Annotated in this window: 450 protein-coding genes, 22 tRNA genes, 3 rRNA genes, 1 other RNA gene, 2 pseudogenes, 6 riboswitches and 2 other annotated features (2 of these 486 only partly in view); of the genes and pseudogenes, 135 read left to right on the plus strand and 343 right to left on the minus strand. The window is 44.9% G+C overall.

Features of this window, described 5'->3' with window-relative positions; all coding sequences use genetic code 11:
* Positions 1–306: the 5' end (the start) of a M42 family metallopeptidase gene (locus NYE49_RS15105; RefSeq protein WP_015384391.1), read on the minus strand. It extends 768 nt beyond the left edge of the window; 306 of the gene's 1,074 nt are visible here — the first part of the coding sequence; the start codon lies at positions 304–306; its stop codon lies beyond the left edge, outside the window.
* Positions 307–464: 158 nt separating this feature from the next.
* Here NYE49_RS15105 and NYE49_RS15110 point away from each other — a divergent pair, with 158 nt between their 5' ends.
* Entirely contained in the window at positions 465–782 is a 318-nt protein-coding gene (locus tag NYE49_RS15110) for a PepSY domain-containing protein (RefSeq protein ID WP_014477682.1), read from the plus strand.
* 52 nt (positions 783–834) lie between these two features.
* Here the strand turns inward: NYE49_RS15110 and NYE49_RS15115 are convergent, their stop codons facing one another.
* The 3 genes from NYE49_RS15115 to trmB all read right to left on the minus strand — a co-directional run bounded on the left by NYE49_RS15115 (position 835) and on the right by trmB (position 4,174).
* Positions 835–2,535 carry an NAD-dependent malic enzyme gene (locus tag NYE49_RS15115; RefSeq protein ID WP_047183038.1) on the minus strand — a complete coding sequence of 567 codons (1,701 nt, stop codon included), beginning with the start codon at positions 2,533–2,535 and terminating at the stop codon, positions 835–837.
* An 82-nt stretch (positions 2,536–2,617) separates the two neighbouring features.
* A complete protein-coding gene (locus NYE49_RS15120; protein ID WP_047183039.1) occupies positions 2,618–3,463 on the minus strand; it encodes an MBL fold metallo-hydrolase in 846 nt (281 codons plus the stop codon).
* 69 nt (positions 3,464–3,532) lie between these two features.
* Entirely contained in the window at positions 3,533–4,174 is a 642-nt protein-coding gene (trmB, locus tag NYE49_RS15125) for a tRNA (guanosine(46)-N7)-methyltransferase TrmB (RefSeq protein WP_342410383.1), read from the minus strand.
* A 206-nt stretch (positions 4,175–4,380) separates the two neighbouring features.
* Between trmB and NYE49_RS15130 the strand changes: the two genes are divergently transcribed.
* Entirely contained in the window at positions 4,381–4,659 is a 279-nt protein-coding gene (locus NYE49_RS15130) for a YtzH-like family protein (RefSeq protein WP_003237926.1), read from the plus strand.
* Here NYE49_RS15130 and NYE49_RS15135 read toward each other — a convergent pair whose 3' ends face one another.
* The 5 genes from NYE49_RS15135 to thpR all read right to left on the minus strand — a co-directional run bounded on the left by NYE49_RS15135 (position 4,660) and on the right by thpR (position 10,288).
* The gene (locus NYE49_RS15135; RefSeq protein WP_009967993.1) at positions 4,660–5,457 is read right to left on the minus strand and encodes a phosphotransferase family protein; all 798 of its coding nucleotides are present in this window, start codon (positions 5,455–5,457) and stop codon (positions 4,660–4,662) included.
* A 179-nt stretch (positions 5,458–5,636) separates the two neighbouring features.
* Entirely contained in the window at positions 5,637–7,793 is a 2,157-nt protein-coding gene (gene pulA / locus NYE49_RS15140; protein ID WP_047183041.1) for a type I pullulanase, read from the minus strand.
* Between the two features lie 25 nt (positions 7,794–7,818).
* Positions 7,819–8,748 (minus strand): YegS/Rv2252/BmrU family lipid kinase, encoded by a 930-nt coding sequence (locus NYE49_RS15145; protein ID WP_047183042.1) that lies wholly within the window; start codon positions 8,746–8,748, stop codon positions 7,819–7,821.
* 48 nt (positions 8,749–8,796) lie between these two features.
* Positions 8,797–9,711, minus strand: coding sequence for a hypothetical protein (locus NYE49_RS15150; RefSeq protein WP_047183043.1), 915 nt, complete (start codon positions 9,709–9,711; stop codon positions 8,797–8,799).
* 25 nt (positions 9,712–9,736) lie between these two features.
* Entirely contained in the window at positions 9,737–10,288 is a 552-nt protein-coding gene (thpR, locus tag NYE49_RS15155) for an RNA 2',3'-cyclic phosphodiesterase (RefSeq protein WP_015483570.1), read from the minus strand.
* A 147-nt stretch (positions 10,289–10,435) separates the two neighbouring features.
* On the opposite strand from thpR, the gene cysK reads away from it, so the two are divergent.
* Entirely contained in the window at positions 10,436–11,371 is a 936-nt protein-coding gene (gene cysK / locus NYE49_RS15160; RefSeq protein WP_015384397.1) for a cysteine synthase A, read from the plus strand.
* Between the two features lie 33 nt (positions 11,372–11,404).
* Here cysK and pepV read toward each other — a convergent pair whose 3' ends face one another.
* Positions 11,405–12,796: a dipeptidase PepV gene (gene pepV, locus NYE49_RS15165; protein WP_015483572.1), complete on the minus strand. Its 1,392-nt coding sequence runs from the start codon at positions 12,794–12,796 to the stop codon at positions 11,405–11,407.
* 96 nt (positions 12,797–12,892) lie between these two features.
* Here pepV and pbuO point away from each other — a divergent pair, with 96 nt between their 5' ends.
* Complete coding sequence (gene pbuO, locus NYE49_RS15170; RefSeq protein ID WP_003229234.1) at positions 12,893–14,191, plus strand: hypoxanthine/guanine permease PbuO; 1,299 nt, start codon at positions 12,893–12,895, stop codon at positions 14,189–14,191.
* A gap of 39 nt (positions 14,192–14,230) precedes the next feature.
* On the opposite strand, the gene NYE49_RS15175 is transcribed toward pbuO, so the two are convergent.
* Together NYE49_RS15175 and NYE49_RS15180 are read right to left on the minus strand one after the other, a co-directional pair.
* Positions 14,231–15,388, minus strand: coding sequence for an ABC transporter permease (locus NYE49_RS15175; RefSeq protein ID WP_015384399.1), 1,158 nt, complete (start codon positions 15,386–15,388; stop codon positions 14,231–14,233).
* Positions 15,385–16,095, minus strand: a complete 711-nt coding sequence (locus NYE49_RS15180; RefSeq protein WP_047183044.1) for an ABC transporter ATP-binding protein — start codon at positions 16,093–16,095, stop codon at positions 15,385–15,387. The genes NYE49_RS15175 and NYE49_RS15180 overlap by 4 nt, the downstream gene beginning before the upstream one ends.
* A 289-nt stretch (positions 16,096–16,384) precedes the next feature.
* Between NYE49_RS15180 and NYE49_RS15185 the strand changes: the two genes are divergently transcribed.
* Positions 16,385–16,606: a DeoR family transcriptional regulator gene (locus NYE49_RS15185; RefSeq protein ID WP_003152337.1), complete on the plus strand. Its 222-nt coding sequence runs from the start codon at positions 16,385–16,387 to the stop codon at positions 16,604–16,606.
* Between the two features lie 121 nt (positions 16,607–16,727).
* On the opposite strand, the gene NYE49_RS15190 is transcribed toward NYE49_RS15185, so the two are convergent.
* On the minus strand, positions 16,728–17,447 hold the full coding sequence (locus tag NYE49_RS15190; RefSeq protein ID WP_047183045.1) for a pseudouridine synthase: 720 nt from the start codon (positions 17,445–17,447) through the stop codon (positions 16,728–16,730).
* 68 nt (positions 17,448–17,515) lie between these two features.
* On the minus strand, positions 17,516–19,150 hold the full coding sequence (murJ, locus tag NYE49_RS15195; RefSeq protein WP_014480588.1) for a lipid II flippase MurJ: 1,635 nt from the start codon (positions 19,148–19,150) through the stop codon (positions 17,516–17,518).
* Between the two features lie 202 nt (positions 19,151–19,352).
* Here murJ and NYE49_RS15200 point away from each other — a divergent pair, with 202 nt between their 5' ends.
* Complete coding sequence (locus NYE49_RS15200; RefSeq protein WP_080344281.1) at positions 19,353–20,615, plus strand: NAD(P)/FAD-dependent oxidoreductase; 1,263 nt, start codon at positions 19,353–19,355, stop codon at positions 20,613–20,615.
* Positions 20,616–20,803: 188 nt separating this feature from the next.
* Complete coding sequence (gene opuD / locus NYE49_RS15205) at positions 20,804–22,342, plus strand: glycine betaine transporter OpuD (RefSeq protein ID WP_015384403.1); 1,539 nt, start codon at positions 20,804–20,806, stop codon at positions 22,340–22,342.
* A 36-nt stretch (positions 22,343–22,378) separates the two neighbouring features.
* Here the strand turns inward: opuD and NYE49_RS15210 are convergent, their stop codons facing one another.
* The 6 genes from NYE49_RS15210 to rmgP all read right to left on the minus strand — a co-directional run bounded on the left by NYE49_RS15210 (position 22,379) and on the right by rmgP (position 27,211).
* On the minus strand, positions 22,379–22,561 hold the full coding sequence (locus tag NYE49_RS15210) for a sporulation protein Cse60 (protein ID WP_003223398.1): 183 nt from the start codon (positions 22,559–22,561) through the stop codon (positions 22,379–22,381).
* Between the two features lie 67 nt (positions 22,562–22,628).
* A complete protein-coding gene (locus NYE49_RS15215) occupies positions 22,629–23,297 on the minus strand; it encodes a YesL family protein (RefSeq protein ID WP_015384404.1) in 669 nt (222 codons plus the stop codon).
* A 21-nt stretch (positions 23,298–23,318) separates the two neighbouring features.
* The gene (locus tag NYE49_RS15220; RefSeq protein WP_015483575.1) at positions 23,319–24,605 is read right to left on the minus strand and encodes a Gfo/Idh/MocA family oxidoreductase; all 1,287 of its coding nucleotides are present in this window, start codon (positions 24,603–24,605) and stop codon (positions 23,319–23,321) included.
* A gap of 11 nt (positions 24,606–24,616) precedes the next feature.
* Positions 24,617–25,120: a rhamnogalaturonan transport/degradation protein RmgS gene (rmgS, locus tag NYE49_RS15225; RefSeq protein ID WP_080109044.1), complete on the minus strand. Its 504-nt coding sequence runs from the start codon at positions 25,118–25,120 to the stop codon at positions 24,617–24,619.
* Complete coding sequence (gene rmgQ / locus NYE49_RS15230) at positions 25,117–26,238, minus strand: unsaturated rhamnogalacturonyl hydrolase (protein ID WP_144413667.1); 1,122 nt, start codon at positions 26,236–26,238, stop codon at positions 25,117–25,119. Before rmgQ ends, rmgS begins: the two co-directional genes overlap by 4 nt.
* 7 nt (positions 26,239–26,245) lie before the next feature.
* Complete coding sequence (rmgP, locus tag NYE49_RS15235; RefSeq protein WP_047183048.1) at positions 26,246–27,211, minus strand: polygalacturonan/rhamnogalacturonan ABC transporter permease; 966 nt, start codon at positions 27,209–27,211, stop codon at positions 26,246–26,248.
* 215 nt (positions 27,212–27,426) lie between these two features.
* Here rmgP and NYE49_RS15240 point away from each other — a divergent pair, with 215 nt between their 5' ends.
* Entirely contained in the window at positions 27,427–29,745 is a 2,319-nt protein-coding gene (locus tag NYE49_RS15240; protein ID WP_015384409.1) for a helix-turn-helix domain-containing protein, read from the plus strand.
* A 40-nt stretch (positions 29,746–29,785) separates the two neighbouring features.
* On the opposite strand, the gene NYE49_RS15245 is transcribed toward NYE49_RS15240, so the two are convergent.
* The 10 genes from NYE49_RS15245 to NYE49_RS15290 all read right to left on the minus strand — a co-directional run bounded on the left by NYE49_RS15245 (position 29,786) and on the right by NYE49_RS15290 (position 40,550).
* A complete protein-coding gene (locus NYE49_RS15245) occupies positions 29,786–31,282 on the minus strand; it encodes an extracellular solute-binding protein (protein WP_047183049.1) in 1,497 nt (498 codons plus the stop codon).
* A 25-nt stretch (positions 31,283–31,307) separates the two neighbouring features.
* Positions 31,308–32,168 (minus strand): carbohydrate ABC transporter permease, encoded by an 861-nt coding sequence (locus tag NYE49_RS15250; protein WP_015251420.1) that lies wholly within the window; start codon positions 32,166–32,168, stop codon positions 31,308–31,310.
* Positions 32,169–32,374: 206 nt separating this feature from the next.
* Positions 32,375–33,136 carry an NAD(P)-dependent oxidoreductase gene (locus tag NYE49_RS15255; RefSeq protein ID WP_003245974.1) on the minus strand — a complete coding sequence of 254 codons (762 nt, stop codon included), beginning with the start codon at positions 33,134–33,136 and terminating at the stop codon, positions 32,375–32,377.
* Positions 33,137–33,212: 76 nt separating this feature from the next.
* Positions 33,213–34,400, minus strand: coding sequence for a biotin biosynthesis cytochrome P450 (gene bioI, locus NYE49_RS15260; protein ID WP_047183575.1), 1,188 nt, complete (start codon positions 34,398–34,400; stop codon positions 33,213–33,215).
* Between the two features lie 68 nt (positions 34,401–34,468).
* The gene (gene bioB, locus NYE49_RS15265; protein ID WP_047183050.1) at positions 34,469–35,476 is read right to left on the minus strand and encodes a biotin synthase BioB; all 1,008 of its coding nucleotides are present in this window, start codon (positions 35,474–35,476) and stop codon (positions 34,469–34,471) included.
* 2 nt (positions 35,477–35,478) lie between these two features.
* Entirely contained in the window at positions 35,479–36,174 is a 696-nt protein-coding gene (bioD, locus tag NYE49_RS15270) for a dethiobiotin synthase (protein ID WP_047183051.1), read from the minus strand.
* On the minus strand, positions 36,171–37,340 hold the full coding sequence (bioF, locus tag NYE49_RS15275) for an 8-amino-7-oxononanoate synthase (RefSeq protein WP_047183052.1): 1,170 nt from the start codon (positions 37,338–37,340) through the stop codon (positions 36,171–36,173). The genes bioD and bioF overlap by 4 nt, the downstream gene beginning before the upstream one ends.
* Positions 37,330–38,676, minus strand: coding sequence for an adenosylmethionine--8-amino-7-oxononanoate transaminase (gene bioA / locus NYE49_RS15280; protein WP_047183053.1), 1,347 nt, complete (start codon positions 38,674–38,676; stop codon positions 37,330–37,332). Before bioA ends, bioF begins: the two co-directional genes overlap by 11 nt.
* Positions 38,666–39,442, minus strand: coding sequence for a 6-carboxyhexanoate--CoA ligase (gene bioW, locus NYE49_RS15285; protein WP_047183054.1), 777 nt, complete (start codon positions 39,440–39,442; stop codon positions 38,666–38,668). Before bioW ends, bioA begins: the two co-directional genes overlap by 11 nt.
* Positions 39,443–39,650: 208 nt before the next feature.
* Positions 39,651–40,550 carry an alpha/beta hydrolase gene (locus NYE49_RS15290; protein ID WP_047183055.1) on the minus strand — a complete coding sequence of 300 codons (900 nt, stop codon included), beginning with the start codon at positions 40,548–40,550 and terminating at the stop codon, positions 39,651–39,653.
* A 219-nt stretch (positions 40,551–40,769) separates the two neighbouring features.
* Between NYE49_RS15290 and NYE49_RS15295 the strand changes: the two genes are divergently transcribed.
* The 5 genes from NYE49_RS15295 to melA are packed head-to-tail and all read left to right on the plus strand — an operon-like array spanning position 40,770 to position 46,167.
* Complete coding sequence (locus NYE49_RS15295) at positions 40,770–41,804, plus strand: LacI family DNA-binding transcriptional regulator (protein ID WP_047183056.1); 1,035 nt, start codon at positions 40,770–40,772, stop codon at positions 41,802–41,804.
* A gap of 33 nt (positions 41,805–41,837) precedes the next feature.
* Complete coding sequence (locus NYE49_RS15300) at positions 41,838–43,118, plus strand: extracellular solute-binding protein (RefSeq protein WP_174616780.1); 1,281 nt, start codon at positions 41,838–41,840, stop codon at positions 43,116–43,118.
* Positions 43,111–44,022 (plus strand): sugar ABC transporter permease, encoded by a 912-nt coding sequence (locus NYE49_RS15305; RefSeq protein ID WP_015251409.1) that lies wholly within the window; start codon positions 43,111–43,113, stop codon positions 44,020–44,022. Before NYE49_RS15300 ends, NYE49_RS15305 begins: the two co-directional genes overlap by 8 nt.
* Positions 44,019–44,849, plus strand: a complete 831-nt coding sequence (locus NYE49_RS15310; RefSeq protein WP_015384420.1) for a carbohydrate ABC transporter permease — start codon at positions 44,019–44,021, stop codon at positions 44,847–44,849. The genes NYE49_RS15305 and NYE49_RS15310 overlap by 4 nt, the downstream gene beginning before the upstream one ends.
* Positions 44,850–44,868: 19 nt before the next feature.
* Complete coding sequence (gene melA / locus NYE49_RS15315) at positions 44,869–46,167, plus strand: alpha-galactosidase MelA (RefSeq protein ID WP_015384421.1); 1,299 nt, start codon at positions 44,869–44,871, stop codon at positions 46,165–46,167.
* A 21-nt stretch (positions 46,168–46,188) separates the two neighbouring features.
* Here the strand turns inward: melA and NYE49_RS15320 are convergent, their stop codons facing one another.
* The 3 genes from NYE49_RS15320 to NYE49_RS15330 form a co-directional block, all read right to left on the minus strand.
* Positions 46,189–46,500 (minus strand): rhodanese-like domain-containing protein, encoded by a 312-nt coding sequence (locus NYE49_RS15320; protein WP_004398993.1) that lies wholly within the window; start codon positions 46,498–46,500, stop codon positions 46,189–46,191.
* A gap of 115 nt (positions 46,501–46,615) precedes the next feature.
* Positions 46,616–49,030 carry a leucine--tRNA ligase gene (leuS, locus tag NYE49_RS15325; RefSeq protein WP_047183058.1) on the minus strand — a complete coding sequence of 805 codons (2,415 nt, stop codon included), beginning with the start codon at positions 49,028–49,030 and terminating at the stop codon, positions 46,616–46,618.
* A 107-nt stretch (positions 49,031–49,137) separates the two neighbouring features.
* Positions 49,138–49,352, minus strand: a binding site (T-box leader).
* Positions 49,353–49,454: 102 nt separating this feature from the next.
* The gene (locus tag NYE49_RS15330; protein WP_003246114.1) at positions 49,455–49,790 is read right to left on the minus strand and encodes a DUF4257 domain-containing protein; all 336 of its coding nucleotides are present in this window, start codon (positions 49,788–49,790) and stop codon (positions 49,455–49,457) included.
* A 404-nt stretch (positions 49,791–50,194) separates the two neighbouring features.
* Here NYE49_RS15330 and NYE49_RS15335 point away from each other — a divergent pair, with 404 nt between their 5' ends.
* On the plus strand, positions 50,195–50,980 hold the full coding sequence (locus NYE49_RS15335) for a blue-light photoreceptor (protein ID WP_047183059.1): 786 nt from the start codon (positions 50,195–50,197) through the stop codon (positions 50,978–50,980).
* Between the two features lie 236 nt (positions 50,981–51,216).
* Here the strand turns inward: NYE49_RS15335 and NYE49_RS15340 are convergent, their stop codons facing one another.
* Complete coding sequence (locus tag NYE49_RS15340) at positions 51,217–52,410, minus strand: MFS transporter (protein ID WP_042977570.1); 1,194 nt, start codon at positions 52,408–52,410, stop codon at positions 51,217–51,219.
* Positions 52,411–52,598: 188 nt separating this feature from the next.
* Between NYE49_RS15340 and NYE49_RS15345 the strand changes: the two genes are divergently transcribed.
* Positions 52,599–53,345, plus strand: a complete 747-nt coding sequence (locus tag NYE49_RS15345) for an LMBR1 domain-containing protein (RefSeq protein ID WP_047183060.1) — start codon at positions 52,599–52,601, stop codon at positions 53,343–53,345.
* A gap of 36 nt (positions 53,346–53,381) precedes the next feature.
* Here the strand turns inward: NYE49_RS15345 and bceB are convergent, their stop codons facing one another.
* The 12 genes from bceB to NYE49_RS15405 form a co-directional block, all read right to left on the minus strand.
* Complete coding sequence (bceB, locus tag NYE49_RS15350; RefSeq protein ID WP_047183061.1) at positions 53,382–55,322, minus strand: bacitracin ABC transporter permease BceB; 1,941 nt, start codon at positions 55,320–55,322, stop codon at positions 53,382–53,384.
* Positions 55,312–56,073 (minus strand): bacitracin ABC transporter ATP-binding protein BceA, encoded by a 762-nt coding sequence (gene bceA, locus NYE49_RS15355; protein WP_003229137.1) that lies wholly within the window; start codon positions 56,071–56,073, stop codon positions 55,312–55,314. Before bceA ends, bceB begins: the two co-directional genes overlap by 11 nt.
* 101 nt (positions 56,074–56,174) lie before the next feature.
* Complete coding sequence (gene bceS, locus NYE49_RS15360) at positions 56,175–57,179, minus strand: two-component sensor histidine kinase BceS (protein ID WP_015384427.1); 1,005 nt, start codon at positions 57,177–57,179, stop codon at positions 56,175–56,177.
* Positions 57,172–57,867, minus strand: a complete 696-nt coding sequence (gene bceR, locus NYE49_RS15365; RefSeq protein ID WP_015483587.1) for a two-component response regulator BceR — start codon at positions 57,865–57,867, stop codon at positions 57,172–57,174. Before bceR ends, bceS begins: the two co-directional genes overlap by 8 nt.
* Before the next feature lie 96 nt (positions 57,868–57,963).
* Entirely contained in the window at positions 57,964–59,274 is a 1,311-nt protein-coding gene (ytrF, locus tag NYE49_RS15370; protein ID WP_047183062.1) for an ABC transporter permease YtrF, read from the minus strand.
* Positions 59,264–59,959: an ABC transporter ATP-binding protein YtrE gene (gene ytrE / locus NYE49_RS15375; protein ID WP_047183063.1), complete on the minus strand. Its 696-nt coding sequence runs from the start codon at positions 59,957–59,959 to the stop codon at positions 59,264–59,266. Before ytrE ends, ytrF begins: the two co-directional genes overlap by 11 nt.
* A gap of 14 nt (positions 59,960–59,973) precedes the next feature.
* A complete protein-coding gene (gene ytrD / locus NYE49_RS15380; RefSeq protein ID WP_047183064.1) occupies positions 59,974–60,951 on the minus strand; it encodes an ABC transporter permease YtrD in 978 nt (325 codons plus the stop codon).
* Positions 60,952–60,980: 29 nt separating this feature from the next.
* Complete coding sequence (gene ytrC / locus NYE49_RS15385) at positions 60,981–61,967, minus strand: ABC transporter permease YtrC (RefSeq protein WP_047183065.1); 987 nt, start codon at positions 61,965–61,967, stop codon at positions 60,981–60,983.
* Entirely contained in the window at positions 61,961–62,839 is an 879-nt protein-coding gene (ytrB, locus tag NYE49_RS15390; protein WP_047183066.1) for an ABC transporter ATP-binding protein YtrB, read from the minus strand. The genes ytrC and ytrB overlap by 7 nt, the downstream gene beginning before the upstream one ends.
* Positions 62,832–63,224: a GntR family transcriptional regulator YtrA gene (gene ytrA / locus NYE49_RS15395; protein WP_003229121.1), complete on the minus strand. Its 393-nt coding sequence runs from the start codon at positions 63,222–63,224 to the stop codon at positions 62,832–62,834. Before ytrA ends, ytrB begins: the two co-directional genes overlap by 8 nt.
* A 33-nt stretch (positions 63,225–63,257) precedes the next feature.
* Entirely contained in the window at positions 63,258–63,395 is a 138-nt protein-coding gene (locus NYE49_RS15400) for a hypothetical protein (RefSeq protein ID WP_047183067.1), read from the minus strand.
* A 154-nt stretch (positions 63,396–63,549) separates the two neighbouring features.
* Complete coding sequence (locus NYE49_RS15405) at positions 63,550–63,822, minus strand: YtzC family protein (RefSeq protein ID WP_003229117.1); 273 nt, start codon at positions 63,820–63,822, stop codon at positions 63,550–63,552.
* 161 nt (positions 63,823–63,983) lie between these two features.
* On the opposite strand from NYE49_RS15405, the gene NYE49_RS15410 reads away from it, so the two are divergent.
* Together NYE49_RS15410 and NYE49_RS15415 are read left to right on the plus strand one after the other, a co-directional pair.
* Complete coding sequence (locus tag NYE49_RS15410; RefSeq protein ID WP_015483590.1) at positions 63,984–64,952, plus strand: TIGR01212 family radical SAM protein; 969 nt, start codon at positions 63,984–63,986, stop codon at positions 64,950–64,952.
* Positions 64,949–65,533, plus strand: coding sequence for a class I SAM-dependent methyltransferase (locus NYE49_RS15415; RefSeq protein ID WP_004398483.1), 585 nt, complete (start codon positions 64,949–64,951; stop codon positions 65,531–65,533). Before NYE49_RS15410 ends, NYE49_RS15415 begins: the two co-directional genes overlap by 4 nt.
* Here the strand turns inward: NYE49_RS15415 and tbcS are convergent.
* Together tbcS and ytpA are read right to left on the minus strand one after the other, a co-directional pair.
* Positions 65,523–66,626, minus strand: a complete 1,104-nt coding sequence (gene tbcS, locus NYE49_RS15420; protein WP_033882168.1) for a tetraprenyl-beta-curcumene synthase — start codon at positions 66,624–66,626, stop codon at positions 65,523–65,525. The genes NYE49_RS15415 and tbcS overlap by 11 nt on opposite strands.
* A 20-nt stretch (positions 66,627–66,646) precedes the next feature.
* Positions 66,647–67,426, minus strand: a complete 780-nt coding sequence (gene ytpA / locus NYE49_RS15425) for a phospholipase YtpA (protein WP_342410397.1) — start codon at positions 67,424–67,426, stop codon at positions 66,647–66,649.
* Positions 67,427–67,474: 48 nt separating this feature from the next.
* Here ytpA and NYE49_RS15430 point away from each other — a divergent pair, with 48 nt between their 5' ends.
* Positions 67,475–67,990 (plus strand): gamma carbonic anhydrase family protein, encoded by a 516-nt coding sequence (locus NYE49_RS15430; RefSeq protein ID WP_004399093.1) that lies wholly within the window; start codon positions 67,475–67,477, stop codon positions 67,988–67,990.
* Between the two features lie 245 nt (positions 67,991–68,235).
* Here NYE49_RS15430 and alaP read toward each other — a convergent pair whose 3' ends face one another.
* From alaP to metK, 3 genes are all read right to left on the minus strand, one after another.
* Positions 68,236–69,627 (minus strand): alanine permease AlaP, encoded by a 1,392-nt coding sequence (alaP, locus tag NYE49_RS15435; protein WP_047183068.1) that lies wholly within the window; start codon positions 69,625–69,627, stop codon positions 68,236–68,238.
* 136 nt (positions 69,628–69,763) lie between these two features.
* Positions 69,764–71,662 (minus strand): asparagine synthase (glutamine-hydrolyzing), encoded by a 1,899-nt coding sequence (gene asnB / locus NYE49_RS15440; protein WP_004398625.1) that lies wholly within the window; start codon positions 71,660–71,662, stop codon positions 69,764–69,766.
* Positions 71,663–71,811: 149 nt separating this feature from the next.
* Positions 71,812–73,014: a methionine adenosyltransferase gene (gene metK / locus NYE49_RS15445; protein WP_003229102.1), complete on the minus strand. Its 1,203-nt coding sequence runs from the start codon at positions 73,012–73,014 to the stop codon at positions 71,812–71,814.
* Between the two features lie 167 nt (positions 73,015–73,181).
* Positions 73,182–73,320: riboswitch (SAM riboswitch) on the minus strand.
* 196 nt (positions 73,321–73,516) lie between these two features.
* Between metK and pckA the strand changes: the two genes are divergently transcribed.
* Positions 73,517–75,100 carry a phosphoenolpyruvate carboxykinase (ATP) gene (gene pckA, locus NYE49_RS15450; RefSeq protein ID WP_342410400.1) on the plus strand — a complete coding sequence of 528 codons (1,584 nt, stop codon included), beginning with the start codon at positions 73,517–73,519 and terminating at the stop codon, positions 75,098–75,100.
* A 38-nt stretch (positions 75,101–75,138) separates the two neighbouring features.
* Here pckA and NYE49_RS15455 read toward each other — a convergent pair whose 3' ends face one another.
* Together NYE49_RS15455 and NYE49_RS15460 are read right to left on the minus strand one after the other, a co-directional pair.
* Complete coding sequence (locus tag NYE49_RS15455) at positions 75,139–75,381, minus strand: DUF2584 domain-containing protein (protein ID WP_004398611.1); 243 nt, start codon at positions 75,379–75,381, stop codon at positions 75,139–75,141.
* Positions 75,382–75,432: 51 nt separating this feature from the next.
* The gene (locus NYE49_RS15460) at positions 75,433–76,206 is read right to left on the minus strand and encodes a prolyl oligopeptidase family serine peptidase (protein ID WP_003246204.1); all 774 of its coding nucleotides are present in this window, start codon (positions 76,204–76,206) and stop codon (positions 75,433–75,435) included.
* 151 nt (positions 76,207–76,357) lie between these two features.
* On the opposite strand from NYE49_RS15460, the gene NYE49_RS15465 reads away from it, so the two are divergent.
* The 3 genes from NYE49_RS15465 to NYE49_RS15475 are packed head-to-tail and all read left to right on the plus strand — an operon-like array spanning position 76,358 to position 78,944.
* The gene (locus NYE49_RS15465) at positions 76,358–77,362 is read left to right on the plus strand and encodes an ABC transporter substrate-binding protein (protein WP_047183069.1); all 1,005 of its coding nucleotides are present in this window, start codon (positions 76,358–76,360) and stop codon (positions 77,360–77,362) included.
* A gap of 12 nt (positions 77,363–77,374) precedes the next feature.
* The gene (locus NYE49_RS15470; protein ID WP_003229092.1) at positions 77,375–78,157 is read left to right on the plus strand and encodes an ABC transporter ATP-binding protein; all 783 of its coding nucleotides are present in this window, start codon (positions 77,375–77,377) and stop codon (positions 78,155–78,157) included.
* The gene (locus NYE49_RS15475) at positions 78,132–78,944 is read left to right on the plus strand and encodes an ABC transporter permease (RefSeq protein WP_015384439.1); all 813 of its coding nucleotides are present in this window, start codon (positions 78,132–78,134) and stop codon (positions 78,942–78,944) included. Before NYE49_RS15470 ends, NYE49_RS15475 begins: the two co-directional genes overlap by 26 nt.
* A 26-nt stretch (positions 78,945–78,970) precedes the next feature.
* Here the strand turns inward: NYE49_RS15475 and ytkD are convergent, their stop codons facing one another.
* The 3 genes from ytkD to NYE49_RS15490 all read right to left on the minus strand — a co-directional run bounded on the left by ytkD (position 78,971) and on the right by NYE49_RS15490 (position 80,663).
* The gene (ytkD, locus tag NYE49_RS15480) at positions 78,971–79,447 is read right to left on the minus strand and encodes an RNA deprotection pyrophosphohydrolase (RefSeq protein ID WP_003229087.1); all 477 of its coding nucleotides are present in this window, start codon (positions 79,445–79,447) and stop codon (positions 78,971–78,973) included.
* Between the two features lie 208 nt (positions 79,448–79,655).
* Positions 79,656–80,060 (minus strand): holin family protein, encoded by a 405-nt coding sequence (locus NYE49_RS15485; protein ID WP_014477741.1) that lies wholly within the window; start codon positions 80,058–80,060, stop codon positions 79,656–79,658.
* Positions 80,061–80,225: 165 nt separating this feature from the next.
* Complete coding sequence (locus tag NYE49_RS15490; protein WP_003229083.1) at positions 80,226–80,663, minus strand: Dps family protein; 438 nt, start codon at positions 80,661–80,663, stop codon at positions 80,226–80,228.
* 128 nt (positions 80,664–80,791) lie between these two features.
* Between NYE49_RS15490 and ytzI the strand changes: the two genes are divergently transcribed.
* Positions 80,792–80,932 carry a YtzI protein gene (gene ytzI, locus NYE49_RS15495; protein ID WP_003229081.1) on the plus strand — a complete coding sequence of 47 codons (141 nt, stop codon included), beginning with the start codon at positions 80,792–80,794 and terminating at the stop codon, positions 80,930–80,932.
* Here ytzI and NYE49_RS15500 read toward each other — a convergent pair.
* Together NYE49_RS15500 and NYE49_RS15505 are read right to left on the minus strand one after the other, a co-directional pair.
* A complete protein-coding gene (locus tag NYE49_RS15500) occupies positions 80,926–81,363 on the minus strand; it encodes a FixH family protein (RefSeq protein WP_015384442.1) in 438 nt (145 codons plus the stop codon). The genes ytzI and NYE49_RS15500 overlap by 7 nt on opposite strands.
* A 119-nt stretch (positions 81,364–81,482) precedes the next feature.
* Positions 81,483–81,956: an S-ribosylhomocysteine lyase gene (locus NYE49_RS15505; protein WP_003219361.1), complete on the minus strand. Its 474-nt coding sequence runs from the start codon at positions 81,954–81,956 to the stop codon at positions 81,483–81,485.
* A 128-nt stretch (positions 81,957–82,084) separates the two neighbouring features.
* On the opposite strand from NYE49_RS15505, the gene yidD reads away from it, so the two are divergent.
* Positions 82,085–82,312 carry a membrane protein insertion efficiency factor YidD gene (yidD, locus tag NYE49_RS15510; protein ID WP_003229076.1) on the plus strand — a complete coding sequence of 76 codons (228 nt, stop codon included), beginning with the start codon at positions 82,085–82,087 and terminating at the stop codon, positions 82,310–82,312.
* Here the strand turns inward: yidD and NYE49_RS15515 are convergent.
* Entirely contained in the window at positions 82,309–82,872 is a 564-nt protein-coding gene (locus NYE49_RS15515) for a carbonic anhydrase (protein WP_014477744.1), read from the minus strand. The two genes, yidD and NYE49_RS15515, sit on opposite strands and share 4 nt — an antisense overlap.
* Before the next feature lie 93 nt (positions 82,873–82,965).
* A complete protein-coding gene (locus NYE49_RS15520) occupies positions 82,966–83,214 on the minus strand; it encodes a type B 50S ribosomal protein L31 (RefSeq protein ID WP_003219346.1) in 249 nt (82 codons plus the stop codon).
* A 205-nt stretch (positions 83,215–83,419) separates the two neighbouring features.
* On the opposite strand from NYE49_RS15520, the gene NYE49_RS15525 reads away from it, so the two are divergent.
* Genes NYE49_RS15525 through NYE49_RS15535 form a run of 3 tightly spaced genes read left to right on the plus strand, consistent with a single transcriptional unit; the run spans position 83,420 to position 86,047 of the window.
* Positions 83,420–84,751 carry a cytochrome ubiquinol oxidase subunit I gene (locus NYE49_RS15525; RefSeq protein WP_047183070.1) on the plus strand — a complete coding sequence of 444 codons (1,332 nt, stop codon included), beginning with the start codon at positions 83,420–83,422 and terminating at the stop codon, positions 84,749–84,751.
* 43 nt (positions 84,752–84,794) lie between these two features.
* Positions 84,795–85,835, plus strand: a complete 1,041-nt coding sequence (locus tag NYE49_RS15530) for a cytochrome d ubiquinol oxidase subunit II (protein WP_015384444.1) — start codon at positions 84,795–84,797, stop codon at positions 85,833–85,835.
* A gap of 53 nt (positions 85,836–85,888) precedes the next feature.
* Complete coding sequence (locus NYE49_RS15535) at positions 85,889–86,047, plus strand: DUF1540 domain-containing protein (RefSeq protein WP_003229069.1); 159 nt, start codon at positions 85,889–85,891, stop codon at positions 86,045–86,047.
* An 18-nt stretch (positions 86,048–86,065) separates the two neighbouring features.
* Here NYE49_RS15535 and mntD read toward each other — a convergent pair whose 3' ends face one another.
* The 10 genes from mntD to NYE49_RS15585 form a co-directional block, all read right to left on the minus strand.
* On the minus strand, positions 86,066–86,953 hold the full coding sequence (gene mntD / locus NYE49_RS15540; protein ID WP_033884531.1) for a manganese ABC transporter permease MntD: 888 nt from the start codon (positions 86,951–86,953) through the stop codon (positions 86,066–86,068).
* Positions 86,943–88,250 (minus strand): manganese ABC transporter permease MntC, encoded by a 1,308-nt coding sequence (gene mntC / locus NYE49_RS15545; RefSeq protein ID WP_047183071.1) that lies wholly within the window; start codon positions 88,248–88,250, stop codon positions 86,943–86,945. The genes mntD and mntC overlap by 11 nt, the downstream gene beginning before the upstream one ends.
* A 5-nt stretch (positions 88,251–88,255) precedes the next feature.
* A complete protein-coding gene (gene mntB / locus NYE49_RS15550) occupies positions 88,256–89,008 on the minus strand; it encodes a manganese ABC transporter ATP-binding protein MntB (protein ID WP_047183072.1) in 753 nt (250 codons plus the stop codon).
* An 18-nt stretch (positions 89,009–89,026) separates the two neighbouring features.
* The gene (mntA, locus tag NYE49_RS15555) at positions 89,027–89,947 is read right to left on the minus strand and encodes a manganese ABC transporter substrate-binding protein/adhesin MntA (RefSeq protein WP_047183073.1); all 921 of its coding nucleotides are present in this window, start codon (positions 89,945–89,947) and stop codon (positions 89,027–89,029) included.
* Positions 89,948–90,228: 281 nt separating this feature from the next.
* Positions 90,229–91,344, minus strand: coding sequence for an o-succinylbenzoate synthase (menC, locus tag NYE49_RS15560; RefSeq protein WP_047183074.1), 1,116 nt, complete (start codon positions 91,342–91,344; stop codon positions 90,229–90,231).
* A complete protein-coding gene (locus NYE49_RS15565; RefSeq protein WP_047183075.1) occupies positions 91,341–92,801 on the minus strand; it encodes an o-succinylbenzoate--CoA ligase in 1,461 nt (486 codons plus the stop codon). Before NYE49_RS15565 ends, menC begins: the two co-directional genes overlap by 4 nt.
* Positions 92,802–92,891: 90 nt before the next feature.
* On the minus strand, positions 92,892–93,707 hold the full coding sequence (gene menB / locus NYE49_RS15570; RefSeq protein ID WP_003229054.1) for a 1,4-dihydroxy-2-naphthoyl-CoA synthase: 816 nt from the start codon (positions 93,705–93,707) through the stop codon (positions 92,892–92,894).
* Positions 93,708–93,741: 34 nt separating this feature from the next.
* A complete protein-coding gene (menH, locus tag NYE49_RS15575; protein ID WP_015483598.1) occupies positions 93,742–94,566 on the minus strand; it encodes a 2-succinyl-6-hydroxy-2,4-cyclohexadiene-1-carboxylate synthase in 825 nt (274 codons plus the stop codon).
* Complete coding sequence (gene menD, locus NYE49_RS15580) at positions 94,554–96,296, minus strand: 2-succinyl-5-enolpyruvyl-6-hydroxy-3-cyclohexene-1-carboxylic-acid synthase (protein WP_015384451.1); 1,743 nt, start codon at positions 96,294–96,296, stop codon at positions 94,554–94,556. Before menD ends, menH begins: the two co-directional genes overlap by 13 nt.
* Positions 96,293–97,708 carry an isochorismate synthase MenF gene (locus NYE49_RS15585; RefSeq protein ID WP_015483599.1) on the minus strand — a complete coding sequence of 472 codons (1,416 nt, stop codon included), beginning with the start codon at positions 97,706–97,708 and terminating at the stop codon, positions 96,293–96,295. Before NYE49_RS15585 ends, menD begins: the two co-directional genes overlap by 4 nt.
* 289 nt (positions 97,709–97,997) lie before the next feature.
* Between NYE49_RS15585 and NYE49_RS15590 the strand changes: the two genes are divergently transcribed.
* Positions 97,998–98,717 carry a yteA family sporulation protein gene (locus tag NYE49_RS15590; RefSeq protein WP_003229046.1) on the plus strand — a complete coding sequence of 240 codons (720 nt, stop codon included), beginning with the start codon at positions 97,998–98,000 and terminating at the stop codon, positions 98,715–98,717.
* Between the two features lie 8 nt (positions 98,718–98,725).
* Here the strand turns inward: NYE49_RS15590 and NYE49_RS15595 are convergent, their stop codons facing one another.
* The gene (locus NYE49_RS15595; protein WP_342410407.1) at positions 98,726–99,544 is read right to left on the minus strand and encodes a UTP--glucose-1-phosphate uridylyltransferase; all 819 of its coding nucleotides are present in this window, start codon (positions 99,542–99,544) and stop codon (positions 98,726–98,728) included.
* A 171-nt stretch (positions 99,545–99,715) separates the two neighbouring features.
* Between NYE49_RS15595 and NYE49_RS15600 the strand changes: the two genes are divergently transcribed.
* The 3 genes from NYE49_RS15600 to NYE49_RS15610 are packed head-to-tail and all read left to right on the plus strand — an operon-like array spanning position 99,716 to position 103,175.
* Positions 99,716–101,002 (plus strand): UDP-glucose/GDP-mannose dehydrogenase family protein, encoded by a 1,287-nt coding sequence (locus NYE49_RS15600; RefSeq protein ID WP_015483601.1) that lies wholly within the window; start codon positions 99,716–99,718, stop codon positions 101,000–101,002.
* Positions 100,999–101,949 carry an NAD-dependent epimerase/dehydratase family protein gene (locus tag NYE49_RS15605; RefSeq protein WP_047183076.1) on the plus strand — a complete coding sequence of 317 codons (951 nt, stop codon included), beginning with the start codon at positions 100,999–101,001 and terminating at the stop codon, positions 101,947–101,949. Before NYE49_RS15600 ends, NYE49_RS15605 begins: the two co-directional genes overlap by 4 nt.
* A 2-nt stretch (positions 101,950–101,951) precedes the next feature.
* A complete protein-coding gene (locus NYE49_RS15610) occupies positions 101,952–103,175 on the plus strand; it encodes a glycosyltransferase family 4 protein (protein WP_047183077.1) in 1,224 nt (407 codons plus the stop codon).
* Between the two features lie 73 nt (positions 103,176–103,248).
* Here the strand turns inward: NYE49_RS15610 and NYE49_RS15615 are convergent, their stop codons facing one another.
* Genes NYE49_RS15615 through cotSA form a run of 3 tightly spaced genes read right to left on the minus strand, consistent with a single transcriptional unit; the run spans position 103,249 to position 105,891 of the window.
* A complete protein-coding gene (locus tag NYE49_RS15615; RefSeq protein WP_015384457.1) occupies positions 103,249–103,686 on the minus strand; it encodes a hypothetical protein in 438 nt (145 codons plus the stop codon).
* Position 103,687: 1 nt separating this feature from the next.
* A complete protein-coding gene (cotS, locus tag NYE49_RS15620) occupies positions 103,688–104,743 on the minus strand; it encodes a spore coat putative kinase CotS (RefSeq protein ID WP_047183078.1) in 1,056 nt (351 codons plus the stop codon).
* A gap of 14 nt (positions 104,744–104,757) precedes the next feature.
* Positions 104,758–105,891, minus strand: coding sequence for a spore coat protein CotSA (cotSA, locus tag NYE49_RS15625; RefSeq protein WP_046340261.1), 1,134 nt, complete (start codon positions 105,889–105,891; stop codon positions 104,758–104,760).
* A 189-nt stretch (positions 105,892–106,080) separates the two neighbouring features.
* On the opposite strand from cotSA, the gene cotI reads away from it, so the two are divergent.
* Both cotI and NYE49_RS15635 read left to right on the plus strand, forming a co-directional pair.
* Entirely contained in the window at positions 106,081–107,154 is a 1,074-nt protein-coding gene (gene cotI, locus NYE49_RS15630) for a spore coat kinase CotI (protein ID WP_080030688.1), read from the plus strand.
* Positions 107,155–107,233: 79 nt separating this feature from the next.
* The gene (locus NYE49_RS15635) at positions 107,234–107,701 is read left to right on the plus strand and encodes a TspO/MBR family protein (protein WP_003229024.1); all 468 of its coding nucleotides are present in this window, start codon (positions 107,234–107,236) and stop codon (positions 107,699–107,701) included.
* 30 nt (positions 107,702–107,731) lie between these two features.
* Here the strand turns inward: NYE49_RS15635 and glgP are convergent, their stop codons facing one another.
* The 29 genes from glgP to NYE49_RS15780 form a co-directional block, all read right to left on the minus strand.
* Positions 107,732–110,128, minus strand: a complete 2,397-nt coding sequence (gene glgP, locus NYE49_RS15640) for a glycogen phosphorylase GlgP (RefSeq protein WP_015483603.1) — start codon at positions 110,126–110,128, stop codon at positions 107,732–107,734.
* Positions 110,115–111,569, minus strand: coding sequence for a glycogen synthase GlgA (gene glgA / locus NYE49_RS15645; RefSeq protein WP_047183079.1), 1,455 nt, complete (start codon positions 111,567–111,569; stop codon positions 110,115–110,117). Before glgA ends, glgP begins: the two co-directional genes overlap by 14 nt.
* Positions 111,566–112,597, minus strand: a complete 1,032-nt coding sequence (gene glgD, locus NYE49_RS15650) for a glucose-1-phosphate adenylyltransferase subunit GlgD (protein ID WP_004398841.1) — start codon at positions 112,595–112,597, stop codon at positions 111,566–111,568. The genes glgA and glgD overlap by 4 nt, the downstream gene beginning before the upstream one ends.
* A gap of 23 nt (positions 112,598–112,620) precedes the next feature.
* Positions 112,621–113,763 carry a glucose-1-phosphate adenylyltransferase gene (locus NYE49_RS15655; protein ID WP_003229018.1) on the minus strand — a complete coding sequence of 381 codons (1,143 nt, stop codon included), beginning with the start codon at positions 113,761–113,763 and terminating at the stop codon, positions 112,621–112,623.
* Positions 113,760–115,643: a 1,4-alpha-glucan branching enzyme gene (gene glgB / locus NYE49_RS15660; protein ID WP_047183080.1), complete on the minus strand. Its 1,884-nt coding sequence runs from the start codon at positions 115,641–115,643 to the stop codon at positions 113,760–113,762. Before glgB ends, NYE49_RS15655 begins: the two co-directional genes overlap by 4 nt.
* Before the next feature lie 231 nt (positions 115,644–115,874).
* A tRNA-Glu gene (locus NYE49_RS15665) sits at positions 115,875–115,946 on the minus strand.
* A gap of 25 nt (positions 115,947–115,971) precedes the next feature.
* A tRNA-Ser gene (locus tag NYE49_RS15670) sits at positions 115,972–116,062 on the minus strand.
* A 3-nt stretch (positions 116,063–116,065) separates the two neighbouring features.
* Positions 116,066–116,140: transfer RNA gene (locus tag NYE49_RS15675), tRNA-Asn, on the minus strand.
* Between the two features lie 12 nt (positions 116,141–116,152).
* Positions 116,153–116,229 (minus strand) — tRNA-Ile (locus tag NYE49_RS15680).
* 15 nt (positions 116,230–116,244) lie between these two features.
* Positions 116,245–116,318: transfer RNA gene (locus tag NYE49_RS15685), tRNA-Gly, on the minus strand.
* 10 nt (positions 116,319–116,328) lie between these two features.
* Positions 116,329–116,404 (minus strand) — tRNA-His (locus NYE49_RS15690).
* Positions 116,405–116,421: 17 nt separating this feature from the next.
* Positions 116,422–116,497, minus strand: a tRNA-Phe gene (locus tag NYE49_RS15695).
* Between the two features lie 12 nt (positions 116,498–116,509).
* A tRNA-Asp gene (locus tag NYE49_RS15700) sits at positions 116,510–116,586 on the minus strand.
* Positions 116,587–116,597: 11 nt separating this feature from the next.
* Positions 116,598–116,674 (minus strand) — tRNA-Met (locus NYE49_RS15705).
* 17 nt (positions 116,675–116,691) lie between these two features.
* Positions 116,692–116,784, minus strand: a tRNA-Ser gene (locus NYE49_RS15710).
* A gap of 6 nt (positions 116,785–116,790) precedes the next feature.
* Positions 116,791–116,867 (minus strand) — tRNA-Ile (locus tag NYE49_RS15715).
* 2 nt (positions 116,868–116,869) lie between these two features.
* Positions 116,870–116,946 (minus strand) — tRNA-Met (locus NYE49_RS15720).
* A gap of 20 nt (positions 116,947–116,966) precedes the next feature.
* Positions 116,967–117,039, minus strand: a tRNA-Ala gene (locus NYE49_RS15725).
* A 5-nt stretch (positions 117,040–117,044) separates the two neighbouring features.
* Positions 117,045–117,121, minus strand: a tRNA-Pro gene (locus NYE49_RS15730).
* Positions 117,122–117,136: 15 nt separating this feature from the next.
* Positions 117,137–117,213, minus strand: a tRNA-Arg gene (locus NYE49_RS15735).
* A 9-nt stretch (positions 117,214–117,222) separates the two neighbouring features.
* A tRNA-Leu gene (locus NYE49_RS15740) sits at positions 117,223–117,308 on the minus strand.
* Between the two features lie 14 nt (positions 117,309–117,322).
* A tRNA-Gly gene (locus NYE49_RS15745) sits at positions 117,323–117,397 on the minus strand.
* A gap of 5 nt (positions 117,398–117,402) precedes the next feature.
* Positions 117,403–117,489 (minus strand) — tRNA-Leu (locus tag NYE49_RS15750).
* Positions 117,490–117,499: 10 nt separating this feature from the next.
* Positions 117,500–117,575, minus strand: a tRNA-Lys gene (locus NYE49_RS15755).
* A 37-nt stretch (positions 117,576–117,612) separates the two neighbouring features.
* A tRNA-Thr gene (locus tag NYE49_RS15760) sits at positions 117,613–117,688 on the minus strand.
* 32 nt (positions 117,689–117,720) lie between these two features.
* Positions 117,721–117,796: transfer RNA gene (locus tag NYE49_RS15765), tRNA-Val, on the minus strand.
* Positions 117,797–117,818: 22 nt separating this feature from the next.
* Positions 117,819–117,934 (minus strand): 5S ribosomal RNA (gene rrf, locus NYE49_RS15770).
* Positions 117,935–117,988: 54 nt separating this feature from the next.
* Positions 117,989–120,916 (minus strand): 23S ribosomal RNA (locus NYE49_RS15775).
* 170 nt (positions 120,917–121,086) lie between these two features.
* Positions 121,087–122,636 (minus strand): 16S ribosomal RNA (locus tag NYE49_RS15780).
* Together the 16S, 23S and 5S rRNA genes with 21 tRNA genes alongside form the textbook arrangement of a ribosomal RNA operon.
* Before the next feature lie 464 nt (positions 122,637–123,100).
* A riboswitch (TPP riboswitch) is annotated at positions 123,101–123,202 on the plus strand.
* Positions 123,203–123,301: 99 nt separating this feature from the next.
* Between NYE49_RS15780 and thiT the strand changes: the two genes are divergently transcribed.
* Positions 123,302–123,880 carry an energy-coupled thiamine transporter ThiT gene (gene thiT, locus NYE49_RS15785; RefSeq protein ID WP_015483606.1) on the plus strand — a complete coding sequence of 193 codons (579 nt, stop codon included), beginning with the start codon at positions 123,302–123,304 and terminating at the stop codon, positions 123,878–123,880.
* 41 nt (positions 123,881–123,921) lie between these two features.
* On the opposite strand, the pseudogene NYE49_RS15790 reads toward thiT, so the two are convergent.
* The 3 genes and pseudogenes from NYE49_RS15790 to NYE49_RS15800 form a co-directional block, all read right to left on the minus strand.
* Positions 123,922–124,442, minus strand: a pseudogene (locus NYE49_RS15790) (GNAT family N-acetyltransferase).
* A 17-nt stretch (positions 124,443–124,459) separates the two neighbouring features.
* Complete coding sequence (gene floT, locus NYE49_RS15795; protein WP_015384468.1) at positions 124,460–125,989, minus strand: flotillin lipid rafts scaffold protein FloT; 1,530 nt, start codon at positions 125,987–125,989, stop codon at positions 124,460–124,462.
* A gap of 20 nt (positions 125,990–126,009) precedes the next feature.
* A complete protein-coding gene (locus NYE49_RS15800; RefSeq protein WP_080344282.1) occupies positions 126,010–126,534 on the minus strand; it encodes an NfeD family protein in 525 nt (174 codons plus the stop codon).
* A 167-nt stretch (positions 126,535–126,701) separates the two neighbouring features.
* Here NYE49_RS15800 and NYE49_RS15805 point away from each other — a divergent pair, with 167 nt between their 5' ends.
* Complete coding sequence (locus NYE49_RS15805) at positions 126,702–127,190, plus strand: DinB family protein (protein WP_003242867.1); 489 nt, start codon at positions 126,702–126,704, stop codon at positions 127,188–127,190.
* A gap of 5 nt (positions 127,191–127,195) precedes the next feature.
* Here the strand turns inward: NYE49_RS15805 and NYE49_RS15810 are convergent, their stop codons facing one another.
* From NYE49_RS15810 to betB, 3 genes are all read right to left on the minus strand, one after another.
* Entirely contained in the window at positions 127,196–127,774 is a 579-nt protein-coding gene (locus tag NYE49_RS15810; RefSeq protein ID WP_015483609.1) for an MOSC domain-containing protein, read from the minus strand.
* 87 nt (positions 127,775–127,861) lie between these two features.
* The gene (gene gbsB, locus NYE49_RS15815) at positions 127,862–129,070 is read right to left on the minus strand and encodes a choline dehydrogenase (protein ID WP_047183576.1); all 1,209 of its coding nucleotides are present in this window, start codon (positions 129,068–129,070) and stop codon (positions 127,862–127,864) included.
* A gap of 16 nt (positions 129,071–129,086) precedes the next feature.
* Positions 129,087–130,559, minus strand: a complete 1,473-nt coding sequence (gene betB / locus NYE49_RS15820) for a betaine-aldehyde dehydrogenase (protein ID WP_047183085.1) — start codon at positions 130,557–130,559, stop codon at positions 129,087–129,089.
* Between the two features lie 197 nt (positions 130,560–130,756).
* Here betB and gbsR point away from each other — a divergent pair, with 197 nt between their 5' ends.
* The 4 genes from gbsR to ktrB all read left to right on the plus strand — a co-directional run bounded on the left by gbsR (position 130,757) and on the right by ktrB (position 134,419).
* The gene (gene gbsR, locus NYE49_RS15825) at positions 130,757–131,299 is read left to right on the plus strand and encodes a transcriptional regulator GbsR (RefSeq protein WP_014477778.1); all 543 of its coding nucleotides are present in this window, start codon (positions 130,757–130,759) and stop codon (positions 131,297–131,299) included.
* A 196-nt stretch (positions 131,300–131,495) separates the two neighbouring features.
* Positions 131,496–132,041 carry a biofilm surface layer hydrophobin BslA gene (gene bslA / locus NYE49_RS15830; RefSeq protein WP_003243556.1) on the plus strand — a complete coding sequence of 182 codons (546 nt, stop codon included), beginning with the start codon at positions 131,496–131,498 and terminating at the stop codon, positions 132,039–132,041.
* A gap of 144 nt (positions 132,042–132,185) precedes the next feature.
* A riboswitch (cyclic di-AMP (ydaO/yuaA leader) is annotated at positions 132,186–132,334 on the plus strand.
* Between the two features lie 72 nt (positions 132,335–132,406).
* Positions 132,407–133,075, plus strand: coding sequence for a potassium uptake protein KtrA (ktrA, locus tag NYE49_RS15835; protein ID WP_003228942.1), 669 nt, complete (start codon positions 132,407–132,409; stop codon positions 133,073–133,075).
* Positions 133,076–133,081: 6 nt separating this feature from the next.
* Positions 133,082–134,419: a Ktr system potassium transporter KtrB gene (gene ktrB / locus NYE49_RS15840; protein WP_047183086.1), complete on the plus strand. Its 1,338-nt coding sequence runs from the start codon at positions 133,082–133,084 to the stop codon at positions 134,417–134,419.
* A 35-nt stretch (positions 134,420–134,454) separates the two neighbouring features.
* On the opposite strand, the gene NYE49_RS15845 is transcribed toward ktrB, so the two are convergent.
* From NYE49_RS15845 to NYE49_RS15855, 3 genes are all read right to left on the minus strand, one after another.
* Complete coding sequence (locus tag NYE49_RS15845) at positions 134,455–134,718, minus strand: YiaA/YiaB family protein (protein WP_047183087.1); 264 nt, start codon at positions 134,716–134,718, stop codon at positions 134,455–134,457.
* A gap of 108 nt (positions 134,719–134,826) precedes the next feature.
* The gene (gene lytG, locus NYE49_RS15850; RefSeq protein ID WP_003228938.1) at positions 134,827–135,675 is read right to left on the minus strand and encodes an exo-glucosaminidase LytG; all 849 of its coding nucleotides are present in this window, start codon (positions 135,673–135,675) and stop codon (positions 134,827–134,829) included.
* Between the two features lie 160 nt (positions 135,676–135,835).
* Positions 135,836–137,371 carry an MFS transporter gene (locus NYE49_RS15855; RefSeq protein WP_047183088.1) on the minus strand — a complete coding sequence of 512 codons (1,536 nt, stop codon included), beginning with the start codon at positions 137,369–137,371 and terminating at the stop codon, positions 135,836–135,838.
* A gap of 494 nt (positions 137,372–137,865) precedes the next feature.
* On the opposite strand from NYE49_RS15855, the gene cdoA reads away from it, so the two are divergent.
* Positions 137,866–138,351 (plus strand): cysteine dioxygenase, encoded by a 486-nt coding sequence (cdoA, locus tag NYE49_RS15860; protein ID WP_015384474.1) that lies wholly within the window; start codon positions 137,866–137,868, stop codon positions 138,349–138,351.
* Between the two features lie 104 nt (positions 138,352–138,455).
* Here cdoA and NYE49_RS15865 read toward each other — a convergent pair.
* The 3 genes from NYE49_RS15865 to NYE49_RS15875 all read right to left on the minus strand — a co-directional run bounded on the left by NYE49_RS15865 (position 138,456) and on the right by NYE49_RS15875 (position 140,725).
* A tRNA-Ala gene (locus tag NYE49_RS15865) sits at positions 138,456–138,528 on the minus strand.
* Positions 138,529–138,635: 107 nt separating this feature from the next.
* Positions 138,636–139,466, minus strand: a complete 831-nt coding sequence (locus tag NYE49_RS15870; RefSeq protein WP_014477785.1) for an undecaprenyl-diphosphate phosphatase — start codon at positions 139,464–139,466, stop codon at positions 138,636–138,638.
* A 92-nt stretch (positions 139,467–139,558) separates the two neighbouring features.
* On the minus strand, positions 139,559–140,725 hold the full coding sequence (locus NYE49_RS15875) for an AI-2E family transporter (protein ID WP_024571881.1): 1,167 nt from the start codon (positions 140,723–140,725) through the stop codon (positions 139,559–139,561).
* Positions 140,726–140,906: 181 nt separating this feature from the next.
* On the opposite strand from NYE49_RS15875, the gene iolU reads away from it, so the two are divergent.
* Entirely contained in the window at positions 140,907–141,893 is a 987-nt protein-coding gene (iolU, locus tag NYE49_RS15880; RefSeq protein WP_047183089.1) for a scyllo-inositol 2-dehydrogenase, read from the plus strand.
* Positions 141,894–141,933: 40 nt separating this feature from the next.
* Here the strand turns inward: iolU and rhaA are convergent, their stop codons facing one another.
* The 9 genes from rhaA to mcpB all read right to left on the minus strand — a co-directional run bounded on the left by rhaA (position 141,934) and on the right by mcpB (position 156,433).
* The gene (gene rhaA, locus NYE49_RS15885) at positions 141,934–143,208 is read right to left on the minus strand and encodes an L-rhamnose isomerase (protein ID WP_047183090.1); all 1,275 of its coding nucleotides are present in this window, start codon (positions 143,206–143,208) and stop codon (positions 141,934–141,936) included.
* A gap of 25 nt (positions 143,209–143,233) precedes the next feature.
* Positions 143,234–143,548, minus strand: coding sequence for an L-rhamnose mutarotase (rhaM, locus tag NYE49_RS15890; protein WP_015384478.1), 315 nt, complete (start codon positions 143,546–143,548; stop codon positions 143,234–143,236).
* A gap of 17 nt (positions 143,549–143,565) precedes the next feature.
* Positions 143,566–145,023, minus strand: a complete 1,458-nt coding sequence (gene rhaB, locus NYE49_RS15895) for a rhamnulokinase (protein WP_342410419.1) — start codon at positions 145,021–145,023, stop codon at positions 143,566–143,568.
* A 4-nt stretch (positions 145,024–145,027) separates the two neighbouring features.
* A complete protein-coding gene (rhaR, locus tag NYE49_RS15900) occupies positions 145,028–145,804 on the minus strand; it encodes a rhamnose catabolism operon transcriptional regulator RhaR (RefSeq protein WP_181220077.1) in 777 nt (258 codons plus the stop codon).
* A 57-nt stretch (positions 145,805–145,861) separates the two neighbouring features.
* Positions 145,862–147,931 carry a bifunctional rhamnulose-1-phosphate aldolase/short-chain dehydrogenase gene (locus tag NYE49_RS15905; RefSeq protein ID WP_047183091.1) on the minus strand — a complete coding sequence of 690 codons (2,070 nt, stop codon included), beginning with the start codon at positions 147,929–147,931 and terminating at the stop codon, positions 145,862–145,864.
* A gap of 135 nt (positions 147,932–148,066) precedes the next feature.
* The gene (gene tlpB, locus NYE49_RS15910; RefSeq protein ID WP_047183092.1) at positions 148,067–150,055 is read right to left on the minus strand and encodes a methyl-accepting chemotaxis protein TlpB; all 1,989 of its coding nucleotides are present in this window, start codon (positions 150,053–150,055) and stop codon (positions 148,067–148,069) included.
* Between the two features lie 113 nt (positions 150,056–150,168).
* Entirely contained in the window at positions 150,169–152,154 is a 1,986-nt protein-coding gene (gene mcpA / locus NYE49_RS15915) for a methyl-accepting chemotaxis protein (protein ID WP_342411025.1), read from the minus strand.
* A gap of 125 nt (positions 152,155–152,279) precedes the next feature.
* Positions 152,280–154,268 (minus strand): methyl-accepting chemotaxis protein TlpA, encoded by a 1,989-nt coding sequence (gene tlpA / locus NYE49_RS15920; protein ID WP_123373904.1) that lies wholly within the window; start codon positions 154,266–154,268, stop codon positions 152,280–152,282.
* A gap of 176 nt (positions 154,269–154,444) precedes the next feature.
* Positions 154,445–156,433, minus strand: a complete 1,989-nt coding sequence (gene mcpB / locus NYE49_RS15925) for a methyl-accepting chemotaxis protein McpB (RefSeq protein ID WP_123373903.1) — start codon at positions 156,431–156,433, stop codon at positions 154,445–154,447.
* Between the two features lie 158 nt (positions 156,434–156,591).
* On the opposite strand from mcpB, the gene NYE49_RS15930 reads away from it, so the two are divergent.
* Positions 156,592–157,329, plus strand: a complete 738-nt coding sequence (locus NYE49_RS15930; protein WP_015384485.1) for a protein-glutamine gamma-glutamyltransferase — start codon at positions 156,592–156,594, stop codon at positions 157,327–157,329.
* Between the two features lie 13 nt (positions 157,330–157,342).
* Here NYE49_RS15930 and NYE49_RS15935 read toward each other — a convergent pair whose 3' ends face one another.
* From NYE49_RS15935 to NYE49_RS15970, 8 genes are all read right to left on the minus strand, one after another.
* Positions 157,343–157,597 carry a hypothetical protein gene (locus NYE49_RS15935; protein ID WP_003244393.1) on the minus strand — a complete coding sequence of 85 codons (255 nt, stop codon included), beginning with the start codon at positions 157,595–157,597 and terminating at the stop codon, positions 157,343–157,345.
* A gap of 90 nt (positions 157,598–157,687) precedes the next feature.
* A complete protein-coding gene (locus NYE49_RS15940; protein ID WP_268556271.1) occupies positions 157,688–157,825 on the minus strand; it encodes a hypothetical protein in 138 nt (45 codons plus the stop codon).
* A gap of 23 nt (positions 157,826–157,848) precedes the next feature.
* Positions 157,849–158,247, minus strand: a complete 399-nt coding sequence (locus NYE49_RS15945; protein WP_003243483.1) for a secondary thiamine-phosphate synthase enzyme YjbQ — start codon at positions 158,245–158,247, stop codon at positions 157,849–157,851.
* Positions 158,207–158,341 (minus strand): hypothetical protein, encoded by a 135-nt coding sequence (locus NYE49_RS15950; RefSeq protein WP_003243642.1) that lies wholly within the window; start codon positions 158,339–158,341, stop codon positions 158,207–158,209. Before NYE49_RS15950 ends, NYE49_RS15945 begins: the two co-directional genes overlap by 41 nt.
* A 25-nt stretch (positions 158,342–158,366) precedes the next feature.
* On the minus strand, positions 158,367–160,031 hold the full coding sequence (locus NYE49_RS15955; protein ID WP_342410424.1) for an alpha-glucosidase: 1,665 nt from the start codon (positions 160,029–160,031) through the stop codon (positions 158,367–158,369).
* Between the two features lie 124 nt (positions 160,032–160,155).
* Positions 160,156–161,445: a hemolysin family protein gene (locus NYE49_RS15960; RefSeq protein ID WP_038828450.1), complete on the minus strand. Its 1,290-nt coding sequence runs from the start codon at positions 161,443–161,445 to the stop codon at positions 160,156–160,158.
* 43 nt (positions 161,446–161,488) lie between these two features.
* Positions 161,489–162,166, minus strand: a complete 678-nt coding sequence (locus NYE49_RS15965) for a zinc metallopeptidase (RefSeq protein WP_003228889.1) — start codon at positions 162,164–162,166, stop codon at positions 161,489–161,491.
* 41 nt (positions 162,167–162,207) lie between these two features.
* Positions 162,208–162,471: a membrane protein gene (locus NYE49_RS15970; protein WP_015483620.1), complete on the minus strand. Its 264-nt coding sequence runs from the start codon at positions 162,469–162,471 to the stop codon at positions 162,208–162,210.
* A 125-nt stretch (positions 162,472–162,596) separates the two neighbouring features.
* Between NYE49_RS15970 and NYE49_RS15975 the strand changes: the two genes are divergently transcribed.
* Together NYE49_RS15975 and kbfO are read left to right on the plus strand one after the other, a co-directional pair.
* Positions 162,597–162,851 carry a protein mistic gene (locus tag NYE49_RS15975; RefSeq protein WP_041054306.1) on the plus strand — a complete coding sequence of 85 codons (255 nt, stop codon included), beginning with the start codon at positions 162,597–162,599 and terminating at the stop codon, positions 162,849–162,851.
* A complete protein-coding gene (kbfO, locus tag NYE49_RS15980) occupies positions 162,848–163,834 on the plus strand; it encodes a potassium channel protein KbfO (RefSeq protein ID WP_015384493.1) in 987 nt (328 codons plus the stop codon). The genes NYE49_RS15975 and kbfO overlap by 4 nt, the downstream gene beginning before the upstream one ends.
* On the opposite strand, the gene NYE49_RS15985 is transcribed toward kbfO, so the two are convergent.
* From NYE49_RS15985 to NYE49_RS16005, 5 genes are all read right to left on the minus strand, one after another.
* Positions 163,831–164,235 carry a YugN-like family protein gene (locus tag NYE49_RS15985; protein WP_003228878.1) on the minus strand — a complete coding sequence of 135 codons (405 nt, stop codon included), beginning with the start codon at positions 164,233–164,235 and terminating at the stop codon, positions 163,831–163,833. The two genes, kbfO and NYE49_RS15985, sit on opposite strands and share 4 nt — an antisense overlap.
* A gap of 59 nt (positions 164,236–164,294) precedes the next feature.
* The gene (locus tag NYE49_RS15990) at positions 164,295–164,666 is read right to left on the minus strand and encodes a hypothetical protein (RefSeq protein WP_342411026.1); all 372 of its coding nucleotides are present in this window, start codon (positions 164,664–164,666) and stop codon (positions 164,295–164,297) included.
* A 58-nt stretch (positions 164,667–164,724) separates the two neighbouring features.
* Positions 164,725–166,077 (minus strand): glucose-6-phosphate isomerase, encoded by a 1,353-nt coding sequence (locus NYE49_RS15995; protein WP_003243401.1) that lies wholly within the window; start codon positions 166,075–166,077, stop codon positions 164,725–164,727.
* Positions 166,078–166,188: 111 nt separating this feature from the next.
* Positions 166,189–167,361 (minus strand): iron-containing alcohol dehydrogenase, encoded by a 1,173-nt coding sequence (locus tag NYE49_RS16000; RefSeq protein WP_003228872.1) that lies wholly within the window; start codon positions 167,359–167,361, stop codon positions 166,189–166,191.
* A gap of 103 nt (positions 167,362–167,464) precedes the next feature.
* Complete coding sequence (locus NYE49_RS16005) at positions 167,465–168,628, minus strand: iron-containing alcohol dehydrogenase (RefSeq protein WP_003228869.1); 1,164 nt, start codon at positions 168,626–168,628, stop codon at positions 167,465–167,467.
* A gap of 229 nt (positions 168,629–168,857) precedes the next feature.
* Here NYE49_RS16005 and NYE49_RS16010 point away from each other — a divergent pair, with 229 nt between their 5' ends.
* The gene (locus NYE49_RS16010) at positions 168,858–169,094 is read left to right on the plus strand and encodes a DUF378 domain-containing protein (RefSeq protein ID WP_003220771.1); all 237 of its coding nucleotides are present in this window, start codon (positions 168,858–168,860) and stop codon (positions 169,092–169,094) included.
* Positions 169,095–169,168: 74 nt separating this feature from the next.
* Here NYE49_RS16010 and yugI read toward each other — a convergent pair whose 3' ends face one another.
* The 3 genes from yugI to NYE49_RS16025 form a co-directional block, all read right to left on the minus strand.
* Positions 169,169–169,561 (minus strand): S1 domain-containing post-transcriptional regulator GSP13, encoded by a 393-nt coding sequence (gene yugI / locus NYE49_RS16015; protein WP_003228864.1) that lies wholly within the window; start codon positions 169,559–169,561, stop codon positions 169,169–169,171.
* A gap of 202 nt (positions 169,562–169,763) precedes the next feature.
* Positions 169,764–170,924, minus strand: a complete 1,161-nt coding sequence (locus tag NYE49_RS16020) for an aminotransferase (RefSeq protein WP_003228862.1) — start codon at positions 170,922–170,924, stop codon at positions 169,764–169,766.
* Positions 170,925–171,425: an Lrp/AsnC family transcriptional regulator gene (locus NYE49_RS16025; RefSeq protein WP_009968070.1), complete on the minus strand. Its 501-nt coding sequence runs from the start codon at positions 171,423–171,425 to the stop codon at positions 170,925–170,927.
* 147 nt (positions 171,426–171,572) lie between these two features.
* On the opposite strand from NYE49_RS16025, the gene NYE49_RS16030 reads away from it, so the two are divergent.
* The gene (locus NYE49_RS16030) at positions 171,573–172,394 is read left to right on the plus strand and encodes an alpha/beta hydrolase (RefSeq protein WP_021480485.1); all 822 of its coding nucleotides are present in this window, start codon (positions 171,573–171,575) and stop codon (positions 172,392–172,394) included.
* Between the two features lie 24 nt (positions 172,395–172,418).
* Here NYE49_RS16030 and NYE49_RS16035 read toward each other — a convergent pair whose 3' ends face one another.
* Positions 172,419–172,679 carry a YugE family protein gene (locus NYE49_RS16035; RefSeq protein ID WP_032726785.1) on the minus strand — a complete coding sequence of 87 codons (261 nt, stop codon included), beginning with the start codon at positions 172,677–172,679 and terminating at the stop codon, positions 172,419–172,421.
* Positions 172,680–172,765: 86 nt separating this feature from the next.
* Here NYE49_RS16035 and patB point away from each other — a divergent pair, with 86 nt between their 5' ends.
* From patB to kapB, 3 genes are all read left to right on the plus strand, one after another.
* Positions 172,766–173,929, plus strand: a complete 1,164-nt coding sequence (gene patB / locus NYE49_RS16040) for a cystathionine beta-lyase PatB (RefSeq protein WP_123373895.1) — start codon at positions 172,766–172,768, stop codon at positions 173,927–173,929.
* 125 nt (positions 173,930–174,054) lie between these two features.
* Positions 174,055–175,341, plus strand: a complete 1,287-nt coding sequence (gene kinB / locus NYE49_RS16045) for a sporulation sensor histidine kinase KinB (RefSeq protein ID WP_123373894.1) — start codon at positions 174,055–174,057, stop codon at positions 175,339–175,341.
* Between the two features lie 45 nt (positions 175,342–175,386).
* Complete coding sequence (gene kapB / locus NYE49_RS16050) at positions 175,387–175,773, plus strand: kinase-associated lipoprotein KapB (protein ID WP_047183103.1); 387 nt, start codon at positions 175,387–175,389, stop codon at positions 175,771–175,773.
* Between the two features lie 26 nt (positions 175,774–175,799).
* Here kapB and kapD read toward each other — a convergent pair whose 3' ends face one another.
* A complete protein-coding gene (kapD, locus tag NYE49_RS16055; protein ID WP_003228846.1) occupies positions 175,800–176,417 on the minus strand; it encodes a 3'-5' exonuclease KapD in 618 nt (205 codons plus the stop codon).
* Between the two features lie 75 nt (positions 176,418–176,492).
* Positions 176,493–176,696 carry a hypothetical protein gene (locus NYE49_RS16060; protein WP_003243502.1) on the minus strand — a complete coding sequence of 68 codons (204 nt, stop codon included), beginning with the start codon at positions 176,694–176,696 and terminating at the stop codon, positions 176,493–176,495.
* On the opposite strand from NYE49_RS16060, the gene NYE49_RS16065 reads away from it, so the two are divergent.
* The 3 genes from NYE49_RS16065 to NYE49_RS16075 all read left to right on the plus strand — a co-directional run bounded on the left by NYE49_RS16065 (position 176,629) and on the right by NYE49_RS16075 (position 180,208).
* Positions 176,629–177,807 carry a multidrug efflux MFS transporter gene (locus NYE49_RS16065; protein WP_015251341.1) on the plus strand — a complete coding sequence of 393 codons (1,179 nt, stop codon included), beginning with the start codon at positions 176,629–176,631 and terminating at the stop codon, positions 177,805–177,807. The two genes, NYE49_RS16060 and NYE49_RS16065, sit on opposite strands and share 68 nt — an antisense overlap.
* 92 nt (positions 177,808–177,899) lie before the next feature.
* Positions 177,900–179,774: a transglycosylase domain-containing protein gene (locus NYE49_RS16070; protein WP_010886602.1), complete on the plus strand. Its 1,875-nt coding sequence runs from the start codon at positions 177,900–177,902 to the stop codon at positions 179,772–179,774.
* A gap of 20 nt (positions 179,775–179,794) precedes the next feature.
* On the plus strand, positions 179,795–180,208 hold the full coding sequence (locus tag NYE49_RS16075) for a thiol-disulfide oxidoreductase DCC family protein (RefSeq protein WP_047183104.1): 414 nt from the start codon (positions 179,795–179,797) through the stop codon (positions 180,206–180,208).
* 223 nt (positions 180,209–180,431) lie between these two features.
* On the opposite strand, the gene NYE49_RS16080 is transcribed toward NYE49_RS16075, so the two are convergent.
* Positions 180,432–180,989, minus strand: a complete 558-nt coding sequence (locus tag NYE49_RS16080; protein WP_003228837.1) for a YufK family protein — start codon at positions 180,987–180,989, stop codon at positions 180,432–180,434.
* Positions 180,990–181,166: 177 nt separating this feature from the next.
* Between NYE49_RS16080 and maeL the strand changes: the two genes are divergently transcribed.
* The 7 genes from maeL to maeN all read left to right on the plus strand — a co-directional run bounded on the left by maeL (position 181,167) and on the right by maeN (position 190,128).
* A complete protein-coding gene (maeL, locus tag NYE49_RS16085; RefSeq protein ID WP_015384507.1) occupies positions 181,167–182,768 on the plus strand; it encodes a two-component system sensor histidine kinase MaeL in 1,602 nt (533 codons plus the stop codon).
* The gene (gene maeM / locus NYE49_RS16090) at positions 182,761–183,468 is read left to right on the plus strand and encodes a two-component system response regulator MaeM (protein ID WP_014477821.1); all 708 of its coding nucleotides are present in this window, start codon (positions 182,761–182,763) and stop codon (positions 183,466–183,468) included. Before maeL ends, maeM begins: the two co-directional genes overlap by 8 nt.
* Before the next feature lie 475 nt (positions 183,469–183,943).
* On the plus strand, positions 183,944–185,023 hold the full coding sequence (nupN, locus tag NYE49_RS16095) for a guanosine ABC transporter substrate-binding protein NupN (RefSeq protein WP_015384509.1): 1,080 nt from the start codon (positions 183,944–183,946) through the stop codon (positions 185,021–185,023).
* Positions 185,024–185,097: 74 nt separating this feature from the next.
* On the plus strand, positions 185,098–186,630 hold the full coding sequence (gene nupO, locus NYE49_RS16100) for a guanosine ABC transporter ATP-binding protein NupO (protein ID WP_047183578.1): 1,533 nt from the start codon (positions 185,098–185,100) through the stop codon (positions 186,628–186,630).
* Positions 186,623–187,669 carry a guanosine ABC transporter permease NupP gene (gene nupP, locus NYE49_RS16105; RefSeq protein ID WP_047183105.1) on the plus strand — a complete coding sequence of 349 codons (1,047 nt, stop codon included), beginning with the start codon at positions 186,623–186,625 and terminating at the stop codon, positions 187,667–187,669. Before nupO ends, nupP begins: the two co-directional genes overlap by 8 nt.
* Positions 187,670–188,629, plus strand: a complete 960-nt coding sequence (nupQ, locus tag NYE49_RS16110) for a guanosine ABC transporter permease NupQ (RefSeq protein ID WP_014480697.1) — start codon at positions 187,670–187,672, stop codon at positions 188,627–188,629. It abuts the gene before it with no gap.
* 152 nt (positions 188,630–188,781) lie between these two features.
* Positions 188,782–190,128 carry a sodium/malate symporter MaeN gene (gene maeN / locus NYE49_RS16115; RefSeq protein ID WP_015483629.1) on the plus strand — a complete coding sequence of 449 codons (1,347 nt, stop codon included), beginning with the start codon at positions 188,782–188,784 and terminating at the stop codon, positions 190,126–190,128.
* Positions 190,129–190,163: 35 nt separating this feature from the next.
* On the opposite strand, the gene NYE49_RS16120 is transcribed toward maeN, so the two are convergent.
* Positions 190,164–190,379 carry a hypothetical protein gene (locus NYE49_RS16120; protein WP_015483630.1) on the minus strand — a complete coding sequence of 72 codons (216 nt, stop codon included), beginning with the start codon at positions 190,377–190,379 and terminating at the stop codon, positions 190,164–190,166.
* A 229-nt stretch (positions 190,380–190,608) separates the two neighbouring features.
* On the opposite strand from NYE49_RS16120, the gene NYE49_RS16125 reads away from it, so the two are divergent.
* The 7 genes from NYE49_RS16125 to mnhG are packed head-to-tail and all read left to right on the plus strand — an operon-like array spanning position 190,609 to position 196,377.
* Entirely contained in the window at positions 190,609–193,014 is a 2,406-nt protein-coding gene (locus NYE49_RS16125; RefSeq protein WP_047183106.1) for a Na+/H+ antiporter subunit A, read from the plus strand.
* Positions 193,007–193,438 (plus strand): Na(+)/H(+) antiporter subunit B, encoded by a 432-nt coding sequence (locus NYE49_RS16130; RefSeq protein WP_003228819.1) that lies wholly within the window; start codon positions 193,007–193,009, stop codon positions 193,436–193,438. Before NYE49_RS16125 ends, NYE49_RS16130 begins: the two co-directional genes overlap by 8 nt.
* Positions 193,438–193,779 carry a Na(+)/H(+) antiporter subunit C gene (locus NYE49_RS16135; protein ID WP_003220730.1) on the plus strand — a complete coding sequence of 114 codons (342 nt, stop codon included), beginning with the start codon at positions 193,438–193,440 and terminating at the stop codon, positions 193,777–193,779. Before NYE49_RS16130 ends, NYE49_RS16135 begins: the two co-directional genes overlap by 1 nt.
* Entirely contained in the window at positions 193,772–195,253 is a 1,482-nt protein-coding gene (locus NYE49_RS16140; protein ID WP_174616586.1) for a Na+/H+ antiporter subunit D, read from the plus strand. Before NYE49_RS16135 ends, NYE49_RS16140 begins: the two co-directional genes overlap by 8 nt.
* 5 nt (positions 195,254–195,258) lie before the next feature.
* Positions 195,259–195,735, plus strand: a complete 477-nt coding sequence (locus NYE49_RS16145) for a Na+/H+ antiporter subunit E (RefSeq protein WP_174616587.1) — start codon at positions 195,259–195,261, stop codon at positions 195,733–195,735.
* Positions 195,735–196,019, plus strand: a complete 285-nt coding sequence (locus tag NYE49_RS16150; RefSeq protein WP_003228814.1) for a Na(+)/H(+) antiporter subunit F1 — start codon at positions 195,735–195,737, stop codon at positions 196,017–196,019. The genes NYE49_RS16145 and NYE49_RS16150 overlap by 1 nt, the downstream gene beginning before the upstream one ends.
* A complete protein-coding gene (gene mnhG, locus NYE49_RS16155) occupies positions 196,003–196,377 on the plus strand; it encodes a monovalent cation/H(+) antiporter subunit G (protein WP_014477830.1) in 375 nt (124 codons plus the stop codon). Before NYE49_RS16150 ends, mnhG begins: the two co-directional genes overlap by 17 nt.
* Before the next feature lie 38 nt (positions 196,378–196,415).
* Here mnhG and NYE49_RS16160 read toward each other — a convergent pair whose 3' ends face one another.
* The 6 genes from NYE49_RS16160 to degQ form a co-directional block, all read right to left on the minus strand.
* Positions 196,416–196,796, minus strand: a complete 381-nt coding sequence (locus tag NYE49_RS16160; protein ID WP_174616601.1) for a hotdog fold thioesterase — start codon at positions 196,794–196,796, stop codon at positions 196,416–196,418.
* Between the two features lie 16 nt (positions 196,797–196,812).
* Positions 196,813–197,457: a two-component system response regulator ComA gene (gene comA, locus NYE49_RS16165; RefSeq protein ID WP_003220716.1), complete on the minus strand. Its 645-nt coding sequence runs from the start codon at positions 197,455–197,457 to the stop codon at positions 196,813–196,815.
* A gap of 80 nt (positions 197,458–197,537) precedes the next feature.
* Positions 197,538–199,838, minus strand: coding sequence for a histidine kinase (locus NYE49_RS16170; protein WP_063334593.1), 2,301 nt, complete (start codon positions 199,836–199,838; stop codon positions 197,538–197,540).
* A gap of 11 nt (positions 199,839–199,849) precedes the next feature.
* Positions 199,850–200,014, minus strand: coding sequence for a competence pheromone ComX (gene comX, locus NYE49_RS16175; protein WP_326148241.1), 165 nt, complete (start codon positions 200,012–200,014; stop codon positions 199,850–199,852).
* A 12-nt stretch (positions 200,015–200,026) separates the two neighbouring features.
* On the minus strand, positions 200,027–200,887 hold the full coding sequence (locus NYE49_RS16180; RefSeq protein ID WP_015483633.1) for a polyprenyl synthetase family protein: 861 nt from the start codon (positions 200,885–200,887) through the stop codon (positions 200,027–200,029).
* 184 nt (positions 200,888–201,071) lie between these two features.
* The gene (gene degQ, locus NYE49_RS16185) at positions 201,072–201,212 is read right to left on the minus strand and encodes a degradation enzyme regulation protein DegQ (protein WP_003220708.1); all 141 of its coding nucleotides are present in this window, start codon (positions 201,210–201,212) and stop codon (positions 201,072–201,074) included.
* 221 nt (positions 201,213–201,433) lie between these two features.
* Here degQ and NYE49_RS16190 point away from each other — a divergent pair, with 221 nt between their 5' ends.
* Positions 201,434–201,559, plus strand: a complete 126-nt coding sequence (locus NYE49_RS16190) for a hypothetical protein (RefSeq protein ID WP_154796978.1) — start codon at positions 201,434–201,436, stop codon at positions 201,557–201,559.
* 113 nt (positions 201,560–201,672) lie between these two features.
* On the plus strand, positions 201,673–202,041 hold the full coding sequence (locus tag NYE49_RS16195) for a hypothetical protein (protein WP_015483634.1): 369 nt from the start codon (positions 201,673–201,675) through the stop codon (positions 202,039–202,041).
* Here the strand turns inward: NYE49_RS16195 and pdeH are convergent.
* From pdeH to NYE49_RS16230, 7 genes are all read right to left on the minus strand, one after another.
* Positions 202,017–203,246 carry a cyclic di-GMP phosphodiesterase gene (pdeH, locus tag NYE49_RS16200; RefSeq protein ID WP_003243525.1) on the minus strand — a complete coding sequence of 410 codons (1,230 nt, stop codon included), beginning with the start codon at positions 203,244–203,246 and terminating at the stop codon, positions 202,017–202,019. The two genes, NYE49_RS16195 and pdeH, sit on opposite strands and share 25 nt — an antisense overlap.
* Positions 203,247–203,382: 136 nt before the next feature.
* Positions 203,383–204,855 (minus strand): nicotinate phosphoribosyltransferase, encoded by a 1,473-nt coding sequence (locus NYE49_RS16205; protein WP_003228788.1) that lies wholly within the window; start codon positions 204,853–204,855, stop codon positions 203,383–203,385.
* Positions 204,856–204,870: 15 nt separating this feature from the next.
* Positions 204,871–205,422, minus strand: a complete 552-nt coding sequence (locus NYE49_RS16210; RefSeq protein ID WP_014477836.1) for an isochorismatase family cysteine hydrolase — start codon at positions 205,420–205,422, stop codon at positions 204,871–204,873.
* 96 nt (positions 205,423–205,518) lie between these two features.
* Positions 205,519–205,917, minus strand: a complete 399-nt coding sequence (locus tag NYE49_RS16215) for a YueI family protein (protein WP_342410445.1) — start codon at positions 205,915–205,917, stop codon at positions 205,519–205,521.
* A 71-nt stretch (positions 205,918–205,988) separates the two neighbouring features.
* Complete coding sequence (locus tag NYE49_RS16220; protein ID WP_003228783.1) at positions 205,989–206,237, minus strand: YueH family protein; 249 nt, start codon at positions 206,235–206,237, stop codon at positions 205,989–205,991.
* 72 nt (positions 206,238–206,309) lie between these two features.
* Complete coding sequence (locus NYE49_RS16225; RefSeq protein ID WP_015384524.1) at positions 206,310–206,531, minus strand: spore germination protein; 222 nt, start codon at positions 206,529–206,531, stop codon at positions 206,310–206,312.
* Positions 206,532–206,590: 59 nt separating this feature from the next.
* On the minus strand, positions 206,591–207,700 hold the full coding sequence (locus tag NYE49_RS16230; protein WP_014480712.1) for an AI-2E family transporter: 1,110 nt from the start codon (positions 207,698–207,700) through the stop codon (positions 206,591–206,593).
* A gap of 114 nt (positions 207,701–207,814) precedes the next feature.
* Here NYE49_RS16230 and NYE49_RS16235 point away from each other — a divergent pair, with 114 nt between their 5' ends.
* A complete protein-coding gene (locus NYE49_RS16235; protein ID WP_342410447.1) occupies positions 207,815–208,204 on the plus strand; it encodes a DUF2283 domain-containing protein in 390 nt (129 codons plus the stop codon).
* A gap of 40 nt (positions 208,205–208,244) precedes the next feature.
* Here NYE49_RS16235 and NYE49_RS16240 read toward each other — a convergent pair whose 3' ends face one another.
* The 9 genes from NYE49_RS16240 to NYE49_RS16280 form a co-directional block, all read right to left on the minus strand.
* Positions 208,245–208,481, minus strand: coding sequence for a YuzF family protein (locus tag NYE49_RS16240; RefSeq protein WP_003220677.1), 237 nt, complete (start codon positions 208,479–208,481; stop codon positions 208,245–208,247).
* 176 nt (positions 208,482–208,657) lie between these two features.
* Positions 208,658–209,188, minus strand: a complete 531-nt coding sequence (locus tag NYE49_RS16245) for an HD domain-containing protein (RefSeq protein WP_003244444.1) — start codon at positions 209,186–209,188, stop codon at positions 208,658–208,660.
* A 196-nt stretch (positions 209,189–209,384) separates the two neighbouring features.
* Complete coding sequence (locus NYE49_RS16250; protein ID WP_014477842.1) at positions 209,385–210,116, minus strand: (S)-benzoin forming benzil reductase; 732 nt, start codon at positions 210,114–210,116, stop codon at positions 209,385–209,387.
* 62 nt (positions 210,117–210,178) lie between these two features.
* Positions 210,179–210,634: a type VII secretion protein EssA gene (essA, locus tag NYE49_RS16255; protein ID WP_010886603.1), complete on the minus strand. Its 456-nt coding sequence runs from the start codon at positions 210,632–210,634 to the stop codon at positions 210,179–210,181.
* Positions 210,635–210,665: 31 nt separating this feature from the next.
* Positions 210,666–213,902, minus strand: a complete 3,237-nt coding sequence (esaA, locus tag NYE49_RS16260) for a type VII secretion protein EsaA (protein ID WP_174616589.1) — start codon at positions 213,900–213,902, stop codon at positions 210,666–210,668.
* The gene (gene essC, locus NYE49_RS16265; protein ID WP_174616590.1) at positions 213,899–218,386 is read right to left on the minus strand and encodes a type VII secretion protein EssC; all 4,488 of its coding nucleotides are present in this window, start codon (positions 218,384–218,386) and stop codon (positions 213,899–213,901) included. The genes esaA and essC overlap by 4 nt, the downstream gene beginning before the upstream one ends.
* A 60-nt stretch (positions 218,387–218,446) precedes the next feature.
* Positions 218,447–219,823: a type VII secretion protein EssB gene (gene essB, locus NYE49_RS16270; RefSeq protein ID WP_342410449.1), complete on the minus strand. Its 1,377-nt coding sequence runs from the start codon at positions 219,821–219,823 to the stop codon at positions 218,447–218,449.
* Between the two features lie 14 nt (positions 219,824–219,837).
* The gene (gene yukD, locus NYE49_RS16275; RefSeq protein ID WP_003228763.1) at positions 219,838–220,077 is read right to left on the minus strand and encodes an ESX secretion system protein YukD; all 240 of its coding nucleotides are present in this window, start codon (positions 220,075–220,077) and stop codon (positions 219,838–219,840) included.
* A gap of 69 nt (positions 220,078–220,146) precedes the next feature.
* Positions 220,147–220,440 carry a WXG100 family type VII secretion target gene (locus NYE49_RS16280; RefSeq protein ID WP_003220661.1) on the minus strand — a complete coding sequence of 98 codons (294 nt, stop codon included), beginning with the start codon at positions 220,438–220,440 and terminating at the stop codon, positions 220,147–220,149.
* Positions 220,441–220,956: 516 nt separating this feature from the next.
* Between NYE49_RS16280 and adeR the strand changes: the two genes are divergently transcribed.
* The 3 genes from adeR (at position 220,957) to NYE49_RS16295 (ending at position 224,252) form a co-directional block, all read left to right on the plus strand.
* A complete protein-coding gene (gene adeR / locus NYE49_RS16285) occupies positions 220,957–222,225 on the plus strand; it encodes a sporulation transcriptional activator AdeR (protein WP_046340264.1) in 1,269 nt (422 codons plus the stop codon).
* A 101-nt stretch (positions 222,226–222,326) separates the two neighbouring features.
* Positions 222,327–223,463: an alanine dehydrogenase gene (gene ald, locus NYE49_RS16290; protein WP_014480718.1), complete on the plus strand. Its 1,137-nt coding sequence runs from the start codon at positions 222,327–222,329 to the stop codon at positions 223,461–223,463.
* A 111-nt stretch (positions 223,464–223,574) separates the two neighbouring features.
* Positions 223,575–224,252, plus strand: coding sequence for a YukJ family protein (locus NYE49_RS16295; RefSeq protein WP_003228755.1), 678 nt, complete (start codon positions 223,575–223,577; stop codon positions 224,250–224,252).
* 43 nt (positions 224,253–224,295) lie between these two features.
* Here the strand turns inward: NYE49_RS16295 and NYE49_RS16300 are convergent, their stop codons facing one another.
* From NYE49_RS16300 to NYE49_RS16335, 8 genes are all read right to left on the minus strand, one after another.
* On the minus strand, positions 224,296–224,505 hold the full coding sequence (locus tag NYE49_RS16300) for an MbtH family protein (RefSeq protein ID WP_029725880.1): 210 nt from the start codon (positions 224,503–224,505) through the stop codon (positions 224,296–224,298).
* 15 nt (positions 224,506–224,520) lie between these two features.
* Positions 224,521–231,651, minus strand: a complete 7,131-nt coding sequence (gene dhbF, locus NYE49_RS16305; RefSeq protein ID WP_342410453.1) for a non-ribosomal peptide synthetase DhbF — start codon at positions 231,649–231,651, stop codon at positions 224,521–224,523.
* 19 nt (positions 231,652–231,670) lie between these two features.
* The gene (locus tag NYE49_RS16310) at positions 231,671–232,609 is read right to left on the minus strand and encodes an isochorismatase (RefSeq protein ID WP_047183121.1); all 939 of its coding nucleotides are present in this window, start codon (positions 232,607–232,609) and stop codon (positions 231,671–231,673) included.
* 27 nt (positions 232,610–232,636) lie between these two features.
* Positions 232,637–234,256 carry a (2,3-dihydroxybenzoyl)adenylate synthase gene (locus NYE49_RS16315; RefSeq protein ID WP_015384534.1) on the minus strand — a complete coding sequence of 540 codons (1,620 nt, stop codon included), beginning with the start codon at positions 234,254–234,256 and terminating at the stop codon, positions 232,637–232,639.
* 28 nt (positions 234,257–234,284) lie between these two features.
* Positions 234,285–235,481 carry an isochorismate synthase DhbC gene (gene dhbC / locus NYE49_RS16320; RefSeq protein ID WP_047183122.1) on the minus strand — a complete coding sequence of 399 codons (1,197 nt, stop codon included), beginning with the start codon at positions 235,479–235,481 and terminating at the stop codon, positions 234,285–234,287.
* A gap of 25 nt (positions 235,482–235,506) precedes the next feature.
* Positions 235,507–236,292 carry a 2,3-dihydro-2,3-dihydroxybenzoate dehydrogenase gene (locus NYE49_RS16325; protein ID WP_047183123.1) on the minus strand — a complete coding sequence of 262 codons (786 nt, stop codon included), beginning with the start codon at positions 236,290–236,292 and terminating at the stop codon, positions 235,507–235,509.
* Positions 236,293–236,484: 192 nt separating this feature from the next.
* A complete protein-coding gene (besA, locus tag NYE49_RS16330; protein ID WP_251188293.1) occupies positions 236,485–237,354 on the minus strand; it encodes a ferri-bacillibactin esterase BesA in 870 nt (289 codons plus the stop codon).
* Between the two features lie 213 nt (positions 237,355–237,567).
* The gene (locus tag NYE49_RS16335) at positions 237,568–238,164 is read right to left on the minus strand and encodes a sulfite oxidase-like oxidoreductase (RefSeq protein ID WP_342410458.1); all 597 of its coding nucleotides are present in this window, start codon (positions 238,162–238,164) and stop codon (positions 237,568–237,570) included.
* Between the two features lie 102 nt (positions 238,165–238,266).
* Here NYE49_RS16335 and NYE49_RS16340 point away from each other — a divergent pair, with 102 nt between their 5' ends.
* Positions 238,267–238,869: a biotin transporter BioY gene (locus NYE49_RS16340; RefSeq protein ID WP_342410459.1), complete on the plus strand. Its 603-nt coding sequence runs from the start codon at positions 238,267–238,269 to the stop codon at positions 238,867–238,869.
* Positions 238,870–238,937: 68 nt separating this feature from the next.
* Here the strand turns inward: NYE49_RS16340 and NYE49_RS16345 are convergent, their stop codons facing one another.
* A complete protein-coding gene (locus NYE49_RS16345) occupies positions 238,938–240,266 on the minus strand; it encodes a Na+/H+ antiporter family protein (RefSeq protein WP_003228736.1) in 1,329 nt (442 codons plus the stop codon).
* 147 nt (positions 240,267–240,413) lie between these two features.
* Complete coding sequence (locus tag NYE49_RS16350) at positions 240,414–241,916, minus strand: leucyl aminopeptidase (protein ID WP_014477856.1); 1,503 nt, start codon at positions 241,914–241,916, stop codon at positions 240,414–240,416.
* Positions 241,917–242,073: 157 nt separating this feature from the next.
* On the opposite strand from NYE49_RS16350, the gene NYE49_RS16355 reads away from it, so the two are divergent.
* On the plus strand, positions 242,074–242,550 hold the full coding sequence (locus NYE49_RS16355; RefSeq protein WP_047183125.1) for a divergent PAP2 family protein: 477 nt from the start codon (positions 242,074–242,076) through the stop codon (positions 242,548–242,550).
* A 29-nt stretch (positions 242,551–242,579) separates the two neighbouring features.
* On the opposite strand, the gene spsC is transcribed toward NYE49_RS16355, so the two are convergent.
* The 4 genes from spsC to NYE49_RS16375 form a co-directional block, all read right to left on the minus strand.
* On the minus strand, positions 242,580–243,236 hold the full coding sequence (gene spsC, locus NYE49_RS16360; RefSeq protein ID WP_072175151.1) for a stationary phase survival protein SpsC: 657 nt from the start codon (positions 243,234–243,236) through the stop codon (positions 242,580–242,582).
* Between the two features lie 103 nt (positions 243,237–243,339).
* Entirely contained in the window at positions 243,340–243,660 is a 321-nt protein-coding gene (locus tag NYE49_RS16365; RefSeq protein WP_003228728.1) for a YuiB family protein, read from the minus strand.
* 53 nt (positions 243,661–243,713) lie between these two features.
* Entirely contained in the window at positions 243,714–243,857 is a 144-nt protein-coding gene (locus tag NYE49_RS16370) for a YuiA family protein (RefSeq protein WP_003243733.1), read from the minus strand.
* A 172-nt stretch (positions 243,858–244,029) separates the two neighbouring features.
* The gene (locus NYE49_RS16375; protein ID WP_174616594.1) at positions 244,030–245,250 is read right to left on the minus strand and encodes an NAD(P)/FAD-dependent oxidoreductase; all 1,221 of its coding nucleotides are present in this window, start codon (positions 245,248–245,250) and stop codon (positions 244,030–244,032) included.
* 331 nt (positions 245,251–245,581) lie between these two features.
* On the opposite strand from NYE49_RS16375, the gene yumC reads away from it, so the two are divergent.
* Positions 245,582–246,580 (plus strand): ferredoxin--NADP reductase 2, encoded by a 999-nt coding sequence (gene yumC, locus NYE49_RS16380; RefSeq protein WP_003220618.1) that lies wholly within the window; start codon positions 245,582–245,584, stop codon positions 246,578–246,580.
* A 37-nt stretch (positions 246,581–246,617) separates the two neighbouring features.
* Here yumC and NYE49_RS16385 read toward each other — a convergent pair whose 3' ends face one another.
* A complete protein-coding gene (locus NYE49_RS16385; RefSeq protein WP_003228723.1) occupies positions 246,618–246,758 on the minus strand; it encodes a hypothetical protein in 141 nt (46 codons plus the stop codon).
* Positions 246,759–247,036: 278 nt separating this feature from the next.
* On the opposite strand from NYE49_RS16385, the gene guaC reads away from it, so the two are divergent.
* Positions 247,037–248,017 (plus strand): GMP reductase, encoded by a 981-nt coding sequence (gene guaC / locus NYE49_RS16390; RefSeq protein ID WP_015483645.1) that lies wholly within the window; start codon positions 247,037–247,039, stop codon positions 248,015–248,017.
* A 73-nt stretch (positions 248,018–248,090) separates the two neighbouring features.
* Here guaC and paiB read toward each other — a convergent pair whose 3' ends face one another.
* From paiB to NYE49_RS16420, 6 genes are all read right to left on the minus strand, one after another.
* On the minus strand, positions 248,091–248,714 hold the full coding sequence (gene paiB / locus NYE49_RS16395) for a protease synthase/sporulation negative transcriptional regulator PaiB (protein ID WP_015483646.1): 624 nt from the start codon (positions 248,712–248,714) through the stop codon (positions 248,091–248,093).
* A gap of 23 nt (positions 248,715–248,737) precedes the next feature.
* Entirely contained in the window at positions 248,738–249,256 is a 519-nt protein-coding gene (gene paiA, locus NYE49_RS16400; RefSeq protein WP_174616595.1) for a spermidine/spermine N(1)-acetyltransferase, read from the minus strand.
* A 336-nt stretch (positions 249,257–249,592) separates the two neighbouring features.
* Positions 249,593–249,955, minus strand: coding sequence for an iron-sulfur cluster assembly accessory protein (locus NYE49_RS16405; protein WP_003244166.1), 363 nt, complete (start codon positions 249,953–249,955; stop codon positions 249,593–249,595).
* A 78-nt stretch (positions 249,956–250,033) separates the two neighbouring features.
* A complete protein-coding gene (gene dapF, locus NYE49_RS16410) occupies positions 250,034–250,888 on the minus strand; it encodes a diaminopimelate epimerase (RefSeq protein WP_015483647.1) in 855 nt (284 codons plus the stop codon).
* Positions 250,889–251,010: 122 nt separating this feature from the next.
* Positions 251,011–252,225, minus strand: a complete 1,215-nt coding sequence (locus tag NYE49_RS16415) for a NupC/NupG family nucleoside CNT transporter (RefSeq protein WP_003228710.1) — start codon at positions 252,223–252,225, stop codon at positions 251,011–251,013.
* A 137-nt stretch (positions 252,226–252,362) separates the two neighbouring features.
* The gene (locus tag NYE49_RS16420; protein ID WP_003222913.1) at positions 252,363–252,599 is read right to left on the minus strand and encodes a YuzB family protein; all 237 of its coding nucleotides are present in this window, start codon (positions 252,597–252,599) and stop codon (positions 252,363–252,365) included.
* A gap of 262 nt (positions 252,600–252,861) precedes the next feature.
* On the opposite strand from NYE49_RS16420, the gene NYE49_RS16425 reads away from it, so the two are divergent.
* Entirely contained in the window at positions 252,862–253,929 is a 1,068-nt protein-coding gene (locus tag NYE49_RS16425) for an NAD(P)/FAD-dependent oxidoreductase (protein ID WP_003228707.1), read from the plus strand.
* 25 nt (positions 253,930–253,954) lie between these two features.
* Here NYE49_RS16425 and NYE49_RS16430 read toward each other — a convergent pair whose 3' ends face one another.
* Entirely contained in the window at positions 253,955–254,281 is a 327-nt protein-coding gene (locus NYE49_RS16430; RefSeq protein ID WP_015483648.1) for a YuzD family protein, read from the minus strand.
* A 99-nt stretch (positions 254,282–254,380) separates the two neighbouring features.
* Here NYE49_RS16430 and NYE49_RS16435 point away from each other — a divergent pair, with 99 nt between their 5' ends.
* Complete coding sequence (locus tag NYE49_RS16435; RefSeq protein ID WP_010886606.1) at positions 254,381–254,716, plus strand: NifU family protein; 336 nt, start codon at positions 254,381–254,383, stop codon at positions 254,714–254,716.
* Positions 254,717–254,757: 41 nt separating this feature from the next.
* Here NYE49_RS16435 and NYE49_RS16440 read toward each other — a convergent pair whose 3' ends face one another.
* The 5 genes from NYE49_RS16440 to cotNH form a co-directional block, all read right to left on the minus strand.
* Positions 254,758–256,731, minus strand: a complete 1,974-nt coding sequence (locus tag NYE49_RS16440) for a S9 family peptidase (protein ID WP_047183129.1) — start codon at positions 256,729–256,731, stop codon at positions 254,758–254,760.
* Between the two features lie 107 nt (positions 256,732–256,838).
* Positions 256,839–257,768, minus strand: a complete 930-nt coding sequence (gene thrB / locus NYE49_RS16445; protein WP_003228699.1) for a homoserine kinase — start codon at positions 257,766–257,768, stop codon at positions 256,839–256,841.
* Entirely contained in the window at positions 257,765–258,823 is a 1,059-nt protein-coding gene (thrC, locus tag NYE49_RS16450) for a threonine synthase (RefSeq protein ID WP_003228697.1), read from the minus strand. The genes thrB and thrC overlap by 4 nt, the downstream gene beginning before the upstream one ends.
* Positions 258,823–260,124 (minus strand): homoserine dehydrogenase, encoded by a 1,302-nt coding sequence (locus NYE49_RS16455; protein ID WP_003228694.1) that lies wholly within the window; start codon positions 260,122–260,124, stop codon positions 258,823–258,825. Before NYE49_RS16455 ends, thrC begins: the two co-directional genes overlap by 1 nt.
* A 200-nt stretch (positions 260,125–260,324) precedes the next feature.
* The gene (gene cotNH / locus NYE49_RS16460) at positions 260,325–261,344 is read right to left on the minus strand and encodes a spore coat-associated protein CotNH (protein ID WP_217020248.1); all 1,020 of its coding nucleotides are present in this window, start codon (positions 261,342–261,344) and stop codon (positions 260,325–260,327) included.
* A 152-nt stretch (positions 261,345–261,496) separates the two neighbouring features.
* Here cotNH and NYE49_RS16465 point away from each other — a divergent pair, with 152 nt between their 5' ends.
* Positions 261,497–261,997 carry a phosphatidylglycerophosphatase A gene (locus NYE49_RS16465; RefSeq protein ID WP_003243814.1) on the plus strand — a complete coding sequence of 167 codons (501 nt, stop codon included), beginning with the start codon at positions 261,497–261,499 and terminating at the stop codon, positions 261,995–261,997.
* Positions 261,998–262,225: 228 nt separating this feature from the next.
* Here the strand turns inward: NYE49_RS16465 and nucF are convergent, their stop codons facing one another.
* Genes nucF through NYE49_RS16480 form a run of 3 tightly spaced genes read right to left on the minus strand, consistent with a single transcriptional unit; the run spans position 262,226 to position 263,758 of the window.
* Positions 262,226–262,996, minus strand: coding sequence for a 5' nucleotidase NucF (gene nucF / locus NYE49_RS16470; RefSeq protein WP_003243196.1), 771 nt, complete (start codon positions 262,994–262,996; stop codon positions 262,226–262,228).
* 28 nt (positions 262,997–263,024) lie between these two features.
* Complete coding sequence (locus NYE49_RS16475) at positions 263,025–263,459, minus strand: DUF86 domain-containing protein (RefSeq protein ID WP_015384552.1); 435 nt, start codon at positions 263,457–263,459, stop codon at positions 263,025–263,027.
* A 23-nt stretch (positions 263,460–263,482) separates the two neighbouring features.
* Positions 263,483–263,758, minus strand: coding sequence for a YutD family protein (locus NYE49_RS16480; RefSeq protein ID WP_003228682.1), 276 nt, complete (start codon positions 263,756–263,758; stop codon positions 263,483–263,485).
* 114 nt (positions 263,759–263,872) lie between these two features.
* Between NYE49_RS16480 and NYE49_RS16485 the strand changes: the two genes are divergently transcribed.
* Positions 263,873–264,505: a YhcN/YlaJ family sporulation lipoprotein gene (locus NYE49_RS16485; protein WP_015384554.1), complete on the plus strand. Its 633-nt coding sequence runs from the start codon at positions 263,873–263,875 to the stop codon at positions 264,503–264,505.
* Between the two features lie 15 nt (positions 264,506–264,520).
* Here the strand turns inward: NYE49_RS16485 and lipA are convergent, their stop codons facing one another.
* Positions 264,521–265,417 (minus strand): lipoyl synthase, encoded by an 897-nt coding sequence (gene lipA, locus NYE49_RS16490; RefSeq protein WP_003222888.1) that lies wholly within the window; start codon positions 265,415–265,417, stop codon positions 264,521–264,523.
* A gap of 234 nt (positions 265,418–265,651) precedes the next feature.
* On the opposite strand from lipA, the gene lytH reads away from it, so the two are divergent.
* Positions 265,652–266,632, plus strand: coding sequence for an L-Ala--D-Glu endopeptidase (gene lytH, locus NYE49_RS16495; protein ID WP_015483651.1), 981 nt, complete (start codon positions 265,652–265,654; stop codon positions 266,630–266,632).
* A gap of 27 nt (positions 266,633–266,659) precedes the next feature.
* On the opposite strand, the gene yunB is transcribed toward lytH, so the two are convergent.
* The 7 genes from yunB to NYE49_RS16530 form a co-directional block, all read right to left on the minus strand.
* A complete protein-coding gene (yunB, locus tag NYE49_RS16500; RefSeq protein WP_015483652.1) occupies positions 266,660–267,427 on the minus strand; it encodes a sporulation protein YunB in 768 nt (255 codons plus the stop codon).
* Between the two features lie 72 nt (positions 267,428–267,499).
* Positions 267,500–267,805 (minus strand): YunC family protein, encoded by a 306-nt coding sequence (locus tag NYE49_RS16505; RefSeq protein WP_015384558.1) that lies wholly within the window; start codon positions 267,803–267,805, stop codon positions 267,500–267,502.
* Between the two features lie 64 nt (positions 267,806–267,869).
* Positions 267,870–269,258 (minus strand): bifunctional UDP-sugar hydrolase/5'-nucleotidase, encoded by a 1,389-nt coding sequence (locus NYE49_RS16510; RefSeq protein ID WP_015483653.1) that lies wholly within the window; start codon positions 269,256–269,258, stop codon positions 267,870–267,872.
* A 19-nt stretch (positions 269,259–269,277) separates the two neighbouring features.
* On the minus strand, positions 269,278–270,099 hold the full coding sequence (locus NYE49_RS16515; protein WP_015384560.1) for a sulfite exporter TauE/SafE family protein: 822 nt from the start codon (positions 270,097–270,099) through the stop codon (positions 269,278–269,280).
* A 17-nt stretch (positions 270,100–270,116) separates the two neighbouring features.
* Positions 270,117–270,965 carry a DUF72 domain-containing protein gene (locus NYE49_RS16520; protein ID WP_003243895.1) on the minus strand — a complete coding sequence of 283 codons (849 nt, stop codon included), beginning with the start codon at positions 270,963–270,965 and terminating at the stop codon, positions 270,117–270,119.
* Between the two features lie 37 nt (positions 270,966–271,002).
* Positions 271,003–271,350, minus strand: a complete 348-nt coding sequence (locus tag NYE49_RS16525; RefSeq protein WP_015483654.1) for a hypothetical protein — start codon at positions 271,348–271,350, stop codon at positions 271,003–271,005.
* Between the two features lie 96 nt (positions 271,351–271,446).
* A complete protein-coding gene (locus tag NYE49_RS16530) occupies positions 271,447–272,787 on the minus strand; it encodes an allantoinase (protein WP_047183130.1) in 1,341 nt (446 codons plus the stop codon).
* Positions 272,788–272,961: 174 nt separating this feature from the next.
* Between NYE49_RS16530 and pucR the strand changes: the two genes are divergently transcribed.
* From pucR to yuzJ, 6 genes are all read left to right on the plus strand, one after another.
* A complete protein-coding gene (gene pucR / locus NYE49_RS16535) occupies positions 272,962–274,557 on the plus strand; it encodes a purine catabolism transcriptional regulator PucR (protein WP_047183131.1) in 1,596 nt (531 codons plus the stop codon).
* A 144-nt stretch (positions 274,558–274,701) separates the two neighbouring features.
* Positions 274,702–276,051, plus strand: coding sequence for a uric acid permease PucJ (pucJ, locus tag NYE49_RS16540; protein WP_047183132.1), 1,350 nt, complete (start codon positions 274,702–274,704; stop codon positions 276,049–276,051).
* 5 nt (positions 276,052–276,056) lie between these two features.
* Positions 276,057–277,349 (plus strand): uric acid permease PucK, encoded by a 1,293-nt coding sequence (gene pucK, locus NYE49_RS16545; protein WP_047183133.1) that lies wholly within the window; start codon positions 276,057–276,059, stop codon positions 277,347–277,349.
* Positions 277,350–277,361: 12 nt separating this feature from the next.
* Positions 277,362–278,846, plus strand: a complete 1,485-nt coding sequence (pucL, locus tag NYE49_RS16550; RefSeq protein WP_046160816.1) for a factor-independent urate hydroxylase — start codon at positions 277,362–277,364, stop codon at positions 278,844–278,846.
* Positions 278,846–279,190: a hydroxyisourate hydrolase gene (gene uraH, locus NYE49_RS16555; RefSeq protein ID WP_047183134.1), complete on the plus strand. Its 345-nt coding sequence runs from the start codon at positions 278,846–278,848 to the stop codon at positions 279,188–279,190. The genes pucL and uraH overlap by 1 nt, the downstream gene beginning before the upstream one ends.
* 405 nt (positions 279,191–279,595) lie before the next feature.
* Positions 279,596–279,727: a YhzE/YjcZ family sporulation protein YuzJ gene (gene yuzJ / locus NYE49_RS16560; RefSeq protein ID WP_009968115.1), complete on the plus strand. Its 132-nt coding sequence runs from the start codon at positions 279,596–279,598 to the stop codon at positions 279,725–279,727.
* 205 nt (positions 279,728–279,932) lie between these two features.
* Here yuzJ and pucE read toward each other — a convergent pair whose 3' ends face one another.
* The 7 genes from pucE to allC form a co-directional block, all read right to left on the minus strand.
* Entirely contained in the window at positions 279,933–280,454 is a 522-nt protein-coding gene (gene pucE / locus NYE49_RS16565) for a xanthine dehydrogenase subunit E (RefSeq protein ID WP_015483659.1), read from the minus strand.
* Entirely contained in the window at positions 280,445–282,682 is a 2,238-nt protein-coding gene (gene pucD, locus NYE49_RS16570) for a xanthine dehydrogenase subunit D (RefSeq protein ID WP_342410475.1), read from the minus strand. The genes pucE and pucD overlap by 10 nt, the downstream gene beginning before the upstream one ends.
* The gene (gene pucC, locus NYE49_RS16575) at positions 282,683–283,516 is read right to left on the minus strand and encodes a xanthine dehydrogenase subunit C (RefSeq protein ID WP_342410476.1); all 834 of its coding nucleotides are present in this window, start codon (positions 283,514–283,516) and stop codon (positions 282,683–282,685) included.
* Positions 283,513–284,130, minus strand: coding sequence for a xanthine dehydrogenase accessory protein PucB (pucB, locus tag NYE49_RS16580; protein WP_342410477.1), 618 nt, complete (start codon positions 284,128–284,130; stop codon positions 283,513–283,515). Before pucB ends, pucC begins: the two co-directional genes overlap by 4 nt.
* Positions 284,127–285,119, minus strand: a complete 993-nt coding sequence (locus NYE49_RS16585; protein ID WP_342410478.1) for an XdhC family protein — start codon at positions 285,117–285,119, stop codon at positions 284,127–284,129. Before NYE49_RS16585 ends, pucB begins: the two co-directional genes overlap by 4 nt.
* A gap of 218 nt (positions 285,120–285,337) precedes the next feature.
* Positions 285,338–286,588, minus strand: coding sequence for a (S)-ureidoglycine--glyoxylate transaminase (gene pucG, locus NYE49_RS16590; protein WP_342410479.1), 1,251 nt, complete (start codon positions 286,586–286,588; stop codon positions 285,338–285,340).
* A 16-nt stretch (positions 286,589–286,604) separates the two neighbouring features.
* Complete coding sequence (gene allC, locus NYE49_RS16595) at positions 286,605–287,843, minus strand: allantoate deiminase (RefSeq protein ID WP_160221801.1); 1,239 nt, start codon at positions 287,841–287,843, stop codon at positions 286,605–286,607.
* 244 nt (positions 287,844–288,087) lie between these two features.
* Here allC and NYE49_RS16600 point away from each other — a divergent pair.
* A pseudogene (locus NYE49_RS16600) lies at positions 288,088–288,207 on the plus strand (hypothetical protein); the annotation flags it as partial.
* An 81-nt stretch (positions 288,208–288,288) separates the two neighbouring features.
* Positions 288,289–289,155: an endonuclease I family protein gene (locus NYE49_RS16605; protein ID WP_342410481.1), complete on the plus strand. Its 867-nt coding sequence runs from the start codon at positions 288,289–288,291 to the stop codon at positions 289,153–289,155.
* A 233-nt stretch (positions 289,156–289,388) separates the two neighbouring features.
* Here NYE49_RS16605 and ugpC read toward each other — a convergent pair whose 3' ends face one another.
* Positions 289,389–290,492: a sn-glycerol-3-phosphate ABC transporter ATP-binding protein UgpC gene (gene ugpC, locus NYE49_RS16610; RefSeq protein WP_342410483.1), complete on the minus strand. Its 1,104-nt coding sequence runs from the start codon at positions 290,490–290,492 to the stop codon at positions 289,389–289,391.
* A gap of 181 nt (positions 290,493–290,673) precedes the next feature.
* On the opposite strand from ugpC, the gene frlR reads away from it, so the two are divergent.
* Positions 290,674–291,402, plus strand: a complete 729-nt coding sequence (frlR, locus tag NYE49_RS16615; protein WP_014480777.1) for a transcriptional regulator FrlR — start codon at positions 290,674–290,676, stop codon at positions 291,400–291,402.
* Positions 291,403–291,426: 24 nt separating this feature from the next.
* Here the strand turns inward: frlR and frlD are convergent, their stop codons facing one another.
* The 7 genes from frlD to NYE49_RS16650 form a co-directional block, all read right to left on the minus strand.
* Positions 291,427–292,281 carry a fructosamine kinase FrlD gene (gene frlD / locus NYE49_RS16620; protein WP_003228626.1) on the minus strand — a complete coding sequence of 285 codons (855 nt, stop codon included), beginning with the start codon at positions 292,279–292,281 and terminating at the stop codon, positions 291,427–291,429.
* A gap of 13 nt (positions 292,282–292,294) precedes the next feature.
* Positions 292,295–293,197, minus strand: coding sequence for a carbohydrate ABC transporter permease (locus tag NYE49_RS16625; protein WP_014477909.1), 903 nt, complete (start codon positions 293,195–293,197; stop codon positions 292,295–292,297).
* Between the two features lie 3 nt (positions 293,198–293,200).
* Positions 293,201–294,079: a sugar ABC transporter permease gene (locus tag NYE49_RS16630; RefSeq protein WP_014477910.1), complete on the minus strand. Its 879-nt coding sequence runs from the start codon at positions 294,077–294,079 to the stop codon at positions 293,201–293,203.
* Positions 294,080–294,136: 57 nt separating this feature from the next.
* A complete protein-coding gene (locus tag NYE49_RS16635) occupies positions 294,137–295,405 on the minus strand; it encodes an ABC transporter substrate-binding protein (protein ID WP_123373849.1) in 1,269 nt (422 codons plus the stop codon).
* Between the two features lie 80 nt (positions 295,406–295,485).
* Positions 295,486–296,472 (minus strand): fructosamine deglycase FrlB, encoded by a 987-nt coding sequence (gene frlB, locus NYE49_RS16640; RefSeq protein ID WP_047183145.1) that lies wholly within the window; start codon positions 296,470–296,472, stop codon positions 295,486–295,488.
* A 215-nt stretch (positions 296,473–296,687) separates the two neighbouring features.
* Entirely contained in the window at positions 296,688–297,062 is a 375-nt protein-coding gene (locus NYE49_RS16645; RefSeq protein ID WP_015384582.1) for a nucleotide excision repair endonuclease, read from the minus strand.
* Between the two features lie 102 nt (positions 297,063–297,164).
* Complete coding sequence (locus NYE49_RS16650) at positions 297,165–298,283, minus strand: FAD-binding oxidoreductase (protein WP_047183146.1); 1,119 nt, start codon at positions 298,281–298,283, stop codon at positions 297,165–297,167.
* A gap of 158 nt (positions 298,284–298,441) precedes the next feature.
* Here NYE49_RS16650 and sspG point away from each other — a divergent pair, with 158 nt between their 5' ends.
* Together sspG and NYE49_RS16660 are read left to right on the plus strand one after the other, a co-directional pair.
* Complete coding sequence (gene sspG / locus NYE49_RS16655; protein WP_047183147.1) at positions 298,442–298,594, plus strand: acid-soluble spore protein SspG; 153 nt, start codon at positions 298,442–298,444, stop codon at positions 298,592–298,594.
* On the plus strand, positions 298,594–298,869 hold the full coding sequence (locus tag NYE49_RS16660; protein WP_003243521.1) for a hypothetical protein: 276 nt from the start codon (positions 298,594–298,596) through the stop codon (positions 298,867–298,869). Before sspG ends, NYE49_RS16660 begins: the two co-directional genes overlap by 1 nt.
* Positions 298,870–298,933: 64 nt before the next feature.
* On the opposite strand, the gene glxB is transcribed toward NYE49_RS16660, so the two are convergent.
* From glxB to NYE49_RS16765, 21 genes are all read right to left on the minus strand, one after another.
* Entirely contained in the window at positions 298,934–299,317 is a 384-nt protein-coding gene (glxB, locus tag NYE49_RS16665; RefSeq protein ID WP_003240869.1) for a methylglyoxalase, read from the minus strand.
* Between the two features lie 109 nt (positions 299,318–299,426).
* Complete coding sequence (locus tag NYE49_RS16670; RefSeq protein ID WP_015251274.1) at positions 299,427–299,705, minus strand: metalloregulator ArsR/SmtB family transcription factor; 279 nt, start codon at positions 299,703–299,705, stop codon at positions 299,427–299,429.
* Positions 299,706–299,968: 263 nt separating this feature from the next.
* Positions 299,969–301,366, minus strand: a complete 1,398-nt coding sequence (gene sufB / locus NYE49_RS16675; protein ID WP_003228608.1) for a Fe-S cluster assembly protein SufB — start codon at positions 301,364–301,366, stop codon at positions 299,969–299,971.
* A gap of 20 nt (positions 301,367–301,386) precedes the next feature.
* Positions 301,387–301,830 carry a Fe-S cluster assembly sulfur transfer protein SufU gene (gene sufU / locus NYE49_RS16680; RefSeq protein ID WP_003222809.1) on the minus strand — a complete coding sequence of 148 codons (444 nt, stop codon included), beginning with the start codon at positions 301,828–301,830 and terminating at the stop codon, positions 301,387–301,389.
* Positions 301,820–303,040 carry a cysteine desulfurase SufS gene (sufS, locus tag NYE49_RS16685; RefSeq protein ID WP_003228604.1) on the minus strand — a complete coding sequence of 407 codons (1,221 nt, stop codon included), beginning with the start codon at positions 303,038–303,040 and terminating at the stop codon, positions 301,820–301,822. The genes sufU and sufS overlap by 11 nt, the downstream gene beginning before the upstream one ends.
* On the minus strand, positions 303,040–304,353 hold the full coding sequence (gene sufD / locus NYE49_RS16690; protein ID WP_014477917.1) for a Fe-S cluster assembly protein SufD: 1,314 nt from the start codon (positions 304,351–304,353) through the stop codon (positions 303,040–303,042). The genes sufS and sufD overlap by 1 nt, the downstream gene beginning before the upstream one ends.
* A gap of 17 nt (positions 304,354–304,370) precedes the next feature.
* Entirely contained in the window at positions 304,371–305,156 is a 786-nt protein-coding gene (sufC, locus tag NYE49_RS16695) for a Fe-S cluster assembly ATPase SufC (RefSeq protein WP_003151872.1), read from the minus strand.
* A 193-nt stretch (positions 305,157–305,349) separates the two neighbouring features.
* Positions 305,350–305,487 (minus strand): hypothetical protein, encoded by a 138-nt coding sequence (locus tag NYE49_RS16700; RefSeq protein WP_003228600.1) that lies wholly within the window; start codon positions 305,485–305,487, stop codon positions 305,350–305,352.
* 193 nt (positions 305,488–305,680) lie between these two features.
* Positions 305,681–306,058 (minus strand): carboxymuconolactone decarboxylase family protein, encoded by a 378-nt coding sequence (locus NYE49_RS16705; RefSeq protein WP_014477920.1) that lies wholly within the window; start codon positions 306,056–306,058, stop codon positions 305,681–305,683.
* A gap of 285 nt (positions 306,059–306,343) precedes the next feature.
* Positions 306,344–307,168: a methionine ABC transporter substrate-binding lipoprotein MetQ gene (metQ, locus tag NYE49_RS16710; RefSeq protein WP_032722486.1), complete on the minus strand. Its 825-nt coding sequence runs from the start codon at positions 307,166–307,168 to the stop codon at positions 306,344–306,346.
* 13 nt (positions 307,169–307,181) lie between these two features.
* Positions 307,182–307,850 (minus strand): methionine ABC transporter permease MetP, encoded by a 669-nt coding sequence (metP, locus tag NYE49_RS16715; protein WP_047183148.1) that lies wholly within the window; start codon positions 307,848–307,850, stop codon positions 307,182–307,184.
* A complete protein-coding gene (metN, locus tag NYE49_RS16720) occupies positions 307,843–308,868 on the minus strand; it encodes a methionine ABC transporter ATP-binding protein MetN (protein WP_003242531.1) in 1,026 nt (341 codons plus the stop codon). The genes metP and metN overlap by 8 nt, the downstream gene beginning before the upstream one ends.
* Before the next feature lie 105 nt (positions 308,869–308,973).
* A riboswitch (SAM riboswitch) is annotated at positions 308,974–309,082 on the minus strand.
* A gap of 114 nt (positions 309,083–309,196) precedes the next feature.
* The gene (locus NYE49_RS16725; protein ID WP_003228587.1) at positions 309,197–309,541 is read right to left on the minus strand and encodes an SCP2 sterol-binding domain-containing protein; all 345 of its coding nucleotides are present in this window, start codon (positions 309,539–309,541) and stop codon (positions 309,197–309,199) included.
* Between the two features lie 106 nt (positions 309,542–309,647).
* Positions 309,648–309,968: a thioredoxin family protein gene (locus tag NYE49_RS16730; RefSeq protein WP_003228585.1), complete on the minus strand. Its 321-nt coding sequence runs from the start codon at positions 309,966–309,968 to the stop codon at positions 309,648–309,650.
* Between the two features lies 1 nt (position 309,969).
* Positions 309,970–310,332 carry a toprim domain-containing protein gene (locus NYE49_RS16735; protein WP_015483668.1) on the minus strand — a complete coding sequence of 121 codons (363 nt, stop codon included), beginning with the start codon at positions 310,330–310,332 and terminating at the stop codon, positions 309,970–309,972.
* Positions 310,333–310,409: 77 nt separating this feature from the next.
* Positions 310,410–310,646, minus strand: a complete 237-nt coding sequence (locus NYE49_RS16740; RefSeq protein WP_003228581.1) for a YusG family protein — start codon at positions 310,644–310,646, stop codon at positions 310,410–310,412.
* A gap of 55 nt (positions 310,647–310,701) precedes the next feature.
* The gene (gene gcvH / locus NYE49_RS16745; protein ID WP_003222781.1) at positions 310,702–311,085 is read right to left on the minus strand and encodes a glycine cleavage system protein GcvH; all 384 of its coding nucleotides are present in this window, start codon (positions 311,083–311,085) and stop codon (positions 310,702–310,704) included.
* A 66-nt stretch (positions 311,086–311,151) separates the two neighbouring features.
* Positions 311,152–311,508 (minus strand): arsenate reductase family protein, encoded by a 357-nt coding sequence (locus NYE49_RS16750; RefSeq protein ID WP_003222779.1) that lies wholly within the window; start codon positions 311,506–311,508, stop codon positions 311,152–311,154.
* A 110-nt stretch (positions 311,509–311,618) separates the two neighbouring features.
* The gene (fadE, locus tag NYE49_RS16755) at positions 311,619–313,403 is read right to left on the minus strand and encodes an acyl-CoA dehydrogenase FadE (protein WP_038429587.1); all 1,785 of its coding nucleotides are present in this window, start codon (positions 313,401–313,403) and stop codon (positions 311,619–311,621) included.
* A gap of 14 nt (positions 313,404–313,417) precedes the next feature.
* Entirely contained in the window at positions 313,418–314,593 is a 1,176-nt protein-coding gene (locus NYE49_RS16760) for an acetyl-CoA C-acetyltransferase (RefSeq protein ID WP_174616597.1), read from the minus strand.
* Between the two features lie 10 nt (positions 314,594–314,603).
* A complete protein-coding gene (locus NYE49_RS16765) occupies positions 314,604–316,973 on the minus strand; it encodes a 3-hydroxyacyl-CoA dehydrogenase/enoyl-CoA hydratase family protein (protein ID WP_047183580.1) in 2,370 nt (789 codons plus the stop codon).
* A 174-nt stretch (positions 316,974–317,147) separates the two neighbouring features.
* Here NYE49_RS16765 and NYE49_RS16770 point away from each other — a divergent pair, with 174 nt between their 5' ends.
* Positions 317,148–317,294: a YuzL family protein gene (locus tag NYE49_RS16770; RefSeq protein ID WP_003240817.1), complete on the plus strand. Its 147-nt coding sequence runs from the start codon at positions 317,148–317,150 to the stop codon at positions 317,292–317,294.
* 24 nt (positions 317,295–317,318) lie between these two features.
* On the opposite strand, the gene NYE49_RS16775 is transcribed toward NYE49_RS16770, so the two are convergent.
* Positions 317,319–318,227, minus strand: coding sequence for a proline dehydrogenase (locus NYE49_RS16775; RefSeq protein ID WP_047183150.1), 909 nt, complete (start codon positions 318,225–318,227; stop codon positions 317,319–317,321).
* Between the two features lie 94 nt (positions 318,228–318,321).
* On the opposite strand from NYE49_RS16775, the gene NYE49_RS16780 reads away from it, so the two are divergent.
* From NYE49_RS16780 to mdtP, 4 genes are all read left to right on the plus strand, one after another.
* Positions 318,322–318,567: a hypothetical protein gene (locus NYE49_RS16780; protein WP_003228567.1), complete on the plus strand. Its 246-nt coding sequence runs from the start codon at positions 318,322–318,324 to the stop codon at positions 318,565–318,567.
* Between the two features lie 12 nt (positions 318,568–318,579).
* On the plus strand, positions 318,580–318,912 hold the full coding sequence (locus tag NYE49_RS16785; RefSeq protein ID WP_003222766.1) for a spore coat protein: 333 nt from the start codon (positions 318,580–318,582) through the stop codon (positions 318,910–318,912).
* A gap of 159 nt (positions 318,913–319,071) precedes the next feature.
* Entirely contained in the window at positions 319,072–319,539 is a 468-nt protein-coding gene (gene mdtR / locus NYE49_RS16790; RefSeq protein ID WP_042974696.1) for a MarR family transcriptional regulator MdtR, read from the plus strand.
* Positions 319,536–321,161 (plus strand): multidrug efflux MFS transporter MdtP, encoded by a 1,626-nt coding sequence (gene mdtP / locus NYE49_RS16795; protein WP_080344226.1) that lies wholly within the window; start codon positions 319,536–319,538, stop codon positions 321,159–321,161. The genes mdtR and mdtP overlap by 4 nt, the downstream gene beginning before the upstream one ends.
* 35 nt (positions 321,162–321,196) lie before the next feature.
* Here mdtP and NYE49_RS16800 read toward each other — a convergent pair whose 3' ends face one another.
* Together NYE49_RS16800 and NYE49_RS16805 are read right to left on the minus strand one after the other, a co-directional pair.
* Positions 321,197–321,580 (minus strand): tautomerase family protein, encoded by a 384-nt coding sequence (locus tag NYE49_RS16800; protein ID WP_015483672.1) that lies wholly within the window; start codon positions 321,578–321,580, stop codon positions 321,197–321,199.
* 18 nt (positions 321,581–321,598) lie between these two features.
* Positions 321,599–322,339: an SDR family NAD(P)-dependent oxidoreductase gene (locus NYE49_RS16805; RefSeq protein WP_047183151.1), complete on the minus strand. Its 741-nt coding sequence runs from the start codon at positions 322,337–322,339 to the stop codon at positions 321,599–321,601.
* A 133-nt stretch (positions 322,340–322,472) separates the two neighbouring features.
* Here NYE49_RS16805 and NYE49_RS16810 point away from each other — a divergent pair, with 133 nt between their 5' ends.
* Positions 322,473–323,360 (plus strand): LysR family transcriptional regulator, encoded by an 888-nt coding sequence (locus NYE49_RS16810; protein ID WP_047183152.1) that lies wholly within the window; start codon positions 322,473–322,475, stop codon positions 323,358–323,360.
* 19 nt (positions 323,361–323,379) lie between these two features.
* Here the strand turns inward: NYE49_RS16810 and NYE49_RS16815 are convergent, their stop codons facing one another.
* From NYE49_RS16815 to NYE49_RS16830, 4 genes are all read right to left on the minus strand, one after another.
* Complete coding sequence (locus tag NYE49_RS16815; protein WP_080344227.1) at positions 323,380–323,667, minus strand: YusU family protein; 288 nt, start codon at positions 323,665–323,667, stop codon at positions 323,380–323,382.
* 24 nt (positions 323,668–323,691) lie between these two features.
* Entirely contained in the window at positions 323,692–324,519 is an 828-nt protein-coding gene (locus tag NYE49_RS16820) for an ABC transporter ATP-binding protein (protein ID WP_010886609.1), read from the minus strand.
* A gap of 217 nt (positions 324,520–324,736) precedes the next feature.
* Complete coding sequence (locus NYE49_RS16825) at positions 324,737–325,174, minus strand: YusW family protein (RefSeq protein ID WP_015384600.1); 438 nt, start codon at positions 325,172–325,174, stop codon at positions 324,737–324,739.
* A 108-nt stretch (positions 325,175–325,282) separates the two neighbouring features.
* Positions 325,283–327,079, minus strand: coding sequence for a M3 family oligoendopeptidase (locus tag NYE49_RS16830; protein ID WP_047183153.1), 1,797 nt, complete (start codon positions 327,077–327,079; stop codon positions 325,283–325,285).
* A gap of 133 nt (positions 327,080–327,212) precedes the next feature.
* Between NYE49_RS16830 and NYE49_RS16835 the strand changes: the two genes are divergently transcribed.
* Both NYE49_RS16835 and mrgA read left to right on the plus strand, forming a co-directional pair.
* The gene (locus NYE49_RS16835; RefSeq protein ID WP_015384602.1) at positions 327,213–328,055 is read left to right on the plus strand and encodes an oxidoreductase; all 843 of its coding nucleotides are present in this window, start codon (positions 327,213–327,215) and stop codon (positions 328,053–328,055) included.
* An 89-nt stretch (positions 328,056–328,144) separates the two neighbouring features.
* Positions 328,145–328,606 carry a metalloregulation DNA-binding stress protein MgrA gene (gene mrgA / locus NYE49_RS16840; protein ID WP_014477938.1) on the plus strand — a complete coding sequence of 154 codons (462 nt, stop codon included), beginning with the start codon at positions 328,145–328,147 and terminating at the stop codon, positions 328,604–328,606.
* 42 nt (positions 328,607–328,648) lie between these two features.
* Here mrgA and htrB read toward each other — a convergent pair whose 3' ends face one another.
* Complete coding sequence (gene htrB / locus NYE49_RS16845; RefSeq protein WP_047183154.1) at positions 328,649–330,025, minus strand: serine protease Do-like protein HtrB; 1,377 nt, start codon at positions 330,023–330,025, stop codon at positions 328,649–328,651.
* Positions 330,026–330,302: 277 nt separating this feature from the next.
* Between htrB and cssR the strand changes: the two genes are divergently transcribed.
* Together cssR and cssS are read left to right on the plus strand one after the other, a co-directional pair.
* Entirely contained in the window at positions 330,303–330,980 is a 678-nt protein-coding gene (gene cssR / locus NYE49_RS16850) for a secretion stress-responsive two-component system response regulator CssR (RefSeq protein WP_003228529.1), read from the plus strand.
* Complete coding sequence (gene cssS, locus NYE49_RS16855; RefSeq protein ID WP_003228527.1) at positions 330,977–332,332, plus strand: secretion stress-responsive two-component system sensor histidine kinase CssS; 1,356 nt, start codon at positions 330,977–330,979, stop codon at positions 332,330–332,332. Before cssR ends, cssS begins: the two co-directional genes overlap by 4 nt.
* 27 nt (positions 332,333–332,359) lie before the next feature.
* On the opposite strand, the gene spxO is transcribed toward cssS, so the two are convergent.
* A complete protein-coding gene (gene spxO, locus NYE49_RS16860; RefSeq protein WP_003221681.1) occupies positions 332,360–332,524 on the minus strand; it encodes an anti-adapter protein SpxO in 165 nt (54 codons plus the stop codon).
* A 167-nt stretch (positions 332,525–332,691) separates the two neighbouring features.
* Between spxO and NYE49_RS16865 the strand changes: the two genes are divergently transcribed.
* Positions 332,692–333,567, plus strand: a complete 876-nt coding sequence (locus NYE49_RS16865) for a TetR/AcrR family transcriptional regulator (protein ID WP_003243192.1) — start codon at positions 332,692–332,694, stop codon at positions 333,565–333,567.
* A gap of 39 nt (positions 333,568–333,606) precedes the next feature.
* Here NYE49_RS16865 and fumC read toward each other — a convergent pair whose 3' ends face one another.
* On the minus strand, positions 333,607–334,995 hold the full coding sequence (gene fumC, locus NYE49_RS16870; RefSeq protein WP_003228523.1) for a class II fumarate hydratase: 1,389 nt from the start codon (positions 334,993–334,995) through the stop codon (positions 333,607–333,609).
* Between the two features lie 66 nt (positions 334,996–335,061).
* Positions 335,062–335,247, minus strand: coding sequence for a YvzF family protein (locus NYE49_RS16875; protein ID WP_003221676.1), 186 nt, complete (start codon positions 335,245–335,247; stop codon positions 335,062–335,064).
* Between the two features lie 117 nt (positions 335,248–335,364).
* Between NYE49_RS16875 and gerAA the strand changes: the two genes are divergently transcribed.
* Genes gerAA through gerAC form a run of 3 tightly spaced genes read left to right on the plus strand, consistent with a single transcriptional unit; the run spans position 335,365 to position 338,997 of the window.
* A complete protein-coding gene (gerAA, locus tag NYE49_RS16880) occupies positions 335,365–336,813 on the plus strand; it encodes a spore germination receptor protein GerAA (protein WP_015483677.1) in 1,449 nt (482 codons plus the stop codon).
* Positions 336,782–337,879, plus strand: coding sequence for a spore germination receptor protein GerAB (gerAB, locus tag NYE49_RS16885; RefSeq protein ID WP_047183155.1), 1,098 nt, complete (start codon positions 336,782–336,784; stop codon positions 337,877–337,879). Before gerAA ends, gerAB begins: the two co-directional genes overlap by 32 nt.
* Complete coding sequence (gene gerAC, locus NYE49_RS16890; RefSeq protein WP_015384607.1) at positions 337,876–338,997, plus strand: spore germination receptor protein GerAC; 1,122 nt, start codon at positions 337,876–337,878, stop codon at positions 338,995–338,997. Before gerAB ends, gerAC begins: the two co-directional genes overlap by 4 nt.
* Before the next feature lie 7 nt (positions 338,998–339,004).
* On the opposite strand, the gene liaR is transcribed toward gerAC, so the two are convergent.
* From liaR to NYE49_RS16945, 11 genes are all read right to left on the minus strand, one after another.
* Positions 339,005–339,640: a two-component system response regulator LiaR gene (liaR, locus tag NYE49_RS16895; protein ID WP_015384608.1), complete on the minus strand. Its 636-nt coding sequence runs from the start codon at positions 339,638–339,640 to the stop codon at positions 339,005–339,007.
* On the minus strand, positions 339,618–340,700 hold the full coding sequence (liaS, locus tag NYE49_RS16900; RefSeq protein WP_047183156.1) for a two-component system sensor histidine kinase LiaS: 1,083 nt from the start codon (positions 340,698–340,700) through the stop codon (positions 339,618–339,620). Before liaS ends, liaR begins: the two co-directional genes overlap by 23 nt.
* Positions 340,697–341,422, minus strand: a complete 726-nt coding sequence (gene liaF / locus NYE49_RS16905; RefSeq protein WP_015384609.1) for a LiaRS two-component regulatory system accessory protein LiaF — start codon at positions 341,420–341,422, stop codon at positions 340,697–340,699. Before liaF ends, liaS begins: the two co-directional genes overlap by 4 nt.
* Positions 341,423–341,455: 33 nt before the next feature.
* A complete protein-coding gene (locus NYE49_RS16910; RefSeq protein ID WP_047183157.1) occupies positions 341,456–342,328 on the minus strand; it encodes a DUF4097 domain-containing protein in 873 nt (290 codons plus the stop codon).
* 100 nt (positions 342,329–342,428) lie between these two features.
* Positions 342,429–343,106: a PspA/IM30 family protein gene (locus NYE49_RS16915; RefSeq protein WP_003228506.1), complete on the minus strand. Its 678-nt coding sequence runs from the start codon at positions 343,104–343,106 to the stop codon at positions 342,429–342,431.
* A 26-nt stretch (positions 343,107–343,132) separates the two neighbouring features.
* Positions 343,133–343,513, minus strand: coding sequence for a cell envelope stress-induced membrane anchor protein LiaI (liaI, locus tag NYE49_RS16920; RefSeq protein WP_047183158.1), 381 nt, complete (start codon positions 343,511–343,513; stop codon positions 343,133–343,135).
* Positions 343,514–343,674: 161 nt separating this feature from the next.
* A complete protein-coding gene (locus NYE49_RS16925) occupies positions 343,675–344,943 on the minus strand; it encodes an MFS transporter (protein WP_003244338.1) in 1,269 nt (422 codons plus the stop codon).
* 176 nt (positions 344,944–345,119) lie between these two features.
* A complete protein-coding gene (locus NYE49_RS16930) occupies positions 345,120–345,701 on the minus strand; it encodes a cob(I)yrinic acid a,c-diamide adenosyltransferase (protein WP_017696410.1) in 582 nt (193 codons plus the stop codon).
* A 22-nt stretch (positions 345,702–345,723) separates the two neighbouring features.
* A complete protein-coding gene (locus NYE49_RS16935; protein ID WP_342411027.1) occupies positions 345,724–347,052 on the minus strand; it encodes an ATP-binding cassette domain-containing protein in 1,329 nt (442 codons plus the stop codon).
* A complete protein-coding gene (locus tag NYE49_RS16940) occupies positions 347,052–348,113 on the minus strand; it encodes an iron ABC transporter permease (protein ID WP_032726839.1) in 1,062 nt (353 codons plus the stop codon). The genes NYE49_RS16935 and NYE49_RS16940 overlap by 1 nt, the downstream gene beginning before the upstream one ends.
* Positions 348,076–349,020 (minus strand): ABC transporter substrate-binding protein, encoded by a 945-nt coding sequence (locus NYE49_RS16945; protein ID WP_342410504.1) that lies wholly within the window; start codon positions 349,018–349,020, stop codon positions 348,076–348,078. Before NYE49_RS16945 ends, NYE49_RS16940 begins: the two co-directional genes overlap by 38 nt.
* Before the next feature lie 104 nt (positions 349,021–349,124).
* A riboswitch (cobalamin riboswitch) is annotated at positions 349,125–349,264 on the minus strand.
* 153 nt (positions 349,265–349,417) lie between these two features.
* Here NYE49_RS16945 and NYE49_RS16950 point away from each other — a divergent pair.
* Positions 349,418–350,209: an SDR family oxidoreductase gene (locus NYE49_RS16950; protein WP_326213143.1), complete on the plus strand. Its 792-nt coding sequence runs from the start codon at positions 349,418–349,420 to the stop codon at positions 350,207–350,209.
* A gap of 36 nt (positions 350,210–350,245) precedes the next feature.
* Here the strand turns inward: NYE49_RS16950 and NYE49_RS16955 are convergent, their stop codons facing one another.
* The 5 genes from NYE49_RS16955 to sigO form a co-directional block, all read right to left on the minus strand.
* Positions 350,246–351,124: an SMP-30/gluconolactonase/LRE family protein gene (locus NYE49_RS16955; RefSeq protein WP_342410506.1), complete on the minus strand. Its 879-nt coding sequence runs from the start codon at positions 351,122–351,124 to the stop codon at positions 350,246–350,248.
* Between the two features lie 71 nt (positions 351,125–351,195).
* The gene (yvrG, locus tag NYE49_RS16960) at positions 351,196–352,938 is read right to left on the minus strand and encodes a two-component system sensor histidine kinase YvrG (RefSeq protein WP_342410507.1); all 1,743 of its coding nucleotides are present in this window, start codon (positions 352,936–352,938) and stop codon (positions 351,196–351,198) included.
* Positions 352,935–353,648: a two-component system response regulator YvrH gene (yvrH, locus tag NYE49_RS16965; RefSeq protein WP_003243545.1), complete on the minus strand. Its 714-nt coding sequence runs from the start codon at positions 353,646–353,648 to the stop codon at positions 352,935–352,937. Before yvrH ends, yvrG begins: the two co-directional genes overlap by 4 nt.
* Positions 353,649–353,799: 151 nt before the next feature.
* Positions 353,800–354,039: a sigma-O factor regulator RsoA gene (rsoA, locus tag NYE49_RS16970; RefSeq protein ID WP_003228484.1), complete on the minus strand. Its 240-nt coding sequence runs from the start codon at positions 354,037–354,039 to the stop codon at positions 353,800–353,802.
* A gap of 3 nt (positions 354,040–354,042) precedes the next feature.
* Positions 354,043–354,573: an RNA polymerase sigma factor SigO gene (sigO, locus tag NYE49_RS16975; protein WP_014477957.1), complete on the minus strand. Its 531-nt coding sequence runs from the start codon at positions 354,571–354,573 to the stop codon at positions 354,043–354,045.
* 201 nt (positions 354,574–354,774) lie between these two features.
* On the opposite strand from sigO, the gene NYE49_RS16980 reads away from it, so the two are divergent.
* The 3 genes from NYE49_RS16980 (at position 354,775) to rsiO (ending at position 356,676) form a co-directional block, all read left to right on the plus strand.
* Entirely contained in the window at positions 354,775–354,927 is a 153-nt protein-coding gene (locus NYE49_RS16980; protein ID WP_003244090.1) for a YvrJ family protein, read from the plus strand.
* Between the two features lie 120 nt (positions 354,928–355,047).
* On the plus strand, positions 355,048–356,205 hold the full coding sequence (oxdC, locus tag NYE49_RS16985; RefSeq protein WP_015384622.1) for an oxalate decarboxylase: 1,158 nt from the start codon (positions 355,048–355,050) through the stop codon (positions 356,203–356,205).
* A gap of 60 nt (positions 356,206–356,265) precedes the next feature.
* Positions 356,266–356,676 carry an acid stress-sensitive anti sigma factor RsiO gene (gene rsiO, locus NYE49_RS16990; protein WP_047183166.1) on the plus strand — a complete coding sequence of 137 codons (411 nt, stop codon included), beginning with the start codon at positions 356,266–356,268 and terminating at the stop codon, positions 356,674–356,676.
* A 33-nt stretch (positions 356,677–356,709) separates the two neighbouring features.
* On the opposite strand, the gene NYE49_RS16995 is transcribed toward rsiO, so the two are convergent.
* From NYE49_RS16995 to NYE49_RS17020, 6 genes are all read right to left on the minus strand, one after another.
* The gene (locus tag NYE49_RS16995; RefSeq protein ID WP_003244568.1) at positions 356,710–357,939 is read right to left on the minus strand and encodes an ABC transporter permease; all 1,230 of its coding nucleotides are present in this window, start codon (positions 357,937–357,939) and stop codon (positions 356,710–356,712) included.
* Positions 357,932–358,621, minus strand: a complete 690-nt coding sequence (locus NYE49_RS17000) for an ABC transporter ATP-binding protein (RefSeq protein WP_160244632.1) — start codon at positions 358,619–358,621, stop codon at positions 357,932–357,934. The genes NYE49_RS16995 and NYE49_RS17000 overlap by 8 nt, the downstream gene beginning before the upstream one ends.
* Positions 358,605–359,798 (minus strand): efflux RND transporter periplasmic adaptor subunit, encoded by a 1,194-nt coding sequence (locus NYE49_RS17005; RefSeq protein ID WP_342410518.1) that lies wholly within the window; start codon positions 359,796–359,798, stop codon positions 358,605–358,607. Before NYE49_RS17005 ends, NYE49_RS17000 begins: the two co-directional genes overlap by 17 nt.
* A 171-nt stretch (positions 359,799–359,969) precedes the next feature.
* Positions 359,970–360,779 (minus strand): ABC transporter ATP-binding protein, encoded by an 810-nt coding sequence (locus NYE49_RS17010; protein WP_342410520.1) that lies wholly within the window; start codon positions 360,777–360,779, stop codon positions 359,970–359,972.
* Positions 360,780–360,792: 13 nt separating this feature from the next.
* Positions 360,793–361,803, minus strand: a complete 1,011-nt coding sequence (locus NYE49_RS17015) for an iron ABC transporter permease (RefSeq protein WP_342410522.1) — start codon at positions 361,801–361,803, stop codon at positions 360,793–360,795.
* Positions 361,803–362,849, minus strand: coding sequence for an iron ABC transporter permease (locus NYE49_RS17020; RefSeq protein ID WP_033884889.1), 1,047 nt, complete (start codon positions 362,847–362,849; stop codon positions 361,803–361,805). Before NYE49_RS17020 ends, NYE49_RS17015 begins: the two co-directional genes overlap by 1 nt.
* Before the next feature lie 205 nt (positions 362,850–363,054).
* On the opposite strand from NYE49_RS17020, the gene NYE49_RS17025 reads away from it, so the two are divergent.
* On the plus strand, positions 363,055–364,002 hold the full coding sequence (locus tag NYE49_RS17025) for an iron-hydroxamate ABC transporter substrate-binding protein (protein ID WP_063334649.1): 948 nt from the start codon (positions 363,055–363,057) through the stop codon (positions 364,000–364,002).
* A 286-nt stretch (positions 364,003–364,288) separates the two neighbouring features.
* On the opposite strand, the gene NYE49_RS17030 is transcribed toward NYE49_RS17025, so the two are convergent.
* Together NYE49_RS17030 and sspJ are read right to left on the minus strand one after the other, a co-directional pair.
* Positions 364,289–365,698, minus strand: coding sequence for an amino acid permease (locus tag NYE49_RS17030; protein WP_021480593.1), 1,410 nt, complete (start codon positions 365,696–365,698; stop codon positions 364,289–364,291).
* Between the two features lie 103 nt (positions 365,699–365,801).
* A riboswitch (Lysine riboswitch) is annotated at positions 365,802–365,981 on the minus strand.
* 116 nt (positions 365,982–366,097) lie between these two features.
* On the minus strand, positions 366,098–366,238 hold the full coding sequence (gene sspJ, locus NYE49_RS17035; RefSeq protein WP_003221612.1) for a small acid-soluble spore protein SspJ: 141 nt from the start codon (positions 366,236–366,238) through the stop codon (positions 366,098–366,100).
* A 166-nt stretch (positions 366,239–366,404) separates the two neighbouring features.
* On the opposite strand from sspJ, the gene NYE49_RS17040 reads away from it, so the two are divergent.
* Positions 366,405–366,887, plus strand: coding sequence for a metal-dependent hydrolase (locus NYE49_RS17040; RefSeq protein WP_047183171.1), 483 nt, complete (start codon positions 366,405–366,407; stop codon positions 366,885–366,887).
* A 99-nt stretch (positions 366,888–366,986) separates the two neighbouring features.
* Entirely contained in the window at positions 366,987–368,840 is a 1,854-nt protein-coding gene (locus NYE49_RS17045) for an LTA synthase family protein (protein WP_047183172.1), read from the plus strand.
* Positions 368,841–368,867: 27 nt separating this feature from the next.
* Here NYE49_RS17045 and NYE49_RS17050 read toward each other — a convergent pair whose 3' ends face one another.
* Positions 368,868–369,794 carry a substrate-binding domain-containing protein gene (locus NYE49_RS17050; RefSeq protein ID WP_047183583.1) on the minus strand — a complete coding sequence of 309 codons (927 nt, stop codon included), beginning with the start codon at positions 369,792–369,794 and terminating at the stop codon, positions 368,868–368,870.
* Between the two features lie 110 nt (positions 369,795–369,904).
* Between NYE49_RS17050 and modA the strand changes: the two genes are divergently transcribed.
* Positions 369,905–370,687 (plus strand): molybdate ABC transporter substrate-binding protein, encoded by a 783-nt coding sequence (gene modA / locus NYE49_RS17055; RefSeq protein WP_047183173.1) that lies wholly within the window; start codon positions 369,905–369,907, stop codon positions 370,685–370,687.
* Positions 370,659–371,351 (plus strand): molybdate ABC transporter permease subunit, encoded by a 693-nt coding sequence (gene modB, locus NYE49_RS17060; protein WP_121517036.1) that lies wholly within the window; start codon positions 370,659–370,661, stop codon positions 371,349–371,351. The genes modA and modB overlap by 29 nt, the downstream gene beginning before the upstream one ends.
* A 30-nt stretch (positions 371,352–371,381) precedes the next feature.
* Here modB and pgoN read toward each other — a convergent pair whose 3' ends face one another.
* Positions 371,382–372,212: a glyoxal/methylglyoxal reductase gene (pgoN, locus tag NYE49_RS17065; RefSeq protein ID WP_047183175.1), complete on the minus strand. Its 831-nt coding sequence runs from the start codon at positions 372,210–372,212 to the stop codon at positions 371,382–371,384.
* 222 nt (positions 372,213–372,434) lie between these two features.
* Between pgoN and yvgO the strand changes: the two genes are divergently transcribed.
* Positions 372,435–372,920, plus strand: a complete 486-nt coding sequence (yvgO, locus tag NYE49_RS17070; protein WP_123373816.1) for a stress response protein YvgO — start codon at positions 372,435–372,437, stop codon at positions 372,918–372,920.
* Between the two features lie 44 nt (positions 372,921–372,964).
* Here yvgO and NYE49_RS17075 read toward each other — a convergent pair whose 3' ends face one another.
* The 11 genes from NYE49_RS17075 to csoR form a co-directional block, all read right to left on the minus strand.
* A complete protein-coding gene (locus NYE49_RS17075; RefSeq protein WP_015714699.1) occupies positions 372,965–374,977 on the minus strand; it encodes a Na+/H+ antiporter in 2,013 nt (670 codons plus the stop codon).
* Between the two features lie 254 nt (positions 374,978–375,231).
* Positions 375,232–376,947, minus strand: coding sequence for an assimilatory sulfite reductase (NADPH) hemoprotein subunit (gene cysI / locus NYE49_RS17080; protein ID WP_123373815.1), 1,716 nt, complete (start codon positions 376,945–376,947; stop codon positions 375,232–375,234).
* Positions 376,948–376,972: 25 nt separating this feature from the next.
* Positions 376,973–378,790, minus strand: a complete 1,818-nt coding sequence (locus tag NYE49_RS17085; RefSeq protein WP_123373814.1) for an assimilatory sulfite reductase (NADPH) flavoprotein subunit — start codon at positions 378,788–378,790, stop codon at positions 376,973–376,975.
* A 170-nt stretch (positions 378,791–378,960) separates the two neighbouring features.
* Complete coding sequence (gene helD / locus NYE49_RS17090; protein ID WP_342410526.1) at positions 378,961–381,285, minus strand: DNA helicase IV; 2,325 nt, start codon at positions 381,283–381,285, stop codon at positions 378,961–378,963.
* 193 nt (positions 381,286–381,478) lie between these two features.
* The gene (locus NYE49_RS17095; RefSeq protein ID WP_003219999.1) at positions 381,479–382,087 is read right to left on the minus strand and encodes a trimeric intracellular cation channel family protein; all 609 of its coding nucleotides are present in this window, start codon (positions 382,085–382,087) and stop codon (positions 381,479–381,481) included.
* Positions 382,088–382,273: 186 nt separating this feature from the next.
* Positions 382,274–382,690: a disulfide oxidoreductase gene (locus NYE49_RS17100; protein WP_003228417.1), complete on the minus strand. Its 417-nt coding sequence runs from the start codon at positions 382,688–382,690 to the stop codon at positions 382,274–382,276.
* A gap of 4 nt (positions 382,691–382,694) precedes the next feature.
* Positions 382,695–383,363 carry a disulfide bond formation protein BdbD gene (gene bdbD / locus NYE49_RS17105; protein WP_003228414.1) on the minus strand — a complete coding sequence of 223 codons (669 nt, stop codon included), beginning with the start codon at positions 383,361–383,363 and terminating at the stop codon, positions 382,695–382,697.
* Between the two features lie 119 nt (positions 383,364–383,482).
* Positions 383,483–385,591, minus strand: a complete 2,109-nt coding sequence (locus NYE49_RS17110; protein ID WP_342410530.1) for a heavy metal translocating P-type ATPase — start codon at positions 385,589–385,591, stop codon at positions 383,483–383,485.
* A gap of 159 nt (positions 385,592–385,750) precedes the next feature.
* The gene (copA, locus tag NYE49_RS17115) at positions 385,751–388,162 is read right to left on the minus strand and encodes a copper-exporting P-type ATPase CopA (RefSeq protein ID WP_047183180.1); all 2,412 of its coding nucleotides are present in this window, start codon (positions 388,160–388,162) and stop codon (positions 385,751–385,753) included.
* Between the two features lie 83 nt (positions 388,163–388,245).
* Positions 388,246–388,455 carry a copper chaperone CopZ gene (gene copZ, locus NYE49_RS17120; RefSeq protein WP_003244260.1) on the minus strand — a complete coding sequence of 70 codons (210 nt, stop codon included), beginning with the start codon at positions 388,453–388,455 and terminating at the stop codon, positions 388,246–388,248.
* A gap of 74 nt (positions 388,456–388,529) precedes the next feature.
* Complete coding sequence (gene csoR, locus NYE49_RS17125) at positions 388,530–388,835, minus strand: copper-sensing transcriptional repressor CsoR (protein ID WP_015384640.1); 306 nt, start codon at positions 388,833–388,835, stop codon at positions 388,530–388,532.
* Between the two features lie 127 nt (positions 388,836–388,962).
* Between csoR and iolW the strand changes: the two genes are divergently transcribed.
* Entirely contained in the window at positions 388,963–390,039 is a 1,077-nt protein-coding gene (iolW, locus tag NYE49_RS17130) for a scyllo-inositol 2-dehydrogenase (RefSeq protein WP_015384641.1), read from the plus strand.
* Positions 390,040–390,075: 36 nt separating this feature from the next.
* Here iolW and azoRB read toward each other — a convergent pair whose 3' ends face one another.
* The 11 genes from azoRB to secG all read right to left on the minus strand — a co-directional run bounded on the left by azoRB (position 390,076) and on the right by secG (position 399,938).
* Entirely contained in the window at positions 390,076–390,711 is a 636-nt protein-coding gene (gene azoRB, locus NYE49_RS17135) for an FMN-dependent NADH-azoreductase AzoRB (RefSeq protein ID WP_003243587.1), read from the minus strand.
* A gap of 129 nt (positions 390,712–390,840) precedes the next feature.
* On the minus strand, positions 390,841–392,748 hold the full coding sequence (locus NYE49_RS17140) for an FUSC family protein (RefSeq protein ID WP_047183181.1): 1,908 nt from the start codon (positions 392,746–392,748) through the stop codon (positions 390,841–390,843).
* Between the two features lie 165 nt (positions 392,749–392,913).
* Positions 392,914–393,315, minus strand: coding sequence for a YvaD family protein (locus tag NYE49_RS17145; RefSeq protein WP_047183182.1), 402 nt, complete (start codon positions 393,313–393,315; stop codon positions 392,914–392,916).
* Positions 393,312–393,671: a multidrug efflux SMR transporter gene (locus NYE49_RS17150; protein ID WP_047183183.1), complete on the minus strand. Its 360-nt coding sequence runs from the start codon at positions 393,669–393,671 to the stop codon at positions 393,312–393,314. Before NYE49_RS17150 ends, NYE49_RS17145 begins: the two co-directional genes overlap by 4 nt.
* The gene (locus NYE49_RS17155) at positions 393,668–394,240 is read right to left on the minus strand and encodes a TetR/AcrR family transcriptional regulator (protein ID WP_047183184.1); all 573 of its coding nucleotides are present in this window, start codon (positions 394,238–394,240) and stop codon (positions 393,668–393,670) included. The genes NYE49_RS17150 and NYE49_RS17155 overlap by 4 nt, the downstream gene beginning before the upstream one ends.
* A gap of 110 nt (positions 394,241–394,350) precedes the next feature.
* The gene (locus NYE49_RS17160) at positions 394,351–395,145 is read right to left on the minus strand and encodes an SDR family oxidoreductase (RefSeq protein WP_003228388.1); all 795 of its coding nucleotides are present in this window, start codon (positions 395,143–395,145) and stop codon (positions 394,351–394,353) included.
* A 179-nt stretch (positions 395,146–395,324) separates the two neighbouring features.
* Positions 395,325–395,687, minus strand: a transfer-messenger RNA (tmRNA) gene (ssrA, locus tag NYE49_RS17165).
* Between the two features lie 175 nt (positions 395,688–395,862).
* Entirely contained in the window at positions 395,863–396,333 is a 471-nt protein-coding gene (smpB, locus tag NYE49_RS17170; protein WP_003220025.1) for an SsrA-binding protein, read from the minus strand.
* 144 nt (positions 396,334–396,477) lie between these two features.
* Positions 396,478–398,817: a ribonuclease R gene (gene rnr / locus NYE49_RS17175; protein WP_047183185.1), complete on the minus strand. Its 2,340-nt coding sequence runs from the start codon at positions 398,815–398,817 to the stop codon at positions 396,478–396,480.
* An 18-nt stretch (positions 398,818–398,835) separates the two neighbouring features.
* Positions 398,836–399,576 (minus strand): carboxylesterase, encoded by a 741-nt coding sequence (locus NYE49_RS17180; protein WP_003242610.1) that lies wholly within the window; start codon positions 399,574–399,576, stop codon positions 398,836–398,838.
* 131 nt (positions 399,577–399,707) lie between these two features.
* Positions 399,708–399,938 carry a preprotein translocase subunit SecG gene (gene secG / locus NYE49_RS17185; protein ID WP_003220028.1) on the minus strand — a complete coding sequence of 77 codons (231 nt, stop codon included), beginning with the start codon at positions 399,936–399,938 and terminating at the stop codon, positions 399,708–399,710.
* Positions 399,939–400,086: 148 nt separating this feature from the next.
* Between secG and NYE49_RS17190 the strand changes: the two genes are divergently transcribed.
* A complete protein-coding gene (locus NYE49_RS17190; RefSeq protein WP_015384645.1) occupies positions 400,087–400,860 on the plus strand; it encodes an alpha/beta hydrolase in 774 nt (257 codons plus the stop codon).
* Between the two features lie 33 nt (positions 400,861–400,893).
* Here NYE49_RS17190 and NYE49_RS17195 read toward each other — a convergent pair whose 3' ends face one another.
* Positions 400,894–401,127, minus strand: a complete 234-nt coding sequence (locus NYE49_RS17195) for a helix-turn-helix transcriptional regulator (protein WP_009968172.1) — start codon at positions 401,125–401,127, stop codon at positions 400,894–400,896.
* A gap of 151 nt (positions 401,128–401,278) precedes the next feature.
* Between NYE49_RS17195 and rghR the strand changes: the two genes are divergently transcribed.
* The 4 genes from rghR (at position 401,279) to NYE49_RS17215 (ending at position 404,381) form a co-directional block, all read left to right on the plus strand.
* A complete protein-coding gene (rghR, locus tag NYE49_RS17200) occupies positions 401,279–401,686 on the plus strand; it encodes a transcriptional repressor RghR (RefSeq protein ID WP_003220034.1) in 408 nt (135 codons plus the stop codon).
* Between the two features lie 29 nt (positions 401,687–401,715).
* Positions 401,716–402,135 carry a helix-turn-helix transcriptional regulator gene (locus tag NYE49_RS17205; protein ID WP_174616599.1) on the plus strand — a complete coding sequence of 140 codons (420 nt, stop codon included), beginning with the start codon at positions 401,716–401,718 and terminating at the stop codon, positions 402,133–402,135.
* A 91-nt stretch (positions 402,136–402,226) separates the two neighbouring features.
* Complete coding sequence (gene catR, locus NYE49_RS17210; protein ID WP_003242888.1) at positions 402,227–402,553, plus strand: catDE operon transcriptional regulator CatR; 327 nt, start codon at positions 402,227–402,229, stop codon at positions 402,551–402,553.
* A gap of 127 nt (positions 402,554–402,680) precedes the next feature.
* Complete coding sequence (locus NYE49_RS17215) at positions 402,681–404,381, plus strand: methyl-accepting chemotaxis protein (RefSeq protein ID WP_174616600.1); 1,701 nt, start codon at positions 402,681–402,683, stop codon at positions 404,379–404,381.
* 39 nt (positions 404,382–404,420) lie between these two features.
* Here the strand turns inward: NYE49_RS17215 and opuBD are convergent, their stop codons facing one another.
* Genes opuBD through opuBA form a run of 4 tightly spaced genes read right to left on the minus strand, consistent with a single transcriptional unit; the run spans position 404,421 to position 407,865 of the window.
* On the minus strand, positions 404,421–405,101 hold the full coding sequence (opuBD, locus tag NYE49_RS17220; protein WP_047183186.1) for a choline ABC transporter permease OpuBD: 681 nt from the start codon (positions 405,099–405,101) through the stop codon (positions 404,421–404,423).
* A 16-nt stretch (positions 405,102–405,117) separates the two neighbouring features.
* Positions 405,118–406,038, minus strand: a complete 921-nt coding sequence (gene opuBC / locus NYE49_RS17225) for a choline ABC transporter substrate-binding lipoprotein OpuBC (RefSeq protein ID WP_047183187.1) — start codon at positions 406,036–406,038, stop codon at positions 405,118–405,120.
* 11 nt (positions 406,039–406,049) lie between these two features.
* Positions 406,050–406,703, minus strand: a complete 654-nt coding sequence (opuBB, locus tag NYE49_RS17230) for a choline ABC transporter permease OpuBB (RefSeq protein ID WP_047183188.1) — start codon at positions 406,701–406,703, stop codon at positions 406,050–406,052.
* 16 nt (positions 406,704–406,719) lie between these two features.
* Positions 406,720–407,865 carry a choline ABC transporter ATP-binding protein OpuBA gene (gene opuBA / locus NYE49_RS17235; RefSeq protein WP_047183189.1) on the minus strand — a complete coding sequence of 382 codons (1,146 nt, stop codon included), beginning with the start codon at positions 407,863–407,865 and terminating at the stop codon, positions 406,720–406,722.
* A 283-nt stretch (positions 407,866–408,148) separates the two neighbouring features.
* Between opuBA and NYE49_RS17240 the strand changes: the two genes are divergently transcribed.
* The 4 genes from NYE49_RS17240 (at position 408,149) to NYE49_RS17255 (ending at position 411,001) form a co-directional block, all read left to right on the plus strand.
* On the plus strand, positions 408,149–408,682 hold the full coding sequence (locus tag NYE49_RS17240; protein WP_014478002.1) for a GbsR/MarR family transcriptional regulator: 534 nt from the start codon (positions 408,149–408,151) through the stop codon (positions 408,680–408,682).
* A gap of 218 nt (positions 408,683–408,900) precedes the next feature.
* Entirely contained in the window at positions 408,901–409,380 is a 480-nt protein-coding gene (gene sdpA / locus NYE49_RS17245; RefSeq protein WP_047183190.1) for a sporulation-delaying system protein SdpA, read from the plus strand.
* Entirely contained in the window at positions 409,377–410,351 is a 975-nt protein-coding gene (locus tag NYE49_RS17250; RefSeq protein WP_047183191.1) for a sporulation-delaying protein SdpB family protein, read from the plus strand. Before sdpA ends, NYE49_RS17250 begins: the two co-directional genes overlap by 4 nt.
* 35 nt (positions 410,352–410,386) lie before the next feature.
* The gene (locus NYE49_RS17255) at positions 410,387–411,001 is read left to right on the plus strand and encodes a sporulation delaying protein family toxin (protein ID WP_047183192.1); all 615 of its coding nucleotides are present in this window, start codon (positions 410,387–410,389) and stop codon (positions 410,999–411,001) included.
* A 46-nt stretch (positions 411,002–411,047) separates the two neighbouring features.
* Here the strand turns inward: NYE49_RS17255 and NYE49_RS17260 are convergent, their stop codons facing one another.
* Together NYE49_RS17260 and sdpR are read right to left on the minus strand one after the other, a co-directional pair.
* Positions 411,048–411,671: an SdpI family protein gene (locus tag NYE49_RS17260; protein ID WP_047183193.1), complete on the minus strand. Its 624-nt coding sequence runs from the start codon at positions 411,669–411,671 to the stop codon at positions 411,048–411,050.
* Entirely contained in the window at positions 411,668–411,940 is a 273-nt protein-coding gene (sdpR, locus tag NYE49_RS17265; protein WP_024122872.1) for a sporulation delaying system autorepressor SdpR, read from the minus strand. The genes NYE49_RS17260 and sdpR overlap by 4 nt, the downstream gene beginning before the upstream one ends.
* Positions 411,941–412,256: 316 nt before the next feature.
* Here sdpR and NYE49_RS17270 point away from each other — a divergent pair.
* A protein-coding gene (locus NYE49_RS17270; protein ID WP_144413657.1) for an IS3 family transposase occupies positions 412,257–413,407 on the plus strand; the annotation gives its coding sequence in 2 pieces (ribosomal slippage) (positions 412,257–412,530 and positions 412,530–413,407; 1,152 coding nt in all).
* Positions 413,408–413,448: 41 nt separating this feature from the next.
* On the opposite strand, the gene opuCD is transcribed toward NYE49_RS17270, so the two are convergent.
* The 4 genes from opuCD to opuCA are packed head-to-tail and all read right to left on the minus strand — an operon-like array spanning position 413,449 to position 416,905.
* The gene (gene opuCD, locus NYE49_RS17275) at positions 413,449–414,138 is read right to left on the minus strand and encodes a glycine betaine/carnitine/choline/choline sulfate ABC transporter permease OpuCD (protein WP_047183194.1); all 690 of its coding nucleotides are present in this window, start codon (positions 414,136–414,138) and stop codon (positions 413,449–413,451) included.
* Positions 414,139–414,155: 17 nt separating this feature from the next.
* Complete coding sequence (gene opuCC, locus NYE49_RS17280; protein WP_015384655.1) at positions 414,156–415,067, minus strand: osmoprotectant ABC transporter substrate-binding lipoprotein OpuCC; 912 nt, start codon at positions 415,065–415,067, stop codon at positions 414,156–414,158.
* Positions 415,068–415,086: 19 nt separating this feature from the next.
* Complete coding sequence (gene opuCB, locus NYE49_RS17285; protein WP_047183195.1) at positions 415,087–415,740, minus strand: glycine betaine/carnitine/choline/choline sulfate ABC transporter permease OpuCB; 654 nt, start codon at positions 415,738–415,740, stop codon at positions 415,087–415,089.
* Between the two features lie 22 nt (positions 415,741–415,762).
* Positions 415,763–416,905, minus strand: a complete 1,143-nt coding sequence (gene opuCA / locus NYE49_RS17290) for an osmoprotectant ABC transporter ATP-binding protein OpuCA (protein ID WP_003243370.1) — start codon at positions 416,903–416,905, stop codon at positions 415,763–415,765.
* 263 nt (positions 416,906–417,168) lie between these two features.
* Between opuCA and opcR the strand changes: the two genes are divergently transcribed.
* The gene (gene opcR / locus NYE49_RS17295) at positions 417,169–417,726 is read left to right on the plus strand and encodes an opuC operon transcriptional regulator OpcR (protein WP_047183196.1); all 558 of its coding nucleotides are present in this window, start codon (positions 417,169–417,171) and stop codon (positions 417,724–417,726) included.
* A gap of 17 nt (positions 417,727–417,743) precedes the next feature.
* Here opcR and NYE49_RS17300 read toward each other — a convergent pair whose 3' ends face one another.
* Positions 417,744–418,379, minus strand: a complete 636-nt coding sequence (locus NYE49_RS17300; RefSeq protein WP_080262594.1) for an NAAT family transporter — start codon at positions 418,377–418,379, stop codon at positions 417,744–417,746.
* 150 nt (positions 418,380–418,529) lie between these two features.
* Between NYE49_RS17300 and NYE49_RS17305 the strand changes: the two genes are divergently transcribed.
* On the plus strand, positions 418,530–419,144 hold the full coding sequence (locus NYE49_RS17305; RefSeq protein ID WP_047183197.1) for a PH domain-containing protein: 615 nt from the start codon (positions 418,530–418,532) through the stop codon (positions 419,142–419,144).
* A 130-nt stretch (positions 419,145–419,274) separates the two neighbouring features.
* A complete protein-coding gene (locus NYE49_RS17310; RefSeq protein ID WP_047183198.1) occupies positions 419,275–419,973 on the plus strand; it encodes a zinc ribbon domain-containing protein in 699 nt (232 codons plus the stop codon).
* A 35-nt stretch (positions 419,974–420,008) separates the two neighbouring features.
* Here the strand turns inward: NYE49_RS17310 and NYE49_RS17315 are convergent, their stop codons facing one another.
* Positions 420,009–421,826, minus strand: coding sequence for a zinc ribbon domain-containing protein (locus NYE49_RS17315; protein WP_047183199.1), 1,818 nt, complete (start codon positions 421,824–421,826; stop codon positions 420,009–420,011).
* Between the two features lie 119 nt (positions 421,827–421,945).
* Here NYE49_RS17315 and NYE49_RS17320 point away from each other — a divergent pair, with 119 nt between their 5' ends.
* Positions 421,946–422,413: a GNAT family N-acetyltransferase gene (locus NYE49_RS17320; RefSeq protein ID WP_080344228.1), complete on the plus strand. Its 468-nt coding sequence runs from the start codon at positions 421,946–421,948 to the stop codon at positions 422,411–422,413.
* Between the two features lie 45 nt (positions 422,414–422,458).
* On the opposite strand, the gene NYE49_RS17325 is transcribed toward NYE49_RS17320, so the two are convergent.
* The 17 genes from NYE49_RS17325 to araE all read right to left on the minus strand — a co-directional run bounded on the left by NYE49_RS17325 (position 422,459) and on the right by araE (position 442,130).
* On the minus strand, positions 422,459–423,691 hold the full coding sequence (locus NYE49_RS17325) for an MFS transporter (RefSeq protein WP_015483701.1): 1,233 nt from the start codon (positions 423,689–423,691) through the stop codon (positions 422,459–422,461).
* Complete coding sequence (locus NYE49_RS17330; protein ID WP_198878497.1) at positions 423,669–424,586, minus strand: TIM barrel protein; 918 nt, start codon at positions 424,584–424,586, stop codon at positions 423,669–423,671. The genes NYE49_RS17325 and NYE49_RS17330 overlap by 23 nt, the downstream gene beginning before the upstream one ends.
* A gap of 3 nt (positions 424,587–424,589) precedes the next feature.
* Complete coding sequence (locus NYE49_RS17335; RefSeq protein ID WP_015483702.1) at positions 424,590–425,267, minus strand: PIG-L deacetylase family protein; 678 nt, start codon at positions 425,265–425,267, stop codon at positions 424,590–424,592.
* Positions 425,230–425,988: a WbqC family protein gene (locus NYE49_RS17340; RefSeq protein WP_064671581.1), complete on the minus strand. Its 759-nt coding sequence runs from the start codon at positions 425,986–425,988 to the stop codon at positions 425,230–425,232. The genes NYE49_RS17335 and NYE49_RS17340 overlap by 38 nt, the downstream gene beginning before the upstream one ends.
* On the minus strand, positions 425,961–426,842 hold the full coding sequence (locus NYE49_RS17345) for a GNAT family N-acetyltransferase (RefSeq protein WP_123373798.1): 882 nt from the start codon (positions 426,840–426,842) through the stop codon (positions 425,961–425,963). The genes NYE49_RS17340 and NYE49_RS17345 overlap by 28 nt, the downstream gene beginning before the upstream one ends.
* A 16-nt stretch (positions 426,843–426,858) precedes the next feature.
* Positions 426,859–428,094: an aminotransferase class V-fold PLP-dependent enzyme gene (locus NYE49_RS17350; protein WP_123373797.1), complete on the minus strand. Its 1,236-nt coding sequence runs from the start codon at positions 428,092–428,094 to the stop codon at positions 426,859–426,861.
* Complete coding sequence (locus tag NYE49_RS17355; protein WP_047183202.1) at positions 428,060–428,989, minus strand: NAD(P)-dependent oxidoreductase; 930 nt, start codon at positions 428,987–428,989, stop codon at positions 428,060–428,062. The genes NYE49_RS17350 and NYE49_RS17355 overlap by 35 nt, the downstream gene beginning before the upstream one ends.
* The gene (locus NYE49_RS17360; RefSeq protein WP_047183203.1) at positions 428,986–430,116 is read right to left on the minus strand and encodes a DegT/DnrJ/EryC1/StrS family aminotransferase; all 1,131 of its coding nucleotides are present in this window, start codon (positions 430,114–430,116) and stop codon (positions 428,986–428,988) included. The genes NYE49_RS17355 and NYE49_RS17360 overlap by 4 nt, the downstream gene beginning before the upstream one ends.
* A gap of 48 nt (positions 430,117–430,164) precedes the next feature.
* Entirely contained in the window at positions 430,165–431,499 is a 1,335-nt protein-coding gene (locus tag NYE49_RS17365; RefSeq protein ID WP_342410534.1) for a nucleotide sugar dehydrogenase, read from the minus strand.
* A gap of 262 nt (positions 431,500–431,761) precedes the next feature.
* Positions 431,762–433,039, minus strand: a complete 1,278-nt coding sequence (locus tag NYE49_RS17370; RefSeq protein WP_174616677.1) for a M20/M25/M40 family metallo-hydrolase — start codon at positions 433,037–433,039, stop codon at positions 431,762–431,764.
* 180 nt (positions 433,040–433,219) lie between these two features.
* Positions 433,220–434,512, minus strand: a complete 1,293-nt coding sequence (gene eno / locus NYE49_RS17375; protein ID WP_003228333.1) for a phosphopyruvate hydratase — start codon at positions 434,510–434,512, stop codon at positions 433,220–433,222.
* Positions 434,513–434,541: 29 nt separating this feature from the next.
* On the minus strand, positions 434,542–436,077 hold the full coding sequence (gene gpmI / locus NYE49_RS17380; protein ID WP_003228330.1) for a 2,3-bisphosphoglycerate-independent phosphoglycerate mutase: 1,536 nt from the start codon (positions 436,075–436,077) through the stop codon (positions 434,542–434,544).
* Positions 436,070–436,831, minus strand: a complete 762-nt coding sequence (gene tpiA / locus NYE49_RS17385; protein ID WP_003243394.1) for a triose-phosphate isomerase — start codon at positions 436,829–436,831, stop codon at positions 436,070–436,072. The genes gpmI and tpiA overlap by 8 nt, the downstream gene beginning before the upstream one ends.
* Positions 436,832–436,861: 30 nt before the next feature.
* Positions 436,862–438,046 (minus strand): phosphoglycerate kinase, encoded by a 1,185-nt coding sequence (locus NYE49_RS17390; protein WP_003243051.1) that lies wholly within the window; start codon positions 438,044–438,046, stop codon positions 436,862–436,864.
* A 315-nt stretch (positions 438,047–438,361) separates the two neighbouring features.
* A complete protein-coding gene (gene gap / locus NYE49_RS17395) occupies positions 438,362–439,369 on the minus strand; it encodes a type I glyceraldehyde-3-phosphate dehydrogenase (protein ID WP_003219957.1) in 1,008 nt (335 codons plus the stop codon).
* Positions 439,370–439,415: 46 nt separating this feature from the next.
* Positions 439,416–440,438 carry a gapA transcriptional regulator CggR gene (gene cggR / locus NYE49_RS17400; protein ID WP_100505833.1) on the minus strand — a complete coding sequence of 341 codons (1,023 nt, stop codon included), beginning with the start codon at positions 440,436–440,438 and terminating at the stop codon, positions 439,416–439,418.
* 297 nt (positions 440,439–440,735) lie between these two features.
* Complete coding sequence (gene araE, locus NYE49_RS17405) at positions 440,736–442,130, minus strand: arabinose-proton symporter AraE (RefSeq protein WP_003243899.1); 1,395 nt, start codon at positions 442,128–442,130, stop codon at positions 440,736–440,738.
* A 203-nt stretch (positions 442,131–442,333) separates the two neighbouring features.
* Here araE and araR point away from each other — a divergent pair, with 203 nt between their 5' ends.
* Positions 442,334–443,422, plus strand: coding sequence for an arabinose utilization transcriptional regulator AraR (gene araR, locus NYE49_RS17410; RefSeq protein ID WP_015483709.1), 1,089 nt, complete (start codon positions 442,334–442,336; stop codon positions 443,420–443,422).
* Between the two features lie 48 nt (positions 443,423–443,470).
* Here the strand turns inward: araR and NYE49_RS17415 are convergent, their stop codons facing one another.
* Positions 443,471–444,481: an LLM class flavin-dependent oxidoreductase gene (locus NYE49_RS17415; protein ID WP_174616675.1), complete on the minus strand. Its 1,011-nt coding sequence runs from the start codon at positions 444,479–444,481 to the stop codon at positions 443,471–443,473.
* A gap of 156 nt (positions 444,482–444,637) precedes the next feature.
* Complete coding sequence (locus NYE49_RS17420) at positions 444,638–445,516, minus strand: LysR family transcriptional regulator (RefSeq protein ID WP_015384672.1); 879 nt, start codon at positions 445,514–445,516, stop codon at positions 444,638–444,640.
* A 98-nt stretch (positions 445,517–445,614) separates the two neighbouring features.
* On the opposite strand from NYE49_RS17420, the gene NYE49_RS17425 reads away from it, so the two are divergent.
* Positions 445,615–446,532, plus strand: coding sequence for a DMT family transporter (locus NYE49_RS17425; RefSeq protein ID WP_029946021.1), 918 nt, complete (start codon positions 445,615–445,617; stop codon positions 446,530–446,532).
* Positions 446,533–446,572: 40 nt separating this feature from the next.
* Here NYE49_RS17425 and NYE49_RS17430 read toward each other — a convergent pair whose 3' ends face one another.
* From NYE49_RS17430 to NYE49_RS17470, 9 genes are all read right to left on the minus strand, one after another.
* A complete protein-coding gene (locus NYE49_RS17430) occupies positions 446,573–447,916 on the minus strand; it encodes an amino acid permease (RefSeq protein ID WP_174616674.1) in 1,344 nt (447 codons plus the stop codon).
* 68 nt (positions 447,917–447,984) lie between these two features.
* Positions 447,985–448,220, minus strand: a binding site (T-box leader).
* Between the two features lie 97 nt (positions 448,221–448,317).
* A complete protein-coding gene (locus NYE49_RS17435) occupies positions 448,318–449,352 on the minus strand; it encodes a glycoside hydrolase family 18 protein (protein ID WP_174616673.1) in 1,035 nt (344 codons plus the stop codon).
* A 108-nt stretch (positions 449,353–449,460) separates the two neighbouring features.
* Positions 449,461–450,183, minus strand: a complete 723-nt coding sequence (gene lutC, locus NYE49_RS17440; protein ID WP_047183211.1) for a lactate utilization protein LutC — start codon at positions 450,181–450,183, stop codon at positions 449,461–449,463.
* Positions 450,183–451,622, minus strand: coding sequence for a lactate utilization iron-sulfur protein LutB (lutB, locus tag NYE49_RS17445; protein ID WP_014480926.1), 1,440 nt, complete (start codon positions 451,620–451,622; stop codon positions 450,183–450,185). Before lutB ends, lutC begins: the two co-directional genes overlap by 1 nt.
* Before the next feature lie 26 nt (positions 451,623–451,648).
* Entirely contained in the window at positions 451,649–452,365 is a 717-nt protein-coding gene (gene lutA / locus NYE49_RS17450; protein ID WP_047183212.1) for a lactate utilization iron-sulfur protein LutA, read from the minus strand.
* Positions 452,366–452,539: 174 nt separating this feature from the next.
* On the minus strand, positions 452,540–453,142 hold the full coding sequence (yvfU, locus tag NYE49_RS17455; RefSeq protein WP_015251201.1) for a two-component system response regulator YvfU: 603 nt from the start codon (positions 453,140–453,142) through the stop codon (positions 452,540–452,542).
* Between the two features lie 16 nt (positions 453,143–453,158).
* Entirely contained in the window at positions 453,159–454,274 is a 1,116-nt protein-coding gene (gene yvfT, locus NYE49_RS17460; RefSeq protein WP_047183213.1) for a two-component system sensor histidine kinase YvfT, read from the minus strand.
* A 3-nt stretch (positions 454,275–454,277) separates the two neighbouring features.
* Positions 454,278–455,015: an ABC transporter permease gene (locus NYE49_RS17465; protein WP_015384679.1), complete on the minus strand. Its 738-nt coding sequence runs from the start codon at positions 455,013–455,015 to the stop codon at positions 454,278–454,280.
* Positions 455,016–455,921 carry an ABC transporter ATP-binding protein gene (locus NYE49_RS17470; protein WP_080030692.1) on the minus strand — a complete coding sequence of 302 codons (906 nt, stop codon included), beginning with the start codon at positions 455,919–455,921 and terminating at the stop codon, positions 455,016–455,018.
* 285 nt (positions 455,922–456,206) lie between these two features.
* On the opposite strand from NYE49_RS17470, the gene rsbQ reads away from it, so the two are divergent.
* Together rsbQ and rsbP are read left to right on the plus strand one after the other, a co-directional pair.
* Positions 456,207–457,016 (plus strand): sigma factor SigB/phosphatase RsbP regulator RsbQ, encoded by an 810-nt coding sequence (rsbQ, locus tag NYE49_RS17475; protein WP_015384681.1) that lies wholly within the window; start codon positions 456,207–456,209, stop codon positions 457,014–457,016.
* A gap of 35 nt (positions 457,017–457,051) precedes the next feature.
* Complete coding sequence (rsbP, locus tag NYE49_RS17480) at positions 457,052–458,263, plus strand: phosphoserine phosphatase RsbP (RefSeq protein WP_047183214.1); 1,212 nt, start codon at positions 457,052–457,054, stop codon at positions 458,261–458,263.
* Positions 458,264–458,316: 53 nt separating this feature from the next.
* On the opposite strand, the gene ganB is transcribed toward rsbP, so the two are convergent.
* A complete protein-coding gene (gene ganB, locus NYE49_RS17485; RefSeq protein ID WP_047183215.1) occupies positions 458,317–459,606 on the minus strand; it encodes an arabinogalactan endo-beta-1,4-galactanase in 1,290 nt (429 codons plus the stop codon).
* Positions 459,607–459,685: 79 nt separating this feature from the next.
* Positions 459,686–461,373, minus strand: the 3' portion of a protein-coding gene (gene ganA, locus NYE49_RS17490) for a beta-galactosidase GanA (RefSeq protein WP_080344229.1). The gene runs 376 nt beyond the window's last position; only the last 1,688 of its 2,064 coding nucleotides appear in the window; its start codon lies beyond the right edge, outside the window — the gene reads right to left on this strand; its stop codon occupies positions 459,686–459,688.

Raw genomic sequence — 461,373 nt, forward strand, 5'->3', positions numbered from 1 at the left:
TTCAACCCGTTGCGCAAGCAAAACTTGGCTCCACCAGCCTCCGAGCGTCTGGAATCTGAGCAGCCCGTTGTCTGTAATGGATGTCACCATGAAGCCGACTTCGTCCATGTGCCCGGCTACCATAATTCTCGGTGTGTCCTCTGCGCCTCGTCTGACTCCGAAAACACTTCCCAGTCTGTCCTGAACGATGTCATCGGCATATTTGGCTAGCTCCTGCTTCATAAAAGCACGAACCTGATGCTCATTGCCCGGCGCGCCGGGAAGCTGCGTCAGTGTTTGGAAAAGCGCTTTCGTTTCTTGATTCATGTTTTCCCCTCATTTCTATGTAGTCCTTTTATTTTATTAGAAACAATGAAGTTTTCCAAGCACCCTGACCCAATCTGCTCGATCAGCCGCGTATTGCTTAACAGGATTTGGCTGTTTCTGTATAATGAAAAGTACGATCAACCAGGAGGTGCTTTATTTTGAAATTGCGTCATCTTCTTTTAGGAGCAGGACTTGGAATTTGTACGGCTGTCGTTGTGAAACAATATGTGATGAAGCCTTATATTTCTTCAGAAAAAGCGCTTCGCATTGTAAAGTCTGCTTTTAAGCAGCGGGGCCCGATAGACGGATCATGGATTTACACCCAGCCGGAGCCTTACAATATTAACGGAGAAACGGTACAGGTATACAAAACCGGCATTACACGATCAGCTTTCGGAGAATTAGAACAGTATGAAGTCATGGTGGATGCGAAAACGGGAGAAATTGTTGATGTCATTGATACAATCGCCTCTTAACACCGGACAAGCAAAAAATAGAAGCCGCTGCCTACGCAGCGGCTCTTTTTTATTATATCGCGCGAATCGGTTTGTATACCGGATACCACATCGCATCCTGCACTGCCTGTATAATGTCTTCAGGCTCTTCCGCAGCGACGCCTTCCTTCATTGCGGTTTTTGCAACTTCAACAGCAACGGTTGCCGAAACAGTGCGCAAATCTTCAACTTTTGGAAGCATCGGCGCGCCAGGCACCCCGACATTGACCATACCTGCGATTGCCCGGGCACATGCTTCAAACATGCCGTCGGTAATTAATTTTGATTTGGTAACAATCGTTCCAAGACCGAGACCAGGGAAGACAAGCGCGTTGTTTGCCTGCCCGATATGATACGTAACTCCGTTATATTCAACTGGCGGGAACGGGCTTCCTGTCGTGATCAGCGCACGGCCTTCTGTCCATTCGATTAAATCCTCCGGCTTTGCTTCAGAAAGAGTTGTCGGATTTGACATTGGCAAAATCGCCGGCCGTTTCACATGTGACGCCATTTCTTTTACAATTTCTTCAGTGAAAGCGCCGGAAACCGTAGATGTGCCGATCAGGATCGTCGGTTTCGCCTGCCGGACCACTTCAAGAAGATCAATGCCTCCGCCGTCTCCGTTCCGCTGATAATCCTTCACTTCATCAGCCGAACGAGCATACGGCTTTTGGAAATCAAGAAGCTGATCCATATCATCTGTTAACAGCCCGTTTCTGTCTATGCACCAGAAGCGCTTGTATGATTCTTCTTCACTCAGTCCCTCGCGCACCAATGCTTCCCGCAGCTGTTCGGCAATTCCAATTCCTGCCGTTCCCGCTCCGAATATAACAACTCTGTGATCCCTCAGCGGAACTTTAGACGCTTTTGCACAGGATAAGACTGCGGCCAAAGAAACAGCGCCAGTTCCTTGGATATCATCATTGAAGGTACACACTTTATCTTTATAGCGTTTCAAAATGCTTCGCGCGTTTTTCGCCCCGAAATCCTCCCAATGCAGTAATGCATTCGGAAATGTTTCTCTCGCCAGCGCAACGTAGTCGTCAATAAATTGGTCATAGCGTTCCCCGCGCACTCTGGAATGCTGGTTGCCGACATAAAGCGGATCGTTCAAGAGGCTCTCCTGATTTGTCCCCGCATCTAAAACAACAGCCAGCACTCTGCTCGGATCAATGCCCGCAGCCGCTGTATAAACCGCCAGCTTGCCAATAGAAATCGCGATTCCTCCGACGCCCCAGTCACCGATTCCTAAAATTCCTTCTGCATCAGTTGCAACAATTAAATCGATCGTATCGCTTTGATCTTTATACTGTTTAAATGCTTCTTTCATACCGTCCGGGTCATCGATTGACAGATAGAGCCCTCGTGGTTTTCTGTATTCATGGCTGTATCTCTGAATTGCCGTTCCAACTGTCGGTGTGTAGACAATCGGGAGCATTTCTCCTAAATGGTCATTTAACAGGCGGTAAAACAACGTTTCATTCCGATCGTGCAGCGCCGTTAAATAGACATTTTTACTCAAATCGTCAGGCTGTGCGGAATATTGTTCATACGCTCTTTTCGCCTGATCATCAATTGTTAATACCTTGGGCGGCAGAAAGCCTTTTAAACCAAGTTCTTTTCTTTCTTCCTCAGTAAAAGCAACACCTTTGTTCAAAAAAGGAACAGAGAGCACTTCAAGGCCTCTTAATGTTGTTTGAATGTCTCCTTCGTTTGTTACTCTGAATTGTTTCACCCTGCCTCTTCCTTTCTGAGCATAATTAGTACTAGGTTTGCATTATTAGCCGGAAAACATGCAGGGTAAACATAAAAATATGCTATTGCTTCATTCGCTTAACTGACTTTTTGATGCTTCCGTCCTCCTCCCATTGAAGGGCGCGATACTCGGCATCATGATAAAAAATAAACCAAGCGTCTTTTTCTGCTGCGAACGCCTGCCATTTCTGCTTTTGCGGGATAGAGGTCATCGGATAATCATCGTAAGCCAGCACCCATAGCGGATTGCGGTGGGCATGTGTCGGCATCAGATCTGCCATATGTACGGCAGTTTCACCCGCATCCTCGCATATCAGGACACTGTGTCCGTCGCTATGGCCTCCGGTGTGATGCATTGTAATACCCTCTGTGATCGTTAAGGTGTCTTCAAAGGTTTTGACTTGGCCAGTTACAGCCTCCCAATTTTCTTTCCAATACGTATTTTTCGACCTGATATTCGGATGGCGCATTTCGTCCCATTCAACAGCTGATGTATAAATCACTGCATTCGGAAAGACAGAGACGAGCCGTTCACCTTCATATTCCGTTAAACCGCATGCATGATCAAAATGAAGGTGTGTCATTGCGATCACATCTATATCGGCAACCGTTAATCCGAGTGCAGCTAATGAGGGTTTCACATTCGACTCTTGTGTCACGCCATAGTTTCGTTTTTGTTTATCAGTCAGCTTGCCGGACCCAATTCCGGCGTCAACGATGATATTGAGCCCATCCTTTTGAATCAAAATAGGGTCTGTCCTTAGTTCAATCTGGTTTTTTTCATTGACTGGATATTTTTTAGACCAAAGCGGCTTTGGAACGACGCCGAACATGGCACCTCCGTCCATATGCGTCACGCCTCCGTCAAGCCAGGTCAACGTGATATTACCAATTTTCATTGTTTCCATTTTCATCCCCCCTGTCATCATGGTAGCAAACGGTCCATAAAAAAAACAGACTCCTGTCAGAGTCTGTCTTTACGTTCTCCATTCAACCTCAGCCCGATAGATCGGCTGGCCGAGTGCAGAGAATTTTTCTTCATATTCTGTCATAATATTGCCTTCCAGATTGCTGTTATGCAAATCGAGACTGACGTATGTCAGCAGCAGGCCGTACTCAGAGAAGCTCTTCAAAGAGTACTCAAACAAACCTCGGTTGTCCGTTTTAAAATGAATCGATCCGCCTTTGCCCATTACTTCTTCATATTTTTTGAGGAAGTGGGAATATGTCAGGCGGCGTTTTTCATGCCGTTTCTTCGGCCAAGGATCAGAAAAGTTCAAGTAGACCCGTTTCACTTCCCCCGGCTCAAACACATCCGTCAGCGTGTCCGCATCTATATTCAGAAGCTTTACATTCTGCGCTTCGCTGTCTTTTACTTTTTGGACGGCTGTCACGATGACGCTTTTAAATAACTCAATACCAATATAATTGATGTCGGAATTTTGTTTGGCCATACCAGAAATAAATTGGCCTTTTCCTGTACCGACCTCGATATGGATCGGATTGTCGTTGCCAAACACTGTGTTCCATTTCCCTTTATAATCAGCAGAATTGCTGATGGCAATATCCGCGTTTTCAGCCAAAAAGTCATCAGCCCAAGGCTTGTGGCGCATTCTCATATGATTGACACCTCTATCTATTATTTCGACTAACAACATACCATGAATTAAAAAGACCCGCAAGCTCGTTTTTCCAGTGTATCTCTCTTAAGGCCGAGCGCATAAAAAAAGAGGGTCCCGTCTGCTGGAACACTCCTTTCACATGTATAAAAACGCTCTGTTTTGAACAATTTAACCCGTATGATACTGAAGGGAAGTGTACCGTTATGGGTTTACATTATGAGCATCAAGTTCATTTATTGAAGGATATATTGACTGACCATCAATTGGACTGCTGCGGAACAGTCGCAGAGTACGAGCAGCTTGAGCGTGTGATTAAATCACTGATGGCAAACACCGAGCTTGATTCAAATTTCAAAAACGTGCTTGAAGATGTTTACCGCTACAGCCAATCAGGAATATCGTCCAAATCCATCGACTCACACATACAAGAGCATCAGAACAGCCTGTCTCAATGGGTAGAGCAAATGGATTCGTATTCCTGATTAATCAACAATTCGTTTCATGAGGATATGCAGCTCTTCCATTGCATCATGAAATTCCTTATCATTTCCTTTTGCTTTATGCCAGGCAATGAAAGTAATTGTTTCAGATAACACATACCAAGCCATTCGCAACCGAAGGCTTTCTGTCAGCTCTATGCCGTACATGCTCAGCCAGCTCTCCCAAGCTGGCTTTTCGACGTAGTGGTACAGCAAAGGCCCGAGGTCCATCGCCGGATCAGCGATCATGGCGCCGTCCCAGTCAATTAAATACAGCTGGTTGTCTTCAGACAATAGCCAGTTATTATGATTGACATCACAATGGCAAACGACTTTCTCACCGAAATGCACTTCATGCAGGTGTTCTTCCAAATACTTGATCCCTTCTTGAATCAGCGGCGAAGATTGCTGCACAGCAAATACAGCCTGCTTCAGCTGAGACAAAAGAGCCCCCGGGTTCAGCGGTTCTTTTCCAAGTCTCTTCAGCATGTCCAGCAAGGCTTTTGATGTGTGTATTTTACGAAGCAATTCAGCAACGGGCCGTCCGCTCATGTCTTTAGGCTTCAGCTCTCTGCCGGTCATCCAGTGCTGGGCCGTAATGACGTCCCCATTTTCCATCCGTTTTGTCCAAACCAGCTTCGGAACAATGCCTTCGGCGGATAAAACAGCTAAAAAAGGTGAGCTATTACGTTTTAAAAAAAGCTGCTGCCCGTTATGTTTCGCATAATATGCATCTCCTGTAGCTCCTCCGGCGGGGAAGATCTCCCAATCGCTACCTAGTAATTGTCCCAACCAGTTCATATCAATGTTCAACCCATCATTTCTTAAAATATTTTAGAATTAAGGCTAATCGTTTCTAGTCTATCCAGCGAATGCCTTTTTCGTACGAATCGTATAAAAATAAAAAAGACAGCTATTGAGAGTCTCATATGCTAATCAATAGCCGTCCTTTAAATTTTAGCGCTATAGCACAAACTTCGTCAAGCAAAACTCTTAAGATCTGATGCTAAATATAAGATAACCGTTCCGATGCCGTTTACTGCAACCGTTTTCTTGATTTCTGCCGGGTCTTCCTGAAATCCTGATGGATCACATAAAAGCCGATAAGGTATGTCGTTTGGCAGCCTCCACTCGACGGAGGCTGGACTCGCGTGATGGATAACAATGATATCTTTCCATTCGTCAACCTCGTCAAGATCATAAAGCCTGTATGCGATAAGGTGTTCTTTTAGCGTCAAGCATTCAAGATGGCGCCGGATGTCTGCAGCGGACCTAAGACGGAATGCAGGATGCGCTTTTCTCAGCGTGATCAGCCTGCGGATATAGTGAACATCTTCTTTGAACGTTTCACGGCGATCCCAGTCGAGCTGGTTGATGCTGTCACTGGATTGATAGCTGTTTTCCACTCCCTGCTTCGTCCGGAAAAATTCCTGGCCGCTGTGAATAAACGGCACCCCTTGGGCAAGCAAAATAATCGCGGCTGCAAGCCTTTGCCTGCTTCGCTTTCGGCTGTCATTTTCTTGAGGAAGCGCGAAGCTCATTTTATCCCAAAAGGTGTGATTGTCGTGTGATTCGATATAATTGATGGACTGGCTTGGTTCCGGAACAATCGGTGCTAATGCCTTCCATCCGGAAGACCCGGCAATTCCATGCATCACAGCTTGTGCTGATTCACCGCTGCCGAGCGCAAACCCTGCTGCCATAAGGTGAAAGGTGTTCCCTTTTACAGCGTCACGAAACATATCATTAAAAAAACCGATGCCCGGCATTCTTGGCGCGTTCGCCAAAGCAGCTTTCTGTTCATGCGGCAGCGGTGTAGCCAGATCCCACCCTTCTCCAAAAAGCAGGATTCCGGGCTTTGCCTTAGTTGCTTTCTCTTTCATATAAAGCACGGTGTCAATATCTAAAATGCCGAGGAGATCAAATCGGAAGCCGTCGACATTGTATTCTTCAAGCCAATAGACCACGCAATCTGCAATAAACTTTCTCGCCATCCTTCTTTCTGATGCAATATCATTGCCAACGCCGGTGCCGTTTGACGGCATCCCACATTCGTCGTGCCGGAAAAAGTAACCGGGCACTGTCTTTTCAAAGGGTGAATTCTCGCGATTATACACATGGTTAAAAACAACATCCAGAATGACTCGCAGACCGTGCTGATGCAGGGTATTGATCATGTGTTTCAGCTCTGTTTTTCTCGTTTGAGGATCATGAGGGTTTGAGGCATAGCTTCCCTCCGGGGCAAAGAAATGAAGCGGGTTATATCCCCAATTGTATGCATCAAGCGGCTTCTCTTCATCAACTCCGGCAAAATCATTCACCGGCAGAAGCTCCACATGTGTAACACCAAGCTCTTTTACATACGCCAGTCCCGAAGAACTGCCATTTGCGGTTTGTGTATCAGTTTCCGTCAGCGCTAAGTATTTTCCCTTGTTTATCATGCCGCTGTTTTCATGGATGGAGAAGTCGCGAAGATGCGTCTCATAGATGACGGCATCCACAGGGTGTGAGAATGGTTTAAGAGGAGCAGTCCATTTCATTTGATCCTGGCGCAAGACGACGCCCTTCTCTCCATTTACTGTCACAGCCTTTGCATACGGGTCAACGGTTTCCATCCATTCTGAATTGTTGCAGATAGAAAACAAATACTCATATCCGTGAAGGTCACCTGTGACCGTAACGGCATAGACGCCTTTTTCCAACCGAGTCATTTGGAATGTGCGCCCGCTTTTATTGGGGTGTGAAAGCTTGACAGCAGCTGAGGTTGCAGCAGGCGCCCATACTTTAAATACGGTATGATCCGCGGTATAAACGGCGCCCAGCTCTCCGTCATAATAAAATTCGTCATCAAACGCAGCCGTCCGGATGACCGCGCCAATTTGGAGATCCGTTTTGTGGCCGCTGGATGCTCTGACGCAATGGATTTTTCCAAATGTCACAGGATGGTCGGATACGCAGATGTACTTGTATTTTGCTTCAAGGGAGTATTCCTCCCTGACAGCCAGAGGAAAAACTGTTGTTTCTGTCTCAAGCCGAAACGGCGGTGTCATGATTTCCTTTTGCTCAGCAGGAATCAGAACAGTAATGATATTCATGTCATCGACATACGCTTCGAAGCTGCGGCGGATGCTGACCATCGGAAGCTCTCTCCTTCAAACACGTTTATGTTTTGATCCTTAGGGGTGAAGGACTAGATGCCAGACGAAACGGGGTAGTGCCCATGATTTCTCCGTCAGCATGGAACGGGATTTTGTCCTTCGTGTAAAATGTAATGTCTTTCGCTTTAAACATCGTAACGCCATCCATCTTTGTATGTTTTCCAAATGCCATGAGACATAAAAGCCAATATTTTTTCAAAAACGGCTGGTTTTCAACGATTACGATATCAAATGTCTTCTCGCGCGGATTTGCTAGGGGCGCAGCCTTCATGCCTCCCCCGTAAAACGGATGGTTGGATACAACGGCAAACCAGACATCATGAAATTCGCGCGTCTCGTCTTCCGTCGTACAAGCTAACGTAAACGGCTTAAAGGTTGCCGAAGCGTGCAAATGAGAAAGCGGATACACAAGAAATCGAAGGCGGAGAAAAAGAAAAACCCGTCTCAACGGAAATTCCATCGCCTTTTTATTGACATATGCGTCAAACCCGATTCCGATATGATTCATAAAATAAAGAATCTGTGATTTATCCTGAAGGAAATTGACGCTCCCTAAATGAAAGGTTCTTGTTAACGGGCGCTTTACCTTCTTGATTTCCTGTATCAGATCGATTTTTTTAATAGAGAATCCTCGCGAAAAATCATTATACGCGCCCGCCGGCACAAAGCTCAGCTCAATATCGTCAACATCTTTCAGCCCGTTGACAACTTCATGCATGGTTCCGTCTCCGCCAATGACGATCAGGCGCTTCAGCTTATATTCTTGTATCGTTGAAATCTGTCTGGCGAGCACCTCGGCGTGTCCCGGATGTTCAGTTAAAAATGAACGGTGCTCAATCTTTCGTTTGATCAATTCTTTTTGAATGGACTTCCAAACACGCAGGCCGTTCCGATGTCCTGCTGTCGGATTAATAATAAAAAACCAATGGCTCATCTTTCTCACCTGCTTATGTTATGAGAAAACCGCTCAAATCGTTCTCTTTTACTCCAGCCACTCCTGTCTGCGATAGGAGTCAGACATGCAGTAAGACAATAGAGCCTTTGCAGCCTTTACCTGATGATGTTTGATCGGCGCAGTGTTTTTCTTCTGCCGCTCAATCCATTCTTCCGCGCTCCGCTTATCCGCTATTTCTAAGCCGTATGGCGGCTCCGGGTAATCGATGTACGACGTTCTGCTCAGAAGCAATTTTCGAACTGGAATCTCAGCCTGTTTTTCCTTTACGATCTTTGACACAACCGAGTCCGTACGAAACAGGCTAAGCCCTGGATTTAACACTGATGCAGTCTGAGAGGCTGTTTTCTTGTCCCAAAAACGATTTTTAGACCCTATGTAGACACTGTCTTCCTCAGCCTCTAAAAAAGAAACGCAATAAATTTCCAGAGGAGAAATAATCACAATGCTTAATTCAACCGCCGCCTGCTGAATTTTCAGCACAGGCTTATACATAATAAAATAAGAATCAGGCAGCTGCTGGGTCAGATAACGCAAAATGCGGTCCTGCTTCACCTGGTTTGAGAGTTGAGATATTTCTGAAAGAGTAGAGCTTGCCCATTTGAGCTGAAAATCATATAAATGTCTTTTATAAAAAGAAGCAAGCGCCACCCTGCTCTTCGGGAGCCTTACATGAATATCTTCTTCGTCCTCAAACCATGGGTGTCTCTCTTCTTGTATATCGGCTTTTATCTCTTCTTTTCTTCTTTTCAATGAAAATTTTTTTCGTTTCTGCACCGGTTCCGGTTCTTCAGCACTGGCTTGCCTTTCTTCATGCTGGCGCTCCGCTGCTTCTACTAGTGAAAGCCAGCGCTCTTTTTTCAGACGTACAAACTGGTTGATATAATGGTACGGATCAAGCTCATATCTCGATATATAATCATGAATTTTGATGATTTGTGCCATGTTTGTTTCTCCACTCCGCAATGAATTAAGATAATTGAAATTTGAATATTTCCTCGTATTTTGGTGATTGGTTCAAGTGTATTTGAAAGAGCGAAAATCGTTCAGCCATCATCGAAACCTCGCCGCTTTCAAACGGAACATGAGCTGGAAATCCATCTTCGCCTGTCCATTTTCTTGCCAGCGTCATATGAGGATGATACGGTCTTTTTTCCACTTGAAAGCCGGCCTGAAGTACAGCCTGCTTCGTATGTTCCCGCAGTCTATCAAGCGTTTTGTTTTTCTTTGGCTCCAGATGTAAAACGCGCGGCCTTCTGCGGTCGCCGAATACATCTATCTTGCCAAACTCAATTGAAAATGGGTCAATTTCTGAAGCAACCTCTGTTAGCGAACCTTCAAGCTTCTTTATTTGTGTCTCATCCGCCGCTCCGAGAAAAATTAACGTGATATGATAGTCAAGCGGGTGCACCCATTTTTGAAACGCCAATACCGATTCGTTTTTCGCAGCCTGGTAGATCGGATTTGCAATTCCCTCAGGTATGGGAACGCCGATGAAATAATGAGGCCGTATATCTGGCATCCGTCTGACACTCCCTTCTTTGACAGCTATTATTTTATCAATAAAGAGGCTGTGCGGATAGAGGAACAGTGTATGAAAACACTCTGCACAAACGTTTATTATGTTAGGATATTATATGACACTTGTTTTATTCAGAAAGGAATGACAATGTTGAAAATCGTTACAAACACAGCTGATCTGATAGGAGATACACCGCTAGTGAGATTGAATCGGCTTCAGCCGGAAAATGCGGCACAAGTCTATTTAAAGCTTGAATTTTTCAATCCGAGCGGCAGTGTGAAAGACAGAGCCGCTTATCAAATGATCATAGAAGCTGAACAAAACGGTTTACTCAAGCCGGGATCAGTTATTATAGAGCCGACAAGCGGAAATACCGGAATCGGGCTCGCCATGAATGCGGCAGCACGCGGATATAAAGCAATCTTAGTTATGCCTGATACGATGACGAAGGAACGGATCAACCTACTTAAAGCTTACGGTGCAGAGGTTGTATTAACTCCCGGAGAGGAAAGAATGCCGGGCAGCATCAAAAAAGCGAAGGAGCTTGCCGAACAAATTCCGAACAGCTATATTCCAATGCAGTTCGATAACACTGCCAATCCTGATGCGCACCGGAAAACAACAGCGCCTGAAATCGCCCGGGCAATAGAGGAAATCGGAAAACCGCTCGGCGCTTTTGTCGCCTCCTCTGGAACGGGCGGAACCATTACCGGAACAGGTGAGGCGCTCAAAGAGCTTTTTCCGGATATCACGGTTCATGTTGTTGAGCCAGCGGGTTCGCCTGTATTATCCGGCGGAAAACCTGGCGCGCATAAACTTGTAGGAACGAGCCCAGGCTTTATACCGCCGATTTTAAATGAAGACGTTTATGATGAAATTATCAAAATCTCTGATGAAGACGCGTATACGACGACAAGACGGCTTGCTGCTGAAGAAGGAATTCTTGTCGGTCCTTCATCAGGCGCTGCCTGCTTCGCGGCAATCGAAACAGCGAAACGCCTCTCTCCTGACAAAGTTGTGGTCTGCATGACAGCTGATACAGGAGAACGGTACTTATCAACTGATTTATGGTCATTTATTTAAAAAAAGGACTGGCTTCAGCAGAAGCCGGTCCTTTTATTTTGCAAGCTCGTAAATTGCCTGAGCATATAACGCTGTCGATCTCAGCAGGTCATCAATTTCGATATATTCATCCTTTTGGTGTGCGCTGTCGGGGCGTCCGGGGAACAGCGGGCCGAACGCGACACCGGCTTTTAAGGATCTCGCATAAGTCCCCCCGCCAATTGAGATTAAGTCAGCTTTTTTACCCAGCTGGCCTTCATAAACCTTTTGCAGGGTTTTGACTAACGGATGATCTGCGGACACGTGATGCGGCTTGCTGTCTTTGAATTCTCCCAGCTCAAATTCAGATGCGCTTTCGAATGCATCGCGGATCGCTTTGCTTTCCGCTGTCACAGGATAGCGGATATTGATCCCGAGCTCGCCTCCTTGCCCTTCTTTATAGCGCAGTGTTCCGACATTTAATGTCAGCTCACCGCTGATTTCATCCTCACAGTCGATGTCCAGTTTTTTTCCTCTTGTATCACCTGAGAACTTATCTGTCACAACTTGCACAAACCGCTTTCCTGCATCGTCAAGCTCAGTCTGCTGGAGAAATTCGCACAATAAAATGCCGGCATTGATCCCATTGTTCGGTTCCATCGCATGGCAGGAAAGACCGTACATACGCAAAATGAGCTGTCCGTTCTCTATTGCAGCTTCCCCTTTTTGGTCCGTCGTGCGGAGCATGTCTTTAAATGAAGACAGAATCTCTTCTTTTTTCGGCCCTTCAATGACAGCTTCCGCAGCGTCAGGCACCATGTTTAAACGAAGGCCTGATTGAAACGAGACAAGCACTGCCTTTGCTTCTGCTTGATTTGGGCGGTGCGGAATAAGTAAAGAAGCATCAATGATCCCTTTTTCCGCATTAATGATCGGAAAATCGGCGTCAGGCGCAAAGCCCATTGTTGGCATTTCTTCATGCTTGAAATAATGCTCTACGCATCTCCAATCGCTTTCTTCATCTGTTCCGATAATTATTCTGACTCGCTTGGACAGGGGCAAATTCATGTCTTTCACGATTTTCAGCGCGTAGAATGCCGCCATTGTCGGGCCTTTGTCATCAATGGCGCCCCTTGCATAAATCCGTCCGTTGCGGATTTCAGCTGAAAATGGATCACTCGTCCACCCATCTCCCGGCGGAACGACGTCAACATGGCAAAGTACGCCGATAATGTCATCGCCCTCCCCCCATTCAATATGACCTGCGAAGCCGTCAAGATTTTTTGTTGTAAAGCCTTCTTTTTCTCCAAGCTCCAGCAATGAAGTCAGGCTGGCATTTACCCCTTCTCCAAACGGTTTACCGGGTCCGGCGGTTGTTTCGTCCATGACACTGTTGATTCTCAAAAATTCCTGCGTATCACGAATTAAATCCTCTTTTTTTCTGATCACTTCAACTTCCCAGTTCATAATGATCCCCTTTCCGCAAGAAATGACTTGCAAAAACCAAATAAAACGAATAATATTAATGGTGTTTTGTTAAAACGTTCGTAATTGGAGGATACTATGTTTCATCTAAAAGAGCAGCAAACATCCATAAAGCAAGAAATCATAGCAGGGCTGACGACCTTTTTCACAATGGTCTATATCGTCGTGGTCAATCCGGTCATTCTGGCTAACGCCGGGGTTCCTTTCGACCAGGTGTTCACCGCAACGATTATTGCCTCCATTGTCGGAACGCTGTGGATGGCCCTGGCAGCAAATTATCCGATTGCTATTGCGCCCGGCATGGGCTTGAACGCTTATTTAGCCTTTCATGTCGTAAGCGCAAGCGATGGCGGCATCACGTACGCAACAGCTTTCAGCGCAGTATTTACAGCAGGGGTTCTCTTCATTATTCTATCGTTAACGCCTTTAAGAAAACAACTTATAGAAGCGATTCCAAACAATTTAAAATACGGGATCACAACAGGGATCGGGCTGTTTATTGCTTTTATCGGTTTGCGTCAAGCGGGAATTGTGGCAGCTGATGAGTCAAACCTGGTCACTCTCGGCAATCTGCATTCACCTGGTGTTATCTTAACGCTGGTTGGCCTTTTGATCAGCGTGGTCCTGATGGTGCTGAATGTAAGCGGCGCTTTATTTATCGGAATGGCAGCTACCGCTTTGATCGCCTTTTTCACCGGTCAGCTCCATTTTTCAAAGGGATTTATGTCGCTTCCTCATTTGCCGGAAGGATTGATGATCTCAAATCCATTTACCGCTTTTGGCGATGTCATTCATCACGGCCTGTACGCTGTCGTCTTTTCTTTTCTATTAGTCACAATTTTTGATACGACAGGCACGATGATCGGAGTTGCCGAGCAAGCCGGGCTGATGAAGAACAACAAGCTGCCGAACGTGCGAAAAGCGCTGCTTGCTGATTCAACCGCGACGACAGTAGGAGCTGTTTTCGGCACAAGTCCGACGACTGCATTTATCGAATCTTCGGCGGGTGTCGCAGCCGGGGGAAGAACGGGGCTTACGGCTTTGACTGTCGCGGTGATGTTTGCGGCTTCAATGTTTTTCAGTCCGCTTGTCAGCGCCTTGTCAGGTATAGCCGCCATCACCTCGCCTGCTTTGATTATCGTCGGTAGCCTGATGATGGGCTCAGTTTCCAATATGAACTGGAAAGAGATGGACGAGGCATTTCCTGCGTTTCTCGTCATTCTGGCCATGCCTTTGACCTCTAGCATTTCTACAGGAATCGCGCTTGGCTTTATTTCGTACCCAATAGTAAAAGCGGCGCGGGGAAAATGGAGAGAGATTCATCCGCTCGTCATCGTTTTCGCCATTCTGTTTTTCATCCAGCTTTTTATTTTATAACATAGACCAAAAAACCCAGACGGCAGCCGTTTGGGTTTTTTATGTAAACAATAAAGAGACAGCGGCCGCTAAAAAACAACAGGCGGCAAACGTATAGTGCAGGATATTGATACAGCTTTTTCTGGCCCGATAATATTCATCACTTTCCTTATCGGTGCCAATTAAAAAAGGGGCATCCATGACCTTGTCAAAAATAAGCGTCAGGATATAACGGCAAACCCCTGTATATACCAGCAGTGCAATCACCTTCAGCCAAATTGGGGAAACAAATATGAGAACGGTGAAAGCTGACAATAGCATGTACATCTGCCTCGCATACTCGCCATTCCTCAGCATGACTTTAAAAAACAATTCCTTATAGCCTGTGCAGATCGTTCGTCTTTTAAATATCCTTTTTGAATTTCGGTATAATAACGGTTTTCTTCTCATCCTGTCTTTTACTTTTGGCATTCCCGCCTCCTGACTCATCATCATCACAAGTCCTGCAAGGGCAAGCCTGCTTTTTTTCTCTTCAGTCACCTCAGCTTCAAAAGCCGTGAACGAAGCTGTCTTTTTCAAACTGCGGATAACTGAGAAAAGCAAAAATAAAATGCCAAAAAGCGCAAGCAAGTGCCGCTCAGTAAAAACAATCAGGATCGCAGAACCAGCAAAAAGAATAGCTCTGACAAGGATATCGCCAATCCATCTCGAAATAGAGCGCGGCTTTCTGATCCTGTCTTGCTTTAAAGATAAAAAGACTATATGAAGGCCAAACAAATAACACAATAGAGCAGCGCTTTCTGCGAATGTGATGTGAACAAAATGACTGATAAGGGGAAGGACAATAAAAAAGAGAAGCAGCCATTTAGCCATCGTGACCAGAAAAGAATACAAAAGCGCGTACCGTTTGAGCTGATAGATGATTTCTTTCTTTTGCAGCAAAAACACTTTGTCCGCTTCCATTAAAAATGTACGAATCGATCCTGTAAACATGATCAGCCCACACACAGCGTACAGCCATCTCCACTCCGCCACTTCAGACCACTCATAAAGAAGGCCTCTTCCATTCATCAAATCAATATACTGATAGATGACAAAAGCAATCGCCGGCAAAACGATATAGAGAGCGACTGTCCAGTCAATGACCGCATGCAACACTTTAAACTGATACTTGTAATAGTCAAACAGCCTTCGAAAAAAGAGCGTACGCCCGTTCATGGCCGATCACCTTGAACTGCCTTATAAAAACAGTCAAGCAATGACTGCCCCTCTAATCCGGTCTTGTCCTGAATATCTTTTAACGTGCCTTGGAGAAATAATGAACCTTTCTCAATCATATAAAACCGGTCACAGATTTTTTCCGCGGTATCGAGTACATGCGTGCACATAAGAATTCCGGCTCCACGTTCTTTTTCAGCCTTAAGCATGTCCACAAAGCGTTTCGTCGATATCGGATCAAGGCCGATAAACGGTTCATCAATCACATACATATCCGGCTTAGAGAGAAAGGCCTGGATAAGCATTAGTTTTTGCTGCATGCCCTTCGAAAAGGTGACAGGCAGCTCATGTTTGACATGATCAAGCGAAAACGTCTGCAGCAGGCTTTGGGCCCGATGCGCAAATTCCCTCTCTTCGATGCCGTGGAGTGTGCTGATCAGATCCAAATGCTCCCACAGCGTCAGTTCTTCGTAGAAGGACGGATGCTCCGGAATATATGCAAATGAACAGTCGTTCCAGGCAATATGCCCTTTAAAATCTTCTGAAAGGCCGAGTATCGCCTTGATTGCGGTGCTTTTTCCGGCGCCGTTAGCTCCGATCAGTCCAACTAGTTCCCCTTTTCTGACTTCCAAAAAAACATCGGTGAGCACTTTTTTTCGGCTTGTATACCCGGCCTGTTCTATTGAAGCTTCAAGCAAACTTGTCAAAACTCACCCACCTCCAAAATTTACTACGAAACAGAATAAAAAAAGTTTCTTTAACCATAATAATATTGAGCCGAAATACATAGTAATCCAACAAGGATGGCTGCCCAACGCGAATTGGAAAAAATTAATAGGAGTTATCCCTAGATTCATCACTGCAATATCGTGTATAATGAGGGCGAATTATTATAACAATTACAGATGTCTGCCTTTGTTGCTATTTCGTACGCAGTTGATAGTCGTGAGTTGTGGTTAGTCAAGTCCATCCGATCTTATGATAGGGAGTGGTTTTTTGAAACCTTCAACAAACCGTATGCTAACTCGAATCAAATCAGTTTACATGTTTATCCAAGAAAAAGGTCTTGTGACAACACAGGAACTGGTTGACGAATTCGGCATTACACCTAGAACGATTCAAAGAGACTTAAATGTGTTGGCATATAATGATCTTGTTCATAGTCCAAGCCGTGGCAAGTGGGAGACAACGAGAAAGAAAGTAAAGATTACCTCATAAATTGAAAAATTACATAGGGCCGCCTGAGAGCGGCCCGATAGATAACAGGGCGCAGAAACTACTGAGCCTTGTTTTTGTGTGCTTATAAATAAAACCCCGCATTCGATATGCGGGGTTTTTGTCATGCTTGCGGCTCATTGAGCAAATGAAGCTCTTCCTCTGTCAGCTCACGGTATTCTCCGGGTGCCAGAGCGGGATCTAGGGAAACGCGTCCCATCGAAAGCCGCTTCAGATAAACCACTTCATTGCCGACTGCCTTTGCCATTTGCTTGACCTGATGATATTTTCCTTCTGTAATTGTCAGGTATATCACGGTATTGCCACTGTCGTTTGTTTTGATTTCCGCTCTTGCCGGCTTTGTTTTATAGCCGCCCTCTATGTAGACACCCGTTTCCAAATCGGAGATGTCTTCCCGAGAAATCTGTGATTTTAAATGGACTTCATACGTTTTTGGAACATGCTTTTTAGGAGAAAGGAGCCGATGTGCGAGCTGGCCATCATTTGTGAGCAGCAAAAAGCCCTCTGTATCTTTATCAAGCCTGCCGGCTGGAAATGGCTCAAATCTCATCTCCTCCGGCGTCAGCAGATCGACCACTGTTTGCTGCCGGCTGTCCTCAGTCGCCGACAGCACGCCCTGCGGTTTATTCATCATAAGATAAATGAACTCTCGATAATCAACCCGTTCCCCGTATACGGTCACCTCCTGCGCATCAGGATCAACGTGCGCCTTTACATCTTTGGCAGGTTTGCCGTCGATCATCACGGCTCCAGCCTTCACAACGGCTTTGACTTCTTTTCTCGAACCATACCCGCTGTTGGCAAGCAGCTTATCAAGTCTCATTCCCAATCTCTCCTTTATAAAAGAAAGCCCGCAGCATGCGAGCCCTCAGTTTCATCATATCTAGTTCATCAGCCTGCATGTCTGCCTTTCCTTAAGAAACCTGGCAAACGGCGGCCTAAAATTTTCTGCAAAAATCCTAATCGGTAGCCGCAATACAGGTAGACAGCTCCGCCAACAGCGGCCGCGATCACCACAACAATCGCAGCTTGCAGCTGGCCATCCTGATAGGAAATAAAGAAGCCTAATACCCACTGCACGATTTTCACGGCAATACCCATAATGGCTGATAAGACCAGCATCAAAACAGTTCGTTTAACTAGTATCTTATACGAATAGCCTGCATGGCGCTTAATCATGATAAACCCATATAAAAGGGAAGCGATATATCCAAGCGCCGTCGCTAAAATCGCTCCGTCAGCCTGCATCAGCTTGATCAGCGGAACATTCAGCACAAGCTTGATCACGACGCCAATCACAAGGCTGACAACCGCAAATTTTTGCTTATTGATGCCCTGCAAAATGGCTGCGTTGACTGTAAACAAAGAGAACAAAATCGCGACTGGCGAATACCATAGCAAAATGTTTGCCCCCAGTTCAGGGTGAAGGCTCTCTGACCCGTAAAAGAACGTATACGTCGGTCCTGACAATAGAGAGATCCCGACAACAGCCGGAATAATTAAAAACAGGATCGTCTGCATCGTTTGATTAATCTGCTGATTTAATAGCTTATAGTTTCCGCTTGTAAACGATTCAGTAATCGTTGGAATTAATGTCAGTCCGAAAGCAGTTGCTAGGGAAACCGGGATCATCACGAGCTTCTGAACATACAGGGTTAGAATCGCAAGCATGTCCTGGCTGATGGCTTGATGACCGGCTTCAATCATCGCTTTGTTAAACGTATTTGTATCAATATAGTTATACAAAGGGATGGCTAGTCCGACAAAAACGTACGGAGCAGCATAGCTGAACAGCTCGAAAAACATTTTCTTGTAGCTTAGGTTTGCTGTCGGACCCGTATTCGGCATCATCGCCAGCAGGCTGCCCTTCCGTTTGTTCCAATAAATATAAAGCACGACCAGCCCTCCGAAGGCACCGATCAGCGCTGCGAAGGTTGCATAGCCCACAGCGATGACAAGGCCGCCGTTGAAAACCTTCAAAATCAAGAATGTCGCACTCAATAGAAAGATGATGCGGACAATCTGTTCAACGACTTGGGAAACAGCTGTCGGACCCATCATTTGGTGCCCTTGAAAGAATCCGCGGACAAGGCTCATAATCGGTACGACCAAAAGCGCTAAGCTGACCATGCGGATGACATAAACGACATGATCAATTGTCAGGCCGTTATTATCCTTGCCTCCCAGCGATATTTCCGCAAACATCGGAGCCGATAGATACAGAATGAAAAAGGCTATCATTCCTGTGACGAGCATAACCGACATGCCCGCCTTGAGCATTTTCCTGCTTGTCTCATAATCCCCTTTTGAATTATATTTGGAAACAAATTTAGAAACAGCGGCCGGAAAGCCCATCGTAGCAATATTCAAAAATAAAGTGTATTGGTTGTATCCGTATTGAAATAATGCACCGCCTGTCGCCCCGACCATAATGCTGAAGGGAATTAAATAGACCATCCCCAGAATCCGCGATATATATGTACCGAGCGTTAATACAAACGTGCCTCTTAACAGTTTGCTTGACATGTTTCTTCATCACCATTTTCTACGAAGATTCAACTTTTCTATTTTACCACAACTGGGCATTTAGACGGTAATAAATACAAAAGCAATCCTGTGAACATTCATGTCCGCGGCAAAAGACGTTTAAGGAGCGGCTTTCTTTCGCTATAATAGTACTGCGGACGGGGTGTCCGCACACGAAATGAAAAGAAAGTTGATGATAAAGATGAAACAATATGACGTAATCGTAATCGGCGGAGGCCCTTCAGGCTTGATGGCTGCGATTGCAGCAGGAGAACAGGGCGCTGGCGTGTTGCTGATAGATAAAGGAAATAAATTAGGACGGAAACTCGCGATTTCCGGGGGCGGCCGCTGTAATGTGACGAACCGCCTTCCTGTGGAAGAAATTATCAAGCACATCCCCGGCAACGGGCGTTTTTTATACAGCGCGTTTTCTGAATTTAATAATGAAGACATTATCAAGTTTTTTGAAAACCTCGGCATTCAATTGAAGGAAGAGGATCACGGCCGGATGTTTCCTGTTACCGACAAAGCCCAAAGTGTCGTTGACGCGCTGTTAAACAGGCTGAAGCAGCTCCGCGTAACAATCAGAACGAACGAGAAAATTAAATCTGTTTTATATGAAGATGGACAGGCAGCAGGGATTGTGACGAATAATGGCGAAATGATCCATAGCCAGGCAGTCATTATCGCTGTAGGCGGTAAAAGCGTGCCTCATACCGGAAGCACGGGAGACGGCTATGAATGGGCTGAAGCCGCGGGCCATACCATAACAGAGCTGTTTCCGACAGAGGTTCCCGTCACTTCTGCCGAACCGTTCATTAAGCAAAAAACACTTCAGGGCTTATCACTAAGAGATGTAGCCGTCAGTGTGTTAAATAAAAAAGGCAAACCGATTATCACACATAAAATGGACATGCTGTTTACCCATTTCGGCCTCTCAGGACCTGCCATTCTCAGATGCAGCCAATTTGTCGTAAAAGAGCTGAAAAAACAGCCTCAAGTGCCGATCAGAATCGACTTGTATCCGGATATCAATGAAGAAACGCTTTTCCAAAAGATGTATAAAGAACTGAAGGATGCACCGAAAAAAACCATTAAAAACGTGCTGAAGCCTTGGATGCAGGAGCGCTATCTCCTATTCCTGCTCGAAAAAAACGGCATCTCTCCGAACGTATCGTTTTCTGAGCTGCCGAAGGATCCTTTCAGACAATTTGTAAGGGACTGCAAGCAGTTTACTGTCCTCGCAAATGGCACACTGTCGCTTGATAAGGCATTTGTCACGGGAGGCGGGGTATCTGTAAAAGAAATTGACCCGAAAAAGATGGCTTCTAAAAAAATGGAGGGGCTTTATTTTTGCGGTGAAATTCTGGATATCCACGGCTACACAGGCGGATACAATATTACCTCCGCCCTTGTCACAGGCAGGCTTGCAGGGCTAAATGCCGGGCAATACGCCCGTTCTTAATCATTACTCTTTAAATCTCTTGCCGCCAAACTCACATTTGAACATTCCCCGCATTCATGTTAGGGTGAGACTTGTTTTGTTTCACCTGATTGCGGGGTAATTTTAAGAGAGGAATGAGCTGCCATCGTACGACCATACTAAGCCTGCGAGCAAGATATAGGCGTACACAAAAAATTAGAGGGTGAGAAATGTTGAAACATATATCTAGTGTATTTTGGATTGTGATTGCAATCACAGCTGCAGCTGTATTATGGGGTGTTATTTCTCCTGACAGCCTGCAAAATGTGTCTCAATCGGCACAAGCATTTATTACCGATTCATTTGGTTGGTATTATCTTTTAGTTGTCTCTTTGTTTGTCGGGTTTTGTCTCTTTTTGATTTTCAGCCCGATCGGAAAAATCAAACTCGGAAAGCCTGATGAAAAACCGGAATTCGGGTTACTATCATGGTTTGCCATGCTGTTCAGCGCAGGCATGGGAATCGGCTTAGTATTCTACGGTGCGGCTGAACCGATCAGCCATTACGCAATTAGCTCTCCATCAGGTGAAACAGAAACCCCCCAAGCCTTCAGAGATGCACTCCGCTATACGTTTTTCCACTGGGGTTTGCACGCTTGGGCCATTTATGCCATTGTGGCATTATGCATTGCCTATTTCCAATTCCGCAAAGGCGCGCCCGGGTTAATCAGCAGCACACTGTCACCGATTCTCGGCGATAAAGTAAACGGACCGATCGGAAAGGCCATTGACTGTATTGCAGTTTTCGCCACTGTTGTCGGGGTGTCAACAAGTCTTGGTCTTGGCGCAACCCAAATTAACGGCGGTTTGAATTACCTGTTCGGCATTCCGAATGCGTTTATCGTCCAATTGGTTTTAATCATTATTGTGACAGTGCTCTTTTTACTTTCTGCGTGGAGCGGACTCGGAAAAGGAATTAAGTATTTAAGCAACACAAACATGGTATTGGCCGGATTGTTAATGTTGTTTATGCTCGTTGTCGGGCCTACAGTGCTGATCATGAACTCATTTACAGATTCTATCGGACAATACATTCAAAATATCGTTCAAATGAGCTTCAGACTGACACCGAACGATCCTGAAAAACGCGAATGGATTAACAGCTGGACGATTTTCTATTGGGCATGGTGGATTTCCTGGTCTCCATTTGTCGGCATTTTCATCGCCCGTGTATCCAGAGGCCGGACGATCCGCGAATTTTTAATCGGTGTCTTGGTGACACCTTGTATTTTGACATTTCTATGGTTCTCCATTTTCGGCGTATCAGCCATGGATCTCCAGCAAAAAGGCACGTTCAATGTAGCCAAGCTGTCCACTGAAACGATGCTGTTCGGAACACTTGATCACTATCCGCTGACAATGGTAACATCGATCCTTGCATTGATTCTGATCGCAGTATTCTTTATCACGTCTGCAGATTCAGCTACATTCGTGCTGGGCATGCAGACGTCGTACGGTTCTTTAAATCCGGCGAATTCTGTGAAACTCAGCTGGGGTATCATTCAGTCCGCCATGGCGGCTGTGCTCCTATATTCCGGAGGGCTTGCCGCTTTGCAGAACACAGCGATTCTGGCAGCGCTGCCGTTTTCTATCGTTATCCTGCTGATGATTGCCTCTCTCTATCAATCGCTCTCAAAAGAAAGAAGAGAGATCAAAAAAGCGGAGAAACTCGATAAACCGAGAAGTCCAAGAGTGAAAAAAGCATATTAACAAAAAAGATCTTTCCGCGCCTGCGGAAAGATCTTTTTATTTGCGATATAAAATAAGGGCGGAAAAACAGTAAAGTTGCTCGCCGTCTGGGTCGCACGCTGCCGAAACCGTATATTTGATATCAATCAGCTGCTCCTCCGATATCCCTTTTAAAAATGAATTGATTTCCGTCTGTAAGTCTTTTTCATGCTCTTCATCAAATACCGCTACCTTCAGCATTTTATCCGCTCTCCTTTCTCTATCAATCTATTCCGTTTGGAACAGCGTTATGATAGAGAAATGATGATTATCTCGTTTCCGGATAAAAAGCTTTCCGTATATGGGATTCCCTCTGTGGCTCGCCGCCGTGCTGCTCCACTTTCAGCAGCACGGCATAAACAATTCGCATATGACAGTAGCTGATCAGGCTGACGCTGAAAAAAGGGACAATGCCGGGCAGGTACGCAAGCAAGAAAAAGAGAGCAACAGTCAGCGCAAGCATAGCAAGCGTATATTGCAAATACGCCACACTGAGCAAGAGCGAAAATTTCACATACAGACGTTTTTTCCAGTCAAAATGGACAAGCAGCGGAAACACATAAAAAAGCATGGATACGAACAAAAAGCCAAATATCATAATGGCGAAGCGCAGGATGTGCAGAAGGAAATGACTTGGATAAATGAAGGCCAAATCAATATAAATGATCACTCCGATGAGCGCCAGTACAGCGCCGAGCAGATTTGAACGAAAAAATTCACCCTTGTATTCCTGCCAAAACGTTTTGAGCACCGGAACGTTGTCCTGCCCCTGGATCCACTTCCGCATGACAGCGAATAAAGCCGCGGTCGCGGGCATGATGCCAAACACACCGAGACCGAGTAACGTAAAAAACAGCCACAGCAAGTTTGTATACGCAAATCTCATAATCCATTCGCAAAAACGCAGCATCCGCCCCAGTGAACCATCATGTTCCATGGCGCCCCCTCCTTTTTTGCATTATACATTCTGCATCTGAAAAAGCTCTTTCATGCCGATCGGCTTCTTTTCGGCAACCGAGCGCCACATTCCCTCACCAACCGCGATGGAGTAGGCTCCAGCTTCAGCCCCGGCTAAAATATCATAGCGGCGCAACGGGTCTTTTCCTAAAAAAAGATCCTCAAGCAAAAGCGGATCACCTCCGCCATGCCCCCCTTCATTTTTGACTACTTGTATCGTCTGCTTTGATTCAAAAAGCGGATAGTATTCGATTGTCTGCTCAGGAAAAGCAAACGGAATTCTGGAAGGTTCGTGAAATTCATTTGATTCAATACGCCCTTTTGTGCCGTTGATCGTCAGCCGGTAGCCTTCATACGGGGCCGAAAAAATAATCGAGTAGCTTAACAGTGCGCCGCCATCATATTTGACTGCCGCCACGTACGTATCCTCGATGTCAATTTCCTCGTCAAAAATACACGCGTCAGGCCTGTATGCAGTATATAAGCTGGACTGGTCTCCTGCTTCGAGATGATCATCCTTTATAGAAGCTTTAGAGGAACGGGGATGCCACCTTGAATAGTAGTGGCATTTTTCTTTGACCCGGCATGTCCCGCAAAAACGCCCGTCTTCTTCCGGCAAGGGGTTCCACTCACTGTCCGGCCCATAGTAATTCAAGGCGCCATAAGCAAATACCTCTTCCGGATTTTGCCCGAGCCACCAATTGACGAGATCAAAGTGATGTGTTGATTTATGGACAGAAAGGCCCCCGGAAAACTGTCTAGACCTGTTCCAGCGTTTAAAATAGCTGGCGCCATGATACGTATCAATATACCAATTTAAATCAACGGAGGTGACCCTGCCTATTTTTCCGTCCAGAATCATTTCTTTTATTTTCCGATGAAACGGGCTGTAGCGATAGTTAAACGCGACGGTGACTTTTCCTTCGCTTTTGGCCTCCGCTTCAAGCACCCGATTCGCATCCTGCACTGTTGTCACCATTGGTTTTTCAGTAATTACATCTGTATCCCACTGAAGGCTTTTTACAATATATGTGACATGCGTATCGTCCCTGCCTGCCACAATGACGATATCAGGCTTTGACACGCGCATCATCTCGTCAAAAGCATCTTCGCTAAACTCGGGCACGTGGGCCAGCTCGGGAAATTTCTTCTTGCAAACGGCAAAACGTTTCGGATCGGCATCCAGCAATCCCGTAATCTCATAATGAGTTGAAAACCGCTCCAACAGCGGTTTGATAAACATACTGAATGCTCTGCTGCTCAATCCGCAAAAGACGATGTTCTTCAATATCCTCACCTCTATCGGGCTTCAGTTAGTTGAGAAATCAGCTGCAGCGCTTCCTCTGTTTTTTCAGCATACACAGGGATAAACGCCGCCATATCGCGATTCAATCGAAAAGAATAGCCGTTCAGCTGCTTTTTCCCTTTTTCGATCTGAACGGCATAGATCGTTTTTTCTCCTGATTTTTTATTAACAGTTGTATAAGGAGATGTTTTTTCAGGAGGCAATCCGTTTAACGGCTGAAAATTTTCCGGATCATCGTAAGCTTGAAACATGTCTTCAGGCACGATGAAAACATCTCCTTCATGGGCGGTAATTTCAGTCAGCAGTTTTTCCTGAAAAGCTGGAAAGATATCGACCTTCCCGGCATTCTGCTCGGCGGCTTGTTTTATTTTTTCCTGTACGCCAGCCTGCATATCAGAAAAGAGAATGACATGCATTCCGTCCGGCCTGCTTGAGCATGATGCCAAAAAGAGCACTGAGACGATCACACACAAAGCCGTCCGTATCCTTTTTGTCATTTCCCCGCTGACCTAAAAAGAGGCTCCAGCTCTGTCATAGCCAAAATAAACGCGCCGGCTCCGTGCAGATCGTTTGTGCTTCTTTCGCGGCTGACATAATAGTCATAGAAACCGGCTGACGTTCCGACACATATGTCTTTGACGAGAAACGCGCCGTCTTCTGATGTTTCGGTTTTATGCTGAATCAAGCCTTGATACGCTTTTAGTAGTGTTGTTTCGTAAGCTCTGTCTAGATAGCCTGTATTGATTCCTTTCGCAAATGCGTACATGTACAGACAGGATCCTGAGCTTTCCAGCCAGTTATCAGACCTGTCTCCCTTATCAACGATCTGATACCATAACCCCGTCTCCTTGTCTTGATAGCGGCAGATGCTTTTAATCATGTCCTGCAGCGTGTTTTTCCACACGTGACGGTTTGGATGCTTCTTCGGCAGCTCTTCAATCATGTCAGCAAGAGACATGACGTACCAGCCGATGGAACGTGCCCAAAATTCCGGTGAACAGCCTGTCTCTTCATTGGCCCAAGGCATTTTTTTCGCTTCATCCCAGGCGTGATAAAAGAGTCCGGTTTTTGCATCCTTCGTATGCTTTCTCATTAATGACTCCTGCAGCACAACCTGATCAAACAGCTCCGGCTCCTGCTTCAGATTGGCATATTTCAGTGCGAACGGCCCCCCCATGTATAAGCCGTCGAGCCACATTTGGTAAGGATAACCGTCTTTGTGCCAAAAACCGCCCTCAGACGTCCGGTTCAGTGTTCCATATAAGCCGCGCAGCCTTTTTGCCGCTTTGACATACCGCTCATCCTTCGTCTGCTCGTATAATGGAAAAAGAATGAGACCCGCTTGAATGGCGTCCAGTTCATCTCTTCTAAATAATAGATTGCCATAATCATCGATTAAGAGATCTGCATAAGCCTTCGCATACTCAAAATACCGCTTTTCCCCGGTTACTTCCCACAGCCGCAATACACCGCATAAGAAAACACCCTGATGGTAGTGCCAGCGGTTTGCAGGAGGCAGCTCCTCGACTGTGTACGTGTTCATAATGGTTTTTGCCAATGCCTCCGCGTACGTAAGAGGCGATTTTACAGCGATTGATTGATCCATTGATCCCATCCCTTTCTTAATAAATTCCTTCCTCGCCAAATTTCTTCGCCAAACGATTCGCAAGCATGACCAAAATCAGCCCGACCGCCGCTTTAAATACGCCGACTGCTGTACTGTAGCTGAATTGGCCCTGTTTCAGCCCTGCAGTATAAACATACGTATCAAAAATTTCCGCCACTTCCCTGTTTGTCGCATTTAACAGCAAATACACATGCTCGAAGCCAAGCTCCAGCGTGTCTCCGATTTTCAAAATCAGCAAAACGACGATAACGCTTTTAATGGCGGGCAGCGTAATATGCCACATTTGCCGCAGCCGTCCCGCTCCGTCCATTTTCGCCGCTTCATACAACTGGGGGTCAACCGCTGTAAAGGCCGCCAGATAAATGATCGTCGACCATCCCGCTTCCCTCCAGATAACCTGCAGAATATACAGGGGCCGGAACCATTCTTCGTTCAGCAGAAAATTGATTTTTTCACCGCCAAAAAACACAATCAGTTCATTAATCAAGCCTCCGTCTACCGTTAAAAGCACAAACGAAAGCGATACAACAATGACCCAAGACATAAAATGCGGGATATAAATCAGCGTCTGAACAAATTTTTTAAAGAGAGCAATCCGCACTTCGTTCAATAGAAGCGCCAGCAGTATCGGCACCGGGAAAAATATGGCCAGGTTCAACGCAAATAACACGAGCGTGTTTTTTAACAAGAGAAAAAATGTAGGCTCAGTAAACAGCCTGATAAAATGCTTCAGCCCCACCCACTCACTGCCCAAAATGCCGAGGAACGGCTGATAATCCTGAAACGCAATCACAATTCCCCACATCGGGATATACTTAAAAAGCAAAAAATAAATACACCCCGGCAAAATCATCAAGTACAAATATTTTTGCTGAATCAGCTTACTTAGTAAGCGCTTTCTTTTTTCTTTTTTAAAAATGACTGCATCAACAGCCGGCGCTTGCGCTTCTGCTGTTTTCATTTTTTCCTAGCCTCCTTTCACGGGTTCTTGCATTCACTGTAGCCCAGCAGGCAAAAGTCCGTCTACAATCATATGATCACATCCTGTTTTATCCCTTTATAATCAAGGGTTCAGACGGTCCACCTGAAAAAAAGACACCGATATTAGAAAATGATTATTGACAATATCTATCAATCTTTGGATTAATTGTATTAAGGTGAAGTGGATGTTATGAAATGGGGGGTTTTATGAAAAGAAGCCAATACAAGTTTTACTACAAACTGATCACGTTTTTCTGCCTGCTCAGCACCATTCCGGTTATTTTGGTCGGATTGTTTTCGTACGAGCACTCCCAGAAAACGGCTATTTCCAACGTTTCGGAGGAAAAATTCGACACACTCCAGCAGACCCAGCAAAGCATCGAACATATATTGAAAACCGTCGATCACTCTTTAACCCACTATGTGAGTTCGCCGCCTCTCCTTCGCACATTGTCCGAGCCTTTGCACTCAGACCAATTTCAAATCTATAACCAAGTGAACCAAGAGCTCAATTATCTGCAAAGCTTTGATACCGACCTGTCCAACATGACATTAGTCAGTTATACGAAAAAATGGTACATGAACAATTCCGGTTTGTACCGGTTGAATACAGACACTCTTCATGAAGCAGCTTCAGCGTACACGAAACACAAAGCGAGCCGCTCATATTGGACGCTTGAGGAAAACAATCATTTGATTTCAACCAAAGAAGGCACAGCAGAAAACTGCCGCTACAATATCAATTTAATTAAGCAGCTTCCTTTGAACAGCACAAATACAAAGGGATTGGCCGCCGCAAGCATCCCGAGCTGTTCGCTTGTCAAAAATATGCCTGGCTATTCAAACGCCAACAACCTGTTTATCATCGATGAAAAAGGCCGCATCATCCTTCATAACAACATGTCTGACGTCGGTGAATCTCTTCATAACGATGGCTTTGTCCAAAAAGTGCTGGCGCAAACCGCCAATAGCGGACAGTTTGAAACAGTTATTGACCGGATTCATTATAAAGTTACCTATCAAAAATCTGACTATAATACATGGACTTATTTTTCTCTCGTTTCCCTGCCTGAGCTAAAAAAAGAAGCCAAATCAATCGGCTGGATCACTTTTACAGTATGCATTATTTTGTTAACGCTTTCATTATTGTTCTCTTGGCTGGGCTCCCGCCATTTTTACAAGCCGATCAGGGTGCTTTACGAATCATTCGCAAGACATGGAGCCATACAAGAGAAACAACAGCCTCCTCAAAATGAATTTGAGTTAATTGAACAGAGCTTTAAGCAGCTGAAGGACAGAAATGACGACCTTGAGGAAACGATGAAGCAGCAGGCCACTCATCTGCAGCAATATTTTATGGTCAGGCTTATGCTCGGAAAACTGACGGATGAGGAGGTTGATAACCGCTTTGAAAGCCTCGGTTTAAAGCAAAATTGGCGGCACCTTGCCCTGCTTGTGCTCCAAATTGACACACTGAATCATACGCCTTATGAGAAAAAAGATATGGATCTGCTTTTGTTTGCCGTCAACAGCCTGATTGAGCGCACCATCCCGACGGACAAACATCTTGCCCCCGCTGTAGTTGACAAACAGCAGGCGACGATTTTGATCAACCAAAGCGGGACAAAAGAAGAATTCATAGCTGAGCTGAATGAGACTGCAAGGATGATTCAGGAAAAAGCGGAAGCTGAGCTGCAGCTGTCTGTCAGCATCGGCATCAGCCAGCCGTTTGATGTGCTGACAAAAGCGAAAACAGCCTATGCGGAAGGCTCAGAAGCGTTGAAATACCGGCTTAAAGCGGAAAACAAGTCGATCATCTTTTACGAAGACCTTGACCAGAAGAAAACCTTCAAAACCCATTTTCCAAAGCAGCTTCAGCATGAGCTGTTTGATGCTGTTAAAGCAGGAGACAAGGAGAAAGCGGATAAATGCCTGCACGCGATTTTGCAAGCCATTTTCACCCAGAACACCAACCCGTATCAATTTCAAATCGCCATCGCCCGTTTTTTGAACCATGTGATTGAGCTGATGCATGTGCTCGGGATCGAATTGTTTGAGCTTGAAGAAAACAAAATGCTGTATGACCAAATTTTTGAGCTGAAAACGTTCGAGGATACCGAAAACTGGCTAAAGAATGAGTTTATTGATCCGATGACAGACAAAGTGAACGCCCGCGCGGATGCCCAGTACAAAAATATTTCCGACAACATCATTCATATCATCCATCATGAGTTTGAATCCGAATTGACACTGGACGAAATCGCGCGCAGGCTGCATTACAACCCAAATTATTTAAGCAGCATTTTCAAAAAAGAAATGGGTATTTCATTCAGCGAGTATGTCTCAAGCTACCGACACCATATGGCAAAAAGCTGGCTTGCCGAAACAGACATGGCGGTCAAGGACATTGCCGAAAAGCTGAAATATAAAAACTCGCAAAATTTCATCAGATCATTTAAGAAGCTGGAAGGGATTACACCGGGAAACTACCGCCAGCAAAAAAGAAGCATGTAAAAAACCCAAAACCGCTTGCGCGTTTTGGGTTTTTCCAATGTTATTTTGCTTGTTTAAACGCTTCTTCGTATTCCTGAATAATTTGTTTTCCTCCGCTTGACTCCCATTTTTCCACTTCTTTATCGAACTGGCTTTCTGTGATGTCTCCAATCATATATTTATAGGTCGCATCATCAATGATTTTCTTCAGTTCATCACCCCGTTCCGACTCCGATGCGGAATACAGGCTTTCAGCCGGGTTTGAGACGATAATCTTTTCATTGTCCTCGGTCAGCTCCTCGTACGCCGTCCGAAGCGGATCTCCAGTGTTTTTTAAGTAGGCTTTATCAATGGCAATTAAAGCGGACAGCGGCTGAATATCAGTCTGCCAGTCTTTTACCTGGCTTTCTTTGCGTGTAAACGTTTTATCCTCTCCTTTGTTGTAGTGAACACCGTCAATGCCATAAGTCATCAGGCTATAGACATCTTCTTCGGCAATTCGGTCAAAAAACGCTAAGATCCGTTTAAGCTCTGCTTCCGTTTTCACACTCGTTTTCGGGAAAGCAAACACGCCGTTATGGCCTCCTGATGCCCATACCCGCTCTTTCCCATCCGGGCCTTTTATGCGGTTGATGATTTCAAGCTTCATCGATTTATCGGAGGCATGGTCGCGCAGATTAACCGCATCTACCATATTCCCAATGTAGATGCCGGCTTTCCCTTGAGAAAACAGCTCTTGCTGCTGGGTTTTGCTTGTGACAGGAAAATCCTTATTCATATAGCCGTTGTCACGCAGCTTTTTCATATAGTTCATTGTGTCTTTGTATTCCTGCGTCATGAAATCAGGCGTGAATTTGCCGCCTGATTCCTTCCAATCTGTTGGCATACCTTCATAAGAGCCGAGTGTTTTAAACGCGCCGTAAATCAAGTCATTGCGGTCTGTCAGCCCGAATGTATTGTCTTTCCCATCCTTATCCGGATCATCCTCCGTAAACGCTTTGGCCACTTCATAAAGCTCATCAAGTGTTTTCGGCGTTTCCAAATTCAAATTGTCCAGCCAGTCCTTCCGAATGACGATCCCCTGTCTGGAAAGCGGACGTTCTCTGTATATCCCGTAGAGCTTGCCGTCAATTGTCACATTTTTATTAATGAGTTTGTTCATTTTGTTTAAGTTGGGATAATCTTTGATATAATCGCCGATTTCCCAAAACATTCCTGACCGAAAGGCATTCATGACTGACGAATTTTTAATATCCTGGATGGTCACGATTTGCGGAAGATTGCCGGCTGCAAGCGCTGCATTCAGCCTGTCTTCTTTCACCGCGTCTGGAACCCAGGTGATGTCGAGTTCTGTATTTGTCAGCTTTTCGATTTCTTTAATCGCCCTGTCTTTCGGCGGCTGCTGGTGATACAAAATCGCCATCCAAGACAGCTTTACCTTTGAATCCGGGCCAGCTTTGCCTTCAGCCGAAGACTGATCAGCCCCTTTACAGCCCGCCAGCACTCCGCCGAGTGCCAGTACAAGCACAATCAAATGCACCCTCCATTTGTTTCCCATCGTACCCCTCCGTTTCATATTTCTTTTATCCTTTGACAGATCCCAGCAAAGCTCCTTTTGCGAAATGCTTTTGTATAAACGGATAGACAAGCAGAACCGGGATGGTCGCCACCACTATGACCGCCATTTTAATGGTTTGCTCAGGCGGCGGGCTGCCCGACCCCATTTCAGACATATCCCCCTGCATACCGCTTGATACAATGACGATTTGGCGCAGAAGCACCTGAATCGGCCATTTTGCTGAATCATTTAAGTACAAGATCGCTGTCATATACGTGTTCCAATACGTGACCGCATAAAATAGTGAAATCGTTGCGATCGCAGGAAGAGACAGCGGCAGCACAATTTTAAAGAATATGCCCAGATCATTGCACCCGTCAATTTTCGCGGACTCTTCCAGGCTTGACGGGATATTTTGAAAGAAGTTTTTCAGAATGATCAGGTTAAAGGCATTAATGGCTGTCGGCAAAATAAGCGCCCAGTAAGAATCGAGCAATCCAAGCGATTTGACCACAAGGAAAGTCGGAATCATGCCGCCGCTAAACAGCATCGTAAATACGACGAGAAACATGAGCGGCTGCCGGCCGATTAAATCACGGCGGGATAACCCATAAGCCATCAGTGAAGAAAGAAACATGCTGACCGCAGTGCCTATCACTGTCACAAACACAGAAACAAGCAAACTCTTATAAATAATATCTGTTGAAAAAATGTAGCGATAAGCATCTAGCGAAAAAGTGGTCGGTATTAAAATAAATGTTTTCGACACGACTTCTTCTACTGTGGCGAAAGATGCTGCGATGACATGAATGAACGGAAGTACGCATATTAAAGCGAACATCAGCAAGAAACCATAAATCAACATATCAAACAGACGGTTTTTCAGTGAATGTGCGATAGCTCCCACCTCTCTTTGTAAGCGTTATCATATTTTTGAAAACCGAGCTCAGCATGTGACGATATCGTGTCTAAAATGTAGCAAATCTGTGATTGCCATGTCTATAATCATTTGAACAGAGTCCCCGGCCGGGCGGGGGCTGCCGCGAATTGAGACCGATAACAAAAGAAAAAGAGCATAATCTTAGAAAATGATTATGCTCCGTTCTCCTCCTCGTTCAGAAGTTCGGCCGTATTGATTTGTGGCGAAAACCCAAGTTCATTCACGGCAGATTCAATGGACCATGGCCGGCCCGGATTATCAGAGACGGCGTAATAAGTGCCGTACCGGATATTGGTCTCAATGGCGGCTTTGAAAATCGACAGCAGATCGGGGTGAGAAAGCAGTGTCTTTTTCGTCCGTTCTTTTTCATGCAGCGTATCCATTTCATCTGTGACGACTGTTCCGATTCGAAGGTTGATTACTGATAGCTTATTTTCCAAATAAAACAAATGGCCGATCTGTTCAGAGGTCAGCTTTAATACACCGTACAAGTTTTTTGACAGCGGATAATCGCTTGTTGTGATTTCCCGTCCTAAGAGCGAGCGCCCGTCTTTTTCGTATACATCTGTGACATGATTGCTGCTGGCGAACACGAGCTTTTGAATGCCAAGCTCCGCTGCCGCACGGCACAGATAATAGCTTGCCCTATAGAAAACATCCGTCATCTTTTCAAACTCAGCGATGTCCATAATATCGTATTTGATTTTAACAGCGAGTAAATTCAAGATGGCATCGGTATCTTTTGGAATCTTCTTCAACAGCTCCTCATAATTTGCCGCGTCAGCCTGAATGGAAGAGGCTTTGCCATCGAAATGATCTTTATCAAGCACTGTCACTTCATAGTCTGAAATAAGCCCTTCAGCAAGCAGTCTCCCAATCACACCATTTCCGCCGGCGATCAGCACTTTTTTCACGATGTTCACTCCCCTTTTTTATAGATTGCCCATTTTCGGCGGCGCTGACACTTTTTTGGCACTCACATTCTTAGGCTTATTCAAAAGTCACCGACAGCTCCTCAAGCGCCCGAAATCCAAAAAGCGGCCGATACCGCCATTCAAAATCCGCGAGCGTAAGGCTGGGCATCCGCTGCAGAAGAGTGTTAATCGCAATTTGCGCTTCTAATCGTGCCAGCGAGGACCCTAAGCAAACATGATGGCCATGACCGAATGAAAGGTGCGGATTAGGACTTCTCGTAATATCGAAGACATCGGGGTTCGTGAAAATGCTTGGGTCTCGATTAGCCGCCCCTAACAAAAGATAGACTTGTTCTCCTTGACGGATCGTCACCCCGCTGATGTCAATATCCTCTGACGCAACTCTGGCTGTCATTTGCGTGGGGCTTTCATAGCGTAAACATTCCTCGACTGCAGTACCAATAAGATCTGGATTTTCTCTCAGTTTCAAAAGCTGTTCTGGATGCAGCAGCAGACAAAGGACTGAATTGCTGATGAGATTAACCGTTGTCTCATGTCCGGCGATCGCCAGCAATATGCACGTAGATGCCGCTTCCTCTTCCGTCAGCTTATCCTTTTCTTTCCCATTCAAGAGCATGCTGATCATATCCTGTTGAGGGTGGCGTTTTCGCTTTTGAATCAGCTCTTTGAAATATGCCATAGCCTGCACAGCCATATGATTGCCCTCTGTTAATGCCTTTCTTGACCGGGTAAAATCAATCGTTTGAATGAGACTCGCAGCCCACTCCTTTAATTGCTCCCTATCTTCCTCCGGTACACCTATAATGTTAGCTATGACAAAGCTTGCTAAAGGAAAAGCAAAGTCCGAAATGACCTCCATCTTTTTTTTACCTTGCACTTGATCAAGCAAATGATGGACAGTTTCAATGATATACGGCTGATAACTCTCTGTCGCTCTCGGCGTAAACGCTCCGCTGGCAAGCGTCCGCAATCGTCTATGATCAGGCTGGTTCTGAAACAGCATCATTTGATTTTGCACATGTGAAAGGTCCTGATATTTGGTTGAGCTCTCAGGCAGCGGGGTGCGGACTTTGAATCTCGCATCTTTCAAAATAGCAGCCGTTTCTTCATATCCTGTGACATACCAGCCCGGGTATTTTAAGAAACTCCCTTTATAGATAGGATGAACAGCTCGCAATGTGTCGTAAAAAGAATATGGGTTTTTCAAAAACTCCGAAGATGCAGTTGACGATGCAATTGTCACGTGATTTTCTCCTTTCTGTTCAAAAATAAAAGCAATCGACATCATACCGATTGCTTTTATTGATGCTTTCAGCTTTTCGCACTTAAACTGGACTTCATTTCTTCGACTGATTCAACTTCAAAACCTAAATCACTCAGCATTTTATGATCCTCCGTCTCCTCTTGCCCGGCAGTTGTTAAGTAGTCTCCGACAAAAATGGAGTTTGCGGCGTAAAGCCCTAATGGCTGCAATGAGCGGAGATTGACCTCTCTTCCTCCGGATATGCGAATTTCTTTTGATGGATTGATAAAACGGAACAGCGCCAGCACTTTTAAACAATACAGCGGGTTTAATTCGTTGACGCCTTCTAACGGCGTGCCATCAATTGCATGCAAAAAATTCACAGGAATGGAATCCGCGTCAAGAGCCTTCAAGCTTTTGGCGATGTCAATGACATCTTGTTTCGTCTCCTTCATCCCGATAATGGCGCCTGAACACGGAGACAGCCCCGATTCTTTTGCGATTTCGACCGTATTGACTCTGTCATCGTATGTATGTGAGGTCGTGATGTTTGAATGGTTTCTCTGTGACGTATTCAAATTATGATTATAGCGGTCTACTCCGGCATCTTTGAGCCGCTTCGCCTGCTCTGGCTTCAACAGTCCGAGACACGCACAAATCTTCAGTCCATACGTCTCTTTAATTTCCTGAACCGCATCTACGACCTGATCCACTTCTCTGTTAGACGGCCCTCTGCCGCTTGCCACGATACAATATGTGCCGATATTCAGATCGTGCGCCCGCTTCGCGCCTTCAAGCAGCGTTTCCTTATTCACCATCCGGTAAGACTCAATCGGCGCTTTCGAAATCGCAGACTGTGAACAATAGCCGCAGTTTTCCGGGCAGAGCCCGGATTTTGCATTCATAATCATATTGAGCTTTACTTTTTTTCCATAAAAGTGTTTTCTGATATGAAAAGCTCCATGCATTAATAGCAAAATATCTTCATCAGGACAATGTAATATTGAAAGCGCCTCTTCGTCAGTCACTTCTGCTCCAGCCAGCACCCGGTCTGCGAGTTCCATCCATTGATTCATTCTCATACCCCCACTTGATTCATCAGTAATGATAGATTGATATGGTCTTTTACCATATGTAGAACCGTTTCTTTCGTCACGTTGGCAAGCTTTGGCGTAATCCCTAAAATCGGTACACCGCATAAGCGCTCAATCATCTCAGGATTGGTTTTTTCATCTTCATCAGGAGAGTCACTGATTCCATTGATGATAATTCCGGCGATTGGAAGCCCCATGCTTTCTGCATATTTGACAGTTAAAAAGGTATGATTAATGGTTCCAAGGTGAGGACGTGCCACAATAATCATGGGAAGCTGCAACGCTTTTATGACATGACTGACCAAATAGTCCTCTCCCAATGGCACAGAAATACCGCCCGCACCTTCTACGATGAAGCATTCATGTTTTTCTCTAATCCGCCCCCAATGGCTTAAAACCTCTTCCATGGTGACAGTCTTTCCCTCAAGTTTCCCTGCAACGTATGGTGCAAGCGGCGCTTTGAAGGCAAAAGGCGTAATGTCTTCATGAGAAAGACCGGTCTGCGACATGTCTTTCAGCAGACTAGTATCACTATCTGGATGATGACGCGATATCCCGCTTAAAAATGGTTTATACACCCCGACATCTCTATTATGTTCTTTCAATAAGGCAGCAAGACCGCTGGATATAACCGTTTTCCCCACTTCTGTATCAGTTCCCGTCACAAAAAAACCCCTCAAATGATATACAGCTCCTTTCCGATTGAATGAAATGTTTTCAGCAAATCATCAATATCACCCATACTGTGGTCAGACGTGATTGTAATTCGAATACGGCTTTCACCCGGCGCAACGGTCGGCGGCCGAATGGCAGGAGCATAAATTCCCTTGCCCTGCAGTTTTTCAGCAAATATGACCGTTTTATGGGCATCGCCAATGACTACAGGAATAATCGGTGTGTGATCTCCTTTTACCACATAACCCATATTCTTCAGACTGGTTCTGATCATGCTGATATAAGAAAATAAAAGCTGTCGTTTTTCCCTGCTGGCTTCAATGATGTTGAAAGCCTCATGAGCAGCCGCACAGCTGGCTGGCGGAATAGCGGTTTGATAGATAAATGTTCTGGCATGGTTCAGCAAAAAGTCGATGAAGACCGCTGATCCTGCCGCAAAACCTCCTTCCGCGCCAACAGCTTTGCTTAAGGTGCCAATCACAATGTCGGGACAAACACCAAAGTATTCACTCGTTCCTCGTCCCGAATCGCCCAAAACTCCTGTTGCGTGGGCATCATCAACGACCACGAAGGCATGATAGCGTTTCGCAAGTGAGATGATCTGATCAAGAGGGGCGATTGTGCCATCCATGCTGAATACCCCGTCTGTTACGATAAAACGGCGCTGATAACGCTGTGTTTCATTCAGCTTGTTTTCAAGATCATTCATATCAATATGCCGATAAACAACTGTATCAGCCTTAGAAAGTCGGCAGCCGTCGATAATACTTGCATGATTGAGCTCGTCACTTAAAATGACATCTTCCTTTTCTGGCAAGGATGAAAGGACACCGACATTGGCCAAGTAACCGCTCGAAAACAGCAGGGCCGCTTCTGACCGTTTAAAGCTTGCAATCTTCTTTTCTAGCTTTTCATGCCAGACCGAATTGCCTGTCGTTAAACGTGAACCGCTGCTTCCTGTCCCAAATTGCTGCAATGCTGTTTGGGCTGCATCGATCAAACGTCTATCGCTTGCGAGCCCTAAATAATTGTTTGAGGACCAGACCGTTTGATTTTCGCCATCAATGTTCCTCTCTGGAACCGGTGCCCCATTCATTGTCCGCAGGTTACGGTGTACGCCGTCTTCTTTCATTCTGTCTAACCGCTTGTTCAACCAGGAATCAATCTTCAAGGCTCGTAACCTCATGGATCGCTTGTTTCATAATGGCAACCATTTCCCCGAGCTCCTCAGCTGTGCTGGCAAGAGGAGGAAGAAATGCAACCACGTCCCCAAGCGGTCTTGTCAGCATTCCTAACTCTCTCATTTTTAAGGAAACTTTGTATCCGATCCGCCGATCAGCCGGGTAAGGTTCTTTGGTTTCCTTTGACCGGACAAGCTCTGCACCGCACATAAAGCCAAGCTGCCGAATATCCCCAACATGAGGAAGAGCGTGCAGATCTTGAAGAAGAAAATGGAGCTTTTTACTTTTTTCCGCTACTTGTTCCACAATGTTTTCAGATTCAAATAATGCCAGATTTTCAAGCGCAACCGCACAGCCAAGCTGATTGCCTGTATAGGAATGGCCATGGAAAAAGGTTTTTAGGTTTTCATAATCATCATAGAATGCCTTATAGATGTCTTCAGTGGCAAACGTAACGGCAATTGGCAAATAACCTCCTGTAATGCCTTTACCGGCAGCCATCAGATCAGGCTGGACATTCTCGTGCTCGCACGCAAACATTTTTCCTGTACGGCCAAAGCCTGTAGCGACTTCATCAACGATCATTAAGACATCGTATGTTGTACATAGCTCGCGCACCCCTGCCAAATATCCTTCCGGCATCACGATCATACCGGACGCGCCTTGTACCATTGATTCAATGGAAAGCGCGGCAATTTCCTCGTGATGTTCCTTAAGCAGCTGTTCAAGCTCTCGCAGGCACTCATCACGGCACTCATCAGGATCACCGCTTTCAGAGCGATACACATAAGGAATCGGAGCCTTGTAACTCTCGAACATCAACGGGCCGTATACGTGGTGAAAAAGTTCAATTGAACCGACACTGACGGCGCCAATCGTATCACCGTGATACCCGTTTTTCATTGCGATAAATTTTTGTTTCTCGGGCTTCCCGATGTTCTTCCAATACTGAAACGCCATTTTTAGGGCTATTTCCATCGCTTCTGCACCGCTGTCTGAATAAAAGACCCGCGTGAGCTTTTTTGGGCTGATGTCGATTAATGTTTCGGCAAGCTGGGTTGCTGGAACGTTGGTCATGCCCAATAACGTGGAGTGCGCAATTTTTCCGAGCTGTTTTTTTATGGCATTATCTAGTTCTTTTTTGCGGTGTCCGTGGACATTAAGCCAAACTGATGAAAAACCGTCATAGTATTCCTTGCCATTTATGTCTTTGACTTTGATTCCAGTCCCGCTTTCGATGATTAAGGGGTTTTCATCATAATCTTTCATTTGGGTAAATGGCAGCCAAAGGTGCTTTTTACTTTTTTCTATCAAATCATGAGTCATGATCTTCCTCCCACTCTATTAAAATAGGCTGCTTCTCCAGATCATGTATGTACGTGTTTACATCATTGGATCCATCAATAAAAAAAACTCGGCAGCCCTCTTCAGACCCGTATTCTTTCATTGCTGTAATACGCTGATAGCCCATTTTCTTACCCGCAACATAGCCTGTTATGTAATCCGGATCGTCCGACCAGCATAATTCTGCAATGGCTGCCGGGTGCCGGCTTACCTTTGAAGCGAGCGCAAGGGCCTCTTTTATTCTTGAATGAGCTGGCACGTGACTGTGAAGCGCCCATTTTTCAAAATTAGCGTCCGGCCAATCCATTCTGGAGACCCGCACCCCTTTTTCTTTTGTTTGATCCATTCGCTTTCCTGTATGAATATCAAACAACACCGCACCCCTGACATCTGACCATTCAGGGATTTGTTCATATGCTTTTTCAATCACATCTCGTGAAACGCCTTCTTTTTCCAATAACAATCGGGCCAGCTTTTGCCCTTCTTCCGGGCAGCTCACTTCATTCGTATGCACAGGCAATGGCTGAATGGTTTTTATCGATTCATATACCTCTTCAAATTGAATTTGCATAAAATCAGGTTTTCCTCTTGAATGGGATAACCCTTTTTCTAATAAAGCATTGACTGTATGCTTCATCTCATGGAAAGGAATAAGCCGTTCTCCGCCGGATATATGCTTTCCGCCGTCTTCATGAGATCCATTCATAGAAGCCCTCATTCTGACACTATAAAAAGTTTCTTCTTGCATCATTTCTCGCCCTTTCACTGATAACTGAAGAACGTGCAGTGCTTCTCATTTTAATTGTTAACCAATTATATTTAAAGGTTAACAATTAGAATATATTATTCTCTCCTGTTTCTGTCAATAGAAGAAAGCATCGATTTATGGCAGTTGGTTAAAAGGAAACAAAAAGACCGTTTGTGTGAAAACGGTCTTTTTCGATTTCTTATAACAATCACAGCCACTTTTGCAAAAACTGGACAGCTTTATGCCTCATGACTGCTGTTTCGAAATGTCCCGAAGCAGAACGGACCACTCGGTAGCAATCAGCAGCTCCCTGTCCAGCATAGACAGCTGTCAATTCTTTTTCGATTTTGTCCACGCCCTCGGCCGGCGTTAACCGATCGTGTACACCAACAAGACTAAGGTGCGGGCGCGGTGCGATCAGGCTTTGGATCTCCGATGCGGAAAAATGCTTTGCAAGCGATGGGACGTAATAATAAAAGCCGTGCCTGTCAAGATTCTGTGTTTTGATCAGCACGTGATGATCCACCTGGCTGCACAAATCCACACACACCTTAATCCGGTCATCGAGCGCCGCTGTCCACCACGCCAGCAAACCTCCCATAGACATGCCGATGGTTCCGATCCTGTCAGGCTGAACATCAGAGCGTGACTGCATATAGTCTAACGCACTTAAACTGTCATAAATCATCATCCCCCACATCACTTTTCCAGTGAGAAGCATTTCTTTAAATATCTCGCTTTCCGCTTTTCCCCGCCGATCTCCAAATCCCCAATGATCAATCGCAAGAACGCCGTATCCGAGAGAAGTAAGCTCATCAGAAAAAGAAGGCGTTTTCAAATAATCCGCTCCCTCAATCAGCTCACTTTTTCCCCTATCATACTGGCCCCCATGCGAATGCTGAAACAATACGGCTGGGCACGGTCCTTCTGTTTTCTTCGGCTTCACAAAATAAGCGGGCACCTTTTCATGTCCATTTAAATCGAGCAGGAGCGTTTCAACAATATTTTCTTCTCTTTCTTCAATACGTAATGTCTCAACACTGATTGGCCTCCGATCAGGCAAATCACCAAGCAATCGAAACAGTTGCTTTCTTCTTTCGACTCTCATCCCATCACCCTTCCTTATTCGCTTACTTCACATTTACGAGACAGATCTGGGTTCCCCTTTATTTTTCCAACATAAATCACATCATTTACTAAATATTTAGTAAATATAACGAAATATTCCGAAAATAATCATTGTAACCGCTTACTTTTATATGATAGTATCAATTTATCAAAAACAGGTGAGTTAATATTTTACTAAATATAGATGAGAGGGAGACCCATGGTTCGTATTAAAGATATCGCATTGAAAGCTAATGTTTCCAGCGCAACTGTGTCCAGAATTTTAAATGAAGATGAGTCGCTTTCTGTTGCGGGCGAAACGAGACAAAGAGTCGTCAACATCGCTGAAGAGCTTGGTTATCAAACCGTTGCCAAACGCCGAAAATCCCGCGGGCAAAAACAGCGGGCCCAGCCGCTGATCGGTGTGCTGAGCTGTCTGTCCCCTGATCAGGAAAGGCAGGACCCTTATTTTTCTTCCATTCGGAAAGGCATTGAAAAGGAATGCTTTGAACAGGAAATTTTCATTACAAATTCGATTCATCTCGGCTCCTTTCAGGAACATATTCTTCGGGAATTGGATGGTGTCATTGTCATCGGCCGTGTTCATGATGAAGCGGTTAAGCATATCAGCGGAAGGCTGGAGCATGCCGTATTTATCAATCATTCACCAGATCCGCAAGCATACGATTCGATTGGAATCGATTTTGAATCGGCTTCACGCCAGGCGATTGATCACCTTTTCGACTTAGGCTACAAACGGTTAGGCTACATTGGCGGACAAGAAAAAGAGCATACGCTGAAGGACGGCCAAAGCATTCGCAGAACGATTGAAGATAAACGCCTGACCGCTTTTTTGGAGTCAGCCGCCCCCCAGCCTGAGCATGTGCTGATCGGAGAATACAGCATGCGTGAGGGCTATCGCCTGATGAAGAAAGCAATCGATCAAGGCCATCTGCCGGAAGCATTCTTTATTGCCAGCGATTCTATGGCGATCGGCGCATTAAAAGCGCTGCAGGAAGCCGGACTGCAAGTGCCGCGGGATACTGCAATCGTCAGCTTTAACGGCATTGAGGAAGCTGAATTTGCCAGCACGCCTTTAACGACGGTGAAGGTATACACAGAAGAAATGGGCCGGACAGGCGTAAAACTGCTGCTTGACCGTCTCAATGGCCGAACGCTTCCTCACCATGTCACCCTGCCCACAACATTAATCGTAAGACAAAGCTGCGGATGTACAGCAAAGGAGGTGACATAAGCAAAGATTCATCACGATGATAAGGAGGAAAAGATGAAACACACTTTTGTTTTATTTCTCTCTCTTATTCTGCTTGTTCTGTCCGGGTGTTCAGCAGAGAAAAGCTCAGCAGATACCGCAAAAAAGACGTTAACCATTTATTCTACAATGTCAACCGACAGTGAAAGAGATACGTTCAGAAAACTAGCGGCAGCATTCGAAAAGGAACACAGTGACATTCGTGTCAGCCTTCATTTCCCAGGCAATGACTATGAAAATATGATGCGTGTCAGAATGGCGGCCAATGATTTGCCTGATCTATTCGATACACATGGCTGGGGGAAAATCAGGTACGGAGAATATACAGCGGATCTCCGGGAGATGGAATGGACTCAAGATCTCGATCCTAATTTAAACAGCATCCTCAAAAATAAAAGCGGAAAGGTGTATGCCTATCCGATCAATCAGGCAAAAGACGGTCTGGCGTATAACCGCAATATTTTAGACCGTTACGGCATTGCTCCGCCGGAAACCATGGATGACTTTATCAAAGCACTGAGAACGATTAAAAAAAAGAGCAAGGGAAAGATCGTACCCTTCTGGTTTGCCGGCTATGACAAAAGCTCATTCGCCCAATATTACGACCAATTCGCTACACCTCTTCTCATCACAGACCCTGCCCATAATGAAAAAAAACAGCTCATCAACGGCACTTTTCAATGGAGTAAATTCACTTATTTATCAAAAATCCTCAAACAAATGCAGCAAGAAAAATTGATCAATATCGACGCCGTAACGGCAAAAAAATCACAGCTCATCGAATTAATGGCCCAAAACAAAATCGCCTTTACAATGCAAGGCGGCACACTCGGCCAAGACGTTGCCCAGATCAACCCGAACGTCGAGGTCGGCATTATCCCGACACCTGCCATCCATCCCGGTGATGATCCGATTTGGATCGGCGGTGAACGCTACACGCTTGCAGCATGGAAAGATTCGCCTCAATTAAAAGAGGCAAAAGAATTTATCGCATTTATGGCCCGCCCGGCCAATGCCAAACAAATGGCTGAAGCCACATCGCTTCCTTCAGGGCTGACCAATGTGAAAGCTGATATTTTCTACGCAAACGATTATGAGCATTATCAAGATGTCAAAGTCGAGCCTTACTTCGACCGTTTATACTTGCCAAACGGAATGTGGGATGTCCTGGGCACGGTTGGGCAGGAGCTGGCGGCTGACATTTTGGCGCCTCAAGACATTTCGCAGAAGCTGGGAAGAGAATATAAACGACTCCGGGAGCAATCGGAAACACAGGGAGCTGAAAACAATGAGTGAGATCGCAAGGGACGTTCATGTGAAACAGGTTAAGCCAAAAAAGCAGTCCTCACTTTGGTGGATGTACATTCCTGCTTTGCTCTCCGTTCTGGTCTTTATGATTTATCCGTTTGTGAAAGGCACATTGATTACCTTTACAAACTGGAACGGCTTTTCACAAGTCTACCAATGGGTTGGATTCGCGCAATATGAAAGGCTGTTTTCTGATCCTGACACTTGGCATATCTTAAAAAACACTCTGCTTTACGGGCTTGGCAGCACCTTTTTTCAAAATGTGGTCGGGCTTCTGTACGCTCTGCTCTTAAATCAAAGCATTAAAACGAAAGCGGTAACAAGAACAATTGTGTATTTGCCGGTGATGATCAGCCCGCTCATTATGGGCTACATTTGGTACTTTTTCTTCTCCTATGACGGAGGCGCACTCAACGATTTGCTCGGGGTCTTCGGCATCAGCCCTATTAATGCGCTCGCCAGTCCCTCGCTCAATCCATGGATCATTGTCATGATTAACACCTATCAATATGTCGGGATCGCTATGGTTGTCTACTTAGCCGGTCTGCAAAGCATTCCGAAAGACTACTATGAAGCGGCGCAAATGGATGGCGCGAAACAAGGCCAGCAGTTTTTTACCATCACGCTGCCGCTGTTAATGCCCTCCATTACCATTAATATGGTCATCAACATTATCGGAGGCTTAAAGCTGTTTGACGTCATCATTGCACTCACCGCAGGCGGCCCCGGAAATGCGTCACAATCCATGTCCACGTTTATGTATGATTTGTATTTCAAACGGCAGGATGCCGGCTATGCCGCAACGCAAGGCATATTTATGGCATTTGTCATTTTGATCATCAGCTTTTGCGCGCTTGCGTACTTTAAAAGAAAGGAGACGGAAATGTCATGAGAGCCGCCCGTACAAAAAGCATGCGGATCATTACGCTTCTTGCAGCCATTGTGGCCTGTGCGCATTTTATTCCTTTTTATATCCTGCTGACCACTTCATTGAAAGCAAAAGGAGACTACAGTTCGAAATGGATATTTCCAGCCGACATCTCCTTTCATAATTTTTCAGAGGCGTGGGAGCGCGCTTCGCTAGGAAACTCTTTTATAAACACCATGATCATCACAGGTTCTTCTGCCTTGTTATTAATTATATTCGGCTCACTTGCCGCCTACCCGCTTGCCCGGCGGGAAACGAAACTGAATAAAGCCGTTTTTGCCTTGCTGATTTCCATTATGATCATCCCTCCGTTAACGTCCATGGTTCCTTTGTATCGAATGGTTGTGGACGCCGGAATGGTCAATACACACGCAATCGCCATTTTCATTAATACAGCGGCTTACATGCCGTTAACCGTATTCTTGTATTCAGGCTTTATCCGATCGACCATTCCAAAAGAGCTTGAAGAAGCCGCAAGAATTGACGGCGCAGGCATGCTGAAAATCTTTTTTATGATTGTGTTTCCTCTGCTGAAGCCGATCACTGCGACCATCTGTATTATTTCTTGTGTCTTTATTTGGAACGACTATCAATTTGCCATTTTCTTTTTACAAGATCAAAAGGTTCAGACATTAACAGTAGCCATGGCAGGTTTTTTCGGAGAAAACGCAAACAACCTTCATTTAGTTGCCGCAGCGGCACTGATGGCAATGCTGCCGATGGTTGTTCTGTTTTTGGCGCTGCAAAAATACTTTATTGCCGGCCTGTCTTCCGGAGCGGTAAAGGGTTAACTTTAAAGGGGGAAGCAATATGAAGAAGATTACATTTATCGGTGCAGGGAGCACGATTTTCGCCAAAAATGTTTTGGGAGACTGCCTGTTAACAGAGGCACTGAATGGATTTGAGTTCGCTCTTTACGACATTGATCCCAAACGCCTGCAAGAATCCCAGCTCATGCTCGAAAATCTAAGAGACCGTTATAACCCAAGTGTGGCCATCAATAGCTATGATGACAGAAAACTCGCCTTGCAAAACGCAGGCTATGTCATCAATGCGATTCAGGTTGGAGGATACAAACCGAGCACAGTCATCGATTTCGAGATTCCTAAACGGTATGGGCTGCGCCAGACGATCGCCGATACAGTCGGCATTGGCGGGATATTCAGATCTCTCAGAACAATCCCGGTCTTATTTGATATCGCAAAAGATATGGAGGAAATGTGCCCTGACGCATGGTTCTTAAACTATACAAATCCAATGGCCACTCTTACAGGCGCCATGCTCCGCTATACCAATATCAAAACAATCGGGCTCTGCCACAGTGTTCAAGTGTGCACGAAGGATTTATTTAAAGCTCTCGGAATGGAGCATGACGGAATTGAGGAACGCATCGCAGGCATCAATCATATGGCTTGGCTTTTGGAAGTCAAAAAAGACGGCACAGATTTATATCCAGAAATCAAAAGGAGAGCGAAAGAAAAACAAAAAACAAAGCATCATGATATGGTGCGGTTTGAATTAATGGATAAGTTCGGCTATTATGTCACGGAATCGTCCGAACATAACGCAGAGTATCACCCATACTTTATTAAACGGAATTACCCTGAACTGATCAGCGAGCTGCAAATCCCGCTCGACGAATATCCGAGAAGGTGCGTCAAGCAAATTGAAAATTGGGAGAAAATGCGGGATGATATCGTCAATAATAAAAACCTTACGCACGAACGCTCAAAGGAATATGGTTCAAGAATTATAGAGGCAATGGAAACAAACGAACCATTCACCTTCGGAGGAAACGTCTTGAATACAGGGCTGATCACCAACCTTCCTTCAAAAGCGGTTGTGGAAGTGACATGCGTCGCCGACAGAAAAAAAATTACACCGTGCTTCGCCGGAGAACTGCCTGAGCAGCTTGCAGCCTTAAACCGGACGAATATTAATACACAGCTGATGACAATCGAAGCGGCTGTCACACAAAAAAAAGAAGCGGTTTACCAAGCTGCAATGCTTGATCCGCATACAAGCGCGGAGCTTTCCATGAAAGACATCATCTCCATGTGTGACGATTTATTTGCAGCACACGGCGATTGGCTTCCGGAATACAAATAAAAACTAGGGGACTGCTCTCCCCTAGTTTTTTGGTTTTGTTTCGCCTTCCCAGGCCATCATGCCGCCTTCAACATTGACTGTTTTAAAGCCTTGCTCATCCAGGTACTTGCAGACGTTCATGCTGCGCATTCCTGAGCGGCAGATAAATACGTACTCTTTGTCTTTATCAAGGGTTTCCATTTTTTCAGGAATATCCCCCATGCGAATATGAACGGCTTGCGGGATCATGCCTTCCGCTACCTCTTCATCTTCTCTGACATCAATTAAATATAATTCTTCGTCCGCCTCAATTTTTTCTTTCAAAGCGGCTGTGCTGATTTCTTTTATTTCCAAAGAAAACACTCCTATTCACAGTGATCATGTTCAGTATATCAAAGTCAGCTGAACGATTGCTATTCTGAGACTGATGAAAAAAATCCCCTTTTGGCAAAGGGGATTTTTTCTAGGCTTAGTTTGCCACAATATTGACAAGCTTCCCAGGCACCGCGATGATTTTCCGAATCGTTTTGCCTTCAAGCTGCTCTTTGACCTTTTCATCTGCTTGAGCAAGCTGTTCCAGCTGTTCTTTCGTTGCATCGGCAGGAACCTGTAATTTCGCTTTTACTTTTCCGTTCAGCTGAACAACGATTTCAACTTCATCATCCACAAGTTTTGTTTCATCATATACAGGCCAAGCTTCGTAGGCAATTGTGCCGGAATGGCCAAGCTTCTCCCAAAGCTCTTCCGCTAAGTGTGGCGCGATAGGAGAAAGAAGCTTCACGAAGCCTTCCATATATTCTTTCGGCAGTTCTGATGCTTTATAAGCTTCATTAATAAAGACCATCAGCTGGGAAATACCCGTGTTGAAACGAAGGCCTTCATAATGGTCTGTGACTTTCATAACCGTTTCATGATAGACGCGCTCCAATGTTTCACCCGCGCCTTCAACGATTTTGCCATTAAGCTCACCGCTGTCTTCAATAAATAGGCGCCATACACGGTCAAGGAAACGGCGCGCACCGTCTAATCCTGATTCAGACCAGGCGATTGAAGCATCAAGAGGTCCCATGAACATTTCGTACAATCTCAGCGTATCAGCACCGTGAGAGGACACGATTTCGTCAGGGTTGACAACGTTCCCTTTAGATTTACTCATTTTTTCGTTATTTTCGCCGAGAATCATTCCTTGGTTGTACAGCTTTTGGAACGGTTCTTTCGTCGGCACTACGCCGATATCATAAAGGAACTTATGCCAGAAGCGGGCATACAGAAGGTGAAGCACGGCATGCTCTGCACCGCCGATATACATATCGACCGGAAGCCATTTTTCCAATTTTTCTGGTGATGCCAGCTGCTCCGGATTGTGCGGATCAATATAGCGCAAGAAATACCAGCAGCTTCCCGCCCATTGCGGCATTGTATTCGTTTCTCTTCTTCCTTTTTTCCCTGTCTCAGGGTCTGTGACTTCCACCCACTCTTTAATGTTCGCAAGCGGTGATTCGCCCGTTCCGCTCGGTTTGATTTCATCCGTTTTCGGCAAAATCAGCGGCAGCTCCTCTTCAGGGACAGCTGTTGACGTTCCGTCTTCCCAATGAATGACCGGAATCGGCTCGCCCCAATAACGCTGGCGGCTGAAGAGCCAGTCACGAAGACGGTACGTCACTTTCTTCTCACCGTTTTTCGTTTCTTCCAGCCAAGCGATCACTTTCTCAATCGCTTCCTGTTTGTGAAGGCCGTTCAGGAAATCAGAGTTCACGTGCTCGCCGTCGCCAATATAAGCTGCTTCCTCAACGTTCCCGCCTTTTACGACTTCCTTCACCGGAAGGCCGAATGTTTTGGCGAATTCAAAATCACGCTCATCGTGGCCAGGAACTGCCATGACAGCGCCTGTTCCGTATGATGCAAGAACATAATCCGCAATCCAAATCGGCAGTTTTTCTCCGTTTACAGGATTGATCGCATACGCTCCTGTGAATACGCCTGTCTTTGTTTTCGCAAGATCTGTGCGTTCTAGGTCACTCTTTGATTGAATTTCTTTGATATAAGCTTCAACAGCTTCTTTTTGCTCTGCCGTTGTGATGTTTTCCACCAATGCGTGTTCCGGGGCAAGGACAGTATATGTAGCGCCAAACAGCGTATCTGGTCTTGTTGTAAACACCGTAAAGGAATCAACATGTCCATCTATAGCAAAATGAACGTGAGCGCCTTCCGAACGGCCGATCCAGTTGCGCTGCATATCTTTAATGCTTTCCGGCCAATCAAGCTCTTCCAAGTCCTCAAGGAGCCTGTCCGCATAAGCGGTGATTTTCAGCATCCACTGCTTCATTGGGCGTCTCTCTACCGGATGGCCGCCGCGTTCGCTCTTGCCGTCAATGACTTCTTCGTTGGCAAGAACCGTACCGAGCGCAGGGCACCAGTTTACAGGCACTTCGTCAACGTAAGCAAGGCCTTTTTCGTATAGCTTTAAGAAAATCCATTGCGTCCATTTATAGTATTCAGGGTCAGTCGTATTGATTTCGCGATCCCAGTCATATGAGAAGCCAAGCGCTTGAATTTGGCGGCGGAAGTTATCAATATTCTGCTTCGTAAACACAGCAGGGTCGTTCCCTGTGTCAAGGGCGTATTGTTCAGCTGGCAGGCCGAATGCGTCCCAGCCCATTGGATGAAGGACATCATAGCCCTGCATGCGCTTCATGCGGGACAGAATATCCGTAGCTGTGTATCCTTCAGGATGGCCGACGTGCAACCCAGCTCCAGACGGATAAGGAAACATGTCCAGCGCGTAAAATTTTTGTTTTTCATTATTATCAAGAGTGGCAAATGTTTTGTTTTCAAGCCAATATGTTTGCCATTTCTTTTCTATCTCTTTGTGCTGAAAACTCAAAGTAAAAACCTCCTTCTGATTGAATACGGCGTGTATGGTTCAAGTATTGACGGGAAGGAGAGGATTATTCAGAATATTCCCAAACTAAAAAAAACTCCCTCATCCCTAAAAGGGACGAGAGACTTTCGTTTTCCCGCGGTACCACCCTCGTTAGCGCGGCATACGCCGCACTCACTTGATACTTTTAACGCAGTTATGCGTCAGCGGCTTTTCACCGCTGCAACTCTGAGGTGAGTTCGGAAACAAACTTGATTGACTTTCACCAGCCGTCAACTCTCTGCAACAATATCTGTTTCTTACTGCTCCTCTTCATTGTTCTTATCGCAACCGTAATCTAACTGTATTTTATAGAATTCTGTTCATAAGTGCAAGCAGGTTTGTATACAATGGGAATGTACCCTGAACGGGCGAAGATTGAGGACAATTATTCGGGTGGAGTTTTAGTTTGACGTTTGGACTCGGCCGGCTCGCCGCCGCTGTTCAGTTCTCTCACAAAGTCAAAACTTCTGAGAACAGCTTCACCGCCGTAGCCTGAGATAATGGATAAGATGACAAGTTGAATTCCTGAATCGGGGTCAGCGGATAATACAAGTAAAATGGAAGCTGTCATTCCGATAAACCAATCTTCCAAAAATCCAAGGTAGATAAACCGCTTCGTCATTCTGGGCTTCTCCAGTCTGCCTCTCTTTTTCACATGACCGAGAATCCCCATGATTCCTCCAATTACACAAGCAATAAGTACCTGATGCAGCATCTTCATCATCACCTTCCTAAAGCCCTTATTTCGTAAAGCGACTTCAGGCCATCCAGCCCCCTTAAACGATTCCGATGATTTTCGATATCTACATACCGGCAAATCTGTAAAAAGCTTGTTTCTTCCATTATATGTGAACACATGATCGGTAAGCTTGATGCATTGGATTCATTTTTCACCCAGTGACATTTACCTAGTCACCTATTTAGCATGTAGAAAACCTTTCCGTTCATATGTTCAAATTCTGTTCTTATTTTTAGTGTATACGAGGACAAGCCCTAATGACAAACAACAAACTGCACTTGCTTGAATCAGAACATGTGTTGTGCTACGGTTACTGTAGAATTCATTTTTAAAAAGGGGAATATCAGGCTTTCGCATAGCAAGCTGACGGCCTAAGGGGGATTTATATGGCTAGTTTTCAATCATTTGGGATACCAGGACAGCTGGAAGTCATCAAAAAAGCGCTTGATCACGTGCGAGTCGGTGTGGTAATTACAGATCCCGCACTTGAAGATAATCCTATTGTCTACGTAAATCAAGGCTTTGTTCAAATGACCGGCTACGAGACCGAGGAAATTTTAGGAAAGAACTGCCGCTTCTTACAGGGGAAACACACAGATCCTGCAGAAGTGGAGAACATCAGAACCGCTTTACAAAATAAAGAACCGGTCACCGTTCAGATTCAAAACTACAAAAAAGACGGAACGATGTTCTGGAATGAATTAAATATTGATCCAATGGTTATAGAGGATAAAACGTATTTTGTCGGAATTCAGAAAGACATCACCAAGCAAAAAGAGTATGAAAAGCTTCTCGAGGATTCCCTCACGGAAATTACTGCACTTTCAACTCCTATTGTCCCGATTCGCAATGGCATTTCAGCTCTTCCGCTAGTCGGAAACCTGACAGAGGAGCGATTTAATTCCATTGTTTGCACATTGACGAATATCTTATCAACATCCAAAGATGATTATTTGATCATTGATTTATCCGGATTGGCCCAAGTGAACGAACAAACGGCCGACCAAATTTTCAAGCTGAGCCATTTGCTGAAATTGACCGGAACCGAATTAATCATTACTGGCATTAAGCCTGAATTGGCCATGAAAATGAATAAACTGGATGCCAATTTTTCGTCGCTGAAAACATATTCAAATGTAAAGGATGCCGTTAAAGTGCTTCCGATTATGTAAAAAGATCCCGCTCATCCGGCGGGATCTTTCAGATTGTTGACAAAATCCTAAAATGGTTTTCATTTTAGGATTTTGTCATCTTTTCAGCGTGATTGAAAACCCTTGAAGTCTAGGAAGGACGAGCATAGGAGCGGAGCGAATGTTCTAATTCGTGAGCACCGAAGCGCAGGCCTGACAACGAATGCGAGGGTTTGTCGACACGCTGAAAGATCCCGCTCATTCGGCGGGATCTTTTATTATGAAGAAATTGATGCCTGCTTATTTGTTTCTTTAGCTGATTTTAGCCGTTTGTCATATAGAAGCGTTGTGGCAATACTGATCAGCAGCAATACCAACAGAGATAAAACAAGGGCCTTAATGCCGTAATGATCGACAAGCACTCCTCCGAACAGGGGACCAATCATTCTGCCGCCTGTCGCCGCACTGTTGACAAAGCCTTGATAAAAGCCTTCTTTCCCTTTAGGGGCAAGCTGATTGGCAATTGTCGGCACAGCAGGCCAAACAAGCATTTCTCCGATCGTCAGGATCACCATCGCAGCGAGAAACATCGGAAATTGCTTTGCAGTCAGCAGCATGCTGAAAGACACAATAAAAATGATAAAGCCGATGACCATTTGCGCTTTTAGCGACTCGGCCCATTTTTTCACCACAAAACTGACGAGCGGCTGGCCGAGCACAATGAGAATTCCGTTAACTGTCCATAGCACGCTGTATAAGGAAAGAGATATTCCAATGCTTTGTGTGTACGAAGCAATTGTGGTTGACCATTGAGAATAAGCCAGCCATCCGAGTACATAGCCTCCGCTTAAAATGATCAGTGCGGCAAATTTTGCTTTGCTGTTCACAGCATCGTAATCAAGCACAGACGTTTGGGACGCATCTCCCGTCTGAATATTTCGAAATCCGAAATATACAATAAAGAAAAAGACCAGATACAGCGCGGCATTCGCCAAAAATACATATGAAAACGAGAAAGACGCCACGACACCGCCAAGTGCTGAACCGACGGCCACACCCGCGTTTTGCGCGACATATATCGCATTAAATGCCTTCCTTCCCCCTTCAGGCCATACCGATCCCGCCATTGCGTAGCTGGCCGGAAAAACAACACCGGAGCCAAAGCCCACAATCGTCAGCAGCACAATATAGGCTGGCCAATCATGAAAAAAGACAAGACCCATCAGGCTTGCTAACGTAATGGCTATCCCAAGCATAATCGATTTAAAACCACCGATTTTATCAAACAAAAAACCTCCGCATAAATTACCAGCCACACTGGCGCCGGAATTCAGCATCAGGACAAGTCCGGCTACTGTTAACGACTTTCCTAAATGATTATGGATATAAATCGTATTCAGCGGCCATAAAAAAGAAGCACCCGTCACATTGATAAACATTCCAATGACTAAAATTTTAAGAGCACGCGGCATACTCATCCCCCTTTCTTACCTAAAAAAGCTCATGAAAAAAACGAAACCTAAAACGGCTCCGTACGAATCCAGTTATCATAGCACATTCATTCTATCTGTCTCTCTCACATTTTTCAACTGATGAGCGTGAAAAAATCTAACAAATATTGTTTGAAAAATGTAAAATAAATAGAAAAAGGGGTCATATTATGGAAATGGTATTAGCATTCTTAGGTTTTCTGGCATGTCTCATTTCACTGGGCTATGGATTATATCACCTTGTCAGATATGTACTGAAAAAGGAAAAACGTTTCTCCAAGAGACTTTTTTGGCCGCTTTTCATTGGAGGCCTTGTGCTGCTCTTTACCGGGGCAGCATTGGCAGAACCTGACACTGCCGCAGCAAATGCCGAGAAAAAATATTCAGCGCTAAACGCCGAATATAAAAACCTCACAAAAGAGCACGAAGAACTTGAGAAAGAATATAAATCTGTCAGCTCTGAAGCAAAGAAATTAAAAGACAACAAAGAAGATCACGACAAGCTTGAGAAGCTTAAAAACGAAAATAGCGATCTAAAAAAGACTCAGAAATCATTAAAAGCTGAAATTAAAGAGCTTCAAGAAAATCAAAAGCAGCTCAAAGAAGATGCAAAAACGGCAAAGGCTGAAAACGAAACACTCCGACAAGATAAAACAAAACTTGAAAATCAATTAAAAGAGACGGAAAGCCAAACCGCCAGTTCTCATGAAGACACTGGAAGTTCTTCAAACAATACGAGTAAAAGTGATGAAACCAAAACAGCTGACAAAGCAGAAGGCTGTAATATCAAAGGAAGCAAAAACGGCATCTACCACACGCCAGGCAGTACATACTATGACAGGACAACCGATCCGGCTGAAATGTTTTGCTCAGTTGAAGAAGCTGAAGCCGCCGGTTATCGGGCGCCTAAACGATAAACAAAAAGCTCCAGAATGTCTGGAGCTTTTTCTGTTTCACAACGACGATTTAATGACCTTCTTATAATAAAGAACTGACAGAAAACCAAAAATGGAGTAGAGCGCAGTATATAACACCATCACCATAATCATAGGCGCCCATACCTCTGATCCGAATAAGAACCAGCCGGATTGGACGGCAAAGTAACTGTGGAAGAGGCCGACAACAAGCGGAATGCCGAAGTTGTACATTTGTTTGATGCGTATCCCCTTTATCAGGTCGCCCTGCGTAAAACCGAGTTTTCTTAAAATCGTATAGCTCGGTTTTTCATCTTCACTTTCACCCATTTGTTTAAAATAAAGGATACAACCTGATGTAATCAGGAACGTTAACCCTAAGAAGCCGACGATGAACATCACAATACCAAACAGTGATTTTTGCGCAGCGCTTGTATCCAGTCTTGATAAATGCTCGTTTTTCTTGTTCACCTGTTGAAAAAGCTCATTTGCTTTTTCCATTTGATCGTCATGTTTCACATTGACGCCGATAAATGTAGATTGCGCCAGCTGAATGCGGGGGTCCTTATCCTTGTTCAGCTGTTTAAACAGGCTGTCATCCACAATGACAGCGGGCATGCCCCCGCTTGTAAACGTGTAGGATACAAGAAACTCTTCTCTTAATCCTTTATATTTTAATGGCTGCGTCTCATGTTTGCTTTTTACTTTAATAACACCAGAGTCCTTGAAAACCATTATTTTTTGCAGCAAGTCGGTGTATCCTGAGAAAACGGCTTCTCCAGCCGCCACATCGACTCCTTTTACATCTTTGTCGCTAACAACAGCAAGCTGCATATTGCTGGGGTCGCCCTGCATCTCTTTCGGAGTTCCATCCATAATATTTGCAATGTCAACATTTGCTTGCAGGACAGGTGTTGCCTTTTTTACAAACGAGATGTTGCTTTCCCTCAATCTGTTTTCAAATAACTTGGCATCTTTCTCATTCATGAATGAAAAATCAGCCGCTACATTTTGTTCAGCGGTCTTTTCCGATGAGTAATACGAGATGTAAGCAAGAGATAACAGCCCGATGGCGAGCGCTGAAACGGTTGTAATAATCGTCAGCAGCAGCGCATTCGATTTCATTCTGAACATGATCGATGACAGTGACAGGACCTCAGAAATATTTAAGTAGCCGCCCTTGCTTTTTCGAATGATATTCGAGATAAACGTAACTGATCCTTTATAAAACAAAAACGTCCCGATAATGACGCTCCCCAGAATGAAGCTCATCGCAACAAACAGTTCATTAATGGTCTTAAATTTTCCGCCAAACAGCTCAGAAGACACATAGTATCCTGTCAAAATCAACACGATGCCTAAAGCGCCGATCAGCATTTGGAAAAATGATATTTTCTTCACTTTGTCTTCAGTGGAGGACGTTACTTTAAACAAAGATAAAATACTCTGTTTTTTGATAAACGTATAATTCATGATCATGATCAAAAGGTAAATGCCGCAGAACACAATGACCGTTTGGACCAAGGCCTGCTCAGAAAAATGCAGTTTCGCATCCGCTTTGACATCGACAATTTTGAACAGAATCATCAAGACCAGCTTCGATATCGAAAACCCGGCCGCTACCCCGATCGCTAATGAACCGAAATACAGCATGACATTTTCTGCACTTAAGATGCGAAAAATTTTATGCTTCGTCATTCCAATTAATTGAAACAGCCCGATTTCTTTACTCCGTCTCTTAATAAAAATCGTATTGGCATATAAAATGAAGATCGCCACCACAGCCACAAGCAAAATCGAAGCGGTTTTAATAGCCGCTGCTCCCTTGATCGAAGCCTTCACTTCGTTAATTGCTGGATCATACTGCAGCGTGACAAAGGCGAAATAAAGCGCCACGCTAAAGATGAGCGCAAACACATACAGATAGTAATTCCGAAGATTCTTTTTCAAATTTCGCAGGATGAGCTGATTAATGTTCATGCTGCACCCCGCCTAACACGCCTTGCGTTTTCATAATATCCTGGAAAAACGTCTGCCTGTCCTGGCCCCCTTTATTCAGCTGTGTATACATTTGCCCGTCCTTAATAAAAATGACTCTGCCGCAGTAGCTGGCAGCGACGGGATCATGGGTAACCATAATAATCGTGGCGTTTCGTTTTTGATTGAGCTGGCTCAGCTTATTTAATAGATCAGAGGCCGATTTCGAATCAAGCGCGCCGGTCGGTTCATCAGCGAAAATAATGCTCGGGTCATGAATAAACGCTCTTCCGGCGGATGTTCTCTGCTTCTGGCCGCCGGAAATTTCATTCGGGTACTTATCCCGCAATTCATATATTCCCAGTTCCTTTGCAACTTCCTCAAACTTGCGATTGGCTTCCTTTTTTGATAGTTTCGTGATCGATAAAGGCAGAAGGATATTCTCTTTCACTGTCAATGTGTCTAACAAATTGTAATCCTGAAAGATAAAGCCTAAATGCTGTTTTCTAAATTCAGCCAGCTGCTTTTCCTTCATAGCCGTCATGTCATTTCCATTAATATGAATGGTTCCGTGACTGACCTGATCGATTGAGGAAAGAACGTTGAGCAAAGTGGTTTTTCCCGACCCGGAAGCACCCATAATACTGACGAATTCGCCCTTTTCAATGTGAATATCGATGCCCTTCAGCACTTCCTGTTTATTCAGCTTGTTTCCATAACTTTTTCGAATTTTATTCGCTTCTAAAATCACCATTTATGCAGTCTCCTTTATATTGGATAATCTCATTATAAAAAGGAATGCCGGGCTTTTCCTTCGATACGGCGAACAAAAAAGAAAAGCATGTGACATTTTCGTCACACGCTTATGACATGTTCAAATTGATTCCGTATTGGAAAGGTTAATGTAAAAACTGTCCCCGCACCAAACTCCGACTCAACATCAATAAGGATCAATAACGGCGCCGCTGCTTTTTTTGCCAAGTACAGCCCCATGCCAGTTGACGCTTGATCATGGTGATCCGTTGTGGATGTAAACCCTTTATCAAAAATACGCGGTACATCTTTTGGATCAATGCCCCTGCCACAATCTTTCACTTGGAGCTGCGTCTGTTCCCCTTTTTGAAAGCTTTTGATCTCGATTTCAGAGGCTTCGCTGTATTTCACCGCGTTTGTCAGCAGCTGCCTGATGATAAACGCCAGCCATTTTGCATCGCTCAGCACTTCTTTGGCATCGAGCTGTATGTCAAAACCGATCCCTTTTTGGATACACCACGATTGTAAATCTTTGATTTCTTTAAAGATCAAAGGCTGAAGCTGAATGAATTCTACTGACAGATCGTTTTCAATAAATGAAATGCGTTTTTGATGAAGCTGCTGATCAAGAAGCAGGTGAATACGCAGCCATTCATATGACAGCTGGGATTTCAGTGCTTTTTCTTCCATTCTATCAATGATTAAATGCATCGCTGTTAATGGGGTTTTGACCTCATGGATCCATGCCATCAGCTCATCTTTTTCATTTTCCAATGCTAAGCGATGCCGTGCTGCGGTCTGCTTCAAGTGTTCTGTTTGCCCGGCAATGCTTCTTTCAACCATTGCTTCAAACGGCGTTTCCGGTTCATTTATGGCTGTCACATCGAGATTGTTCTCCCATGTTTTCAAGCTTTTATAAAACGCTGTTTCTTTCCGATAGCGGAACCAAAGGAATATGATAAAAAACAAGATGCACAAATACACCATATAAAGTACATTCCCGAACGATATGGAAGGATCGACAAAAGCAATGAACAGCATCAAAGCCTGCTGAAACAAAAACGCGGCAATCCAGCTCCGCCTTTCGATAAGGAATGCTTTAATCATAGAACTTGTCCTCTTCCTTCGCGATGTAGCCCTGGCCCACCTTTGTCTCGATATATGCACCAAGCTGCAGGACGTCCAGTTTTTTTCGCAGGCGATTGACATTGACGGTCAGCGTATTATCACTAACAAAACGCTCATCGTTCCACAAGCTTCTGATCAGCTCTTCCCGGCTGACGATCTTGTTTTTTTGCTCTATTAATTGTTTTAGAATGAACATTTCATTTTTGGTCAGTTCAACAGATCCTTTGTCATTGCTGACGAGGTTCTGCTCCGCGTCTACAGCAGCGCCGCACCACGTTTTAATCGTATTCGGCTCCGTATTATAATGGTGCACACGCCGGAACATCGCTTGGATTTTCGCGATCAGCACATCAAAATGAAATGGCTTTTGAATAAAGTCATCTGCCCCGAGCTGCATGGACATCACCATATCAGCAGGATGATCCCGGGAGGATAAAAAGAGAATCGGAACATTTGACCGGGAGCGGATCAGCCGGCACCAATGAAAGCCGTCAAATTTAGGCAGCTGTACATCAATAATGACACAATCAGGATTAACCGCCGCAAATTCCTGCAGCACCTGACTGAAATCCTGAATGCCGTATACATCATAGGACCATCCCGTTAAACGATCCTTGATTTCATGAAACAGCGATTCATCATCTTCAATCAGCAAAAGTTTAAACAATCGACTCACCGCACTTTTTCCTTTTTTATCAAGTGTATAGCAAAACGCCAGCATGCGCTATAGAAAAAGCCGGCTGTCTCAGCCGGCTCGTTCGCATTATAGTTCTCTTCTCAACGCTGTCAGCACGTTGGTTTTTGTTGCTTTTCTCGCCGGGTTCATTCCGGAAATGACTGCGACCCCTCCGCAAATCACAACGGCAATGATCACAAGACTCGCCGGGATGTAGGAGAATGTGTAATTCAAGTCGCCCGCATCGCTTCCGCTTGTGGCCGCAAGAATCATCGGAACGGCCAGGTTGACAAGGTAGCTCACGCCGTAAGAAATGATAATCCCAATCACACAGCCTAAAATTCCGATATACGCGCTTTCCATCAAGAACATTCGGCGAATGATTGACGGGCTCGCCCCAATCGCTTTCATAATGCCGATCTCTTGCGTTCTCTCTGTCACCGCCATCGTCATCGTGTTAAAAATGCCGATCGCTGAAATGATAACTGCGATACATCCGACAAAGATCAGTCCGATTTTGAAGACCATGAAGAAGGTATTGGCTCCCTCAAGTTCGGTAGTCACTGATGTGACATAGTACCCGTCATCGGTTAGATCATTTGTCAGCTGTTCCACATTCTCAAACTTATCAGCAAAAACGCCAATGTTCGTTTCAACATTTCCGCCTTTGAAATCTAAGAATTCCGAAAAATCTTTTTTGAATTGATCACTGATAAAAATGTTTGAGTCCTCCATCCAGTCTTGAGATGGTTTTTTTGTAATACCGACAATTTTAAAGTCATATGTTTTTGTTTTTGTAACATCCCCTGTTTTAGGATCTGTCTTCGATACACTTAGTTCAATTGTTTTGTTCAGAATATCTTTCGTATAGCCCTTTGGTTCTTTTATATCTTCTGGATTTCCTTTTGCTTCCTCGATTTTTTTGTTATATTCTTCCGATTCTTTTTTCGTTAATAATCTCTTTGCAAAGTCGTATCCTACTACGATTTCATTTTCCGACTTTGCGACTCTTCCCTTTTCCAATTCCATATTGGCCTTTAATTCATCATTCATATTAGTAAAAATGAGATTTGAGCTTTCATTTGTACGATTGCCTAAAGTAGCTTTGTTTGGTTCATACACTTGCGTTCTTTCTACAACTGACCTTACGTGATCATACTTCTCTAAATCAGCTTTTTTAATAGGCTTGTCTCCTTCCTTGCCCATTACACTGACTTTCGTTACAACCTGCTGGCTCATTGTCATATCTGTAATTGTCTTTTGAATCCCAAATCCAACGGACGACAGCACAACCAAAAACGCACACGCCATCGTTGTTGCAAGAATCGTCATAAAGACGCGAAGTCTGTTTTTCTTCATATTTCTTCTGATAAAATGAACCTGATCCTTAAACCTCAACGGTAATTCCTCCTTTTAGCACACCATCATGAAGCTGAAATTTTGAATGTCCGATAGAAGCGACTTCATCATCGTGAGTAATGATCACAAATGTAATGCCACGCTCACGATTCAGCTGCTGGATCAATTCCAGCACTTCATGTTCCGTTTCTGAATCAAGGCTTCCCGTCGGCTCATCCGCTAAGATAATCGAAGGATTTAAAATCAACGCTCGAGCAATACTGACACGCTGCTGCTGGCCGCCTGACAGTTCATTCGGATAATGAGCGGCGTGATTTTCCAGACCGACACGTTTCAGCATGTCCTGCACCTTTTGCTTCCGCTCAGAAGGCTTGATTCCTTTTAACGCCAACGGCATTTCCACATTCTCATACGTCGTTAAACCCGGGATGAGCTGAAAGCTTTGGAAAATAAACCCGAAATGGTCAAGCCGAAATTGCGCCCATTCCTTTTCATTAAACCCCGTAACATCAGTGCCATTAATGACAATCCGCCCTTTTGTCGGCGATATGTAGCCGGAAATTAAATTCAAAAGCGTTGATTTACCTGATCCGCTTCGCCCGACAATGCAGGCGATTTCCCCTTTCGCCACACGTAATGAAACATCCTTCAATACTGGAACTTCATTCTCACGGCCCTTTTTTCCGATCTTGAAAGAATGGTCGATATGCTGAACATCTATCATAAGTTCTCTCTCCCTTACAAAAGTTTCGTTTTTTTATAAATCGCAAAATAACTAATCAAGAAACCGATTACCGCGCCGGCAGCCATGCCAATGAGATAGCCTGCAAAGCTTTCGCTGGCGGAAAATCCAAAGTACCCAAAACCCATGATTCCTATGATAATAACGATAATCTGCACCGGACGGTCAAGCGGCTTCCATAAGAAGAAGTACCCGTTTCTTTCATTAGACAGTTTGACAAAACTAATATAGCCGATGATGTAGAAGATGATAGTCATGATAGCCGGAATCACTAAATAATATGGTGAATTCTCAGCCCATTTCGAGTCTATATAAATTATCGGAATGAAATACTGCACCCATTTGGGTACTGGACCATGGATAAAATCTATTGATCCGCCAAAAAGGATCTCAAGGTTGATCGCAGGCAGGCTGATGAGCAAAAATGGCGAAATGGCTACGGTAAATGAGACCAAAAGCTGTGCGAAACTATTGCCTGTCAAAGCTCCTCCGGCCATAACCAAAGAATAAGCCAGCATGCTAACAATAATCATTCCCAAGCTGTAATTGTGAAAATAAACGGCCTGATCAGGCTTCAAAAGTATGATCAGCAAAACAGATAAAACATAACCTATAAGTTGCGGTATCACAATCACCATTCCGCCAGTAAGAAACTTCGCATGAAATATCTGCCCTCTTGTATACGGAAGGCTTAATGTAAAATCAAAAAAGCCCTTGCTTCGTTCAATCCCTAGCAGGCTGACCGCCAAAACGACTCCCAAAACCCAAAATACCGAGATAAATGAGCTGTTTAAATAATCAACGCTGAATACGCAGGGGCCGACCCAATTTTCTTTTCCAGTGACACAGCCTTGATAGATGAGATACATATTTAAAATTGATAATGGATTACCCAATATAAAAACCAAAATAGTGATAACTAAGGCGACTTTATTCTGCCGCCACTCTTTGTAAAGCAGTCCGGAATCCGGCAACTCACTTCCCTCCAAACCTAAGGCATTTCTTACACTTTTGTTTTCTTATAAATAGAGAAGTAGCTCACAAAGAATCCAGCCACTGCCCCAATGATCATACCCAAAATATAACCAATAATGGAATGTCCGGTATAGTATCCAAATAAACCAAATCCAAGGATGCCGAAAGCCATAACCAGAATTTGCACCGGACGATCTAATTTGTTCCATAAGAAAAAGTGTCCGTTCCGTTCACTTGGAAGCTTTTTGAAGCTTATAAAGCCAATCAAGTAAAATAGCATGCTCATTACGGCTGGAATCAATAAAAGATATTTACTGTTAATCAGCCATTCATTTACAACGTAACTAATCGGTACTAGGTTCGATAAATTGCTTGCCAGAGAGAAATAACTCTCAGGGGAAGGGAATATTTCCCATATATTCACACCAAAAACAACTTCTAGGTTTCCAACCGGCAATGCAATAATTAAATACGGCAATATAGCTGCAGAAAACGCGGTTAACAGTTGGGCAAAAGCATTTCCAGTTAACGCTCCGGCGGCCATCACCAGTGAAAAAGCCATAAAACTTATCACGATTACTCCAATGCTGCTGTGCTCAAAAAAGTAGACGTGTTCAGGGTTATAGACAAGAATTAGCAGCCATGCAAGTAAAAAGCCAATCAATTGTGACAGCACAATCACAAAACCGCCTAACCAAAATTTTGTCTGAAAAATTTGGCTTCTGTTATATGGAAGGCTTAATATAAAATCCATCGTGCCTTTCGAACGCTCCATTCCGAGGAAGCAGACCGCCAAAATGACACCCGGCACCCAGTTGATATCTATCAGATTGCTTATGGAATAATTCACAATAAAATCACAATATTGCGGGTCTTGGCGATCAAGACACCCTTGATAAGACAAATACGTATTAACGATAGAAAGCGGATTTGCCAATACTAAAAACACAATACTCAGCAAAATCACCACTTGATTCTGCTTCCACTCTCGATAGAGGAGACCTCGGTCTACCATCTCCGCTTCCCTCCAAACTTCGCAATGAACACTTCTTCCAAGTTGACAGGAAGCTCATTCCATACTTTTGGCTTCAGCTCTCTCAAAAAGCTCTTTTTCTCCTCTTCGCTTTTCGGAATTAGCACCGTGTAAAACACACCGGCCTGATCGAGCATCGGAATGTTTTGCTCTCTGATGGCCAAATTGACATCTGTATCGAAAGCCATTTGAATTTTAATGTATTCTTCTTTTAACTCATCAAGATCCATGACGTTGGTCAGGCTGTTATCTTCAAGAAAACCAATTCGGTTGCACATCCGCTCTATGTCTTCAAGCCGGTGGGACGTAATCAGGATGCTCGTATCACGCTCTGCCACTTCATCGACCATCAGCTGCAGCACATCATGTCTAGTTACCGCATCAATACCGTCCGTCGGTTCATCCAGGAGGATCAGCGCCGGTCTCGCCGCAAACGACAGAACGAGCGACAGCTGTTTTTTCAAGCCTGTCGACAGCTCACGGTATTTTTTCGTTTCTGGAATTTCGTATCTGTTCATCAGTTCATTCGCGTACGTGACATCAAATTTCGGATATATTCTTCTCAGGATATCGACAAGCTGCTTGTATGTATACTTGTCGTAAAAAGGATTTTGAACAGGCATGTAGATGATATTTTGTTTGACCTTCGGGTGCTTTTTGATTTCTACGCCGTCAAATAAAATCGTTCCGCTGTCAGCGAAAATGATTTGCTGGATTAAGCGAAGCATCGTTGTTTTCCCTGATCCATTGCGTCCAAGCAATCCAAAGATTTCTCCTTTTTCGATTGTTAATGAAACATCTTTTAATACTTGATTGCCGTCAATCGCTTTTGACAGCTGCCGTAGTTCAATCATTTTTTTTGCCTCCCTTCACATCAGCGCTGATTTCCTTTATCCATTCGTGCAGTTTTTCCAGCTCAACCCCTGCATAGTGTGCATCGATGATGAGCTGTTTGAGTTGCTCTTTAATCATCGTCATCTTCCCTTCAACCAGTGTCGTTTTTGCATTCTCCGATATATAGGTCCCTCTGCCCCGCAGCGTCTCAATAATCCCTTCTCGCTCAAGCTCTTTATACGCTTTGCTGACAGTGTTCGGATTCGCAATAATGATCGTTGCCAATTCTCTGACAGAAGGAAGCTTATCACCAGGCTTCATGATCCCTTTCAAACAAAGCTCTTTCATTTGCTGAATAATTTGTTCGTAAATGGGTGTTGAGCTTCTTGGATCGATTTGAATCATTTACTTCCCTACTTTCTATACGATCTGAACCTTTTATAGATAAAAATGATCAATTAGACTTTTTTGCCATTCAAAACCGATCATCACAAGAACAAGAAAAAAAGAACAAGCGATCACAGATGCCGCAATCAGCATTGGCACGTTACGTTTGTTTCGTTTTTTATGTTTCATAACTGCCTCCCTTAATGTCAATATATAAATGATTTTATATTAGTGTCTATAGTGTATTACTTCAATTAGTACACTTAATACAATAAATACTTTGACTCACAAAGTCAATCCTTTTTTTACAAAAAAACGGACCCTTTTAAAAGGGTCCGTTTTCCTACACATCAAGAGGGTGCTGCAGGATCATATTATTTTGCAAAGATTGAAGCTGAAGTCTCATTCTGTACAGCTGTTCTCTCTGCTGATCATTTGACGACAGCCATAGTTTATTCAAGGCATTTACCGCATCTTCTAGCTGCATTTGTGCATCACTATATTCTTGATCGTTATAATGCTCTTGTTTAGAAGCGATTTTCAGCTGTTCTTCAGCATAATCATAGGCCTGCATACATTGCTGGAGATGTTCATCTACTGATTGTCTTGTTGCCACAGTAACCCCTCCTCTTGGTAATGGAAATCATCCATCATTCATATTGTAGCCTCATCTGACTTTATTCAATAAAGTAATTTATGGTCGATATTCATTTGTTCTCTTGTGAAATGCGTGCTACAATTTTAGGATGCAATCGTACGCAAGGAGGCACATGAATTGTGATGCAGAACAATCCTTTTCCTTATTCAAATACGGAAAAACGCTATCATACATTGAATTATCATCTCAGAGAACATTTCGGCCATAAGGTGTTTAAAGTAGCGCTTGACGGCGGTTTTGACTGTCCGAATCGGGACGGCACCGTAGCCCACGGAGGCTGTACGTTTTGCAGCGCAGCAGGCTCCGGCGATTTTGCCGGGAACCGGGCCGATGATTTAATTACGCAATTCCATGACATCAAAAACCGCATGCACGAAAAATGGAAGGACGGCAAGTACATCGCTTATTTTCAGGCTTTCACAAACACTCACGCCCCGGTTGAGGTGCTTCGTGAGAAATTTGAATCCGTCCTCGCCTTAGATGATGTGGTCGGCATTTCGATCGCCACACGCCCGGACTGTCTGCCTGATGATGTCGTTGATTACTTGGCAGAGCTGAATGAACGTACGTATTTGTGGGTGGAGCTTGGGCTTCAAACAGTTCATGAACGGACTGCACTTCTGATCAACCGCGCACATGATTTTAACTGCTATGTGGAAGGCGTTAATAAATTAAGAAAACACGGCATACGTGTCTGCTCGCATATTATCAACGGGCTGCCTTTGGAAGACCGGGACATGATGATGGAAACGGCAAAGGCCGTCGCAGATTTGGACGTCCAGGGCATTAAAATCCATCTGCTTCACCTACTGAAAGGCACGCCGATGGTCAAGCAATATGAAAAGGGAAAGCTGGAATTTCTTTCTCAAGATGATTATGTGCAGCTCGTCTGCGATCAGCTTGAGATCATTCCGCCTGAAATGATCGTCCACCGCATTACAGGCGACGGACCGATTGAGTTGATGATCGGGCCAATGTGGAGCGTCAACAAATGGGAAGTGCTTGGCGCCATTAATAAAGAGCTAGAAAATCGAGGCAGCTATCAAGGAAAGTTCTTTCAGCAGCTTGAGGAGGAATCAGCGCTATGATTTTGAAGAAAATTCTTCCTTACAGCAAAGAACTGCTGAAAATGGCCGCGGGAGAAGGAGATATTGTCGTAGACGCGACAATGGGCAACGGACATGATACACAGTTTTTAGCGGAGCTTGTTGGTGAAAACGGTCATGTGTACGCATTCGACATCCAAGAATCAGCCGTGGCCAATACAAAGGAACGGCTCGGTGACATGTATCAAGCGCGAACAACGTTATTTCACAAAAGCCATGATAAAATCGCTGAATCCCTCCCGCCTGAAACACATGGCAAAGTGGCGGCCGCGGTATTTAACCTCGGCTATTTGCCGGGCGGGGACAAATCAATTACGACAAACGGAAGTTCCACGATCAAAGCAATTGAACAGCTTCTCAGCATCATGAAAGATGAAGGTCTGATTGTTCTCGTCGTCTATCATGGCCACCCGGAAGGCAAAGCTGAAAAAAACGACGTGCTCGAGTTTTGCCGGGACTTGGACCAGCAAACAGCCCGTGTATTAACATACGGATTTATCAATCAGCAAAATGACCCGCCATTTATTGTCGCCATCGAAAAAAAAGCTCAGATCAGCAAATGATTTGAGCTTTTTTCTTTGAGTTTTTCATCCAGGACATTTTTTGAAATTTCCGGTAGGCTCTGCCGTTGATATAAAAGAAAAGGGAGGTTTTTCCGCTGGCTTTGATCAGCTTCTTTGCGAGCCGGCCCATTTCCTTTTGGCCTGCCACTTTATCATCTGACAAATAAACACCAAGCAAGCCGCGATTGATTAAACGATGGAAGTTTTCATGCGGAATGCCTTGTAAATGCTCGTCGGCTTTATGGATAAAGTGTTCAAGCCGATTCATCATCTCTTCATGAGACTGATAATACGAGCAGAAATTCAAGTCTCCTTCCAGCAAGTCCTCCTCTTGATCAATCAAATAATCAAGAAGAATATGAAGACCCTGTATGTAAGGAAAATAACTGTCGCGGATTTTTTTAGCGGTGCTTTCTGTGAAATCAGGCTGGAACGAATACGCAACCAGACAGAAAATGCCTAACGTTGAGCCTGCACAGGCTGAAAATTCATACCATTCCATCTCAGGCAGCTCTGATTCATATTGAGTAAACCACTTTTCAAGCCGCGGAACACGCTCATGCTCAATAACGTGCTTATGCACCTGCAAATCGCAATAATAGCCGCACAGTTCAAGCAGATAAGGTTTAATCATGTCATAGTGCTCAATGGAACCAAGGACACGCTGGCACGTTTTGACCAGTTCGTGCAGATATCCGCTGTCATCCTGTTCTTCCCTGAATTGATAATAATTTTGCAGTTCCGCCCCCACTGTCAGTGCGTCCTGCATTGAGGCATGGAGCATCCGAAAATCCTGCGGGTCCAGCGAGGTGCTGCGGTCACACAGATTGTCCAAATAATCACTAATCGTTTGATACGCGATGATAAACTCGACACATTTCTGCTTTTGGCTGCCTGACAATAAGGCCAGTATGCCGCCGCCTTCACAGTGAAACGTTTTGTCCCGAATACTTGCGGTTGCCTGTGCTTTCAATTCACTGTTATGAATCGATTCTGATTTTTGTTTCCATATGTCCAGCTCTTGATGAACGAGCGGAAAAATATCTCGATATACCTTTGCCATCAATCCAAAAGGATGTTCCGGTACTGTCAACACATGCACCCCCTACTAGTTCAAATATATTGATCAGTAAACGCTCTTGCTGCTTTAAAGACATCTTCTCTCTCGGGTTCATTGAAGATCTCATGGTAAAGCCCTTCCCACTCTCTGTATGCTTTATTATGAGAAGCAACACCATTAAACCACTTGATGACCATCGTTTTGTCAACAAGCTTGTCATCACCGGCTTGCATCACAAAAAGCGGAACTTTCAAAAATGCCTCTGTCGGCACCATTGCCGATTCAATTGTCTTTAAAAGCTCTCTGTACCATCTGACAGAAACTTTCCTGACGTATAACGAATCATTTTGGTCAGCCTCGATGACGTCCTCATTGCGCGTCGCCATATCAATTGATAATCCCGAATCAACCTTAAGTGACGGAGCGATGACATTCAGGCCTTTTGATGCAAGATCAAGCGCTTTATTGACTTTAATTTGCAGTCCGAGACACGGTGATGATAAAATAATTCCCGTAATCCGGGGATTTCTTTGCTGTTTAACCCATTCAATCGCGACCAGACCGCCCATGCTGTGACCTAGAAGAAAAACCGGCAGATCAAAGGTTCGCGCTTTATCTATCCAAGCATCTACTTCATCAATGTATTCTTGAAACGAGCGAATATGCCCTCTCGCTCTTGTCGTTGTTCCCTGTCCAGGCAAATCGCCCATGACTACGTGATAACCCGAAGACCGCCACATTTCAATCAGCCATTTATATCGTCCGTGATATTCACTTGCCCCGTGAATGATGACAATCACTGCAACAGGTCTGTCTGCTTTCCAGGTCCACATGCTCTTCACCTCATACGAAATTTAAATAGAGAAAGAAGGATGAAACTTATGATCTACCCTTATAAGGAACACAAGCCAGATATCCACCCAACAGCCTTTATAGCTGATAATGCAACAATTACCGGCGATGTCGTTATCGGAGAACAGTCCAGCATTTGGTTTTCTGTTGTCATAAGGGGAGATGTTGCGCCGACCAGAATCGGAAACAGAGTCAATATCCAAGATTTAAGCTGCCTCCATCAAAGCCCGAACAAGACGCTACTCATTGAAGATGACGCCACGATAGGCCATCAGGTTACACTTCATAGCGCTGTTATCCGCAAGAACGCCTTAATCGGCATGGGCTCAATCATTTTAGACGGAGCCGAAATTGGCGAAGGCGCTTTTATTGGTGCCGGCAGTCTTGTCCCGCCCGGAAAAATCATTCCGCCTGGCCATCTCGCCTTTGGCCGCCCTGCAAAAGTCATCCGCCCTTTGACGGAAGAAGACCGAAAAGATATGCAAAGAATACGGTCAGAATATGTAGAAAAGGGCCAATATTATAAATTTCTTCAACAAACATAAGACCTGCTTCGTCTTACTTTACCATTTTTCAAATTATATTTGAAAGCAATAACCATCGTTAACCCGGACGTCATAACAGTTCGGGTTTCGATTTTTCCATAAAACGTTCACATATAGCATGAAACGTATGACTTTTATCTTATCACAAAACTATAAACAGCCTCTGCAAACACACATACTTATTCTTTCCTGTTCTCTATTTTCTATGAGCACACACAAAAAGAGCCCACTGGGAGCTCTTTTTGTCAGCTGATATTTCGTTCGCTGGCAGAAGCTGCATTTTTTTTATGAAACCCTTTTCCATAGTACACAGCCAGCAAGATGAGAAACCATATCGGCCCGATAATCACGGCTACTCTTGTATCAGGGCTGTAAGCCATAAGAATGACGACGAATGCTAGAAATGCCAATGACACATAAGACGTAAACGGAAATAAAGGCATTTTGTACTTTAATTGTTTCTTTTCTTCCGGCTTCAAACTTTTCCTGTATTTTATTTGAGAAAGCAAAATGATTGCCCACGTCCAAATCGCTCCGAACGTCGCAATACTTGTAACCCAAGTAAATACCTTCGCAGGGACAACATAGTTTAACAGCACTCCAACTAATAAAGCCCCCGCTGAAGCCAGAACAGCTTTACCCGGGATGCCGCCTTTCGTCAGCTGACCATATGCTTGTGGCGCCTCTTTCTGTTCCGCCAAGTTAAACAGCATCCGTCCTGTGCTGAAAATACCGCTGTTGCATGAAGACAGCGCGGCAGTCAACACGACAAAGTTAATGATGCCTGCGGCCGATGGAATGCCCACTTTTTGAAATGTGAGAACAAATGGACTTCCTTGAGAGCCAATTTCCTGCCACGGATAAATAGACATAATGACAAATAAAGCGCCTACATAAAAAATCAAAATCCTCCAAAATACTGTATCGATTGCTTTGGCTAACGATTTTTGCGGGTTTTTCACTTCGCCAGCCGTCACCCCGATCATTTCAATCCCTAAATAGGCGAACATGACCATTTGAAGAGACAATAGAACCCCTTTTAATCCATGAGGGAAAAATCCTCCGTTGTTCCACAAATTGCTGATTCCGGTTGCAATGCCTCCATTGCCGACTCCTGCAATAATCATCAATAAACCGACAACAATCATGGATAAGATCGCAACAATTTTAATCAATGCGAACCAAAATTCCAGCTCGCCGTAAGCTTTGACAGCCAGGAAATTAACACCCGTCATAATGACCAGCGCCGATAATGCCCAAATCCAGTTTGGCACGTCCGGAAACCAGAACCCCATATAGATGCCGACAGCAGTAATTTCAGCCATACAGGTGACAACCCATAAAAACCAGTAGTTCCACCCTGTTAAATAGCCTGCAAGCGGTCCCAAATAATCACGCGCATACCTGCTGAAGGAGCCTGCGACCGGTTTTTGAATGGCCATTTCCCCAAGCGCTCTCATAATAAAAAACATGACCAGGCCGCTTGCGGCATACGCTACCAAAATACCAGGCCCTGCTAATTGAATAGCTGATGCGGAGCCGAGGAACAACCCTACTCCTATAGCAGCTCCTAAAGACATTAAAGAAATATGCCTTTCTTCGAGTCCGCGGTGCAGCTCTTGTTTTTGTTTTTGCATGCTTTCTTCTCCCCTAGAAAAAAATATCATTAAATCATTTTTCTGAATATTCCGTACGAATTGGGTAAACCAATGATGATGGAGAAATAAAAGGATAACAACAAGGCTTTCGACTACTCGAAAGCCTTGTTGTCTGTTACACAAAGATGACTTCTTTAGGCTGATGGCTCAGCTCTTCAGGCATATACCGTTTTTCAATATTGATGCTGTGCCAGATCATAAAGATCAGTACAGTCCAGATTTTACGGCTGTTATCAGCCTTGTCCGCACAATGGTCTTCAAGAAGCTGAAGGACATAATCCTTATGGATATAAGCATCCGTTTGGCTTTCCTGAATAATATTCCGCACCCATTCGTTCATTTCGTTTTTCAGCCAATGACGGATCGGTACAGGGAAACCAAGCTTTTTGCGGTTTAATACGTGCTCAGGCACAATTCCTTCAGCGGCTTTGCGAAGAAGATACTTCGTCGTGCCGTTCTTCGTTTTCAGCTCATCAGGAATTTTTGAAGCGACGTCGAATACGACTTTATCCAAGAACGGCACACGCAGTTCCAAAGAATTCGCCATCGTCATTTTATCCGCCTTTAACAAAATGTCGCCGCGCATCCAAGTGTGGATATCGACATACTGCATTTTGTTGATATCGCTGTACGAGCTGCTTTCTGTAAAGTAAGTCTTCGTCACATCGCGATATGAAAGGTTCGGATTATAATGCTTCAACAGCTGCTTTTTGACAGACTCTTCAAAGATTTTCGCGTTACCGATATAACGATCTTGAAGCGGAGTACAGCCGCGCTCAAGCAGGCTCTTTCCTCTCATACCTTCAGGCATAACGGCAGCAACGTGCAGAAGCATCTTTTTCAGGCCGGACGGAATCCGTTCAAACGGTTTAAGCGAAAGCGGCTCACGGTAAATGTTATATCCGCCGAAGAGCTCATCCGCTCCTTCACCTGATAAAGCAACCGTAACATGTTTTTTCGCTTCTTTTGCAACAAAGTACAACGGAATCGCTGCCGGATCAGCAAGCGGGTCATCAAAATGCCAAACGATCTTCGGAAGCTCATTCATGTATTCCTCAGGCGAAATGACTTTGCTGATATTTTCAATGCCCAGCGCCGCTGCCGTTTCTTTCGCTACATCAACCTCACTGAAGCCCTGCTGTTCAAAGCCGACAGAGAATGTTTTTAAGCTTGGATGAAATTCCTTCGCAACAGACACAATAAAGGAAGAATCAATCCCGCCAGACAGGAATGAACCGACAGGAACGTCACTTCTCATATGAACGTTTACAGAGTCATAGATCGCGTCTCGGACTTCTTTCACAAGCTTGTCTTCTTCAGTCTGAACCGGCTTGAAGTTCGCTTTGAAATACGTTTTGAATGTGATATCGCCGTCCGGGCGGATTGTGAATTGTGAACCCGGCTCTACTTTTTTCACATGGGCATCAAGCGTGCTTGGTTCAGGAACAAATTGGAAAGACATGTACTGCTGCAATGCCTCTTTATCTATTTCAATATCATTCTGAGCAACCATTAAACTTTTTCTCTCTGAGGCAAAATAAACCTGATCATTGATCGTTGTGTAGTACAACGGTTTAATGCCGAATGGATCTCTTGCCCCATAAAGCACATGATCGTTTTTATTCCAAATCAGAAAGGCAAACATACCGCGCAGTTTGGACGCCGCTTCTTCTTTATAGTGACGGTAAGTCGCAAGAAGAACCTCTGTGTCCGAATCCGTGTTGAATGTGTACCCCTTTGCTTCAAGCTCTTCTCTCAGTTCAATATAGTTATAGATTTCTCCGTTAAAGATAATCCAATATGTTTCATCTTCATATGATAAAGGCTGTCCGCCATTTTCTACATCAATAATGCTGAGCCGTCTGAATCCGAAGCCGACGTGCTCATCATGGAAATATCCATCACTGTCAGGACCGCGGTGAACGATCATTTGGTTCATTTGTTTGATTAGTTCTTCTTGATCAGCGGTTTGAGCTAACGGATGCTTGTTAAAAACCCCGACAAATCCACACATAGTATTGCCTCCATAATTAAAATTGTCATCATTGAACCCCTATTTATAGACGCTGTGAATAGTATTTGGTTTCACAGTTATGTAAAAAAATAAACATGAATACAACGATAAAAAAGGGAAAGCCGCTTAACCAGTAAGCGGCTATAAAATTATTCTCCTAACGCTTCTTTACGCAGCTGCTCCGCTTTGTCTGTGCGCTCCCAAGGAAGGTCAACATCGTGACGTCCAAAGTGGCCGTACGCAGCAGTTTGTTTGTAGATCGGACGGCGCAAATCAAGCATTTTGATAATGCCGGCAGGTCGTAAATCAAAGTTATTGCGAACAACTTCAATCAATTTTTCCTCAGAAGCTTTTCCGGAACCGAATGTGTTGATTGAGATTGACACAGGCTGTGCAACACCGATCGCGTAAGCAAGCTGTACTTCGCAAGAATCAGCAAGCTCAGCCGCAACGATGTTTTTCGCAACGTATCTTGCCGCATAAGCTGCAGAACGGTCTACCTTCGTCGCGTCCTTACCTGAGAACGCGCCTCCGCCGTGGCGTGCATAGCCGCCGTACGTATCAACGATGATTTTGCGTCCTGTAAGTCCCGCATCCCCTTGAGGCCCTCCGATTACGAAACGTCCTGTAGGGTTGATGAAATATTTTGTTTCTTCATCAATCAGCTCTTCAGGAACAACCGGATTGATTACATGTTCTTTAATGTTGCGCTGAATTTGCTCAAGTGTAATTTCAGGGTGATGCTGAGTTGAAATCACAATCGCGTCAATGCGGACTGGTTTGTTATTTTCATCGTACTCAACCGTTACCTGTGTTTTGCCGTCAGGGCGAAGGTACGGAAGAATATCTTCTTTACGGACTTCACTTAGGCGGCGGGCTAATTTATGGGCAAGTGAAATTGGAAGAGGCATAAGCTCTTTCGTTTCGTTGCACGCATAACCGAACATTAATCCTTGGTCACCCGCACCAATCGCTTCAATTTCTTCGTCGCTCATTGTGCCTTCACGGGCTTCAAGCGCTTGGTCGACGCCCATCGCGATATCAGCAGACTGCTCATCAATTGATGTTAAAACCGCACAAGTTTCCGCATCAAATCCGTATTTTGCACGTGTGTATCCGATTTCTTTAATGGTTTGGCGAACCGTTTTCGGAATGTCAACATACGTAGAAGTTGTGATCTCTCCGCTTACAAGAACCAAACCTGTTGTCACAGATGTTTCACAAGCAACACGCGCGTTAGGGTCTTTCTTTAAAATTTCATCTAAAATGCTGTCAGAAATCTGGTCACAGATTTTATCCGGATGCCCCTCCGTAACAGATTCTGATGTAAATAAACGACGATTTTTACTCATGATTTGCTTCCTCCTGCACAAGGCCTCCCGAAAGACCTTGTATATATGATACGGAACTCGCTCCCTCTTATACAATGTACAGTTATATTAGAGAATGTTAATTGGCATATTTATGAAATAAAAAAACCTTTTCCATCGAGGAAAGGGTTTGGTCTTTGTGCCTTTCACTCTTATCGCTCAAGGAATCATACAACCTTGCAACAGGTTAGCACCTTGGTTGTCTCACTCAGTTGAACATAATAAATAACAGAGAAACCGGTTGCTGGGCTTCATAGGGCCTGTCCCTCCGCCAGCTCGGGATAAGAGTATCCGCTCAATGAAATATCTTATCGTAAAAGGGTTTGCAATGTCAATATGATTCAGAAGAAATAGGCACCTATATTGAGGGAAAACAATGGAAATGCACACACAAAAAATAATAAATAGTATAGACTATTTGAAAATATATGTTATACTAATTCACAATTAGCAAAACACAAAAAACGATAAAGGAAGGTTTCATATGAACTCAGTTGATTTGACCGCTGATTTACAAGCCTTATTAACATGTCCAAATGTGCGTCATAATTTATCAGCAGCACAGCTAACAGAAAAAGTCCTCTCCCGAAACGAAGGCATTTTAACATCCACAGGTGCTGTTCGCGCGACAACAGGCGCTTACACAGGACGCTCACCTAAAGATAAATTCATCGTGGAGGAAGAAAGCACGAAAAATAAGATCGATTGGGGCCCGGTGAATCAGCCGATTTCAGAAGAAGCGTTTGAGCGGCTGTATACGAAAGTTGTCAGCTATTTAAAGGAGCGAGATGAACTGTTTGTTTTCGAAGGATTTGCCGGAGCAGACGAGAAATACAGGCTGCCGATCACTGTCGTAAATGAGTTCGCATGGCACAATTTATTTGCGCGGCAGCTGTTTATCCGTCCGGAAGGAAATGATAAGAAAACAGTTGAGCAGCCGTTCACCATTCTTTCTGCTCCGCATTTCAAAGCGGATCCAAAAACAGACGGCACTCATTCCGAAACGTTTATTATTGTCTCTTTTGAAAAGCGGACGATCTTAATCGGCGGAACTGAGTATGCCGGTGAAATGAAGAAGTCCATTTTCTCCATTATGAATTTCCTGCTGCCTGAAAGAGATATTTTATCTATGCACTGCTCCGCCAATGTCGGTGAAAAAGGCGATGTCGCCCTTTTCTTCGGACTGTCAGGAACAGGCAAGACCACCCTGTCGGCAGATGCTGACCGCAAGCTGATCGGTGACGATGAACATGGCTGGTCTGATACAGGCGTCTTTAATATTGAAGGCGGGTGCTACGCTAAGTGCATTCATTTAAGCGAGGAAAAGGAGCCGCAAATCTTTAACGCGATCCGCTTCGGGTCTGTTCTCGAAAATGTCGTTGTTGATGAAGATACACGCGAAGCCAATTATGATGATTCCTTCTATACTGAAAACACGCGGGCAGCTTACCCGATTCATATGATTGATAACATCTTGACTCCAAGCATGGCCGGCCATCCGTCAGCCATTGTATTTTTGACGGCTGATGCCTTCGGAGTCCTGCCTCCGATCAGCAAACTGACGAAGGAGCAGGCCATGTACCATTTCTTGAGCGGTTACACGAGTAAGCTTGCCGGAACCGAACGTGGTGTAACGTCTCCTGAAACGACGTTCTCTACATGCTTCGGCTCACCGTTCCTGCCGCTTCCTGCTCACGTCTATGCTGAAATGCTCGGCAAAAAGATCGATGAACACGGCGCAGACGTTTTCTTAGTCAATACCGGCTGGACCGGGGGCGGTTACGGCACAGGCGAACGAATGAAGCTTTCTTACACTAGAGCAATGGTCAAAGCAGCGATTGAAGGTAAATTAGAGGATGCTGAAATGATAACTGACGATATTTTCGGCCTGCACATTCCGGCACATGTTCCTGGCGTTCCTGATCATATCCTTCAGCCTGAAAACACGTGGACCAACAAGGAAGAATACAAAGAAAAAGCAGTCTACCTTGCAAATGAATTCAAAGAGAACTTTAAAAAGTTCACACATACCGATGCCATCGCCCAGGCAGGCGGCCCTCTCGTATAAAAAACAAAAGCCAAGAGCAATTATGCTCTTGGCTTGTTTTAATTGACGGAATGCAAAGAAGTCAGCTTGTATGTAATGATGGTACGGCCTTCTTCCCATTGAAGCTTCTGCACTTCAGCGGTGCCTGACTTTTCGCCAAACTTTGTTTTGCGTACATCCATTGGAATCTCCATCGGATATACTCGGTATCCGTCCTTCTCTAACGTGAATATATTCTCATCTATGCGAACTTCTTTTCCTTTTGTCACAATCAGTGTATTAAATTCAACAGGCATTCCCAAAGTGAAATCCCCTTTCGTTCTCTTTTTTCTTTATCATAACATATTTCACTGTCAGCGGTTTTTCATCCATTGTGTGAGCTGCCGCACGATACGCCGGTTTTCTTTTGGCGGGAAATAATGTGTGAATGTACTGTAGTACCACGTCTCCACCGGCTTATGCAGTTGTTTTAGCTTCTCTTCTAATAAATAGGAATGCTGAATCGAAACATTTTGGTCTTTTTCTCCATGGATTAACAGCACGGGAGCCTGAATTTTGTTTACTTGGTCAAACGGTGTCCTCCATTGATATTCCTCAGGCACCTTTTTCGGTGTTCCGCCGATGACTCTTTTCATCATCCGCCGCAAATCCTGCCGCTCCTCGTATGTAAGAATCATATCACTGACGCCTCCCCAGGAAACAAATGAAGCTGCCTGCCCGCCCATTTCGATCGCAGTGAGCATTCCCATAATTCCGCCGCGGGAAAAACCGAAGATATGAATTCTGTCCTTCTTGACATTTGGGTGCTGCTGAAGCAGGCGAAAAGCAGAAAATGCATCCTCCCTGTCTTCTCCTGCAAAATCCTCATTGCCTTCTCCTCCTTGATTTCCTCTGTAAAAAGGAGCAAACACCACAAACCCTTGGGATGCAAACTGGATAATCCGGCCCGGCCGAACCATGCCCACGCTTTTAATCCCGCCGCGCAAATATAAAAATCCGTCATATTGTCCCGGTTCCGCCGGCTCAGCCAGAAGCCCCTTAACCCGTAATCCATTTGACAGATAGCAGATCGTATACAAACGCACATGCTGGCTTGGCGACGGAAATCTTCTTTTCTCTACAATCAAAACAGCCGCCTCCTTTTTTTCTATATGCTTTCCTTACTCCAAAATTACATCCGGAGAACCTGATTAGGCATTCACACATTTTTATACCCATCATACGATATGTAAAGCAAAAAAGGATATTAACTTGATGCGAAATAAGGAGGTTGTCTATGTGAACAGATGGTTAAGGCTGGGCTTCGCCTGTGTCGGCAGTATCTTTCTGATGTTCGCCCTGGCGGCTTGCAAGCAGGAAGAAACGCTCACCAAAGTCAAAGTAGCTGAAGTGACCCATTCAATTTTTTACGCACCTTTATATGTTGCTGAGTCTAAAGGTTTTTTTAAGGAAGAAGGGCTTGATGTCGATGTGAATACGACCTGGGGCGGAGACAAAACGATGACATCGCTTCTTTCCAACGGCTCCGACATCGCGCTTGTCGGGTCAGAAACATCTATTTATGTCGAAGCGCAAGGGGCTAAAGATCCCGTCATTAATTTCGCCCAGCTGACTCAGACAGACGGAACGTTTCTTGTCGCGAGAGAAGATGTTGAACACTTCGACTGGGATCAGCTGAAAGGAAAAACGTTTCTCGGCCAGCGAAAAGGCGGCATGCCGCAAATGGTCGGCGAGTATGTGCTGAACAAACATAAGATTGACCCGCATAAGGATATAGACCTCATCCAGAACATAGACTTCGCCAATATTGCCAATGCGTTTGCTTCTGGAACCGGTGAGTATGTACAACTCTTTGAACCGCAGGCTTCTCTCTTTGAGAAAAAAGGCATCGGCCATATCGTGGCTTCATTCGGAGAAGAATCAGGAGAGGTTCCTTATACGACTTTTATGGCGAAACAAAGCTATTTGAAGAAAAATGAAGACACAGCCGTCAAGTTTACAAAAGCCATTTATAAGGCGCAGCAGTGGGTTGAAAATCATTCTGCGAAGGACATCACAGATGCCATTAAAGATGAATTTGATGATACCGACCCAGACGTCATCGAAACATCCATTGAACGCTATAAAAAACAGCATTCATATTCGCCAGACCCTCTGCTTAACGAAAAAGAATGGGAGCTTCTCCAAACCATTATGGATCAATCGGGAGAACTGCCGAAGCACATTCCATACAATCAGCTTGTAAATAAAGAAATTGCTGAAAAAGTCACCTCGGAGAAATAGGAGGCGCCATCTATGTCTTTCTTACATGTCGACCATGTAACCCATACTTATTTTTCTATTAAAGAAAAAACAACGGCTGTGCGGGATATTCATTTCGATGCCGAAAAAGGTGATTTCATCTCATTTCTCGGCCCAAGCGGCTGCGGAAAAACAACACTGCTTTCCATTATTGCCGGTTTGATTGAGCCATCAGAAGGCAGAGTTCTGATTGAAGGCCGTGAGCCGAATCAAAAAGAACATAATATTGGCTATATGCTTCAGCAGGATTACTTATTTCCCTGGAAATCTATCGAGGAAAATGTGCTTCTCGGTTTAAAAATCGCCGACACGCTGACAGAAGAAAGCAAAGCCGCTGCACTCGGTCTATTGCCGGAGTTCGGCCTCATAGATGTGGAGAAAAAATATCCGAAAGAGCTGTCAGGCGGGATGCGCCAGCGGGCTGCGCTTGCAAGAACACTTGCGCCTAACCCTAGTCTGCTTTTGCTGGATGAGCCATTTTCCGCGCTTGATTTTCAGACAAAGCTGTCTTTGGAAAACCTGGTATTCCGCACATTAAAGGAATATCAAAAAACAGCAGTGCTTGTCACTCATGATATAGGGGAAGCGATAGCGATGAGCGATACGATCTTTTTATTTTCAAATCAGCCGGGCACCATCCATCAGATTTTTACCATTCCTAAGGAATTGGCCGCGATGTTGCCTTTTGACGCCCGTCAGGAACCTTCCTTCCAGACACTGTTTCAAACGATATGGAAGGAGCTGAATTCTCTTGAGAAACAGCAAAGAAACCATTGATCTGCTTCACGAGCAGTATCAATTCAAACAGAAAAAGGAAAAGTGGAAGGTCCATTCCTTTCAGCTTGCCATATTTATTCTCTTTTTCTCGGGCTGGGAAATCTCCAGCAGGCAGGGCTGGATCGATCCGCTGATCTTCAGCTCTCCATCAGCTGTGTGGCGATTATTGCTGGAGAAACTTGGTGACGGTTCTTTACTGTCACACATCGGCGTCACTTTATTTGAAACGGTGCTTGGCTTTTTGCTTGGGACGTTTATGGGCACGTGCCTCGCCGCTTTGTTATGGTGGTCTAACCGACTTGCCAGAATTTTAGATCCGTATCTTGTGATTTTGAACGCAATGCCGAAAGTGGCCCTAGGCCCAATCCTGATTGTCGCGCTCGGCCCCAGTTTTATCAGCATCATTGCGATGGGAGCCATCATCAGCGTCATTATCACAACCATCGTTGTCTACACCGCCTTCCAGGAGGTCGACGAAAACTATACGAAAGTCATGCAAACATTCGGCGCAAAAAAGTGGGTTATTTTTAAAGAAGTCATACTGCCTGCATCCTCCCCCGCGATTATTTCAACACTAAAAGTGAACGTCGGCTTATCATGGGTTGGCGTCATTGTAGGGGAATTCCTCGTTTCGAAGGTCGGATTAGGATATATGATTATTTACGGATTCCAAGTCTTCAATTTTACACTCGTCTTCTTAAGCCTGCTGATCATCGCCATCTTCGCCACTCTGATGTATCAGGGCGTCGAGCTGCTGGAAAAGAAATGGACGAAGGGGAGGACATAAAAAACCCGGCATATGTGCCGGGTTTTTTATTCAATCCATCCAGATTCTTTCAGTTTTTTCAAGCTGATCGGAAGAACGGAATCCTTCATAATAAAGCTGAATTTTTTATTGCGGGAAAGGTTCTCCGGCAGCTCGTGAAACAAAACCGGGCCTTTCGTTTCAAAGTAATCAGCCTGCTTTTCAAGCTTTTCTATATCTGCAAAATATATATTTTTTACAATCACTTTTTCTTTTCCGAGAACTTTATACTGTCCGAGATACTTGAGGCTTTTGACTCTCGCGCCCGTCTCTTCCTTTACTTCCCGGAGCGCAGCCTCTTCTGCGCACTCCATCGGCTCTACTTTCCCGCCTGGAAACTCATAGCCTCTGTCCTCATGTTCTGTTAAAAGCCATTTGCCGCCAAAACGGCAAATCACCCAGACATGCTTCGGGCTGTCCGAGAAAGGCTGATCGTCAAAGGAAAGCTGAACAGTATTCTGATAATAATCTTTAAACTCGTACATGTTTATCCCTCAAATCCGTTCCTAGCTATCTTCCATACATCATACCACAGTTACGTTTCTTCGGAAGCCTTTTATCAAAAAATAAGGGAAACCCAGCACGCCGTCAGGTTCTGCATGCAGACTAGCTCGTACAGTTTTTTGCGATAGCTTTTGCCGGAAAGTGCGACCGACGCTCTGGGCTTTATTATGACCCGCGAACAGGGAAAAGTTACGGTTTGCGCTTAAATTTATTTTTTAACGTTTCTAAAAGATCGACAAGCATCTGAGGAACCGGTATGCCAAGAGAGCTGGCTGTCACAACAATTTGCACAGATTCATAAAGAATATAAAACATAATAGCCAAGTCACGAATTGATCCCTCTGTATTCAGCAGCTGATCAAAAAAGTGGCATACAGAGATCAGAGCCAGCGTGACTAATTTTTTGACAAGCCGGGCAAATACCTTTATAAATGACAGTTTATGAATAATGGTTTCCTTCAAAGTCGTACTGATAAATTCAATTGCCATCAGAGAGAGCAAAATCAGAAATGAATACTGAAAACCTCCAAAGAAAAAACCCGCTGCTGAAACGCTGACTGCTAAAAACGAAAAGATGCCAAAGTCTCTATCCATTTATCCCAACATCCTTTCACAGAAACGGCCTTACGATATTCTATGGAAAACAAGCCGAACGGATTGGATTTTTCAGAAAAATGGACTGGTTGTCGCCTATTTTTCAGATACAAAAAGAAAAGCCGGACGTCTTTTTTAAGACATCCGGCCGTTCTATTTTTGGACTTAACCTAGGTAAGCTTTTAGCATCCAGTTATGTTTTTCAATATTTTGATGGATCGCAAGAAGCATGTCCCCTGTTGTTTCGTCACCGACTTCATCAGCTAAATCCATGCCGTTTTTCAGCTCTTCCGCGATGACTGTGAAATCATCATATACGCTTTGAACCATTTGTTCAGCTGTTTCATTTCCAGCCGCTTCTTTGACAGAAGCCGTTTCTAAGGATTCCTTCATTGTTGCAATCGGTTTTCCGTTCAGCGCCAAAAGACGTTCTGCTAAGTCATCAATATAAGTTGCCGTTTCGTTGTACAGCTCCTCAAACTTTTCATGAAGCGTGAAGAAATCTTTTCCTTTCACATACCAGTGATAATTATGTAGTTTCACATACATGACCGTCCAGTTGGCTACTTGTTTGTTCACTGCTTGAATCAATTGTTCTGACATGGTATCTCCTCCTTGTTATATGACTATGTATACCCTTAATATCGTACGCTAAAACCTCTTTTTTACCCTTATCTGTCACGATTTCTACTATTATGCTACAATTGTTAAAAAACGGGAGGTGGAATGTCATGACGCTTCTCATTACGATAAGTATTTTGATTGTGCTGGCTGTTTTGCTTGTAACCATTTGGACGACTGTAAAAGCCTATAATGTAAAGCATACCATTGATCCGCCACAAGAAAATCACTCTGATTCACACAATCAATGATGATGTGAATGCTCCTCTTCTGACTGATTGCTGGCAGCATCGGCGTCTCCGACTTGGACTTTTAAGGTCGGCATGCTATGCTGTTTTTTTGCTGTGACATGGGATTGGACAGTGTATACACCATCTTCCTTAAACGTCGTTTCCAATCGGTATACGCCTTTTTCTTGTTTCGCCTTAAACATTTGGCTTGCGTCTTTTTCCCCTTCTTTCCATACTTCAAACTCTACTTCATCGGCATCCGTCACAGCTTCATCACCATATGTTACGGCTGCTTCATAAGCAGCGCTTTCTCCGGGATTTACTTTTTCAGGCCCGGTCAGCTTGACATCCAAAACCTCGGGCGTCTCATCTGTATTTGCTTTACTTTCACCAGATCCACATCCGTTAAGCAAAAAAGCAGAAAAAAGCAGAACAACCAACATCTTTTTCATGCCATCACCCTTTCATCGTTTACCTAAATAGTAGCAAACGCTTACAGCAAATGGTACACAAAATATGAGACGTCACAAAAAAGACCTTTTTGCTTAAGCGCAAAAAGGTCCTTTCTATTTTAGCCAAATACTTTTAGCAATTCTTCTTTATCCTGTGAAAGCCAGAAACGCATTAAACGTTTAGCGCCTTCCAGATCATGAAGCTTCGCTTGGCCGCACTGCTTTTCATTCGCAGCTGGTATTTCTGTAATCTCTACCGCTTCCTTCATTGTGTCTTCAAGCAGATCAACGATTTCCGCTGATGTCGGCTCTCCGCTCACAACTAGATAATAGCCTGTCTGGCAGCCCATTGGAGAAATATCAATGATATCAAAATGATCGTATTTCTCAGCGTGAGAACGAATCGTAAACGCGAGCAAATGCTCGAGTGTGTGAATGGTGTCAGGCTTCATCGCCTGTTTATTTGGCTGGCAAAAACGAATGTCAAATTTATTTACAACGCCGTCTGTTCCCACTTTATGCACGCCGCAATGTCTTACATATGGAGCAACAACCGCATTATGATCAAGCTCAAAACTTTCTACTGAAGGCATAATGGCACTCTCCCCTTTTTTTAAAATGTAATTTCATTATAACATACTTTTCCGATAAGAATTATTGATTAACTTTTCAATCTGTGTTTTTTTTCTTATACTTGCATCAGAAAGGTTGCTGAAGAAACATGAAAACCCTATTCATCGCTCTGATCAGAGGATATCAAAAATTCATCTCGCCCCTGACACCGCCAACATGCCGCTTTTATCCGACCTGTTCCCAATATGGAATCGAAGCGATTAAAACGCATGGCGCTTTAAAAGGCGGATGGCTGACAATCAAACGGATTTTGAAATGCCACCCGTTCCATCCGGGAGGAGTCGATCCCGTTCCTGAAAAGAAACAAAAACATTAATTGTTATAGCCGTTTACGATTAGATCCAGTTTTCCGGTTTTAGGATCAATGACTAAGCCATGGACCGGAACGTTTTCAGGGAACAGCGGGTGATGTTTAATAACGTCTACGCTGTCTTTCACACTCGCTTCCACTGAATCAAAACTTTTAAACCATTGATCAAAGTCTACACCGGAGTACTTTATTGTTTCGATGCGTTCTTCCGGAATCCCTCTTGCTTTGATTTTTTCAAGCATGCTTTTGCTGCTGATTTTGCTCATGCCGCAATCGTGATGCCCGATCACACACACCTCATCTGCATTCAGCTCGTACACTGCGACGAGTAAACTTCTCATGATGCTTCCGAATGGGTGTGTCACAAGCGCACCGGCACTTTTAATGATTTTCACATCACCGTTTCGCAAATTCATCGCATGCGGCAGCAGTTCAACCAGACGAGTGTCCATGCAAGAAAGAATCGCCATTTTTTTATCTGGAAATTTTGATGTTTGATACTTTTCATACTCTCTTTGTTCAGTAAATGTCTTGTTAAATTCAAGAATATCATTTAGAAGACTCATGTTCGTTGTCCCTTTCTATTCTTTTTACTCTTCAATATATCACAACCCTTGTTTATTCGTCATAATAAAAAAAGACAAACCCTCTGGTCTGCCTTATTTCCCCATGTTATAGCGTTTTTTGAACTGCTCAACTCGTCCGCCTTTTTCATTGAATTTCTGGCGGCCTGTATAAAACGGATGCGTGTCAGAACTTACCTCTACTTTAATGACAGGATATGTGTTGCCGTCTTCCCACTCTGCTGTTTCATTAGATGTTTTAGTAGAGGTGCTGAGAAAACGGTAGCCGCTGTTGACATCCTGAAATATCACTTTGTGGTTCTTCGGATGAATTCCTTCTTTCATGTGAATCTCCTTTCAATAAATCGTAATAATTACGTTTTATTTTATAACCTTACAAACGTTTTGTCAATCTTCTTATATCCTTCCCTCTGTTTTCGCATCGTAAACCTCATGGCATTTAAGAATAGGAAGAATAATCTAACCGAGGAAGCAAATAATAAACCTAAAATACATACAGAACGTCTTTTTAGAAAGGTGGTTTACGATTGTGGATGATTTAGTTTTGGCCAGAAGCCTCTTTGGCACGACAATGGGCTTTCATATCATTTTCGCAACGCTTGGAGTCGGTCTCCCGCTCATGATTTTAGTGGCGGAATTGATCTATCAAAAAACGAAAGATGACCATTATGCGATCATGGCGAAAAGATGGACGAAAGCACAAGCCGTTTTGCTGGGGGTCGCCATACCGACCGGAACGATCGCGGGCACTCAGCTCGCGCTCTTATGGCCGGGATTTATGGAAGTCATCGGCCGGGTGATGTCCCTGCCATTTCAAATTGAAATCTATGCTTTTTTTGTTGAAGCCCTTTTCATGTCGATTTATGTATACGCTGCAGACCGTTTGTCACCTGCAATGAGGATTGTTGCTGTTTTCTTTGTGTTAGTCGGGGCAGCAGCATCCGCTGTTCTGATTACGAATGTTCACGCTTTTGAAGGTACGCCCGCCGGTTTTAAAATTTTAAACGGAAAAATTACAGATGTTGACCCGTGGGCTGCGTTTTTTAATCCTAGCTTTTTTATCACTGCCGGCCATGTCGTGCTGTCCGCGTTTATGACCGGTGCGTTTATCGTGGCTTCTGTTGCGGCGTATAAAATGATCCGGACGAGGAAAAAGGAAAAGGTCTATCTCTTTCACCGGAAAGCCCTTTTGCTCGCACTGACGATCGGCGGTATTTTTTCATTGCTGACCGCTTTGAACGGACACGAATCTGCACAGATGCTGTACGAATACCAGCCCGAAAAATTAGCCGGTGCGGAAGGCCTGTTTGAAACAAGATCCCACGCCCCGCTCGCTATAGGCGGTTTTACCGACCCGAATGAAGAAAAAGTAAAATGGGCAATCGAGATTCCATGGGCTTTAAGCTTTTTGGCAGCGAACCGTTTTGACACTGTTGTAAAGGGATTAAATGCATTTCCGAGAGATGAATGGCCGCCGCTTTTCATTCACACGCTGTTTAATGCGATGGTCGGTGTAGGCATGCTGCTTATTCTTTATTCCATTATCGGAGTGGTCTGGAGAAAGGTGCTCAAGAAAGACCGTTTCCCAACGTGGCTTTTGGTCATTTTCATGACAGCAGGCCCTTTTAGTCTCATCGGCATTGAATTCGGCTGGATTTTCGCATGTACGGGGAGGCAGCCTTGGGTCATCTATCATCTGCTGAAAACGTCAGATGTCGTAACAACGACTGGCTCGATCGGGGTGCTGTTCTTATTTTTCACATTTGTTTATGCCGTGTTAGGCGCAGCTGTCGTCTACGTGCTGCTGTATTATTTCCGCAAGCACCCGGTTGACGAAGATTTAAATACAGCGGAGTCGTAATGGCTCCACAAACAGGAAACCAAATGGAAGGAAGATCGTACAAATGGAGATTTCAACTGACGCTCTGATCGCCATCTCAATTATCTGGGGCTTTGTGTTTATTTACGCCGTCATGGCGACAATGGATTTTGGAGCGGGATTTTGGTCTATGATCTATTTAAACAAGGAGCATATGAAGGCCACCGATATTGCAAATCGCTTTTTGTCCCCGACTTGGGAGGTCACAAACGTCTTTATTGTGGCCATCGTCGTGGCGCTTTTCAGTTTTTTCCCTGGCGCGACATTTGTGCTCGGCACCGTTTTATTAATTCCCGGAAGCATGATTTTGCTGCTTTTGGCGATTCGAAGCGGATTTCTCGTTTTTTCAAATACAGCAAAGGAGCGGAAAACGCTAAGATATATTTCCGGCATCTCCGGCTTTATCATTCCTGCTATTTTAATTTTGGTGCTTCCTGTGACACACGGAGGGTTTATAGAAAAAACGGATGGAATCTATAACTTAAATATGTCTAAAATCTTTTCAAGCCCAAACGCCTATTCATTTATCGGGTTTGCGATTTTAAGCACCTTATTTTTGTCCTCCCTGCTGCTTGCAGACGTTTCAAATGTGGCAGAGGAACAGGATGCGTACCGAGCCTACAGAAAAAGCGCCCTGATTACCGGCCCGATTTCACTGTTGTTTGCTGTATGCATTATGGTGACAATGCGGAATGAAGCAAACTGGCTGTACAGCGGAATGCTGAATGATTTTACTTGGATTATTGCATCGTTCATTACATTTGTCATTGCTGGAATCGCTCTTTTTCTGCCTAATAAGAGCTTTGGGCAAAACATCGGAAAACCGCGGCTTGCACTTGTTGCGATTGGGATACAGTATTTTCTCGCAAGCTACGCGTACGGGCGGGCGCATCTTCCGTATATGATTTATCCCGATGTGACAGTCATGTCAGGCTTCACAGAGCCAGCAACGTTCAGAGCGCTGTTTGCAACGTATATCGTTGCATTTATCATTCTATTTCCGGGCTTCTTTTTCTTCTGGAAAATGTTTATGCGAGATAAACGCTATATCCGCCAGGAGGAATAGAGGGCAAGCCAGCCGGCTATACTAATCCAGAACCTTTATAAGGAGGGGATGGCATGGAGCAGAAAATTCTATGTGAGGTCAACAACTGTTCTTATTGGGGCAAAGGTAACAAATGCACCGCTGATGCCATTTATGTTGTCAGCCATACTGGTGAAACGGCTGAAAACAGCCGGGAAACAGACTGCAAAACGTTTAAGCCGCATGATTTATAATTAAAAGAAAGAGCTGCATCAGCCAGCTCTTTCTTTTTGCATGTTGAGTGTTCTCAGCTTTTTAGTTATGACCCCGTTTGCAGGTGAAAACAAAAAGGCGCTTGCATAACATACACCTGTCATGGCCGCCATCGCTCCTGAAATCGAAACATTAAGCCACGTTGCGAAGAAATAGCCCATGACCGCCGACAGCCCGCCAATCAACGCGCTGAGAATCAGCATATAAAGAAGCCGGTCTGTCAGCAAATGTGCCGCAGCAGGCGGAACAATCAGCATGGCCACAACCAATACGGCACCCACCGAATCAAAGGAAGCAACAGTCGTCAGGGACAGCATGCCCATTTGCACGTAATGAATGAGCAAAACCGGTATTCCCAAGGCTAAAGCCATTTGAGGATCAAACGAAGCGATTTTAAACTCCTTATAGCACACACTGATCAACACTACGTTTAAAACCAGAACAGATGCCAGCATCCAAAACGCTTTCGGCCCAATATCAACCCCGAATACCGTCACCGTATTCCACGGCACAAAAGCGATTTCTCCCATTAGCGAGTGCTCAATATCGAGATGGACATTCGCTCCATACACAGAAAGCAAAATAACCCCGATTGCAAATAAAGATGTAAACACAACGCCTATGGCAGCATCTGATTGAACCCCCTTGCTATGAAGAAGCTGAACCAAGAAAGCCGTTAATAGACCGGTTGCGGCTGCGCCGATAAACATAGAAATCCCGTCGAGACTTCCCGTCACTAGAAAAGCGCCGACAATGCCAAGCAACACTGTATGACTGATTGCGTCGGCCAGCATCGCCATGCTTCTCAGCACAAGAAATGTGCCGATCAATCCGCAGCTTACACCGACTAATACACCGGTAGCTATAATCCATGCTTCAAAACTCATTTGCGATCTGTCCCTTCTCGGCATCATGAGACGCTTTTCGACGCTCAGGCATCCGTCCATACAGCTTTAAGAGTGAATAAAGCCGCTCTCTCGTTTCTCTCGGTAAACGGTCCGGGTCAAAGTAGTCCTGATCGGATTCTATATTGGCAAGTTCCATTTCATGCATGAGATACACTTCATACATCCGCTGCTTCAAAGCTGTGTGATAGCCTTTTTCTACCCCTTTGCTTGTGATTTGCCAAATCCCATTTTCGATACGCTCAATGCACCTCTCTTGTTCCAAGTCATTTAATGCCTTAAGGCATAATGAAGGGGATAGGCGTCTTTTCTTTCTTACACTTTCAATATTTACACAAAGATTATTCTTTTCATACTGTTCATAAATCGCCAAAAGCACTTGCTCCCTGCTTGTTCTGCGCCGCAGCCTCATCAGCCTTATGGCTTTAGCAGCCAATCCCCGCTTAGGCGCGCAAATCATTGAAAAAAGAAAGAGCAGCGTTGCAGATAAGATCATTAATGGCCCTGTCGCCATTCCCTTCATCGTGGTGCTAAGCAGGGTTCCGGCCACTCCGCTGACCCCGCCTGTAATCCCGGCAATGACGATCATCCCGGTTAATCGTTCGGTCCAATATCTCGCAGCTATGGCAGGTGTAATCAGCATAGCCGCCATTAATATCACACCAACAGTCTGAAGCCCAATGACGACAGCACAGACAATCAGACAAGCCAAAAGCCCGTTTAAAAAACGCACCGGGATTCCTAATCCCTTTGCAAACGCGAGATCAAAAGTAATCAATGTAAATTCCTTAAAGAAAACAATACAAAGGAGCAGTAGAACAGCGGATATTCCTGCTATAAGGATGATATCCTGCCTGACCAATGAAGCAGCCTGGCCGAATAAAAAAGAATCAAGCCCGCTTTGGCTTCCCGCCCCCTGTTGCTGAATATATGTCAGCAGAATGATCCCGACGCCAAAAAACACAGAAAGAACAATCCCGATCGCCGAGTCCTCCTTTGTTTTTGAAAGCCGCGGAATCAGCTGAATACAAAACGTTCCGAGCAGTCCGGCGAGCGCCGCACCCAGTAAAAAGAAAGGCAGTGATTTTTGCCCGGTGAACAGAAAAGCGAGACACACTCCCGGCAGAGCTGAATGGGCCATCGCATCGCCGATTAAACTTTGCTTTCTCAGCAGCACAAAGCTGCCCAAAACACCACTTGCCGTCCCGAGCAAAAGCGTACCGGCCAGCACCCACTGTGTATTCGGATGCTGGAGCTGCAGCCACAAACTTTCAAACATTGCGCTCACTCCTTATGTCCTTCTGCCAGCACTTTATCTTTTAAAAACGTAAGCCTTCCTCCATACGTTTTTTGCAGGTTTTCGATCGTAAAAACGTTTTCCGCCGGTCCGAAAGCGATTTTTTTAAAATGAAGCAGTAAGATCCAATCGAAATAATCCTCGGCGGTCTGCAGATCATGATGGACGACAAGCACGGTTTTTCCTTTTTCTTTGAGTTCTGCCAACAGCGTCATAATCGCGCGCTCCGTCGCTGCATCGACACCTGCAAACGGTTCATCCATAAAATAAATGTCAGCGTTCTGGCAGAGTGCCCGGGCAAGAAACACCCGCTGCTGCTGGCCGCCTGACAGCTGGCTGATCTGCCTCTTCGCATAATCAAGCATCCCGACTTTTGCTAATGCGGCCTTCGCCATCTCCACATCCGCTTTCTTTGGCCTCTTTAATAAACCGATTCTCCCGTATCTTCCCATTAGGACGACATCGAGCGCACTTGTGGGGAAATCCCAGTCAACCGAGCCGCGCTGCGGAACATATCCGATTCTGGTCCGCTGATCCTTATAGTCTTTGCCGTAAATAGAGATGTCTCCGGAAGCTCGGGGCACAAGACCGAGAATCGTTTTGATCAAGGTTGATTTTCCCGCGCCGTTTGGGCCGATAATGCCAATAAGTTTTCCTTCCGGCACCTGCAGCGAAATGTCCTGCAGTACAGGCTTTTTATGATAAGCAACCGTCACATTATCAAGCTCAACAGGGAACATATCCTTCACCTCTTTTCTTTATTTAAGCGCTTTAGTAATCGTGTTGATATTGTAGCGGAACATTCCTTCGTATGTGCCTTCTTTTGTGCCCTTTTCACCCATGGCATCCGAATAAAGCTGACCGCCGATTGTGACTGTATGGCCTTTTTCTTTAGCGCCTTCCACCACTGCATTGATTGATTTTTCAGATACACTGCTTTCTACGAACACAGCTTTTATTTGTTTGTCTGTCAGAAGATCAACCAGCTCCTGAACATCCCTTAATCCATAGTCCGAATCTGTGCTGAGTCCCTGCAGGCCTTTTACCTTAAATCCATACTCATTCCCAAAGTACGCAAACGCATCATGAGCAGTCACAAGCACACGGCTTTTCTCCGGAATATGTGCGATCTCCTTACGCGACCACTTATCTAAATATTGCAAATCTTCTTTGTACTCTTTGGCATTTTTCCGAAAGGCATCTGCGTGCTGAGGCATTGCTTTGCTGAATTGCGCTTCAATTTCATCCACCGCATAGATCCATAACGGAATGCTGAACCAGACGTGGGGATCAAACGTCTTGCCTTCCCCCGCGGGAATAAGCTTATTTTTCGGTATGGCCTCAGCTACTGCCGCCGATTGTTTTTGTTCGCCGATTTTTTGAAGGACATCCTCCATTTTCCCTTCCAAATGCAACCCGCTGTACAGAACAACATCGGCAGACATTAATTTTTTCGTGTCACCTTGGGAAGCTTTGTAAAGGTGCGGATCAACCCCCGGTCCCATTAAAGAGGTGACTTTTACATGCTTACCTCCGATGTTTTCTGCTGCATCGGCAATTTGAGATGTTGTCGCTGTCACTTGTAATTGCTGATCAGCGCTTTTTCCGGCTGAATCCGTTCCGCATCCCGTTAAAGCAAAGGTCGCAAAAAGTACTGCTGCCATCAGCCCTCGTCTCATATTTCTCCTCCTCTTTGCCATCAATGTCCGATTGTTTTATCTTATGTTGTCAGTTCTTAGACATGTGACATTAAATTAGCCAAAAGCATGTTTTATTTACACAGGACAAAAAGTTTCATTTGTGCAAAATTATCGCGTTTGGCCATTTTTGTCAAGCTAATTTACATTAAAAAAACCGGCTGGGTCAGCAGCCGGTCCAAACGAGAAGGGATGTATTCAACGAACACTTTTACTGTAACAGCACAGTGTCATTTATTCCAAAATAGCAAAATGCTTTTTTCTTAACCATGCTGTGTGAAAACATCCATTTTGGTCACATATTTTCGCATAATGTCTTGGTTTACCTCAACCCCTAAACCAGGCTGTTTTGACACAGAAATAAATCCATTATCAATACGAATATCAGGAGTTACAATATCTTCATCCCAATAGCGTGAGGATGAAGATATATCGCCAGGTATTGTGAATTGAGGCAGTGAAGCAAGCGCCACGTTCTGCGCTCTTGATATACCTGTTTCCAGCATTCCGCCACACCAAACCTGCATATGACGCTCTTTGCATAAATCATGAATTTTTAAGGCTTCTGTTAAGCCGCCGACACGAGAAGGTTTTATATTAATAATTTTGCAGCTTCCTAGCTCAATCGCCCGTCTCGCATCATCAACTGAACAAATGCTCTCATCAAGGCAAATAGCCGTTTTCAAATGTTTCTGCAGGTGGCGGTGGTCAACGATATCGTCGGATTGAAGGGGCTGCTCAATCATCATTAAATGGTAGTCATCAAGCTCCTTTAAACGGCTGATATCCTTCAATTCGTAGGAGGAATTGGCATCGGCCATAAGCGGAATATTTGGGAATCGGCTGCGGATGGCCTTGACCAATTCCACATCCTGCCCAGGCTGAATTTTAATTTTTATTCTTTGATAACCTTCTTTTTGATAGCTCTCAATTTCCTTGAGCATATCGTCAAGAGGCGCCAGGCCGACTACCACCCCGGCAGGGATTTTATCTCTTGTTCCGCCCAATGCCTCAGCAAGGGATACGCCCTTCTTTTTGGCATAGATATCCCATACAGCCGATTCAAGTCCCGCTTTTGCCATACGGTTTCCTTTATAACGCGCCAGGCTGTCCGGCACTTCTGAAGGGTGATTGAATTCACGGCCGACGACATTTGGGATAAAAAAATCTTTTAGCATATGCAAACATGTTCCAATGGTTTCCTCGGTGTACCAAGGCGAAGAGAAAGCAGAAACCTCTCCCCAGCCTGTGACACCTGATGTATCAATGGCTTCCACGATCAGAAATTTACGCTCTTGAAGCGTTTCGATACTGTTTTTAAACGGTTTCTTTAAATTCATGCTCAAATGGTAAAGCGTGATTTTTTCTATTTCGATCATAGCAGTTCTCCTTTACGCGCATCCTTCAGCTGATTTCGCAAGAGCTTATTAGACGCATTGCGCGGCAGGCGGTCAAGCACAAAGAATTTTGCCGGAATTTTATACTTCGCCAAGCGTTCTTTGCAGTAGGCAGTCAATTCTTCTGCGCTCACAGGCTTGTGAAGGACAAGATAGGCATGAGGCACTTTCCCCCATTTTTTGTCCTCAGCCCCTGAAACCCCGGCTTCGGCCACAGCGGGGTGTGAAAGCAGCACTGACTCCACTTCGGCCGGATAAATGTTTTCTCCGCCGGATATGATCAGATCTGAACGTCTGTCTAATACATATAAAAAGCCTTCGCTGTCCAAATAACCAAGATCACCTGTTTTCAGCCAGCCATTTTGAAAGGAGGCTTCGTTTGCGCTTTCCCGGTTAAAATAGCTTTTCATGACATTCGGGCCTTTGACCATGATTTCACCGTGTACAAACGGTTCACATACCTGTCCGTCCCGCTCTATTTTGATTTCACATGAAAACAGCGGTTTCCCCGCAGATCCGAGCTTTTCCATACTGAATTCCGGCGACAGGGTAACAATTTGTGAGCATGTTTCTGTCATTCCATATGACTGAAAGACAGGGAATCCTTTCTCACGGCATTCCTCAAGCAATGGCAGCGGTGCAGGGCCGCCGCCGAGAAGAATGCACCTGATGGATTCAGGGCAGCGGTTTGTTTCTTCCAAAAGACTGGCCAGCATAGTCTGCACCGCAGATATCATTGTCACTTCATGCCTGTTGATAGAATCCAGCACATCGCTTACGGAAAAACGCTGGTGAAGCACGACAGTCATTCCATAGATCACAGATTTAAATAATGCGGACAATCCGCTGATATGAAAGAGCGGCAATGCGATAAGCCAGCGGTCTTGTTCTGTTATACCCAAATTAAGAGCGGACGACACCGCACTGAAATAATGGTTTCCGAACGTTTGCTGAACTCCCTTGGGCTTTCCTGTCGTACCCGACGTATACATCAGCGTTGCCGTTGCATCCATTTGCATATAAGCCTCGATCTCAATTTCCTCTGCTGCTTCTTTCATCAGTTCATCCACATCAATCGTTTGAACGATGTGTTCATATTCTTTCTTCTCAAAGCTTGAATCTGTCAATAAAAAGCCGGATCCCGAATCCTCCAGCTGAAACAGCCTTTCATGTGTTGACAGCTTCGTATTCAAAAGCACCGCCTTAACACCAAGCAAAAAACAAGCGTGAACGGCGTATACCATTTCCGCACGGTTTTGGAGCAAAATAGCCGCAGTATCCCCTTTCCGAACCGAATGAGCGTCAAGCTGTGCCGCCATTCGCTTAGACGCGGCAAATAATTCTGCAAATGTCACGGTTTGGTCTCTATAAATGAGAGCGATTCTCTCAGGTGTCAGCTGTGCCCGCTGCATGAGCCAGTTGGGCTGTTCTGTCAGCATGTCATCATCTCCGAGGTAAAATGTCTGTATTGAAAAGAAAACAGCTTGGACCGCAAAGTCTCAAGCTGTTGGTTTACTAAGTATTGCTGATCACGGGAAACGAGGGAACTGTCCGAAATCAGGTTTGCGTTTTTCCTTAAAGGAATCACGGCCTTCTTTTGCTTCATCTGTTGTGTAGTAAAGAAGGGTAGCATCCCCTGCAAACTGCTGAATTCCAGCAAGTCCGTCTGTGTCCGCGTTAAACGCAGCTTTAAGAAAGCGCAGTGCGGTCGGGCTTTTTTCAAGCATTTCTTCACACCATTTAATCGTTTCTTCTTCAAGCTGTTCCAAAGGAACGACTGTGTTGACAAGACCCATGTCCAGTGCTTCCTGTGCGTTGTACTGACGGCATAGGTACCAGATTTCACGTGCTTTTTTATGTCCTACAATTCGAGCCAGGTAGCCAGAACCGTAACCTGCATCGAAGCTTCCCACTTTAGGTCCTGTTTGTCCGAAAATTGCGTTGTCCGCAGCAATTGTCAAGTCACATACGATGTGAAGCACATGGCCTCCGCCGATCGCATATCCGGACACCATCGCGACAACCGGTTTCGGGATGACGCGGATTAAACGCTGAAGATCCAATACGTTAAGACGCGGGATCTGATCGTCTCCTACATATCCACCGTGGCCCCGCACTTTTTGGTCTCCTCCTGAACAAAATGCTTTGTCCCCTGCACCGGCAAGCACGATAACCCCAACGTTTTGGTCGTCTCTTGCGTCAGCAAACGCATCAATCATTTCAGCAACCGTTTTAGGGGTAAACGCATTATGTACCTCAGGTCGGTTGATTGTTATTTTTGCAATGCCATTATACGTTTCATACAATATCTCATCGTATGTCCGTTTTGTTTTCCATTCAGCCATATGATGACCTCCTTTTATTCTCTATGTGAATGAGTCAGATGCTTGTCAAAAACTCACTCACTATTTTACCAAACAATCGCGGCTGTTCCACATGGACCGTATGTCCTGCTTTTGGAACAATCTCTATTCTACTAGAAGGAAGCATCTTATGCACCTCTTGATTGATGGCGCAAAATTTTTCGTCCCACTCCCCGCAGATAAGAAGCACAGGAACATCTATTTCCTCTACACGGCTCCACAAGGAAGGCTGTGAACCGGTGCCCATGCCGGTTAAACTGTTCGCAAGCCCAATCTTATTGTTCCGCAGACGGCCCGATCGTATCCTGTGCCGAATATCTTCAGCCAGCCTCTGCTGAGATGAAAACAAAGGGATATTCTCCCAATACGCAACAAATGCTTTGAGCCCGTCTCGTAAAATAAAATCAGCAAGCTTCCGGTCCCGCATAATTCGTTCCCGCCGTTCCCCAAGTGTTTTGAGCCCCGGCGTCGTGCTTTCAAGCACAAGTGCCGATACCCGCTCGGGATATGTCATCGCAAAAGAGTAAGCAAGCCTTCCTCCCATAGAATACCCAATCAATTTCACTTTGTGAAGTTTTAATTGATCAAAAATCTCGGCAAGGTCAGAAACTTGCCGGCTTGTGCTGTATCTTTTCCCATTCAGCGGGGCATCGGTTTCCCCATGCCCTAAACAATCAATTTTGATCAAGCGGGAATCAGGCAGCATCTCATCAAGAAAAGTCCATGATTGTTTGCTGCCGGTAAACCCATGCAGGCAGACGACGGCTTCGGAAGCATTCGGTCCCTCGTCTGCCACTGCATATCGGATACCATCTGATACCGTTATGTTTACAGTTCCCATTGTTTTTTCACTTCCCGCACAGCCTCATTCAGCATATCGCGATGAAGCTGGACTCTTGATTGGCGATCCGTTTTGATTTCAATCAAATGGAGTCCGGGCTTGTCTGCCTGCGGCGCGTAAGCTGTTTTGAATTCATCCCAAGAAGCCGGGCATGAATACGTTCCGCCGTAAAGTGCAGCCGCATGCTTGAAATCGAGCCCTGTCGGTGTGCCGAACAAATCTTCAAAGTGTGTCTTCTCAGAAGCCTGCGGCAAAAAGGAGAAAATCCCTCCTCCGTCATTATTGACAAGAATCACAGTAAGAGGAATACCCAGCTTTTTGGCCGCCAGCAGGCCGTTTAAATCGTGATAAAAAGATAAATCTCCAATCACAAGGGTAACAGGCGCTTTTGTTCCTTCACATACCCCCATGGCAGAGGAGACGACACCGTCTATCCCGTTTGCTCCCCGGTTTGAATAAATCCGGAAAGGGCGGTCCTGCTTTTCAAAAAACGTATCAACATCCCTGATCGGCATGCTGTTTCCCACAAACAGCGAGCTGTTTTCAGGCACAAGATGCTGAAGGATTCGATAGAGATTGCCTTCAAACGAAACATCTTCACTGCTGATTGTTTGCAGATGCTCGCGGAACCGCCCATTGACAAACTGCCACTTTTCCAGCCACTCTGAGGATCTGGCAGCAGCAGTAAGGCCTGCCATGATCTCCTCAGCAAAAACAGACGCATTACAATGAATCATATGCGCGCTTGCCTGTGTCGGGTCTCTCCACCCTCCATCCTCGTCAATCACGATTTGCTGAATCGCCGGATCATCCCTAAGCCATAAGAAAACCGGTTTTGAAACAGGCATCGGTCCAAACCGAATGACAACATCAGGACGGAGTTTCCGCTTCAGCTCATCATCTTTTAAAAACGAATCATACGCATCAATAACAGTGCTTTTATCATGAACACCATTCCGCAGATTAGACAGCGGATCCGCTAAAATTGGATACTGAAGCGCTTTTGAAAGCGCAATAATGTTTTCCTTGTCCGCATCACTATGGAGCTCTCCGCAGACGATCATTCCTTTTTCAGCCTCTGCGAGCATCTCAGCCACATCAGACAGGGACTCGCGGTCAACAGACTGCGTACCCGTTTTCACAGACACATGACGGCCTGTTCTCATTCTTCCAAACGGCTCATCTGAAAGATCCGGCATCAGCGGTTCGCGCAGCGGCACATTCACATGGACAGGCCCCATTGGGCGCTTTTGTGCTTCTCCGGCAGCGCGGCTTGCCAGCGTTCGGATGTATCTCAGCATTTGCGGAGACTCTTCAGGAAGAGCAGAGTCTGTGAAAAACTTAACAAAGTTACCGAATAAGAAGTGCTGATTAATAGCCTGCGGTGCGCCTACTTCGCGCAGCTCATGAGGCCGATCAGCAGTTAACACAATAATAGGCACCCTTGAATAATGGGCTTCAACCACAGCCGGATAAAAGTTGGCCGCGGCTGTTCCAGATGTACAGATCAATAGTACGGGACGCTGCTTCGCTTTTGCCAAACCTAAGGCAAAAAATCCGGCAGATCTTTCATCAATTTGGACATGGACGCTGATATCGGGATGCGCAGCACAAAGAACAGCCAGCGGTGTAGATCTTGAGCCCGGACAAACGACGGCGTCCGTAATTCCGGAAAGGGCGAATTCATCAATAAAACTTCCGATGTAATGAGTAATCGGGTTGACTGTCAACGCCTCTCACCTCCTAATGCAGAGATCATCGGCTTCAATTTAATCTGTGTTTCTTCATATTCCGAGATTGGTTCCGAGTCTTCCACAATACCGCACCCGGCAAACAGCCTTGCTGTGCTTCCTTCGATGAGCCCTGAACGAATGGCTACCGCGAATTCCCCGTTATCCTGGCTGTCAATCCAGCCGATAGGGGCCGCATACCAGCCGCGGGACATCGGTTCAATCTCCCTGATCACGTCAACAGCTTTTTCCTGAGGTGATCCCCCAAGCGCCGGAGTGGGGTGCAGCTTCTCAATTAAGTCAAAAATCGAAGCAGACTCGCGCAACTGTCCGACAATCGGCGTAAACAGGTGCTGAACGCTTTTTGTTTTGTACAAAACAGGTCCATCAGGCTTTTCAACCTCTGAACAGCTTGATACAAAAGCATTATGAATCATACCTACCACAATATCATGCTCAAGCAGGTTTTTCTCATCGTTTAATAATTCAAGGCCTATCCGGCGGTCGTCTTCTTCATTCACGCCTCGTTTAATGGAGCCTGCCAGACAGGAAGACATGACAGTGCCGCCGTCTCTTTTGATCAGTCTTTCCGGAGACGCGCCGACAAAAGTTTTGCCTTCTTGTTCAATTGCAAAAACATAGCTTGTCTGCTGATCGTCCAGAAGGGTTTTAAGCACCGGTTCTATTTGGATTGGACCGTCAAACGTGAGCAGCAGCTCTCGGGCAAGAACAACCTTATCATATTGTTTCCCTTTAATTTGGCTTGTGGCTGTTTCGATTGCTTTCAGCCAATCATCCTTATCCAGCTCTTCGGCTGCTGCAATCACAGCCTGATCTTCTTGCTTGAAATCGGGAACCATAAATTCCGCCGCAAAAGCTTTTAAGCCTTCTAAAACAGCTTCTGCGTCTTCTCCTCCGCTTACCCATCTGTTAACTGTTAAGAACGGGCCTTCAGCAGTCATCGTCAGCATAAGCGCAGGCACAAAGAAATCCCCTTCCGAGAAATGGTCCCATTGTGAACCTCTTTCTTCGCAAGGGTCAAAAGAAAATCCTCCGAATAACACAGGTCCCACTGCAGAATGCTGCAGCTTTTCTTCTTCATAAATATGAAAAGCCGTCTTTTTAAAGCGCTCCCATTGTTCAAAAACCTCACGATACCGCTCGCTGTTTTTTTGATTTGTCTGGAAAACCGCTTCTTTGCCAAGACCGACTATTGTCAATTCACTTTCAGGATCTGACCAAAAAAATCGATTGCCTGTATATTTTTTTGCTCCGTAATTGAAAAATGATAGAGGGTCAAGAGACTCGATTTGTCTCGAATAGCTTATTAAGACAGCATGGTTGACTTCTTTGGCTTTATGTAATGCATGTAGAACTTCCTTTCGGAACGTACGCTGCACCGTTGTCACCATGAGACATTCCTCCATAATCCTTAAAATGCTTTTAATACCATACACCTGTGTCTCCTTTGTGTCAAACACAGATCATGCAGTCCAAATGGCCTGCCTTACCTATTATAAACCTAATTTCAGAAATGAAAAAGAAACAAAGCTCAAATTTCTTTCTCCACTGATAGCAAAGGTTGTATCCGCTTACCATAAAAGGAAAACCTCCTATATTCCTCCACCCGCCATTTATGAAAGTTCTCAGGCGATCTGTTCATACTAAAGGTATGCATCACAGAGAAACGAGGCGATCACATTGCTTACGAAAGAACAGCTTCAGCATTTAAAAAATGAACTGGAACAAACGAAAAAAGATATCTTAAACCGTTTCAAAGACAATGACCATTTTCAGCTTAACTCAGCCTTTCCTTATGATTCGTGGGGTGAGCTTTCGGCATACGACAACCATCCCGGCGATCAGGCGACAGAACTTTACGAGCGTGAGAAAGACATCGCTCTCGATTTACATGAGCGAGAGCACCTTCGGGACATTGAGCATTCATTGAAGGCGATAGAAAACGGTACGTATGGCATTTGTGAAGTCAGCGGAAAGGAAATCCCTTTCGAACGACTTGAAGCGCTTCCGACTGCCACAACCCTCGCGGAGTATTCGTCACAGGACGTGGTTTCCAAAGACCGTCCGATTGAAGAAGAAACACCGTTCGGGCAATTTGAATTTGATGATGATGAAGAAATCAGAGCGCCATATGACAGTGAGGATTCCTATCAGGATGTCGAAAAATATGGTAACTCACAAACGCCGCAGGATATGGAAAACCCTCCGCTCAGCTATGATGATATGACGATGAATGCCGAAGAGAATATCGGCAATACGGAGTCTTACGAAAATTTCATCGCTACAGATATCACTGGAAAAGAAATTACCGTTTATCAAAGCAGAGCCCATGAGCGCTATGAAGAAGAACTTGACGAAGAGGGAATCATGACCACATTCGGCGATCTCCACGCTGATTGAACCCCCGATTATTGGGGGTTCTTTTCCATTTTCAGCATATCGTAAATCAGCTTCAGATAATCCTTTTGCAGGCCGATGTCATACCGCTCGCCCTCTAGCAATTTCCCGTATACAGTACATGCCCCGAGCGAAGCTTTTATCGCATCCGTTACCTGCACTTCTCCTCCGCTATCAGCTTCTAATGCCTCCAGCTCATTAAAAATATCAGGTGTGAAAATATAACGCCCTGCTGCGGCAAAATGAGACGGAGGGTTTTGTTTAGGCTTTTCCACAATATCCTGTATGCGATAAAGCCCTTTTTCAACAGGCTCCCCTTTTATCACCCCGTAATGATGTAAATCCTCCGTTTTTGTTTCTTTTAAGCCGATCACACTGGACTGATATTTCGTATACGCTTCAATCAGCTGTCCTAAAGCCGGCTGATTGGCGGAAAAAATCAGATCATCTGGCAAAACGACGGCAAAAGGCTCTTTGCCTGCAAATTGCTTTCCGAAAGAAATGGCGTCGCCAAGACCCTTTGCATAAGGCTGGCGCACATAGTGAATCCGTATATCCGGAATGCGATGCTCACTAAGCAAATGCAGTTTATTCTTAGAGGCCAAAAAAGCCTCAAGTGCCAAAGAGGAATCAAAATAGTCGACAATCAGATTTTTATGGCTCGATACAACCATCAAAATGTCCTCAATGCCTGACTCCTTTAATTCTTCAACAAGATAATGAATCACAGGCTTAGATCCTACCGGAAACATTTCTTTCGGAATCACCTTCGTCACCGGCAGATTTCTCGTGCCGAATCCGCCTGCAGGAATGATCGCTTTTTTTATCATGTTATTTTCCCCTCAGCTCATGTTTATTACATGATATTCCAAGAGCGCATCCCGATGTTTGTACATCTGAAATTAGGCGGGAGCAACTGGGCAGAAAGCGGAATCACGAACCAGCCCTTTTTTAATAGGATATTGATATATGACCAGTAATCTTGTAAAGGAGCTCAGGTGATGAAAATTTGTGTGGTTGGCGCCGGGTATGTCGGTTTAACCCTATCAGCGGCACTGGCATCCATCGGACATGACATGATATGCACAGACAAAGACGTCAAAAAAATCGGGCAGCTGAAAAAAGGAGTCATTCCCTTTTACGAGCCTGGGCTTTCAGATGTAATACTTCGTTGCGGCAATCTCTCGTTTTCTTCTGAAGTGAAATCGAGCATGGAGGAATGTCCCGTTATTTTTATCGCAGTCGGAACTCCGCCGCGTTCGGACGGATCAGCTGATACGAAAGCCCTGCAGTCCGTCATCGGTGATTTAAGCGAGGCGATCCGATCGTATAAAACCATTATTACGAAAAGCACTGTTCCGCCCGGGACTAATGAAAACATAGCAAAACTTCTGATTGCCTCCGGAGTGTCTAAAAACCTCTTTAATATCGTATCCAATCCGGAGTTTCTGCGGGAAGGCAATGCCTTATATGACATGCTGCATCCTGACAAAACAGTCATCGGTGTTCAGGAAGAAGATCACGTATCGGCAGCCATCGTCAAATCCATTTACAAACACATTGATACCCCTTTTATCGTTACAAGCTTAGCGGGAGCAGAGCTGATCAAATATGCCAACAATTTCTTTTTAGCGGCCAAAATTTCGTTCATTAACGAAATGGCCCGCATATGTGAAGCCTATCAATCAGATATCTCAGATATTTCCCGCGCTATCGGTCTAGACCCAAGGATCGGGGAGCACTTTTTGCAGGCAGGCATCGGATACGGAGGCTCTTGTTTTCCAAAGGATCTGCAGGCGCTGCAATTTGCTGCCCAGGAAAAAAACACGGAGACCTTCCTGCTCCGGGCCGTGCAGCACATTAATGACACCCAGCTCGGCCTGTATATCAAAAAAATACAGTCATTCTTCGAAACACTTCAAGGCAAGAAAGCGGCTGTACTCGGCATTTCCTTCAAACCGAATACCGATGACATCAGGAATTCTCAGGCTGTCAGACTGATGGAAAGGCTGGCGGAGCTGGGATGTGATGTTCATGCATATGATCCTGAAGCTGTACTTCCAGAACATTTGCGGCAACATGTAACTCAGCATTCTCAAGCTTTTGATGCGGTCGAAGAGAGTGACTTTTTATTTTTGGCGACAGAATGGCCTGAGTTTTTAGCGTTTGATTGGAAAAAGGCTGCAGATATCATGAAAGGGCGTCTTGTGATTGACGGGCGCAACGTACTGAAAAAAGAACTGATCGAGGCTTGCGGCCTGATCTGTACGGGAGTTGGCCGTCCATGAAAATACTCGTCACAGGAGCAGCGGGCTTTATCGGCTCCCACCTCTGCGAAGAATTACTAAAAGATAAGAAACATAACATTATCGGAATCGATGACTTTATCGGTCCTACTCCATTTTCCTTGAAACTAAAAAACCTTAAAAACCTGCTGCCGGAAAAGCGATTTACGTTCATAAAGGAAAATCTGCTGACAGCGGATCTTGCTCCCTTACTGGAAGGAGTGGACGTCATCTTTCATTTGGCGGCCATACCGGGTGTCCGCTCAAGCTGGGGCAGTCATTTTCACCCATATGCCGCACATAATATCCAAGCGCTCCAAAGGCTCCTCGAGGAGTGCCGGAAACATTCTATTCAAACGTTCGTCTTTGCATCCACCTCTTCCGTCTATGGCGAAAAACAAGGAAAAGTCAGCGAAAACACGTCGCTTTCTCCTTTATCTCCGTACGGGGTAACAAAGCTTACGGGAGAAAAGCTTTGCCATGTGTATCAACAAAGCTTTGGCATTCCAATTGTGATTCTCCGTTTTTTTACCGTATACGGGCCAAGACAGCGGCCGGATATGGCTTTTCACCGGCTCATTAAGCAGCACCTTCAGCAAAAGCCGCTTACCATCTTCGGTGATGGGCAGCAGTCAAGAGATTTCACTTATATCAGCGACTGTGTCAAAGGCATCACCGCTGTTCTTGGGAAACCCCACCTTATTGGTGAAACAGTAAATATCGGCGGTGCTGAGCGTGCCTCAGTCTTAAAGGTTGTCTCCCTCATTGAGGATATTTCCGGTAGAAAAGCAACACTGCACTTTTCGGACAAAATAGCAGGGGAACCGAGCAACACGTGGGCGGATATTTCAAAAGCAAAGCAGCTCTTGCATTATGATCCCGCCACATCCTTAAAGGATGGCTTGACCAACGAAATCGCCTATTTATCGTCGCTGTATCAGGGGGAATAAAAATGAAGCTTGCCTTTATCTGTACAGAAAAGCTGCCGGCGCCCGCAGTACGCGGCGGCGCTATTCAAATGATGATTGACGGTGTCACGCCCTATTTCAGCAGCAGGTACGACCTGACTATTTTTTCAATAGAAGATCCAGCGCTTCCAAAAAGAGAAACAAAAGACGGCGTACATTATATCCATCTGCCAAAAGAACATTACCGCGAGGCGGTAGCCGAAGAGCTGCGAGCCTCTTCCTTTGACCTCATTCATGTGTTCAACAGGCCTTTAAATGTCTCTTTATATAAAAAAGCCTCACCAAACAGCAAGATCGTTCTGAGCCTGCATAACGAAATGTTTTCTGAAAAAAAGATGACCTTCGCGCAAGGAAAAGAAGTACTCGACAATGTCTCCATGATCACAACTGTGAGCGAATTTATTAAACAAACCGTCATTGAACGTTTCCCTGAAGCCGAGGACATCACAAAAGTTGTGTATTCCGGCGTTGATTTAAACTCTTATCCGCCCGTCTGGACGATGAAAGGCTCGGCTGTCAGAAAAACATACCGGAAAAAATACGGTATTGAAGATAAAAAAGTTATTTTATTCGCCGGCCGCTTAAGCCCGACAAAAGGACCTCACCTTCTCATTCACAGCATGAGAAGGATTTTGCAGCAGCACCCTGATGCTGTACTGGTCATAGCAGGCGGGAAGTGGTTCAGCGATGACAGCGAAAACCATTATGTAACCTATCTGCGCACGCTGGCCCTGCCATACAGAGACCACATAATCTTTACAAAATTCATTCCCGCAGACGACATCCCAAACCTATTTCTGATGGCAGATGTATTTGTGTGCAGCTCTCAGTGGAACGAACCCCTCGCCCGTGTGAATTATGAAGCAATGGCGGCCGGCACGCCCTTAATTACCACAAACCGGGGCGGAAACGGAGAAGTCGTAAAAGACGAAGTCACCGGTCTTGTCATCGACAGATACAACAAACCTTCTTCATTTGCAAAAGCAATTGACAGAGCCTTTACAGATCAAGAATTAATGAACAAAATGACAAAAAACGCCCGAAAGCATGTAGAAGCTTTATTTACCTTTACCCATGCGGCCAAAAGGCTCAATACTGTTTACCAATCCGTTCTAACCCCGAAAAACAAACAATTTCCGCCGCCTTTTCTGACGCAAAATTTTGATTTGTCATCTATCAATCAGCTTTTTGTGAAAGCAAAAACATAAAACCTACAGCTCGTGTTGCAAAACGGGCTGTTTTTTTGCTGCAGAAAACATAAAAAAAGGCATAAATGTGACTTTATGCCTTGCGCTTTACGGTTTGAGAAAACCATGGAGCTGGTTTAGATTCACTTGGAAGAATGATGATTTCCACTTTAGCTTCTTCCGCTAAGTCTGGTTCTTCATCTTCATCTTCATCCTCTTCTTCATATGGGGGCACTGAGCGTTTCGAATCATGCTCCTCCTCAGGCTCTAGAGTGGTTTCGAATTTTGTTTCTTCTTCATCATCGACGATTTTGTGATCTGTTTCCTTTTCCATCGTTTCTTCTTGATATTCTTTCGGTGCATTGATGTGAGGGAGCTCTCGAATGCTGCCCACATCTAAATGCTTCTCCTCTTCTTCCTTCTCAGCTGAGATTGAGTCATGAGCCTGCCATCCCATTGGTCCAGGCGGTGTAAATACGAATTGGTCGAGATCCAGTTTAGAAATAGAGGCTTTTTGTCTCGATGACCTCATGTCAATTCGCCTCCCGATACGCTTTTATCTTTTTATACAGTTCCGGCAGTTTATCCAAAAACGAATCTTTAGATTCTTCAACAGAAATCATGTTTTGCAGCGCCCAGTTATACTTCTCATCTGACCACGTTTTCTTTTGCTTCAAATAATATTTGTGCCCGATTGCACAAAACAAATGCGGAAACGCGAGATCAATCCAAAGTACCTCGTACTGTTTTTCTGTGAGCGGATACACTGCGTCGTAGGACGCGAGCAGTGCAACCATGAAATCAGTATCCCATACAGAAAGCTTAACCATCACTTTATTCAGCAGAATACGAAGGTCTCTTGACGGCAAATCGTAGGTAATCGAGTGAAGCTCCTTTAAAAAAGGCTCCCCTTCGATCTCTGTCAAACGTGCCAATGTAAAATCCTGAAAACAGAATCCGCCATGCTCGAGCGTTTCTTTTGTCCAGGTTTCGTATTCTGAGTCATCAAGCGCCTGAAGAGCTTCTTTTCCTCTTGCCAGCATTTTATCAGCATGTTTTAAGAAAGTTTGCGAAAATACGTCATCAGGATAGGATGCTGCGATCTGCATATTCCCCTCCAGTTCCTGCAGCTTCCAACGGTACAATTTGTGCCATTTTCCCAACCGGCTTCTCTTCTTGCTTTCATCTGTGCAAACATATCCTTTTGAGTCATGATGAAAATGACCGACAAACGACATGACTTTTTTCATTTGCTCTGCATCATAGTAAATCATTTCTTTTCCTGTCACTTTGTCATATAAGCTGTAAGAAACCTGATCCGTGCCCAAGCAGCTACCGCCATTTTTTGTTTGATGAATCGGTGCTATCGGCAGCCCTTTCTCTTGTAAATGGGCATGTGCCTGAGTGATAAAAAGCATCCGCTCCGGTTTCATTTGCGCTTCTTTTAGCAGCTTTGGGCCATGATCAGTTTCGACTTCCCAGATTTTGCGTCCGCTTTTGTTCGATTTCAGCGCCACATTGTCAATATGAAAAGGATAATAGCTGAGAATTTCGGACACAATCTGTTCTTCATGCTCTTTTTGGTACACTCTGTTCACCCCTTCTATCTGTTCTTTTCATAGACGCTGAGCAGATTTTCAGCCACCCTCTGCCAGCCAAAATTGCTTTCTGCCTCACGGCGGCTGTATTTCCCAAGCCGTTCCCGCTTTTCCGAGCTGCTCAGCAAATCATTGATATGTTCGGCATATTGTTTAGGATTTTCAAAGTCATGAATGATGTAGCCGTTTTTCCCTTCCTCTATGACCTCTGGATTGCCTCCCCGATTGCTTGTAATAATAGGAAGTCCCGCAGCCATCGCTTCATAATGCACCCTTGCTAAAGGCTCCTGCCATTGCGAAGAGCATACAAATACATCTGACATGGTATAAAGGCGCGGAATGTCCTTAGGCTTCACAAATTGAATAAATGTGACATGATCCTTTTGCATCGCACCAAGGGTATGAAGATGTTTGACATAGTTATTTAATTCATTATCTCCGAACCATTTTGACCCGATAAACACCATCATGACATCGGGGTGCTCCTCAATGATGTCCGGCAAAGCCTGCAATAATATGTGCGGGCCTTTGACTTTGCTAAGCCGGCCGACAAACAAGACGATTTTTTTGCCGTGAAGCCCCAGCTCGCTTCGCATCTCTTCGCGAGCCCGCTGCCCTTCATTCGTCCAGCGAGGGTGGTACGTTTTTAAATCCACACCGGAATACACCGTTTTTGTTTTTGATCGTGCTGACGGAAAACGGCTTGTGATCGTCTGTCCGATATAATCGCTGACCGTAACAATCTGCGCTACGGAGTCGATGCAAATCTCGCCTTCCGCCTGGCTGATTTTATCGTAAGCGAACATTTCATTGTGAACGCTTAAAATAAAAACAGCATCCGGCGTCTGTTTCTTCAATTTCGGAACCCAGCTTGGGCGATTACAAACATGCACAAGATCAAAACGGCTCTTTTTCAGCTCTGCTCCAACGGCTTCTTCATAACGGTCTTCATCCAAATGCACATAATGGACACCGTCTACCTTCTCTCTATCAGCGAGATTCGGATCTTTAATAGAAAACACAGTCACCTCATGTTTTTTGGCAATTAAAGGGGCAACCGCTTCGAGGTAGATTTGAATAGCGCCTCCTCGAACCGATGGGACAGGAAGCTTCTCTGTGGCGATCAGTGCTATTTTCATACATAGCCTCCATTCCTGCATGATTTTTAACTAGTTAGAATCATGATACGGCTGAACAACCAACTTGTGCGGAATGGGACTGCCCTAAAAACAAAACGGGTAAACAACCAGATTCATCTATTAAATATAGTCAAATAACTCAATCATTTTTTCCTTTTGATTCATAAGGTAGGAGTAAAACAGGTAAGGATGTGTCCTTTAATGGCAGAAAACCATGAAGTCATTGAGGAGGGGAATTCATCAGAGCTTCCTTTATCAGCAGAAGATGCAAAAAAATTAACGGAGCTGGCTGAAAATGTGCTTCAAGGATGGGATGTGCAGACTGAAAAAATAGACGTCATTCAGGGAAACCAGATGGCGCTTGTCTGGAAGGTCCACACAGACTCCGGCGCAGTTTGTCTAAAACGAATACACAGGCCAGAAAAGAAAGCGTTGTTTTCCATTTTCGCGCAGGACTATTTGGCAAAAAAAGGCATGAATGTTCCTGGCATACTCCCAAACAAAAAAGGCAGCCTATATTCCAAGCACGGCTCATTTCTATTTGTCGTATATGACTGGATCGAAGGAAGACCGTTTGAGCTGACTGTAAAGCAGGACTTGGAGTTTATCATGAAAGGCCTTGCTGATTTTCATACAGCGTCCGTCGGATATCAGCCGCCAAATGGCGTTCCCGTATTTACCAAATTAGGTCGCTGGCCGAACCACTATACGAAACGGTGCAAACAGATGGAAACGTGGAAGCTGATGGCGGAGGCGGAAAAAGAAGATCCTTTCTCACAGCTTTATCTTCAGGAGATAGATGGCTTTATTGAAGACGGGCTGCGCATCAAAGACCGGCTTTTGCAGTCGACCTATGTTCCATGGACTGAACAGCTGAAAAAAAGCCCTAACCTTTGCCACCAGGATTACGGAACCGGAAATACACTCTTAGGGGAAAATGAACAGATTTGGGTCATTGACTTAGATACCGTTTCATTTGATCTGCCTATTCGCGATTTGCGCAAAATGATTATTCCGCTTTTGGATACGACGGGCGTTTGGGATGAAGAAACATTTCATGTCATGCTGAACGCATACGAATCCAGAGCCCCATTAACTGAAGAACAAAAACAAGTCATGTTTATTGATATGCTGTTTCCTTACGAGCTTTACGATGTCATTCGCGAAAAATACGTCCGCAAGTCTGCTTTACCGAAGGAAGAATTAGAATCAGCTTTTGAATATGAACGCATTAAAGCAAACGCATTGCAGCAGCTTATTTAAGACCATCATTTCCCCCGCATATCGGGGGTTTGATCTTTATAAGATAAAGGGTAAATAAATACATGCGGAGGTTGCAAATATGAAAAAGATTGTCGGCGCTTTAGCCGTTTTTGTGATTACATATGCGCTGTTTTCAGCCGCAGGCTACCTGTTTCCTGTGGACCAAGAATGGTACAATTCATTGAAAAAACCGGACTGGACACCAAGCGGAACTGCGATCGGCATCATTTGGGCCATCCTGTTTGCCCTGATCTCCCTTTCAGCAGCCATTGTATATGCTGCGTTTTCATTTAAAGGTGCGAAAAGCTTTTGGTTTACACTTTTGATAAATTACGTGCTCAATCAAGCATTCAGCTATTTCCAGTTTACGCAAAAAAATCTGCTGGCTGCATCGCTTGACTGCCTGCTTGTCGCCATCACAGCAATCGTATTACTGATCATTGCCAAAAAATACAGCAGAGCCGCAAGCTATCTTCTTTTGCCTTATTTTTTATGGAGTGCATTTGCGACGTTCTTATCCTTTACAATCAATTCAATGAATCTGTGAACAAAAAAAGCCGCTTATACAGCGGCTTTTTCACATCATCGGCTTGATGCCCCAAATGTCCTTCGCATATTCCCGGATCGTGCGGTCGCTGGAGAAATATCCAGAATGAGCAATGTTTACAATCGAACGCTCAGACCATTTCCTTCGCTCTCGATAATCAGCTTGAATTCGCTCCTGCGCATCTGCATATGAGCTGAAATCCTTCAGCACAAAATACTCATCATTATGCGGAAGCAGCGAGTCAAAGATCGATTCGAATTCATCTGCTTCTCCTTCGAAAAAACCATTGATCAGCTGATCCGCTACCTGCCTGATTCTCCTGTCATGCTGATAATATTCCCTCGATCTATAGCCGCCGTTTTCCTGATACGATAGAACCTCATCCGCCTTTAAGCCGAACGTGTAAATACAGTCAGGGCCCACCCGCTCAAGGATCTCGATATTTGCGCCGTCATGCGTGCCGATCGTCAAAGCCCCGTTCATCATAAACTTCATATTCCCTGTACCAGACGCTTCCTTGCTTGCGGTTGAAATTTGCTCACTTACGTCTGATGCCGGAAAAATTCGCTCAGCCATAGAAACTCTATAATTTTCTAAAAAAACAACTTTGATCAGCTGTTTGACCGCTGGATCATAATTGACTTTTTCTGCGACAGAATGGATCAGCTTAATGATTTTCTTGGCATAATAATAGCTTGGTGAAGCCTTTGCCCCGAAAATAAAGGTTTGCGGGTAGATTGAAAACCCAGCGTCCTCCTTGAGGCGGTTATACAAATACATAATGTGAAGAACATTCAGCAGCTGCCGTTTATATGCATGGAGCCGTTTCACCTGTACATCAAATATGCTGTCAGGGTTCACAACCACCCCGGCCGTGCAAAAAATCAAATCGGCAAGCTCTTGTTTTTTCTTGCTTTTGTTGTTTTGAAACTGTTCAATAAATGTAGGATCAGAGGCGTACGGTTCTAAACGGATCAGTGATTCCGGCTGTTTGACCCATTCATCGCCGATCGCCTCTGTAATGATGGCAGACAAGCCTGGATTCGCTTTTAACAGCCAGCGCCTGTGGGCAATTCCATTCGTCTTATTGTTAAAACGATTCGGGAACAGCAAGTGAAAGTCGCGCATCTCCCTTTCCTTTAATATATCGGAATGAATTTTTGCAACGCCATTTACACTGTAGCTGCCTACTATGGCCAGATGAGCCATTTTGACAACACCATGCGCTGTAATCGCCATGTCCTCTATCCTTTTCCAGTCTCCCGGATACTTTTCCCAAACTGCACGGCAAAACCTCTCATTGATCTCTTCAATAATCATGTACATTCGCGGGAGCAGCGGCTTAAACAAATGAATCGGCCATTTCTCGAGCGCTTCTGACAATGTTGTATGATTTGTATAAGAAATCGTATGTACAGTGATATGCCAAGCTTCTTCCCAGCTCATGTTCTCTTCATCGAGCAAAATCCGCATCAGCTCGGGCACCGCAAGCGCAGGGTGAGTGTCATTAATATGAATGCTCACTTTTTTATGCAGGCCGGATAAGGATTTATGTGTTTTACGGTAATTGTTCACAATGCTTTTTAAGCTTGCGCATACTAAAAAATACTGCTGCTTCAACCGTAAAATTTTCCCCTCATCATGGGTGTCGTCGGGATATAAGAATTCAGAAACCGCTTCTGTTTCCCGCTTATAAGACAAAATATTACCGCCGTGATAATGCGCATAGGGCTCGGCGTTCCAAAGCCTTAACGTATTGACAGTGCCCGTTTCATAGCCGATGATCGGGATATCATAAGGAACAGCGGTAACGATTGTGGCTTGTTCGTGGCGAAAATGCAGGCGCCCGCTTTTTTCTGTCATATGGACTTCGCCCCAAAACGGCACGTCTACTGCTTGATCCGCATTCCTTACTTCCCATACGTTCCCGTTTTTCAGCCATTGCTCAGGCAGCTCCACCTGATGCCCGTCTACAATTTTTTGCTCAAACAAACCATGCTTATAGCGTATGCCCATCCCATGCCCAGGCAGGTTCAACGAAGCAAGAGAATCTAAAAAGCAAGCGGCCAAGCGGCCAAGCCCGCCGTTGCCGAGACCTGCATCGTTCTCTATCTGAAGGATTTCCTCTAAATTGATGCCGATTTCCTTTAAACCAGCTTCTACAACATCACGAACACCAAGATTCATTAAGTTTTGCTCAAGGAGCTGACCGAGCAGAAATTCGATTGATAAATAATATGTCTGCTTCCCGGAATTTGATCTGCTTTTTTCATTCGTTTCGATCCAATCAGCGCTGATATACTCTCTGACCATATTGCCCAACGTTTTATATTGATCCAGCTTGGCAGAATCTTTAAAGCTTTTTCCGCACGTCATTTCCAGACGCTTTAAAAATAAGTCTGCAAAGCGTTCTTTACTCGAGAACATCCCGTCCACTCCTTGTCACCTGCTCGAAAATACGCTGATACTCTTTAGCCGACTTCCTCCAGCTGTAATCTGCATTCATTGCGGTCTTCACGATGCTCTTCCATACATCCTGTTGGCGATAAAACGACAGCGCTCGTTCAATCGTAAATTTCAGATCATGCGCATTAAAGGCGGAAAACGTAAAGCCATTGCCCGTTCCCTCTTCCTCCTGATAGGCACGAACAGTGTCGTAAAGACCGCCCGTTTCCCTGACAATCGGAATGGCGCCATATTGAAGAGCAATGAGCTGCCCCAAACCGCACGGCTCAAATTTCGACGGCATCAAAAACATATCAGAGCCCGCATAAATTTGATGAGCTAGCGGCTCATCAAACCCGATATAAGCCCGGCACTTCTCATGAAAAGCAAATTCTGCATACCGGAAATAATCTTCAAATTCACGTTCTCCTGTGCCCAGCACAACCAGCTGTATGTCTTGCTCCTCAAGAAGTTCGTGCATAATTCTGCGGACAAGATCAAGCCCCTTTTGTTTAGTGAGCCTTGTCACCATACTGATCAGCGGAATATCGTTTTTCTCTGGAAGCCCCATCCGCCGCTGAAGCTTCGTTTTGTTTTCCAACTTGCATGCAAGATCCCCTGAATCGTATTGCGCCTCTATATAAGGATCGCTTTTCGGCTGATAGAACGTATCATCAATGCCATTTAATATGCCGGTTACATCATTTTCCCTATATTGCAAAACCTGTTCCAACTGCTCACCATAATACGGAGTCAATATTTCATTTCTGTAAGTGGGGCTCACAGTTGTCACATGATCAGCCGCAATGATGCCCGCCTTCATAAAATTAACAAATCCGTTGCATTCTAACCTTTCATAATGAAAATGATCCATCTCAAGACCCAGCAAGTCATGTGTGACATCAGGAGGGAATATGCCTTGAAACTGCAGGTTGTGGATCGTAAGCACGCTTTTCATCCGTTCATAAAAAGGATGTTTTCTGTACTCCTCTTTCAGCAAATAATTGACCATCGCTGTATGCCAATCGTGAGTATGAACAATATCGGCTGGAACATTCACAACTTTGGCAGCCTCCAGCACAGCTCTTGAAAAAAAGGCAAACCGCTCACCGTCATCATAATGCCCGTACAACGAATCCCTGTTGAAATAGTACTCATTGTCGATGAAGTAATAATTCACATCATCTTTGGCCATATGTTCAATTCCGCAATATTGCTGACGCCAGCCGACAGCTACCGTACACTCAGCCTTTTTTTTCATACGCTTTTTCCACGGTTCAGGTATTTGGCTGTACTTCGGCAGCATCACAGCTACTTCATTGCCTAATCGTGCAAGTGCCTTTGGCAGAGCACCTGCTACATCGGCAAGACCTCCTGATTTAACAAATGGGGTGCATTCTGACACAGCAAATAATATCTTCAAGAATTCATCAGCTCTCCTTGCACCAAACCTTTTCTTAATACAAGCGGCTGCTCAGCTGTTCCTGCAGCTTCCGTCGCCTTGCCGATTTTAACGTCCTTATCCGAAATGACCTGCTCAAGAAGACAATCCTCGCCAATCTGCGTTTTTTGCATAATAATACAGTTTTTCAGCTTCGTACCCTTTCCGACATGGACCGCCCTGAACAAAATGCAGTTTTCAACCTCTCCTTCAAGCACACAGCCGTTTGCCACCAAAGAGTTTTTGACAGTGCTGTGCTTTCCGTATTTCGTAGGCGGCTCATCCTTCACTTTTGTATAGATCGGCTGCTGCGGCAAAAACACCTGCTGCCAAAAACGAGGCTGAATGAGCTCCATACTGTGGGTATAATATTTTTCCACCGAATCAATGACAGCGGCATAACCTGAATATTCATATGGGCAAATGGTCAGGGCGGAAGATTCCTTTTCAACAGCCTCCTGAATGGTTTTATAGCCTTTTTCGCTATGTCCGTAGATCAGATCCTTTAAAAGCGTTGTTGACATGATATAGATTTGCAGCGACTGGCCGTCCTGAAATACCTCGGTGACGTCGCAGCCAACCTCCTGATGGCGTTTCAGCACATATTGAAATTGAATGTTGCATACGGTATGGCTGTTGGAGATAACAGCATATTGCTGCGTGCTTCTGTGGAAGTAATCTAGATGGTCCGAAAACTGGCGAAAGGACCCGAATTCATCGTATTCGTGATGAAGATGGGGAGACGGGAAAAAAAAGAGGCCGTCCTTTTTCCGGTGCAAATCCCATTCCTTACCCGCTCCAAGGTGATCCATGAGCGAACGGTAACGATACTTCGGAAAAATTGCAACACTCCTAATATCCGCATTCACCATGTTGGAAAGCATAAAATCAATCAGACGGTACCTGCCGGCAAAAGGGATCGCCCCGAGCGACCGCTGTGCTGTTAAATCCTGAAGAGAATGCTTATATGTGGTTTCATCTATAACACCTAACATTTGATTATTGAACACTGACTCTGCCCCCTCTTCAGTAATTAAATCAATTCTTTTTCTACAAATTCCTCTGAAACGAGCAGCACCTCTTCAATGTCTTTTTCGGAGCGAATCACTGCGCCATCCGGCAGCACCATCCCATTAGGAACGATGGCATTTTCAATGACTACATGCTCCCCAATCGTCACATCCGGCATTATGACGGATGATGTAACAGTCGTATGCTTACCGACAGTCACACCTTGAAAAAGAACGGAGTGAGACACATTTCCATATACAACACAACCTTCGTTCACAAGCGAATCTTGAACCTGCGCATCAGATGAAATAAATTGCGGAGGCTGATTTGGATTGACGGAGTAAATTTTCCATTTGCGTTCAAACAGCTTCAGCTCCGAGTCCTCTTTTAACAAATCCATATTGGCTTCCCACAAGCTCTGCACCGTTCCGACATCCTTCCAATATCCCTTGAACGGATAAGCGGAAAGCTTCTTTTTCTCCTCCAAAAGCAGAGGAATAATGTCTTTGCCGAAGTCGTGGCTAGAATAAGGGTTTTGATCGTCCATCTCAAGATACTGTTTCAAAAGCGGCCAATTGAATATATAAATCCCCATTGAGGCAAGATTGCTCTTAGGGAATTTGGGCTTTTCATCAAAATGTGTGATCGTCCCATCTGGATTGGCCTTCATGATGCCGAACCGGCTTGCTTCCTCCCAGCCCACTTCGATGACAGAGATGGTCACATCTGCTTTCTTTTCAATGTGATAATCAAGCATTTTGCCGTAGTCCATTTTGTATATGTGGTCTCCTGACAAAATCAGTACATACTCAGGATCATACTGATTCAAATAATTGAGATTTTCATAAATGGCGCTTGCCGTCCCTTTATACCATTTGACTTCTGATGACTCGGCATAAGGGGGTAAAACCGTCACGCCGCCATTATATCTATCCAGGTCCCATGCACTGCCGATCCCAATATAGGAATTCAGCTCAAGCGGCTGATATTGCGTTAAAATCCCGACTGTGTCTATGCCTGAATTAGAACAGTTGCTTAGGGTAAAATCAATAATCCTGTATTTTCCCCCGAAAGATACAGCCGGTTTGGCCATATTTTTTGTTAATCCGCTGAGACGGCTGCCCTTCCCGCCGGCAAGGAGCATGGCTACACATTGTTTTTTCATCTTTTTATCTCTCCTCTTTTTTTAACCGCCCGTAAAATCGAGATGCCGTAAGGGGGGATGGTCATCGTGATATAACACGGTTTATGATGAAGTGCTCCCTTTTTAGCCGATAACGGCTTTTTGTTGATTTGCCCTGAGCCTCCATATGTTTCACTGTCACTGTTAAGCACTTCAATGTATTGAGTAAAAAAAGGAACTCCAACATCATATTGATGATAGACCACGGGTGTAAAATTACAAATGATGACAAGCGCCTCACCGTGCTTTTTGCCATAACGAATAAAAGAAAAGATTGATTGTTCGTCATTATGGACATCAATCCATTCAAACGATTGTGCACGATGGTCATGCTCATAAAGGATTTTGCTTTTTTGGTAAAAGCGGAGAAGATCTTGCGTAAAAACGCTGGCTTTCTGATGCATGGGGAAGGAGTCCAAAAACCAATCAAGCTGTTCTGTATCTTTCCATTCATCAAATTGGGCAAACTCTGATCCCATAAAGATCAATTTCTTTCCGGGATGCACTGTCATATAGCCCAGCAAAAGCCGATACTGGGCAAATTTCTGCCAGTAGTCGCCAGGCATTTTATTAAGAAGTGATTTTTTTCCGTATACGACTTCATCATGAGAAAACGGCAATACAAAATGCTCACTAAACGCATATAGTAATGAAAAAGAGATAAGCTGATGACAATGCCGCCTTTCTTCGGGCGGCGTCTCCATGTATTTCAGTACGTCATTCATCCATCCCATATTCCATTTATAATGAAAACCAAGCCCCCCTTCCTCAACGGCACCTGTCACTTGAGGCCATTCTGTAGAATCTTCCGCAATCATCATCACATGGGGATATGCCTCTCTCATGGTTTGATTGAGTTTTTTTAAAAAATCAACAGCATATGGATTCGTGTGGCGTTCATCCTGATTTGGCCAATACAAGATATTAGCCACTGCATCAACCCTAAATCCATCTATATGATAGAATTCCGCCCAGTACAACGCATTCGAAATTAAAAAACTATGAACTTCCGGTTTTCCCAGGTCAAAGTTTGCCGTGCCCCATAACCAGTTCTCCCGATCACGTTCTTCTTTGTATTCATAAAGCGGTTCTCCATCAAACATATAGAGTCCATGTGCATCTTTACAAAAATGTCCGGGGACCCAATCCAAAATGACTCCGATATTTTGTTGATGACATTCATCAACAAACTTCATCAGATCATGCGGCGTGCCAAACCTGCTTGTCGGGCTGTAATACCCCGTTCCTTGGTACCCCCATGAACGATCATATGGATGCTCATACACCGGAAGCAGTTCAATATGGGTAAACCCATGCTCCTTGATATAAGGGATAAGCGTCTGACTTAATTCTTTATAGGAATAATGCCTGCCATCAGAATGCTTCTTCCAAGACCCAAGATGCAGTTCATAAATGAAAACAGGTTTTTCATACAGCATCTTAGCCTTCTGTTTTTTTTGCCATTTTTGATCTTGCCAGCTATACCCTTCCAAATTGTAAGTAAGTGACGCTGTGTTTGGTCTGACTTCTGAATAAATAGCGTATGGATCTGCCTTCAGCCTGATCTCACCGTTATTCGTCACGATTTCATATTTATATCGTTCCTTTTCTCCTATACCTGGAATAAATAACGTCCAAATGCCATTATCATTCACTCTGTGCATCACATGCTCTTCTCCAGACCAGCTGTTAAAATCTCCAGCCACTCGTACTTCCGACGCATGAGGCGCCCACACACAGAATTCATATCCGCTTTTGCCATTCAGCTCACGGTAATGCGAGCCAAACAGCTGATAGCTTTTAAACAGACTGCCTTCGTGAAAAAGATAAACATCATGTGCTGTCGGGCTGGCAGCGGCCATGTAATCATCCTTTCTGACATCATAGTTTTCATTTATAGTATTTATTCGAAGAAATAAAAAAAAGCCCTTTCCTGAAAGCGCTTATACTTATAGACAATTAACTTCATTTTCTGAAGAAAAACGAAATATATGGAGATTTTTGTAGTCTGTTTTTAAAATAAAGAACAAAATCTAAGACATATCATGATTTAGAAAACAAAAAAACCTTGCAGGATATGCAAGGCTTCTGGATGACCCGTACGGGATTCGAACCCGTGTTACCGCCGTGAAAGGGCGGTGTCTTAACCGCTTGACCAACGGGCCGATAATTATTATATCTGTAATCATATGGCGGAGAAGGAGGGATTTGAACCCTCGCGCCGCTTACACGACCTACACCCTTAGCAGGGGCGCCTCTTCAGCCACTTGAGTACTTCTCCATTTGGCTCCACAGGCAGGATTCGAACCTGCGACCGATCGGTTAACAGCCGATAGCTCTACCACTGAGCTACTGTGGAATACAAAAGTCATGGTGGGCCTGAATGGACTCGAACCATCGACCTCACGCTTATCAGGCGTGCGCTCTAACCAGCTGAGCTACAGGCCCATGACGATATAGAAATGGAGCGGGTGATGGGAATCGAACCCACGACATCAGCTTGGAAGGCTGAGGTTTTACCACTAAACTACACCCGCAATTTTTATTTGGGGCGATTGATGGGAATCGAACCCACGAATGCCAGAGCCACAATCTGGTGCGTTAACCACTTCGCCACAACCGCCAAAATATAATGATAAATGGTGGCTCGGGACGGAATCGAACCGCCGACACACGGATTTTCAGTCCGTTGCTCTACCAACTGAGCTACCGAGCCTAAGTATTTAAATGGCGGTCCGGACGGGACTCGAACCCGCGACCTCCTGCGTGACAGGCAGGCATTCTAACCAACTGAACTACCGGACCATTTTAAAATTTGGTTGCGGGGGCAGGATTTGAACCTGCGACCTTCGGGTTATGAGCCCGACGAGCTACCGAACTGCTCCACCCCGCGATGATTAGGAATATGTATGGCGGAGGAAGAGGGATTCGAACCCCCGCGGGCTTTGACACCCCTGTCGGTTTTCAAGACCGATCCCTTCAGCCAGACTTGGGTATTCCTCCGTATAGTGGTGGACCTTGTAGGACTCGAACCTACGACCGGACGGTTATGAGCCGTCTGCTCTAACCAACTGAGCTAAAGGTCCATTGGTAGCGGCGGAGGGGATCGAACCCCCGACCTCACGGGTATGAACCGTACGCTCTAGCCAGCTGAGCTACACCGCCAAATATTTTTTGAAACCAAGTGGAGCCTAGCGGGATCGAACCGCTGACCTCCTGCGTGCAAAGCAGGCGCTCTCCCAGCTGAGCTAAGGCCCCAAGAATGGTCGGGAAGACAGGATTCGAACCTGCGACCCCATGGTCCCAAACCATGTGCTCTACCAAGCTGAGCTACTTCCCGATTTCATATAGATCATGGCGCGCCCGAGAGGAGTCGAACCCCTAACCTTTTGATCCGTAGTCAAACGCTCTATCCAATTGAGCTACGGGCGCAAAACTTAATGCCGAGGGCCGGACTTGAACCGGCACGGTAGTCACCTACCGCAGGATTTTAAGTCCTGTGTGTCTGCCAATTCCACCACCCCGGCGTGGATGGTATAGTTGGAGCGGAAGACGGGATTCGAACCCGCGACCCCCACCTTGGCAAGGTGGTGTTCTACCACTGAACTACTTCCGCAGAAATGGTGCGGATGAAGGGACTTGAACCCCCACGTCTGTAAAGACACTAGAGCCTGATTCTAGCGCGTCTGCCAATTCCGCCACATCCGCAACATGTAAATGGTGAGCCATGAAGGACTCGAACCTTCGACCCTCTGATTAAAAGTCAGATGCTCTACCAACTGAGCTAATGGCTCTTCTTACAAGAGACTTGAATATTATATCATATAAAAGTGGTGCCGGCAAGAGGACTTGAACCCCCAACCTACTGATTACAAGTCAGTTGCTCTACCAATTGAGCTACACCGGCATATATGTAAAACCGATATGTATAATGAAAAATGGTGGAGGATGACGGGCTCGAACCGCCGACCCTCTGCTTGTAAGGCAGATGCTCTCCCAGCTGAGCTAATCCTCCATAATTGCACTAACGTGCAATTGCTTGGCGGCGTCCTACTCTCACAGGGGGAAACCCCCGACTACCATCGGCGCTGAAGAGCTTAACTTCCGTGTTCGGTATGGGAACGGGTGTGACCTCTTCGCTATCGCCACCAAACAAATTGAGAGTGTTCTCTCAAAACTAGATAACAGGTGTGACATCATTCAAAATGTGGTTAAGTCCTCGATCGATTAGTATCTGTCAGCTCCATGTGTCGCCACACTTCCACCTCAGACCTATCAACCTGATCATCTTTCAGGGATCTTACTTCCTTGCGGAATGGGAAATCTCATCTTGAGGGGGGCTTCATGCTTAGATGCTTTCAGCACTTATCCCGTCCGCACATAGCTACCCAGCGATGCCCTTGGCAGAACAACTGGTACACCAGCGGTGCGTCCATCCCGGTCCTCTCGTACTAAGGACAGCTCCTCTCAAATTTCCTGCGCCCGCGACGGATAGGGACCGAACTGTCTCACGACGTTCTGAACCCAGCTCGCGTACCGCTTTAATGGGCGAACAGCCCAACCCTTGGGACCGACTACAGCCCCAGGATGCGATGAGCCGACATCGAGGTGCCAAACCTCCCCGTCGATGTGGACTCTTGGGGGAGATAAGCCTGTTATCCCCGGGGTAGCTTTTATCCGTTGAGCGATGGCCCTTCCATGCGGAACCACCGGATCACTAAGCCCGACTTTCGTCCCTGCTCGACTTGTAGGTCTCGCAGTCAAGCTCCCTTGTGCCTTTACACTCTGCGAATGATTTCCAACCATTCTGAGGGAACCTTTGGGCGCCTCCGTTACCTTTTAGGAGGCGACCGCCCCAGTCAAACTGCCCACCTGACACTGTCTCCCCGCCCGATAAGGGCGGCGGGTTAGAAGGTCAATACAGCCAGGGTAGTATCCCACCGATGCCTCCACCGAAGCTGGCGCTCCGGTTTCCAAGGCTCCTACCTATCCTGTACAAGCTGTACCAACATTCAATATCAGGCTGCAGTAAAGCTCCACGGGGTCTTTCCGTCCTGTCGCGGGTAACCTGCATCTTCACAGGTACTATAATTTCACCGAGTCTCTCGTTGAGACAGTGCCCAGATCGTTGCGCCTTTCGTGCGGGTCGGAACTTACCCGACAAGGAATTTCGCTACCTTAGGACCGTTATAGTTACGGCCGCCGTTTACTGGGGCTTCAATTCGCACCTTCGCTTACGCTAAGCGCTCCTCTTAACCTTCCAGCACCGGGCAGGCGTCAGCCCCTATACTTCGCCTTACGGCTTCGCAGAGACCTGTGTTTTTGCTAAACAGTCGCCTGGGCCTATTCACTGCGGCTCTCTCGGGCTTGCACCCTAACAGAGCACCCCTTCTCCCGAAGTTACGGGGTCATTTTGCCGAGTTCCTTAACGAGAGTTCTCTCGATCACCTTAGGATTCTCTCCTCGCCTACCTGTGTCGGTTTGCGGTACGGGCACCTCTCACCTCGCTAGAGGCTTTTCTTGGCAGTGTGGAATCAGGAACTTCGCTACTATATTTCGCTCGCCATCACAGCTCAGCCTTATGGGAAACGGATTTGCCTATTTCCCAGCCTAACTGCTTGGACGCGGATATCCAATACCGCGCTTACCCTATCCTCCTGCGTCCCCCCATTGCTCAAATGGTGAGGAGGTGGTACAGGAATATCAACCTGTTGTCCATCGCCTACGCCTTTCGGCCTCGGCTTAGGTCCCGACTAACCCTGAGCGGACGAGCCTTCCTCAGGAAACCTTAGGCATTCGGTGGAGGGGATTCTCACCCCTCTTTCGCTACTCATACCGGCATTCTCACTTCTAAGCGCTCCACCAGTCCTTCCGGTCTGGCTTCACAGCCCTTAGAACGCTCTCCTACCACTGTTCGAAGAACAGTCCGCAGCTTCGGTGATACGTTTAGCCCCGGTACATTTTCGGCGCAGAGTCACTCGACCAGTGAGCTATTACGCACTCTTTAAATGGTGGCTGCTTCTAAGCCAACATCCTGGTTGTCTAAGCAACTCCACATCCTTTTCCACTTAACGTATACTTTGGGACCTTAGCTGGCGGTCTGGGCTGTTTCCCTTTCGACTACGGATCTTATCACTCGCAGTCTGACTCCCAAGGATAAGTCATTGGCATTCGGAGTTTGACTGAATTCGGTAACCCGGTAGGGGCCCCTAGTCCAATCAGTGCTCTACCTCCAAGACTCTTACCTTGAGGCTAGCCCTAAAGCTATTTCGGAGAGAACCAGCTATCTCCAGGTTCGATTGGCATTTCACCCCTACCCACACCTCATCCCCGCACTTTTCAACGTGCGTGGGTTCGGGCCTCCATTCAGTGTTACCTGAACTTCACCCTGGACATGGGTAGATCACCTGGTTTCGGGTCTACGACCACGTACTCATGCGCCCTATTCAGACTCGCTTTCGCTGCGGCTCCGCATCTTCTGCTTAACCTTGCACGGGATCGTAACTCGCCGGTTCATTCTACAAAAGGCACGCCATCACCCGTTAACGGGCTCTGACTACTTGTAGGCACACGGTTTCAGGATCTCTTTCACTCCCCTTCCGGGGTGCTTTTCACCTTTCCCTCACGGTACTGGTTCACTATCGGTCACTAGGGAGTATTTAGCCTTGGGAGATGGTCCTCCCGGATTCCGACGGAATTTCACGTGTTCCGCCGTACTCAGGATCCACTCAGGAGAGAACGAAGTTTTGACTACAGGGCTGTTACCTCCTATGGCGGGCCTTTCCAGACCTCTTCATCTACCTCGTTCTTTTGTAACTCCGTACAGAGTGTCCTACAACCCCAAGAGGCAAGCCTCTTGGTTTGGGCTAATCCCGTTTCGCTCGCCGCTACTCAGGGAATCGCATTTGCTTTCTCTTCCTCCGGGTACTTAGATGTTTCAGTTCCCCGGGTCTGCCTTCTCATATCCTATGAATTCAGATATGGATACCACTCCATTACGAGTGGTGGGTTTCCCCATTCGGAAATCTCCGGATCAAAGCTTGCTTACAGCTCCCCGAAGCATATCGGTGTTCGTCCCGTCCTTCATCGGCTCCTAGTGCCAAGGCATCCACCGTGCGCCCTTTCTAACTTAACCGTTAAAAAGAATCACTATGTGATATCTTGTGTTACTAATTGAATGTGATGTCTACTGTTATCTAGTTTTCAAAGAACACGTTTCGAAGGAATGATCCTTCAAAACTAAACAAGACAGGGAACGTTCTGTTTATAAGACCCAAGGTCTTATATTCCGTATAATATCCTTAGAAAGGAGGTGATCCAGCCGCACCTTCCGATACGGCTACCTTGTTACGACTTCACCCCAATCATCTGTCCCACCTTCGGCGGCTGGCTCCTAAAAGGTTACCTCACCGACTTCGGGTGTTACAAACTCTCGTGGTGTGACGGGCGGTGTGTACAAGGCCCGGGAACGTATTCACCGCGGCATGCTGATCCGCGATTACTAGCGATTCCAGCTTCACGCAGTCGAGTTGCAGACTGCGATCCGAACTGAGAACAGATTTGTGGGATTGGCTTAACCTCGCGGTTTCGCTGCCCTTTGTTCTGTCCATTGTAGCACGTGTGTAGCCCAGGTCATAAGGGGCATGATGATTTGACGTCATCCCCACCTTCCTCCGGTTTGTCACCGGCAGTCACCTTAGAGTGCCCAACTGAATGCTGGCAACTAAGATCAAGGGTTGCGCTCGTTGCGGGACTTAACCCAACATCTCACGACACGAGCTGACGACAACCATGCACCACCTGTCACTCTGCCCCCGAAGGGGACGTCCTATCTCTAGGATTGTCAGAGGATGTCAAGACCTGGTAAGGTTCTTCGCGTTGCTTCGAATTAAACCACATGCTCCACCGCTTGTGCGGGCCCCCGTCAATTCCTTTGAGTTTCAGTCTTGCGACCGTACTCCCCAGGCGGAGTGCTTAATGCGTTAGCTGCAGCACTAAGGGGCGGAAACCCCCTAACACTTAGCACTCATCGTTTACGGCGTGGACTACCAGGGTATCTAATCCTGTTCGCTCCCCACGCTTTCGCTCCTCAGCGTCAGTTACAGACCAGAGAGTCGCCTTCGCCACTGGTGTTCCTCCACATCTCTACGCATTTCACCGCTACACGTGGAATTCCACTCTCCTCTTCTGCACTCAAGTTCCCCAGTTTCCAATGACCCTCCCCGGTTGAGCCGGGGGCTTTCACATCAGACTTAAGAAACCGCCTGCGAGCCCTTTACGCCCAATAATTCCGGACAACGCTTGCCACCTACGTATTACCGCGGCTGCTGGCACGTAGTTAGCCGTGGCTTTCTGGTTAGGTACCGTCAAGGTACCGCCCTATTCGAACGGTACTTGTTCTTCCCTAACAACAGAGCTTTACGATCCGAAAACCTTCATCACTCACGCGGCGTTGCTCCGTCAGACTTTCGTCCATTGCGGAAGATTCCCTACTGCTGCCTCCCGTAGGAGTCTGGGCCGTGTCTCAGTCCCAGTGTGGCCGATCACCCTCTCAGGTCGGCTACGCATCGTTGCCTTGGTGAGCCGTTACCTCACCAACTAGCTAATGCGCCGCGGGTCCATCTGTAAGTGGTAGCCGAAGCCACCTTTTATGTTTGAACCATGCGGTTCAAACAACCATCCGGTATTAGCCCCGGTTTCCCGGAGTTATCCCAGTCTTACAGGCAGGTTACCCACGTGTTACTCACCCGTCCGCCGCTAACATCAGGGAGCAAGCTCCCATCTGTCCGCTCGACTTGCATGTATTAGGCACGCCGCCAGCGTTCGTCCTGAGCCAGGATCAAACTCTCCGATAAATGGATCACAGGTTAAGTTCACCGCATCCTGCGGTGACACCTGTGTGACCTGCGTCGTGCAGGCCCTAGTTTGACTGACTACGCACATCGCTGTGCGATTTATAAAAATGAATTAACAGGTACGTTTTGTCTTGTTTAGTTTTCAAAGATCATTTCGTCACTTCTCAATGAAGCAGCTTTACCAATATAACATTCAGCTTCTTTTTTGTCAACAACTTTTTTCAAGTTGTTTTGAAGCATCTAGTTTGTGTCCGCTGTGCATCAGCGACGTTTAATAATATAACACCTGTATTTATTTATTGCAATAGTTTTTTTAAAAAATCTATAAAACAAATAAACTATAATCCTCGCCATGATTTCTAAAGCGTGTGTATCATATAACTTTCTTAAAAGAACATATACATCAGTCATGTGATCTTGTTGTTTTTTTCGTTTTCTTGTATAGTAGAAACGAACTAAATACTGATGACCACAAGGGGAGCATTAAAGCTGAGAGTGAGCGGTTTCGTTCTGACCCTTTGAACCTGTTAGTTAACGCTGGCGTAGGGATGTGGCAAAGTCAAATGAATTGCAGATCGTAAAGCAGTGCGTGGAACTTTTCTCATCCTTCCGCGTGCTGCTTTTTTGTTGTCCTTTTGGTTGTCTGTCAATGGAAGGAGATAGATATGAATCAATCTAAGCAACTGGTTCGCCTTATTGAAATTGCCATTATGACAGCGGCAGCCGTTATTTTAGACATTGTCTCAGGAATGTTTCTTAGCATGCCTCAAGGAGGCTCGGTCTCCATCATGATGATTCCGATCTTTTTAATTTCGTTTCGCTGGGGTGTCAAAGCAGGTCTTACTACAGGTTTGTTGACAGGTCTAGTACAAATAGCAATCGGAAACTTGTTTGCTCAACATCCTGTACAGCTATTGTTAGATTACATTGTCGCTTTCGCAGCAATCGGCATAAGCGGCTGTTTCGCTTCTTCTGTCCGTAAAGCCGCTGTATCAAAAACAAAAGGGAAATTGATTGTTTCAGTGGTCAGCGCAGTTTTTATCGGCAGTTTGCTGCGCTATGCCGCGCATGTCATTTCAGGAGCTGTGTTTTTCGGCAGCTTTGCTCCAAAAGGAACACCGGTATGGCTTTATTCTTTAACTTATAATGCGACTTACATGGTTCCTTCATTCATTATTTGTGCAATTGTCCTATGTTTATTATTTATGACAGCACCCCGTTTGCTTAAAAGTGACAAAGCGTAAAAATAACAATCCCCCAGCGAATTCCGCTGGGGGATTGTTCGTTATCTGTTAAGAAGTGTTTTTAAAGCTGAAAGATCCGGCCAGCCAAGACCTACTTCTTTCAGCCTTACTCCGGCAATTTCAAAGTTGTCTCCGCTACTCTTTCAGGTGAATAGGCCTGATAAAATATAATCGAGGGATTCTCCTCAATAACCCAAACAAACATACTTGAAAATCCATGTTGAAGCAAAAACTCCGCTCCTTTTGCTAAGAGCGCCCTGCCTGCACCTTGCCGCTGGCGCTCTTCCACAAGATAAATAGCGTATAACTCGCCGTCATAGCCTTCTTGTTCAGATCGAATAGGTCCAAATGAAGCAAAGCCGAATACTGAACCCATTTCGTCCTGAGCAACAAATACTCCCTTTAACGAGCGACTTTTCCATTTGTCTTCAAATTCCTTATAGTTCAGGCTGTTTAAATAATCAATCGGGATAATTTCGTGGTATGTTGTCCTCCAGCTGTCTACATGCACTTTTGCAATGTCCTTTATATCCTCTAACTTCGCTTCACGTACAGTTACCATACGGTTCTGCCCTTTCCTTACTCTGATTTTTGGATCGTTTTGGCTTCTTTGATTTCATTTGTTAATTCATTAATGCTTTGTTTTACGTTTCCTTTTCCTGAAAAGTTCTCAAGCATTTCTTTTACATCAATTCCCGAGGATGCTTTTAAACTTTCTTGCAGACTTGACATTAAGTTCGTCGCATAGCTGGTTACTTTGTTTGCTCCGCTTGATTCACCGCTTCCTCCTGTATCGACAACGGTGATTTTATCAATATTTGAAAGAGGTGCCGCTGCTTGTTTCGCGTATTCCGGAAGCATTTTGACAATCATATCGAAAATCGCCGCCTGCCCGTACTGTTCAAAGGCAGCCGCAATTTTCTCTTTTGCTTCCGCTTCTGCAAGACCTTTCAGGCGGATAACCTCTGCCTCTGTCTCTCCTTTCGCTTTTTCCGCTTCTGCTTTTGCTAGCCCGTCAATTCTTACTTTTTCCGCCTCAGCCTTTGCCATTGCTTCAATACTGTACTTCTTGGCATCGGCTTCCGCGAGCTGTTTGGCTTTCTCTGCTGCTGCGGACTGCTCAACAGAATAACGGTCTGCATCGGCTTTTTTCTTTACCTCTGAGTCGTATTGACGTTCACGGCGAAGAATTTCTTTTTCTTCTAGTTCTATTTGTTTTTGGCGTTCGATAATTTTAACCTGCATTTCCTGCTCTGTGACTTGCTGGCGCGCTCTGGCAGTCTCTAAATCATATGCTTGGTCGGCATTCGCTTTTGCCGTATCTTGTTCTCTGCGGAATTCAGCCATTTTGAGCTGATTGAGTTTTTCAGCTTCAGCGATTTCCGTCGCCCGTTCAAGTTCTGATTTTTTTGCGTCTTTATCGGCTTCTGCCCGCTTAATTCGTGTTTCTTTATCAGCCTCTGCTGTTGCGATATCAGCATCGCGTTTTACTTGGGCAATTCTCGGTTTCCCTAATGATTCAAGATAACCGTTTTTATCACGAACATCTTTAATGGTAAACGAGACGATTACAAGCCCCATTTTCGCGAGATCCTGTGAAGCGACACGCTGCACCTCTTGAGAGAATTTTTCTCTGTTTTTATAGATTTCTTCTACTGTCATTGAGCCGAGAATGGAACGAAGGTGGCCTTCTAAAACCTCCCGCGCTTCCTGCTCACGGTCGTCTTTTGATTTCCCTAAAAATTGTTCGGCCGCTGTAGCGATTTCTCCTATAGAACCGCCGATTTTAATAATCGCAGTTCCATCGGCCATTACTGGCACTCCTTGTTCTGTATAGACTTCAGGTGTCGAAACATCGAGTTTGCTTGATAATAAGCTTAGCGGCTCTGCCTGCTGGAAGACGGGAAGGACAAAGGTTCCTCCGCCGCGGACGATTTTAATACGGTTGCCGCCTTCATCGACATGAACATTTTTATTCCCCAGATAGCTCCCTGTTACAATTAACGCTTCATCAGGCCCTGCTGTACGATACTTCGTAATAAACACAGCTATTAGTGCAATTAATAAAAAGAATACAACTCCGATGATCATTATAATCGGCATTGTCATATCAAATTCCTCCTTTTATGTTAAATGGGTTCATGCGGAGTAACCGAAAGAACTCCGTTGTTAATATCTACGACTAACACCGTTGTCCCGTAACTGATCTGCTGATTATCAAAACTGACCGCTGACTTTGAAATGGTGCCTCCTATCCCTTCTATGACCACTTCACCAAACCCGTCAACCGGAACAGCTGTAATCACTTTACCGAGTCTTCCTCTGAGATCATCTTCTCTATATGCCAATGATTCTTCTGCAGATGATAATGGTACCAGTACAAAGATGTGAAGCAATACCACCAGCATGATTGAAAGGATGCAAGATAAAAGCGCAATCAGCAAGCTTGACAGAGGCAATACGAGTTCACCTATATATCCGCCCGCTGAAAAACATGTGAAAAATGAGAGCACTAATGTCGGATTAAGAAGCGGAATGCCTTCCGGCAGCCCTGCAAATACATCTCCGAAAAACAGAAATAACAGCGTAAGGCTGCCCGCAATAATAAGCGTATAAAGATAAATTGTTTGTATAGGTACTCCAAATAACTCCAATTTCCTCATCCTTTCTTCATCAATGCATTGATGAACGGCTGCCGTTACCATTTATACGAGACACCACGGGAAAAGTTTCAAAATTTTAAGACAAATAACCCATTTGAAGTGCTTTATAAATGATAATTGCTTATATATATGGTAATGTCATTTTAGGAGGAGATATGATGAGTATCTTTAATGAAGCCAGATTAGAAACGTGGAACGAATTGAAAGGACTTTCTGACGAAAAGCTGAACCAAAAGCCTTCTGCTGAAGAATGGAGCATACGGGAAGTTCTTGACCATTTGAAAAAAATCGATATGACCGCACAAAAAATGTTGAAGGAACGTGTAAAGGACGCTCCGATTAAAGAAATTGAAGAAAAACCGCTTGAGGTAGCACAGGACAGAAATAATAAACGGAAAGCCCCGAGTCATCTTGAGCCTGCGCATGATTTTATTTCAGGCAGCCAAATGAAACGTGAGCTTGATGTGGTAAGAGAGCAGCTGACTGCTGCGATTGCCTCTCTGAAAGAAGAAGATTTTGAAAGAGTGCTTCCGCATCCTGTGTTTCAAGAGCTGACTGTCAGACAGTGGATCGATTTTATCGGCCATCATGAAAAACGGCATCTCAGCCAAATGAAAGAAATTAAAGAAAAGATAGAAAGGGCCTGATTTCATCAGACCCTTTCTGCTTTTCGTTTGACTTTTCGCTGATAGGAATGAACTTCTATTTTATCACCTGTGTAAACAGCACCAGGTCTCTCCACAATACAGACAATCCCTCTAATGCCAAGTGCGTGGCGGACGAAAGCCGGCGCGAGCTTCGGTTGGTCCGGATAATAAGACTGAATGACTTCTCCCGGCTGGATACACGGATCATTTTCGCCCTCACACAGCAGAGCCGCTCCGCTCGGAAAAATAATCCGGCTTCCTTCTTTTAATGAAGTAAGATCTGGCATACCGCTGACTGCCACATTCGCCCCGAGCCATTCCGGCAAAATCCTCGGCACTCCCATTTTTAAAGCGATTTCGTTGCATTCCTCTATTGAAACAATTGAAATTTGTCTGCGGTTGAAAATTTCAGTCCCTCTTGAAAACATTGGTTCTCTGGCTCCCGCTTTTTTGGTCAGACCAAAATGCAAGTCTCCGGGGATGCCGCCATAATCAAAATCAAGCTTGTCCATTTGCTTTGTTACGAAGCTTTCTGTATCTGCGATATATAAGCCTTCCGCTTTTGCAGTCATACGCTTCCACATCAGCTGGCACCTTCCTTCTTATCTAAAATTTCCACCTATGCTTCATTATCCCAAAAAATCCCGCTCTGTAAAGGAGCGGGATTTTGATTATACCGTTTTAGGCGTAAGGTTAAAGCAGCGCTTGTAGATCCAGTTGTATGCTTTTTCATTTAAATCTCTAGGGTTTCCGAAGGTTTGCGGATCTTTCATTGCTTCTTTAGACAAGCGTTCGATCATATTAGGTGATACTCCCTGCTCTTCTAAAGTCGGCACTTCTAAATCTTCGACCAGATCATACATCCAATTGACAGATGCTTTCGCAGCTTCTTCTGTTGTCATCTTGCTTGTATCAATACCGAACGCTTTCGCAATACGCGCAAACTTCTCAGGATAGCCCTTCCAGTTGTATTCCATGACAGGGCCCATCATCGCCGCTACACATTGGCCGTGAGCGACTGGGATAATACCGCCAAGCGTTTGGCTCATCGCATGAGCCGCGCCCGCTGATTCACTTCCGTAAGAAAGACCAGCAAGCATCGCAGCCTGCGCCATTCCGTACCTTGCTTCCAGATCCTCTCCGTCAGCAAATGCCCTCTTAATGTAATGAGCAGCATACTCAATCGCCATTAAGGCAACCGCATCCGTGATTGGCTGTGCAAATTTCATTGTATAGCACTCAATGGCATGGGCGAGCGCATCAATTCCCGTCATAGCTGTTACATGCGGAGGCATTGAAACATGAAGCTCAGGATCAATGATGGTCAAGTGCGCTGCAATCAGCGGACCGCCCGTGTTGAATTTGAATTCTCTTTCTTCATCTGTGATAACCGCCCATTGGGTTACTTCTGATCCTGTTCCAGCTGTAGTGGGAATTGTCGTCAGCGGAGGAATGCGGTTTTCCAGCGGTTTTTTCCCATCTGCCGCTTCATAATCAAGCACGCTTCCTTCGTGAGTCGCTTCTACTCCGATTGCTTTTGCTGTATCCATGGAGCTTCCGCCTCCGACTGCCACCAAACCATTACAGTTCTCTTTTTTGTAAAGCTCAGATCCTTCATTCACCAGACGGACAGGCGGGTTTGGCTCAACTTTATTAAAGAGCACCACTTCAATGCCTGCTTCTTTAAGTGATTCGATTACAGGATCAGCAACACCGGCTTTATAAATCCCTGGGTCTGTGACAAGGAGCGCTTTTGAAACGCCCAGTACAGCTACTTCCTCACCCGTATGCTTGATGGCTCCGATTCCATGCTTAATCACAGTCGGAATTTCAAATGTGTGGAATTTCTGCATGCTTTCTACCTTCATATTTAATGTCATCATCAATCTCCCCCTCTTATGAATTGAACCAGTTAACCGCTGCCGGTTTTGTATTGCGGTATACATGTTTGACTTCTGTGTATTCTTCAAGGCCTATTTTTCCAAGCTCGCGTCCGAACCCGGATTGCTTATATCCGCCCCATGGCGCTTGTGCAAAGTACGGATGAAAATCGTTGATCCAAACGGTTCCCATTCTCAAGCTGGCTGCTACCCGTTCGCACTTTTCAATGTCTTTTGACCATACCGCTCCAGCCAAGCCATAGATGGTATCATTCGCAAGCTCGATTACCTCTTCTTCAGAGCTGAAGGTTTCGACTGTCAATACAGGACCGAAAACCTCTTCCTGAACGATTCTCATGTCAGAATTACAGTTTGAGAAAATAGTAGGTTCATAGAAAAAGCCGTTTTGAAGCTCAGGATCTTCCGGGCGTTTGCCTCCTGTCTCCAGCTTCGCGCCTTCCTCTATTCCGATCTCAACATATTTTTCTACCTTTGCCCTGTGCTCCGCCGAAATAAGCGGACCGCTTTCTGTCTCAGCATGAAAACCGTTTCCGAGTTTTATGCGTTTTGCTCGTTTGACCAGCTCCGCCAAAAATTGATCATGAATGGCGTCCTCAACAAGCAAGCGGGAACCTGCAGAGCATACTTGGCCGGCGTGGAAAAATACAGCGTTTAAAGCTTGATCAACCGCAACTTCTAAATCCGCGTCCTTGAAAACAATATTTGGGTTTTTCCCGCCAAGTTCAAGGGCGATTTTTTTGACGTTTCCGCTTGCCGCCCGCATGATTTTTTTGCCTGTTTCAATTCCGCCCGTAAACGAAATCAAATCGACGTCTTTGTTTACGGCAAGCTCGTCGCCCACTGTGGCTCCCGGTCCAAGAACAAGATTTGCGACACCTTTTGGAACACAGGCTTCTTCCATCAGCTTAAAGACTTTGATTGTCGTCAGCGGCGTAATCTCACTCGGCTTCATGACGATTGTGTTTCCTGCAGCCAGTGCAGGGGCGATTTTCCAGCTTGCTTGAAGGAGCGGATAATTCCATGGAGTGATCTGGCCGCAAACCCCGATTGGCTCCCTAATAATTTTGCTTTCTGAATCAGGAATCGGAGATGAAATGATCTCTCCGCCATCTTTGTCTGCCAAGCCGGCGTAATATTGAAAAACATTGGCGATATCGTCCATATCGGCCTTACTTTCTTCGAGTGTTTTTCCTGTATCAAGAGATTCAAGCTCAGCCAGCTCCTCAAGATCGCGTCTGATTAATTCCGCAATTTTCAGAACAATTTTCCCGCGTTCAAGCCCGGATAGCGATGACCATTCTCCTTTGTCAAATGCTCTGCGTGCGGCTGCGATTGCTTTGATGGCGTCCTCTCGCCCTCCCTCGCTTACAGTTGCAATTTCTTCTTGATTAAATGGGTTGATAATACTGCGGATCTGTTCTTTTTCGGCACTGATCCATTCTCCGTCAATGAATAATGTTTGACTCATATAAGCCTCCTTGACGTAAATAAAGTTTGTTAAATAAAAATTTAATGTTTTTAACAACCTTAATCTAACATATGGTTTTTAAACTGTCAAAGTCCCATTTCGATTTTTCTTTTTGACTTTTCCTCATGTTTCGTTAAGATAAAGAACATAAAGAAATAACTTAACGAATTTAATTTTCTAAGGAAAAGAGGGTCAGTATGGATGAAAATCCAGAATTTGCAGCTATAGAACAGGCTCGGGATCTTGTTATTGACTCCATTGCTGAAACGATGGATCTTTACGGAATTACCCGCAGTGTCGGGATTTTATATGGGACGATGTATATGAGGGATGAGATGACGCTTGACGAAATGCGTGAGGAGTTGCAAATGAGCAAACCAAGCATGAGCACAGGCGTCAAAAAGCTTCAAGACTTAAATGTAGTGAAAAAAACATTTCACCGGGGAATCCGCAAGCATACATTTGTGGCTGAAAAGGATTTCTTTAAATTTTTCACAAATTTCTTTCCACCTAAATGGGAGCGGGAGGTTCAAGTGAATGTAGCAGCGATCGAGGAAGCTCAAGCTGATTTACAAAAGGTTTTAAGCAAGGAAGATCTCGATGAGGATATCAAAAATGAGGCACTGCAGTTATACGATCAGCTGGAAAGCTCTAAAGCTTACTATGACTGGCTGAAACGGCTTGCTGAATCGGTGCAGACCGGAGAAATTTTTAAATTTATACCGATCGAAACAAAGTAAAGCAGAAAACGTCTGGGGAACCAGGCGTTTTTTTGATGTAACTACTACAAATTTGAAAAATACGGGAAAAACACCCCATTTACTTCCAAAATATTTGATGGTAATTTTATGTAGGTAAAATTTGTATTTGGCCTTCAGAGGAGGTGAAAAGCGGGCAGGCCTGTTTAATTTATCATTTTTTAGGGGGAATTTTGTTATGAAACGCAAATTATTATCTTCTTTGGCAATTAGTGCATTAAGTCTCGGGTTACTCGTTTCTGCACCTACAGCTTCTTTCGCGGCTGAATCTACATCAACTAAAGCTCATACTGAATCTACTATGAGAACACAGTCTACAGCTTCATTGTTCGCAACAATCACTGGCGCCAGCAAAACGGAATGGTCTTTCTCAGATATCGAATTGACTTACCGTCCAAACACGCTTCTCAGCCTTGGCGTTATGGAGTTTACATTGCCAAGCGGATTTACTGCAAACACGAAAGACACATTGAACGGAAATGCCTTGCGTACAACACAGATCCTCAATAACGGGAAAACAGTAAGAGTTCCTTTGGCACTTGATTTGTTAGGAGCTGGCGAATTCAAATTAAAACTGAATAACAAAACACTTCCTGCCGCTGGTACATATACTTTCCGTGCGGAGAATAAATCATTAAGCATCGGAAATAAATTTTACGCAGAAGCCAGCATTGACGTGGCTAAGCGCAGCACTCCTCCGACTCAGCCTTGCGGTTGCAACTAATGTAAAAGACCGGTTAACGCCGGTCTTTTTTGCGTTTTACCCTCCCCTTTTTCTCTAATCCCCGTTATCTTTTTTCTGGTTTAAAATTTAAATTGACAAACACTAGAAACAGGAGTAAATTCTTGAGTGTTCAATTTCATACAGTCTCTTTTACCGCTTAATCAAACACGAACGGGGGAACCAACGATTGGCTGTTTTATTAACAGCCTTGGGGTGAATCTTACTAAGTAAGAGGGGGTACTCTGAATCCCTAATCCGACAGCTAACCTCGTAGGCGTATACAGAGAGGAGGTCTATTATCGGCCATTCTTTGCAATGGTCTTTTTTGCTTCAAAAACGTTAATTCACTAAGGGAGATATGAACATTGGGAAGAATTAAAAATAAGCAATTTGCCGTGATCGGGCTGGGCCGGTTTGGCGGCAGCATTTGTAAAGAACTTCATAGAATGGGGCATGAGGTCCTTGCGGTTGATATCAACGAAGAAAAGGTCAATGCATATGCTTCTTACGCCACTCATGCGGTAATTGCCAACGCCACCGAAGAAAACGAATTGCTTTCATTAGGAATACGCAATTTTGAATATGTGATTGTTGCCATCGGAGCAAATATTCAAGCGAGTACGCTGACCACCCTATTATTAAAGGAGCTTGATATTCCAAATATTTGGGTAAAGGCTCAAAACTATTATCATCACAAGGTGCTTGAAAAAATCGGCGCTGACCGCATTATTCATCCTGAAAAAGATATGGGGGTTAAAATCGCACAAAGCCTTTCAGACGAAAATGTTTTGAATTACATTGATCTATCTGATGAATACAGTATTGTCGAGCTGCTGGCTACGCGCAAGCTTGATTCAAAATCGATTATTGACCTGAATGTAAGAGCAAAGTACGGCTGCACGATCCTGGCCATTAAACACCATGGAGATATCTGTCTTTCCCCCGCGCCTGAAGACATCATTCACGAGCAAGATTGCCTGGTGATCATGGGCCACAAAAAGGATATTAAACGTTTTGAAAACGAAGGGATGTAGACAAAGGTGACACTTCAAAAGGATAAAGTGATCAAATGGGTTCGGTTTACACCGCCTCAAGTGCTTGCCATTGGTTTTTTCCTTACCATTATCATCGGGGCTGTCCTATTAATGCTTCCGATTTCCACTACGAAGCCATTGTCATGGATAGATGCCCTTTTTACTGCAGCTTCCGCTACAACTGTTACAGGGCTTGCTGTTGTCGATACCGGTACTCAATTTACGGTATTCGGGCAAACAGTAATTATGGGGCTGATTCAGATTGGCGGGCTTGGATTTATGACATTTGCGGTCTTGATCGTCATGATATTAGGAAAAAAAATTGGCTTAAAAGAACGAATGCTCGTCCAGGAAGCCTTAAACCAGCCGACAATCGGCGGTGTCATTGGCCTTGTCAAAGTCCTGTTTCTGTTTTCGATCAGTATTGAATTGATAGCAGCACTCATTTTATCCATCAGGCTTGTACCTCAGTACGGCTGGTCATCCGGCTTGTTTGCCAGTTTGTTTCACGCAATATCTGCTTTTAACAATGCCGGGTTTTCGTTGTGGCCTGATAATTTGATGAGCTACGTTGGCGATCCTACAGTAAACCTCGTGATTACTTTCCTATTTATTACAGGAGGGATCGGATTTACGGTTCTGTTTGATGTGATGAAAAATCGGCGTTTTAAAGCTTTTTCTTTACATACAAAGCTCATGCTTACAGGAACGCTGATGTTGAATGCGATTGCTATGCTTGCGATCTTTATTTTAGAATACAGCAACCCTGGGACGCTCGGCCACCTGCATATAGTGGATAAACTGTGGGCGTCCTATTTTCAAGCGGTGACGCCGAGAACCGCAGGCTTCAATTCTCTAGATTTTGGAAGCATGAGAGAAGGAACAATTGTATTTACTTTATTATTGATGTTTATCGGAGCAGGAAGCGCATCAACGGCGAGCGGCATTAAGCTGACTACGTTCATCGTGATTTTAACATCTGTTATTGCTTACTTGAGAGGTAAAAAAGAAACGGTTATTTTCCGCCGTTCCATCAAATATCCGATTATCATTAAAGCTTTAGCTGTGAGCGTCACCAGTTTGTTCATCGTGTTTTTAGGGATTTTCGCCCTGACGATCACAGAACAAGCGCCATTTCTTCAAATTGTGTTTGAAACCTTTTCCGCATTCGGAACTGTCGGCCTTACGATGGGGCTTACTCCTGAACTGACAACAGCTGGCAAGTATATCATTATTGTCATCATGTTTATCGGTAGAATTGGTCCTTTAACGTTCGTGTTTTCATTCGCAAAAACAGAGCAATCAAATATCCGTTATCCTGACGGCGAAGTGTTTACAGGGTGATATCAAAAAATCCGGCGTGCAGTCGCCGGATTTTTTTATGATTCGATATGAGATTGTTTTTGTCTTTTTTCCTGTTCCGCGATGATTTCATTATCCTCCGCGTTATCACGGGTTACTTTTTGTGTAAGAATCGCACCAACTGCTACAAGTATCATAACAGCGATGTAATAACCTTTTTCATTGAGTTCCAGATTATCAGCATTATAGAGTCCGATACTAAACAAAAATACTCCCGCAAAAAAAGTAAAATAAGCTAATACTGTAAAGGCAACCGTGTTTCTGCGTCTATATTTCTGCACCTTTGTTCCCTCCCGAAAGCATAGTTAAAAAGTGATAACTTCCGTGGAATATTATACCTCAAATTCCCCAGAATGGAACAAAGAATTAAAAATACCAGTAAAAAGGGCTTAGGTTGCCTCCTTTATTTCAACAGCTGAATCATCAATCCAGCCAATAAGTTTATCATTGATTTGGAATTGGTACCATACAGACTGGCCTTTCTGTTTTTTAGACACAACCTTTATGTCTTTGCCGACGTAAGATTGGGCAGAGGTAAGCCTTATGGACCGATCATCAGTAGAAGGCTTGGACCATACATCTTGAACGGCACTGTCTTTAATAGAGGCGTTTAAATCCACAGATTTGAGGGATGGATTTACCTCATCGTACTCATCTAAATCGTATTTTTCCACAATAGCGCTGATTTTGTCAGCGTAGTCAGGATCTGTAGCATATCCTGATGTTTGCAGGGCGGTTGCCGCTTCCTTATAATTCCCTGCCTCAAGCACCGGTTTATACTTCTTTTTATTCCACGATGTGCCACGGACGAACAATTGGGCGTGATCATCCATAGATTCAAAAAACGTGCTGTATTTTCGAAACTTCGCGCGAATGGTTTTTCTTTTCCCTTTTTCAACTTCGTCCGTTTCCATCGTGACATGATGGCCTTTATAATTCCCTTTTACGCCAAAAAGGTTGTTGGCCTTAGCAGCCAGTTCACTGTTCCCCCAGTCCGATTCGAGAATGGCCTGAGCAATTGTGATGCTGGGGAGAACATGGTATTTTTCATACAAAATTTGGGCATGTCCGGACAGACTGTCTATAAACACTTGCTGTTCATCGATTTCTTCAGTTTCTTTGGATATTTCAATCGGTTTTGATAAAGTTGTCGCTAAAACAAACAGAGCTAGCGGAATCGATACAAGGAAAAATAGTGAAATCAAGAGTTTACGTTTTTTAAGTTTTTTACGGGCCATGAAAACCTTCCTTCGAATTAAAAGATTACGAATGTAAAAGAATCTACCTTTTAGAATTTTACTTGCACTTCTAATATTTTTCAATTCTTTAGGGATAAAGTTGGGAAAAGATTGCAAAATAAAAACCTTTTCGCTCAATGAAAAGGTTTTTACCATGTATCTATTTTTGTAAATTTCTGAGTGCATTCCGATATTCCGTATCATTTATTACTTTATATGAATTGACGGTTGCCTTCGACAAACCTTGTGCTGAGACGGCCTGTTTTTCCGGAGCTGTTTTCGCTTTATCATGTGGTTTATGTGCCAGCTTGTGCCCCATTCCAGTGGCATTCATACAAAATGACAAGCAGACGAGCAGCACGCTAAGGATAAAAGAAATGAAGAAGAGATCATGATAAGCAGTCATCATAGAATCCTGTACCGAACCGCTTTGTCTGGCAGCATCTTTTTTCGTGAAAAAGCCGATGAGAATGGGAACTCCCATATAGACAAACAATCTTAAAAACTGAACAGCTGTCATTCTCTTGACCAAATCAGGCAGCGGGCCTCCCATGGCAGCTCCCATCAGCCCTGCGGCGACTGTCAGGCCTGTTCCCGCTGCAAGCATGATAAACAGTGCTGCGAACATATAAAGAGATGATCGATCCTGTATATGCAGCCATTGAAAATTCACAAAGACGAGAATAAGTCCGCCAATAATACCGAGCATCCCTGGTCCGACTTTATCATATAACAGAGCGCTCAAAATGGCCGCGATCGCCACTCCGATTAAAAGAGTCAAGTTTAAAAAAATGAGATGCTCCTGAGAAATATCATACATATGACGGAGCAAGCCTTGAAAAGCAGACAGGCTGACAGCTACCGTTATCGTCCCTGCAGCTATGATCAATAAGCCAAGCACCGGTTTTGGCAGCAGCATCAGTTTAATAGATATGAAGGGGTTTTTCACTTTATATTCCACAATCAATAGACCAATGAGCAAACATAACGTCACCCCGAAACCAATCCTTACATAACCCGATGACAGCCCCCATTTTTGCAGAAAAATGAATGAAACCGCTGAGGCTGCGGCAAGGAAAACAGATAAAAGAATTCCCGCACGATCAAGCGGCTGTTCTTGATCCGCCGCTCCGTGATGCTCGTCATGGAGAAAGAAATAGCTCACCGCGACACCGATCAGGGACAAGGTGCCAAAGATGAAAAACAGCCATCTCCAATGCCCGCAGCTTGTTGCAATGGTTCCCAGGATTGTGCCGATGATAACAGAACCATAGAATCCCCCGATCAGCACAAGCAGTGCATAGTTCCTGCGTTCAATCGGGAATGACAGTACAAGCATTGGAATCATAATCATCAGCATGACGCCTGTTGCCGCCCCCTGTAAAAAGCGCCCTGCCGCCATCCATGCAATATCGCCTGAACATGCGATGAGCAGTGAGCCTAGTATAAAGACAGGTAATGAAGCCAGATAGACGGGACGAGCACCGAATTTTTTCCTCAGCAGCGGTCCTGCCGGAACTAACAAGGTAAAGGCCATATTGCCGATCAATATCGGATTTACTGATGTGAAGACACTTGTTCCAACCGCTTTCTGAACAAGGCCTTGAACTGACGACAATGCCGTGTTAGACATCAATCCCGGCCCGACCGCTAAGACGGCGAGCAAAGAAATCACCCAATAGTGTTTTGTCTTCATGTTGTCATTCCTTCCTATATGAATACATGCGAAACACATCATTTTTTGAAAACAAAAGAAGCTAATAGATTTTGCATACCATTAGCTTTCATTCTAATATTATCCCTTTCAGGGGAAATGATATTATTTTATTATAATTATGTGAATGAATGAGCATATAATCAAATATTATTTCAAATCGATTGTGTTTTGTCAATGGAGTAAATTTCAAGCACAACATAGAAAGCTTTTCCCCGATATTGTGTCTAGAACTGCACTTATGAATCCCTGCTCGTTCCCTCAAGCGAATTAAATCAGGCCGTTTTAATCCTTTCAATCCACTATTCCAACTAATAAACTCGAATAAGTTGGTGATAAGACAACATTTTGGCCGCACATTTTTTTGTGTTCACTGGGCGTTTGCCGCCTCTAAATTGTATATGGGTAAATACCATGAATTAACCTATGAAATACCAATGTAAGGAAATTTTAAATATTCTGGGAGGCAAAAACGAATGGAACTGTATGAGTGTATCCAAGACATTTTTAGCGGCTTAAAAAATCCATCGGTTAAAGATTTAGCAACATCTTTAAAACAAATTCCAAACGCAGCAAAATTGAGTCAACCGTATATTAAGGAACCAGACCAGTACGCTTACGGCCGAAATGCCATCTATCGAAATAATGAATTGGAAATTATCGTGATTAACATTCCGCCAAACAAGGAGACGACAGTACACGATCATGGTCAATCCATTGGTTGTGCAATGGTGCTAGAAGGAAAGCTTCTTAATTCTATTTATCGCTCAGCCGGCGAACACGCAGAACTCTCCAATTCATACTTTGTCCACGAAGGAGAATGCCTTATTTCAACCAAAGGTTTAATTCACAAAATGTCCAATCCGACATCCGAACGAATGGTGTCTCTTCATGTCTACTCCCCCCCTTTGGAAGACATGACGGTCTTTGAGGAACAAAAGGAGGTATTGAAAAATTCATGATTGACAGATAAACTGCTCACTTTGACTTCGCTCAACTGTAGGATTCAGAGAATGAACCTTTTCCTCAAAACAAAAAACCCTTATCGAATAAGGGTTTAAAGGTATGGAGCCAAGGGGGCTCGAACCCCTGACCTCTACGCTGCCAGCGTAGCGCTCTCCCAGCTGAGCTATGGCCCCGTATGTAACGTCATGTTTATTATAGATGATTTTTTTTTGAAAAACAAGCTGTTTCCTCTCGAATTGACAGAAAAAATAAGGCTCGGAAAAGAGCCTTATTTTTCGACTTACATCATGATCAAAAGTAAAATCACACCGAGAATAATTCGATAGATTGCAAATGGGACAAGTTTGATTTTGTTAATCAGCCTTAAGAAGAAACGGACGACAAACAGTGCGACCACAAAGGCACAGATAAAGCCGACGATGAAAAATGGCATCAGATCCGAGCTTAAGCTGTCCCAATGCTTCACGAGGCTTAGAAAGCTGGCTCCCATCATGATCGGCATCGCCATAATAAACGTAAAGTCGGCTGCCGCTCGGTGGTTTAATCCGAGAATAACACCGCCGGAAATGGTTGAACCCGAACGCGAGAAACCCGGCCAAAGGGCAAGACATTGGAATAAGCCGACTGCTATCGCCTGTTTATAGGAAATACGGTCGAGAGTGTCTGTCGCTGTTTTCCGCTTATTGACCCAGTCAGCAAAAAGCATCAGGATTGCCCCGGCAATTAAACCGATGGCCACAGTTTTGACAGAAAATAAATATTCATCAATGTAATCTTCAAACAAAAAGCCGAGAACAGCTGCAGGCACGAGTCCGACGGCAATTTGGGCAATGCTTAATTTATGTCCCTGCTCCTGGTCGCTTGTAATGTTTTTTTTCAAGCCGAGTAAGTTTAAAATTCGGTCTTTAAACACGATAGCTACTGCTAAAATGGAGCCTAGCTGAATAACCACCTTGAATGAGTTAGCAGCTTCTTCTGACATCAGATTACTTGATTTAAGCCAGATGTCGTCTACTATAATCATATGTCCTGTCGAAGAAACCGGCGCGTACTCTGTTAATCCTTCTACGATTCCTAAAATGGCGGCTACAAACAATTCCCATAGAGTCATGATTTTGATTCTCCCCATTAGACATTTATTTTTTTACATAACGGGAGCTTTCCATAAATGGAAAGCCCGTCTTATATAACTATAAACGAAAATCACACTTTATGACCCGGCGTATTTTCATTTTTTTCTTCGTCGTATAAATGTGACCGCATTTTAAACCAGTCAAATAAATGTGTCGTAATGACTTTGGCAACTGCATAGCCCGGAATGGCAAGAATGATTCCAACAACGCCAAACAGTTTGCCAGCTGTTAACAGCAGAAAAATAATTGTGATAGGGTGGATGTGAAGGTTTTTTCCCATAATTTGCGGAGAGATCAGCTTCCCTTCAATCAGCTGAACAATGGTCCAAACGATCACCAATTTAAGCAGCATGAGCGGCGATGTCACTATGGCAATGATAATCGCAGGCGTAATGGCAATCGTTGGCCCTAAATATGGAACGATGCTAGTACAAGCCGCAATGACGGCTAGCAATGAAGCATAATCCAGCCCGATAATCAAATAACCGATAAACAGCAAAAACCCGATACAGAAGCTGACAATGATCTGGCCTCTGATATAAGAGCTTAACCGATGATTCATTTCGCTTAAGACTGTGTATGTCTGTTCTTTCAATTGCGTCGGAACAAACTTCAGTATGTAGACCGGCAATTTTTTTCCGTCCTTTAACAAATAGAAAAGGATAAACGGAACCGTAACGATTGAAATGATAATCTCAGTCAGGGCGCCGATAAAATTCCCAACGCCGGTAAAGGTACTGTTCACAATTGTCGCTGCCTGATCTGAAACCTTTGTTGCGAGATCAGATATATTGATGTTCGTCGTTTGCTGGGCCTGATTGACGAAGTTGCTACCGATCAGCTGTTTCGTCTGATTTTCAACGATATCCACATATCTTGGGATGTTGTCGATTAAACTCATAATTTGTTCTTTTAAAAAGGGAATGATGGACACGATTGTGATCGTGATCAGCCCAATAATCAATAGATACAACAGTAAAATAGAATAGATTCTTCTTATTCTTCTTCTCTCAAGGAAATCGACGACCGGGTTTAACAGATAAAAAACAATGCCTGTCAAAATAATCGGAAGTGATATCGTTTTGAGCAAAACAATAATCGGGGTGAAAATAAATGATGTTTTTGTAAATACTAGAATATTTAAACCAATCAGCAGCAGCACAAGCAAAAATAAAACAAACTTATTGTCCAAGAAGAATCGCTTGAATCTGCCGCTCCATGTTTGCAACGTCTCCACTATCGTTCCTCCGTCATACATAGTTTAATTAAATTGTACACTATCGTCCCTATAATGAAAAATAAAAACCGTTAATTGCTGGAAAAGCTTTCACGGTTTTAACATTCTATTTATATCTATCATGTGATTTTATTCTATTTAAGCTATAATTTAGCTATATCATACAAAAGGAGCGATACGAGTGATACGTTTTGCAATAATAGGAACCAACTGGATTACAGACCGCTTTCTTGAGTCAGCAGCGGATATCGAAGATTTTCAGCTGACTGCTGTTTATTCAAGATCGGCTGAACGCGCTGCCGAGTTTGCTGCTAAACACAACGCTGCGCATGCCTTCTCAGACCTTCAGGAAATGGCGGCGAGCGATTGCTTTGATGCCGTATACATAGCGAGCCCGAACGCTCTTCACAAGGAACAAGCCGTTCTCTTTATGAACCATGGCAAGCATGTGCTTTGTGAGAAGCCGTTTGCTTCGAATACAAAAGAAACAGAAGAGATGATCTCAGCGGCTAAGGCAAACGGCGTTGTTCTCATGGAAGCAATGAAGACCACTTTCCTGCCGAATTTCAAAGAGCTGAAAAAACACCTGCATAAAATCGGCACTGTCCGCAGATTTACCGCAAGCTACTGCCAGTATTCCTCACGGTATGACGCGTTCAGAAACGGAACTGTTTTGAATGCGTTTCAGCCTGAGCTTTCCAATGGGTCATTAATGGATATTGGCGTCTATTGTATTTATCCGGCTGTTGTGTTGTTTGGCGAGCCAAAGGATGTAAAAGCAAACGGATATGCTTTATCTTCAGGAGTGGACGGAGAAGGAACTGTCATTCTGTCTTACGACGGGTTCGAAGCTGTTCTGATGCATTCCAAAATCTCTACTTCCTATGCCCCAGCGGAAATCCAGGGTGAAGACGGGACGATTGTAATCGATACGATTCACCGGCCTGAACGTGTTGAAATCCGCTACCGGGACGGCCGCCTTGAAAACATCGCGATCCCTGATCCTAAACCGGCGATGTTCTATGAAGCAGAAGAATTTGTCACGCTCATAAAAGAGAATAAGCTGGAATCTGAAGAAAATACATTTGAACGGTCTTTGACCACCGCAAAAATTATGGAAGAAGCAAGAAAGCAAATGGGGATTGTATACCCTGCTGATCAAGCTTAAAAAAATCCGCCCGCGTGCAAATGCCGCGGCGGATTTTTTATTAGACAATCGGAGAAGATGCCTTCCTCTTTAAAAGCACCTGTTGTTCATATTCTTTGATGTCATGAAGCCATGCCTCTTTTACCGGAACGCCCATTTGCTCACAGTAGGAATCCCAGATGGCTCCGAAAGGATATGTTTTGAATTCCTCCATCAGGGCCAGCCTTTCTGTATAGCGGCCCTCTTCCTGCAATTGTTTTAAATAGCCGTTCGGGAGAAGCAGGGCATACAATAAAGCTTTGATCATATTTCTCGTTCCGATGGTCCAGGCGGCTACACGGTTAATGCTGGCATCGAAAAAATCCAGACCGATGGCGACCTTCTCAAGAGCATGATTTCGTACAATTTCAAGAGCGATTTCTCTCAATTCATCATCCAAAACCACTACATGGTCGCTATCCCAACGAACAGGCCGCGATACGTGCAAGGCAAGCTTGTCTGTGTAAAGCAGCATGGACGAGATCTTGTTTGATACCGTCTCAGTCGGATGGAAATGGCCTGTATCAAGTAAACAAAGCTTATGATTCGTCAAAGCATAAGCTAAATAAAATTCATGAGATCCGACAACATATGATTCGGAGCCAAGCCCGAACAGCTTGCTCTCGATTGAATCAAGATTGTGTTGTTCACTGATCTCCTCTGCGAAGATCCGATCCAGTGATTCTTTTAGTCTTTTACGCGGTGTCAGCCTATCACTCGGGATATCCTTATAGCCGTCGGGAATCCAAATATTCGTCAAGCAAGGTGTTCCTAATTCTTTCCCGAAGTATTCCCCGATACGGCGGCACGCGATGCAATGCCTGATCCAAAATTCTCTGATGTCCGGATCAGGGTGTGAAAGGGTGAGTCCGTCAGCCGCTTTCTCATGCGAAAACAAGGTTGGATTAAAATCTAAACCGAGACCAAGTTTTTTTGCCCATTTCACCCAGTTTTCAAAATGCTGCGGCTTCAATTCGTCACGTTCTACCGCTTCCCTGTTTGTTTCTGCGTATATCGCATGCAGGTTTACGCGGTGCTTTCCAGGAATGAGAGAAAGAGCCTTCTCCAAATCTCTTCTTAATTCTTCAGGAGTTTGCGCTTTTCCGGGATAATTGCCGGTCACGTCAATTCCGCCTGAAAGCTCGCCCTTATTTACTTCAAAGCCTTCAATATCGTCACCCTGCCAGCAGTGGATCGAAATGGGCACTTGCTCTAATTGCCGAAGCGCCTCTTCAACATCAATTCCCCATTTTTCATATGCCTGTTTTGCACTGTCATAATTGGTTTTTATGGTCATACGGCTCTCTCCCTTTATCAGTTTTTTAATCCAAATAAAAAACTTCCTTTAGATCTACCGAAACAGGACTGAAATCCGAATTTGTTTTCATTAATGGCGACATCGATTTCCACCATCTTTGGCAAACTTCTGTGTCCGCCATCTTTCTCCATTTCTCTTCATCCTCTATTTCTAAATATGCAAAAAGCCTGCCTGTTTCCTCGTCTAGAAAAATGGAATAATGGTGTGCTCCATGAGCTTTGAGTGCTTCGGCCATCTCAGGCCAAATGTCATCATGCCGCTGCTTGTATTCTTCGTACTTGTCTTGATGGACAAACATGATACTGGCTTTTCTTTTCAAACCTTTTCACCTCTTCATCATTGAGATAGCGCTTTCAAAACAGTTTGCTGAAAGGACTGAATGATCGTGCTTCTGTCAATGTCTTTAGGTGTAAACACTTTGATCGGAAAGGAATTTCTGACGACTTGCCGGGCTTCTTTTATGTCTTTGACTTCTTTGGCAGCAATCATTTGCATCAAAAGATTTCCGGTGGCAGTTGCCTCTATCGGCCCTGCATATACCGCTTTTCCACTCATGTCTGCCGTTAATTGATTTAAGAAGTCATTTCGGGCTCCGCCGCCGATGATATGAAGCTGCTGAATCTGTTTTTCTGTGATCGTTTCCAGCTCTTTGATGGCAATCGCATAGATGATGGCTAAATTGCTGTAGATGCAGCAGGCAAGTTCGCCTGCAGTGCGAGGAGTCTTTTGGCGGGTTTGTCTGCAATAATGTTGTATTTCCTTTATCATGTTTTCTGGATTCAGGAATCGTTTATCATTTAAGTTTATAAATTGCTGGAATGGTTCTGTTTTTTCGGCTTCTTCTGCAAGCTGCTGAAAAGAATAATCTGCTTGTAACTGCTGTCTGACTTCTTGTATCACCCACATGCCGATAATGTTTTTGAGAAAGCGAATGGTGTTGTTTGCGCCGCGTTCATTTGTATAGTTGTTTTCTAAAGCAAGATCAGTTATTATCGGTGTTTTGTTTTCAATCCCGATTAACGACCATGTTCCGCTGCTGATATACGCCCAGCCATCATGTACGCCTGGCGCCGCAATGACGGCCGAGGCCGTATCATGTGTTGCGACTGTCATCACCTTGCACGCCGGGAGATCATAATCCGGGAACCACTCATTTCTTAGCTTCCCGAGCTCACACCCCGGTTCAGTCAGCGGCGCAAATTGCTGTTCCTGAACGGACACGGCTTCAAGCAATTCAGGATCAAGATTTCCCGTTGAGGCGTTTAAAAGCTGTGTTGTGGACGCGTTTGTGATTTCCGTTACAGCTTTTCCGGTTAAACAATAGCCTAAATAATCAGGAACCATCATAATTTTGTCTGTCTTTTTCAGCAGCTCACGGTCTTCTTCATACAATTGATAGATCGTGTTGAAAGGCTGAAATTGTATTCCTGTTTTTTGATAAATTGCGGCTTTTGAGAGGATATGTTCCAGTTTGTCTATTGTGTGATCTGTTCTTCTATCACGGTAGGAGATTGCTTCCCGCAACCGATCGCCTTTTTCGTCCAGTAAGACATAATCAACTGCCCATGTATCAATGCCTACGGTGCAGTGTTCATACCCAAGCGTCTTTACTTTTTGCAGTCCTTGCAGGATTTGTTTTAGCAAATGATCAATATCCCAAAAGCAATGCCCGTCTCTTTGACTGAAACCGTTAGCGAACCTATGAATCTCTTGTATGTTAAGCTTCCCTTCATTCAGTTCACCTACCATGATTCTCCCGCTTGATGCGCCTATATCAATGGCAGTATAAATCATTCTTTCACCCTCTCTTCGAAAGAGGAACAGCTGTCACCTTCACCTTTTTGTCCTCAAGAGCTTTTACCGATGCCGGATCAAGTCCAGAATCCGTAATTAGGCGGCTGACATCTTGCAGCGAGGCTATATGTGAAAACTCGCGGTTCCCCCATTTGCTTGAATCGGCCATCAAAATGGTCTGGTCCGACCTTTCGATCATCCGTTTTTTGAGCAGCGCCTGCCACTCATTTGAATCACTCATCCCATTGTGTACGTCAAATCCCTTACATGACAGAAAGGTTTTATTGACATGATAGGTCTCAAGTGAACGCTCTGCTAACGGGCCGGCAAATGATAATGATTTTTCCAGCAAAATGCCGCCTGTTGAAATGACTGATATGTTTTCTTTATTGCTGAGTTCAATAGCTGCTTTCATTGAGTTTGTAATCACGGTGAGCTCAATGTCTGGGAGTATTTTCGCCATGTACCAGGCGGTTGTGCTTGCATCGAGAATGATTCGGTCTCCGCTTTTTACATATTTGGCCGCTTCGTGAGCGATAGCTTTTTTTTCGATGACATTCGTGATTTCCCGTTCAGAAAAATGAATTTCTGATTCCTTCTGCTGAATACTGACCGCTCCTCCGTGGCTCCGGCTCAGTTTATGTTCTTTTTCAAGCTTTTCAAGATCACGCCGAATGGTTTCCTCTGTGACTGAAAATATGTCACTTAATTCGGAAACGCGGATGCTTGAACGCGTATTCACTATTTCCACTATTTTTTGCTGCCGTTCTGCTACTAGCATCAGTAACGCCCTTCCTCATATCGTAGTCCATCTTATATTTTTTATCTTAGCATATTTCTAACGCGTAAAAGCAGCAGGGACGCCGCCGTCTACCGTAATCATGCAGCCCGTTGTTTTTTCGGCTTTGGAAGAAGCGAAGAATGCAATGGCTTCGGCAATATCCTCCGGGTAAATATTGACGAGCAATGCTGTACGTTTCCGGTAATGTTCCTCCAACTGATCTGGTTCAATCCCGTACGCCGCGGCTCGTTCCTCCCGCCAGCTTGAACCCCAGATTGCCGATCCTTGAAGAACTGCATCAGGCAAAACGGAGTTGACCCTAATGCCGAATTCTCCACCTTCTGCTGCGATGCATCTTGCTAAATGGGTTTCAAGCGCCTTAACAGAGCTGTAGGCAGAGGCGTTTTTGCCCGCATAAACCGAATTTTTCGATCCGACAAATACCATGCTTCCGCCTCTATTTTGCTGTTTCATCTGTTTAAACGCTTCACGGGCTACAAGGAAATAGCCTGTTCCTAAAACATTCATATTAAGATTCCATTCTTTTAGACTTGTTTCGTCAAATGGGCTTGATGTGGCCAGCCCGGCATTATTGACGACGATATCAATGCCGCCGTAAGCAAGCGCCGCTCGTTCAAAAGCTGACTGTACGTCTTCCTCCTTTGTCACATCCATTTTGACAACCATTGCCCGTCCTTCTCCGTATGCATCGTTTATTTCCCCGGCAATTTTCTGTGCACCTTCTATATTCAGATCAGCTACGATCACGTGCCCTCCCTCAGCTGCAAATCGGCGGCATGCTGCACTGCCGATTCCGCCGGCTCCTCCAGTTATCAACGCGACTTTTCGGGAAAATTCTGCTTCCGGCGGGGCCAGCGTGAGTTTATATAGTTCGAGCGGCCAATATTCGACATGGTAGGATTCATTTTCATGTAAAGAAACAAATTGCCCCAGAGCGGTTGCTCCTTTCATCACGGCGATGGCCCTCCGATATAAAGCCCCGCTTACTTTAGACATGGCATAACTTTTTCCTGTATTCACCATTCCAATTCCAGGAATCAATATCACCCGCGGGGCGGATTCAAAGATTTGATCCCCATCCTGCTGATTGCGTGTAAAGTAAGCCTGATACTCTGATGTAAAGGTCTCGACTCCTGACTTGATCAGATCCGCAAGCTTGTGCACATCTTGAGTTTCCGGATTCCAATCAATGTACAGCGGAACCCGTTTTGTGTGAACAAGGTGATCCGGGCATGCCGCACCGATTTGCGAAAGTGCTGGCGCTTGGACACTGTTTACAAATTCCAAGACGTCGTCATGATCATCATAGGAAAGGATCATTTTCTTTTCTTCACTTACTGCTCCTCTGATCACAGGCATGATGCCTGCCAAGATTTGTTTTCTTTTATCCTCCGGCAGCGGCTGATACCTTTTGCCTCCGAATACCTCATGCTGATTGATACGATCGTTAATATACTGCTCGGCTTCTTGAATGATGGATATCGTTTTTTGATAACATGTTTCAGACGTCTCTCCCCAAGTGACTAAGCCGTGTTTCTCCATTAATACAAGCTCGGCGTGGGGATTGTTTGCTACGCCTTCAGCGATCATTTTAGACAAAGTAAATCCAGGACGGACGTATGGCACCCATACAAACCGGTTTCCATAAATGTCTTCAGCGATTTGTTTTCCATTATCTGCACAGCATATGCTGATAATCGCATCTGGATGGGTATGATCAACATGTTTGTATGGCAGAAAAGCGTGTAATAGCGTTTCAATTGAAGGGCGGGGATGTTTGCTGTCTATCATACAATGAGACAGGTAATCTACCATTTCTTCATCTGGCATTTGGTCCCTTTTAATCAGCGGGCGGATATCATCTAATTTCAAACCGGTAAAGTTATGCGCTTTCATTGTTGCCAAATCCGAACCGCTTCCTTTTACCCACATGACTTCTATTTCACGGCCTCTAAAATCCTTTTCCGTTGTTTTCATAGATGTATTCCCCCCGCCCCAGTTGCAGACAGTGCGGTCTGACCCGATCAGATTGGACCTGTACACCAATTCCTCTACACCTTTAGGCAGCTGTGCAGCTCGCTCTGAATCCCATATATGTTTCACCATATTTGATATTCCTCCATCCCCTTTTATTTGTATCCGTTTTCATTATATATGATTTCCGTTTGTTTTTGAATTGTTTTTGTTTATTTTTGTTTTTAACAAAAAAGAAAGCAGCAGATATGCCGCTTTCTTGTTTTATTAAGATTCAATTTTAAATTTCTTCGTAATGTCCTGAAGTTCTTCCGCCATGTTTGCCAACGTTTCCGCTGAAGAGCTGATTTCTTCCATAGACGCAAGCTGTTCTTCAGCCGAAGCTGCGATATCCTGAATGCCTGCTGAGCTTTCTTTCGCCACTGCAGAAATATCTTCAACAGCACTTGACACTTCCTGTGATCCGGCTGACAGTTGTTCAACCGTCGCATTCAAGTTTTGCAATTCGCCGGAAATTTGGGTAGTCATCTCATAGATTTGTTTAAAGCTTTCCGCTGTTTGATCCGTAATCTGCAAGCCTTCTTTCACTTCATGATTCACGGATTGGAACATCGAAAGTGAGGTGCTGATTTCCCTGACAATCTCTTGAATTAATCCTTCAATTTCCTTGGCGGAGTCTGCTGATTGTACAGCAAGTTTTCTAACCTCTTCCGCAACTACTGAGAAGCCTCTTCCGTATTCTCCCGCTCTTGCCGCCTCAATCGCAGCATTTAATGCAAGCAGGTTGGTTTGATCAGCAATGCCATTAATCACATTCAAGATGCTTGTGATGTCTTGCGATTTTGTTTCAAGGCCCTTTACAACCGCTTCCGCTTTTTGAACGGATTGGTCAATTGTTTTCATCTGGCCGACTGTATGCTCCACCAGCTTTTCTCCGCTGCCCGCTGCCTCAGAGGACTGAATCGATGATTTCGTAATGGTTGAAGAGGCCTGAGCCACTTTTGAAATCCCCTCGTTCATTTGAGAAAGATGATTTGAGCTTGTTTCCAGTTTCTCGCTTTGTGCCTCGTTGCCATCTGAGAACTGTTCGATGGCAAGTGTAATATGTTCAGTTGCCTTGCTTGTTTGGGCTGCGCTTGCCGTCAGCTCCTCAGAAGATGAAGCAACGTTTTCTACAGACGTTTGAATAACGCCGATTACAGAACGCAATGATGCAGACATTTCATTAAAGCTTTCGCCAAGCTGGCCAAACTCGTTTTTCGAGTGAATGTTAATGACTTCTGTGAGATCTCCGCTGCTGATTTTTGCAGACGTTGAGACAAGTTTTCTTAACGGCTTGGTGATGGCACGGATAATATAGAGTATGAGTATGCCGCCGATTACAATTGACACGCATAGAATGATAACCGCAGTGTTCAGCACCGGGCTTGAAGCATCTTGCAATTCACTGACAAAATATGTGCCCGCGATTTTCCAGCCAGTCAGTTTATTTGTCGTAAAGGCCATTTTCTTTTCTTTGCCTTCGAATGTATATTCAAATGAGCCTTCTTTTTTGGAATATACTTGGTTTGTCCAATCGCCGGAACCGGTTGTCCCCGGCTTAATGGTCGGATGGGCGATATATTTTTTGTTGCCAGTCGTAATAAATGCAAAGCCTTCTTTACCGATTTTGATTCTTTTTGATGCAGTAAGCACTTCATCCAGGTTTAAATCCAGCGCTATAACCCCTGAACCGTCTTTTAATTGTTTTGAAATTGTGACAACGATATCTCCTGTCGCTTCATCGGTATACGGTTCTGAGAAAACAGCTTGTCCTTTTTCCGCAACCGCCTGTTTGTACCAGTCACGTCCTGTCGGATCGAAGCCTTTCGGAACACCGCTATCCGGATATTTATAAAGCTTCTTATCTTCTGAAGCAGCATAGATTGCGCCTACATCGTCGTTAAGTGTCGTGTACTGCTTAAATTTCTCTTTCAGTAATGTTTTGTTTTTGCCTAGCAATATGTCTTTATCGACAGTCTCACTATAATAATCTATTGCTTTTACTTTATCTTCTAATTTATTTTGCAGCGTACTGTTTAGTTCTTCAACATTTCCCTTCGCACTGCTTATGAGCTCTCTGTCTAACGCATTCCAAGCTGATTGATAACTGAAATATGCTAAAACCCCAACCGGCAAAATAAGCACTGCCAGAAACGCAGCGATTAGCGGTTTGCTGATCGATGGCTGTTTGATCCATTGTATGAATTTTCCCATTCTCGTTGACTCCTCCTTTAAGATAAATCTAATATCGTCAAACTAGGATAAAAGGTTTAATAAAAAAACTAAAAAAAACACCCAAGCGCAACAAGCTTGGGTGTTAAGGCTTATTATTCGATTTTGAATCGTTTGGTCATATCCCGAAGCTCTTCCGCCATAGAGGAAAGGGTCTCTGCAGACGAGCTGATTTCTTCCATGGAAGCTAGCTGCTCTTCAGCTGACGCCGCGATATCTTGTATATGCGCTGAGCTTTCTTTTGAAATCGATGCAATGTGCTCAGACGCTCCCGAAACTTCTTCGGAGCTGGCAGAAAGCTGCTGAACCGTCGCACTCATATTTTGCAGTTCGCCGGCGATTTGGTTCGTCATTTCAGAAATGCGTTTGAAGCTCATTTCTGTTTTATCTGTGATGTCAAGTCCTGTCTGCACCTCTTGATTGACAGATTGGAACATGCCGAGTGATGTATTGATTTCCTTCACAATTTCGATGATTAATCCTTCAATCTCTTTTGCTGAATCTGCTGACTGTACTGCCAGTTTTCTTACTTCTTCCGCTACAACGGAGAAGCCGCGGCCGTACTCGCCTGCGCGCGCTGCTTCAATTGCTGCGTTTAAGGCAAGCAGGTTCGTCTGGTCTGCGATGCCGTTGATCACACGCAAAATGTTTGTAATATCTTTCGATTTCGTTTCCAATCCGCGTACGACTTGCTCCGCTTCTTTAACGGACTTGTCAATGACATTCATTTGGCCGACGGTTTGATGAACAAGCTTGCCGCCTTCACTTGCAATTTCTGTCGATTGAACAGATGAATCAGTGATCACTTCAGAAGCTTGAGCCATATTCGTCAACCCGTCATTCATTTGATAAATGTGCTCTGCTGCCGTTTCAATGTTTTCGTTTTGTTTTTCATTGCCGTTAGAAAATTGTTCAATCGCCAATGTAATGTGCTCTGTTGCCTTGCTCGTTTGCGCAGCTGATGCAGTGAGCTCCTCAGAGGAAGCGGCAACATTATCTACCGAATCCTGGATGGCGTGTATGAGAGAACGAAGTGACGATGCCATATTGTTAAAGCTTTTGCCAAGCTCGCCCAATTCATCTTTTGAACGGATATCAATGGTTTCCGTCAAATCTCCCTCGCTGATCCGCTTAGAGGAACCGACAAGCTGTTTCAGCGGTGTTGTAATCGACCGAATGATCAAAGTCATGACGATAATCCCTATGATAATAGCTGCGGCCAAGACAATTAAAGCAAGGTGTAGGACAGGCTGGGCTGCCTCATGGATTTCATCCAAATACATGGTGCCGCCGATCTTCCATCCCGTCAACTTGTTTGTGTCAAAGGCCATTTTTTTCTTATCGCCATCCATGGTGTATTGAAAATCGCCTTTATCAGCACTCAACATCTTATCGAGCCAGTCGCCTTTTAATTCAGTTCCTGATTTTTCATTCGGGTGTGCGACAACTTTTTTGTCCTTCGTCATGATAAATGCGTAGCCTTGTGTGCCGATGTTGACTTTTTTGGTTGTTTTCAGCAGATTTTCAATCGTCATGTTGATTGCGATAACGCCTGAACCATCTTTTGTCTGCTGGGCGATTGTCACAACCATCGTATTTGTCGACGCGGTTTTATAAGGGTCTGTGATCACGACTTTCCCTTTATTTGCAACCGCTTTTTTGTACCAGTCGCGTTCAACCGGATTATAGCCACTTGGCATCGGAAGATCCGGATAGCGGGTAAAGTGCCCTTTTGTGTCACTTGTATAAATGGATTCTACATCCTTGTTAATGCTGATATATTGTGAGAATTTCTCTGCAATGCTTGCATGGCTTTTTGCATTGTATTTCTCTTTTGTCAGCCATTCGCTGAAGTAAGCAGCACTGTTTTCTTTTTCGCCGATGCTGGTGTTAATGATTTCGTTTAATTGCTGTACATTTTCCAATGCGCTCCCCATCATCTGTCTGTCGAGTGAGCTGCTAGCCGATTGATACGCAAAGATCGCCAATATGACAACCGGTATGATGAGGATCGACAGAAAGGAAACGAGAAGCTTCCGTGTAATTGATCTTTGTTTTATGAGTTGGAGTATTTTTTTCATCATTCATTTCTCCTTTTTTATGCTACCCTTCATATCGGCTGGAAATGGGTAAATATATACAGCAAAAAAGAAGAAATTTAACAAAAGTAACTAATTTCCCATAAATAAATAGTATTTTAGACCTATTATTTATCTACTTTAAATTGTTTTGTCAGATCACGGAGTTCTTCAGACATTCTTTCAAGCGTCAGTGCAGATGAACTAATCTCCTCCATGGATGCCAGCTGTTCCTCAGCTGAAGCGGCGATATCTTGGATGCCATCCGAGCTTGCCTTAGAAATGGCTGTGATATCATTTGAAGCTGCGGAAATTTCTTGAGCTCCCGCTGACAGCTCCTCAACCGTCGCATTCATGTTTTGCAGCTCGGAAGCAATTTGATTGGTCATTTGCGATATATGTTTGAAGCTCTGTTTAGTTTCATCCGTCATGACAAGCCCTGTTTCAACTTCTTTGTTTACGGACTGAAGCACGTTCAGTGATGTGTGAATTTCTTTTACTATTTCACTGATCAGCGATTCAATTTCTTTTGCTGAGTCAGCCGACTGTACCGCGAGCTTTCTCACTTCCTCAGCGACGACTGAGAAGCCCCGGCCATATTCACCCGCTCTGGCAGCTTCAATGGCGGCATTTAAAGCCAAAAGATTGGTTTGATCCGCAATGCCGTTGATGACACGCAAAATATTCGTGATATCCTTTGATTTGATCTCCAGCCCTTTCACCACTTGTTCCGCTGCTTTTACGGAATGGTCAATTGTGTTCATTTGGCCTGCTGTTTTCTGGACGAGTGTCTCCCCTTTACTTGACACTTCTGTTGAATCTGCTGATGTCTCTGTAATCACTGCTGCAGCCCGCGCCAGCTCTGCCAATCCGTCATTCATTTCATTAATTTGTTCGGTTGTCGTTTCTATTTTCTCGCTTTGGCTTTCACTGCCGTTTGAAAATTGCTCGATAGCCATCGTAATGTGCTCAGTGGCTCTGCTTGTCTGGTCTGCCGATGCAGTCAGCTCTTCAGACGATGAGGCAACGTGCTCTACTGAGTCTTTGATCCCGTGAATGAGCGAGCGAAGCGAGTGTGCCATATGATTGAAGCTCTCGCTCAGAACGCCGAGTTCATCTTTTGAATTGATTTCAATCGTTTCGGTTAGATCGCCTTCACTAATTTTTTCAGCGGATGCGACAATGCGTCTCAATGGCTTTGTGATGGATCGAATCACAAAATAAATCGCCGTCATTCCAGCTGCGATGGCAATCGCCAGAACGATTGAAGCCATGATCAGAACCCTGCTTGCAGCATCGTGAATCTCGTTTGCATACATCGTGCCGCTAATTTTCCAGCCTGTTGTTTCGCTTGTTGCAAATGTCATTTTTTTCTTTTTGCCTTTGTACGTATATTCAAAGTCCCCGCTTTTATCCTTGTAGAGCTTATCAACCCACTCCCCTTTTAGCTCTGTTCCCGCTTTTTCTCCGGAGTAGGCGATGACTTTCTTGTTTTGGTTCAAGATAAAAGCATAGCCTTCTTTTCCGATATGGATTCCTTTCGCGGTAGTGACTAAGTCATCAATTTTCATATCAATGGCGACAACGCCTGATCCATCCACCGTTTGACGGGCGATGGTGACGACCATTTTTCCTGATGAAATCGATTCATAAGGCTCAGTGACAATTGTTTTGCCTTTATTGGCCATTGCTTCTTTGTACCAATCTCGTTCCAAAGCATTAAAGTCACTTGGCATGTCAGCGTACGGATAACGTGTGAATTCCCCGTCTTTGCCGCTTGAAAATACCGCAGCGACATTATCATTCATTTGGATAAATTGTTTAAATTCCTGTTTCAGCTCTGTTTTCTTTTTATCCTGAAATTTTTCTGCTGTAGCCCAATCGCTGAAATACGCGAGGCTTTTTTCAGTCGTGCTGATTTTATCATCAATGATGTGATCTAATATCTGAACATTTTCCTTTGCGCTTTGCGTCATCTGTACATCAAGTGAGGCAACTGCTGATTGATAAGCGCTAACCGAAAGGGCGGTTATCGGAACAATTAAGATCAGCAGGAAAGAAATAATAAGTCTCCTTGCAATTGATGATCTGCGAATAGTGGTGAGTGTTTTTTTCATTTCCTTTTGAACCTTCTTTCAATAATTTACAAATTATATCGGCGGATCTTCCTTTAAATTACATTGAAAATGGAGGAAAAAATGAAAAATAGTTCTAAATTCACCTGTTAAACTAGGACTTTATTATTGTTTACCATATAAAAAAACAGCGCTTTGATAGCGCTGTTTTTCGGTTTTTACTCGATTTTAAATTGTTTCGTCAGATCACGAAGCTCTTCTGCCATCTGCGCAAGAGTGGTCGCTGAGGAACTGATTTCTTCCATGGAAGCAAGCTGTTCTTCAGCTGATGCGGCAATGTCCTGGATGCTTGCCGAGCTTTCTTTCGACACGTCTGCAATGCCGCTGACTGCTGCTGAAACATGCTGTGAACGGTCTGACAGCTGCTCGACGGTGGAATTCATCGTCTGCAGCTTGCCCGCGATTTCGTTTGTCATGCTGAAAATGCTCTGGAAGCTTTCTTTTGTATTGTCTGTGACAACAAGTCCGGACTGTACTTCCTGATTGACCTCTTTAAACATGTGAAGAGAGGTGTCGATTTCTGCGACGATTTCTTGGATCAGCTTTTCGATTTCTTTTGCTGAATCGGCTGATTGGACAGCCAGCTTGCGCACTTCCTCCGCTACGACAGAGAAGCCGCGTCCTGACTCTCCGGCACGCGCCGCTTCAATGGCTGCGTTTAGTGCAAGCAGGTTTGTTTGGTCAGCGATTCCGTTGATGACTCTCAAAATGCTTGTGATGTCTTTTGATTTTCCTTCTAAGCCTTTGACAACAGCTTCAGCCTGCTGAACAGATTGATTAATCGAGTTCATTTGTCCAACTGTCTGCTGCACAAACTTCTCACCCGTTCCGGCGATTTCCGTTGATTGGATAGATGCCTTTGTAATATCTGACGATGTTTGTGAGACTTGCTGGAGTCCTTCATTCATTAAGTTCAGCTGATGAGAGCTGGATTCAACCTTTTCGCTTTGCTCCTCGTTTCCGTTTGAGAACTGCTCAATCGCCATCGTAATATGCTCGGTGGCTTTACTCGTCTGCCCGGCAGATGCGGTAAGCTGTTCGGAAGATGCAGCCACATTGTTCACCGAGTCCTGAATAGCGCTGATCAGCGAGCGGAGAGATTGTCCCATTTCATTGAAGCTTTCCCCAAGCTCCCCAAGCTCATCCTTTGAATGGATTTCGATCGTTTCGGTCAGATCCCCCCTGCTGATCGTTTTCGATGATTGAACAAGACGTTTTAACGGTTTTGTAATCGAACGAACGATAAACAGAATTAAAATTCCGCCTGCCATAATGGAAGCAATCAGCACAATCATTCCTGTTGTCAGCACAGACTTTGAGGCATCCTTAATTTCATCCATATACATTGTGCCGGCTATTTTCCAACCAGTCAGTTCGTTTGTAGTATAGGTCATCTTTTTATCTTCGTTATTAAGAGTATACTGGAGTTCACCGCTGTCATTCGCATACATTTTGGCTACCCAGTCGCCTGAAAGCTTTTCTCCAGCCTTATGGTTCTTGTGGGCGACATAGGTTTTGTTTTTTGTTGCAATGAAAGCATAACCTTCTTTTCCGACCTTGATTTGTTTCATTTGTTCTAACAATTTATCAATGGTAATATCCATGGCGACAACGCCAGATCCGTCCTTCAGCTCCTGTGCAATGGTAATGACCATGCTTCCGTCACTCGCAGCCACGTAAGGATCTGTCACGACAATTTCACCGCCGGCCTTCATCGCATCCTGGTACCAAGGCCGTTGTCTCGGGTCGTATCCTTCCGGCAATTTTTCTTTTGGCGCTTGTACGTAAGTGCCGTTATCTGCGCCCCCATAAATTCTGGCTACTCCTTGATTAATAGATACATATTGTGAAAATTTAGCTTTGATCTCTTCTTGATTTGATTTCCCTTTGAATGCGGATCTTTTAAGAGATTCACTGAAAAAGGTGACTGCTTTCGCTTTTTCTCCCAGATCATTTGTAACAGTTGTATTAAATGTATCGACACTGTTTTTCGCATTTCCCATAATTTCCTGATCCAGCTTTCCGCTGGCGCTTCGGTAAGAGCTAAATTCTAATATAAGGATAGGGATAATGAGAATCGCAATAAATGAGACGATTAATTTCTTTGAAATAGACGGTTTCTTCAGCCAATTGATAAAAGTCTTCATGTCACTTGCTCCTTCAGGTTTGATACAGTATATATCGGCTGCTTAAAAAAGTTTTAAAATAAAAAATGGAAGAAGTTCTTTTTAGCTGTCTTCTGCCTTTTTAACTTTCATTGCCCAAGCTCTTTGCATATCTTATAAAAAACAAGGGGGGGCTAAACATGATTATTGTATCAGGACAATTGCTCCGTCCCCAGGATATTGAAAATTGGCAGATTGATCAAAATCTGAATCCGCTGTTAAAAGAGATGATTGAGACGCCTGTTCAGTTTGATTATCATTCAATTGCTGAACTGATGTTTGAGCTTAAACTGCGGATGAATATTGTAGCAGCGGCAAAGACGCTGCACAAAAGCGGGGCGAAGTTTGCCACTTTTTTAAAAACATACGGGAATACAACGTATTGGAGGGTTTCACCGGAGGGCGCCTTGGAGCTGAAATACAGAATGCCGCCTTCAAAAGCGATTCGGGACATTGCAGAGAACGGCCCGTTTTATGCGTTTGAATGTGCAACCGCAATCGTTATCATTTATTACTTGGCCTTAATCGATACAATCGGAGAAGATAAATTCAATGCCAGCTTTGACAGAATTATTTTATATGACTGGCATTATGAGAAATTGCCGATATATACGGAAACAGGACACCACTTTTTCCTTGGAGATTGTTTGTATTTTAAGAATCCTGAATTTGATCCGCAAAAGGCGCAATGGAGAGGCGAAAATGTAATTTTACTGGGGGAAGATAAATATTTTGCCCATGGTCTTGGAATCTTAAACGGACAGCAAATTATTGATAAGCTGAATTCTTTTAGGAAAAAAGGAGCCTTACAGTCAGCCTACCTTCTGTCTCAGGCGACCAGACTGGATGTTCCGTCTCTTTTCCGCATCGTCCGCTAAAAAGCCCCATCGCCTATTTTCCGGACGATGGGGTTTCAAATGCCTTTCGTTTTCGATAGAAGGGGGCTGTGCCGAAATATTGGTTCGCAGCCCACTCCATTTTTTCAAGGTCATTTCTTGTCACGATTGGATCCTGGCTGCTCCATTTGATAAAGCGGACAAAATAGTAGCCTTTGATAGGAACCATTGTAACTTTTGAGTGAGGCCAGCCTTCAAATACAAACTCAATTTTCCCTCTTTTTTTATAAGAATATTGAAGAATGTTCATATCTGTCACCTCAGTTTATCAAGTTACGTTCGGCAAAGCTCGGTACGTTTACATCCATTGATTGACTATCCCTCATGCAGGCTTTCCTTTTTATTTCGCATATGGATTAGCTTTTTGAACATGTCGTGACTGAGATAGCCGAATGCCAAGCGCGCCTTCATTCGATAAAGCGGCAGCCGGGGCGGGTGTGACAAGCCCTCCGGCTATCGGCGTTTGTTCAGCGATCATGCTTTTGTCAAAAAAACAGCCTATTATCCCATCATTTTGATATAGCATGTCCGGGTGCGAGGGCCGTCAAATTCACAGAAATAAATGCCCTGCCACGTTCCAAGAATAAGCCGGCCGTTTTCCACAATGACATGCTGTGAAGCTCCGACTGTACTCGACTTCATGTGTGCAGCTGTATTGCCCTCCATATGGCGGTCCAGCTCATGTTCCCACGGATATACCTCATCAAACCTTCTGAGCATATCTTTTTTGACGTCCGGATCGGCATTTTCATTAATTGTAATGCCCGCAGTCGTATGCGGACAGTAAATCAGCGCTGCGCCGCTCGTTATACCTGTTTCTTGAAGAAACGCTTCCACCTCCCGGGTGATATCTATCATTTCATCTCGTTTGGTTGTTTTGATTTGCAGTGTTTTCAGCATTTGTTTCTCCTTTCGTTTGTCCGCTCTCATCGCTTAATTCGTTCTGTGTTCTTTTTTTTCCTGTTAAACCGCTCTCATAAACCCGATAAAACAAAAAAACTCCAGTCTAAGGCTGGAGTTTAGCACCATAGATATATTCTTGCTTCATACGGCTTTAAGAGTACTGATGTCATATGCTTGTGCGGCTCTGTTTCAATATTTGACAAGACGAGTGCATCTGATGACAATGGCAATCCAGAGTGCCTGAACAACGCCGGTGTTCCTGTCAGATTGGCCGCAATCAGTGCAGTATGGCTCTCGTTTTTCCGAAGATATGCAAAGATTTGCTGATCTTCCGGTACAATGAGCTCGTATGTCCCGTTAATAAAAACATCATATGTTTGGCGCAGCTTGATCAAGCTTTTGTAAAAATGGTAAACGGATGTTTTATCGTTTTTTTGCGCCTCGGCATTCAGCCATTTGTAATTCTCATTGATTCCGATCCACGGTTTGGCCTCAGAAAATCCGGCGTATGGACCAGCATTCCATTGCATCGGCGTTCGCGAATTGTCTCTTCCCTTTTTCCAGACAATCTTCATCACATCCTCGTGTGATGTGCCTTTCGCCGTTTTGGTTTCATACAGGCGTTTCATCGCGACATCATCATAGTCATCAATAGATGGAAAAGCCACGTTCGTCATCCCGAGTTCCTGTCCCTGATAAATAAACGGTGTGCCTTTCATGAGAAAATAAACAGCGGAAAGCGCTTTTGCACTTTCTTTCAGGTACACTCCGTCGTCTCCCCACACAGAAACTGAACGGGGCTGGTCGTGATTCTCCATAAACAAAGCATTCCAGCCGATCCCTTCCAGACTGTCCTGCCAGTCAGTTAAAATTCGTTTAAATGCAACGATATCAATACTTTCATTGATCTCTACATCCCACAGGCCGAGATGCTCAAATTGAAAAATCATGCTGAATATGCCGTTTTTTTCTCCAGCCCAATCAGCTGCTTCTTTTGCAGCGACGCCGTTTGCTTCACCAACTGTCATAATCGGATAGCGGGAAAATGTGTTTTCCTTCAGCTCTGTTAACAAATCCATAATACCGTCAGCATTCATATGATAAGGAAAGGAAGGGACATAGTCCAGCCCCTTTGGATTCGGCATGTCGGGAAACCCTTCTTTTTTCTTAATATGCGTAATGGCATCCACCCGAAATCCGTCAATTCCTTTATCAAGCCACCAATTGATCATGTCATAAACGGCATTCCTCACCTGTTCATTTTCCCAATTCAAATCAGGCTGTTTTTTATCAAAAAGGTGCAGATAATACTGGCTTGTCTTTTGATCATACTCCCAAGCCGGCCCGCCGAAAATGCTTTCCCAATTGTTGGGCGCTTTTCCGTTTTTGCCGTCTTTCCAAATATACCAGTCGCGCTTTTCCGAGTGTATGGATGAACGGGATTCTATGAACCATGGATGTTCGTCGCTTGTGTGGTTCACCACGAGATCCATAATCAGCTTCATATCCAGATCATGAATGTCACCAAGCAGCTCGTCAAAATCTTCCATGGTGCCAAACTCGCTTAATATGTTTTGATAATCCCTGATATCATAGCCATTATCGGCATTCGGTGAATCATACAGCGGGCAAATCCATATGACGTCAGCGCCCAGCTCTTTTATGTAAGAAAGCTTGGATCTGATTCCTTGAATATCCCCGATTCCGTCGCCATTTGAATCTTTAAAACTGCGGGGGTAAATTTGGTAAACAACGGCTTCCTTCCACCAAGACTTTTTCATACAGCCACTCCTTCCCAGTGTCCATCTTATATATCCTATGTAGAAAAAAGGCTTTACAGCATTGCTTTTTAAGAAATGACTTGATGACACAAAAAACAGCCGTTTGTTCCCCGGCTGTTTTTTATCAAAAATCAGTTTTTTTAATTTCTACAAAACGGATGTGATGATCTTCGGCGTCGAGGATTTTAAATTCACAGCCCTCCGCGTGTATCACATCCCCTGCTTTCAGCTCCATTTTTTGCGTTAGAAGCCAGCCTGCAATCGTATCAATTTCTTCATTTTCAATCGCAATGTCGAGAAGGTCATTCACTTCGTCTATTAGCGCTTTTCCATCCATCACATAATGGTGCTCGCCCTTTTTCAGGATGTGCGGTGTTTCATCCTGATCATACTCATCGCGGATTTCCCCGACGATTTCCTCTATAATATCCTCTACAGTGACAAGCCCCGCCGTTCCCCCGTATTCATCTACGAGAATCGCCATGTGAATCCGCTCCTTCTGCATGCGGATTAAAAGCTGCTGAACAGGAATGCTTTCAATGACTCTGATAACGGGCCTCATGATTTGATTCAGCTTTATCGGCTGGCCGAGAAAATAAGCTTTAAACATATCTTTGCTGTTGATGATCCCTAAAATATGATCCTTGTCATCTTTGATGACAGGGTAGCGCGTATACCGTTCATTAATGATGTGATGAATCGCCTCTTCAAGCGACTGCTCCAGAGAGATAACCGCAATTTCTGTCCGCGGAATCATAATCTCTCTCGCTACCCGGTTGTCAAATTCAAAAATCTTATTTACATAGCGGAATTCAGACTGATTGATTTCTCCCTTTTCATAGCTTTCAGAAAGGATCAGCCTTAGTTCCTCTTCGCTGATGACAACCTCATGCTCCTTTACTGAATGAAAGCCAAACAATTTCACAAGAAAGCTTGCAGAGCCGTTTAATGCTTTAATAAACGGGTACGTGATTTTATAAAACCAGATCAGCGGCTTTGCAATCCATAAGCTTACAGCTTCAGCTTTTTGAATAGAAACCGTTTTCGGGGCAAGCTCCCCCATCACCACATGCAAAAAAGTGACGATGATAAATGCAACTACAAATGTGACAATGTGGTTAAACGGTTCCGGCATGCCTGTCATTGTAAATAAGGGATGAAGAAAACGTTCAAATGTAGGTTCACCAAGCCACCCAAGGCCGAGGGCTGTAATCGTAATCCCGAGCTGGCAGGCTGATAAATACTCGTCAAGATTGGAGATGATTTTATGTGCGGCTAGCGCTCGGCTGTCACCGCTTTCGATGAGCTGATTGATTTTTGAACCTCTGATTTTGACGATCGCAAATTCCGCTGCAACGAAAACAGCCGTAATGCCAATCAAAACAAAAATGGCGATCAATTGTAAAATAAGCAAAAAAAGCCCTTACCATAAATGGTAAGGGGCCACCTCCTTAACGTTAATTCTCATCACGACCGTTTAAGAAAATCATCACAAAACGAAGTAGTTCAAACAGGGAAACCAGGGCGGCGGCCACATACGTTAAGGCAGCAGCACTCAGCACTTTATTTACCCCATTTTCTTCATTGTTTCGGATGAATCCTTCTGACACAATAATCTGCTTCGCACGTGAACTTGCATTGAATTCGACAGGCAATGTAATCAGCTGGAAAAAGACAGCCGCTGAAAACAGTATGATGCCAAGCCCGATCAAATTCAGGCTGCCGAGAAGCATGCCTCCTAAGAAAAGCAAAGGAGCTACACCGGATGCAAAATTCACGACTGGGAAGATTTTATGTCTCAGCACAAGCGCACCATATGACTCCTGATGCTGCAAGGCATGTCCGACTTCATGGGAAGCTACGGATATGGCGGAAATTGAGCGGCCGTAATAGACCGGCTCAGATAAACGCACCACCCGTCTTGTCGGGTCGTAATGGTCTGTTAAAGTGCCTCTTACCGGTTCGACCGGCACGTCGTAAAGACCGTTTATATCTAAAATCCGTCTTGCCGTTTCTGCCCCTGTACGTCCGCTTGAGGCTTCCACTTTTGAATATTTTTCAAAGTTGCTCTTTACTTTAAATTGTGCCCAAAACGACAATCCCAATGCGGCTATTGTTAAAAATATAAACAGCATTTTTTCATCATCCTTTTTCCATGATCATTTCTCTATTACGATTATTTTAATGAGTTTTCTTTCCCGTGTACAGAAATGCGCTTTTTCTTCCGGCTTGGAGCACACAATCCAATCAGCAAAAAGAACAGGCCTGCTGAAAACAAATAAAAGGCGAAACTGCCGGCCAGTTCTTTCAGAAAATGAAGCCAGGAGAAGCTTCCGGAAAAGTGATTATATGAATTCAAATCGAAAATAAACAAAATCACCGCGGATGCCGCCAGCTGCGTACCGATTAAAACCACGATCGTTCTTTGAAAGATCGTCATCTTTTTCATCCTTTTTGTTTTAGTTTATGGAGAAATCCGGTTTTATATGTTTTGTACATTTTTTGAAAAACATCACCGGAAGTGGGACATACTGTTAGAAAAAAAGCACGGGTGTGATGGAAGCTATGAAAGTGACGAGTGAGGAAAAGGAACAGCTGAGCACAGCAATCGACCGAATGAATGAAGGACTGGACGCGTTTATCCAGCTGTATAATGAATCGGAAATTGATGAACCGCTTATTCAGCTTGATGATGATACAGCCGAGTTAATGAAGCAGGCCCGAGATAAGTACGGCCAGGAAAAGCTAAATGAGAAATTAAATACAATTATTAAACAGATTTTATCCATCTCAGTATCTGAAGAAGGAGAAAAAGAATGAAATCAAATCGGATATTTATTTCATGGCTCAGGTGGCCGTTATTTATCCGAATCGGGGTTATTATTTTATGTCTGATTCTTTTGTTCGGCCAAATCATTTATATACTTGAGCCTAAGCAGTTCACTTCGGTATTCGAAGGCATTTGGTGGGCTGTCGTTACGGTTTCGACAGTCGGTTATGGAGACTATGTGCCGCACACGCCGCTGGGACAGGCAGCCGGAATACTGCTGATTTTGAGCGGAGCAAGCTTTGTCACAGCGTATTTCGCTACGTTATCAGCGGCCGCATTCAGCAGACAGCATCGCTACATCGAAGGAAAAGTTGCTTACAAAGGCCGGGACCACATCATTCTGATCGGGTGGAATGAAAAAACAAACCGGCTTTTGAAGGACCTTCAGCTTGCCGCCCCTTCCAAAACAGTCGTACTAATCGATGAATCCTTAACAGAAGGCCCGCTTATTGAAAACGTTCATTTCATACGCGGGCACGCTGCCGATGATGGGACACTGAAACGGGCCAATATTACTGAAGCGGAATCAGTGATGATTACTGCCGATCAGTATAAAAGTGAAACTGATGCTGATATGCTGTCAGTGCTGACTCTTTTATCTGTTAAAGGGCTTAATCCCCTTGCTTACTGCATCGTCGAGATTTTGACTGACCGTTTTGTCACCAATGCGGAGCGGGCAGGCGCAAACCAAATCATCGGAACTTCAGAATTTATCAGCCGGGCGATGCTGCAGCATTACCAAGTCAAGTTACGGCCGTCTAAACAGCAGAACGGAATCAAGCTGACACTTGATCAGCATGTGGAGCTTCTTGCTGTTCCTGACGAACTAAAGGGAGCGGCTTACAAAACCTGTGTTCTCTATTTCCTTGATCACAACACAACAATTATAGGCGTACAAAAAGAGGAGGGGCCGATGATTTCCCCTCCTCTTACATACAAGGTGCTCGAAACAGACCAATTCCTTGCTATCTAGTGTAACAGAACATCCTCCAATTCTTTCACGAGAGAGGCGCCGATATCCAAAAATGCCGGATCAATTTCCGCGTCCCGCCTTTCCGGTTCGGAAAATTGATTAAACAGTGATTGGAAAGGCCCTCCCTCGGCGTGATCGTCAACATCCGCCTGAAACACCTGTCTCAGCATAAATGGCGTTCCGATCCGGACGGCCGCCCCTCGTTCATCGAGACTGCCCTGTACCGCATTGACGGGAATTCTTAAAAATAAATAGCCGTCTCTATCATCAATTTTATAATCAAAGTAGCCATGATCGTATTCCCAGCCGCCGTTTATCACATAACCGAGCGGCTTCATCACTTGTTCCAGTTCTTGAAGCAGAAAAGACTGCCCATCTATCGCGGAAGGTATTGGTATCATCAGAATGCCCCTTTTTTCACTTATCCTGTCCTGCCGAACAAGACTTCATTCAGAGGCGCCTACATGGAAATCGTTGTTTCTTTCGCGCCGCCAACAGAAAAGAAAGCGCATTCAATTAAGAAGTAAACAGCCATTGCCGCTGCAAGCCATACAGCTGAATCCCAAGACACATAAACAACCGTTGCATAGAGTCCTAATTTAGTGAAAAGAGTATGGGTTCGTTTTAAATGCAAAATCCGATGTACCGCATCGGTAAAAAGGGCAAGCGGCAAACCAATGAGAAGAAAGGCGTGGATGAAAACATGTGACAGCGTGCCGCCAAAGCTTGAAGAAAACTCCGTATACACGGCATCAAAGGAGATAAGGAAACTTAAAATAGCTGCAGAAAAACCGGCAATGATGAGATGTTTAACCAATTGTTTCATGAACATCAGCACCTTTCTGATTTTATAAAAAGCCGACCGGCAAATGCCAGTCAGCTTTCTCACATTAATCTTCCAGACGTTTTTCAAGCTCTGCTTTTTTCTCTTCAAAGCCAGGTTTGCCGAGTAACGCAAACATATTGACTTTATACGCTTCTACACCAGGCTGGTCAAACGGATTGACGCCAAGGAGGTAACCGCTCATCGCGCAGGCTTTTTCGAAGAAATATACAAGGTATCCAAAAGTATATGCATTCAGCTCAGGAATGTTAACGATTAAGTTCGGAACATTTCCGTCTGTATGGGCAAGCATTGTACCTTGGAATGCTTTTTTGTTAACGAAATCAACAGTTTTACCGGCTAAATAGTTCAAGCCGTCAAGATCGTTATCCGCTTCCTCAATTGTCAGTTCATGTTTAGGCTTCTCTACGTTCAGGACCGTTTCGAATAAATCTCTGCGGCCTTCTTGTACATACTGGCCTAAAGAATGAAGGTCTGTTGAATAGTTCGCTGAAGAAGGATAAATGCCCTTCTCATCTTTCCCTTCGCTTTCTCCGAACAGCTGCTTCCACCATTCCGCAAAGTATTGAAGCGCCGGTTCGTAGTTGATGAGCATTTCAATTGTTTTGCCCTTATTATAAAGGACATTGCGAACAACCGCATATTGGTATGCTGGGTTATCTTCCAGTTCAGATGTTGCAAAATCTTTGCTCGCATCCAGGGCGCCTTTCATCATGTCATCAATGTTGACGCCGCTGACAGCAATCGGCAAGAGACCTACAGCTGTTAAAACTGAATAACGGCCGCCGACATCGTCAGGTATAACAAATGATTCGAAGCCTTCTTCGTTAGAAAGCGTTTTTAATGCGCCGCGCTCTTTATCAGTTGTTGCATAAATCCGCGCTTTCGCTTCTTCTTTACCGTATTTCTCTTCAAGAAGCTTGCGGAAAATACGGAAAGCGATTGCAGGTTCAGTTGTCGTACCTGATTTAGAAATCACATTAATAGAGAAGTCAACATCTTCAAGAAGATCCATGACGTCTCTCATATAAGATGAACTGATGTTGTTCCCGATAAAAATGACTTGCGGATTGCCGCGTTTTGCTTTTGGCAAAGTGTTATAAAACGCGTGATTCAGCGCTTCAATCGCTGCCCGCGCTCCAAGATAAGAACCGCCGATGCCGACAACAAGCAAGACATCAGAGTCAGATTTGATTTTTTCCGCGCTTTTTTTGATGCGCGCGAATTCTTCTTTATCATAATGTTCAGGGAGGTCCACCCAGCCTAGAAAATCGCTGCCCGCGCCTGTTTTTTCATGGATATTATGGTGTGCTGTTTTTACAAAGTCCCGCAGATATGTAAGTTCATGTTCGTTGAAGAAAGTCAACGCTTTTGAGTAGTCAAAGCGTACATGCGTCATTGCTTGTCCCTCCATAACGGTATAATGTTTTCATCTTTCACTTTATATGAACTTATCTGTGAAATCAAGTCAAGAAGAAAGGGCGGAATGACTGGATTCCGCCCTTTGGGTTTATAGAGACGCGCGAAGGATGGCAAGCACGTCATCTTTGTTCAATTTTTGGAAGTTGCCGAAGCCGCCGTGTTCCATTTCCTTGGCTGCGATATCAGCAATCAGCTCAAGCTTTTCTTCTCCAATATTGTAATCAGCAAGACGAGAAGGTGCACCGAGGCTTGTCCAGAACGCAGACAGTTTATCGATTCCTTCAAGCGCAATTTCTTTATCTGTTTTGCCTTCAGTATCAATGTCAAACATGTTGAGCATAAGGTTTTTAAAACGGCCTACATTTGTATCAAGCGTGTATCTCATCCAGTTTGGGAACAGTATTGCCAAACCGCCCGCGTGCGGAATATCATATACAGCTGAAACAGCGTGTTCCATTGTATGAGAAGCCCAGTCACCGAAGTATCCCATTTGGAGCGTGCCGTTTAAAGCAATAGTACCAGCATACAAAATCGTTTCACGAAGTTCGTAGTTTTCCAGATCTTCAAGAAGCTTAGGAGCTGTTTCGATGACCGTCTGCAAAACAGCAAAGCACATTCTATCCTGAAGCGGCGTGTTTTCAACATTGTGGAAGTATTGTTCGAATACGTGGCTCATCATGTCAACCATGCCGTATACTGTTTGATTTTCTGGAACGGTGAACGTATTTTCAGGGTCTAAAATAGAGAAACGCGGATGAGTGACATTGCTGCCCCATACAAATTTCTCGTTTGTTTCCCAGTTTGTAATCACGGAATCAGGGTTCATTTCAGAGCCTGTTGCAGCAAGAGTTAAAACAGTGCCAAACGGCAGCGCATCCTCCGCTGTTACTTTTTTGCTGAAAATATCCCAAGCGTCGCCATCGTATTTGACGCCAGCTGCGATTGCCTTTGTACAGTCAATCACACTGCCTCCGCCGACAGCAAGCAGAAAATCAATGTCATGCTCTCTGCAAAGTCCTATGCCTTTTTCCACTGTCGCAAGACGCGGGTTCGGCTCTACACCTGACAGCTCATGAACAACAGCGCCCTCTTCTTTTAAAATGCCTGTGACTTGATCATAAAGGCCATTGCGTTTAATGCTGCCGCCCCCGTAAACAAGCAGTACATTTTTGCCGTATCGTTTGAATTCTTTTCTTAATTGTTCAAGCTGACCTTTTCCAAAAATCAGCTTTGTCGGATTATAATAAGTGAAATTTTCCATAGTAAAACCTCCAAATGATGCTGGTAAAAAACAGATTTTCCATTGTAACATAAGTTGACAAAAAAGAAAAAGGGAAGCAGCCAAACGGCTATTTCCCCTTTTTTTATAGTGATGCTTTCAAAATTGACAGCACATCTTCTTTGTTGAGTGATTTAAATTGGCCGAATGTACCGTTAGCCATTGCCTTGTCAGCAATTGTGTCAAGCTGCTCATCATTAATATCATAATCAGCAAGACGGTTCGGAGCGCCAAGGCTTGTCCAGAATGCGGACAGCTTATCGATACCTTCAAGGGCAATTTCTTCATCCGTTTTACCTGCTTCTTCAACATCAAACACGCGAACTGCAAGCTGTTTCATGCGGGCAGGGTTTTCAGACAATGTGTGTCTCATCCAATTCGGGAACAGAATCGCCAGTCCGCCGGCATGCGGAATATCATAAACGGCTGATACTGCATGTTCAATATTATGAGTAGCCCAATCCCCTCTTGCCCCCATAGAAAGCATGCCGTTTAATGCGATTGTTCCTGTGTACAGGATCGTCTCACGCAATTCGTAATTTTCGAGATCATTGATCAGCTTAGGCGCTGTTTCAATGACTGTACGCAAAAGTGATTCACACATGCGGTCCTGATACGGCGTGTTTGATACATGATGGAAGTATTGTTCGAATACGTGGCTCATCATGTCAACCATCCCGTAGATCGTGTGGTTTTTAGGTACGGTGAATGTATTCACCGGATCAAGAATCGAAAATTTAGGGAATACGAGCGGGCTGCCCCAGCCGTATTTTTCTTTTGTTTCCCAGTTTGTAATAACAGATCCTGAGTTCATTTCTGAACCAGTTGCAGCGAGAGTCAATACCGTTCCGAATGGCAAAGCATCTTTTGGCTGATGCTTTTTCGTAACGATATCCCACGCATCACCATCATACTTCGCTCCTGCGGCAATCGCTTTTGTACAGTCGATTACGCTTCCGCCTCCGACAGCCAGCAAGAAATCAATGTTTTGTTCTTTACAGATGGCAACACCTTTATTAACAGTCGACACACGAGGATTCGGTTCCACACCTGCTAATTCATGCACGGTAGCTCCGGCTTTATTCAGCTGTTCAATCACTTGATCATACAGGCCGCTGCGTTTAATGCTGCCGCCTCCGTACACAAGCAATACGTTTTTTCCGTAAGGTTTGAGTTCCTCCGGAAGTCTTTCCACTTCGCCGCGCCCGAAAATTAATTTGGTCGGATTCCAGTATGTAAAGTTTTGCATGACATCTCCTCCTTAGATTTTTTATTATGCAGAATGTCCTCACCACATGTAAAGCAATCAGCTCTCACCGATCAGCATACCAGATGGTTTTATTTTGCAAGATGCTGGGAAAGAAGCTGATATAAGCGAGGGCAGGCCAGCTTCCCTCATATGGAGAATGCATGTATAGATTCTCCAATATGTCACAATCTATAACTGTTTTAATAATTCATGGAGGAGGTTGCAAAACATGAGTACCATTCAAAGAATTTGTCTTGTATTAACCATCATTGGCGCCATTAACTGGGGACTGATCGGATTTTTCCAATTTGACTTAGTAGCGGCTATCTTCGGCGGCCAAGGGTCAGCTCTTTCCCGAATCATTTACGGACTTGTCGGAATCGCCGGCTTAATCAACCTCGGTCTGCTATTTAAGCCAAACGAGGAAAGATCACGTGAAGAAGCAGCAAATCCTGAAATGCGATAGGATATCAATCTGAAATAGGATTTTGCATGAAATCAAAAGCACCGAACATTCCTGTCCGGTGCTTTTTTTCATGCTTATTTTTTGATAAGGTCTTTGCGGTTGGACATTTCGATCCACTCTTCAAGCTTATCTTTTAATGTGTTGAAACCTTGTGGTGTAGAAGCTTCTTCGCTTACTTGAGCAGCTTTAGGTTTTCTTGGTTTGCTTTCTTTTTTCTCAGGCGCAGCTTGTGTCGCACGAATTGAAAGGCTGATTTTGCCTTTTTCTTCATCAACAGCAAGTACTTTTACTTGTACTTCGTCGCCAACTGAAAGGTGCTCGTTGATATCTTTTACGAAACCGTGAGTCACTTCAGAAATGTGTACTAAACCTTGAGTTTCTTCATCTAATGCAACAAACGCACCATACGCTTGTAATCCTGTAACTTTACCAGTGTAAACACTGCCCACTTCAAATTTTGCTGCCATTCATAACAACTCCTAAGTTAAATTAAATATCTGTTTATACGCAATTTAAAATTATATCACACATGTCTTATTTCCGCAAAGAAAACTTTTTCATAAAAAAATCAGGTTTATACACAGCAAAAAGGGGGTAAACTGAAAATACCAAAGGCTTTCTAGTATTCCCCCCTTTTATTGGATGCGAACAAAAGGTTCGTATCTTTTTTTATGTTGTTTTGTGCAGGAAGCGTTTCATTCTGACTAACGCTTCTTGAAGCTGTTCAATCGAGGTGGCGTATGAACAACGGATATATCCCTCACCGCTCGGACCAAACACACTTCCAGGAACAACTGCCACTTTTTCCTGCGTCAGTAGCTCCTCGGCAAACTGTTCTGAACTCATTCCCGTGCTTTTAATAGATGGAAAAGCATAGAAAGCGCCGCCCGGATGATGACAGCTGAGACCGATTTCATTGAGCGATTCTACAAACAGATTCCGTCTTCTTCGATAGCTTTTTTTCATTTTTTCTACGTCTTCCATGCCGTTCTTCAGGCCTTCAAGGGCGGCAAACTGCGCCATTGCGGGCGCACACATCATCGCATACTGATGAATTTTAAGCATTGCATCCCGAAGCAAGGATGGTGCCGCGGCAAAACCGAGCCTCCAGCCCGTCATTGCAAATGCTTTTGAAAAGCCTGAGATGACTACCGTCCGTTCCTTCATTCCCGGTAATGCCGCTATACTTGTAAATTCCTCATCATATGTCAGCTCCGCGTAGATCTCGTCGGCTAAAACGATGACATCATGTTTTTTGGCAAACTCAGCAATCTCATTCAGCTCTTCCTTCGAATAAACCGAACCTGTCGGATTCGATGGTGAGCAGATGAGAATGGCCTTTGTTTTTTCAGTGACTGCCGCTTCAAAATCAGCAGCCGTTGCTTTAAATCCTTTGTCTGCCGTTGTATGAACGTGAACCGGGATACCGCCTGCCAAAGAAACAAGCGCATCGTACGCCACAAAACATGGCTCAGGAATGATGACTTCCTCACCTGGATTCACAATGGCGCGGATCGCAATATCCAAAGCCTGACTTGCCCCCACTGTCACAATCAGCTCATTATCTGGCGAGTAGCTAAGATCAAACCTGTTGCTCAAATAACGGCTGATTTCCTCCCGCAATGAGTATAAACCCGCATTGGCCGTGTATGACGTATATCCTTGTTCAAGAGAGAGAATGCTTGCTTCGCGGACATTCCACGCGGTGACAAAATCAGGCTCGCCGACGCCTAAAGAAATGACGCCTTCCATCGTTGCCGCCAAATCAAAGAATTTGCGGATGCCGGATGGTTTTATTTGTTGTACATAGTCTGATAAATACGAAGTCATTTACGGTGACACCACGATTCTTTTGTCGTCGTCTCCTGTTTCAAACACTTTGCCGTCATGCTTGTATTTTTTCAGGATAAAATGGGTTGTCGTAGATACAACTGAATCAAGCGTTGACAGTTTATCCGAAACAAAACGCGCTACGTCAGACATCGAATTGCCGCGAATCACGACAGACAAATCGTATACGCCTGACATCAGGTAAACTGATTCAACCTCTTGGAATCGGTAAATCCGTTCCGCCACTTCATCGAAACCGACGCCCCGCTTCGGCGTTACTTTGACGTCGATCATGGCCGTAACGCCCTCATGTCCGTCTACTTTTCGCCAATCAATCATAGCGGAATAATCAATAATAACCTTTTCTTTCTCCAGTTTGTCAATAATTGTTTTTACTTCATTTACAGGGATGCCCGCCATCTTTGCGATTGTTTCTAAATCGGCGCGGCTGTTTTCGTCTAAAATTTCTAATATTTCTGTTTCTTTTTCTGTCAATTTCATTTGATTCACACCTTTGCAATGTCAAGAAATCTCATGACATTATATCACGTTTTTTGACGAATGCTAAGAAAAAACGAGGAGAAACTTCCGCTAGAATTGACAATTTCAGGGCATAATACAACCATCAAAAAAAGGGAGTGACACAGAATGGAGGCGGTTTCACCAATAAGGCGGTTTACGGTCGATGGAGTCAATGTATACTACGAACATTATCAAAATCCCGGCAGGCAAACGCTGGTCTGCGTACACGGTTTTTTATCATCTGCATTCAGCTTCAGAAAAGTAATTCCTCTCCTTCGGGACAAGTACGACATCATCGCGCTTGATTTGCCTCCTTTCGGCCAATCTGAAAAATCAAGAACGTTTATTTATACCTATCAAAACCTTGCTAAGCTTGTCATTGGAATTTTGGAGCACTTGCAAGTGAAACAGGCTGTGCTTGTCGGGCATTCTATGGGCGGGCAGATATCGCTGTCTGCTGCTCTCCAAAAACCTGAGCTTTTTTCAAAGGTTGTGCTGCTTTGCAGTTCAGGGTATTTAAAACGTTCACACCCGACGATCATTTTCGGGACCCATATCCCGTATTTTCATCTTTACATCAAACGCTGGCTCTCGAAAGAAGGCGTGATGAAAAATTTATTAAATGTGGTGCATGACAAATCGCTGATTGATGAGGAGATGATTGACGGCTATGGCAGACCGTTTCAGGACGAGCAGATTTTCAAAGCCATGACAAGGTTTATCCGCCACAGAGAAGGAGATTTAGAACCCGAGCAATTGAAGAAAATGAACAAGCCTGCTCTATTGATTTGGGGCGAGGAGGATCGAATTGTCCCAATGGAGATCGGTAAACGGCTGCACGCGGATTTGCCTAATTCCGAGCTGTACTCACTTGGCCAGACCGGACATCTGGTGCCTGAAGAACGGCCTGAACTTGTTTCTGAACACATTGCTCATTTTATCAATTAAAAAAACCGGTGCTGAACCGGTTAATTAAGGCGTGCAGGAGCTGCTGTTTTTAATGAATAAAAGCTGGCCTGCCACTTCCCGGCAGCTGGCGATCGGCAGCGTTTGTTCAAAAGAAGTTTCAAATATTTGCTGAATGCTTTTCGCCAGCAAGTCGGGATCGTTTTCATCATAGACTGCCTGCACGACATCAACAGCCTCCGTTTCGTAAAACTCTTCTCCATATTTAAACGGGTCCCATTTGGCAATAATCTTAATCATTTCCCTGACCGCTTGACTTTCTTCCATATTCATCACCGCTTATAATAAAATTTGCAGTTCTATCTTATCATAGTGAAGCTTAGAAGAATAAACATACATGAGGGGGTAACAGAATGAACTTTGATAAACGAGAAGAACGCCTTGGCACCCAATCGGTCAAATGGGATAAAACAGGCGAATTATTTGGCGTGACAGACGCCCTCCCGATGTGGGTGGCAGATATGGATTTTCGCGCCCCGGAAGCGATAACTGAAGCGTTAAAAGAGCGTCTTGACCACGGTATTTTTGGTTATACAACTCCAGATCAAAAAACGAAGGATGCTGTGTGCGGATGGATGCAAAACAGGCACGGCTGGAAGGTAAATCCGGAAAGCATCACATTCAGCCCCGGCGTTGTAACAGCTTTGAGCATGGCGGTACAAGCTTTTACGGAGCCGGGCGATCAAGTAGTTGTTCAGCCTCCAGTTTATACGCCTTTTTACCATATGGTGGAGAAAAACGGCCGGCACATTTTACATAATCCGCTGCTAGAAAAAGACGGCGCATATGCAATGGATTTTGAAGATTTGGAGACAAAGCTTAGTGACCCAAGCGTTACATTGTTTATTTTATGCAATCCTCATAACCCTTCTGGGCGTTCATGGAGCCGGGAAGATTTACTGAAGCTAGGCGAATTGTGCCTTGAGCATGGCGTCACAGTTGTATCGGATGAAATCCATTCCGATTTAATGCTGTACGGACATAAACACACGCCGTTCGCTTCGCTCTCTGACGATTTCGCTGATATTTCCGTAACATGTGCTGCTCCAAGCAAAACATTTAATATCGCCGGATTGCAGGCTTCAGCGATCATTATTCCGGATCGCCTGAAGCGCGCCAAGTTTTCCGCAAGCCTTCAGCGAAATGGTTTAGGCGGACTGAACGCGTTTGCCGTCACTGCAATCGAAGCCGCGTATTCAAAAGGCGGACCGTGGCTTGATGAATTGATCACTTACATTGAGAAAAACATGAACGAAGCGGAAGCCTTTTTGAGCACCGAGCTGCCAAAGGTCAAAATGATGAAGCCGGATGCATCATACTTGATTTGGCTCGACTTCAGCGCTTACGGCTTGTCCGATGCAGAGCTTCAGCAAAGAATGCTAAAAAAAGGAAAAGTTATTTTAGAGCCCGGGACGAAATACGGGCCTGGCGGAGAAGGATTTATGCGCCTGAACGCGGGATGCTCTCTTGCAACCCTGCAGGACGGCCTGCGCCGCATCAAAGCCGCATTATCGTAAATATAGCTGTAAACGCCTTTACGTCTTCATTTGTAAAGGCGTTCTTAATAAAGGAATTTTATATTTTACTTCTAATATTTAGTGTTATAATAGATTCATATTTTATACGAAAGGATTTCACACGAATGGAAATTCTAAAAGACTATCTTCTGCACATCTGCTTTATTTTGTTTCCTATTCTTCTTTACCAAGTGTTTTGGCTTGGAAAACCTGCGATTCTTGTGCCAAAAATAAACAGCGGTTTGGTCACGCTCTTCGCCTGCGGCGCCTCCGTTTTATGCATTATTTTCCCGATTCATGAAATGGACTACATACAATACGGCCTTCAGATGATTCCCGTTATCATTTGTTTATTTTACATTAGTACCGCTTCCGGACTTACAGTCGCCGCATCTGTCCTATGTTTTGAACTGCTTTTTTACGAACCTTCCGCAATGTTTGTTTTCACTTTGCTGCCTTTTCTTATCATTATCCCAATCTTATTTCAGAAAAAATGGCCATTCATGTCCAAAGCGAAAAAACTGCTGCTGTCTTTATTGATCAGCTGCGTGGAGATTTTCCTATTTTTCGCCTCAAGCTGGATTCTTTCCGCCTTGAATATTTTAAATTTTCAAAAATCAGGAATTTTCCTTTACGAGGCGGCAGTCTCAGGGCTTTTCCGCTCCAGTGTTCTTCTATTAAGCATCTATATTATCGAAAGCATCGCCGAAAATATCGCCCTGCGCTCACAGCTTATCCATTCTGAAAAAATGACGATTGTGAGTGAACTGGCAGCGAGCGTCGCCCATGAGGTCAGGAATCCGCTGACAGTTGTCCGCGGGTTTGTCCAGCTGCTTTTTAATGATGAAACCCTACAAAACAAGTCGAGTGCAGATTACAAAAAGCTTGTACTGTCAGAGCTTGACCGGGCGCAAGGCATTATTACAAACTATCTCGATATGGCCAAACAGCAATTATACGAAAAAGAGGTTTTTGACCTATCAGCCCTTATCAAAGAGACAAGCTCCCTTATGGTGTCGTACGCCAATTACAAGTCAGTAACCGTCGAGGCTGAAACAGAGTCGGACCTTTTGATATACGGAGACGCAACAAAGCTGAAGCAGGCTGTCATCAACCTGATGAAAAACAGTATTGAAGCGGTTCCTCATGGGAAGGGGATGATCCACATATCAGCCAAAAGAAACGGCCATACGATCATGATTAACATCACAGACAATGGGGTCGGGATGACAGACCATCAAATGCAAAAACTCGGCGAACCTTATTATTCCTTAAAAACGAACGGAACGGGACTCGGCCTCACCGTAACCTTTTCCATTATTGAACATCATCACGGGACCATTTCATTTAACAGCAGCTTCCAGAAAGGCACTACGGTGACCATTAAGCTTCCCGCTGATCTTCCTCACTAGCAAATCGATTGGAACTTTAATAGAATAAATGCGAGGTGATGACAGATGAGCACGTTTGAGACAGGCTCTATCGTTAAAGGATTTTACAAAACAGGTGTATACATAGGAGAAATCACAGCTTGCAGGCCGCAACACTATTTAGTGAAAGTGAAAGCAGTTCTTACCCATCCCGCTCAGGGAGACCTTCATCATCCAAAACAGGCGGATGTGCCATTTTTTCATGAGAGAAAAGCGCTTGCATATGGTGAACAGACCAATATCCCCCACCATATGGTGAAGCCTTATGACGGTGAAGTGCCGGATTATACCGAATCTCTGCGGGAGGCGACAGCACAGCTGAGAGCCAAGTTGAATGAGGATGGTTCGGAGTGGGCAAAGCGCTCCCTACATAATCTGGATATTTTAGAAAAAGAATATTTTAACCTGCCATGACCCAGTCTGACAAAAGATTGGGTTTTTTACGTCGCGCGCTTCAACAGTTCGGTTAAATCGATTCTTTCGCCGATTGTGGGCGGTTTTGGCTTTTCGAGATACTGCTTATCCTGCTCAACAAGCTTAAAAAGTTTATATGCTGTGAGAGCATCATCAAGCGCTTTATGATGGGTGCCGGTTCCGGAATCTCCATACTCTTCGGCAGCTTTCCATAAACCCGTCAATGTCCGGTCTCCAAAAAAGTTTTTGTATTCAAGCGATAAATCTCTCATTTCTCCCTTAAACGGGAAAGGGATATGGTTAAACATACAGTTTTGTTTCAGCACTTTCATATCCATGTTTCCCCACGTAATTATTGTGCTGTTTTTCTCAGGATCCAGCTCGTTTAGTTTACGGATGAAATCCTCGAATCTCATTCCTTCGTCTACCTGTTTTTGGGTTATTTTTAAAAATGATTTGCAGCGTTTCGTAAGCTTCGGGAACTTTTTCGGTCTAACATAGCTAGAAAACGTCTCAACCACTTCATCATCAATCGACTTTACAATTCCAGCTTCAATGATTTCCGGGAAGAAGTTTTGAGGACTGTACTTTCCATCAGGCATTGTAAATTCGAAATCAATAATGAGTAAGCTGTTTGTCGTCACCTTTTTACACCTGCCTTTCCTCCGATCAGAAAATGCTATCTTTATAGTATATCAATTCCCCTTCTCGACATTTCTTCATTTTCTAAAAATAATGAATTTTCCCAGCCGCTTCGTTTCTTTTAAATTGTGAATCGTTTCTTTATAATTAGTAAGGAACCCGAAATAATAAGAAGGTGATGTTATTTCTATCCGTAAGAAAAACTTTGTCATTGTGTGGCTGGCGAACTTTTTTGTCTCCGCTAGCACAACGATGATCGTTCCTTTTCTCTCCTTATACATTGAGACGCTCAGCTCTTTTTCAAACGGCTTTGTGCAAAGGTGGAGCGGCTATGTGTTCGGCATTACATTTCTCATGGCGTTTTTGGTATCCCCGTTTTGGGGACGGTTCGGAGACAAACGCGGATACAAGAAAATCCTTATGGCAACCGGAACGGGCATTGCCCTCAGCATTTTCTTCATGGGCTTTGTTACATCGGTGTACCAATTGTTTTTTCTGCGTATGGCAATGGGTCTTGTAACCGGATTCATCCCGACATCTCTTGCGATGATTTCGGCACAGACTCCGAAGAGCTCAGCCGGCAAAACACTTGGCACGCTGCAAATGGGGCAAGTGTCCGGAAGCTTGTTCGGCCCGCTTTTGGGAGGCATGCTTGCTGATCGTTTCGGCTTTACGTATACCTTTTTTATCACATCCTTTGTGATTTTCTCGTCTGTTCTTCTCGTGTTATTTGGTGTCAAAGAAAAGCCTCTTGCAGAGAAAACAGCCAAACGAACGTCTTACTCGAGAAAAGAAGTGCTCTCCTATATTTTTCACCATCCGGCGCTGTGGGTCATGATGCTGTTAACCATGCTGATTCAAACAGGCAATTTCAGTATCCAGCCCCTGCTCGCTTTATATGTAAATGAGCTGCACGGACCTGTCAATCTTGCCTTTTTCTCCGGCATGGCATTTTCAGCAACGGGGCTCGGAAGTTTGCTGCTGGCTAGAAAATGGGGTGATCTGGGCGACCGCTACGGCCACCGCCGCATTTTAATCGGACTTTTGCTCGCCGCCTCTTTCTTTTTTATTCCGCAGGCGCTCGCGTCCTCACTCAGCGTGCTCCTTGTTTTCAGATTTTTATTCGGAATGGCGATGGGCGGTTTGCTGCCATGCATTACGGCAGCGATCCGCGTTCAGGCTCCCGGCAGCATTCAAGGTGAAGTTCTCGGCTACAATGTCAGCTTTCGCTTTTTAGGAAACGTGCTCGGGCCTCTGCTCGGCGGAATCATATCGAGCCACTTTACCATTTCGGCCACCTTTTACGTCACAGCGTTTCTCTTTTTCGCCGGCGCCTGCATGCTTTGGATCATGCAGAAACTTCGGAAAGATTCTTATGCCAAAGCAAGCTGATTCCGAGAAAAAACTGAGGAATCTTCTAAATTTAACCTTCTCGTAATCTCAAAAGAATGGTACGATATGGCTAGAATTTAGGAGAAAAGAGAGTGACCATGTTACGAAAAATAATCGGATGGATTTTGCTCCTTTGCATAATCCCATTGTTTGCATTTACAGTTATCGCTTCCGGAAAAGAAGTAAAACAAATGAAGTCCCTGGATCAGGTGCTTGATAAAAATATTGATCTGAAAGACATCAGCCTTGTTCAGAACAGCTACATGTATGACAGGGACGGCTCCCTTGTCTCGGAAATCGTCAGCGACCACGAAAACCGTGTGCTCGTTCCATTTAACAAGATTCCCGAGGAAGTCAAACAGATTTTCTTAACATCTGAGGACCGCCATTTTTACGAGCATAAAGGCTTTGACTTTATGGGAATGGTGCGGGCTACTGCTTCTAACGTAAAAGACAAGAAAATTGACCAGGGTGCCAGCACCATCACACAGCAGCTTTCAAGAAACTTGTATTTGAGCCACGAACGCTCCTTCAGCCGCAAGCTGACAGAGCTCGCGTATTCCTATCAGCTGGAGAAAAAATATACGAAAAATGAAATTCTTGAAGCTTACTTAAATACCATTTATTTCAACAACGGTGTTTACGGCGTCGGTTCAGCAGCTCAATTCTATTTCAGCAAACCGCTGAAATCTCTCACAGTGGGAGAAATGGCTTTTATCTGTGCTATTCCTAATAACCCTACATTATATGATCCTCTCAAGCATTTTGACTACACGAAAAGCCGTCAAGAACGTTTGCTTAAAGGGCTAAAAGATGCCGGGGTCATTACGGACAAAGAGCTGAAAAAAGCCGTAAAACAAAAAATCAAACTGGATGTTGAAAAAAGAGAAGACAAATATCCTGACTACGTTTCCTACGTCAATGATGAATTCACTCAGCTGGTGTCTGAATCAGAAGGCTTTGATAAACGCCTTCAAAAAGCATCAGGAAAACAAAAAGAAAAGATCGAGAACGAGCTGTCCGCAAGAGTCAGCACGCTGATGAAAGACGGTGTGAAAATTTATACTGCACTTGATCCGTATATGCAAAATCAAGTTGTGGCACAAATGAATTCCAAGCTCCCGTATGCGGACGTACAGGGCGGAGCGGCTGTGATTAATCACCAGACGCATCAAATCATCGCTCTATCCGGCGGGAAAAACTATCAAAAATATGACTTTAACCGCGCCTACCAGGCGTACAGGCAGCCGGGTTCATCCATTAAACCGCTTCTTGATTACGGCCCTTATATTGAACAGACCGGCGCGACAACAAGCAGCACCATTGATGCCAGCAAGTTTTGCAGCAAAGACTACTGTCCGCAAAACTACAATAACCGCACTTACGGCACAGTGACGCTTGATACGGCGTTTAAAAATTCATATAATACCCCGGCTATTAGAATGCTCGACCGCGTCGGCATCCAAAAGGCATTCAGTTATATTGAGCCGTATCATTTTGCCAAACTTGTCGACAGTGACTATCTTCTTCCGGCGGCGCTTGGCGGATTTACAAACGGCATGACGCCTCTTGAGATGACAAAGGCTTATACGACATTCGGAAACAGCGGAAGCTATACGCCGAGCCATGCGATTACAAAGGTGACAGACCTTAAAGGAAAAACGCTTTATAAATGGAATGATAAAGCGACTCAAATATTCAGCGTCCGCACGAACATGCAGCTGAAAAAACTGATGTCTTCCGTTGTGAAAAGCGGAACAGGGAAAAAAGCATATTTCAATGCGCCTTACATCGGCGGTAAAACCGGAACATCAAATGATTATCACGATATGTGGTTTGTCGGCCTGACTGATACGTATACAATGGGTGTCTGGGTCGGAAAGGACACACCGACCAGCGTTGAATATCTTCACAGCATCAGCCCTCAGCTTTCCATCTGGAAAGGAACGCTGCAAGCGGCTTATTAAAGGATCGGAGGGGATATGGAGTGACTTCAGAACAAATTCCAAATCGCGTTTTGCTGTTTGACGGTGTCTGCAATTTATGCAATGGCGCCGTGCAGTTTATCATTAAACGTGATCCGGACGGATTGATTTCTTTCACATCGCTGCAGTCGGAAACAGGACAGAGCCTGCTGAAAAAAAGCGGGCTTCCGACTGATCGGTTTGACAGCTTTGTCTTTATTGAAGACGGCCAAGTGTACACAAAGTCAACTGCAGCCATTAAGGTTTTCAGGCATCTGCGAGGCCCATGGCGGCTCTTCGTCCTGTTTTTCTCAGTGCCGAAGCCTGTCAGAGATATGGTCTATTCTTTCATTGCCAACAACCGCTATAAGTGGTTTGGCAAAAAAAATGAATGTATGCTCCCCTCCCCTTCTATTAAAAAAAGATTTTTACCGTAAATAAAAAATGGCTAGGAAGCTAGCCATCACAGATTGTTGACAAAATCCTAAAACGGCTTCGTTTTAGGATTTTGTCATCTTTTCAGCGTGATTGAAAACTTTTGAAGTCGATGAAGAGCGAGCATTGGATGTGAAACGGCGGAAACCTGAGAATCTAGCCGCCGTTTCATTGCGTATAGAGCACGAAGCGCAAATCTGACCACCAAACGCTGAAATGGCTAGCTTACACAGGTAAGCTAGCCATTATGCTATTATAAAGCTTGATAAATATGAACAGAATACCGATAACAAAGGTAAACCAAAACAGCAGTTCCAATAGAATGAATCCAACTAATGACATGAGAGAAAGCGTCGAATAAATCCGGTATACGGTAAACACAAAGTAAGCGAGCGTGACGACCGCAAACCAGATCACAATCCAAATGACATTTTGCAAGAGCACAAAGGATAAGATTCCGCCGCCCAAATAAATCATGGAACCCATTCTGAGTTTTTTCAGGTTGTTCCCTTCCGGATCATTAGCAAAAAACAGCAATGACAGCTCGGTCACGGTATTTGCAATTAATTTCAGAGCGGACAGAACCATAAAATATAAAAGTGCAAAGGCAGCAAATAACGCAAGCCTGATTCCTTTCTCTGAAAAATAATCGAGCATTCCATCATACATTCCAAATGAAGACAGCATCTTCAACGCATAAAGTGAAGTTGAGATGGATAAGGACGAACTAAAAAGCAGGATCGCAATCAGCGGAAAATATCCTGTCAAATAAGTATTTTTCATATAAAAAAGTCCCTTTCTATAATCTACCTCATTTATTATGGAGGACTTAAAACACATTGACAAGATAAATTATTCCATTTTTTCTCCTTTTTACGAATTACGGTCCCAAATCTTCACAAAGCAGCATTTTGAGAGTAAAGTAGTACGCAGGAATCATAAAACGTAAGGAAGTTTTATATGAAAAAAACATTAAAACTGCAAACCAGACTCACCATATTTGTTTGTATCGTTGTATTAATCGCATTGCTCATTACGTTTTTTACAGTCGGTGCCCAAACCACCAAACGAATTAGAGATCAGGAAAAGGCCACTGCGCTGCAGACTGCTGAAATGGTAGCTGAGGCGCCGATGACAGCCGCTGCTTTAGAAAGCGGAAAAAAACAAAAGGAACTGCAGAGCTACACAAAGCGGGTTCAGAAAATTACCGGCACGGAATTTGTTGTCGTCATGGATATGAACGGTATCCGCAAAACTCATCCTGACCCGAGCAAAATCGGAAAAAAATTCAGAGGCGGTGATGAGTCCGAGGTATTAAAAGGGCATGTCCATATCAGCACAGCCTCTGGCACGCTCGGGAAATCGCAGAGAGCGTTCGTCCCTGTCTACGCGGAGAATGGAAAACAAGTCGGTGCAGTCGCGGTCGGCATCACCGTAAATGAAATTGATGAAGTGATCAGCCATAGCTTACGGCCGCTTTACTTTATTATTTGCGTCAGCATCTTCGTCGGTGTGATCGGAGCCGTTATCGTCGCCCGTACAGTGAAAAATATCATGTACGGACTTGAACCTTATGAAATTGCGACTCTGCTTGAAGAACGGAGCGCGATGCTGGAATCGACGAAGGAAGGAATACTCGCTGTCGATGAACATGGCAAAATTAAACTTGCCAACGCGGAAGCAAAACGCCTATTCGTCAAAATGGGCATCAACACAAATCCCATTGATCAGGATGTAGATGACATCTTGCCGAAAAGCCGCTTGAAAAAGGTCATTGAGACCAAAAAACCTCTTCAAGACAGAGACGTCCGCATTAACGGGCTGGAGCTTGTGTTTAATGAAGTTCCTATCCAGCTGAAAGGACAAACTGTCGGAGCGATTGCAACATTCCGCGACAAGACCGAGGTAAAACATTTAGCTGAACAGCTTTCCGGTGTTAAAATGTATGCAAACGCACTGAGAGCGCAGTCTCATGAATTTATGAACAAACTGCATGTGATATTAGGTCTCGTCCAGCTGAAAGAGTATGATGATCTTGGAGATTATATTAAAGATATAGCCATACAGCAAAAATCAGAAACAAGTGAAATTATAAATGATGTCAAAAGCTCCGTACTGGCCGGTTTTCTGCTCGGAAAGCAAAGCTTTATACGTGAGCAGGGCGCAAATCTTGATATTGAATGCAACGGTGTCATCCCGAACGCGGCAGACCCTTCTGTCATCCATGAGCTCATTACAATCATCGGAAATCTCATCAACAATGGCTTAGACGCCGTTGCCGATATGCCGAAAAAACAAATCACCATGTCCATGCGCTTCCATGACAGCATACTTGATATTGAAATTACCGATACTGGAGCAGGCATGTCCGAAGAAGACCAAGCCAAAGTATTTGAACAAGGCTATTCAACAAAGGGCAAAAACCGGGGATTCGGCCTTTATTTCACACAGCAAAGCATCGAAAATTTAAAAGGCCAAATGATCCTCACAAGCGAAAAGAATGAAGGAACGACATTCAGTATTCGCATCCCGTACGAACCGAAGGAGGAAAATCATGATTAATGTACTAATAGTTGAAGATGACCCCATGGTGGGTGAATTAAATAAACGATATTTAAGCCAAATAGATGGCTTTCAGCTGAAAGGCATCGCTTCTTCCTTTCAAAGCGCTCTGCATATTTTAGGCGAGCATCATATCGACCTCATTTTGCTTGATATTTATATGCCGGGAAAAAACGGGCTGGAACTGCTGACGGAATTGAGAGCCCAAAATGAAGCGGTTGACGTGATTGTCATCTCAGCGGCCAGCGAGCTTGACGTGATCAAGAAAACACTTCGGTACGGAGCTGTTGATTATTTAATCAAACCATTTGAATTTGAACGATTCCAAACGGCTCTGTCTGATTACAGACGAAAACAAAAGGTGTATTCAACCCATCGCAACATGAGCCAAAAAGAACTGGACGCCGAGCTTTTTCAAAAGAAAGAAGCAACAGAAAAAGTGCAGCTTCCTAAAGGCCTGACAAAAAGCACGCTGAAGCTGATCTGGTCCAGTATCCAGTCATTTGAAAATGAATCTTTTACGACAGAAGACTTGGCAAAGCACACAGAAATCTCTCAAGTATCCATACGAAAATACTTAAAGTTTCTTGAAGATATACAGGTTCTGAATGTAGAAATGGCGTACGGAACGATCGGAAGACCTGTGTTTCAGTACAACGTCAACAACAGTAACCTTAACGGAATAAAGCAATATCTATAAGAAAAACGCACTGCTTGCTTTGAGCAGTGCGTTTTTCCTGTCATATCTCTTGCCAAAATGCTTGATTCTATTGTTGTTAAGTTATACAAGAATAACAAAGGGCCTTTCAACATTTTTAAGCAAACAATTCTAAAAATAGATACTTTTTAAAAAATTATGCGAAATTCTATTTATTTCTTATTAGTTAAATGATAAATTATGATTGGTAAGTTGATCCCGAAAAACTAAGTCATAAGTCTTAATTCAGAAAACGATGTCACGGTTTTCCGCCCGGAACGCCTTCCGCATCCTTCTCTTCCCCGCCTTTCGAAGGAAATACTCACACCACGCTTATTCAGGGAAGAATAGAACTGTCTCAGCGCATTCCATTTGTTATTATCAGAAAATTTTATCGATTATAAGAAATTGTTCAGGACAGCCCATCACATGACTGGCCGGATCAGCTTTGAACCAAATTTTTCTGGGGGGTTATATCTTGAATAAACGAAAAATCGGATTGGCGATGTCACTTGTGATCGCAGCAGGCACCATATTAGGAGCATGCGGAAACAGCGAAAAAAGCAGCGGCTCAGGCGAAGGCAAAAACAAATTCAGTGTGGCGATGGTTACTGACGTAGGCGGAGTGGATGACAAATCGTTCAACCAATCAGCCTGGGAAGGCATCCAAGCCTTTGGGAAAGAGAATGGGCTGAAAAAAGGCAAAAACGGTTACGACTACCTTCAATCCAAATCAGATGCAGACTATACAACGAACTTAAATAAATTGGCGCGTGAGAATTTTGACTTAATTTACGGCGTCGGCTACTTAATGGAGGATTCAATCAGCGAAATTGCTGACCAGCGCAAAAATACAAACTTTGCGATTATAGATGCTGTTGTCGATAAAGACAACGTCGCAAGTATTACGTTTAAAGAGCAGGAAGGCTCATTTCTCGTCGGAGTGGCCGCAGCCCTATCAAGCAAATCAGGAAAAATCGGCTTTGTAGGCGGCATGGAATCAGAGTTAATCAAAAAATTCGAGGTCGGCTTCCGTGCCGGCGTGCAAGCAGTTAACCCTAAAGCCGTTGTAGAAGTGAAATACGCAGGGGGGTTCGATAAAGCCGATGTCGGTAAAGCAACCGCCGAAAGCATGTATAAATCAGGCGTAGATGTTATTTATCACTCTGCGGGCGCCACTGGCACAGGCGTCTTTACTGAAGCGAAAAACCTGAAAAAAGAAGATCCAAAACGCGATGTCTGGGTCATCGGTGTCGATAAAGACCAATACGCAGAAGGCCAGGTAGAAGGAACAGATGATAACGTCACCCTCACTTCCATGGTGAAAAAAGTAGATACAGTCGTTGAAGATGTAACGAAAAAAGCGAGCGACGGAAAGTTCCCGGGCGGCGAAACACTTACCTACGGGCTTGATCAAGACGGAGTCGGCATTTCTCCATCTAAACAAAATCTATCGGATGATGTGATCAAAGCGGTCGATAAATGGAAGAAAAAAATCATCGACGGATTGGAAGTCCCGGCAACCGAGAAAGAGCTGAAAACCTTCAAAGCTGAATAAGAATCGCAGGGATAAGGAGGTCGAGCCCTTATCCCTTGTTTTTCTTTTATTTTGAAAAAAGGAGCGGTCAATCAATGGAATATGTCATTGAAATGCTCAATATCCGTAAAGAGTTTCCTGGTATCGTCGCCAATGATAATATCATTCTTCAAGTCAAAAAAGGCGAAATACACGCGTTGCTCGGTGAAAACGGGGCGGGGAAATCAACGTTGATGAATGTCCTTTTCGGACTGTATCAGCCGGAGCGGGGTGAAATTCGGGTGCGCGGCGAGAAGGTGCACATCAACAGCCCGAACAAAGCGAATGACCTTGGAATTGGAATGGTGCACCAGCACTTTATGCTTGTTGACACCTTTACAGTTGCTGAAAATATTATTCTCGGGAAAGAGCCAAAGAAGTTTGGCAGAATTGACCGGAAGCGTGCTGGCCAAGAGGTGCAGGACATTTCCGATCGATACGGCCTGCAGATCCATCCTGAAGCAAAAGCAGCTGACATATCAGTCGGAATGCAGCAGCGCGCAGAAATATTAAAAACCCTCTACCGCGGTGCCGACATTCTGATTTTTGATGAACCGACGGCTGTTTTGACGCCTCATGAAATTAAGGAACTGATGCAAATTATGAAGAACCTGGTCAAAGAAGGGAAGTCCATCATCTTAATCACCCATAAGCTGAAAGAGATTATGGAGATTTGTGACCGCGTTACGGTTATCCGTAAAGGAAAAGGCATCAAAACCCTTGATGTCCGTGATACAAACCAAGACGAACTCGCCAGTCTAATGGTCGGCCGTGAGGTATCGTTCAAAACCGAAAAGAGAGCTGCTCAGCCGGGAGCGGAAGTGCTTGCGATTGACGGCATAACTGTAAAAGATACCCGCGGAATAGAGACAGTCAGAGATTTGTCTCTTTCTGTCAAAGCGGGAGAAATAGTCGGCATAGCCGGCGTCGACGGAAACGGGCAATCAGAGCTGATCGAAGCGGTGACAGGACTCCGCAAAACAGATTCAGGAACAATCACCTTAAACGGAAAACAGATCCAAAACCTGACGCCAAGAAAAATCACTGAATCCGGGATCGGGCATATTCCTCAGGATCGCCATAAACACGGTCTCGTCCTTGATTTTCCAATCGGAGAGAATATCCTGCTGCAAAGCTATTACAAAAAGCCGTATTCAGCATTGGGCGTTTTACATAAAGGCGAAATGTACAAAAAAGCATGCAGCCTGATCACTGAGTACGACGTCAGAACGCCGGATGAATATACACACGCGCGGGCATTGTCAGGCGGAAACCAGCAAAAAGCGATTATCGGGCGGGAAGTAGACCGAAATCCTGATTTATTAATCGCCGCCCAACCGACTCGCGGCCTTGATGTCGGAGCCATTGAATTTGTCCATAAAAAGCTCATTGAGCAGCGTGATGCCGGGAAGGCCGTTCTTCTCCTCTCGTTTGAGCTTGAAGAAATTATGAATCTCAGTGACAGAATCGCCGTTATTTTTGAAGGACGCATTATCGCCAGCGTTAACCCGCAGGACACCACTGAACAGGAGCTTGGTCTCTTGATGGCCGGAAGCACACAAAAGGAAGCGGGGAAAGCAAATGGTTAAACGACTCTCTCATTTACTCGTGCCGCTCACCGCAATCATCCTTGGTCTTGCGGCCGGCGCGTTGATTATGCTTGTGAGCGGCTACAGTGTGGCCAGCGGATATTCGGCTTTGTGGAATGGGATATTCGGAGAAATCTATTATGTCGGAGAAACAATCCGGCAAATTACGCCTTATATTTTATCCGGATTGGCTGTCGCCTTTGCATTCCGAACCGGACTCTTTAATATCGGCGTCGAGGGCCAGCTGCTCGTCGGCTGGACAGCAGCGGTTTGGGTCGGTACGGCGTTTGACGGACCGGCATATATTCACTTGCCGCTCGCATTGATTACAGCGGCAGCTGCAGGAGGATTATGGGGGTTAATTCCCGGCATTTTGAAAGCGCGATTTTACGTTCATGAAGTCATTGTCACCATTATGATGAATTATATCGCGCTGCACATGACCAATTACATCATTTCAAACGTTTTGACAGATCATCAGGACAAGACGGGGAAAATTCACGAATCCGCCTCCCTCCGCTCTCCTTTTCTTGAACAGATCACCGATTACTCACGGCTGCATTTGGGAATCATCGTTGCCCTTCTCGGAGCAGTTATCATGTGGTTTATCATCAACAAAACTACAAAGGGATTTGAGCTCCGGGCGGTCGGGTTTAGCCAGCACGCTTCCCAGTATGCCGGCATGAGCGTGCGGAAGAATATCATGACCTCCATGCTTATCTCCGGCGCTTTTGCAGGCCTTGCCGGAGCCATGGAGGGCCTAGGAACATTTGAATACGCAGCAGTGAAAGGCGCATTTACCGGCGTAGGCTTTGACGGTATCGCTGTCGCTCTTCTCGGGGGAAACACAGCCGTCGGCATTGTACTGGCAGCATGCCTGCTTGGCGGGCTGAAAATCGGCGCATTAAATATGCCGATTGAATCAGGCGTTCCATCAGAGGTCGTTGATATTGTGATTGCCATTATTATTCTGTTTGTGGCTTCAAGCTATGCGATTCGTTTCGTCATGGGCAAATTGAAGAAAAAGGGGGCGAACTAAGTGGACATTGTGCAGATTTTATCTATCATTGTCCCTGCCACACTCGTCTATGCGGCCCCGCTTATTTTAACTGCTCTCGGCGGCGTGTTTTCCGAGAGATCAGGTGTGGTAAATATCGGTCTAGAAGGCCTCATGATTATCGGGGCGTTCACCAGCGTGTTATTTAATTTATTTTTTGGTCCGGAATTAGGTGCCGCCGCACCTTGGCTTTCGCTCCTTGCCGCCATGGCAGCAGGCGCCCTGTTTTCACTGATTCACGCGGCAGCGGCGATTTCGTTTCGCGCCGACCAGACAGTCAGCGGTGTCGCCATTAACATGCTGGCGCTTGGGGCAACTTTATTTATCGTCAAACTGATCTACGGCAAAGCGCAGACAGACAAAATTCCAGAGCCTTTTTATAAGACGAAAATCCCCGGTTTGGGCGATATTCCCGTCTTGGGAAAGATCTTCTTTTCGGATGTCTATTATACGTCTATTCTTGCAATAGCACTTGCCTTTATTTCCTGGTTTATCTTGTTCAAAACGCCGTTCGGCCTTCGTATCCGTTCTGTCGGAGAGCATCCGATGGCGGCCGATACGATGGGAATCAACGTATATAAAATGCGCTACATCGGCGTGATGATCAGCGGATTGTTCGGCGGTCTCGGCGGCGGCGTATATGCCTCCACAATTGCGCTTGATTTCACGCACTCTACCATCTCCGGGCAAGGCTTTATCGCCCTGGCAGCGCTTGTATTCGGAAAATGGCATCCGATCGGAGCACTGGGGGCCGCCCTGTTTTTCGGATTCGCCCAAAGCCTAAGCATCATTGGATCGCTGCTCCCTCTTTTTAAAGACATACCAAATGTGTATATGCTGATGGCTCCTTATGTCTTAACGATTCTCGCTTTAACCGGCTTTATCGGGCGGGCAGATGCGCCAAAAGCCAATGGCGTGCCTTATATTAAAGGAAAAAGATAAAACATTCTCCCCTGGGAAGACGATTCTCAGGGATTTTTCTAATCCAAAAGACCCCCTTATTTTAATTGTTTATTAGTTTTTTAACTTAAAAAAATATGAAGTGTTAACGCTTTCTTGTAGACTGTAACAAACAATACATGGGGGTGTATGACATGGGAGCAATTCCAAAAACGGGGACAATTTCACCTGAGCAAAAAGACTCACAGGGGAAAAACCTGTTTCAAAAAATCTGGTCTTGGGAAATCGGTGTGATTCCTCTGCCATTATACACAGTATTAGCTGTTATTATTATTCTTGCAGCCTATTACAATGAGCTGCCGGCAAATATGCTTGGCGGGTTTGCCATCATTATGATTCTTGGTGTGTTTCTCGGAGACATAGGCCAACGCATACCGATATTGAAGGATATTGGCGGCCCTGCTATTTTATCTTTGTTTGTTCCTTCATTTTTAGTCTTTTACAATGTACTGAATTCAACATCTTTAGACGCTGTAACCAATTTGATGAAAACGTCTAACTTCCTTTATTTCTATATCGCTTGCCTTGTTGTGGGAAGTATCCTCGGTATGAACAGAATTGTTTTAATACAGGGGTTTATCAGAATGTTCGTTCCACTGGTTGCAGGAACGATCGCGGCCGTTACAGCCGGCATCCTTGTCGGATTTATTTTTGGCTATAGTGCCTATGATTCCTTTTTCTTTGTTGTTGTCCCAATTATTGCCGGGGGAATAGGTGAAGGAATTTTGCCGCTTTCAATCGCCTATTCACAAATACTGGGCTCATCCGCTGATGTATTTGTGTCTCAGCTGGTTCCAGCCGCAATTATAGGAAACGTTTTTGCTATCATATGTGCAGCCTTAATGAAAAAGCTTGGCGATAAGCGTCCAGATCTAAATGGGAACGGACGTCTCGTAAAATCTAAAAAAGCAAATGAGATTTTCAATCAAAAAGAAGCCGAAGCAAAAATTGATTTTAAACTAATGGGAGCAGGAGTTCTGCTCGCGTGTACATTCTTTATTTTTGGCGGGTTATTGGAGAAATTCATCTTCATCCCGGGCGCGATCTTAATGATTATTTCAGCTGCGGCTGTCAAGTATGCGAATATTCTTCCGAAAAAAATGGAAGAAGGCGCTTACCAGCTTTATAAGTTTATTTCTTCAAGCTTTACATGGCCGCTGATGGTCGGTCTCGGCATCCTCTTTATTCCGTTGGATGACGTAGCGTCTGTGATTTCTATTCCGTTTGTCATCATTTGTATTTCAGTTGTTATCGCGATGATTGGTTCTGGATATTTCGTAGGCAAGCTGATGAACATGTATCCGGTTGAATCCGCAATCGTTACCTGCTGCCACAGCGGCCTCGGCGGAACGGGTGATGTTGCCATTTTATCGGCATCAGGAAGAATGGGCCTTATGCCGTTTGCCCAAATTTCAACCCGTCTCGGCGGTGCAGGCACAGTTATTTGCGCGACAGTGCTGCTTCGTTTTTTCACTTCATAAACAGAAAGAGTTCCGTTTTATGCGGAACTCTTTTTTTATTTATTCACAATCCGAATATACTCTCGGGGACCAAACGGCAGATCCTTTGATTCCGTCTCACTCATTCTGGCTGACAGGTGGTGCTCCAGTAAATACAGCTCCCACTCATCACTAGCCGCCACACCGCTGCGCCCGTCATATTGATTCAACATGAATGCCCCTGCAAATACTGAGCAGAATAAACCTGAGCACATCACGACTTTTCTTTTCACATGACCAGCTCCTTTCCTTCAGCTTGATCAGGATTGATTTTAAATATACAAATAACCTCTTTTTTGTTAGACTTATTTTGAGGTCAAAAGAACTCATAAAACCCATTACAGCAGTTCGAAGCGTGGCAGCTTGCAGAAAAGTGCGATATAATTTGGACTAGGTCGTTTGACCGTATATTTCATACATAGCGCATTTTTCAATTGAGAACGAGAAAAGGAGGTCTTATCTTTGCAGCTCTTACATCTTGCTATTTTATCGCCTTTTTTATTTGCTTTTATCATTCCCTTCTTGGCAAAATACGCAAAAAGAGTGCATACGGGCTGGTTTGTGTTGATCCTGCCCGTCTTGCTGTTTATATACTTTCTCCCAATGATCAGGATGACACAATCTGGAGAAACACTTCGATCGGTATTAGAGTGGATTCCGTCACTCGGCATTAACTTTACCGTTTATATAGACGGCCTCGGGTTATTATTCGCCTTACTGATCACAGGCATTGGCTCTTTAGTCACTCTTTACAGCATTTTTTATTTATCGAAAGAAAAAGAACAGCTTGGGCCCTTTTATGTCTACTTATTGATGTTCATGGGCGCCATGCTCGGCGTCGTTCTAGTAGACAATGTCATGGTTCTCTACATGTTCTGGGAGCTTACAAGCCTTTCATCCTTTTTGCTGATCGGCTATTGGTATAAGCGGGAAAAGTCGCGCTATGGCGCAGCCAAATCACTTTTGATTACGGTCAGCGGCGGGCTGTGCATGCTCGGCGGATTTATTCTCCTTTATTTGATAACGGATTCCTTCAGTATTAGAGAGATGGTTCATCAGGTTCAATTAATTGCCGGCCACGAATTGTTTATCCCGGCTATGATTCTCATTTTATTAGGGGCTTTTACGAAATCAGCGCAATTTCCTTTTTACATCTGGCTCCCTGACGCGATGGAAGCTCCGACGCCTGTCAGCGCTTATCTCCATTCAGCCACTATGGTAAAAGCCGGCATTTATGTGATTGCGAGATTCAGTCCTATTTTCGCCTTTTCAGCTCAGTGGTTTTGGATCGTGTCCCTCGTTGGCCTCTTTACGATGGTTTGGGGTTCATTCCATGCCGTGAAACAAACTGATTTAAAATCGATTTTGGCGTTTTCAACCGTCAGCCAGCTCGGCATGATCATCTCCATGCTCGGAGTCAGTGCTGCGGCCCTTCATTACGGCCATACAGAATATTATACAGTTGCCGCTATGGCTGCCATTTTCCATTTAATCAACCACGCTACTTTTAAAGGAAGCTTGTTTATGGCAGTCGGGATTATCGATCACGAAACAGGCACACGGAATATCCGGAAGCTAGGCGGCCTGATGGCGATTATGCCGATTACATTTACCATTTCCTTAATCGGGACATTTTCAATGGCCGGCCTACCGCCGTTTAACGGATTTTTGAGTAAAGAAATGTTTTTCACAAGCATGCTTCGCGTGACACATTTCGACCTGTTCAACGTGCAGACATGGGGCGTTCTGTTCCCTGTTCTCGCCTGGATCGGAAGTGTATTTACGTTTATCTACAGCATGAAATTGCTGTTTAAAACATTCAGAGGAAGTTACCAGCCTGAACAGCTTGAAAAACAGGCTCACGAAGCGCCTGTCGGCATGCTCGTACCACCGGTCATTCTTGTCGCTTTGGCTGTCAGTCTCTTCTTTTTCCCGAATATATTGTCGTACAGCCTGATAGAGCCTGCGATGAACTCAATCTATCCGACACTGCTGGACGGCCATGAGAAATTCCACGTTCACATTTCACAGTGGCATGGGGTTACAACGGAATTGCTCATGACTGCGGGTATTGTTGTGATCGGAACAATTGGTTATTTGTCGCTGAATAAGTGGAAGGGAATCTATAAACTGTTTCCTTCGAAACTCACACTCAACCGGTTATACGATAAGCTTTTGACTCTGATGGAGAAAGGCTCTTACCGGGTCACAAAACAATATATGACCGGGTTTTTAAGAGATTATTTGCTGTATATCTTCGCTGGTTTCATCATTCTGATAGGCGGAGCTTTTGCCATTAAAGGCGGATTTTCATTTAAAACGGAAGGCATGGCTAAAATCGGCGTATACGAAATCATTTTGACGCTTGTCATGATCAGCGCCACAGTGGCGACTGTTTTTGCTAGGTCAAGACTGACGGCGATTATTGCACTCGGTGTTGTCGGTTATACACTTGCATTGTTTTTTGTCATTTTCAGAGCGCCGGACTTGGCATTGACTCAGCTCGTCATTGAAACGATTTCTGTGGCACTGTTTCTGCTTTGCTTCTACCACTTGCCGAAACTGAGGCTGAAAACAAAAACGAGAACGTTCCGGATGACGAATTTTATCATTTCTTTAGGCGTCGGTATTATCGTTACTCTGCTCGGTATCGCATCCTCAAGCCAGCGGACAAAAGACAGCATTGCGTCCTTCTTTGTCAAACACAGCCACGATCTCGGCGGAGGAGATAATGTCGTCAATGTCATTCTTGTTGATTTCAGGGGATTTGATACAATGTTTGAAATTACGGTATTAACGATAGCCGCTCTCGGCATTTACAGCATGATTAAAACAAAAGTAAAAGAGGAGGGGAAAAGCGGTGAATGAACAAAAAACAAATGACTTGATTCTTCAAACCGCGACAAAGCTTGTATCCTTTATCATTTTGCTTTTCTCTTTCTATTTATTTTTATCAGGGCATAACGCGCCCGGAGGAGGCTTTGTCGGCGGACTGATCACGTCCTCTTCCATCGTTCTCTTGCTTCTGGCATATGATTTAAAAACCGTGCGTTCCCTTTTGCCGGTCAATTTCATTTATGTCGCGGGAGCCGGCCTTCTGCTCGCTGTATTAACAGGCGTTGGCTCCTTTGTCTTCGGAGCTCCTTTTTTAACCCACACATTCGGATACTTTCAGCTGCCGATCCTTGGGAAAACGGAGCTCGCCACAGCGACGATATTTGATTTAGGCGTTTATCTTGTTGTCGTAGGCATAACGATGACCATTATTCAAACGATTGGAGAGGAAGAATAATGGAAATCTTAATGGCTGTATTAGCCGGTATTATTTTTATGGCTGCTACGTATTTGCTGCTGTCTAAAAGCCTGCTTCGCGTCATTATCGGAACAGCACTGTTAAGCCATGGCGTTCATTTAATGCTTTTGACTATGGGAGGATTAAAGAAAGGCGCCGCTCCGATTTTGAGCGAGCATGCCAAATCATTTGTCGATCCGCTTCCGCAAGCCCTGATTTTGACCGCAATTGTCATTTCTTTTGGCGTTACATCATTCATCCTCGTCATGGCCTTTCGCGCTTATCAGGAATTGAAATCGGATGATATGGATCAAATGAGGGGAAATGATCAACATGAATAATTTTGTTATTTTGCCAATCCTGATCCCGCTTTTGTCGGCTATTCTTCTGATTTTCATGGCGAAGAATCTTATGCTCATGAGAATCTTCAGCACGGCGGCATCGGCCATCGGGATTGTGATTAGCGGCATACTTGTACAGACTGTCTTCACAAAAGGTATCCAGACACTCAGCTTAGGCGGATGGAAAGCGCCGTACGGCATTGTGCTTGCCGCAGACCAATTCGCCAGCCTTCTCGTTCTCACAACAGCGATCATCGGTTTATTGGTTGGGCTTTATTCTTTCCGTTCTATCGGTGAAAAACGGGAGCGCTCCTTTTACTACTCCGGCGTTCAGTTCTTGCTTGCCGGCGTCAGCGGAGCGTTTTTAACAGGCGATTTATTTAATATGTACGTATTTTTTGAGCTTCTGCTTATTGCTTCCTATATGCTGATTGTATTAGGCGGCACAAAAATTCAGCTGCGGGAATCCCTTAAATATATTGTATTTAATATCGTATCGTCTGCCCTGTTTGTCATAGGGGTCGGGTTTTTATACGCTGTAACCGGCACGTTAAACATGGCGGATCTTAGCGTGAAAATCAGCGAAACAGGACAAACCGGGCTGATCACTGTGATTGGTGTCCTGCTGCTTTTGGTATTTGGCATGAAGGGCGGAATCTTCCCCCTCTACTTTTGGCTTCCAGGCTCTTATTACGCGCCACCGGCAGCAATCTCCGCGTTGTTCGGCGCTTTGCTGACAAAAGTCGGGTTATATGCGATTGCGAGGGTTTTCACATTGATTTTTATTCACGACACAGCCTTTACCCATCAGCTGATGATTTGGCTGGCGGCGCTGACTGTGATTTTCGGTGTGATCGGTTCACTCGCTTATTCGAATGTCATGAAAATTGTGATCTATAACATTATTACCGCTGTCGGCGTGATTTTGTTCGGTGTGGCAGTACACACCCCCGCATCCATTCAGGGCGCGATCTACTATCTGATTCACGATATGCTGATTAAAGGCGCTTTGTTTATGCTGGCGGGTACGCTGATCGCATTGACTGGAACTGCGAACCTGCATAAAATGGGCGGGCTGATCAAACGCTATCCTGTTCTTGGATGGATGTTTTTCATTTCTGCTATTTCTCTTGCAGGCATTCCGCCACTGAGCGGATTTGTCGGCAAATTTAAAATTGCAGAGGGCGGCTTCGCAGAAGGTGAATTTACGATATCCATGCTGATTCTGCTTTCGAGTCTGCTCGTACTGTACTCTGTGCTGAGGATCTTTATACATGCGTTTTGGGGCGAAGAAAAAGAAACGCCAAAACCAAATCATCGAACAGCTAAAGGACTTCTTTATCCGGCAGCTATTTTTCTCTTGCTGTCCCTTCTCTTCGGGTTGGGTACAGAATGGGTGTCGCCTTACGTAGATCAAGCGGCCGAGACGCTGCTGAATCCGGAAAAATATATCGAAGCTGTTCTGAAGGAGTAGATCGCATGGCATTTCAAATTTTATTAAATGTGTTTCTCGCTTTTTGCTGGATATTCTTAAGCAACAGTCCAAGCGCCGCAGGATTCATTACAGGCTATATTCTGGGAATGCTCTCTCTCTTTTTCTTCCGGCGCTTTTTCACTCGCCAGTTTTATCTATGGAAATTGTTTTCTATTATCAAGCTCTGTTTCATTTTTATAAAGGAACTGTACCTTGCCAATGTCAGTGTGATGAAATCAGTCTTATCTCCAAAATTGAATATCAGACCGGGTATTTTTGCTTTTAAAACTGAACTGACGAAGGACTGGGAAATCACCCTGCTTTCCCTGCTCATTACACTAACGCCGGGAACCTTGGTGATGGATATTTCTGATGACAGAACAATACTTTATATTCATGCAATGGATATCGAGGATGCGGAAAAAGCGATTTTTGATATTCGGGAGTCATTTGAAAAAGCCATACAGGAGGTGAGCCGCTGATGTTTACGCTGATCCTGCAAATCGCGCTCGGCATTATGGCAGTGTCTACCTTTTTGTATGTCATTCGTGTCATTAAAGGGCCGACTGTGCCTGACCGGGTCGTGGCTCTGGATGCAATCGGCATCAATCTGATCGCAATCACGGCGCTTGTCTCCATTTTGCTGAAAACAAGTGCGTTTTTGGATATTATTTTGCTGCTGGGGATTTTATCGTTTATCGGAACGATCGCATTTTCCAAGTTCCTGGAGAAAGGAGAGATTATCGAAAATGATCGAAACCGCTAAAGTCGTTGTGGCTGTATTCATATTGCTGGGCGCTCTTGTATGCCTCATTGCTTCATTTGGCGTACTTCGCCTTCCCGATGTGTTTACACGCGCTCATGCTGCTTCTAAAGGCTCAACATTAGGTGTCAATATGATTCTGCTCGGTGTCTTCTTCTATTTGTGGTTTGTGACGGGGGAGCTCTCCGCTAAAATCCTGCTTGGGATTCTCTTTATCTTTATTACGTCGCCTATCGGCGGGCACTTGATCTGCCGTGCTGCGTATAACTCCGGCGTCAAGCTTGATGAGAGAAGCGTACAGGATGACTATAACGGAATCAGAAACTTTGTGATTAAACGAAAAGAGGATTCTTATTTATAAAAATAAGCAGCCGGACAGGCAGAGTTCCGGCTGTTTTTTTATTTCTTGATGACAGCCAGCGTGCATCTGGATATACAGATCAGCCTCTCTTGCTCGTCATATATGTGAATGTGATAGACAATCGTCGTTCTGCCGATATGAACGGGCTCGGCTACCGCCTTTACCGTTCCTTCCTTTACAGATTTTAAATGGTTGGCGTTAATCTCCAAACCGACACAAGCTTGTGTTGTGTGATCAATCAAGTTCTGTGCACCTGCGCTCGCCGCGGTTTCTGCTAGGGCCACTGAAGCGCCCCCATGCAAATATCCGAACGGCTGCACCGTCCGATGATCCACCGGCATAACCGCAATGCATCGTTCCGCTGTGTTTTCAACAATCTCAATACCAAGCGCTTCAAGCAATGTGTGTTTCGTATCCATCATTACACCCCCTAATTTAAAGTACACCGTCTGATTTCGCAATCAAAACCGCTTCCGTCCGGGAACCGACATTCAGCTTATTGAAAATCGATGTCAAGCTGTATTCAATGGACCGCTTGCTTAAATGAAGGGCATCTGCGATTTCTTGGTTTGTAAATCCCTTTTCAACTTCTTGAAGAATCAGGCATTCTCTAGGTGTGAGCACATCTTGTTCTTTTTGAGAGGAAGGAGCCGGCTTTGTTTTTTGCTGAGTCATCAGCTGTTTAAAGTAAGCAAAATCGACTAAAATTTCTCCGTTGAGTACGTGGTATATGTATTGGGTGATCTTTTCTTTAGATTCCGTTTTGCTGATGGCACCGTGCAGACCCGCACGAATCGCTTCCTCGAAATAATCCTCGACCTCATAACCGGTATACACGATAATTTTACAATGAGGATTCTCTTGTAAAATCTGTTTAGAAAGCTCCATCCCATTGACCTCGCCGCCTAAATTCAGATCCATTAAAATGAGATCATATGACGAGAAATCATGCTGCTTGATAAACTGTTCGCTCGGTTCAGGACTGAGACAATCAACAGACAAATTCGAATCCGTTTCCAAAATTGTCTTGGTGCCTTCCATGACAGCCGGATGGTCATCAATCACTAGTATCTTTTTCATGTTTTCCTCCCTTTTACTCACTCTTTTCCATTTTATAAAAAAGACTTGGCCTGTGCCAAGTCGTTTCCGTTATAAATCCATTACAATTCGATTTCAATATCAGCCTTAAAGCCCTTTCCTTCACTTGTTTCAATCCGAAGGCGCCCATCTAAAGCCCTGACTCTCTCCTTAATGCCAGAAAGCCCCATGCTCATAGAATGCTCAGTATTTTTATCTTGATCAAACCCTACGCCATCGTCCTCATAATGAAGAACGATTTTGTTTTGAATACTGATGAGCATAATCAGCACATCCGTCGCCTGAGAGTGCTTAACCGCATTAGACAGAAACTCTTGAATGATCCGGTACAAATTCAGCTGCGAATCCAGATCAAGGGAAGCCGTAAATCTCCCAGTATTTAAACGGATATGAAACGGAACCCGCTCCTGCTGCTGCGCCACCAGCTTCGACAGCGCCTTCACCAATCCAAGATCATACAGAAGCTGCGGCCGCAGCTCATGACACGTCTCCCTCGTCATCGAAATCACATCAGACATCTGCTCATTCATCTGTACAAGCTTGTCCTGCACCTCTTCACGGCACGGATTATCATCCTTCTTGAAATCACCCAAAAACAGCTCACACTGGCGTTTTAAGGAAATCAAATCCTGAAGAACCGAATCGTGGAGATCGCGGGCGAGATCCGAGCGTTGTTTTTCCTCGATCGTATACATGAGTTTTTTGAGCCATACGGGGTTGGATTCTTGTTGTTTTATTTCTTCTAAATGACTCATCAGTTCTTCAATTTTCATGACGTTTTCGATCGATACGTTTGTATAAAAAGCCAAAGTTTTCAGCCAAGAAAGTTCTTCGAGTGTGAGACGAGGCGTATTCATTTTAGATAAACAAAGGATCACAAATGATTTACCACCGCGTTCACCTATTTTCATGACAAAACCTTTATTAAATTCAACGATTTTCCCTATTTCGGATGTTACTTTTCTAAATTCTTTTTGATAGACTTTTTCAAATGAATTTTGATTAAGTTCTTCATAGAGTTTAATACTTCCATCAACTGAAACCTCATAAATATGGGCTCGGCTTACAAGCGAAACCTCAAGTATTGTAGTTTTCAGTTCCTCAAATACTTGGATCAAAGAAGTTGAATCTCTAATCAGCTGCGTAAATTTATATATACTGTCTTGATAATTAAATTTTTCCGAAACTCTTTTTAATCTAAATTTGAAATCAAGTACTTCCTTATAATAAAAGACCGCCACCATAATAATATACATAAGAATCGCCAGTCTGAAATAATAGAAATCTCCAGCTGGATTTCCTATTAACTCGAATACCGTAACTAAAATAATTGTGGGCGTTAATGCTAATATTCCATAATATTTTAACCTGCTCAAAATAAAATCCACATTATAAATTTTATTTGTCATAAATTGATAAACCAAAGAGAATGGTATTAGGAACATAAATGAAGCAGCTACAAAAGAAGAAATCCCATCAGTGCTTAAGAATACATAAGGTATTATATATAAAAACAAAAACGGCGAAAAAGATAAGATATTAATTATGGTAAGAACTTTTATAATATGTGCTTGTTCAGTATCCTTACTTTTAATTAAAATAGATCCAAAATATACGCTCACGATTATAAATGAAATAAAGAACGAAAGTAAATTTATTTTAGGCACATAATGTCTAAAGAAAAGTTGAGTTCGCAACAATTCAAAAACTAGATTTAGTACTGGAATTGCATATAATATAAAAACTTTTTTGTTAAATAACACAGTGCCAAGTTCTTTAAAATACTGATACAAGAAAAGAAGATAGTTAAACATTACAGATGTTAAAGTGAATACCATTATACATCTGCTTAACCAATCTCCCTTTGCAGATCCACCCGCACTTAAGTATGCTAAAGAAGCAGATAACAAGAAAATGATTAAAATCAAAGCAGAGAGTAGTTTTTTCGATTCATTTATTTTTAGAATGAAGAAACAACAAAATAGACAGGCTATATAAAATATTAATGGGATCACAAAAGTAGTAAAATTCCCATCATTCATTAAATCAGGCTTAATTTTAACCTTTTCTCCATCTCTCTCGACGACTATTGAACTCACATGGTTTGAATTATATTTTTGAACTTCAAGAGGACGCTTAACTTTATGATTATTAATACTTTTGATGACGTCCCCTTTTTGTATGCCTGAGTAATAAGCCGTAGAAAATTCCTCAATATTTGTTATTACAACTTCATTGTCTTGATTTTCGGCTACTGCTGCACCAACTAAAAGTTTACTCGAACTTATATATGTTAAATAAGTTACATAGACTAAACTAACTAAAATCAAAAAAATTGAAACTTTGTTGTACCATGCCTTCATTTATTAAAGCCTCACGAAGGAACCCAATTACCATTAGTATAAATTTGCAGCCCTCTAAAGGCATCAACTATACTTTTCAATTGATCCTTATCTATATTTAATAAAGAGGCTCTGCCTTCTATGACCTCATCTAAAACTTCTGGATTTTTTACTAAGTATCCGACTATTTCCTGCATATAAATCCTCCTTTATTTTATGATTCCTGTTATTAATTTTTTTATTTTATTCTCTTGCAATTCTAATCTAGCAATTTCTTTCTTTAGTTTTTGTAATGACAAGTGTTTCATTACAAGTAAATATTGCACTACGCCTGCCTCAGTTAATTTTTCTTTTATTTGTTTGGGATTCAATGATAAGAACAACTCAGCATTTTCATACCAACTCAAGATTTCTGCAGAAGCTGCATTAAAACGTTTATTTAAGTATAAGTATGCCAATGTGTTTTTCTTCTGAATAAAATCGTTATTTAAATAATATAAACCTTGGTAATCATTTTCGATTTGTGCAATAATCCCAAGTTCATAAGAATAAGAAGCTACAATGGGATGGTATTTGCCTGTTGCCAACATTACTCCCATTACACAGGGCAATGCCGTTAGCGCTCCTGATTTATTTTTGATCATTTCAAGACAGGCTTCTTCAGTTTGCGGCGCATTCACAATATCATCATGCTGGCCTTGAATTGATTGTAACGCAAAATTCAATATCTCTTGTGTAAATTCTGGTTCATGACTAGCTTGACACATCACTTGTATACTTAGGGTGTAAAGAGCTGTAACTGCATTTAAAGCGATTGACGAGTCAATCTTCATCCAGACAGCACTTCCATTATCTTGATCCTCTAAGTCATCATAAATATCGAATGAGAGTATAAGCAATTCAATTCCGGCAGCTAGCAATTCGATTGCTTTTTGGTCCTGACCGTTAAAAGCTAAATAATGATGAAGAGCCAAATCGGCAAACTCAAACGTATCCTTAGACTCAATAAAATTCTGAAGATATCGTTCCAAGTCCTGATTCATTATTTTTTGGCTTACAATCTCCTTCATTTTCTCCTTGATCCGGACAGAATCTAAACATATCTGCTCAATAACGACTTCCCCCCTCCCATTCCATTTTACTAAATGGGACATTTAAAGGACAGCAGGTTTTTCGTTTTTTAACAATCATATAATACTTTATCCATTTATTGTATCGGTAGAACGAAAAAAAAGACTTGTTTCCAAGTCTTTTTCACGAAATTTTCATTGCATAATTGTATTTATCGAGTTGATCAATGCTTTTGTTAATGTTTCGTAATGAATCTGTCGTTTCTTTAATATCAAGTTCGAGTCGGAATAACAATTGTTTTACTTCTTCAAGTTTCTTTTCCATCGTTTCCACACTCCTTTTTTTGAAAGATCAATGAATTGTGTATGGTGAACGAGTCCTAGGTATTTGATCTGTTACTAATAGTGTATCTGCTTTCGGCTCATTTTTCACCGAAAAGTATACAAAAAAGTCCTGCGTGACACCGCAAATCTCAATAGGCCCTTATACTCAAAGGAATCACAACAAGAACGGGACTATCTCTCTATTCGAAAGAGCGTTTATTTCTGCTCAAATTGAGAAAGATTCTTAATTCCCTTGATTTTAACGTGTTTCGCATTTTCACTAAGCAAGACTATAGTCCTTCATACCGTATTTTCAAAATTGAATATGCGATTCTTGGCGTTTCCTGACCGACAAACACCGAAAAAGACCGCAACGCTAAAGTTGTGGCCTTTTCGCTTTGTCATATTCGGCAATTAGGGATCTATAATATAGAAACATCCCTTTTGTGTGAGGTGCTCCCATGAGATATCGTTATCCCTGGTTTTACGTGTATCCGTATGAGGTACGCCGTCCGCCCGCTCCTGCCAACAATATTGATACCTTTATCCGTTCAGCGAAGCAGGCCGCGGGGATATTTGCGGATGCCCAGCTCGTTCTCGGCCGCATTGCGGGCTCGCGGGAGCTCTCGCGCCGCATTCTGACCGCAGCCGAGCAGTCCGATAAACAAACCATAAGGCGCCTGATCAAACAAATGGGCGTCCGGCATGAAGTGGATACGGTCTTTAATCCCGACGGCATCTACATCAGCCTTATCGGAACGCAAAGCCGAATGATTCTTGCTTTGCGGTGGTCAGAGGACCGCAATCATTTTGCGTCCATAAGATTATGACACCATTCCAGAGCCTCAAGATAACATTCATACGCTTCTTCTTTGTCGAGTTGATTGCCTAATTCCGAGCAAGTGTCCCAGTTGTTGCTTTCAATTAATTTCACAAGCTCAAGCATTTGGTAGTAGTCGTTTTGATGGCCTAATAATGCTTGCCCGACTTCATCTTTTAAAGGCAATTCTTGAACAATTTCCTCTATTTCTCTATGCAGGAGGGTGTCTATGAGAGAAAACATTCCGATCAGCATATAAGAAGCAGGCTGCGGCCGGGATGTCTTTCTCGCCAGCAGTTCGCAAAGCTTTGCTCTTATCAAAGAAATCTTAATGATTTCGTGCTTGCTGGAATGCCCTTTCCTGCTTAAATCCTTAAAGGAAAGAATATATATCCACCGTTTGATTTCATTAAATCCCAGCAGCATAATGGCCTGTTGAATGCTTTCAATTTTCTGGCTCAAACGGCTGTGGGATGAGTTTAAAAATTTTAAAATTTGATAGGACAGTGATAAATCCCGCTCTATGTACTCTGTCACACGCTTTATGTTAGGCTGCTCTTTGCTCAGTTCGTTAAGCAGTTCATAGTAAGAATAGAAATGAGTCGATAGGTCATGCCCGCTGATGATGCGCGGCTCGCTGAAAAAGTAGCCTTGGAATAATTGAAAGCCGTCTTGGACCGCCTGTTTATATTCTTTTCGGGTCTCTACTTTTTCCGCTAAAAAAATCAGGCCGCGACAGCCGTAGGTTTGCAAAATTGTTCTGCGTTCCATTCGTGTTGTTTTGAGAAAATCAATTTTCAATATATCAATATAGCTCATGAGTTTTTCCAGTAAGTCCTCATCTTGCGGGTTTATTGCATAAAAATCATCAAGCGCCAGCATATACCCCATTTTTTTCAATTCTTTGCATCTAGAAATGAGGGCCGGCGTGATCGGTATATCTTCAAGGATTTCAATGACAAGCTGTTTCGGATTGAAGGAGGTGGGAAGATTCGAAAACATCAGGCTTTCCGTAAAATTAACAAAACAGCGTTTCCCTTCCGTCAGCTTCTCAATTCCGATGTTTAAAAAGCTGTTGATCACCAAATCTGTTGTTGCCTGATCGCCGTCTTTAGCGCTATACACGTTCTCTTCGCTTTCTCTATACAGCAGTTCATAAGCAACAACCTGTTCTTTTCTATTAAAAATAGGCTGTCTTGCAACAAACACCCTCATTGATTTATCCCCCTTACAATACGCGCGGCTTTCACCCCTAAGTATATCAAATAATTTGACGAAAATTGTCTAAACATGAAAAATAATATATACATAAAGAAAACTGGCCCTTCGCGAACGAAAGGCCAGTTTTTCTTTATTCTTCCTCAAGCTCTTCTTCAATTCTGCTTTTCACTTCGTGGATCCGCTGCATTTTATTGCTCCAGCAGTCCTCGCTTAAATCAACCGGGTATTCCTCCGGCTTGCTGATTCTCTTATATTCCTCCCAAAGCAGGCTGAGGTTATCCTGCACATACTGCTGTATGTCTGAAATCTCAGGGTTTTGGTAGCAAAGAATACCCTTCTCAAAAATCAGCTCATGAAGATCCTTCGCATAAAAATTCGTGACAAATTTGCTGATGAATGTATGAACCGGGTGGAACATTCTGAGCCGCTTCTGATCATTCACCTGCTCATCATAAAGCGCAATATAGTCGCCTTCAGAATGATGGTTGGACTGATTAATAATGCGGTAGACTTTCTTTCTGCCCGGTGTCGTCACTTTTTCAGGATTGGACGAAATTTTGATCGTGTCAACCATTTTCCCGTCTTCTTCAATGGCAACGAGTTTATAAACTGCGCCGAGAGCCGGCTGGTCATAGGCAGTGATCAGCTTCGTACCGACACCCCAGACATCAATGCGCGCTCCCTGAGCCTTTAAATTCATAATGGTGTGCTCATCCAAATCGCTTGAAGCAATCACCTTCGCATCTGTAAATCCTGCTTCATCAAGCATTTTCCGGGCTTTTTTTGACAGGTACGCCAAATCGCCGCTGTCCAGACGGATGCCAATGAAATTAATGCGGTCGCCGAATTCCTTGGCAACCCTAATCGCGTTCGGCATGCCTGAACGAAGCGTGTCATACGTGTCAACTAAAAAGACGCAGTCCTTATGTGTTTCCGCGTATTTTTTGAAAGCTGTATATTCATCGCGGTAAGCCTGCACAAGCGCATGCGCATGTGTGCCGGAAACCGGGATATTAAAGCGCTTTCCGGCTCTTACATTGCTTGTCGCGCTAAAGCCGCCGATTAAGGCTGCTCTCGCTCCCCACATGGCCGCATCCATTTCGTGTGCCCGCCTTGTTCCGAATTCAAGCGCAACTTCATCACCAATGACGCCTTTAATCCGGGCAGCCTTTGTTGCGATTAATGTTTGATAGTTCACAATGTTGAGCAAAGCTGTTTCAATCAGCTGCGCTTCTACCAGGGGTGCCTCCACCCTCATAATCGGCTCATTGTTAAAAACGAGCTCTCCTTCTTTCATGGAGTAAAGTGAACCTGTAAAAGATAAGCCGCGCAAATATTCAATAAAATCTTCATGATACCCGAGTTCATCCTGTAAATAACTCAAATCGCTATCCGTAAACTTGAAATTTTCCAGGTATTCAATGGCTTTTTCCAAGCCCGCAAATACGGCATAGCCATTTTCAAACGGAAGCCTTCTGAAAAACAGCTCAAAAATCGCTTTCTTTTCATGAATGCCGTCTCTCCAGTACGTTTCCGCCATATTGATCTGATAAAGGTCTGTATGTAATGACAGGCTGTCATCTTTAAATCCGTACTCTAACACTGTTTTTCCCCTTCCTTACTCTGCCACTTGCGCTCCGATGCTGTTTGCAAAATGGGAAAGAGCCCATGCGTGCCCCTCCTGATTAAAGCTGGCAACAGCTTGTTTATGCACAACAATCCGAAAACCTTTGTTATATGCGTCAACAGCTGTATGCAACACACAAATATCTGTGCAGACACCGGCAAGGTGCAGTTCGCCAATCTGCCGCTCTCTGAGTTTGAGCTCTAAATCAGTTCCCGCAAAAGCAGAATATCTCGTTTTTTCCATGTAGTAAACATTAGGCTCATGTTCATGTTTCTGATATAGAGGCAAAAGCTTTCCGTACAGATCTTTTCCTTCCGTGCCTTTTATATTATGCGGAGGAAAAAGACGGGTTTCAGGGTGATATTGATCCCCTTCATCATGAGAATCTACTGCTAATACGACGTAATCACCGTTTGTGATGAATTCTTCAGTTAAATTGACGATCGCCTCTTCAATCATTCTGCCGGGCTCCCCGCAGGTCAATTTTCCGTCACTCGCCACAAAATCATTCGTATAATCAATACAAATAAGTGCTTTTTTCATAGCCGGCCTCCCCGCCATCAGTATGAGAACATTATATCTTATCTCCAGTTGTAAGTGAATTGCCATGAACAAAAAGACAAACGGTCCGTTTGTCTCTTAAGATTTCAGCACTGACCGATTATAAATGTCGTCCTGAATATATATCAATTCACGATTCACAGCGATGTCAGCCACAATGACGATGCCTAAAGGCGTATGAAACTGAAGATCAGATACAATCTTGAAGGGCACTCCGTACCGGTTCGCCATTTGGATATAAGGAGAGTAAGACTGATACTGAAGCTCTCCATTAATCAAAAGGGTGACGTTATGGCTGTTTTTCAGCTCGTGCTCTGCCTCTTTATAAGGTTTGCTTCTAAGCACCTGTCCTTTCGTCAATGCCAAAACGACTCTTTCTCTTAAAGAGCCTAAAAACAAATGGCGCTCGTCAGGCTTTGTCTCCAAAGGCCCATACATTCCTTGCTGCAAATAGAGATCCATTTTATCTTCACTCAAAAGCCTGTCCTCCCGTCTTGTTTGTCTTCATTATCACCTGATCAGGCAGGAGCTAAACTTTCAAGCGCCGTTTACATTTCTGTTACCCAATGAATGATTTTTTTGGCCAGCTCACCAGCAGGGGTTTCCTCTGTATGCCGGCGCAACGACGCTTCCAGCCGTTCAGGCAGAGTTGCTTTATCTTCTTCATAGGAAATGATCGTGCTCCACTCCAGCTGCGGTACCGCTACAAGCGTGCGCAGTTCTTTTCTGTTTTCATGCAGATACACGTCCGTGATCATTCCGGTTTGCGTATTGATATTTGCTTTTCTGATTTTCATAACATGACCTCTCTATTCAAAGACTACCCATATTATACAATAAAAAAGCAACAGCCTCTTGTGAAAAGGCTGTTACCCGTTAAACGAAACTGTTTCATCAGTGATATCGGCATCTTTGAAGAGAGTTTTACTCGTTTGGTTGTTAATCTTTACAAAATCACCAAGCTGAAATGCGCCTGACCCCGCCCCTGAATGAGCGACGCTTTTGGGCGAAATCGCAAATACGTCTCCAAAGCTTGCCGCGGCATTACCCGTAACTGACATGATATAAATCGGCCCCACAATTGCAGGCATTTCCCCACCTCCGCATTGATTTACAGCATCATATGCAAAGAGCCGATAATGGTGCCCGCCTATTCAGCTGGCTTTGCGTTTTCCTCGAGTCGTGACCGCTGGCGCAGCTTGATTAAGCGGACAATATTCAGGAAGAACGCCTTCACTACCGCATAAACCGGCACCGCTAAAATCATGCCGAGAATTCCGCCGAAGCTTCCCGCTCCGATTAACAGCAAAATAATCGTAAGCGGATGGGTATTCAGCCGCTTTCCGATCACAAGAGGAGACAGCAGGTTTCCGTCCAGCTGCTGAACGATGACGACTACAATAATTGCAAACAGCGCTTTGGCCGGCGAGTCCATAAAACCGACAATGACAGCCGGCGCGGCACCGAGAAAAGGCCCGACATAGGGAATGATATTGGTAATCGCCATGACAATCCCGAGAATCAGGGCATACGGCAGTCCGGCAATTAAATAGCCGATAAAACACGCTGTTCCGACAAAAAGACAGATTAACAGCTGCCCCTGGAAATATGCCGCAAGCGTATCGGATAAATCTTTAAAAATCTTTAAGCCTTCTGTCCGATAAGAAGCCGGTAGAATTTTTACTGCCAAATGCGGAAAGCGGTGTCCGTCTTTCAGCATGTAAAAAAGGATAAATGGAACAGTAATAATAACAAGCGTGATGTTTGTCACGACACCAAACACCGCAGATAAACTGGACGTGATATTTTGCGGCAGGTTTTGGAGAAAACTTGTCAATGACTGTTCAATTTTTGATATCGATACATAATCCTGGTTCATCATCCAGGTAAACCATTGAGAATGGGACAAATCCTTTGTCAGCGCCTGAATCTGTTTTATATAATCAGGAAGGTTGTTAAACAGCCCTGTCACCTGTGAGGTGATGATAGGTCCGACTGACGCTGAAATAAAGGCAAGCAAACCGATAAACAGTAAATAGATCAATAGAATGGATAATGTCCGCGGAATTTTTTTCTCAAGCAGGCGGACGACCGGATTAAATATGAAATACAAAATTCCCGCAATTAGCATCGGGAAAAACAATGTCGAGATAAAAACAATAAACGGCTGAAATACAAATGAAACTTTTGTTGCTACAAAAATAATCAGCAAAACAAATAAAATCTGCAATGTCCAAAAATGGACTTTTGATTTCAACAAGCTTTGTTCCTCCTAGTTTTTCTTTGTCTGTCAGATAAAAGAACTTATACCCCATCATTGTAACAAAAATGAACTCATATCAGAACTCTTAATATAATGAAAGGAGTGTTGGTGATGAAGGCCGTGACATACGATACAGATTCAGAACTGGCTTATATCTATGTTCTTCCTCCGAAAAAGAACAGTAATGTACGGACTGAGGAGCTCAGAGTCAATGATTGTCTCCTGCTGGATATCAGCCAAGACGGCAAAATCGCCGGATTCGAATGTTTTGGTGAGGCAGCACACCTCTGTGCCCCATTTGCCGGGAAATCCCGGCTATATGTAAAAGATTCAGAAGGTTATCATTTTCGGGTCTGCCAGCATGCTTCAATCCGTTCCTGCTATACAGTGTACGGCGTCACTTTCTGTTTTTCAGATGGTAACTATCAGGAATTTGCCGGTTTTGACCTTGACGGAACAATGTATCATAGTACATTTTTACAGCGCTTAACTGAAAAATAGGACGTCCTGTTGTACGCCTATTTTTCATGCGCAAGCACTGTTAGACCCGCTCACTGTAATCTGGGGTGACGGAAATCATGTGCTGGATTCTGATCAAACAAACAGAATTTCGGGCTCCTTCAATTGTGATATGGTCAGGTTTTACATCGATCAGTCTGCCTCTGACCGTATCTCGTACTGTCTGTATAACGAACCTTGAGCCGATGAGCTTTTTAATGGTCTGATAGACATAAGGATCGACTAAAGAGACCAGTTGCGGACTACCTTGGTTGACCATACTTTTATCCCCTTTGTGTGTTTTATCTCAGCTTATGCCGCGCTTATGGATAATGACACAGGCTTACCTGATAAAACAAAGGGGTGCGGAGATTTTAGGAGAATACGTTTGGAAGCGGGTGTAAAGGAAGTATCGATGAAGCGGAGACAGCGAAGAAAGCTGGCGCTGTTCCGTACTTATACAGGCTTTATCACGGATGCCTGGGCTTGGTCGATTAATTGGTCCAGCTTTTCTATTTTTTTTCGTGCGGTTGAAGGATCAATTTGGCGGTAATGATGGTGGCCGCCCGGCTCTTCATCCAGTTCGTCCGCTTTTTTGACAATCTGCTGCAGCGTGTTTTTATCTAATTCGCCTTCAGGCAAATAGGAATCTGTATGAAGCAAAATAGCTAGTGCAATCTCTTTTGCCGCTTTCGGTTCCTCGCCAAGCCGAATCAGAAGCTTATGCGCCCGTTCCGCCCCTTTAATGGCATGAATGTCATTTCTTTTATATTTCTCATAATCCCACTTTCCGTCTGTATACCATTCATAATGGCCGATGTCATGAAGCAGTGCCGCTTTTGCTGCTAAATCAGGATTAATGTCAGCCTTCACAGACAGCCTGTATGCATGATAAGCGCAGGCAATCGCATGTGCCACGCCGGAACGCTGAAGATATTTTTGTGCAATTGGATGGGTGAAAACATCCATTAATGTAACCTTTCTCATGGAAACCCCTCCTTTAGATATTTTTAGAATCCTAACATAATTTGCAGAGAAACTCAATTCTTATGTCACATCATTTTGATCTTCTTATCATCATTGTTATACCCTAAAAGCAGCGTTTCAGTCAGTATATGCGGCTGTTCAATAAAATGCGCTGGCTGTAGCCTTTTGTATAAAAAAAGAGCAGAAAATATCTGCTCTACAAAAACTCTTTAATATCATAAATGCGGCCGTTTTCCGTCCCTTTTTCTAGTAAAGAAAGCAGCGTGCCGGCAATAAAGTCCGGACTGCGAAGGCTTCCTGTTTCATTTAATTTCCGGAATCGTTCAATGTGGTGGAAATCCTTTTTCGATGAAGAACGGATGACGGCCTGCATCTCAGTGTCCATCACTCCAGGTGAGAACGAAATCATGTTCACCGGCAGCTCTTCATCCTCCTGTTCAAATCCGAATGTCCTCGTAAACATGTCGAGCCCGGCTTTTGAACTGCAATACGCGCTCCATCCCTTATATGGATTTTTGGCGGCTCCTGAAGTAATGTTGACAACCGTCTTTTTGCCGCTGTATGAAGCAAACCGTTTTGTAAACAGCTGACTCAAAAGCACGGGCGCAGTCAGGTTCAGCTGATAATGGCGCTGAAGCTCGTCAAGAGACGCTTCGCCGGCACGTTTGATCGGCGTTACCATTCCGGCGTTATTAATAAGGGTAATACCAGAATAACGATCTGGATCGATGGATGAGAGCAATGTTTCAAATTGCTGTTCAGCTTCTTCAAGATTGATGAGGTCTATTTGATGCTGCGTTAGTTTTTTGTGAGAGACATCCGTTTTCGTTCTGGATAAGGCGTGGACTTCATGCCCCTTTTCTAAAGCCTGTAATGCAATGGCTTGACCCAGCCCTTTTGACGCTCCGGTGATGATATAAAGTTCCATTGGAAACCTCCTTTTCCGTTATTATTGTACGGCACCGCTTTTACACAACACAAGCACGCGGCCTACGCCTTCTTGTTTTCCTGCGCTGTGACTTTTGGGATGAGGAACACGATGCCTGCAATTCCGAGCAGGATCAGTACGACATAGATCATCGGCAGCAGCAATGATGATGTTTCTTGTTCATCTTCTGTTTCCGTTGATGATGTCTTTGTCATTGGTTTTTCAGCAAAAGTAATTCCAAGCTGTTTCGACTGGGCCGCAATCGTGTTGGAATCCTCGGCATTTGTTGATGTAAACAAATCTTTTATCAGCTCGGCGTCCTTGTCCTTCGGTTTATCAAAAGTGATATCCTTCTGTTCCTCAGGCAGTTCTGTTTTTTCTTCATAGTAGGTATCTTCATGTAAATAATTCGTATCGATTTCGATGTCTTTTTTCTCATACTGGTTTGGCGCGACATCTGTATTTTCTTCAGTTTGGGCAGCAGCTGCAGAGGGTATGAAAAGGGAAAAGGAGAGCATACAAATCATGATCCCCTTTTCCATGCTGCGATTACGCTTCATACGTTTCATCGCTTTCTGCTGTGTGTTCAGCCATCAGCCGGATAATCAGCGGCAGAGCCGCGGCAATCACCGTAATGATCAGCAGAACTGTTATTCCCATTGTAAACAAGTGCCCAGTACCGTACTGGATGTCGATATATACTTTCGAAACCGGATCTTCAAATGTAAAGTTCGGCATGATCAAATCAATAAGCGGTGCGACATAGAATAGAATCATTGCCGCTGAAGCAACCCAGCCAGGGATTGATCCGAATCTGAATGCCGTCCGGATGAAGGCAGAGCTTGCGACCAGCAATAGAATCGTAAACACCGACCACTTAATCGTCTGATCGTCCGGCAGTGAATAAATATTCAAACCGAACAAGCTGATCATAAGTCCGACAAGGATATTCAGAATTCCGAATAAAGCTCCTTTGACGAGAAGCGGTGCGTTTTGGTAATACGAGCTGAAATAGCCGATTAACAGACTGCTGATCAACACAATGACAAGGATGACAACCGGAGGTACCGTCTGAATTTTTTCTTCCGGAACCTCTCCGCTGATTTTAAGCGGATTCGCCAAGTAATCATATACATAGCCATTGTTTTGCCCATCTACTAATGTGTTTCCGAGTATGCCGTATACGTCATTGCGCACGAGTTTCGTGGAAGCGACATTTTTCCCCCAGTTGTTGTTTAAGGTGTCGGCTTTCGCTTGAACATCATTGACGCTTTGCTGCATGTTGGTTGTGTAATCAATGATGCCTGACTGGCGATCAGACAATGAACCCATCATGTCTGACATTTGCAGCACTTCCTGGCCGACTGTATCTTGGACACTCAGTGCCATGGTGCCAGACAGCCCATCGTTGCTGAACGTCGCAGATTCCTGCGTTGCGCCCGTTACAAGCTGTTCTGTCGCTTTTGCGGCACTTTCAGAGATTTTCGTCAGTTCGTCGAGAACACCTGCTTGAGAGTCACGGATAAATCCGCTGTAGTCGTCCGCAAATTTGGTCATTCCGTCGATGAAGCTGTTAATGTCTTCATCAGTTTGCATCGTGTTGTTCTTGAGAGCTTCCCAGCTGGCTGATTCTTCAGGTGAGAGAGCCAGGACTGATTTGACGTTGCCCTGCTGGCCGTCAATAGCGCCGGCTTTTGCAGCACTGTCAATCGTACCGGATAATACAGAATCATAAACAGATAGATATTTATAGTATCTCATTAAAGCGGAGATGCTTTCTGTATTGATTTCTCCTGAAAACTGAAGCTGATCTTTATTTTCAAGCTCGCGAATCGCACTGTAAATCCCTTCAAACTCCCGCTTCCGTTTCGCTTCGAGTCTTTTGAGATTATCATCGAGTGTTTTCACCTGGTCTTTGAGATCATCTATTTCATCATTTAGACCGTCCATTTGCTCTTTCAATTCTTGAAGCTTCTTCTTCAGTGCTTCATTATGTGTATTTTCTTTTTCCTTCAGCTCTTCTTCGATTTGCTTAATTCGTTCTGACGCTTTGCTGAGCTGTTCTTTTGCTTTGGCGATATCAGAAATGTCATCGTTTCCTGGTTGATCTTGGTCCCCAGGCTCCGTCGTATCTCCGCCGCTACCGGTATCTCCTGAATCTCCGGTTCCGCCTTCATTTGCCAGCTTGATAAATTGAAGGGCTGAATCAGAAGATGCAGTCTGTTCGGCAGATGTGCCCTTTTCGGTTTGTCCGCTGTCGGACGCACCATCAGAGGCATCGCCGTTCTGCTCCTGACCGTCTGTTCCCTTCTGCTGGTCTTGATCGTGAGTACTGCCGTCCGTTTGTCCGTCATTACCGGTATCACTGCTGTTATTGTCGTTCCCTGTGTCGCCCTGCGTATCATCGGGATTTGTACTGCCCCCGTCATCAGGTTTTTCTGGATTATCAGTGGACGGATCGTCTGGTTCAGTACCCGGGTCCTCCGGTGTTGGGTCCTCTTTTTCAGGCTCCTTCAGATTGTCTGAAATATCCTGAATATCAGCAGCGATATTTTTCAGTTCTTCACGCTGTTTTTCAAGATCAATTTTGAGTTCTTCAGGATCTTCTTCTTTAGGGTCTTTATCTTTATCATTGTTGTCAGAACCATCGTCTATGACTGGGTCGTCCCCTTTCGCAACTGTCAATGCCTGACGTGCCGGGACAAGCAATTCATACACCTGATTTAGTGCAGCCTGTCTTGATGCGGCCTGATATTGTTCGATTAAATTACTTTGGATTTTTGCCATGCCAAGTTCCTGCTGGGACACTTGCCCTTCCCTAATTTGCTGGGCGTTTGCCAGCACATTACTGGTTTGTCCGAGCTGTGTCTTCGCTTGGCTGATCCCAGTTGCCAACCCGCTCATGCGTTCGCTGAACTGATTCGCCTTTTGCTGTGCTTGGATGGCATCCAGACCTGTCCGGATTTGCTGCTGTGTTGAATCTTGGGCTGCCAAAAGCAGCTTTTTCTGATTTTCTTGATATTCTTTGTATCTTTCAACTGTATCAATGAATTCTTTCAGCGTGTTTTTGGCTTCCTCCGCTGTAGAAGCTTTTTCTTTTGTCGTGCCTTGCGCTTCATTCATTGATTTCTTCAGCTCATCGATTAAGTCTTTTTGCTGTTTGATTTCACCTGCTAAATCATTAGAGCTTGGTTTGTAAAAGTTGTACATGACATTCTGGAATTCAGATTCTTTATTGACGATCTTGTCAAATTCTCCTCTGACGTTGTCCACTTTTTGTGAAACAAAATTCCAGTATAAGGCCGACATTTTTTTGTTCATTGTCTTTTGGGCATCCTCAAGCTCACGCTGAACTTTTTCTTTGTTAACCGCATTCAGGTTATCTTGAATGCTGAATTCGAGCGTTGCTTTTTGAGGATGGTCTTTGTCATAGCTCAAAATGTTTTTTGAGAAGTCTGAGGGAATGTAGACGATCGCATCGTATTTCTTTGAAGCGAGACCGGTCTCGGCCGCGCTTCGGTTTACGACCGTCCACGAATAATCAGGACGTTCACCCAGAACGGCCGCTACTTCCTTGCCGAACTGGGCGGATTTGTCCTCTTCATCAGACTTTACCTCATCACTCAATACGCCTGTGTCTTCATTCACCACCGCGATTTGCCGGGTGGAATTGACTGCTTTTTTCGTTGGGTCGTCTCCGATAAATCGGAAAAACAACACCGGCAGCAGCAAAATGATGATGACGGCGGATATTAACTTGATCAAGCTTTTTCGTTGTTCTGTCATCTAGCACTCTCCCTTTCAGCAGAACATAAAGGAATTTGAACTTTTTGCTCCTTCCCGTTTTCCACAACATATCCGAAGCCCGGCTGAATCTCAGGCTCCTGTCTTTGGTACGGGAGAGGAATGACATTTTGCTCAGATTTTTTCATCAGCAGAATCGCGTGGCGGATTTGCTTCATCTCAGTCGTCAAGGAGTCATAGCCTTTTGAGAATTCGCTGTGATTTCCGCCCGGGATAAAGCTGAACCCAAGATGAGCGTATGATTTCATGAAGTTAGCGAGACGGTCTTGTATTCTCGTATCAATCGTCTGCTGGAATCTCGTTATCCCGTCAATCATCAGCACCACTTGTGAGAATCGCAGATTTTGCGCGTCTCCTTGGCGGACGGCTTCTACATACATGGCCTCTCTTGTTTTGAAAATGTCTTCTGCTGTTTCAATCCACTGCTCAATATCTTCTTTCGTTTCCAAATATGAAACATCTGATTCCTTCGCATAATGAGATAAGCCGCGGTCAATCGAGTCAAACAGGCCGATCATTTCAGTTTCATCATCAATCAGATGTTCGAGCATTACTTTTAAGACGTTTGTTTTCCCGCGCTGAGTCTGGCCTAAAATCAGGCAGTGCTTATGCTTGCCTAAATCAAAATAGACTGGGCTGACTGTTTCTTCATGAAGCCCGATCGGTACAGATAAAGGCTTGCGTTCCAGCTTGAAGCGGATAGAAAATTCTCTCGTCGACAAGCTCTCAGGCAGCATCGGAATCGGTGCCGGCTGCTCCATTGAAGCAAATCGCTCTTGAAGTTTCTGTACGTCTGATTTCAGCTCGTTGAACATGCCGATATCATCATCAGCGTCAACAGGCAGGAACATTTGCGCGAAATAAAGCTCTTCCTTTTGAATGATGACGCGTCCCGGAATCGGCTCAAGATTGAATTTCGGACGGCCATAAATGGAATATCCTTCTGATTGATCCATGAGATAATGGACAACCTTTGTTTTCAAGTTATTTAACAATGACTGGCGGACAGCATTCACCCGCGTTGCTGTCAGCATAAAGTAGATACCCAAGCTTTGTCCGTCTCTGGAAAGCTGGACAAATTCCGATTCAAGCTCATGCATCTCATCCTTGACAATGTCAAAGTTGTCAATGGTGATAAAAATGAACGGAAGCTCTTCTTCGCTCAGCGCATTGTACATTTTGATGTGGCTGATTTCTTTTTCCCGGAACAAACGTTTACGGCGGTCAATTTCTTCTTTGATGCGAATCATGAACTTTTCAATTTTCCTTGACTGGTCCATCAGGAAGTAATCCGCGGTATGCGGGAGCTTCGCTAATGGCAGCAGCGTTCCGTTTCCGAAATCAAAGATATAGACATGAAGCTCTTCAGGTGTGTATACGTCCGCAAAGCTCATCAGGAACGTTGCGGCTGTAATCGATTTTCCGTAGCCCGAAGAGCCGAAGATGCCGATATTTCCATCTTCCATCATCTTATAAGCAATTGGCGCCTGTCTTTGCAGATCAGGTTCATCGACATACGCAAAGTGGAAATGGTCTTTTTCGTCTGAAGGGAAAAGAGTGCGCGGAATACGTTCCGCAAGCGGCGGCAGCCAAGGGCTTGGCAGCTTCTCGATTCCCATTTCATCTTGGATGCGTTCAATTTCGTCAACTACAGCTTCGATTTCGGTTTGAACGTCTTTTTTCGCGTTATCTTCGGTATCAACCTCAGAAAGCGGGATCAGACCCGTATCTGTAACAATCGCGATTTCATCCTCGGTACCGTAGACTTCCTCTAAGTAAGGCGCCCCGCTCCATGCAGATTGGAACAGCTCATACACTTCATTGTTTCCGACCTGCAAATAGCCGCGGCCTGTTACGGTAATGTTTGCGGCATCGCTGTTTTTCAAAATTTCTTTACTGTCGGTGGCATCCTGGACCTTGAGCGCTACTTTAAAGCGCGAGTTACTCCAGATCTGGTCGTCGATGATGCCGCCTGGCTTCTGTGTCGCCAAAATCAAATGAACGCCGAGGCTTCGTCCGATACGCGCGGCACTGACAAGCTCCCTGATAAAATCAGGCTCCTCGCTTTTCAGCTCGGCAAACTCATCAGAAATTAAGAACAAGTGAGGCATCGCCACTTCTGCTTTCCCCTGCTTGTACAGCTTTGTATAGTCATTGATGTGATTGACTTGATACTGGTCAAACAGGCGCTGCCTTTTTTTCAGCTCGCTTTTAATGGAAGCAAGCGCACGCATACTGAAGTTTTTGCTTCCTTCAATATTTGTGATCGTGCCGAGGAGGTGGGGAATGTTGCGGAACGGCTGCGCCATTCCTCCGCCTTTATAGTCAATTAATAAGAAAGCCGTTTCGTGCGGATGAAAATGCACGGCAAGTGACAAGATGTAAGTCTGGAGAAATTCACTTTTCCCTGATCCCGTTGTCCCCGCAAGCAAGCCGTGCGGACCGTGTGCTTTTTCGTGAAGGTTCAGATACACAATGTCATCTTTCCCTTTATAGCCGATCGGCACTGACAGCGACTTCGACGATTCACTTGTCAGCCACCTTTGCTGAATGTCGATTTCTTTTACTTCCTTTGCATGAAAAAGCTCCAGGAACGATACCGTTTCCGGAATGGAATTCGTAATGCCGACCTGGTGGTTCAGCGTCCGCAGCGTGCGTGAGAACCGTTCGTTGTCCTCACGCTGATGATGATCGAGACGGAACGGAATTCTTACCGCTTTTTTCTTTTGTATTAAAATGTCGCCTTCATGCTCATTGATGTAGCGGACAAGAGTTGTAATGTTTTCCGACAAGCTTTCCTTTGTTTCCGCTGCGACAATTGTCGAGATGCCCAGATGCTCATGCTGTCCTTCTAAATATTCGAGAATGACATGCTCAGAGATCAGCTGCTGATTCGTGATGACAAATACAAAATGCGGTTTGAACTGCAGTTTTTCTTTGTCATCTTCGAGATCACGCTCTCTGATCAATTCGTAAAGTGAAGACAGGAGCTGATCTCGCGTTTGCTCATTATAAATAAATCCTTTTGCATAAATATGAGGCATTTGAAATTGCGGAAGCCACTTCATCCACTCCCAGTCTTTATACTCTTCTTCATGAAAAATAAATACAAAACGCAAATCGTGATAGCTGTTAAAGAACGACAGCTGTCCGATCAACTGGTGAATCTCATTTTTCACAATTTGCGATTTACCGACAAGCCCCATCGGACCTTCTGCCAAATCGACCGTCACCGGCGCATTGCGGATATCTTTATAGACGCGCTGCATGTGCTGCGATTTCTCCATAAGGTCATCGATATCACGATTCGCCAAGTCTCCGCCGCTCATATTGATTTCATAGCTTGACGGGACTGTTCCCGTCCCAAGCCGCAGCTGGAGATAATCCTTGCTTTCAAGTGATTTTTCCCAGATCCGGTCACTGATTTCACTTGTTAAGTATTTCATTTGTTCAAATGAAGGAAAGTGAAATTCAAGAACCTGCTTTTGCTTTTCAGCAAGTGCCTGAAGCTCTTTCCGCTTATTGTCTAAGTAAAGCTTATATACACGCTCCCGTTTTTCCTCGCGTTTTTTCCGCTGGTTTTTATCCCGGAAATATTGCACTGTCGAGGTAATGAGAGTCATCATAAACATCGCCAAAGAAACGAGTATAAATATACCGCGCGGCTGGATGATGGCAACTACGCCCATCACGATCAGCATCACAAGCGGAGGCAGGATGACGAGCCACAGCCCTCTGTTGGTTTGATCGCTCTCCTGAGAGGGAAAACTGAAAGAAACGCGGTCATCCGGCAGATCGTATACCATCCGCGGCGTTCTTCTGTACTGCGGATATTTTTTCTGCATTTCTGTACTCGGTTTGACCGTTTCTGTTAACGCTGTTTCAAACTGGGCATAATGAACAATTTCTAAAAGGTCTTGTTCCGTCACCCTCATTTGCGTGAAGTTCCAGAATATTTCATCCCCCGGCTTGAGCGGCGTATTGGCGTTGATCTTCTCTCCGTTCAAGAAGATCGTTCCGCTTTCAGGGCGGACCGACCAGCTGCCGCCTGCACGAAGCAAAGAAAACGTGCTTTGTTCTGCAAATGCAAAATCTTGCGGATTCAGATAAATATCTGCATTCGTTTTTTCTGAGGAACATACAATTTCATCCCGATTTCCCGTAAAATAAACGGATTTCTCAGGTTCACTGCCCGTCAATATCAAGCGTATATCCTGCTGATCCGTTTGGAGAGTAAATGATATATCCGCCTCAATCGTGCCGAGACAATCATTTCCCAGGAAAACTTCGTATTGGCCGCCGGATTCCTTTCTTTTAAGAGAAATCACTCCGCTATTAAATGGAATGGAGCTGATCGTAACGGAATCCTTCACATCAGGCCCTATGGTCACCGGATGAGACGACGGGAGGTTAGAAAGATTTAATTTTTGAACGTTATTTTGGTAAAAAACCCATAATAGACTCAAATGGCGAACCCCCTTACGGCCGAATGGCAGCATGCGATGACCTGTGCTTCATGTCTCACGTTATTTGTCATCTTTTTTCTCATCTTTCTTTTCTGTTTCTTTTTTCTCGTCTTCTTTTTTCTTCTGTTCTTCTTTTTTCTTCTGTTCTTCTTTTTTCGCTTTTTCCTCGGCTGCGGCTTTTTCTTCTGCCGCTTTCTCTTCTGCTTGTTGTTTTTCTTCGTCTGTTTGTGTCTGTTCTTCGCTTGTATCGACTAACGATGTTTCAGAATTAGACTGTTTATTTTCTTGACGTTCTTTTTGGGCTTTTTCAAGCTCACTATTTACTGAGTCAAGTTCTTTTTGTATGTCTTCATCATTTGTATCCTCAGATAAAAGCTGCTGTTTATATTTAGCTAGGGCAAAGTAAATATAATCATTGTATTCAAGCTTACGGCCGATACTGATCGCTTCTTTGTATTCTCCTCGACCATAATCAATCCAATACAAGAAATGCTGAGGGTCTGATTGAAGGGTGACTAAATTATTTTCTATATTTTTGGTTTTTGCACTCCCCAGGTTTTCGACCTCAACATAGGACGTCGCCAGCTGATACTGCACCGATTCAGGCAGGCTTTCCGCATCATACTTGGACAGTGTGCTGATGACTTCACTGTACTGCTTGTTTAAGAACGCACGGTTGCTGTCCACTATCGCCTGGTGCTTTGGCTGCGCGAAAAATAAGGCGTACATCGAATAAATAAGTGCCGGTACAAGCAAAACAATGAGCCCCAGGCCGATATATCGCTGGATGTTCCACTTCTTTCTCGGGATATGTATGTATGTTTTTGCTTTGGCTTCGAGCTCATCAATATGGGTTTGAATCAGCTCGAGCAAATCATCATAGGATTCCGCATCTAATATCGCCTTTGCCTCTGCGGAGAACGTCAGCGTTTCATTGAATTTCAGGTAGTCTTCAAACGCAAAAGCGCCGTCAACTGCCAAAGCCGCTGCCGCTTTCAGCTCCTGCCATACTCTTTCCTCATCACGCTCGTAAGGAGGAATGCTTTCTTTTACTCCATAATGGAGAAAATAAGGCGTAAGCCCTTTATCGAATACAATGTTTTCAGGAGCGACAATCAAATTCAGCCTCGACAGATTGTGCTGCTGTACGGCTTGAACAAGCTGATAGGCAAACTGCCATTTACTTTTTTTATCCTTAGCTTTCATGAAGCGGAATGCTTTATAGGAGGAGGGAGGTTGGATTGTGATGATTACTTCATCATCCGTCACATCGATTTCTTTATGAAAAAATGGATTTATATCTTTGATCACGTTAGCTTCAAGACCGTCGAGAAGCTTTATTTTTTCCCGTTGAAAGGTAAATGTATAGCCGGCATCTGTTTTCTCGGCAACAGCTTCTAATTGGTTTTCTAAATATGATTTTTGTTTACCTGACATTCAACCAGATCCTTTCATAATATTTCTAGCCGGTCTCCGTTTGTAATGCCGCAATCAGACAGCTTGCATTCTCCGGAAAACACCTTATCCTTGTTCACCACTCTGATCCAGTGCCCTTCGCGCGGAGGCATAGATACGCTTTGGGCCTGCCAAGCAATATCAATTACTTTTTTCACCGGGTGGTAATCTGACAATCTGAGATCAAAGACACTGCCGTTATAATGTTTCAAATCTATTGTAATATCAATATACATTTAGGATCACCCTTACATAGAAAGAGCGCCGTCTTCTTTTGAATCAGGCGCTCCTTCCCTTTCATACTGTTATCCGCGGATTTGATTTGCGATGTCTTGGTCAGTAGACTCAAGTGTATTTGCTGTTTGATCAAGCTGCTGATTCACATCTTGAAGCAAATCTGACATTTTGATAAATGAAGGTTTGAGCTGCTCGTATTGATCTGCGAACGCTTCGCTTGAAGCACCTTCCCACATGCTTTTCAAATCAGAGATCATTCGGTTTAAACGATCAACCTGATTTAATACTTCTTGGCTTTCAACGCCGTATTGCTTCGCCATCGCTCTTAGCTCTTCGGGTGTGACACGAATTAATCCTGCCATATTCCTCATTACCTCCTGTGCCATCAGCCTAAATATGGGCTAATTCACTTATTTTTAGAACGTCATTATTATAAAAACAGTTTTTCGGCATAGTCAAACAAATATGTTTTAATTTTACAAAATGAGTCCAATGGTTTACCCCGAATCACTTAAAAATGACATATAATGTAAAGTAAATAGGTTTATTTTCTTAATCTTCTCTTCATTCTCCGAATAATCCAAAAGACCCAAATAACTCCCCAACTCCCAAAAAAAACCTTTCAGAAAATTTGATGCTACAGCACCATTTCTGAAAGGTTCAATTTTTTCTTTCCTTAATTAGTCTCGCCTCCGATGACTTTCTTAGAAGATTAATAGGATAAGCTGTCGTATTATATGAGGCATACAACTGTCCTGCAAAGAGGCGATTACACCGCCAAATGTATATAGAACGTTTCTCTCATGAAATTGTTTTTTTGCTTCTGTTCTTTGTTGTTGATTTTCACAAACAACAACAATCATAATAAAAGGAAGGGGATGAGATGTCAAAGAGAAATCAAGCAAGTAGGGAGATTTATGACCATGCCGAATGATCCGTTTAAATATAGTTTTGACAGACTTGAAGATGTGGCTGATCATATCAGCGACGTTCTGCGGTGCCCGATCACCATAGAGGATGTTAACCACAAGCTGCTTGCCTACAGTACACACAGCGACTGCACAGACCCTGCCCGGACGTCTACCATTATTGGCAGAAGGGTACCGGAGAAGGTGATTAACAAGTTGTGGAAAGACGGGACAATTCCAGCTCTCTTAAAAACGGACCAGCCGATCAGAGTCAAGCAAATTGATGAAGTTGGGCTGAGCAATCGCGTCGCTATTTCGATTTGGAAAAACAAGCAAGTGCTTGGCTTCATATGGGCGCTTGAGATCCAAAAAACATTGTCCGATGAAGATCTGCTGACATTGCAAATGGCAGCAAAAGCAGTGAGAAATAAGCTTCTCAAACTTCAAATCAGAAAAACGAAAAATGAAGAACGCAGCCAAGAATTTTTCTGGAAAATGCTGACCGGACACATCCATCAGGAGGATGATATGGCGGATGGGTTCCATAAGCTTGGAATGGCCGCTCCTTCAGAGTTTTCCGTTATGATCATCCGCATAAATGGCGAGCTGACTGAAAAAATCGAACAGCAGCTGCAATATTTACAGGAAACGACCCAGCAGGTTTACGTGCTGCTGGCGACCGTAGATTCCAATGAACTTATTATATTAACCTCACCCAAAACAGATCATCCTTTTCAAGATTTAAAACAGTTTGCTTTCAGTACGCAAAAACAGCTGAAGGAGCGGTATAAAATAGAAGACGTTTCTATCGCTTTTGGCGGAATATACAACTCTATTTCTTTTGTCTCCCGCTCCTATCAGGAAGCATTGTCCGTCTTAAAAACGAAGGAACGGTTCGCTGAAGAGACCAAACATCTTTTCAGCTTTTCCGAGTTAGGCATTTATCAATACTTAGATGTCTTAAATGAAAAACGGAAACAGGCGGGCCATTATAATTACTCGCTTTCCAAACTGGAACAATATGACCGGGATCACCAGTCAAATCTGGTAGAGACGCTAGAGCGCTTTATTGAAGCGGACAGCAACGTGAATACCGCTTCCAAGCTGTTAAATATACACGTTAATACGTTGAATTACCGACTCAAGCGGATCAGCCAGATCGCTGAAATTGATTTGAAAAATGTGAATCAAAAATTCACCATCTATTTAGATATCAAACTTCGGCACATGGATTTGTGAAATTTCACAAATCCATGTTTTTTTATTTTCTTAATCAAACAAAGAATTTTCCAAAATATCAAGCTACACTAAAAATATCACAGATACAGGAGGAGACAGATATGATCATAGGGGTTCCTAAAGAGATAAAAAACAATGAAAACCGTGTCGCATTAACACCCGGGGGCGTTTCTCAGCTCATTTCAAACGGCCACCGGGTGCTGGTTGAGACAGGCGCGGGCCTTGGAAGCGGATTTGAAAATGAAGCCTATGAGTCAGCAGGAGCGGAAATCATTGCTGATCCGAAACAGGTCTGGGACGCCGAAATGGTCATGAAGGTAAAAGAACCGCTGCCGGAAGAATATGTTTATTTCCGCAAAGGACTTGTGCTGTTTACGTACCTTCATTTAGCAGCTGAGCCTGAGCTTGCACAGGCCTTGAAGGATAAAGGAGTAACTGCCATCGCATATGAAACGGTCAGTGAAGGCCGGACATTGCCTCTTCTGACGCCAATGTCAGAGGTTGCGGGCAGAATGGCAGCGCAAATCGGCGCTCAATTCTTAGAAAAGCCTAAAGGCGGAAAAGGCATTCTGCTTGCCGGAGTGCCGGGCGTTTCTCGCGGAAAAGTAACGATTATCGGCGGCGGCGTTGTCGGGACAAACGCGGCGAAAATGGCTGTCGGCCTCGGTGCAGATGTGACGATCATTGACTTAAACGCAGACCGCTTGCGCCAGCTGGATGACATCTTCGGCCATCAGATTAAAACGTTAATTTCTAATCCGGTCAATATTGCTGATGCTGTGGCGGAAGCGGATCTCCTCATTTGCGCGGTATTAATTCCGGGTGCTAAAGCTCCGACTCTTGTCACTGAGGAAATGGTAAAACAAATGAAACCTGGTTCAGTCATTGTTGATGTAGCGATCGACCAAGGCGGCATCGTCGAAACTGTCGACCATATCACAACACATGATCAGCCAACATATGAAAAACACGGGGTTGTGCATTATGCTGTAGCGAACATGCCGGGCGCAGTCCCTCGTACGTCAACAATCGCCCTGACTAACGTTACTGTTCCATACGCACTGCAAATCGCGAACAAAGGGGCAGTAAAAGCGCTCGCAGACAATGCGGCACTGAGAGCGGGTTTAAACACCGCAAACGGACACGTGACCTATGAAGCTGTAGCAAGAGATCTAGGCTATGAGTATGTTCCTGCCGAGAAAGCTTTACAGGATGAATCATCTGTGGCGGGTGCTTAATTCACAATGAGCTTGCAGAAAGATTTCTGCAGGCTTTTTTATTTTTTAAAAGGAAAAAAGAGACCATTTCACGAATTATGACTATGAAGTTGATCATAAAGGAGGATTCATATGGCTGTTCAGCAATATGGCGTGTTAAAAGGCATAGTCTTAGACATGAAGCGGGAAACAGATGATGACAGTCCTCATTTCCAAGTCAAAATGCTCGGTGAAGAGAATACGTATTACAGGTGCGCCATCAATGTGATGTCCAGTTCTGAGGAATCTGAAGTTTTGTATTTGGCTGACGATCAGTTTGATTCGGGCTCAATTACCATCCTTCCGAACATGCCGTATGGATATACAAGGATCAATGAAGCAAACCGTGAAGTGGCACTGGATTATGTGCGGGGCAATTTGTTTGACCCGCGGGAAATGAAGCCTTTGCCTCATGAAATCACGGGACCTGATAATGATTTAAATGATTTTATTGAAACCTATATGAAGAAAGCACAAGATGAGAAAGCGCCGGTTTATATATTCGGTTCAAAATTCGGACCTGAACAGGCTGCAGATAAAATATTCGGCTTTACCCCGACCAACGGAATGCACAATATCCATATGAATCAAGGGAATGCAATGGATACCCGCTGGAAAAAAGACAACGGCTCTTGGCATGACGGGGGTATTCTGATTCAGTTTGCAGATCAGTGGGCCGCTGTGTTTTTAGCGTTTTTATCCCAATCTTGGTGTACCGATGAAAACGGAAACCCGGTCAGGGATTGTGATCATACCCAAACGTCTGCGTAAGATAGAAAAAGAGACTGCAGCGAGCAGTCTCTTTTTGATACGATTACACATTTTCAACAGTCTTTAGGCTGTTTGGCCTCATATCACTCCAATGCGATTGGATATAGTCCAAACAAGCTTCACGCCCTTTTTCCTCATGAACGACTGTCCAGCCGCTTGGCACATCTATAAAACCGGGCCATAGGGAATATTGGCCTTCTTCATTGACCAGCACCAAATATGTGCCATCCGCATTTTCAAAAGGATTTGCCATTCTATTTCTCCTCCCTTATTTATTCAACTCTTCCAATTTGACAGCGAGAACCTTGCCGATTTGAGCCAGAGGTTCCGGCTGACATAAATCTTTATGACGGCAGTCGATGTCGATTTGTTCAATCTGTCCGTTAATATAAGGCTTCCACGAGTCAGGTTCAATCGGATCAAACCATTCAGGAATGATTGTTGATCTGAAAAACAAAACATTTCCACGGAAGGTTTTCGGCTTATAGGAGCCTAAAATGCCGACAGAATTGACATACGTATTCTTCAAATTTAAAATGACCGTTTCATCCAAGCTCGCAAGCGCACTGCCGTCTCGGCGAAGAATCTCAATCGCCGCTTCAAAATCTAGCGGTTTGTCCCCTAAGCTGTCTGGATCGTACCCGCCTAACGCCAGAAGGGCAATAAGCGCTTCCTCATCATCCGGTGCCTCTTTTATAGGAAGGAAGTGGTTCGGATAGGCATCCAGCATCACCAATAGGGAAACTTCTTCTCCTTGATTTTGCAGCTGGGTGGCCATCGCTTGAACGACATTCCCGCCCAGGGACCAGCCCAGCAGATGGTACGGGCCTTTTGGCTGGACCGTTCGGATTTGTTCAATGTAATCGGCAGCCATGTCATCAAGTGTTTTCGGAAGCTCCTCGCGCTGCCCGATTCCCCGTGCCTGCAAGCCATAGATCGGATAATCCGTTCCTATATTCGTCATCAAACCGGCATAGCACCAGCTGAGTCCCCCTGCCGGATGAACACAGAATAAAGGAGGCTTGTCTCCGCTTGTTCGGAGCGGCAGCAGAACGTCAAGAGCGCTTTGGCTTGATCCCATTTCAAGTCTTTCAGCGAGCCCGGCTACAGTAGGTGCTTCGAACAAGTTGCCGATGCTGAGTTCAACGCCGAGCGCTTCACGAATGCGGCTCATGAGCTGTACAGCAAGCAAGGAATGTCCGCCTAAATCAAAGAAACGGTCATCAATGCCGACACGCGGCAAGTGAAGCACCTCCATAAAGAGGTCACAGAGAATTTCTTCCTGCGGCGTTCTCGGTCCTCGTCCTGTCACTGCGAAATCCGGAGCGGGCAGTGCTTTGCGATCAAGCTTTCCATTCGGTGTCAGCGGCAATTCTTTCATCGTCATAAAGGCAGCAGGCACCATGTAATCCGGCAGTCTCTCCGCAGCATATTTGCGCAGTTCCGCCGTATCAAATGTTTCTTCCGAAGGGATGACATAAGCTGCCAACCGTTTATCTCCCGGCTGATCCTCACGAACGATCACTGCCGCATCTTCAAGCTGCGGATGCTGAACAAGTGCGGCTTCAATTTCTCCTAATTCAATCCGGAATCCCCGAATTTTCACTTGATGGTCTGCACGGCCGACATAGTCGAGGGAACCGTCAGCGCGGAGGCGGGCCACATCCCCAGTGCGGTACATCCGGGTGCCTGGAGGACCGAACGGATCAGCTATGAAGCGTTCAGATGTTAAACCAGGCCGGCCTAGATAACCTCGTGCTAACCCCGCTCCTGATACATACAGCTCTCCGGCAACACCCGGCGGAACCGGCTGCAGGCGTTCATCCAGCACGTATACACCAAGATCGGGAATGCCGCAGCCGATCAAGCTGTTTGCCCGTAAAGCTGCCATGCTTCGGTCTAATTCGATATAGCTCACATGCACCGTCGTTTCTGTAATACCATACATATTGATAAGCTGCGGTCTATTTTCAGGGTGGCGGTTGTACCAATCCTCTAAACGGCTGAGTTCAAGCGCTTCTCCGCCAAAAATGACATAGCGCAGACTGAGTGCCTGTCCGAGATCCGGCTGTTCCCGTTCCGCCTGCATAAACTGATAGAAAGCAGATGGTGTCTGGTTCAGAACGGTCACACCCTCTTTGACAAGCAGGCGCAGAAACGCTTCTGGCGATCTGCTGACGTGGTGAGGCACGATTACAAGACGTCCGCCATGCAGCAGAGGACCCCAGATCTCCCACACCGAAAAATCAAACGCATAGGAATGGAACATGGTCCAGATATCGTCTGAGCTGAAACGGAACCAGTGCTCGGTCGCTGCAAATAAACGTGTTACATTTTGGTGAGGAATCATCACACCTTTTGGAACACCAGTTGAGCCGGATGTATAAATGACATATGCCGTATTCAAAGGCGAAAGCGGCTGAGTCCTATCCTTATTTTTTGGATTCTCTGCAGGGTACGTGTGTAGTTTCTCTGCCAGCTCGGGATCATCCAGCAAGATTTTCGGCACGTTTTCAACTAGCGGAATGTGATTTGCAGCTTTAGTGTTCGTCATGATAAACGCAGGCTGTGCATCTTTTAGCATAAAAGCAATTCGATCAGCCGGATAATCCGGATCAAGAGGGAGATAAGCTGCCCCGGCTTTTAGCACCGCCAATAGGCCGACAGCCATTTCCAACGATCGGGGCAGTGCCAATGCCACAAATTGCTCCGGCCCGACACCTTCACTAATCAGCATTCGGGCAAGCCGGTTTGCTCTTTCATTCAGCTCTGCATAGCTCAGTGCCTGATCTTCATATACAACGGCAATAGCATCAGGACGTAAAGCAGCCTGCTTCTCAAACTGCTCTGGCAAACTTGCGTGCGGAATCTTTTCAGATACACTTTGCCAATCTGTCACCATGCTGCTGCGTTCCTCTGGCGCAAGAATATCCAGATTTCCGATTTGCTCGTTAGGATCAGACTCGGCAGCCTCCAACAGGCGCATCAATCGGTCAGCAAGAGCCTGAGCAGTTTCCCGCTTGAAAAGATCAGTGCTGTATTCAAGCAGTCCTTCCATTCCGTTTGGTGTCCCGTCAGCAAGGCGATCTTCACTGATTTCCAGCGTCAAATCAAACTTGGCAGAACCGACACTGTTGATTCGCAGGCTGCTCTCCATATCAGGAAGATGCAGTTCAGCGTCCGGTGTGTTTTGGAACGCAAGCATGATTTGGAATAAAGGATGCGTCGCACGCGAACGAGCCGGATTGAGTACCTCTACTAGTCTCTCAAACGGCAGATCCTGATTGTCATAGGCGGCCAGATTCACTTCCCGTACTCTGTCTAGAAGCTCGCGAAAGCTTGGGTCACCGGACGTATCAGTTCTGAGCACCAATGTATTAATGAACAGCCCTACAAGATCGCCCAGCGCATCATCATTCCGTCCCGCGATCGGACTGCCGATCGGAATGTCGGTGCCCGCCCCGAGCCTTGTCAATAAAGCGGCGAGACCGGATTGAAGCACCATAAACAGGCTCACCCTATTTGCGCGAGCCAGCTCCTGCAATCGCTTGTGAAGCTCGGGCTCAATACGAAAATGAATCGTATCTCCATCATGACTCGGCTCAGCCGGACGTGAATAATCGGTTGGCAGTTCAAGCTGATCAGGCAGGTTTTTCAAGGTTTCTTTCCAGAAAGCAAGCTGTCCGGCAATCAAGCTATTTGGATCATCCTCGTTTCCAAGCAGTTCTTGCTGCCAAAGCGCATAGTCTGCATACTGCACAGCAAGAGGCGCCCATTCGGGAGATCGTCCGTGGCAGCGAGCTGCATAAGCCGTCCCAAGGTCTCGGGTCAGCGGTGTTAAGGACCAGCCGTCCCCGACAATATGATGGACGAGAAGAAGCAGCACGTACTCGTCAGGACCTATCACAAAAAGCTCGGCACGAAAAGCAGGTTCAGCTGCAAGATCAAAGCTGTAGCGTACAGCTTCGGCAAGCCGATCAGAAAGCTCCTTCTCAGCAATTTCAGTAACATGTAACTCAGGATGGGCTTGATCGACAGCTAAAATATGCTGATAGGATGTCCCCTGTGATTCAGGGAAGATCGTCCGAAGGCTTTCATGACGGCAGACGAGGTCATAAAGTGCCGCTTTCAGCAATCCTTGATCCAGCTCACCCGACAAACGGACAGCAACCGGAATATTATAAGTAGGACTCGGTCCTTCCAGACAATGCAGGAACCATAGCCGGCGCTGGGCAAATGATAGCGGGATCTTTTCAGGCCGCTCAGCTCTCTGCAAAGCGGGACGTGCACTCTGCGCCAGATCAAGATGGGCAGCGAGTCCGGCTACTGTCGGTTCGTCAAAGAGCTTGGCGATACCAAGTTCGGCTCCCATTACCTCGCGAACGCGGCTCATCAGACGGGCTGCAAGGAGAGAATGGCCCCCAAGCTCGAAGAAACTGTCATCGATACCGACGCGTGCCAAACCGAGAACCTCTGCAAACAAGTCACACAATATCTCTTCCTGAGGAGTCCGCGGGGCCCGATCACTGACAGATCTGCTGAAGTCTGGTGCCGGCAGTGCTTTCCGGTCAAGCTTGCCATTAGGTGTTAACGGCAGCTCGTCCATCTCCACAAACGCCGCCGGTACCATATAATCAGGAAGACCAGCCCCCATATAACGACGAAGCTCTGCAGTATCAATAGCAGCATCAGCGACTACATAAGCCGCCAATCGTTTGTCTCCCGGCTGATCTTCCCGTACAACAACCGCGGCCTGTTCAATGTCCGGATGATTGGCAAGCACGGCATCAATTTCTCCAAGTTCAATTCGGAATCCGCGAATTTTGATTTGATGATCCGCCCGCCCGATATAATCCAAAGACCCATCGGCGCGCCAGCGGGCCTGGTCTCCGGTCCGATACATCCGAGTTCCCGGCGGTCCGTATGGATCTGCAACGAAGCGCTCCGCCGTTAAATCAGGGCGATGGAAATAACCTCTGGCCAAGCCGGTGCCTGCAATATAAAGCTCTCCGACAACTCCCGGCGGCACCGGCTGCAATCCATTATCAAGCACATACACCTGCGTGTTCCAAATCGGTTTCCCAATCGGAGGAACGCCCTTCAGCCCTTCTTCAAGAAAAGCTGCTGCAGACCAAATCGTTGTTTCAGTGGGACCGTATAAGTTCGTGACTGAACAATGAAGGTCTTGAAGCGCCTGCAAAAGACCGCTCGGCAGCGCCTCGCCTCCTACAAGCACTCTAAGCCCCCGAAGTTTCTCAGGTTCACTCGTTACCAAAGCGTGCCACAGTGTCGGTGTCGCCTGCATGATGTTAATATCGAAATTTTCAATCATTTGACCTAATGCCTGCGGCTCACGGATCGTTTCTTTCTTTGCGATCACGATTTGCGCTCCGCTAATCAGCGGAAGATATAACTCCAATGCTGAAATATCAAAAGCGACAGTCGTCACAGCCAACAGCCTGTCTTCTTCTCCTAGAGAAAATGCCTCCTGCATGGACAGCAGAAAATTGCTTAAGCTTTTCTGTGTCACAACGACTCCCTTCGGTCTTCCTGTTGATCCTGAGGTATAGATGATATACGCAGGATGGTCAAGAGAAACCGATACATCCGGATTTTCCGGCGAATAGCGTTTTATAATCTCCTGTGTAACAGCCTGATCAAGCACAAGCTCCGGTACAGCCAGGTTATCAGGCAGACTGGCTGCTATTTCCTCAGTCGTTATGATGCATGAAGGTTTCGCATCCTCCAGCATGTAAGAAATACGGTCGGCTGGAAACTCCGGATCAAGGGGGAGATACGCCGCACCAGTCTTGAGCACACCAAGCATTGAGGCCACCATCTCAGGGGAACGCGGCAGCGCCAAAGCGACAAATTGCTCCGGACCAATCCCTTTTTCGATCAACAGACGCGCGAGGCGGTTTGCCTCTTCATTGAGCTTATGATAGTTGACTTGAATGTCATCACACATGAGAGCGATACGTTCTGGCGTAAGAACTGCCTGCTTTTCGAACATGTCCTGAAGGCTGACCAGCTTCTCGGATTTTGCCGTCTCATTCCATTTAGAAATGACTTTTTCTTTCTCCTCTGGCAACAGAAGCTCCATGTGCCCAATCAGCATGTCCTCTCCGGCAGAAGCCGTTTGCAGCAGCTGCAGGATACGCCGCTGATGAAGCTTAATATCAGACTCACTGTATACCTCGGGATTCGCATCAACATCAATTCGCAGCCCGCTGCCGTCTGTTCTGTCATATACATTGATTGATAGATCATCAACAGGACCGGCTGAAAGATTATGCGTTGTGCCCCGGGCGCCGGCAAAGTCGAGACCGTAATCAAACGGCATAAGATTGATTTGAGGGCCAAATAATCGATGATTTTCTCCTATCAATTTCAGATCGCGCCGAAGCTCTTCATGGCGATACTTATGATGTCGCCGAATACTGCGGATTTCCCGGGAAATTTGCTGAATCAGTTCAGAAAAGCTCATCGAAGAGCTTACCGTCAGCCGGAGCGGGAGAAGGTTCATCACCATAGCCGGTACATTCAGTGATGCAGACCCTATCCGACCCATCATGGGCAGGCCGAGCACAACATCCTCAGAGCCGGTCATACGGTGCACATAAACAGCTGACACCGCAATCATGACTTCATGCCAGCTTCCTGAGAAATAGCGCGCCGCTTCTTTTAACGCGTTTACATCAGACGGAGGCAGATATGCCGTATGACGAAGAAAACTGTTAGATGTTCTTGGCGCCCGATCAGCCAAGCTCACAACTTCAGGTGCATCTGCAAAACGGTCCAGCCAGAATTGACGATCCTTCTCATACTGCTCTGATCCGCGATAATCTGTATCCTCCTCCAAAATGGCCTGGAGAGACCCAAAGGAACGGCCTTTAGCTGTTTGTCCTTTTATAAGCGCAGTATATATACTTGCCACACGCTGGGCTATCAGGGAAAAACCGAAGCCGTCGATCGCTATATGGTGAATGCGCTGATACCAAAAGAAACGATCAGGCCCGGCAATAAACAGAGCTTCATTAAACAAAGGGTCATGCCCTAAATCAACCGGCTTTGCTAAATCAGCTTTCATCCAGTTTAATGCTGTTTTTTCCGGATCAGGCACAGAGCTGACGTCAATGACGTGCAGCTGTACATCCGGAGACGGGTTTATCATCTGCCAAGGCCCGTCCATATTTTCACCGAAGCGGACATGCAGCGATTCCGCTTCCTTGATCACGTGCCGCAAAGCTTCTTCAAAAAGAGCAATATTGATTGGTCCATTGATTTCTATATATTCCGCTGTATTGTAGATTGGATTGTCCGGATCAAGCTGCTGAGCAAACCATATGCCAGTTTGCGCCCCGGTCAAAGAATATTGAAGATCTTTTGTATCAGGCATCCGTTTGTTTACCCTCCTTTTATAAATAATCCGCGTTTGGCAGCACTTGCTGGCTGCGGGTTGTGAGCAATTTCTGCCATTCTTCGATCGTTGGGCGTTCAGCCAATTCTACGAAAGTCACCTCTGCCCCTTCACGGCGCCATTGTTCAACCAATGTCATGATCCTTACCGAATCAAGACCACGATCGAGCAAATCCTCTTGATCTGTGATGTCTTCCGGTGTTTCTTGAAGAAGCTCAGCAATTTGTTTACGGATATTCTCACATGTAAACACGTTCTTTTTGCCAGTGTTTGCTGGCGTTTTTTGAACGTCTGCCGGCGCATTCTGCAGCTGATCAAGAAGACTGTCAGTCATCACGGTAAACGCACAGCGTCCAGCCGCATAGTCCAGCGCCATTTGATGTTTTTCTAATGAAAAATCAGCAACTGCATCTCCCACAAAAAAGGCTTTAATATCCTCCATAAATGCTTCACATGCTGTAACTAGACAGCCGATATGGGCGTAAATTCCTGTAATGATCAGCTGATCGCGTCCCTCTTTGCGCATCATTTCAAGCAGATTCGTTCTCTTAAACGCGCTGTATCTCCATTTTGTCAGCACAAGATCATCATCCTCTGGTGCCAGCTCGGTTATAATTTTCTCCTCATAAGGACCGCTGTTTAATCCCGGGCCCCAAAAGTCAGTCAGCAGCGCCCGGTCAGCCGGATTTTGGCTTCCCGGCTGTGCGGTATAGACAACAGGAATCCCAAGCTGAACACATTGATTCTTCAGCTTTCGTATATTCGCTGAAAGCTCTATTACCGGAGACGCTCCCGCTGTGAAAGCATCGACAAAATAGTTTTGCATATCGTGTATTAACAAGACAGCCCGATTCGGATCAGGCACCCATGATACTTTGTTTTGCGGCATATCAGATGCTGTCGGCATTTGATACGGCTGAATGGCAGGTATAGCCATTTGAACACTTCCTCTCAAATTGTTGTTTTATTTTTTTGACCCTGCAAGAAGTTTCTCGGAAATAGCTTCACGAAGAGCCTTTTTGCTTACCTTTCCTACCCCTGTCTGCGGAAAGGATTCGACAAATTCAACTCGATCAGGGATTTTATATGCCGCCAGTCCGCGCTCTCTCAAAAATGCTTTGAGCTCTGTGGCTTTTGGGGCTTCATCCCTGGGAATAATGAACACACAAGATCTCTCACCAAGAAACTGGTCAGGCATGGAGACCATTGCCGCATCATGGACAGCTGGATGCGCCAGCAGATGATTTTCTACCTCTTCAGCCGCAACCTTTTCTCCTCCACGGTTAATTTGATCCTTCGCCCGGCCTTCAACGACAATATAGCCGTCTCGTGTCAGCCTGACGATATCACCCGTACGGTAAAAACCGTCCTCAGTAAATGAAGCGGCGTTATGCTCTTCTGCCTTATAGTAACCTCGAATTGTATACGGTCCCCGCGTCAGCAGATGGCCTGTTTCACCAGGTTTTACGTCGCGATCATGATCATCCCAAACACGCACTTCATCATATGGGGACATCGGTCTTCCTTGGGTGTTGACAATGATCTCCTCAGGATCATCCAATCTCGTATAATTGACGAGACCCTCTGCCATTCCGAACACCTGCTGCAGCGTGCAGCCGAAAACAGCTTTTACCCTGCGCGCGGCTTCAGCACTAAACTTGGCACCGCCGACCTGCAACACTTGAAGGCTGGATAAATCGTCACGGCGTGAGGATGCCGCATCCATCCATACCATCGCAAGAGGCGGAACAAGAGCGGTTATCGTGACCTTTTCGCGTGCAATCAAAGGAAATGCGTCATCTGGACTTGGAGAAGGAGATAATACCACTCTTCCTCCAGCGTATAATACGCCGAGAACGCCAGGTGAGCTCAGCGGATAATTGTGTGCCATCGGCAGCGCGGCCAAGTACACCGTGCTGTGGTCGAGCCAGCAGACCTCCACACTCCGCTTCAGGCTGTATATGTAGTCATCGTGGGTCCTCGGAATCAGTTTCGATAGCCCGGTGCTCCCGCCAGAAAGCTGGAGGAACGCCACATCCCAAGATTTGACTTCAGGCAGTTTTACAGGTTCTGTATGCAAATCCTCGAGCGGCAAAAATTCCTCTGCCTCACCTGCGACAATGATGTTTTTCAAAGTCGGCAGCTTGCTTTGAACCTGTCTGGCAAGCGAACGGTAGTCAAAACCGGAATATGCGTCGGGAATGATATATGCAGCCGCTTCAGCAAACTCGCAAAAATATGTAATTTCACTGCTTCGATGAGAAGGCAGTGCGAAGACTGGAAGCGCCCCCAGACGGAAAAGCGCGAAAATGACTTCAAAAAACTCTTTGATATTTGGCAGCTGCACCACAACACGATCCATCTGTTGAATGCCGAGCTTTTGAAATCCGGCAGCCAGGCGATCAGCCCTTGTGTCAAGCTCTCGATAGCTCCAATGGGTGTTTCCGCATGTAATGGCAATGCGATCACCATATTTGGCTGCTCGGTCCCTTAACAAATCTCCAAACGTTTCACCGGCCCAGCAGCCGTTCTTTCGATAGGTCTCAGCTAACTCATCAGGCCAAGGCGTAAATCCTTTCAGCATGTTGTATCCCTCCAGCAATTCATTCTGTTCATATGTGATCCACGCCCATTGCCCGCAGCATTGTCCGAAACTTTGCGGACGTCTCCTGAAGCTCGTCCTCGGGCTTTGAACCGGCCACAACACCAGCTCCAGCATACAGGCGGAGTGAGCGTTCTTCTGCCTCTGCACAACGGATGGTCACGATCCATTCTCCGTCACCGGCATCGTCACACCAGCCGACCATGCCGGTAAAGAAACCGCGGTCAAATGGTTCAATGCTGAGAATCGCTTCTCTTGCAAGATCAGTCGGTGTTCCGCAGACTGCTGGCGTCGGGTGGAGCGCCGCCGCCAATTCAAGTGCAGTTACAGACGGATCGGAAAGCTCTCCCTTAATCACGCTGGACAGGTGCCACATCGTTTCCGTTTTGATCAGTGAAGGCTTCTCCGGAACCTCCAGCGTCCGGCAGAAAGGTCTCAGCGCTGCCGCAACCGCGTCAGCGACAACCGCGTGCTCATGAAGATCCTTTGCGGAAGAAAGCAATTCAGCTGCCCGGCGCTGGTCTTCAACAGGATCATTACTGCGCGGCCTTGAGCCGGCTAATGGATTGGAAACGACCTGTGTTCCCATCCTTGAAACGAGAAGCTCCGGACTTGCTCCGAGCAATGTTCGGCGGGGAGACGTTTCCTCCTGGCTGGACACGTCTGCGGCAAACGTGTAGCCATGCGTGTTATGCTGAGCCAGATGGCGAAGCAATTCATCCGTCTGAATCGGTTCAGGCGATGTCAAATGCAGCGATCTGGATAGGACGATTTTGCTGAGTGTTCCATCGGCAATGCGTGTCAGCCCTTGTTCAACACCATTTTTATAATCCTCAGGTTCAGGAACAGGCTTTATGTGGTATGTATGCCCAGCCTGCTGTTCCTTTTCCTCATGATCAAATTTAAGCGGTCCTGACCAGCGCACTTCCTCAGGTACAACGAGCCGCGCTGCTTTTACTTGATCAAAAGGAACGGCCCCGACAACAAGCGGCCGGCTTTGCCCTGATTGTTTTGCCTGACGCAACGTCTCTGCAATTCGGCCAGAAAGGGTTTCTATTTGGTTTTGCCCGTCTGCCTCCGGTACGATTTCACATATGCCTTTCGCTAACAGTACACGATGAGGAGACGCTAAGAAAAAGGCGCCCGGCTGATATTCATGAAGCAAATGCTCCGCTTTTGTTTCTGTTATAACGTTTTGATCCAACATTCTCATGAACCTCCTTTAAATTCAGTTACACGCCTAAGGTCGCGCCGCCATCTACGACTAAATTATGCATCGTAATATGCCCTGCCTGGCCAGAAACCAAAAAGAGCACCGCATCCGCAATATCCGAAGGCTTGGCTAGTTTTTTGAGCGGGATCCCTGTTTTAAATGTCTCAAGTGATCCTTTTATGACTTGCTCCGCTCCATTCTCGTCGGCCCATAATGACCACTGCATGTCTGTTTCCGTTGATCCGGGAGATACAATGTTGCAGCGAATATTGTATTCTGCAAGCTCAAGGCCAAGGCATTTCGTAAACATCACAGCCGCAGCCTTTGAAGACGCATATGCCGCCATAGATGTTCTTGGTACACCGGCAGCATTCGATCCAACTGTTACAATCGAACCTGATCTTCGGTCCATCATATATTTGCTGACTGAACGCGAGGCGTTAAATACGCCAGTCGAATTCACTGAGAACGTCGCCTCCCATTCCTCATCGCTAAGTGAATGGATCAGTCCCGGGCGAAGGACACCCGCTACATTCACTAAAATATCAATCGGCCCCATTTCACGTTCAATGCGCGCCGTGATCTCGTCAATCGCCGCGCTGTCTCTCACATCCGCAGGAAAAGCTTCTGCATGGCGGCCTTCTGCTTTGAGGCTGTTCACAACCTTATCCAGCTTTTCAGGATTATAATCAACTGCCGCAATATGTGCGCCTTGACTGGCAAGCGTCCGCGCAACAGCTTCGCCTATTCCTTGGGCAGCCCCTGTTATAAAAGCAATTTTTCCCTCTATACCCTTTGCATTCATATCATCAATTCCTTTCTTCGCTCTAAATGCCGAACAGACATCCAGCGAAAAAGACTGCTGCGCCTTGAAAAACGCAATCTATTGATAATGATTATCATTATCAATTATAAAAATAATCATATCCAAATGTCATGTGACAGTCAAATATAATTTCAGTGACAAATATTTTTTAAAGGCAAGGCTGAGTATGTCTCAGCCCATTGATAGATGCGGTCCGTCAGGGTGAAGCGCAAAACGCAGCGCCCGGCTGACCAAAACTGGAAGAACTGAAATATGTCCTTCTCCTGAAAACTCGCAAAATTCTGCCCGTATGCCTTGTTCAGATAAAACGGCCAGCCGCTCATAAAGCTCCCTCGCATTGTCGTTCATCCGGCTTTTATGATGCTGCTCCAATTCTCCTGCGGCAAGCAGGATATTGATAGGCTGATTGTTTTTCTTGGTGAGAGAGACGAAATGGTCCGTTTTCTCGAGAATAAACGGTTTATTCCAATGAATGGACGGACTTCCCGCGACATATGTTTGAAACGCATCGGGCTTTGTTAGCAGCACCTGCAGCACGAAAAGCCCTCCGAGCGAATGGCCAAAGATTGTTTGTCTTTTTTTATCAATCTGGTAATCTCGTTCTATCTCCGGTTTTAAATCCTCTTCAATAAATCTGAAAAAGCCCTCCGCTCCGCCATGCTCCGGCCATTCTCTGCCGTCGGGCCTTTCCGGCAGCTTCGATTGGGCTGTTGGCATTGTAAAATCCCGGTGGCGCGCTGAGGAGAACGGCTCCGCTGTCTCATAGCCAATGCCGACGATCACTGCAGGGATCACCCCGGTTTTTTCGGGTCGGCGTCCCTGTATTCGAACGGCTTCCGTCATCGTTCCGAAGACAGAATTGGCATCCAGCAGATAAATCACAGGATAACCAGCGGGTGGCGGCGGCGTACTAGGTTTCGAGATAAAAATGTGATAGGTACGGTTTTCATTGCGTGAAGACATCATACGCACTTCCGTACCAGGAATCGTAAATGCGTTTGATGTCCCGCCATTTGTCCGGTCTGTTGTTTGCTCTTTCATGCAGTACGACATTCCTCTCCTTAAACTAAACCGCAATGTATGATAATGATTTTCACTATCAACTAGACACCTCAAATAATAGGTTTTCTTCCAAAGAAAGTCAACTTTTTCCCGAATAAAAAAGGCACCTTGATCAAATAAGGTACCTGCAGACTAACAATATGGAAATAAAAACCTAATAAAGATGCGGATTGTCCTATTTGAAATAGAACCTTAATCCCATGTAAATCTTTGATTTTGCCAAGGATCGCCTCTCATGTGATAACCATTCCGCTCCCAAAAGCCAGGGTGATTTTCTTTCGTAAATTGGATGCCGCGCAGCCACTTGGCGCTTTTCCAAAAATACAGATGCGGAAATACACCCCGCAGCGGAAAGCCGTGTTCAGGGGTTAAAGGTTCGCCATTATGCGCATAAGCCAGAAGGGAAGTTTCCGCTAAGAAATCATCAAGTGGCAGATTGGTCGTCCAGCCCTCTTCAGCATGTAAAATGACGTAGCCCGCTTCTTCTTTTACACCCGCTTTTTCCGCTATATCACAAGCCCGCACGCCTTGCCACACATTATCAAGCCTTGACCATCCCGTGACGCAATGAATGTCATTTTTCGATTCATACCGTGGAAAGGCTTTGACATCTTCAAAGCTTAGCAGCATCGGATAGTCAACCAAACCGTATACTTGAAGATTCCATTTCGTCATATCTTCGTAATATGGGACATCTCCGGTATGAAGCACAGGAAATGAAGTGGTGACGTTTTGATTTGGCGGCACTCTTCCAGATTGATCGGACTGTCTTGTTTTTCCGAAATACATATGGAGCCCTCCTTTTTGTTAACCTAATTTAAAATCATGTTGACAATCTTTTTGTTCTTTATTACTCTATGATTGTGTATGTCAACCTAAGGGGGAACAACGATGAAACAACGTAAACTTCGTGCGGGAGATATGGCGCTGATTGGCATGTTCGCCGCACTTATGGCTGTCGGGGCCAACATTACATCAGTAGCACCCTTTTTACAAGTAGCCGGCATTCCGCTTTCGATGCAGCCGTTTTTCTGTCTCTTGGCAGCTTTGCTTCTTGGCAGCAAACGAGCAGCGATTGCCATGATTGTATATGCACTTGTGGGATTGGCCGGAGCACCTGTGTTTGCTCAATTTTCAGCAGGCTTCGCACCGTTTGCAGGGAAAAGCGGCGGGTTTATTATCTCATACATCCCGGCAGCATTTGCAGCGGGATGGTTTTTAGAACGAAACATTCAGCCAAGTAAAATTCGATTTCTCATTGCTTCACTTATCGGAACGGCGATCATGTATATCATCGGCACTACCTATATGTATCTTGCACTGAAGCTGTGGATTCATACGCCAGTGAGCTACGGCGCGGCTTGGGGCTTTATGATTTGGTTTATGGTAAAAGACACAGCGCTGGCTGTGATATTGTCGTTTATCGCACCAGCAATCTACCGCTCTATTCATAAAGCAACCGGCTTTAACAGAAATCACATATCGTCCGTGTAAAGCCGTTCTATTGGACGGTTTTTTTATCATAACGAGAAAAGGCTCCCCAGTAAAGGGGAGCCTTTTTCCTATAAAACAAGCGCTGCAATCCAGCCAAAGATGACAAGCGGAATATTATAAAATATAAATGTCGGCACACAAGTATCCCAAATGTGGTGATGCTGGCCGTCCGCACTCAAACCTGAAGTCGGTCCAAGCGTACTGTCACTGGCAGGTGAACCGGCATCGCCAAGCGCAGCAGCAGCTCCGATAATCGCAATCGTTGCCATCGGGCTGAATCCAAGCTGCATGCATAGAGGCACGAAAATGGTTGTGATAACAGGAATCGTCGCAAAAGAAGATCCGATCCCCATTGTAATTAATAAGCCGACAATGAGCATCAGCAATGCGCCCAAGGACTGACTGTGTCCGATAAAACCGGCTGACGTTTTGACCAGTGACTCGACATCTCCGGTTTTCGTCAATACGTTTGAAAATCCGGCTGCAACAAGCATGACAAAGCCGATAAAGGCCATTAAAACCATTCCATCAGTAATCAGTGAGTCCGCTTCATCACGCTTCATCACACCGCTGACAAACAGAACAATCAGACCAGCGAGCGCCCCCATAATCATTCCTTCTACTCCCAAAGTCTGAGATAAGTAAAGCTGGACGCCGAGTGACACAACAATGGCTAGAACCGCGATACCAATACTTTTTCTCGTATATGGCGATGCTTCTGCACCTGAAATGTCTTTTGTTTCATATTGTTTCGGTTTACGGTATACGATCACTGATAAAATAAGGCCGACAACCATACCTGCAACTGGAATAATCAGTGCGTACGGAATATCAGCAAGCGGAACGTTTAATCCGGCATCCGCCATATTGTCCTTCAGCATGCCTTGGAAGATTTGGCCGAAACCGACCGGAAGCAAAATATAAGGAGCCGTTAAGCCAAATGTAATTACACACGCGATCAGACGGCGGTCCATTTCAAGTTCATTAAAGATTTTCAAAAGCGGCGGAATCAGCACCGGGATAAACGCGATGTGAACCGGAACGACGTTTTGCGAAAAACAAGATACAATTAAAATAATCAGCACAATCAGCACTTTAGACAGTGCTTTTTTTCGAGAATCTTCTTTATTTCCGATTAATTTAACGGAGGCTTCCACCATTGCGTCCGGAAGACCCGTTTTCGTCAAAGCGGCGGCAAACGCGCCAAGCATGGCGTAGCTGACTGCAACGGTGGCATTTCCGCCGAGACCGTCTGTGAAAGCTTTAACCGTTTCGCCAAGACCGAGCCCGCCTGTTAACCCGCCGGCTAAAGCGCCTATAATTAATGCGATAACAATATTGACACGCAGCAGGCTTAATACAAGCATAAGCAGGACTGCGATGACGACTGCATTCATGATGATACCCCTCCAAAAATCCTTTAGTTTGCTAATGTAGTAGATAAATAAAGTACGAACGTATCGTATCATAACCGATCCACTTTAGTCAACTAAAGATTTCGGAAGAAAAAAATCCCTGCCGCATCATACAGCAGGGATTTTTCATTACTCGTTTTTATCTTCTTCCAATGTAAATCGCTCCGCAAGTGTAGCCAGTGTTCTTGCCATAACGCCGGTAGCCCCTGACGGCCCGAAGCAGGTTGCTTTATTGGCAGTCGCTGTGCCTGCAATATCAAGGTGAACCCAAGGTGTTGACTCAGCGAATTCACCAAGAAACGTTCCTGCCATAATCGCATGTCCCTCGCGTCCCGGTGAATTGTTGAGATCCGCCATTTGGCTGCTTTTCACGCGTTTTTTATCCTTCTCTGTGATCGGCAGCTGCCAGATTGCCTCGCCGCACTCTTGTGCAGCATCAGCTACCTGCTGGTAAAAGCTTTGATCATTTGTCATTGCACCGGTTGTTTCTGTTCCTAATGCCACAACGACGCCGCCGGTAAGCGTAGCTACATCGACAAGAACTGACGCGCCATGCTGTTTCGCGTATGTAATGCCATCTGCAAGCACTAGCCTTCCTTCAGCATCCGTATTAAGGATTTCAATTGTTTTTCCGCTTAAAGATACGATCACGTCATCCGGCTTCATGGCCCCGCCGGAGATCATATTATCGGTTGATGGAATAACGCACAGCACGTTTTGCTCAGGACGAAGCTCTCCGATCGTTTCCATAGCCCCGAGAACCGCAGCTGCTCCTCCCATATCTGATTTCATGCCGACAATTCCAGATTTCGTTTTAATGGAGTAGCCGCCTGTGTCAAAGGTAATTCCTTTCCCGACTAGTCCGACGACGTCTTCCCATTCCTTTTTGCCCTGATATTTCAACACAATCATTTTCGGCGGTTCGGTGGAGCCTTGGTTTACCGCAAGTATTCCGCCCATACCGAGCTCTTCCATCTCTGATTTCTCCAATATCTCACACTCAAAATCATATTTCGCCGCAAGCTCCTCAGCATACGAAGCGAGGTCAGTCGCTGTCAGCATGTTTCCCGGCATATTCACAAGCGTTCTAGCCGAATTTGTCCCTTGTCCGTATGCCTGGCCGACGCGAAGCCCCGCCTGCACTTCCTGTGTATCTTCATCTGTTACAACATACACGGCTTCAATTTGTTTGTCAGGCTCATTTGATTTGTGCTTATAATCCTGCACCTCATAGGAAGCAAGCAGGCAGCTCTCAGCTAAAGCATGAGCGGCATCGGCTGGAGGCACGTCTTCCGAAATAAACGTATCAAGCAGGACAGCAGTTTCTTGTTTTCGATCTTTATGAATGGCTTGAAAAACATGAGCAAAACGTTCCTTCGCCTGTTCAAACGAATAATTTGCTTCTCTCCCCAGACCAACGAAATAAATCCGTTTCATACCCGCAGAAGATGGAGGGAATACTTTTGATACTTGATTCGGTTTCGCAGAGACATCACCCTCTTTTAAAAGCTGTGTCAGATGGCCTTCGAGCATTTCATCAATTTCCAACGCTTTTCCTGTCAGCTGGCTTTTTTGAAAAAGCCCGACCACAAGGGTTTCTGTATGCTCTGATTGTTGAACCGCATAAAACATGAGGCTTACACTCCTAACGTAATGGGTATTTGTAATGAACAATGGTATAATAGGAAAAACATTCTTTCCACTATACTTATTTTAACAAACAACAGTCTAAGACTTGCTTTTTTCTTTTGAAACACGAAGGATTTTTCAAATAGAAAGGATGTCGCCGATGGAACTTTTAACGAATTTTCCTTTATTATCAAGCCTGGCCGCAATTATTTTTGCTCAGGTCATCAAAGTGCCCATACAGTTTATCGTGTCTAGAAAACTGGACTGGTCGCTGGTCACAAGCACAGGCGGCATGCCCAGCTCTCACTCCGCAGCGGTCACTGCACTTTCAACAGGCGTAGCCTTGGAGCATGGATTAGGCTCCTCACTCTTTGCGGTTTCCGCCATTTTCGCCGTCATCACCATGTTTGACGCAACCGGCGTCAGACGTCACGCCGGTGAGCAGGCAACAGTCATTAATAGGCTTGTCATTGATTTTAACCGTTTCGTAAATGAAGCAAAAGACTTCCCTAAGGCTGAAGAGAAAGAAAAGCAAAAAAAGCTGAAAGAGCTTCTCGGACATCAGCCGATCGAAGTCTTTTTCGGAGGCCTCACAGGTATTTTACTGACATTGGTACTCGCTTACTTTTTCATGTAAAAAAACGCTCCTGCTTTCGCTGGAGCGTTTTATTCTTTCACAGTTTTATATTGATTTCTGAACACTTGCAAAGATTTTGTTTCATTGAGCTTCTCAAGCTCATCCTCGGTAATCTTTCCCGTTCCCTTTTTAATCACATATACATCAAGGGTTTTTTTGCCCCATTCATTGTATACATCTTTGACTGTCTCAAAGTACAGATCAAGGCGGTTTCCCTTAATAGCTGATCCTGTGTCGGCCACAACTCCGAGACCGTAGTTCGGAATGAATAAAATTGTTCCGATCGGGAAAACGGACGGGTCAGCAGCAACCGTGGAATATAAATCCCGTTTCACTTTCACACCTGAATATGTAAGCCCGTATAATGGATCACCGGGATTTTTGCCCGTCGACTCAGCTCCTGCTGTGTAGCCTGTTGCTGTTACTCTTTGGACTGGATATTCATCCCAATCAAATGCCTCTTCTAACGGTTTTGTTTTATCCTCAGCCGCGGACGTGGTTTGTGTTTGTTTCTGCTGCAATGCTTTTAATGTCAGTCCTGCATGCTTCAAGTGCTTTTCCTGATGTTCCTGCACCCATTTTGACAAGTCCTTCGCTTCAATTCCTGACACTGATAAAAATGTCGTGCCAAATGCAAGCAGAAATAAACAGGTCATCAGCAAACGTCTGATCATATTCAACATCATTCACCTCTCCTCCGAATCATTGTTCCCAAGTGGAGAGAGCATTATTCAAAATGGTGAATGAGCTGAACGCATAAAAAAAGCTTTCTTTAGAAGAAAGCGGCATTTAAAACATTTGATATCCTCTTTTTCTGAGCATGTTGATCGCTATACCGGACACGATGGCGCCGGCCAAACCGCTGGCTAAAATCAGCACATCGGCAGCCGCTAATGATAAGACACGATGAAACAGGCTGGCAAAGGATTCTCCCGGCGACTGGACATAGCTGATCAGCTTTTCTTTGCTGATAATGAAAAGGCATACAATCGGATAAATCACAGCCATAATCCAAGACATTCTCAGCAGCATGTTTAATAAGAAACCGATTCCAAAAAACAAGACAAAAAACAAAACAATTGAGATGATTACGACTGGCAGACTAATCAACCTATTCCACCCCCCTGCGTTGTTTTTAGTGTAACGCGGGGGCTGAAATAAAGTCAACGGCTGGAAAAAGAATGACTGTCTTTTCCTGTCCCCTGGCAAGACGGACAAGTCTCTGAACCGCCGAGAATCAATTGAAAATATCCTTTTCCTGAACAAAATGGGCATGCATGTGAAGCGGTTGTCGTTGCAGTTTTCATCTAATCATCACCCTTTTTCTTAATTTTCTGATAATATAACATATCAGACTGTCAACAATAAAGTCAGATCATGTGACAAATCTTTTGATGTAAGCGGAAACATACTTGTTTTCCTCTCGTTCTCTTTTTATTTTGGCGTTTTTTAATAAAGAAAACCCGCTTCCGCGGGTTTTTAGAAAAACTTGAACTTGCCTTTTTTCAGTGTCAGTCCGAGTCCGCCAATCATAAACAGCGAGCGGTTATCAATGACTTTTTTCATAAACGAAGCCGGCGTGCCTTTCAGCTTTCTGCCATAAACAACCCCAACCGCGTTATGCTCGCCAAGAGAAGCCACTGTTCCCTTAATGTCCGGCTTGAATTCCTCAAGCTCTCCGCCTTTAATTAGCCTGCCAAGGTTTTTAGCAACCGTTATGCCCTGCTGCATTGCAATTTGCGCAGTCGGCGGATACGGACGCTCTGTATCTTCATTCATAAACAGCGAGCTGTCGCCGAGAATAAAGACATTGTCATGTCCTGGGGCGCGAAGATCAGGGTTGACTTTCACCCGGCCGCGCATATTTTCAAAACCGGCTTCCTCTACAATCGGATGGCCGCGGACACCTGCTGCCCATACAACGGTTTGCGATTTGATCTGCTCTGGTTCCTCATCTTTTTTGCCGACTCTGACTCCTTCCGGGGTACATTCTTGTACAGCTGTGCCGATCTTGAACTCAACTCCGTTTTCCTCAAGGAAATGTACGGCGTAATCAACAAGTTCCGGATCAAAGCCCGGCAAAACGGTCGGCGCTGCTTCCACACAAATGATGCGGACAAGACTTCTGTCAATGTCATACTCCTTACAGAGCTCCGGCACGCGAGCCGCCAGCTCGCCAAGAAATTCAATTCCCGTAAATCCGGCACCGCCAACAACGATCGTTAACCTGTCCGGCCGTTTTTCCGCTTCCGTATTGTAAGTCGCAAACTGCAGCTCAATATGTTCCCGCAGCAGGCGCGACGTGTTGATGTTGGCGATCGGAAACGCATATTCTTTCAAGCCTTTAATGCCGAATGTTTCAGGCACGGCGCCGAGCCCGATGACTAAATAATCGTACTGCAGTTCTCCATTCGCAAGCACAACTTTTTTCTCATCAATTTTGATTGCCTTTACGGTATCCTGTACAAAATTCACCCGTGACTGGTTGATTACATCTTTTATCTGATAACGGCAGCGGTCATGATGGAGCGTACCCGCGCTCGCTTCATGCATCCATGTCGTTTCATAATGATAATTGTGTTTATTTACAAGCGTAATTTCAGCATCATTCGGACCGACATATTTCGTCAGCCTTGTCACCGTCATCAATCCGCCATATCCTGCACCTAAAATCACGATTTTGGGCTTATTCAATGCCATCACATCCACCTTCTCTTTTTTTGCTTTTGTTAGACCCATAATAAAATCATCATTTGTGTTAGCTTCAGCTAATTGGCGGGATTTTATGAAATATATTGAAAAGTTTTTTGTGAAGTCTTTACCCATAGCACTATTATCATGTTTATCCGGCTGGCCCAAGAAACATTCAGAAAAAGATCATTTCATTTGGTTATTATCGTAGCGGCCTGCGGAAATATTTTCAAGAACGGATGGGCACGTTAGATCCTTACGATTTTTTCTGCTGACTCGTCAATTTGAACGGCAATATGGTATAATTAATAACAATTTTCATTTAGGAGGCAATTTTCGTATGCGAGAGGATACAAAGGTTTATGATATTACAATTATAGGCGGGGGACCGGTCGGCTTATTCACTGCTTTTTACGGCGGAATGAGACAGGCAAGCGTCAAAATTATCGAAAGCCTGCCTCAGCTCGGCGGACAGCTTAGCGCCCTATACCCTGAGAAGTATATATATGATGTAGCGGGATTCCCGAAAATCCGCGCGCAAGAGCTTATCAATAACCTAAAAGAGCAAATGGCGAAATTCGACCAAACCATTTGTCTGGAGCAAGCGGTTGAATCTGTTGAGAAACAAGCGGATGGCGTGTTTAAGCTTGTAACAAATGAAGAAACCCACTACTCTAAAACGGTCATCATCACTGCAGGAAACGGCGCATTCAAACCGAGAAAGCTGGAACTTGAAAATGCCGAGCAGTATGAAGGCAAAAACCTCCATTACTTCGTTGATGATCTGCAAAAATTTGCCGGCAGACGCGTTGCGATCCTTGGCGGTGGAGATTCCGCGGTTGACTGGGCGCTTATGCTTGAGCCGATCGCAAAAGAAGTATCGATCATTCACCGCCGCGACAAGTTCCGTGCGCACGAGCACAGTGTGGAAAACCTTCATGCGTCGAAGGTTAATGTCCTGACACCATTCGTCCCTGCGGAGCTGATCGGCGAAGACAAAATCGAACAGCTAGTGCTTGAAGAAGTGAAAGGCGACCGCAAAGAGATTTTAGAAATTGATGACTTAATCGTCAACTACGGTTTCGTTTCATCTCTTGGACCGATCAAAAACTGGGGCCTGGACATCGAGAAAAATTCCATTGTCGTGAAATCAACAATGGAAACAAATATCGAAGGCTTCTTTGCAGCAGGTGACATTTGTACATACGAAGGAAAAGTCAACCTGATTGCCAGCGGCTTCGGTGAGGCACCGACAGCAGTGAACAACGCCAAGGCTTACATGGACCCGAAAGCCCGCGTACAGCCTCTTCACTCAACAAGTCTTTTTGAAAATAAATAATAAAAAAGGAGCTTGTGTCTGCGACACAGCTCCTTTTTTATTTGAAGATATTGATATAATTCAATGCAGTTCCTACAACCAGCGCAATCACAAGGGCTGCGACTACCCAGATCATTGCCATAATAATACGGTCCTGAATCTTTTGGGACTTCGGTGTTTTTTCTTCGTTTTGGGCCATCTTATTCGCTCCTTTCCCATGTCCATGCCATAAAGAAAGCCTGGTGCTGAACGACCAAGCTTTGCTGAACGTATATCATTCGCGTTTTGATCCGCTCTCTAAGACCATTCGTTAAAACTATGATACCTAAACTCACCCTGCATGACAAGCTTCGGCACTTGCACCATACCTGCCAGGAAATCATAATGTTTGACATCCTAAATAAAACAGAGTACATTATAGAAGGCGAACATTTCATATAATATCATTTTAAATATTCGTTTTTAGGAGTGAAAAACATGGAAAACGTATTTGATTACGAAGATATTCAGCTAATTCCTGCAAAATGCATTGTAAATAGCCGTTCAGAATGTGATACATCCGTACGTTTAGGCGGACGTACATTTAAATTACCCGTCGTCCCTGCCAATATGCAGACGATTATAGATGAAAAACTAGCGATTTCATTAGCCGAAAATGGCTACTTTTATGTGATGCACAGATTTGAGCCTGAGACACGAATTAATTTTATTAAAGATATGAACGCACGCGGCTTATTCTCTTCTATCAGCGTGGGCGTCAAAGAGGAGGAGTATGAATTTGTCCGCCAGCTGGCAGAAGAAAATCTGACTCCTGAATACGTGACAATTGACATTGCTCACGGGCACTCAAATGCTGTCATTGAAATGATCCAGCACCTTAAAAAACATTTGCCGGACAGCTTTGTTATTGCTGGCAATGTCGGAACGCCGGAAGCGGTCAGAGAACTTGAAAATGCGGGAGCGGATGCCACTAAAGTCGGCATCGGACCGGGAAAAGTATGTATTACGAAAATCAAAACCGGCTTCGGCACAGGCGGCTGGCAATTAGCGGCGCTGCGCTGGTGTGCCAAAGCAGCCAGCAAACCGATTATCGCCGATGGCGGCATCCGCACCCATGGCGACATCGCAAAATCAATCCGATTCGGCGCAACGATGGTCATGATCGGTTCACTATTTGCCGGACACGAAGAATCGCCAGGCCAAACGATCGAAAAAGACGGAAAGCTTTACAAAGAGTACTTCGGCTCAGCCTCTGAATTCCAAAAAGGCGAAAAGAAAAATGTCGAAGGCAAAAAAATGCACGTGGCGCATAAAGGCTCAATCAAGGATACACTGATTGAAATGGAGCAGGATCTTCAATCTTCTATTTCTTATGCAGGCGGAACAAAGCTTGACGCCATCCGCAATGTGGATTATGTGATTGTGAAGAATTCCATTTTTAATGGGGATAAATATTAATCATAAAAAAACGCCAAGTCAGCGGTTCTCCGCTTGAGTTGGCGTTTTCTGCTACTTCTTCAGCAAAGTAAGCTTATATTTGCTTTTTGAATTTATTTTCCATCAGTTCTGCCATTTGTTTTGCATTTGGATTTTCTTCATTTTGCAACTGTTCAATGATGTTCATATAATCCGTTTCATTTCGGTTCTGGCTTAATTTATATGCCGCTTGAATGTCTTCCACCTTAATCTTAAATCCAACGATGCCTTTCAATTCACTTTCTAAGAGTTTTGGAGAAAGCTTATCCCATAATACAGGATTGTCACGATGCTTTTCGTATTTCTCCAGCATGATTGTTAATTCTTCTGCTAATTCATCTTTCTCTAACATACTTGCTTTTCCATACATGTGGACAGCCTGATAATTCCACGTCGGAACATTTTCGCGTGAATACCAGGAAGAAGAAATATAAGCGTGCGGTCCCTGAAACATCACAAGCACATCTTCACAGGCTTCAAACGTTCTCCACTGAGGATTTCCATAAGCGAAATGCCCCGTAATATAGTAATGATCGTCTTTTTTATTGAATCCTAACGGCAAATGTGTGGCAATTGGTTTTCCTTGTTCTGTTGTGACAATCGTACCAAAGGAGTTTTCTTGAACAAAATTCCAAATGTCTTCAGCATTTGTGACTTTAAAATATTTTGGAATATACATCATCATCCACCCTTCGAAAAATATTATATGAGTGTTTTAGCCATGATTAAATCCGTTTGTTCTTCATCACCCATATAAAAAGAGTGGGCGCCGGTCTGAACAAACCCCATTTTCTTATAAAAGGCAATGGCATTTTCATTTTTTTCCCACACACCTAGCCAAATGTTCTTTTTATTACGTTCCAGCGCAATTTCTATAGCTTTATTCAACAGATGTTTGCCAAGCCCATGTTTTTGAAAGCTGTTCTTTATATAAATTCTCTCGATTTCAAGTGATTCAGCACCCATTTCTTCAGACTGAGCATCATCGATATTGACCTTTACATATCCAGCGATTTCATGATCAAAGTAAACAAAAAAGAATTGCGAAGACATATTGGATAACTCTTTTTCCAGTTGCTCAGTGTTAAATGCGCTTTCTAAATAGGATTTCATATTTTCAGGTGAGTTCTGTTCTTTAAAAGTGTCATTGAATGTTTCAATACTCAATTGTTGGAGTGTTTGTAAATCTTCCCGGCTGCATTTTTTCATTTTTACACTCATTGTTCGGATTCAGCCCCTTTATTAAAAATTCAATTGTCTTGTGTCCCTTTTTAATATATTTAAACACGGACAGATACTGACCTTGTTACCATTCCAAAAACCTTCTTCATCATCAACTCCCTAACTTTTTTGTTGTAGATGCAACAAAATATACTCCGCATTAAATATAGCGTAATTTTGATGTATTTACAACAAAAATCAAACAGCAATGCGGATTTTCTCTTGCCGAAGTTCCCGGAACTCTCTGCATCATTTCCCCATAATAAAAACGCCTCCCTTAACGATGATCTATCGCTAAGAAAAGCGTCAGTAATAGTTGCTATCCGTTTTTAGTGCTTAGCACTCTTCAGGCTTGCCTGCATTCGTTGCTGTTCTGAACGAAGAACCGCATCCGCATGAAGCGATGGCGTTTGGATTGTCGATGGTGAAGCCGCCGCCGAGCATGGATTGTTTATAATCAATCACGGTGCCGTTCATGATGTCAAGGCTTTCTTTGTCAACTAGAACAGTGATGCCGTGCTGATCAAACACACTGTCTGATTCACTCTTTTCATGCTCAAAGCCCATGCCGTAAGAAAGTCCGCTGCAGCCGCCGCCTTTGACGCCTACACGCAGAAACGCGTTTTCTTCTTCATGCTCTTTCATCATATCTTTTATATGCAAAGCTGCTGCTTCTGTAATTGTTACCGGGTTGCTCATCATTGTGAACCTCCTTTTAAAAACCGGTTGCTGTCTTTTATTATAAACATGATCGTCCCAATTCTCAAACAAGGTGTTTTACAAGAAATAGACACCCTCACAAACGGTTTCAGCCGGCCCTGTCATCATTACATGGCCGTTATCTTTCCAGTTTATCACCAAATCCCCGCCTGCTAAATGCACCGTGATGTCTTGATTTCGCTTTGATACGCCGTTTAATACAGATGCGACCGCCGCTGCACATGCTCCTGTCCCGCATGCCTGAGTAATCCCTGATCCCCGTTCCCAGACGCGGAAATGCAATTCTTGTTCATTCACAGTTTCAACGAATTCCACATTGATGCCTTCCGGAAATCTCGGATCTTTCTCAATCACCGGCCCCAGTGTCGTTAAGGGTGCCTGTTCAATGTCTGCAATCGGAAAAACGATATGCGGATTTCCCATTGAAACGGCAGTGCCTGTTAGTTCTACTTCACCAAATGCCATCGTTTCATTGATTGTGCGCTCTTCCCCGCCGTCAAGCATCGGGAGCTCGGATTTTGTCAAGCGCGGTTCGCCCATATCGACAGTGACCACATTCACTTTTCCGTTTTCGACTTGAACCTCCGCTTTCACAAGCCCGGAGAGAGTTTCAATCAGAAAAGATGTTTCCTCAACCAGCTTATGCTCATATGCGTATTTTGCGACGCAGCGCAGGCCGTTGCCGCAGTTTTTCCCTTCAGACCCGTCATTATTAAAAATCCGCATTTTAACAGGCGCTTGGTCTGATGGGCATATCAGGATCATTCCGTCGGATCCGATCCCTGTATAAACAGAAGAAACCTGAATTGCAATCTCTGACAGTTTTTCTTCTGGAAGCTGTTCTTCAAATTGATTCACATAAATATAACTGTTTCCCAGGCCGTGCATTTTGGTAAATCGAAATGAGTTCATAGGTGCCTCCAACTTTTTTTCTTTTTCTTAGTATAAAAGCTATTATAAGCGGACACAATACAATTATCCCCCGTTTTTCATACATAAAAGCTCCTTGCACTGACGCAAGGAGCTTTTATCGTTTATATAAACATGCCGGCAATGGCTGCGCTGAGCAGATTGGCTAATGTTCCTGCAAGAACAGCCTTCAGGCCGAGACGTGCGATATCTGAACGGCGGCTGGGTGCTAAACCGCCAAGCGTACCAAGCATAATCGCAATTGATGAAAAATTGGCGAATCCGCATAACGCGAAACTGATAATGGTAGCAGTTTTCTTAGAAAACTCGCCGATGTGCGGACCGAAGTTAGAATAAGCGACAAACTCATTCAGCACCAATTTCTGGCCGATATAGCTTCCCGCCTGCAATGCTTCATGCCAGGGCACGCCAATCAAAAAGGCGATAGGAGAAAACACATAGCCGAGAATGGATTCTAATGTTACGCCTTTTAAACCGAACAAGCCGAAAGCCCCGCCGAGAATACCGTTTACTACAGCGATTAACGCAACAAACGCAAGCAGCATCGCCCCAACGTTTAACGCAATTTGCAGTCCTGTTGACGCTCCCTTTGCAGCTGCGTCAATGACATTGGCTGCGCCTTCACCTTCATCCATTTTGAAATCGCTTTTTACGGTTTGCGTTTTTTCCGTTTCGGGTATAATCAATTTACCAAAGACTAGTCCAGCTGGAGCAGCCATAAAGCTGGCCGCCAGCAAGTATTCAATCGGAATACCGAGTAGCGCGTACCCAAACAAGGTAGATCCCGCAACTGCCGATAGACCGCTCGTCATAATCGTAAACAACTCAGAGCGCGTCAGCCCCGCAATCAGGGGTTTGATCACTAACGGAGATTCTGATTGTCCTACAAAAATATTGGCAGCAGCCGCCAGAGATTCCGTTTTGCTTGTTCCAAGGAGCTTCGACAATCCGCCGCCAATGACACGGAAAACGAGCTGCATGATTTTCAAATGATATAAAACTGCAATCAGTGCTGAGAAGAAAATGATAACGGGCAGTACACTTAATGCAAATGCCGGACTGTCTCCGACCTTTAGAAGCGGTCCAAAAATAAAACTGATGCCTTCATTCGCATAGTCAATCAGAAGCTGTACACGGCTTGAAAACCATAAAAAAACAGCGCGTCCCGCTTCCCATTTCAACACGATGTATCCAAACGCCACCTGTGTGCATAAACCAACGATGACGGTTCTTATCTTAATATTGCTTTTCTTTTCTGAAAATAAAAACGCGATAGCAATGATCGCAACTGCGCCCAGCAGCCCCCACAGAACATTCATGAATACTCGTACACCTCTTAAATTTTATTTAAAAAAATATCTTTTATACGATAACAATAATATTTTTTGATGTCTACACATTTTTTTAGTTCTTTTGTACGGCAAAATAAAAAAAGGGCCTGTCCAGGCCCTTTTCTTTAAAACATTGGATTTTCTTCAATAAAGGTATATATATTCTCAACAAGCTCGGCAGGCGTTTCACCCATGACGACTTCTCCGTTTACCAGAGCGAAAAGCGATTCCATGCATGTCCCGCAGTAGCTTAAGCAGCCATATTCAAGGACATCAAGGTTGGGATCCTTCTCCAAAATCGCCCGGGCTTCCTGAGAGCCGTGAGCCAGATTGCTGACACAAAATTCAATCATTGGATTCATGCGGTTTCACCTCACATATGTCCATTATCGCGAATTTTTCACTATTCGTCAAAGACAACGGATGATTCAAAATTTATTATCGTAACATATTATTTCTCAAATAACGTTTTACTAATTTGTGTTTTCAGGCTAAATTGTAGGTTATTTTGAAACTATTATTGTGATTTTAGATCAAATTCGATATAATTCTAGATGTTATTTTACATAGTTCGTATTTTCTTCAATGTGTCTATCATACTCTTCGGATTAAAGGGGAATTCAAATGAAAAAATTGGTCTTGATCGGCGGAGGTTACGGGAACATGCGTGTTCTTCATCGCTTATTGCCAAACCAGCTGCCTGATGATGTTTCAATCACGTTAATTGACAGAAATCCTTATCACTGCTTGAAAACAGAATATTATGCCCTTGCCGCAGGCACAATTTCTGACCATCATATCAGAGTGTCATTCCCAGAGCACCCTCGCCTGGATGTCCAATACGGTGATATCACATCAATTGATATTGTACAAAAACAAGTGCTGTTCCAAGATCGTGAACCGATTTCTTACGATGACGCCGTAATCGGGCTCGGCTGTGAGGATAAATATCACAACGTGCCGGGAGCGCCTGAATTCACCTACAGTATTCAAACCATCGATCAGTCCCGCGAAACCTACCAAAAGCTGAATAATCTGAGCGCTAATGCCACCGTCGCCATTGTCGGAGCGGGCTTAAGCGGCGTTGAGCTTGCAAGTGAATTGAGAGAAAGCCGTGATGACCTGAACATTATTTTGTTCGACCGCGGTAATCTCATTTTATCAAGCTTTCCCGAGCGTTTAAGCAAATATGTGCAAAAATGGTTCGAAGAGCACGGTGTCCGCATTATTAACAGGGCAAATATCACAAAAGTAGAAGAAGGTGTTGTGTATAACCACGATGATCCGATTTCTGCAGACGCCATCGTGTGGACAGCCGGCATCCAGCCAAACAAAGTCGTCAGAGACTTAGATGTGGAGAAGGACGCACAAGGGCGTATTGTATTAACGCCTCATCACAATCTTCCAGGTGATGAACATCTGTACGTTGTCGGCGATTGCGCCAGCCTTCCTCATGCACCGAGCGCCCAACTGGCAGAGGCTCAAGCAGAGCAGATTGTCCAAATCTTGCAAAAACGCTGGAATGGAGAAGCCCTGCCTGAATCAATGCCTCAGTTTAAGCTGAAAGGCGTCCTCGGTTCACTCGGAAAAAAAGCCGGCTTCGGGCTTGTTGCTGACCGTCCGCTGATCGGCCGTGTTCCGCGTATGCTGAAATCCGGCTTGCTGTGGATGTATAAACACCATAACGGTTAATGATAGAGAAGAACCGCTGATCAAGTCAGCGGTTTTCTGTATACCCATGCTTCTCCATTTCCTCATAAACGTCTTTTAATTTTGGATTGCCTTCACCGACAATTTTGTCTTCTACGAGCACAAGCGGATAAAAATACTCGTCATTTCTGATTTTTTCCGCAAGCTCTTTCGCATGTTCATTGTCAAGCGGCTCATGAATATCGATGTACTGCATCTCAAAAGGCTGATTTGGATATTTTCTTTTCAGCGCAGCCTCAAGCCACTCGTATGTATCCTTGGCTGTCGGCATATTTACACAGCTCGCACAAACGGTTTCTGCCCCGTATACGCTGAGCATGACTGGTTTCATCACTTGTAAACGCCCCCTTCTCCTATGTAAGTCTTTTCTTTTAAGTATACAGAGCCAAAGGACGTTTTTATAGAAAAAAACCGTTTTTGTGTTGAAGTCTGAATGTGCTATAATAGGGAGAGCAACTTTGCAAACCAAACAATAGATTTTTATTGTTACACTGAATATAATGGTTTTATGACGACGAAAGGAGCGAATGTCATGACTGAAGTTGAAATGAAAGAACAGGTGCAGGAAGTACTGGACAAACTTCGTCCGTTTTTACTTCGTGACGGCGGTGACTGTGAGCTTGTAGACGTAGATGAAGGTATCGTTAAGCTTCGTCTTCTAGGCGCATGCGGCAGCTGCCCAAGTTCAACAATTACGCTGAAAGCCGGAATTGAGCGCGCTCTTCTAGAAGAAGTGCCGGGTGTCGTTGAAGTAGAACAAGTTTTTTAATAAAGCAGCCAGGCTGATATTTGATCAGCCTGGCTTTTTTATTAGAGATGTTGATCAAACCATGAGCTGATATAATTCAGGCGCTTGATCCGCTGTCTTGGGTGTCCGGTGCGTGATAAATTGTGCGATGCATTCGGAAAACGGACAAGCATGGTTTCCTTGCCCATTTTTTTCAGAGCGATAAACAGCTGCTCCGCCTGCTCGATCGGGCAGCGGTCATCCCGCTCGCCATGCAGAATCAAAAGCGGTGTCTCCACGTTTGCTGCGTATTTTAAAGGAGACCGGTCCCAGAGCATTTCTGTGTCCTCAAACATGTCATGCCCAAGCTGCCAGTCTGTAAAGAAAAAGCCGATATCACTGACGCCGTGAAAGCTGATCCAATTTGATATCGAGCGCTGGGTGACGGCAGCTTTAAAGCGGTTCGTCTGCCCGACGATCCAGTTGGTCATAAAACCTCCGTAGCTTCCGCCTGTGACACCGAGCCGCTTAGGATCAATATGCGGATCTCGTTTGATAGCCTCATCCACAGCTTGCATCACATCGTCATAATCCTTTCCTCCATAATCTCCTCTGACCGCATTCACAAATTCCTGTCCGTAGCCGTGGCTTCCTCTCGGATTGATATAAACGACCGCGTATCCTTTCGCCGCCAGCACCTGAAACTCATGAAAATATGTATGCCCGTACATCATATGCGGACCGCCGTGTATGTTGAGAATAAGTGGATATGTTGTCTGACCTTCCATTTGTGCAGGCTTCATCAGCCAGCCGTTCACCGTCACGCCGTCTTCTGTAGCATATTGGATCTCTTCAGGTATTGATATCGTATGCTCACTGACAAACTTGTCATTCGCGCCAGTCAGCTGTTTCTCTTCCTGTCCAAGCGGGATACTGTAGAGCTCACTCGGTCTGTCCGGCTTTGTCACACTGGCAATAAAGTGCTGTTCATCAGGTGAAAGAGAAAAGCTATTGATGTACTCTTTTTCCAGACGAATCGGATACACAAGGCCTTCAATCGAAATATAATAGATGCCCGTACTGCCTTGATCTGTGCCGATGACATAAAACCCTTGGCTGTCCTTTGTCCAAACCGGGCGCTGTTCGGCACCACCGATCAATGAATCACCAATCAGTGCATCCGCTAAGTGTACGTCTAGCATTTCAGTCAGACATGTGAGGCGGTCATGTTCAATATCATAAAGCCATGCCTTTTCGAGCGTTGCATTCTGATATTCCTTTTCATTTCCAAGCAAAGCAAGATACCTTCCGTCTGGTGAAAATGAGCTTGATCCGAATGAGCCGCGATGAGGTGTAACCTGCTTAAGATCTCCAGACTCCAGTGACATCATGTAAACATCATGCGGCTTGCTGGCATCATCTGTTTCAGTTAAATTAGCTGAGAAAACAAGCCATTTGCCGTCAGGAGAAAAAGCAGGATCACCATGATCAGCTTTGTGACTTGTCAGCTCCTTCATCTCACCCGACTTTACGCTGACAAGCACAAGCTGGGCATACGCACCTCTCGTCAGCCCTTTGCCGTCCCGTTTGTAGGAGAGGCTTTGCACTTCAACAGGTTCATAGCTGTCCTGCTCCGTTTTTTCTCGGTCATCAATGCTTTCTCCCTCTCCCAAACTGACAGTGACCAGAATCGATTCGCCATCCGGGGACCATATTGGCTTTGACACGCCATACGGGATATCAGTCAGTTTTCTCGCTTCTCCGCCTTCAGCGCTCATCATATACAGCTGTGCCGCATCGCCTTCTCGATCAGAAATAAAGGCAAGCGTGCGCCCGTCCGGAGACCATCTTGGGTCGGTGCTTCGCTTTTCTCCATGTGTCCAAGGAACAGACCCGCCCGTTTTCGTTTCATAGATCCATATATTTGATGTATACGAATCTTTCTCTTGATTCACTTGTGATTTTACATATGCGGCACGGGTGCCGTCTGGGGCGTATTGAGGATCGGTCACAGAGACAATCGCAGTGATGTCGTCTGCGGTTATCAGCTTTTTCATATTCATCTCCTCCTTTTTACATGTATTTCGTTTTTCTAAATAAAAACTCCTTTATCTTCAGCAAAAAAAAGCGCCCTCCGCTGACGCTGAGGAACGCTTGGCATGATTTATACACTTTTTACTTGATATAAAGGATTTCGCTCTATTATACTTCCCTCTTTCGGAACGGTCAAAGCGTCTACTTCACAATGAGGGAAATGAAGCGCGAGCTGTTCTTTTAGCTCTTCTCCCTTTCCTTTTTCGGTCATGACAAGAATCGTCGGGCCTGCTCCGCTGAGAGCCGTTCCATATGCGCCCTTCATCTCGGCGACGTGCTCTACTTTTGACAGCTCAGGCACAAGCATCGCCCGGTACGGCTGATGGAACATATCCTTCTTCATGATTTTCCCGACAAGCGGCCAGTCCTTGGACATGATCGCAGCAATGAGGATATTGCTGACAGCACTTGCTTTTACGGCATCGGCATATGGAAACTCCTTCGGAAGCACGTCTCTCGCGTCTCTTGTCAGCACTTCGTAAAAAGGAATGACAACGACTACGTCAATGTCAGCATTCGGGACGCGGATCATTTGGGTCTCGTCATCCTCATGCAGGCCGATCACAAGTCCGCCGACGAGAGAAGCGCCAGCATTGTCCGGGTGTCCTTCTTCTAGACTGGCTAAATGCAGCTTGTCCGCTTCAGACAGCTTTAAGCCGCATAATTCATCAGCCAGTTCAATGGCCGCTACAATCGCCGCGGCGCTGCTGCCAAGGCCGCGTGCAAGCGGGATGTCGCTCCACACCTTCACATGGACAGGAGGCATTTCTTTTCCGTACAAATCTGCGGTCCGTTTAGCCACTTGATAGATCAGGTTATCTGTACCCGCCGGAATTCCGGCGACTGTTTCTGTTTCAGCCTCAAAAGACCATTTGTCGCTTTCAAAGACGGTCAGCTTCAAATATCTGCTGAGCGCCATTCCGACTGAATCAAAGCCGGGGCCTAGGTTAGCTGTGCTTCCGGGAACAGTGACAGAGAACAGCATGTCGGCTTCGTTCATACACGGGCCGCTCCTTTTACATATTCAAGGATGCTGTCTTCATCAGTCGGCAATGTGACAGGCTTGATTTCTGAAATGTCGACCGCTGTATTCGGATCTTTCAGTCCGTTTCCTGTTAACACAGCTACGACCTTGCTGCCTTTCGGAATTTCTCCGGATTTCACCTGTTTCAGCACTCCTGCGATAGACGCGCAAGAACCTGGTTCTGCAAACACGCCTTCTACACGGGCGATCAGCTGATATGCGTGAAGGATTTCATCATCAGTGACTTCGTCAATTTTCCCATTGGATTCCTCGGCTGCCTTTACAGCTTTGTCCCAGCTTGCCGGGTTTCCGATACGAATGGCTGTCGCTATTGTTTCAGGATTTTCAATCACTTCATTGCGCACGATTGCCGCCGCACCCTCAGCTTCAAAGCCGCGCATTTTCGGAAGGCCTGTGCCGTTTTTCTCATGATATTCCTTGAAGCCCTTCCAGTACGCAGTGATGTTTCCCGCGTTTCCGACCGGGATCGCTAAAACATCAGGCGCTTCCCCCAGCTGTTCGCACACTTCGAAGGCAGCAGTTTTTTGGCCTTCAATGCGGTAAGGGTTGACTGAGTTGACAAGGGCAATCGGTGATTTCTCACAGATGGAACGGACAATTTTAAGCGCATCGTCAAAGTTTCCGTCAATTGCGATAATCTCGGCTCCGTACATGACAGCTTGAGCGAGTTTTCCAAATGCAATTTTTCCGTTCGGGATGATGACAATGCATTTCATGTTAGCACGGGCTGCATATGCTGCCGCAGCAGCGGAAGTGTTACCTGTTGACGCGCACATAATCGTGTCATTGCCTTCTTCTTTTGCCTTTGCCACAGCCATAACCATTCCGCGATCTTTAAATGATCCCGTAGGATTGACGCCTTCCGTTTTGACATGAAGCTCAATTCCGAGCTGCTCAGACAGCTTCGGCAGGTGAATAAGAGGTGTGTTTCCTTCATGTAAAGTCAGCGCCGGTGTTTGATCTGTTACAGGTAAAAATTCTTTATATTGATGGATAAGTCCTTTCCACATTAGCTCCAACCGTTCCCTTCTACACGATATGTGCTTTTGACTTCTTGAACGACTTCCAAATCATTTAGGTTTTGCAGAATATCACTGAAATCAGCTTCTGATGTATGATGTGTGACAATTACGATTTCAGCTAACTCATCATGGCCTTTAATTGGCAGCTGAAGGATTTTTTCAAAGCTCACGCCCCGCTCTGAGAACACAGATGTAATTTTCGAGAATGAACCAACCTCATCTTTTACATGAATTCTTAAAAACTGCTGTGCATAAATGTCAGACGGCGATTTCATGTTTTTCTCATATTGCGGTCCGACAAAGCTGTTGCCTGTTACACCAAGGCGCATATTTTTCATGACAGCGACGAGGTCAGAAACAACGGATGTCGCTGTCGGCATGCTTCCGGCTCCCGGCCCGTAGAACATCGTCTCACCGACAGCCTCGCCGTATACATAAACGGCGTTAAACTCATTATGAACAGCAGAAAGCGGATGGTGGTCAGGAAGCAGTGTCGGCTGTACGCTGACCTCGATTTTGCTGCCGTCACGCTGAGCAATCCCGATCAGCTTCATTGTATAGCCGAGGCGTTTGCTGAAGCTGATGTCCTCGTCTGTAATTTGGGAGATCCCCTTTACTTTGACGTCTTCCAGATCCACGTTCATCGAGAAGCCGAGGCGCGCCAATATCGCCATTTTCCGTGCGGCGTCAAGCCCTTCCACGTCAGAAGTCGGATCAGCTTCGGCAAAACCGAGATCCTGCGCTTCCTTGAGCACTTCCTCATATGGGCTTTTCTCTTTGATCATTTTTGTTAAGATAAAGTTTGTTGTGCCGTTCACAATTCCCATCATTTTTGTAATTCGATCTGATGAGAGGCCTTCCTCTAACGTGCGCAGAATCGGAATCCCGCCGGCAACACTGGCTTCAAAGTAGATATCGCATCCATTTTCCTTCGCTTCGGCAAGCAGCTCGGAGCCGTACACAGCCATTAAGTCCTTGTTTGCTGTGACAACATGCTTTTTCGATCTCAGCGCGTCGACCAAATATTGTTTTGTCTGCTCAACTCCGCCGATCACCTCGATGACGACATCAACATCTGGATCATCAATGACATCATACACTTCTGTCGTAAGCACTTCCTTCGGCAAATCTACTTCTCTCTTTTTCTCTAAATCTTTTACAAGCACTTTTTTTATCGTAACCGGACAGCCGACCTGATGCATAAGCTTATCCTGATGGTCTTGAATAATTTTAACGACACCGCTTCCGACGGTACCTAAACCTAAAAGCCCTACACGAATCGCTTTCAAAAAAACTCCACCTTTCTTTTGATTGTCCTCTTGAAAAATACAATTGTTAACTCAACACAGACATATAAGTTACAAACATTATATAAGCCCGCTCCTGTTTTGACAAGACAGCACTAGGCTGAATTTTGCGAATGTAAACGCTTAACGCATTGATATGACAAGATTCTTTATTTTCTAATTATTTTTGTCAGATTTTCTCCTCACCCTGAGCTGCCTTTGCCGAGCCAGCTGACGCGTGGAACAAACAGCTTCTGCGCCCGCATATTCATGAATTCCTGCGCTGTATTGAGAAATTGTTCATAACGCCCACAGTCATTAAGAATGAAGTCAAGTTGTTCTTCAAAATAATGCTTTTCTGATTCTGATGACATGTAATAGCTTTCCACGATTTCAAAATAATGAAGCGGGAAAAGCAGACGGCTGTATAAAAGGCGTTTCGAAAACGAAGACAGCGGTGTGACTTGCTCGTATTCCTGTAAAAAGAGAAAGCCCTGCTGATTAAAATCTTGTCTGTGATGCAAATACGTATGCCTCATATATTCAGCCAAATCACGGGAAGCGTGGTCAAACACCCAATCCGCCGGAATCCTGATCAATGATTCCGGTGACCATGTATGCCTTTCCATCCGCTGATGGCATATCGTTCCTGAATCAGCGGCTTGGGGCTTGTCATCCAGCTCAGTGTCCACTAAATATTGTATCGCGTTTTCTGACAGTCCTAAATAATATGGAAATGATTCGATCATTTTTTTATCGAATGGCTCATGCGGAGGGGTCTGAACCTTTCTCTGCCAAAATGCTTCCAGCTGATCAATTCGTTTTCCCCACAGATCCTTCCACTGGCCGATTCTTCCGGCTGCCTTCACCTCATATGGATATCCTCGGCCTTTTCGGTGAAATTCCGCCAGCTCCGCTCCAATGGAGAACGCCCTATTTGAATAAGGGGGGGCCGCCTTCAGCAGAGCGTACGTTTTTCCCTCATGTTCAAATGTCAGCTCACCTTCTTTTGTAAAGATAAAAACCGAAACGTATGGGTCACTTTGTTCTTGTAAATACTGACTCATGTAATAAAGCTCCGCCAGCTCTGTTTCTGAGAATTGGGAAACGGGGACAATCAGAAAGTATGAATTAGGCGTCTGAAAGCATTGATATGTGTGCTGATACATGGAAAGCTGCCTGATGTGAATGCCGTATTTTTCTTTTATTGTACCTTTCACCATGATCACCTGCCTGTTGAATTAGGGCTCATCACATCGTAGTCATACACAGCCGGAATTATGAATACATATTTTAATCCGAAGAAGGCGCAAGAAAAAGTCGTAAACTTCTCAAGCATTTTGTATAAACTAGTAAAAAAGATTGGGTGAAGCTGATGTCAGAAAACGAACAATTCAGTCAGATGGAAGCTAAAGCAAGAGCACGGATGAAGGAGCGCGGCGTTGAGGTATCAGACATTGCCGAGCTTGTCTTTTTTCTTCAGAAAAAATATCATCCGGATTTAACCATTGATGAATGCACGCTGAACGTCAATCGTGTTCTCGCAAAACGCGAGGTGCAAAACGCGATTTTAACGGGCATTGAATTGGATGTTCTTGCTGAGCAGAAAAAACTGTCTGAACCGCTGCAAACGATGCTGGAAATAGATGAAAGCCTATATGGAGTAGATGAAGTTCTGGCATTTTCCATTGTGAACATTTACGGATCGATCGGGTTTACGAACTACGGTTACATCGACAAAGAAAAACCCGGAATCCTTAAACGATTGAATGATAAATCAACCGGTGAATGCCATACCTTTTTAGATGACATCGTCGGAGCGATTTCCGCCGCAGCTTCAAGCAGACTTGCACACCGCGCGCGGCATACAGAATAAGGGCACCCTTTTAGGGTGCCCTTTCAGCGTGTCGACAAACCCTCGCATTCGTTGTCAGGCCTGCGCTTCGGTGCTCACGAATTTCAACATTCGCCGTGCTCCGGTGCTCGGCCTTCCTAGACTTCAAAGGTTTTCAATCACGCTGAAAAGATGACAAAATCCTAAAACGAAAACGTTTTAGGATTTTGTCATCAATCTGTAAGGGTACCTTTTTTGGGTGCCCTTTTTTCAAATGTATGGAATCCATTCAGTCAGAGAGTCAATGGCGTGAGTCGGTTTTTCCATATCGTCTGTCATATGTTCTCTTTTCGTTACGCCTGTGTGAACGAGCAGCGTATCCATACCCGCGTTAATGCCGGCCATAATATCAGTGGCGTAGTTGTCGCCAACCATGAGTGTTTCAGACACATCTGTGCCGAGAACGCGCATCGCCTGCTCCATAATAATTGATTCCGGCTTGCCGATAAATACAGGCTGTACACCTGTAGATACGGTTAACACCGATGTCAGTGAACCGTTTCCCGGCAGAAGCCCTCTTTCAGTCGGAATCGCAATATCTCCATTAGTGGAAATAAAGCGGGCACCATTTCTGATTGCCAGGCAGCCGACAGCAAATTTTTCGTATGTAATGGAACGATCGATGCCAACAACGACAAAGTCCGCGTTTTCTCCGCCAAATGTCAGGCCGTTTTCTTCAATCGCCTGGCGGATTCCTTCCTCCCCAATCACATACACAGACGCGTCTTTTTTCTGCTGTGCAATGTGCTGGGCAGTTGCCATGCTGGTCGTGAAGACCTGCTCTTCTGTTGCCGGAATATCAAAAGACACGAGCTTGTCCGCTACCTGCTTCGGTGTGCGCGAAGAGTTGTTTGTCACGAAAAGATAAGGAACGCCGCGATCTTTCAGCGTTCTGACAAATTCACACGCTTCCTCGATTTTTTCCGTGCCATTGTACATCGTTCCGTCTAAATCAATTAAATACCCTTTATATGTTTTCATATCCAACACTCCTGTGGCTTTCCAGTTGTTATTTAAACGCGGAAACAGGCCCTAGCTCTGTTTCCAAATAGCTTCTGATCCGTTTCGGGAAGTCCTGAAGAGCTGTTTGATGCGCCTTGATCAGCCTGTAAAGCTCGCCGCTGTCAGCGAGCAGATACTGTTGAACCAACGTTTTGCGGTAGGCGATCAATTTTTTGAGCTCAGCACCCTCTTTTTCCGTGACAACTTTCTCATCAACAAGTATATCCATAATGTCGTCATAGCTGCCCGGGTCCCGCATAATAAAGCCGTCAATCATGTCATTGCCTGTATCCAAAATGCATTCGATTAACAGATGGCCTATACGCTGAAGTGCCAATCCCCCGATTTCAGACTGCCAGTCTGTTTGTGAGTCAAATAGCGCCAGCTGGTGCTCGAAGAATCCTAGTGTTTTCTCGATTTTGCTTCTGTCAACAAAATACATGACAGCATCCCCTTTGTGTATATTTATTTTCTGATCCGTTTCAAGACAAAATACGCACAGCCGAAATTGCAGTATTCGTAAATATATTCATCTAATGTGCTGATTTTCGTTTCGAAGGTTGCCTTTTGATTCTGGTCGTCAAAGAAGCCCTTGAGCCTTAACTGACCGTATCCCCAGTCTCCCACAATATAATCGTATTTATTTAATATATCGGAGTAGCGGGCTTTAAAAGCCTCTTCGTTGAAGCCGTCTTTGAAATTGTGCACCAATTCAAATTCGGCATTTTGAATAAGAATCATGAATCTCACCTCTTTTTCACTCATTCCTATCATAATTCATTGCCCCGTCCCCATCAATTGCTAAAGAATAAATCATGCGATTTGGCTACCCTACACATGAGGAGGGATTTATAAATGAAACGAACCGCTGTCAGCTTCTGCCTGCTGACTGGACTTTTATCCGGGTGCGGAGGCGCAGGATTGGATAATGCCCAAAATGTCCGGAATCAGACGCAGAATCAAACCAAACCCATTCATGTGTCGGACCGCAACGAGGCTTTTAACAGGCATAATGAGAACGAACAATTTGGCTATGTCCGCTATCAAAAAGAACAATTTGACGGAGACCAGCAGAAAACGCCGGTGATGAACCGGGAAGAAACCGCTCACATGATATCAAGTTTAACGGTTCAGCTCCCCCATATTCAAGATGCTGCGACATTGGTGACTGACCGAGAAGCGCTTGTCGTATACAAAACCGATTCTAAAAACCGGGAGCTGACCGCCGATCAGGTGAAAAAAACAGCGGCTTCCGTGATACCGCGATACTATCACGTGTATATTTCCGATAATCCAAACCATATGCAGTCCGTCGAAAATTACAGCAATCTCGGCTCTGGTTCAAGGGATATTAGAGAGATCATGTCGGGGACGATTCAAGAAATGAAAACCTCCCCGCAAGGAAGCCCTGTCTCAGAGAATGAAAATGCCAATGGAGAAACGCGTCAGGACATGAAAATCGATAGGAATGACAAAAACGCCAGATGATCTGGCGTTTTGGCATTATGCTTGTGCTTGACGCTTTTTAGATGCTTCGTTTACTTGTTCATCCGCATGGTAAGAGGAACGGACAAGCGGACCGGCTTCACAATGGCTGAAGCCTTTTTGCATCGCGATTTCTTTTAATTCTGCAAATTCATCAGGATGGTAGTATTTTTGGACTTTCAAGTGTTTCTTCGTCGGCTGCAGATATTGGCCGATTGCCATAATATCCACGTTGTTCGCCAAAAGGTCGTCCATTACTTCAATAATCTCTTCTTTTGTTTCGCCGAGTCCGATCATGATACTTGATTTTGTCGGAATGTCAGGCTGCATTTCCTTCGCACGGCGCAAAAATTCCAATGAACGGTCGTACGTCGCACGCGCGCGGACTCTTGGCGTCAGGCGGCGAACCGTTTCGATATTGTGATTCAGGATGTCTGGGCGTGTATCCATTAAGGTTTTTAGGTTATCGTAGTTTCCGCCCATATCAGACGGCAGTACCTCAATTGTTGTGAACGGGCTTTTTCTGCGGATCGCACGGACCGTTTCCGCGAAAATGCCTGCCCCGCCATCTTTCTGATCGTCACGCGCAACAGCCGTAATGACCGCGTGTTTCAAATTCATAAGCGCGACTGAATCCGCTACGCGTTCCGGCTCTTGCAGGTCAAGCTCAGTTGGAAGGCCTGTTTTGACAGCACAGAAACGGCATGCTCTTGTACAAACAGAACCTAAAATCATAAATGTCGCTGTACGTCTGACCGCCCAGCATTCATGAATATTCGGACATTTTGCTTCTTCGCATACGGTATGAAGGTTGTTTTCCCGCATGAGTTTTTTGAGCCCTGTATAGTTTTCATTTGTATTTAATTTAATTTTAAGCCATTCGGGCTTTCTGAGGTGTTCGTCTTTCTTTGCCAATTCCCATCATCTCCAATATCCAATATACTCAATTTCTGACACGAAACATTCTGAAAACGAGAAAGGTGCAGGTTTTAGTTCTGCAACAAAAATAATGTTTTTCTAACTAAAGAAAGTCTTTTCTTTAGACACTTTAACATAGGAAAAATTTCTCGACAAGGGAAGATGATTACTGACATTTTTAAGCCGGGTTGCCGCAAACTATGTGTATTCAATATGAAAGGAGATTATTTTGTGAAAGTTTTGTTATCCGCTCTTCTTCTCCTTTTGTTTGCATTTGAGCCTTCTGCGTCTGGAACAAAGCTTTCAGATCCAGTGCTGTCGAAACGGATGGAATTATATCATAAAATCGAAGCTGTGACGCAGATCCCTTGGTATGCGCTCGCCGCTGTTGATCAGTACGAAGAAAACGTGCGGAGCAACCGGAAAGATCTGCCTGACAAGGCGGGAATCATCAGCATCTATATACCCGATGACATCTGGAGCGGGCCTGAAAACCCGAATCCGAAAGATGATGCGCCGTTAAGCATTAAAGTGTTTGACGGAATCGGAATGGATGGCGATGGAGACGGGAAAGCCGAGGTCAGCAACGATGAAGATATTTTGTATACGTTCAGCCAATACTTACTGTCGTATGGCACAGATGAAGACAACATCCGGATCGGGCTTTGGAATTATTACCGGCGTGATCAGACAGTGGGGATCATATCTGAATTCATGAAGCTGTTTAAAGCCTACGGCCATATTGATCTGGGCGAGCATGCATTCCCGCTTCCGATCAGAACCGATTACAGCTATCGAAGCACGTGGGGAGATGCCCGCGGCTTCGGAGGAAGGCGGATTCATGAAGGTACGGATATCTTTGCCCATTACGGCCTTCCTGTCAAATCCACATGTTACGGTGTAGTTGAAATGAAGGGCTGGAACCGCTTCGGAGGATGGAGAATCGGCATCAGGGACATTAACAATACGTATCATTATTTTGCCCATCTCAATGGGTTTGCCAAAGGGATTAAAACAGGACAAATCGTTGAGCCTGGCCAAGTGATCGGATCAGTCGGCAGCTCCGGATACGGCCCGCCGGGAACCGCCGGGAAGTTCCCGCCGCATCTGCACTATGGCATGTACAAAGATAACGGAAGAACCGAATGGTCATTTGATCCATACCCGCATTTGAGGGCGTGGGAGCGATATGAATACCAAAAAAAGAAGTAACAAAAAGCCGCCTCTTCGACAGGCGGCTTATTTGCTGCTTTTTTCTTTTTTTGAATCAGCACCGTCTTCTTCTTTGCTGCTCGGGAGCTGGACAGAAGGCGTGACACCCGAGCCGCCGCTTCCATTATAAAACTGCGGCACTTCGCCCTGCACTGCTTTAATCGATACAGGAACATTATTTGTGACGACAGCGGTTTTGCTGGCAAATGGAATGATGACCTTCACTTTAATTTCGACAAAGATGCTGATATCAATAAGTGCGTTATTTATGCCATACGGCTTGATCTTAGTTTTGACATCTGTAAAAGCGTCACCGATTAAATTGAACCGGACCGGGATTTTCGGCCCGAGGTTTCCAAGAAGGCTGTTGCCGGTTACCTGTCCCAGCGGAATGTTGATCATAATGTTTTCACTGGCGCCGCTGTGTCCGGTATGGGTTTCCATCTCTTTCAAATGAGCCTGAAGCTGCTTTGTCACTTTTGTTTTCACACTGTTTACAACCTGTGTATTAAAATCGATTGTCGTTAAGTTTCCGTTTTCATCAGAATTCATTTGAAACATATCTTTCATATTTTCACTGTCAGACATATAGTCCTCAATCGAATCCTGGATCACCTCTGTCGCTATACGCTTCGTTTCCATCTCGCCGATGTCCATTAAAACAGGTTTGATCGAGCCATTGATCATCCAAAGGCTGACCGTTGTTGACAGGATAAAAAAGACAACTGACAGGAGCATCACGTAACGGAAAGGCAAAGGTCCTCTCTTGCGAAAAGGGCCGCGATATCTTGGCAAGAAAATCCCCCCTTACATATCACAATGTATGCTTGTAAGAGGGGACATAGTAATAGCCGGGGCCAATTTATTTTATCTCACCATTTTTAAAAGCGCTTCTCTGCCGCTCATGCCGACTTTGATGCCAAGATCTTCTGCGGCGTACGTGATGGATTCTAAAGGTGCGTCTAACAGCTGGTCAATGGTGCGGACACCAACTGCGCGACCCGCCACAATGCCGCGCTCCTTTAATTTTTCATTCAGCAGCGCCACATCTAGCGCGCCGCACATAATGTATCCGTGATCATTGGTGACGGCCATAAAATTCGTTTTTGGAAGTTTCACTGTCACAGCTGTAAAAGGCTGTCCTTCTATCATGATCGGTGTCAGATTTACCACGTCAACCACTCCCTTCATTCATCACTTTATGATGAAGGGCACAGCTTGTTGTGGGCTGACTGCCTTATTGCGCAAGCTTCCAAGCAAGCAGATCCCGCAAAAATTCCGGCATAAAATATTCTTTTTCTGCAGCGTCGCGAATCAACGGAAACAGTTTGCCGAGCGTAAACATATCAAGCACCGCAACGGAGTATTGTTTATGTTTTTCAATATCTTCCCCGTTCAGTGTGATCCGGGTGACGTGGGTGATCCCGTCATCGAGCCGTTTCGTTTCTACCTCAACGCCGGCATACACCATTTTCCCCATCACTTCTCCGCGGAAGCCGAGTCCTTTGATCCGGAGCTGCTCCACTTGTTCGGAAGCGGCATGGACAATGGTTTCCTTCAATTCTTCTCCCGTCAGGCGGACAGCCACCGGGTTGATCGGATGCGGACAGATGCGGTGCAGATCCAGCTTTGTCACAGGACCTGCTTTTAGCGGACCGAGAATGACACCTGAATTGACCATACTGATGTCCGTCTCGCACCATTCCTTTAAGGCGTACGCCAAAAGCAAAGGCAGCTCTGATTCTTCAAACCACTTCACCTCAGCATCTTGTGCAAGCTCTGCAACGGCATCGGACAGCTTCGCCTCGGCTTCACGTTCTTTTTCATTGAGAAACGCTTTTGTTTCTGCGGATTCTCCTGTCCATTCCGCCATGTTCTGCACAGAAGCCGTTTTGCTGATGATGCTTCGCTGTACGCTGTCCACCGTGATTTCTACACAGCCGACATAATGCCCGTATTTCTCGGCGCTGGCCAGCAGTACCCCATTAACCACTTGTCCATCTTCAAGCAAATGATGGGTATGTGATTCGAGGATTACATCAATCTCAGGCACCGCTTCAGCCACTGCTTGATCATCAAGAATGCCTAAATGTGACAGCAGAACGATAATATCAGCCTGCCCTTTCACTTCCTGAATGGTTTCCTTTATGCTTTCAAGGGCATCCGTTACTGTCCATCCCAGCTTGTCATAAACAGGATAATACGGCACAGTTACACCTAAGAAAGCAATGGACATACCGTTTTTCAATGATTTGATATGGTAAGGCACCGCCCAGGACGGACGGTTTCCATTTTTATCAAACAGGTTAGAGACGATGACAGGAAATTCAGCATGATCATATAAGGCAGCAAGCTCTTCATGCGGAAGCGTAATCCCTTCGTTATTGCCGATCGCCGCTCCATCAATGTGAAGGCGGTTTAAGAGATCGACATTCGCTTTTCCGAATGTCGCCTCTGTCACGAATTGAAAACGATCAAGATGATCGCCAATATCAAAAACGAGCGTCTCTTCGCCGTATGACTGATGCTCTTTTCTTTTCTGCTCGATATAATCTACAATTTTCGGCCAGTTTTCAAAATGGCTGTGCAAATCATTTGTATGATATAAGCGGAGCTTCTCCTTCATAATATCTCTCCCTAATCGTTCAGCTGAAAATGCCTTCATAAATGAGCTGGCAGCCGATCAAAATCAATACGATCCGCATGATCATAACGATCGTTTTCGTCTGCATTTTTCTGTTGATGGCGGCGCCAAGCTTTCCGCCGAACCAAGCGCCGGGCACAAGCGCGAGGGCGTAAAGCCAATTGACGTGCCCGGAAATCATATGTGAAACAGACCCTGTCATAGAAGACAGGAAAATAATAAACATGGACGTTGCCACCGCAACCTTCGGCGGAAACAGAAATAACAGCATCATCGCCGGAACCATCAGTGATCCGCCGCCTATACCGAAAAGTCCGCCTAAAAAACCGACAACAAAGGCAATGGCAATACCGACAGAGGCCTGATATGAGTACGTATAAGGCTCACCGGCATCATCCTGAAATGTCCGGATAATTCCTTTGTGCGCTTTATTGACCGGCCGGGCTTTCGCTTTCAGCATTAAGGATAATGAAATCAGAATCATAAAAATGCCAAACCAAACGGAAAACGAGTTTGAATTGAACAGCTTTGACACGTAAGCCCCGATCATGCTGCCGGGACCCGAACCGATAAAGAAAATGAGCCCGCTCTTATAATCAACGGTTTTATATTTAATATAAGCCAAAGTTGAAGAAAGGCCCGTAAAAATAATGACCAAAAGCGAAGTTCCAATCGCAACCTGCGGCGTCACATCCTGAAACAGCTGCGTCACTGTGCTTAAAAACATCAGAGACGGCACAATGACAATTCCGCCGCCAAGCCCGATCAGACTTCCTACCGTACCTGCGATTAATCCCAGTACGACCAAAATCACAAACGACATCAATAAAAACCTCTTTTCTAAAATAAATCGAGCTGTCTCGGAGCAAGTCCGCTGTACTCGATATCAAGCAGTTCAAGCATCTGCTTGCCATTATCCGCGGCGTCACCGCCGGAATTGTTGTTGAACAGGACAAAAACATCCTTACATTGCTGCTGCAATTCATTCAAGTGCTTTTTCCAATCCTCCAGCTCCTGTTGGTTGTAGCGGTATAAGTACCTGACCTCACGCCAGTTTTTCCCGCCATCAGGCTTCATCCAGCCCTGCTTGTTGCGTCCGTGAAACCTGACGAGCGTTTTGTTTTCATCGGTCGCGCGCAACACAGTCGGAACGCTGCCTTCTCCGATTTGCGGTTCATCACAGACACTGTGAATCCAGCCTTCCGCTTTCATAAATGAAAGCGTCTGCTCATAAAATGGCGGCGAGAACCAGGAACGGTTTCTGAATTCAAGCGCACAAGGGATATCTCCCATTTGGTGCTTGCACCATCTCAAATAGGCGACATTCTCCTTCTTGCAGTCAAACCAAGGCGGAAATTGAAACAGCACCATGGCGAGCTTATTGCTATGTAAATATGGCGTTAAAGACACCTTAAACGCATCAAACATCTCCTCTTTTGAGTCAAAGGGAATTTCGCCGCGCTGATGCCCTGTCATGCCTTGATATGCTTTCACGATAAATTGGAAGGTTTCGGGCGTTTCCTTCACCCACTTTTCATTATTGCGCGCCGGCTGAATCGCGTAAAAGCTCGCGTCTAATTCCACGATCGGAAAATGGGAGGAATAGGCCTGCAATTTTTTCTGGCTGGCCGTTTTCGGCGGATAGATGCTGTCATGATCCCCCCACCCCGTCAGTCCGATATAAATCACACTCATTCACCTCTCTTCCAGTTTATCACACGTGTTTTCAGGTTTCCTCGGAAATGCTGTACATATGGCGGGAAAATGCAGAACGAAGATGCTGATATTGTTCCTCATTCGTATCTAAAAACGCCTCTTCTCTTGAGGAAGGAATATGCTGATATTCAATAGGCGCCTGAAACTGCTCACTCGTAAAATCGTACATCACACCCATGATGCTGTTATAAAAATGCCAGCTCTCACCGACTTTTGTTTTGAAAATCGTGCCGCCGAAATGGTCTTGAATCACCAATGCCGTCACGCCGCATTGGCCGCATGCCGGGCATTCTTCCGTCCATTTAGAGCTCGTATGGCGCGACCAAGATTGCTTAAGTATGTATTTAACATGTTCCATTGCCTCCGCCTCCTTTTAAAAAAGATACCACGTTGATGAGATTTTAAAAACTAGAACGGAGGAAATCAAAAAACCCGGCGGTAAAATCCGCCGGGCTTACGAAGGAACGACCAGAGCTCCGTCAATTTCAGTGACTTTTTCCCCGTCATTGTACACGCACCGGCCTTTGCTGTAAGTGGCCGAAATGCTGCAGGGAAATGTATGTCCTTCGTAAATGCTTTTTTTATGCTTTGCAAACATCGATTCTCTTGTAACAGTGTACGGCTCCATGCTGACGAGCACGAAATCTGCATCACACCCCGCCTCAAGCCGCCCTTTTTTCTGAAGGCCGAATCGTTTTGCAGGGGCCGCCGCTGTCCATTCTGCGATGGTTTCAAACGGAATCTGATGCTCAAGCGCCAGTTCCAGCATTCCTAATAAAGTGAACTGCCCGCCGCTGATTCCGCCCCATGATAAAAACATGTTATCCTCCCGTTTCAAGGATGGACGGCAGGGGGAATGGTCTGAGGAAACCATGTCAATATCCCCGGCAATGAGCGTCTCGATCAGCGTCTCTTTTGATTGCCGTGACCGGAGCGGAGGCGCGCATTTTGCGACAGAGCCCCTTTGCCGTAAATCGTCATGGCTGAACAAGACATAATGCGGACATGTTTCAACCGAAACATCAAGACCTTCCTGTTTCGCCTCTCTGATCAGCCGGACCGCTTTCGCCGTGCTGATATGGACAAAATGAACCGGACAGCCTGTCACCTTCGCATACTGAATCGTGCGATACACCGCTTCAACTTCTGCTTCCTCCGGGCGGGAGGCGGCGTACGCATCCGCGTCCACCTTTCCTTTATTGGCCAAAACCATCTGCAAGTAGCTTGTGATCGCGTCACTTTCCGCGTGGAGAGCGAGGATTTTTCCTGCAGCCGCGATTTCTGCCATGCCTTTGAGCAATGTCCGTTCATCAACAGAGCGGAACTCATCAGTGCCTGACTTTGATAAAAACGCTTTAAACCCGATCGCTCCCGCTTCAGCCATTGGACGGATGTCATCGATATGGCCTGGCACAAGGCCGCCCCATAGCGCAAAATCCACGGCAGATTTTTGCCTGCCTAGCTCAGCTTTTGCGAGAAGATGCTCTGCCGTCACGGTTGATGGAATACAGTTGAGCGGCATATCAAAATAGGTAGTGCAGCCGCCTGCGGCCATCATTTGAGAACCTGTTTCAAACCCCTCCCAATCCTCCCTGCCCGGTTCATTAAAATGAACATGGCAGTCTATCACACCAGGAAACACGTATTTCCCGTCTGCCTGGATGATTTCCGTCCCGCTTGCTTCAATGTCAGAACCTATCTCGGCAATGACACCGTTTTGAACTGCAATCTCAGCTTCTATAACGCCATCTGGCGTAACTGCCTTCGCACCTTTTATCACCATATCGTAAGCCATATTGATCCCCCCATGTCAGGATGACGATTTTTCATGTCAGTTTATGTAACACAACCAGTTCTATTTTCAACAGTTTACTGCTACTATGATCGTATTACATCAGCAAAACCGCTAGAATTCCTATTGAAAATTATTCACCTTAACCAATGTTTTTATAGAAAAGGAGAATGCGCTATGAATATTTTTGATGTGATGAAAATACCGGCTTTTGAAAACGCCAATTTAATCGCTGGAAAAGCAGGAGGGGAAAGAGAGGTTCAGCATGTCAATATGATGGACGCTCCGGATATCGCAGACTTTTTGCATAAGAATGAATTGCTCGTCACCACCGCCTATCACCTGAAGGATCACCCGCATCAATTATCTGAACTGATTCGGCAAATGGCAAAACGCGGCTGCGCGGGCCTCGGCATTAAAACAAAGCGCTATCTGGAAGATATCCCGAAGGAAATCATCGAACTGGCCGATTCATATGCGTTTCCAATCATTGAGCTTCCGGAACACATCCGACTCGGCGATATTGTGAATGCCACACTCAGCCATATTCTCGATATGCGTTCTAACGAGCTGCAGCAAGCCATTTACGCGCACAAAAAATTCACAAACCACATTATGAGCGGCAAGGGGCTGCAATCCCTCCTCAAAAAGGTGTCAGACCTCCTTCAGCTTCCCGTGCTGCTGCTTGACCAGCATGCCAAAATGCTGTCTGCGTCTCATCAGATTTCAGTTGAGACCGAAAAGCTGAAAGGCACTCTGAATACCGTATCCGGGCCATTTTTCACTTGTTTCTCTACAATCTCAGATCAGAAAACATATTCTGTCCTGCCTATTTATAATCACGAAAAAAACTGCGGCTACCTGCTGATACCGGACATGGTGCAGGCCGGCGATAAAGGATTGATCCTCACTATTGAACAAGCGGCCAACGTCATTTCCTTTGAACTGCTGAAGGAAAATGCGCTGAAACAGTTCAGCCGGCGGGCCCGCAATGAGTTTTTCAACAATTTTATTGAGCGGTCCTTTTCTTCAGATGACGAAATCAAAAACCGGGCGAAAGAATTCAAGCTGCGCTGGGATCAAAAATACATGTGCATTGCCGGCAAACTCGATCGGAATGATGAATCAATCAGCTTTACAGAAAATCAGCTCGCTTCCGACAGCGTATTCGAATTTCTTGAAGGTGAATTATCAGCCTTCCCGTTTCCGCCTCACTTCTTTATGAAAGGAAATGTCGGCATTATTTTAATCGAGGCGACAGACAGCTGGAGTGAAATGCACGCCTCGGTGATCAGCTTTTTAGAACAGTTTCAAACACAGGTCAGCTCTCAATTTAAACGAACCGTGTCCTTTGGCATCAGCAATATCTGCCAAAAGCTCATTGATGTTCCCGACGCTTTCACAGAAGCTTCTGATGCTCTGCAATCTGGACATTTGTCAAGAAGCACCGCATTTATCCAGGTGTATCACGCCAAAGATGTGCCTGAGCTTCTGCGCTTGCTCCCGGTTGAGGATTTGAAGAAATTTTACAACTCCACGCTTCAGAGCCTCGCTGAAAAACAGCAGGAGGATCAAAGCCTGCTTCATACGCTTTCCGTCTATTTAGAGACACACTGCCAAATTTCAGAGACGGCAAAGCGTCTGTACGTTCATCGCAATACGGTCATATACCGCCTTGAAAAATGCGAAGAGCTTCTGGGTAAAAGCTTAAAAGATCCTGAAACAACGATGCGTTTGCGGCTTGCCTTACGTATGCAGCGGCTGATCAGCTAATGCTTGTTACATTTTCTTACAAAATGAATCATTTTTCGTCACTTTCAGCAATCACACCTGTCTTTTTCAGCTACTGTATCCAATGACACCCCTCGATCGGCACGATATCATGTTACTAAAGTTCACATACAGGGAGGGACTATAGTGAAAAAAAGATCGTTTAAGGTGTTTACGCTTAGCCTGCAGCATGTGCTCGCCATGTATGCAGGTGCGATTTTGGTGCCCCTGCTTGTCGGCAGGGCGCTGAATGTAACAACTGAACAGCTGTCCTACCTATTGGCGATTGACCTGTTAACATGCGGCGTCGCGACGCTTTTGCAAACCTTGCGCGGAGCATACATCGGCATCGGGCTTCCCGTCATGCTTGGCAGTTCATTTGTGGCCGTCACCCCGATGATTGCAATCGGCAGCAATTACGGCATTCACGCGATTTATGGTTCCATCATCGCGGCCGGTGTGTTCATCTTTTTGTTTGCGCGTTTTTTCGGCAAGCTGACTGTGTTATTTCCTCCTGTCGTAACAGGTACCGTTGTGACCTTGATCGGCCTTTCACTTGTTCCGACAGGTGTGAAAAATATGGCTGGCGGCGAAAAAATAAACGGCAGCGCCAACCCCGAATACGGTTCGCTCGAAAACCTTCTTCTCTCTGTCGGTGTCCTTGTTCTGATCTTAGTCCTCAACCGCTTTCTCAAAGGATTTGCCCGAACACTGTCCGTTCTGATCGGCATCGCCGCCGGAACAGCGGCAGCAGCGATCATGGGCAAAGTCAGCTTTTCTTCTGTGACAGAAGCACCGTTCTTCCAATTCCCGAAGCCTTTTTACTTCGGAGCCCCCACGTTTGAAATCGGTCCGATCTTAACGATGCTGATCGTCGGAATCGTCATTATTGTGGAATCAACCGGCGTTTTTTACGCAATCGGAAAGATATGCGGCAGACCTTTAACTGAAAAAGATCTCGTCAAAGGCTATCGAGCGGAAGGAATCGCCATTCTCATCGGCGGGCTGTTCAATGCCTTTCCTTATAATACCTTTGCGCAAAACGCCGGCTTATTGCAGCTGACCAAAGTGAAAACAAGAAACATCGTCGTTACCGCAGGCTGTATCCTTGTCTGTCTCGGACTGATTCCGAAGATTGCCGCCCTTGCATCTGCCGTTCCTGCTGCTGTACTTGGCGGCGCGACCGTCGTCATGTTCGGCATGGTGATTGCCTCCGGCGTCAAAATGCTCAGCACAGCGGGTCTCAAAAATCAATACCACCTCCTGACCATCGCATGCTCAATCGCACTCGGCATCGGCGCCAGCACGGTCCCCGGGATTTTTGCTGAATTCCCCGCTCCGATTAGAATTCTGGTCAGTGACGGCACCATCACCGGAAGCCTGACCGCCATCTTTTTGAATCTATTTTTCAGCTTGCGCGACAAAAAAGAATTAACAGCACAGCAAACAGAACTTCCGGTATTAGAACATACACTCGCATTAGAAAAAGAGGTGTAAAAAAGATGAAGGAACAGCACAATGCCTTACAGCTGATGATGCTGGGGCTTCAGCACATGCTTGCCATGTATGCGGGAGCCATTCTCGTTCCGCTGATCGTCGGAGCGGCGATCGGGCTGAATGCGGGACAGCTGACGTATTTAATCGCGATTGATTTGTTTATGTGCGGGGCGGCAACTCTTTTGCAGCTCTGGAGAAACCGATATTTCGGCATCGGCCTTCCCGTTGTGCTTGGATGCACGTTTACCGCAGTCGGCCCGATGATTTCCATCGGCAGTACTTACGGTGTCCCAGCGATATACGGTGCCATTATCGCCGCAGGACTGATTGTCGTCTTAGCCGCGGGCTTCTTCGGGAAGCTTGTCCGTTTTTTTCCGCCTGTTGTAACCGGATCAGTCGTCATGATCATCGGCATCAGCCTGATTCCAACGGCAATGAATAACCTGGCCGGAGGTGAAGGAAGCAAAGAATTCGGCTCACTGGACAACGTGCTCCTCGGGTTTGGCGTCACAGCTTTTATCTTATTGCTGTTTTATTTCTTTAAAGGCTTTATCCGCTCCATAGCGATTTTACTCGGTCTTATCGCAGGAACAGCGGCTGCATATTTCATGGGAAAGGTCGATTTTTCTGAGGTCTTGGAGGCGTCTTGGCTTCATGTTCCGTCTCTGTTTTATTTCGGATCGCCAACCTTTGAGCTGCCGGCTGTTGTCACGATGCTTCTCGTTGCGATTGTCAGCCTCGTTGAATCGACAGGCGTTTATTTTGCGCTTGCCGATATCACAAACCGCAGGCTGTCGGAGAAAGATCTGGAAAAGGGCTACCGGGCAGAAGGCCTTGCGATTTTGCTGGGCGGCTTATTTAATGCATTTCCCTATACAGCTTTCTCACAGAATGTCGGCATCGTTCAGCTTTCAAAGATGAAAAGTGTCAACGTCATCGCCATCACAGGAATCATACTGGTCGCGATCGGCCTGGTTCCAAAAGCAGCGGCCCTGACAACAGTGATCCCCACCCCAGTTCTCGGCGGCGCAATGATCGTCATGTTCGGCATGGTCATTTCTTACGGGATCAAAATGCTATCCAGCGTTGACCTTGATTCGCAAGGCAACCTGCTGATTATCGCCTCTTCCGTCAGCTTGGGGCTTGGCGCTACAACAGTTCCCGCGTTGTTTTCATCTCTTCCGGGCGCGGCCTCTGTCTTGGCAGGAAGCGGAATTGTGATCGGCAGTTTGACGGCCATTGCACTGCACGCTTTTTTTCAAACCAAACAGCCGAATGGCGCAGACATAAAAACGTAAAGGAAGATGCCAATGTTCACAATGGATGACCTGAACCAAATGGACACACAAACACTGACAGACACACTTGGCTCTATTTTTGAACACTCTTCATGGATTGCGGAGAGATCCGCAGCACTACGGCCGTTTTCGTCCCTTTCTGATCTTCACCGCAAAATGACTGGCATTGTAAAAGCCGCGGATCGCGAGACACAGCTTGATTTAATCAAAAAGCATCCCCGGCTCGGAACAAAGAAAACAATGAGCGATGACTCGGTACGAGAGCAGCAGAACGCGGGGCTCAGCAAATTAGAACAGCAGGAATACGAGGAGTTTCTCATGCTGAATGAACACTATTATGATCGCTTCGGCTTTCCTTTTATTTTAGCGGTGAAGGGAAAGACGAAACAGGACATTCACCAAGCCCTGCTGGCAAGGCTTGAGAGCGAACGAGAAACGGAGTTCCAGCAGGCCCTTATAGAAATTTACCGAATCGCCCGCTTTCGTCTGGCTGACATCATCACTGAAAAAGGAGAGACGCAAATGAAAAGAACTATGTCTTATGGCAAAGGAAATGTATTTGCATACCGAACGTTTTTAAAACCGCTCACTGGAGTGAAGCAAATCCCAGAATCATCTTTTGCCGGGAGAAGCAATACCGTTGTCGGTGTTGATGTGACATGCGAAATTGGCGGAGAAGCCTTCCTGCCATCATTTACAGACGGAGACAATACTCTCGTCGTGGCGACGGATTCAATGAAAAACTTTATCCAGCGCCATCTCGCATCCTATGAAGGAACGACAACCGAGGGGTTCCTACACTATGTAGCTCACCGATTTTTAGATACCTATTCTCATATGGACAAGATCACTCTGACTGGCGAAGACATTCCGTTTGAAGCAATGCCTGCATACGAGGAGAAAGAGCTTAGCACAAGCCGCCTCGTCTTCAGAAGATCGCGTAATGAACGAAGCCGCTCTGTGCTGAAAGCAGAACGAAGCGGGAATACCATAACGATTACAGAGCAATACAGCGAAATCATGGATCTTCAGCTCGTCAAGGTGAGCGGCAACTCCTTCGTCGGCTTCATCCGGGACGAATATACGACTCTCCCGGAAGACGGCAACCGCCCGCTGTTTGTCTATTTAAACATCAGCTGGCAATATGAAAATACCAATGACGCATACGCTTTTGATCCATCCCGCTACGTTGCGGCTGAACAAGTCCGCGACTTAGCGAGCACCGTTTTTCACGAGCTCGAAACCCCTTCAATCCAAAACTTAATCTATCATATCGGCTGCAGAATATTAGCGAGGTTCCCGCAGCTCACTGATGTCAGCTTCCAATCTCAAAATCACACGTGGGATACGGTTGTCGAAGAAATCCCGGGCTCAAAAGGAAAAGTCTACACCGAACCGCGCCCGCCATACGGTTTCCAACATTTTACCGTGACAAGAGAAGACGCCGAGAAAGAAAAACAGAAAGCCGCTGAAAAATGTCGGAGCCTGAAAGCCTGATGGGAAAACTGACAACCCATATTTTAGATTTAACCTGCGGCAAACCAGCGGCGAACGTAAAAATTGAATTGAAGCGGCTGGGCGAAAGTATTATGAAAGAGGTTTACACTAACAATGACGGCAGAGCCAATGTCCCTCTGCTGGCTGGTGAAGAGCTGGTGTCCGGAGAGTATGTGATGGAATTTCATGCAGGAGACTATTTTGCGAATAAAAACGTGAATACGATCGACCAGCCGTTTTTAACCATCGTCACCGTCCGTTTTCAGCTTGCAGATCCAGATGCACATTATCATATCCCGCTCTTGCTGTCGCCGTTTGGTTATCAGGTGTATAGGGGGAGTTAAGAAGGAAGCCCGCCGGTGAGGCGGGCTTCTATTTGCACTTCAATAAACTTTTGATCCTAGGACAGTACTTGCAGTGATCCCACGCTTAGTGAAACAACAGCTTGAATAAACATTCACCAATATTTTTCAGGATAATTGCCTACGAGAAAAATATCCTGTAGTCCTTTCATTTATAAATCGAGGTTTCAAACTAATAAGTCAGCTCTTAGCAGCCGAGCTCCCTTTTCTAATCCTATAACGAAAAAATACTTTGAAGACAATTGATGCTGTTTTAATAGTTTTGATAATGGGTTCTCTCTTACACCTTTAGACAAAATATTCATTTTTTCTTTTTTAGACTTAAATCTATGTCGAAAATGATCGTTTGGCATATCTTATACTATCTCCACTAAAGGAGGTGACATTATGGGATTCTACAATTCTGGTGGATATAGTGGAAACTCTGGTTACTCAAACGGTTTCGGGAGCTCCTTCGCTTTGATAGTGGTGCTATTCATTTTGTTGATCATTGTTGGAGCAGCTATCTTTAATTATTAAGTTTAACTTTCCTTGCCTCCGCCGTATCCAACACCTCCCTGTCCGACAGACGCCATAAGAAGTTTTTATGGCGTCTTTGCTATGGATTCACTAATCATTTTCTAATCCAGAAGCTATCAAGTTCTACGAGATTTATCGTGATGTTTCCCACAGCGCTTCTGCGTCTTGACCGCGCTGTCTGACTGAGGCTAAAAAAGTCCGGCTTTTAAAAGCCGGACTCCCGTCTACCCCCGTTCAACTCTCTTCTAATCCTGCAAGCTGACCGCATAATCCCGCCATACCCGGTACACCGGCACAAATTCCCCGCCAGCCCTTCTTCTATATCTTCGTCAGAAGGTTGAGGGGTTTCCCGAAACAGAGCTTTAAGCGCAATTATCATTCCTGGGGTACAGTAGCCGCATTGGAAGCCTCCTTCTTCCAGAAAAGCGGTTTGGCAGATATCCAGTTCCTCTTTTTGTACGCCCTCGATTGTTGTAATGGAGTGGCCGTCCACTTGGTAAGCCATGGTCATACACGCATTGGCCAGTTTTCCGTCGATTAAAATAGAGCAGGCTCCGCAGCGGCCGATTCCGCAGGACACCTTTGTCCCGGTCAGCTGAAATTCCTTTCTAAGCAGGTCACTCAGATGTGTCGTAGGAACGGCAGCAACCTCCCGCTCCTGTCCATTCACGGTCATTCGGAACTGTTCCTTTTTTACAGGAAATGGCCCGGCCTCTTTTACGTCCATTGCTTCAGCCCCTTTCTGTCTATCGCTTCAAGCAGCTCTTCTCTTGAAATCGGCAGCTTATTAATCCAACATCCGACTGCATCATGTACTGCCTTTACAATCGCCGGAGTGATGGCGATCGTTCCGATTTCGCCAACACCGCGCGGTCCATATGCATCACCCTTCATTAGTTCTTCTATTGCGATCACCTTCATGTTAGGAACGTCTTTAACTCCAGGGATCAAATAGTGATCTAAATTTTCCGCAGCATAACGGCCGTCCGTCATTTTGGCTTCCTCCATCAGTGTGTAGCCGAGTGCCATGGCAGCGCCGCCTTCAATTTGACCTCGATAACCCTGCGGACTGACAACCGGACCTGCCGCAATAGCATGCTCACAATCTATCACTTTGACATCGCCTGTTAACAGATCTACCTCCACCTCAACGGCAGCCGCTCCAAATGAGTAGAGGAAATGGCCGCCCACCACAGGATCAGGCGTTGTTGGAAAGTCAAAGGCCGTTTCCTCTGCCAAAGGGCCTTTTTCAGCCAGCTCCTTATACGTCACCACGAGCGCCTTTGTGTTTTTGTCACGCAAGCCTGCAGCGCCGGGAATAAGGTTTTCCGCTGAACAGCCGTTCCATTCTGCCGCCCTTTTTTTCAACTGAGCTAGAAACGGCTTCTTCAAACGCTGGATCGCGTGCCACACCATGCTTGTGCCGCGGGATGCTGTGGAGGAGCCTGACTTCGGCACTTTTGCGGTATCCCCAATAACAATGGAAATATCTTCTGCGGCACAACCCAGCTCCTCCATGACAATATGTTCAATCGCTGCTAGAATCCCCTGTCCGCATTCTTCAAATCCGAACGATGCTGTGATTTTGCCTTCACTCGAAAGGGACAAACGGCCTCCTGCCGCATCCATTCGGCCATATCCCAGCCCGCCGCCGTGCATTGTAATTGCCGCTCCCGTGCCTCTTTGCAGATACCCGCAGTTCCGGCTTGTTCTTGTAAGAATGGGAGATTTAGATATGGCATTCAACACCTGCGCCGCTCCGTCAGTTGGTGCAATTCGATGCTCAAGCGGTCCCAAGTCATGCGGTTTTCTGATATTTTTTCTTCTCAGCTCCAGCGGGTCGATGCCGAGCATGCCGCTGAGACGATCGAGATGGGTTTCGAGTGCAAATGTGATTTGATTGCCGCCAAAGCCTCGGAATTCCCCCGCCACCCCGTTGTTCGTAAATACTGATATTCCTTCAGTCCGGATATTCGGAATACGGTACGGCCCCGCGGCATGCTCGACAGAAAAATCAAGAACAGCCGGTCCGAGCGTAGCATATGCGCCTGTGTCCGCCACAATTTTCACGTCATGCGCCAATAGATTTCCCGAATGATCCGCACCCGTTTTTATCGTAATCTTCATCGGATGGCGCTTAATGCCAGAACGTACAGATTCCTTTCGTGTCTGATGGATTTTGACAGGACGTCCGCTTTTCAGTGACAAAAGCGCGGCATACGGCTGAATATTCAGCTCATCCTTCCCTCCGAACGAGCCGCCCATCGGACTTGACACAATCCTTATCTTCTCTTCAGGAATGTCAAAAATACGGGCAAGCTGGAAACGGTCTTTATAGCCGTGCTGGGTTCCTGCATACATCGTAAAACCCCCGTCGTCTTCCGGAACGGCTACGCCTCCCTCCGTTTCCATATACGTATGCATCTGCCGCGGCAGCTCATAGGTTTCTTCAAGGACTGTGTCAGATGCTTGAAACCCTTCTTCCACATCGCCGTTTAAAAAAAATGCGTGGTGCAGGATATTCCCGTCCTCATGCAGTCTTTGCGCATTCGGCCGAAGCGCTTTTTCTGGTGAATCCATGACTTCCAGCTCTTTATATTCAACGTGAATCAGCTCCAGCGCCGCTTCCGCGATTTCCTCCGATTCTGCAGCAACTGCGGCGATCGCATCCCCGACATACCGCACCCTGTCCTCACATAAAACCGGCTGATCAGGGATGACAATGCCAAATCGGTTTAAGCCGGGAACGTCTTTATGTGTGACGACGGCCTGCACGCCTTCCATTTTCTCAGCTTTTATGGTGCAAACCGACACAATCTCTGCATGAGGATAAGCACTTCTCAGCACCTTGCCATACAGCATTCCCGGAAAGCTGAGATCGGTCATATATTTCAATTCCCCTGTGACCTTACCCCTTCCATCCGGCCTGACTCTTGACGGTTTGTTGATGATCATTTATTCCCCTCCCTCAGCCATCAGCTCTGCCATGATGACGTTGGCAGCGGCTTTTTTTCTGTATGCCGCTGACATAAAAGCATCTGAGGAAAACGGCAGCTCATGGATAAGTGTTTTGTACAGCTCATGCGAGTCCCACCCTGGTGCCATCCATTTCGCTTCGCTGTCCAATAATCTCCTAGGAGTGATATCGGCATGACCAGCGGCGAGGCGAATGCCGCCGTCTTTCAAAAAACGTCCAGCTGCAACAGCAGCCGCTCCTGTAAAAGCCTGTCGCCTCCCAAGTTTACGGTAAAATACACGCTCTCCCTCCGTCCGCGGGATGATGACACGCGTGACGATAGCCGTTCTAAAGTCTTCCTCACTGAGCCAAGCGCCAAGCGGCAGCCTGATGAGCTTCTTTTGATATACGATAAGCTCAGCATCAAGCACAAGCAGAAGCGGAATGAAATCACCGATTTTACTCGCTATGTTGCCGCCAATCGTGGCACGGCTGCGGATTCCCGGTGCGGCGACAGCAGAAGCAGCGTCACTGAAACAGCCAAGCGCGCTCTTGATCAAAGGGTTCTTTCTGCATTCATTCAGTGATGTGAGCGCCCCGATCGACACGTGGGTGTCACTGGCGCTGATCCCTCGCATCTCGTCAATCCCTTCAAGGCTGACAAGGTGCTGTTTCGGCAGAGTTCCTTTGTCCCACTGAAGCTGAAGCAGCGTGCTTCCCGATGCGGCACACACATCCGGAGCAAGCTTCTCTAAAAGCGAATAGGCCTCATCAAGCGCTGCCGGCCTCCATAATTGAATATTCATCCTTGCTTTTGTCACTTGGCCGTTCAAGCCATCGCCCTCCTTATCATGTCATATTCCTCGGGTGTATCAATATCGTCCAACTCGCCGCTATCCTTTGCCTCCAAAACCGCTCCTGCTCCAAGCTGTCCGCTTTTCAGGAGCCTGCGAGCCCCTTCATCTCCCGTTAACCCCTTTACATAAGGAAAACAAGCCGACGAGAAGTAGATTGGCGGGGTGAACGCCCCTAAAAACGATGACACGGCAAATGACTCAGGAGCCAGAGCCACAAGGGCATTGAGATGATCGACGGAAAGCTGAGGCTGGTCGGCTAACAAAATGACAACGCCGTCCGCCCCCATGCTTTCTGCTTTTCTCACCCCGCTGCCGACTGAATGCCCCTGACCCTTTTCTGCGTCTTGGCAAACGTGCAGGCTCCAGCGTTTTTGAAAAGGCGGAGCGTGATACGGCGCTCCTATCCACTCAAGGGAGGCATGTTCTGTCCGCTCGACGACCAGCACGTGATCAAGGCGGGACGACAGAGCAGTTTTCAAAGAAAGTGAGCCTATGCTTTCTCCTTTTAGCGGCAAAGCCAGCTTGTTTTGGCCCATTCTTCTGCTTTTGCCGGCAGCGAGAAACACGCCGATCAGATAGGGGTTTCTCATACAACCGCCACCCGTTTTCTTGTTTGAATAATTTCTGCAACTACACTTACCGCAATTTCCTCTGGACCTTCCGCACCGATTTTCAGCCCGACCGGACTGTAAAAGTGAGACGGAGGATGTTTTCCGTTCAGCAGCCGTTTCGTGCGGTTTGCCGAACCCAACAGTCCAATATAATGGAGGTTTTGAGAAAATAAGAAGTTGATGATCGTTTGATCGTGCTGATAATGATGGGTTGCCACAACAGCTGCATCATGCGGAAAAAATTGAAATTTGCTAAGCATTTGTTCCGGAAAAGCGGTAATCAGCTGATCCGCTTTTGGAAAAAGAGAGGATGTACAATAAGCGGGCCGCCAATCCGTCACGATAACAGAAAACCCTGTGTCAGCCGCCAAATTGGCCAGCGGTACAGTATCCGGTCCCGCCCCAAACAGAATGAGGCGCGGCTTCGGTTCAATTCGCTGAATAAACATGTTAGTGGGTGGATCGAAATGCGGTAAATGAAGCGTTGAAACAGTACGTTGAATATCTTGCAGAGGCGCGTCCGGCCAGTTGCCAAAATGCCCGTTCTCCGTCAGAAATAAATAATGGGAGGATCCAATCTTTGTAACGGAAGTGACAGCTTTGCCTGAATGAAGGCAATCCCTCACTTTCTCATAGTGCCGCCTTTTTTCCTGAGTGATTCGCTCTGCATGAACATGAATAATGCCATTGCACCCGGCTCCCATGCCCCAAGAAAGATCGTCCTCCGACCGCATGTCGTAGGGAATCAGCGTTGGTGTGAGCTGATCGCCCAGCGCACTGATTCGTTGGCATAAATCTTCTTCCACACACCCGCCGCTCAGCAAGCCAATCCGTCTGCCATTTTTCTTAAAGAGCATAGAGGCGCCTGCTTTTCGATACGCGGAACCTTCCACTTGAACAATTGTCGCCAGTACAGCCTCCTCCTGGTCTTCCAGGAGCGCATCTAACATCGTGTGAAAATTTTCCAATGCTGCATCCTCCTCTCGAAAAAAACAACTAATTCAGCGTGATTTTATGGGTAACTTGTATAAAGAATAGACGATGGAAGAAAAAATGACTCATGATTTGTCAGAAAATGAAACACATAGAAAGAGGATTTGTAAAAAGAGTCAAACGAAGAAAATCAGATTGGAGAAAACACGAAATCATATCGTTAAAAAGCTTGCGGAGTTCCGCAAGCTTCTCTTTACACCGCTGCCTGGCGGTCAGCGTTTTCATACACATCCAGCGCTGCTTGGAGCGCTTTTCCTGCTTCGATTCCTGCGTGATGTCTGAGAAGCACGGCCTCTAACCCGGCAAGCACGAATAGCACGTTTTCTTTTCTGCAGCTGTACCCCATCGTGCCGATTCTCCAGATCTTCCCTGCAAGCGGGCCGAATGAGCTGGCGATTTCAATGCCGAATTGTGCCAACAGCATGTCACGGACAGACTCGCCGTCAATGCCGCCGGGAATTTCGACACAGGTAACAACAGGCATTTTGCAGCTGTCATCTCCAAACAATCTTAGCCCCATTGCCTTTATCCCTGCTGCTAATGCGGCTTCATGGTGCCGATGCCGCTCGAAACGCGTCTCAAGACCTTCTTCAAGCACCAGTCTGACTCCCTCACGTAAGGCGTACAGCATCGTCGTCGCTTCTGTATGATGATTGAGCCGTCTTTCGCTCCAATAATCCTCAAGCTGGCTCAAATCAAAGTAGTTGCTTGTAATTGGCCGATTTCCCGAAAGTGCTGCCCTGTCAGCTTGTGTCGCAATCCCGCGTTCCACCTTTTTGCGAGCTGCAATCACGTCCGCCACCCGCTCATTATATGTAATCGGCGCCATTCCTGAAGGCACAGACAAACATTTTTGCGTTCCGCCGATGGCAGCGTCAATCTTCCATTCATCGACTTTAACCTCGCAGCCCCCAATCGTTGCGACTGCATCGACGATAAACAATGCATCCTCGGTGCGGCAGGCTTCGCCGATGGCTTTCAGCGGGTGAATCCGTCCTGTCGATGTTTCTCCATGCACCATTGCCACAATTTTCGGCTTCACTTTTTTTATCTCCCGTATGATGTCCTCCGGGTCAAAAACCGTTCCCCATTCGCACTCAAGCATATGAACATTTGCCCCATATCGCTCTGCGATTTCAGTCAGCAAATAACCGAAACGGCCGTAAATGGGAATGAGCACATCATCTTCCGGCTCTATCACACTGGCCAGCACTGCTTCAATTCCCGCCCTTGAAGTGCCGTCAATCGGGTATGCCCAGCGGTTTTTTGTTTGGAACAGCTCCCGAAGCATCTCCATCGTTTCATTCATAATACCTGTAAACGCCGGATCAAATTGGCCGACAACCGGGGTGCTCATTACTCTTAATACACGCGGATCAACCTCAACAGGCCCTGGCGTCATAATCGTTCTTAACGGGGTGCATAATTCTCTTCTGCCTGACACAGCCATTCCTCCTTTATCAGTAAGCCAGTTTGTATAATAAATCAGTCAGTGCGCGGACGCCGATCTCAAGCTGTCTGGCTGACGTATATTCCTTCGGTGAGTGGCTGACGCCGCCTCGGCTTGGCACAAACAGCATACAAGCAGGATAGCGCCTTCCGATCATTTGCGCGTCATGCCCTGCTCCGCTCACCATTTCCTCACAGCTGAAGCCGTTTTCTAATGCTGTTTCAAAAGCCGCAGCCTTCAGCCTTTCGTCCATCGGCACAGGCTCTATCCGCATATATTCATCAATCACGGCGCGAATTCCTTTTTGTAGGCAAATGCCGTTGATCAAAGCAACCATGTCTTGATGAAACTGCTCCAGCACATGCTGATGCTGATGGCGAATATCGATTGAAAACTGGACGCGGCCCGGTATGACATTGGCTACATTGGGCTCTGCCGTTATTTTTCCGCATGTCAGACGGAGCTCCTCCGGCAGCTCCTCCGACCGCAGCAGCAGCTCATGAATGATACGGCTGCTGGCTGCGAGCGGGTCCTTGCGCCATTTCATGGAGGTGGTTCCCGCATGATTGCATTCCCCCTCCAGCGTGACGAGATAGCGCCTCTGCCCCGCAATGCTTGTCACAATCCCGAGATCCCGTCCTGACATTTCCAATGTCTGTCCCTGTTCAATATGGAGCTCAACAAAAGCGCTGATATCTGTCCGATATGCTGCCTGAAACACACCTTTGCCAAAACCGTTCTCATGCATCGCATGTTGCAGCGAGACTCCTGATTCGTCTCTTGGCTCTGCTCCATCCTGTAATGAAAAAACACCCGTCATATTCCCTGATCCCCAATAGGTCATTGGAAAACGACTGCCCTCCTCCTCACATAAAGATACCGCTTCAAGTGTTTTTTTCGGCGATCCATATGTCTCTTTGAGCCGCTTTATCGCAAGCATCGCCGCCAGAACACCATAGGCGCCGTCGTATTTTCCCCCATTGATGACAGTATCGATATGTGAACCGGTTACAATGACTTCATCCGGAGACTGGGTGCCCGAAAGCCTTCCAAACACATTGCCGACATCGTCGAATCTTGTGTCAAGCCCGAAAGAAGACATTTCCGTTTTCACGGCAAGCTGTGCGTCCATCCACTCTTTTGTGTATAAAAGCCTCGTTACGCCGCCATCCGCAGACGCACCGTATTGGGCGAGCCATTCAATATAATCTGTGATGCTGTTTTTTACTGAAAGCTTCTGCTTTTCCATGTACTCCCCCCTCTGGCCGCTATGGTGACTTCATTATAGAAGGAGGAACATGATAGTTCATTGACAGATTAACCAAAAAAACGTTTATTTTTTAGTCAAAGTATCTATCCAGCAACCAGATTCACCCTATATGTCACAACTATTTTGATGTAAAGCTCAAAAGAAAACACGGTAAGGAAGAGAGCCAGCAAGAGCGAAAGAGAGGGTCAAAATGCCTTTCATATGAACAAGCTCAGCTTGCCAGAGAGGCGATGTTTGCGGAACAGATGAAAACAGAAATGCCGGCAGCTCGCAAAAACAGGACCTAAAGATATGGGAACAGGAGATTTCCGCCTCCTCCAAAGGGACTAATTTACAATTTTAATGAAAAATATACAAAATGACACTTCTATCCTTTATTTCAATTTTAGATAATAGACATGATCTGATAAAAGGAGGGCAAGTGATGACAAAAAAAGCATGGTTTCTGCCGCTCGTCTGTGTATTACTGATTTCCGGATGGCTTGCGCCGGCAGCTTCAGCAAGCGCGCAAACCGCATTAAGCCTCAATGACCGATTGGCGTCTTCCCCTTCAGGAACAGGGAGCCTTCTCTCATTAGCCGCCCCCGCTGCACCCTATGCTGACACAGATACCTATTATGAAGGGGCTGAAGGTAAAACAGGAGACTCGCTAAAAAGCACCCTTCACCGTATTATCAGCGGACACACGATGCTGTCCTACAGCGAAGTGTGGAACGCGCTGAAAGAAACGGATGAAGATCCGAGAAATCCGAATAACGTCATCCTGCTCTATACGAATGAATCGCGGGCCAAAAACCTGAACGGCGGCAATGTCGGCGATTGGAACCGCGAGCACGTCTGGGCGAAATCCCATGGCGATTTTGGTACGAGCAAGGGACCTGGTACTGATATTCATCATTTACGCCCAGCCGATGTTCAAGTTAACAGCACAAGAGGAAATATGGATTTTGACAATGGCGGCACTGAATATGCGAAGGCACCCGGAAATTATTATGACGGCGATTCATGGGAGCCCCGTGATGATGTGAAAGGCGATGTTGCCCGCATGCTGTTTTACATGGCTGTCCGTTACGAGGGTGATGACGGCTATCCTGATCTTGAGCTTAATGATAAGACAGGCAACGGCTCAGCTCCTTATCATGGCAAACAATCTGTCCTGCTCGAATGGAATAAGCAGGATCCGGTTGACGACCGCGAGCGGAAAAGAAATGAAATCATTTATGAAAAATATCAGCACAACCGCAATCCATTTATCGACCACCCTGAATGGGCGGACGAGATTTGGCCGTAAGAAAAAGGTGCTCCTTTTGAGGAGCACCTCAGATTGTTGCCAAAACCCTAAAATGGTTTTCATTTTAGGGTTTTGGCATCTTTACAGCGTGATTGAAAACCCTTGAAGTCTAGGAAGGACGAGCATAGGAGCGGAGCGAATGTTCTAATTCGTGAGCACCGAAGCGCAGTCCTGACAACGAATGCGAGGGTTTGTCGACACGCTGAGGTGCTCCTTTTTGGGAGCACCTTTTTCTAATACACAGCCTCTTCCGTTTCCGCATCGAAAAAGACGACGTGGTCCATTTTCACTGAGAGCTGGATTGAATCGCCTGCATAGATTCGCGTGTTTCCGTCCAGGCGGACTTTGAGCCGCTCGTCCCCAGCCATGACATGCACTATGAGCTCCGAGCCCAGATTTTCATTCACCTCCACCTTCGCTTGAAACACTGAATCAAACAACTGGTCATTTCCTGTCATTTGTGTGATGTGCTCCGGCCGTACACCGGCAATCATCTGTTCTCCGGCATATCCCTTTTCCTTCAGCCGCTTTGCTTTTTCTTCAGGAATATGAAGCCGGATCGAAGAATTTGTGAAAAACAGCTCGCCATGCTGCTGTTCTATGATGCCTTTCAAAAAGTTCATCCCAGGAGAGCCAATGAAGCCTGCGACAAACAAATTGGCCGGGTAATGATAAATGTCATGAGGTTTCGCCACTTGCTGAATTTCCCCTTCATTCATGACGACAATCCGATCTCCCATTGTCATTGCCTCGGTCTGGTCATGCGTGACATAAATGATCGTTGCCTCTAATCGCTGGTGCAGCTTGCTGATTTCTGTCCGCATCGTCACTCTTAGTTTTGCATCCAGATTAGAAAGCGGCTCGTCCATTAAAAAGACCTTCGGCTCCCTCACAATCGACCTGCCAAGCGCCACCCTTTGCCGCTGCCCGCCGGAGAGCGCCTTCGGTTTTCTCTTCAGCAAATGTTCAATTTCTAAAATTCTAGCTGCCGCATGAACCCGCTCGGCAATTTCCTGTTTCGCCATCTTTCTGAGCTTTAATCCAAACGCCATATTATCAAAAACCGTCATATGCGGATAAAGCGCATAGTTCTGGAATACCATCGCAATATCACGTTCTTTCGGCGGAAGATCGTTGACCCGCTCCCCATCAATAAGAAGATTTCCTTCAGAAATGCTTTCTAATCCAGCCACCATCCGCAGCGTTGTTGATTTTCCGCATCCTGACGGCCCCACCAGCACCAAAAGCTCCTTATCCTTTACATTTAAATCAAAGTCCTTCACGGTTAATTGTGAGTGATATGATTTTTTGACGTGTTCAAATGTTAATGAAGCCATCAGAAAAGTCCCCCTATCTTTTGACCCGTTATTTCGTCACTGGAAACAACTTGGTCTTTCTGTTATTTTTAGAGTAATCGATTCCCATTTTTGCTATATTTCTAAAATAAAAAATGTAAATTTGTATTATAACGTCATAATACATTATAATATAAATAATAGGTTAAAAGGAGGCTACCCTTTGTTAAACAACGGAAGTTCTACACCTTTATACATTCAGCTAAAACAAATCATCACTGATGACATCAAAAAGGGCGTGTATTCCCCAACCGCCAAGCTGCCTACCGAAAACGAGCTTTGCACCAAGTATAACGTCAGCCGCATCACCGTCAGGAAAGCCATTCTCGATTTAGTCGAAGAAGGCTATCTGATCAGGCAGCAGGGAAAGGGAACGTTCGTTAAAAGCCCTAAATTAAAACGAGAGCTGATCGCTGTAAACGGCTACTCGGAATTTATGGAATCAACCGGCAAAAAACCGAAGCATCATGTGCTGTCCCATGACATCATTCCAGCGTCAAAACCCATCGCAGAAAAGCTTCAAATCCATCCCGAGAGCCCTGTCGTTGAATTAAAACGGATTTTATATAATGATGATCAGCCTCTCACCTTTGAAGTGACGCATTATCCGCTTGATTTGTTTCCCGGCATTGATACCTTTATTGCTGACGGCGTCTCCATGCATGATATTTTGAAACAGCAATACAAAGTTGTACCCACGCACAATACGAAGCTATTAAACGTTGTATATGCCCAACAGGAGGAAAGCAAATACCTGGATTGTGATATCGGGGATGCGCTGTTTGAAATTGATAAAACGGCTTTTACATCAAACGACCAGCCAATCTATTGCTCATTGTTTTTGATGCACACAAACCGTGTCACTTTTACCATCAACAGCCCCTACACATAACAGGCATAAAAAACGAGACACTGCTTATAGTATTCTCGTTTTTTCACTGCTTCCCCCGTCCTCCAAGCGATAAGGATAGCCATAGCCGAAAGCTCCGTACACACCGCAAGTTTTCGCAGCCGTTTCGGCGGCTTGGCGCAAAGCGTACGTTATATCCTGCTTCACGCAAAAGGCAGTCAAAAAGCCTGCTATAAAAGAATCTCCCGCTCCAAGTGTATCTATTATATCAGCTTCCACAATCGGCTGATGATAGACTCGATCACCCGCAGACAGGATTGCTCCTTGGCCCCCTCGGGTCATACAAACCATTTTGGCTCCGTACCCATGAGCTGTTTTGGCAAGCTCACCGCATTCCGACTCACTCAAATCGCTTCCTGAAAAAAACGCATACGTCACATAAGGACAGACCCTCCTCAAATAATCATCCTCCCGATTGGTTGAAAAATCAAATGAGACAGGGACAAGCCCGCACAGCTGCGGAAGATCGTTCTCAAGCCTGCTGTACACGCTCGTATGCAGCAGATCATGCCCGCTGATAAAAGATACATCTTTCTCCTGAAACGCGAGGCGAAGCCGGGACTGAATGCCGCCTTTATTTGACCTGACAAAAATGCGGTCCCCCTGTTCATCAAGGGTGACAATCGCCATCCCGTTTTCTCCGTGCGCCTGGCGGATATAATCTGCATTGACCTGCTCCAGCTTGAGAACGTTCAACAGATGCGCCGCGGCTTCGTCATTGCCGACGATTCCGATATAGGAAGACTCATGCCCGAGCCGCTTGGCAAGCACAGCAACGTTTAAGGCATTTCCTCCCGGGTAAAATGTTTCTTGATCCTGGTAGTAATCTACAACATTATCTCCAACCGCAATCAATTTCATAGCGCTTCCTCCTTTATCCTTTTACACTGCCGCTTGCAATCCCGCGGACAAAATATTTCTGCATCAATAAAAATAGAATAATAATCGGCGCGGCTGAAATCGTTAACCCCGCCAGCAGGACGCCCCAGTCTGTCTGCAGCGCGTCTCTGAACTGCATCAGCCCGGCTGGAATGGTCCGCAAATTCTCATCATCTATGAAAATAATCGCAAACATAAACTCATTCCATGTATGGTAAGCCGTCAAAATGCCGGATGTCACCAAAATCGGCACGCTCATTGGTAAGAAAATTCTGAAAAATACTCCAAAACTTGTACACCCATCCAAATAGGCAGCCTCCTCCAATTCTTTGGAAATAGAAAGAAAATAAGAGCGGATCAAAATGATGGTGAATGGGATCCGATAAGCCGCATACGGCAGGATTAACGCCCAATACGTATTGTACAGGCCAAGCGACTGAATAATAGAATAAAGCGGCACAAGACTGACCTGCGGCGTCAGCATCAACCCGCCAAGACATAGCACCAAAAAGAATCCTTTTCCTTTAAACTCAAACCGGGAAAGGCCATACGCTGCCCATGCACTGATAAAGACAGTGATCACACACGTCAGCGCCGTAACGATGACACTGTTCATAAAATAAGAAGAAATCCCCTGGTTCCAGGCGGAAACAAAATTTTCCGGATGCCACGAAGACGGCAGCGACCAGCTGTGCTCAAAAATATCGTCAGAGTTTTTAAAGGCGCTCATCACCATCCAGAGAAGCGGATAGGCAATCGCAATCAGATAAAGAAACAGAAAAACCCACACAGACGTTTCTCCGATATACCATTTTCGTCTAGGCTTTCTTTTCACCTCAATGTGCTGGTCAGGCACAGGCTCCAATCTGAACGAATCTGTCTTCTTCTGAGGCAGCATCAGTTACTCCTCCTTTCCGGTTTTAAAGAACTTCATTTGCATGAGCGATAATGCAAGCGTAATGATTAACACGACAGTGGCAATCGCTGAGGCGTAGCCCATCATATCCTTTGTAAAGGCGCTTTTATATAAAAACGTGCTCAAGACTTCTGACGCGTTTCCCGGCCCGCCGCCTGTCAAAATGTACGGCTCATTAAAGACCGTAAAGGCCCCGGTCAGCGTCATGACCACCGCAACAAAAGACATCTCTTTCGTCTGGGGAACAGTAATATGAAAAAACTGCTGAATTTTACCCGCGCCGTCAAGCCGGGCCGCTTCATACAGTTCATCCGGTATTTTTTGAATCGACACGATGTACAGCATCGCAATATAACCGACAGATTGCCACTGGGACACAAAAATGACAGAAAGCATAGCTGTGCTGTCATCCCCGAGCCAGGCCCTCGTCAGCTGATCAAGACCGATGGCCTGAAGCAGCTGATTCAAAAGCCCTGTCTCCGGATTGTAAATAAAATCAAACAAAAGCGCGATCACCGTCATTGAGATGACAACCGGCAAAAAGAAAACGGTACGAAAAAACGGCGACCATTTTCTGACCAGCTTATCCTCAAGCACCGCCGCCAAAATCAAACCGCCAAATACCTGGCATACAATTGAGATCACTGCATAAAGCACATTATTGGTAAGTGCCTGATAGAAGACAGGATCATGAAATAATTCAACATAGTTTTTTAAGCCGATAAACGTTTTTTCCGGAGAAAATGAGCTCCACTGAAACAGGCTGAGGAATACATTCTCAAAAATCGGGATATAAACGAAAAGTAAAAAAACGAGAGCGGGCACCAAAAACAAATAGGGGATTATTTTATTCTGATTGACCAAGGGTATCTCATCTCCTTTATAAAAAGAAAAGGTGCGAAGCTTCACCTTTTCTTTGATTTATTCAGCTGACGCCCTCACCTGCTTTGCTGCCTTTTGAACGGCTTTCATCACCTGCTGCGGTGTCATGTCGCCGCCAAGCATTTGCTGGACACCCGTTAGGTACGCATCTGCGACTTCAACATCGACATCCATATCAAACCATGGAACCATTGATTTGGCATCAACAATATGCTGAACGGCTTCACGCTGAATGGCTGTTGCATTTTCTTCAGTAGCCGTACCTTGCACTGCACTGTATTTCCCGACATCTTTCACGAGCTTTTCGCCCATTTTTTTCGACGTCAAGAACTGCAAAAATTCCATCGCTTCCTTCGGATGTTTTGTTCTTGAGGAAATCATGAATCCTTCCGGCGCTCCCGTTAACGCTTCTGAAGATCCTTTCTGCCCGCTGATTTCAGGAAATGGGAACATCCCGAGATTAACCGGTTCAACCAGCTTGATTTCCGCTGTTTCCGCATATATCATCGCCGACTTTCCGCTCTTAAATTGCTGTCTCACATATTCGTGGTCGACGGAGTTTACATGTTTATTAAAGTAAGGCATCAGCTCTTGAAGCTTTTCAAGTGCTTTTACGTAGCCTTCATCAGTAAATTCACCCGTTTTGGCGTTATAGTCCTTGTCTCGCGTTTTTTCATCGACCATCCGCTGATTAAGCGTGCCGATATAGTGCGAGATTGTCCAAGTCGCCTTTGTTCCGAAGCTGATCGGTGTGTAGCCATGTTCTTTCAGCTTTTTTGACACATCGATTAATTCATCCCACGTCTTCGGGGGATCAAGATTCAGCTTTTGGAAAATGTCTTTATTATAGAAGAATGATTTAGCGTCCATTTGCCACGGCACGCCATATTGCTTGTTTTCATAAGTAAATGGTGTAATTTGCGATTGAACGAGCTGTGATGACCAATCGGTGTCATTTTTGTAGTAGGACGAGAGATCAAGTGCTTTATTGCCTCTGATAAATTTAAAAGCAAACTCATCGCTCCAAGAGAAGTAAATGTCAGGAGGGCTGGTGGTTCCCAGCATGACCTTAATTTTATCTTTATAGGAGTCATTTAAAACGGCTTCAATTTGTATATCGATATCTGGGTGTTCTTTTTCAAATTCCTTAACAACCTCTTCAAAATAACTTTTTTCCGGCTCCTTCGGCCATCTGTGGAAAAATTTCAATGTCACCTTTCCGTCCGCTGAACTGCTTTGGCTCGAACAGCCTGCAATGGTGAACATACTGATAGCTGCAATGATCAAGAACAACAACATTTTCTTCAAAGGGTTGGCCTCCTCTGGACATTAGACTATAATGTTATATAACATTATAGTCTAATGCATAATGGTTCTTCATTTTCAGATCAATACTCAACTTTCCACATGTATCTTCTATGAGATAAAGGATGATTTCTCGCCTCTGCCAGCTCGTCTGCATAGCTTCTCAGCACACGATTGAGAACGAGCGGAGCAAGGTAGCCTTTAACTGAATCGTCAATTGCAGTGAAGTCGTAAGATGCAGCATCAAGCACAGTGAGCTTTTTGCCATACTTTTTCGAGAAGGTAAGCGCCCGCTCTTCAAGAGATCTTGTTTCATCTAAACCGAGCAGGATGATAAACGGCACGGATTCATCAATAATTTCAAACGGTCCGTGAAAATATTCTCCGGCATGAATGGCGTGGGAATGAATCCATTGCATTTCCATGAGAATGCAGATGCTGTAGGAGTAAGCGACACCGTAGTTTGCACCGCTTGCCATGGTATAAATAATGCTTTCTTTTTCATGGGCTTTTGCAAATTGCTTGGCGTTGTCAGCTTCCTGCTTAAGGGCTTTTTCATATACAGCCTGCAATTGATCCAAGCCTTCAATTGCTTGTTGGAATTTCGTATTGTTTTCTAATACTTGCAGGGTTCCAAAAACGATTTGATACAAAACGCCATAGTTTGTATTGATCGCAAGCGCCTCATCACCCCAATCGTACTGGGCAACATATTGCGCTTCCTGCGCTAAAGGAGACTCCGGTTTAAACGTCATCGCAATCGTAAGTGCGCCCTTTCCCCTTGCAAACGCAGCAGCTTTGACTGTCTCCGGGGTATTTCCCGAATGCGAGCACAAAATAACAAGAGACTTTTCACCAAGCTGAACAGGGTTGCGCTGAATAAATTCGTTGGCGCTGTAGAGGTCGGAGTTTATTGATTTTGACTCTCTGTCAAACACATACTTACTCGGATACATAATGGCAGAAGACCCTCCGCATGCGACAAAGAATACATGATCAATGGTTTTCCCTTTCAAATCCTGCAAGAAAGCTTGAACCTCACGATTTACTTTTGCTGTGGCCTGACTCAAATCCTTCACTCCCCGTTTTTATTATATAACGTTATATAACATTATATATTGTTATATTAAAGTCCGCGGGTAGGATTGTCAACATTATTTTCTGAAATTTCTCAATAATTTATTCGAATGATAGACAAAGGGTCTATAAGCGAAAAAATGCCCAAATCAAAAGCCAGAACTTGACTTAAGCTCTGGCTTCGCTGTTCAATCCGCAGACTGACGTCTTATTTAAAAAATACCTTGTCTATATTGTACTTCGATTGCTGTGTATTGATGATATATGTTTCGTAAATCTCTCTTTCCATTGGATCATCAACTACACATACCTCAATTTTATATACTTCATCTCTGTGATGTTTGATCGGTGAAACAGTGTCTTCGAAATGCTTCTTAATTCTCTGTCTTAACTTTCTAGCTTTACCGACAAACAGCAGCTCGTCATGAATGTTGTAAAACATAAAAATGCCGCCTTTGTCCCTTGGGATCTGGTGAAAGTCAATGAAGCCGTAAATCGCCTTTATTTTCGGCTCGTTATCATTAGCTGACTGCTGTCGTTCAGTGATGGTGACATTCGGTGCGGGTATATCAATTTTTATCAAAATCAGTTCACGTCCTCTTTTTCATTAAAGATAAATGCTAACACATACAGAAAAGAAAAGCTAGAACAGCTTTATTATATTTGTTTGTTATGCTCTTACTTATTATGCAAGTGCTCCGGCTGGATTATAAGGACTAAGGTCTAATTCTGTCTGCTTTCCGAGAACTAGCTTTGCGAGCTCTGCACCCAAGAACGGCCCCATCGTCAGTCCAGAAGCACCCAAACCGTTTGCAGCGTACAGGCCTTGAACATTCGGCACGGCCCCTACGACCGGCAGAAATCCCGGTGTAAACGGCCTGAAGCCCACTCTTGTTTCAACAGCAGCCGCATCAGCAAGACCCGGTGCAACGGCTAACGCTTTACTCAATACTTCGTGCTGGCCTCCGGCTGTCACACGAAGATCATCAAGACCGGCATCGTTTTCGTGTGTGGCGCCGGCTACAATTCTGCCGTTATCAAACGAAAGAATGTATTGATCACTCGGCGGCATTACAACCGGCCACGATCCTGTATCTGCATCTGTCATTTCAAAATGCATAATCTGCGCTTTTTGAAATGACACTTGAAAATGAACGCCAAGAGACTTCAATATCTCATTGGCCCATGCTCCCGCCGTCACAATGACCGCGTCAGCCGCAAACTGCTTTGCATCAGTTTGCACGCCGGTGACTGTTCCGTTTTCAAAAAGCAAAGACGCATTTCCTTTGATGACTGTTGCGCCGCGTTTCTCTGCAGCGCTTAAAAGCGACCGGCACAGCGCTCTTCCGTTCACACGGGCGGCACCGCTGATGTGAACCGATTCATAGCCGTCAGCTAAAATCGGAAACAGCTTTTTCGTTTCACTTGCAGACAAGCGGGTAATGTCGCCGATTTCCGGCGCATCCTCCCGTCTCTTATATGCCCTTTCCTCCATTTTATCGAGTTTAGACGCATCAGTATGAATGCTGATGGCACCGACACGTTTGTATCCTGTATCCGTTTCACCGTCTTTTTCCAATTGATGGATTAAATCCTTATAGTACCGTGCTCCCCCCTTAGCAAGCTGGTACCAATCCTGATTACGGCGCTGCGAGAGCCAAGGACAGACGATTCCTGCCGCCGCATCTGTCGCTTGTCCCGGCTCTTTCCGATCAATGACAGTAACGCGAGCGCCTGATTTTGCGAGATGATAAGCCGTCGACGCGCCCAGAATCCCTGCGCCGACGATGATGTACGAATTCATATGCAAACACCTTTTCTATTATAATGTCTATTCATTTTACCAAATCAAATGCTTTCCTTCGACCTTTTGCCCTAATGTGGAAAAACCGCGAAGTTCGTCCAATCTCTTTACTCTCCTATCGAATATCCTGTCACTATCAATAGAGAAAGGATGATACCATGAGCGAAAATCGTCATGAAAATGAAGAAAACAGACGCGATGCGGCAGTCGCAAAAGTCCAAAACAGCGGTAATGCAAAAGTCGTGGTCAACGTGAATACAGATCAGGATCAGGATCAGGCACAGGCGCAGTCACAAGACGGAGAAGACTAATGAACGAAAACATCATTCCTCTCAACAGACATACTCAAGAGATACCCACTACTGAATCTGTTATCAAAAACAGCGGCAACTCAGAGGTCCATATCGACATTCACATTGATACAATGCCAATTGCTTTTGCTATATTATGCTCTGCATTAGCCGCAAAGCAGATGACAAAAGAGGAATTCGATATGGCTTATACTCAATTGCGAGAGATGAACAGAGAAAATAACAGCAGATCATCTGTAAAGCAAATTATCAATCAGGAGACAGAAGAAGAGTAAAAAACCGCGGGCCCTGTGGCCAGCGGTTTTTCTTCTGCATACAAAAAGGACGCGACTGAATCGGTTACTTCTGTACAATTTGAATAAGGTTACCACATGTATCGTCGAAGACAGCTATTGTGACTTCGCCCATTTTTGTCGGTTCCATCGTAAACGTCACGCCTTTTTCCTTTAATCGGTTGTACTCTTTTTGAATATCTGCAACGCCAAACATTGTGGCCGGGAAGCCTTCGGAGAATATCTTCTTTTGATACTCCTTAGCGGCAGGATGTTCATTCGGTTCGAGTAAAAGCTCGGTTCCGTCTTGATCATCTGGAGAAACAAGCGTTATCCACCTGAATTTCCCCATGGGAACATCCTCCTTTTTTACAAACCCCAGTTTTTCTGTATAGAACTTCAGTGCCTTGTCTTGATCTTGCACGAATATACTAGTCACAATGATTTTCATATTGTTGTTGCCTCCTTTGATATTTATGGTGCATGGTACTGTGCAAACAATCCGGCTTCAAGCAAAACAAACCAACATTTGTAAGAAACTCAGTACTGGTTTTATAAAATTACTCTATCCATCCTTTCAGCAAATTTTTAAGCGGTTCGTTGTTGAATATAAGTACTCGATATTTTCCCTTTCGTTTTGATGTTACGAGTCCTGCATCCTCCAGTACAGAAAGGTGTTTAGCTATCGCCTGTCGCGTAATAGAAAGGTCGTACTTTGTAATAAGACGTATCGTAAGTTCATACAACGTCAGCTCGTTGCGTTCAGATAATTCGTCTAATATAAGCCGCCGAGTCGAATCGCCGAGTGCTTTGAATATAGCGTCTTTGTTCCAATTCATATATTGAGTATAAGCAACTCATTGGTTGCATGTCAAGTATAAGCAACTGTATGATTGCGTGATATAGAAACTGAACCTATCCGGCGCAGGTCTGAAATATTCTAATCGATAAGGAATTAAAACCATTAAAATAACAGTGGATATGTCTCTGAAAAATAAAAGAAGACGAACTTCAAAAGTTCGTCTTCTACAATCAAATTCGGCACGCCGGCCATTTTAAAAACTATCTCTAAACCCCTTGATAAACAAAGGAGTTTTCATCATTAACCAATAGAACCTTCCATTTCGAACTTAATCAAACGGTTCATTTCAACTGCGTATTCCATTGGAAGCTCTTTTGTGAATGGCTCGATAAAGCCCATTACGATCATTTCAGTTGCTTCTTCTTCAGAAATACCGCGGCTCATCAAGTAGAAGAGCTGCTCTTCAGATACTTTAGACACTTTCGCTTCGTGCTCCAATGAAATGTTATCATTTAAGATTTCATTGTAAGGAATTGTGTCTGAAGTTGATTTGTTATCCATAATGAGCGTATCGCACTCGATGTTAGAGCGGGCGCCTTCCGCTTTGCGTCCGAAGTGGACGATTCCGCGGTACGTTACTTTTCCGCCCTGTTTTGAAATCGATTTTGATACGATTGTAGATGATGTGTTTGGTGCAAGGTGAATCATTTTCGCACCTGCATCCTGATGCTGGCCTTTACCCGCAAGAGCGATAGAAAGCGTCATACCGCGCGCGCCTTCGCCTTTTAGGATACAAGCCGGATATTTCATTGTCAGCTTAGAACCGATGTTGCCGTCGATCCATTCCATTGTTGCGTTTTCTTCACAGACTGTACGCTTTGTTACAAGGTTGTAAACGTTGTTCGCCCAGTTTTGGATCGTTGTATAACGGCAGTAGCCGCCTTTTTTCACGATGATCTCAACGACCGCACTGTGAAGTGAGTTTGTTGTGTAAACAGGCGCAGTACAGCCTTCAACATAATGAACACTTGCTTCTTCGTCAACAATGATCAGTGTACGTTCGAACTGACCCATGTTCTCAGAGTTGATACGGAAGTAAGCTTGAAGCGGTGTTTCAACCTTCACGCCTTTAGGCACGTAGATGAAAGATCCGCCGGACCAAACAGCTGAGTTAAGCGCCGCAAACTTGTTATCAGTCGGCGGGATTACTTTTGCCCAGTGCTCACGGAAAATATCTTCATTCTCTTTCAGCGCGCTGTCAGTGTCTTTAAAGACGATACCTTGCGCTTCAAGATCTTCTTTCATGTTGTGGTATACAACCTCAGATTCGTACTGAGCAGAAACACCCGCAAGGTATTTTTGTTCAGCTTCAGGAATACCGAGCTTGTCGAATGTTTGCTTAATTTCTTCAGGAACTTCATCCCAAGAACGCTCTGAACGCTCAGACGGTTTTACGTAGTACGTAATTTCGTCAAAGTTCAGTGAGTTTAAATCTCCGCCCCATTGAGGCATCGGCATATTGTAGAAATGCTCAAGTGATTTCAAGCGGAAGTCAAGCATCCATTGAGGCTCTTCTTTCATGCGAGAAATTTCTTCTACGATTTCTTTTGTCAATCCGCGCTCTGAACGGAAAATGGAAACGTCCTTGTCGTGAAAACCATACTTGTATTCACCAATATCAGGCATTTTTTTAGCCATCCATTTTCACTCCAATCCTTTTAATTGCCGCCTTCTTCTTTCGCGACTCCTTTTTCAAGTGCTTTCCATGACAGGGTTGCACATTTGATACGGGCCGGGAATTTTGAAACGCCTTGAAGGGCTTCAATATCCCCGAGATCTATAGAATCATCATACTCTTTCCCTTGCATCATATCCGAGAAAATCTTAGACATGGAAAGGGCAGTTTCAATATCTTTCCCTTTAATCGCCTGAGTCATCATCGAAGCGGATGCCATTGAAATGGAACAGCCTTCCCCTTCAAATTTCGCATCTTCCACGATGTCTCCGTCAAGCTTCATTGTCAGTCTGATGCGGTCGCCGCATGTCGGATTGTTCATATCCACGACAATGCTGTCATTCAAAACCCCTTTATTTCGCGGGTTTTTGTAATGATCCATAATCACCTGTCTGTACAATGTATCTAAGTTTGCATTAAAAGACATTTGTAAAATACTCCTTTGTCTTTTGAAGAGCTTCCACAAGCTTATCAATCTCTTCCTCTGTATTATACAGATAAAAGCTTGCTCTTGCAGTAGCAGTTACATCCAGCCATTTCATCAGCGGCTGCGCACAATGGTGGCCGGCTCTGACTGCGATTCCCTCCGCATCAAGCACAGTCGCCACATCGTGCGGATGAACATCATCAAGGTTAAATGTGACAAGCCCGGCACGCTCTTCCGGCCCGTAAACCGTTACGCCGTCAAGCTGGCGGAAGCGTTCAAGCGCATAAGCTGCAAGCTTGTGCTCATGGCGGGAAATCTCATCAAGACCGATTTCTTCGAGAAAATCAATGGCGGCACCGAGGCCGATTGCTCCTGCAATAATCGGCGTACCCGCTTCGAATTTCCACGGAAGCTCTTTCCAAGTTGATTCATAAAGCCCGACAAAGTCGATCATTTCACCGCCGAATTCGGCAGGCTCCATGTTTTCCAGCAGGGCTTTCTTTCCGTACAGCACACCAACACCAGTAGGTCCGCACATTTTATGGGAAGAAAGCGCAAAGAAGTCGCAATCGAGATCCTGCACGTCAATTTTCATGTGAGGCGTGCTTTGTGCACCGTCCACCACAATGACAGCCCCATTGTCATGAGCGATTTTCGCCATTTCTTTAATCGGGTTGACCGTGCCGAGAACATTAGATACATGAGACACCGCAACAATTTTTGTGTTGCTTGTGACCGTTTCTCTGACGTCTTCTAAAGAAATCGTTCCGTCTTCCTGCAGCGGAATGTATTTTAATGTGGCGCCAGTTGCTTTTACAGCCTGCTGCCACGGAATGATATTCGCATGATGCTCCATGTAGGTGATGACCACTTCATCACCAGGTTTCAGGTTGGCGCGCGCATAGCTTAACGCCACCATATTCAGTGATGTGGTCGTGCCTTTTGTGAAAATAATCTCAGCCATTGACTTCGCGTTAATAAACTTGCGGACTTTTTCACGCGCTCCTTCATAACCATCTGTCGCTCTGGTTCCAAGTGTATGGACGCCCCGGTGAACATTGGAATTGTATTGGTTATAATACTTATCCAGTGTTTCAATGACAGCACGCGGCTTCTGGGAAGTCGCCGCGCTGTCGAGATAAACGAGATCATGTCCGTTCACTTGCTGATGAAGGATCGGGAACTGTTCACGAATATCTGTGATATTCATTACTTCACTTTCCTTTCGATAACAGAAACTAATTGTTTCTTAACGCCTTCAATCGGAAGTTCATTTACTACCGGTGCAAGGAATCCGTAAATGACTAAGCGTTCTGCTTCTTCTTTCGGAATTCCGCGGCTCATCAGGTAGTAAAGCTGAATAGGGTCCACACGGCCGACAGATGCCGCATGTCCTGCAGTTACATCGTCTTCGTCAATTAAAAGAATAGGGTTTGCGTCTCCGCGTGCTTTTTCGCTGAGCATCAGCACGCGTGATTCTTGCTCCGCATTCGCTTTAGAAGCGCCATGTTCGATTTTGCCGATTCCGTTAAAGATAGAAGAAGCGGAATCCTTCATCACACCGTGCTTCAAGATATAGCCTTCAGAAGCTTTACCGAAATGAATGATTTGTGTTGTGAAGTTTTCTGTTTGCTCTCCTCTTCCGACAACAACCGTTTTCGTATCGCCGTATGTGCCGTCACCGTAAAGGTTTGTGGTGTTTTCGGAAATCGTGTCGCCGTCGTTCATCAGGCCGAGAGCCCACTCGATTTTGCTGTCGCGTCCGCGCGCAGCACCGCGGCGGTTCACATAAGTTGTCACACCGCTTGACAGATTATCCACCGCACCGTATGTCACGCTGGCATTATCACCTGTGATGACCTCACTGATAATATTGAAGACAGCGTCTTTCGGGTTTACAGTGCTGATGTAGTTTTCTACATATGTTACAGAGCTGTGGTCTTCAGCCACAATCAGCACGTGGTTGAATAGAGCTGTATCATTGCTTTCGTGGACATAAACAGCCTGAACCGGCGTCTCCACCTGAACATTTTTCGGAACATAAAGGAATGCTCCTCCGTTAACAAGAGCCGCGTGAAGTGCAGTTAACTTATGTTCGTCAACCTTCACGCCATCCTTCATAAAGTATTTCTCCACCAAGTCGCTGTGCTCACGTGCAGCAGTCAGAATATCAGTGAAGATGACGCCTTTGTCTTTCAATTCTTGAGAAAGAGAAAGATGTGCCGGCGTCTGGTCACGCTGTACGTATAATGTTTTATCTTCGTTTTCAACGTCGATCAGCGCTTTCACTTCATCAGTCAAATCTTCTAATGAAGAAAGCGGTTCGTTATCAACTGTATGCTTCGCGAAATTCGTGAAGTTCCAGTTTGTGATTTTTGTTTTGTCAGGTTTCGGCATCGGCAGATCCTCAGCTTGTTCAAGAGCCTGTAAGCGCAGGTTCTTCAGCCAGGCAGGTTCTTGGTGCTTTTCGGAAAAGCTTTTGAGATACTCCTGATCTACGGATAGTTTTGTACCTAGTGTCATATTAATCCCCCTAACGCTTACGCTTCTTGGCCAACAGTTTCGTCTTCAATGCCAAGTTCTTGTTTGATCCAGTCATAACCTTCTGCTTCAAGACGCTGTGCAAGCTCTGCACCGCCGGATTTTACAACGCGGCCTTGCATCATAACGTGAACAACATCCGGAGTGATGTAGTTTAACAGGCGCTGATAGTGAGTGATCATCAGGCAGCCGAAGTTTTCGCTGCGCATTTTGTTGATTCCTTTAGATACAACTTTCAAAGCGTCAATATCAAGACCTGAGTCGATTTCATCAAGGATGGCGATTTTCGGTTCAATCATCATTAATTGAAGGATTTCGTTGCGTTTTTTCTCCCCGCCTGAGAAACCTTCGTTAAGATAGCGCTGAGCCATTTCAGGGTCCATTTCAAGGAACTCCATGTTTTCGTCCATTTTGCGGATGAATTTCATAAGAGAAATTTCATCGCCTTCTTCTCTGCGCGCGTTGATTGCTGAGCGAAGGAAGTCGGCATTTGTCACACCGCTGATTTCACTTGGGTACTGCATCGCAAGGAATAAGCCTGCCTGCGCACGCTCGTCCACTTCCATCTCCAGTACATCTTTGCCGTCAAGCGTGATGCTGCCTTTTGTTACTTCATATTTAGGATGCCCCATAATAGCAGCTGATAAAGTGGATTTACCAGTTCCGTTCGGGCCCATTACTGCGTGGAATTCTCCACCTTTTATTTCAAGGTTTACACCCTTTAAGATCTCTTTCCCTTCGATTTCAACGTGAAGATCTTTGATCGTTAATGTTGAAGCAGCCATATCTATACCTCCAAAAATATATAATCATTATTCTCATTTTATTCTCATTCTAATTTTATAACAAATGAAAAGTAAATACAACTTTTTATCGTGCCTTGCACATTCCTCAAGTTTAACAAAGATCAGCACTTTATTAAAGCGATTGAAAAAGAAAAAGAGTGGATTCCCACCCTTTTTTAAAAGATTGATTTTCTCAATAAGCTCCCGCAGAAATCCGCTTGCTTTTTTCATAATCAAGCTCTCTCTGCCGCTCTACTTTCATTCTTGTTTCCAGCCGGCGTCCATATTCCTCGTATCCAATTCCGTGTGACAGCTGCATCGCTTTTTCCATTTCTGACGTATAATCGAGGTTCAGTCTGTCCTGGCTGCTGCAAATAATGAATCAATCCCTTCATATATTTGCTTTTTATTGTACCAGTGCTGCGTTGGATGCCGCAAAAACGATATGGCGTGAAATAGCGGCAGATGAGACGAAAGCATCCTTTCAGATCAAATGAGAATGGTTTTTCGGAATATTCCTTCTCTTAATGCGTGGTGTTTCCGAATTCCTCAATGCACTGTTGAACGACTGTCACGCCTTGGCTGAAAGCAGCGCCGCCTCCAAATGCCGCTGCCACACTGACAGCTTCGAGAATGTTTTCTTCTGTCGCTCCCTGATCAAGACAGCCTTTTGTATGATAGATCATGCAATATTCGTCCTGAGCATTGATGGCAATTCCGAGGGCGATCAGCTGTTTTTCTCTTTCAGTCAGAGAATTCCCGGCAAAGCACTGTTCAGTAAATTCGTTAAATTTTCTTCCCATCAGGGGCATCTTTTGTTCAAATGTGCCTAAACCATGTTTATATTGTTTTAGCGCGTCCTGCATGCTTCCTCTGTCTTGATTCAAAGAAAATCCCTCCATCTGTTTAACATTCCTTTTTATTATGAACAGCTTTTAGGAAAATACGCGAAAAAAACCCCGGAATTCTCATCCGGGGTTTCACCGTGTCAGCAAACCCTCGCATTCGTTGTCAGACCTGCGCGTTGGTGCTCACGAATTACAACATTCGCTCTGCTCCAATGCTCGGCCTTCCTAGACTTCAAGGGTTTTCAATCACGCTGAAAAGATGACAAAGCCCTAAAACGAATATCGTTTTAGGGCTTTGTCAATAATTGAACCCCGGATTTCTCATCCGGGGTTTCTGTCTTATTCAGATACAGGAAGCACAGCTCCGTCGTATTTTTTCTCGATGAAGTCTTTGATCTTTTTAGAGTGAAGAACTTCCATCAGCGCTTTGATTTTTGCAGAATCTTCTTCGCCTTTTCTTACTGCGATGATGTTAGCGTATGGGTTGTTTTTCGTTGATTCTACTTCAATTGCATCTTTTTTAGGATTTAATTTATTTTGGATCGCATAGTTTACATTGATGAAGGCCGCGTCTCCTTCTTTGTTTTCATATGCTTTTGCCGTTAATTCAGGCGCTACTTTTTTGAATTCAAGGTTTTTCGGGTTTTTCTTAATGTCTTTCAATGTTGCGTCAACTGTTTCCACCTTAGAATCAAGAGTGATTAATCCAGCGTTTTCAAGCATTGCAAGCATACGGCCTTGTTCAGCAACGTTGTTTGTCAGAATGATTGTCGCACCGTCTGGAAGGTCTTTCAGCGATTTGTATGTTTTAGAGTAAATACCGAATGGCTCTAAGTGAACAGCACCGGCATTCACAAGTTTGTAATCTGTGTTTTCTTTCATTTCTTGCTCAAGGTAAGGAATGTGCTGGAAGTAGTTCGCGTCCACTTCTTTATCAGCTAAAGCTTTATTGTACATTTTGTAATCACTAAGCACTTTCACTTTCAGCGTATAGCCTTTTTCTTTCAGCAATGGTTCAGCTTCTTTTAAAATTTCCGCATGCGGTGTTTTCGTTGCCGCAACGACAATTTCTTTCTTGCCGGATTCAGCGCCGTTATTCGAACCGCAGGCAGCCATAACTCCTGCAAATACAAGCAGTAATGCACCCAAAAATAGCTTTTTCAATGTAAATCCTCCCTTATCGTTTGTCTATAATATTTGTTATTAGATCACCGATGATTTGAATAATAAACACGATGATTAAAATAAACACAGTAGCAACGAAGGTAACATCAGCGTTATTAGACTGATATCCTTCTACGTACGCAAGGTTTCCAAGGCCTCCTGAACCAATGGCTCCGGCAATTGCCGTTGAGCCGATCAAAGCGATGGCAGTAACCGTAATGCCAGAAATAAGAGCAGGCATTGATTCCGGAATCAGCACTTTGAAAATAATCGTAGACGTTTTCGCGCCCATTGATTTAGCGGCTTCAATCACACCTTTATCCACCTCACGCAGCGCGATTTCAACAAGGCGCGCGTAAAATGGTGCCGAGCCGATTACCAGCGCCGGCAATGCGGCGTTTGGCCCTAAGATCGTGCCGACTAAAAATTTCGTAAAACCTAATAGTAAAATAATTAAAATAAGGAACGGAATCGATCTGAATATGTTAACAACGGCCGAAATCACAGAGTTGACCGCTTTATTCTGCCAGAGGCTTCCTTTGCTCGTCAGAAAGAGCAGCAAGCCGAGGATGACCCCGATGACAAAAGCAAACAGTAAAGAAATCAGCGTCATATAAAGTGTTTCATATGTCGCGTTCCATAATTCAGTTAAATCAACGTTCGGGAAGTATTTTTCAAACATTCGTGATCACCTCTGCTTTCACCTGTTTGTCATTAATGAATCGGATCACGTTTTGCACTTCTTCCTCGTCTCCGTCAATGTGGATGAACAGTGAACCGTAAGCCCCATCCTTCGTCTGCGAAATTTTCCCTTGCAGAATATTGACGCTGACATTGAAGTTTCTGATCATCTCTGTAATCAGAGGCTGTTCAGCTGACTCACCGACAAATGTGAGCTGAACCATTTTTCCTGATGCTGTATCATCAAGAAGGTGCTGAAGCGTCTCTTTCGTTTCTTCCGGCTCTGTCACCTGCTGAACAAATCGTTTTGTCATTTGTTCCTTTGGATTTTTGAAGACATCGAGAACCTCGCCTTCTTCGACCACCTTGCCGTTTTCCATGACGGCGACTCTGTTGCAGATTTTGCGGATGACATGCATTTCGTGCGTAATCAGCACAATCGTCAAACCGAGTCTTTCATTAATATCGGACAATAGATCCAGAATTGAATCTGTCGTTTGCGGATCTAATGCTGATGTCGCTTCGTCACAAAGGAGAACCTTCGGATTGTTTGCAAGCGCTCTGGCAATTCCGACACGCTGCTTCTGACCGCCGCTCAGCTGAGACGGATAAGATTTTTCTTTTCCTTCTAAACCTACCAGTTTAATCAGTTCATTGGCGCGCTTGATCCGCTCGCTCTTTTTCACTCCGGCAATTTCCAAAGGAAACATGATATTATCTCTGACAGTCCGCGACCAAAGCAAATTGAAATGCTGGAAAATCATACTGATCTCATGGCGTGCTTTTCTTAAACCACGTCCATTTACTTCATTAATCTTGGTTCCCGCCACTTCCACGGTTCCTGAGGTTGGTTTCTCAAGGCCGTTCAGCAGACGGATTAAGGAACTCTTACCAGCTCCGCTATATCCTATAATTCCAAAAATCTCACCTTTTTTAATTGAAAGCGAGACATTTTGGACAGCATTGACATCTCCATGTTTCGACTTGTAAACTTTTGAAACATCCTGAAGATTGATCAAAGCAATCACCTGCCTTAACACTATTCTAAGAAATCTTCCGGTTTTTTCTGCAAAAGAAAAGCCTTTCTGCACACTTGAGCAGAAAGGCTTATATAAAATGCCTTTCTCTCATCTTTCAAAGCGCTGAACGCTTCGTGTGAATTGGCACCATTTCAACAGCGTTGATGGTTGCCGGGCTTCATAGGGCACTTCCCTCCACCTCTCTTGATAAGAGAAATATATAGTCTTTTTCGTCCGGAAATTCTTAATGTAGAATAGCACGGCGAATGATTAAATGTCAATAAAATAAATGATGTCAACTTTTACTATTATAATAATTTATTATTTTTTAATTTTTTAAAATCCTCTGAAAAAATCCATTTGTCAGCCAGAGAATGGCTTCCAGTTTTAACAGGGCCCTGAATGATCCCTTTACTTTGAGGCTTCCGCTCTGAATCAGGTGCTGAAGGGAAATGTCTCCGTGCAATAAATCAATAATTTCCGTTTGGTTTCCGTAAAAGGTCAGGTTGGACGTTTGGGGCGGGGAAACTTTTTTCATTTCTCCCTGTTCGTTTATTGAGACGGTTAAGGCTTCTGCTTCTCCTTGGAAGGTAATGAGCAATGTTGAGGCATTCAAAAGGGGTTTTAAAAACAGATGCTGATACTCATCTTCTAAAACTTCCGCTTTCTCCATATGTACAACCTCCTATTTGTTGGTCATACATACACATTTCTCTCTTTGTCGCAAGAACCCCTTTATAAAACGAACGACAATTTCATTGGATATGCTGAGAAATATGTCATAAATGGGATGCGGAAGATGATTTTTGTTTGATCAGCTCATATAAATAAGAAACGGAATGAAATGCATATCCTCTTTCGACCATCTTTCCGCCTTTAAACAGCAGAAAACAAGGGACGCTTTCAATTTGATACGCTTTTGCGAATGTCGGAGAGTAATTGACATTGTTTTGATAGAAGGCGACATCAGGCAGCATTTCTTTCACCACTGTCAGCATTTTGCTTGCAAGCTGGCAGGTGCCGCAAAACGGAGTATATAAATATAGAAGGTACACATCATCTTCAATGTGGTCAAGTTCGTGTTCTTGGAGTTCTTTCATGCTATACACCTCGGGACTTTCTTTCAAGAAAAATAGTATGGACATTCAGATTCGCACGCAGCAATACAGAGGCGACATGGTGCCTGGGCGCAGCCGCTACTTCCTTATAGGCTCTGTCGATATGGAGATGGCAGGCTTCATTAAATTCACGCTTCAGCTGTTTTCTCAATTTCTCACCTGATTCATCAGCATCAACTAATATATAGACGTCTTTATCATAAAGCTCGTCAGCCAATTCCTCAAGCCTCAGCTGGCTGATTGTTCCGTTTGTGCAGATAATGCGCACCGGCTCATTCAGGACGCTTTCGATTTTCTCTTTATCTGATTTCCCCTCGACAATCATAACCTTTTCCAGCTCATCCATCTTCATCTTGTTCACCTGCCGCGTCAAATTTGAAACGTTCAGATTGTAAAAGAAGGCAGTGAAATTCACCGCCAACATTAACACCAGCCGTTTTCGTAGTCACAATCTACATATTTTGCGTCGTCTCCAGAGACCACATCGGCTGTCTTATAAAATTTCTCATTTTCAAAGGAATAACCGGACTTAAGCTCATATTCATTCATGCTTGTCATTTGGCCGATCATCTCATTATCATGATATAACGAGAGCCGGCCATTTTGAAAGCGGCCCGTCACGTCATTGGTGACATCGAGCTTTTGTTTGTCGAAAGCCATATTGGACACCTCCCATAACGTTAGCGTGTCCAATTGCTTTTACGGCTATCCTGTTTTAGTCTTCTTGTGTCATCTCTTCGTATTGCTCTGCTGTCATCAGTTTTTCAATTTCAGAAGCGTCAGATGGCTCAACGACGATCATCCATGCTTTTTCGTACGGAGATTCGTTGACGAATTCCGGACTGTCATCAAGATCTTCGTTTACTTCCACAACCGTTCCGTTAATCGGTGCATAAAGCTCAGATACCGTTTTAACGGATTCAACACTGCCGAATGGCTCGTCCGCTTTGATTTCAGCGCCCACTTCAGGAAGTTCGACAAACACGATGTCGCCTAATTCGGACTGGGCAAAATGCGTAATTCCGATTCTGGCTTTTTCTCCTTCAACTTTTACCCACTCGTGTTCTCCTGAGTAACGCAAATCTTTTGGTATGCTCAATTGAATCCCTCCATTTTTTACAGCACTACAATAAGAAGATACCACACTTTTCAAAAAAAATTTACATTAAGCCCAGTTTTCTTCAAATTGGTCTTCTTTAAATCCGACAGTCACTTTTTCGCCGTCTGTTGTAAGCGGGCGTTTGATCAGCATACCATCTGAAGCCAGCAGCTCGAGCTGTTCGTCCTCTGACATGTGATACAGCTTTTCCTTGAGATTGAGCTCGCGGTATTTCATGCCGCTCGTGTTGAAAAATTTCTTGAGATCCAGCCCGCTTTTTTCATAAAGCGCTTTTAATTCTTCTTTGCTTGGCGGCTGCTCAGCAATATGTATTTCGTTTATTTCTTTCCCATGCTCTTCAAGCCACTTCTTTGCTTTGCGGCACGTTCCGCATTTAGGGTACCAGTAAAAAGTTAACGACATCTTCTTCCCCCTCAATAAAATAATCGAGGTTATTTTAACACAGTTTGTTTTAAAAACCTAAAACAGTGCTTCTTAAAAAAGAGCTCCGCGCATGCGGAGCTCATGGCCAATCAGACAATATATTTCTCAGCCTCAAAAATGCCTGCCGCCGCCTCGCGTTTTTTCTGAATCACGTTTTTAGGCGTTACGCGTGTCAGCTTGCGCAGAGCGGAAAGCATCATGCGGAGTGAATCTCCTTCTTCCATTGCGATAAGGGATTCCTTCGCATGCGCTTCAATTTCGTTAAAGGCCTCTTGAACGAAAATTTCTGTGTACAGCACCTTTTGCGCTGCTTTTTCAGCGCCTTGTGCGGCAATGGCCTTTTCCGTTCTGAGCACGGCTGATTCCATTGCGTATACATTGCTGACGATATCCGCTACGTTCACGAGAATTTCTTGCTCACGATCGATCGCTTTTCCGTATTTTTGCGCGGCTAGGCCGGCAGCAAACAACGCAATTTTTTTGGCTTGCTTGACGATATATTTCTCCTGCTCTAAGACGCCGCTTCCAGGCTCTTCAGGCATAAGCATCATGAGTTCTTCCTGCAGCGACTGCGCTTTTTCGAATAAAGGCAGCTCGCCTTTAAGCGCTTTTTTCAGGAAGGTGCTTGGCACGATTAACCGGTTGATTTCGTTTGTGCCTTCAAAAATCCGATTGATCCTTGAATCCCTATAGGCCCTTTCTACTTCGTATTCCTGCATAAAGCCGTAGCCTCCATGAATCTGCACGCCTTCATCAACGATATAATCAAGCGTTTCAGAGCCGAATACCTTATTCAGAGAGCATTCGATGGCGTATTCCGCAATCGATTTGGCAATTTGCCGGCCGTCCTTGAGATCTTCAGCCGTGAACTGGCTCATATTATCTTCAAACAGCCCGACGGTTCTGTATACAGAGCTTTCCATCGCATACAGCCTTGAGGCCATTGTCCCGATTTTTTCCTGTGTCAATGAAAAACCAGCAATCGGCGTTTTAAATTGGCGGCGCTGATTTGCGTATGCCGCAGACAGCTCGATGACGCGTTTAGATGCGCCGATTGTGCCAACCGCCAGTTTGTAACGGCCGATGTTTAAAATATTAAAGGCGATGACATGCCCTTTGCCGATTTCTCCGAGCAGGTTTTCCTTTGGCACTTCAGCTTGATCCAGAATGAGGGTTCTTGTCGATGATCCCTTGATTCCCATTTTCTTTTCTTCCGGTCCCGTGGAGACACCCGGGAACTCTTTTTCTACAATAAAGGCTGAAAACTTGTCGCCGTCTACCTTGGCGTAAACCACAAATACATCGGCAAAAGCAGAGTTGGTAATCCACTGTTTTTCCCCTGTTAATACATAATGGGTTCCTGCTTCATTCAGCACAGCTGTTGTTTTTGCTCCAAGTGCATCAGACCCAGAGCCAGGCTCAGTCAGAGCATAAGCGGCGATCTTTTCGCCTGAAGCGAGTCCAGGCAAATATTTTTTCTTTTGTTCTTCTGACCCGAAAAAGACGATCGGCAAGGAACCGATACCGACATGCGCGCCATAAGAAAGAGAAAAGCTTCCCGCACGCGAAAATTTCTCAGTGATGAGTGCCGAGCTGATTTTATCAAGGCCGAGCCCTCCGTATTCTTCCGGCACATCGGCGCCAAGCAGCCCTAGTTCGCCCGCTTTCTTCAACAGTCTGACAGAATGCTCGAATTGATGGTTTTCGATATCATCTATATGAGGAAGAACATCTTGCTCGATGTAATCCTCTGTTGTTTTCGCAATCATTTTATGCTCGTCAGTGAAATCCTCCGGTGTATACATTTGATCGTATGTGACATCCTCGATTAAAAATCCGCCGCCTTTTTGTACTTCAGCCGCTTTTTTTGCCATTTGTTTTTCCCCCTTTAGCATAATTCAAATACACCGGCCGCTCCCATCCCGCCGCCGATACACATGGTTACGACTCCAAATTGCTCGTTTCTCCGTTTCATTTCATGGATGAGTGAGAGTGTAAGCTTTGTGCCCGTACAGCCAAGCGGGTGTCCAAGCGCGATTGCGCCCCCGTTGACATTCACCTTTTCTTCATCAATTCCCAATTCTCTGATTACTTGAATGGCCTGTGAGGCAAAAGCTTCATTCAATTCAAACAAACCGATGTCCTGCAGCTGAAGTCCGGCAAGCTTCAAAGCGCGCGGAATCGCTTCCACCGGTCCGATTCCCATCACTTCCGGCGGCACGCCGCCTACCGCAAAGGAGCGGAATTTCACAAGCGGCTCCAGGCCAAGAGCATCGGCTTTTTCCCGGTCCATCAGCATGACAGCCGCCGCTCCGTCACTCGTCTGCGAGGAATTGCCCGCAGTCACCGTCCCGTCAACGGAAAAGGCCGGGCGCAATGTCGATAAGATGTCTGCAGTCGTTTGCGGGCGAACACCTTCATCCTGAGAAAACACAAACTGTTTTTCCATAGGCTTATGGTTTTCTCCAATTTCTGTCACCGTCACTTCTACGGGTACAATTTCATCTTTAAATTTTCCTTCTGCAAGGGCTTTAGCAGCGTTTTGGTGGCTGCGAACGGCAAACGCGTCTTGATCCTCACGGGAGACGCCGTATTTTTTCGCGACTTGCTCAGCTGTGTGCCCCATGCTCATATAATATTCCGGTGCCTTTTCTGCCAAAGCAAGGTTCGGACGGGTAACATGCCCCATCATCGGAACTTGCGACATGGATTCTGCTCCGCCGGCGATCGCTGTATCGTAGGCGCCCAGCATAATTTTTTCTGCTGCATATGCAATAGACTGAAGGCCTGAAGAGCAATAACGGTTAACTGTAATCGCCGGAACTGTGTACGGCAGGCCCGCGAGCGCACCAATATTTCTCGCCATATTAAGCCCCTGCTCCGCTTCAGGCGTTGCACAGCCAATAATCAAATCGTCAATATTGCCTTCGTAGCCGCCTGCCCGTTTCAGTGTCTCTTTTACACAAATCGCTCCCAAATCATCCGGGCGAACGGTGGCCAACGATCCTTTTTTTGCTTTTCCAACCGGTGTTCTTGCACCTGACACAATGACTGCCTCTTTCATAAGCTCCCTCCTAATTCCGTAAAGGTTTACCTTTCACAAGCATATGCTGCATTCTCGCTTGAGATTTTGCCTCTCCTGCCAAACTCAAAAACGCTTCTCTTTCGATCTCCAATAAATACTCTTCATCAACCTCTGTACCGAACGGCACTTTTCCGCCCGCAATGACATAAGCGAGTTTTTTCGCGATCTTGAAATCATGCTCAGATATATAGCCGGACAGCTTCATCTGCTCAGCGCCAAGCAAGAGTGCCGCATAACCGGTTTCTCCCGGCACCTTGACCTTTTCTTTTACAGGCGGCCGCCAGCCGGTATCGTATAAAGATGCGGCCAGCTGCTTCGCATCGTATAACAGGTGGTCTTGATTCACGCTGATCTGATCCGTTTCTTTTAAGATGTTCATCTCACGAGCCTCTTGAGCGGAAGCGGACACTTTCGCCATCGCAATCGTTTCAAATGTTTTCATTGCCGCATTCATCGGATCAAGGCCGCAGCGAAGATGATTGATGTACAGCTCTTTGTTTCCCCCTCCGCCAGGGATGAGGCCGACACCGGATTCCACAAGTCCCATATAGGCTTCGCTTGCCGCTTGAATGCGCGCCGCCGGCAGGCATACTTCCGTTCCTCCGCCGAGCGTCATGCCAAATGGCGCGGCGACGACCGGTTTCGCACTGTATTTGATCTTCATCATCGTCTCCTGAAAACGGCGTATCACGAAATCAACTTCCAAAAAGTTGTCGTCTTGGACTTCCATTAAGATCATGGCAAGATTCGCGCCGACGCAGAAATTTTTCCCTTGATTGCCGATGACAAGCCCCTTATAATTCCGCTCTGTTTCCTCTAATCCTTTGTGGATCATTTGAATGATATCGAGGCCGATCGCATTGCTTTTCGAATGAAATTCAAGAAGGGCCACATCATCTCCAAGGTCAATTAAGCTTGCTCCGCTGTTTTTCGCAATCACGCCTTTTGTTTCTTTAAGTGCTTGTAAATGAATTCGTTTTTTGTTTTCTTTCACGGCTCTGTATTCGCCGCGGTCATAATAAAATACCGTTCCGTTCTCTTTGATGTAGAAGGTTTCATTTCCTTTATCCAGCATCTCTTTTATCCAGCCAGGCATATCTGCTCCAAGCTGCTCAAGCTTTTCCGCTGACTGCTTGAGGCCGATGGCGTCCCACATTTCAAAAGGTCCCAGTTCCCAGCCGAATCCCCACTTCATGGCTTGGTCAATCGCATGAATATCATCGGCAATCTCGCCAAGCAGCTCGGCTGAGTAAAGCAGGGTTTGAGAAGTGATATTCCACAGCAATCTGCCCGCTCTGTCATCTGTATAAATAAGCGCTTTCATTTTGGCTTTTGTCCCTTTTGCCTGTTTTGCCGCTTCAAGTGCCGGTGATTTCATTTTTGTCCGCTCGCCGTAAGTAAGCGTCACTGGGTCAAGCTCATAAATCGTTTTTCCTTCTTTTTTATAAAAGCCTTGGCCGGCCTTACTTCCGATCCACCCTTTTTCCAGCATATCGTTCATGAAGCTTGGAAGGCGAAACACTTCTTTTTCATCGCCATCAGCTTTGTCATACACATTTCGGGCCACATGGGCGAATGTATCGAGGCCGACCACATCAAGCGTTCTAAAGGTGGCGCTTTTCGGCCTGCCGATCAGCGGTCCTGTGATCGAATCAACCTCCCCGACCTGATAGCCGCCTTTCAGCATTTCTTGGACTGTCACGAGAAGCCCGTACGTCCCGATGCGGTTTGCGATAAAGTTCGGTGTGTCCTTTGCTGTAACAACGCCTTTCCCGAGGACATTTTCTCCGAAAGCTGTCATAAACTTTAAAATATCAGGATCGGTTTCCTTAATTGGGATGATCTCCAGCAGCTTTAAATAGCGTGCGGGATTAAAAAAATGCGTTCCGAGAAAATGGGCTTTAAAATCATCCGACCGGCCTTCAGCCATTTCCTGCACTGATATGCCGGATGTGTTGCTTGAGACGATGCTTCCAGTCTTTCGATGTTCATCCACAAGAGCGAAAATTTTCTTTTTGACTTCAAGGTTTTCGACAACGACCTCAATAATCCAATCTGCTTCTTTCAGTTTTTCTGCATCATCCTCCAGATTGCCCGGTGTAATATAGGAGGTATTTTTCGCTGATGTGAGGGGAGCGGGCTTTTGTTTCAGCAGTTTTTTCACCGCCTGCCGGCTCAGCCTGCTGCGCACCTCCGGACTGTCCTTCGTCAGCCCCTTTTTTTCCTCTTCCTTTGTCAAATCGTTCGGCACAATATCTAGCAGCAGGACAGGAATTCCGATGTTAGCCAAATGCGCCGCAATCCCGGAACCCATTACCCCCGATCCTAAAACGGCTGCCTTCCGAATGTGTTTGTGCATGAGATATCCCCCTTGAACATTGAATGAATAGTCATTCATTTTTTGGCTAAAAAAAATGAAACCCGTTTCTTCTTTCATCTTAAAAGATTTCCGGTTCGACTTCAATAGCTAATTTGTTATTTTTTTGTATGAAGCCTATAAAAGTCGGGCAACTTAAGCCCGGAGGTGAAGGGAATGGTACGAGAGAAAAAAAATCCGTCTTCAGCGGCAGTCAGCGCGGCGAGCGTAAAAGGAGATGCCGGTCCGACTCAGCATTACGGCGGCGGAAAACGGACAAGTCAAAATCAGCAGTATAAAAAACATAACATGGAACAATCATAATGCAGCTGCTTCCCGCGGCTGCTTTCACTTTTTCAAAATTCCTTTTAACACAAACGCTGCATTGGCAGGCCGTTCGGCAATTCTTCTCATAAAGTAGCTGAACCAGTCCGTTCCATATGGGACATACACACGCATTCTGTAGCCTTCCTTGGCGAGTTCCTTCTGACGCTCCGGCCTGATGCCGTATAGCATTTGAAACTCAAATTGCGACGCGGGGATTTGATGTTCGGCGACGAGCTGTTTCGTAAATACAATGATGTCATCGTCATGTGTGGCGACTGCCGTGTAGTTCCCGCTTAACAACTGCAGCTTTATTAAGCTCTGAAAATGAAGGTCCGTTCCTCTTTTGTCAGGAAACGCTACAGCCGCAGATTCTTTATAAGCGCCTTTTACAAGTCTGAGATTCGGCTTTAAGTCCCGCATCTTTCTGATATCTTCTGCCGCCCGGTACAGATACGCCTGAATGACCGTGCCGAGCTTCTCAAATTCCTGTTTGCATTGCCTGTAAATAAAAAGTGTCTGTTCATAATGCGAATAGTCTTCCATATCAATGGTCACAGCAACATCATATTGCTTCGCAACGGAAAGAATGGCGCGCAAATGAGTAAGAGCAAGTTCTTCTGAAAGATCGAGCCCGATTGAGGTCAGCTTAAGTGAAAGCTCTGAATCCAATTGATGTTCGGCAATGGCTTGAATGGCTTTCTTGCATTCCTCTGCGACTTGGTTCGCTTCTTTTTCCGAAGCTGCATACTCGCCTAAATAATCAATTGTTGCACACAAACCGGATCTGTTTAGCCTTTTGACGGTCTTAACCGCCGATTCAATCGTATCCCCTGCGACAAACCTTCGTGCTCCAAGCCGCGTTCCGTATGCTTTTGCGAACTTGGTAAGTGTTTTATTTTGAGATAAGAATAAAAACACATGTCTCAACATCCGACTCCCTCCCGCCGTCATCTTCAAAACACCTGTATATAACTCCCAGTCTGAAGGAAACTATAAAATGAACAGAAACCAAAGGAGGATCACAATGGATAATCAGCAGCAATCTCAAATGCCGCCTTCCGTTATTTCGACAAAGGATCATTTGTATCTCAATGACATGCTGAACTGGAATTTGCTCGCGATGAAAAAAGCGCATTTCATGGCGCAGCAGTGCCAGGATCAAACGTTAAAGCAAGAACTCGACCGCGTCGGACACATGCATCATGATCACTATCAAAGAATATTAAAGCACCTGCAGCCAGGCCAGCAGCAGTCCGGCTACATCCAATAAGGAGGCGCCAGAATGAATCAGCAAAATCAAAAAATCAGCAACCCGCAGACACCTGTACCGACAACATCGGAAATGAATGACAGAGATTTCGTCAACGAACTGCTGACAACCGAAAAATACATGACAACAGCTTATTGCACTGCCTTGCACGAATTCAGCCACGAGTCTCTTTATCAGGATATTCAATCCATTTTTGATGAGTCACAAAAAGCGCAAAGAAAACTGTATGACCTCATGTTCCAATATGGATGGTATTCTGTTGAAGCGGAGGATGCACAAAAGCTGCAGCAGTCCTATCAAAAATTCCAGCAGACCATTCAGCAGCAGTCTCCTTATCAGCAATAACAATATCAGTAAAAGGATACGATGTTCTTTCGGGCATCTATCCTTTTTTTTTGTGTAAAACCAGTTGACTTTTCATTTACGCTTATTTATATTTAATAAGCATTAACTATTTTGTCATCAAAATATATATACAGTGTATGTAACAGAGGGGAATTGAATATGAAGAGTGCGGATCAGTTAATGTCCGATATCCAATTATCGCTTCAGGCGCTCTTTCAAAAGATACAGCCTGAAATGCTGGAAAGCATGGAGAAACAAGGTGTCACCCCAGCGCAGCTGTTTGTGCTGGCCAGCCTAAAGAAACACGGCAGCCTCAAAATTTCTGAAATTGCCGAGCGTATGGAGGTGAAGCCAAGCGCGGTGACGCTGATGGCAGATCGCCTTGAACAAAAAAATCTTATCGCCAGAACACACAACACAAAAGACAGGCGAGTGATTGATCTCAGTCTTACTGACGAAGGAGACAGAAAGTTCGAGGAGATTTTGGCAGGCAGAAAGGCCATTATGGCGCGCTATCTTTCCTTTTTGACGGAGGAGGAGATGCTGCAGGCGGCGCATATTACAGCAAAGCTCGCACAAGCAGCAGAAACGGATGAAAAGCAAAACATGAAAAGAGGAAATGGATGAAAATGAGTAAAGAAGGCAAACAATCAAAACGAACGTTATTAATAACAGGCTTAATTATTGCCATGTTTTTTTCAGCCCTTGACGGTACCATTGTCGGAACGGCCATGCCGAAAATTGTCGGTGATCTGGGCGGTTTAAGCATGATGACCTGGCTGACAACTGCATATTTGTTAACATCAACAACCATTGTTCCAATTGCCGGTAAACTGGCTGATTTATTGGGACGCCGCATTGTCTATGTATCAGGTTTAATTATTTTCATGGCCGCTTCTGCTTTGTGCGGAATGGCCAACAACATGACAGAATTGATTATCTTCCGTGGACTGCAGGGAATCGGCGGAGGCATCATGATGCCGATGGCGATGATTGTCATCGGTGACTTGTTCACAGGAAAACAGCGTGCTAAATTCCAAGGTGTCTTTGGCGCAATTTACGGGCTGGCTTCAGTGATTGGGCCGCAAATCGGCGGCTGGATTGTAGACTCGTTAAACTGGAAATGGGTTTTCTATATTAACCTGCCAGTCGGAATTATTGCGGTTATTTTTATTGCCAGAGGATTACAGGGACGCCAGCAGACTGGTCCGATCAACTTCGACATCGCTGGTATTTTCACAATGATTGTCGGTGTGGTCAGCCTCCTGCTCGCCTTAAGCTTTGGCGGAAAAGATTATGCATGGGATTCATGGCAGATTCTTGGGTTGTTCGCTCTCGCACTGATCGGCATTGTCAGCTTTATCATCGTAGAATCAAAAGCAAAAGAGCCAATCCTGCCAATGTATTTATTTAAAAACAGAACATTTACATTTCTAAACTTGATCGGCTTCTTTATGAGTATCGGTATGTTTGGCGCCATTACGTTTGTTCCTTTCTTTATGCAGGGAATTGTCGGTGTAAGTGCGTCTGAATCGGGTACAATTATGACACCGATGATGATTTCTATGATTATCACAAGTATCATCGGCGGACAGCTTGTTTATAAAATTGGGATTAAACCGCAAATCATTACAGGCATGCTGGTTATGGCCGGCGGATTCCTGCTGTTAACGACATTGGATCTCGATACAAGCAAGCTTGTCGCTACATCTTTTATGGCGATTATTGGTCTGGGAATGGGTCTTGTTATGCCGATTCTGACATTGGCTTTACAGGAAAGCTTTTCGAAGGAGGAGCTTGGAGTTGTCACTTCATCCAGCCAATTCTTCCGTTCTATCGGCGGAACATTCGGCATTACCATGCTGGGAGCCGTAATGAATGCGAGATCAGGAAATCTATTAACAGATAAATTGGTGCCATATTTAGACTCTCTTCCGGCACAGGCAAGCTCGTTTGCCGCCCAGCTAAAGGGTATGATTGATACAAATCCGCAAGGACTGCTGCAATCACTGTTCAGTCCGGACGCAGCCAAACAAATCCCTGCGGCTTTCTCATCCCATATTGTGCCAATTTTAAAAACATCGTTGATGGATTCGCTCCACAGCGTGTTTTATACGGGCCTGATCTTTATCGCAGTCGGAGCCGTATTCACCTTGTTCTTAAAACCTATCAAGCTATCAAATAAGAAAACGGAAGACCAACAAGAAAAAGAGAAAGCGGCAAAAGCCGTTGAATCACCTTCCCATTAATAGAGCACCCCGCGGGTATCAATCCGCGGGGGTTTTTATTCAATCATCTGGGCTCTTCCATTTCCGAAAGACCAATCCTCAGCCTGATTTCCGGCCAGCATGATAAACACATCTTCTTTTCTGACACCAAGCTCGGAATGAATCCGACTCGCGATTGAGCGGTAAAGTGCTTTTTTCTGTTCAGTTGTTCTTGACTGTTTCAGTGTAAAATGAATGTATATCAGTTCATCAGTACGCTCGACTTGGAGATAAAATGGATCATAAAAAAATTCGCTTTTTTCATATTGTCTGATGACTTGGAAATAGTCATCTTCCGGCACATTGATTTCTTCAATCATCGATTGGTGGATAGTCCTGCTCAGTTTTTGAAGCCACGCTTCGCTTCTTCCCGACCGTAAATGAATCTGTACAAATGGCATCTCCCTGCATCCCTTTCTTTACAGCGTCTGTCCGCTGTCAATTGTGATAATTTGGCCTGTGAGTGATTCCTGTTCAATTAGTGAACAAATCAATTTGGCAACATCATCTGGTTCAGCAATACACTGCAGCGGCAAAGAGCCAATCATGCTTTTCATTTTTTCTTCCCGGCCGGCCCACCATCTCGTTGCCACAGCTCCTGGTGCTACACCGCTTACTCTGATTTCAGGCGCTAAGGCGTGGGCCAATGATTTCGTTAAACCGTGCACCGCTGATTTTGATACTGCGTAAGGCATAGATGAGCCGGCACCAGTTACCCCTGCGATGCTGCCGACGTTTACAATCGCCCCGGCCTTGCTTTTCTTCATGAACGGAACCACTGACCGCGCGCAGAAAAACATCCCTTTCACATTGACGGCATACAGCTCATCCCATATGTCTTCTGTCGCAGCCTCAAGATCATCCATTGGAATATGCCATGTAATGCTGGCATTGTTGACTAAAATATCAACCGTGCCGTGTGTGTTCACGATTGCTTGAATCATATCCTGCACGTCGCTGTTTTTGGATACATCTGCTTGGATGGCGAAGGCTTGCCCGCCAGCTTTTCGAATCTTTTCCACTGTTTCCTCCGCTTCTGATTGCGAGCGTGAATAATTCACCGCCACAATCGCCCCGCGCTTTGCCAATTCCATACTGGCTGCTTTTCCGATTCCTGTGCCGCCCCCCGTTACGAGAGCTATTTTGTTCAAGACATTCATTGCCGCCACTCCTTGCTGTTGACTAAAGTATATTTCTGATTCCATTGTAATCCAGCTTTGATGTTACGTATAATGATTGTTAAAGATACTAGATATCACTCAGATTGATAGCAAACGAACGGGGGAGTTCAAAATGGAAAGCGGAGATTTACGTGTGTTTCAAATGGTAGCCCTTGAAGGGACCATTACGAAAGCAGCCCTGCAGCTTGGCTATGTGCAATCGAATGTCACGGCCAGAATTCAGCAATTGGAAGCTGAGCTGGGTACCACACTGTTTTTGCGTCATAATCGGGGCATGACACTTTCTGCAAGCGGAAAATTGCTGCTGGACTACGCAAATAAAATTATTGGCCTTCTTGATGAAGCGTCTAAAGCGCTCTCATCCTCCGCAGAACCAAGCGGGCCGCTTATGATCGGCTCCACTCAGACAACAGCCGCGGTAAGGCTACCAAAGCTACTGGCATCTTATTATGAAGAACATCCAAACGTCCAGTTGTCTTTAACAACAGGACATACGCAATTTCTCCTTGATAAAGTTCTTCGTTATGAATTGGACGGCGCGTTTATCGGATGCGAATGCCATCATCCTGAGCTCGAATCCTATCCTGCGTTTGAGGAAGAACCAGTAGTTGTTTCGGCTGCCTCCGTGCCCGATGTTGAGGAAGCCATCACAAAGCCGATTCTCGTATACAGCACAGGCTGCTCGTATCGAGAAACACTTGAAAAATGGCTGCGTTCCGTCGGTGTCACACAGCCGGTCATTATGGAATTTGGGACGCTTGAAGCAATTATCGGCGGGGTTACAGCAGGTCTTGGCATCTCGTTGCTGCCAAGAACGGTTGTGCAGAAACATGAAGCAGAAGGATCAATTCGATTGTACCCGCTGCCTGAAGCTCTCAGCCAGATGAAAACAGAATTTATTGTTCGAAAAGATTCGTTTATCAGCAGCGCGCTGAGAACCTTTATGGATTCCTTTACGCCAGATAAAACGGCTGAATCACAAAAAAGCAGTCTGCTATAATGAACAGACTGCTTTTTGGCTATTGTTTGTTTCGATGCGCTTCATTTAATTCCTTAATATGCTGAATGATCTCTTTAATGCCCTGCTTTGCATCAGGGTATGTCGCATTCCAATGCTTAGCGAGCGGAGGCATGCTTTTGGCTATATGGGTGTACAAAATCCATTGCTTCACTTCTTCTTTTAGCTCATCGTGTGTTTCACCAAGCAGAAGCTCAGTATACTTCTCCAGCAATCCATCCAGCTGCTCCTGAAGTTTTTGTTCCATTTTCCATCTTCCTTTCGAAAAAACAGCAAGGAGCTTTCTCAATTGAAAGCTCCTTCGCTGCGTTATTTATCCATGTGATGTGAAAGCCGCTTCCTGGACAATGCATCTGCCCCTGCCATGAGGAATGCAAAGAGGCGTTCCGAAGAGCGGGTCCTGTGTAACCTGACAGTTCATAGAAAACACATTTTGCACAAGATCACAAGTGATGACCTCTTCCGGACGGCCTTCTGCATAAATCCGTTTATCTTTTATGGCCACAAGATGATGCGCATAGCGGCACGCCAAGTTTAAGTCATGGAGAACCATAACAATCGTCCGGTCTTCCTTTTCATTCAGCTCAAACAGCAAATCAAGAATTTCAATTTGATGCGTCATGTCTAAATACGTCGTCGGCTCGTCAAGAAGGATGATATCCGTTTCCTGGGCAAGCGTCATCGCGATCCAAGCCCGCTGGCGCTGTCCGCCTGACAAAGAATCAACGGCGCGGTCAGCCATGTCCTCAAGCTTTGTTGCTTTAAGCGCTCTTTCAACTGCTTCCTCATCCTCTTTTGACCACTGCTTCAGCCAGTTTTGGTAAGGATATCTTCCTTGCTTCACCAGCTGATGCACCGTCAGCCCCTCTGGAGCCGAAGGACCTTGGGGCAGGATTGCGAGCTCTTTTGCGACTTCCTTCGTCGGAAGCTTGGCAATGGCTCTTCCTTCCAGCAGTACTGAACCGCCTCTCGGCTTCATGAGGCGCGCTAATGAACGTAAAAGTGTCGATTTTCCGCAGCCATTGCTGCCAATAAATACGGTAATTTCACCTTTGGGAATTGTTAAATTCAACTCATCAATAATAACGGCATCCCCGTATCCTAAGCTCAGCGTTTCTGTAGAAATTGCACTCATACCCATAACCGCTCCTTTTTGCTGGCTTTTTAGCAGCACTATGTATTGCACGTTTTCTATATACATGCTTTTAAGTCAATTGTCATCAATGCAAGTGATTCCGATATTCAGCCATTTGATATGGTCATATATCCCTCATTGTAGCAGAAAACACTGACTTTGAAAATCATTTTCAATTAGTTTTATGGACATAATTGACGTTTATGGGTTTTTTATCACAAGATTACTTCTTGATTTCTCTGATGGAGCCGTCCTTCAGCTTCAATTTTAAATCGATATGATCATAATGACTGTCCAGATTAAATGCTGCCAGCACACTTTGTATCACTTCTGTTTCAGCCATTTGGTCTGTCACGGAAAGCTCGCTCAAAATCATTTTCATCTCATCCAATGCTTCTTCTCCCTCCTGATTGACACCAGAGAGCTTATCCTGTATTTCCGCTTTTTCCTGAGTCCCGTTCTTTGTATAGATTCCTTCATAACGGTTATGCTCACCATCCCCGTAGCTCACACGAAGCGAAAAATTGCTGTAGGGAACGGATTTCAGCTGGGTGACGGCTGTATTTTCTCCTTCTGCCTGCTGCTGGTCTTCATTGAGACGGCAGCCCGCAATCAGAACCACTGCGAGACATACAGCCCCGGCTGCTCTGACCAAATGCATATGTTTCCCCCCTGTAGGATTCCATTTATTTTAGGTATATCCAGAGAATGAAATCCTCATTCAGAGAAGAATTGAAAAAGCCGGGGCATATAACGCCACGGCTTTTCTTTAAGATTCGGTCATTTGCAAAAAGGTTTCGGCGTCACGCACAGCCAGCTTGATGGCATTCTCCCAGAAATCGCGCTTCGTGATGTCAGCCCCCAAATGCTTCATGGCCAAATCCTCCACTGTCATAGAAGCCGTATCTCGCAATAGCGCCATATACTTCTCTTCGAATGCGTTTTTTTCTTCAAGCGCCAGCGCGTAAATGCCAAGAGAAAACAGGTAGCCGAATGTATAAGGGAAATTGTAAAACGGCACCCTCGTGATGTGAAAGTGAAGTTTTGATGCCCAAAAAAGCGGATGATATTCTTCTAACGCATTGCAGTATGCCTCTCTTTGCGCCTCTTCCATCAGCTCATTCAAGCGGCTGGCCGGTACCACTCCCCGCTTTCGTTCCTCGTAGAATCTCGTTTCGAATAGAAATCTTGCGTGAATGTTCATGAAGAACGCAACACTTCTTTGCACTTTATCCTCCAGAAGAACAATCTTTTCTTCCCTGGTCTCGGCTTGCTGGACAGTCGCGTCCGCCACTATCATCTCTGCAAACGTTGAAGCTGTTTCTGCAACGTTCATGGCGTAGGAACGGTTTAACGGCCTGACGTCGAGCATTGCTTCCTGATGGAACGCGTGTCCGAGTTCATGCGCAAGAGTAGAGACATTTGAGGCGCTGCCCGAAAATGTCATGAAAATCCGGGATTCCCCGCTGTCTGGAAAGCTCGTGCAAAAGCCGCCGACTCTTTTTCCACTCCTGTCTTCCGCCTCAATCCAGCCGTCCCGAAACGCTTTTTCAGTGAATGAGGACAGCTTTTTGCCAAACGTTGAAAACTGGCTGGTAATGATATTTGCGGCTTCATCATATGAATAGACCTTTCCGTCAGAACCGATCGGTGCCTCGACATCGTACCAGCTGAGTTTTTCAAGGCCGAGCATGGATGCTTTCCGGTTCAAAAACTGAACGAACGGCTTCTTGTTTTCAGTGATGACCTGCCACATCGTATCAAGTGTTTCTTTTTTCATCCTGTTAATTTGCAGCGGTTCCTTCAGGACATTCTCCCAGCCGCGCGCTTTATAGGTTTCAAGCCGGAATCCCGCCAAATGATTCAGCGTGCTGCTGAAAATATCCTGCTTGCTCTCCCAAGCTTGGCGGAAACGTTCATATACTGTTTTTCTGACAGCACGGTCTTGATGGTCCATCATATTCTCCGCCTGACCGACAGACAATTGCTTGTTTTCACCGTTTTCCTCATACGGGATCGTCATTTTCCCGACAACCATATTGTATAAGTCACTCCAAGCGTGATATCCGTCCACCGCAAGGTTTCCGATCAGTTTTTCTTTACCGGGGCTAAGCTTTTCGGCAACCCTCTGTCTTCTTTCATTTAATATGTAAGATACATCGCGCAATCCCGGTTTTGTTAACAATTCATTCCACACGTCTTGATTAATGTCCACAAGTTTATGATCTAATGTAACGAGCGACGATTGAAAATCTGCGGAAAGCCGGTTCATGAGTGCCTGATGCTCTATAGCCTTTTGATCATTGATATTCTGGGCCTGGAGGCAAGCAACAAAAGCGCCGGCCTGCTGAAGCTTGACGGATGTCTGTTCGAATAAATCAAGCAACGCGGTCAGCCCTTCAGCCTCTTCAGGCGATTCAGGCACCTGAAACGCATCAGTCCTGTCTTGAAATGCACGCAGACTTTGTGACAGCTTCTCAATATATCCTTTGAATTCTTCTGATTGGCTCCCGCCCTTAAAAAATGAATCAAGATCCCATCTTTGGCCTACCCCTTGCAGCGCCATATCACAAAACCCCTTTCCTTCTTTCGTTCTATTATAGAACAATTCTGAATTGTTGTATAAAAATTTCTTTTACAGACGTCATTTCCTGTTCAGGATTGTACAATAGCTGTAGCAGTTTAATAGGAGGGTTAGGATGAATAAAAAAATAGCAATCGTAACGGGAGCGTCCAGCGGCTTCGGTCTGCTGGCAGCTGTAAAGCTTGCCCGATCATTTTTCGTGATAGCGACATCAAGACAGCCTGAAAAAGCGGAACAGCTTCGGGAATTGGCTGCAGCACACAATGTGTCTGATTCTATTCACATTACAGCTCTCGATGTCACCGATGAACAATCTATAGTCTCATTCGGAAAAGCCGTTAGTGCTTACGCCCCGATCGACTTACTCGTTAACAATGCCGGAACGGCTTATGGAGGATTTATCGAGGATGTGCCGATGGAACATTTCAGACAACAATTTGAAACGAATGTCTTCGGTGTGATCCATGTGACAAAAACCGTTCTGCCTTACATAAGAAAGCATGGCGGCGCAAAGATTATAAACGTGAGCAGCATCAGCGGACTGACCGGATTCCCAGCGCTGTCGCCATATGTTTCTTCCAAGCATGCATTGGAAGGTTTTTCTGAAAGCCTTCGTATCGAGCTGCTTCCGTTCGGTATCGAAACCGCTTTGATTGAGCCGGGCTCATACAAGACATCGATCTGGACAACGTCATTATCAAATTTTATGTCGGTGCCTGCTGACGATTCAGCCTATCATCAATACTATAAAAAGATCCTTTCCTACGTTCAAAAAAACGGAGAAGAAAGCGGAGATCCCCAAGAGGTTGCCGACCTCATTTACCAATTGGCAACAAAACAGCACATAAAGAAATTGCGATACCCGATCGGAAAGGGCATCAGGCTCACCCTGCTATTCCGATCGCTTTTTCCTTGGTCTGCGTGGGAGTCTATCCTGAAGAAAAAGCTATTCAGATGACATAAATTATAATAATTATAATTTAGTATTGATTTTTATTTAGTATATGATATAATTAAAACAACAGATCACAAGGAGGACGTTATCTTATGAAAACTGAAAACGCAAAAACAAATCAAACATTAGTTGAGAATTCAATGAACACACAATTATCAAACTGGTTTCTTTTATACTCTAAGCTCCACCGTTTCCATTGGTATGTGAAAGGGCCTCATTTCTTTACATTGCACGAGAAATTTGAAGAACTTTATGACCATGCGGCTGAAACAGTCGATACCATCGCTGAGCGCCTGCTGGCGATTGGCGGACAGCCTGTTGCCACAGTGAAAGAATACACTGAGCATGCATCTATCACAGACGGCGGAAACGAAACATCAGCTTCAGAAATGGTACAAGCATTGGTAAACGACTACAAACAAATCAGCAGCGAATCTAAATTCGTGATCGGCCTGGCTGAAGAAAATCAAGACAATGCGACAGCGGACTTGTTTGTCGGATTAATTGAAGAAGTTGAAAAACAAGTGTGGATGCTTTCCTCTTACTTAGGATAAAAAAAGCTGAACCCTATTTGGGTTCAGCTTTTTGTTTTTTTCTTAGCTTGAACGGCTTTCTGTCTGCTTGGTCAGTGTCGCGTTCAACGTTTTCGTTTTTCCCTTTCGCAGCACTTGGATTGTTGTTTTATCTCCGACTTTTAAGTCTTTGTAAAGGATCTGACGGATATCCGCACTGCTTTCCACGTCTTTACCGTTTAGTTTGACAATGACATCCTCAGATTTAATACCTGCTTTTTCTGCCGGTGAATTTGCTTGAACTTCTTTTACATAAACACCTTTGCCCAATTGATCTCCAAACAGGCCGAGCGTATTTTCCTGATAAGTTTCAGGAACTTGTGACATGTCAATCATCTGCACGCCTAAAAACGGACGGTCCACCTTCCCGTTTTGCAGCAGCTGGTCAACAATCGGCTCGACATCATTGCTTGGGATCGCAAATCCAAGTGATTCCACGCCGCTTTCGCTCACCTTCAAGCTGTTGATGCCGATGACCTGGCCGCTTGCATTGATTAATGGGCCTCCGCTGTTCCCCGGGTTGATCGCTGCATCAGTTTGCAGCACGTTCATTTCCACCGTCCCTTGTGTTGTATCCACATCAATTGTCCGGTTCAATCCGCTAATGATGCCTTGTGTCACCGTACCGGAAAACTGCTGTCCGAGCGGGTTACCGATAGCGATTACCTTTTCGCCCGTGCGCAGCTGTGAAGAATCACCAAAGCTCGCCACTTTTTTGACGTTCTTGCTGCTGATTTCCAAAACTGCCAAATCAGTAATGGTATCGCTGCCGACAAGCTTGGCAGTTTCCGTTTCTCCGTTGTATAGCGTAACAGTCAGCTTGTTCGCGCCTTCAACGACATGGTTGTTTGTAATGATATACGCTTTATTGCTGTCTTTTTTGAAAATAACACCTGACCCGGTTCCGCTTTCACTTTCTGAGCTGGAGCCTCCTCCCGTGCCGAATGTGTTATTTTGAGAGGTTTGGATATTTGAGATTCCGACAATCGTAGGCTCTAAATCCTCTACCATATCAGCGATATTTGATGCGTTCGTTATCGGCGCCGTTGTAAAATTATCAGACTGCACCTGTTTATTTGCGGAAGCGGTCTCGGTCGCCTGATTTTGGTCTGACGGCAGATAAGGCGCGATGCCAAGCATGAGGCCCCCGCCGATAATACCGCCTAAAATCGGGCTCAGCCATGCGGCTCTCCGTTTCTTTTCTTTTTTCACAGCCGTTTCTTGCTTTTCCATTTCTATAGCAGAAGCCGTTTCCTGCCGTCCCGCTTCATACGACACAGGCGCGTCAAGCAATTCTTGTTCAGAATGTCCTATCAGTTTCTGGTTTTCTGTATTCTGCTGTTCTGTATGTGAAGGTTCAGTTTGATGTTGATCGTTTTGGCCATCACGTCGATAATCCATGTTCTTACACTCCTTTAACGGTTATTCATTTATCGTTACATATTCATCGCATGTACAAGTTCAATTGTCCCAATAATGAGGAGAAAAGCAAAGCACCAAAATAGAATATGTTTGATCATCCTACATCTTCCTCGCTCTTTTTCTCTTCCTTTCTTCCCTTATACATATCATAAACAAACATTGTGGGATAAAAATGAAAAGAATATGTGAAATTATGAAAATTGCCTGCCGTATGTTAAAACTAGTTTATAATGACGTTGAAAGGATGTGAAGAGCCTTGTCATACACCATTTATCTAGTTGAAGATGAGGATAACCTGAATGAACTGCTGACGAAGTATTTAGAGAATGAGGGCTGGAACATTACATCTTTTACGAAAGGTGAAGACGCCAGAAAGAAAATGACACCGTCTCCCCACCTATGGATTCTCGATATCATGCTGCCGGATACCGACGGCTATACATTAATAAAAGAAATCAAGGCGAAAGATCCTGACGTGCCGGTCATTTTTATTTCCGCCCGAGATGCGGATATTGACAGAGTGCTTGGCTTAGAGCTTGGCAGCAATGACTACATTTCAAAGCCGTTTCTGCCGCGGGAGCTGATTATCCGTGTGCAAAAGCTGCTGCAGCTCGTATATAAGGAAGCTCCTCCTGTACAAAAAAATGAAATTGCCGTCTCCTCGTATCGGGTCGCTGAAGACGCCCGCGAGGTCTATGACGAAAACGGGAATATCATCAATTTGACGTCAAAGGAATTTGATCTGCTGCTATTATTTATCCATCATAAAGGGCATCCGTACTCTCGTGAGGATATCCTCCTAAAAGTGTGGGGGCATGACTACTTCGGAACAGACCGGGTCGTTGATGATCTCGTCCGGAGACTGCGCAGAAAGATGCCTGAATTGAAGGTGGAGACGATTTACGGTTTCGGCTACAGGATGATGTCATCATGAAAAACAAGCCGCTCGCGTTTCAGATATGGGTTGTCATATCCGGCATCCTGTTAGCGATATCGATTTTACTGCTTGTGTTATTTTCAAACACGCTGCGAGATTTTTTCACTAATGAAACGTATACGACGATCGAAAATGAGCAGCATGTTCTGACAGAGTACCGCCTGCCAGGTTCGATTGAAAGGCGCTATTACAGCGAGGAAGCGACGGCGCCGACAACTGTCCGCTCCGTACAGCACGTGCTCCTTCCTGAAAATGAAGAGGCTTCTTCAGACAAGGATTTAAGCATTCTGTCATCTTCATTTATCCACAAGGTGTACAAGCTGGCTGATAAGCAGGAAGCTAAAAAGAAACGTTACAGCGCCGACGTCAATGGAGAGAAAGTGTTTTTTGTCATTAAAAAGGGACTTTCCGTCAATGGACAATCAGCGATGATGCTCTCTTACGCACTTGATTCTTATCGGGACGATTTGGCCTATACCTTGTTCAAACAGCTTCTGTTTATTATAGCTGTCGTCATTTTATTAAGCTGGATTCCGGCTATTTGGCTTGCAAAGTATTTATCAAGGCCTCTTGTATCATTTGAAAAACACGTCAAACGGATTTCTGAACAGGATTGGGATGACCCAGTAAAAGTGGATCGGAAAGATGAAATCGGCAAATTGGGCCATACGATCGAAGAGATGCGCCAAAAGCTTGTGCAAAAGGATGAAACAGAAAGAACTCTATTACAAAATATCTCTCATGATTTAAAAACGCCGGTCATGGTCATCAGAGGCTATACACAATCAATTAAAGACGGGATTTTTCCTAAAGGAGACCTTGAAAACACTGTAGATGTTATTGAATGCGAAGCCCTTAAGCTGGAGAAAAAAATAAAGGATTTATTATATTTAACGAAGCTGGATTATTTAGCGAAGCAAAAAGTGCAGCACGACATGTTCAGTATTGTGGAAGTGACAGAAGAAGTCATCGAACGATTGAAGTGGGCGCGGAAAGAACTATCGTGGGAAATTGATGTTGAAGAGGATATTTTGATGCCGGGCGATCCGGAGCAATGGAACAAACTCCTCGAAAACATTCTGGAAAATCAAATCCGCTATGCTGAGACAAAAATAGAAATCAGCATGAAACAAGATGATCGAAATATCGTGATCACCATTAAAAATGACGGTCCGCATATTGAAGATGAGATGCTCTCCAGCCTCTATGAGCCTTTTAATAAAGGGAAGAAAGGCGAATTCGGCATTGGTCTAAGCATCGTAAAACGAATTTTAACTCTTCATAAGGCATCTATCTCAATTGAAAATGACAAAACGGGTGTAACATACCGCATAGCAGTGCCAAAATAGACTGTAGATGTTTTGCAGTCTATTTTTTTATGTGAAAGAATAGCCGTTAAAATCTCTGTAATTTGTTTTGAGCGGCTGTTTGCATTGATGAACCCATTTTTTCTCTGACAAGGTCTGCTTCGGATATTTGACTTTCTCCACTTTGATTCCTCTGTTTCGCAAGCGGCTGATCATTTCGTCCAATTCTCTCATTCTAGATTCACCCTTTCGCTTGAGCTTTGACCATTCGGTCATCTCAATTTATAATATAAATAATACATGATAAAAAAACAAGTTACAATAAGGTTAATTTTATAACAGACGGTGTGACTATATGGTCATATCCTAGCAGGCCTCCGGGCTCCGAAAGGGTGGAACCATTGAAGGAAAAAGAAAAACTGATTATTGAAACAGCCTTAAAACTATTTGCCCAAAAAGGATACAACTCAACATCAGTTCAGGAAATCGCAAAAGAATGCAAAATATCTAAAGGCGCTTTTTATATTTATTTTCCTTCGAAAGAAGCGCTTCTTCTCTCTATGCTGAACTACTATTATGATAAAACGTTTACCCGAATTTTAAATATTAAAACGAAGGGCGACAGCCCCAGAACGGCTTACCGTAAACAGCTGACCGTCCTCTATGAAAACATTCTTGAACACAAAGATTTTATCAGCATGCAGTTGAAGGAGGGTTCTCTGCCTTACACAGAAGAAGTGGAGCAATGCGCAAAAAAAATCCGCCAGTCCTCACTTCAATTTCATATCGACAGCCTGCTGAACATCTATGGAAAAAAAGCGGAACCGTACACTGCAGAGCTTTGTTTTTTAATAGAGGGCATCAGCCAGATTTACCTGGAATGCATGATTTTGCTAGGGTACACTGTGAAGCCGTCTCAATTAGCTGATATCATTATGAATCGAATTGATGATATGGTAAAAGGCATGTCTGAACGAAACGATAAGCCTTTCATCACATTGGAAGAGGCGAGCTCTTTATTCGGGCCTCTTACGCACGGACGGCCTGACCCGCTGACTGAATCGATTGTGAAAAGCCTACGTGACAAAATTAACAGCTTAAACACAAACTCCTCTCTTGAATTATCGGAGAGCTTGGACATACTTGAAGCAGAAATGAAGAAAAAAACACCGAAGCTGGCGATCATAAAAGGAATGATTCATAATCTGACGGAGTCTGAAGCTCTCGCCAAAGATGCGGAGCAGCTTAAATATTTATTAAAACAGCAACATATTTAGAAGAACGGCTGCTTAAAAAGCAGCCGTTTTTTCCTTCTATTACGCCTTTGGTTTTACCATGTCTTCCGGCTTAACCATTTCGTTAAATTGCTCCTCTGTCAGCAATTCAAGCTTCAAAGCTGCTTCTTTGAGCGTCAATCCCTCTTTATGGGCAAGCTTGGCGATTTTCGCCGCGTTTTCATAACCAATATGCGGGTTCAGCGCCGTAACAAGCATTAATGAATTTGACAGGTTTTCCTGAATGGTTTCTTTATTAGGCTCAATACCGACAGCACATTTATCATGGAATGAATTCATGCCGTCACTGAGCAGCTGCACAGATTGCAGGAAGTTGTAAATAATAACAGGTTTAAACACGTTCAGTTCAAAGTTCCCCTGACTCGCCGCAAAGCCGATTGTCGCATCGTTACCCATGATTTGCGCTGCGATCATTGTTAACGCTTCGCTTTGTGTCGGGTTGACTTTACCAGGCATAATGGAGCTTCCCGGCTCATTTTCAGGAATGACGATCTCCCCGATGCCGCAGCGAGGTCCGCTGGCGAGCCATCTGACATCGTTCGCGATTTTCATCAAGTCAGCCGCAAGCGCTTTTAATGCGCCATGCGCATAAGTGATTTCGTCATGGCTTGTCAGCGCGTGGAATTTATTCGGCGAACTGCTGAACGTTTGGCCGGTCAGCTTAGTGATCTCTTCTGAGACAAGCTCTCCAAACTCTGGGTGGGCGTTGATACCCGTTCCGACAGCCGTTCCACCAATTGCAAGCGCACGCATTTTATCTGTCGCTTCCAAAATCATTTCCTTCGAACGGTCCAGCATGTGAACCCATCCGCTGATTTCCTGTCCGAGGGTCAGTGGCGTAGCATCCTGAAGATGCGTGCGTCCGATTTTGACAATATCATTGTATGCTTTTGCTTTTTCATCCAGTGTATTGCGAAGCTGATCAAGCGCCGGCACAAGCTGCTCGTAAACAGCCAAAACAGCGGCAACATGCATCGCAGTCGGGAATGTGTCGTTTGAGCTTTGGCTTCGGTTCACGTCATCATTTGGATGAATCGTTTGATCAGAGTTCTTCTCTTTTAATAAAGCAGTCGCACGGTTGGCTACCACTTCGTTCATGTTCATATTGCTTTGTGTGCCGCTTCCGGTCTGCCATACGACAAGCGGGAAGTTATCATCATACTTGCCTTTGAGCACATCATCACAAACCGCTGCAATCGCTTCTGCTTTTTCAGCATCCAGATTGCCGAGGCGTTTATTAGCTAGAGCAGTGCTTCGTTTCAAGATTGCAAACGCCTTCACAACACGCATCGGCATTTTTTCAGAACCGATCTTAAAGTTCTCCTTGCTTCGCTGTGTTTGGGCGCCCCAAAATTTATCAGCAGGAACTTTTACTTCTCCCATGGTGTCTCGTTCAATTCTGTATTCCATTTATGTATCCCTCCATAACGGTTGCTTCAATAGATCATAATTCGCCAATGACACAAAAAATCCTTTTTATTTTTCGATCTTGGCAGATTTTAATTTTAATTCAAGATATACGCGGGAATCCTTTGAATATTTGTATTTTGGATTCGTCCTACCGTACTCCTTTGATGTATAAGAGACATCATAATGCTTTTCAAATGATCTAATGAGCTGTTCAATTTCTTCTTGTTTTCCAGCTAGCCTTACCTGTGCCACTTCGTATCCTCCGCTTTCATAAAAAAACTTACTCCATGAAATACTCTAACACAGTATATCATTTTTTTAACAGGAAAAGATAACCTCTACTAAGGTTTTGGATAAGAGGTGACCTCATTGGAACAAACAGAGTTTAAGGAATATATACACGATAATTTAGCATTGGTGCTGCCAAAATTAAAAGAAAACGATGATCTGGTGAAAAACAAAAAAATGCTTGCGAACGGACTGGTTTTTTACTATCTCTATTTCAGTGAACTGACTGATGAGAATAAGGTGTCAGAAGCCATTAAAACTTTGATTAAAGATGAGGAGACCTTAACGCTTGACCAGGTCAAAAAACGCCTTGACCAGCTTGACGCAAGACCTATTGAAACCGCAAAAAAAACGATTGAATCGATTCTCAACGGCAATTGTGCTGTGTTTATCAACGGATTGGATAAAGCCTATATTCTGACCACAGGAAAGAAAAAAACAAGAAGCCTGACAGAGCCGACAACTGAAAAAGTGGTACGCGGCCCAAAAGTTGCGTTTGTAGAGGATATTGATACAAATCTCGCTCTGATCAGACAAAGAACCTCTCATCCCAAATTGATCACCAAAAAAATCATGATCGGCGAAAACAAGCTGAAGCCTGCAGCCATTATGTACATTGAAGGCAAAGCAAAAAAGTCCGTCATAAAAGAAGTGAAGGCGCGGCTTAAAAATATCCAGCTGGAAGATATCCAGGACAGCGGAACGCTCGAGGAGCTCATTGAAGATAATAAATATTCACCATTTCCGCAGATTCAAAATACGGAAAGACCTGACAAAGTATCTTCAGCCCTGTTTAACGGCCGTGTGGCAATTTTGGTCGACAGTTCACCATTTGTGCTGCTGGTGCCGGTTTCTCTCGGCATCCTGATGCAGTCCCCGGATGACTACTATGAACGCTGGATTTCAGCATCTCTTATCCGGTCGCTGCGCTTTGCTTCTATCTTTATCACCTTGTTTTTGTCATCGATTTATATTGCACTTGTTTCCTTCCATCAAGGGCTGCTGCCAACCGCGCTCGCCGTCACGATTTCGGCAAACAGGGAAAACGTGCCGTTCCCTCCGATATTTGAAGCCCTGCTGATGGAAGTAACCATCGAGCTGCTGAGGGAAGCCGGGCTGCGTCTCCCCAATCCGCTCGGACAGACGATCGGTCTCGTCGGGGGCGTAGTCATCGGACAGGCGGCTGTAGAAGCGAATCTCGTCAGTTCGATTATGGTCATTGTCGTCAGTGTCATTGCCCTGGCATCCTTTACCGTTCCTCAATACGGAATGGGTCTATCTTTCCGGGTGCTGCGTTTTATTTCGATGTTTTCCGCCGCTATTCTAGGGCTGTATGGGATTATTTTATTTATGCTTGTCGTATATACGCACTTAACGAGACAAACGAGCTTTGGGTCTCCGTATTTTTCGCCGAATGGATTCTTCAGCCTGAAAAATACGAGTGACTCCATTATCCGTCTCCCCATTAAAAACAAACCAAAAGAGGCGAATAATCCAAATGAGCCAAAAACAGACTCCACTGAAACTTAATACCTTTCAAGGTATTTCTATTGTTGCAAATACAATGCTTGGGGCCGGACTTTTAACATTGCCGCGAGCGCTGACCACTAAGGCTAATACGCCTGACGGCTGGATCACGCTGATATTAGAAGGTTTCATTTTTATTTTCTTCATTTATTTAAACACGCTCATTCAGAAAAAACATCAATACCCTTCACTCTTTGAGTATTTGCAGGAAGGGCTTGGGAAATGGATCGGCAGCATCATTGGCCTTTTGATCTGCGGCTATTTCCTCGGCGTAGCCAGCTTCGAGACCCGGGCAATGGCTGAAATGGTGAAGTTTTTCCTGCTGGAGAGAACCCCAATTCAAGTCATTATTTTAACGTTTATTTGCTGCGGTATTTATTTAATAATTGGAGGTTTAAGTGATGTGTCGCGGCTGTTTCCCTTTTATTTAACGGTAACCATTATTATTTTGCTGGTTGTATTCGGAATCAGTTTTAAAATTTTTGATATCAATAATTTGCGTCCTGTTTTAGGCCAAGGCCTTGGCCCCATTGCAAACTCCCTTACTGTCGTTTCCATCTCTTTTTTAGGAATGGAAGTGATGCTGTTTCTCCCTGAACATATGAAGAAAAAGAAATACACGTTCAGATATGCGTCTCTAGGATTTTTGATTCCGATTATCTTATATATCCTGACGTATATTATCGTTGTCGGAGCTTTGACCGCTCCCGAGGTGAAAACGCTGATTTGGCCGACTATTTCTCTCTTTCAGTCCTTTGAGCTTAAAGGCATATTCATTGAACGGTTTGAATCGTTTTTACTGGTGGTCTGGATCATCCAGTTTTTCACCACATTTGTCATTTACGGATACTTTGCCGCTAACGGGCTAAAGAAGACATTCGGATTATCGACTAAAACAAGCATGGTGATTATCGGCATAACGGTCTTTTATTTTTCTCTCTGGCCGGATGACGCCAATCAAGTCATGATGTATAGCGATTATCTTGGCTATATTTTTGTCTCCCTGTTTCTGCTTCCCTTCATTCTCTTTTTCATTGTAGCTCTCAAGAGGAGGATTACAGCAAAATGAAAATCCGGATTTTATGTATGTTTATATGCACCCTATTGCTGTCCGGATGCTGGGACAGTGAGAATATCGAGGAATTAAGCTTAGTGATCGGAGTAGGGCTAGACAAGCCTGACGATGACAATTTAGAGCTGACACAGCAAATTCTCGTGCCGAAAAAAATCAGCTCCAAGGAGGGCACTTCTTCTGACCCGACACAGCTTTCTATCACAAAGGGTGAAACTGTCCATCAAATGATGAGAACATCTGCATTAAAGCATAACCCTACGTTTTCACAGCATTTGCGTCTCATTCTGCTTTCCAAGAGCGTGATTGCGGATGAGATTGGAATGGATGCGATCATTAACCAGTTTGTCAGAGACAACGGAACAAGGAGGAGTTCGTACGTCTTTATCACCGACGGCCGAACTAAGGATATATTTAAAAAGAATGATGAAGGCGAGCCCGCATCCAATGTGATTTATGATCTGACAGAGAATAATAAGGTTACGATCAGAATGATGGAGCCTGTTACATTGGGGGAGATTTCAGAACACTTAACCTCTGACGATTCATTCCTCATCCCTCATGTCGGTGAGGAAAACGGTAAGCTCGCAATAAACGGAGCCACTATTATAAAAAATAAATTATGGCACCGGGATCTCACCCCGATTGAGGTTCAAAATATCAACTTATTTTCAGGCACTGTCGAGGGAGGCGTCATTGACTTGAAGCGCGATGGCCATCTCTTTTCTTATGAAGTATATTCGAGCAATCGGAAGATCAAGACGGCCTATAAGGACGGAAAGTTCAAATTCACTGTCACCCGCAATATTGAAGGGCGTCTATCTGAAGACTGGAATCCCAATGAAGATTCGTTTAAGGATTCATATATCAAAAATATTGAAAAGACAGTTGAAAAACGGGTACACGATACAGTAACAGCATTTATTACAGGGAAACTCCAGAAAGAGATCAAAGCGGACGTCACCGGGCTGGGAAACGAGGTCAGAATTCATTATCCTCAAAAGTGGAAAAAGATTTCAAGAAAATGGGATGATGATTATTTCAGCAATGCGGAAATAGACTACCGGGTCAATGTGATTGTCAGAGACTTCGGAACGAAAGGCGCAAACAAATAGCAGCCGCCTAATTTACGAGATGATTTCGGTGTGCGTACACCGCCGCCTGCGTCCGGTCACTGACATCCAGCTTTGATAAAATATTGGTAATATGTGTTTTGACTGTTTTAATCGTAATAAACAGTTCCTCGCCTATTTCTTTGTTTGTCTTTCCTTCTGCGATCAGGCAGAGTATTTCGAGCTCCCGTTTCGTAAGTGATTCATGCGGGAGCGCGTTTTCACCTGAGTGGCGCAGCCTGGATAATACTTTTCCCGCCACTTTTGACTCCAGCTTCGGCTCTCCCTTGCTTGCGGCGCGGATGGCATCAGCGATTTCTGCCGCTTTTGAGGTTTTCAACAGATAGCTGAGCGCGCCAGCTTCAATAACCGGGTACACTTTGTCATCATCAATGAAGCTAGTGAGCACAATAATTTTCGGGTCGGAAAGCTCCCGGCAAATTTGCTTTGTAGCTTCAATGCCATCCATTCCCTCCATGACAAGGTCCATTAAAATGACATCAGGCGACAGTTCCGCAGCAAGCCGAACACCTTCGCTGCCGTCCGATGCTTCGCCGATGACTTCAATATCGGGCTGCGCCTCCAAAAAAGCCGCGAGCCCCATTCTGACCATTTCATGATCATCAATCAATAATACTCGAATCACGTTCGTTCTCTCCTTTTTCTTCCGGGAAAATCGGGACCTTCACTTCGATTTGGGTGCCTTTTCCTTCTACTGAAATCACTTCGGCGACCCCGCCGATTTCACTTGCACGTTCTTTCATAGAATTCAAGCCGTATGAGGATGCTTTTACCTGGTCCATTTTAAAGCCTTTTCCATTATCAATCACCTTCAGACGGAGCTGGCTGTTCTTTATGCCCAGAATCACGGTTACTTTTGACGCTTTTGAATGTCTAAATACGTTTGAAAGGGCCTCCTGCACGATTCTGAACAAATGGTCTTCAACACCCTTGGATATCGCTGTGTCCTGTATATCCCACTCAATATCAATCGGCTGCTTTTTTCGGAACTCGTCCAAAAGCTCCGTAAGACCCTCCTTCAGCCCTTTTCCTTCAAGGGTAACAGGCCGTAAATGGAGCAGCAGCGCCCTCATCTCATTTTGGGCTTCGCCTGCCATATGCTCGACCATCTTGATCCGCTTGACTGTTTTATCATCAGCACCCTTGACATGTTCCAGCACGGCTGATGTCATCATCGATATTGCAAAGAGCTGCTGGCTGACCGCATCGTGAAGATCTCTGGCCAATCGCTGGCGTTCTTCTGAGATAACCGACTTCTTCATTTGCGCCTGCCATTCCGCACGTTCATTGGAAAGCTTCTGCAAGGATGCTACTTGAAGCTCCACGCGCTTCGCCATTTCATTCAGCTGATCGGCGGCCAGGCCGATTTCATCATCACCGAGCGGCGGTATCCGATAAGCGAAATTGCCGTTTTCAAAGGTTAAAATGGATTCAATTAATGTATCAATCCTTGTCTTCAACCGATTGCCGTACATATACCCTGAGGCGAAACCGACGGTCACGCTGATCAGCAGCAAAATCAGGATAAACGGAATTCCGAACCAGCTTGATGACAGCAAAACAAGCGGATCGAGCCGATAGTAAAACATCATAAAGGAAATCAGGCAGGCAAAAAGGAGCAGGCTGATTCCCGTTGTCATGCGGATGGCGCGCCATTGGAGGCTGGCAAGCATTTTTTTTCTCATACGTACTTCACATCCACATCACCGATAAATAAGGAAACGGACACTTTGACCCGGCGCTTTGACTCGCTGAAATCGGTTGACGCGGCATATACCTTCGTGCTTAATCCGCTTTTCTTCGAGCCGATCAGATTGATGTCTCCTATAAAAACAGCCGAGCTGACAGCTACTTCAAGGTCCGATGGTACATAAATATCAACGTTTCCAATGACTCCGCTAATGACGATTGTACTTTCTCCCTCAGGAATCATTGCTTTAGACAAATCGATTTTGATATCACCGATAAAACCAGAGACATTTAAATCATTCAGGTCAAACGGCTGCTTCATCATTTGCAGCTCTCCGATAAAAAAGCTGCGCATGTCGGGATGTTTTACATCTTTTGGCGGCTCATGATGTTCTTTTTTATTGAGAGTGACCTGTTTCTCATTCGGTTCAAATATCGGCTTCCCTTTGATAAGCCTGTAGCCGGCGTAAATCAGAAATGCGGCAAACGCATAGCCGAATAAATTAAAGGTGATGCTGAAGAGGTTTTTCAAAAATAGAAACGCGGCAAAGATATACATGACGGAGCCAAGCCAATCACGGGAATATTTTTTAAGGAAATAGCCGGCAATCAGAAAAAAGAGCGGCCAAAACAGCAGATCGCCTATTCCGATAATTTGCAAAAACATACTGATGCCGAATAAAGCAATGATCAATCCGAGAAGCTGTTTTTTTGTCATTCCTGGTGTCCGCCTCCTTTCTTCTGCCTGGTGCTACCGTATCGCTAGATCCCCGCTGTCCGTTTTGATGTCGATTGGATGCCGGCCGCTTCCTTGCGTGCCTGTGATGTGATGCTGTTCTTTATGTGCTTTATCAGCAAATGAATACGGCGAACTGACGTCACCGCTTGCTGATAAAGCATTGACTGCAAAGCTGCCGTTTTGGGGAAGGCTTAAATTAGCATAACCGCTCGTCAGCGTGACAGATACGGGACCGGTTACCTTTTTCAATACAGCATTAAAATCTCCTGAAGTCATTTTCACATCAAGAGAGCCTGATACATGAACCAGATTTGCGTCCCCTGAAGCTAAATCAATGCCGGTTGTTTTGGAGACGGTATTTGAAATGGAAACATCCCCCGATGATGCCTTCACTTTCAGGTCTTGAAGGCGGACGTCCGTCACGCTCGTATTTCCGCTCGCAGATACTGCGTTCAGCCCGGAAAGCGCAAGATGGTCATTCCCGGCCACAGACACGTCGCCGCTTGAGGTTCGTACTGCCAGATCACCTTTATAATCATACGGAAGCCTGACGATAAGAGTTGAACGGTTAAACCCATTCAAAAATTGAAATTCTTTTTCCTTTACGGTCAGCTCCAGTTTTCTTTTGTTTTCAGTAACAAATAACTTTCCTGAGTCTCCTGAAATGCCTGCCGATATGTCACTTCGTTCTTCCGCTATAATCCGGACATCCTTGCTATCCGACTCAATGACCATGCTGTCAATGTCCCGCGGCGATGCGCTGGCTGAATCGGCTTCTGTGCCATTTATGAAACCTAGGCCTGCAGCAAACACATCTTTTACGACAACGGCGAAAAAAACCAGAATACCGGCAGTGATCAACAGTTTGCCAAGCATTTTTTTCATTCGGTTTCATCCTTCTCATTCATTCTATTATAAAGGAAAAGCTTGCGAATTGATACGTGCGGAAGGGAAGGACTTGACCGCAAATCCTTCCCCGTTCCGCTTATTCATTTGCCGCTTGTGTCTGGTCTGATTTTTGCAGTGAAAGTGTCCGCATTTTTTCAATCTCCGCTTCCACATCGTCTGCGAATTCTTTACGTGTAAGTTCTGTGCCGGCTTCCGCTGACTTTGAATAATTCGCGCGGATTTCCATTTCTTCAATACGATTTTCAATACGTAAAAATTCACGATACGCGCTTTCACTGTCAATTTTGTCAAATGTCGTATTCATATGCTCTTTAGCTTTCGCCGCATTTGCCCGCGCAATCAGCGCCTGTTTTTTATCCTTTACGTCCTGAAGCTTTGTTTCAAGTGCAGCCAGCTGCTCTTTCAGATCAGCCAGCTGACTGTTTGCCTGTTCATAGGAAGCTTTATGCTCAGCCGCCTTCCCTTCTAAATACTTCATTTCAGTCAGCGCCTTTTTCGCCAGTTCTTCTTCACCCGCGTCAAATGCGAGCTGTGCCTGATTTTTCCGTTTGCCAGCCACTTCAGCGGCTTCTTCATATTTTTTCTTAAATTGATAGGCAATCGTGTGCTGTTTCACAATTGTTTGCTTTGCTTTTGCGATGTCGCTTTCCATATCGCGTACATATTGATTCAGCATCACCTTTGGATTCTCCATTTTATCAAGTCCTTCATGAACTGACGCAACAAACATGTCTCTGATTCTTTTTAATACCATACCTAATTCCTCCTAATATATTGATATTATTTTTTCTTCAAAAATTCTTCCCATTCGTCATCAAAGTGAGATTGGTAGGCAGCAGAAGCCGGTTCAGGATCAAAAGATGATACACCGTTATCAGCTGATCCGTTTTTCATCAGCTTCCAGCCGTAATACACCATAGCGGCTGCCAATGCGATTCCGACGACAAACGGAAGTGAGCAGATGAGCATAATGGCTCCGATACCGCCCACGATGATTCCCGTGATGGTTTTTCCCGCGGCAAACCTTTTGATTCCTGCGTATGTCATTAAGCTCCCGATGGCGAGCGGGATGATAAAGCCGAAGCTTCCTCCTCCAAAAAAGACAGAGATCCCAAATACAATTAATAAGAATCCGCCTACTGTTTTCTTGTTTATCTTCATGCAGATCCTCCTTTCGTTTTCCTTGTCTTCATCTTATACAAGTTGGAAGATATGCAAAACGAATCAGAGATTGATTTTTATATAAGACCGGAGTCGTATCTGGCACCGGACCCATCGGCACAAAAAAACGCCATGCACGAGGCATGGCGTTTTAAAACCCTTTATAGATGAACACTTGCTTCCCTTTCTTTAATCAGGTCGGACCTTTCTGCTTTGGCCAGTTTTGTAAACAGCAAGATTCCGATACCCGCAATAATTTCTACAATCCCGCCGACAGCGATCACTTTACCTGAGCCGAAAGCATTAGCGGCATACCCGCAAATGACAGCTCCGGCAGGAATCGAAATATTTGAGATCATATGTATAACGGCGTAAACCTGCGGCTGATCCTCACTATCCACAGACGTCTGGATAATCGTGTACTCAGGAACATTAACAGCACTGACTGCGGCGCCAAAGGTAAAAGCAGCGAAAAAGACGAGCGGCAAAAAGGTATTCATCCCGGTAATAAAGAAAGCAAATCCTTCAATAATGCCGGCAGTGACGAATAACAAGCCGTACCTGTTTACCTTGACTTTCGCCAGCACAAACCCTAATAAAAACGCGCCCGCGGCGGTGGTGGCCTTTAAAAGCGAGTATACGATCGGCTGGCCGTTTAAATCTTCCGCAACGTATACGGCAGAGAGCGCTTCCCATGGGGCAGCCGCGAAATTCATAAAGATACAGTAAATGGCGAGCGGATATAAAATCTGGTGTTTTCTGACGAGCCTAAAGCCGCGTTTCAGTCTTCCGATATATGTGCCTCTCTGTGTAACAACCGCAGACTCTGATTGAGATTCAACCGCAGTGTACTTAATAAAAAGAACGAGAAAACCTGACACCAAATAGAGCACAAGTGCGATAAGCATGGTATAAGAAGGACTGATAAATGTAAGAAAAGCGCCGCATAATGTGACAGCCCCAAGCCGGACAATTTGAGCGGAGGATTGCAGCACAGCGTTTGCTTTTTGAATGCCCTGTTCATTGACGATTTGAGGAATCAAAGCGATAGAGGCGGGATTGTAGGCAGCTCCAGTGGCTGAATGCACAATCATAAGCGTCATGACAAACCACAGCGGAGAGAAGCCCGCAAAATGACATAGAGGGATAATCAAAACAATCGCCGCCCTTGTCAGATCTGAAAAGTACATCCAAAATTTCAGCGTGGTCTGTTTCATAAAAGGCCCCGTCACAGGCGCCAGAACGGCTTCCGGCAAAAAAGTGACCGCAATCAATAAAGCAGTGCCGATCGCACCTTTGCCGTCATAAATTAAAAACCATAATATTGAATTAAATGCGAACATATCGCCGGATATCTTGACTATTCTTGAGAAAAACAGATAATTGAAATTTCTCTTCCAGATGCTATCACTTTCAATTAAATTCACCATCCATCAGAGCCCCCCACTGCCTATTTTTTACATCTATTTATTACAATATCTCATTTTTCCATTTTTCAGTCAATAATTCATAAGGTTCATTTTTTGTCGTAAAATGGGAAATTGACAGAGTGAAAAACAAAAAAGCCGGCATATATTTGAACACGCCGGCTTTCGGTTTTCACTTTTTATGATTCGCTGCTGTTTCGGTCCCGAAACACAATGGCACTTCTTTCATATTCTACATCGCCAATACCGCTTCTTGCATTCACAACCCGGGCGGCGGCAAAGAAATAATCGGACAGACGATTGAGATAACGCAGCACTGTTTCATGAATCTCCTCCGATTTCATCAGCGCCACCACTCTTCGTTCTGCCCTCCTTGTAATGGTGCGGGCGATATGGAGAAGCGAAGCACCCTTTGATCCGCCTGGAAGAATAAATTTCTTCAGTTCCGGCGCTTCTGCTGTATAGGCATCAATGCGCGTTTCTAAAAAAGAAACAGATTCTTCCGTTAGTTTATAGTCTTTTCTTTCTGTGACGATTGCCAGATCGCCTCCGCAGTCAAACAGCTCATGCTGGATGGTCAGCAGCTCGGCTGTCAGATCTTCAAAGCCGGGCTGCCCGGAAAGCTCTGCCAAAGCAAGCCCGATAAAGCTGTTAAGCTCGTCAATCGTGCCGTAGCTTTCGACGCGTAGGCTGTCCTTGTCCGTTCTGCCCCCGACTAAGCCCGTTTGTCCCTTATCGCCTGTTTTTGTATATAGTTTCATACCCTGAATCTCCTTTACAGACTTATTCAAACAACTCAGCAGCCTCTTTTACACATTCAGCTGTCCCTTTCTTTATCAATTGATTCAGCCGCTGTTCTATGTTTTCGGATTGCTGAGTTTGAGTCGCGGCGATGAGAATATCACCTGTGCCTCTTCCGTCTCCCAGCACTTTCGTCCGTTCTGCTTCGGCAGCCATAAGAGCCTTGATGAAGAATTGATCTGCCGCATAGCCGTTAATCAAAATCCAAATCGAAAAGCCGGTCTGAACGCATATGAAAACGGATAACTCTCCGTCTTCATATGTTCGATACACGAAACGGTCAAGTCTTTCTGGAGAAGCCATCGCACACGTCTCCTGCAGTTGAAAACCGCTTTCTGAAAGACAGGCCGTAAGTCCTTCTATCGGATCTGGCTGATCTGGCAGCCGTTTATGGATCAGCGTCCTGCTCCACGAAAACCCTGCACCGATAGGCGTCGAGGACAATGTTCGAAGCGGGATTTCCGTTTGCAGAAGAATGTCATCACGCCCCGCTTGGAGCAATGCTTCAAATGGGATAGACTGCCGCTTCACGCTATCTTTTTCAGGCTGAATCACAATCATCGGTTTATGTGAGCTTTGATGTACCAAGGCGGTGACATCTGTATCGTACACCGCCTTTATGCTTTGTTCTGTGACAGCATATTCCGGTTTTTGCTTAGGCCCGGCGGTACCGTTTTTCATAAACATGAGCTCATCACAGTACAGGCTTGCGGTGTTCAGATCATGAAAAACGCTGACAGCTGCCAATCCGCTTTCTCTCGTCAGGCGTTTGATCAGATCAAGCAGGTCTTTTTGATAAGCCAGATCGAGAAAATTAGTCGGCTCGTCCAAAAATAAAATGCGCGGCTGCTGCGCCAAAGCTTGTGCCAAATACACCCGCTGCTGTTCCCCTCCGCTTAGTTCGCGAATCGGCTTTTGCGCAAAATCGGCCACTCCTGTTTGCTCCATTGCTTCCTGTACAATGGCTTCATCCTTTTCAGTCTGCTGTCTGAACAGTCCCGTTTGGAATGGATATCTGCCAAAGGCTACAGTTTCTTCGACGGTAAAGGTGAAGGCTTGATCCGTTTTTTGCGGCAGGACAGCCATGATTTGCGCCAGTTCCTTCGGTTTATAGTCCGCCAGCAGTTTTCCGGCCAGATAAACCCTGCCTTCCTTGGCCGGCAGCGTACCTGTCAGCAAGTGCAAAAGCGTGGTTTTTCCGCTTCCATTAGGGCCAAGAATTCCGAGAAATTCTCCCTTCTCCACGGTTAAGCTGATATTGTTAATTAGGCGGCTGTCGCCGTATCCTCCCGACAGCCCTTCTGCCTTCATCATAAGCTTCTCCCCCCGCGGTGCTGCCGAATTAAAATAAGAGCGAACACAGGCGCTCCCGCCAAGGACGTAATGATCCCGATCGGCAGTTCAATCGGCTCAATGATGGTTCTGGAAAGCAGGTCGGCTAAAACGAGAAATCCTGCCCCGAGCAAGGCGGACAGCGGCAGTAAATGCCGATGGTCCGTTCCCCACAAAAGCCTTGTGATATGCGGAATCACAAGGCCGACAAAGCCAATCGTACCCGATACTGCCACAGCGCTTCCCGTCAAAAGAGATCCGGCTATTAGAATCATCATCTTCCTCTGCTGAACGCTGACTCCAAGAAGCTTTGCTTTATCTTCTCCATATGTCATCACGTTCAATTCCCTTCCGTTTATAATCAATAAAATGGTTCCCAAAAGAAAAAACGGGAGAAACAAAATAACATAGCTCCAGCCCCTCATTGAGACGCTGCCAAGCAGCCAATGCACAATCGGAAGCAGGTTGTCTCCTGTCAAGGCGATGATAAGAGAAATAAATGCGCCCAAAAAAGAGTTGGTGATGACACCGGTCAAAATGAGGGTGGAAACAGACATCGAAGCATGAACGAGGCGGCTGAAGAAAAGGACCGCCGCCATCGTGGCAAGTGCCGCGGCTACACTCACAACCGGGAGTGTAAACCCTCCGATGACAGGAAGGTGCAGACCTAAGAACAGAGTCACAACAGCTCCGACTGAAGCACCGGATGACACACCTAGCGTATAGGGATCAGCAAGTGGATTTTTCAACAATCCTTGAAAAGCAGCCCCTGCAATAGAAAGAGCCGCCCCCACAAGGGCGGCCAGCACAACTCTCGGCAGTCTGATATTCATCATAATATTAGTGTACATCGGATCATCAGAACCAATAGAGCCGCCGAAACCTTGATGCCAAAAGACACGAAAAACAGCGGGAATAGGAATATGCAGGCTGCCGCAAGAAATTCCTAAGATGATGCTCACGGCTAAAAATGAGAAACCAATGATATATGCGGCATAACGATTATTCCTTAAACGTATCCGGGTAAATGCTTTCCGCAAGTTCTTCGACCCCTTCGATCAGACGGGGACCGGAACGTGTCACAAGATCAGGGTCCACATCATATACACGATGATGTTTCACAGCATTGATTTCGCTCCAGCCATCGCGTTTTTCCACAGCTTTCGCTTTCACACCGTCCGTTGTAACAATTGCATCAGGATTGAGTTTTACGATCGCCTCGTCTGTCATTTGCACCCATCCTGTCTGATCCGCAGCTGCGTTTTTAGCATGGATGACATTCAGCATTTCATTCATAAACGTATCTTTTCCGGTTGTATAAATGTCAGGATCAGGAGAAACCTCGATAAATACGCTTTTCTCCTCGTCTTTTGAAATGGTTTTCGCTTTTTCTTGAATATCCTTTAGATCTAATTTCATGCTTTTCACGAGCTGATCAGCTTTTTTCTCCGCCCCGCCAGCTTCTCCGATCATTTCAATTGATTTGTACACCTCGGAGAATGATTGTGCATCATTGACAGTCAGCACTGTAATGCCCGCGTCCTTCAGCTGTTTGATGGCATCCGCTGATGCTGACATGGAAGACTCATGGGCCAGAACGAGATCTGGTTTTAGAGAAATGACTTTTTCAACATTTACATTCATATCTCCGACTTTCTCAACCTTTTTGACTTCCTTTGGATAGGTATCGTTTGTGGTGACACCGACCACTTTGTCACCAAGGCCGAGTGCGTATGTAATTTCTGTGTTGCTCGGCATTAATGAAACAATCTTTTTTGGCTCTTTTTTGATGGTTACATCTTGGTTTGACGCATCATCAATGGTGACAGGAAACGCTTCTGTTTTTTGTTTTGCCTTTGAATCCTTCTGATCCGCAGGATTGCCGCAGCCTGCCAGCATAACAGCAGCCAACAGGAGCGCAGTCCATATCCCGGCTTGTTTTTTCATAATCTTTTCCTCCTAAACGAACTAAAAAAGCATCTCTACGACGGTAAAGATGCTGTAAACAACACAAAAAAGCCTATTGTTTACACATCATCTGTCCTCGCAGAATTCGTGCTGATCAAACAGGCAGGTATCCTGGCTCTTGGCGCTTGGCCAATTACAGTGGCGGGACCGCACCGGCTTTTACCGGTTTCCCTTTTAAGCCGGCTGTTGTTCACGGACCGGCACCTATTTGACATTCGTATCCTTTTTTCGGAGTAATTATACTATATGACTGACAGGCTTGTATATGTGTCCTGAATGACTTTTCCCCGTATTGTGTATGGGAGCAAAATCCTCGTAAACACTAAATTTGATCTTGTATACTTAATACCATCATCAATCAAAAGGAATGATTCTTATGGATTTACAGCTAAAAGACAAACTCGTCTTAATCACCGGCTCGACGTCCGGCATCGGGAAAGCCGCCGCAAAAAGCTTTCTGCAAGAGGGTGCGGCAGTCATTGTCAACGGACGCAAACAGGATACTGTCGATCGCACGATTGAAGAGCTTTCTGGCTATGGAACAGTGCACGGTGCTGCTGCCGATTTGTCAAAAACAGATGAAGCAGCGGCTTTTATCGAAAAAGTAAATGAAATCGGTGATATCGATATCCTTGTCAACAACCTTGGTTTCTTCGAGGTAAAAGACTTCGCCGATGTGACAGATGAAGAGTGGAATCAATATTTCGAAGTGAACGTGATGAGCGCCGTTCGGACAAGCCGTCACTTCCTTCCAAAAATGCTTGCCAAAAACAGCGGCCGTATTTTAAATATCGCAAGTGAAGCAGGCGTCAAACCGCTGCCAACGATGATTCCATACTCAATGACAAAAACGGCGCTGATCAGCCTTTCAAGAGGAATGGCTGAAATGACAAAAGGCACAAATGTGACGGTCAACTCAGTGCTCCCGGGACCTACTTGGACAGAGGGCGTGGCATCCTATATGGAAGGCGCCGCACAAGCAGCCGGCCAGGATACAGATACATTTATCAAAGACTATTTCAAGGTCAATGAGCCAACCTCTCTTATTCAGCGATACGCGACAGCAGAAGAAGTCGCCAACACAATCGTATTCCTCGCGTCTGACGCCGCATCCGCCATTAACGGCACGGCACAGCGTGTGGAAGGCGGCATTATCCGTTCTCTGTAGTATAAAAAAACGCATCCGTGTTTCGGATGCGTTTTTTTATACGTCTCCAGCAAATGGTACCGGCTGATATCCGCCTGTTTCCAGTTGTGCTGAAAACAACCCTCCAGCGTGAGGCTGCTCGTATCTCTCTTTTTCTGTCATTTGTTCTGTTGCCGTTGTAATGTAAAGGGTTTTTAAGTCTCTGCCGCCGAACGCGCAGCACGTGACATATTTAGCCGGCACGCTGATTGAATTGATCTCTTTTTTCTGAAACGGGTCAATGTGAACAACGCGGCTGCCGCCAAACAGCGCCACCCACAGCATGCCATTTTGGTCAATTGTCATGCCGTCCGGCAATCCGTCCGACTGATCAAAACGATAGACAGGTTCTGGATTCGAAACATCTCCGCTTTGAGGATCATAGCTGTAACGCACAATCTCCTGCGTCGGCGTATCGATGTAATACATCAAATTCCGCTCGCGGTCCCAATCCAAACCGTTTGAGGTGGAGACTTGATCCTTGATTTTGACAAGACTGCCGTCTAGATTCAAACGGTACAGCGACGCCTGTTTTTGCTCGCCTTCCATGCTCGTCGTCCCCGCCCAAAGCCTTCCGTAAGGGTCACATTTAGCATCATTAAATCTCAGGCTCTCATGCATGTCCTTCGGCTGTTTAATTTTTTCCAAGCTGTCATCCCGAAGATGATACAGGTAAAACCCGTCCTTCATCGTCATAATCAGTTCATCCTTTGAATATTTCGCAAGCGCCGTCACAAAGGATTTGAATTTGATTGATTGGTTGATTTTTTCTTCAGGGTCAAAGATATGGAGTTCGCTCCCCAGGATATCAACCCAATATAAGCGGCCGTTTTCTTCATCCCATAACGGGCCTTCTCCAATCACTGCCCGAGTGTCTGCTTCCAATACTGCATCCATGTGTTACACCTCTTTAGCTTCAGTCTATATATTGTTATTCCCGGCAAAGAGGTGTCCAAACCACTTGATGTTTAATGTTTTTTAAAAAGGATGGTAATGACCGTTCCAATGTTCATTCTGCTGTTCACATGGATCGTTCCGTTATGGAGATGGACAAGCTCCTTGGCAATCGCGAGCCCGAGACCCGTTCCGGCAGTTGAATCTTTTGTGTTCGTCCCTCTGTAGTAACGGTTAAACAAATGGGTAATCGTTTCTTCATCCATTCCTTTCCCATTGTCCTTCACCTTTAAAGATATATGATTTTTTGTTTGCTCCAGAATGACTTGAATCTCTGTTCCTTTGCCGTTGTGCTTCACGGCATTCCCAAGGAGGTTTTCTAATATGCGCCTGAACCACGCTTCATCAAGGGCAAATTCAATATGCTCTTCTTTGGATACAAACGAGATATCATAGCCTTCAGAAAACGGATTTTTCTTAAAATCCTCAATGACATTTTTAAAAAACGGGATAAGGCTAGTGAGATTTCTCTCAATAGGAAGAGCATCATTTTTCAGCCGATACGTTAAATTTAAATCTTCAATCAGCTTGGACATGTATTCAGATTTTTCTCTGACAACCTGCCCCATTTCTTTCACTTCTTCCGGCGACCAGTCATACTGCTTCGACTCGAGCATCATGCTGTAGCCGTAAATGCTGCTGAGCGGTGTTTTTAAGTCATGTGACAAACCGGCAATCCATTCTTCCCTTGTCGCCTGGATTTTTTCTCTGTTTCTTTTATCCCTTCTCAGCGTTTCAGTCAGCTGATCCATTGATTCAAATATCTCACCGAAGAAGCGGTACGGCTGTTTGATTTTTCCCTTTTTATTTTTGCTGACAGGACGGCCTTCCCGGTTTCTGGGTTCCTCAAGCTTCCCTTTTGACAGATTGACCAGCCATCTAATCGTGTGAAAAATCGGCAGCCCGAATCGGAACATATACCAAACGGTCATCCAAATGATATACATGAACAAAACGGCCATCACGAGAAACATCGCTTTTAATACAACCTTCAGGAATGATTTGTTAAACTCCTGATCGGTTACATAGACTGGGTTCGGCACCGTAGCGACCATCCATCTGTCTTTATTGAGGATCTTAACGGAAATTTCCCGCTTATAGTTCCAAGGCTTAGAGCTGTATTTAAGCAGCTCCAGCTGGTTCATCGTTTTTCTTTCGCTTTTTGTACTGTTGATGCTGTCGAGAATCTTTCCATTGCTGTCTAACAGGTAAATGGCGCCTTTTTTCCGTTTAATATAGTCGATGGTACTGGACTTATAGTGCGCTAGTGAGTCTATCTTTTGTTCGCGCTTTTCAACCGAAGTCAGGAGCTGTTCACTTTTTGATTTCCAGCCGGACAATAGAAGATACGACTTATCTTCAATATTGATGGCCCAATAATTCAGTTTATAGTTATGAAGCTTTTTGGTTTTATAAATAGACAAAAGCTCTTTCTTGGTATAGGTGCCAGGCACGTCTTTTGGCACGCTGTAGGAATAATCAGTGTTTCCTTCCGAATCAATGATTTGCATCCAGCCGTGCTGTTTATCAACAGATTTCTTCAGGAAATTATCCACTTCCCATGTCCCGTCTTCGTTTACATCGAGATATGCCTCAAGTGTGTCGGTCGTTGCCTTCGTCAGCCCTGAATTGGATTCCGCATCGCTAAAACGAGCGTCTAAATAGAAAAACGACGCAACAAGCATAACCGTAAGCAGCAGGATCACAATCAGCATCTGGCCGAAAAAGTGAAACAAAAACTTCCATCTTAACCTCATGACCGCTTGCCTTCAGGATTTGGGATAAAACGATAGCCGAGACCTCGAACGGTTACAATATACTCCGGATTGCTCGGATCGCGCTCAATCTTCTCCCTAAGCTTGCGAATATGAACCATGACGGTGTTGTTGTCACCGTAGGAAGGATAGCCCCATACTTTTTCATATATTTGATCTTTGGAAAGCACCACGTTAGGGTGTTCACAAAAATACTGCAAAAGCTGCAGAAGCTGGGCTGAACAGGCAACGGCTTCCCCGCCTACGATCAACTCGGCATTTTGCGGAGAAAAAGTAAAATAATCATATGTGTAGGTTTGATTTGAACTCGTTTCTTTCGATTGATATGTACGCTTGAGATGTGCTCTGATCCGCGCCGCTAATTCCAGCGGATTAAATGGTTTTGTGATATAGTCATCAGCTCCAACCGCAAAGCCCGATAATTTGTCCGCGTCGGATGATCTTGCCGTCAGGAAAAAAATCGGAGCGTCTGAATACTCTCTGATCAATGTGCAGGCTTCAAAACCGGACATTCCGCCCATCATGACATCCAGCACAATCAAGTCAACTTTATTGGCCTTCACAACGGGAATTGCTTCTTCTGCGCTTGCCGCATCCAGTATATTTCGATAACCTTCTTTTTCGAGAACGCGTTTGATCATGTCCACAATCGCTTTCTCATCGTCTACGATTAAAATTGACGCATTTTCCACTTTTATGTTCCTTTCTGTCACTGTTTTTTTCATCTTATCATTATATCGTTTATTTATGGTACATTTTTGAATACATTGGAGCTTGGCAAATCAAAACAGCAAAAAAGGAGCAAACAAGCGCTCCCTTTTGATGTTTTTTCATATGAAAGTATTATGAGTTCTCATCTACCATGTACAAAATAAACTCCCAAAATCCCGGGACATCCTGACACAAAAGCATATCAGCCTTTTCAAACATTTTGATCTTCAGCTCTTGCTCTAAATCTTCTCTTTCTTGATAGGACGTATTGCTGAGTTTTTTTCTGATCATCGGTGAAAAGCATGCAATCAGGTGCTCAATGTCATAAGTCTCGTCTTTTTGTTTCTTTTTTTGTTCAAACTGGCCGTCCACAGCTTACTTTTCCCCCTTTTTTTGCGCCGCTAGCTGCTTTCTGATATTCTCCAGCCCCTTTTTATGAATGTTGGAGATGTTTTGTCGGGACTCCCCTAATGAATCTGCAATCTCCTGCATCGTGGCACCGTGAAGATACACTTTTGTCAGCACACTTTTTTGTTTGTCAGTCAGCTTCTGAATCGCTTGGTAGAGCTGATAATCCTGAACATGCTGGCTCAAATCATCCTGCCTGTCTAAAAATTCTTCAAATGCATCGCTTCCTGTTTCGGAAGGAAGCCGATCTCCTGCCTCCGGATGATCAACCGTCAGCGGATACCGTTTTTGATTTTTGCGAACCCGCTTATCAAAATCAATAGAAAAGATACGAATCATTGAATTCATATACTTGACGATGCGGATTTCTTTATAAAACTGCTTAAATAGCTCGTCCAATGATTTTGCATCTTTTTCGTTAGGGCTTTCCATTACGTTTTTGAACAAACGGTAATGCTGAGGATTGCTCAAAAAATGCTTCACGATGGGATGCTTCATTATCTCCTTACATTTTGACCGTAAAAGACTTTGATAGTCCATCAAACCGCCTCCCTACTAAATTAAATGAAGGAAAGCAAAAAAAAGTAAACTACTACTTTCCGACTAGTGTCTTCCAAAATACTTTGCAGCAGTTTACGTTTTATCGGATTTCCTTCACTTACATACATGACTGCAGAAAAAGAAGGGAGGTATTTTCCTATGGATCAGGTTTTTATAGAGGAAGTCGTAAAACAGATCGGCAATTTGGGGTTTCCCGCGCTGATTGCAATGTATCTGCTGACCCGATTCGAAAAGAAGTTTGATCAACTAATAGAACTAATGACAGAACTGAAAGATCATGCAAAAAAATAATTTTTCAATCGAAGTTGACTTTTCACTGGTTTTTTTCACTTAACAAAACAGAAGGGAAAACGAAAGGCCTTTCACCTTCTCTTTCTGCTATCACATTTACATTTAAGGAGGAAACATTTCATGAAAAAACAAAATGACATTCCGCAGCCAATTAGAGGAGACAAAGGAGCAACGGTAAAAATCCCGCGCAATATTGAAAGAGACCGGCAAAACCCTGATATGCTCGTTCCGCCTGAAACCGATCATGGCACCGTCAGCAATATGAAGTTTTCGTTCTCTGATACTCATAACCGATTAGAAAAAGGCGGATATGCCCGTGAAGTGACAGTACGTGAATTGCCGATTTCAGAAAACCTTGCATCCGTAAATATGCGGCTGAAGCCAGGCGCGATTCGCGAGCTTCACTGGCATAAAGAAGCTGAATGGGCTTATATGATTTACGGAAGTGCAAGAGTCACAATTGTAGATGAAAAAGGGCGCAGCTTTATTGACGATGTAGGTGAAGGAGACCTTTGGTACTTCCCGTCAGGCCTGCCGCACTCCATCCAAGCGCTGGATGAGGGAGCTGAGTTCCTGCTCGTGTTTGACGATGGATCATTCTCTGAAAACAGCACGTTCCAGCTGACAGATTGGCTTGCCCACACTCCAAAAGAAGTCATTGCTGCGAACTTCGGCGTGACAAAAGAAGAGATTGCCAATTTACCTGGCAAAGAAAAATATATATTTGAAAACCAACTCCCTGGCAGTTTAAAAGATGATATTGTGGAAGGGCCGAACGGCGAAGTGCCTTATCCATTTACTTACCGCCTTCTTGAACAAGAGCCGATCGAATCTGAGGGAGGAAAAGTATACATTGCAGATTCGACAAACTTCAAAGTGTCTAAAACCATCGCATCAGCGCTCGTAACAGTAGAACCCGGTGCCATGAGAGAACTGCACTGGCATCCGAATACACACGAATGGCAATACTACATCTCCGGTAAAGCTAGAATGACCGTTTTTGCATCTGACGGCCATGCCAGAACGTTTAATTACCAAGCCGGTGATGTCGGATATGTACCATTTGCAATGGGTCATTACGTTGAAAATATCGGGGATGAACCGCTTGTCTTTTTAGAAATCTTCAAAGACGACCATTATGCTGATGTATCTTTAAACCAATGGCTTGCCATGCTTCCTGAAAAATTTGTTCAAGCGCACCTTGACTTGGGCAAAGACTTTACTGATGTGCTTTCAAAAGAAAAGCACCCAGTAGTGAAAAAGAAATGCAGTAAATAAAAGACTTGCGGCTTGCAGAGAGCACTCGTTCTCTGCAAGCCTTCATAAGGAGCTGAACCAGTGAAACATCAAAACCCTTCAAAACGCTTATTGCGGCTCTCCATAAAGTACTTGCTGGCCGCAGCAGCAGTGGTGTTGACCTATTTTGCTGTCATCTATATATTGTTTTCTTTAGCGGGAACGAGCTACCGCTCATCAGCTCATGTCCTGCTTTTTGCCGTGGTATTCCTTGTTCTCGGATTATGCTTTGAACCATTTGAAAGGCTGATGATACATAGCTTTACATTTTTCAAGACAGGAAAACGTCTATTCATTCTCCTTGCCGGCATTGTACAGCTGCTGTTTTTGTGGATGACTGCTCATACAACAGACCAATTGATCAGCGACATCTGGCTGTCCACCACAGAAGAAATGATTGTTGCAGCCGCTTTTTTGATTTTAGACAAATGCAACTCGGCTCTTCCCAGCTAAAAAAAGAACGCATTCCAATTGGATGCGTTCTTTTTATTCATAGCGAAGCGCGTCTACAGGCTGAAGCTTCGATGCCTTGATGGACGGAAGCAAGCCGAAGATAATGCCGACTGCCATTGAAAAGATGAGTGCTCCGACAACAGCTGGAATAGAGACGATAAAAGGCATCGGAAAAATGACCGTCAGCAGCTTGGCGATGCCGAAGCCCGCCAGCACACCGAGTATTCCGCCAATGCTTGTCAGCACAACAGCCTCGGTTAAAAATTGAAATAAAATCACACGCCGCTTAGCACCGAGCGCTTTCTTAATTCCGATTTCCCTCGTGCGCTCCGTTACGGAAACGAGCATAATGTTCATGACGCCGATACCGCCCACCAAAAGTGAAATACTGGCGATTCCGCCAAGCAGCAATGCAAATGACTGATTAAAGGACTCTACTTCCTGCGCGATCTCCTGAAGATCCATTACACTGTACTCTGCTTTTTCCAGCTCAGCTTCTGACAGCCCTTGGTTTAAAAGATCCGCAGCCATTACACCGGCTTCTTGGATATGCTCAGAAGAATCGGCCTGCACGGCAATCTGTGTTGGCGCGTCAAATCCTTCAATAAGAGGCCACACTTTTTTCGGCACGTACAAAACCGGGTTCGCGTAGTCGCCTTCAAACATGCTTTCCTGTTGATTTTTTTCTTTAAAAACACCCACGACCTTAAACGGCACACCATTCATCTCAATGCTTTTATGCAGAGCTTCTCCATCTGGAAACAGTTCATCTCTGACAGCTTCATTGATCATCACCACTTGGTGTGTGCTGTTTAAATCATTTTCCGTCAGCTTTCTCCCTTCGGTTATTCGGATTGGAAACATGTCGAAGTAATCATCGTCCACTCCATACACTTGGGGATACGAAACGTTTGTTAAATGAAAAACGCTCGCGCCTTCTGACAAGTAATATAAGGATAATCCTTTGACCATCGGATCTGATTTGATCGCCTTTACTGTTTCTTCCGCTACAGGCGGCGCGGACGCATACGACACCTGAGGGCCGCCGCTCTCCTCTTCTCCGCCAGACGGCTGGTAGACAACATTGATGGCGTTGTTTCCCATGCCGATCATACTTTGCTTTAATTGCTCACTTTGGCCCTTCAGCATTGAAACAATCGCGATGATTGCCGCTATGCCGATAATCACGCCGAGCATTGTCAGAATGGATCTTAATTTATGAGAGAAAATGGATTGAAAGGAGATTCGAATATGTTCAAGCATGGCTGATATCCCCTCTCTCATCTAATACCAGCTCTCCGTCTCTGATAAAAACGGTTCTGTCAGCTTTTTTGGCGACGTCCGGGTCGTGGGTTATCATAATAATGGTCTTGCCTTCCCGATGCAGTTCAGAAAACAGTGACAAAATTTGTTCACTTGATTTGGTATCAAGCGCCCCGGTCGGTTCATCAGCTAAAATAAACCTCGGCTGATTGACAAGGGCCCTCGCTATCGCCACCCGCTGCTTTTGGCCACCGGACAGCTTAGGCGGTTTGTAGGAGACCCTGTCTTTTAATCCGACCTTTTCCAGCGCTTCATATGCCCGTTGCCTTCTCTCTTTTTTCTTCACTTTATTGTAGATCATCGGCAGCTCGACATTTTGCAGCGCGGTGAGACGCGGCAGCAAATGGAAAGTTTGAAACACAAACCCGATTGATTCATTGCGAATTTCGGCTAAAGCCCCGTCTTTCCCTTTCAATATATCGATCTGGTCAAGCGTATAGGATCCTGAGGTTGGCCTGTCCAAACAGCCGATAATATTCATTAACGTTGACTTTCCAGAACCGGAAGGCCCCATAATAGCTAAAAACTCCCCCGCCTGAACAGTCAGATTGATATGTTTCAAGATTGGAACTTCTTCTTTTCCCAGCTTGTACGACTTCGAAATATTATTCAGTGTCAGCATTGACTGTAACCTGCTTTCCTTCCTTGACCGCGGGATCAGGATAGATCACATAATCTTCCGGCGTCAGGCCGCTCTTAATTTCCACCATGTCATTTTCATCAGTCTCTCCGATTTCAACAGGCTGCTTAACCGCTTTGTGATTCTCATCAGCTTTCCATACGTACGGTTCGCCGTCATCCTGAATGACCATGTCGGACGGCAGCTTGATCGTATCCGCATCAGCATTATCACTCATCACTTCGATGTTGACATGATAGCCGACTTCAAGACCTTTATGGCTGTCTAATAAAATGGTGAAAGGATAGTTAGAGGACTGGGGATTCATTTCTTCATCAGCAAAGCTTTCTGATTCTTCACCCTCGCCTGCTCCCGCTGGAAGCTTGCCGATCGAGGTGACCTTTCCTTTCCACTCGCCCTCACCGCCTGTTTTCAGCGTGACCCTGACTTTGCTGCCTTTTTTGATCGTGTCCATTAACAGCTCATTGATTTGGCTTTTGACCAGATATTTGCCCGTCGAAACAATCTGGATATACGGGCCCGTTGCCTGGTCACCTGTTGCACCGTCAGCGATATCCTGATTAACGCTTTGAACGATTCCGTCATGCTTGCTTGTAATGACATTGGAACCTTTGTTTTTCGTCAGGCCAGCCAGTTCTTTTTGATGCTGCTTCAGTTCAAGCTGGCTTGTTTTCAAATCGAATTTGGCTTGGTCAAGTTCATCTTGAAGCTGGGTTTTCTCTTCTTTCCCTGCCACTTTCAGCTTCTTTTCCGTTTCCGTTATTGATTTTTGCAAACGGTTGATTTGCAGATTTGTCATTTCAATTTGCAAATTGGCTTGCTCCACTTCATCAGAATGATCCTCGCCCTCATACTCAAAAAGCTTATCGCCCTTTTTAACCTGATCGCCTTCTTTGACGTATGTTTTTTTAATGCTGCCTTTTTCTGAATCTATGTATACTTTCTGCTGTTTCTCAGGTTCAACCTTTCCAGAAAACGTTTGGCCTGATTCTGAATCTCCTCCCATGTATACCGCGACCGATTCAGCATAGGGCTCCGATGATACGGCAACTTGATTCATGTGAGTAAAAAAGTAAAAACCGCCAGCGCCGATCCCAGCCAATACAAGCACACCGGCACATATCGCACCGCCAATAAGCCATTTTTTCTTCTTGGACACAACGATCTCCTCTTTCTGTAAACTATGTAATATTTTCGAAACATTCTAACCAATATTATCTATTAATTCAAAAAGACTTGCAATCTTTTTATTGAAATGACGAAATCAAATAGAAAAATTGTATTTTCAAAACCGAATAAAAAAAAATCCCGGCTTCAAACCGGGATTTTTTCATACAGTAACTAGCTCTTTTTCATTTTTAATCAAGTCATATGTCAAGCATACAGGTTTATTTGTACGGGGATCAGTCACGATTTCGGCATCAATCTGAAATACCTGCTTCAAAATGTCCGGTGTCATGACCTCCAGTGCAGTTCCTTCCTTGATGACCGTGCCTTTTTTGAGCGCGATCATATAATGAGAAAAACGAGCTGCATGGTTAAGATCATGAATGACCATTAAAATCGTCCGCCCTTGCTCTTTGTTGAGTCTGTCAAGCAGCTGCAGAATTTCAAGCTGATGTGCAAGATCAAGATACGTTGTAGGTTCATCCAGCAGAAGCAGTTCCGTCCCTTGCGCAAGTGCCATGGCAATCCACACGCGTTGACGCTGTCCGCCTGACAATGCCTCAATCGACCGTTCAGCATATTCAGCCATGCCTGTTTCTTCAAGCGCCCATTTGATAATCCGGCGGTCTTCGTCATTTAATCTGCCGAATCCTGATTGATGCGGAAACCTGCCGTACGACACCAATTCGTGCACTGTTAGGCCGCTCGGCGCTTCAGGTGTCTGTGGAAGAATCGCCATATCTTTCGCAATGTCCTTTGTAGACATTTTATGAATCGCTTTGCCGTTTAAATAGACGGCACCCGCATGTGAACGCATAATTCTGGACATTGTTTTTAAAATCGTTGATTTCCCGCAGCCGTTCGGGCCAATTAAGGTGGTAATTTTCCCTTTAGGAATCGATATATTTAAATCCTCTACAATCACCCTGTCGCCATAACCGATTCCAAGCTGTTCCGTTGATAATGAATTCATATTCGGCCCCCTCCTAATTCGCTTTCATCAATAAATAAATAAAGTAAGGCGCACCTAGCACGGAAATGACAAGTCCGACTGGAATTTCTGATGGTGCCAATACATTTCTCGCCAGCGTATCAGCAAGCAAAAACAGGAATGAACCGATGAAGGCGGAGACCGGTATCAGCGTCTGGTGACGTGGACCTGTCAGCCTTCTAGCCACATGCGGCGCGATCAATCCGAGAAACGCGATGCCCCCCGCAGCTGCCACGCATGAAGCGGCAAGAGTGACCGCCGCCAGAAGAAGAATCCGTCTTTCTCTTTCAACAGCGGTGCCCAGCCCGGTCGCTAATTGGTCTCCGAGCTGCATAATGTTCAAATAGCGTGCCTTATATAAAGTAAACAGAAGCAAGATCACAATCCAAGGGAGAATCGCCCAGGTCATATTCCAGTTCGCCCCCCATATTGAGCCGGATATCCAAACCGCGGCTTGCATAAAATCATGAGGGTCCATCTTAAGCTGAAAAATCAGCAACAGGGCATTGAATCCGGCATTCACCCCTATGCCGACTAAAATCAGCCGAATCGGTGTCACGCCTTTTTTCCATGCCAGAATATAAATGAGAAACGCAGCGAGGATTGCTCCTGCCAAAGCACTGAACGGCAGCATAAATGTTCCGAAAAAGCTGAGATCTGAAGCTGACCCTTGAAAAAAGTATATAAAAAGCACTACAGCAAGTGAACCGCCGGCGTTAATTCCGAGAATACCAGGCTCGGCAAGTTCATTTTGAGACACGCTTTGCAAAATGGCTCCAGCTACGGAGATCCCTGCTCCAACAAGCAAAGAAAGGATGATCCGAGGCAGCCTGAACTCAAATAAGACAAGTTCATCACGCGCCGTTCCTTGGCCGAAAAAGACCTGAAGCGTTTTAAGCGGTGCAATTTTGATAACGCCCAAATTGAGACTGATAAAAAAGACCACCACGATAAGCAAAAAGGTCACAGCCATTACAATGAGCGGTTTGTTTGTTTTTGTTTTCATTACAGCCCTCTCCTTTCACGACGTGCCAAATAAAAGAAAAAGGGAACGCCGATAAGAGAAGTCAGCGCGCCGACAGGCGTTTCAAAGGGCGCATTTACGAGTCTGGCCGCTATGTCAGCAAAAACAAGCAAAACAGCACCGAGCACCGCCGAGCAAGGAATGATCCACCGATAATCCACACCAACCAAAAAACGGGTAATATGCGGAATGATCAGCCCGATAAATGCAATGGTGCCGGCAATGGAAACCGCAGCTCCTGTCAAAATCACTACAATAAGCATGCCAACCAGTTTCACCGCTGATGTATATTGTCCAAGCCCTTTTGCCAGATCGTCACCGAGACTTAACACTGTCACAGACCGGGCGATGAAAAACGCGAGCGTTAAACCGACAGCCCCTGCAATAAGCAAAAGCTGGACCCCCGACCATTTCACACCCGCTACCCCGCCTGCGTACCAAAAGCTGATATCCTGAGCGACATCAAAGCGAATTGCAATGGCAGTTGAAATGCCGGTAAAGAAATAAGTAACTGCCGTACCCGCCAGAGCAAGCTTTACAGGCGTAAGTCCGCCCCTTGAAAACATGCCTATGCCCATTACCGTCGATGCCCCCAGCCCCGCTCCCGCAAAGGACCATAGCACAAGCCCCATTGCAGAAAGTCCGGGAAAAAAGGCAAACGCAATCGAAACCGCAAACGCAGAGCCTGATGTCACACCCATAATCGAAGGCTCTGCCAAAGGGTTTCTCGTCATCCCCTGCATGATTGCTCCCGACACTGCCAACAATGCGCCTACAAGCGCGGCAGCCGCCGTTCTCGGCAGCCGAAGATCATGTATAATTTGGTGAGATGTCTTTGTCGGCTGATAATGAAAAATGGCGTCCCATACAGTGCGCAAATGAATATCTGCTGCACCGAGGGATATGGATAAAAATGCGCCAAGGCAAAGCAGGCATAGACCTGCAATAAGGACGATGACCGCGCCATATGTCCTTGACGTCCATTGGATTTCTTCTGATGCAGTCCGTATATTTTTATGTTGACTCAACTGCCGTACTTCCTTTCTGTTACTGATAATGATTATCAATTGCTGTTTCAGTATATCACTTTTTTCAGCTGATTTAATAGAGTGTTTTGAACAAAAATGAAAATGCATTTGCAAAAATATCGTGTCAACCGGCACTTGCAGTGGTATAATCACAGATGATAATGATTCTCTTTTTCATCTATTTTTTAGAAAGAAGGTATGAGATATGACCCATATATACAAGAAACTCGGAGCCGCGTTTTTTGCTCTGTTATTGATTGCAGCGCTGGCAGCCTGCGGGAATAACTCAGAAAGCAAAGGTTCTGCCTCTGATTCAAAAGGCGCAGAAACCTTTACATACAAGGCTGAAAACGGAAATGTAAAAATCCCGAAGCATCCTAAACGGGTGGTTGTCATGGCAGACGGCTATTACGGCTACTTCAAAACACTCGGCATCAACGTTGTCGGTGCGCCTGAGAATGTATTTAAAAACCCTTACTACAAAGGAAAAACCGACGGCGTCGAAAACATCGGAGACGGCACTTCGGTTGAAAAGGTCATTGATTTGAACCCTGACCTGATTATCGTCTGGACAACACAGGGCGCTGATATTAAAAAGCTTGAAAAAATTGCGCCGACTGTAGCAGTAAAATACGATAAGCTCGACAACATCGAACAGCTGAAAGAATTTGCAAAAATGACAGGAACTGAAGATAAAGCTGAAAAATGGCTGGCTGAGTGGGATAAAAAAGTTGCGGCAGCTAAAACAAAAATCAAAAAAGCGGTCGGTGACAAAACCATTTCCATTATGCAAACGAACGGAAAAGACATTTACGTATTCGGTAAAGACTTTGGAAGAGGCGGAAGCATTATTTACAAAGACCTCGGCCTGCAGGCTACAAAGCTGACAAAAGAAAAAGCCATTGACCAGGGGCCAGGTTATACAAGTATTTCACTAGAGAAGCTCCCTGACTTCGCCGGGGATTATATATTCGCGGGTCCATGGCAATCAGGCGGTGATGATGGCGGCGTATTTGACAGCTCCATTTGGAAGAACCTGAACGCCGTTAAAAATGGCCATGTATACAAGATGGATCCGATTGGCTTCTACTTCACAGACCCGATTTCATTAGAAGGCCAACTGAAGTTTATTACGGAAAGCTTGACTAAATAAACAAAAGAGCCGCCTGCCCGCGGCTCTTTTGCTGATTTATAAGGAACGGCTCAATTTGAATCATATCGGATATTTTCTTTGAGCCATTCATATTAAGCTGCCTCCTCATCGCGATCAGTTTTTTTATGCTGGAGAGACTGAAAAACGTTTTTTGCATATTCGATTGTGCCTTAAGGTTTTTCTTTCGATTTCAGCTTTCCTGTCAGCTAGGTTAACGAACGGATTCCTAACAGGAGAAATTGTGATTTTATAAAAAAGACACCTGAGCAAATCAGGTGTCTTTTCATTATGCTTGTTTTTCTTTCTGGAACTTTTTACTCACAAATGGATAAACGATCAAGCCGACAAAGAATAAACCGATGCCGAGGATAAATGTCGTTAAATCTGCTGTGCCTGTTACGATAACAAACACGGAGTATGCACACGCCAGTATCGCGATCAATCCGTCTCTTACACGGGAGCCTTTCAGCTGGTCATACGTTTCACCTTTGATGACTACCTTCAAGCTGTAGATTGCAGATACCAGATACGGAATTAAATATGCAAGTGTAGCCGCTGTCGTTAAAAATGTAAATGCGTCACTTATTGTCCGGGAAATAACCGAGAAAATGAAGACCTGTGACATGACGTTTGTAATAATGAGTGCAATGACCGGACTTCCCTTTTTATTCGTTTTTGCAAAAAATGCCGGAAAATCTCCTGCTTTAGCAGCTTGGTATGGCACCTCAGAGCCAAGCAAAATCCAGCCGAGCATCGTTCCGAATAAACAAAGGATAGCCAAAAGCGCCATAATCACGCTTCCCGCGTTTCCAACAATCGCATAGAGTACATCAACAAATGGTTTTTCAGAGCCGACAAGCTTATCATGCGGCAGAACACCCATCGTAATTAAAGTCACAATAATATATATGCTCAAGGCAATCAGCAAGCCGGTAATTGTCGCACGTTTCACATCACGCTGAGAGCGCGCACGGCCGGACAGGATCACCGCGGATTCAATTCCGACAAACGCCCACAGTGTAGAAATCGCGGCGTTATGAACCTGGCCGCCAATTCCAATGCTTGTGCCGTTTTCTCCTTGAACCGGGAAATAAAAATGACCGAATAATGTCGTTTGAAACACAAACAAACCGGCAACGATAAAGAAGACAAAACCTAATACTTTAGAAAGCGTTGTGACAAAGTTTAATTTACTTGCGCCGTTAATGCTGGCAACAAGAATCGCGTGCGTTCCCCATAACAAGATCGTACATACGGCAAACGTCAGTAATTGGCCGAGTGTCACCTCTTGCCCGCCGATCGAAAACATCTCACGTTTATCAACCAAGATCGGGAAGAACGAAGTCAAGTAACCGGCGAGACTTGTGATGATCGCCACGTTACTGATCCAGCTCGCCACCCAGTAGCCCCACACCATTGTGAAACCTGCAGCGTTTCCTTTTTTCGGGTCAGAAAACAGCGCTCTTGCATAACTTTGCGGTCCCGCTGTCAGTTCAGGCTTGCGAATGGACAAGTGTCCGAACACAAGTGCAATCATCAGCACGCCGGCACCTGTCAAAAGCCAGGCGGACGTAGCTCCAAACGGACTCGCAATTGAAGCAAGCGAGCTCGGCAAGGAGAAAATTCCTGATCCAACCATATTTCCAACGACAAACGCCGTTAATAACCAAAAACCCCATTTTTTTGTCTGTTCCATTCCAGTACCTCCATGATTCTTTGTACGGACCAGACCCCGAGATCATATAAACGCAAAAAAAGCCTGAACAAAAGTCCATGCTTAAAGAAACACACACCCTTGATCTCCGGATAGCCCTCCGCGAAAAAGCACGCGGCAGTCCTGCACTTATTCAGATACAGTCCCAGCATAGAGAAGGATCGGCTTTCTCCACACTTCGGCGCTGATGCCTTTTACACATGTTTAACAGCCCCTGTCAGCCTGGCATGTGTGACTCATCATCCGCGCAACCTCTACCTCACTGAGAAAGAGTGAGGATTTAATTATTCAGTTACTCCCAGAAGGTTATCAAAGAAAGGATGATCTGTCAAAGGGAACAGATGGAAAATACGGATAGAGCCAAGCCCTATCCGCATGTGGTTATCGATTATTTTTCTTTTTTTGCACAGCTTCTTGAAGCGGATCATCTTTTAGAGCTGAACCAGCATCTTCAAGAGCTCCTTGGATTACGTTTTTTTCTTTTTCGGAACGTTTTCCTTTATCTTTATTAAAGAAACCCATTCGTATCACCTCTTTTAAAAAATAGGTACATGTTTAAGATGCCTCTTTCCTGAAAAATTATGCGGGATATTTTTTATCGTCCAAAGTCCTGTTGATCAAACATACATTCTCTTGATATATTTGTAATTCAGAGATTTTTTGCAAAAGATAAAAGGAGAAGCGGCAAATGACAGGAAAAACACACATCATGGGAGGCATCGCTTCTTGTACGGCAGCGGCTTATTATTATGGATTTGATCCAGTGCTTATGACTGCGTCAGGCGCGGTTGGAGCATTAATACCCGATATCTGCCACACACAAAGCAAAATCGGGAGAAAATTTCCTATTTTATCGAAAGTGGTCAGCTCCGTTTTTGGCCATCGCACCTTTACACACAGCTTACTGTTTATGCTCATCATGTTTTTTATCACTTCTACATACATTCCAGATAAAAACATATCAGCCGGCCTGATGATCGGAATGGCGAGCCACTTGATTCTTGACGCTTGGACGGTGAACGGAATCAAATTATTATTCCCTTCAACGATCCGCGTTCGGCTTCCATTATATATGAAGACAGGCAGTTTTTCTGAGCAGCTCGTGCTAGCCGGCCTGACCCTTGCTTCATGTTACTACTTTTATATGCTGTTTCATGGGCGCATGTTTTAAACATGAGTGCTGAGACTTGTCTGAACCGGCTGTTTTTAGTAGGTTTTACTTAAGAAGCATTTCATGCAGATGATCAAGAAAACGTGAGGAGTCATATTGATGAAAGGAACCTTTTTTCACAATCAGCGGTTTTTATGTTTTTCGATCTTATTTATGTGGATCAAAACGTATGTGATATATAAACTCGGCTTTGATTTGCAAATCGATACTCTGTTGGAGGAGCTAATGCTGCTGGTCAACCCGCTCAGCTTTATTCTTCCTTTATTCGGGATCGGCCTGCTTCTGAAAGGAAACAAGCAGCGGGCCTTTTTGCTGATTGCCAATCTGGTTCTGACTGTCATCTTGATCTCCAATACGATTTTTTACGGCTTTTATATCGATTTTATTACCATTCCGGTTTTATTTCAGGCCAGCAACATGAGCGATATGGGCAGCAGTGTAAAAGAACTGTTCCATCCTCTGTTTATCGCCCTGTTTGTGGACTTGGTTTTTCTGCTGCTGTTCGCCAGAAAAACCAAACACCCACAGACAAAAGCCGCTCCCCGCACGATCAAACGGTACTATGCAGCTTCCTGCGGCATGCTTTTATGCACACTGGCACTTGCAGAAGTACAGCAGCCGAAGCTTTTGGCACATTCTTTTGACCGGGAAATGCTAGTCAAAAGCATCGGTCTGTTTCAGTTCCATATTTACGATACAATTTCTCAGACTGTTAATATAAGCGCGAAAGCTTTTGCCGATGAAGACAGTATAACTGCCATTAAAAACTACACAGAGGCTGATTACAGCAAGCCTGATCAAAGCAAATTCGGTCTTGCAAAGGGGCGCAATGTCATCTTTGTAACACTTGAGTCGACCCAAAGCTTTGTTCTGAATGAAAAAGTAAATGGAAAAGAAATTACCCCATTTATGAATGATCTCATTAAAAAAAGCTATTCCTTTGATCATTTCTATCAGCAAACAGAACAAGGCAAAACATCAGATTCAGAATTTATCGTCGCTAACTCACTGTATCCTTCCCTTAGCGGCGCCGTCTTTTTCACGAAAAGCGACCATCAATTTCATACGATGTATAAATCGCTGAAACAGCACGATTATTATTCAGCCGTCTTTCACGCTAACCATAATACATTTTGGAACAGAGATGTCATGTACGATACGTTTGGCATTGACCGCTTTTTTGATGTTGATGATTTTCATGTCACTCCCGGGACATCGACAAGCTGGGGCTTAAAAGACAAAGAATTTTTAGAGCAGTCCGCCGAAAAGCTGAAAAGCCTGCCGCAGCCGTTCTACAGCAGTTTTATCACGTTAACGAATCATTTTCCGTTTGAGATTGATGAAAAGGATCAGCTGATAGATGAATTCGATTCAAGCAGTGATCTGTTAAACCGCTATGTGACCACGGTTCGCTATGAGGATGAAGCATTGAAGCATTTTATCCAAAAACTGAAAGACGAAGGCTTATACGAAAATTCGATGATCGTATTTATGGGAGATCATTACGGCATTTCTGAAGCCCATAACGAGGCAATGGCTGAGTTTTTAGGGAAAGACGAAATCACACCGTATGACAACGTTCAGCTCCAGCGGGTGCCGTTTATCATACATATCCCGGGAATCACCGATCAAAAGCCGGAAACCATCCCTGATGCCGGGGGACAGGTCGACGTCAGGCCGACGCTGATGCATTTGCTCGGCGTTGAGACAAAAGGCGATATCCAATTCGGCAATGATTTGCTGTCGGGCGACCGCACCCCATTCGCCGTTCTGCGAAACGGCAGCTTTATTACGAACGATTATATATACACAAAGAACACGTGCTATAGCCAAAAAACAGGTAAAGTGCTGGAAGATCAGGATGCGTGCCTCCCTTACAAGGAGAAAGCAAACGAAGAACTTTCTCTCTCTGATAAAATTTTAAATGGTGACCTGCTCAGGTTTTCCGAATGAAAAAATCCCTCTATCAAGAGGGATTTTTTACGTTTCCAATATCACCTTGCCAGTCAGCTTCGTTTCATAGCCGTTTAAATGAGACAAATTCGCCTTGTAGTCCTCAGAATTCAAAATCTCCTTCACGGCTTTCAGCAGCTGCTCATGTTTTTTCAAAACAACGATATCATATTGTTCGTCGATGAGCGGGATAAAATCAACACTGCCCATATGTGCCGCGTGCTGCGCCCCGATTCCCGCGTCAGCCTGTCCGCTTGAAACTTGTGAAGCGGCAGCGTAATGATCGGTCACGATATCGCCGTATCCCTTTACATCAGCCGGATTCACACCAAGCAAGCCAAGCTGTTCATCAAGGAGCACCCTTGCGCCAGAACCCTTTTCCCTGTTGATGATCCGGATATCGGCTCTTTTCAAGTCTTTCCAGCCTTGAATGTTTTTCGGATTCCCTTTTTGCACATACAGTCCTGCTTTGCGGAGAACGACATTGATGAGACAAAACGGTTCACCTGTCAAAATCCGTTTTACATAAGGCGCGTTATACTGGCCCGTTTCAGCATCGTACAAATGGAGGCTGACAATGTCACACTTGCCTTGATACATATCAATCAGGCTGTTTAAGCTTCCTTTGTATTTACGGAGCGGCGTCTCCTGAATGGCACTCTCCAAATGCTTGCTGAGGAGATCCATCGAAATGTCCTGTCCGCTGATCATGACATTCGGTCTGCCGTCCGGCTCAGCCTCCTGCACCTGTTTCGGCGCTTCTGTTGCAGCGATGGGCTGAGACATTCTCATATTCGTTTTATATTGCTTTAAATCTTCTTCATCCACACGCATCTGCCTTCCGACACGGTAAGCAGGCAGCACGCCTTTTTTAATCAAATCATAAACGGTCAGCTTTGATACCTTCAGCAGACCTGCAACTTCTTCTATCGTATAGGAAGAGGTTTCATTCATCATCATCACTCTCCTATTTTATTATACCTTTTCGCCGAATGTAAAAAAACCCACATAAACCAAACATAATCAGTTATAATTAGTTATATCTAATGATAAGGGGTGCAATCATGTTTAAGAAGTATTCTATTTTCATCGCAGCCTTAACCGCTTTTCTGCTTGCAGCAGGCTGTTCTTCAAACCAGTCTTCAACTGACAGCGAGAAAAAAGTAACGTTAACCATCTCAGCTGCGGCCAGCGCGCAGGATGCACTTGAGGAAATCCAAAAAAATTATGAAAAAGATCATCAAAATATTACCATCCAAGATAACTATGGCTCATCCGGCGCCTTGCAAAAACAGATTTCTCAAGGAGCAGGAGCAGATCTGTTCTTCTCAGCTGCTGAGGATAAATTTAAAAAGCTGATAGATGATGGAGATATCGCAAAAAAAGACAGCACTGAATTAGTCGGTAATGAAATTGTGCTGGTCGTACCGAAAAACGGAGATTCACCTGTGACAAGCTTCAGCAATCTGGCTGGATCAGAAAAAATCGCCCTTGGCACTCCGGAATCCGTACCGGCAGGAGCTTATGGGAAAGAATCACTGACAAAGCTGTCTTTATGGGACAAAGTGAAGGATAAAATTGTGTATGGAAAAGACGTTCGCCAAGTTCTTTCTTATGTTGAAACCGGCAATGTAGACGCAGGTATTGTTTATAAAACAGATGCCCTGGTCTCGAAAAAGGTCAACATTATTGACGAGGCAAAAGCAGATACTCACAGCCCAATTGTCTATCCGTTAGGAATCGTAAAAGATACAAAACACCGTAAGGAAGCGAAGGAATTTTACGAATACCTGCAATCTGATGAAGCAATGAAAGTATTTGAGAAATATGGCTTTACTGCCGAGTAGCATAAGCGCTTCAGAATTTTTCACACCCGTTGCGCTTTCCTTTCAGGTGGCGGCAGTTGCCGGAATTGTTGTCATTATTCTCGGAACACTTGCTGGAGCATGGATGTCACGGGCATCATTTTTCGGAAAAACGGCACTCGAAACATGTTTTATGCTTCCGCTCGTTCTTCCGCCTACTGTTGTCGGTTTTATTTTGATCGTCATTTTCGGAAAGCACAGCTTCATCGGACAAGCCATCGAGTGGATCTTCCAGCAGCCTGTCATTTTCACCTGGTGGGCCGCTGTGATCGCCTCGGCTGTTGTAGCCTTTCCGCTCATGTATCAATCAGCCAAAACCGGATTTGCTGACATTGACCCCGATATACAAGGTGCGGCAATGGTAGACGGCGCAAGCAGATGGAAAGTGTTTATCCATATCTCCGTCCCGCTTGCCTATCCTTCATTGCTGACCGGAAGCATCCTCAGCCTTGCGCGGGCGCTCGGAGAATTTGGCGCAACACTCATGTTTGCAGGGAACATCCCCGGTGTTACGCAAACACTGCCGACGGCGATATATGTCGCATTGGATTCCGGCAACAATACCCTTGCCTGGGCATGGGTCGTCTGTATTGTTGTCATTTCCTTTTTGATGCTGTTTTTCATTCAACAGAAAAAAACGCACTAAAAAAACTCCCCGCAACGGGGAGTTTTTTGATTAAAACAGAAGCTCATCAGGATTTGGGCCGACACGCTCATCTTTATTTAATGCGTCAATTTTGTCCATGTCTTCTTGAGACAATTCGAAATCAAAAATATTAGCGTTTTCGATGATACGGTGTTCTTTAATGGATTTTGGAATGGTTACAACTTCATGCTGCAGATCCCAGCGCAAAATCACTTGAGCCACAGATTTATTGTGTTTTTCAGCAATCTGTGTCAGTACTTCGTTATCCAAAAGCTGTCCCTGCATGAGCGGAGACCACGCTTCCAGCTGAATGCCTTGCGCTTTGCAGTAATCTCTTAATTCTTTTTGCGTCAAGCGAGGGTGAAATTCAACTTGGTTCACCATCGGTTTGATTTCAGCATCTTTCAACAGCTCTTCTAAATGATGTACTTGGAAGTTGCTGACGCCGATCGCGCGGATTTTGCCGTCCTTGTACAGCTTTTCAAGCGCACGCCATGTATCTTTATATTTATCTTTGCCAGGCCAATGGATCAAATATAAATCTAAGTAATCAAGCTGCAATCTTTCCAGGCTTTTTTCAAAGGCAGCAAGCGTTGTTTCGTAGCCTTGATCTTCATTCCACACTTTTGATGTGATGAAGAGCTCTTCTCTTGCCACACCGGATTCTTTAATCCCGATGCCAACGCCTTCTTCATTTTTGTAGATCGCTGCTGTATCAATACTGCGATAGCCATTTTTAATTGCCGCTTTCACTGATTCAGTCGCTTCATTACCATTTTCTACTTTAAAAACACCCAGACCGAACCAAGGCATTTCAACTCCGTTATGTAACTTTACAGTATCTTTTAAACTTGTTGGCACTTGAACATCCACCCTTTCACTGAAATGTAAGCGTCTATATTATCTCACATTCCTCTCAGCCGATACCAATAATACGCTTAAGCCCCTCTTTTTGCTTCTTTTTTCACAGCACAGGCAAATCCAAACACTATTTTTTTCCTATTTTAACAATATTGAGATTACAAATACATTGAGCAGGGTATGCGTGTAGTGTAACCAAATGAAAACAAAGGAGGAAACAACTTGAAACGTATTCGTATCCCAATGACACTTGCTCTTGGAGCCGCTTTGACAATTGCCCCTTTGTCCTTTGCTTCCGCTGAAGAAAATCCTGCTCCGAAGATCTCGCAGACAACTACTGCTGGAACAACTGCCGCTGATGTAGGTTTAAACGTCAACCTAGATGTACTTGGAATTGCCAACCAGATCGCTGATGCCATCAAATCCGCACAGAATAGGGATGGCTTTGTGAAAAACCTCATGGAGTCTTCCTTCTACGCGTCCGGCCAAAAATATAACGTCATGGTCTTTAATTTAAGCCAGGAATATGAAGATCATTTGAACGGTGTGCAATTTTACGGCTCAGCCGTTTACGACGGCATTACGTATGGCATTTGGGTATTTGAAGACGGAACCTTTACAAACAAAGGCGATGGCGGCTGGATCAACTGGGCCTTCAGAGGCTGGTTCGACCGGGATGGCAGCACTGTCGCATTTCATCGCCCTTAATATAGAAAAAAGCTGGCGCTCTAACGCCAGCTTTTTTGCTGCATTTATTCGCCGCCTTCAAGCATGGCGGCTTCGACATCATTAATGTATTGGCGAAGCTCATGGGAGATGTCCCGGGAAATTTCCCTCTCTTCGAAGAGCGTTTGAATTTCATTTCTGATCGCCTGCACAGCCTTCAGCTTCACTTCCAGCTTCTGATTTTCAAAATGGGCACTTGATTTTAACTCATGATGGCTGTGCTCCAGCCTGAAAATTAACTGCTTATAGAATGTAATGACAGATAAAAACACTTCTTTATGCTCTTCCGTCTTATGTTTTTCCAAATATTCTATCGCTGCTTTTGCCGTTTTCACTCTTGTTGCCCGTATCAATCCCGCTTCATTTAAAATCGACATCTCCGGCTTTTTATGTTCACCGAAGAAAATCCAATACATCAGCCTCTTGAGCCTTGTTTTTGATAATCCGACTTTAAACGGGTTGGCATACAAAATTTCCAACTCGTTAAATCGTTCTTGCAGCACATTTGCTGTTTCTTCCGGGATATCTCCCCGCTCCAGCATTTTCATCAGCGCCTCTTGCTCAGCCTTAACCCCCTGCGCACGGACTTTTCGCTCGTGCTTCTTAATGCGATTAGATGATGTATACTGCTGAAAACGAAGATTTTTCATTTTCTCATTGTATTCAGCTATCACCGCAAGAGAGGCCGTTTTGTTTGTCTCATTCATGTCCTCTTTAATCGTTTGAAGGGCTGTTTTGATCAATTTGCGTCTCGCCGTCAGGAGCTTCTTGTTTCGTTCCTCGTCCTCTTCTTCTTTTTCAGTCAGAATCGGCAGCACAACGGTAGCAATGACAAGCGTGCATAAAATGACGCCGGCTGCTAAAAAGAGAATCAGATTTCTTTCCGGAAACGGCGTGCCGTCCTCCAGGAAATACGGAATGGAAAAAGAACCTGCAAGCGTTACTGCTCCACGCACACCGGAAATCGAAATTAACAGCGTCGAACGAAGACCCGGTTTATAGATGTTCTGATCTTTATTAAAGAACCATTTGCCGTTCCAGAAGAACAGCACCCACAGGAATCTCAGGAGCATTAACGTAAATGTGATGACTAGGATATAGCCAATCACCTTCATGTTGCTGATGGCAGTGTCGTTAAAGATAACAGAAATAACATCAGGGATTTGCGTGCCGAGAATAACGAAGACCAGGCCGTTCAAAATAAATAAAATAATGTTCCACGTACTTGAGGAGACAATTTGCAGCTTGATCATCGTTGATTCCAGACGATCCTGTTCAACCGCATGGGTAATACCGCCAGCCACAACAGCTAAAATGCCGGAAACGCCGATTTCTTCAGCTGCCAAATAAATCACAAACGGCGTCAGAATTTGAATCAGCATATGCATCGTGACATCCTGCATGCCAAGGCGGCGCAGAAATAGGCGAAAACGAATAATCAAAAATGAAATGACAACCCCGCACAGCAAGCCTCCGAGAGAAATAAAGACAAAGCTGACAGCCGCTTGTGCTAATGAAAATGCACCAGTCACTGCCGCTGCAATCGCAAACTTAAAGGCCACCAGACCTGATGCATCATTCATCAGCCCCTCACCTTCCAGCAGGCGAAGAATCCCTTTTGGCATTTTCACTCTTCCTGATAATGCGCTGACAGCGACGACATCAGTCGGTGAAAGAATGGCCGCAAGTCCAAAGGCCGCTGCCAGCGGAATAGCAGGAATCATCCAGTGAATCGTGTAGCCGCCTACAATCACAGTCGCAAATACAAGGCCGAGTGCAAGCAATAAAATCGGAGCCCTTAAATTCCAAAGCTCTGCCCTCGGTGTCCTCTTTCCATCATTAAATAGCAGAGGCGCGATAAAAAGAACAAAAAACAATTCGGTGTTTAATTCAAAATGAAGTCCCTGTGGAAATGAGGCGGCAAGAATCCCAAGAGCCACTTGAATCAGCGGCACCGGAATAAACGGAATAAACCGGTTCACGATATTAGAAATCGCAATAATCGTTAATAATACGAGCACAACTAAAAATATGTCCAAATGCATGACCTCCTTCGTCTGTTGTGTGTCGGCATGATGAGCCAAAAAATCTGTTTGTCTAAAAGCCCTTGAGCTAGGGTGGCCTTGCATACGCTATGTGGTTTCGCAGGAGTTCTCTCCACACTTGTCTTCTTTTATAGTACCCTTTTTAGGGTATTTTTTCTCATGATATGCTCACAGTGAACTTTTTTGCAGCAGAGCAAATTACAGAAAAAAGAGACAGGAAGCTACTCCCTGTCTCTCGTCTTTCTTTCTCAATCATGAAAATTCGTACCGTCAGTTGTTGCTTTGATAATGCCCGCGCGGATGACAAAGTCACCGAAATGCTCGCCTTCCTCACGTTCTTTCGCATAGCGGGAAAGAAGGATGCGCAGCTCGCTTAAAATGTCTGCTTCACCGATGTTTTCACGGTACATTTTGCTTAAACGGCTTCCGTCAAACGCAGCGCCAAGATACATATTATATTTGCCCGGCGCCTTTCCGATAAATCCGATCTCACCGAGTGCATGACGTGCACAGCCGTTCGGACACCCTGTCATGCGAATGGTGATTTCCTGATCACGAAGGCCGTTTTCGTCAATAATCTCTTCAATCTTATCTAACAGGGTCGGCAAATAACGTTCTGCTTCAGCCATAGCCAATCCGCAGGTCGGAAGAGCGACGCATGCCATCGAGCTGCGGCGAAGCGCTGAATAGTGCTTGCCGTCAGTTAGTCCGTATTGTTCAATTAAAGCACTGATTTCTTCTTTTTTATCGCTTGAAACGTTCGCAATCATTAAGTTCTGATTGGCTGTCAGCCGGAACTCACCTGTATGAACTTTGGCGATTTCCCGCAAGCCCGTCATCAGCTTATAGTCATCGTAATCCGTTATACGGCCGCCTTCGACAAACAGCGTGAAATGCCATTTATCCTCGATGCCTTCCACCCAGCCGTAGCGGTCGCCGTTATGATCGAAATGATACGGCTTCGCTGCTTCCAGGCTCCAGCCGAGACGGTTTTCCAATTCTTCTTTTACGTTTTCTAAACCGAGGCGGTCAACTGTGTATTTGAACCGCGCATTTTTGCGGACAGAACGGTTGCCGTAATCACGCTGAATCGTAATCGTTTTTTCAGCAACGTCATACATTTGCTCAGGCCGGCAGAATCCGATCACCTTGGCTAATTGCGGATATGTCGCAGTATCGCCATGCGTCATTCCCATACCGCCGCCGATTGCCACGTTAAAACCGATCAGCTTGCCATCCTCGACAATCGCAATGAATCCGAGATCTTGTGAAAAGACGTCAATATCATTAGACGGCGGAACGGCAATACCGATTTTAAACTTCCGGGGCAGGTAGAGCGGTCCGTACATTGGCTCGACTTCTTCCTCCGGCGTGCCGGCAACTCTTTCCTCATCAAGCCAAATTTCATGATAGGCCCTCGTCCGTGGCAGCAGATCATCACTTAATTTTTTAGACCACTCGTATACCTCTGAGTGGATTTCAGATTGATAAGGGTTTGATGCACACATGACGTTACGGTTTACGTCTCCGCAGGCCGCGATCGTATCCAAAAGTGCTGAGTGGATCGTCTGAATGGTTTTCTTCATGTTCCATTTCAGAATCCCGTGCATTTGGAACGTTTCACGTGTCGTCAATTTTAATGTGCCGTTCCCGTATTTCTGGGACAGGTCATCCATGACAAGCCATTGTTCAGGCGTCGAGACGCCCCCTGGCATACGCACGCGCAGCATGAACTGATATGCGGGCTCAAGCTTCTGCTTTTGGCGTTCATTTCGGAGGTCGCGGTCATCCTGCAAATAACTGCCGTGGTGTTTCATCAGGCGGTTGTCATCATCCGGAATTCCGGCACTGATTCGATCGAGCATCACTTCTTTCAGCGTGCCGCGCAAATAATCACTTTCTTTTTTAATGCGTTCAACATCACTTGGAGAGCCGTCCGGTGCTTTTAGAATTTTGGTCACCATGTTGAAAAACTCCTTTCAAGTCAAATCAATATACATCACGCTGATAGCGTTTTTGCTGCTGCATATCAGCAAGATAAGCCTCCGCTTCTTCGCGGCTCATATTGCCTTCTTTTTCGATAATTTCAAGTAATGTGTTATGGACGTCATGCGCCATGTGCTTTTCATCTCCGCAAATGTAAACAGCCGCTCCTTCTTGAAGCCATTCAAACAATTCTGCGCTGTGTTCGAGCATGCGGTGCTGCACATATACTTTTTCTTCCGTATCACGCGAGAACGCCACATCCATTTTTGTCAGCACACCGTCTTTGAGCCAATTCTGCCACTCTGTCTGGTAAAGGAAATCCGTGACAAAGTGCTGATCGCCAAAGAACATCCATGCCTTTCCTTCCGCTCCCGTCTCCTCACGCTCCTGCATAAACGAACGGAAAGGTGCGACGCCTGTCCCAGGGCCCACCATGATAATCGGTGTTTCAGGGTCTTTCGGAAGCTTAAAGTTTTGATTGTGCTGTACATAAACCGGCAGTGTGTCTCCCGGCTGCAGTCGTTCCGCGCACAAAATCGAGCAGACGCCTTTTCGTTCACGGCCGTGCGCATCGTAGCGGACTGCGCCGATTGTTACATGCACTTCATCCGGATTTGCGGATAAACTGCTTGCAATCGAATAAAGGCGGGCAGGCATTTTTCGCAAAATCGAGACAAACTCCTGCGCAGATACACTAAACGGGCCATAGTCACGGACGAGATCAAGCAAATCGCGCCCTTCAATATAGGCTTTTACATTCTCCTCATTTCCCGGGGCTAAAAGCTCTCTAAGCTCGTCGTTCCCTGTCAGCTGGGCTGCCTGTTCAAGAAGCGGTTTTGTGAGAACGGTAATCTCATAGTGAGAAATCAGCGCTTCTTTCAGCGGACGGACATCACCTTGCTTATTAAGCGTCACAATTTCTTCCGGGTCCCAATTCATTTCCTTAAGGAGCAGCTCGACAAGTTCCGGATCGTTTTCCGGATAGACGCCGAGGCTGTCACCAGGCTCGTAAGTCAGGCCAGATCCTTCAAGAGACAGCTCCACATGGCGTGTTTCTTTATTTGATCCTCTGCCGTTTAAATTTAAATTTTCTAACACTTCAGCCCGAAACGGGTTTGTTCTGGAATACGAAGACTCACCGGTTTGTGACGCAGCCGCCGGCGCAGGCGCGGCGCTTCCGCCCCCAGCTTCAATTAATCCCTTCAATACACCCTCAAGCCATTCGGCTGCCGGTTCATCATAGTCAAGATCGCAATCAACGCGCGGAGAAATCCGTTTTCCGCCGAGTTCTTCTAAGCGCTGATCAAATTCTTTCCCTGTCTGGCAGAAAAATTCGTACGAACTGTCACCAAGCGCCAAAACAGAAAAGCGCAGGTCTTCAAGCTTAGGCGCCCGTCTTCCGTGCAGAAATTCGTGAAACGACAGCGCGTTATCAGGCGGCTCACCTTCTCCATGCGTACTGACGACGATTAAAAGATTGTTTACCTTCTTCAGCTGATTCGGCTTAAAATCGCTCATGGATGAGACGGTCACTTGAAAACCGCTCTGTTCAAGCTGCTTGCCGGCATTTTCTGCAAGCCCCTGTGCGTTTCCCGTCTGTGAACCATAAAGAACGGTCACTTCTTTTGAAACGGCCGGTGCCGGTGCTTCCGCAGACACAGCTGCAGCCGGCGCACCCGCAGTTTCTTGGGCGGAAACAGATTGAGCGGATAAATATCCGCTCAGCCAGATTTTCTGGGATTCGGTCAAGGTCGGCAGAAGGCGGTTAAGGAGCTCTGCCTGCTCCTGATTAAACGGACTGTTCATTACCTGAAGTTGCAACGTATCCACCTCACAAAGTTATAAACTGATCGAAAATTGCATCTAATTGAACTTTACCGGAATACTAGGCTTAAGTAAAATATATTTACATGATGATAACTATTAAGAATCCTAATGATAAAACGGCTATGCTTCATGTAAATAGAAAAAAGAGAAGGACTCCCTTCTCTTCATTCAGCCATCTGATATAAGTGAGGCGGCACAGCGGTTACAAACGGACTGGCTTCACCTGTATAAAATACCGCCAGCATGTGCATCGCACGCGTGCACGCAGTATATAAAAGCCTGCGGTCGTGCTCTGTATGATAGTGTTCTTCAGATGCATCATAGACAAGCACTGCGTCAAATTCAATTCCCTTTGCTAAATACACCGGAATCACGCAAACACCCTTTTGGAATGGTTGATTTTCTTTATGAATCAAGCGAACATCTGTATATTCACTCATGTGGGCGTGCGCCTGTATGCATTGCTGCGCAGTCTTGCAGATGACGGCTATTGTTTCGTGCCCTTTTTTCTTGAGCCGGCCAATTTCTTGCGCGAGCTTTTGGCAAAGGCTCTCATGTCCTTCAGTTTTGACAACGAGCGGCATTTCCCCGCTTCTATTAAACGGCTCAATATCCGCTCCATCTTGAAGCATCGCTTTGGTAAACTCGACAATCTGCCTTGTTGATCTGTATGTTCTCTTTAAACGAACATACTCAGCAGGCTCATCCTCAAAGCACGCATCCATACGCTGATCCCCGTTTATGGTATGCGCGTAGATGGACTGATTGATATCACCGAGCACTGTCATGCTGGCAGCCGGAAAAATGCTTCTCATGTAAGCCATCTGAAACGGTGAATAGTCCTGGGCTTCGTCAATAAATAGATGTTTGATCTTCGTATTTTTCTTTCTGCCCTCAATCAGATCCTGCATATAAAGAAACGGTGCCGCGTCCTCATAAAGCAATTTATTATCCGTAAATGCCGAACGGGTCAGCTCTCCTATTGCCGCCATCTTCTCATGCTGAGATTTTCCTCCCCAGCCAGAAAACAATTGCAGGTACAGCTGTTTCACATCAAGAAATGCAAGGAGCCTGACTGCCTGTTTGAGCGGTTTGAAAGCTTTTTTCACAATGATGGCGGCAAGCAGCTGCTGCTCTCTTTGATAATCGTTAAACGTACTCTCGCTGAACCGTTTCCTTTCCTGCAGTTTTTTGTACACGTCCAAGTAGTCCTCTTTGTCAAGCAGCTCAGCTTCATGAACAACCCAATCCTTTCGCCGTTCCTTTTTCTCAAGCTTGTTAAGCTCACTCAGCAGCCACTTCGCGGTTTGCTCCATCCGATTCGGAATGGAGTGATTTTGATCCAATGAGTAAAAATAGGATTGAATTTGCTCCTTTGTGATCAGCTTTTGTCCGCGGAATATAATATTTTTAAAAATCATCCCTTCAGAGGAAAGCCGTGTGACGTATTCATTAATGAATTGCTGAAAGGATAAACCCGCCTTCCATGTGATTCCCGCAAGCCTTGTTGGAAAATCGCCTTCCTTTGTTTCGGTCAGGCAATATTCGAGCTGATCAAAGGGGCTTTCACATTTGAACTTGCGGCCAAGACGATGCTCGATATATTCCTGAAACGTCGCCTGCTCCATATTCTCTTCTCCTAACTCCGGCAAAACAGAGGAGACATAGCTGTTAAATAAGAAGTTAGGAGAAAACAAAACGATTTGTCCGGCATCAATGACACCGCGGTGCCTGTATAACAAATAAGCGACACGCTGAAGCGCAGCCGATGTTTTCCCGCTGCCAGCCGCTCCCTGCACGATCAGGATCTTGCTTTTTTCATTACGGATAATCTGATTTTGTTCTTTCTGAATCGTAGACACGATGTTTTTCATTTGGGTATCGGAGTGATGGCTCAATACCTCTTGCAGCATTTCATCGCCAATCGTCATATCGGTATTAAACATCGCCTTGAGATCGCCGTTTTTGATCATAAACTGGCGTTTCAGCACCATTTCCCCTTCTATCGTTTCACCGGGCACCTCGTACTCCGCTTTTCCTGGGGAATAATTGTAGTACAAACTTGATATCGGCGCCCTCCAGTCATAAATCAGAAAGTGTTCCTCCTTCTTATCCAAACAGGAAGCTAAACCGATATAAATTCGCTCTGCCTGCTCCTCGCCGTTTTCAATAAAATCAATCCGGCCGAAATAAGGCGATTTTTTTAATTGATGAATTCGTTTGAGCTGCTGATCCATGCGCCGATGATTGTGTTCCCGATCAGACAGCAGCTCTGCCTGCTGCTTAATGCTTGCCATCGTTTCAATCGCTTCATGGGCATCATCAAAATTAACCTTAACATCCTCCCAAAAGCTTTTTCTTAATCCGATGACATCATGCTTCAACCCGCCCGCAGACGTTTCCAGAAACCGCTCTTTTTTTTCGAGCTCCTGCAGCACCTCATCTATTCTCGACTGCTCTTCCTTCCATTCCTTATCCTGCTGATTCATGAACGGCACCTCCAGAAAATAGTTGACAAACATAGATGAAATACTGTAAAATATAATTGGATACATATATTAAATATATGATGAAAACTGACAAATACAATTTATAATAGCACATTCACCCAACATCGTTCAAGGTTTGGGTTATTTATATGCAGAAAAAACCGATTTCAACTCGAAATCGGTTTTTTTGCTATTAATTATCTAAGCGAAAAGAACGGTTTGGCAGCTTCCAATTAAACATATAGGAACAAACCCGGCAAACGACGAGCACGAAAAACAGAACGTACAAGCCGAACGAGTTCCCCAGCCAGCCCAAGCCGACGATTAAACCGCCGAGAGCCGCCCAGACTGCATAAATTTCTGCCTTCAGCACAAGCGGTTTGCGCCCGGCAAGAAGGTCACGGATGATTCCGCCCCCGCTTCCCGTCAGCACAGCAGCCACGATCACGGCACTAAGCGGATGGCCCATTTTGACGGCATACAGTGCGCCTTGGATAGCAAAGGCAGCGAGGCCGATCGCATCTGATAAATTGCCCCACTTATTCCAATGCTTCAGCAGCAGCTTCGGAAACAGAAACACAATTGTAATAGATAAAAGCGCGATTTGAAAGTACGCTCCCTGCTCCCATAGCGCTGACACCGGAACACCGATCAGCAAATTGCGGATCGCTCCTCCTCCAAAAGCTGTGACAATCCCTAATATATAAACTCCTAAAATATCATATTCCTCTTCCATCGCAACAATTGCGCCGCTGACTGCAAACGCAATGATGCCAATCACACTGAGCAGCTCCCAAGCCATTCTGATGACTCCCTTTTATGTTTGTTAAATTTTCTGACGACCTCTAGATTTTATAATCGCTCAAGGGTAAAATCAATAACATTTTTATGAGAAAAAAAGATAAATTTAGAGGGAATACGGCTATTGCTGATGAACATGAGTTTGCGAAATTAAAAAAGCGCCCGGCATACGCGGGCGCTTTTTTTGTTATTCAGATTTTTCGCCTTTCAGCAGGCACATAAAAATGATAATCAGGATAAAAGCAATCAGGGCCAGGAATGGAATCGTAATAAAACCAAACCAGTTAATATATTGGCCCGAGCACGGCACGCCGCTGACACATGGCTTAATGCCGCTAAAGCCGGGCACTTTTTGCTCTAAGTAATGCATGATCGAAATGAATGCCCCTATAATCGCCATCGGGAGCACATATTTTTTCACTCGTGTGTCCCCTTGAAAGGTGGCGATGCCTAAAATCAGGACGAGCGGATACATGAGGATACGCTGGTACCAGCACAGTTCACATGGAATAAACTTTCTGATTTCACTGAAATACAGGCTGCCCAGCATAGCGATAAGAGCCACAACCCAGGAAGCATATAAAAATACGATTCTATTTTTCATATCGTTACTTCCCTTTCAGCTCTTTTTCTATTGTCTCTTTGATTTCATCATAATCCGCAAAATTTTTGATCACTTTATCATTGACGTAAATCGTCGGTGTTGCCTGTATGTTCATTTTTTGATTAAGGTCAGAATCCTTTTCCACTTGAGAAGCGAATGTTTCCTTATCAAGATTTTCCTTGAGCGTCTCAGGTTTTATCTTTGTGGTGCTTTTTGCAAGATCACCAAGGAGGCCTGGGGTTACCCATTCCTGTTCCGTATCCGGCTGTTTTTCGAACAGCTTTTCATGGAAATCCCAGAAAGAGTCAGGGTCTTCCTTCCATACTTCTTCAGATGCAAGAGCCGCTAATCTTGAACCTTTTCCATGGAACATGACGTTCACGAAAGAAAATTTCACATCGCCCTTATCAATAAAGTCTTTTTGTATTTTTGGAAAGATGTCACTGTTAAACACCTTGCAAGACGGACATTTGTAATCTCCGAATTCTACTACAGTTACCGGTGCATCGTCCTTGCCAAGCACAGGCTGCCCTTTGATAGACGGCTGTCCGGACACCGCATCATTGCCTTGTTCCGTTTTGTTATTAATGATGACAATGGCTGCTAGCAATACAACAACCACAACCGTAAGGATGACCGCGAATTTCGCAGAAGACTGCTGTTTCTTTTTCACTCCGACACCTCATCGTTTTAAAATTAAAAAAGAAGCGGATCGCAATTGACCCACTTCTTTATTTTAACAAGACAAGCGCTGATAAGAAAACCCCGAAAAAATGAATTCTCTCCGACAATTTATTTGTTTTTGAGACGCATGACGCGCATGGCGTTCGCCACAGCAAGCAGTGTAACGCCGACATCTGAGAAAACCGCTTCCCACATGGTCGCAATTCCAAATGCACCAAGAATGAGAAAGATCGCTTTCACACCTAAAGCAAAGCCGATGTTTTGCCACACGATTCGCCGTGTCCGTTTCGCAATCCGAATCGCTTCCGCTATTTTTGACGGCTGATCTGTCATCAGCACGATGTCTGCGGCTTCTACTGCGGCGTCTGAGCCAAGGCCTCCCATCGCGATCCCTATATCTGCGCGGGCAAGCACCGGCGTATCATTGATGCCGTCACCGACAAAAATGAGTTTTTCATTAGGTGAAAGCTTAGCTTCCAATGCTTCGACCTGCGCGACTTTATCTTGCGGCAGCAGCTCTGCATATACCTCACCAATCCCAAGTTGTTTTCCGACGGCTTCTCCCGTTTGTTTCGAATCACCCGTCAGCATAGCTGTCTGTTTGATCCCAAGCGACTTCAGATCAGCAACCGCTTGTGCTGCGTCTTCCTTTACTTCATCTGCTATGATGATTGCTCCGGCATAGCGTTGATCAACAGCAACGTGTACGATTGTTCCAGCATTTTCATCGGGGACATCCTCAATTTGTTCTCTTTCCATGAGCTTTTTATTCCCAGCAAGGATCTCAGTTCCATTTACCTTTGCAAAAATGCCGTGGCCGGAGATTTCTTCGTATGACTCAATCTCATCGGAGGAAAGCATTTTCCCGTAAGCTTTACGCACAGATTCAGCAATCGGATGCTGTGAATGAAGCTCAGCGTATGCCGTCGCTTCAAGTAATCTATCCTTTGTAAAACCTTCCGCGGGTTTGATTTCTGTCACTTCAAAGCTGCCTTTTGTTAGTGTTCCCGTTTTATCAAACACCGCGTATTTGACTTGATTCAAAGCTTCTAAATAATTGCTTCCCTTTACAAGCACTCCAGCCTTTGAGGCCGCTCCAATTCCGCCGAAGAAACCGAGCGGAATGGAGACAACAAGCGCACAAGGACAAGAAATCACTAAAAAGATAAGCGCGCGGTACACCCAATCGGAAAGCGCGGCGCCAGAAAGAACAAGCGGCGGAACAAAGGCCAGCAATACCGCGATGATCACAACAGCAGGTGTATAATACTTGGCAAACTTCGTGATAAAGTTTTCTGTCCGGGCTTTACGGCTGCTCGCATTCTGAACCAAGTCTAATATTTTTGATACTGCTGATTCCTGATAGCCCTTTGTGACTTCAATATGCAGAACACCGTTTTGATTGATAAAGCCTGACATTACATCTTGTCCTTCCGCAGCTTTTCTCGGAACGGACTCACCTGTTAAAGCAGATGTATCAACCATCGCTGACCCTTGCACGACCTTACCGTCCAGGGGTATGCTTTCTCCCGGATTAACCACAATGATGTCTCCTGTCTGAACGTCCTCCGGGGAAACCTGCTCGATGCCGTTCTTTGTTTTGAGATTGGCGTAATCAGGCCGTATGTCCATTAACGCACTAATTGATTTTCTGGAACGGCTGACCGCGGCTCCTTGAAAAAGCTCACCGATTTGATAAAACAGCATAACGGCGACGCCCTCAGGGTATTGCTGAATCAGAAAGGCGCCGATTGTGGCAAGAGCCATTAAGAAATGCTCATCAAACACCTGACCGCGGATGATGTTTTTGACTGCGCGGATCATAATGTCACCGCCGATGATCAAATAAGCACCGAGGAAAAGGAAAAATTCAATGGTTCCCGAATGAACCAAATATGCCGCTGCGCCGAGAATGACAGCCGCCGCCATTCTGATCAGCATATTGACCATTCGATTACGATAGCCATCATCAGCTGATTTCTTTATATGCTTTTGGCGAACCGTTACATGCGGATCAATTGATTTCACTTTTTTCTCTACTTTATTCGTGACCCATTGCTCTTCTTTCCCATCGGCTGAGACAGTTAAGGTGCTTGCCGCAAAATTTACCGCGCATCCGTCAATGCCTTTTATGCCTTTGACTCCATTTTCGATTTTTTGGGCACAATTGCTGCAATCCAAACCGTCCAGAACGTATTCCTGTTTCACTAGTCTCACCTTACCTTCCGATTTAGGGTTCCCTTTTCAAAGCGTATCAATGAGTATTCAATTTACTTTACATATATGAGCATATACTCATATATAAGTTACACCTATTATATGTTGTTTTCCAAGAAAGTGTCAATGAAAAACAAAAACCGGCATATAGCCGGTTTTTCATTTTACTTTTTGCAGACGAAGAGCATTCAGAACAACGGAAACGGAGCTGAATGCCATTGCTGCTCCTGCTATCCACGGTGCTAAAAATCCAAGTGCTGCGATTGGGATGCCGAGGCTGTTATAGCCAAGCGCCCAGAATAGGTTTTGTTTAATGTTTTTCATTGTCAATCTGCTCATGCGGATAGCATCGACAATGCTGTTCAGATCGCCGCGAATCAGTGTAATGTCTGCTGTTTCCATGGCAATGTCCGTGCCGGTTCCAATCGCCATGCCGATGTCAGCTGTGGCAAGCGCCGGCGCATCGTTAATTCCGTCGCCTACCATTGCCGTCTGGCGGCCTTCTTTTTGCAGGCGGGCAATTTCTGCTGCCTTTTGTTCAGGAAGGACTTCTGCAATGATATTCGCAATTCCCGCTTCCTTCGCAATGGCTTCTGCGGTTCTGCGATTGTCTCCTGTCATCATGATGACATCAAGACCCAACTCTTTCAGACGGGCAACAGCCTTCCGCGACGTGTCCTTAATCGTATCTGCAACCGCTACTAGCCCAGCTGCTTCTCCATCAATGGATACAAGCATAACTGTTTTCCCTTCTGCCTCTAGCTCTTCCATTTTGGCGAGAAGAGCCCCATGCTCGACCTGTTCGCTCTCCATTAATTTTCTTGTGCCGACGAGAATGCTTTTTCCTCCGGCTTCAGCCAAAATGCCTGCGCCGACTTTTGCTTCAAAACGGGTTAGGTTCGGTATCTCAAGCCCTTTATCTTTCACGCCAGCAATAATCGCTTCGCCAAGCGGATGCTCTGATCCCGTTTCCGCTGCCGCTGCAAATTGAAGCAAATCTGTTTCTTCAAAATGGCCGAATGGAATGGCATCCGTCAGACGCGGCTTCCCGTTTGTCACGGTTCCGGTTTTATCAAGAACAATGGTATCGAGACGATGTGTTTTTTCTAAATGCTCGCCGCCTTTAAATAAAATCCCGAATTCAGCAGCGCGTCCAGATCCAGCCATTATGCTCGTCGGAGTGGCAAGACCGAGGGCGCAAGGACAGGCAATGACAAGAACCGCAATGAACTTGCTGATCGCTTCAGCAAAATCGCCAGGAGCCGCCCAAAGGTACCAAATGAGAAAAGTGAGAACGGCAATCCCCAATACAATTGGCACAAAAATGCCTGAAATCTGGTCAGCGAGACGCTGGATCGGCGCTTTTGACCCTTGTGCTTCCTCAACAATTTTGATGATATGAGAAAGCGCAGTATCCTTTCCGACGTTGACAGCTTTAATTTTCAGGAAACCGTTTGCGTTAACGGTTGAACCTGTCACGCTGTCACCAGGATTTTTGTCAACAGGAAGACTTTCTCCTGTAATCATCGATTCGTCAACCGCTGAGCGGCCTTCAACCACTTCTCCGTCGACAGGAATTCGTTCGCCAGGTTTGACGTAAACAATGTCATTAACAAGCACTTCGTCGATCGGGATGATTTGCTCCTGTCCGTCTCTTACAACAGTCGCTGTTTTCGCTTGAAGCTTCATCAGCTTTTTAATCGCATCCGAGGAACGGCCTTTTGCTTTTGTTTCAAACAACTTGCCTAATAAAATCAGCGTCAGCAAAATCGCGCTTGTTTCATAGTAAAGGCCGTCTGTATGCCCGTGAGAGCCAAGGCTTTGAAAAGTAAGATAAAGACTATAAGCGTAAGCAGCCGTCGTACCGAGGGCGACCAATACATCCATATTGGCGCTTTTATTTCTGAGCGCCTTATACGCACCCACATAAAACGGCCATCCGATCAGAAACTGGACTGGTGTCGCCAGCGTAAATTGCATCCACGGATTGAGAAATATATCCGGTACCCAAATGAATGATGTAAATGTAAAATGGCTCACCATCGCCCAAAGCAATGGAAATGACAGGACAGCTGAAAAAATCAGTCTCGCCGTTTGCTTCCGTTCTTCTTTCTTTTTAGCAGCAGCAGCCTCACTGTCCTGTTCACCCTTCAACTTTAGCTTATATCCAAGCTTATCTACCGCTTCTTTCAAATCGCCGACAGACGCTTCTTTTGGATTGTATTCGACCGTAACTGTTTCTAAAGCGAAGTTTACTGGAGCGTTTGCGACGCCTTCTATTTTGTTAAGCCGCTTTTCAATCCGATTGGCGCAAGCTGCACAGGTCATGCCTTCAATATCGAATTCAGCTTTTTCTGTAACGACGTGATAGCCCAGCTTCTCTATTTTTTCTTGAATCGCTGCAGTCCCTGTTTCAGCAGGATCGTAGATTACATTTGATGTTTCCGTTGCCAGATTAACATTTGCATCTGTGACACCGGGCATCCGCTTCAGGCCTTTTTCAATTCTGGCAGCACATGCCGCACAGGTCATACCAGAGACCTGCATCGCGATTTCCTTTTGTTCACTCAACATACTCACTCCTTTATATACACCTGGGGGGTATATAAAAATGAAAGAAATATCGCGCCTCCCTAAAGGCGCGATACCTTGAATCACTTGGCTACATCATAGCCCTGATCTTCTATCGCATCCGCAATATCTTTGACTGATACTTTGTCAGCATCAAACGAAACATCGACTTTACCCGCTTCCAGATTGACATGAACGGCACTGACGCCGTCCAGTTCTCCTACGCTTGTTTCTACTGCTTTGACGCAGTGCTGACAAGACATTCCTTCAACTTGCAATGTTTTTTGTTCCATATCAATTCCTCCTGTTTATTCTTTCTGTTTTTATCCTACCATACCCCCGTAGGGTATTACAATAAAAAAACGCTTTATGATTTTGTGAACTTTTTAAATACGTCCAAAAGCTCAGAAATGGCCTGTTCCCCGTCTCCGCTTTTGATGGCATCTGCTACACAATGATGGGCATGATCCTCAAGCAAATGAAGCGCCACATTTTTCATTGCCGCCTGAACAGCTGAAATCTGCACAAGAATATCTACACAATATCTGTCGTTTTCCACCATGTTTTGAATGCCTCTGACTTGACCCTCAATCCGCTTTAGCCGGTTTGTAATCTGTTCTTTTTCTTTCGAGCTTTTATGGTTTAATGTTTTATGTTCGTTATGCTTTTCCATGCGTACACCTCTGTTTAATGATATTAATTCCCATTATACTGATTGTCCAAACGGTTGTCTAAGCATGCCGCCGCAAAAAATGAATCAGTTTGGTTTTACCATTTGATCAGGAGGGTATATACTTCTGATGAAAACGCTTTTAAAGGGGAGAAGAAAAGTGGATACAATAAAGGTTGGGATATTAGGATACGGATTGTCCGGTTCTGTTTTTCACGGGCCGCTGCTGGCTGTTCTGGATGAGTATCACATCAGCAAAATCATGACATCACGGACAGAAGAAGTGAATCGGGATTTTCCAGATGCTGAGGTTGTGCATGAGCTTGAGGAAATCACAAATGACCCTGCCATTGAGCTTGTCATTGTCACCACCCCGAGCGGCCTTCATTACGAGCATGCTATGGCATGCATACAGGCCGGAAAACATGTTGTGATGGAAAAACCAATGACAGCAACGGCCGAAGAGGGGGAAACATTAAAAAGGGCTGCCGATGAAAAAGGCGTATTATTAAGCGTATATCATAACCGACGCTGGGATAACGATTTTTTAACGATTAAAAAGCTGATCTCTGAGGGATCCCTTGAAGATATCAATACATATCAAGTATCCTATGACCGCTACAGACCTGAAATTCAAGCGCGGTGGCGGGAAAAAGAAGGCACTGCCACTGGTACGCTATATGATCTCGGCTCCCACATCATAGACCAAACCCTGCATTTATTTGGGATGCCTAAAGCCGTGACTGCAAACGTGATGGCTCAGCGGGAAAATGCCGAAACGGTTGACTATTTTCATTTAACCCTGGATTATGGCAAGCTTCAAGCCATTCTATACGGAGGATCAATCGTTCCGGCAAACGGACCTCGTTATCAAATCCATGGAAAAGATTCCAGCTTTATCAAATACGGAATTGATGGACAGGAAGACGCACTCAGAGCGGGAAGAAAACCAGAGGATGACAGCTGGGGTGCGGATGATCCGAAGTTTTACGGACAGCTTACAACCATTCATGGCTCCGACAAAAAAACAGAAACGATTCCATCAGTAAATGGCTCCTACCTTACCTATTACCGTAAAATAGCGGAAAGCATACGGGAAGGTGCTGCGCTGCCAGTCACTGCTGAGGAAGGTATTGATGTCATCCGCATCATTGAAGCCGCGATGAAAAGCAGTAAAGAGAAACGAACCATTATGCTGGAGCAATAAAACAAAAGCCTCCCCAAATAAGGGGAGGCTTTTTCATTAGAATGTTTTTCCTGCTTCTTTCGCACGCGCAATCGCGTCTTCTTTGATTTGCTGTGCTTTATCGGGCTCCGCATTATGTCCCTCTACGAAAATGCCATCGAATGATGGTACGCCGAAGAAGTTCATCATGATGCCGATGTAGCGGTGCCCCATTTCCATCTCAGCCGCAGGGCCTTCTGAATAGTAGCCGCCGCGCGCTTGGATATGAATTGCTTTTTTATCAGTTAACAAGCCGACAGGACCTTGTTCTGTGTATTTGAATGATTTTCCTGCAACAGCAACAGAATCGAGATACGCTTTCATCACTGGCGGGAATGAGAAGTTCCATAAAGGAGTAACAAATACGTACTTATCAGCTGATGCAAATTGATCGCTAAGCTCTCCCAAACGGCCTACTTTCGCTTTTTCGCTTTCAGAAAGCTCTTCAAAGCCTGTACCTGACTGAAGCTTTCCCCATCCGCTGAATACATCTGCGTCAATGTGCGGGATGTTTTCTTTGTACAAATCGATATGTACAACTTCATCATTTGGATTCGCTTCTTTGTAAGATTCGATAAATGCTTTACCTGTTGCCATACTGTACGAAGTTGCTTCGTCATGCGGATGAGCAGTGATATATAATACTTTTGCCATTTTTACCAGCCCTTTCGTTTTAAAAGTCACACATCAATTATTATCATACAAATGCATAATGATTATTCTGTCTCTCTTAGACTTTATTATAGAGACAAAGAAATTTACTTTCAAGTAAAACATCTCGAATTAAAGATTATTTAACTTTTCAAAAGCTGTTCTCAAGCCGGAATACAGCGCGGACAGTTCTTTACTGATTCGAGGATAATGAGGGACATGCGGCACTTGAATATCCGCAGGCATCCTTTTCATGATAAAGGATTGCTCAGCCTGTTCAAAAAACGCCCGCAGCTGGTTGATCTCTTCATCAGAAAACGGAGCAGGCGGACTGCGGTGAGCTTGCGCCGAGAGCAAATAGTACCCTAAGTGCTGAGCACCGGAAATGGCAGGCCAGAGCGCATCCGCATTCGCATGAGGAAACTCTCCAAGCGCCTTGTCATACGCATCCCGAAGCCTGACAAGACTCACCCTTAACTTGTGTTCGTCGGCATTCTGCCCGGTTAACAGTTTCTCCATAAACTGCCCTTCCAACCGGATGACATTCCGCACAAGTTCTGGCAGCCGCTTGGTTGAAAACCGCCGCCACAAAAGCATTGTTCCCAACAGCCCGATCACGCTGCCGACAGCTACATCAGTCAGCCTCGCTATCATAAAATAACCGGCACCCGCGCCGCCATGCATACTTTCTGTGATAACAAGCGCATTTGCGGTTAAAAAGGGAACAGCCAGCGCATAATTGCGGACGATCAGCATCTCAAGAAGACATTGCAGCGCTGCAATACATAACGCAATATAAACACCGCCCGGCTTAAAAAACAAGATTGCGCCTGCCAGCATAACACCGATCACCGTTCCGGCCGAACGCTGAATAGCCCTGTGAAGCGTAAAAACCACAGTAGTGCCAAGCATGACCGCTGCTGCCGAAAGCGGAATCCAATAGGAACGTGCAAAGCCGAATGCGAGGGCAAACATATCGGCGGCAAACAGAACAATTCCGTACTTTAACGCTCTAATCAAAACTGGAGACTTCCAGTCAAAAGCATTTCTCAAAAAGTAAAAAGAGGATGGCAGGCGGCTCGGCTCCCCGTCAAGCTGCTTATCAAAACGTCCTGAAGCGATATGCAAAACCTCATTGATTTCTTCAAACAGCTTCCGCCTAGACTCAGATTCGTTCTCATTAATCTGAAACGTACCGGAAACCCGTGCATGCGCAAGCATATCTCCGGTTTGGCGAAGTGCCTTTTCAATCTTTGCAGTCTCTCTGTCCGGCGTTTCAGCTGAAAAATGAATAATGGCAAGGAATATGTCGTCAGCTTTTTCAAGGAGGCGGAAAAATCGTTCATCATGCCGCGATTTTTTCCGTTTATTCCCTTTCCCAAGAACCGTTTGGCGGGCTGTTCTAAGCATGAGCACCGTCTGATGCTGTGCGTTATGAAAACCTGGCGTTCCGACGGCTGAAAGACATGCAGCCAGCTGATGATATGTTTTTTGCAGCACCGCTCCCTCCGGTCCATGTTTGTTCCATAACCAGCCGATTAAAGCGATGCCCATGGCGAAAATGCCTCCGAGAAACGTCAGTACCGCTCTGAACAGCGCTTGTGAAGGATCGGCCGGCAGCCCGGAACTGACTAAAAAGGCAAGGACAAAAAACATCGGCGCAGGGCCTTGAATGCCGAGCGCGCTAAAAATAAACATCGCCGCTGCACCGATCAGCCCCAAAACAGCCGACATCATCCAAAGCGTCCCGGACAAAAGCGTCCCTAAACCAAATGAGAGGGCGATCCCAAAGGAAACCAAGAGCAGCTTCATGGCGCGCTTTTTGTACGATTCACCGCCCGCATATAAATAAACAAAGCCTCCGATACTTGCAATTAATCCGTAATCCGTGTGACCTGCCAATGCACCGACCAGCACAGGAAACCCTGAAGCGAAACCTGATCCGATAGCCTTTTTCCAAGGAAATGGATTTGCATGAATGCGAAAGGCATCCTTCACAATAGGCATGATTCTTTGATTGTTCGCAGCAGTTTTGTTCATTTGACAAAATCCTTTTCAATGAATGTGTAGAACTTTTCCCGTTTCTTCGCTTTAGTATGCCCAAAAAAGCGGTTAGCTTCTCAATTGGTGCGCCCGATAAAAAAACAGAGACTTATACCGTCTCTGCTTCCTTACATCAGTTTATTATCATAAAAGCGGCACCTGTCAGGACTGTTTTGTCCTTCTGCCTTCCTTCAAGAGCAGGTGAATAAAAAATAAAGGATAAATCAATAGATACCCATTAAACAGCCACCACACAAGATCAAAGTCCCTGCTGAATGTCCAGAATGATAGCGCCTGCAGACCTGAACAACAGGTCAGCACAAGAGAAATCAGCGCCATCAGCTTCCAATCAGCACGATTCACCCGCTGTAAGTACAAGCTGTACAAACCTGTGACAGAAATCAGGATATCCAGCGGAAAAAAAGACCAGTTCCAAGCGATCATAAACGGATGGTCATGATGTTTAAAAGCCCAGTTTTCCGGTATGAGCGAAAACCCGGCTGACAGCCAGTACAAGATAAAACCGATATCAGTCACGAGAAAAAACAGCTTCATATATCTCATTTGTACTGCCCGCTTTTATGTACCGGCTCAGACACCGCAGCATGATCGATCAGGTTTAAAGACACAACACCGGCAATAATCAATCCAATTGAAATGACTTTCATGACACTAACATGTTCTTGAAAAAACAAAAAACCAACGACTGTAATCAGGACAATTCCCATCCCTGACCATACAGCATAAGCAACTGATACATCAATGGATTTAAGCGTAAGCGTCAGAAAGAAAAGACTCCCTCCATAAAAGAAAATCAACAGCAAACTGGGAATAAGCTTTGTAAAACCAGACGATAGCTTCATGCTGACCGTTCCCGCAACCTCAAACAAAATCGCCAAGCATAGAAACACCCAATTCACGTCGCATCAGCCTCCTTATCAGCTGTTATACCGTTAAACAAAACATCTACAATTGATTCAAGTACCTCTCCTGTCGTGAACTGATGTTTCAGCGGATATTCAGGGTCATACACTTGGTTGATGCTCCCTATATACATGTGAACAAACAGGTCCGGATTGATGTTTCTGATTCTCTTTTGCTGTTTGCACTCGTTTAATAATTCTAGGACAATGGCCCATTCTGCCTTAATAAACGTGTCTAATGTAAGCCACGCATCGTAATGGTATTTCTTTAGTTCATTTAATAATCCCATGTTCAGCAGTTCCATCCCCTGCGGAAGGCTGATCAGCATTTTTTTCACCTTTTGGAGCACATTTAAACTTTCATTTTCATAGATGTCTCTTTCCATTTGCTTCATTTCAGCTATAAATTGTTCGACAACCGCCTCAACAAGCTGATCTTTAGATGAATAATATGCATAGAGCGTCCGCTTGCTCGTTCCCAGCGCTGCAGCCAAATCATTCATCGTAAATGAAAATCCTTTCTGCTTGATCAGCCGGATGGTTTCCGCCATAATTCTTTTTTCCACATTAATCCCCCGCTTTCGGTACCAAGAAAACTATTTCGGTACCAATATTATACGTCAGAAATTTATGGAAATCAACAATATATAAAAAAACCTCTCCTGTTGGGAGAGGTTTAAAAGACACTGCGGACCAAACCGCCGTCTGCCCGAAGTGCCGCGCCATTGATCGCAGAGGAAAGCGGGCTGCTTAAAAATGTAACGAAGTGGGCGATTTCTTCCGGACGGATCAGTCTTTGAATAATAGATGTCGGCCGGTTTTCTTTCATAAAACGTGCCTCAGCTTCTTGAACAGTCAGGTTTTCACCAGGATACAGCGAGTTCAGCATGGTTTCCACACCCTCTGTTAAGGTAGAGCCCGGCATGACGGTGTTGACTGTGACATTCGTGCCGGTTGCCAGCTCCGCCAAACTGCGGGAAATGGACAGCTGCATCGTTTTTGTCGCACTGTAATGGGCCATTTCCTGTGACGGCATAATCGCCGCTTCACTGGCAATGAAAATCACACGCCCTTCTTTTTTCTCTATCATGTTATGCAAATACCTGCGTGTCAGCCTTACACCGCTCATAATATTCACTTCAAAAAAACGAAACCATTCATCGTCGGGAATATCAAAGTACTCCGCCGGTTCAAAAATCCCTAAATTGTTGACCAAAATATCAACCTCTGGATATGCCTGAAACAGCTCATTGCAGCCTTCTTCAGTTCCCAAATCAAATGCGGCCGGATAAAGAACCGCTTCAGCATGTTGTGTTTTCAGTTCATCTATCGTCTGATTCACTTTCTCTTCCCGGCGTCCGTTAATGATCACTGCCGCACCTTCTTCAGCTAACGAAGAGGCAATAGCTTTTCCGATCCCTGATGTCGAACCGGTCACCAGTGCGGTTTTTCCTTGTAAATTCAGCTTCATTATTCATCCCTCCGTTTTTGATTTCTCTTATTTATTGACAGAAATCTGATTGGTGAAACATCTGCTCTGCAATCAGTATGAAACAGCTGGGTTTGAAATGGAAGTACGCACTTTTTGGTGCCTGTGGTTTGGAGAAAAAATAAAGCAGAACCTCTTAAGAGGTTCTGCTTTGTCAGTATGTATGGAGACGGTGGGAGTCGAACCCACGTCCAGAAACATCGATTACTTAAGCGTCTACGAGCGTAGCCTGCATATTTATGGTTTCACTCATCTTCTTGCCTGCGGGCGGGCCTTCCGAGAGCTAGTCTGTTCATCTCTTCTTACGTTCTCAGACAGGAACGCAAGCGTAGCCTACTTGGATGTGCTCTTCACAGACACATAGGCAATGTCAGGAAGAGCTCGCTGCGCTTATTAGGCAGCTAATGCTACGTTTTGGTTAAAACTGTTAGTTTTGCCAGTTATATTTAAGTGCGTGTTTACGAGATCGCCTCTCGGCTCGCAGCTCAAGCTCGATCCATCCCTGTCGAATCCGTAACGTCCCCTTGGTATAAGGGAAATACGGGAGAAAATATCAAGCTCTCACTCAAACTGGCTATAGTCTTATTATAACATGATCACGGCTCTTTTCAATTGTCAAATCCTTCAAATGAATGGCGTCGTGATCTGATCGTGAACACAGTATAGCACAGGCCTGATTTTCGAATCAAGCACTATGCCTTAGAAGCCTTTTTGACTGTCTCTGAACGCTCTTTCGATTTCCCGCTTCGCGTCCTTGCGCTTCAGATCTTCCCGTTTGTCATAGTTCTTCTTCCCTTTTCCAAGGCCGAGAAGCACTTTGGCAAAGCCGTTTTTTAAATACAGCTTCAGCGGAACGAGAGAATAGCCTTTTTCCTTTGTTAACCCGATCAGCTTATTAATCTCCTTGCGGTGCATTAACAGCTTTCTTGTCCGAAGCGGATCGTGGTTATAGCGGTTTCCCTGCTCATATGGGCTGACGTGCATATTGTGGAGAAACACTTCTCCCCGTTCGATTTTGGCGAAGGAATCCTTAAGGTTTACGCGGCCGGCGCGAATCGATTTGATTTCGGTTCCTTGCAGAACGATGCCTGTTTCATAGGTTTCTTCTATAAAATAATCGTGATTGGCTTTCTTATTTTGAGATAATACTTTTCCTGACCCTTTTGGCATGCCAGAACCTCCTCTCTCTAAGGAAAAACTGTCCACCTTTTGCGATACGCTCTATTTTACCAAATGTCACGTACTGCTACAATGAAAAGCTGTTTCCGAAAGAAAGCAAATAGAGCGCTGCGGCCCTATTTGCTGGTTGAGCTGCTATTTCTTCTTTTTCCGTTTCTGTTTCGGAGCATTCTGGAAGCCGCGTTTTTTCTTTTTCTTCTTCGGCTTAGTGAACCACTCCCCTTTTTCCTCAGACGGAGCTGGAGAAATAGGTGTATTGGTGCTTTGAACACGTTTTCTGGCAGGCTTTCCGCGTTTTCTGCTCCGGCTGCTGTCCAATTCTCTCGGACGCCGCGGAGTGCCCTTCATGCCGACAATTTCAAAGTCGATATTGCGCTCATCTTTATTGACATCGACAACCTTGACTGTGATTTCATCCCCGATGCGGAAGACGTTGCCTGTCCGCTCGCCAATCATTGCGAAATGCTGTTCGTCAAAGCGGTAGTAGTCATCTGTCATAAAGCTGACATGGACGAGTCCTTCAATTGTATTCGGCAGCTCGACGAACATTCCGAAGTTTGTCACAGAGCTGATCATGCCGTCAAACTCTTCACCGATTTTATCAAGCATGTATTCCGCTTTTTTCAGATCATCCGTCTCACGCTCGGCGTCAACTGCACGGCGCTCCATAGATGATGTATGTTCGGCGATATCCGGCAGGCGTTCAGCCCACTTTTCCTGTGTCGCTTCATCGACCTTGCCGTTGATCAAATACGTTCTGATCAGACGGTGAACGATTAAGTCCGGGTAACGGCGGATCGGCGATGTGAAATGCGTATAGAATTCCGTTGACAGACCGAAGTGCCCCAAGCTTTGCGGGTCGTATTTCGCCTGTTTCATCGAACGGAGCATAACAGTAGATATAACCGTTTCCTCTGGTCTGTCACGCACAGCGTCCAGAATGCTTTGCAGCGCGCGCGGATGAATATTCCCCGCCGTTCCTTTCACCACATAGCCAAAAGTCGTCACAAATTCTAAAAACTTTTGCAGCTTTTCAGCATTCGGCTCTTCGTGAATCCGGTATATAAACGGGACATTCATCCAATGGAAATGCTCCGCCACTGTTTCGTTTGCCACAAGCATAAATTCTTCAATCAGCTTCTCGGCTACAGAGCGTTCTCTGATCACAACGTCTTTAACCGCTCCTTCGTCATCAACAAGCACCTTTGCTTCTTTGAAATCAAAGTCAACGGCGCCGCGGTCCATCCGCTTATCGCGAAGAATTTGAGCCAGGCGCTCCATGTCTTTGAACATTGGAACAAGAGGCTCGTATTTTTGCTTCAGCTCTTCATCATCGTCAACAAGAATTTTATTCACATCTGAATATGTCATTCTTTCCGTTGTTTTGATGACACTTTGGAAGATCTCGTGCTCTGTCACCTGTCCCTGACTGTTAATTGTCATTTCACAAGAAAGCGTCAGGCGGTCAACCTTTGGATTTAAGGAGCAGATGCCGTTTGACAATCTGTGCGGAATCATCGGGATGACACGGTCAACCAGATACACACTTGTCCCTCTTTCAAGCGCTTCTTTGTCAATCGGCGAGTTTTCGGTTACGTAATGGCTGACATCAGCTATGTGAACGCCAAGCTTGTAGCTTCCATCTTCAAGCTTCGTCACGGTAACTGCATCATCCAAATCCTTCGCATCCGCACCATCAATGGTGACAATCACCTGGTCACGGAGATCACGGCGGTCTTTCAGATCTTTTTCATCGATAGTGTCAGGCGTACTTGATGCCTGTTCCATCGCGTCAGCTGGAAATTCTCCCGGCAGGCCGTGCTTATGAATGACCGATAAAATATCAATGCCCGGGTCGTTTTTGTGGCCGAGAATGGTTTCAACCTCACCCTCTGCGTTCATGCGGCCTTCAGGATAGCTCGTCAGCTTGACAACAACCTTATGCCCTTCCGCAGCTCCGTTTTTCCCATTTTTCGGAATGAAGATGTCACTCGTGATTTTTTTGTCATCCGGAATGACAAAGCCGAAGTTTCTCGTTTCTGTATACGTGCCGACAACCCGCTGAATCGCTCTTTCTAAAATCCTTATGACGGTTCCTTCCTGCCTGGAGCCGCTTGACTGTGAATTCAGACGAACCATGACGATATCGCCGTTCATTGCCGTATTCAGCTCATTAGGCGGAATAAACACATCACTTAACGACGTATCCTCAGGCAGCAAAAAGGCGAATCCTTTCGCATGGGCTGAAATCTTTCCTTTTATTAGATTCATCTTCTCCGGAATGCCGTAGCGGTCGCTTCTCGTCCGTACGATAAGCCCTTTTTCTTCCAAGGCGACTAACGCTTTGACGAGCTCTTTAAACTCCTCGGCTTCCGTAATATTTAACATCTCCTCAAGTTCCTGAACGGTCAGAGGTTTGTACGCCTCTTCCTTCATAAACGAGAGAAGCTTTTCCATAAATGCTTCTTTTTCCATTATCCGACCTCCTGTAGATTACCAATCGAGCTTCTCTAAAAATTCATACACATCCTGATGGACGAGGTCACGTTCTTTGTCGAGTGTAATGACATGCCCTGATTCCTCGTACCATTTCAGCTGTTTATCATCAGTTTCCACTTCGTTGTAAATAATATTGGCGCTTTCGGTATTAATCATGTGGTCATGACGGGCCTGCACCACAAATGTCGGTGAATAAATCATATCGACATTATTCCGCACATCAGCAATTAAGTCTTGCAGCGCCTTGAGGGTATTCATCGGCGTTTTTTCGAATTCTTTCATTTCCTCTTCAATTTGCTCAGGGCTTTTCCCCTCAAACTTTTTGTAATTGCGAGCGTATGAAAGAACGCCTTGATACATGACCTCTTCACTCTTAATATGCATCGGTGCGCACATTGGGACAATTCCCTTTATGGGTACAGTGTAACCCAATTTCAGCGAAAAAACCCCGCCAAGCGACAGTCCGCAGGCAGCAATGCTCTCATAGCCTTCAGATTTTAAGTATTCATAGCCATCCATTACGTTTTTCCACCAGTCTTCGGGCCCCGTATGTACAAGTTCTTCAGGCGGGACGCCATGTCCTTCATATTGAGGCGCGTGGCACGTATAGCCGCGTTCATTCAAATATCGTCCCAGCATCCTTACATCCGCTGTATTTCCTGTAAAGCCATGCAGCAAAAGCACCGCTTTGTCTCCGCCTTTAAATGTAAATGGTTTTGGTGTCACAACTTTCATGCTCATGTCTCCCTTTCTATCTGCACGATCATTTTAGTTTTCCACAGTTTAATCAGAAAAAAACGTTTTGAATATCATCAAGAAACGTGAAAAAGGCCTGACTTCACATCAGACCTTATACAAACATTGCCCTATAGGATATAAGCAAGCGCAATCGTTAACACGAAAAACAAGACTGCCAGCACTACCGTAATGCGGTGCAAAATTAAATCAAGACCTCTTGCTTTTTGTTTCCCGAAGAGCTGCTCCGCTCCGCCTGAAATCGCACCAGATAATCCGGCGCTTTTACTGGATTGAAGCAAAACGACAATAATAAGTGCAATGCTGACGATAACCAATAAGGTAATCAAAACTGCGTGCATCCCATACACCTCCAGACTCACTGGCTACATTACTTCTATTTTACATGAAAAAGGTTGGCATGTCACGCTGTATCAGACGCCAAAAGGCCGGATAAGACGTTTTATCTTGGTTACCCTAGTCATATGAAAAGGTCAAAGGAGAAAAGCGATGCCGCTTATCAGCATAGACAGCAGGAAACATCTTTTTTATGAAGAATATGGCCAGGGAATCCCTATCATTTTTATCCACCCGCCGGGCATGGGACGCAAGGTTTTTTATTATCAGCGCCTTCTATCCAAGCATTTCAGGGTGATTTTTCCCGATTTAAGCGGCCACGGTGATAGTGATCACATCGATCAGCCAGCGTCTATTTCCTATTACGCAAACGAGATCGTGCAATTCATGGACGCTTTGCACATTGATAAAGCTGTGTTATTTGGGTATTCTGCCGGAGGCTTAATCGCGCAGCATATCGGCTTCACCCGCCCGGACAAAGTGTCACACCTTATTCTGTCCGGCGCCTACCCCGCTGTTCATAACGTAATCGGCCAGAAGCTGCACAAACTGGGAATATATCTGCTTGAAAAAAACCCCGGTTTGCTCATGAAAATCCTCGCTGGCAGCCACACAAAAGACAGACAGCTTCGCAGCATATTAACAGACCATATGAAAAAAGCAGATCAGGCACATTGGCATCAGTATTATCTGGATTCACTTGGCTACAACTGCATTGAACAGCTGCCCCGCCTAAACATGCCAATGCTGTTTATGTATGGCGGCCTGCGGGACTGGACCTTTACAAACGCAGGCTATTACCGAAGAGCGTGCAGACATGCCGAATTTTTCAGATTGGAATATCAGGGACATCAATTGCCGACAAAACAATGGAAAACGTGCAATGAGCTGGTGACAGGGTTTGTGCTGACACATCATTCAAGATAGAAAACGCTTGGATCTCCTTGCGTTTTCTCTATCTCATTGACTTTTGTCAACAAAATCATAGTAAAAAAGATCCTCAAATTTCAAATTAAAATAGTGAAGCATTTTACCAATCACAAGCTGCCCCGGCCGTCTTTCTCCATTCAGCACGCGGCTCAGTGTGGCGGGTGAGACTCCGATTTCCAGCGCAAGCTGATTAAGGGAATAATCGTTATTAACCATATACTGCAAGACATAATCACGTCTAATCTGTATCTTTTCTACTGGCACTTTCCTCACCTTCCATTCCTGAAAAACTTTTTTCTATACTTTTACATTACGGCTTATGTTAACTTTTGTCAATACATTTCCAGTCTACCTATTCCCTTTAGTCAATAAACATACTAAAATATGAGTAACAGTGAGGGACGGGGTGAGATATATGGAAAGCTTTGGCGAACAATTACGGGCATTGCGTGAAGAGAGAAAGTTAACAGTCAACCAGCTGGCGACTTATTCAGGCGTAAGCGCAGCCGGCATCTCCAGAATCGAAAACGGAAAACGGGGCGTTCCCAAACCTGCCACCATCAAAAAACTGGCAGAGGCCTTAAAAATTCCTTATGAGGGGCTTATGTACAAGGCTGGTTACATCGAAGAAGTGCATGAAGCCAGGGCCCCTTATGAAACGAAGTGCAAGCTGCTTGAAAAAGCGGAGGCCTATGATCTGAAAAACCTTGCGCTTCTTGAGAACGAAAAGTGGCAATATCTCAATAAAGAAGATTTGCTCATGCTGGATCATTATTTTTCGTTTATTTCAGACGAAGCCAAAAAACGGTCTGCTGATGACTGACTCTTGATAGAAATGTGAGGCGATAGACCATGTCACCGTTCGGACAGCAATTACGGGAGCTGCGCCGCGCCCGCAAACTGACAGTGAATCAGCTTGCGGTGTACTCAGGCATCAGCTCGGCCACCATTTCAAAAATTGAAAACGGCAAACGCGGGACGCCAAAACCCGCCACGATTAAAAAACTGGCAGCCGTCCTGAAAGTGCCGTACGAAAACCTCATGGCCGCCGCAGGTCATATTCAGGCCTTTCCTGAAGAAATCCGCGAAGCATCTGAAAGCTATCAATCCGTTTATGACATTTACCAGACGGCTGTCACTCGCGGAGCGGAGCACCTCCCGATTTTCAATAGTCAAAAATGGGAACATCTCTCAAAGCAGGATATTGAAAATCTCAGCAAATACTTCGATTTTTTGTCTTCAGAAGCAAAAAAACGGGCCTCTTCCTCATAATCCCCTGTTTCTCTTTCTATATTTTATCAATCACGCTTGCATACCCTCCCTCGTTATTTGCGTTATAATAGTGACAGACGAGGTGAAAAGTATGAACCAATCAGAAATGTGTCCTAGATTTGAAAAAGCAGTCGACATCTTAAGTAAACGCTGGGTCGCTTTAATCGTATTTCAGCTCTTGAACGGGTCTCAGCGATTTAGCGAAATTGAAGCAGCACTTCCAAATCTAAGCGGCAGAGTTCTGTCAGAACGGCTGAAAGAACTTGAGCTTGAAGGAGTAGTGAAGCGGGATGTCATCCCTGAAACTCCGGTTCGCATCGAATATTCATTGACTGATAAAGGAAAGGCGCTAGCACCCATTTTAGGTGAGATTTCTAAATGGGCGACTGAATGGATTGACCCTTCCTTTCTTGACTAATTGCTAAAACGGTTCTGATCTCAAAGACGAGAAAAGAGCCGTTTTTTATTTTTTTCCAGGTAAAAAAACGATTTCTCAGCCGATATATAGTACATCCACACATTACGTTTTTAAAGGAGACCACTATATGCGACTGACGATTTCCCGCAAATTCAGCCTGGTATTTTTGACACTGATCCTGATCAATTTACTTGTAGGCGGAATAGGCGTTCTTAATATGCAGCATATCATTCAAAAAACAGATGAAATCAACACGAAATGGATTGACGGCATCAAAGAAATCACATCGATTAATTATGTAACCGAGCACCTGTCTTCAAAAGAAAAGGACTTTCTGATTTACACAGACAAAAGCAAAATGGATACACTTGATCAAGAAATGAATCAGATCATTGAAGACATTAACCAAAAGCTCGATAACTACGAAAAAACGATCTCCAATGATAAAGAGCAGAAACTGTTCGAGCAGCTTCAAACTGAAGTGAACACCTATATGGATATTCATGCGCAAATTATCGAAAGCGGCCGCACAAATGACATGGACAAAGCAAGAGGTTTATTGGTTCAGACTGAGGCCAGCTTTGAGGATATGAAAAAAACAATCACTCAGCTTGTTGACTTAAATCAAGAAGGCAGCAACACAGCGGTAAAAGAAACGAAGGCCGTCTATCATAAAGGGCTCATTTACACTGCTTTGCTTGTGGCAGCATCGATCCTCATCAGCATTTTCATCTGGCTTTATATCACGCGAAACATTGTAAAGCCTATCATTCGCATGAAGGAATCTGCCAATCATATTGCCGAAGGCGATCTGTCGAACGATATGGAGCCGCTCAACTCAAAAGACGAGCTGGGTGATCTGAATGAAGCGCTGCAAAAAATGGTAGGGAATCTGAGAGATATTGTCGGATATTCTAAAGAAATATCAAGCCGGGTTCTTTCTTCTTCACAGGTGCTTGCAACCGCAACGAATGAAACAAGATCCGGCAGCAAACATATTACCGAGACGATGAACGAAATGGCTGAGGGCTCTGAACAGCAGGCCCAAGACGCGGTGACGATTGCCGAATCGATGAATGAGTTCACTGAAAACATTGATAAAGCCTATAATCACGGCATCACCATCAGCGATACGTCTCAAAACGTTCTCGAACTCGCGGTAAGCGGAAACGAAAATATGGCTACGTCATTACAGCAAATGAAAACCATCCATCATATTGTTCAAGAAGCCGTGCATAAAGTGAGATCACTGGAACAGCATTCTCAGGATATCAACAAGCTCGTTCAGGTCATCAACGGAATTGCCGAGCAAACGAATTTGCTGTCCCTTAACGCCGCGATTGAAGCTGCCCGCGCAGGAGAAAGCGGCAAAGGCTTCGCCGTTGTGGCAGAGGAGGTCAGAAAGCTGGCTGACGGCGTTTCTGATTCCGTGCAGGATATTACCCGGATTGTAGGCGGGACACAGCAGGAGATCCACACTGTCATTACGTACTTGGAAAGCAGCTTTACAGAAGTCGAAAAAGGAACGGAAAACCTGACAGACACCGGACAGGCTATGCGGCATATCAAGCAATCCGTCACTCATGTTGCAGACAGCATTAAGGAAGTAACGGATGGCCTGAAACAGTTAACAAACCAATCGATTACTATCAATCAATCGATTGAAAATATCGCTTCTGTATCCGAAGAGTCGGCCGCCGGCATTGAAGAAACATTTTCAATAACCGAGCAATCCGCCCATTCGATGGATCAAGTGCTTCAAAATGCTGAAGAGCTTGAGCAGCTGGCGAAGGAGCTTAATGAGAAGATGGGTCAGTTTACGATTTAAATAGAAAAAAGAGGCTGGAGTCCAGCCTCTTTTTCTATTCTATGCAGCTGATTGAACGTGTTTCGCCCCGGTTCTTTTTTTCTTCACCGGACTTAATGCCCGCTCCAGCCAGGCCATGAGCAAATCCGCCCCTACCGCCATCACCGCAGTTGGTATCGCTCCGGCTAGAATAATCGCAGTTCCGTTTGTTGCGTTTGAGCCGCGGACAATCATGTCCCCAAGGCCTCCGGCACCAACAAATGTGCCAATCGCTGTAATTCCGATGGCAATGACGAGAGCCGTGCGAAGGCCCGCCATAATGACAGAAAGTGCGAGCGGGAGCTCAACCATTCTGAGCACTTGGAATTTCGTCATACCCATTGCTTTTCCCGATTCTAAGTAGGCATGCTCAATACTGATAATGCCTGTGTACGTGTTTCGAATAATCGGCAGCAGGGAATACAGAAATAATGATAGAATCACGGTATTTGCGCCGAGCCCCATAACAAGCATTAAGACGGCCAGCATAGCGAGCGCCGGGATTGTTTGAATAACGTTTGTTACTGCAAACACCCAGGCTGACAAACGGCGAAAATGCGCGATGAGGATTCCGACCGGAACCCCGACGACAGCGGCAAACAATACGCCGTAAGCCGACATGAGAAAGTGGCGGCCGAATTCATCCATGACGTAACTGCCATTCTGCGTGTAATACATCATTAACTGTTCAAACACGTTCATTGACCTCTTCCCCCTTTCACGATTCGAAGTAGTGATGTTTTTCTAAATATTCCTTGGCAACGACAGACGGTTCTTTGAGATTGCCGTCGACTTCATAGTTAAGCTCCTGCATCGTGGCTGTGTCGATTTTCCCGAGCATTTTCTTGATGATGCCTTCAAGCTCAGGATGTTCTTTGAGCACCTTTTCCGGAACAACAGGAGAGCAGTCGTACGGCGGGAAAAATTGTTTATCATCCTTTAGCATTTTGAGACCATAGGACTTGATTCTTCCATCGGTTGAATACGCAAGCACAATGTCCATTTTTCCGCTTTTCACCGCGTCGTACACAAGGCCGATCTGCATTGGATACGTGCCGCCGAATGTCATGCCGTAGGTTTTCGTAAAATCCTGATAGCCGTTTCCTTTGAGCTTCATCCAATAGTTATCAACGCCCAGCTTTAATTGCGGCGCCCATTTTTTAACGTCTGATACGGTCTCTAAATGGTATTGGTCGGCCAGCTCCTTGCTGACTGTAAAGGCATATGTATTATCAAACCCGTAGGAGTCATACCACTTTAAATCATATCTTTTTTTAAACTCCCGCTGAGTAAGCGCCAGCGCTTTGTCCGGATCTTTTTCAGGTTGCATTCTCAGCGTGCCTGTCAGCGCGTCTCCCGTATATCTTGTGGCCGCAATGTCGATTTCATCATTCATTAAAGCCTGCTGCTGCACCGCGTTGGAGCCAAGATTTTTAATCGTTGTTGTTTTGAGATCAGTATGGTGTTCGATCAACTGGCCAAGCATGCTGGCGATGATTTCTGATTCGCTCATGCTTTGCGCGCCGATTTTAATGGTCTGGTCTGCAGCAGCGCTGAGACCAGGAAGCGAACAGCCGCTCAGCGTCAGCGTTGCCGCAAGTGCTAAACCTATCATTAATTTGAGATATTTTCTTTTCATGAGCCGCCTCCTTATGACAATTCCTTCAATCTCTGCATGCCGGCAGGTGTCAGTTTTCGTTCAGCAACTGCCAGCACATAATCAATCACAATTGCCAATAACGTGACAGGTACCGCGCCCCCGATGATATATTCTGGCTGATATAAATTCAGTCCGATAAAAATGTAATCACCCAATCCGCCGCCTCCGATAAAGGAAGCAAGCGTGGCCCAGCCGATTAAGTAAATCGTCGATGTCCTGATTCCCGCCATGATCACTGGCGCGGCAAGCGGCAGCTCCACCAAGCGGACTTGTTCAGCCGGCGTCATTCCGATTCCTTTACCAGACTCGAGCAGATTTTTGTTGACGCCGCGAATGCCGGTATACGTGTTGCGAAGAATCGGCAATACGGAATAGAAAAACAAAGCCACAATGGCCGGAACCTTCCCTACACCAAGGAGCGGAATAAAAAAAGCGAGGATGGCCAGACTCGGCAGCGTCTGAATGATATTGACAATGCCGATAATGGTGCCGGCTCCTTTTTTCATTCTGGCAAGCACAACCCCTAGGGGGACGGCAACCAGCACGCCTAAGATCACAGCAATGAGCGATATCGTAATATGCTCGTATGTTTTATAAAGAAGCTCGCTCCCATTGGTTTGCAAAAATTGAACAATATGATGCATGACTTATCGCCCCTCCCTATGACAATGCTGCGAGCTGCTTTTCTTCTCCCCAGAGGGAGTCATACACGATGTCGACCAGACTTGCCCTCGTCACAATTCCGATCAGGCGTCGGTCTTCATCCACAACGGGAACATATTTGACACCCCGTTTTAAAATTTTGCGGACCGTGTCGCGCAGCAGTGTGCCGCCCAGTACTGTGTATATATCATCATGTAAAACTTCACTTATGAGATTGGCCTTTTTCCGGCTTTGATCAATGATTTCAACATCGACATAGCCTTGCAGAACGTGCTCGTCATCGACGACCAGCAATGAATCGACCCGTTCCTGCCTCATCAGCTGAATGGCCTCAGAAAGCGTTTTATCCGCGGTGATCGTTACAGGCTGTGTGTTCATAATCTGGTCAACCCGTTCAACATCCGGGCTGGATGATTGAATCAGCCGCTCCTTGCCGATAAATTCCTCAACAAATTCGTCTGCCGGATTTCTTAAAATGTCATCGGGCGTTCCAACTTGAACGATTTCTCCCGCTTTTAAAATCACAATCCGGTCTGCCAGCTTAATCGCTTCATCCATATCGTGGGTAACAAATACGATGGTTTTATGTAAGGTTTTTTGCAGTTTTTTAAATTCTTCCTGGAGGGAATCCCTCGTAATCGGGTCGAGTGCCCCAAACGGTTCATCCATTAAGATAAGCGGCGGCTCCGCGGCAAGTGCCCGTAATACACCAATTCGCTGCTGCTGCCCCCCGCTTAATTCATGAGGGTAACGGTCTACATATTCTGGCCCCATATCGACCAATTTTAAAAGCTCACGCGCCCGCTCTTTCCGCTGCTGCTCCGGCCATTTCAGCAGTTTTGGGACGAGTGAGATATTCTGCTGAATGGTCATATGGGGAAACAGGCCGATCTGCTGAATCACATAGCCAATTTTGCGCCTGAGCTCTACAGGATCCTGGTCCATGATGTTTTCGCCATCAATGAAAATCTTCCCGGCGGAAGGCTCAATTAATCGGTTAATCATTTTCATTGTTGTCGTTTTTCCGCAGCCGCTCGGCCCGATAAAGCAGATAAATTCGCCTTTTGCAATCTTAAGATTTACGTTGTTCACGGCTTTTTTGCCGCCCTTGTATGTTTTCGAGACATTTTCTAATGTCAGCAAACATCGCACCTCCAAAATTAAGTTTATTCAATTTGTTCAGTTTAAATTTAATTTTTCAGATAATTGAATGCTTCCCATTATAGAATAAAGTTTATAAAATAAAAAGTTTACAATTTGTTCATATTATTTATAAAGTATGTGTAAACGCTGATTTACCCGCATTGACGTGTGTTGATCTCCTTATTGCTCCAATTTCCTGCCAAATTCTCTTTTGACAGCATTTTCGCCGTATCAAAAATGTGGTATATTGACATCGGAATTGTTAGCTGAAAGGATGAAACCGTTGGAGAAAGATCCGTTAACGATCATTGAACAGGCCGAGGACCATTTTATAGAAAGAATCGCGGAAAACATGCATGCATTTGGAATGCCCTCTACCGTCGGACGAGTGCTGGGCATTATTTATATGAATCGAAAACCGATGACGCTTACGGAATTATCTGAGGCCACCGGCATGAGCAAAACACGCATGAGCCAGGTAGTGCGGGAAATGCTTGATGCCAACATTGCCGAGAAGGTGTTCGAAAAAGGCGTGCGAAAAGATTTATATGAGGTTGAGCAGGACTACTATCAAACATTTATCACGCTGTTTTCAGCCACCTGGAGCAAAGTCGTCAGCAAAAACAAAATGATGCATAAAAAACTCAATCGGGAGCTGCTTAGCGTGTTGGATGAAGAGCTTACTCCTGAAGCGGAAGAAAAAGTGAATGAACTGCTGAAAGAATTAAAGGAATGGCTTGATTATTATAATTGGCTCAGCCGTTTGATTGAGTTTTTTGAGAGCGAAGAAATTTTTAAATATGTGCCGAAGCCGTAAAGAAGTTCCCAAAATTGATATTGGGAACTTCTTTACGTACAATCCAAATGATAAAATATCAAATTTTCCTCATAAAATAAAATTAAATATATTTTACAGTATTTTATTTATTATCCAATTTTTGTTGATTATTCTTACTAGTTATTATATAATCTTTTTGAAATGATTACATTGGCTTAAAGGAGGTAATCCGAATCAAAAAAAAGGCAATTACAACTATAACAACTATATGTTTCCTTTCATTTTCTACTTATTACTATTGTAACCTTTCACCTCAGAATCCACTGTTCAAAAAAAATTTTTTGCAACAATTGTCTCCCCAAGGCTTTGGCTTTTATAGTAAAAGTCCTACTGAAGAAAACATTTCATTTCACACAAAAGAAAATTTAAAGTTACCTAATGCAATTCCAAATAACTTTTTTGGGATAAAAAGAGAAGGAAGAGTTCAGGCAATAGAATTAGGCAAAATTGTTGAGAATATCGAACAAAAGAATTGGAAAACATGTGAAAACAACACCTCCTGCACAAATTTAGAGAAACAAATGAAGCCTATTGAAGTAAAAAAAAGCAAAGACTATACACATCTGAGCAAAGGAGAGTATCTTATATACCGACAGAAACCACTCTCATGGTATTGGATAGATTTTAAACAAACAACCTCTTTTGAAAGAAAGGTGCTAAAAATAAAAATAATATGAAAATATTAAATAGTTTCGAAAGTTATATTGACACCTATAATCCATGGAAAAATACATATGCACTTTCTAGAAGTTTACTTGGTTTCTCAACATTACTAGTTTTATTATTTAATAGTGCTGATATTTTATTTAGTTATAGTGCAAATAATGTCACATGTGAAAATGTCTACATCCCCACTGCCTTTTGTTTTGCTAACAAATATAGCATTAGTTTTGAGGTTATAAGATACTTAATGATTTTTATATTAGCTTTAGTGGTTATAGGGTGGAGGCCTAGATACACCGGTTTTTTCCACTGGTATATCTGCTATAGCATTCAAACTTCGGCTTTAACTATTGATGGCGGTGAACAAATTGCAACTGTTCTTTCATTTCTTTTAATTCCGGTTACATTATTAGATTCAAGGCAAAATCATTGGAAAATAAAAGATATTAATTATGACTCTTTCACAAAGAAGATAGTATTATTTTATTTAGTGACAATAATTAAAATTCAGGTCTTTGTAATCTATTTAAATGCAGCTTTAGAGCGTTTGAAAAATAAAGAGTGGGCTGAAGGGACAGCAATTTATTATTTCTTTTCTGATCCTGTTTTTGGATTGCCTGATTATCAACTTAATTTATTAAATCCACTGCTGGAAAGCAACTATATTGTTGTCTTCACTTGGTTAGTAACTATTTTTGAGCTGTTCTTAGCAGCAAGTATAATTTCTAATATCAGAATAAAAAGAATTGCGCTAATATTGGGAATAATATTTCACATAGGAATAATAATCAGCATTGGTATTGTAAGTTTCGGGTTGATCATGATATCAGCATTAATTATATATCTGCATCCTATACAAAAAAATATCAATATGAATTGGTGTTCTCCTTTATTTAAATATATATCCCAAAAAGGCAAAAGGAATTTTAAAAGATTAGGAGGTGAATCAGTCAAATTTCTTACAAAATTGTTTCATAATATTTAAATACTGGAGAAATAATTTAATGGAGGTATAATAAATTGAAAAGTAAATTACTTAGGATAATGATTGTTTCCATGGTGTCAATTTTGGTTTTTTCATTAGTAGGTTTCTCTAATGAGTCCAGTACAACAGCTAAAGAGAACAATACATTTACTGGAGAAGATTACTTTAGAGGACTTTTATTTGGCCAAGGAGAAGTTGGTAAATTAATTTCAAGCGATTTAGACCCTAAACTCGTAAAAGAGGCGAATAGTACAGAAGGTAAAAAGTTAGTGAATGATGTAGTCAAATTTATAAAAAAAGATCAACCACAATATATGGATGAATTGAAACAATCGATTGACAGTAAAGACCCTAAAAAACTCATTGATAACATGAACAAAGCAGATCAACTTATCCAAAAATACGCCAAGAAAAATCAAAACGTAAAATACTCTTCCAGTAAAGTAACTCCATCTTGCGGGCTTTATGCTGTCTGTGTAGCAGCTGGATATTTATATGTTGTAGGCGTTAACGCGGTTGCATTGCAAACCGCTGCCGCCGTAACAACTGCAGTTTGGAAATACGTTGCTAAATACTCCTCTTCAGCTTCTAATAATAATTCTGATTTAGAAGCTGCAGCTGCAAAAACCCTAAAATTGATTCATCAATAATCCATTATAATCAAGTGTCTTGCGGGTAACTCCGCAAGACACTTTTTTAACGTGAACCGTTTACCTTTTTGTCATAAAGATAGGAAGCAACCGTTGAAATAACTAATGCTAGCAGCACTAACACAATCATAATTATAATAATATATTCCCCTGTAAAAAATGAAAGAATGGCTATGATAAAACCACACGCTACAAGTACTTTAGAGGCAAAACGATTCCCCAGTTTCCAAACAGTCTCATCTTTTAATGTCCAAGGTGTCCTCAATCCGATAAGATGGTTTTGCTCTGCTAGCTGCATGGAATTTCCACCAATAATTAAAAAGATGCCAACAGCAAGCCCAATTATTAAATCAATATCCAATTCGTATCCTAAACTTATTAAAAGGGTTGAGAGCTGTAAAATATATAAAAGGATTAACATATTATTAGAAGCTAGGAAAAGCAATGCTTTATTTTTTTGCGTAGACTTAATCGTTAACATATAAAAAGTAAGATAATAAATAAGTATAACAACAGGTATAATAAAAAGTGTTAGAGGTTTAGATATAAAGGCAGACGGCTTATTTCCTGACCATTGTATCGGTATTTCTTCCGGAAGGTACTGATAAAATATAATTGAAGTCAAGAAACTCAAACAAACAATAATTATGGAAAATATATTTTTCTTCATAAATCGTTATCCCCTTTATTTATAAAGTTAAGCATCCAATTTATTGAGTCTTGAAGTACTGTTGTATTTAAAGAGTAATAGATAAATTGCCCTTTGCGGTGGTCAGCTATGACTTCCGCCTGTTTTAAAATATTCAAATGGTGAGAAATACTCGGTTTACTGATATTAAAATGTTCTGCAATATCTCCCGCGGTCATATCCCCTCCTTTTAACAAATCCAAAATTCTCCTCCTAGTTGGATCTGATATAGCTTTGAAAACATTATTCATAGGGTTTTCTCCTTTTCAAAAAACATTTAGACATTTAGATGTTTGTATAAATGTATTATTATTATAACTTGAATCTTTTCTCAAAACAACCTTAAAATTGGTAATTCCCTTCTGATATTTGAAGATTTTTTTAAAAATGCTTGTTAACTTCAACGCTGGAAAGTATCGTTTAACGGGACTAACACAGGTTTTTCATAAAAAAAACACCCCTGTTTGATTTAAGGGACTGACCCCATAAGATGAGACAAATAAAAACACCTTCAAGTTTGAAAACGGATGATTGTTATCCGAAATTAGACTTGGAGGTGTTTTTTCTATGGGGACAAGAGTGAGTTATCCGGTTGAAGTTAAACAGAAGGCTGTAGAAATGAGATTGGCAGGCGTGCCTATGAAAGAGATCATGCAGAAATTGAATATTAAGAATAAGACACAGGTTCAGACATGGGTTAGATGGCATAAGGCTGGGGATACACATCGATTCGAACAGCCTGTTGGAAAGCAATACACTTACGGAAAAGGTCCGGAGTATTCTTCCGAATTAGAGAAACTGCAGGCAGAGAATCGTTATCTGAGACAACAGAATGAAGTTTTAAAAAAGTACAACGAATTGGAAAGGAAGTTGATAGCGAAACGTCAGTCGAACTTGTAGAAGTATTGCACAGCACAATGACCGTGCAGGATATCTGTGTTCATTTAGGTATCTCACGTGCGTCTTATTATCGTTGGAAGAAGAATCTGACGAAAGATCATCCCAAGCGCCATTTGGAAAAACAAATCGGCACGTTGTGCCGAGAGCACAAGTATCGATATGGATATCGGAAAATCACAGCCATATTAAAAAAGGGAATGTGTATCAACCATAAAACGGTTCAACGTATTATGCAGGAAAATCAGTGGCAGTGCCGAGTTAAGGTGAAAAAGCGTAAGAAGAATGGGCAGCCATATGCCGTAGTCGATAATATATTGGATCGGAACTTTCAGTCTGATCGCCCTCTTGAAAAACTAGTAACGGACATCACTTATTTGCCTTATGGACAGAAACAATTGTACCTTTCCAGTATATTGGATTTATACAATGGAGAAGTGATTGCTTTTACGATTGGAGATAAACAGGACACAGATTTTGTTCTAAATACACTTGATCAGCTGCCAACACTTCCCGAGAACTGCGTGTTACATAGTGACCAAGGATCTGTGTATACATCTTACGAGTATCAGAAAGCTGTTAAAACAAAAGGCATTACCATGAGCATGTCCCGCAAAGGGACGCCCGCTGATAATGCCACCATCGAATCGTTTCATTCCTCATTAAAGTCTGAAACGTTCTATCTGAACAGCATTGATCGTACTACGACCGCCATCGTAGAACGCACTGTCACAGAATACATTCATTATTATAACAATATTCGTATTCAAACGAAACTAAACAACCAATCACCGATAAACTATCGGCAATTGGCTGTTTAAAAGGTGTTTTGATCCCTGTCTCAAAAACGGGGGTCAGTCCCTTAAATAGAGGTGGTTTTTCTTTCAGCTATAATATAGTTTCTTTTCTTCTTTTTAATCGGGCTTAACGCTCGTTCAAGCCAACCCATGACCAAATCGGCAATCACCGCCATCAGAGCTGTGGGGATCGCTCCCGCTAATATAATCGCGGTTCCGTTTGTGGCGTTTGATCCTCTGACGATGATGTCCCCGAGACCGCCAGCACCGACAAATGTCCCGATGGCCGTAATGCCGATGGCAATGACAAGCGCGGTGCGCAGGCCGGCCATTATGACCGAAAGCGCAAGCGGAAGCTCGACCATCCGCAGCACTTGAAATTTTGTCATCCCCATTGCTTTTCCGGATTCAAGATAGGCGTGCTCAATACTGATAATCCCAGTATACGTGTTTCTAATAATCGGCAGAAGAGAATACAGAAATAATGACAATATCACCGTATTAGCGCCCAGCCCCATGACAAGCATCAGCACGGCGAGCATGGCGAGAGCCGGGATGGTCTGAATGACGTTCGTGACCGCAAAAACCCATCCGCTTAATCTTCTGTATCTGGCTATCAGGATGCCGAGCGGAATTCCAACAATGGCGGCAAATAAAACGCCGTACACCGACATCAGAAAATGGCGGCAAAACTCCTGCAGCACATAACCGCCGTTTTGCGAATAGTATGTGCCAAGCTGCTGTAGTACTTCCATATGATCCACCTCTTTTCTTAGTCAAAATAATGATGTTTCTCTAAAAATTCCTTTGCTACGACAGACGGCTCCTTCAGCTTGCCATCCACTTCATAATTAAGTTCCTGCATCGTTTCCGTGTCGATTTGCCCAATCAGCTTATTGATCACACCCTCAAGCTCCGGATGCGCCTTAAGCACCTTTTCCGGAATCACCGGTGAACAGTCATACGGCGGAAAGAAACGCTTATCATCTTTTAAGATTTTCAAGTCATAGGCTTTAATCCGTCCATCCGTTGAATAAGCCAGAACGGCGTCCATTTTCCCGTTTTTGACTGCGTCATAGACAAGCCCGATCTGCATTGGATAAGTTGTGCCGAATTCAAAGCCATATGTGCTGACAAAGCCTTTATACCCGTCGCCTTTTCGTTTCAGCCAAGCATTGTCGACGCCTAATTTATATTGGGAGGCATTTTTTTTCAGGTCGGACACGGTGTTAATATGCTCCTTTTCCGCAAATTTTTTTGTTACGGTGAAGGCATATGTGTTATCAAAGCCGTAGGAATCAAACCATTTATAGGAAAAGCGCTTTTGAAACTCATTCTGCACAATGTTCAGCGCTTTTTTCGGATCTTTCTCCGCTTCCTTGCCGAGGGTGCTTGTTAAATCTGTTCCGGAATAGCGCGTGGCTGAAATATCAATGTCACCGCCCAGCATCGCTTGGTGCTGAACATAGTTTGAGCCGAGGTTTTTCACTAAAGCGGTATTCAAATCTGTATCGTGTTCAATAAGCTGCGCGATCATATTCGCTACAATTTCTGATTCTGTCATGCTCTGCGCCCCGATTTTGATCGTATCGTCAGAAGCGCCGCCTAGACCCGGCAGAGAGCAGCCGCCTAGCAGCATGACAAAGACGAGAGCAAACGCGCCAAGCCATTTGATTTTTGTCATTTTCAACAGAGCCAACTCCTTACGAAACTTCCTTCATCCCTTGTAAGCCTTTCGGCGTCACCTTTCGTTCTGTCACGGCCAGGACATAATCAATGATAATTGCCAGAATTGTGACAGGCACGGCACCGCCAATGATATATTCAGGCTGGTATAGGTTCAGGCCGATAAAAATATAGTCCCCGAGGCCGCCTCCCCCGATAAACGACGCAAGTGTCGCCCAGCCAATTAGGTAGATCGTTGATGTGCGGATCCCCGCCATGATGATGGGAATCGCCAGCGGGATTTCAACGAGCCGAATCTGCTCCCAGCCGGTCATGCCAATCCCTTTCCCCGATTCCAGCAGGTTTTTATTTACACCTTTAATGCCGGTATACGTATTGCGCAGGATCGGCAGCACCGAATAGAAAAATAAAGCGACAATCGCAGGCACTTTTCCTACGCCGAGAAGCGGAATAAAAAAGGCTAAAATCGCCAGACTCGGCAGGGTTTGCACAATGTTTACGAAACCGATAACCGCACCTGCGCCTTTTTTCATTCTGGTGAGAGCAACGCCGAGCGGCACTGCAACGATAATGCCCAATACAACGGCTATGAGTGAAATATATAAATGCTCTCCTGTTTTATACAGCAGCTCTCCGCCGTTCGTTTGCAAAAAAGTCATCATGTGATTCATCTTAAAAGAGCTCCTCCCCTGGTCAGATCGTCATGAGCTGGTTTTCCTCGTCGCCCCATATGGAATCGTACACGATATCAACGAGGCTCGCTCTTGTCACAATCCCTGCTAAATGGTTCTGTTCATCGACGACCGGAACATACTTGATCCCCTGCTTCAAAATTTTTCGGACTGTATCGCGAAGAAGCGCCCCTTTTTGAACGGTATATATATCTGAACGGTATACGTCGCCAACGATGCTCGCTTTTTTGCGGTTTTGATCAATCATTTCCACATCAACATAGCCCTTCAGCACGTTTTGCCGGTCCACAACGAGCAGCGAGTCAACACGTTTTTCTCTCATCAGCTGAATCGCCTGAGAAAGCGTTTTGTCCGCAGATACCGTCACCGGCGTTCTGTTCATCATTTGCTCTACCCGCTCGATATCCGGTCTTGACTGAATCAGGCGCTCTTTCCCGATAAATTCTTCAACAAACTCATTTGCCGGGTTTCGAAGAATCTCATCAGGTGTGCCGACTTGAACGATTTCTCCCGCTTTTAATATCACAATCCTGTCAGCAAGCTTAATCGCTTCATCCATATCGTGGGTTACAAACACAATCGTTTTGTTTAAGGTTCTCTGCAGTTTTTTGAATTCTTCCTGAAGGGAATCACGCGTAATCGGATCAAGCGCTCCGAACGGTTCATCCATTAAAATGAGAGGGGGTTCCGCTGCCAGTGCGCGCAGCACGCCGATTCTCTGCTGCTGTCCGCCGCTGAGCTCATGCGGATAACGGTCTAAATACTCTGGGCCCATATCCACAAGCTTTAACAGCTCGCGCGCCCGTTCTTTCCGTTTTTCCTCAGGCCATTTCAGCAGCTTTGGTACGAGTGAGATGTTCTGCTGGATGGTCATATGGGGGAACAAACCAATCTGCTGAATTACATAGCCGATTTTTCTCCTCAGCTCAACCGGGTCCTGTTCCATAATATTTTCTCCGTCGATAAAGATCCTTCCAGACGATGGTTCTATCAGCCTGTTGATCATCTTCATCGTCGTCGTTTTTCCACAGCCGCTCGGGCCGATAAAACAGATAAATTCACCTTTGGCAATATCTAAATCAATGCTGTTCACAGCTTTTTTGCCGCCTTTATATACTTTTGACACTTGTTCCAATTTCAGCAATCCGTGCACCTCCGCAGGTTTCCTTTAAATTTTCTGAAAAGTATAATCCTTATTATAGTTTGAACTTTGTAAAATAAAAAGTTTACAATGTGTTGAAATTATATGTTATTTATAGATTATTTATTGTTATGACCGAGACGGAAAGGGTGTTCTTACAATTACGCCGGATACCTCCCACTTCCTCTGCATTCAGCTATTTTCAACACCAGGAAGAAATATGATATATTGACACCATCAATTGCCATTTGAAGGGATGATCAGCTGTGAAAAAAACCGCTCTCGACATCATTGAACATGCTGAAGAGCATCTCATTGAGAAGATTGCCGAAAATATGCATACGTTTGGAATGCCTTCAACTGTCGGACGTGTGCTCGGAATTATTTATATGAATCGAAAACCAATGACCTTAAGCGAGCTCTCTGAGGCAACGGGCATGAGCAAAACACGGATGAGCCAGGTTGTCCGGGAAATGATCGATGCCAATATCGCCGAAAAGGTGTTTGAAAAAGGCGTACGAAAAGACCTTTATGACGTCGAGCAGGATTATTATCAAACCTTCATTTCTTTATTCGCGGCGAATTGGACAAAGGTCGTGAGCAAAAACAAAGTGCTGTATAAAAAATTAAACCGGGAGCTGAGTGATCTTTTACAAAGGGACGGGCTTACCCCGGAAGCGGAAGAGAAAGTCAATCAGCTGCTGAATGAATTAAAAGAATGGCTTCAATACTATGATTGGCTGAGCAGGTTGATTGAATTTTTTGAGAGTGAGGAAGTCTTTCGGTATGTGCCGAAAACAAAAGAAAGCAGCTCTCTAAAATAAGAGAGCTGCTTTTTGCATCATGAGGTTAAGACCGGAAACATGCCTTTCAGCCCGGCACCAATCATCCCGACCGCAACCACGGCTAAAATTAATCCCATTAGTCTGGTAATCACATTCATCTCGGTTTTTCCGAGTTTGCTGCTGATAAAAGCAGAATAGTGGAAAAAGAGAAAGGTCAGGGCAATAACGGCGGCTATGCCGATCATGACAGCCACATAATGACCAATGCCGCTATGACCGGCGGAAAGGCTCATCACTGTTGCAATCGTTCCAGGCCCAGCAATGATCGGAATGGATAAAGGTGTGACGGATATATCCGCTTTTTCCTTGCTTTCCTTATGTTCATCATGGTGAAGAGATTGCACGTGTGATTCTTTCGCATTCAATAGATTATAGGCAATGCCGAAAATGAATATGCCGCCCGCCACTCGGAGCGCGTGAATGTTGATATCAAACAGTTTAAAGATAAGATGGCCGAAAACCAAAAAAGCCGCGAGAATAAAAAAGGATAAAATAGCTGCCTTCCGGGCAATCGCTTTTCTTTCCGCTGCAGTATAGCCTTCTGTCAGCGTCAGAAATATCGGTACGTTTCCAATCGGATTCGATACTGCGAATAAAGAAATGAAGACGTGAACGATGAATGAGAACATCATATACCTCCTTGTTGATAGTCTCTGCACAGGAAATAGAATTATTCTCCACCCTTTTACCCGGAGGCGATTTCCCGGTAAACCCTTTATAGCCTGTCAGAAACGCGCCATGCTACAATGAAGTGACAAATTGAATAGGAAGGACGTATACAGATGTTCAAAAAAATTGCGGCAGATGCCTTGGGCTTATCTGATATCGGAAAAATTATCGAACCTCAGGACTATGACAAAACAGACGCAGATGATTATGTCATGCATGAAGATAATGAGAAAATTTATTTCTTGATTAAAACAAAAGCAGACGAGTATTGCTTTACGAACCTGGCCCTGATCCATGTAGACGGCGAACGCGCCACTTCCTCAAAACGTACGTTGAAACGCTATCCTTATTCGCAATATAAAATCTCTGACGTTTTTCTTGAAACTGCCGGAAAAGTGGATTTGGATGTTGAAATTAAGTTCAAGCTGGGCGGTGAACAATTCGACATTGATGTCCACAAAGACCAGATTGAAAAGTTAAAAGACCTTTATAAAGCACTGCTTCGCATCGCTGAAACAACCTATGAAAATGACATTTTAATCAATCAAGCGGAGCAAAGCTTAGATAAAACAGTGACGATTCTTCACCATACCCGCCCTGAGCACGTTAATATTGAAACGCAATACAAAGAGCTGACCGAATTCGGTTTTACTTGGCTGACATCCGTTCGCTCGCAGTATCATATTAAGGATTTTGGGGATGTATTTGAGAAATATATTAACAACTAGATAAAAAAGACACAGCTGCTATCAGGCACGTGTCTTTTTTTGTATGAATATTGATTACTTTACAACTTTTTTCTTTTATAATAAAACTATTAGTCTATTTTCCCTATATTACATGTAAAGGAGTTATTTTATGTATTGTCCTCAATGCGGCCATCAAACAGATGGCGGAAATTTTTGTGAGAAATGCGGATCACCGCTCCCCGGTCAATCAGGCCACCAGCATCCAGCTCAAACCGGAGCCGCTGCAAAGCAAGCAGCAAAACAGTTCGGTTCATTTGTCTTATCCGTCCTGAAACGCCCTTATCAGGAATGTAAAACAACAGGCGGAGAGCAGCTGATCAGCGCAATCATTACGATGGTTCTTTTTAGTTTGCTGACCCCTTTGATGTTTTATATTCTTTTTTCAGACGGTCCCGGAAGCGTAAGCTTTACAGCAATCTTCTTAGAGCCAACCATTTATTTTATTTTATTTCTATTTGGCCTGCATGCATTCATCTTTTTCGCCCTGAAAATCGCGGGAAACCAAGTATCTTTCAAGGATTCATTCTCAAGATTCGGAGCGTTTCTCATACCGTTTACGGCTATTTTGATTCTTGCCCTTTTCTTCTTTTTATTACATACAGACATTTGCTTTACCATATTAGCCGTTGGTTTAATCGGTGCATTCTTCGCCATTCCTCCTGCGATGCTGAGCAGTTACCAGCATTCATATAAAGGGAAAATTGATGTCATTTACTCAACGATTGTGATTTATCTGATCATCTGCGTTACATTTCAGCTTATTATCGAACACTATGTCAAAGAAATTTTCCGTTATATGCTCTTTTAAAAACAACCCCATCACCTGCTGGTGATGGGGTTGTTTTATTGAATAGACGTTAAGTAAATTCTTCCGTTCTTCACTACGCCGGTGTAGGTCCAGTTATATGTTCTGAGCTTTGGACTGCCGCCTGATTTTGTGATGTAGAATTCTTCATACGTCTTAATCGTGACAGCCGACCCATTTTGGCTCCAGCTTTTCACTTCATAGTTATTAAAGTCTTCTGTTGTCCCCTCTTTATTTAGTTTCGCCACGAGATGCTGCTGGTCGGAGTAAAGGGAACTTCCTTTTTCAAGGCTGTCTTCCATCAGTGAGAAATTATTTTGATTCACGGCATCTGCCTGACTTTGCAGATAACTGCCCATAAATAATGTCACTTGTTCATCTGTAACATTGCCGCTTGCAGAGCTTTCACTGCCTTTGTTTTTCGAGCCAGCCCAGGCGGAAGTGTATGTCTCTGGTTTATCATTTTTGATTTTCTTTATATTTGTGCCTGCAGATTCGAATGTTGATTCTGCATCTTCGAAAATCCATTTTTTCTGTTTTTTATCATATGAAAGAAGATATTCATAACTCGGACTGTCGTCAGTCATTTCAGATTTTGTATAGTCGTTATACGAAGAAGACTGGTGAAGTTCTATTCCTGTTACGGATACCTGCCACGTTCCGTCGTTTTTCTGAGAGAGGGCAAATGTGTCCAGGTCAAAATCAGTTTCCAAGTATCTATCTTTTAAGTATGAATCCGCGCTTTTCATAGAATCGACGGTGTCCTTCGTCTCCGCCTTCCAATTGGCACTTGCCTCTGTCATCTGGGCTGTATTCCCATCAGATAGAGCTTTGGAGTATTGTTTTGTTGTTTTGACAATTGTGTTCATAATCTGTTCCTGTGTATCTTGATCAGGAATTAACGGTAACTCCATTTCTTTATCATCGATCGGAACGCCGGCAGTTTTTGTTTTTCCCCACGGAAATTCTGCCTCGACTGAAGCTGTCATTGATCCATCTGTCAGCAGCGGACCATATGTTACGGATTTGAACGGATCTTTATGAATTGATTTACCGTTAATCAGCAAATCTCCCTTCCCGCTCTTGATGTCATCCGCTAAGCTGAATGTCACATCGTCTGCTTCCAATGAGAGATCAACACGAAAGCTGTTATCGCCAACCGCCTGAATGTCTTCCTTTTTCACAAGGTCAACGACATCGTTTTTCAGTTTGGCTGAGACTGTATATTCGCCGGGAATGTACGGACCGAGGGTTTGTGCTTGATCTGCTTTCTTTACAGATCCGGCTTCCTCTTTATTGACATATAAATCGGTATTTTTATAATTGCTGGTCACTTCAAAATAAACAGGTGCTACCTTTAAGTCGTAATGGTCAAATACCAGCAGGCTTTTTCCGTCTTTTTCTGCGTATACGATATCCTTCTGGGCTGTTTCATCACGCAGCGATGCAAAAAGTTCATCTTTTTTGTCTGGATGATCCTTCAAATATGTAAGAAACGGTTTTACATTATTTTTAGTGAGTTTAAGATTGTCATTTACCGGTGTAAGCAGAGTCGCGATTTGGTCCTGATCCCCATCATTTACGGCCTGTTCAAACTTGTCGACTAACCTATCCTTTGAAGTAAAATACGCTCCGGTTTTATATGCGGCGAATAATATAACGCATGCTGCGGCAATGCTGCTCCATAAAATGATGGTTTTCTTAGGGATCGGTTTTCGCGGAGCCTGCCTTGTTTCTGCAGTGCTAGTTGTTTCTTGATTTGCCTGTTTGCTGCCCCCTCCGATCGGGGTGCCGCATTGTTTACAAAACTTGGCTCCTTCATTATTCTGGGAGCCGCAATTCTTACAAAAAAACATGACTTTCCTCCTATTCTACTAATTTGATAACATTTACTGCTTTTCATATTTTATAATAAAACAGAATGAAATTGGGAACGAATGAAAAAATTAAATGTCTATCAGACTAAAAAGGTGGAATGAATATGCAAAAGCTCAGGATTGAATTAGGAAAAGAAACAAATGACGAACTATATGATCTATTGCTGCTCGCCGATCCATCGAAAGACATTGTAGATGAATATCTTGAGAGGGGAGAATGTTACACAGCTTGGGCCGGTGATGAGCTTGCAGGTGTTTATGTATTGCTAAAAACAAGGCCGCAAACAGTTGAAATTGTAAATATTGCGGTAAAAGAATCTCTTCAGAAGAAGGGCTTTGGCAAACAGCTTGTACTTGACGCCATCGAAAAAGCGAAGGAGCTGGGGGCGGACACGATTGAAATCGGCACGGGGAATTCCAGCATTCATCAGCTTTCTCTCTATCAAAAATGCGGATTCCGCCTTCAGGCGATCGACCACGATTTCTTTGTCAGACATTATGATGAGGACATTTTTGAAAACGGGATTCAATGCCGCGATATGGTAAGGCTTTATTTGGATCTTTAATAAAAGAGCTGCCGCATGATCATCGGCAGCTCCTTTATATAGAAATTAAAAAAACTGATTCGCTTTTTTTCCGGTATCCCGCTGCATTCCTTGCCTCACTGACAATATAAAAAAAGTCAGGACGAGAGTCAGACCGACAGCCAGAAAAATATAATCAGCGTCCATAAACACAAGAAGCACTGTGTAAACAGCTGCTGAAAGAGGTTCTCCCATCTTTACAATAGAAAAAATAAGCGCGAATATTCTTCCGAAGTATTCAGTCGGAACCGTCTTTTGAAAATACAGAACCGTTTGCACATCAATATAGGAGATGATGACGCCCAGCACCAAAAAAATGGCACATTCCAGCCCGCTAAGCGGAAAAAACAAAAACATAATGAGCAGCCCTACCGCTGTTAAAGTTCTGGGATAAAGCCGTTCTAGCCGCTTCGTATTCCACTTGAAAAATACAGCAAGATTCCCTAAGAGCATACCGCCCTGAAACATTGAATACATGATAGCGAACCATACGGAATAGTTCTCATGAAAACGTTCCACTGCAAGAATCGGCCCCATTACAGAAATAAACCCGGCAATGACAAGATTTACGATAAAAAAATAACCGACAGCAGTCATCCAAGATGAGTTGCCCTTCAGCATTCTGTAGCCTGTCTTAAGGGCTTCTGCCCCTTTGCTTTTTAGGCCGGCAGATTCTGAAATGTGAATAAGGGCAATCAATGCAGCGGATACGAAAAATGCCGTCCCATTTATGAGAAACAGAAGCCCAAACGGAATCGCCGCAATCAAAACGCCGCTAATCAGCTTTCCGACGATCAGACCAATAAGTTCGCTAGTGTTAATTAATGAAGTCGCCTGATCGAGATGTTTCTGAGGGACAAGCAGCGGAATAAGCGCCACTTTCGCCGGGGAAAAGAGCATCGATTGCAGCGATAAACAAAATGCGCATACACCAATGATCCATACAGTTAACAAACCGTTCGCACTAAGGACTGCCAAGAGAATCATAATGACTGCTCTTCCAGTATTACACACATACAATATGGATTTTTTTCGTATTGAATCAATTAAAGGTCCGGTAAACATTCCGAATGTCAATGGAACGAGCTCGATAAAAGAAATCACCCCGACTAATATTTTGCTTCCGGTCAAATCGAGCACTAGAAGCGGAAGCGCGATGAGCCAGACGCCATCCGCCGCGGAAGAAAATACTTGTGCAGACCAAAGCTTTGCATAATTTGGTGTTCGATATGCCGAATTACGTCCGCTTTTTTTCTTCATCAGAAGCACCGCCGAACCATTCTAATGTTCTCCATGATTCTTTTCTTTGTGTATAGTCCTCTTCCATCACTTCAAATACGATACCCGTGCCATCCCCGCGGTGTATCTCCTTTAACATCTCCGCCGCTTGTCTGAGCAATGGTTCATTAATCGTTCCTTCAGCGGGATGACGCCCTTCAAAACAGCGGACATCACCATGCGGGAAGGCTAGCTGGCGAAACGAACTGAAATGATAATGTTTAATGCTGTCCTTTAAGGAAAGAAACTGAAAAAAATCAGGGTATCTCAGCTTTTCATCCCTGAACATAAGTGATGATGACAGATGTGTCTGATAGGTAATGGCCCAATGACACAGATCCCATGTAATGCCGACATGTTTTAAACCGAGCTGAACCAGCTCCTCAAAATCCTCAGGATAAATAAAAATCGGGTCAAAGTCTTCGCCCAGATTCCCGATAATCGGCAGATTTTCGACTCCAATCCATATATCCGTCCCTTTCAGCTCATCATCAAACGCCGCAAAAAATTCAATGACTTTTCTGCGATTTCCTTCTAAGTCATAGCTTTGAAATTCTTCAACCGACATAAATTGATTGGCATGAACAGTTATGCCCTTAGCGCCGTACATATCCGCAAGCTCTGCAAAATGCAGCAGACGGTCCTTTATATGCGCTTCGTGAACATAATCCGCATTGTCGGTGGGAAAATGAAGTGTCAATAATGACGGCTCAAGCTGTTTTGTGTAATCAAGTGTCCGCTTGAAGGTTTTCACATAATCGGTTTCTTCAAACGACTTTCCGTCGAAGATGTTGGCTTCAAGACCGTATCCTGCTTCGACCCATTTTTTATCGATTTGCTTCGTGTCTAACCCGAAAAACGGTATTTGCGCAATCATCCGTCACCACGTTCCTCTCACAAGCATAAATGCTTCTGCTGCAGAAAAACCCGATTTAGCTCCCCATACGTATGCGTTATTTTCTATCGCTTGCAAGGATCGCGGATGCGGGAAATCCCTCAGCTCCGAATCATAGCACGCCATGGCCTTCAGCTTCAATTCAAGCTCTTCTTCTATATTAATGAAGAAATTTGCATGGAATTGATCCTTCTTCAAGTAGTTCCACTCTGTCGAGGATAAGGTCTCGTATGCCAGAACCTGTTTTACGGAATGACCTGGAAGCGGGCGGGTTGCCGTCATCACCGCTCTGAATACAACAGCATGGTCAATATTAATGTCACCGCCATATTGTGTATATACGATATCGGGCTGAAACCGTTCAATTTGTTTTTCTGCCTCTTTTACGACATCCAGCAAATCCATTGAATCCAGCCTGTTATCAGGAAGATTTAACCTGACAAAATCGCTTATGCCGAGCGTGCTAAGCGCTTGTTCCGTTTCACTATAGGAATGCTGCATGATTGAATCACAAGGTTTTTCATAGTCTTCTTTTCTAGACGATTTTCCTTCAGCCATAATGACAGCCGACACACTGTCTCCTTGACGGACATGTTTCGCCAACGCTCCGCCGACGCCGATAATTTCATCGTCCGGGTGCGCCGCAAATACCATTACTTTCATCATATTGTCCCCCTTTGATTAACGTCTCGCAAATATCCGCGCCGCAGTTCATAAGCATATCAAGCATAGAGAGGTGAGGAATGTGCTCTCCGAACAACTGCGGATAATGAATGGCCCTGATTTGCTGGTATTCGATTGTAATTCCGCTTCTATCAAAATCACTTTCTATTAAATAGTCTGATCCTTGGCTGCCTGAATAATAGTGATCAGCTCCAAGTTCTTTACAAAGCGCGAGCACAAAATCACTCTTTTTTTCATTACGGCATTCGAGCTCCGACACATAGCAAATTGGCGTCGATATGCGAAGTTCCCGCAGAAAAAAATTAATGATGAACATATTTAAATCATGAAGGTACTCCCATTCACGCTGATAGACATCTTTAAAAAACATTTGATATTCCTCGAAATAGGGAGCCTTCGCATAATTCATTTTAATCGCCATCCAGTGTTTCTTCCGCCAGTCCTGCTCTTGGTCGATTTTCATATCACGAAGCTCGATATCCTTATAATTTTTCATCTGCAAAGGAACAGTCAGCCACATGGGGCCTTGGGAAGTCTTGATTCTGTTCCGATTGAGAAATCCCTTTTTCTCAAACTGGGCTGTATCGTGAATGGCAAATACATCTGATTTATGGATTTTTTCAAAAAAACCATACCAGGGGAGATAACTGGACTGATGGCCGCTTACCACTTTTACTCCGTTTCTGTGAAATGTCGACATCGTTTCTCTTCAGCTCCCCAATATCGTTTCGGTCTGGCAATTTCTTTACTGTGGGAATATCCAAAATCAACCCATTGCAGTTTCTTGCCGATGGCGAATGATAAAGCGTTCCGCATCAGCAAATAAGAGGCCTGCGTTTCTTTTCCGGCAGGGCTGTTTACATTCTGCCAATAATAGAAATGGGAATGGTCATATAGAAAAATACTGCTGCTGATCATGTCAGCCTCAAGAAACGCCCCCACCCAAAAGACTTGCCTTCCAAGGCTTTCTAGCAGCTTTTGAAAAAAATCCTGACTCAGCATATAGGCTGCGCCGATGGCTGCTGTATGCTCCTTATACAATTCGTAAAACTCAGAGAGTGATTCTTGTCCGATTAGGCGGACGGACACATTTTTCTTTTCCGCATATCTGACGGCAGTCCGGGCTTTTCCTGAACAGTTTGTCCATAGCTCTTCAAATGTATCGGGAAGCGGCAATATGTGTGTGGCTTTTTCCGCCCAATGTTCTCCCGTTTCTTCGATAAAAGAAGTTTGGCCATGCGGAAGCAGGAGCCGCGATAATTTCTGTCCAAATAAAGCCTTGATTTCGCTTTGCAGCCATTCAAATGAAATCGGACGGTCTGAAATGACGCCGCCGTATCCTATCATATTCCCGCTGAGCAAGCCATTTTGCTCAAACACCGGAACATATATCACTTGTCCGCCGTCCGATGTCAGCTTAACAGGGTGAAACGAGGTATTGGGGAGCTCCTCCATGAGCTTCCCCCAATCATAGCTTTGAAACAATCCAGCCTGAAAAATGCCAGCGGCCCGTTCCCAAGCCTGAGGCGTTACGGAAAATGCTGTTTTTTGCATGATATATCACCAACATTCATTTCTTATTCTTTTGCTCTGCATACGCTAAAACGGTTTCAGCAATATACTTCACCTGCTCTGTGCCAAGAGGCGGTTTGAACGGCAGTGAAAGAACCCTTTTCCACAGAGAATGTTCATCCTCTTGCCGTGAATAAGGCTGATACAGCGGAATAAGGTGCAGCGGAAGGTAGTTCCAGCAGGTTTGAATCCCTTTTGCCGCTAAATAAGCAGAGCAGTCGTACCTTTCCCCTTCATGAGGGAAGACGATTGTCAAATAGTTCAGGCTTTCTCCCTCCTGCGGCTGAATCATCTTGATCCCGTATAACTCTTCTGCCCGTGCAAAAATGTATTTTGCCGTCTCCAAATTTCTAGATGAGTCTCTCACCAGCCGCTCCATTTTTGACAGCTGGTATTCGATAATGGCTTGCCTAACCGGATGCATTCGCAATAAAGGGACAGTAGCAGGTTTTTTCGGAAGAACTTCAAGCTTGCTCGTTTTCATGGAGGTCTGAACACCCGTTTTTCTGAATAAGAAGGATAGAGTCCTGGATCTTATCAAACCCTGTATTCGCTGCTGTCTCATATAAGCATCATAATCAGCATTGACTTGCTTTCGCTGTTCCATCGGCAGCCTGCCGTTTTTGTCCAGAACTTCTTTTCGGGCGATTAACGCTCCGCCCCCTATACTGCCGAGGGGCTTTGACGGCCCAAAGCTCAAGATGCCGAAATCCCCCAAACCGCCTGCAAAGGTTCCGTCTTGTTTTGTAAACATGGCCTGAGCGGCATCGTCAATGACATGAATACGCTTCTCTTTCGCCCACTCGACAAGTTTCATGTTTTCCTTCCGGCCGTAAACGTGTGTCAAAATGACAGCGCATGTTCTCTCGGTTACTTTGTTTTTCACATCTTCAAAGGATAGGGACAAATCATCATCCAGATTGGCAAACACTGGGGAAGCTCCGGTTTGAAGCACAGCGTCAATTACGTTTGGACAGCTGAATGATGAAAAAATCACTTCTTTTCCAGGCCCCGCTCCGGAAAATGTCAATGCAAGCACCAACGCTGCGCTTCCACTCGAAGTCAATTCGATGCTCTTTCCATAGCGTTTTTCCAATTTTTCTGCCAACGTTGTTCTTTTAGCTGAGATTAAGTGGGTGAAAAAACTTCTGCCTGAAAGCTGCCCCGGATAAATCGGAAACTTGATCTGTTTGGGGTTTTCAGGATAATGGAAGTTTTTGTTTTTGTCTTTCAATTTTAATCAGCCTCAGGCCTTCATCTAGGTTAATTTTAGGAGCATATCCAAGCAGACGCTTTGCCTTCTCGATCGAAGGAGCACGTTTGAAAATTTCAATGTCTTTCCCCCGGACACCATCCTCGCCCAGCTTTTTAAATGTATAATGCTCTTTCTCCCTGCCAGTCATCACGTTGATTTTCTCTGCCAGTCCTTTTATAGTGATTGGCAGATCGTTTCCTATGTTGAAATCTTCATAGGCACTCCCTTTGTACAGCAGCGCAAGGTATGTTCCGTTCACGATATCACTAATGTAGCTGAAGCATCTGATTTGGCCGCCGTCTCCGTAAAGAGGAAGCTCCGCGCCAGCTTCGGCCAAACTGAAGAACTTGTTTATGACAAAGTCCTGACGCTGCTTCGGGCCGTACACATTAAAGTATCGGACAACTCTGACATGCAGTGAGGCTGATGCCTGCTCCTTCAAATATTCCTCTGACTTTAATTTTGCTTTTCCATAAGCGGATTTAGGGAGCTTCTGGCTTGATTCCGTATATGGATAATCTGGCGAATCTCCGAACACTTCTGAGCTGGAGGAAAAAAGAAGGGTCTTGATCCCCAGCTCCTTGCATACCTCCGTTACGTTTTTCGTTCCTTCAAAATTCACCTTGATTACGTCCTCTTCATTGCTGCGGCAGCTGTCTACTCCGACCATTGCCGCTAAATGAACGACAGCATCTGCTCCTTTTAATGATTCCCGAAGCGATTGACGGTCTAAAATATTGGTTTGGCGGAATTCTGCCTGAAAATCCGGCTTTTTTTGATCAGCGATGATCGTATGATAGCCTTTCTTCTGTAATAACCCCGCTAATTCACTTCCTATAAAACCTGCTCCGCCTAAGATAGCAATGTGTTTCATTGTCCGACCTCCTGGCTTAAAGATAAAACATCTTTAATTGATTGAACGATGTATTGACAATCTTCCTTCGATAATTGGCTATAAAGAGGCAGTGATACAATTTCAGGAAAGATGCGTTCAGTTACCGGCAGCTTTGCAGGAAAATACTCTCTATAGTAGGGATGCATATGCACAGGGATAAAGTGGACACTCAACCCAATATGTTTCGCTTTCATCTCTTCAATAAACTGGTCTCGGTCCATTTCTTCGTGTTTTTTCACCCGCAGAATGAACAAATGCCAGGAATGTGTGATATGGCTAGGGATGTCTGTTAAAGGAAGTTCTGCTCTTTCTGGATGATTGATAAGCTCAGACGCATAATAGTTTGCGATTCTGGTCCGTTTTTCTTGGATTTCAGCAGCCCGTTTCAATTGAATGAGCCCAAGAGCAGCCTGGATATCTGTCATGTTGTACTTAAAGCCGGGAAGTAACACATCATATCGCCAGCTGCCCTTTTCACCGTATCGATTCCAAGCATTTTTTGTAATGCCATGCCATCCATACAGTCTTGCTCTTTCGGCAGCCTCTTCATCCTTAAGAATAAGAGCTCCTCCTTCTCCCGTCGTTATATTTTTAGTGGCATAAAAACTGAAGCATACGGCATCTCCATGTGTGCCGATCATCTTCTCGTTATACCTTGTCCCAAGCGCGTGTGCGGCATCTTCAATCAAGTACAGTCCATTTTCCTTGCATATGCTGCTAAGCTCATCCAAATTTGCCGGATAACCTGCAAAATGGACCGCAATGACCGCTTTTGTCCGCGGTGAAAGCTTTTGTCTCACATCTTCCGGATCTATACATAAATCATCCTCGCAAATGTCGGCAAACACCGGGGTTGCTCCTACATGCAAAATGACGTTTACACTTGAACAAAACGTGAAGCTTGGAACAATGACTTCATCTCCTTCTCCTACACCGAGTGCAAGCAAAGCCATGTGTAAGGCAGCAGTTCCTGAATTACAGCTGATTACGTGCTCCGCTCCCAGACATTCGCCAAGCTTTTTCTCAAATTCAATCACCTTCGGGCCTTTTGAAATCCACCCCGACTTGATCGTTTCAACTACAGTTTCCAATTCTTCGTTTGTCATATCAGGTCTGTGAAAAGAGATAAATTGTTTACTAATGACAGTTCCCTCCTATAGTGTGATAAGTTTTGCATTGTCAGCCATTTTTTCTCTGCAAATGTTTCTCGTATCGAAAATAATAGGAGCTGTATCCTGCAATATACTGTAATTGATATCATCATGATCTGTATGAATAATGACGACATCATATTGGTTGATCTGCTCCTTGGTGAAAGGGACGGAGTGCTTGATGCTGCCGTCTTCCAGGCAGATTTCACTGATAAAAGGATCATAGTAATCTATCGTGCATCCCTTTTTCATCAAATCATCGATAATTGCAAATGCAGAAGACTCACGAGAATCATTGGTATTTTTTTTATAAGCAGCACCTATTAATAAAATATTGCAGTGTTCTTTATCAACCAGCTTCATGGCATAGTCGGACACTGAAAATGGCATTTCAGAATTGATTTCATCCGCTAAATCAATCAGCTTTGTCTGCAATCCCTTTTGGTTAGCTATCCATTTAAAATAAAAAGGATCAATCGGTATGCAATGGCCGCCTACACCAGGGCCCGGGCTGAATTTTTGAAACCCGAACGGCTTCGTGTCTGCCGCATTGATCACTTCCCATATATCAATATCAAGTTCTCGGCAATTGAGTGCCATTTCATTGATGAGAGCTATATTTACATAACGGTAGGTATTCTCTAGGAGTTTAGCTGTTTCTGCTACTTCAGGTGAGGTTACTGGATGAATGCTTGTAACGATGGTGTTGTAAAACGCTGAGGCAAGTTTTGTGCAAGTCCGGGTCATTCCGCCAATCACTTTAGGGATATCGGCGACTTCGTAATGGCTGTTCCCAGGATCAATTCGTTCAGGTGAATAAGCTATAAAGAAATCGGAGCCTATGTTGACCTGCCGCCCTGCTGCCATTCTGTCAGCAATTTTTTGTTTTGTTGTGCCCGGGTAGGTTGTACTTTCTAAAATTAAAAGCTGATTTGGCCTTCCGTAAGCCAGCATGGTGTCAACTGCACTGTCTATGTAGCTAAGGTCGGGTATCTTATCTTTTTTGTTCAAAGGTGTCGGAACACATATCACAATAATGTCGCAGTGTTCTATGAGAGACATATTCTCACTCACTTGAAAACGCTCTGTGTGAAGTGCCTCTTTTAATTGGCTATCGTCTACATCTCGAATATGGCTGTGCCCGTCTTTCAGCAAAGAAACTTTTTCGCTGTTCCTATCAAAGCCGATGACGTTGTATCCTTTATTGACACATTCTAATGCAAGAGGAAAACCCACATATCCCATCCCCAATACACCTACAACAGCCTGTTTTGTTTCAATCAATTCTAAAAGCCGCTTATGACTGAGGTTTCGAGCTTCTTTTGTGACAGGATTCATTTTTGGACCCCCTATAAGATAGAAAAGGATATATTTTTACAAAATTAAACAATTATCGATCGATACTGCAATTATAACAAAAGTAAAAAAACGGTAAATGGGCTTTGTCTCCTTTTATTTGGTAGGGCATTATGATGCGATTTACGATTAAGTGTAATTTTTTATGCCTAAGAAAAGGTATTTATCAGGGGGATAATGAGAATATTTCCTCTATTTGAAAGAATATATAGAAAATTTTAAAAAACAGGCCGAGGCCTGTTTTTTAATCTATATTTGCCTCTTGTACTGCAGATAACAAGAGCTGTCCCGCTTCGTTCAATCTTTCTTTGCTGATATGTGCGATGTTGTCTTTTTCGGTGTGATACCATGACCCAGGCTCTTGCGTATCCGGACTGAGCCAAATCCAATTAGCCGAAGGTATGCCCGCTTCATAAAATGACACGTGGTCCGAGTATCCCAGCTGTGTGAGACGAGGGGCTTCAAGCTTTGCTTTGTGAGCGGCATTTACTGCATAATTAATACTTGCATTTTCCTTGCCATCCGGGGTCGTTATATACATTTGGCTTGCGTCTTTCCAGTCAGTCGCAATCATATCAGCATTAAAGTTTGCACGGCTGTGTTTGATTTCATCCGAGGTAAGCGTACTGACATAATATGAGGAACCCGCTGACCACAGCTCTTCAGCTCCGAAAAAGATAAAACGGATTTCTTTGTTTTTGGGAAGGTGCTTGCTTTGCTCAATGATCTCTAGTACGGCGGATGTGCCTGATGCATTATCATCAGCCCCAGGTGCATCTTTAACTGTGTCATAATGCGCAGTTACATAAAGAATATCCGGGTGTTTTGTGTGCTGCGCTTTGCGTGTCCCTATTATGTTTTGTGAAGCGCGGTTTCGATAGTCCTTAAATTGAATGACAGCCCGCTTTTCTTTCAGTAAAGCTTCCCCGTCTTCTTTTTTCATTCCGGCAGCCGGTATCGTGATATGTTTTGGTTTTACCGGTCGGATCGCGAGAGGTTTTGTCTTGCTGTTATAAATAATGACAGCCTTTGCGCCGGCAGCTTGGGCGCTTTTTAATTTCTGAGATACTGATATTTTTCCCTCTCTCATAACGGCGATTTTCCCCTTGGCTTCTTTTTCATCAAGATTGAGCCCATAGCCTCCGTCTAAGACCGCACCCTCCACTCTCTCTTCATTTTCCACAGCGCTCTTATCCGCTGATCGTATTGGATATTCATGATCGCCTGCCATTACTGAACCAGAATAATATGTTTTCACATGAAATGGCTGAATGCGAACAGCTAATCCCTCATCTTGAATCCGTTTCGATATGTATGACGCCGCTTCTTTTTCTTTCTCTGTCCCTGTTTCTCTCGGACCTATGACCTCACTCAGTTCATGAATGGTTTCATATGCATGCTCCTCATCAAACAACGGAGCCATCTCAGAAATAGAATGAGACTGTATCCCGTTCACCTGTACAGCTGAAGATCCCCATATGACGCTTCCAGCCAGTGCCGCTGACATCAAAATCATTTTCATTTTTACATTCCTCCTCTTATTCACCCCTTTCTTTTCGGTTTTGCTGTCTTGATTCCTTTAAAATGCAACAAAATGAACATTAGTTACCAAATCAAGGTAATGAGATAGGCGGAGAATAAAAGCTGAGGCTAGGAAAGTTTGCATAAAAAAGCCGCCGAGAAAATCCCGGCGGTCTTTTTATTACTTGTTTAAGTTGTAGAAAGAGTTGATACCGTGGTATTGAGCAGTTTCAGCCAACTGATCTTCGATGCGAAGAAGCTGGTTGTATTTCGCAACACGGTCCGTACGAGACGGAGCACCTGTTTTGATTTGTCCTGCGTTTGTTGCCACAGCGATGTCAGCGATTGTGCTGTCTTCAGTTTCACCAGAACGGTGAGAGATAACAGCTGTATAGCCTGCGCGTTTCGCCATTTCGATCGCATCGAATGTTTCAGTCAATGTACCGATTTGGTTTACTTTGATCAGGATAGAGTTGCCTACGCCGTTTTTAATACCTTCAGAAAGTTTTTTCGTGTTTGTAACGAAGAGGTCGTCACCAACAAGCTGAACTTTTTTGCCAAGACGCTCAGTAAGAAGCTTGTGGCCTTCCCAGTCGTTTTCGTCAAGTCCGTCTTCGATAGAGATGATTGGGTATTTAGAAACAAGCTCTTCATACCAGTCAACCATTTCAGCAGATGTTTTCACAACGCCTTCGCCAGACAGATGGTATTTGCCATCTTCTTTGTTGTAGAACTCAGAAGATGCAGCATCCATAGCGAGTTTAACTTCTTCGCCAGGTTTGAAGCCGGCTTTTTCGATTGCTTCAACGATTGTTTGAAGCGCTTCTTCGTTAGAACCAAGGTTTGGAGCGAATCCGCCTTCGTCACCTACAGCAGTGTTTAAGCCTTTTGCGCTTAATACTGATTTCAGGCTGTGGAAGATTTGAGCGCCCATGCGAAGTGCTTCACGGAAGTTAGGAGCACCTACAGGCATGATCATGAATTCTTGAATATCCACGTTGTTATCAGCATGCTCTCCGCCGTTTACGATGTTCATCATCGGTACAGGAAGCGTTTTTGAGTTGAATCCTCCAAGGTATTGGTAAAGAGGAATCTGTAAGAAATCAGCAGCAGCACGCGCACAAGCCATAGATACGCCAAGGATTGCGTTCGCGCCAAGTTTGCCTTTGTTTTCAGTACCGTCAAGCTCGATTAAAAGCTGATCGATTGCGTTTTGTTCAGTTACATCAAAGCCAAGAAGCTCTGGAGCAATGATTTCGTTTACGTTGTTAACAGCTGTTAACACGCCTTTTCCAAGGTAACGGTCTTTGTCGCCGTCACGAAGCTCAACCGCTTCGTATTCACCTGTAGAAGCTCCGCTTGGCACTAATGCGCGGCCGAAAGCTCCTGTTTCTGTATATACTTCAACTTCAACTGTTGGGTTGCCGCGGGAGTCTAATACTTCGCGTGCATAAACATCAACAATGTATGGCATGAGTTTTGTCTCTCCTTTTGATTTTCAAATTATTTTTGAATTAAAGATGTTCCTGTCATTTCTTTCGGTTTTTCAACACCAAGAAGGTCTAATAACGTTGGTGCAAGGTCGCCTAGGATTCCGCCTTCACGCAGCGTAATGCCTTCTTTCGTTACAATCACAGGGACTGGGTTTGTTGTATGCGCAGTGTGCGGTTCGCCTGATTCTGTAATCAGAATGTCAGCATTACCGTGATCAGCGGTAATGATGGCATGTCCGCCTTTAGCAAGAATCGCGTCAACGACTTCACCCAAGCATTCGTCCACTGCTTCAATTGCTTTAATTGTTGGTTCAACCATTCCGGAGTGGCCGACCATATCAGGGTTTGCGAAGTTAAGAATGATGGCGTCATGCTTGTCAGCTTCAATTTCTTTGACAAGCGCGTCCTTCACTTCATACGCACTCATCTCAGGCTTCAAGTCATACGTTGCAACTTTAGGCGAGTTGATGAGAATACGCTCTTCACCCGGGAATTCAGCTTCACGGCCGCCGCTCATAAAGAACGTGACGTGCGGATACTTTTCAGTTTCTGCAATTCGAAGCTGTTTTAATCCGTGCTGAGATAATACTTCTCCGACTGTGTTATCAAGATTTATCGGTTTAAACGCTACATAGCCGTCAACTGTTTCACTGAAGTGAGTCAGGCAGACGAAATACAGGTTCTTTGGATAATTCTCGCCGCGGTCGAAGTCACGGAAGTCTTTGTTTGTGAACGTGTTGGAAATCTGGATGGCGCGGTCCGGTCTGAAATTATAGAAAATCACAGAATCGCCGTCTTGGATTTTCGCAACAGGCTCACCGTTTTCTTTTGTGATGACAGATGGAATCACGAATTCATCGTAGATACCATTTGCATATGAATCATCAACAACATCCAGGGCGCTGCGGTAAGATGGGCCTTCGCCGTACGCCATTGCGCGGTACGCTTTTTCTACACGGTCCCAGCGTTTGTCGCGGTCCATAGAGTAGTAACGTCCGGAAATGCTGGCGATTTCACCCACACCGATTTCCTTGATTTGATCGTTCAACTGGTTGATGTACGTTTTCGCTGTCTGCGGACCTACATCACGGCCGTCAAGGAAGCCATGGATATAAACCTTTGTCAGCCCTTCTTTTTTCGCAAGCTTTAACAGTGCGAATAAATGGTTGATATGACTGTGCACGCCTCCGTCAGATAAAAGACCGAACAGGTGCAAGGCTTTGTTGTTTTCTTTCGCGTTGCTGATCGCGTCAAGGAATGTTTGATTGCGTTCGAACTCTCCTTCACGAATGGCAACATTTACGCGTGTTAAGCTTTGGTACACAATACGTCCCGCACCGATATTTAAGTGACCTACCTCGGAGTTCCCCATTTGCCCTTCAGGAAGACCTACAGCCTCGCCTGAAGCAGTCAATGTTTGATGAGGATACTGGTTCCAATAGCGGTCAAAATTCGGTTTTTTCGCTAAAGCGACTGCGTTCCCTACTGTTTCGTTACGTAATCCGAACCCATCAAGAATGATGAGTGCAGCTGGTTTTTTACTCATATTGACCTTCCTCCAATAATTGAACGAATGACTGTGGCTCAAGGCTCGCGCCGCCGACCAAAGCACCGTCAATATCGGACTCTGCCATATATTCTTTAATGTTTGCAGGCTTTACGCTTCCGCCATATTGGATGCGAAGCTTGTCTGCAGCTTCTTGGCTGAAGCTTTCAGCGACGGTTTTACGGATATGCGCACACACGTCATTCGCATCTTTCGCTGTAGAAGATTTGCCTGTTCCGATTGCCCAGATTGGCTCATACGCAATAACAGAAGCAGCAACTTGTTCTTCAGAAAGACCAGCAAGGCCTTTTTTCACTTGGTCAGCAACAAGATCATTTGTTTTGCCGGCTTCACGCTCTTCAAGCGTTTCACCTACACAGATGATCGGCACAATGCCGTGTTTGAAAGCTGCGTGTGCTTTTTTGTTAACTGTTTCATCAGTTTCAGCGAACATTTCACGGCGCTCAGAGTGGCCGATGACGCAGTAGTCAACGCCAAGGTCTTTCAGAGCAACCGGGCTGATTTCGCCTGTGAACGCGCCGCTTTCCTCGAAGTGCATGTTTTGAGCGCCGACTTTTAGGTCAGTGCCTTTAACAGCAGAAGCAAGCTTTTCTAAGAAAAGTGCTGGCGCGCAAACAACAGCTTCAGCTTTGTCTGCTGCTGGAATGGAAGATTTCACTTCTTCAACGAAGCTGACAGCTTCGCCGAGTGTTTTGTTCATTTTCCAGTTACCGGCGATAATTGGTTTTCTCATCTGTTCCACTTCCTTATAGCAGTTTTGAGATTATTTATCGTTCAGTGCAGCTACCCCTGGAAGCTCTTTGCCTTCCATAAACTCAAGGGATGCGCCGCCGCCTGTTGAGATGTGGCTCATTTTGTCGGCAAGGCCGAATTTTTCAACCGCTGCCGCAGAGTCTCCTCCGCCGATGACAGAGTATGTATCTTTCGCCTCTGCCAATGCTTCCGCAACCGCTTTTGTTCCTTGAGCGAACAAGTCGATTTCGAATACGCCCATTGGTCCGTTCCACACGACAAGTTTGCTGTTTTTGATGACGTCAGCATACGTTTCGCGTGTTTTCGTACCAATGTCGATTGCTTCTAAATCACTAGGGATTTCAGAGATCGGCACAATTTTCACGTTTGCATCGTTAGAGAAATCATCTGCAACGAGTACATCTTCAGGCATGTAGAAGTTAACGCCTTTTTCTTTAGCGCGGTCCATAAATGATTTCGCAAGCTCGATTTTATCCTCTTCAAGAAGAGATTTACCGACTTCATAGCCAAGCGCTTTTACGAAAGTATAAGCAAGACCTCCGCCGATGATCAGGTTGTCTACTTTATCAAGAAGACTTTCGATTACACCGATTTTGTCTTTTACTTTCGCTCCGCCGATGATCGCTGTAAACGGGCGGTCAGGATTGGAAACCGCTTTTCCAAGTACATCAAGCTCTTTTTCCATTAAGAAACCTGCAACTGCTGGCAGATGCTCGGCAATTCCAGCTGTAGATGCGTGAGCACGGTGGGCAGCACCGAATGCGTCATTTACATATACATCTGCAAGCTCAGCAAATGCTTTTGCAAGCTCAGGATCATTTTTCTCTTCACCAGGATAGAAACGTACGTTTTCCAATACAAGAACGTCTCCGTCCTTCATCTCGGAAATTTGTGCTTTTACAGCATCGCCGTATGCTTCATCCGCTTTTTTCACTTCTTTGCCAAGCAGTTCGCCGAGACGTGCAGCGACAGGAGTTAAACGAAGCTCCTCAACCACTTCGCCTTTCGGGCGGCCTAAGTGGCTCGCAAGAAGGACTTTCGCGCCTTGGTCTGCAAGGTGTTTGATTGTTGGAAGCGCAGCACGGATACGTGTATCGTCTGTTACTTCCCCGTCTTTCATTGGAACGTTAAAGTCGACGCGGCAGAATACAACTTTGCCTTTTACGTCGATGTCTTTGAGAGTTTTTTTATTCATGCCTAGGAGATCCTCCTTCAAAATGGTTTGCATACAGCACGAAAAACGTGAAACCGTCTGTTCAAGCGATAACTCCGCTAGGGCAGATCGCAGTCTTTTTCGGCACAGGGCAGTTCGTCTAAAAGCCAGGGCAGCGGCCTTAGGCGAAAGCGCCGGAAAGCTGCTTAAAACGCGGTCGTTTCTCTATCACAGAGCGTTTTCTGAAAGCCGGTCTTCATGGAAAAAGGGAAAGGGAGTCCGTCCCCTTCCCTTGTCCGCTTTCATTATAGCGCTTCTATTCGAAAGAACCAAGTCAGGTCCTTTTTCAGCTATAAATTAAAGACCTTTTTTTGCGATGTAAGCTGCAAGGTCAACAACGCGGTTAGAGTAGCCGCTTTCGTTATCGTACCAAGAGATTACTTTTACCATGCTGCCTTCCATAACCATTGTAGAAAGAGCATCGATTGTAGAAGAGTTTTTGTTTCCGTTGTAGTCGCCAGAAACTAATGGCTCTTCGCTGTAGCCAAGGATTCCTTTAAGGTCGCCTTCAGCCGCTTCTTTAAGAGCTGCGTTTACTTCTTCAGCTGTTACTTCTTGGTTCAGTTCAGCAACCAAGTCAACTAGAGAAACGTTTGGAGTTGGAACACGCATTGCTCCACCGTTCAGTTTACCTTTTAGTTCAGGAAGAACTAGAGAAACTGCTTTAGCAGCACCAGTTGATGTTGGGATGATGTTTTCAGCTGCTGCACGCGCACGACGGTAGTCTTTGTGCGGAAGATCAAGGATTTGCTGATCGTTTGTGTAAGAGTGAACAGTTGTCATCATACCGCGTTTGATGCCGAATTTATCGTTAAGTACTTTTGCAAACGGCGCAAGGCAGTTTGTTGTGCAAGATGCGTTAGAGATAACATCGTGGTTAGCCGCATCGTATTTATCTTCGTTAACACCCATAACGATTGTGATATCTTCTTCGTTAGCAGGAGCAGAGATGATTACTTTTTTCGCGCCAGCTTCTAAGTGTTTCGCAGCGTCTGCGCGTTTTGTGAAGAAACCAGTAGATTCAACTACGATTTCAACGCCTTGTTTGCCCCAGCTAAGTTTAGCAGGATCGCGTTCTGCAGAAACTTCAATTGTTTTGCCGTTAACAACAAGGTTGTTACCGTCAACTGAAACTTCAGCGTCTAATTTTCCGTGTACAGAATCATATTGTAAAAGGTGAGCCAGCATGTTAGCATCTGTTAAATCGTTAACCGCTACTACCTCAACTTCAGGATTGTTTAATGCTGCGCGGAATACGTTACGTCCAATACGACCAAAACCGTTAATACCGACTTTTACTGCCATGATTGTTTCCTCCTTTAAATAAGTGAGAGATATTTATATTGAGGGATTATTCATCCCTTAATAACTTCTTTGCGGCTCCTTCGTCTGTGACGAGAACCGTTTTGCGTGGCTTTTTAAAGTAAGCCTCGATCGCTTCGGCTTTTGATGATCCGCCCGCTACCGCAATAATATCGGGGATGGCGTCTATGTCATCCAGCTGCATTCCGACAGAATGCACTTTGTGAACCACTTCGCCGTCCGCGTTAAAATAGTAGCCGAACGCTTCCGTCACCGCGTCATTATCATCTATTTTCTTTAAGTCTTCTAAAGGCGTGTTTCTGCGCTGAGCCATAGTTTTAGCTTCGCCGATTCCATGAACCAGCATACTCGCTGATTTAATAGTGTTCAGCACCTCTTTGACAGAAGGCTCTTCAATAATAGATGAATAGGCGCCTTGTGACAGCTGTCCCGGAACAAACAAAAGCCGGTAAGTGCCTGAAGCCTTCTCCGCCATATGCGCGCATATGGTGTTCGCCTGGTTTTTCACGTCTTCGCCTAAACCGCCTCTTGCAGGCACAAACAAAAGCTCGCGGTTTTTAGAATCCGGCGTCATCATTTCGGCGACAGCTTCAATTGTCGTACCGCCAGTTACAGCGACGATATTTTTGCCTGAAAATCTTTTTTTCATACATGCGACAGCCGCTCTTCCCATTTCTTTTTTGACCCATGGGGATTGGTCGCTGTCTCCGGATACGATAATGGCATCCTTTAGATTTAAACGTTCTTTTAATGTCTTTTCCAAAAGAGTCAAACCTAAAACATCTTTCATCGTATCTTCCAAAACAGAAAGCAGTTCATAGCCCTCTTCTGTCAATGTCATGCCGTTTGTCTTAATATCGACCAGGTTCTGTTCCTTTAAAAACTGAACCTCGCCCCTCAGCACACGCTCGCTGATTCCGAGACTGGCAGACAGGCTTCTTCGCCCGATGGGTTCTGTCAGCCTGATATACTGCAAGATTTCAAACCTCTTTTGCATAACGAGCAGAAGATCAGGCAATAATTTTTTTTGAGCTTGTATTAACTGGTTCATGACTCAAACGTTCCTTCCTTTTTTGCTGGACATTATATGTCCCGCTATGACAAAAAACGTCCCGTCATAGCCAAAAAAAATCATTTCTGCTTTCTTTAATTATTTTAACAGGGTGGAATTGTTTATTCAACTGTTAAGAGCCAATTCATCGACAATATTCGCAGAGTTTTCATGCCGCGTCGTTTTATCCAGCAATATTTTATCCTATATATCTTTATCTTATACAGAAAGCGCCAAATGGTGCATCCCAATATAAACAGCCCTTCCCGTAGAAAGGGCTGTTTCATTAAAGCGTTTTCATTTTATCCAAAGCTTTTCAATTTCCTCGAGCGATTTGTTCTTCGTTTCCGGACAGATCGTAACGACAAACAGGAAACAAAGGATGTTAATCACCGCAAAGATCCAAAATGTATAGGCGAGCCCGAAAGAATCGATCATCATTGGCACAAACTGTCCGATCGCCCAGTTTGCTCCCCATAAAAAGATGGTCGCAATGCCCGCGGCCCGCGCACGCAGATGGTTCGGGAAGATTTCAGAAATCATAATCCATGTGATCGGTCCGACCGAGACACAGAAAGCAGCGACAAAACCTAATATAAGGACGATCATCATGATCCCGCTTGTTAACTCAAAATAAAACGACGTCCCGATTAAAATCATAAAAATAGCCATAAAAGCAGAACCGATGGACATCAGTTTTTTTCGTCCGACTTTATCGATCAGCAACACCGCAATAACGGTAAAAATGACTTCTACAACCCCGACGATACAAGTCGTCACAAATCCGGCGTTTTGCCCGAATCCCATCATTTTAAAGATTTCCGGCCCATAGTAAGTAATCGCGTTCATGCCGATGACTTGGTTAAACAGCGCCAGCAGGATTCCAATGACAAGCGCCTTCCTGAGACCCGGCTTAAACAGCTGGGAGAGCGACCCCATTTGTTCTATTTTTAAAGAGTTCTCAATGTTCTTTAATTCTTCTTTTGCAACAGTTTCTCCATTAATACGTGTCAGTATCTTTAAAGCTTCATTTGTTTTGCCCGCTTTCGCCAGCCATCTCGGACTTTCCGGGACGACGAGCAGGACAAGGAAAAAGATGACGGACGGCACCATTCCATAAGCAAGCATCCATCTCCAGCCGGTGTGCACGCCCCATTCGTATGTTCCAGACCGCTGCACAGCTAGATTAATAAAGTATGTTGCGGAAATACCCAGTATCGTAAAGAGCTGATATAAGGAAGACAAACTTCCGCGTATAGCGGGCGGTGCCGCTTCTGTAATATACGTAACAGAGAGCGATGAGCCCATCCCGATTCCCAGCCCCCCGATAATCCTTGCAATGATTAAGGTGGACACGTCTTGTGAAAGCGCTGAAACGATTGCTGATATCGCAAATAACAAAGCGGCTGTCATTAAAATTTTTCTCCGGCCGAATCTGTCACTTAAAAATCCGGATATCCCGACGCCCACAACTCCTCCAATCATAATGCTTGAAATGACAAGTCCCTCCATAAACGGACTCAGGCTGTATAAATCTTTCAGAAAACCGATGGCGCCAGAAATCACTGCCGTGTCATAGCCATACAATAAGCCGCCAAGCCCCGCCGCACATGAGATCAAAATGACAAATCCCATTGAATGGCTTCTTGTTACAGGAACATTTGGTTCTAATTGAGTTGGAGTATTCTTCATTTCCCTGCCCTCCCGAATGTTGAGTAAAGCGTTTACATTATACTTTTCAATTGTACGTACTTATATTAAAATTTAACGAAAATTACATTTAATTAGTACGTACAAATATAGAATAATCTTGTTTGCATTTTCTGTCAATGTTTTCTTACAAAGAACGCTGTGATATACTGAAATTTGTCCGTATACATTTTGGAGGAATGGATATGTTACCAAAATACGCGCAAGTAAAAGAAGAAATCAGTTCATGGATTAATCAAGGCAAAATACTGCCCGATCAAAAAATCCCTACCGAAAACGAATTAATGCAGCAATTCGGCGTCAGCCGGCATACCATCCGCAAAGCGATCGGAGACCTCGTATCACAAGGTCTGCTGTACAGCGTGCAAGGCGGAGGCACCTTTGTCGCTTCACGCTCTGCTAAGTCAGCGCTGCATTCCAATAAAACGATCGGTGTTTTGACAACCTACATATCAGACTATATTTTCCCGAGCATCATCAGAGGAATCGAGTCCTATTTAAGCGAGCAGGGGTATTCTATGCTTTTGACAAGCACAAACAACAACCCGGACAACGAAAGAAGAGGCTTAGAAAACCTGCTGTCCCAGCATATTGACGGACTCATCGTAGAACCGACAAAAAGCGCCCTTCAAACCCCAAACATCGGCTATTATCTGAACTTGGAGAAAAACGGCATTCCTTTTGCGATGATTAACGCGTCATATGCCGAGCTTGCCGCGCCAAGTTTTACCTTGGATGATGTGAAAGGCGGGATGATGGCGGCGGAGCATTTGCTTTCTCTCGGCCACACGCATATGATGGGTATTTTTAAAGCTGATGACACACAAGGCGTGAAACGGATGAACGGATTTATACAGGCGCACCGGGAGCGTGAGTTGTTTCCTTCTCCGGATATGATCGTGACATTTACAACGGAAGAAAAAGAATCAAAACTTCTGGAGAAAGTAAAAGCCACACTGGAGAAAAACAGCAAGCACATGCCGACAGCCATTTTTTGTTATAACGATGAAATTGCGCTGAAGGTGATTGATATGCTGAGGGAGATGGATCTTAAAGTGCCGGAGGATATGTCTATCGTCGGGTATGATGATTCACATTTCGCCCAAATCTCAGAAGTGAAACTAACCTCTGTCAAACATCCGAAATCAGTGCTTGGAAAAGCAGCCGCCAAATATGTCATTGACTGCTTAGAGCATAAAAAGCCGAAGCAAGAGGATGTTATATTTGAGCCTGAGTTGATCATTCGCCAGTCCGCACGAAAACTGAATGAATAAAAAAAGCAATGTATGGGTCTCCCCGCTACATTGCTTTTTTTATAGCTGTTATCTGTTTTTCCAAACGTCAGCGATGATTTCAAACGAACGCATTCTGTCTGCGTGTTCAAAGGTTTCTGAGTTAACCATAATTTCGTCAGCCTGTGTCGTTTTGACGAAATCTTCAAGCTTCGCCTTCACTTCTTCCGGACCCCCGACAATCGTGGAGCTCAGCTGCTCATTGACCATCGCTTTTTCATACGGGCTCCAGATTTGATCCATATCCTCAACAGGCGGTTTAAGCTGGTTCGGCGTACCCCGGACAAGATCAAGAAACCTTTGATAATGCGAAGTCGCAAGGTGCTGCGCTTTCTCGTTTGTATCTGCCGCGATAATGGTGACACCGACCATCGCATACGGTTCGTCGAGCACGTCTGACGGCGTGAAGGAATTGCGGTACAGCTCCAATGCAGGAACCGTATTCGCCGGTGAGAAATGAGCGGCAAAGGCAAACGGAAGACCTAGTTCACCTGCCAGACGGGCGCTGAAGCCGCTTGAGCCCAGCAGCCAAATCGGCACATCTATGCCCTCTCCGGGAATGGCGCGAACTTGATTGCGCACATTTCCTGACGGTTTAAAATAATTGCGCAGTTCCTCTAATTGTTCTGGAAAATCCTCACTGCTGTTGATGTTTCTGCGGAGCGCTCTGGCTGTCAATTGGTCTGTTCCCGGCGCACGTCCAAGCCCCAGATCAATCCGCCCGGGATACAGTGTTTCCAGTGTGCCGAATTGTTCAGCAATGACTAATGAAGAGTGGTTCGGGAGCATAATGCCGCCGGAACCGACGCGGATTTTCTTCGTGCCTCCGGCAATATGGCCAATCAAAACTGCAGTGGCGGAGCTTGCAACACCTTCTATATTATGATGTTCAGCAAGCCAGTAACGGTGATAGCCCCATTCCTCTGCCCGGCGCGCCAAGTCCATGCTGTTTCGGAATGATTCTGCAATCGTTCCTCCCTGAACAACCGGAGATAAATTCAAGACAGAAAGCAAGGTATCTTTGCGTTGGTTGTTAGACATATTGTTCTCCTTTGCAAATGTGTTATCAGTAAACAGCCCAAAGCTGTCAGGTTATGATTGAAAGAACTTCTATCACACCATAACACAACTGCATTCAGGAATAAAAGAATTTGATTCGATGAAATTCGAACAATATAAAACGAACGCTTTGGACCGCTATTCTGCTCCAAACAGCTCCTTAGCCATCTCAATAAAGAGCTTAGCCGCCAGAGAAGCCTCCTTTAGCGACGGAACAGCAAGCTGCACATCACGGTATACCTGCGGGTCCAAGTCCCGGGTCACCACATGCTCCGGAAGCGGCATCCCCGACATGGACATTTCTGATAAAATGGCCAGGCCCAAGCCTTCTCTGATCATACTGATCGAGGTGTTGATGTTATAGACCGTGAAAGCTGGGTGCAGCGTAGCGCCCGCCTGCCTGAACATATCGACAAATGGTGATTCATAGCCTCCGTCACAGACGATCATCGGTTCATGGTCAAGATCTTTCAGCGTAATGGCCGAATGACTGGCAAGCGGGTGATCGTCCCTGAGCACGACAGCCATTTTGTCTTTTTTCAAATGAATGTACTCCATCTCCTCTGTTGGATACAGAAGAATCCCAACATCTATCATCCGCGTATGAAGCCATTCCTTGACTTCATTTACAGTTCCCTCGTGCAGCACGAGCTCAAGTTTCGGATATTTTTGTTTAAATGCACTGATCAGCTTCGGCATAAAATAAGCCGAAGCTGTTGAGAATGTGCCGATATGGATCGTTCCCAGTTCAAGCCCTTTTTCCGCTGCTGCTACCTGCTCAACTTTTTCAATGCCTTTTAAGACTTCTCTGATGTGTACTAAGATCTGTTTTCCCGTATCTGTCAGCATCAGGCCATTGCGGCGGTCACGTATGATCAGCTTTACATCAAGCTCAGCTTCGATCGCAGAAATCGCATGGCTGACAGCCGGCTGTGTCATGTTCAGCGCCTGACCCGCTTTTGTAAAGCTTCCCGTTTCAGCTATTTTCACAAAAACCTTTAATTGTGTAATGGTCATAACAATTTACTTATGCTCCTTATAAAAAAGATTCATTTTATTTATCTTATGTTCTACCGTATCATATGATGGAAAAGTTCCACAAGGAGTGAATAACAATGAAGCAGCTCTCAAAAACGCGGACAGCTCTCCTGCTCGCATTTCTCGTCATCATGTGGGGCGTCAATTGGCCGCTGTCCAAAGCCGCGCTCGCCTATTCTCCGCCGTTATTGTTCGCGGGCATCCGAACGCTGATCGGCGGGCTTTTATTAGTCATTGTCGCACTGCCGCGTATTCATAAATTACGCTTAAAAGAAACGTGGCCGATTTATCTTGTTTCTGCTCTTTTAAATATTACGTTATTCTACGGCCTGCAAACGATCGGGCTGAATTATCTTCCGGCCGGCTTGTTTTCTGCAATCGTCTTCTTCCAGCCTGTTCTGATGGGTGTATTTTCTTGGCTGTGGCTCGGCGAATCCATGTTTGTAATGAAAGTGATCGGCCTCATCCTCGGTTTTGCGGGAGTAGCCGTCATTAGTGCTGCGGGCTTTGGCGGGCATATTTCTGTCATTGGGGTTCTGCTGGCTCTCGGCTCCGCAATCAGCTGGGCGCTCGGGACGGTATATATGAAAAAAACAGGCAGCCGCGTCGATTCCATCTGGATGGTCGCTCTGCAGCTGACGATCGGAAGCGTGTTTCTGCTTATATCCGGCTTTTGGACAGAAAGCTTTTCGGCGATCCAATGGACAGCTCCGTTTATTACGAGCCTGCTGTTCATCTCCGTATTCGTTATCGCGCTCGGCTGGCTTGTCTTTTTTACGCTTGTCGGTTCAGGAGAAGCAAGCAAGGTCGCATCTTATACTTTTTTGATTCCGCTCATATCAATCGTGGCCAGCTCCATTTTCCTGCATGAACCGCTCACCCTTAGCCTCTTGGCAGGGCTGCTGCTGATTGTCACGAGCATCTGTCTCGTGAATACAAAATCAAAAGCGCAGAAAGCAGCGGCGATTGGTATAAACGAGAAAGCTGCACAATAATAAAAACCCTCTTGCCGGATGCGGCAAGAGGGTTTCTTATTTACTGATGCTTGCGTCCTTTAACCAAATATGCAACTGTAATCAAAAGGTAGATCGCCGCAGTAATGCCGGTAATGACAATTGATGTTGTCATGATGACCCCGATCAGAATGGCGAGTAGTGCCACAATCGCAAACCATGTCGTGTACGGGAACCATTTTACATAATAGGCCGGTGTTTCCGTTTGCTGTTTTCTCGATTTCAAATGGGCGAATCCGATGATCAGCCAAATGAATAAAACGGTATATCCCAATGATCCCATTAAATAATTAAATGTTTGGCTTCCTGCGAACAGAGAAATCAATACGCCAATATAGAGAGAAGAAGTGCACATCAGAATCGCAAACATCGGTACGTTTTTCGATGAAAGCTTAGAGAAGACCTTTGGAAGCCTTCCGTCACTTGCCTGTGTATACAAAATGCGTGATGATCCGTATAAACCTGAATTCATAGAAGAAATGATCGCCAACAGGATGACTGCATTCATGATATGATCCGCGCCCGGAATGCCTACCATTTTAAAGACCATCACGAAAGGACTTTCCGGAACGGAATTGACTTGGTTCCATGGAATCAGGCTGACGATGATGAAAAACGGCAGCAGGTAAAACGCGACAATCCGTGTCAGTGTGCTGCGGACAGCTTTCGGAACAACCTTTTCCGGATTTTTTGTCTCTGCAAGCGTTACACCGATAATTTCTGTACCGCCGTAAGAGTAGATGACGACAAGCATCGCCGTGATCAGCCCTGTGCCGCCGTGCGGGAAAAATCCGCCGTGGTCTGTCAGGTTGGAAAATCCGGATGCTGTATGATCACCGAAAGATACAAATAAGAGCAGCAATCCCAGAATAATAAAGATAATAATAACGGTAATCTTGATCATTGCCAGCCAATATTCAGTTTCGGCGAAGATTTTAACAGAAAGCAAGTTTACAATCGTGACGATAAGAGAAATTCCTAATGCCAACACCCAGATCGGGCAGCCCGGCAGCCAATATTGAATGAAAATCGCAGCTACAACAGCTTCAGCCGCAATGTTAAGCACCCACATTTTCCAGTAGATCCAGTCCAAAAAGTAAGCGGCGTAATTTCCCAATACCTGCTGGACAAGATCACGGAAGGTTCTGGCGTTACGGTTTCGAACAGCCATTTCCGCCAGCCCCTGCATAATAAACAGCAAAATAATCCCGCCGAGCAGGTATACGATAATGACAGATGGCCCTGCCACATCGATCGCTGAGCTGCTCCCCTTAAATAAACCTGCGCCGATTGCTCCGCCCAGCGCCATCATCATAATATGGCGGGACGTCATCGTGCGTTTTAACGTTTGATTGTCGTTTTTCATCCTCTTCTACCTCTCCTTCTCGTTTTCAAAAACAAAAAAGCCCGCCGTCTCCTACCTAATCTAATAGATAAAGAGACGACGAGCCTTCGGCTGACCGCGGTACCACTCTTGTTGATTCTTCATGAAGAATCCTGCTTTTGACCTGTAACGAAGGTTAGCCGTTAAAACATAGGGAATATTCAATCTATTCCGTTCCGTCTTACCACTCCCGGGCGAGTTCAAAGAAGAATCAGGCTGCGTCGCACCACCCCGCAGCTCTCTGTTCTGATCACTTTCTTTTACTGCTCCCAATCTATGTGTTTTAGTTTTCTGAAAAACTCAAATTTTATGATCTGAATATATTAACATAATATACGTGCTTCTCTTTTAACTGTCAATAACTTCAGAGAAAAAAGAAACTGTTATTTTGTCCCTTTTCGAATGGCTTTCCAAAAGGATTCTGACTCGTTTCCTAATGCGTAAACTGAAACACCTGCTATTTTATATTGCTTTGCCAGATGGCTTTTCGTTTGAACGGTTTTTTCGTTTTCATACCACACAACATGTTTATGCTTCTTTTTGTCAACATAAGAAAACGTCATCGAGCCTGATTCTTTGTTGAATGCCGGCTTTGCTTTTTGTTTTTTGATGAGGGATTTAAGCTCATTCCATTCCCTTATTGTGCTGGTACTTCCGTCTTTTACATCCCAGTCATAGCCGTACGCAGGGATTCCCATGATGACTTTATTGGCTTTGATCTTTTTGACTGAAAACTGCAGAGAGCTTTTGATCCAGTTTGTGCTTGCCACTGACCCCGGCTCACCCCAAATGCCATGTTCGTCGTAGGTCATGACTTGTACGAAGTCGGCATATTTGCCGATTTTCGCATAATCATACGGCCAGCTCCAGTCATCATTTTTATCATCGGCGCTTTTGGCCGGAACGGATACCATTGTTTTAATATGTTTCTTATTCAAAGCCTGTGAGACATATTGAATGAAGTTCGAGTACGCAGCGCGGTCTTCTGGATTTACTGCTTCAAAATCGATATTGATTCCGTAATATGAGTGCTTTTTGGCCAGTGTAATTAACTGATCTGCGAATCGTTTTTTCGCTGTTTTATTGCTCATGACCCGACTCGCTAAATCTCCGTCAAAATCATAAATGGCATCATTATAGTTTGAAATGACAGCCCATGTCTTGATTTTTTTCTTTTTCGCATATGTCAGCTGCTTAGTTGGGGCATCGCCAATCACATGTCCGTTTTTTTCAAACGCAAACGTATCGGTTGCGATGGCATTCATGTATGTATGATATTTCGTAAGAGAATTGTATGAAGCCGTATCCCCAGTCGTGTAGCCTAGTGTCATTCCGGCTGCCTTCGCTTCTGTTTTTGTATACATAAACAGAACAATCGCAATCGCCAGTGAAACCGCTATGATCAGCCATTTTTTCATCGCATTTCCTCCTATTTCAAGTCATACTCTTCTCATCGGCCAAAAAATTGGAAGTTGAAGTTTTTTTCAAGCAAAAAGCCCGGCATATGCCTGCCGGGCTTCCTGAGTTCAGCGGTCAGAGACGAGAATATATGCTGCCTTTACAGGTCCGTGCACTCCTACAACTAAATCCATTTCAATGTCTGCTGAGTTGCTCGGTCCGGTAATGTAGTTGATACATGAAGGAACAGTGACACCGTCCGCAATGTTTTGGCGGATGATATCACTGGATTGTGTCATTCTCGGTACAATGCTTGATTTCGGCACGATCGCAATATAAGTCGTCGGCAGAAGGCTGACAGATCGGCCGATGTCTTTTGAGGAGAAGAGGACAACCGTCCCCGACTCAGCCAATGTCATTTCGCTGAATGTAATCCCTACATTGGCTTGCTCCGCTTTTTTGATATTGTCCTCGCCTTTGTCAGCATCCCACTCCCAGACCGGCGTTCCTTCACTCGGCCAGTCCTTGTTGAGCAGGCTTTTCAGTCCGTATTCTTCAAAGCGGGGGTCCTTCGGAATGATGACAGGGCCTCCGGAAAAGCGGCTGACTTGCTCACGCAGGGCATCGTAAAGGCCGGTTGAATCCGTTTCAATCAGCTCTGTATGGATTTTGACACAATGGTTTTTGAGCACTGTGACTAAGTCATCCGCTGAATATCCTTCAAGTGTTTTATATTGCGGCTGATGCGCCCATTCAGGGACTGACACGCCTCCTGTTCTTCTTTCTCGGCCCAGGCTGGATGCGATTCGGTTTAAAAAGCTCTCTTGATTCTGAATGGTTCCCTTCGTCATCACTGCTCCTCCTTCGTGCGTTCACTTGTTTCTCTGTCCGCAAACCAGTCTCTGAATCTCGATTTATGCGGTGCCGGGAAGTCGCGGATCTGGGTCCAATTTTTAAGCGGGCCGGGCCCTTTCGAAATTTTTTCGTCCTCTGTAAAAGGCGTCATGGCGGCCGGCGCCCATTTTGAGCCCATTTTGTAAAGTGATAAAGAGGATGCGCCAAGTCCGAATGCTTTCATTGCAAGCTTTTCACTGATCGGCGCTCTTCCTTCTTTTTCGACGATATTCTGACGATGCTTGAGTAGCAGCTCATGAAGCGGGATTTTGACCGGGCAGGCTTCTGAACAAGCAGCGCACAGTGAAGACGCGTACGGCAGCTCCTTATAATCGTCATAACCGCCGAGCAACGGCGATAAAACCGCTCCGATCGGCCCCGAGTAGATTGAGCCGTATGAATGTCCGCCGACATGGCGGTACACAGGACAGACATTGATACAGGCGGCACAGCGGATACATTGCAGCACAGACTGGAATTCCGTTCCAAGGATATTGGATCGTCCATTGTCAACGATGACAAGATGGAATTCTTCCGGACCGTCCACTTCACCTTCCAGCTTCGGACCCGTCAAAGCTGTAATATAACTTGTCAGCCGCTGTCCGACAGCACTTCTTGTCAGCATGCTGACTAGCACTTCAAATTCAGAAAATGACGGGACAATCCGCTCCATTCCCATGACGGTAATTTGTGTTTTCGGCAAGGTGCTCACAAGCCGTCCATTTCCTTCATTGGTCACAAGGCTGACGGAACCCGTGTCAGCGATGGCGAAGTTACAGCCAGTAATGCCGATATCCGCTTCCAGAAACTTTTTCCGGAGAATGGCGCGCGCATGCATCACCAGCTCTTCCGGTTTTTCTGTATGTTGATAGTCCAGTCTTTCTTTAAACACATCGCGTATCTGCTCTTTATTTTTATGAAGGGCGGGCGCTACGATATGTGACGGCGGATCGTGATCATCAATCTGCAAAATGTACTCGCCGAGATCGGTTTCTACGACTTCACAGCCTTCCTTCTCCAGCACCTCATTCAGATTGATTTCCTCTGTGACCATTGATTTAGATTTCACAATCTTTTTCCCGTTCTTCTTTTGAATGACATCACGAATATAAGAAGACGCCTCTTCCGCTGTTTCCGCGAAATAGACATGTCCGCCTCTTTTCGCCACATTTTCGGCAAGCTGTCCAAGATAGAAATCAAGGTTTTCAAGGACATGCTGCCTGATTTCCTCTGATAATGAGCGCCACTCCTCCCAGTTTCCCAGTTCTTCTGCTGCCTCTAGGCGCCGCGTCCGCAGACGCTCCTGTGCACCCGAAACAGCGCCTCTCATAAATTCATTATCAATCCCCTGTGATACCCGCTCTTTAAAAGCGTCAGTACCGATTTTCATCGCCATGATCCTTTCCCCCTCTGAATCCAGTTTTATCTGCTGTTGAGCACTTCGGCGATGTGCATCACTTTGACATTCTTATCTTTTCGGTCAAGCCGTCCCCCGATATTCATCAAACAGCCGCAGTCAGCACCGATCAGCACCTCTGCTCCCGTTTCCTCCACACATTCGACTTTTTCATCAACCATCTGCTCGGAAATCTGCGCCATCTTGACGGAGAACGTTCCTCCAAATCCGCAGCAGTTATGTTTGCCCGGAAGCTCTGTAAACTGCAGGCCCTTCACATGGCTCAACAGCTTCATCGGTTCCTCCCGAACACCCAGCAGCCTAGTCATATGGCACGACGTATGTAAGGTCGCTTTTGTATGAAGGGTCGCGCCGACATCCTCTACCCCAAGGACGTTCACGATAAAATCTGTCAGTTCATACGTTTTATCCGCCAGCTTTTGCGCTTTATCGGCCCATTTCGGGTCATCCGCAAATAAGTGCGGGTATTCCTGGAACATCGTTGTGCAGGAACCGGAAGGACTGACAACATATTCGGAATCCTGAAACGTTTCGATCATCCGTTTCATTGCTTTTTTGGCGTCATGTACATAGCCGCTGTTGTAAGCCGGCTGTCCGCAGCAAATCTGCCCTTCCGGAAAATCAACCTCACACCCAAGCCGCTCCAGCAGCTCAACCGTTGCTTTTCCGACATTTGTTTGAAACATATCAACAAGACAAGTGACAAAAAGTGAGACTTTCATGATGAACCCCTCTCTCATCCCCAATATATGATCAGGTCATCTGATGACCTGAGTTAAAATAACTATATGAATATCGTACACTATTCTGACAATGGAAGGAAAGGGTTTTCTAGGGATATTTTCATTTGTGGCATATCAAAAACACTCCCGATCTCCCAGGAGTGCAGTATATGGTTAAATCCAGCCCTTTTCCTCAGCGATGCTGGCGGCTTCTGTCCGATTTTTCGCATTAAGCTTTTGGATGATTTCTGAGATATAGTTTCGAACTGTGCCTTGAGATAAATAGAGCTCCAGCGTAATGTCTTTTGTTGTCTTACCTAAAGCCGCAAGCCTCAGAATTTCTTGCTCTCTAACGGTTAGCGGATTTTCGTCTCGCATCATATTAAACGTCAGCTCGGGGCTGAAGACACGTTTTCCCTTTACACATTTTCGAATGGCATCGGCCAGATCGTCAATTTCGCCGTCTTTCAGCAGATAGCCATGTGCACCGGCTTTTACGGCACGTTCAAAATATCCGGGGCGGGCAAAGGTGGTTAAAATAATGACCTTGCTGACGCAGCCTTTTTTCATTAATTCCTCTGCCACATCCAGCCCACTTCGAACCGGCATTTCAATGTCCATAATGCATACATCCGGCTCCAGCTTCAAAATAGCATGTAGCGCCTCTTCCCCGTTCAATGCTTGTCCGATGACTGTCATATCCTCTTCTAAATCAAGCAGAGATCCCAAAGCGCCTAAAAGCATTCGCTGGTCCTCAGCAATAAACAGACGAATCATTCTTTTCGTCCTCCAATCATTCTGCTTTTTTAATAAGCGGAATCGTCAGTGCCACAACCGTTCCGTTATGATCTGAAACCGTTAATCCCCCTTCAATGAGCATGAGCCGTTCCTCCATTCCCCGCAGGCCATTCCCAAACATTTTCTCCTTCGGCGCTCCCTTTCCGTCATCCCGTATCACGATCCTCATTTTGTCAGCAAACTGAGAAATGGTGATGGCACAGTGGGTTGCTTTGCTGTGCTTGATAATGTTAGTCACGGCTTCCCGCATACACATACTGATAATATTTTGAGTGACGGGAGATATCACTGAAAAGTCGTCGGCTCCTTCGTATTGAAAGGTAATGTTCCCCGCTCTTAATATGTGCTGAATGTTTACGAGCTCCTCTGTTATCGTGACTGTTCTCATATCAGAAACCAGCTCTCGAACTTGCTTGAGTGCGGAGCGTGAACTGGTTTCCATTTCTTTTGCCTCAAGCTTGGTCCGTTCTGGATCAGATGCAGCCAGCCGCTGAATGAGCTGGCTTTTTAATGTAAGCAGCGACAGGGTGTGACCAAGAGTATCGTGAAGATCACGGGCGATTCGAACACGCTCCTCTCTTTTAGAGAGTTCTTTTATCTGTTCGTTGGCTTGTGCAAGCTTATTTTCAAGCTCAATTCTCCGAAACATAGAACGAATGCCGAATGGAGAAATGAGCATAATGACGAGAAACGGGAGAACAGAAAAAAGCTCCCGGAGCGAGACCGAATTCGCGATAAATTGGTATAGACATGGAAAAAGCAGTATAAAGATTAAAGCGCAGAACGCACGGTTAAAATTCGTTTTCTCTTTATAATAACCAACAAAGTTTGCCGGGAAAAAACCTAAGTAAATATAGGTGATATTGTAAAACACACTATACATCAAAATAACCGCCATTTGCACGATAAGCCAATATGTAAACGAAGCTTTGCCCACGCTGCAGAATAACTGGCGATATGCCGCTACAAAAAGGAGCAGCATGCCATATCCGATCCCCTGTTTGACACCTGATTCTTTTAATAAAGAGAGGAACGGCATAATCGTATACACCAGAAAGATATAAGGGAAAAACCCGAATTCCTTCGGGAAAATAGATATTGCCTTTTTCATGTATTACACCGCTTCTTGTTTTCTTCTTATATATTTAGATAGTAGCATGAAGAGCATCATATAAGCGATTAATATCAGAATATTTTTCCAAGTCGGACTCCCACCCCGGACAAGTTCCCACGCTCCGCTCCCGAAATGATAAGACGGAAGCCACTGGCCAATGTTCTGCATCATGTCAGGCATGACCTCAAATGGCATCCACATCCCTCCGCCTAAAGCCAGCAGCATATAAAGCACATTACTGATTCCGGCCGCTGTTTCTACTTTTCTCATGAGGCCGATTAGTGTGCCTAATGCTAAAAAAGGCAATGCGCCAAACAAAATCCACAGTCCGCTCATCATCCATTCAAACGGTGACAAGGCAATATCATTGATGATTGCGCCGAACAGAAATATGACGGTAATCGATAAAACGTGAATGACACTTTGGCCGATCATCTGAGCTGATAAATAGATATGATCCTGAAGAGGCGTAAGGCGGATAAAGGCGGCCCAGCCTTGTGACCGTTCTTGTACCATTCGGATGCCAAGCGTCATGATAGAGGAACCCATCACGCTGAAGACTGTCATCGACATCAGGTAATGGGCTTCCCATGCACGTTGATCAGGGACGTTGGTATTCACTACATTTGTAAAGAAATAATAAAAGGCAATCGGCATGATCAGAGACCAAAGCACAAAGTACTTGTTCCTAAGCACCCTTTTCATTTCAGCGATGCTTTGCTTTTGCAGCATGTTCACTCACATCGCCTCCCTGTTGCCGTCAGCCAGCTGGCGAAATGCCTCATCGAGCGTCGCTTGCTCAATTCGAATATCTCGTGCTGGGATGTTTTCTTGAAAGATCAGCGCCAACACTTTGTCTGTATTTGATGTCTGGATGATGGTTCTCTCATGCTCGTGGATCACTCTCTCGACTTCCGGGTGACAAGACAGCCTTTCCAATGATTCACTTGGATGAAGCGTAAAGGAAACAGACTGTTTTTGAATTCTTGAGCGGATTTGCATTGGTGAGTCGTCTGCAACAAGCTGTCCTTCAGTAAAAAATAGGATTCGCTGTGCGGCATCGTCTGCTTCTTGTAAATAATGAGTTGAAAAAATAATCGTTTTTCCTTGGTCCGACAGTCCGTGAATGGTCTGCCAGAATCGGTGTCTTGATGAAGTGTCCATGCCGACTGTCGGTTCATCAAGTATAAGCAGCTCCGGGTTCCCGGCAAGAGCCAAAGCAAAGCTCAAACGGCGTTTTTGTCCGCCGGATAATTTTTCTGCTCTTGTTTTCAAATCTTCTTTGGTGAGTGCTGTTAACGAAACGAGTTCTTTTATGGACAATGGATTCGGATAATAGCTCCGGAAGAGTTCAAGGATTTCATCCACCTTAAGGCCCGGCATGACACTCACTTCCTGAAGCATTACACCTATTTTTTCACGAACCTGTTGATCATCAGGAACCCCGTTAAATAGTTTGATTTCTCCCTCACTCGGTTTCAGCAATCCTAATATCATAGAGATGACGGTCGTCTTCCCTGCCCCATTTGGCCCGAGAATGGCTGCAATTTCTCCTTTTTCAATACTGAAGCTGATGTTGTTTACAGCGGTTTTTCGCTGGAAATGTTTTGTCACGTTGCTTACTGTTACTGCTTCTTTCATCACATGAGCACCTCCTGATCGTTTACATTGATTGTAAAATGACGGAGAAGACGATGTTAGTATGGGGTGTCATGATGATGGAGTGACAAATGTCATTTTCTTTCTCACCGCCGGTGTCTAGGCAATCCTCCTCCTGCATCTTCCAATTCATCCATCTTTTCTATCTCCCATGTCCTCTTTCTTTTAAACTGCTGTGACATTCATAGAAAGATACACTCTTCAAACCATCCGAGTGTTATGATAGACATATTGAACTTTATATTACTTTCCGGCTGAAAGGAGCCAATCATGAACGAAGCGATTTTGTCTAGAAATCATGTGAAGGTGAAAGGCAGCGGCAAAGCATCTATCATGTTCGCACCTGGTTTTGGATGCGATCAAAGCGTGTGGAATGCCGTGGCACCTGCCTTTGAAGAAGATCATCGGGTGATTTTATTTGATTACGTCGGTTCGGGACATTCAGATTTGCGCGCATATGACCTGAATCGTTACCAGACACTTGACGGCTATGCCCAGGATGTTCTTGATGTTTGTGAAGCTTTAGATCTGAAGGAAACCGTGTTTGTGGGGCACTCCGTCGGGGCCTTGATTGGGATGCTTGCATCCATCCGCCGCCCGGAGCTTTTTTCCCATCTGGTGATGGTGGGGCCTTCTCCTTGCTATTTGAATGATCCGCCTGAGTATTACGGAGGATTTGAAGAGGAGCAGCTCCTTGGCTTGCTGGAGATGATGGAGAAAAATTATATCGGCTGGGCAACTGTATTTGCGGCAACCGTTCTGAATCAGCCAGATCGGCCTGAAATTAAGGAAGAGCTTGAAAGCCGTTTTTGTTCTACTGATCCTGTCATTGCCCGCCAATTCGCGAAAGCGGCGTTTTTTTCTGATCACCGAGAGGATCTTTCGAAGGTAACGGTTCCCTCTCTTATTCTCCAATGTGCAGATGATATCATCGCACCTGCAACAGTAGGTAAGTATATGCATCAGCATCTGCCTTATAGCAGTCTGAAACAAATGGAGGCTCGCGGACATTGCCCTCATATGAGCCATCCAGATGAGACGATACAGCTGATCGGCAATTATTTAAAAGCACACGTGTGATATAGGAACGAAAGGGATAGAGGTGACCCTCTTAGATGGACAAACAATTGAATGATGCACCATGCGGTTTCCTCGCTTTGTCAGAAGAGGGGTCGATCATAGCTGCCAACCGTACCCTTATCAAGATTCTGGATTATGAGCCGGAGCAGGTTATCGGCCAGCATATGAATATGATGTTGACCATTCCCGCACAGCTTTTCTGCCAGCTTTATTTTTTTCCGCTTTTGAAATTAGAGCATCACATCGAAGAAATATACATTTCCCTGAAAGCTAGAGATGGAGAAGAAATTCCCGTCCTTATCAATGCGGTTGTAAGAGCTGATCGCGGAGCATCTGTCACCGAGTGTGTTCTGATTCCAATGCGAAAGCGAAATGAATATGAAAATGAGCTGCTGATAGCCAGAAATGAGGCTCAGGAAGCTTTGCTTGCCAAACAGAAAGCCAATGCGGAGTTAGAAATTGCCTTGGAAACGCTGAAAGCAAAACAAGAAGAACTTCTTGAGATCAATAAACAAAATCAACAATTTAAATTAAACACCAAAAGAGAGCTTGAACTCGCCAGAAAGATCCAGAAAAACTCGTTGACTGAACCGATTGTAAACGATCTGGTTCAGATTGACTCTTATTACAATGCATCGAGTGAATTGTCAGGTGATCTTTACGGATATTATCAAATCGATGAACACCGTTACGGCATTATTATCCTTGATGTGATGGGGCACGGAATTTCATCTGCATTGATTACGATGTCTCTTCATCCTTTGTTCCAGCGTCAGATCACGCAAGGTCTCAGCCCCGTTAAAGTTATGAAGGAATTGGACCGGCACCTTCACAGCTTGTTTCAAAATGATGAGGAAGCAAGACATTATTGCACTGCTATTTATCTCGAGATTGATATAGCACGGCAAAGAATTGATTATGTCAACGCAGGGCATCCGCCGGCACTTTGGCAGGACGATAGCGGAACTCAACATCTGCTTCACGCGACTTCACCTCCGATCGGGATGTTTGAAGACTTAGAGTTTCAGTCAAGCAGCCTTTCATACACGGAGGATGGAAGATTGCTTCTGTATACGGATGGCGTGATGGATCCTACGGCTTCATGTTATTTATTTGATTTACTAAAGGATCATCCTGATTCGCCAATCGCTGACCTGAAGGAGAAAATCCTTACATCACTGCAGCATCAAAAGGAAGCTCATCATAAGAGTGATGACGAATGTTTTATATTAGTTGATGTAAAATAAAATGATCCATGAGACATAACAATGATTTGTTACATCTCATGGATTTTTTTGTTTCAGCGTTTCTTTGGAATATGTCCTGACTCCGCATATTGAAACACTTGCAAGGAAGGCAGCGGGTGTCCATTAAAATCAAATAAAGCTTGATTATCTACAGCACTTCCCCCATACCACTTCCCGGCGTCTTCAGGATCGTATTCAGCAGCATAGCTGGAGGCCCACCCTGACCCGTATGTTTCCCATAACACTTTGTTTTTCTCTATCTGTGTCTTCGGCCCGACTGGAATCCACGCCGGCTCCCAGTAGAAAACACCAAGTCCTGCTTTGCCCGTATTCGCCACTGCCTCCATTACATCTCTTACTGCAGTTGCCTGGCCTTGAACAGAAATTGGATATGGCAGCGTCTGCCCGCTTTTTGGTGCTGTATTTCCATGCCCATCGCCATCCTCAGCGGTATAGGTGTACGATGTCTCCGCCACCATGACTTTTTTGCCGTACGTATTGGCAACAGCCTTCAGCACGGAGGTCAAATTTTGTAATGTCCCATGCCAGAAAGGATAATAGGAGCTCGCAAACACATCATAATCCACTTTGTTTTTGCTGAGTGTTTCCGCAATAAATGAATACCTTCCAGCCGTTTCAGGATTTGTAAAATGCAGGGCGACCAAAATATTTGAATTTGTCTCCCTGACCGCTCGGCTTCCTTCATTAAATAATTGGCACATCTTCGTCCAATCAGTCTCACCGGCAAATCCTCCTGTTGTTTCATTTCCAACCTGAACCATGCCGATGTCAACGCCTTCCTTGATCATCTTTTGCAGGCTTTGTTTCGTATACTCATAGAGCTTTGCTTTTTTTGCTTCAAAGCTGAGATTCGCCCAGGCTTTGGGCACCTTTTGTTTCGCTGGATCGGCCCAGAAATCAGAGTAGTGAAAGTCGGCCAGCACCTTCATTCCGTTCGCTGTCGCTCTTTTTCCGATTTCGATGGCTTTTTGAACATCATTGTTCCCCCCGCCATACCCATTGCCATTTGAATCATACGGGTGATTCCAGATGCGGACGCGAACATAGTTGACCCCAGCCTGTTTTAAAGTTGTAAAGATGTCCTGGCGTTTTCCGCTTGTATTGTAAAAGGTGACACCGCTATTTTCCAAAGCAATAACGCTGGATACATCTGCCCCTTTGATAAAATCCTTGTTCATCCCCTCTACTTTTTTAACAAAAAGATCATCTGCCCGAAGCTCTGACACGTGCTTCTTCTTCTCAATGGCAGCGGCATATCCTGTTGAACTACATGCACTCCACACCATGGCAGCCGCAAAGAACATTTTCACTTTGCTTTTCATGATTTCATCCCCCTAATACTTAGTGAGCGTTTTCATTCTATAGAAAAAAGAATCCGCCCATATCGAGCGGAGCATCAGCCTAATGTGTGTTTACGACAATTCTCACTTCATACTTTTCCATCGTCAGGTCGCCTGACAACATGTCTCCTGTCATTATGTCCTTCACACTCTGATCAAACGTGACCAGCTGTTTTTCTTCCGTAAAATTCATGACAAAAATATAATCATTGTCCTGATCCTGCCTCGCTTGTACGGAGACGCCTTTTCCGTGCCGAACCGGAAAAACAGGTGAAAGAGACAGGTCTGTGATCAGACCCTCATAGAAATCACGCTGAAATTGATCCTCCAAACGCGCGCCGATAAAATACGCCTTGCCCTGCTGATACTCATGGCTTGTGACCGCTGGCGTGCTCGCATAAAAATCTTCTTGATACACCGCTTCCACTGAAGCTGTCTTTACATCAATCACGGTTGCATAATCCTTCATTTCATATATTTGGCTGCGGTAGCTGACAGCGTTTCGATCCTTCGGATACAGGGTGTCCGTTTCAAGAGGCTCAACTCCAAATATAGCTTGAAGATCCGGATGCCATCCGCCTGTGTATGTTAAGTCATGCTCATTCACAATCCCGCTGATATACGTCATGACTAAGGTACCGCCGTCAGCCGTAAACGCTTTTAAACGGGAAATGGTGTCCTCGCTGATTAAATACAGCATCGGGACGATCAGCAGTTTATATGGTGAAAAATCTTGTTCTTTCGTGATGACGTCGACAGGGATATCGTGTTCCCAGAATGTGCGGTAATGCTGCTGAAGCGTTTGCGGATAACGTTTTGTCGCCTTCGCAAACCCCTGAGCATCCTCGAGCGCCCAATGATTTTCCCAGTCATATAAAATCGCGGTTTGAGCCGGCCTCTTCGTTCCGACAACTTCGGACAGCCGTTCCAATGTCTCGCCTACCTTGGCCACTTCTTGAAAGACGCGGTTCTTCGGGCTATTGTCATGATCCACAACCGCTCCGTGTAATTTTTCTGATGACCCCCGTGATTTGCGGTATTGGAAATAGAGAACGCTGTCCGAGCCGTGGGCAATCATTTGCATGGATGACAGCAGATTCATGCCCGGGCGCTTTGCCTTGTTGACGTTATGCCAATTGACCGCGCTTGGCGTACACTCCATTAATAAGAAAGGCTGCTGCTTCAAGCTTCGGTACAGGTCGTTGATAAAACCGACCTTCATCGCCAAATCAGCTGTGCTTTCCCAGTCATTGTGCCAGACAGGATAAGCGTCCCAGCTGATGACATCGACATGCTTTGCAAATTTGCTGTAGTCGAGGCCCTGATGCGGGATCAAATCCGGTGTGTCAGCCATAAAATTCGTTGTGATAGGGATATCAGGCGTCAGTTCTTTCAGCGGAATGATTTCATTTTTATAAAACGAAATCGTTTGATCAGTGACGAACCGGCGCCAATCTAAATTCAGGCCATGCAAGCCATTTTCACCGATCGGCGAAGGGCTTTCAATTTGTGACCAGTCATTGAACGTATGGCTCCAAAAAGGGGTCCACCACGCATGATTCAATGTCTTGAGGCTGTTGTCATATTTCGATTTCAGCCACTCCCGGAAAGCATGCTGGCATAGATCACAGTGGCAATCTCCCCCGTATTCGTTTGAAATGTGCCACATTAACAGCGCCGGGTGATGTCCGTATCGTTCTGCTAATAAGCGGTTGATATGCCGTGTCTTTTCTCGGTAGACTTTAGATG

The organism is Bacillus sp. FSL L8-0358, from assembly GCF_038593095.1.
Taxonomy (GTDB): Bacteria; Bacillota; Bacilli; order Bacillales; family Bacillaceae; genus Bacillus; species Bacillus subtilis.

Coding starts and splice junctions, on each gene's coding strand:
- sufB (WP_003228608.1), bottom strand. CDS start 301,366: ATGGCTAAAAAAATGCCTGATATTGGTGAATACAAGTATGGTTTTCAC.
- NYE49_RS16235 (WP_342410447.1), top strand. CDS start 207,815: ATGAAGGCCGTGACATACGATACAGATTCAGAACTGGCTTATATCTAT.
- NYE49_RS17095 (WP_003219999.1), bottom strand. CDS start 382,087: ATGGCTTGGGAGCTGCTCAGTGTGATTGGCATCATTGCGTTTGCAGTC.
- NYE49_RS15485 (WP_014477741.1), bottom strand. CDS start 80,060: ATGGATAGAGACTTTGGCATCTTTTCGTTTTTAGCAGTCAGCGTTTCA.
- yidD (WP_003229076.1), top strand. CDS start 82,085: ATGAAAACCCTATTCATCGCTCTGATCAGAGGATATCAAAAATTCATC.
- dhbF (WP_342410453.1), bottom strand. CDS start 231,651: ATGCCTGATACAAAAGATCTTCAATATTCTTTGACCGGGGCGCAAACT.
- NYE49_RS17365 (WP_342410534.1), bottom strand. CDS start 431,499: ATGAATCCTGTCACAAAAGAAGCTCGAAACCTCAGTCATAAGCGGCTT.
- NYE49_RS15345 (WP_047183060.1), top strand. CDS start 52,599: ATGGAAATGGTATTAGCATTCTTAGGTTTTCTGGCATGTCTCATTTCA.
- liaI (WP_047183158.1), bottom strand. CDS start 343,513: ATGAAGATAAACAAGAAAACAGTAGGCGGATTCTTATTAATTGTATTT.
- NYE49_RS15515 (WP_014477744.1), bottom strand. CDS start 82,872: ATGAGTCTTCTAAATGATATTCTTGAATTTAACAAGACATTTACTGAA.
- NYE49_RS16820 (WP_010886609.1), bottom strand. CDS start 324,519: ATGGGTATGAGTGCAATTTCTACAGAAACGCTGAGCTTAGGATACGGG.
- rmgP (WP_047183048.1), bottom strand. CDS start 27,211: ATGAAAACAGCAGAAGCGCAAGCGCCGGCTGTTGATGCAGTCATTTTT.
- cysK (WP_015384397.1), top strand. CDS start 10,436: ATGTTGAAAATCGTTACAAACACAGCTGATCTGATAGGAGATACACCG.
- NYE49_RS16140 (WP_174616586.1), top strand. CDS start 193,772: ATGAATAATTTTGTTATTTTGCCAATCCTGATCCCGCTTTTGTCGGCT.
- ytkD (WP_003229087.1), bottom strand. CDS start 79,447: ATGTACGAGTTTAAAGATTATTATCAGAATACTGTTCAGCTTTCCTTT.
- NYE49_RS15930 (WP_015384485.1), top strand. CDS start 156,592: ATGATTATTGTATCAGGACAATTGCTCCGTCCCCAGGATATTGAAAAT.
- NYE49_RS16530 (WP_047183130.1), bottom strand. CDS start 272,787: ATGGCTTACGATATGGTGATAAAAGGTGCGAAGGCAGTTACGCCAGAT.
- NYE49_RS16525 (WP_015483654.1), bottom strand. CDS start 271,350: ATGGAACATGTTAAATACATACTTAAGCAATCTTGGTCGCGCCATACG.
- htrB (WP_047183154.1), bottom strand. CDS start 330,025: ATGGATTATCGACGTGATGGCCAAAACGATCAACATCAAACTGAACCT.
- bioA (WP_047183053.1), bottom strand. CDS start 38,676: ATGACTCATGATTTGATAGAAAAAAGTAAAAAGCACCTTTGGCTGCCA.
- NYE49_RS16510 (WP_015483653.1), bottom strand. CDS start 269,258: ATGAAGGAGAAGCTCCGCTTATATCATACAAATGATTTGCACAGCCAT.
- NYE49_RS17180 (WP_003242610.1), bottom strand. CDS start 399,576: ATGAAAGTTGTGACACCAAAACCATTTACATTTAAAGGCGGAGACAAA.
- opuCD (WP_047183194.1), bottom strand. CDS start 414,138: ATGGAAGTACTACAGCAGCTTGGCACATACTATTCGCAAAACGGCGGT.
- NYE49_RS17025 (WP_063334649.1), top strand. CDS start 363,055: ATGACCCATATATACAAGAAACTCGGAGCCGCGTTTTTTGCTCTGTTA.
- mnhG (WP_014477830.1), top strand. CDS start 196,003: ATGATCGAAACCGCTAAAGTCGTTGTGGCTGTATTCATATTGCTGGGC.
- NYE49_RS16515 (WP_015384560.1), bottom strand. CDS start 270,099: ATGTCGTTTGTGATTTTGGTCGTACTGGGATTAATCGCAGGTACGGTA.
- NYE49_RS16425 (WP_003228707.1), top strand. CDS start 252,862: ATGAAAAAATTGGTCTTGATCGGCGGAGGTTACGGGAACATGCGTGTT.
- yuzJ (WP_009968115.1), top strand. CDS start 279,596: ATGGGATTCTACAATTCTGGTGGATATAGTGGAAACTCTGGTTACTCA.
- pucK (WP_047183133.1), top strand. CDS start 276,057: ATGAAGGAACAGCACAATGCCTTACAGCTGATGATGCTGGGGCTTCAG.
- csoR (WP_015384640.1), bottom strand. CDS start 388,835: ATGGAAAAGCATAACGAACATAAAACATTAAACCATAAAAGCTCGAAA.
- lutC (WP_047183211.1), bottom strand. CDS start 450,183: ATGACGAAGGGAACCATTCAGAATCAAGAGAGCTTTTTAAACCGAATC.
- rhaB (WP_342410419.1), bottom strand. CDS start 145,023: ATGATTTATACTGCCATTGATATAGGCGCATCAAGCGGGAGAATCATG.
- NYE49_RS16765 (WP_047183580.1), bottom strand. CDS start 316,973: ATGCACAAACACATTCGGAAGGCAGCCGTTTTAGGATCGGGGGTAATG.
- NYE49_RS15240 (WP_015384409.1), top strand. CDS start 27,427: ATGGGGGGTTTTATGAAAAGAAGCCAATACAAGTTTTACTACAAACTG.
- adeR (WP_046340264.1), top strand. CDS start 220,957: ATGAGATGTCAAAGAGAAATCAAGCAAGTAGGGAGATTTATGACCATG.
- NYE49_RS16350 (WP_014477856.1), bottom strand. CDS start 241,916: ATGTTTTATGCGGTTCAACAATCAGAGCATACAGAAACCCTTGTGGTC.
- NYE49_RS15340 (WP_042977570.1), bottom strand. CDS start 52,410: ATGCCGCGTGCTCTTAAAATTTTAGTCATTGGAATGTTTATCAATGTG.
- esaA (WP_174616589.1), bottom strand. CDS start 213,902: ATGACAGAACAACGAAAAAGCTTGATCAAGTTAATATCCGCCGTCATC.
- gbsB (WP_047183576.1), bottom strand. CDS start 129,070: ATGACATTAAATATGAAGGTAGAAAGCATGCAGAAATTCCACACATTT.
- comX (WP_326148241.1), bottom strand. CDS start 200,014: ATGCAGGAAATAGTCGGATACTTAGTAAAAAATCCAGAAGTTTTAGAT.
- besA (WP_251188293.1), bottom strand. CDS start 237,354: ATGAAAGAGCAAACAACAGACCGGACAAATGGCGGGACATCAAACGCA.
- pdeH (WP_003243525.1), bottom strand. CDS start 203,246: ATGAGGGTGTTTGTTGCAAGACAGCCTATTTTTAATAGAAAAGAACAG.
- spsC (WP_072175151.1), bottom strand. CDS start 243,236: ATGATGTTGAATATGATCAGACGTTTGCTGATGACCTGTTTATTTCTG.
- mntC (WP_047183071.1), bottom strand. CDS start 88,250: ATGTTTGAAAGTTTGTGGCTGCAGCTCCAGCATCCGAATACACAGTGG.
- ytrB (WP_047183066.1), bottom strand. CDS start 62,839: ATGATTGAACTACGGCAGCTGTCAAAAGCGATTGACGGCAATCAAGTA.
- metP (WP_047183148.1), bottom strand. CDS start 307,850: ATGTTTGAAAAATACTTCCCGAACGTTGATTTAACTGAATTATGGAAC.
- NYE49_RS15245 (WP_047183049.1), bottom strand. CDS start 31,282: ATGGGAAACAAATGGAGGGTGCATTTGATTGTGCTTGTACTGGCACTC.
- NYE49_RS15535 (WP_003229069.1), top strand. CDS start 85,889: ATGGAGCAGAAAATTCTATGTGAGGTCAACAACTGTTCTTATTGGGGC.
- NYE49_RS17370 (WP_174616677.1), bottom strand. CDS start 433,039: ATGAAAATGATTTTGATGTCAGCGGCACTGGCTGGAAGCGTCATATGG.
- NYE49_RS17305 (WP_047183197.1), top strand. CDS start 418,530: ATGTTCAAAAAAATTGCGGCAGATGCCTTGGGCTTATCTGATATCGGA.
- helD (WP_342410526.1), bottom strand. CDS start 381,285: ATGAATCAGCAGGATAAGGAATGGAAGGAAGAGCAGTCGAGAATAGAT.
- cotSA (WP_046340261.1), bottom strand. CDS start 105,891: ATGAAAATAGCACTGATCGCCACAGAGAAGCTTCCTGTCCCATCGGTT.
- NYE49_RS16150 (WP_003228814.1), top strand. CDS start 195,735: ATGTTTACGCTGATCCTGCAAATCGCGCTCGGCATTATGGCAGTGTCT.
- NYE49_RS17100 (WP_003228417.1), bottom strand. CDS start 382,690: ATGAAAAATAGAATCGTATTTTTATATGCTTCCTGGGTTGTGGCTCTT.
- lutA (WP_047183212.1), bottom strand. CDS start 452,365: ATGAAAGTCTCACTTTTTGTCACTTGTCTTGTTGATATGTTTCAAACA.
- NYE49_RS16465 (WP_003243814.1), top strand. CDS start 261,497: ATGTCAGAAAACGAACAATTCAGTCAGATGGAAGCTAAAGCAAGAGCA.
- NYE49_RS15965 (WP_003228889.1), bottom strand. CDS start 162,166: ATGCTGTTTATATTTTTAACAATAGCCGCATTGGGATTGTCGTTTTGG.
- NYE49_RS16375 (WP_174616594.1), bottom strand. CDS start 245,250: ATGGCATTGAATAAGCCCAAAATCGTGATTTTAGGTGCAGGATATGGC.
- NYE49_RS15585 (WP_015483599.1), bottom strand. CDS start 97,708: ATGGTGACAACGGTGCAGCGTACGTTCCGAAAGGAAGTTCTACATGCA.
- NYE49_RS16030 (WP_021480485.1), top strand. CDS start 171,573: ATGGAGGCGGTTTCACCAATAAGGCGGTTTACGGTCGATGGAGTCAAT.
- NYE49_RS16240 (WP_003220677.1), bottom strand. CDS start 208,481: ATGGTCAACCAAGGTAGTCCGCAACTGGTCTCTTTAGTCGATCCTTAT.
- gpmI (WP_003228330.1), bottom strand. CDS start 436,077: ATGAGTAAAAAACCAGCTGCACTCATCATTCTTGATGGGTTCGGATTA.
- NYE49_RS15335 (WP_047183059.1), top strand. CDS start 50,195: ATGGCTAGTTTTCAATCATTTGGGATACCAGGACAGCTGGAAGTCATC.
- NYE49_RS15470 (WP_003229092.1), top strand. CDS start 77,375: ATGTCTTTCTTACATGTCGACCATGTAACCCATACTTATTTTTCTATT.
- tlpA (WP_123373904.1), bottom strand. CDS start 154,268: ATGAAAAAAACACTCACCACTATTCGCAGATCATCAATTGCAAGGAGA.
- nupO (WP_047183578.1), top strand. CDS start 185,098: ATGGAATATGTCATTGAAATGCTCAATATCCGTAAAGAGTTTCCTGGT.
- NYE49_RS15145 (WP_047183042.1), bottom strand. CDS start 8,748: ATGAGCCATTGGTTTTTTATTATTAATCCGACAGCAGGACATCGGAAC.
- NYE49_RS16280 (WP_003220661.1), bottom strand. CDS start 220,440: ATGGCAGGATTAATTCGTGTCACACCCGAAGAGCTAAGAGCGATGGCG.
- bslA (WP_003243556.1), top strand. CDS start 131,496: ATGAAACGCAAATTATTATCTTCTTTGGCAATTAGTGCATTAAGTCTC.
- menH (WP_015483598.1), bottom strand. CDS start 94,566: ATGGGAACTGTAAACATAACGGTATCAGATGGTATCCGATATGCAGTG.
- melA (WP_015384421.1), top strand. CDS start 44,869: ATGAAGAAGATTACATTTATCGGTGCAGGGAGCACGATTTTCGCCAAA.
- menC (WP_047183074.1), bottom strand. CDS start 91,344: ATGATCGAAATAGAAAAAATCACGCTTTACCATTTGAGCATGAATTTA.
- ugpC (WP_342410483.1), bottom strand. CDS start 290,492: ATGGCTTCATTAACATTTGAACACGTCAAAAAATCATATCACTCACAA.
- NYE49_RS17360 (WP_047183203.1), bottom strand. CDS start 430,116: ATGACAAACGAAGAATTGGAAACTGTAGTTGAAACGATCAAGTCGGGG.
- NYE49_RS16420 (WP_003222913.1), bottom strand. CDS start 252,599: ATGAATCCAATGATTGAATTTTGTGTCAGCAATCTGGCTCACGGCTCT.
- NYE49_RS15975 (WP_041054306.1), top strand. CDS start 162,597: ATGAAAGTGACGAGTGAGGAAAAGGAACAGCTGAGCACAGCAATCGAC.
- glxB (WP_003240869.1), bottom strand. CDS start 299,317: ATGAAAATCATTGTGACTAGTATATTCGTGCAAGATCAAGACAAGGCA.
- sspJ (WP_003221612.1), bottom strand. CDS start 366,238: ATGGGTTTCTTTAATAAAGATAAAGGAAAACGTTCCGAAAAAGAAAAA.
- NYE49_RS16910 (WP_047183157.1), bottom strand. CDS start 342,328: ATGAAAAAAATGCTTGGCAAACTGTTGATCACTGCCGGTATTCTGGTT.
- NYE49_RS16830 (WP_047183153.1), bottom strand. CDS start 327,079: ATGGCGCTGCAAGGGGTAGGCCAAAGATGGGATCTTGATTCATTTTTT.
- NYE49_RS15310 (WP_015384420.1), top strand. CDS start 44,019: ATGAGAGCCGCCCGTACAAAAAGCATGCGGATCATTACGCTTCTTGCA.
- iolW (WP_015384641.1), top strand. CDS start 388,963: ATGAAAACGCTTTTAAAGGGGAGAAGAAAAGTGGATACAATAAAGGTT.
- opuBC (WP_047183187.1), bottom strand. CDS start 406,038: ATGAAAAGAAAATATCTCAAATTAATGATAGGTTTAGCACTTGCGGCA.
- cotI (WP_080030688.1), top strand. CDS start 106,081: ATGTGTCCTTTAATGGCAGAAAACCATGAAGTCATTGAGGAGGGGAAT.
- NYE49_RS16650 (WP_047183146.1), bottom strand. CDS start 298,283: ATGAATTCGTACATCATCGTCGGCGCAGGGATTCTGGGCGCGTCGACG.
- NYE49_RS16370 (WP_003243733.1), bottom strand. CDS start 243,857: ATGAAAACTGCAACGACAACCGCTTCACATGCATGCCCATTTTGTTCA.
- NYE49_RS16980 (WP_003244090.1), top strand. CDS start 354,775: ATGGATCAGGTTTTTATAGAGGAAGTCGTAAAACAGATCGGCAATTTG.
- NYE49_RS16345 (WP_003228736.1), bottom strand. CDS start 240,266: ATGAATGCAGTCGTCATCGCAGTCCTGCTTATGCTTGTATTAAGCCTG.
- sufS (WP_003228604.1), bottom strand. CDS start 303,040: ATGAATATCACAGATATTCGTGAACAGTTCCCGATCCTTCATCAGCAA.
- NYE49_RS15810 (WP_015483609.1), bottom strand. CDS start 127,774: ATGTGGAAGCGTATGACTGCAAAAGCGGAAGGCTTATATATCGCAGAT.
- NYE49_RS16135 (WP_003220730.1), top strand. CDS start 193,438: ATGGAAATCTTAATGGCTGTATTAGCCGGTATTATTTTTATGGCTGCT.
- thiT (WP_015483606.1), top strand. CDS start 123,302: ATGAATCAATCTAAGCAACTGGTTCGCCTTATTGAAATTGCCATTATG.
- nupP (WP_047183105.1), top strand. CDS start 186,623: ATGGTTAAACGACTCTCTCATTTACTCGTGCCGCTCACCGCAATCATC.
- NYE49_RS15290 (WP_047183055.1), bottom strand. CDS start 40,550: ATGAGAGTCGAAAGAAGAAAGCAACTGTTTCGATTGCTTGGTGATTTG.
- opuCB (WP_047183195.1), bottom strand. CDS start 415,740: ATGAATCACATGATGACTTTTTTGCAAACGAACGGCGGAGAGCTGCTG.
- NYE49_RS16160 (WP_174616601.1), bottom strand. CDS start 196,796: ATGGATACGAAACACACATTGCTTGAAGCGCTTGGTATTGAGATTGTT.
- rnr (WP_047183185.1), bottom strand. CDS start 398,817: ATGGAAAAAGAAGCATTTATGGAAAAGCTTCTCTCGTTTATGAAGGAA.
- NYE49_RS16475 (WP_015384552.1), bottom strand. CDS start 263,459: ATGTATTTTGTTGACAGAAGCAAAATCGAGAAAACACTAGGATTCTTC.
- NYE49_RS16170 (WP_063334593.1), bottom strand. CDS start 199,838: ATGAAGGCATGGTACAACAAAGTTTCAATTTTTTTGATTTTAGTTAGT.
- NYE49_RS16245 (WP_003244444.1), bottom strand. CDS start 209,188: ATGAGAAAGGTTACATTAATGGATGTTTTCACCCATCCAATTGCACAA.
- nucF (WP_003243196.1), bottom strand. CDS start 262,996: ATGAAAACATATAAAGGGTATTTAATTGATTTAGACGGAACGATGTAC.
- essA (WP_010886603.1), bottom strand. CDS start 210,634: ATGCTCTCCTTTTCCCTTTTCATACCCTCTGCAGCTGCTGCCCAAACT.
- NYE49_RS16080 (WP_003228837.1), bottom strand. CDS start 180,989: ATGAAAAATACTTATTTGACAGGATATTTTCCGCTGATTGCGATCCTG.
- NYE49_RS16825 (WP_015384600.1), bottom strand. CDS start 325,174: ATGCATTTGGTCAGAGCAGCCGGGGCTGTATGTCTCGCAGTGGTTCTG.
- yvfT (WP_047183213.1), bottom strand. CDS start 454,274: ATGAAAAAGGCAATATCTATTTTCCCGAAGGAATTCGGGTTTTTCCCT.
- NYE49_RS16000 (WP_003228872.1), bottom strand. CDS start 167,361: ATGGAAAATTTCACTTATTATAATCCGACAAAGCTGATTTTTGGAAAA.
- araR (WP_015483709.1), top strand. CDS start 442,334: ATGTTACCAAAATACGCGCAAGTAAAAGAAGAAATCAGTTCATGGATT.
- NYE49_RS15175 (WP_015384399.1), bottom strand. CDS start 15,388: ATGAACGGGCGTACGCTCTTTTTTCGAAGGCTGTTTGACTATTACAAG.
- NYE49_RS16435 (WP_010886606.1), top strand. CDS start 254,381: ATGTGCTATAATAGGGAGAGCAACTTTGCAAACCAAACAATAGATTTT.
- ytpA (WP_342410397.1), bottom strand. CDS start 67,426: ATGTGGACCTGGAAAGCAGACAGACCTGTTGCAGTGATTGTCATCATT.
- NYE49_RS16385 (WP_003228723.1), bottom strand. CDS start 246,758: ATGGCCCAAAACGAAGAAAAAACACCGAAGTCCCAAAAGATTCAGGAC.
- bceA (WP_003229137.1), bottom strand. CDS start 56,073: ATGGTGATTTTAGAAGCGAATAAAATTCGAAAAAGTTATGGAAACAAG.
- NYE49_RS16295 (WP_003228755.1), top strand. CDS start 223,575: ATGGCTGTTCAGCAATATGGCGTGTTAAAAGGCATAGTCTTAGACATG.
- yvfU (WP_015251201.1), bottom strand. CDS start 453,142: ATGATTCGTCTGTTTATTGCTGAGGACCAGCGAATGCTTTTAGGCGCT.
- NYE49_RS15150 (WP_047183043.1), bottom strand. CDS start 9,711: ATGGCACAAATCATCAAAATTCATGATTATATATCGAGATATGAGCTT.
- spxO (WP_003221681.1), bottom strand. CDS start 332,524: ATGAGAGAATTGGACGAAATGATCAGCCGCTTGCGAAACAGAGGAATC.
- bceS (WP_015384427.1), bottom strand. CDS start 57,179: ATGATTAAAGCATTCCTTATCGAAAGGCGGAGCTGGATTGCCGCGTTT.
- bioW (WP_047183054.1), bottom strand. CDS start 39,442: ATGCAAGAAGAAACTTTTTATAGTGTCAGAATGAGGGCTTCTATGAAT.
- sdpR (WP_024122872.1), bottom strand. CDS start 411,940: ATGAATAATGTTTTCAAAGCTATATCAGATCCAACTAGGAGGAGAATT.
- rghR (WP_003220034.1), top strand. CDS start 401,279: ATGGAAAGCTTTGGCGAACAATTACGGGCATTGCGTGAAGAGAGAAAG.
- NYE49_RS16800 (WP_015483672.1), bottom strand. CDS start 321,580: ATGCCATTTGTACAGATTCATTTACGGTCGGGAAGAAGCGAAGCGTGG.
- NYE49_RS16995 (WP_003244568.1), bottom strand. CDS start 357,939: ATGCTTGAACATATTCGAATCTCCTTTCAATCCATTTTCTCTCATAAA.
- NYE49_RS15990 (WP_342411026.1), bottom strand. CDS start 164,666: ATGTTCATGAAACAATTGGTTAAACATCTCATCATTGCCGGTTTTTCT.
- NYE49_RS16780 (WP_003228567.1), top strand. CDS start 318,322: ATGGATAATCAGCAGCAATCTCAAATGCCGCCTTCCGTTATTTCGACA.
- NYE49_RS15870 (WP_014477785.1), bottom strand. CDS start 139,466: ATGACTCTATGGGAATTGTTTGTAGCCGCCATTTTAGGAATCGTAGAA.
- NYE49_RS16415 (WP_003228710.1), bottom strand. CDS start 252,225: ATGAATGTTCTGTGGGGGCTGCTGGGCGCAGTTGCGATCATTGCTATC.
- NYE49_RS17000 (WP_160244632.1), bottom strand. CDS start 358,621: ATGCTGACACTGAATAATATTTCGAAGTCGTACAAGCTGGGAAAAGAA.
- dapF (WP_015483647.1), bottom strand. CDS start 250,888: ATGAACTCATTTCGATTTACCAAAATGCACGGCCTGGGAAACAGTTAT.
- yumC (WP_003220618.1), top strand. CDS start 245,582: ATGCGAGAGGATACAAAGGTTTATGATATTACAATTATAGGCGGGGGA.
- NYE49_RS15615 (WP_015384457.1), bottom strand. CDS start 103,686: ATGAGGTCATCGAGACAAAAAGCCTCTATTTCTAAACTGGATCTCGAC.
- NYE49_RS15565 (WP_047183075.1), bottom strand. CDS start 92,801: ATGCTGACAGAACAGCCCAACTGGCTCATGCAGCGGGCACAGCTGACA.
- NYE49_RS17330 (WP_198878497.1), bottom strand. CDS start 424,586: ATGATTGCGCAAATACCGTTTTTCGGGTTAGACACGAAGCAAATCGAT.
- liaS (WP_047183156.1), bottom strand. CDS start 340,700: ATGAGAAAAAAAATGCTTGCCAGCCTCCAATGGCGCGCCATCCGCATG.
- paiB (WP_015483646.1), bottom strand. CDS start 248,714: ATGTATATTCCAAAATATTTTAAAGTCACAAATGCTGAAGACATTTGG.
- NYE49_RS15955 (WP_342410424.1), bottom strand. CDS start 160,031: ATGAAAAAGTCTTGGTGGAAGGAAGCCGTTGTTTACCAAATTTACCCC.
- NYE49_RS17160 (WP_003228388.1), bottom strand. CDS start 395,145: ATGAAGCTGAATTTACAAGGAAAAACCGCACTGGTGACCGGTTCGACA.
- NYE49_RS16310 (WP_047183121.1), bottom strand. CDS start 232,609: ATGGCTATACCTGCCATTCAGCCGTATCAAATGCCGACAGCATCTGAT.
- glgB (WP_047183080.1), bottom strand. CDS start 115,643: ATGGCCGCTGCCAGCCCGACAGCACATGATGTTTATCTTTTTCACGAA.
- NYE49_RS15635 (WP_003229024.1), top strand. CDS start 107,234: ATGAAAAAGATTGTCGGCGCTTTAGCCGTTTTTGTGATTACATATGCG.
- NYE49_RS16300 (WP_029725880.1), bottom strand. CDS start 224,505: ATGGCAAATCCTTTTGAAAATGCGGATGGCACATATTTGGTGCTGGTC.
- ald (WP_014480718.1), top strand. CDS start 222,327: ATGATCATAGGGGTTCCTAAAGAGATAAAAAACAATGAAAACCGTGTC.
- NYE49_RS17030 (WP_021480593.1), bottom strand. CDS start 365,698: ATGGAACAGACAAAAAAATGGGGTTTTTGGTTATTAACGGCGTTTGTC.
- NYE49_RS15905 (WP_047183091.1), bottom strand. CDS start 147,931: ATGGTGAAACATATATGGGATTCAGAGCGAGCTGCACAGCTGCCTAAA.
- NYE49_RS17260 (WP_047183193.1), bottom strand. CDS start 411,671: ATGAAGAAAAATATATTTTCCATAATTATTGTTTGTTTGAGTTTCTTG.
- kbfO (WP_015384493.1), top strand. CDS start 162,848: ATGAAATCAAATCGGATATTTATTTCATGGCTCAGGTGGCCGTTATTT.
- mntD (WP_033884531.1), bottom strand. CDS start 86,953: ATGAGTTTTGAAGCATGGATTATAGCTACCGGTGTATTAGTCGGTGTA.
- ytrA (WP_003229121.1), bottom strand. CDS start 63,224: ATGATTCAAATCGATCCAAGAAGCTCAACACCCATTTACGAACAAATT.
- NYE49_RS17050 (WP_047183583.1), bottom strand. CDS start 369,794: ATGAATGAAACCTCTTCCTATACGATAGAAGAAGTTGCAGGTCTGCTG.
- azoRB (WP_003243587.1), bottom strand. CDS start 390,711: ATGGCAAAAGTATTATATATCACTGCTCATCCGCATGACGAAGCAACT.
- pucE (WP_015483659.1), bottom strand. CDS start 280,454: ATGGACGTAAAAGAGGCCGGGCCATTTCCTGTAAAAAAGGAACAGTTC.
- sufU (WP_003222809.1), bottom strand. CDS start 301,830: ATGTCTTTTAATGCAAACTTAGATACATTGTACAGACAGGTGATTATG.
- lytG (WP_003228938.1), bottom strand. CDS start 135,675: ATGGCCCGTAAAAAACTTAAAAAACGTAAACTCTTGATTTCACTATTT.
- dhbC (WP_047183122.1), bottom strand. CDS start 235,481: ATGTTGGATCAAAACGTTATAACAGAAACAAAAGCGGAGCATTTGCTT.
- NYE49_RS17355 (WP_047183202.1), bottom strand. CDS start 428,989: ATGAAACACATTGCTATCTTAGGCGGAGCAGGTTTTATAGGAAGTGAA.
- NYE49_RS17145 (WP_047183182.1), bottom strand. CDS start 393,315: ATGAGATATATGAAGCTGTTTTTTCTCGTGACTGATATCGGTTTTATC.
- NYE49_RS15520 (WP_003219346.1), bottom strand. CDS start 83,214: ATGAAAGAAGGAATTCATCCGAAGAACCACAAAGTGATATTTCAGGAT.
- NYE49_RS16145 (WP_174616587.1), top strand. CDS start 195,259: ATGGCATTTCAAATTTTATTAAATGTGTTTCTCGCTTTTTGCTGGATA.
- NYE49_RS17435 (WP_174616673.1), bottom strand. CDS start 449,352: ATGAAAAAATGGCTGATCATAGCGGTTTCACTGGCGATTGCGATTGTT.
- yvrG (WP_342410507.1), bottom strand. CDS start 352,938: ATGAGGTTAAGATGGAAGTTTTTGTTTCACTTTTTCGGCCAGATGCTG.
- NYE49_RS16770 (WP_003240817.1), top strand. CDS start 317,148: ATGGTACGAGAGAAAAAAAATCCGTCTTCAGCGGCAGTCAGCGCGGCG.
- tlpB (WP_047183092.1), bottom strand. CDS start 150,055: ATGGGAAAATTCATACAATGGATCAAACAGCCATCGATCAGCAAACCG.
- rmgQ (WP_144413667.1), bottom strand. CDS start 26,238: ATGGGATCAATGGATCAATCAATCGCTGTAAAATCGCCTCTTACGTAC.
- NYE49_RS17310 (WP_047183198.1), top strand. CDS start 419,275: ATGTATTGTCCTCAATGCGGCCATCAAACAGATGGCGGAAATTTTTGT.
- NYE49_RS17250 (WP_047183191.1), top strand. CDS start 409,377: ATGAAAATATTAAATAGTTTCGAAAGTTATATTGACACCTATAATCCA.
- NYE49_RS15210 (WP_003223398.1), bottom strand. CDS start 22,561: ATGCTGAAGGTAGCGGTATTTGATGAAGAGCATGAAAAAGACTTACAG.
- NYE49_RS17415 (WP_174616675.1), bottom strand. CDS start 444,481: ATGTCTAACAACCAACGCAAAGATACCTTGCTTTCTGTCTTGAATTTA.
- trmB (WP_342410383.1), bottom strand. CDS start 4,174: ATGAGAATGCGCCACAAGCCTTGGGCTGATGACTTTTTGGCTGAAAAC.
- NYE49_RS15855 (WP_047183088.1), bottom strand. CDS start 137,371: ATGAAGACAAAACACTATTGGGTGATTTCTTTGCTCGCCGTCTTAGCG.
- NYE49_RS16005 (WP_003228869.1), bottom strand. CDS start 168,628: ATGCAAAACTTTACATACTGGAATCCGACCAAATTAATTTTCGGGCGC.
- NYE49_RS16325 (WP_047183123.1), bottom strand. CDS start 236,292: ATGAATGCAAAGGGTATAGAGGGAAAAATTGCTTTTATAACAGGGGCT.
- maeN (WP_015483629.1), top strand. CDS start 188,782: ATGGGAGCAATTCCAAAAACGGGGACAATTTCACCTGAGCAAAAAGAC.
- NYE49_RS16935 (WP_342411027.1), bottom strand. CDS start 347,052: ATGAAGGCAGAAGGGCTGTCGGGAGGATACGGCGACAGCCGCCTAATT.
- NYE49_RS15505 (WP_003219361.1), bottom strand. CDS start 81,956: ATGCCTTCAGTAGAAAGTTTTGAGCTTGATCATAATGCGGTTGTTGCT.
- NYE49_RS17335 (WP_015483702.1), bottom strand. CDS start 425,267: ATGAAAGTAATGGTATTTGCGGCGCACCCGGACGATGAAATTATCGGC.
- alaP (WP_047183068.1), bottom strand. CDS start 69,627: ATGCAAAAACAAAAACAAGAGCTGCACCGCGGACTCGAAGAAAGGCAT.
- lutB (WP_014480926.1), bottom strand. CDS start 451,622: ATGGCGATGAAAATCGGTACTGACGCTTTTAAAGAGCGGGTATCACAG.
- opuD (WP_015384403.1), top strand. CDS start 20,804: ATGTTGAAACATATATCTAGTGTATTTTGGATTGTGATTGCAATCACA.
- NYE49_RS16035 (WP_032726785.1), bottom strand. CDS start 172,679: ATGGAAGAAAGTCAAGCGGTCAGGGAAATGATTAAGATTATTGCCAAA.
- NYE49_RS15135 (WP_009967993.1), bottom strand. CDS start 5,457: ATGAACTGGTTGGGACAATTACTAGGTAGCGATTGGGAGATCTTCCCC.
- NYE49_RS16195 (WP_015483634.1), top strand. CDS start 201,673: ATGAGATATCGTTATCCCTGGTTTTACGTGTATCCGTATGAGGTACGC.
- menB (WP_003229054.1), bottom strand. CDS start 93,707: ATGGCTGAATGGAAAACAAAACGGACATACGATGAGATATTGTATGAA.
- bioB (WP_047183050.1), bottom strand. CDS start 35,476: ATGAATCAATGGATGGAACTCGCAGACCGGGTGCTGGCTGGAGCAGAA.
- maeL (WP_015384507.1), top strand. CDS start 181,167: ATGAAAAAAACATTAAAACTGCAAACCAGACTCACCATATTTGTTTGT.
- kapB (WP_047183103.1), top strand. CDS start 175,387: ATGAGCACGTTTGAGACAGGCTCTATCGTTAAAGGATTTTACAAAACA.
- NYE49_RS17420 (WP_015384672.1), bottom strand. CDS start 445,516: ATGACCATTACACAATTAAAGGTTTTTGTGAAAATAGCTGAAACGGGA.
- NYE49_RS16750 (WP_003222779.1), bottom strand. CDS start 311,508: ATGTCGTTAACTTTTTACTGGTACCCTAAATGCGGAACGTGCCGCAAA.
- pepV (WP_015483572.1), bottom strand. CDS start 12,796: ATGAACTGGGAAGTTGAAGTGATCAGAAAAAAAGAGGATTTAATTCGT.
- NYE49_RS15305 (WP_015251409.1), top strand. CDS start 43,111: ATGAGTGAGATCGCAAGGGACGTTCATGTGAAACAGGTTAAGCCAAAA.
- sufD (WP_014477917.1), bottom strand. CDS start 304,353: ATGACACTAGGTACAAAACTATCCGTAGATCAGGAGTATCTCAAAAGC.
- sspG (WP_047183147.1), top strand. CDS start 298,442: ATGAGCGAAAATCGTCATGAAAATGAAGAAAACAGACGCGATGCGGCA.
- NYE49_RS16220 (WP_003228783.1), bottom strand. CDS start 206,237: ATGAAAATCAGAAAAGCAAATATCAATACGCAAACCGGAATGATCACG.
- NYE49_RS16625 (WP_014477909.1), bottom strand. CDS start 293,197: ATGCTGCCTCAGAAGAAGACAGATTCGTTCAGATTGGAGCCTGTGCCT.
- NYE49_RS16725 (WP_003228587.1), bottom strand. CDS start 309,541: ATGGAGAAAGCGGAAGTTTTAGAAGATGAGTATCAGCATCTGTTTTTA.
- thrB (WP_003228699.1), bottom strand. CDS start 257,768: ATGAACGAAGCCGACATGCTGTTCTCTGTCACTGTTCCCGGAAGCACA.
- NYE49_RS15935 (WP_003244393.1), bottom strand. CDS start 157,597: ATGAACATTCTTCAATATTCTTATAAAAAAAGAGGGAAAATTGAGTTT.
- opuBD (WP_047183186.1), bottom strand. CDS start 405,101: ATGAACGTGTTTGAACAGTTAATGATGTATTACACGCAGAATGGCAGT.
- yukD (WP_003228763.1), bottom strand. CDS start 220,077: ATGTATATTGATATTACAATAGATTTGAAACATTATAACGGCAGTGTC.
- NYE49_RS17040 (WP_047183171.1), top strand. CDS start 366,405: ATGACAGGAAAAACACACATCATGGGAGGCATCGCTTCTTGTACGGCA.
- NYE49_RS15330 (WP_003246114.1), bottom strand. CDS start 49,790: ATGAAGATGCTGCATCAGGTACTTATTGCTTGTGTAATTGGAGGAATC.
- cggR (WP_100505833.1), bottom strand. CDS start 440,438: ATGAACCAGTTAATACAAGCTCAAAAAAAATTATTGCCTGATCTTCTG.
- pbuO (WP_003229234.1), top strand. CDS start 12,893: ATGTTTCATCTAAAAGAGCAGCAAACATCCATAAAGCAAGAAATCATA.
- NYE49_RS16670 (WP_015251274.1), bottom strand. CDS start 299,705: ATGAATTGGAACAAAGACGCTATATTCAAAGCACTCGGCGATTCGACT.
- pulA (WP_047183041.1), bottom strand. CDS start 7,793: ATGGTCAGCATCCGCCGCAGCTTCGAAGCGTATGTCGATGACATGAAT.
- NYE49_RS17320 (WP_080344228.1), top strand. CDS start 421,946: ATGAATATGCAAAAGCTCAGGATTGAATTAGGAAAAGAAACAAATGAC.
- NYE49_RS16020 (WP_003228862.1), bottom strand. CDS start 170,924: ATGACTTCGTATTTATCAGACTATGTACAACAAATAAAACCATCCGGC.
- NYE49_RS16010 (WP_003220771.1), top strand. CDS start 168,858: ATGAGTACCATTCAAAGAATTTGTCTTGTATTAACCATCATTGGCGCC.
- degQ (WP_003220708.1), bottom strand. CDS start 201,212: ATGGAAAAGAAACTTGAAGAAGTAAAACAATTGTTATTCCGACTCGAA.
- mrgA (WP_014477938.1), top strand. CDS start 328,145: ATGAAAACTGAAAACGCAAAAACAAATCAAACATTAGTTGAGAATTCA.
- mcpB (WP_123373903.1), bottom strand. CDS start 156,433: ATGAAGACTTTTATCAATTGGCTGAAGAAACCGTCTATTTCAAAGAAA.
- NYE49_RS17190 (WP_015384645.1), top strand. CDS start 400,087: ATGCCGCTTATCAGCATAGACAGCAGGAAACATCTTTTTTATGAAGAA.
- NYE49_RS16760 (WP_174616597.1), bottom strand. CDS start 314,593: ATGAAAGAGGCAGTCATTGTGTCAGGTGCAAGAACACCGGTTGGAAAA.
- NYE49_RS15945 (WP_003243483.1), bottom strand. CDS start 158,247: ATGCTGAAAACACTGCAAATCAAAACAACCAAACGAGATGAAATGATA.
- NYE49_RS16785 (WP_003222766.1), top strand. CDS start 318,580: ATGAATCAGCAAAATCAAAAAATCAGCAACCCGCAGACACCTGTACCG.
- NYE49_RS15995 (WP_003243401.1), bottom strand. CDS start 166,077: ATGACGCATGTACGCTTTGACTACTCAAAAGCGTTGACTTTCTTCAAC.
- NYE49_RS16950 (WP_326213143.1), top strand. CDS start 349,418: ATGGATTTACAGCTAAAAGACAAACTCGTCTTAATCACCGGCTCGACG.
- murJ (WP_014480588.1), bottom strand. CDS start 19,150: ATGTCAAGCAAACTGTTAAGAGGCACGTTTGTATTAACGCTCGGTACA.
- asnB (WP_004398625.1), bottom strand. CDS start 71,662: ATGTGTGGATTTGTCGGGGTTTTTAACAAGCATCCGTTAGCTCAAACC.
- NYE49_RS16925 (WP_003244338.1), bottom strand. CDS start 344,943: ATGGTGAATTTAATTGAAAGTGATAGCATCTGGAAGAGAAATTTCAAT.
- smpB (WP_003220025.1), bottom strand. CDS start 396,333: ATGCCAAAAGGGTCAGGAAAAGTATTATCTCAAAATAAGAAAGCCAAT.
- ytrC (WP_047183065.1), bottom strand. CDS start 61,967: ATGGTAGACCGAGGTCTCCTCTATCGAGAGTGGAAGCAGAATCAAGTG.
- thpR (WP_015483570.1), bottom strand. CDS start 10,288: ATGCCAGATATACGGCCTCATTATTTCATCGGCGTTCCCATACCTGAG.
- pucB (WP_342410477.1), bottom strand. CDS start 284,130: ATGAGAAACCCCTATCTGATCGGCGTGTTTCTCGCTGCCGGCAAAAGC.
- copZ (WP_003244260.1), bottom strand. CDS start 388,455: ATGGAACAAAAAACATTGCAAGTTGAAGGAATGTCTTGTCAGCACTGC.
- NYE49_RS16735 (WP_015483668.1), bottom strand. CDS start 310,332: ATGGATGAGCTGGAAAAGGTTATGATTGTCGAGGGGAAATCAGATAAA.
- floT (WP_015384468.1), bottom strand. CDS start 125,989: ATGACAATGCCGATTATAATGATCATCGGAGTTGTATTCTTTTTATTA.
- NYE49_RS16225 (WP_015384524.1), bottom strand. CDS start 206,531: ATGCCTGCAATTGTGGGGCCGATTTATATCATGTCAGTTACGGGTAAT.
- bceB (WP_047183061.1), bottom strand. CDS start 55,322: ATGAACATTAATCAGCTCATCCTGCGAAATTTGAAAAAGAATCTTCGG.
- mntB (WP_047183072.1), bottom strand. CDS start 89,008: ATGTTCCCTGTTGAGCTTGATAATGTGACGGTTGCTTATCATAAAAAG.
- NYE49_RS16775 (WP_047183150.1), bottom strand. CDS start 318,227: ATGTTGAGACATGTGTTTTTATTCTTATCTCAAAATAAAACACTTACC.
- cdoA (WP_015384474.1), top strand. CDS start 137,866: ATGGAACTGTATGAGTGTATCCAAGACATTTTTAGCGGCTTAAAAAAT.
- modA (WP_047183173.1), top strand. CDS start 369,905: ATGTTTAAGAAGTATTCTATTTTCATCGCAGCCTTAACCGCTTTTCTG.
- NYE49_RS16485 (WP_015384554.1), top strand. CDS start 263,873: ATGAAACGAACCGCTGTCAGCTTCTGCCTGCTGACTGGACTTTTATCC.
- NYE49_RS16210 (WP_014477836.1), bottom strand. CDS start 205,422: ATGAAAAAAGCACTTATTTGTATTGATTATACGAATGATTTTGTGGCG.
- NYE49_RS16955 (WP_342410506.1), bottom strand. CDS start 351,124: ATGGATGCAGTATTGGAAGCAGACACTCGGGCAGTGATTGGAGAAGGC.
- opuBB (WP_047183188.1), bottom strand. CDS start 406,703: ATGCATCATATTGTTCAATTTTTGCAAACCAATGGGAGCGAGCTTCTT.
- metK (WP_003229102.1), bottom strand. CDS start 73,014: ATGAGTAAAAATCGTCGTTTATTTACATCAGAATCTGTTACGGAGGGG.
- NYE49_RS16730 (WP_003228585.1), bottom strand. CDS start 309,968: ATGAAAGAACTCCAAGAACACGAACTTGACCACATTGAAGATGATGTG.
- NYE49_RS17045 (WP_047183172.1), top strand. CDS start 366,987: ATGAAAGGAACCTTTTTTCACAATCAGCGGTTTTTATGTTTTTCGATC.
- NYE49_RS15190 (WP_047183045.1), bottom strand. CDS start 17,447: ATGAGACTTGATAAGCTGCTTGCCAACAGCGGGTATGGTTCGAGAAAA.
- sufC (WP_003151872.1), bottom strand. CDS start 305,156: ATGGCTGCTTCAACATTAACGATCAAAGATCTTCACGTTGAAATCGAA.
- NYE49_RS15295 (WP_047183056.1), top strand. CDS start 40,770: ATGGTTCGTATTAAAGATATCGCATTGAAAGCTAATGTTTCCAGCGCA.
- NYE49_RS15200 (WP_080344281.1), top strand. CDS start 19,353: ATGAAACAATATGACGTAATCGTAATCGGCGGAGGCCCTTCAGGCTTG.
- oxdC (WP_015384622.1), top strand. CDS start 355,048: ATGAAAAAACAAAATGACATTCCGCAGCCAATTAGAGGAGACAAAGGA.
- fadE (WP_038429587.1), bottom strand. CDS start 313,403: ATGGCAAAAAAAGCGGCTGAAGTACAAAAAGGCGGCGGATTTTTAATC.
- cssS (WP_003228527.1), top strand. CDS start 330,977: ATGAAAAACAAGCCGCTCGCGTTTCAGATATGGGTTGTCATATCCGGC.
- glgP (WP_015483603.1), bottom strand. CDS start 110,128: ATGTTCTCGAGTAAAGAACGCTTTGCAGACTTATTTTTAAAGCGTCTG.
- NYE49_RS17140 (WP_047183181.1), bottom strand. CDS start 392,748: ATGAACAAAACTGCTGCGAACAATCAAAGAATCATGCCTATTGTGAAG.
- yugI (WP_003228864.1), bottom strand. CDS start 169,561: ATGGCAGCAAAATTTGAAGTGGGCAGTGTTTACACTGGTAAAGTTACA.
- NYE49_RS16805 (WP_047183151.1), bottom strand. CDS start 322,339: ATGAATGTCTTGAACAAAATAGCTCTCGTAACGGGGGGCGGCACAGGA.
- NYE49_RS17015 (WP_342410522.1), bottom strand. CDS start 361,803: ATGAAAACAAAAACAAACAAACCGCTCATTGTAATGGCTGTGACCTTT.
- essB (WP_342410449.1), bottom strand. CDS start 219,823: ATGTCAGGTAAACAAAAATCATATTTAGAAAACCAATTAGAAGCTGTT.
- thrC (WP_003228697.1), bottom strand. CDS start 258,823: ATGTGGAAAGGACTTATCCATCAATATAAAGAATTTTTACCTGTAACA.
- NYE49_RS16705 (WP_014477920.1), bottom strand. CDS start 306,058: ATGGAGGGATTTTCTTTGAATCAAGACAGAGGAAGCATGCAGGACGCG.
- gap (WP_003219957.1), bottom strand. CDS start 439,369: ATGGCAGTAAAAGTCGGTATTAACGGTTTTGGTCGTATTGGACGTAAC.
- NYE49_RS15530 (WP_015384444.1), top strand. CDS start 84,795: ATGGAGATTTCAACTGACGCTCTGATCGCCATCTCAATTATCTGGGGC.
- NYE49_RS16315 (WP_015384534.1), bottom strand. CDS start 234,256: ATGCTGAAAGGATTTACGCCTTGGCCTGATGAGTTAGCTGAGACCTAT.
- gerAB (WP_047183155.1), top strand. CDS start 336,782: ATGAGCCAAAAACAGACTCCACTGAAACTTAATACCTTTCAAGGTATT.
- NYE49_RS17390 (WP_003243051.1), bottom strand. CDS start 438,046: ATGAATAAAAAAACTCTCAAAGACATCGACGTAAAAGGCAAAGTTGTA.
- paiA (WP_174616595.1), bottom strand. CDS start 249,256: ATGAGTGTAAAAATGAAAAAATGCAGCCGGGAAGATTTACAAACACTC.
- mntA (WP_047183073.1), bottom strand. CDS start 89,947: ATGAGACGAGGGCTGATGGCAGCAGTACTTTTTGCGACCTTTGCTTTA.
- uraH (WP_047183134.1), top strand. CDS start 278,846: ATGGGAAAACTGACAACCCATATTTTAGATTTAACCTGCGGCAAACCA.
- NYE49_RS16810 (WP_047183152.1), top strand. CDS start 322,473: ATGGAAAGCGGAGATTTACGTGTGTTTCAAATGGTAGCCCTTGAAGGG.
- NYE49_RS15805 (WP_003242867.1), top strand. CDS start 126,702: ATGAGTATCTTTAATGAAGCCAGATTAGAAACGTGGAACGAATTGAAA.
- secG (WP_003220028.1), bottom strand. CDS start 399,938: ATGCACGCAGTTTTGATTACCTTATTGGTTATCGTCAGCATTGCACTT.
- ytrE (WP_047183063.1), bottom strand. CDS start 59,959: ATGATAGATGTTCAGCATATCGACCATTCTTTCAAGATCGGAAAAAAG.
- NYE49_RS17425 (WP_029946021.1), top strand. CDS start 445,615: ATGAAGCAGCTCTCAAAAACGCGGACAGCTCTCCTGCTCGCATTTCTC.
- NYE49_RS15970 (WP_015483620.1), bottom strand. CDS start 162,471: ATGACGATCTTTCAAAGAACGATCGTGGTTTTAATCGGTACGCAGCTG.
- rmgS (WP_080109044.1), bottom strand. CDS start 25,120: ATGACAAAAAGGATACGGACGGCTTTGTGTGTGATCGTCTCAGTGCTC.
- ytzI (WP_003229081.1), top strand. CDS start 80,792: ATGACGCTTCTCATTACGATAAGTATTTTGATTGTGCTGGCTGTTTTG.
- guaC (WP_015483645.1), top strand. CDS start 247,037: ATGGAAAACGTATTTGATTACGAAGATATTCAGCTAATTCCTGCAAAA.
- NYE49_RS17325 (WP_015483701.1), bottom strand. CDS start 423,691: ATGAAGAAAAAAAGCGGACGTAATTCGGCATATCGAACACCAAATTAT.
- eno (WP_003228333.1), bottom strand. CDS start 434,512: ATGCCATACATTGTTGATGTTTATGCACGCGAAGTATTAGACTCCCGC.
- NYE49_RS16605 (WP_342410481.1), top strand. CDS start 288,289: ATGACAAAAAAAGCATGGTTTCTGCCGCTCGTCTGTGTATTACTGATT.
- kinB (WP_123373894.1), top strand. CDS start 174,055: ATGGAAATTCTAAAAGACTATCTTCTGCACATCTGCTTTATTTTGTTT.
- NYE49_RS15300 (WP_174616780.1), top strand. CDS start 41,838: ATGAAACACACTTTTGTTTTATTTCTCTCTCTTATTCTGCTTGTTCTG.
- NYE49_RS16355 (WP_047183125.1), top strand. CDS start 242,074: ATGGAACTTTTAACGAATTTTCCTTTATTATCAAGCCTGGCCGCAATT.
- allC (WP_160221801.1), bottom strand. CDS start 287,843: ATGGAAAAGCAGAAGCTTTCAGTAAAAAACAGCATCACAGATTATATT.
- NYE49_RS16340 (WP_342410459.1), top strand. CDS start 238,267: ATGAAACAACGTAAACTTCGTGCGGGAGATATGGCGCTGATTGGCATG.
- NYE49_RS16740 (WP_003228581.1), bottom strand. CDS start 310,646: ATGGCTTTCGACAAACAAAAGCTCGATGTCACCAATGACGTGACGGGC.
- NYE49_RS15600 (WP_015483601.1), top strand. CDS start 99,716: ATGAAAATTTGTGTGGTTGGCGCCGGGTATGTCGGTTTAACCCTATCA.
- NYE49_RS15400 (WP_047183067.1), bottom strand. CDS start 63,395: ATGAAACATAAAAAACGAAACAAACGTAACGTGCCAATGCTGATTGCG.
- NYE49_RS16335 (WP_342410458.1), bottom strand. CDS start 238,164: ATGTATTTCGGAAAAACAAGACAGTCCGATCAATCTGGAAGAGTGCCG.
- NYE49_RS17205 (WP_174616599.1), top strand. CDS start 401,716: ATGTCACCGTTCGGACAGCAATTACGGGAGCTGCGCCGCGCCCGCAAA.
- cotNH (WP_217020248.1), bottom strand. CDS start 261,344: ATGGTGAAAGGTACAATAAAAGAAAAATACGGCATTCACATCAGGCAG.
- rsbQ (WP_015384681.1), top strand. CDS start 456,207: ATGAACGAAGCGATTTTGTCTAGAAATCATGTGAAGGTGAAAGGCAGC.
- ganB (WP_047183215.1), bottom strand. CDS start 459,606: ATGAAAAGCAAAGTGAAAATGTTCTTTGCGGCTGCCATGGTGTGGAGT.
- NYE49_RS15985 (WP_003228878.1), bottom strand. CDS start 164,235: ATGATACCAATACCTTCCGCGATAGATGGGCAGTCTTTTCTGCTTCAA.
- rhaA (WP_047183090.1), bottom strand. CDS start 143,208: ATGACCATAAAAACCAATTATGACAGTGCAAAACAGGCATATGAAAAA.
- cysI (WP_123373815.1), bottom strand. CDS start 376,947: ATGGTGACCAAAATTCTAAAAGCACCGGACGGCTCTCCAAGTGATGTT.
- NYE49_RS17345 (WP_123373798.1), bottom strand. CDS start 426,842: ATGCAAAAAACAGCATTTTCCGTAACGCCTCAGGCTTGGGAACGGGCC.
- NYE49_RS16405 (WP_003244166.1), bottom strand. CDS start 249,955: ATGAGCAACCCGGTAACAATTACAGAAGCAGCAGCTTTGCATATAAAA.
- opuCC (WP_015384655.1), bottom strand. CDS start 415,067: ATGACAAAAATCAAATGGCTTGGCGCGTTTGCTCTCGTCTTTGTCATG.
- NYE49_RS17430 (WP_174616674.1), bottom strand. CDS start 447,916: ATGAAAAACGACAATCAAACGTTAAAACGCACGATGACGTCCCGCCAT.
- NYE49_RS16480 (WP_003228682.1), bottom strand. CDS start 263,758: ATGATTCTTATTCAAAATGCCGAATTTGAATTGGTGCACAATTTCAAA.
- frlD (WP_003228626.1), bottom strand. CDS start 292,281: ATGAAATTGATTGCGGTTGGAGATAATGTTGTAGATTACTACCAGGAT.
- NYE49_RS17300 (WP_080262594.1), bottom strand. CDS start 418,379: ATGATGTTCTCATTCATCGTTCACGTCTTCATTTCTTTATTCGCAGTA.
- NYE49_RS16180 (WP_015483633.1), bottom strand. CDS start 200,887: ATGAAGGAGATTGTAAGCCAAAAAATAATGAATCAGGACTTGGAACGA.
- NYE49_RS15595 (WP_342410407.1), bottom strand. CDS start 99,544: ATGATAAAAAAAGCGATCATTCCTGCAGGCGGATTCGGCACGAGAAAT.
- NYE49_RS17010 (WP_342410520.1), bottom strand. CDS start 360,779: ATGAATTCATTATCAACGGAACAGCTTGGAATCGGTTATGGCGACAGG.
- mdtR (WP_042974696.1), top strand. CDS start 319,072: ATGAAGAGTGCGGATCAGTTAATGTCCGATATCCAATTATCGCTTCAG.
- NYE49_RS15215 (WP_015384404.1), bottom strand. CDS start 23,297: ATGGAACATGATGGTTCACTGGGGCGGATGCTGCGTTTTTGCGAATGG.
- comA (WP_003220716.1), bottom strand. CDS start 197,457: ATGAAAAAGATACTAGTGATTGATGACCATCCGGCTGTCATGGAAGGC.
- NYE49_RS16060 (WP_003243502.1), bottom strand. CDS start 176,696: ATGTATAAGGAGAGAAAAGGAACGATCATCGTTGTGCTAGCGGAGACA.
- NYE49_RS16835 (WP_015384602.1), top strand. CDS start 327,213: ATGAATAAAAAAATAGCAATCGTAACGGGAGCGTCCAGCGGCTTCGGT.
- sigO (WP_014477957.1), bottom strand. CDS start 354,573: ATGAAGCATCCCATCGTGAAGCATTTTTTGAGCAATCCTCAGCATTAC.
- NYE49_RS15490 (WP_003229083.1), bottom strand. CDS start 80,663: ATGTCAGAACAATTGATTCAAGCAGTGAACAAACAAGTAGCCAACTGG.
- NYE49_RS16440 (WP_047183129.1), bottom strand. CDS start 256,731: ATGAAAAAGCTGATAACCGCAGACGACATCACTGCGATTGTCTCTGTG.
- mcpA (WP_342411025.1), bottom strand. CDS start 152,154: ATGAAAAAAATACTCCAACTCATAAAACAAAGATCAATTACACGGAAG.
- pucL (WP_046160816.1), top strand. CDS start 277,362: ATGTTCACAATGGATGACCTGAACCAAATGGACACACAAACACTGACA.
- fumC (WP_003228523.1), bottom strand. CDS start 334,995: ATGGAATACAGAATTGAACGAGACACCATGGGAGAAGTAAAAGTTCCT.
- NYE49_RS16700 (WP_003228600.1), bottom strand. CDS start 305,487: ATGGAAAAAGCGATGCAGCTGTCACACGGAATTGGATACGAGGAATAT.
- rhaR (WP_181220077.1), bottom strand. CDS start 145,804: ATGCTAGTAGCAGAACGGCAGCAAAAAATAGTGGAAATAGTGAATACG.
- NYE49_RS15655 (WP_003229018.1), bottom strand. CDS start 113,763: ATGAAAAAACAATGTGTAGCCATGCTCCTTGCCGGCGGGAAGGGCAGC.
- NYE49_RS16250 (WP_014477842.1), bottom strand. CDS start 210,116: ATGGAACTTTATATCATCACCGGAGCGTCAAAAGGGCTGGGTCAAGCC.
- rsbP (WP_047183214.1), top strand. CDS start 457,052: ATGGACAAACAATTGAATGATGCACCATGCGGTTTCCTCGCTTTGTCA.
- NYE49_RS15120 (WP_047183039.1), bottom strand. CDS start 3,463: ATGGAAACAATGAAAATTGGTAATATCACGTTGACCTGGCTTGACGGA.
- NYE49_RS15605 (WP_047183076.1), top strand. CDS start 100,999: ATGAAAATACTCGTCACAGGAGCAGCGGGCTTTATCGGCTCCCACCTC.
- tpiA (WP_003243394.1), bottom strand. CDS start 436,831: ATGAGAAAACCAATTATCGCCGGTAACTGGAAAATGAACAAAACACTC.
- NYE49_RS15500 (WP_015384442.1), bottom strand. CDS start 81,363: ATGAAAAAGATGTTGGTTGTTCTGCTTTTTTCTGCTTTTTTGCTTAAC.
- mdtP (WP_080344226.1), top strand. CDS start 319,536: ATGAAAATGAGTAAAGAAGGCAAACAATCAAAACGAACGTTATTAATA.
- NYE49_RS17215 (WP_174616600.1), top strand. CDS start 402,681: ATGCGACTGACGATTTCCCGCAAATTCAGCCTGGTATTTTTGACACTG.
- patB (WP_123373895.1), top strand. CDS start 172,766: ATGAACTTTGATAAACGAGAAGAACGCCTTGGCACCCAATCGGTCAAA.
- maeM (WP_014477821.1), top strand. CDS start 182,761: ATGATTAATGTACTAATAGTTGAAGATGACCCCATGGTGGGTGAATTA.
- gbsR (WP_014477778.1), top strand. CDS start 130,757: ATGGATGAAAATCCAGAATTTGCAGCTATAGAACAGGCTCGGGATCTT.
- pucD (WP_342410475.1), bottom strand. CDS start 282,682: ATGATCATCAACAAACCGTCAAGAGTCAGGCCGGATGGAAGGGGTAAG.
- NYE49_RS15610 (WP_047183077.1), top strand. CDS start 101,952: ATGAAGCTTGCCTTTATCTGTACAGAAAAGCTGCCGGCGCCCGCAGTA.
- NYE49_RS17340 (WP_064671581.1), bottom strand. CDS start 425,988: ATGTCGACATTTCACAGAAACGGAGTAAAAGTGGTAAGCGGCCATCAG.
- NYE49_RS16930 (WP_017696410.1), bottom strand. CDS start 345,701: ATGAAACTATATACAAAAACAGGCGATAAGGGACAAACGGGCTTAGTC.
- pckA (WP_342410400.1), top strand. CDS start 73,517: ATGAACTCAGTTGATTTGACCGCTGATTTACAAGCCTTATTAACATGT.
- catR (WP_003242888.1), top strand. CDS start 402,227: ATGAACCAATCAGAAATGTGTCCTAGATTTGAAAAAGCAGTCGACATC.
- araE (WP_003243899.1), bottom strand. CDS start 442,130: ATGAAGAATACTCCAACTCAATTAGAACCAAATGTTCCTGTAACAAGA.
- NYE49_RS16945 (WP_342410504.1), bottom strand. CDS start 349,020: ATGAAAAAACAAGCCGGGATATGGACTGCGCTCCTGTTGGCTGCTGTT.
- NYE49_RS15130 (WP_003237926.1), top strand. CDS start 4,381: ATGGGTTTACATTATGAGCATCAAGTTCATTTATTGAAGGATATATTG.
- NYE49_RS15940 (WP_268556271.1), bottom strand. CDS start 157,825: ATGATCGCTGAACAAACGCCGATAGCCGGAGGGCTTGTCACACCCGCC.
- NYE49_RS16660 (WP_003243521.1), top strand. CDS start 298,594: ATGAACGAAAACATCATTCCTCTCAACAGACATACTCAAGAGATACCC.
- NYE49_RS15430 (WP_004399093.1), top strand. CDS start 67,475: ATGATCTACCCTTATAAGGAACACAAGCCAGATATCCACCCAACAGCC.
- NYE49_RS16025 (WP_009968070.1), bottom strand. CDS start 171,425: ATGAAATTGACAGAAAAAGAAACAGAAATATTAGAAATTTTAGACGAA.
- pucR (WP_047183131.1), top strand. CDS start 272,962: ATGAATATTTTTGATGTGATGAAAATACCGGCTTTTGAAAACGCCAAT.
- NYE49_RS15415 (WP_004398483.1), top strand. CDS start 64,949: ATGATTTTGAAGAAAATTCTTCCTTACAGCAAAGAACTGCTGAAAATG.
- liaF (WP_015384609.1), bottom strand. CDS start 341,422: ATGACAAAAAAACAGCTTCTCGGATTGATCATTGCTTTATTCGGCATC.
- NYE49_RS16915 (WP_003228506.1), bottom strand. CDS start 343,106: ATGGTATTAAAAAGAATCAGAGACATGTTTGTTGCGTCAGTTCATGAA.
- betB (WP_047183085.1), bottom strand. CDS start 130,559: ATGAGTCAAACATTATTCATTGACGGAGAATGGATCAGTGCCGAAAAA.
- gerAC (WP_015384607.1), top strand. CDS start 337,876: ATGAAAATCCGGATTTTATGTATGTTTATATGCACCCTATTGCTGTCC.
- NYE49_RS17315 (WP_047183199.1), bottom strand. CDS start 421,826: ATGTTTTTTTGTAAGAATTGCGGCTCCCAGAATAATGAAGGAGCCAAG.